General features: G+C 26.7%; 367 protein-coding genes, 17 tRNA genes, 6 rRNA genes, 1 other RNA gene and 1 riboswitch (2 of these 392 only partly in view). Of the genes, 167 read left to right on the top strand and 224 right to left on the bottom strand.

Annotated elements, in window-relative coordinates; translation table 4 throughout:
* Window positions 1–1,491, bottom strand: partial view of a phosphotransferase gene (locus MCRO_RS02495; protein WP_013054609.1) — the 5' portion only. The gene continues 144 nt to the left of window position 1, outside the view; only the first 1,491 of its 1,635 coding nucleotides appear in the window; the start codon lies at window positions 1,489–1,491; its stop codon lies beyond the left edge, outside the window.
* 78 nt (window positions 1,492–1,569) lie between these two features.
* Between MCRO_RS02495 and pfkA the strand changes: the two genes are divergently transcribed.
* The 4 genes from pfkA (at window position 1,570) to MCRO_RS02475 (ending at window position 5,351) form a co-directional block, all read left to right on the top strand.
* The gene (gene pfkA / locus MCRO_RS02490; RefSeq protein ID WP_013054412.1) at window positions 1,570–2,547 is read left to right on the top strand and encodes a 6-phosphofructokinase; all 978 of its coding nucleotides are present in this window, start codon (window positions 1,570–1,572) and stop codon (window positions 2,545–2,547) included.
* Window positions 2,548–2,738: 191 nt separating this feature from the next.
* Window positions 2,739–3,620, top strand: a complete 882-nt coding sequence (locus MCRO_RS02485; protein ID WP_013054141.1) for a hypothetical protein — start codon at window positions 2,739–2,741, stop codon at window positions 3,618–3,620.
* Window positions 3,611–4,945, top strand: coding sequence for an MAG4530 family protein (locus tag MCRO_RS02480; protein ID WP_013054220.1), 1,335 nt, complete (start codon window positions 3,611–3,613; stop codon window positions 4,943–4,945). The genes MCRO_RS02485 and MCRO_RS02480 overlap by 10 nt, the downstream gene beginning before the upstream one ends.
* The gene (locus MCRO_RS02475; protein WP_041594064.1) at window positions 4,935–5,351 is read left to right on the top strand and encodes a hypothetical protein; all 417 of its coding nucleotides are present in this window, start codon (window positions 4,935–4,937) and stop codon (window positions 5,349–5,351) included. The genes MCRO_RS02480 and MCRO_RS02475 overlap by 11 nt, the downstream gene beginning before the upstream one ends.
* A 399-nt stretch (window positions 5,352–5,750) precedes the next feature.
* On the opposite strand, the gene MCRO_RS02470 is transcribed toward MCRO_RS02475, so the two are convergent.
* The 4 genes from MCRO_RS02470 to MCRO_RS02455 all read right to left on the bottom strand — a co-directional run bounded on the left by MCRO_RS02470 (window position 5,751) and on the right by MCRO_RS02455 (window position 14,784).
* A complete protein-coding gene (locus MCRO_RS02470) occupies window positions 5,751–10,460 on the bottom strand; it encodes a hypothetical protein (protein WP_013054647.1) in 4,710 nt (1,569 codons plus the stop codon).
* Window positions 10,461–10,747: 287 nt separating this feature from the next.
* Entirely contained in the window at window positions 10,748–11,107 is a 360-nt protein-coding gene (locus tag MCRO_RS02465) for an ArsR/SmtB family transcription factor (RefSeq protein WP_013054661.1), read from the bottom strand.
* Window positions 11,094–14,426, bottom strand: coding sequence for a DEAD/DEAH box helicase (locus MCRO_RS02460; protein ID WP_013054524.1), 3,333 nt, complete (start codon window positions 14,424–14,426; stop codon window positions 11,094–11,096). The genes MCRO_RS02465 and MCRO_RS02460 overlap by 14 nt, the downstream gene beginning before the upstream one ends.
* Window position 14,427: 1 nt before the next feature.
* Window positions 14,428–14,784, bottom strand: a complete 357-nt coding sequence (locus tag MCRO_RS02455; RefSeq protein WP_013054608.1) for a PTS sugar transporter subunit IIB — start codon at window positions 14,782–14,784, stop codon at window positions 14,428–14,430.
* A 177-nt stretch (window positions 14,785–14,961) separates the two neighbouring features.
* On the opposite strand from MCRO_RS02455, the gene MCRO_RS02450 reads away from it, so the two are divergent.
* The 17 genes from MCRO_RS02450 (at window position 14,962) to MCRO_RS02365 (ending at window position 32,614) form a co-directional block, all read left to right on the top strand.
* The gene (locus MCRO_RS02450) at window positions 14,962–16,506 is read left to right on the top strand and encodes a hypothetical protein (RefSeq protein ID WP_013054352.1); all 1,545 of its coding nucleotides are present in this window, start codon (window positions 14,962–14,964) and stop codon (window positions 16,504–16,506) included.
* A gap of 290 nt (window positions 16,507–16,796) precedes the next feature.
* The gene (locus MCRO_RS02445; RefSeq protein ID WP_013054195.1) at window positions 16,797–17,555 is read left to right on the top strand and encodes a DNA-processing protein DprA; all 759 of its coding nucleotides are present in this window, start codon (window positions 16,797–16,799) and stop codon (window positions 17,553–17,555) included.
* Between the two features lie 17 nt (window positions 17,556–17,572).
* Window positions 17,573–18,091, top strand: a complete 519-nt coding sequence (locus tag MCRO_RS02440; RefSeq protein WP_041594062.1) for a hypothetical protein — start codon at window positions 17,573–17,575, stop codon at window positions 18,089–18,091.
* On the top strand, window positions 18,084–18,893 hold the full coding sequence (locus MCRO_RS02435) for a hypothetical protein (protein ID WP_013054692.1): 810 nt from the start codon (window positions 18,084–18,086) through the stop codon (window positions 18,891–18,893). The genes MCRO_RS02440 and MCRO_RS02435 overlap by 8 nt, the downstream gene beginning before the upstream one ends.
* On the top strand, window positions 18,886–19,335 hold the full coding sequence (locus MCRO_RS02430) for a single-stranded DNA-binding protein (RefSeq protein ID WP_013054363.1): 450 nt from the start codon (window positions 18,886–18,888) through the stop codon (window positions 19,333–19,335). The genes MCRO_RS02435 and MCRO_RS02430 overlap by 8 nt, the downstream gene beginning before the upstream one ends.
* Window positions 19,336–19,555: 220 nt before the next feature.
* Entirely contained in the window at window positions 19,556–19,846 is a 291-nt protein-coding gene (locus MCRO_RS04110; RefSeq protein WP_148207927.1) for a hypothetical protein, read from the top strand.
* 11 nt (window positions 19,847–19,857) lie between these two features.
* Window positions 19,858–20,298, top strand: coding sequence for a hypothetical protein (locus MCRO_RS02415; protein WP_013054450.1), 441 nt, complete (start codon window positions 19,858–19,860; stop codon window positions 20,296–20,298).
* The gene (locus MCRO_RS02410; protein WP_013054404.1) at window positions 20,276–20,764 is read left to right on the top strand and encodes a hypothetical protein; all 489 of its coding nucleotides are present in this window, start codon (window positions 20,276–20,278) and stop codon (window positions 20,762–20,764) included. Before MCRO_RS02415 ends, MCRO_RS02410 begins: the two co-directional genes overlap by 23 nt.
* 132 nt (window positions 20,765–20,896) lie before the next feature.
* On the top strand, window positions 20,897–21,139 hold the full coding sequence (locus MCRO_RS02405; protein ID WP_013054636.1) for a hypothetical protein: 243 nt from the start codon (window positions 20,897–20,899) through the stop codon (window positions 21,137–21,139).
* Window positions 21,133–21,495 (top strand): Mbov_0395 family pilin-like conjugal transfer protein, encoded by a 363-nt coding sequence (locus MCRO_RS02400; RefSeq protein WP_013054240.1) that lies wholly within the window; start codon window positions 21,133–21,135, stop codon window positions 21,493–21,495. The genes MCRO_RS02405 and MCRO_RS02400 overlap by 7 nt, the downstream gene beginning before the upstream one ends.
* A 1-nt stretch (window position 21,496) precedes the next feature.
* The gene (locus MCRO_RS02390) at window positions 21,497–22,936 is read left to right on the top strand and encodes an Mbov_0396 family ICE element transmembrane protein (protein ID WP_369126127.1); all 1,440 of its coding nucleotides are present in this window, start codon (window positions 21,497–21,499) and stop codon (window positions 22,934–22,936) included.
* Between the two features lie 18 nt (window positions 22,937–22,954).
* A complete protein-coding gene (locus MCRO_RS02385) occupies window positions 22,955–25,633 on the top strand; it encodes an Mbov_0397 family ICE element conjugal transfer ATPase (protein ID WP_013054525.1) in 2,679 nt (892 codons plus the stop codon).
* Window positions 25,626–25,904: a hypothetical protein gene (locus MCRO_RS02380; protein WP_013054564.1), complete on the top strand. Its 279-nt coding sequence runs from the start codon at window positions 25,626–25,628 to the stop codon at window positions 25,902–25,904. The genes MCRO_RS02385 and MCRO_RS02380 overlap by 8 nt, the downstream gene beginning before the upstream one ends.
* A complete protein-coding gene (locus MCRO_RS02375) occupies window positions 25,885–31,239 on the top strand; it encodes an Mbov_0399 family ICE element protein (protein WP_013054323.1) in 5,355 nt (1,784 codons plus the stop codon). The genes MCRO_RS02380 and MCRO_RS02375 overlap by 20 nt, the downstream gene beginning before the upstream one ends.
* 7 nt (window positions 31,240–31,246) lie before the next feature.
* Window positions 31,247–31,531, top strand: a complete 285-nt coding sequence (locus tag MCRO_RS02370) for a hypothetical protein (protein WP_013054416.1) — start codon at window positions 31,247–31,249, stop codon at window positions 31,529–31,531.
* 16 nt (window positions 31,532–31,547) lie between these two features.
* Window positions 31,548–31,724: a hypothetical protein gene (locus tag MCRO_RS04135; protein ID WP_158300404.1), complete on the top strand. Its 177-nt coding sequence runs from the start codon at window positions 31,548–31,550 to the stop codon at window positions 31,722–31,724.
* Entirely contained in the window at window positions 31,706–32,614 is a 909-nt protein-coding gene (locus MCRO_RS02365; RefSeq protein WP_041594058.1) for an MSC_0882 family membrane protein, read from the top strand. Before MCRO_RS04135 ends, MCRO_RS02365 begins: the two co-directional genes overlap by 19 nt.
* A 198-nt stretch (window positions 32,615–32,812) precedes the next feature.
* Here the strand turns inward: MCRO_RS02365 and MCRO_RS04105 are convergent, their stop codons facing one another.
* On the bottom strand, window positions 32,813–33,103 hold the full coding sequence (locus MCRO_RS04105; RefSeq protein WP_148207924.1) for a hypothetical protein: 291 nt from the start codon (window positions 33,101–33,103) through the stop codon (window positions 32,813–32,815).
* On the opposite strand from MCRO_RS04105, the gene MCRO_RS02360 reads away from it, so the two are divergent.
* The 3 genes from MCRO_RS02360 to MCRO_RS04295 all read left to right on the top strand — a co-directional run bounded on the left by MCRO_RS02360 (window position 33,087) and on the right by MCRO_RS04295 (window position 36,471).
* Window positions 33,087–34,466: a hypothetical protein gene (locus MCRO_RS02360; RefSeq protein WP_148207925.1), complete on the top strand. Its 1,380-nt coding sequence runs from the start codon at window positions 33,087–33,089 to the stop codon at window positions 34,464–34,466. The genes MCRO_RS04105 and MCRO_RS02360 overlap by 17 nt on opposite strands.
* A gap of 986 nt (window positions 34,467–35,452) precedes the next feature.
* Window positions 35,453–35,581 (top strand): hypothetical protein, encoded by a 129-nt coding sequence (locus tag MCRO_RS04300; RefSeq protein WP_274376985.1) that lies wholly within the window; start codon window positions 35,453–35,455, stop codon window positions 35,579–35,581.
* Window positions 35,563–36,471, top strand: coding sequence for an MSC_0882 family membrane protein (locus MCRO_RS04295; RefSeq protein ID WP_013054197.1), 909 nt, complete (start codon window positions 35,563–35,565; stop codon window positions 36,469–36,471). Before MCRO_RS04300 ends, MCRO_RS04295 begins: the two co-directional genes overlap by 19 nt.
* Before the next feature lie 198 nt (window positions 36,472–36,669).
* On the opposite strand, the gene MCRO_RS04290 is transcribed toward MCRO_RS04295, so the two are convergent.
* Window positions 36,670–36,960, bottom strand: coding sequence for a hypothetical protein (locus MCRO_RS04290; RefSeq protein ID WP_148207924.1), 291 nt, complete (start codon window positions 36,958–36,960; stop codon window positions 36,670–36,672).
* Here MCRO_RS04290 and MCRO_RS04285 point away from each other — a divergent pair.
* The 3 genes from MCRO_RS04285 to MCRO_RS02340 all read left to right on the top strand — a co-directional run bounded on the left by MCRO_RS04285 (window position 36,944) and on the right by MCRO_RS02340 (window position 41,183).
* The gene (locus tag MCRO_RS04285; RefSeq protein ID WP_148207923.1) at window positions 36,944–38,323 is read left to right on the top strand and encodes a hypothetical protein; all 1,380 of its coding nucleotides are present in this window, start codon (window positions 36,944–36,946) and stop codon (window positions 38,321–38,323) included. The two genes, MCRO_RS04290 and MCRO_RS04285, sit on opposite strands and share 17 nt — an antisense overlap.
* Before the next feature lie 145 nt (window positions 38,324–38,468).
* The gene (locus MCRO_RS04280) at window positions 38,469–39,734 is read left to right on the top strand and encodes an Mbov_0401 family ICE element transposase-like protein (protein ID WP_013054708.1); all 1,266 of its coding nucleotides are present in this window, start codon (window positions 38,469–38,471) and stop codon (window positions 39,732–39,734) included.
* Window positions 39,735–39,992: 258 nt separating this feature from the next.
* The gene (locus tag MCRO_RS02340) at window positions 39,993–41,183 is read left to right on the top strand and encodes a phosphoglycerate kinase (RefSeq protein ID WP_013054739.1); all 1,191 of its coding nucleotides are present in this window, start codon (window positions 39,993–39,995) and stop codon (window positions 41,181–41,183) included.
* 36 nt (window positions 41,184–41,219) lie between these two features.
* On the opposite strand, the gene MCRO_RS02335 is transcribed toward MCRO_RS02340, so the two are convergent.
* The 6 genes from MCRO_RS02335 to MCRO_RS02310 form a co-directional block, all read right to left on the bottom strand.
* The gene (locus MCRO_RS02335; protein WP_041594055.1) at window positions 41,220–42,362 is read right to left on the bottom strand and encodes an MAG0770 family lipoprotein; all 1,143 of its coding nucleotides are present in this window, start codon (window positions 42,360–42,362) and stop codon (window positions 41,220–41,222) included.
* Window positions 42,349–43,062, bottom strand: a complete 714-nt coding sequence (locus MCRO_RS02330; protein WP_013054301.1) for a pseudouridine synthase — start codon at window positions 43,060–43,062, stop codon at window positions 42,349–42,351. Before MCRO_RS02330 ends, MCRO_RS02335 begins: the two co-directional genes overlap by 14 nt.
* A 1-nt stretch (window position 43,063) precedes the next feature.
* Window positions 43,064–44,155 (bottom strand): nicotinate-nucleotide adenylyltransferase, encoded by a 1,092-nt coding sequence (locus tag MCRO_RS02325; RefSeq protein WP_013054411.1) that lies wholly within the window; start codon window positions 44,153–44,155, stop codon window positions 43,064–43,066.
* A 66-nt stretch (window positions 44,156–44,221) separates the two neighbouring features.
* On the bottom strand, window positions 44,222–45,472 hold the full coding sequence (locus MCRO_RS02320) for a Y-family DNA polymerase (protein WP_013054263.1): 1,251 nt from the start codon (window positions 45,470–45,472) through the stop codon (window positions 44,222–44,224).
* 37 nt (window positions 45,473–45,509) lie between these two features.
* Window positions 45,510–47,357 carry a type I DNA topoisomerase gene (gene topA, locus MCRO_RS02315; protein ID WP_013054252.1) on the bottom strand — a complete coding sequence of 616 codons (1,848 nt, stop codon included), beginning with the start codon at window positions 47,355–47,357 and terminating at the stop codon, window positions 45,510–45,512.
* 91 nt (window positions 47,358–47,448) lie between these two features.
* Complete coding sequence (locus tag MCRO_RS02310) at window positions 47,449–49,305, bottom strand: hypothetical protein (protein WP_013054459.1); 1,857 nt, start codon at window positions 49,303–49,305, stop codon at window positions 47,449–47,451.
* A 224-nt stretch (window positions 49,306–49,529) separates the two neighbouring features.
* On the opposite strand from MCRO_RS02310, the gene rpsF reads away from it, so the two are divergent.
* Genes rpsF through rpsR form a run of 3 tightly spaced genes read left to right on the top strand, consistent with a single transcriptional unit; the run spans window position 49,530 to window position 50,826 of the window.
* Window positions 49,530–50,042, top strand: a complete 513-nt coding sequence (rpsF, locus tag MCRO_RS04070) for a 30S ribosomal protein S6 (RefSeq protein WP_083757856.1) — start codon at window positions 49,530–49,532, stop codon at window positions 50,040–50,042.
* Between the two features lie 11 nt (window positions 50,043–50,053).
* Window positions 50,054–50,548 carry a single-stranded DNA-binding protein gene (locus tag MCRO_RS02300; RefSeq protein WP_013054686.1) on the top strand — a complete coding sequence of 165 codons (495 nt, stop codon included), beginning with the start codon at window positions 50,054–50,056 and terminating at the stop codon, window positions 50,546–50,548.
* A gap of 20 nt (window positions 50,549–50,568) precedes the next feature.
* Window positions 50,569–50,826 carry a 30S ribosomal protein S18 gene (gene rpsR, locus MCRO_RS02295; protein ID WP_013054748.1) on the top strand — a complete coding sequence of 86 codons (258 nt, stop codon included), beginning with the start codon at window positions 50,569–50,571 and terminating at the stop codon, window positions 50,824–50,826.
* A 101-nt stretch (window positions 50,827–50,927) separates the two neighbouring features.
* On the opposite strand, the gene MCRO_RS02290 is transcribed toward rpsR, so the two are convergent.
* Window positions 50,928–52,124, bottom strand: a complete 1,197-nt coding sequence (locus MCRO_RS02290; protein ID WP_013054206.1) for a hypothetical protein — start codon at window positions 52,122–52,124, stop codon at window positions 50,928–50,930.
* A 151-nt stretch (window positions 52,125–52,275) separates the two neighbouring features.
* Entirely contained in the window at window positions 52,276–53,469 is a 1,194-nt protein-coding gene (locus MCRO_RS02285; RefSeq protein WP_041594054.1) for a hypothetical protein, read from the bottom strand.
* 233 nt (window positions 53,470–53,702) lie between these two features.
* A riboswitch (FMN riboswitch) is annotated at window positions 53,703–53,819 on the top strand.
* 26 nt (window positions 53,820–53,845) lie between these two features.
* Here MCRO_RS02285 and MCRO_RS02280 point away from each other — a divergent pair.
* A complete protein-coding gene (locus MCRO_RS02280; RefSeq protein WP_013054532.1) occupies window positions 53,846–54,850 on the top strand; it encodes a nicotinate phosphoribosyltransferase in 1,005 nt (334 codons plus the stop codon).
* Window positions 54,851–55,277: 427 nt separating this feature from the next.
* Here the strand turns inward: MCRO_RS02280 and MCRO_RS02275 are convergent, their stop codons facing one another.
* The 7 genes from MCRO_RS02275 to MCRO_RS02245 form a co-directional block, all read right to left on the bottom strand.
* Window positions 55,278–55,736: a hypothetical protein gene (locus MCRO_RS02275; protein ID WP_041594053.1), complete on the bottom strand. Its 459-nt coding sequence runs from the start codon at window positions 55,734–55,736 to the stop codon at window positions 55,278–55,280.
* 348 nt (window positions 55,737–56,084) lie between these two features.
* The gene (locus tag MCRO_RS02270; protein WP_041594052.1) at window positions 56,085–58,046 is read right to left on the bottom strand and encodes a glycoside hydrolase family 2 protein; all 1,962 of its coding nucleotides are present in this window, start codon (window positions 58,044–58,046) and stop codon (window positions 56,085–56,087) included.
* 66 nt (window positions 58,047–58,112) lie between these two features.
* Complete coding sequence (locus MCRO_RS02265) at window positions 58,113–60,176, bottom strand: MnuA family membrane nuclease (RefSeq protein ID WP_013054664.1); 2,064 nt, start codon at window positions 60,174–60,176, stop codon at window positions 58,113–58,115.
* 70 nt (window positions 60,177–60,246) lie between these two features.
* Entirely contained in the window at window positions 60,247–61,479 is a 1,233-nt protein-coding gene (locus MCRO_RS02260) for a CNNM domain-containing protein (RefSeq protein ID WP_013054795.1), read from the bottom strand.
* Between the two features lie 118 nt (window positions 61,480–61,597).
* Window positions 61,598–62,986 (bottom strand): replicative DNA helicase, encoded by a 1,389-nt coding sequence (gene dnaB / locus MCRO_RS02255; protein WP_013054401.1) that lies wholly within the window; start codon window positions 62,984–62,986, stop codon window positions 61,598–61,600.
* Between the two features lie 20 nt (window positions 62,987–63,006).
* Window positions 63,007–63,465, bottom strand: a complete 459-nt coding sequence (gene rplI / locus MCRO_RS02250) for a 50S ribosomal protein L9 (RefSeq protein ID WP_013054132.1) — start codon at window positions 63,463–63,465, stop codon at window positions 63,007–63,009.
* A gap of 1 nt (window position 63,466) precedes the next feature.
* On the bottom strand, window positions 63,467–65,446 hold the full coding sequence (locus MCRO_RS02245; RefSeq protein ID WP_013054381.1) for a GGDEF domain-containing protein: 1,980 nt from the start codon (window positions 65,444–65,446) through the stop codon (window positions 63,467–63,469).
* A 218-nt stretch (window positions 65,447–65,664) separates the two neighbouring features.
* Between MCRO_RS02245 and dhaK the strand changes: the two genes are divergently transcribed.
* From dhaK to MCRO_RS02175, 14 genes are all read left to right on the top strand, one after another.
* Window positions 65,665–66,663 (top strand): dihydroxyacetone kinase subunit DhaK, encoded by a 999-nt coding sequence (gene dhaK / locus MCRO_RS02240; protein ID WP_013054724.1) that lies wholly within the window; start codon window positions 65,665–65,667, stop codon window positions 66,661–66,663.
* The gene (dhaL, locus tag MCRO_RS02235; protein ID WP_013054497.1) at window positions 66,664–67,263 is read left to right on the top strand and encodes a dihydroxyacetone kinase subunit DhaL; all 600 of its coding nucleotides are present in this window, start codon (window positions 66,664–66,666) and stop codon (window positions 67,261–67,263) included.
* Between the two features lies 1 nt (window position 67,264).
* Window positions 67,265–67,660, top strand: coding sequence for a dihydroxyacetone kinase phosphoryl donor subunit DhaM (dhaM, locus tag MCRO_RS02230; RefSeq protein ID WP_013054185.1), 396 nt, complete (start codon window positions 67,265–67,267; stop codon window positions 67,658–67,660).
* Window positions 67,661–67,781: 121 nt separating this feature from the next.
* A complete protein-coding gene (locus tag MCRO_RS02225) occupies window positions 67,782–68,465 on the top strand; it encodes a potassium channel family protein (RefSeq protein WP_013054243.1) in 684 nt (227 codons plus the stop codon).
* A 407-nt stretch (window positions 68,466–68,872) separates the two neighbouring features.
* Window positions 68,873–69,304, top strand: a complete 432-nt coding sequence (locus MCRO_RS02220; protein ID WP_013054716.1) for a division/cell wall cluster transcriptional repressor MraZ — start codon at window positions 68,873–68,875, stop codon at window positions 69,302–69,304.
* Window positions 69,304–70,206: a 16S rRNA (cytosine(1402)-N(4))-methyltransferase RsmH gene (gene rsmH / locus MCRO_RS02215; RefSeq protein ID WP_013054336.1), complete on the top strand. Its 903-nt coding sequence runs from the start codon at window positions 69,304–69,306 to the stop codon at window positions 70,204–70,206. The genes MCRO_RS02220 and rsmH overlap by 1 nt, the downstream gene beginning before the upstream one ends.
* A 17-nt stretch (window positions 70,207–70,223) precedes the next feature.
* A complete protein-coding gene (locus MCRO_RS02210) occupies window positions 70,224–71,408 on the top strand; it encodes an MAG3720 family protein (RefSeq protein WP_013054691.1) in 1,185 nt (394 codons plus the stop codon).
* Between the two features lie 14 nt (window positions 71,409–71,422).
* A complete protein-coding gene (gene ftsZ / locus MCRO_RS02205; protein WP_013054495.1) occupies window positions 71,423–72,676 on the top strand; it encodes a cell division protein FtsZ in 1,254 nt (417 codons plus the stop codon).
* A 116-nt stretch (window positions 72,677–72,792) separates the two neighbouring features.
* Window positions 72,793–73,479, top strand: coding sequence for a 16S rRNA (uracil(1498)-N(3))-methyltransferase (locus MCRO_RS02200; RefSeq protein WP_013054173.1), 687 nt, complete (start codon window positions 72,793–72,795; stop codon window positions 73,477–73,479).
* Window positions 73,480–73,581: 102 nt separating this feature from the next.
* Complete coding sequence (gene rplM / locus MCRO_RS02195; RefSeq protein ID WP_013054672.1) at window positions 73,582–74,016, top strand: 50S ribosomal protein L13; 435 nt, start codon at window positions 73,582–73,584, stop codon at window positions 74,014–74,016.
* Between the two features lie 2 nt (window positions 74,017–74,018).
* Window positions 74,019–74,429 (top strand): 30S ribosomal protein S9, encoded by a 411-nt coding sequence (gene rpsI, locus MCRO_RS02190; RefSeq protein ID WP_013054376.1) that lies wholly within the window; start codon window positions 74,019–74,021, stop codon window positions 74,427–74,429.
* Window positions 74,430–74,470: 41 nt separating this feature from the next.
* Window positions 74,471–74,547: transfer RNA gene (locus MCRO_RS02185), tRNA-Ile, on the top strand.
* Window positions 74,548–74,673: 126 nt separating this feature from the next.
* Window positions 74,674–75,126 (top strand): hypothetical protein, encoded by a 453-nt coding sequence (locus tag MCRO_RS02180; RefSeq protein ID WP_013054154.1) that lies wholly within the window; start codon window positions 74,674–74,676, stop codon window positions 75,124–75,126.
* Window positions 75,095–76,462 (top strand): MAG4530 family protein, encoded by a 1,368-nt coding sequence (locus MCRO_RS02175; protein ID WP_158300403.1) that lies wholly within the window; start codon window positions 75,095–75,097, stop codon window positions 76,460–76,462. Before MCRO_RS02180 ends, MCRO_RS02175 begins: the two co-directional genes overlap by 32 nt.
* A gap of 459 nt (window positions 76,463–76,921) precedes the next feature.
* Here the strand turns inward: MCRO_RS02175 and MCRO_RS02165 are convergent.
* The 9 genes from MCRO_RS02165 to MCRO_RS02125 form a co-directional block, all read right to left on the bottom strand.
* A tRNA-Lys gene (locus MCRO_RS02165) sits at window positions 76,922–76,997 on the bottom strand.
* A gap of 23 nt (window positions 76,998–77,020) precedes the next feature.
* Window positions 77,021–77,108, bottom strand: a tRNA-Leu gene (locus tag MCRO_RS02160).
* A gap of 106 nt (window positions 77,109–77,214) precedes the next feature.
* Window positions 77,215–77,868, bottom strand: coding sequence for a deoxynucleoside kinase (locus MCRO_RS02155; protein ID WP_041594050.1), 654 nt, complete (start codon window positions 77,866–77,868; stop codon window positions 77,215–77,217).
* Window positions 77,868–78,527, bottom strand: coding sequence for a deoxynucleoside kinase (locus tag MCRO_RS02150; protein ID WP_013054578.1), 660 nt, complete (start codon window positions 78,525–78,527; stop codon window positions 77,868–77,870). The genes MCRO_RS02155 and MCRO_RS02150 overlap by 1 nt, the downstream gene beginning before the upstream one ends.
* 169 nt (window positions 78,528–78,696) lie before the next feature.
* Window positions 78,697–79,659, bottom strand: coding sequence for an ABC transporter permease (locus tag MCRO_RS02145; RefSeq protein ID WP_013054153.1), 963 nt, complete (start codon window positions 79,657–79,659; stop codon window positions 78,697–78,699).
* A gap of 2 nt (window positions 79,660–79,661) precedes the next feature.
* Window positions 79,662–81,530: an ABC transporter permease gene (locus tag MCRO_RS02140; protein ID WP_041594049.1), complete on the bottom strand. Its 1,869-nt coding sequence runs from the start codon at window positions 81,528–81,530 to the stop codon at window positions 79,662–79,664.
* Complete coding sequence (locus MCRO_RS02135) at window positions 81,514–83,082, bottom strand: ABC transporter ATP-binding protein (RefSeq protein WP_013054283.1); 1,569 nt, start codon at window positions 83,080–83,082, stop codon at window positions 81,514–81,516. The genes MCRO_RS02140 and MCRO_RS02135 overlap by 17 nt, the downstream gene beginning before the upstream one ends.
* 76 nt (window positions 83,083–83,158) lie before the next feature.
* Window positions 83,159–84,466 carry a BMP family ABC transporter substrate-binding protein gene (locus tag MCRO_RS02130; protein ID WP_013054693.1) on the bottom strand — a complete coding sequence of 436 codons (1,308 nt, stop codon included), beginning with the start codon at window positions 84,464–84,466 and terminating at the stop codon, window positions 83,159–83,161.
* 160 nt (window positions 84,467–84,626) lie between these two features.
* Window positions 84,627–86,090 carry an MAG3090 family protein gene (locus MCRO_RS02125; RefSeq protein WP_013054742.1) on the bottom strand — a complete coding sequence of 488 codons (1,464 nt, stop codon included), beginning with the start codon at window positions 86,088–86,090 and terminating at the stop codon, window positions 84,627–84,629.
* 145 nt (window positions 86,091–86,235) lie between these two features.
* On the opposite strand from MCRO_RS02125, the gene MCRO_RS02120 reads away from it, so the two are divergent.
* Both MCRO_RS02120 and MCRO_RS02115 read left to right on the top strand, forming a co-directional pair.
* Window positions 86,236–86,592, top strand: a complete 357-nt coding sequence (locus tag MCRO_RS02120) for a hypothetical protein (RefSeq protein ID WP_013054484.1) — start codon at window positions 86,236–86,238, stop codon at window positions 86,590–86,592.
* Complete coding sequence (locus MCRO_RS02115) at window positions 86,570–87,841, top strand: hypothetical protein (RefSeq protein ID WP_041594048.1); 1,272 nt, start codon at window positions 86,570–86,572, stop codon at window positions 87,839–87,841. The genes MCRO_RS02120 and MCRO_RS02115 overlap by 23 nt, the downstream gene beginning before the upstream one ends.
* Before the next feature lie 422 nt (window positions 87,842–88,263).
* Here the strand turns inward: MCRO_RS02115 and lpdA are convergent, their stop codons facing one another.
* From lpdA to MCRO_RS02075, 8 genes are all read right to left on the bottom strand, one after another.
* The gene (gene lpdA / locus MCRO_RS02110; protein ID WP_013054306.1) at window positions 88,264–90,117 is read right to left on the bottom strand and encodes a dihydrolipoyl dehydrogenase; all 1,854 of its coding nucleotides are present in this window, start codon (window positions 90,115–90,117) and stop codon (window positions 88,264–88,266) included.
* Between the two features lies 1 nt (window position 90,118).
* On the bottom strand, window positions 90,119–91,051 hold the full coding sequence (locus MCRO_RS02105) for a 2-oxo acid dehydrogenase subunit E2 (protein WP_041594047.1): 933 nt from the start codon (window positions 91,049–91,051) through the stop codon (window positions 90,119–90,121).
* Window positions 91,052–91,065: 14 nt separating this feature from the next.
* The gene (locus MCRO_RS02100) at window positions 91,066–92,064 is read right to left on the bottom strand and encodes an alpha-ketoacid dehydrogenase subunit beta (RefSeq protein WP_013054125.1); all 999 of its coding nucleotides are present in this window, start codon (window positions 92,062–92,064) and stop codon (window positions 91,066–91,068) included.
* Window positions 92,064–93,185: a pyruvate dehydrogenase (acetyl-transferring) E1 component subunit alpha gene (gene pdhA, locus MCRO_RS02095; protein ID WP_337998348.1), complete on the bottom strand. Its 1,122-nt coding sequence runs from the start codon at window positions 93,183–93,185 to the stop codon at window positions 92,064–92,066. The genes MCRO_RS02100 and pdhA overlap by 1 nt, the downstream gene beginning before the upstream one ends.
* 163 nt (window positions 93,186–93,348) lie before the next feature.
* Window positions 93,349–95,076, bottom strand: a complete 1,728-nt coding sequence (locus MCRO_RS02090; protein ID WP_013054475.1) for a GIY-YIG nuclease family protein — start codon at window positions 95,074–95,076, stop codon at window positions 93,349–93,351.
* A gap of 21 nt (window positions 95,077–95,097) precedes the next feature.
* Window positions 95,098–97,017 (bottom strand): DUF262 domain-containing protein, encoded by a 1,920-nt coding sequence (locus tag MCRO_RS02085; RefSeq protein WP_013054542.1) that lies wholly within the window; start codon window positions 97,015–97,017, stop codon window positions 95,098–95,100.
* Window positions 97,018–97,037: 20 nt separating this feature from the next.
* Window positions 97,038–98,291 (bottom strand): hypothetical protein, encoded by a 1,254-nt coding sequence (locus MCRO_RS02080; RefSeq protein ID WP_013054630.1) that lies wholly within the window; start codon window positions 98,289–98,291, stop codon window positions 97,038–97,040.
* Between the two features lie 2 nt (window positions 98,292–98,293).
* Window positions 98,294–99,778, bottom strand: coding sequence for a DNA methyltransferase family protein (locus tag MCRO_RS02075; protein ID WP_013054732.1), 1,485 nt, complete (start codon window positions 99,776–99,778; stop codon window positions 98,294–98,296).
* A gap of 278 nt (window positions 99,779–100,056) precedes the next feature.
* Between MCRO_RS02075 and MCRO_RS02070 the strand changes: the two genes are divergently transcribed.
* From MCRO_RS02070 to secA, 18 genes are all read left to right on the top strand, one after another.
* Complete coding sequence (locus tag MCRO_RS02070) at window positions 100,057–100,542, top strand: hypothetical protein (RefSeq protein ID WP_013054737.1); 486 nt, start codon at window positions 100,057–100,059, stop codon at window positions 100,540–100,542.
* Between the two features lie 229 nt (window positions 100,543–100,771).
* Entirely contained in the window at window positions 100,772–102,667 is a 1,896-nt protein-coding gene (locus MCRO_RS02065) for an MIP family Ig-specific serine endopeptidase (RefSeq protein WP_013054226.1), read from the top strand.
* Window positions 102,668–102,717: 50 nt separating this feature from the next.
* Window positions 102,718–103,569, top strand: a complete 852-nt coding sequence (locus tag MCRO_RS02060) for a MurR/RpiR family transcriptional regulator (protein ID WP_013054328.1) — start codon at window positions 102,718–102,720, stop codon at window positions 103,567–103,569.
* Between the two features lie 283 nt (window positions 103,570–103,852).
* Window positions 103,853–104,308, top strand: a complete 456-nt coding sequence (locus MCRO_RS02055) for a hypothetical protein (RefSeq protein ID WP_013054556.1) — start codon at window positions 103,853–103,855, stop codon at window positions 104,306–104,308.
* Between the two features lie 14 nt (window positions 104,309–104,322).
* Window positions 104,323–105,156, top strand: coding sequence for a 5-dehydro-4-deoxy-D-glucuronate isomerase (gene kduI / locus MCRO_RS02050; RefSeq protein WP_013054251.1), 834 nt, complete (start codon window positions 104,323–104,325; stop codon window positions 105,154–105,156).
* Window positions 105,156–106,364, top strand: a complete 1,209-nt coding sequence (locus tag MCRO_RS02045) for a glycoside hydrolase family 88 protein (protein ID WP_013054680.1) — start codon at window positions 105,156–105,158, stop codon at window positions 106,362–106,364. The genes kduI and MCRO_RS02045 overlap by 1 nt, the downstream gene beginning before the upstream one ends.
* Before the next feature lie 7 nt (window positions 106,365–106,371).
* Complete coding sequence (locus MCRO_RS02040) at window positions 106,372–106,851, top strand: PTS sugar transporter subunit IIB (RefSeq protein ID WP_013054428.1); 480 nt, start codon at window positions 106,372–106,374, stop codon at window positions 106,849–106,851.
* A gap of 11 nt (window positions 106,852–106,862) precedes the next feature.
* Window positions 106,863–107,747, top strand: coding sequence for a PTS sugar transporter subunit IIC (locus MCRO_RS02035; protein WP_013054147.1), 885 nt, complete (start codon window positions 106,863–106,865; stop codon window positions 107,745–107,747).
* Window positions 107,734–108,615: a PTS system mannose/fructose/sorbose family transporter subunit IID gene (locus MCRO_RS02030; RefSeq protein ID WP_049757055.1), complete on the top strand. Its 882-nt coding sequence runs from the start codon at window positions 107,734–107,736 to the stop codon at window positions 108,613–108,615. The genes MCRO_RS02035 and MCRO_RS02030 overlap by 14 nt, the downstream gene beginning before the upstream one ends.
* A 1-nt stretch (window position 108,616) precedes the next feature.
* Window positions 108,617–109,024, top strand: coding sequence for a PTS sugar transporter subunit IIA (locus tag MCRO_RS02025; protein WP_013054304.1), 408 nt, complete (start codon window positions 108,617–108,619; stop codon window positions 109,022–109,024).
* Between the two features lie 9 nt (window positions 109,025–109,033).
* Entirely contained in the window at window positions 109,034–109,420 is a 387-nt protein-coding gene (locus MCRO_RS02020) for a preprotein translocase subunit YajC (protein ID WP_148207921.1), read from the top strand.
* The gene (kduD, locus tag MCRO_RS02015; protein ID WP_013054250.1) at window positions 109,420–110,187 is read left to right on the top strand and encodes a 2-dehydro-3-deoxy-D-gluconate 5-dehydrogenase KduD; all 768 of its coding nucleotides are present in this window, start codon (window positions 109,420–109,422) and stop codon (window positions 110,185–110,187) included. Before MCRO_RS02020 ends, kduD begins: the two co-directional genes overlap by 1 nt.
* Window positions 110,187–110,792 (top strand): bifunctional 4-hydroxy-2-oxoglutarate aldolase/2-dehydro-3-deoxy-phosphogluconate aldolase, encoded by a 606-nt coding sequence (locus tag MCRO_RS02010; RefSeq protein ID WP_013054633.1) that lies wholly within the window; start codon window positions 110,187–110,189, stop codon window positions 110,790–110,792. The genes kduD and MCRO_RS02010 overlap by 1 nt, the downstream gene beginning before the upstream one ends.
* A complete protein-coding gene (locus MCRO_RS02005; protein WP_013054128.1) occupies window positions 110,786–111,781 on the top strand; it encodes a PfkB family carbohydrate kinase in 996 nt (331 codons plus the stop codon). Before MCRO_RS02010 ends, MCRO_RS02005 begins: the two co-directional genes overlap by 7 nt.
* Window positions 111,782–111,784: 3 nt before the next feature.
* On the top strand, window positions 111,785–115,681 hold the full coding sequence (locus MCRO_RS02000; protein WP_013054614.1) for a polysaccharide lyase family 8 super-sandwich domain-containing protein: 3,897 nt from the start codon (window positions 111,785–111,787) through the stop codon (window positions 115,679–115,681).
* Entirely contained in the window at window positions 115,671–118,187 is a 2,517-nt protein-coding gene (locus tag MCRO_RS01995; protein ID WP_041594046.1) for a coiled-coil domain-containing protein, read from the top strand. Before MCRO_RS02000 ends, MCRO_RS01995 begins: the two co-directional genes overlap by 11 nt.
* Window positions 118,168–119,850 (top strand): DUF2264 domain-containing protein, encoded by a 1,683-nt coding sequence (locus tag MCRO_RS01990; protein ID WP_148207920.1) that lies wholly within the window; start codon window positions 118,168–118,170, stop codon window positions 119,848–119,850. The genes MCRO_RS01995 and MCRO_RS01990 overlap by 20 nt, the downstream gene beginning before the upstream one ends.
* Window positions 119,851–119,941: 91 nt before the next feature.
* Complete coding sequence (secA, locus tag MCRO_RS01985; protein WP_013054770.1) at window positions 119,942–122,521, top strand: preprotein translocase subunit SecA; 2,580 nt, start codon at window positions 119,942–119,944, stop codon at window positions 122,519–122,521.
* Window positions 122,522–122,587: 66 nt separating this feature from the next.
* On the opposite strand, the gene mgtE is transcribed toward secA, so the two are convergent.
* The 3 genes from mgtE to MCRO_RS01970 are packed head-to-tail and all read right to left on the bottom strand — an operon-like array spanning window position 122,588 to window position 124,927.
* Entirely contained in the window at window positions 122,588–124,051 is a 1,464-nt protein-coding gene (mgtE, locus tag MCRO_RS01980; protein ID WP_013054518.1) for a magnesium transporter, read from the bottom strand.
* A gap of 17 nt (window positions 124,052–124,068) precedes the next feature.
* Window positions 124,069–124,647, bottom strand: coding sequence for a diadenylate cyclase (locus MCRO_RS01975; protein ID WP_013054454.1), 579 nt, complete (start codon window positions 124,645–124,647; stop codon window positions 124,069–124,071).
* Window position 124,648: 1 nt separating this feature from the next.
* On the bottom strand, window positions 124,649–124,927 hold the full coding sequence (locus MCRO_RS01970) for a hypothetical protein (protein WP_013054703.1): 279 nt from the start codon (window positions 124,925–124,927) through the stop codon (window positions 124,649–124,651).
* Between the two features lie 158 nt (window positions 124,928–125,085).
* Between MCRO_RS01970 and trpS the strand changes: the two genes are divergently transcribed.
* The 3 genes from trpS to MCRO_RS01955 are packed head-to-tail and all read left to right on the top strand — an operon-like array spanning window position 125,086 to window position 128,283.
* Window positions 125,086–126,075 carry a tryptophan--tRNA ligase gene (trpS, locus tag MCRO_RS01965; protein ID WP_013054310.1) on the top strand — a complete coding sequence of 330 codons (990 nt, stop codon included), beginning with the start codon at window positions 125,086–125,088 and terminating at the stop codon, window positions 126,073–126,075.
* 9 nt (window positions 126,076–126,084) lie between these two features.
* Window positions 126,085–127,827 carry a threonine--tRNA ligase gene (thrS, locus tag MCRO_RS01960; protein ID WP_013054474.1) on the top strand — a complete coding sequence of 581 codons (1,743 nt, stop codon included), beginning with the start codon at window positions 126,085–126,087 and terminating at the stop codon, window positions 127,825–127,827.
* A 6-nt stretch (window positions 127,828–127,833) separates the two neighbouring features.
* Window positions 127,834–128,283, top strand: a complete 450-nt coding sequence (locus MCRO_RS01955) for an MAG3450 family membrane protein (protein WP_013054740.1) — start codon at window positions 127,834–127,836, stop codon at window positions 128,281–128,283.
* Window positions 128,284–128,305: 22 nt separating this feature from the next.
* Here MCRO_RS01955 and MCRO_RS01950 read toward each other — a convergent pair whose 3' ends face one another.
* From MCRO_RS01950 to plsY, 4 genes are all read right to left on the bottom strand, one after another.
* Window positions 128,306–130,123, bottom strand: coding sequence for an MIP family Ig-specific serine endopeptidase (locus MCRO_RS01950; RefSeq protein ID WP_041594045.1), 1,818 nt, complete (start codon window positions 130,121–130,123; stop codon window positions 128,306–128,308).
* A gap of 32 nt (window positions 130,124–130,155) precedes the next feature.
* The gene (gene aspS, locus MCRO_RS01945; protein ID WP_041594044.1) at window positions 130,156–131,850 is read right to left on the bottom strand and encodes an aspartate--tRNA ligase; all 1,695 of its coding nucleotides are present in this window, start codon (window positions 131,848–131,850) and stop codon (window positions 130,156–130,158) included.
* On the bottom strand, window positions 131,843–133,279 hold the full coding sequence (gene hisS, locus MCRO_RS01940) for a histidine--tRNA ligase (RefSeq protein ID WP_013054421.1): 1,437 nt from the start codon (window positions 133,277–133,279) through the stop codon (window positions 131,843–131,845). The genes aspS and hisS overlap by 8 nt, the downstream gene beginning before the upstream one ends.
* Before the next feature lie 86 nt (window positions 133,280–133,365).
* A complete protein-coding gene (plsY, locus tag MCRO_RS01935) occupies window positions 133,366–134,070 on the bottom strand; it encodes a glycerol-3-phosphate 1-O-acyltransferase PlsY (RefSeq protein ID WP_041594043.1) in 705 nt (234 codons plus the stop codon).
* Between the two features lie 107 nt (window positions 134,071–134,177).
* On the opposite strand from plsY, the gene mf1 reads away from it, so the two are divergent.
* The 15 genes from mf1 to atpC all read left to right on the top strand — a co-directional run bounded on the left by mf1 (window position 134,178) and on the right by atpC (window position 146,010).
* Window positions 134,178–134,939, top strand: coding sequence for a diacylglycerol cholinephosphotransferase Mf1 (gene mf1, locus MCRO_RS01930; protein WP_013054432.1), 762 nt, complete (start codon window positions 134,178–134,180; stop codon window positions 134,937–134,939).
* Window positions 134,927–135,730: a sugar phosphate nucleotidyltransferase gene (locus MCRO_RS04200; RefSeq protein ID WP_013054177.1), complete on the top strand. Its 804-nt coding sequence runs from the start codon at window positions 134,927–134,929 to the stop codon at window positions 135,728–135,730. The genes mf1 and MCRO_RS04200 overlap by 13 nt, the downstream gene beginning before the upstream one ends.
* 32 nt (window positions 135,731–135,762) lie before the next feature.
* Complete coding sequence (locus tag MCRO_RS04195) at window positions 135,763–136,767, top strand: pyridoxal-phosphate-dependent aminotransferase family protein (protein WP_013054305.1); 1,005 nt, start codon at window positions 135,763–135,765, stop codon at window positions 136,765–136,767.
* Window positions 136,767–137,093: a hypothetical protein gene (locus MCRO_RS01915; RefSeq protein ID WP_041594041.1), complete on the top strand. Its 327-nt coding sequence runs from the start codon at window positions 136,767–136,769 to the stop codon at window positions 137,091–137,093. Before MCRO_RS04195 ends, MCRO_RS01915 begins: the two co-directional genes overlap by 1 nt.
* Window positions 137,094–137,203: 110 nt before the next feature.
* Entirely contained in the window at window positions 137,204–138,553 is a 1,350-nt protein-coding gene (rmuC, locus tag MCRO_RS01910; protein ID WP_013054713.1) for a DNA recombination protein RmuC, read from the top strand.
* Between the two features lie 8 nt (window positions 138,554–138,561).
* On the top strand, window positions 138,562–139,020 hold the full coding sequence (locus tag MCRO_RS01905) for a NanQ anomerase/TabA/YiaL family protein (RefSeq protein ID WP_013054746.1): 459 nt from the start codon (window positions 138,562–138,564) through the stop codon (window positions 139,018–139,020).
* Window positions 139,021–139,113: 93 nt separating this feature from the next.
* Entirely contained in the window at window positions 139,114–139,554 is a 441-nt protein-coding gene (locus MCRO_RS01900; RefSeq protein WP_013054595.1) for a hypothetical protein, read from the top strand.
* Window positions 139,541–140,284, top strand: a complete 744-nt coding sequence (locus MCRO_RS01895; RefSeq protein WP_013054466.1) for a F0F1 ATP synthase subunit A — start codon at window positions 139,541–139,543, stop codon at window positions 140,282–140,284. Before MCRO_RS01900 ends, MCRO_RS01895 begins: the two co-directional genes overlap by 14 nt.
* Before the next feature lie 9 nt (window positions 140,285–140,293).
* Window positions 140,294–140,599, top strand: coding sequence for an ATP synthase F0 subunit C (atpE, locus tag MCRO_RS04255; protein ID WP_013054208.1), 306 nt, complete (start codon window positions 140,294–140,296; stop codon window positions 140,597–140,599).
* Window positions 140,600–140,630: 31 nt separating this feature from the next.
* Window positions 140,631–141,215 carry a F0F1 ATP synthase subunit B gene (gene atpF / locus MCRO_RS01885; RefSeq protein WP_013054261.1) on the top strand — a complete coding sequence of 195 codons (585 nt, stop codon included), beginning with the start codon at window positions 140,631–140,633 and terminating at the stop codon, window positions 141,213–141,215.
* Window positions 141,215–141,772 (top strand): ATP synthase F1 subunit delta, encoded by a 558-nt coding sequence (gene atpH, locus MCRO_RS01880; RefSeq protein WP_013054275.1) that lies wholly within the window; start codon window positions 141,215–141,217, stop codon window positions 141,770–141,772. Before atpF ends, atpH begins: the two co-directional genes overlap by 1 nt.
* Window positions 141,762–143,345 carry a F0F1 ATP synthase subunit alpha gene (gene atpA, locus MCRO_RS01875; RefSeq protein ID WP_013054178.1) on the top strand — a complete coding sequence of 528 codons (1,584 nt, stop codon included), beginning with the start codon at window positions 141,762–141,764 and terminating at the stop codon, window positions 143,343–143,345. Before atpH ends, atpA begins: the two co-directional genes overlap by 11 nt.
* Window positions 143,338–144,189 carry an ATP synthase F1 subunit gamma gene (gene atpG / locus MCRO_RS01870; RefSeq protein ID WP_013054443.1) on the top strand — a complete coding sequence of 284 codons (852 nt, stop codon included), beginning with the start codon at window positions 143,338–143,340 and terminating at the stop codon, window positions 144,187–144,189. The genes atpA and atpG overlap by 8 nt, the downstream gene beginning before the upstream one ends.
* An 8-nt stretch (window positions 144,190–144,197) precedes the next feature.
* On the top strand, window positions 144,198–145,598 hold the full coding sequence (gene atpD, locus MCRO_RS01865; protein WP_013054350.1) for a F0F1 ATP synthase subunit beta: 1,401 nt from the start codon (window positions 144,198–144,200) through the stop codon (window positions 145,596–145,598).
* Window positions 145,588–146,010, top strand: coding sequence for an ATP synthase F1 subunit epsilon (gene atpC, locus MCRO_RS01860; protein ID WP_013054210.1), 423 nt, complete (start codon window positions 145,588–145,590; stop codon window positions 146,008–146,010). The genes atpD and atpC overlap by 11 nt, the downstream gene beginning before the upstream one ends.
* Before the next feature lie 537 nt (window positions 146,011–146,547).
* Here the strand turns inward: atpC and MCRO_RS04275 are convergent.
* Together MCRO_RS04275 and MCRO_RS04270 are read right to left on the bottom strand one after the other, a co-directional pair.
* Complete coding sequence (locus MCRO_RS04275; protein WP_369126130.1) at window positions 146,548–146,706, bottom strand: DNA cytosine methyltransferase; 159 nt, start codon at window positions 146,704–146,706, stop codon at window positions 146,548–146,550.
* A gap of 22 nt (window positions 146,707–146,728) precedes the next feature.
* Window positions 146,729–146,926 (bottom strand): DNA cytosine methyltransferase, encoded by a 198-nt coding sequence (locus tag MCRO_RS04270; protein WP_369126129.1) that lies wholly within the window; start codon window positions 146,924–146,926, stop codon window positions 146,729–146,731.
* Between MCRO_RS04270 and MCRO_RS04225 the strand changes: the two genes are divergently transcribed.
* On the top strand, window positions 146,925–147,056 hold the full coding sequence (locus tag MCRO_RS04225) for a hypothetical protein (RefSeq protein WP_274376992.1): 132 nt from the start codon (window positions 146,925–146,927) through the stop codon (window positions 147,054–147,056). The genes MCRO_RS04270 and MCRO_RS04225 overlap by 2 nt on opposite strands.
* On the opposite strand, the gene MCRO_RS01850 is transcribed toward MCRO_RS04225, so the two are convergent.
* From MCRO_RS01850 to MCRO_RS01830, 6 genes are all read right to left on the bottom strand, one after another.
* On the bottom strand, window positions 147,037–147,480 hold the full coding sequence (locus MCRO_RS01850; protein ID WP_049757054.1) for an iron-sulfur cluster assembly scaffold protein: 444 nt from the start codon (window positions 147,478–147,480) through the stop codon (window positions 147,037–147,039). The genes MCRO_RS04225 and MCRO_RS01850 overlap by 20 nt on opposite strands.
* The gene (locus tag MCRO_RS04185) at window positions 147,470–148,138 is read right to left on the bottom strand and encodes an aminotransferase class V-fold PLP-dependent enzyme (protein ID WP_238523095.1); all 669 of its coding nucleotides are present in this window, start codon (window positions 148,136–148,138) and stop codon (window positions 147,470–147,472) included. The genes MCRO_RS01850 and MCRO_RS04185 overlap by 11 nt, the downstream gene beginning before the upstream one ends.
* Before the next feature lie 199 nt (window positions 148,139–148,337).
* Window positions 148,338–148,628 carry an aminotransferase class V-fold PLP-dependent enzyme gene (locus MCRO_RS04180; RefSeq protein WP_238523094.1) on the bottom strand — a complete coding sequence of 97 codons (291 nt, stop codon included), beginning with the start codon at window positions 148,626–148,628 and terminating at the stop codon, window positions 148,338–148,340.
* A gap of 7 nt (window positions 148,629–148,635) precedes the next feature.
* Window positions 148,636–149,064 (bottom strand): hypothetical protein, encoded by a 429-nt coding sequence (locus tag MCRO_RS01840; protein ID WP_013054792.1) that lies wholly within the window; start codon window positions 149,062–149,064, stop codon window positions 148,636–148,638.
* The gene (locus MCRO_RS01835) at window positions 149,051–149,503 is read right to left on the bottom strand and encodes a transcription antitermination protein NusB (RefSeq protein WP_013054333.1); all 453 of its coding nucleotides are present in this window, start codon (window positions 149,501–149,503) and stop codon (window positions 149,051–149,053) included. The genes MCRO_RS01840 and MCRO_RS01835 overlap by 14 nt, the downstream gene beginning before the upstream one ends.
* A 35-nt stretch (window positions 149,504–149,538) precedes the next feature.
* A complete protein-coding gene (locus MCRO_RS01830; RefSeq protein ID WP_013054574.1) occupies window positions 149,539–150,402 on the bottom strand; it encodes an ECF transporter S component in 864 nt (287 codons plus the stop codon).
* Between the two features lie 86 nt (window positions 150,403–150,488).
* Between MCRO_RS01830 and MCRO_RS01825 the strand changes: the two genes are divergently transcribed.
* Window positions 150,489–152,006: a phospho-sugar mutase gene (locus tag MCRO_RS01825; protein WP_013054730.1), complete on the top strand. Its 1,518-nt coding sequence runs from the start codon at window positions 150,489–150,491 to the stop codon at window positions 152,004–152,006.
* Here MCRO_RS01825 and MCRO_RS01820 read toward each other — a convergent pair.
* Window positions 151,996–152,451: a hypothetical protein gene (locus tag MCRO_RS01820; protein ID WP_041594038.1), complete on the bottom strand. Its 456-nt coding sequence runs from the start codon at window positions 152,449–152,451 to the stop codon at window positions 151,996–151,998. The genes MCRO_RS01825 and MCRO_RS01820 overlap by 11 nt on opposite strands.
* Window positions 152,452–152,615: 164 nt before the next feature.
* Here MCRO_RS01820 and efp point away from each other — a divergent pair, with 164 nt between their 5' ends.
* The 3 genes from efp (at window position 152,616) to MCRO_RS01805 (ending at window position 155,930) form a co-directional block, all read left to right on the top strand.
* Window positions 152,616–153,179: an elongation factor P gene (gene efp / locus MCRO_RS01815; protein ID WP_013054765.1), complete on the top strand. Its 564-nt coding sequence runs from the start codon at window positions 152,616–152,618 to the stop codon at window positions 153,177–153,179.
* Entirely contained in the window at window positions 153,179–153,481 is a 303-nt protein-coding gene (locus tag MCRO_RS01810) for an MMB_0454 family protein (RefSeq protein ID WP_013054265.1), read from the top strand. Before efp ends, MCRO_RS01810 begins: the two co-directional genes overlap by 1 nt.
* Before the next feature lie 112 nt (window positions 153,482–153,593).
* The gene (locus MCRO_RS01805) at window positions 153,594–155,930 is read left to right on the top strand and encodes a hypothetical protein (protein ID WP_013054205.1); all 2,337 of its coding nucleotides are present in this window, start codon (window positions 153,594–153,596) and stop codon (window positions 155,928–155,930) included.
* Between the two features lie 36 nt (window positions 155,931–155,966).
* Here MCRO_RS01805 and tsf read toward each other — a convergent pair whose 3' ends face one another.
* Entirely contained in the window at window positions 155,967–156,842 is an 876-nt protein-coding gene (gene tsf, locus MCRO_RS01800) for a translation elongation factor Ts (RefSeq protein WP_013054140.1), read from the bottom strand.
* A gap of 2 nt (window positions 156,843–156,844) precedes the next feature.
* Window positions 156,845–157,795, bottom strand: coding sequence for a 30S ribosomal protein S2 (gene rpsB / locus MCRO_RS01795; protein ID WP_013054335.1), 951 nt, complete (start codon window positions 157,793–157,795; stop codon window positions 156,845–156,847).
* Window positions 157,796–158,108: 313 nt separating this feature from the next.
* Here rpsB and MCRO_RS01790 point away from each other — a divergent pair, with 313 nt between their 5' ends.
* From MCRO_RS01790 to MCRO_RS01780, 3 genes are all read left to right on the top strand, one after another.
* On the top strand, window positions 158,109–159,722 hold the full coding sequence (locus tag MCRO_RS01790; protein ID WP_238523093.1) for a potassium transporter TrkG: 1,614 nt from the start codon (window positions 158,109–158,111) through the stop codon (window positions 159,720–159,722).
* 380 nt (window positions 159,723–160,102) lie between these two features.
* Window positions 160,103–165,481 (top strand): hypothetical protein, encoded by a 5,379-nt coding sequence (locus tag MCRO_RS01785; RefSeq protein ID WP_013054805.1) that lies wholly within the window; start codon window positions 160,103–160,105, stop codon window positions 165,479–165,481.
* A gap of 548 nt (window positions 165,482–166,029) precedes the next feature.
* On the top strand, window positions 166,030–175,464 hold the full coding sequence (locus MCRO_RS01780; RefSeq protein WP_041594037.1) for a hypothetical protein: 9,435 nt from the start codon (window positions 166,030–166,032) through the stop codon (window positions 175,462–175,464).
* Window positions 175,465–175,592: 128 nt separating this feature from the next.
* Here the strand turns inward: MCRO_RS01780 and MCRO_RS01775 are convergent, their stop codons facing one another.
* On the bottom strand, window positions 175,593–175,838 hold the full coding sequence (locus MCRO_RS01775; RefSeq protein ID WP_013054379.1) for a YneF family protein: 246 nt from the start codon (window positions 175,836–175,838) through the stop codon (window positions 175,593–175,595).
* Between the two features lie 57 nt (window positions 175,839–175,895).
* Window positions 175,896–176,981, bottom strand: coding sequence for a zinc-binding metallopeptidase family protein (locus MCRO_RS01770; protein WP_013054615.1), 1,086 nt, complete (start codon window positions 176,979–176,981; stop codon window positions 175,896–175,898).
* A 301-nt stretch (window positions 176,982–177,282) separates the two neighbouring features.
* Between MCRO_RS01770 and MCRO_RS01765 the strand changes: the two genes are divergently transcribed.
* Window positions 177,283–177,480: a hypothetical protein gene (locus tag MCRO_RS01765; protein ID WP_041594036.1), complete on the top strand. Its 198-nt coding sequence runs from the start codon at window positions 177,283–177,285 to the stop codon at window positions 177,478–177,480.
* A 215-nt stretch (window positions 177,481–177,695) separates the two neighbouring features.
* Here the strand turns inward: MCRO_RS01765 and MCRO_RS01760 are convergent, their stop codons facing one another.
* Genes MCRO_RS01760 through MCRO_RS01735 form a run of 6 tightly spaced genes read right to left on the bottom strand, consistent with a single transcriptional unit; the run spans window position 177,696 to window position 193,087 of the window.
* Window positions 177,696–179,021 carry an ABC transporter ATP-binding protein gene (locus MCRO_RS01760; RefSeq protein WP_013054203.1) on the bottom strand — a complete coding sequence of 442 codons (1,326 nt, stop codon included), beginning with the start codon at window positions 179,019–179,021 and terminating at the stop codon, window positions 177,696–177,698.
* The gene (locus MCRO_RS04310) at window positions 179,014–181,785 is read right to left on the bottom strand and encodes an ABC transporter ATP-binding protein (RefSeq protein WP_013054463.1); all 2,772 of its coding nucleotides are present in this window, start codon (window positions 181,783–181,785) and stop codon (window positions 179,014–179,016) included. The genes MCRO_RS01760 and MCRO_RS04310 overlap by 8 nt, the downstream gene beginning before the upstream one ends.
* 8 nt (window positions 181,786–181,793) lie before the next feature.
* Window positions 181,794–182,789 (bottom strand): ABC transporter permease, encoded by a 996-nt coding sequence (locus MCRO_RS01750; RefSeq protein WP_013054745.1) that lies wholly within the window; start codon window positions 182,787–182,789, stop codon window positions 181,794–181,796.
* An 11-nt stretch (window positions 182,790–182,800) separates the two neighbouring features.
* A complete protein-coding gene (locus MCRO_RS01745) occupies window positions 182,801–183,928 on the bottom strand; it encodes an ABC transporter permease (protein WP_013054654.1) in 1,128 nt (375 codons plus the stop codon).
* Between the two features lie 7 nt (window positions 183,929–183,935).
* Complete coding sequence (locus tag MCRO_RS01740; RefSeq protein WP_013054565.1) at window positions 183,936–186,788, bottom strand: ABC transporter substrate-binding protein; 2,853 nt, start codon at window positions 186,786–186,788, stop codon at window positions 183,936–183,938.
* Between the two features lie 11 nt (window positions 186,789–186,799).
* The gene (locus MCRO_RS01735) at window positions 186,800–193,087 is read right to left on the bottom strand and encodes a hypothetical protein (RefSeq protein ID WP_013054437.1); all 6,288 of its coding nucleotides are present in this window, start codon (window positions 193,085–193,087) and stop codon (window positions 186,800–186,802) included.
* Between the two features lie 55 nt (window positions 193,088–193,142).
* Between MCRO_RS01735 and MCRO_RS01730 the strand changes: the two genes are divergently transcribed.
* Window positions 193,143–193,385 carry a hypothetical protein gene (locus MCRO_RS01730; RefSeq protein WP_041594035.1) on the top strand — a complete coding sequence of 81 codons (243 nt, stop codon included), beginning with the start codon at window positions 193,143–193,145 and terminating at the stop codon, window positions 193,383–193,385.
* A gap of 363 nt (window positions 193,386–193,748) precedes the next feature.
* Here the strand turns inward: MCRO_RS01730 and MCRO_RS01725 are convergent, their stop codons facing one another.
* Window positions 193,749–195,323: a PDxFFG protein gene (locus MCRO_RS01725; RefSeq protein ID WP_041594034.1), complete on the bottom strand. Its 1,575-nt coding sequence runs from the start codon at window positions 195,321–195,323 to the stop codon at window positions 193,749–193,751.
* A 333-nt stretch (window positions 195,324–195,656) separates the two neighbouring features.
* Here MCRO_RS01725 and MCRO_RS01720 point away from each other — a divergent pair, with 333 nt between their 5' ends.
* Window positions 195,657–196,655 carry a PfkB family carbohydrate kinase gene (locus MCRO_RS01720; RefSeq protein ID WP_013054287.1) on the top strand — a complete coding sequence of 333 codons (999 nt, stop codon included), beginning with the start codon at window positions 195,657–195,659 and terminating at the stop codon, window positions 196,653–196,655.
* Between the two features lie 48 nt (window positions 196,656–196,703).
* Here the strand turns inward: MCRO_RS01720 and MCRO_RS01715 are convergent, their stop codons facing one another.
* The 12 genes from MCRO_RS01715 to MCRO_RS01660 form a co-directional block, all read right to left on the bottom strand.
* The gene (locus MCRO_RS01715; RefSeq protein ID WP_013054407.1) at window positions 196,704–197,870 is read right to left on the bottom strand and encodes a DNA cytosine methyltransferase; all 1,167 of its coding nucleotides are present in this window, start codon (window positions 197,868–197,870) and stop codon (window positions 196,704–196,706) included.
* Window positions 197,857–199,155: a hypothetical protein gene (locus MCRO_RS01710; RefSeq protein WP_013054292.1), complete on the bottom strand. Its 1,299-nt coding sequence runs from the start codon at window positions 199,153–199,155 to the stop codon at window positions 197,857–197,859. Before MCRO_RS01710 ends, MCRO_RS01715 begins: the two co-directional genes overlap by 14 nt.
* A gap of 67 nt (window positions 199,156–199,222) precedes the next feature.
* Window positions 199,223–199,306: transfer RNA gene (locus MCRO_RS01705), tRNA-Leu, on the bottom strand.
* A gap of 14 nt (window positions 199,307–199,320) precedes the next feature.
* Window positions 199,321–199,818, bottom strand: coding sequence for a dUTP diphosphatase (locus MCRO_RS01700; protein WP_013054577.1), 498 nt, complete (start codon window positions 199,816–199,818; stop codon window positions 199,321–199,323).
* Between the two features lie 98 nt (window positions 199,819–199,916).
* Entirely contained in the window at window positions 199,917–204,347 is a 4,431-nt protein-coding gene (locus tag MCRO_RS01695; RefSeq protein WP_041594033.1) for a DNA-directed RNA polymerase subunit beta', read from the bottom strand.
* Window positions 204,334–207,948 (bottom strand): DNA-directed RNA polymerase subunit beta, encoded by a 3,615-nt coding sequence (gene rpoB, locus MCRO_RS01690; RefSeq protein WP_013054569.1) that lies wholly within the window; start codon window positions 207,946–207,948, stop codon window positions 204,334–204,336. Before rpoB ends, MCRO_RS01695 begins: the two co-directional genes overlap by 14 nt.
* 325 nt (window positions 207,949–208,273) lie before the next feature.
* Entirely contained in the window at window positions 208,274–208,642 is a 369-nt protein-coding gene (gene rplL, locus MCRO_RS01685) for a 50S ribosomal protein L7/L12 (protein WP_013054657.1), read from the bottom strand.
* A 21-nt stretch (window positions 208,643–208,663) separates the two neighbouring features.
* On the bottom strand, window positions 208,664–209,161 hold the full coding sequence (gene rplJ, locus MCRO_RS01680) for a 50S ribosomal protein L10 (protein WP_041594032.1): 498 nt from the start codon (window positions 209,159–209,161) through the stop codon (window positions 208,664–208,666).
* Between the two features lie 144 nt (window positions 209,162–209,305).
* Window positions 209,306–210,673 carry a hypothetical protein gene (locus tag MCRO_RS01675; RefSeq protein ID WP_041594031.1) on the bottom strand — a complete coding sequence of 456 codons (1,368 nt, stop codon included), beginning with the start codon at window positions 210,671–210,673 and terminating at the stop codon, window positions 209,306–209,308.
* Window positions 210,621–211,559, bottom strand: a complete 939-nt coding sequence (holA, locus tag MCRO_RS01670; protein WP_013054786.1) for a DNA polymerase III subunit delta — start codon at window positions 211,557–211,559, stop codon at window positions 210,621–210,623. The genes MCRO_RS01675 and holA overlap by 53 nt, the downstream gene beginning before the upstream one ends.
* Window positions 211,560–211,562: 3 nt before the next feature.
* Window positions 211,563–212,945, bottom strand: coding sequence for an MAG0480 family ComEC-like protein (locus MCRO_RS01665; protein WP_013054712.1), 1,383 nt, complete (start codon window positions 212,943–212,945; stop codon window positions 211,563–211,565).
* Window positions 212,867–213,367, bottom strand: coding sequence for an MAG0490 family ComEA-like DNA-binding protein (locus MCRO_RS01660; RefSeq protein ID WP_049757053.1), 501 nt, complete (start codon window positions 213,365–213,367; stop codon window positions 212,867–212,869). The genes MCRO_RS01665 and MCRO_RS01660 overlap by 79 nt, the downstream gene beginning before the upstream one ends.
* Before the next feature lie 130 nt (window positions 213,368–213,497).
* Between MCRO_RS01660 and MCRO_RS01655 the strand changes: the two genes are divergently transcribed.
* The 5 genes from MCRO_RS01655 to MCRO_RS01630 all read left to right on the top strand — a co-directional run bounded on the left by MCRO_RS01655 (window position 213,498) and on the right by MCRO_RS01630 (window position 221,581).
* On the top strand, window positions 213,498–217,499 hold the full coding sequence (locus MCRO_RS01655; protein ID WP_013054277.1) for a transglutaminase domain-containing protein: 4,002 nt from the start codon (window positions 213,498–213,500) through the stop codon (window positions 217,497–217,499).
* A 287-nt stretch (window positions 217,500–217,786) separates the two neighbouring features.
* Window positions 217,787–219,049 carry a lipoprotein 17-related variable surface protein gene (locus MCRO_RS01650; protein WP_013054130.1) on the top strand — a complete coding sequence of 421 codons (1,263 nt, stop codon included), beginning with the start codon at window positions 217,787–217,789 and terminating at the stop codon, window positions 219,047–219,049.
* A gap of 107 nt (window positions 219,050–219,156) precedes the next feature.
* Window positions 219,157–219,600 carry a DNA (cytosine-5-)-methyltransferase N-terminal subunit gene (gene dcm_N / locus MCRO_RS01645; protein WP_041594030.1) on the top strand — a complete coding sequence of 148 codons (444 nt, stop codon included), beginning with the start codon at window positions 219,157–219,159 and terminating at the stop codon, window positions 219,598–219,600.
* Window positions 219,558–220,370 carry a DNA (cytosine-5-)-methyltransferase gene (dcm, locus tag MCRO_RS01635; protein ID WP_083757853.1) on the top strand — a complete coding sequence of 271 codons (813 nt, stop codon included), beginning with the start codon at window positions 219,558–219,560 and terminating at the stop codon, window positions 220,368–220,370. The genes dcm_N and dcm (MCRO_RS01635) overlap by 43 nt, the downstream gene beginning before the upstream one ends.
* Window positions 220,358–221,581: an MAG4270 family putative restriction endonuclease gene (locus MCRO_RS01630; RefSeq protein WP_013054643.1), complete on the top strand. Its 1,224-nt coding sequence runs from the start codon at window positions 220,358–220,360 to the stop codon at window positions 221,579–221,581. The genes dcm (MCRO_RS01635) and MCRO_RS01630 overlap by 13 nt, the downstream gene beginning before the upstream one ends.
* Before the next feature lie 20 nt (window positions 221,582–221,601).
* On the opposite strand, the gene MCRO_RS01625 is transcribed toward MCRO_RS01630, so the two are convergent.
* Window positions 221,602–223,791 carry a DUF262 domain-containing protein gene (locus MCRO_RS01625; protein ID WP_013054663.1) on the bottom strand — a complete coding sequence of 730 codons (2,190 nt, stop codon included), beginning with the start codon at window positions 223,789–223,791 and terminating at the stop codon, window positions 221,602–221,604.
* A gap of 309 nt (window positions 223,792–224,100) precedes the next feature.
* Between MCRO_RS01625 and rnpB the strand changes: the two genes are divergently transcribed.
* The 3 genes from rnpB (at window position 224,101) to pgsA (ending at window position 225,657) form a co-directional block, all read left to right on the top strand.
* Window positions 224,101–224,374, top strand: an RNA gene (rnpB, locus tag MCRO_RS04040) — RNase P RNA component class B.
* A 139-nt stretch (window positions 224,375–224,513) separates the two neighbouring features.
* Window positions 224,514–225,050 (top strand): MHJ_0274 family protein, encoded by a 537-nt coding sequence (locus tag MCRO_RS01620; RefSeq protein WP_013054611.1) that lies wholly within the window; start codon window positions 224,514–224,516, stop codon window positions 225,048–225,050.
* A complete protein-coding gene (gene pgsA, locus MCRO_RS01615) occupies window positions 225,010–225,657 on the top strand; it encodes a CDP-diacylglycerol--glycerol-3-phosphate 3-phosphatidyltransferase (protein WP_013054368.1) in 648 nt (215 codons plus the stop codon). Before MCRO_RS01620 ends, pgsA begins: the two co-directional genes overlap by 41 nt.
* A gap of 749 nt (window positions 225,658–226,406) precedes the next feature.
* Here pgsA and MCRO_RS01605 read toward each other — a convergent pair.
* On the bottom strand, window positions 226,407–226,679 hold the full coding sequence (locus MCRO_RS01605; RefSeq protein ID WP_041594027.1) for a hypothetical protein: 273 nt from the start codon (window positions 226,677–226,679) through the stop codon (window positions 226,407–226,409).
* Between the two features lie 55 nt (window positions 226,680–226,734).
* On the opposite strand from MCRO_RS01605, the gene MCRO_RS01600 reads away from it, so the two are divergent.
* From MCRO_RS01600 to dcm (MCRO_RS01540), 13 genes are all read left to right on the top strand, one after another.
* Window positions 226,735–226,825, top strand: a tRNA-Ser gene (locus MCRO_RS01600).
* Between the two features lies 1 nt (window position 226,826).
* Window positions 226,827–226,900 (top strand) — tRNA-Thr (locus MCRO_RS01595).
* 76 nt (window positions 226,901–226,976) lie between these two features.
* On the top strand, window positions 226,977–227,180 hold the full coding sequence (locus MCRO_RS04035; protein WP_148207918.1) for a hypothetical protein: 204 nt from the start codon (window positions 226,977–226,979) through the stop codon (window positions 227,178–227,180).
* 405 nt (window positions 227,181–227,585) lie between these two features.
* Window positions 227,586–227,777 (top strand): hypothetical protein, encoded by a 192-nt coding sequence (locus MCRO_RS01585; protein ID WP_041594025.1) that lies wholly within the window; start codon window positions 227,586–227,588, stop codon window positions 227,775–227,777.
* 507 nt (window positions 227,778–228,284) lie between these two features.
* Window positions 228,285–228,551: a hypothetical protein gene (locus tag MCRO_RS04130; RefSeq protein ID WP_041594024.1), complete on the top strand. Its 267-nt coding sequence runs from the start codon at window positions 228,285–228,287 to the stop codon at window positions 228,549–228,551.
* Window positions 228,494–229,483, top strand: a complete 990-nt coding sequence (locus MCRO_RS01575) for an Mbov_0401 family ICE element transposase-like protein (protein WP_013054549.1) — start codon at window positions 228,494–228,496, stop codon at window positions 229,481–229,483. Before MCRO_RS04130 ends, MCRO_RS01575 begins: the two co-directional genes overlap by 58 nt.
* A 180-nt stretch (window positions 229,484–229,663) precedes the next feature.
* Window positions 229,664–230,878: a replication-associated recombination protein A gene (locus tag MCRO_RS01570; RefSeq protein ID WP_013054582.1), complete on the top strand. Its 1,215-nt coding sequence runs from the start codon at window positions 229,664–229,666 to the stop codon at window positions 230,876–230,878.
* Between the two features lies 1 nt (window position 230,879).
* Window positions 230,880–231,830: a phenylalanine--tRNA ligase subunit alpha gene (gene pheS, locus MCRO_RS01565; RefSeq protein ID WP_193333239.1), complete on the top strand. Its 951-nt coding sequence runs from the start codon at window positions 230,880–230,882 to the stop codon at window positions 231,828–231,830.
* Window positions 231,820–232,482 (top strand): uracil-DNA glycosylase, encoded by a 663-nt coding sequence (locus MCRO_RS01560; protein ID WP_013054460.1) that lies wholly within the window; start codon window positions 231,820–231,822, stop codon window positions 232,480–232,482. The genes pheS and MCRO_RS01560 overlap by 11 nt, the downstream gene beginning before the upstream one ends.
* 1 nt (window position 232,483) lies before the next feature.
* Window positions 232,484–234,664 (top strand): phenylalanine--tRNA ligase subunit beta, encoded by a 2,181-nt coding sequence (locus MCRO_RS01555; RefSeq protein WP_013054594.1) that lies wholly within the window; start codon window positions 232,484–232,486, stop codon window positions 234,662–234,664.
* A gap of 22 nt (window positions 234,665–234,686) precedes the next feature.
* Window positions 234,687–235,955: a serine hydroxymethyltransferase gene (gene glyA, locus MCRO_RS01550; protein ID WP_013054504.1), complete on the top strand. Its 1,269-nt coding sequence runs from the start codon at window positions 234,687–234,689 to the stop codon at window positions 235,953–235,955.
* A 2-nt stretch (window positions 235,956–235,957) separates the two neighbouring features.
* A complete protein-coding gene (locus MCRO_RS01545) occupies window positions 235,958–237,472 on the top strand; it encodes a Sau3AI family type II restriction endonuclease (RefSeq protein WP_013054236.1) in 1,515 nt (504 codons plus the stop codon).
* 1 nt (window position 237,473) lies between these two features.
* Entirely contained in the window at window positions 237,474–238,721 is a 1,248-nt protein-coding gene (dcm, locus tag MCRO_RS01540; protein WP_013054149.1) for a DNA (cytosine-5-)-methyltransferase, read from the top strand.
* Window positions 238,722–238,767: 46 nt separating this feature from the next.
* Here dcm (MCRO_RS01540) and MCRO_RS01535 read toward each other — a convergent pair whose 3' ends face one another.
* The 5 genes from MCRO_RS01535 to gmk are packed head-to-tail and all read right to left on the bottom strand — an operon-like array spanning window position 238,768 to window position 242,597.
* A complete protein-coding gene (locus tag MCRO_RS01535; RefSeq protein WP_041594022.1) occupies window positions 238,768–239,421 on the bottom strand; it encodes a ribulose-phosphate 3-epimerase in 654 nt (217 codons plus the stop codon).
* A complete protein-coding gene (gene rsgA, locus MCRO_RS01530; RefSeq protein ID WP_013054417.1) occupies window positions 239,421–240,257 on the bottom strand; it encodes a ribosome small subunit-dependent GTPase A in 837 nt (278 codons plus the stop codon). The genes MCRO_RS01535 and rsgA overlap by 1 nt, the downstream gene beginning before the upstream one ends.
* 1 nt (window position 240,258) lies before the next feature.
* Entirely contained in the window at window positions 240,259–241,257 is a 999-nt protein-coding gene (locus MCRO_RS01525) for a serine/threonine-protein kinase (RefSeq protein ID WP_013054494.1), read from the bottom strand.
* Window positions 241,250–242,008 (bottom strand): PP2C family protein-serine/threonine phosphatase, encoded by a 759-nt coding sequence (locus tag MCRO_RS01520; protein ID WP_013054591.1) that lies wholly within the window; start codon window positions 242,006–242,008, stop codon window positions 241,250–241,252. Before MCRO_RS01520 ends, MCRO_RS01525 begins: the two co-directional genes overlap by 8 nt.
* A 1-nt stretch (window position 242,009) precedes the next feature.
* Entirely contained in the window at window positions 242,010–242,597 is a 588-nt protein-coding gene (gene gmk, locus MCRO_RS01515) for a guanylate kinase (RefSeq protein ID WP_013054536.1), read from the bottom strand.
* Window positions 242,598–242,758: 161 nt separating this feature from the next.
* Here gmk and MCRO_RS01510 point away from each other — a divergent pair, with 161 nt between their 5' ends.
* From MCRO_RS01510 to MCRO_RS01500, 3 genes are all read left to right on the top strand, one after another.
* Window positions 242,759–243,697: a potassium channel family protein gene (locus MCRO_RS01510; protein ID WP_013054607.1), complete on the top strand. Its 939-nt coding sequence runs from the start codon at window positions 242,759–242,761 to the stop codon at window positions 243,695–243,697.
* Window positions 243,698–243,775: 78 nt separating this feature from the next.
* Window positions 243,776–246,535 carry a cation-translocating P-type ATPase gene (locus MCRO_RS01505; RefSeq protein ID WP_013054282.1) on the top strand — a complete coding sequence of 920 codons (2,760 nt, stop codon included), beginning with the start codon at window positions 243,776–243,778 and terminating at the stop codon, window positions 246,533–246,535.
* A gap of 105 nt (window positions 246,536–246,640) precedes the next feature.
* Window positions 246,641–247,384: a nitroreductase family protein gene (locus tag MCRO_RS01500; protein WP_013054723.1), complete on the top strand. Its 744-nt coding sequence runs from the start codon at window positions 246,641–246,643 to the stop codon at window positions 247,382–247,384.
* An 83-nt stretch (window positions 247,385–247,467) separates the two neighbouring features.
* Here the strand turns inward: MCRO_RS01500 and MCRO_RS01495 are convergent.
* The 7 genes from MCRO_RS01495 to MCRO_RS01465 form a co-directional block, all read right to left on the bottom strand.
* A tRNA-Ser gene (locus MCRO_RS01495) sits at window positions 247,468–247,558 on the bottom strand.
* 154 nt (window positions 247,559–247,712) lie between these two features.
* A complete protein-coding gene (locus MCRO_RS01490; protein ID WP_013054433.1) occupies window positions 247,713–249,752 on the bottom strand; it encodes a hypothetical protein in 2,040 nt (679 codons plus the stop codon).
* A 446-nt stretch (window positions 249,753–250,198) separates the two neighbouring features.
* Window positions 250,199–251,257 (bottom strand): hypothetical protein, encoded by a 1,059-nt coding sequence (locus MCRO_RS01485; RefSeq protein WP_013054521.1) that lies wholly within the window; start codon window positions 251,255–251,257, stop codon window positions 250,199–250,201.
* 3 nt (window positions 251,258–251,260) lie between these two features.
* Window positions 251,261–253,648, bottom strand: coding sequence for a hypothetical protein (locus tag MCRO_RS01480; RefSeq protein ID WP_013054402.1), 2,388 nt, complete (start codon window positions 253,646–253,648; stop codon window positions 251,261–251,263).
* Complete coding sequence (locus MCRO_RS01475) at window positions 253,641–254,957, bottom strand: hypothetical protein (protein WP_148207917.1); 1,317 nt, start codon at window positions 254,955–254,957, stop codon at window positions 253,641–253,643. The genes MCRO_RS01480 and MCRO_RS01475 overlap by 8 nt, the downstream gene beginning before the upstream one ends.
* A gap of 379 nt (window positions 254,958–255,336) precedes the next feature.
* On the bottom strand, window positions 255,337–255,909 hold the full coding sequence (locus MCRO_RS04030) for an AAA family ATPase (RefSeq protein ID WP_439097660.1): 573 nt from the start codon (window positions 255,907–255,909) through the stop codon (window positions 255,337–255,339).
* Between the two features lie 631 nt (window positions 255,910–256,540).
* The gene (locus MCRO_RS01465; protein WP_013054656.1) at window positions 256,541–260,080 is read right to left on the bottom strand and encodes a hypothetical protein; all 3,540 of its coding nucleotides are present in this window, start codon (window positions 260,078–260,080) and stop codon (window positions 256,541–256,543) included.
* A gap of 669 nt (window positions 260,081–260,749) precedes the next feature.
* Between MCRO_RS01465 and MCRO_RS01460 the strand changes: the two genes are divergently transcribed.
* Window positions 260,750–260,834: transfer RNA gene (locus tag MCRO_RS01460), tRNA-Leu, on the top strand.
* A 33-nt stretch (window positions 260,835–260,867) separates the two neighbouring features.
* Here MCRO_RS01460 and MCRO_RS01455 read toward each other — a convergent pair.
* Genes MCRO_RS01455 through MCRO_RS01435 form a run of 5 tightly spaced genes read right to left on the bottom strand, consistent with a single transcriptional unit; the run spans window position 260,868 to window position 267,066 of the window.
* Window positions 260,868–263,114 carry an OppA family ABC transporter substrate-binding lipoprotein gene (locus tag MCRO_RS01455; RefSeq protein ID WP_013054773.1) on the bottom strand — a complete coding sequence of 749 codons (2,247 nt, stop codon included), beginning with the start codon at window positions 263,112–263,114 and terminating at the stop codon, window positions 260,868–260,870.
* Between the two features lie 9 nt (window positions 263,115–263,123).
* Entirely contained in the window at window positions 263,124–264,215 is a 1,092-nt protein-coding gene (locus MCRO_RS01450) for an ABC transporter permease subunit (protein ID WP_013054558.1), read from the bottom strand.
* Window positions 264,208–265,182: an ABC transporter permease subunit gene (locus tag MCRO_RS01445; protein WP_041594021.1), complete on the bottom strand. Its 975-nt coding sequence runs from the start codon at window positions 265,180–265,182 to the stop codon at window positions 264,208–264,210. The genes MCRO_RS01450 and MCRO_RS01445 overlap by 8 nt, the downstream gene beginning before the upstream one ends.
* A 47-nt stretch (window positions 265,183–265,229) precedes the next feature.
* Window positions 265,230–265,499, bottom strand: a complete 270-nt coding sequence (locus tag MCRO_RS01440) for an HPr family phosphocarrier protein (protein ID WP_013054290.1) — start codon at window positions 265,497–265,499, stop codon at window positions 265,230–265,232.
* 46 nt (window positions 265,500–265,545) lie between these two features.
* Window positions 265,546–267,066 (bottom strand): phospholipase D-like domain-containing protein, encoded by a 1,521-nt coding sequence (locus MCRO_RS01435; RefSeq protein ID WP_013054390.1) that lies wholly within the window; start codon window positions 267,064–267,066, stop codon window positions 265,546–265,548.
* Window positions 267,067–267,148: 82 nt separating this feature from the next.
* On the opposite strand from MCRO_RS01435, the gene MCRO_RS01430 reads away from it, so the two are divergent.
* From MCRO_RS01430 to MCRO_RS01415, 4 genes are all read left to right on the top strand, one after another.
* Window positions 267,149–268,012 (top strand): N-acetylmuramic acid 6-phosphate etherase, encoded by an 864-nt coding sequence (locus MCRO_RS01430; protein ID WP_013054414.1) that lies wholly within the window; start codon window positions 267,149–267,151, stop codon window positions 268,010–268,012.
* A gap of 4 nt (window positions 268,013–268,016) precedes the next feature.
* A complete protein-coding gene (gene nagA, locus MCRO_RS01425; RefSeq protein ID WP_013054620.1) occupies window positions 268,017–269,123 on the top strand; it encodes an N-acetylglucosamine-6-phosphate deacetylase in 1,107 nt (368 codons plus the stop codon).
* A gap of 2 nt (window positions 269,124–269,125) precedes the next feature.
* A complete protein-coding gene (gene nagB / locus MCRO_RS01420) occupies window positions 269,126–269,854 on the top strand; it encodes a glucosamine-6-phosphate deaminase (protein ID WP_013054689.1) in 729 nt (242 codons plus the stop codon).
* A 115-nt stretch (window positions 269,855–269,969) separates the two neighbouring features.
* A complete protein-coding gene (locus MCRO_RS01415) occupies window positions 269,970–270,941 on the top strand; it encodes a serine/threonine-protein kinase (protein ID WP_013054802.1) in 972 nt (323 codons plus the stop codon).
* A gap of 47 nt (window positions 270,942–270,988) precedes the next feature.
* On the opposite strand, the gene MCRO_RS01410 is transcribed toward MCRO_RS01415, so the two are convergent.
* The 5 genes from MCRO_RS01410 to MCRO_RS01390 form a co-directional block, all read right to left on the bottom strand.
* Complete coding sequence (locus MCRO_RS01410) at window positions 270,989–275,113, bottom strand: hypothetical protein (protein WP_013054181.1); 4,125 nt, start codon at window positions 275,111–275,113, stop codon at window positions 270,989–270,991.
* A gap of 262 nt (window positions 275,114–275,375) precedes the next feature.
* Entirely contained in the window at window positions 275,376–276,035 is a 660-nt protein-coding gene (locus MCRO_RS01405) for a hypothetical protein (RefSeq protein WP_013054256.1), read from the bottom strand.
* 773 nt (window positions 276,036–276,808) lie between these two features.
* Complete coding sequence (locus MCRO_RS01400; RefSeq protein WP_041594019.1) at window positions 276,809–280,513, bottom strand: hypothetical protein; 3,705 nt, start codon at window positions 280,511–280,513, stop codon at window positions 276,809–276,811.
* A gap of 219 nt (window positions 280,514–280,732) precedes the next feature.
* A complete protein-coding gene (locus MCRO_RS01395; RefSeq protein WP_013054349.1) occupies window positions 280,733–286,003 on the bottom strand; it encodes a rhoptry family protein in 5,271 nt (1,756 codons plus the stop codon).
* Between the two features lie 152 nt (window positions 286,004–286,155).
* The gene (locus MCRO_RS01390; protein WP_013054438.1) at window positions 286,156–296,424 is read right to left on the bottom strand and encodes an SGNH/GDSL hydrolase family protein; all 10,269 of its coding nucleotides are present in this window, start codon (window positions 296,422–296,424) and stop codon (window positions 286,156–286,158) included.
* Window positions 296,425–296,757: 333 nt separating this feature from the next.
* Here MCRO_RS01390 and MCRO_RS01385 point away from each other — a divergent pair, with 333 nt between their 5' ends.
* On the top strand, window positions 296,758–297,627 hold the full coding sequence (locus MCRO_RS01385; protein WP_013054179.1) for a MurR/RpiR family transcriptional regulator: 870 nt from the start codon (window positions 296,758–296,760) through the stop codon (window positions 297,625–297,627).
* A 30-nt stretch (window positions 297,628–297,657) separates the two neighbouring features.
* On the opposite strand, the gene MCRO_RS01380 is transcribed toward MCRO_RS01385, so the two are convergent.
* Genes MCRO_RS01380 through MCRO_RS01350 form a run of 7 tightly spaced genes read right to left on the bottom strand, consistent with a single transcriptional unit; the run spans window position 297,658 to window position 307,550 of the window.
* Entirely contained in the window at window positions 297,658–298,434 is a 777-nt protein-coding gene (locus MCRO_RS01380) for a Nif3-like dinuclear metal center hexameric protein (protein ID WP_013054271.1), read from the bottom strand.
* Complete coding sequence (locus MCRO_RS01375) at window positions 298,435–299,907, bottom strand: RNA polymerase sigma factor (RefSeq protein WP_013054143.1); 1,473 nt, start codon at window positions 299,905–299,907, stop codon at window positions 298,435–298,437.
* A gap of 14 nt (window positions 299,908–299,921) precedes the next feature.
* Window positions 299,922–301,904, bottom strand: coding sequence for a DNA primase (gene dnaG / locus MCRO_RS03980; protein ID WP_013054237.1), 1,983 nt, complete (start codon window positions 301,902–301,904; stop codon window positions 299,922–299,924).
* A 9-nt stretch (window positions 301,905–301,913) separates the two neighbouring features.
* A complete protein-coding gene (locus MCRO_RS01365) occupies window positions 301,914–303,320 on the bottom strand; it encodes a glycine--tRNA ligase (protein WP_013054718.1) in 1,407 nt (468 codons plus the stop codon).
* 53 nt (window positions 303,321–303,373) lie between these two features.
* Complete coding sequence (locus MCRO_RS01360) at window positions 303,374–305,173, bottom strand: ABC transporter ATP-binding protein (protein WP_013054799.1); 1,800 nt, start codon at window positions 305,171–305,173, stop codon at window positions 303,374–303,376.
* A complete protein-coding gene (locus MCRO_RS01355; protein ID WP_013054420.1) occupies window positions 305,163–306,941 on the bottom strand; it encodes an ABC transporter ATP-binding protein in 1,779 nt (592 codons plus the stop codon). Before MCRO_RS01355 ends, MCRO_RS01360 begins: the two co-directional genes overlap by 11 nt.
* 54 nt (window positions 306,942–306,995) lie before the next feature.
* Window positions 306,996–307,550, bottom strand: a complete 555-nt coding sequence (locus MCRO_RS01350) for an inorganic diphosphatase (RefSeq protein ID WP_013054625.1) — start codon at window positions 307,548–307,550, stop codon at window positions 306,996–306,998.
* A 97-nt stretch (window positions 307,551–307,647) separates the two neighbouring features.
* Here MCRO_RS01350 and MCRO_RS01345 point away from each other — a divergent pair, with 97 nt between their 5' ends.
* On the top strand, window positions 307,648–308,940 hold the full coding sequence (locus MCRO_RS01345; RefSeq protein ID WP_013054357.1) for a glucose-6-phosphate isomerase: 1,293 nt from the start codon (window positions 307,648–307,650) through the stop codon (window positions 308,938–308,940).
* A gap of 265 nt (window positions 308,941–309,205) precedes the next feature.
* Here the strand turns inward: MCRO_RS01345 and MCRO_RS04125 are convergent, their stop codons facing one another.
* A complete protein-coding gene (locus tag MCRO_RS04125) occupies window positions 309,206–309,343 on the bottom strand; it encodes a hypothetical protein (RefSeq protein WP_158300401.1) in 138 nt (45 codons plus the stop codon).
* Between the two features lie 57 nt (window positions 309,344–309,400).
* On the opposite strand from MCRO_RS04125, the gene MCRO_RS01335 reads away from it, so the two are divergent.
* A complete protein-coding gene (locus tag MCRO_RS01335; RefSeq protein ID WP_013054318.1) occupies window positions 309,401–311,110 on the top strand; it encodes a PTS transporter subunit EIIC in 1,710 nt (569 codons plus the stop codon).
* A 228-nt stretch (window positions 311,111–311,338) separates the two neighbouring features.
* Window positions 311,339–312,202 (top strand): MurR/RpiR family transcriptional regulator, encoded by an 864-nt coding sequence (locus MCRO_RS01330; RefSeq protein ID WP_013054362.1) that lies wholly within the window; start codon window positions 311,339–311,341, stop codon window positions 312,200–312,202.
* Between the two features lie 27 nt (window positions 312,203–312,229).
* Here the strand turns inward: MCRO_RS01330 and secDF are convergent, their stop codons facing one another.
* The 5 genes from secDF to MCRO_RS01305 form a co-directional block, all read right to left on the bottom strand.
* The gene (gene secDF, locus MCRO_RS01325; protein WP_013054520.1) at window positions 312,230–314,827 is read right to left on the bottom strand and encodes a protein translocase subunit SecDF; all 2,598 of its coding nucleotides are present in this window, start codon (window positions 314,825–314,827) and stop codon (window positions 312,230–312,232) included.
* A 51-nt stretch (window positions 314,828–314,878) separates the two neighbouring features.
* Window positions 314,879–315,823 (bottom strand): Holliday junction branch migration DNA helicase RuvB, encoded by a 945-nt coding sequence (gene ruvB, locus MCRO_RS01320; RefSeq protein ID WP_013054490.1) that lies wholly within the window; start codon window positions 315,821–315,823, stop codon window positions 314,879–314,881.
* Window positions 315,801–316,406, bottom strand: a complete 606-nt coding sequence (gene ruvA, locus MCRO_RS01315; RefSeq protein ID WP_013054222.1) for a Holliday junction branch migration protein RuvA — start codon at window positions 316,404–316,406, stop codon at window positions 315,801–315,803. The genes ruvB and ruvA overlap by 23 nt, the downstream gene beginning before the upstream one ends.
* Window positions 316,407–316,487: 81 nt before the next feature.
* Window positions 316,488–316,688: a 50S ribosomal protein L32 gene (gene rpmF / locus MCRO_RS01310; RefSeq protein WP_013054127.1), complete on the bottom strand. Its 201-nt coding sequence runs from the start codon at window positions 316,686–316,688 to the stop codon at window positions 316,488–316,490.
* 102 nt (window positions 316,689–316,790) lie between these two features.
* Window positions 316,791–317,792, bottom strand: coding sequence for a glycosyltransferase family 2 protein (locus tag MCRO_RS01305; protein ID WP_013054410.1), 1,002 nt, complete (start codon window positions 317,790–317,792; stop codon window positions 316,791–316,793).
* A 31-nt stretch (window positions 317,793–317,823) separates the two neighbouring features.
* Here MCRO_RS01305 and galE point away from each other — a divergent pair, with 31 nt between their 5' ends.
* The 4 genes from galE to MCRO_RS01285 all read left to right on the top strand — a co-directional run bounded on the left by galE (window position 317,824) and on the right by MCRO_RS01285 (window position 321,527).
* Window positions 317,824–318,789 (top strand): UDP-glucose 4-epimerase GalE, encoded by a 966-nt coding sequence (gene galE / locus MCRO_RS01300; protein ID WP_013054369.1) that lies wholly within the window; start codon window positions 317,824–317,826, stop codon window positions 318,787–318,789.
* A gap of 37 nt (window positions 318,790–318,826) precedes the next feature.
* A complete protein-coding gene (locus MCRO_RS01295) occupies window positions 318,827–319,747 on the top strand; it encodes a nucleotidyltransferase (RefSeq protein ID WP_013054523.1) in 921 nt (306 codons plus the stop codon).
* A 23-nt stretch (window positions 319,748–319,770) separates the two neighbouring features.
* Window positions 319,771–321,027: a YitT family protein gene (locus MCRO_RS01290; RefSeq protein ID WP_013054619.1), complete on the top strand. Its 1,257-nt coding sequence runs from the start codon at window positions 319,771–319,773 to the stop codon at window positions 321,025–321,027.
* A 290-nt stretch (window positions 321,028–321,317) separates the two neighbouring features.
* Window positions 321,318–321,527 carry a DUF2188 domain-containing protein gene (locus tag MCRO_RS01285; protein ID WP_013054697.1) on the top strand — a complete coding sequence of 70 codons (210 nt, stop codon included), beginning with the start codon at window positions 321,318–321,320 and terminating at the stop codon, window positions 321,525–321,527.
* Window positions 321,528–321,646: 119 nt separating this feature from the next.
* On the opposite strand, the gene MCRO_RS01280 is transcribed toward MCRO_RS01285, so the two are convergent.
* A complete protein-coding gene (locus MCRO_RS01280) occupies window positions 321,647–323,479 on the bottom strand; it encodes an ABC transporter ATP-binding protein (protein WP_013054759.1) in 1,833 nt (610 codons plus the stop codon).
* A gap of 1 nt (window position 323,480) precedes the next feature.
* The gene (locus MCRO_RS01275; protein ID WP_013054267.1) at window positions 323,481–325,283 is read right to left on the bottom strand and encodes an ABC transporter ATP-binding protein; all 1,803 of its coding nucleotides are present in this window, start codon (window positions 325,281–325,283) and stop codon (window positions 323,481–323,483) included.
* A gap of 298 nt (window positions 325,284–325,581) precedes the next feature.
* On the opposite strand from MCRO_RS01275, the gene MCRO_RS01270 reads away from it, so the two are divergent.
* From MCRO_RS01270 to rpsT, 6 genes are all read left to right on the top strand, one after another.
* A complete protein-coding gene (locus MCRO_RS01270) occupies window positions 325,582–326,958 on the top strand; it encodes an ABC transporter ATP-binding protein (RefSeq protein ID WP_013054683.1) in 1,377 nt (458 codons plus the stop codon).
* Window positions 326,942–327,784, top strand: a complete 843-nt coding sequence (locus MCRO_RS01265; protein WP_013054191.1) for an ABC transporter permease — start codon at window positions 326,942–326,944, stop codon at window positions 327,782–327,784. Before MCRO_RS01270 ends, MCRO_RS01265 begins: the two co-directional genes overlap by 17 nt.
* Window positions 327,777–328,661 (top strand): ABC transporter permease, encoded by an 885-nt coding sequence (locus tag MCRO_RS01260; RefSeq protein ID WP_013054462.1) that lies wholly within the window; start codon window positions 327,777–327,779, stop codon window positions 328,659–328,661. The genes MCRO_RS01265 and MCRO_RS01260 overlap by 8 nt, the downstream gene beginning before the upstream one ends.
* Window positions 328,654–330,531, top strand: coding sequence for a hypothetical protein (locus tag MCRO_RS01255; RefSeq protein ID WP_013054395.1), 1,878 nt, complete (start codon window positions 328,654–328,656; stop codon window positions 330,529–330,531). The genes MCRO_RS01260 and MCRO_RS01255 overlap by 8 nt, the downstream gene beginning before the upstream one ends.
* 11 nt (window positions 330,532–330,542) lie before the next feature.
* Window positions 330,543–332,267 (top strand): hypothetical protein, encoded by a 1,725-nt coding sequence (locus MCRO_RS01250; protein ID WP_041594017.1) that lies wholly within the window; start codon window positions 330,543–330,545, stop codon window positions 332,265–332,267.
* Between the two features lie 135 nt (window positions 332,268–332,402).
* Entirely contained in the window at window positions 332,403–332,663 is a 261-nt protein-coding gene (gene rpsT, locus MCRO_RS01245; protein WP_013054344.1) for a 30S ribosomal protein S20, read from the top strand.
* Between the two features lie 29 nt (window positions 332,664–332,692).
* Here the strand turns inward: rpsT and MCRO_RS01240 are convergent, their stop codons facing one another.
* The 12 genes from MCRO_RS01240 to MCRO_RS01185 all read right to left on the bottom strand — a co-directional run bounded on the left by MCRO_RS01240 (window position 332,693) and on the right by MCRO_RS01185 (window position 345,962).
* Window positions 332,693–334,438 carry a short coiled-coil protein gene (locus tag MCRO_RS01240; protein ID WP_013054629.1) on the bottom strand — a complete coding sequence of 582 codons (1,746 nt, stop codon included), beginning with the start codon at window positions 334,436–334,438 and terminating at the stop codon, window positions 332,693–332,695.
* An 18-nt stretch (window positions 334,439–334,456) separates the two neighbouring features.
* Complete coding sequence (locus tag MCRO_RS01235; protein ID WP_013054791.1) at window positions 334,457–336,724, bottom strand: UU173 family protein; 2,268 nt, start codon at window positions 336,722–336,724, stop codon at window positions 334,457–334,459.
* The gene (locus MCRO_RS01230) at window positions 336,711–337,541 is read right to left on the bottom strand and encodes an MAGa7180 family putative nuclease (RefSeq protein ID WP_013054674.1); all 831 of its coding nucleotides are present in this window, start codon (window positions 337,539–337,541) and stop codon (window positions 336,711–336,713) included. The genes MCRO_RS01235 and MCRO_RS01230 overlap by 14 nt, the downstream gene beginning before the upstream one ends.
* 117 nt (window positions 337,542–337,658) lie before the next feature.
* Window positions 337,659–339,242: a hypothetical protein gene (locus MCRO_RS01225; protein ID WP_013054242.1), complete on the bottom strand. Its 1,584-nt coding sequence runs from the start codon at window positions 339,240–339,242 to the stop codon at window positions 337,659–337,661.
* A 57-nt stretch (window positions 339,243–339,299) separates the two neighbouring features.
* Window positions 339,300–340,895, bottom strand: a complete 1,596-nt coding sequence (locus MCRO_RS01220; protein ID WP_013054165.1) for a hypothetical protein — start codon at window positions 340,893–340,895, stop codon at window positions 339,300–339,302.
* Window positions 340,896–340,936: 41 nt separating this feature from the next.
* Window positions 340,937–341,572 carry a hypothetical protein gene (locus MCRO_RS01215; protein ID WP_013054171.1) on the bottom strand — a complete coding sequence of 212 codons (636 nt, stop codon included), beginning with the start codon at window positions 341,570–341,572 and terminating at the stop codon, window positions 340,937–340,939.
* 104 nt (window positions 341,573–341,676) lie between these two features.
* Entirely contained in the window at window positions 341,677–342,339 is a 663-nt protein-coding gene (gene deoC, locus MCRO_RS01210; protein ID WP_013054244.1) for a deoxyribose-phosphate aldolase, read from the bottom strand.
* Between the two features lie 8 nt (window positions 342,340–342,347).
* Window positions 342,348–343,643 (bottom strand): pyrimidine-nucleoside phosphorylase, encoded by a 1,296-nt coding sequence (locus MCRO_RS01205; RefSeq protein ID WP_013054669.1) that lies wholly within the window; start codon window positions 343,641–343,643, stop codon window positions 342,348–342,350.
* 7 nt (window positions 343,644–343,650) lie between these two features.
* Window positions 343,651–344,355, bottom strand: coding sequence for a purine-nucleoside phosphorylase (gene deoD / locus MCRO_RS01200; protein ID WP_013054537.1), 705 nt, complete (start codon window positions 344,353–344,355; stop codon window positions 343,651–343,653).
* Window positions 344,356–344,491: 136 nt separating this feature from the next.
* A complete protein-coding gene (locus tag MCRO_RS01195; RefSeq protein WP_041594016.1) occupies window positions 344,492–345,154 on the bottom strand; it encodes a sugar phosphate isomerase family in 663 nt (220 codons plus the stop codon).
* A 101-nt stretch (window positions 345,155–345,255) separates the two neighbouring features.
* Entirely contained in the window at window positions 345,256–345,462 is a 207-nt protein-coding gene (locus tag MCRO_RS01190) for a hypothetical protein (protein WP_041594015.1), read from the bottom strand.
* Window positions 345,463–345,479: 17 nt separating this feature from the next.
* On the bottom strand, window positions 345,480–345,962 hold the full coding sequence (locus tag MCRO_RS01185) for a Sua5/YciO/YrdC/YwlC family protein (RefSeq protein ID WP_013054361.1): 483 nt from the start codon (window positions 345,960–345,962) through the stop codon (window positions 345,480–345,482).
* Between the two features lie 45 nt (window positions 345,963–346,007).
* Here MCRO_RS01185 and mutM point away from each other — a divergent pair, with 45 nt between their 5' ends.
* The 4 genes from mutM (at window position 346,008) to MCRO_RS01165 (ending at window position 348,152) form a co-directional block, all read left to right on the top strand.
* Window positions 346,008–346,832: a DNA-formamidopyrimidine glycosylase gene (gene mutM, locus MCRO_RS01180; RefSeq protein ID WP_013054276.1), complete on the top strand. Its 825-nt coding sequence runs from the start codon at window positions 346,008–346,010 to the stop codon at window positions 346,830–346,832.
* Between the two features lie 2 nt (window positions 346,833–346,834).
* Complete coding sequence (locus MCRO_RS01175) at window positions 346,835–347,356, top strand: cysteine hydrolase family protein (protein WP_041594014.1); 522 nt, start codon at window positions 346,835–346,837, stop codon at window positions 347,354–347,356.
* The gene (locus MCRO_RS01170; RefSeq protein WP_041594013.1) at window positions 347,356–347,673 is read left to right on the top strand and encodes a Smr/MutS family protein; all 318 of its coding nucleotides are present in this window, start codon (window positions 347,356–347,358) and stop codon (window positions 347,671–347,673) included. The genes MCRO_RS01175 and MCRO_RS01170 overlap by 1 nt, the downstream gene beginning before the upstream one ends.
* 80 nt (window positions 347,674–347,753) lie before the next feature.
* Window positions 347,754–348,152, top strand: a complete 399-nt coding sequence (locus tag MCRO_RS01165; protein WP_013054382.1) for a large conductance mechanosensitive channel protein MscL — start codon at window positions 347,754–347,756, stop codon at window positions 348,150–348,152.
* Window positions 348,153–348,557: 405 nt separating this feature from the next.
* Here MCRO_RS01165 and MCRO_RS01160 read toward each other — a convergent pair whose 3' ends face one another.
* Window positions 348,558–349,583, bottom strand: coding sequence for a DUF3137 domain-containing protein (locus MCRO_RS01160; protein WP_013054590.1), 1,026 nt, complete (start codon window positions 349,581–349,583; stop codon window positions 348,558–348,560).
* A 14-nt stretch (window positions 349,584–349,597) separates the two neighbouring features.
* The gene (locus MCRO_RS01155; protein ID WP_013054224.1) at window positions 349,598–350,242 is read right to left on the bottom strand and encodes a LemA family protein; all 645 of its coding nucleotides are present in this window, start codon (window positions 350,240–350,242) and stop codon (window positions 349,598–349,600) included.
* 155 nt (window positions 350,243–350,397) lie between these two features.
* Between MCRO_RS01155 and MCRO_RS01150 the strand changes: the two genes are divergently transcribed.
* Window positions 350,398–350,471, top strand: a tRNA-Gly gene (locus MCRO_RS01150).
* 102 nt (window positions 350,472–350,573) lie between these two features.
* On the opposite strand, the gene MCRO_RS01145 is transcribed toward MCRO_RS01150, so the two are convergent.
* Window positions 350,574–351,425: a PTS sugar transporter subunit IIAB gene (locus MCRO_RS01145; RefSeq protein ID WP_013054567.1), complete on the bottom strand. Its 852-nt coding sequence runs from the start codon at window positions 351,423–351,425 to the stop codon at window positions 350,574–350,576.
* Between the two features lie 156 nt (window positions 351,426–351,581).
* Between MCRO_RS01145 and asnS the strand changes: the two genes are divergently transcribed.
* The 7 genes from asnS (at window position 351,582) to MCRO_RS01110 (ending at window position 360,466) form a co-directional block, all read left to right on the top strand.
* Window positions 351,582–352,937 (top strand): asparagine--tRNA ligase, encoded by a 1,356-nt coding sequence (asnS, locus tag MCRO_RS01140; protein WP_013054727.1) that lies wholly within the window; start codon window positions 351,582–351,584, stop codon window positions 352,935–352,937.
* Between the two features lie 193 nt (window positions 352,938–353,130).
* Entirely contained in the window at window positions 353,131–354,150 is a 1,020-nt protein-coding gene (locus MCRO_RS01135; RefSeq protein ID WP_013054540.1) for a glycosyltransferase family A protein, read from the top strand.
* Window positions 354,151–354,810: an RDD family protein gene (locus tag MCRO_RS01130; protein ID WP_013054621.1), complete on the top strand. Its 660-nt coding sequence runs from the start codon at window positions 354,151–354,153 to the stop codon at window positions 354,808–354,810.
* A 2-nt stretch (window positions 354,811–354,812) separates the two neighbouring features.
* Window positions 354,813–356,987: an ATP-dependent helicase gene (locus MCRO_RS01125; RefSeq protein WP_013054309.1), complete on the top strand. Its 2,175-nt coding sequence runs from the start codon at window positions 354,813–354,815 to the stop codon at window positions 356,985–356,987.
* A complete protein-coding gene (locus MCRO_RS01120; protein WP_041594012.1) occupies window positions 356,987–358,591 on the top strand; it encodes an MHO_4530 family protein in 1,605 nt (534 codons plus the stop codon). Before MCRO_RS01125 ends, MCRO_RS01120 begins: the two co-directional genes overlap by 1 nt.
* A gap of 118 nt (window positions 358,592–358,709) precedes the next feature.
* Entirely contained in the window at window positions 358,710–359,552 is an 843-nt protein-coding gene (locus tag MCRO_RS01115; RefSeq protein WP_013054207.1) for a DegV family protein, read from the top strand.
* Between the two features lie 122 nt (window positions 359,553–359,674).
* Window positions 359,675–360,466, top strand: a complete 792-nt coding sequence (locus tag MCRO_RS01110; RefSeq protein ID WP_013054808.1) for a dimethylarginine dimethylaminohydrolase family protein — start codon at window positions 359,675–359,677, stop codon at window positions 360,464–360,466.
* A 45-nt stretch (window positions 360,467–360,511) separates the two neighbouring features.
* On the opposite strand, the gene lon is transcribed toward MCRO_RS01110, so the two are convergent.
* The 17 genes from lon to whiA form a co-directional block, all read right to left on the bottom strand.
* Window positions 360,512–363,133 (bottom strand): endopeptidase La, encoded by a 2,622-nt coding sequence (lon, locus tag MCRO_RS01105; protein WP_013054424.1) that lies wholly within the window; start codon window positions 363,131–363,133, stop codon window positions 360,512–360,514.
* Between the two features lie 85 nt (window positions 363,134–363,218).
* A complete protein-coding gene (locus tag MCRO_RS01100; protein WP_013054238.1) occupies window positions 363,219–365,558 on the bottom strand; it encodes a class I tRNA ligase family protein in 2,340 nt (779 codons plus the stop codon).
* Between the two features lie 7 nt (window positions 365,559–365,565).
* Window positions 365,566–366,351 (bottom strand): MPN527 family putative ECF transporter permease subunit, encoded by a 786-nt coding sequence (locus MCRO_RS01095; RefSeq protein ID WP_013054338.1) that lies wholly within the window; start codon window positions 366,349–366,351, stop codon window positions 365,566–365,568.
* Entirely contained in the window at window positions 366,352–366,978 is a 627-nt protein-coding gene (gene upp, locus MCRO_RS01090) for a uracil phosphoribosyltransferase (RefSeq protein ID WP_013054394.1), read from the bottom strand. It abuts the gene before it with no gap.
* 126 nt (window positions 366,979–367,104) lie between these two features.
* Window positions 367,105–368,061, bottom strand: a complete 957-nt coding sequence (locus MCRO_RS01085; protein ID WP_013054573.1) for an ABC transporter permease — start codon at window positions 368,059–368,061, stop codon at window positions 367,105–367,107.
* Window positions 368,061–368,999, bottom strand: a complete 939-nt coding sequence (locus MCRO_RS01080) for an ABC transporter ATP-binding protein (protein ID WP_013054499.1) — start codon at window positions 368,997–368,999, stop codon at window positions 368,061–368,063. The genes MCRO_RS01085 and MCRO_RS01080 overlap by 1 nt, the downstream gene beginning before the upstream one ends.
* On the bottom strand, window positions 368,980–369,525 hold the full coding sequence (gene hpt / locus MCRO_RS01075) for a hypoxanthine phosphoribosyltransferase (protein WP_013054726.1): 546 nt from the start codon (window positions 369,523–369,525) through the stop codon (window positions 368,980–368,982). Before hpt ends, MCRO_RS01080 begins: the two co-directional genes overlap by 20 nt.
* A gap of 17 nt (window positions 369,526–369,542) precedes the next feature.
* Window positions 369,543–370,025 carry a transcription elongation factor GreA gene (greA, locus tag MCRO_RS01070; protein ID WP_013054284.1) on the bottom strand — a complete coding sequence of 161 codons (483 nt, stop codon included), beginning with the start codon at window positions 370,023–370,025 and terminating at the stop codon, window positions 369,543–369,545.
* A gap of 131 nt (window positions 370,026–370,156) precedes the next feature.
* Window positions 370,157–370,810, bottom strand: coding sequence for a BC85_0335 family putative methyltransferase (locus MCRO_RS01065; RefSeq protein WP_013054229.1), 654 nt, complete (start codon window positions 370,808–370,810; stop codon window positions 370,157–370,159).
* Window positions 370,811–370,813: 3 nt separating this feature from the next.
* A complete protein-coding gene (ruvX, locus tag MCRO_RS01060) occupies window positions 370,814–371,233 on the bottom strand; it encodes a Holliday junction resolvase RuvX (RefSeq protein WP_013054471.1) in 420 nt (139 codons plus the stop codon).
* Window positions 371,226–373,856 (bottom strand): alanine--tRNA ligase, encoded by a 2,631-nt coding sequence (alaS, locus tag MCRO_RS01055; protein WP_013054442.1) that lies wholly within the window; start codon window positions 373,854–373,856, stop codon window positions 371,226–371,228. The genes ruvX and alaS overlap by 8 nt, the downstream gene beginning before the upstream one ends.
* Window positions 373,857–373,867: 11 nt before the next feature.
* Window positions 373,868–374,986: a tRNA 2-thiouridine(34) synthase MnmA gene (mnmA, locus tag MCRO_RS01050; RefSeq protein WP_013054196.1), complete on the bottom strand. Its 1,119-nt coding sequence runs from the start codon at window positions 374,984–374,986 to the stop codon at window positions 373,868–373,870.
* A gap of 70 nt (window positions 374,987–375,056) precedes the next feature.
* Window positions 375,057–375,410: a 50S ribosomal protein L20 gene (rplT, locus tag MCRO_RS01045; protein WP_013054690.1), complete on the bottom strand. Its 354-nt coding sequence runs from the start codon at window positions 375,408–375,410 to the stop codon at window positions 375,057–375,059.
* A 66-nt stretch (window positions 375,411–375,476) separates the two neighbouring features.
* Window positions 375,477–375,665, bottom strand: coding sequence for a 50S ribosomal protein L35 (gene rpmI, locus MCRO_RS01040; protein ID WP_013054780.1), 189 nt, complete (start codon window positions 375,663–375,665; stop codon window positions 375,477–375,479).
* A complete protein-coding gene (gene infC / locus MCRO_RS01035; RefSeq protein ID WP_013054563.1) occupies window positions 375,665–376,258 on the bottom strand; it encodes a translation initiation factor IF-3 in 594 nt (197 codons plus the stop codon). The genes rpmI and infC overlap by 1 nt, the downstream gene beginning before the upstream one ends.
* Window positions 376,259–376,588: 330 nt before the next feature.
* Window positions 376,589–376,927: a hypothetical protein gene (locus MCRO_RS01030; RefSeq protein WP_148207916.1), complete on the bottom strand. Its 339-nt coding sequence runs from the start codon at window positions 376,925–376,927 to the stop codon at window positions 376,589–376,591.
* A gap of 28 nt (window positions 376,928–376,955) precedes the next feature.
* Entirely contained in the window at window positions 376,956–377,804 is an 849-nt protein-coding gene (gene whiA / locus MCRO_RS01025; protein ID WP_013054419.1) for a DNA-binding protein WhiA, read from the bottom strand.
* A gap of 68 nt (window positions 377,805–377,872) precedes the next feature.
* Here whiA and MCRO_RS01020 point away from each other — a divergent pair, with 68 nt between their 5' ends.
* Complete coding sequence (locus MCRO_RS01020; RefSeq protein WP_041594010.1) at window positions 377,873–379,453, top strand: hypothetical protein; 1,581 nt, start codon at window positions 377,873–377,875, stop codon at window positions 379,451–379,453.
* Window positions 379,446–380,597: a tRNA uracil 4-sulfurtransferase ThiI gene (gene thiI / locus MCRO_RS01015; RefSeq protein WP_013054217.1), complete on the top strand. Its 1,152-nt coding sequence runs from the start codon at window positions 379,446–379,448 to the stop codon at window positions 380,595–380,597. Before MCRO_RS01020 ends, thiI begins: the two co-directional genes overlap by 8 nt.
* 23 nt (window positions 380,598–380,620) lie before the next feature.
* Here the strand turns inward: thiI and MCRO_RS01010 are convergent, their stop codons facing one another.
* The 6 genes from MCRO_RS01010 to MCRO_RS00985 form a co-directional block, all read right to left on the bottom strand.
* Complete coding sequence (locus MCRO_RS01010) at window positions 380,621–382,171, bottom strand: PTS sugar transporter subunit IIC (protein WP_013054684.1); 1,551 nt, start codon at window positions 382,169–382,171, stop codon at window positions 380,621–380,623.
* 160 nt (window positions 382,172–382,331) lie between these two features.
* A complete protein-coding gene (locus MCRO_RS01005) occupies window positions 382,332–382,607 on the bottom strand; it encodes a PTS sugar transporter subunit IIB (protein ID WP_013054807.1) in 276 nt (91 codons plus the stop codon).
* 1 nt (window position 382,608) lies between these two features.
* Window positions 382,609–383,058, bottom strand: coding sequence for a PTS sugar transporter subunit IIA (locus MCRO_RS01000; protein ID WP_013054517.1), 450 nt, complete (start codon window positions 383,056–383,058; stop codon window positions 382,609–382,611).
* Between the two features lie 8 nt (window positions 383,059–383,066).
* Complete coding sequence (locus MCRO_RS00995) at window positions 383,067–383,393, bottom strand: hypothetical protein (RefSeq protein WP_013054478.1); 327 nt, start codon at window positions 383,391–383,393, stop codon at window positions 383,067–383,069.
* Window positions 383,386–384,069: a hypothetical protein gene (locus tag MCRO_RS00990; protein ID WP_013054568.1), complete on the bottom strand. Its 684-nt coding sequence runs from the start codon at window positions 384,067–384,069 to the stop codon at window positions 383,386–383,388. Before MCRO_RS00990 ends, MCRO_RS00995 begins: the two co-directional genes overlap by 8 nt.
* The gene (locus tag MCRO_RS00985) at window positions 384,056–384,760 is read right to left on the bottom strand and encodes a hypothetical protein (RefSeq protein WP_041594009.1); all 705 of its coding nucleotides are present in this window, start codon (window positions 384,758–384,760) and stop codon (window positions 384,056–384,058) included. The genes MCRO_RS00990 and MCRO_RS00985 overlap by 14 nt, the downstream gene beginning before the upstream one ends.
* Before the next feature lie 114 nt (window positions 384,761–384,874).
* On the opposite strand from MCRO_RS00985, the gene MCRO_RS00980 reads away from it, so the two are divergent.
* From MCRO_RS00980 to ptsP, 6 genes are all read left to right on the top strand, one after another.
* Complete coding sequence (locus tag MCRO_RS00980; protein WP_013054182.1) at window positions 384,875–385,762, top strand: MurR/RpiR family transcriptional regulator; 888 nt, start codon at window positions 384,875–384,877, stop codon at window positions 385,760–385,762.
* 112 nt (window positions 385,763–385,874) lie between these two features.
* Window positions 385,875–385,981 (top strand): 5S ribosomal RNA (rrf, locus tag MCRO_RS00975).
* Window positions 385,982–386,048: 67 nt separating this feature from the next.
* A 5S ribosomal RNA gene (gene rrf / locus MCRO_RS00970) occupies window positions 386,049–386,155 on the top strand.
* 68 nt (window positions 386,156–386,223) lie between these two features.
* Window positions 386,224–386,985 (top strand): hypothetical protein, encoded by a 762-nt coding sequence (locus tag MCRO_RS00965; RefSeq protein ID WP_013054426.1) that lies wholly within the window; start codon window positions 386,224–386,226, stop codon window positions 386,983–386,985.
* Window positions 386,986–387,104: 119 nt separating this feature from the next.
* Window positions 387,105–387,923 carry a hypothetical protein gene (locus tag MCRO_RS00960; protein WP_013054334.1) on the top strand — a complete coding sequence of 273 codons (819 nt, stop codon included), beginning with the start codon at window positions 387,105–387,107 and terminating at the stop codon, window positions 387,921–387,923.
* 123 nt (window positions 387,924–388,046) lie between these two features.
* Window positions 388,047–389,750, top strand: coding sequence for a phosphoenolpyruvate--protein phosphotransferase (gene ptsP / locus MCRO_RS00955; RefSeq protein ID WP_013054635.1), 1,704 nt, complete (start codon window positions 388,047–388,049; stop codon window positions 389,748–389,750).
* A 43-nt stretch (window positions 389,751–389,793) separates the two neighbouring features.
* Here ptsP and MCRO_RS00950 read toward each other — a convergent pair whose 3' ends face one another.
* The 4 genes from MCRO_RS00950 to MCRO_RS04080 form a co-directional block, all read right to left on the bottom strand.
* On the bottom strand, window positions 389,794–390,813 hold the full coding sequence (locus tag MCRO_RS00950; protein ID WP_013054557.1) for a signal peptidase II: 1,020 nt from the start codon (window positions 390,811–390,813) through the stop codon (window positions 389,794–389,796).
* Window positions 390,803–393,469, bottom strand: coding sequence for an isoleucine--tRNA ligase (gene ileS / locus MCRO_RS00945; RefSeq protein ID WP_013054639.1), 2,667 nt, complete (start codon window positions 393,467–393,469; stop codon window positions 390,803–390,805). Before ileS ends, MCRO_RS00950 begins: the two co-directional genes overlap by 11 nt.
* Window positions 393,470–393,478: 9 nt before the next feature.
* Window positions 393,479–394,009: a hypothetical protein gene (locus MCRO_RS00940; RefSeq protein ID WP_013054711.1), complete on the bottom strand. Its 531-nt coding sequence runs from the start codon at window positions 394,007–394,009 to the stop codon at window positions 393,479–393,481.
* Between the two features lie 219 nt (window positions 394,010–394,228).
* A complete protein-coding gene (locus MCRO_RS04080; protein WP_148207915.1) occupies window positions 394,229–394,519 on the bottom strand; it encodes a hypothetical protein in 291 nt (96 codons plus the stop codon).
* Between MCRO_RS04080 and MCRO_RS00935 the strand changes: the two genes are divergently transcribed.
* Window positions 394,503–395,882, top strand: a complete 1,380-nt coding sequence (locus MCRO_RS00935; RefSeq protein ID WP_148207914.1) for a hypothetical protein — start codon at window positions 394,503–394,505, stop codon at window positions 395,880–395,882. The two genes, MCRO_RS04080 and MCRO_RS00935, sit on opposite strands and share 17 nt — an antisense overlap.
* Window positions 395,883–396,002: 120 nt before the next feature.
* Here the strand turns inward: MCRO_RS00935 and MCRO_RS00930 are convergent.
* The 20 genes from MCRO_RS00930 to recA form a co-directional block, all read right to left on the bottom strand.
* A tRNA-Phe gene (locus tag MCRO_RS00930) sits at window positions 396,003–396,078 on the bottom strand.
* A gap of 5 nt (window positions 396,079–396,083) precedes the next feature.
* Window positions 396,084–396,160: transfer RNA gene (locus MCRO_RS00925), tRNA-Asp, on the bottom strand.
* 3 nt (window positions 396,161–396,163) lie between these two features.
* A tRNA-Met gene (locus tag MCRO_RS00920) sits at window positions 396,164–396,239 on the bottom strand.
* A gap of 28 nt (window positions 396,240–396,267) precedes the next feature.
* Window positions 396,268–396,360: transfer RNA gene (locus MCRO_RS00915), tRNA-Ser, on the bottom strand.
* Window positions 396,361–396,436 (bottom strand) — tRNA-Ile (locus tag MCRO_RS00910).
* Between the two features lie 24 nt (window positions 396,437–396,460).
* Window positions 396,461–396,537: transfer RNA gene (locus MCRO_RS00905), tRNA-Met, on the bottom strand.
* Between the two features lie 4 nt (window positions 396,538–396,541).
* Window positions 396,542–396,618, bottom strand: a tRNA-Ala gene (locus MCRO_RS00900).
* A 3-nt stretch (window positions 396,619–396,621) separates the two neighbouring features.
* Window positions 396,622–396,698: transfer RNA gene (locus MCRO_RS00895), tRNA-Pro, on the bottom strand.
* A 576-nt stretch (window positions 396,699–397,274) separates the two neighbouring features.
* Window positions 397,275–398,171, bottom strand: coding sequence for an ROK family protein (locus tag MCRO_RS00890; protein ID WP_013054553.1), 897 nt, complete (start codon window positions 398,169–398,171; stop codon window positions 397,275–397,277).
* 18 nt (window positions 398,172–398,189) lie between these two features.
* Window positions 398,190–399,488, bottom strand: a complete 1,299-nt coding sequence (locus MCRO_RS00885; protein WP_013054796.1) for a sugar ABC transporter permease — start codon at window positions 399,486–399,488, stop codon at window positions 398,190–398,192.
* 11 nt (window positions 399,489–399,499) lie between these two features.
* Window positions 399,500–401,032, bottom strand: coding sequence for a sugar ABC transporter ATP-binding protein (locus MCRO_RS00880; protein WP_013054289.1), 1,533 nt, complete (start codon window positions 401,030–401,032; stop codon window positions 399,500–399,502).
* Window positions 401,033–401,091: 59 nt separating this feature from the next.
* On the bottom strand, window positions 401,092–402,288 hold the full coding sequence (locus MCRO_RS00875) for a substrate-binding domain-containing protein (RefSeq protein WP_013054148.1): 1,197 nt from the start codon (window positions 402,286–402,288) through the stop codon (window positions 401,092–401,094).
* Between the two features lie 296 nt (window positions 402,289–402,584).
* Window positions 402,585–404,000, bottom strand: a complete 1,416-nt coding sequence (locus MCRO_RS00870) for an APC family permease (RefSeq protein WP_013054423.1) — start codon at window positions 403,998–404,000, stop codon at window positions 402,585–402,587.
* Between the two features lie 164 nt (window positions 404,001–404,164).
* A 23S ribosomal RNA gene (locus tag MCRO_RS00865) occupies window positions 404,165–407,057 on the bottom strand.
* Between the two features lie 328 nt (window positions 407,058–407,385).
* A 16S ribosomal RNA gene (locus tag MCRO_RS00860) occupies window positions 407,386–408,889 on the bottom strand.
* Between the two features lie 205 nt (window positions 408,890–409,094).
* On the bottom strand, window positions 409,095–410,150 hold the full coding sequence (locus tag MCRO_RS00855) for a hypothetical protein (protein WP_041594007.1): 1,056 nt from the start codon (window positions 410,148–410,150) through the stop codon (window positions 409,095–409,097).
* A gap of 265 nt (window positions 410,151–410,415) precedes the next feature.
* Window positions 410,416–413,304 (bottom strand): 23S ribosomal RNA (locus MCRO_RS00850).
* Window positions 413,305–413,632: 328 nt separating this feature from the next.
* A 16S ribosomal RNA gene (locus MCRO_RS00845) occupies window positions 413,633–415,136 on the bottom strand.
* A 223-nt stretch (window positions 415,137–415,359) separates the two neighbouring features.
* Complete coding sequence (locus MCRO_RS00840) at window positions 415,360–416,178, bottom strand: TIGR00282 family metallophosphoesterase (protein WP_013054757.1); 819 nt, start codon at window positions 416,176–416,178, stop codon at window positions 415,360–415,362.
* 22 nt (window positions 416,179–416,200) lie between these two features.
* Window positions 416,201–417,184: a recombinase RecA gene (gene recA / locus MCRO_RS00835; protein ID WP_013054380.1), complete on the bottom strand. Its 984-nt coding sequence runs from the start codon at window positions 417,182–417,184 to the stop codon at window positions 416,201–416,203.
* 134 nt (window positions 417,185–417,318) lie between these two features.
* Here recA and MCRO_RS00830 point away from each other — a divergent pair, with 134 nt between their 5' ends.
* Window positions 417,319–417,951 carry a hypothetical protein gene (locus tag MCRO_RS00830; protein WP_041594006.1) on the top strand — a complete coding sequence of 211 codons (633 nt, stop codon included), beginning with the start codon at window positions 417,319–417,321 and terminating at the stop codon, window positions 417,949–417,951.
* 33 nt (window positions 417,952–417,984) lie between these two features.
* Here the strand turns inward: MCRO_RS00830 and rpsO are convergent, their stop codons facing one another.
* From rpsO to secG, 12 genes are all read right to left on the bottom strand, one after another.
* A complete protein-coding gene (gene rpsO / locus MCRO_RS00825; protein ID WP_013054804.1) occupies window positions 417,985–418,251 on the bottom strand; it encodes a 30S ribosomal protein S15 in 267 nt (88 codons plus the stop codon).
* 191 nt (window positions 418,252–418,442) lie between these two features.
* Window positions 418,443–420,020, bottom strand: a complete 1,578-nt coding sequence (locus tag MCRO_RS00820) for a hypothetical protein (RefSeq protein WP_013054552.1) — start codon at window positions 420,018–420,020, stop codon at window positions 418,443–418,445.
* A gap of 162 nt (window positions 420,021–420,182) precedes the next feature.
* Window positions 420,183–422,879, bottom strand: a complete 2,697-nt coding sequence (locus MCRO_RS00815; RefSeq protein WP_013054235.1) for a lipoprotein 17-related variable surface protein — start codon at window positions 422,877–422,879, stop codon at window positions 420,183–420,185.
* Window positions 422,880–422,967: 88 nt separating this feature from the next.
* Entirely contained in the window at window positions 422,968–423,828 is an 861-nt protein-coding gene (locus MCRO_RS00810; protein WP_013054789.1) for an FAD synthase, read from the bottom strand.
* Window positions 423,818–424,633: a YcsE-related riboflavin metabolism phosphatase gene (locus MCRO_RS00805; protein ID WP_013054389.1), complete on the bottom strand. Its 816-nt coding sequence runs from the start codon at window positions 424,631–424,633 to the stop codon at window positions 423,818–423,820. The genes MCRO_RS00810 and MCRO_RS00805 overlap by 11 nt, the downstream gene beginning before the upstream one ends.
* 2 nt (window positions 424,634–424,635) lie before the next feature.
* The gene (gene truB, locus MCRO_RS00800) at window positions 424,636–425,475 is read right to left on the bottom strand and encodes a tRNA pseudouridine(55) synthase TruB (RefSeq protein ID WP_013054142.1); all 840 of its coding nucleotides are present in this window, start codon (window positions 425,473–425,475) and stop codon (window positions 424,636–424,638) included.
* Between the two features lie 56 nt (window positions 425,476–425,531).
* The gene (gene msrB / locus MCRO_RS00795; protein WP_013054449.1) at window positions 425,532–425,963 is read right to left on the bottom strand and encodes a peptide-methionine (R)-S-oxide reductase MsrB; all 432 of its coding nucleotides are present in this window, start codon (window positions 425,961–425,963) and stop codon (window positions 425,532–425,534) included.
* A 65-nt stretch (window positions 425,964–426,028) separates the two neighbouring features.
* Window positions 426,029–426,313, bottom strand: coding sequence for a putative quinol monooxygenase (locus MCRO_RS00790; protein WP_013054386.1), 285 nt, complete (start codon window positions 426,311–426,313; stop codon window positions 426,029–426,031).
* A 92-nt stretch (window positions 426,314–426,405) separates the two neighbouring features.
* Window positions 426,406–427,947, bottom strand: a complete 1,542-nt coding sequence (gene metG / locus MCRO_RS00785; protein ID WP_041594005.1) for a methionine--tRNA ligase — start codon at window positions 427,945–427,947, stop codon at window positions 426,406–426,408.
* 1 nt (window position 427,948) lies between these two features.
* A complete protein-coding gene (locus tag MCRO_RS00780; RefSeq protein WP_013054164.1) occupies window positions 427,949–428,722 on the bottom strand; it encodes a tRNA1(Val) (adenine(37)-N6)-methyltransferase in 774 nt (257 codons plus the stop codon).
* A 1-nt stretch (window position 428,723) separates the two neighbouring features.
* Window positions 428,724–430,949, bottom strand: coding sequence for a ribonuclease R (gene rnr / locus MCRO_RS00775; protein ID WP_013054570.1), 2,226 nt, complete (start codon window positions 430,947–430,949; stop codon window positions 428,724–428,726).
* Between the two features lie 9 nt (window positions 430,950–430,958).
* A complete protein-coding gene (secG, locus tag MCRO_RS00770; RefSeq protein WP_013054679.1) occupies window positions 430,959–431,189 on the bottom strand; it encodes a preprotein translocase subunit SecG in 231 nt (76 codons plus the stop codon).
* Window positions 431,190–431,332: 143 nt separating this feature from the next.
* Here secG and MCRO_RS04120 point away from each other — a divergent pair, with 143 nt between their 5' ends.
* Entirely contained in the window at window positions 431,333–431,500 is a 168-nt protein-coding gene (locus tag MCRO_RS04120) for a hypothetical protein (RefSeq protein WP_013054576.1), read from the top strand.
* Window positions 431,501–432,172: 672 nt separating this feature from the next.
* On the top strand, window positions 432,173–434,224 hold the full coding sequence (locus MCRO_RS00765; RefSeq protein WP_013054561.1) for a bifunctional metallophosphatase/5'-nucleotidase: 2,052 nt from the start codon (window positions 432,173–432,175) through the stop codon (window positions 434,222–434,224).
* A 146-nt stretch (window positions 434,225–434,370) separates the two neighbouring features.
* Here the strand turns inward: MCRO_RS00765 and rplQ are convergent, their stop codons facing one another.
* Genes rplQ through secY form a run of 9 tightly spaced genes read right to left on the bottom strand, consistent with a single transcriptional unit; the run spans window position 434,371 to window position 439,632 of the window.
* Entirely contained in the window at window positions 434,371–434,733 is a 363-nt protein-coding gene (gene rplQ, locus MCRO_RS00760) for a 50S ribosomal protein L17 (RefSeq protein WP_013054257.1), read from the bottom strand.
* Between the two features lies 1 nt (window position 434,734).
* Entirely contained in the window at window positions 434,735–435,736 is a 1,002-nt protein-coding gene (locus MCRO_RS00755) for a DNA-directed RNA polymerase subunit alpha (RefSeq protein WP_013054345.1), read from the bottom strand.
* Between the two features lie 21 nt (window positions 435,737–435,757).
* Window positions 435,758–436,144 (bottom strand): 30S ribosomal protein S11, encoded by a 387-nt coding sequence (rpsK, locus tag MCRO_RS00750; RefSeq protein WP_013054214.1) that lies wholly within the window; start codon window positions 436,142–436,144, stop codon window positions 435,758–435,760.
* Between the two features lie 2 nt (window positions 436,145–436,146).
* Window positions 436,147–436,515 (bottom strand): 30S ribosomal protein S13, encoded by a 369-nt coding sequence (gene rpsM / locus MCRO_RS00745; RefSeq protein WP_013054806.1) that lies wholly within the window; start codon window positions 436,513–436,515, stop codon window positions 436,147–436,149.
* Window positions 436,516–436,523: 8 nt separating this feature from the next.
* Complete coding sequence (gene rpmJ / locus MCRO_RS00740; RefSeq protein ID WP_013054600.1) at window positions 436,524–436,637, bottom strand: 50S ribosomal protein L36; 114 nt, start codon at window positions 436,635–436,637, stop codon at window positions 436,524–436,526.
* A gap of 9 nt (window positions 436,638–436,646) precedes the next feature.
* On the bottom strand, window positions 436,647–436,841 hold the full coding sequence (gene infA, locus MCRO_RS00735) for a translation initiation factor IF-1 (RefSeq protein ID WP_439097658.1): 195 nt from the start codon (window positions 436,839–436,841) through the stop codon (window positions 436,647–436,649).
* Between the two features lie 21 nt (window positions 436,842–436,862).
* Window positions 436,863–437,612: a type I methionyl aminopeptidase gene (map, locus tag MCRO_RS00730; protein WP_013054763.1), complete on the bottom strand. Its 750-nt coding sequence runs from the start codon at window positions 437,610–437,612 to the stop codon at window positions 436,863–436,865.
* 53 nt (window positions 437,613–437,665) lie between these two features.
* Window positions 437,666–438,316 (bottom strand): adenylate kinase family protein, encoded by a 651-nt coding sequence (locus MCRO_RS00725; protein WP_013054706.1) that lies wholly within the window; start codon window positions 438,314–438,316, stop codon window positions 437,666–437,668.
* A complete protein-coding gene (gene secY, locus MCRO_RS00720; RefSeq protein WP_148207913.1) occupies window positions 438,310–439,632 on the bottom strand; it encodes a preprotein translocase subunit SecY in 1,323 nt (440 codons plus the stop codon). Before secY ends, MCRO_RS00725 begins: the two co-directional genes overlap by 7 nt.
* A 246-nt stretch (window positions 439,633–439,878) precedes the next feature.
* Between secY and MCRO_RS00715 the strand changes: the two genes are divergently transcribed.
* Window positions 439,879–441,210, top strand: a complete 1,332-nt coding sequence (locus MCRO_RS00715) for a hypothetical protein (protein WP_013054767.1) — start codon at window positions 439,879–439,881, stop codon at window positions 441,208–441,210.
* 473 nt (window positions 441,211–441,683) lie between these two features.
* Here the strand turns inward: MCRO_RS00715 and MCRO_RS03975 are convergent, their stop codons facing one another.
* The 22 genes from MCRO_RS03975 to rpsJ all read right to left on the bottom strand — a co-directional run bounded on the left by MCRO_RS03975 (window position 441,684) and on the right by rpsJ (window position 453,640).
* Window positions 441,684–442,004, bottom strand: coding sequence for a hypothetical protein (locus tag MCRO_RS03975; RefSeq protein WP_049757049.1), 321 nt, complete (start codon window positions 442,002–442,004; stop codon window positions 441,684–441,686).
* Window positions 442,005–442,115: 111 nt separating this feature from the next.
* Entirely contained in the window at window positions 442,116–443,543 is a 1,428-nt protein-coding gene (locus MCRO_RS04175; protein ID WP_238523092.1) for an Eco57I restriction-modification methylase domain-containing protein, read from the bottom strand.
* A 300-nt stretch (window positions 443,544–443,843) separates the two neighbouring features.
* Entirely contained in the window at window positions 443,844–444,284 is a 441-nt protein-coding gene (rplO, locus tag MCRO_RS00700; protein WP_013054370.1) for a 50S ribosomal protein L15, read from the bottom strand.
* 1 nt (window position 444,285) lies between these two features.
* On the bottom strand, window positions 444,286–445,050 hold the full coding sequence (rpsE, locus tag MCRO_RS04305; protein ID WP_013054439.1) for a 30S ribosomal protein S5: 765 nt from the start codon (window positions 445,048–445,050) through the stop codon (window positions 444,286–444,288).
* On the bottom strand, window positions 445,050–445,400 hold the full coding sequence (gene rplR, locus MCRO_RS00690) for a 50S ribosomal protein L18 (RefSeq protein WP_013054728.1): 351 nt from the start codon (window positions 445,398–445,400) through the stop codon (window positions 445,050–445,052). The genes rpsE and rplR overlap by 1 nt, the downstream gene beginning before the upstream one ends.
* 21 nt (window positions 445,401–445,421) lie before the next feature.
* Window positions 445,422–445,964: a 50S ribosomal protein L6 gene (gene rplF, locus MCRO_RS00685; RefSeq protein ID WP_013054155.1), complete on the bottom strand. Its 543-nt coding sequence runs from the start codon at window positions 445,962–445,964 to the stop codon at window positions 445,422–445,424.
* 8 nt (window positions 445,965–445,972) lie between these two features.
* Window positions 445,973–446,368: a 30S ribosomal protein S8 gene (gene rpsH / locus MCRO_RS00680; protein ID WP_013054498.1), complete on the bottom strand. Its 396-nt coding sequence runs from the start codon at window positions 446,366–446,368 to the stop codon at window positions 445,973–445,975.
* A 2-nt stretch (window positions 446,369–446,370) separates the two neighbouring features.
* Complete coding sequence (locus MCRO_RS00675; RefSeq protein WP_013054666.1) at window positions 446,371–446,556, bottom strand: type Z 30S ribosomal protein S14; 186 nt, start codon at window positions 446,554–446,556, stop codon at window positions 446,371–446,373.
* Complete coding sequence (gene rplE / locus MCRO_RS00670) at window positions 446,556–447,104, bottom strand: 50S ribosomal protein L5 (protein WP_013054319.1); 549 nt, start codon at window positions 447,102–447,104, stop codon at window positions 446,556–446,558. The genes MCRO_RS00675 and rplE overlap by 1 nt, the downstream gene beginning before the upstream one ends.
* A 1-nt stretch (window position 447,105) precedes the next feature.
* Window positions 447,106–447,435: a 50S ribosomal protein L24 gene (gene rplX, locus MCRO_RS00665; RefSeq protein ID WP_013054374.1), complete on the bottom strand. Its 330-nt coding sequence runs from the start codon at window positions 447,433–447,435 to the stop codon at window positions 447,106–447,108.
* Between the two features lie 18 nt (window positions 447,436–447,453).
* Window positions 447,454–447,819, bottom strand: coding sequence for a 50S ribosomal protein L14 (gene rplN, locus MCRO_RS00660; RefSeq protein ID WP_013054137.1), 366 nt, complete (start codon window positions 447,817–447,819; stop codon window positions 447,454–447,456).
* Window positions 447,819–448,088 (bottom strand): 30S ribosomal protein S17, encoded by a 270-nt coding sequence (rpsQ, locus tag MCRO_RS00655; RefSeq protein WP_013054755.1) that lies wholly within the window; start codon window positions 448,086–448,088, stop codon window positions 447,819–447,821. The genes rplN and rpsQ overlap by 1 nt, the downstream gene beginning before the upstream one ends.
* 2 nt (window positions 448,089–448,090) lie before the next feature.
* Window positions 448,091–448,282, bottom strand: a complete 192-nt coding sequence (gene rpmC, locus MCRO_RS00650) for a 50S ribosomal protein L29 (protein WP_013054714.1) — start codon at window positions 448,280–448,282, stop codon at window positions 448,091–448,093.
* Window positions 448,282–448,719, bottom strand: coding sequence for a 50S ribosomal protein L16 (gene rplP, locus MCRO_RS00645; RefSeq protein WP_013054481.1), 438 nt, complete (start codon window positions 448,717–448,719; stop codon window positions 448,282–448,284). Before rplP ends, rpmC begins: the two co-directional genes overlap by 1 nt.
* The gene (gene rpsC / locus MCRO_RS00640) at window positions 448,697–449,371 is read right to left on the bottom strand and encodes a 30S ribosomal protein S3 (protein ID WP_013054375.1); all 675 of its coding nucleotides are present in this window, start codon (window positions 449,369–449,371) and stop codon (window positions 448,697–448,699) included. Before rpsC ends, rplP begins: the two co-directional genes overlap by 23 nt.
* A complete protein-coding gene (gene rplV / locus MCRO_RS00635; protein ID WP_013054161.1) occupies window positions 449,371–449,730 on the bottom strand; it encodes a 50S ribosomal protein L22 in 360 nt (119 codons plus the stop codon). The genes rpsC and rplV overlap by 1 nt, the downstream gene beginning before the upstream one ends.
* The gene (gene rpsS, locus MCRO_RS00630; protein WP_005683287.1) at window positions 449,730–450,008 is read right to left on the bottom strand and encodes a 30S ribosomal protein S19; all 279 of its coding nucleotides are present in this window, start codon (window positions 450,006–450,008) and stop codon (window positions 449,730–449,732) included. Before rpsS ends, rplV begins: the two co-directional genes overlap by 1 nt.
* Window positions 450,008–450,853 (bottom strand): 50S ribosomal protein L2, encoded by an 846-nt coding sequence (gene rplB, locus MCRO_RS00625; RefSeq protein WP_013054461.1) that lies wholly within the window; start codon window positions 450,851–450,853, stop codon window positions 450,008–450,010. The genes rpsS and rplB overlap by 1 nt, the downstream gene beginning before the upstream one ends.
* A gap of 100 nt (window positions 450,854–450,953) precedes the next feature.
* Window positions 450,954–451,406: a 50S ribosomal protein L23 gene (gene rplW, locus MCRO_RS00620; RefSeq protein WP_013054192.1), complete on the bottom strand. Its 453-nt coding sequence runs from the start codon at window positions 451,404–451,406 to the stop codon at window positions 450,954–450,956.
* Window positions 451,406–452,488 carry a 50S ribosomal protein L4 gene (gene rplD, locus MCRO_RS00615; protein WP_013054593.1) on the bottom strand — a complete coding sequence of 361 codons (1,083 nt, stop codon included), beginning with the start codon at window positions 452,486–452,488 and terminating at the stop codon, window positions 451,406–451,408. Before rplD ends, rplW begins: the two co-directional genes overlap by 1 nt.
* A 2-nt stretch (window positions 452,489–452,490) precedes the next feature.
* Entirely contained in the window at window positions 452,491–453,300 is an 810-nt protein-coding gene (rplC, locus tag MCRO_RS00610) for a 50S ribosomal protein L3 (protein ID WP_013054662.1), read from the bottom strand.
* 28 nt (window positions 453,301–453,328) lie between these two features.
* The gene (gene rpsJ, locus MCRO_RS00605) at window positions 453,329–453,640 is read right to left on the bottom strand and encodes a 30S ribosomal protein S10 (RefSeq protein WP_013054810.1); all 312 of its coding nucleotides are present in this window, start codon (window positions 453,638–453,640) and stop codon (window positions 453,329–453,331) included.
* Between the two features lie 373 nt (window positions 453,641–454,013).
* Between rpsJ and MCRO_RS00600 the strand changes: the two genes are divergently transcribed.
* From MCRO_RS00600 to MCRO_RS00585, 4 genes are all read left to right on the top strand, one after another.
* Window positions 454,014–454,748, top strand: coding sequence for a glycerophosphodiester phosphodiesterase (locus MCRO_RS00600; RefSeq protein ID WP_013054278.1), 735 nt, complete (start codon window positions 454,014–454,016; stop codon window positions 454,746–454,748).
* Window positions 454,749–454,880: 132 nt separating this feature from the next.
* Window positions 454,881–456,353 carry a hypothetical protein gene (locus MCRO_RS00595; RefSeq protein ID WP_013054167.1) on the top strand — a complete coding sequence of 491 codons (1,473 nt, stop codon included), beginning with the start codon at window positions 454,881–454,883 and terminating at the stop codon, window positions 456,351–456,353.
* Complete coding sequence (locus MCRO_RS00590) at window positions 456,346–456,918, top strand: hypothetical protein (RefSeq protein WP_013054393.1); 573 nt, start codon at window positions 456,346–456,348, stop codon at window positions 456,916–456,918. The genes MCRO_RS00595 and MCRO_RS00590 overlap by 8 nt, the downstream gene beginning before the upstream one ends.
* On the top strand, window positions 456,908–457,402 hold the full coding sequence (locus tag MCRO_RS00585; RefSeq protein ID WP_013054508.1) for a hypothetical protein: 495 nt from the start codon (window positions 456,908–456,910) through the stop codon (window positions 457,400–457,402). Before MCRO_RS00590 ends, MCRO_RS00585 begins: the two co-directional genes overlap by 11 nt.
* A gap of 45 nt (window positions 457,403–457,447) precedes the next feature.
* On the opposite strand, the gene MCRO_RS00580 is transcribed toward MCRO_RS00585, so the two are convergent.
* Complete coding sequence (locus tag MCRO_RS00580) at window positions 457,448–458,791, bottom strand: HAD family acid phosphatase (RefSeq protein ID WP_013054581.1); 1,344 nt, start codon at window positions 458,789–458,791, stop codon at window positions 457,448–457,450.
* 119 nt (window positions 458,792–458,910) lie between these two features.
* On the bottom strand, window positions 458,911–459,348 hold the full coding sequence (locus MCRO_RS00575; RefSeq protein ID WP_013054809.1) for an RpiB/LacA/LacB family sugar-phosphate isomerase: 438 nt from the start codon (window positions 459,346–459,348) through the stop codon (window positions 458,911–458,913).
* Window positions 459,349–459,446: 98 nt separating this feature from the next.
* Here MCRO_RS00575 and MCRO_RS00570 point away from each other — a divergent pair, with 98 nt between their 5' ends.
* Window positions 459,447–461,373, top strand: partial view of an Mbov_0121 family peptidase domain-containing ABC transporter gene (locus tag MCRO_RS00570; protein WP_041594003.1) — the 5' portion only. The gene runs 89 nt beyond the window's last position; the window shows 1,927 of its 2,016 coding nt (coding positions 1–1,927); its start codon is at window positions 459,447–459,449; its stop codon lies off the right edge, out of view.

Below are 461,373 nucleotides of genomic sequence, written 5' to 3'. Positions count from 1 at the left end.
AATCATTAATTGAAAATACATCGATGTGAATTTTTTGTTTTTAGGTTCTAATGTTTTTGTTTTAACATAGTTGAATAAACTTGATAGAACCAAACAAGCCATATAACTTATATTTGTAAAAGTTTCCTTCATTTCATCAGTTAATTTTTTTATGGATGCTTGGTCATAACTATGATTTCTTAAACTACTTGCTATATTTGCATAATTGTATGAAATATCTCCAATGCTTGCATAAGTAAAATCAACAAATTTAACCTTTTTATTTTCTGTATAAATATGATTACCATATTTGATGTCATAATGAACTAAATGAGTTAAGTTTGTGTGCAATCTAACTTGATTTAAGATAAAGGCAATTAACCTTTTTTTTGGTTTATCTTTATAATAATTATTTATGTAGATAACAACTGGCAATTCGTCAAATTTAACTCCTTCAAGAGACTTAACTCTTATTTGGCTTAACTTTAAAACAGCATTTCATACCGGAGTTGTCATGTCAACATATCTACCAAATTGTTTCTTATAAATAAATTCGCTTATTTCATAGTTTTTATCTCTATAATAAATAATTGGCGTAAGGTTATAACTTTCTATTAAAGTTGTATCAAAAGTATATCTATCACTTTCTCTCAAGACTTTAAAAAGATATTGTCCAAGTTTATAAACTCTCTTATATTTACTTAATGAAGTTGTATTATATTCATTTAATTTGTCATAAACCTTTTTATATGCATCTTTATCAAAGATTTTTTTGAGATACTCAAAGTCCTTGAGTACTTCCATTTCAATACCGAATTCTTTTGATAGTTGTATGTTTGTGAGCTTCAAAAGATTTTTAAGTGAAATTATATCAAAAGCTCTATTTCCATATCTTACTCATTCATAGTCAATAAAGTGAATATTATTATTTTTATCAAGAATAATATTTTTAGCAGCAAGATCTCCATGAATAAGATTTAATTCATCATCTTTATATTTTTCAACAAGTTCTTTAAATTTAGGATCATCACTCCTGTAAGTAAATCAATCAAAATTATCAATATTTTCAAGTTTTTTAGAGTGAAATTCTTTAAGTTTCTTAATAACTTTTTCTTTTATTCAATCATTTTCTTGTTTTGAAAAATCAATTGTTTCAAGTGTGCTACCTTCTATAAATTTTTTAATATATACACCGTTTTTGTAGTATATAAGATCATAACTTTGTTTGTAAAAATTTCCTTCATTTTTATGGTTAACTAAGTAATCATCTTGAGCAGAACCGACAAAAGTTACATTATATTTTTCTTCATTTTCAAGTAACTTTTCAAGTTTAAATGATTTAAAAGGAACTCTAATAATTACTTTAGAATTTTGATATTTTGCTTTAAAAGAAATATTGTGATACCCGTACGATAAAAATTCAACATCTCAAATATTTTCTAATATATCTTTTGGGAATAAATGACTAAAATTTCAATAGTTTTCATTATCAATTTTATTATTTTTTATCATAATAAATATTTTATTGTATTTTTCATAAAAAAATATAAAATTAAATACAAATAATGCTTATATTAATTGGAGGTCAATATGAAAAAAATAGCGATTTTAACTTCAGGTGGAGATGCACCAGGAATGAACCCTGCTTTATGCGCAATTATTAGATGTGCAAAAAGTAATGGATTAACTCCTTATATTGTTTATGAAGGTTTTAAAGGGTTGTATGAGAATAATATTAAATTAACAGATGATCTAGATTTAGACCACGTTCAATCACAAGGTGGAACAGCTATCTATTCAGCTCGTTTTCCAGAATTTAAGAATGAAGAAGTAAGAAATGTAGCCATAGAAAATCTAATGAAAAAAGGTATTGATTCACTAATAGTAATTGGTGGAGATGGAAGTTATATGGGTGCTCAATTGTTGCATGAAAAAGGTTTCAAAACAATTGGAATTCCTGGAACAATTGATAACGATATAGCATCAAGTGATTATACTATAGGATATGATACAGCACTTAATACAATCGTTGATTCTATTGACAAAATTAGAGATACAGCAACTTCACATAAAAGAATTATGATTGTTGAAGTAATGGGGAATGAATGTGGTGATTTAGCTCTTTATAGTGGTCTAGCAACTGGTGCTGAAATTATAGCAACAAGTGACCATGTTATTTCAATTCCTGATATGGCAAATCTAGCTTATGAATTAACCTTACAAGAAAAAAGAAGAAGTGTTATTATCATTGTTTCAGAAAAGAGATATGACTTAAAATATCTTGAAAAAGCAATTGAAGAAAAAACAAAATGAACTACAAGAGCAACTTCTTTGGCCCATGTTCAAAGAGGTGGAAGACCAACTGCACAAGAAAGAATCCTTTCATCGTTATTTGGTATAAAAGCAGTTGAATTAATTCTTGAAGGTAAATCGGGTTTAGCTATAGGAGTAATTAATAATGATATTGTTGGGACACCAATACTTGAAGCGTTAAGCATGGTTAATAAAGCAAAAGAAAAAGCAAGAGTAAAACTTCAAAAATATAATAAATTAAATAAAATTTTATAATTTAAAACTAGGTTCAATTCCTGGTTTTTTATATTAATGATTAGTGGTTATTTCTATTAAGATTGTATGAAAGTTTTTGTAAGTATAAAATTCACTACTTATTTATATAATCAATTTATATTTTTATTTAATTTAATAATATAACTTAAATTTATATATACTTATTATAGTATTAATACTATAGGAGAATGATGATAAATAATCAAAACATAGTAAAAAATCAAGAAATTGATGAAAAAATAAATTTTGTTTTTAATTTTGAAAACAACGTTTTATATAAAAAATTATTGCAAAAAAATAATTTGGTTAAAGATGACTTTTTATTTATTAATAAATACAAAAAAAATCATAGTGATTTAGCTTCATATTTATTAATAAATAAAAAGTTAAACGAAGATATCAACCAGGTTTTAAAATGGATTGATGAAAAAATATTGAAAACAAAAACATTTAACACAAACGTTATTGAAAGCGAAATTAATAATCGACAAGTTATTCTTATGAGCAATAGTCAGCAAATGTCGCTTGGAGATTTTATTACTGATGATGAATGAAATGGTATGATAAAATCATATAATTGAAGAATACGAAACAATATATATTCATTTAAAGCTTGAAGATCAATATTTAAAGTTGCTTTTGATGAGGCTTTTCTAACGAGTGGTCAGTGATTGTCTGATGCTATGTCTGGCATTAATACAGGGAATGATTTTGTAGATCAATCAGCTACTATAATAGCTGGTGTTGGTGAGATAATTAAAGCAATAAATAATTATGGAAATAATACGGTATTAAAATTTGTTGACGGAGTTATAAATTCATTAGAAAATATTGGTAGTGCTTTTCATAAAGGTAAATATGATATTGATGTAATTGATAATATTGTAAAAAAGTCTTATGATAATATTTGTAATTTAGATTTTGGAATTAACATATGAACTAAATTTACAATTAAATGGGATGTTAGAAAATTTAGAAATTACATTACAGAGTTATATCTCAAAGCAACAAAATTAAAAATGGAATATGATAATAAAAATGATTGAGGAACTTTACCAAACATATGCTACTAAACAATAAAACAGAAAACAAATTTAAACAATTAAATAATATAAAGAGAAATAGAATACATTTTGAAGTAATTGTATCTTCATTATTTGTTGTATTTTTCATAATGCTTTGTGTTGCATTGATTATTTATTCATATAAAAACGAAGAGTCATATAGTAAAACTATCAAATTCATTTTAAATAGTTGTATTATTTTTTCCATTATAGTAATTCCATTAATTTGATTGATACTTATTAATATAACTATTCTAGGAGTTCAATATCAATATCAAAAAAATATTTTTAAAGGAATAAAGTGATTAAAATGTTATTACTTTATTAAGTTTCAATACTCAAACATAACCGATTTAAAAGTCAATAAAAATGTATTTAAAACTGACTTAGTTAAGTTTATTAAATTCATGAATTCAAATAATCTTGTTTTACAAGGTAGTTGTTCTATTGCGTATAAATATAAAGATTATTATAGAGAGTTTAATGATATTGATTTCTTAGGTAATTCTAATAAAAGGCTAGATACAGAAAAATTAAAATTTGAAAATTTTACCTTTGAAAGTAATAATTTAAATTTAGGAAAAGGCAAGTATACTAATCATCCAATTGAAGTGTTAAATGTTAAAACAATCACTAAAAAGTCATATTGTAATTATAATGATGTTAATATTCCTAATTACTATTGAATGTTGGCTATGAAGTATTCTCAATTCTTTAAAATTCTTCAGGTAAATAAAGACTTTAACAATGATTTAATCATTAAAAAAATGAATAATACATTGGCTGATATTGCGTTTCTTTTATCAAAAAAACGTGTATTTAGTTTCAAGAAATTTTATGAAAATTTTGAGTTATTAATCTTATCTAATTCATTCTTTGAAATGTTAATTAATCAAAGCAAATTATTCAATTTATATGATGAAGATACTATTTTAAAACTAAACAATTTTTTAAAAGATTATCAATGAAAACAAAAAAATATGCATGAAGTATTCTTGTGACTAGAATTAATAACTAAAAAGTTAACTTCATCACAAAAATTTTTACAATTTAATAAATCTATAAATAGAATATCGGGTTCGTGAGATAAAAGCGTCTTATCATTAGTTGACAAAAAAATTGTTTTAGATTACTCGGATATCAAAAATTTAAATGTAAAAATTAATTATGATAATTATTTTAATTATTATAAAAATGAATTAACAGAAATGAAAAAAAATAATTTATCAAATCTTTTTGTTCTATTTAAAATAGAAGCAAAAGAAAAAGAAGTTAAAGTTGATATTAGAAATATCATTATTCTACAAATCTTAAAGGAATCATATGAAGACTAAAAACAGTAAAAAAGATTTATGGCCTATAATGTTCAATGTAATTTCATCTTCTATATTTGTAATATTTTTCATTGTTAATTTAATATTGCAAAATCTAGTTGGTTCGATAATAGCAATCATAATTAGTGTAATAATGATTTATTTAGCGATAAATATTTATTGCTCACTAGATGGGAAATATAGATTATTCTGATATAAAATATTTTCATTAGTAAGTCTTATTGTATTTTCGATACTGTTAATTTCAGTTAGCTTAATTAATGTAATTTATTTTGTAATTTATGATAAAGAAATATTTAACTCTTATATTATAAATTCAATAATTTTATTTTTAAGCATAATTACCACATTGTCTGAATGATTAATATTAGTTAAATATTATAAAAATATCGATAAATTTAACTAATAAAAATATGATATATAAGAAATAATGAAAAAACTAAAAAGCCTTAAACAAAGGTAAAAAAAAGAAGTCAAAGTATTTCATTTGATGACAAAATTTTAAAAATCAAAATATAAAACCGGGATCTTTTCCTGGTTTTATATTATTGATCTTAATTGTCGTCTATAAAGTAAAAACTATCAAAAAGTTTGCTTTCAACATTACTAATTATTTTCTTAAATCCGTTTTTAATCTTCATTGAAATATTCCTTGTTGCATTAGTTAATTTGATTAATTAACACTTTTTTAGTCATTTTTTCTTCTTATATAATACTTATTTATATTGTATTACATTATTATTATAAGCATAAAAATTATAAAAAACAAAGTCGTTTACTTTGACTTTGTTTACATATTTTATAATTAATGTTTTGTTTTCTTTTTGATAATCATTAATATTAATGTGATTATAGCACCAATTGTACTTAACATCGAAAATGCAAGTAAAGCATTTTTAGGTGTACCAGCACCATCGTTAAGCATATTAGCAATTTTATCTAAAGAAGTTTTTTCATCAATATAAGATGAAGGTGTTAAGTCTCCCAATTTTCTTATTTGACTTTCTTTTTTGTTAATATGTTTAGTAAATTTTTGAAAAGCTTTTTTCTTATAATCATTCTCTTTCTTATCAGATTTTAGTTTTTCAATATCATCTAATAATTGATCTTTATATGTTAATAATAGTTTTGATAAATCTCTCAATTTTTTATCATAATCATTGTATTGAGAATTGTTTATTTTTTCGTGGTCATTTACTTGATTATTGATTTTATTTAATTGCATAATCATCTTTTCTATAGATGTTTTAGTAAATTTACTTTCATCTTGAGTTCTCATTGATGAAATTGTTTTAAGTAGAATATCTTTAAATCTTTTTAGCAAGTTTAAACTGTTATCAATTCTTTGTTTATATGTTTTGAATTCACTTCTTGTTAATTCATCTTTATTTTCAATATTTTCTGAAATTATCTTAACTTCATTCTTGAATGTTTGAAGTGAATCGTTTGTATAAAAATCTTTTTCATTTTCTACTAATAATGTTGTTTCATTAAAGTGTTTGATGATATTTTCCTTGTTTCTTATTAAAAGATTTTGAACACTTTTGTTAATATCCTTAATTGAATCGTCATAAGATTTTTTAGAAATGTGATCCTTAGATTTGATTATTTCATTGTAAGTGTTTAAGTATTTATTTAATTCATTAAATGATTCTTCTGAGAAAATATCATAATCACTTTCTAATGCTTTTTTAATTTCTAATAATAATTGTTCCTTAAAATTCATAAATAAATCATACAATTCATCAATTTTTAGTTTGTATTCATTAGTTTGTATTCTGTTAAATTTCTCTTCGTGGTTGATCTTTGGTTCTAGAACATTATAACCGGTCTTATATAAGTTTTTTATATTTGCATCTAATTTAGCTTCTTGTTTTTTAAATTCCTCATTTAATTTTTCAAGTTCTTGAACCAAAAAGTTTTTATTAGAGATTAATTTTTTGCTAATATTATTTATTTTTTCGAGAAGTGGTTGTTGTTTATCTTTTGTAAAGTAATATTTACCTTTTTTATTGATATCATCTTGCAATTTAATGAATTCGTTTTCTACGTTATTAAATGATTCTGATGTATAGTATTGCTCATCGAGAGTTATTTCATTTCTTTTTACATTTAGATTATCCAATAGTTCTTTTTGATTAAGTACTAATTTTTCTTTTAATAGACTAACTTCTGTTTTGATAGATTTTAATTTTTCAATATTGTTATTTTCATCAAGATTCAATTTGTTTTTAATAATAACTATTTTCTCATTGAATTCATTTGTACTAGAAACCGTATAAATATCTAAGTTAATACTATTAATATATAGTAATAAATCGTCTTTTGAATTGATTTTTCATTCTAATATTTTTAATAAATCTCTAATTTTGCTATCAAAATCTTGATATTCTTTACTACTAATTTTATCCATTGAGAAAACTTGTGTATTGATTTTCTCTAGTTCTATAATCATCTTGTCTATAGATTCTTTAGTATATTTACTTTCATCTTGAACTTTCATAGATTCTATTGTTTCTAGAAGAATATTTTTGTATTTTTTGAGTAGCTCTAATGATTTATCTATCTCATTTTTAAATGTTTTGTATTTAACTCTTGAAACTTCATCATTTTTATTGATATTGGTTGATATATTAGCGGTTTCTTTTATAAATAAACTCAACGATTCAGGTGTGTAATAATCTTTTTCGTTTTCAATGGTTGTATTTATCGATGTTAAATAATTATTGATAGCATCTTTATTTTTTATTAATGAATTTTTTACTTTTTCATTGATTTCAATAATATTTGTTTCACAAGTTTTCTTTGAAACAAAATCTAATACTGTGATTTTCGAGTTTAAACTTACAAGGTATTTATTTAAGTCATTAACCGATTCTTCTGTATAAATATCATAATTAGCATCCAAAGTAGTTTTAATTTGATTTAGTAATTTTGTTTTATAATCAATGAAATATTCATAAAGTTTATCAATTTCCTTTATGTATTCATCAAACTTAATGCTACCTATATTTGTCTCTTTATTTATATTGTTATCGATATAGTCATATTTAATCTTAAATGTTTCATTAATCGTACTATCTAATGTAGGTTTTAGTTTATTATATTCATTCAATAATTTCTTAAGTTCTTCTTTTAAAAACGCTTTATTATATATAAGTATTTTTTTAAGGTCACCAATTTTTATTAATCATGTTCTTTGAACATTCTTTGTATAAAAGGCATTTTCGTTTTCGTTTATTAAATCTTTAAGTTTGTCAGCTTCTAATCTTGCTAGGGTAATAGAATCGGGTCTAACATAATCTGAAGTATCATTTATGAATGTTTCAAATTTATTTAATTCATCAAGTAGTTCTTTTTTATTGTACACAAGTTCTTTTTCAAGTTCTTTAACTTCATTTTTGATTTCTGCTAACTTATCAGGAACTTTATTTTCTTCAAGTAAAAGTTTTTTTCTGATTTCTAATACTTTTGATACAAAAACATTTGTACTAAATTCTGTATATATATCGAGATTGATTAATTCTAGATATAACTCAACATCATTAGGTTCGGATGAGTTGGTTAATATTTTTTCTAAATTATTAACTTCAATTTCTAAATTATTATATTCTTGTCTTGTAATATTTTTAGGTATAAAAATTTTTCTAACAAGTACTTGTCTTGCTGTTTCAAATCTGTTTTGAACTATTTTTGAATAAGATTTAATTCTAGTGTATATTGCAAGAACTTTTTTGTTAAGGTATTCTATAATTCTATCTCTGTTACTTATTGTCTCACTTAAAAATTCCTTTATACTATTTTGAAAGGATTCAGGTCCAGGAATAGTTGTTGTATCGTATAGGTTGTTGTAATCTTTTACAAGTTTGTTAAACTTTTCTTCTTCTTCCTTTGAATAGTTATCAAAATTAATTGTTTTAATAAAGTTTTTTAGAAATGTCTGATTTTCAATTTCATTTTTTATGTTCTTTACTATTTGTTCTTTTAGATATCATACTTCATTTTGATAACTGTCCTCACCAATATCGTTAGTTTTTAATGATGATATTCTTTTATTTATAACGGATAAAAAATACTCTTTTGTAAATTCTCTAGTAACTCCACTTAAAAATGTTTTAGCGTTTTCTAAATCTAAAATTGCTTGATCTCTATAATAGATAAATAATTCTTCTATTTCTTTAATTATTTTTAAATCTTCAATATATGAATCTTCAAAATATTCATTTTCCTTTAGCGAATCAACTCTTGTTTTTAATTCGATTAACATTTTTTGTGCTTTTTGTGCTTTTTCTTTAACATAATGAGGATTTTTTTTCTCCTCATTATATTTAATTTTTCTAGTAATTTTTAATTTACATCCTTCAAGAAAATGTCTATTATTATTAATGGCTTGACGAATATTACTTCTAGCACTCAAATAAAGTCGTTTTGTAGGCATTTTTGCTGGATTGTTCTTTATATCGTTAATAGCTTCTAGAAACTTAGTTTGGCTTTCTGGAGTATATATTTTTAAGAAATCTTTAGACTCAACTTCTGCACATAGTTCTTGTATTAACTTTACTTTCCCTTTGAAAAACACATCATCTATTTTTTTATCATAAATATCAATCTTCTCTTTTGTAAACTGTTCTGATATTTCATTATTAAATTCGGCAAGTATTTTCTTAAGTTCCATATCAGTTCATAAGGTTAATTCAGTATTTTTATCAGGATAGTTATTATTGTTTTCTATTGCACTTTTAAATATTTCTGCCATCTTTTCCTTATAAGTATCAATATTTTCTTTTAAAGTTTCAATGGTTTTTACATATTCTTCATATAACAATTTTGTTATTAAGGGATTATAGTTAAATCTTTCAAATATTGTATCAACACTATTTTCGAAGCTTTTAACACTATTTTCTGATAAATGATTTTTTCCAACTAGAGAAGATTTAACATTGTTTCTATACTCTGTTAATTCAACAAGAAAGTTCTCTACATCGTTTTTTGCTTTGGTTATTAAGATCTGAGTTTTTGAATCTTCTGCCATATTATAAACGCCAGTGAACTTTTCCACACCTTCTTTTATTTTAGTTAATTCTTGTTTATAAAAAGTTATTTTAGAATCTATAGATTTTATTGCATAATCTTTTTCTGCACTTTCAATAAGATTTTTTATTTTTTCTAAAACAGTTGTCTTATAACGTATTTTTTCAAGATCCGACTTTAATTTGAGTAGTTTAGCATGTAATTCATCATATTTTTCTTTTGTTATTTCATTTTGCAATTCATTATATTCAATATTTTTTAATCTTATTTTATAATTTTTTGCTTCTTCGTAATCATATTCACTTAAATCTTCTTTGTATCATTTATCAATTATTTCAATAAGTTGTTCATTATAGGGTTTGTTTGTATTTCCAGATTCATTATTATTTTCTGCACTTATTGATACTGCACTAGCAGCCAAAACCGCACTTAATGATATTGTTTGTGTTATAAAAATTGTTTTAGTTTTTTTACTAATTTTCATTTTTCCTCGCTTTATCTATGTTTTGCTATATAAATATAACCAAAATATTAATTTTTAAGATATGCTAATTGTAAAAAACAATATTTTATATCTTTTTTTTCATTATTTGCTATGTTTTAAAAAATTTGTTATTAATTTTAATATAAAATTTCAAATTGGGCAAAATTTATTGGATAATTTTTGCTAAAAAGTTGTATTTTTTGATTATTATTTATAGTTTTAAACTTAGTTTTGTTTTTTAATAATTTTGTGTAAAAAAAAGTAGGTATAACCTACTTGAAATAATACTATTTTTCAACACAACAATCATGTACACAATGTTGATCTTCATTGTTTGTTATTGATGAACAAGAACAAGAAAAATCTTTATAGCAATGATCATGAGACATTAAATGTAAGTAATCATTAAATTGATTTTTAAATGTATTTGACATTTTATAAAATACATTTTGTGCTGTTTTTTTAGTTGTTACAACTTTGTTCTTTCTTAGATCCATAAAGTGTTTTGAAATATTTGCTTGTTTTTCATTAAATAATCTTACAAATTCATTTACATCACATTCATTTTTATCACATGAATACAAATGAATCATAATTTTTAACTTAACATCAGAAGAACAAAGTTTGAAAAAATTATTCAGTTTCATTTTGAATATCTCCTTCAAGAGCCTCTATAATATTGATTTCTTTAGTAAGTTCTTTTATGAATTGTTCCTTAGTTACTATTTGATTATTATTTATATCATCATCAAATTCTTCGTTAGCATCTTGATTTTCATCTTTGAGTTCTACTTCTTTAGTATGTTTATAATTTAAAAGATCTATTTTTTCATTTTCAATCATTTGATTGTATTGTTCTTTAAACATATCAATACTTTCTTGTGAGTAATGTTCATCTATTTTATTTTTATCTCTTAATCAATTAATACTATTAAGAATTATCATGTCGTATTTTTTTGATCTTAAGAAGTTTAATTTATCTTTTAAAATTACAAAAGCTTCATAGTCATTTTCATACTCAAATTCATCAAATATAAAACATTTATAAATTTTATCATCAATAAATGTTGCTATATCAATGTTCAATGTTCCTATGGTATAGTCTTTTATGTATTTTATAGAAGGATTTAATTTTATAATATTATCAAGATAATCAAGCAAATTTTGTTCAAGTTCTGAGTGATTTTTAATTATTTTTAATTCGTCTTCTTCATTATAATTAGCATTAACTACTGAAATAGTTTTTCTTTGGTTTTCATCCAGTTCAAGGAACTTTAATCATTCCTTAAAAATCTTTGTATCTTCACTATTTGTTAAATTACTTACATCCTCTGATTTAATTGTTTTAATAACTATCATCTTATCTTTTGCTCTTGAAATTGCAACGTTTAGTGCGTTCATTCCTCCAGAGCGACCTACATATGTAGAGTTGATTTTAGAGTTTTTATCATATGCAATTGTACAAATAACTAAATCAGCTTCATCTCCCTGAATATTTTCAATATTTCTTAGCATTAATCTTCTTTCGTTAATGGCAGCTTCTAACTTAGGATATGCTTCATAAATTAAATCCGTTAAATACTCACGTTGTTTTGCATTAAAGGCAAGTAAAATAATTTTTTTGTATTTATCAATATATCCATTACATAATTCAAGAGCTTTTTTAGCTTCTTTAATATTTTTATTATCCAATCATTCACCATCAACTTGTATCACTTCAATTGCACTGTCTTTTATAGCGGTTGCAATATCAATAACATCAAGGCTTGAATTATAAAAATATTTACTTGAAAAAGTCATTAATGATGCGTAATTTGATCTATAGTTTTTATCTAATAGTATATTATATACACCAAGAGACGTTGCATAATCGAGTAAAGATTCAACGTTTCCAAAAATAGAATCGTCTGTACTTCTTGTACCAAATCAATTTGAAGGTTTCATTTGTTTATCATCACCGGCAAGAATTTTTATGTTTGAAAGATATAAAATTGGAAGTCCTTTTTCAATAAATATTTGTGATGATTCATCCATTATTCCAAAATCAAATTCATTCTTATTTCATTTACTTAAATCGGTGTCTGGTGTTGCAATTATAATTGGGAACAGAACTTTAATCATATCTGCATATTCTTTAACGAATTTATAAGGTTCTAAATTTCCTATTCTTACTGATGAAGCAAATTCTCTATATCTTCTTGTCATTGCTTTATCAAAAACTTTTATCTTATTGATAATTCTTGATGCTGCTATATTTTTTATCATTTCTTCATTAGATATTGATGCTAAATCATAGTTAGGCATGAGATCAAATATTTTATTTAATCATTCAATATCATATGTATCTAAATTTCTAAAAGCACGAACTAATTCTGCAAGATTTGCTTTGAAATCATTTAAGTTTTTATTGATTTCTACACCTAGTAATTTAATTGATTTATAACGTTTTAGAAATGGAAGAGGAAATACTTTATTGATTTTAATGAGTACTTTATCCATTCTTTTTTCAATGTTTGTTTCTGGATAAATAATATTCTTTGGTAGAGATAAAATAAATTTAATTTGTTCATCTTCCAATTTATCAATGTTATTGTATAAGTAAAAATATGCTTGAATAATTTCATTTGCTTTTTCATTGTTTTGAATTTCAACAAGTGTATCAACTCATAATTTTTCCTTGTCTGTTATTATTTTTAAATAATCAATTTTTACTTCATTATCATAGTTTTCTAAAAAGTCTAAATACTGTTTAATTGGAGCAAAAAATGATCTTTTTTTCATGTCTTTTGATGTTAAAATAAATAGTCCAAAACAACTTAAAGATCCTAATCTATTTCTAATAACTTCTAAAGCAGCTTTTTTTTGTGATGCCACTATTGCACTTTTTCCATATACTAAAACATTTGTTAATATATTAACAATTGTTTGAGATTTTCCAGTTCCCGGCGGACCTCATATTATGGTATTTTGACATAATGATGATATTATTGCTTTATCTTGTGAGTAGTTGGTTGGAGTAATTTTAAATAGAGCTAAATCCTTACTAAAAATTGAATTTTTAACTTTATTTTTATATGTGTTTTTATTAAAATCTACGCTAATAATGTCATCGATTTCATCGTTATCAATTATTTCTTTCATTCTATTTCTGCTATATCCTCCGGCTGGTAAAAATGTTCCAAGAACAATTCCGGTATGAAATTGAAGAGATTGATTTAAAATGGTTTCATTAGTTTTTTTATCAAAAACACTACCAATATTGTTAAGAATTTCTGGATAATATGTATTCCATTCTACACTTAATTTTTTAACTAATTCATCTATGCTATAGTTTGATATATCAAAATCTATAGAAAAGTTAAAACCTTGATTATTTAAAATAAAAATTAATTTTTCATTTAGGTGAATCTCACCATTACTTATTAAATTAGGTATTCCGTTTCTAAATTTTATGAAAACTTCTTTAAAAAATAAAGGGGCATAAATTACCTTGTTATCATCCAAAACTAAGGATACATACATAAATGAAAGATGAAGTGGTCATATATTAATCTCATCGTTAATTTCATTTGCTTTGCTTAAAAGAAGTTTTCATTTAATAGTTGATTTTTGAAAACTTGCATTAATAGACTCTCTTATTTTAGTCTTTGTTTCTGCAAAATTATTATTAAGCATTCTAGCGTTATAATCACTTATAATATATTCATTTTCTTTCAATAAATTTTCTAATTCTTCTTTTGTTTCCGCCTTTTCTACAAGACCAACAAGTTTTAGTAAAGAAGTTTCAATTATAGGGATTTCAAAAACTTTGTTTTTGTAAATTGTTTCAAAATGTGTTGGATTAAATAACTTATAAACATCAAAAAAATGCCTATTATTTATTGTAGTAAAAATTGAAGGATCATTACTTGTAACCTCCAATAAATTATCTAAAATTGCTTTATATCTTTCATCTATTGTTTTCATTCTAACCTCTGATTTTTTTAAGTTCTTCTAGGATAGCGCTTGTGTATTCGCCAAAAATTAATGAAATAGTTTTTGATGAAATAAATAATCCACTAACACCTTTTAAATTTTTTAATTCTTCTTGTTTGATTTCATTAGGGTCCTTAATTCCGATAATTAATCTTGTTGAAGTTTTGCTTAAACCAGTAATATTTCCATTACCTACATACTCAATTATTTTGTTTGCATCACAAGGTATTTTATTTACTTGATAAATTGTATTTTTTGAATGTTTTTTATCTTTATTTCATTTAATTCATATTAAACCAAAGGTTGCAATAGTTAAAAAAGTCATTATTAATTTGTCTGATGTTTTCATAGTTTTATTATATACAACTTTTAAGTAATATATTAGTAAATTGAATAAAATCTATTTACTAAGTCAATTTAATTTCTAGAAAAATCATCTTTATTTTTATTATAGAAATTAAATAATTTACATTTTTTATAATATTTAATATTTAGATATTTATATTTAGAATATTTAATATTTAGAATGATTAAAACAAAATGTGTGATAGCAATTGGAAAACCAATTGTTTTTTTATTTGCTCTGAAAGGCAAGAAAATGACTAAAGCTAAACTACCATTGCATATTTATAAAATAATCGAAAATAGTGATTTAGATGAAAAGAAAAAAACCAAATTACTTGAATTTGGTGCACTTTTATATTGACTTGCTGAAAAAAATATAAACAATAAAGTTAAAGGAAAGCAAAAAGAAAAAAGATTATTAGTATCTAAATGTTCTATTTCTTCAAAGAAATTTAATAAATATAAAAGTTCTAAATTATCTTACTTAGATTTACTAGATTTTTTTATTGAAAGAAAATTAATTTTTAGAAGCAAACACTATATTTCAGAAGGTTTCTATGGAAGAATGGGAAGAACAAAGTATATTTACTTTACTCCTGACTGATATATAGATACTATTATGACCTTTAACCTTGATAAGAAACACAAAATTATTTCTACATCAAAGAAGAGAACTGTTTGTACACAAACAATTGGAACAATATCATATGATGAAAAGCTAATGCTTAAAACATTTAACAAAAAATTTGAGGGTATTAAGAACTTTAAAACATTTGAAGAATTAATAGATTTGGCTTATTCTGATTATAGAGTAATCAATAGAAGATTAGATAGTTGATTAATTAACCTAAGAAAGTTAGATCAAATTTCTGGTACCAATTCATTCAAATACCACACAATAGGAATTAAGAAAAGAAGATACTCATTATTTACATCAATGCCTAAATTAATGAGACAAACTGTATTGATAGACAACAAAATGGTTATTGAACTTGATTTAAAATCAAGCCAGGTAATCCTTTTTACTAATGCCTTTTTTAAAGAAAAAGGTGCTGATGAAGAATTTGCAAAGTTATTTAAAAATGAAGGTTTTTATGATAATTTATTAAATAAATTAATTAATAATCCGAATTTTAGACATAACTTTATGACCAAAAAACAACCTTGGTCTAGAAGCAAATTTAAAACACATTTTATAGCAAATATTTTATATCAACAAAACATTTCTGCTGTGCTTAAATTACCTATAATGCAGTACTTTAAGGAATATCACAAGGATTTCTATGACTTCATTATTAAATACAAAAGAAACCCAGATAAGAAGATGCAAAATAGTTTATTACAAGAAATAGAAGCTGATCACATTAATGATACAGCAACCCAATATAACTGCATAACAATATTTGACAGTGTAATGATACCATTTGATGAAAAACTAATATTAAATATAAAAGAATACTTTCAAACATCAATAACACCAAAGTTCCACCATGCAATTGCTAATTACTACAAGTTAGAAGCAAAGGGAATTTATAAGGAAGTGCCAACAGGCATACCTAAGCCTCTAGATGGTGATGAAAAAGATAGGTCCTTAATCAAGTCAAGTTTTGAGATATACCTTCAAAATGAAGCAAGAAAAAAAGGGATTAAACTTACAGGAAAATATTCACACCTTACTCCTGAACCAACACAATTTACAAATAGGAATGTTATTGAAAGAAAGTAATTATCAACTGGGCTAACAAGTAGCCTATATTTAATAACAACATTGATAAAGATATAAAAAATAGAAGAATGCTAACAAACCTTATGGAAACATATTATGGTGGTTTAGCACCTAAGATAGTGGTTAGGTGTGGTAAGGGATTTAAAAAAACATCTCATTCTCTTCTATAAAAAAACTTTCAATCACCCACTTTACTAATAGATATGACTTTGTTATAACTTAGCAATTCTCTAAATCTAACTTGATTGCTGCGCTGGAAGCGCAATAAAAACAACAAAAGGAGAAAAATAATGAATGATTATTTACTTTACTACTCATGATTAAATAACGGGGACAATTTCAAGGTATTTATGTCTATAAAAAATACCATTCCAATTGATAATGAAAAACTTAAAGAAATTAAGGAATACTTAAAACAAAAAGACATTAAATATATAACTTTTATTGATTCAGGCTATCCAGACAAGTTATTAATTTATAAATATCCACCATATGTATTATTTTACAAAGGTGATTATGAATTAATTAAAAAGAAAAATATTTACTGTTTGACAGGAGATCTTGTTAATAAAAAATCTTTAGCACATTTCATAATTAATAAGGATGTTGCTATTAAAAATATTCAATTAATTACAAATGGCTTCAAAGGTTTTGATGAAAGAATTGTTGATGAATATAAAAAATTTAATAAACCAATAATAAGAATTTTTGCAAATGGATTTTGTTGAAATGATGAATTAAACAAAAATAATGAAGTTGACAATGATTTATGGATATCACAATATCCACCACTTACAAAACCTAAAATAATAAGTTTTAAGGAAAGAAATTTACTATTAGCAGCATTAGCTAATGAACTTATAGTATTTTCATCTAAAAAAGAAAGCAAAATTTTTAACCTTGCTGGTTGTTTTATGAATATAGGAAAAGAAGTTGATTGTTTTCCTGGTATAGAAATTGATGATGGAAATAATATGCTTATTAAACAAGGAGCAAACTTGATAACTTCAATTAGTATGTTGAATCTTATTGATAACAAAACAAATTAAGAAAGAGAAAAATTTATATGCCCAAAAAAAATATTAAAGAATATGCAAAGTATTTTAAGGATATCGATACAAACAATAATATTAATCACATTGAATCAGTTGCATATTCATTAGAATATAACCCACATAGAATTATTAATAAATATCTTGAATATCTTGAGTTTTCACCAAATGAAATAAATGAATTAGCTGAAATACCTGGCTACCCAGAAAATTTAGAGATAAATAAAAAAATATGCTGATTAATTGATGACTATTTTGCTGAATTAGTAAGCAATGAAGTAGAACATTTAATTAATTATTTAACTATTACTGGTGAATTATATTACCAAAATTATAGAAATAACCATTTAAGAGATGAGCTTATTTTAGAGAAAATCTTTAAACTAAATAATCTTAAATTTACAGGTGAATATATTAATGATTATTATCCAAAAAATATATTCCCTGAACCAATAAAGATTCAAGCACAAGCTGAATTTAACATACTTAAAACAAAAATTAAAAAACTACAAAAGGAGACAAACAATGGATAACATTGAAAATATTTTAAGTGGTAGCAAGAGCAAAGATTTAATTGTTTTTGACCCTGAATTACCATCAAAACAAGCACAAAACATCCCAATTTATAAAATATTGAGATTAAACAACAAAAGTCTTTTGGCTATAAATAACATTATAGAAAAAGATATTACTAACGAAAATACTTATGGAGCACCAAAACAAGTTTCATGAATACCAAAAACATTAGAAAAAATAAATCAAACATTTACTCAAACAATAGTTATGAAACACAATGGACAAACAAGTGAACTTTTCCTTCAAAATTCAAGTGTTTTAGTAATAGGTGAAGAAAAAGGAACAACTTACTTTATACCTATTAAATTCTCACCAAGAGTTCCTAAAAACCCAGTTAAATCTAATCAAATATTTAATAGTAAAGCAAGGATTAGAAAACAACTTTATGTAAACTCTGTTTTCTCAATCTCAACAGAAGCGTTTAAGAGAATGGTTGACTTGCACCAAGATGAAAAAGAAGCAATTGCAGCTTCGCTAACCTTAGCAGATCAAATAAAGATATTAAAACAAATTTCTCAAACATTCAGTAAGAAAAAATTACCAATTTATATTAAATTTCTTATTATTTTCCCACCAAACAGAGATAACCCAAAATTAAAAGATATTGAATTTGAAAATTATTGAGCTACAAGAGAAAGAATAAAAATGGATTCTCATATTATAGAAAATTTAAGAACCAAAATTAGAAATGAATTACTTGATAGTTTCCCTTTAACAAATCAAATAGCAAAAAATGAGAAAGAAGGCAAAAATGATTAATAAATCAATCTTTTTAGGTATTTTACCAAAGAACATTAAATTAAAAATAGCAACTAATGGAGCTGACTATGTAAATTTTAATTTAGAAGTTATAACAAAAGGTTATAACAAAAACATTGTTGATTTTGTTCCTTGCATTGCTTGGGGACACTTAGCAAGAAACATTTCAGAAGCAAAACCGAGAAGTATTGTTGCAATTGAAGCAGCATTTACATCATATTTTAAGACTATAGAAAATAGTGATACAACAATTAAAAAATATGGCTTTATTGTGAAAGCATTTAATTGTTTAAGTCTTAAAGAAATTGATGAAACTTCAATTTTTGATAATGTAGAAGAATTTAATTTACCACCAGAATCCAATAATCAATTTATAGACTCAGCTCAAATGGACTGAGAACCACAAGAGCAAAGCAATATTACTAACAAACTACCAAAATAAGACAAATCAAATTAACAACCAAAATTATTTGAAACAGATAATTAAACAAACAAGAATAGTAAAGGAAGCAGATGGCTGCAAAAAACAAAAACATAATACCAATTTTATCTATTATAGAAATTCCTAAAGAATCAAATCTAATAGAAACCATAAATAAAAAAGCAAACTTACAACTTACTAATAAAGTAATTGTAATTCTAAACAAAAAAATGTTTGTTATTTGTTTAATGTTTGCAATGAAAAAGATGATTCAAAAGAGATTATTGAAATTGAAAGAGCCCTTTCAAGCCCTGATAATCCTAAGGAATTTGTTGATTTTAATTACATGATTAAAATAAATAGTGCTAAATTCTTTAATCACATAACGAATAATGGAGAACAAGAAATAAATTACTATGAAATTACTCCACATTCTGAATACCAAGTTCTTATGAAAGAAATTGAAGTATTAGAACCATGAAATAATAAACTACCAATATTGTTAAATATGATACCAAGACCAACAACTTAAAGGAGAATGAAATGACTAAAATAAAAAAACAAGATTTAATACAAGGAAATTTTGATTTATTATTCACTTGAGAATTCCCAAATCAAGATATTACACCTACAAAAATCAACAATAAAACATTATTAAAAAAGATAACAAATATACTTTTAGAAAACTATTTGAAAAAACAAAATGAAACTTTTAGGCCTATAAACAAGGTGAATAGTTTTAAAGCAAAAACAACTAAGTCCAAGTGATTGGAATATTGAATGATTGTAGAACCTGGCTATTTAATTATAGCTTCAAATTATTGAATTAATTCAGGCTTAAAATCTAACAAAGTATTGCGTTCATTGCAAAGTTCTAATTTATCTCTACAAATTCCTAAGCAAGGTATTAATGCAATATCTGTTGGAATTTGCAAACTTGATAAGATAAATCAAGTTGAAAATGAAATTAAGAATAACTTATAAACCAAAAAATAATTCATTAATAAAGCAATTAAAAAAAATAGTCAAATCAAATAAAATAAAGAATTTTCCATATGGTGAAATAATCAAAGTTAAACAAGAATTAATAGATAAAATTAATAAATCTGAATATAAACTAAAACTTGGAAATTTATTATTTGTCTTTCCAGCACCTGATAAGCATTTTTACTTATTACCAATTGATAAGAAACCACATTACAACAATAATAATCTATTGGAGTTTCAATATTATGACTTTATCAGATTAGCACCTGTTTATAGAAGTGTTTTTGTTATAAAGCAAGATGATTTTATTCCATATATTTCTCTTGAGAACTTTATGGAATTACCAAAATTGTTAGATGAATCTAAACAAAAAGTTTTATCTTCATTTGATGATTGCATAAACGCTAAAAACAAATATACATATACAACAACATATTATCTAGAAAAACAAATATTAAAATAATAAACAAGGTTTCAAAATCTTTTTAATCACTTAATGTCATATTAAGTAAAGGAATTAATATTTAAAAATTGTAAATATTAATGAAAATAAAATATAGATATATATCAAATAATTAAAACATAAAGGAGACAAATGTCTAAAAAAATAAAAAATACTTTAACTTATTTTGAAATCAAAAGATGACTTCAAAAACAAAATGATCTTGAGTTACTTAAGGCTTTAATTAGTTATGAATACGAAATTAACAACATTAAAGATTTAGATGATATAGCTGATTATGTAGTTAAATCTAAATTTGGATTACTACATTCTCACATTGAAAACTACATAAAATCAAATTACCCACAATATATGAAAGGAGATGCACAATGATAGAATTCGCAACAAAATTATTTGATGATTCAACAAAAGAGCTACCAAATACAAATATAATAACTGATATTCAAGGTCAATTGTATCCTATTTTATCATCGGTAATAACAGGATTTCTTTCACTTGTTTTATTACTTTTAATAGGTTTAGCTATTTGACACACTATCGGTTATGCAAGAACCAGTGATCACCAAGTAAGAGCAGAAAAGAAAACTCATCTTATAACAATAGGAATATTAATAGGAGTTAATGTTGCTTTAGTAGGTATTGGAATTGCTGTATCAGTTACATTAGCAAATAAAGCCACAGCATTAGTTAATAACTCACCAAAAGAACTGCTAAATTTAGTTAGATTATAATATGTTTAATTCCTTAATACACGGCATATTTAGTATGTTCTGGCATATATTTGCTAAATTACCTTTATTAATATTGCAATCAGTATTCAAATTATTTAATGTAATAGTAAAACAAATACCAACCCTTATACTTTTTGGTAAACCTGAGATTAATTCATTGCAGGATATGCTTGTACCACAGCCATATATAGCAATGGGAATATTAACAATTATATTATTTTTTATGTTCTTCTTTATATCACTCATTCAATTTACCAAGTCATCCACAGGTGAAAATAGAGCTGAATTTTTTAGTAAATTAAAAAAGAGTATCCCCGCAATAGCATTAATTTTTTTACTACCAGTAATCTTCTTTTTAGCAATATCATTACTTAATTTATTTGAAATACTCTTAAAAATGGTTCTTGGTGGAAAACTAAATGTAGCTGAAAGAATTTATAAATCACTTTGCCCTACTGAAACAATAAGAAAAGAATGAGATATTAATGCTTCAGGTTTTGATGTTTTAGATAAAAATGCTTATTCAAAATTGAATTGAGGTGAGGGACTTGTTGCATTTACATCAATATTCTTTGCAGTATTCTTTGTTCTATCTTTACTCTTTAAGCAAACTCTTACTGTTTTTATTAAATCATTTGAACAATACTTTTTATTTATTCTTGCTCCATTTGTATCAGCCACCATTTTATTAGACAACGGAAAAAAATTTTCTGAATGAAAACAATTGTTTTTAAGTAAAACTTTCGCTATTTATTCTATTGTTTTAGTTCAAAATGTTTTCATTTTGTTATTCATTCCACTTATAGATTATATGTCTCAAAATAATCCATTATCAGATAATTCTTCAATTAAATTTATAACTATTCTTGCTATTATAGCTGGTTCAACAGCAGCAGGATTTGCGTTGGAACAACTTATTTCAAAAATGATTGGAGAAGACATGAGTGTCAAAGGAATGGCTCCAGGACTTTCAAAAGCTGCAACATTTGCAACAGGAGCTGTTGCTGGTGCTTTAACATCTGGAGCTGGTTTAATTGCCTCAAAAGGAATAAAACCACTTGCAGGAAAAGCAGGTAGTTCAGTCATGTCTGGGTTAAGAAGTGCAAACACAGCACTTATAGCCAAAAGAACAGGAGCAAGTTTCAACCATGTTAAAACATTACAAAATCTAAAAAGAAGTGCAAAACTAGATGGAACCTGAAACAAAGATAGAAAGAAAACATACAATGAAATGACAAAATTATTAGGAAAAACAGATAATGATTCATTAAAGAATCAATCACAGTTGAGAAAAAATTGAATAAAACAAGGAGAAGCAAAACCTAAAACAGCAACTCAAAAAGAGAAAGAATTAATAAATAAAAATAAACAAAAGAAAGCAAAAGAAAAAGAAGATAAAACATTTAATGAAGCAATTAAAAAAATTTCAAAAATGAAATAGATATGTTAAGGAGAATAAATGCTACAACCAAAAAATTTAAAAAAACAAAAAACTACAATTTATAAAAACTTTAATTTATGAGATTTAGTTGTATTCCTAATGACTTTACTAATAAGTGCATTAATTGGTTTTACAATAATATCAAAAGATAATCAAAACTATACAACATATTCAACATTAATATTTATCTCAATTACAATTCTTTTCTTACCATTATTTATTAATGTTAAAAAGCATAGTGCAAGATTATGGCTGGTACTTGTTAGACTTATTAAATTCATATTATCAAACAATAAATATACAAGTTCATCAAAAGTAGCAAACACAAAATCACTCATTAGAATAAAAGAAATAAAAAATAATATTGTTTATTTATCATCATCACAGTTATACAAAGTATATAAATTTACAGGTTATGATGTGGTTAATAGACCCGAAAATGAAAAAGAAAATTTTATTAATCATTTTCTACAAATTCTAGACCAAACACCATTTTTTATTACATTCATTAAAAGAACAGAGCCAACTGACTATAATCATATATTAGAAGATATTTCAAAAAATATTAAGAAACCTGGAATGTCTAAAGATTATAAAGAATATCAATTTGCCTCTCAAAAAGACTTTACTGCTTTATCTGAAAAGGAATTTAGAGATTGCTATTATGTAATAATTTATGCAAGTTCAGTGCAACAATTAAATGATTATGAAGGTGAATTATTACATAACTTAAACAGTTTAAACCTTAACCCTTGTGAATTAAATTCATTAGAGTTATTATATTTTCACAAAACCATTTATAGTCCTTTTGATGCAGTACCAGATCAAAATAAATTTGAAAACAAAGATTTAATTAAAAATCCACATGAATATTTAGCGCCAAATAATCTCACAATTAATAACACACACATTAAATATAACAACCATTATTTTTCAATACAAACAATAGATGAATATGCTCTAGACATTCCTTATTATTGAATACAAGATTTATTTAATACAGAATCAACTGTTATATGAAATATTCATCAAATACCAAGTGAAAACTATGCAAAATTAATAGATAAGTCAGCTTTAAATGCTGAAACAAATATGGTTTTAGATAATAAGTCATCATACAGAACAAGAAAAGCACAATTAGAATTAGAAGCCATTGAAGAAACTTCAGATTTAACTCTTTCACAAGGTCAAAAATTGTTTAATACATCATTCTATTTTATTTCTTATGGTGCTACACCACAGAACTTAAAGGAAATGGAAAAACAAAACAAAAGAAACATTGCAACTCTAAAAAGTAATTTAAATCATTTGGTATTTAAGCAATTTGATGGACTTAATATGATTACTTTTACACCAAGTTTTCACTCAAAAAACCAAACTGAAATGGTATCAAGAAATCTAGCATATGGCTGACCTTTTATTAATGAAGAATACGATGACAAAAATAACTTTATATGAGCCATGAGAAATGCAAACCCTATACTCTTGAACATTTGAAAAAGAAATAATAACCACATAAATTCAAACTGTGTTTTCTTCGGACTTTCAGGTTCAGGTAAAACAACAGCAATGAAAAAATTGATGCTTAATTCCTACTATAATGATAAAGCTTCAATAATTGTTATCGATCCACAAAGAGAGTATGGAGATTTAACTGAACTCACCAATGCTTCTTGGATAGATTTAGGAACCGGTAAAACAGCACTTAATCCATTACAAATAAATATGGCTATAAGAGATGATAATACAAATGAAACTACATTAACAAATGAAGTTTTATTATCAAATCAGATAAACAAAATTATTGAATGATTTAAAATACTAAATCCAGAATTAAACCAAGACAGTCAATACTTAATAATAACTGCATTGAAAAGTCTGTATGGTTCTAAAAAATATAACTTTTATAATCTAAATAAGGATATATCAAAATTAGAAAATAATGAATACCCAAGAATAACAGAATTAATAGAAACCATTATAGACATGAAATTCAATAAATCTGAAGCTCCTATTTATGAACCGGAGAGAATAAGATTAAAGAACTATTTAACTGTAAATTTCTTAAATAATGGTATATATGCTAAAACATATAACAATTACACAAACATTGACCTTAATAAAGATTTTATTATTATAGATACAAAAGTATTAACTGATAATAAATCAACAACAGCACTTAACTTGGCTTTTTATCAATTACTAAACTATATCCAAACAAAGATAAATTACAACTTTTATACTTCTAAACTTAAAACAATGTTGATAGTTGATGAAGCACATTACTTTGTAGATAAGAATAATATGGCAACTTTGGACTTTCTATTCCAAACCACAAAAACTATTAGAAAATACAATGGTTCAATAACATTAACCACTCAAAATCCAGCTGACTTTGCATTAAGTCAAGACTTAATAAACAAAACAAATGCAATCCTTAAAAATATTCAATATAACTTCATCTTTAAACAAACCGGAGATGACATAAGGCATATTAATAGGCTTTATAATCCTTCAAATAAAGTTGAAGATGATAATGAATTTATAACTGCACCAGAACAAGAATATTTATTAAGAGCTCATAAAGGTCAATTACTTTTTTCATCTGCAACTGGTTATAAAATCAGATGTAAGATGAACTACAATGACTTTGAAAGAAAAATAATATTTAAAGATAAGGAGACATTAAATGACTAAAAAACAATTAACAAATAAAGAGATATCGAATGAATTTATAAAAATAAAAGAAGAACTAAATCCTCAATTAAAACAATTAAGTAAAACATTGAAAAAATTAGGATTTAAAGTAAACCAAATTTCTTATGCTTTATCAAATGTAGTTATTACTGATTCACTTGATGAAATGGTAATAGAAAGTATTAAGTTGATAATAATTAAATTTCAAGCTGAAATGAAAAGTGCTGGTGTAAAGGATAATAAGGAAATTAATGAAAAAGAAAATAATTAAACCAACCTTAGTTTTAACATCGGTTTCATTACCTTTATTAACCATTCCATTTGGAGTTTCATCATCATTGTCTAACAATGATTTTGAAGCCATTCCTTATCAATGAAGCCAAACAACAAGAAAAGATAAAGAACCTGGAACTTATACTCTTGAAGGTTCAATAGATGAAATGTTTTATAACACGGTATCTATTCCTATAACCCACTACAATTATCAAATTGATAAATCCTTCACAACCTGAAAAAAGACAAATCAATATTTATCATCTGATAAATACACTTATTTTACATATGAAAAAGACAACAGATCCTTATGATTTAAAATTAAATCATCTTCTGGTAATGTAATAGCTAATATACCAGTTTGTCCTGCATATACATTTGATGAATATAGAAATATGGATTCTGTTTTAGAGTATGTATACCACTTTGATTCAGACCCAAGAGATATGAAATTTCATTTTATAAACCAATACCAAATAAGTTCAAAACCATTGAGTGAAAGCTTTAGTTTAGGACAAGATTATTGACCATTAACTTTATATAGCGCTAACTTTCCTACAAATGCACCATTTATAGGTCCATATAAAAAAGTAATAAGTGCTAAATTGATACTATCCACTGACCCAGCGTGAGTCATAAGATGAAAAGACTCTACTTGAAAATCATCATCACCCAACAAATATGATTATTTAAATAAATATAAATGAACAATTGATTATGTTGAAGAAACAACCAAAACCATAACACCAAATAACTTTAACCATTGAAATACACATATAAATACTTGAAAAAAGAAAGCAGAATCAAAAAAACAAATATTTTATAACTGCTATGGTACAACTATCAACAGTTCATATTCTGATAAGACCACTAACAAAATGAAGTTAAATGACTACATAAAATCATTCAATAGTGATAATAATCCACTGAAATTTGATTATGAAACAGTAGATGAAAACACAATTAACATTTTGTTATATGACAAATCAACACCAAATGAAAAGCACATTTTTTTAAAAAACTTTAAAGTTATTTTTGATGACCCACAACCAAACAATAGAGATAAAGAATTATCTAATTTAATAAAAACTATTGAACTACCTAAAATTTTAAACTATAAATCAAACACAATTGATTTACCTACTGATGTTGGAGCATCAGATATTACAGATTCACCCACTGAATCACATAGCATATTAAATAATGATTTAGATACAATAATTAAGAATACATCAGATAGTTCTGAATATCTAAGTAAATTAAACAAACTTGCAGATGAAAAAAACAAATTATTAAGTAATCAGCAAATAATTAATTATTATCTCAGAAACTATTTGGAACAAAATATAACCAAAAACATAAATGAAAAAATTATTTCATTTAGAAATTATATGGTTGAAACAACAATTGGGTTTGAATATATGAAAAATGTTGAAACTAATTCCAAAATTAAAGTACAGCAATCCAAATCTCAAAATAATTCTAATATACCTAACCAGATTGACATTATTTTAGAATACTATGATGTTTATAGGAAACAAAAAACATCAAAAGTATTATTTTCAAATGTCAAAGTAAATTGAATACCAACTGAAAGATTTAAGAAAAGAAACTTAAAACAAATGTTGAAAACAACTGGTTCAAAGTATAAAAAGTGAAATAAGACAACCCAAGAATTTGAAGTTAAAGAAGATAATGGTGACCATATTGAAGAAAAACCAGATGAAGATACATATCAATTTTATTCACAAGTTAAAGTTAGCCTTATAGGAACTGATTTAGATAACATAAAGATTAAAATCAATGATAAGGAACATGATTTAATTAATCATCAATGAAATATTCCTCTTGAAGATTTTTCTTTCATAAAGAATGATGATGGTTCACTTGGTGATAATGTTTATAAAATAGAAGTAATTAGATATGAAAAAAATGGAATAAATGGTCTATTAACAGATAAAATAGAAAGTAAATATACAAGAAATATCATAATAAAAGATAGTTCATCAACATTACTAGATTTAAAATGATATGCTTGAGACCCGGAAAATAACATAGAACAAAAACTTCTAATTTCTCCTTTTTTAACAGATAAAGATAACAAACCTTTGAAAGATGAAGAAGGCAATGAAATAAAGAACCCAAAGTATAACCCTAACATAAACCCTACTACTGGAACCACAACAGAAATTGTTTGAGTTAATGCAACAAATGAATGAAGTGATTTACCAGGAACTATTTATAATTATTCAAACAAAAAGTCAAATCAACAACACAAAAAAATTGAAAGCACTTATTTTTTACAAGACCCCAAAATATTTAATGAAGATAAGAATAAACAAGTATTTGGTTTTCTTGCAGAAGCCATAGTTATACCTAAAGCCGTCTTGTTAACAATTCCAAATAATGACCATCTTGAATTAAAAAGATTTTACTGTTTAAGTAGTGAACCTGGTTGAACCAGAACTTTATACACTGGTGGTGGTAAATATTGGTTAAAACAAGAATTTGGTGCTGAAACAGGAGCCAATATTAGTTTAAACCCTAAAAATCCATCGTACTTTTCAACATCTGGTTTGTGATTATACTCATATAAGCTTCCTAATGATTTTTCAAATAAGTTCAAAATTATATTAATTGGTGATGATCTTAAACAAACTGATACTTTTACAACAAAGTTAAATGAAATGGCTAAAGATTACAACACTAATTATTGAAACAAATTTAAAGCTTTCAATGATTTACCTAATTCAAACAATAACAATGAATTTAATAAGTGAAAACTAAGTGAAGAATATAGATACAATACACACTTGTTAGCAACAAATAGAAAAGTTCAAATATATCCAAAGTTAGATACTCACCCTGATATAACAAACTTTTGGTTAAGCCCTCAAGGTAAAAACCTTTTGGAATATTTATATAAAGTTCATTCTTTTAGTCCTGAAAAATCTTATTCTTTAGAATATGATATATTAGTTAAATATTGAAAACTATATGTATCTGAAAATTCTTCTAATTCAAATATTACTACACCAATTGTAAGGGAAGAGAAACTGATTAGAATAGCATCAAGGTATAATAACTTTAAAGATTTTGAAAATCACTTAAAGGAGAACATTAATGATTATTACACTTCTTTACCTCAAATAGAACTTGAAACCAAGATAACTAAACACAATGAATTGCTTCTTAAGTCTCCTGATGACCAAGACTTATTATATGAACTTAAATTAATGAATGAAGATTTAAATAAGATATCAAATTATCATACAAAGGTTTTAGCAAACACAAACCTCGAAACAAGAAACAATAGTAAAACTATTGCTATAAAATTTGATTTTTTTCCAAGGATTGAAAGTATAGAAATTCCTGAAGCATTCCTTCACCAAACTGTTCTAGTAAAATTAAGTGATATAACAGATAATAAGCAACTTCTTTCAACAGATAAAATTATTATTGTTCCACCAACACAAGAAATAAATATAGAACTTAACAATAGAGCAAAATCAATGAATTATCAAAACTTCAAAAAAAACTATAAAAGACTTGTTAATGATATCTTGGCTAAACACAAGCCAATTATTAGAGAGCAAGAATTATTAAATATTTTAGAACTTGATACTAATAATCCTACATCAACAGGTTGAAATGCCTTACTTCAAATACTAGATGTATTTATTGCTCTACCAAATAAACTAGAAAAGTATAAACAAAATGATTTACTTAATAAAAGCCAAATTGCATTTATTTTAGATAGTTGAAATAAACTTAATATAAAATCTCCAAAAGTAAAAGAAGAATGAACCAAAATAACTGATACCAACAAACAACAAGAAATATTAAATAATGCTAAAGAAACATTAAGAGAGTTGATTAATAATTTGCCTAATGATAACCTTGAAACTATTATAGAATTTGATTCGAATATTAGTTCAAAACTAAATCCTAAAACAAAACTCATTGATTCAGGTCATATTGAAATCAAGTGAAAAGTTAATTCCTTAAAATCATCAATTTATGAACTAAAGAAAGATACTAACACTGATTTAAAACTAACATTTAGTGCCTTGGCTAAGGATATATTTTTCATCACTGATAGAAGAGAGATAAATTTACAAACATATAAAAGTGATGAATTAGAAATTCTTAATTTATTTAAAAATGAGCTTGCAAAGTTATTGGCATCAGATATATCAAATGATGAAATTAATATAACAATACCGAATGACGATTCAAGTGATTTAAAAGTGTTAACAGAGAAAGAGTTAAAAGAGGAACTTAAAAAACTAATATTAAGCCCTACATTTAACTATAAAACAGATACTCCACCAGAACCTTTAATTTTTAACATTAAACCAAAAGAACCTAATAAATACCAAGAAGTACAAAATCCTGAAATTAGAGTTCTAAATTTTGTAAAAAATAAAATTTTTGACTTGTCTAAAATAAAGAACTTTAATATTAAATTGAGTAAACCTAACTTAAAAGATGAAAATTTTAAGCATAAAATGGCTAAAGAATTAATAAATCTTGTAAATAATGAGATTGATAAATATAATATTGAACCTAAACTTATATACAATAAAAATTATTGAATAAGTCAGTTTGTTATTACAAAATCAAAAGAAGAAATTCTAAAAATATCATTAAATGAGATTGATAAATTGATAACGCTAGTATTACAAAATGTTAATCAGCCAATTAATGCAAAAATACTTCCAATTGAAAGTTGATTATCTAATTTTGCTTCATTTACCATTCAACTAAATATTTCAGAAGATGATAAAGATTATAATGACTTTGTTAACAAATTTTCTTTTGATTTAACAAATCTTAAGATAGATGACCTAATTCTTAATCATAAATATTTAAAAGATGAGCCAAAATATCAAAATAAATATTTTAGTGAATTAAATAATGAAATAATTGACTATATTAACACACAAATGAACCAATCTTTTTGAATTAATGGAATTGATTATCAAATAACATATTCAATAAGTGGCTCAAAATTTAAAGAATTAAAAAGAGTTTCACCTAACAATTGAACTGATAACAAAATTCTTTTATATAACCTCGTTAAGGAACCTAACAAAGATAATAAAGTAATCATTAGAATTGATGCTTTATCTAAAAAATTAATAAACTATAAAACTATTAATGTTTCAAATAACCCAGGTGGAATTACTCCAACAAAATTTAGTTTAATACAAAAACAACCATTACATCTTATTTGAATAGTTGCTTTATTTGTTTTTGTATTACCTGCAATAGTATTTGGAATTATTAAATATAAAAACACATACATTAAAGCCAAAAAACTTAAATAGGAGAAAAATGAAACAACCAAAACAGAACAAAAAAGAACTTTCACTAACTAAAATATATATCATCATATTCATAGCAATTTTTGTTATATCAATAATAGCATTGATAATTGATTCAATTTATAAAACAAATCTAACTAATCAAGATTTACCAATTACTAAACCTAACCTTATTCCTTATACCTTTGGAACCATAATATTTATTTGACTAATAGGATTACCTTTTGTTATTTGAAAACAAAACAAAACAAAAAAGCAAAACTCAAAAAACCAAGAACAAAAAGATATTTATTAATATATCTTATGTCTTAATGGTTTTAATTATTGCTGCAATAACTTTTGGTTTATCATATCTACTAATGACTAAATTAGGATACATAGGAGTGATTATTACATTAATATTTATTGTATCTCCACTATTAATTCTAGTTTTCTTAAAAGTAATAAATTTAATAGTTGACAATACAAAATGAGATTTACACCTTTAAATAATCCAGAACCAACACAAGTTATAACTAATGTAATTTCTTTAAAAAACCTTTCTAACAACAAAAAGGATTTTGACACAAATGAAGAAATTAACCCAAAGGTATATAGAATAATAAGGAAAGAGAGAAGGTTAAAAAAGATAAATTCAATCATTTGATTTACCTTTTTAGTTTTAATAGCGTTGGCTACAACAGCATTGCTTTTAACTCATTTAAACATAATTAATTCTGCTCAATTTGGCTTAACCACAATAGAAAAAGAAAAAATTAATTATATTGGATATTATATTTTATTTAGTATTTTAGCCATTACATCTATTTACTTCTCAATAAAAAATGCAATAGAATTTAACTCATGAAAAACGATTATAAAAAAGTTAAGAAATGCTTATTCAATAAATGATGCAACAGCAAACTTTAAGTTTTATGATATGTATAAAAAGTTAATTCTCAAAGGAATTAAAACAACTTGAATTTTTATTTTTATACTTACTTTTTATGGTTATTTTGCTCTGTTAATCTTTGCATTTAAATATGTAAAAGTTAATACAGAATCTGAATTAATAACTATCAAATTCAATATGGAACTACTACTTGAAAAAGCCTTTGGAGATATTAAAATATTTTCAATAATCAATGTAATTTCACTTCTTATCATTGCATTTTTATATGTAATTATCATCTTAATTGATAAAAAAAGAATTAATGATTTTCAATACTTTTTAGGAACTAAAACAATAGATATTGCAGAAGCAATAACAATACAAAAACAAAACTTAAATAAAGCATTTCTAAAAGCTTATTTAGTAAGTGTTGGTATCTTTATTGTTTTACCAATCTTCTTACTTCTATTATCAATTTATAGAAAACTTAAAAGAAGAAAAAAATAAATCATCATTTATTATAATCAACTGAAAGGATAAAAAATGAATTTAATAATTAACTTGAAAGGAATTCAATAATGATTACCTTCTTTTGTATTCTCTGAGTTCTTAGTTTTCTTTTGATAATGATTTTATTAATTATAAAACTATCATCACCAAAAGAATCAAAAACAAATAAATACTAAACTTAAATAGTATAATTATTTAACAATAATTAAAAGAAAGACAAAAAATGAAAATGAAAAAAATACTTATACCAACAACAATACTTGCACTAACCAGCCCTTTGGCTGTTAGTTCTTGTTTTTTATTCCCCAAACCAAGCCCAAACTTGCCTAAACCTCAAACTCCACCAAGCAATAACTCATCTATAACCACTACTCCTATATCAACAACACCTAATTCCAATTCTTCTGAATCTACAAAACCAAAAACAGAACCTATTGTTCCAGAAACACCAAAACAAAAAGCATCAAGAATGAAAAAAGAGTTCATAGCAGAACACACAACATCTAAAATGCCTTTTCCTGATATTTCAAAGAATCAAGGTACTGATGAATTATGAAAGTGAGTAAAATGACTGCCTGAGATATATATAAAGGAAAACAATTTAACCACTTGAACTGACCAACATAAAACTAACTTAAAAAATAAAATTACTGAAATAAAATATCAAATAGCACATGATAAAACTGCTTTTAAAGATTCAATTCCTTTGTTTCAATCCATTCATAGTGTAACTCCTTCGATGATTCTTGCTGAATCTTATATAGACCCAAACACAAAAAAAGAAGTCACTCCAACCAAAATAAATCCTAATCCTAGTGAAGTTTATTCGACCTTTAATGTTAAAACATTATATGGAAACTATCTTAATTATGTCATTGAAGATTTCTTAGTAAACTCTACTGAGAAAGGTGATAATAATCTTGATCCAACACACAATAATATAAATAGATATTTTATAACCATAAGACCAAAACTTCTTTTCCAAGATATTGCAACTGCTAAATATGAAAACTATGATGAGCAAATGGATTACACATTAGTTCTTGCACTTGCTGAAAAATACTCATTTGCATATTTGACTAATTACCATATCCAAATAATTTATTACTATCTAGAATATCTTGAATTCATATTATCAGTTGGAAACAACAAAGAAAAGACTTTAAAAGAACAATTTACAGAGTTTAAAGCAAAGAAAACACCAACAGATAAAAATGAATACATAAATCCATTTATAAATGATAACTATAAGATGTTTGAAAACCTTGGTTCATATCTTAATCCACTTTATCATGTCTCATCTGCACCAGACACAATATTTGTTAATTCAGATGATACTTCATCATTCCAACCTATGGACATGTATGAAGAGATAATAAGAATGTCTAACAACTTCCTTTCTCCACTTTATTCAAAATCACAAGAATTTAATGGGGCTACAAAGGCTGATTCATATAAAAATTTGCTAGAAGTAGAAGCTTCAACAAATCAACCAAGACGCAACATAATCAATCAATTTATGTCCTATCATAACCCATTCTTTCCTGGCTCAGGAAGTGAGATTTTATCAGAAAAACCAAATGCAAAAACCACATTCCCTAAAAAATATGATAAGAAATATTGAGATAAAGAGTATCCAAATAATCATATGAAACCTAATCCCTATTTTCAAGCTCCACACCTTACTAAAAATAATTTTGAGAGCATCTATGGCTATCCAATAGGTCAATCTTATGATGACAAATGAATAAATGATAAATTTAAGGCTTGAGTAGATAAAATGAAGAAAGAATTTAACTGGGAATTCAAGGCTGATAATAAAGACTTTGAAGCCTTTCCAGAGAGATAATTAAGACCTTAAAACAAAAACCATAATTTAACAATATTTTTAAATTATCACATTTAATATTTTAAATTATCATATTAATATAGAGCATATACTTTGTATATGTTTTATTTTTATATCTGTATTTTCGAAATAAAATAGATATATTAAAAATAAGGAGATATTTTAAATATGAATAAAGTTAATTTAACAGTATCAGGAGCACCGAATAAGAAAAGCAATAGTTTCTTACACTGAGAACAACATAAATTACCACTATAAAAAACTTATAAAAAACTCCTTAGTTCACTATATAGAACAAACAACAAATATTAATGAAAGTTCTTTTTTTCTAATCTACAAAAAAATATACCAACTATTTTTATATAAAAATAGAGTTTAACACCTACTAAAATTCTCATATTTAATCACTTCAATAAAAAAATATGTTATAATAAATAAGAGCATATAGATAACTTTAAAACCTTTTCTATTACACACTTAAATTTAATGGTTCCTCATATTCCTCATATCATATTTTCTTGTCATTGCATAATCTATCAAAAAACATTATCTCTATTTTGAACTTTAACCTCATTCTCAGTAGCTTTATATATAAATCTCTCATAAAAGTATTTTTTAAACTTAGACATTTTTTACCTCCAAATTTTTTTTATTTTAAAAAGTCAAATCCACATATTATGTGCTATATTATTAATGGTTTTTAGGGTGGATTTCTGCCCTCTTTAAAATTTGATTTATTTACAAGAAAAAAAACAAACACCTTATAATGTTTGTTTTTTTAATTCCTTTTAATTTCAAGGTTTCCACACCGGTAATTTAATGGCTCATTTATTTGACTAATAGGATTACCTTTTGTTATTTGAAAACAAAACAAAACAAAAAAGCAAAACTCAAAAAACCAAGAACAAAAAGATATTTATTAATATATCTTATGTCTTAATGGTTTTAATTATTGCTGCAATAACTTTTGGTTATCATATCTACTAATGACTAAATTAGGATACATAGGAGTGATTATTACATTAATATTTATTGTATCTCCACTATTAATTCTAGTTTTCTTAAAAGTAATAAATTTAATAGTTGACAATACAAAATGAGATTTACACCTTTAAATAATCCAGAACCAACACAAGTTATAACTAATGTAATTTCTTTAAAACACCTTTCTAACAACAAAAAGGATTTTGACACAAATGAAGAAATTAACCCAAAGGTATATAGAATAATAAGGAAAGAGAGAAGGTTAAAAAAGATAAATTCAATCACTTGATTTACCTTTTTAGTTTTAATATTATTGGCAACAACAACATTGATTTTAACACATTTGAACATAATTAATTTTGCTCAATTTGGCTTAACCACAATAGAAAAAGAAAAAATTAATTATATTGGATATTATATTTTATTTAGTATTTTATCCATTATATCTATTTACTTCTCAATAAAAAATGCAATAGAATTTAACTCATGAAAAACGATTATAAAAAAGTTAAGAAATGCTTATTCAATAAATGATGCAACAGCAAACTTTAAGTTTTATGATATGTATAAAAAGTTAATTCTCAAAGGAATTAAAACAACTTGAATTTTTATTTTTATACTTACTTTTTATGGTTATTTTGCTCTGTTAATCTTTGCATTTAAATATGTAAAAGTTAATACAGAATCTGAATTAATAACTATCAAATTCAATAAGGAACTACTACTTGAAAAAGCCTTTGGAGATATTAAAATATTTTCAATAATCAATGTAATTTCACTTCTTATCATTGCATTTTTATATGTAATTATCATCTTAATTGATAAAAAAAGAATTAATGATTTTCAATACTTTTTAGGAACTAAAACAATAGATATTGCAGAAGCAATAACAATACAAAAACAAAACTTAAATAAAGCATTTCTAAAAGCTTATTTAGTAAGTGTTGGTATCTTTATTGTTTTACCAATCTTCTTACTTCTATTATCAATTTATAGAAAACTTAAAAGAAGAAAAAAATAAATCATCATTTATTATAATCAACTGAAAGGATAAAAAATGAATTTAATAATTAACTTGAAAGGAATTCAATAATGATTACCTTCTTTTGTATTCTCTGAGTTCTTAGTTTTCTTTTGATAATGATTTTATTAATTATAAAACTATCATCACCAAAAGAATCAAAAACAAATAAATACTAAACTTAAATAGTATAATTATTTAACAATAATTAAAAGAAAGACAAAAAATGAAAATGAAAAAAATACTTATACCAACAACAATACTTGCACTAACCAGCCCTTTGGCTGTTAGTTCTTGTTTTTTATTCCCCAAACCAAGCCCAAACTTGCCTAAACCTCAAACTCCACCAAGCAATAACTCATCTATAACCACTACTCCTATATCAACAACACCTAATTCCAATTCTTCTGAATCTACAAAACCAAAAACAGAACCTATTGTTCCAGAAACACCAAAACAAAAAGCATCAAGAATGAAAAAAGAGTTCATAGCAGAACACACAACATCTAAAATGCCTTTTCCTGATATTTCAAAGAATCAAGGTACTGATGAATTATGAAAGTGAGTAAAATGACTGCCTGAGATATATAAAAAGGAAAACAATTTAACCACTTGAACTGACCAACATAAAACTAACTTAAAAAATAAAATTACTGAAATAAAATATCAAATAGCACATGATAAAACTGCTTTTAAAGATTCAATTCCTTTGTTTCAATCCATTCATAGTGTAACTCCTTCGATGATTCTTGCTGAATCTTATATAGACCCAAACACAAAAAAAGAAGTCACTCCAACCAAAATAAATCCTAATCCTAGTGAAGTTTATTCGACCTTTAATGTTAAAACATTATATGGAAACTATCTTAATTATGTCATTGAAGATTTCTTAGTAAACTCTACTGAGAAAGGTGATAATAATCTTGATCCAACACACAATAATATAAATAGATATTTTATAACCATAAGACCAAAACTTCTTTTCCAAGATATTGCAACTGCTAAATATGAAAACTATGATGAGCAAATGGATTACACATTAGTTCTTGCACTTGCTGAAAAATACTCATTTGCATATTTGACTAATTACCATATCCAAATAATTTATTACTATCTAGAATATCTTGAATTCATATTATCAGTTGGAAACAACAAAGAAAAGACTTTAAAAGAACAATTTACAGAGTTTAAAGCAAAGAAAACACCAACAGATAAAAATGAATACATAAATCCATTTATAAATGATAACTATAAGATGTTTGAAAACCTTGGTTCATATCTTAATCCACTTTATCATGTCTCATCTGCACCAGACACAATATTTGTTAATTCAGATGATACTTCATCATTCCAACCTATGGACATGTATGAAGAGATAATAAGAATGTCTAACAACTTCCTTTCTCCACTTTATTCAAAATCACAAGAATTTAATGGGGCTACAAAGGCCGATTCATATAAAAATTTGCTAGAAGTAGAAGCTTCAACAAATCAACCAAGACGCAACATAATCAATCAATTTATGTCCTATCATAACCCATTCTTTCCTGGCTCAGGAAGTGAGATTTTATCAAGAAACCAAGATATTAAAACCACATTCCCTAAAAAATATGATAAGAAGTATTGAGATAAAGAGTATCCAAATAATCATATGCAACCTAATCCCTATTTTCAAGCTCCACACCTTACTAAAAGTAATTTTGAGAGCATCTATGGCTATCCAATAGGTCAATCTTATGATGACAAATGAATAAATGATAAATTTAAGGCTTGAGTAGATAAAATGAAGAAAGAATTTAACTGGGAATTCAAGGCTGATAATAAAGACTTTGAAGCCTTTCCAGAGAGATAATTAAGACCTTAAAACAAAAACCATAATTTAACAATACTTTAAATTATCATATTAATATAGAGCATATACTTTGTATATGTTTTATTTTTATATCTGTATTTTCGAAATAAAATAGATATATTAAAAATAAGGAGATATTTTAAATATGAATAAAGTTAATTTAACAGTATCAGGAGCAACAAACAATGAATTAAATGCTTTAAAAGCTTATGAGACTTATATTAATGATTTAGTAAAAGAATATAGAGATAATGGTAGATATAAAGAGCCTTACAAGGTATATATTTCATACCAAAAAACAAAGAAGTTTTACACCGCTAGTGGAATAATTAATATTCTTGTTATTCAATATGAATACATTAATCCTAATACAAATAAGAAGGTTAGATTTGTTTATTATCCTAATGATGAGTATAGATATATGGCCAAATTTAAGTATTCAGCTCAAGTTATGCAAGATTCGATGATTGATTATATAGCTGGTACATTTAGAAAAAAGATTAATTATCCAAGTAATCAACTTGTTAAATATTGATTAAAAAGAGAGAATGCTTTAGAGCAACTTATAATTCAAAATGAAGAATTGTTAAATAAAACTAAGGAATTTATTAAATTGCTAAACAAAGATAAGATATCAACGCAAATGGACTCGGATGATACATATAACACATTTAGAGTAAAAGGAAAATTTGTTAAAAAAATGATTAGACTAAGAATAATAAGGATATTTGCTAATGATGACTATCTACTTAAAGGTAAAAAACAAAACCCTAAAAAACCTATTAGTATGGTGGCTATTTATGATATAAGAAACTTAGGAAAATCTGCTGATAATCACAAGGCAATCAAAGTAATAAATGAATTCAATTCTCAAACAGGATTAATTAATAATAAAATGGCTTATGTTTGTGATGGTGCAAGAGCTTTAAAATTAGAAGCAAGTATTCTAGGAATGGACTATCATCTTGATTTATTTCACTTAATACAAAACATAGATAAATACATTGGTTATAAAAAACACTCAAAAAACACTATAAAAAACTTATTTATTGATTATTTTAGTCCAACAAAAAAAGAAAGATGAATAGACCTACTTACAAAATCAATAAAAGAAAATGATTATGAACTATATAAAGAAACATTAGATGAATTGGAAGACTTAAGATTATCAGTTCAATCAAAATCTATCAAAAAAAATATTACTAGCTTATTAACATATCTCAAAAGCAAGAATAGTGGAATATGAGATAATCAAACAAGAAAAGCAATAGTTTCTTACACTGAAAACAACATAAATTACCACTATAAAAAACTTATAAAAAACTCTTTAGCTCACTATACAGAACAAACAACAAAAATGAAAGTTCTTTTTTCTAATCTACAAAAAAATATACCAACTATTTTTATATAAAATAGAGTTGAACACCTACTAAAATTCTCATATTTAATTGCTTCAATAAAAAATATGTTATAATAAAAAAAGAGTAAATAGATAATCTTAAAACCTTTTCTATTACACACTTAAATTTAATGGTTCCTAATTTTTTCTAAATGACTTTTTAAAATTCTTATAAAATAAGTACCATATTTTAAATTTTTTTATTGATTATAATTTACAAAAAATAATATAATTTAAACAATCATAATAATGTTGTTATAAAGGAGAAAAATGATGAAAAAGACTATTGATGACTTAAAGTTAGCAAATAAAAAAGTTTTATTAAGAGTTGACTTTAATGTACCTATTAAAGATGGTGTAATTACTTCTACAAAACGTATTACAGCAGCTCTTCCTACCATTCAAAAAGTTATTAAAGAAGGTGGAAAAGTAATTCTTATGTCTCACTTAGGAAGGGTTAAGACCGAAGAAGATTTAGCAAAAAGAGATTTATCTCCTGTTGCTATAGAATTAAAGAAACAATTAAATAAAGATGTTATTTTTGTTAATGCAACAAGAGGAAAAGAACTTGAAGCTGCCATAAACACTTTAAAACCGGGTGATGTTTTATTAATGCAAAATACAAGATATGAAGATCTAAATAACAAAGCAGAATCAAAAAATGACCTTGAATTAGGAAAATATTGAGCTTCATTAGGTGATGTATTTGTTAATGATGCATTTGGAACAGCGCATAGAGCTCATGCTTCAAACGTTGGAATTAGCAAGAACATTAAAGAATCTGCATTAGGTTACTTAATGGAAAAAGAAGTTTCAGCATTAGGTAAAGCAATTAATAAACCGGCTCATCCATATGTTGCAATCATTGGTGGAGCCAAAGTCTCAGATAAAATTCAAGTTCTAGAAAACTTGATTAAAATAGCTGATAAAATGATTATAGGTGGTGGAATGGCTTATACATTCCTTAAAGCTCAAGGTCATGAAATTGGAACAAGTTTGGTTGAAAATGAATTCATCGATCTTGCAAAAGAATTTTTAGCAAAACATGGAAAAAAAGTTATTTTACCAACAGATCATTTATGTTCGGTTGAATTTAAAGATGAAAAAGGAACTTTAGCAGGTCTTGAAATTCCTGCTGATAAAATGGGACTTGATATTGGACCTAAAACAATTGAAGCATTTAAAGAAGCTCTTAAAGGAGCAAAAACTGTTGTATGAAACGGACCAATGGGTGTTACAGAGTTTGAAAACTTCAAAAAAGGAACCCTTGAGGTTGCTAAAGCTATAGCATCACTTAAAGATGTTTATTCAGTAGTTGGTGGCGGAGACAGTGTTGCAGCTGTTGAAAACCTAAAAATGGCAGATAAATTTTCTCATGTATCAACAGGTGGTGGTGCAAGCTTGGAATTATTACAAGGTCTTGAATTGCCTGGTGTAGTTGCAATAGAGGACAAAAAGTAATGTAAGAAAATTGGAATTTAACAATTCCAATTTTTTCTATAATTTTTTTCCTATCTCATGTAATTCTACTAAAGAATGATTCATTTTTCCATATGGAGTTTGTAAAAAAGAATTGTCTTTTTTATCTATGAAATAACTTAAGAAAGTTTCTATAGGAAATTTTCCACTATTGTTTTTGGTAAGTTCATCTATATCGCTTTTAAGTTTTATATAAGCTTTATTAAGAGATTTGTAGTATTCAGAAATATTGTTATTTATGGTACTAAAGACAATATTTTTTTCTTTTATATATTCAATCATTTTTCCTAATTGATTTGTTGCATTAACTGAAAAAGTTTCTGAATAATTACTATCAAATGTATCACTTACTAAGATGTTAGCTCATTCACTAAGCACATTACCAAGTGCATGAGTATGTCAAAAGTTTGTAATTTTATCTTTGTTATCATCTGGATTTGAAACTAATACATTTATGTCATTATAGTTGATACTAAATTTTTTACTGTATCACATTTGGTTATAAATTTTAATATCTGAATTAGGACATGTTTCACATAGGTTTATAATTTGTTTTACTTTATTATCGATTGTTTGTTTAATTATGCTTCTAGCATCTTCATCAAAAATAATTGAACTTTGTAGATTTAATTCATCATTTAATATATTTCTATATTGATTCGAATTGTTATTTCAATCTCTACGTTTTTCATCTACAATTTTTATTAAATCGTTGTTAATTAATTCCATTTTTTTCATTCAAATATTAAGAGAAAGGTTTTCTTTTTTATTTAATTCATCTGCTGTATTTTCTTGAAAATTATTGAAAAAAAACTTTATAAATTCTTTTTGTTTAGAATCATTTACTGAAGCAAACTTTTCTTTAAGTTCTTTATAAAATACATCATATGCAAAAGAAACCAACTTTGCACTTTCGGAAATTTTTAAGTAAAAATCATCAATTGATTTTAATGTTCCTGATTCTTTATTATTGATGAACGAATCAAACGAATCAAATCCTTCTTTGTATTCAATGCTTATTTTTTTATGCACTTTTTGTAATTCATTGATTTTTTTGTTTTTTTCTTTATCAAAATCAGATCCACATGATGCACTGATTAAAGGTATTAATAATACAGAACTTAAGCAAGACCCTAAAAATATAATTTTATTCTTTTTCATTTTTCCTTACCTCTTTAACTAAATTGTGAAGAGATTTAATTTCTTTCATAGTTAAGGAGCGAAATTCACCAACAGGAATTTTTTCTACACCCAGTCCTGCAAATTCAACTCTTTTAAGGTTTATAACAAGTCTTCCCACTTTTGAAAAAAGTTCTTTAACATGATGATAAGTACCTTGATGTAATGAAACTAGATATGTTTTATTATCTAATTGTTCTACACTTTGAGATGAAAGTTTTCCATTAATAATTTGATCCTTGTTTAATTCATTTAAATCTTGTCTACTTAATGGCTCATCTAATCTTGCGCGATATTTTCTTAAAATTTTAAAACTTGGGTGAATTAATTTATTGCTTAATTCGCCATCATTTGTTAATAATAAAACACCTGTAGTATCATAATCAAGACGTCCTACCGGAAAAATTCTTACATCATTAGGCAATAAATCAATAACCTTTTTTCTATCAAAATTATCTTTGTTTGTACAAACGTATTTTGCTGGTTTATTTAAAATATAATATACTTTTTTTTCTTGTAATATTTCCTTACCATTAACTGTTATTTTATCATTAAATGAAGCTTTTTGACCGACCAAAGCTACCTTGTCATTTATTTTAACAAGACCTTTTTTAATTAATTCTTCCGAACTTCTTCTTGAAGCAATACCTGCTTGAGAGAGTAATTTTTGTATTCTTTCCATGTTATTTTTCTAAATTTAGCTTATATGTTTTTTCTTGAACATCACTAAATATTGTTCCTTTACTTTTTTCAAAATCATATGTTCTTTTTAGGACTAATTTAAAAGCTTCCTTATAATCACTTAATGCAATTTCTCTAAGTTTTTGAATCCCTTCAAATTTTCTTCCTTCGCAAATTTTATCAGCAATATACACGATTTTTTCTAATTCTGTAGCTACTTTTTGTTCGTAAATATTTGTTGTGGTATGATACCTTACCGATTTAATAATTTCTTGATTATTAATTTTATATATGTGTTCAAGTCATAAAGCACCACATAATTGATGATACTCATGTCTTCCATATTTGGCTGTATCATAGCCAAATCTAGTTAAAAAGTTTTTGTGTTCTTCATCGTCTCATTCCTTTGCTATATCATGAAATAATGCAGCATAATAACTAATTTTAGCATTTAATTTATTTCCTTTGGCAACCTCTGCTGCAAATGTGGCTGCTGCAAATGAATGTTTTGATCTTTTAGCACTTAACATGTTTGTTACAAGTTCCTGAGCATATAAAAAGTTTTTACCTATGTATTCAATCACTTTTTCATCACAAACATCCAAATAACCTTTTTTAAATTCTGTTGAAGAATAGTTAAAGAGTGGATTATTCAATAGGATACCATTATATCTTTTTAAATTTAATTTATTAATATTTTTACCACGTTTAAAAGCAGCAATTTTAGTTATTTTAGACAACTCATCAATATCTTTTCATTTGTTTAATTTTGGTAAATTGTCACTTCCTATAATTAAAAATAACTCATCATTTGGATACTTGTTTTTAAAATATTTTACAGTTTCTATTGTGTAACTCACACCTTGTCTTTTTAGTTCGAAATCGCTAATTTCACATTTTTCTGGTAATACCAATTTAATCATTTCTATTCTATGATTTTGATCAACTAAGTTTCTGTTTGTTTTAAATGGTGATTTAAAAGCTGGAATAAAAATTAACTTATCAAGTTCTAATTCATTAATACACCAATTTGCAATTTTTGTGTGTCCTTTATGAATAGGATCAAATGATCCCCCAAATATAGCTATCTTCATTTTATCCTTTCGTATATTACTTTATAATAATATAACATTCTTGATTAATAAACTTAATTAATTTTATTAAAATTTCTTAAAAACATTATCTTCATGTAAATATTTATTTTGACTATGTTTTTTGCTTTTGTCACTTTGAAATTCTTTTAATGTTAATAGTGTTTTATTACCTGTTTTAAAATTAACTTTATTAATTACTCTTTCAAGTTTAGATTTTGGTTGTTTCATATCAAAAAGATTATTCATTTTATTAAGTTCAAAAATATTGGCTAAACCACTCAATCTTATACCAATTCCTTTTATTTCTTCATCATTATAAAATTCAAACATTATAATGTTAGACCAGTAAAAAATATCATCATAACTATTTACAAAATTATCAATTTTTTTCTGCTTATTTGTTCATATTCCTTTATTGGTTCTTATTAAAACTGTAATTACATTACCAACTAAATTTCTATTTTGAGCACGTGTTGAAACTTTTCTAATTAATGATTTTAGAATAACTAAAATATCTTCTTTTTCATCTAGAGTAAAACTTTCAAAAGTAAGTGAGTTACCTATTGTTTTAACTTCATTTTTATTGGTATTAACAATATTGCTGCCTAATCCCCTTGCTTCAAGCACTATGTTTCTAGATATGACTCCAAGAGCATCATTTAATTCAAAAGAATTATGATCTTTTTTTGCTAAATCACCTATGGTATAGATACCAATGGATTTTAATTTAAGTGCGTTTGCTTTACCTATTCCATAAAATTTTTCTACATCTAGATGATAAAAATTTTTTTTAACATCACTTACAGTAGTTAATCCTACACCAAAAGGTTTGTTAATATTAGTAGTCATTTTTGCTAAAAATTTATTATATGAAATTCCTATTGTAAGTGGTATCTTAAAGTCTCTATTTATAACGTTTTGAATTTCATATGCAAGTGTTATTGCTTCTTGGTAATTTTTTACTAAATGACTAACATCAACAAAACACTCATCTATAGAAACTACTTCCATAACCTTTGAATAATTATTATAAATGTAGTCAAATATTGATGAAGATAAATAAGTATAAAGTTCAAAACGAGGCTCCACAACTTTTAGATTTGGAATCTTTTTTTTGATAGCTGAAATTTTATCGCCAGGTTTAAATTTTAAGTTCTTTAATTCATAACTTACCGATGTTGCAATTGCATTACTTGAATTTCTCCCAATAGCAACAGGTACGTTAATTAACTCTGGATTTAAAGTTCTTGCAGCACTTACGAAATAAGAATCGAAATCAATATGAAAAATTATTTTTTCTTCCTTTATATTATTCATGATAATATTTTATATTTTTTAAAAAAATATAAAAGGCTTATACAGCCTTTTTTCTAAAAAATCCTCTTGGTTTTTCAATACTTTTTGTATAAGTACAATTTGGATAATTTGCACACCCTGCGAATTTTTGACCTTTTCTATTTCTTTTTACAAGCAGATCAGCAGCATCCTCAGGACATTTTTCATCTAGAGAAATAGGAAGTAAAACAGTTCTTTCCATTGTGTTAATTGCTTCATTCATAGTTTCGTCAAATCTTTGTCAAAAATCTTGCATTACAGGTTCTTTTGACAATTTATTTTCAGCAATTAAATCTAATTGCTCTTCAACAAGAGCTGTATATGATTCGTTAATAATATTTGAGAATGAAAAAATTAATTTTTCTAAAACTGACTTTCCAAATTCAGTTGGTTTAAGTGCGCTTGCTTCATTAATTACATATTCCCGATCCTTTAAAATTTTAACTGTTGTGGCAAAAGTGGATGGTCTTCCAACTTTAATTTCATCAAGTGCTTCAATTAAAGAACCTTCTGTATATCTTGGTCTTGGTTTTGTTTGGTGATCACTAAATTTATATTCATTAACTTTAATTTTTTGGTTTATTTCATAATTAGGATCATTATTATCTTGATCATATTGACCTGTAATTACATAATATCCATCAAATTTAACGGTTGAAAAATTCATTTTAAAAGTATATTTATCAATTAATAAAGTATAACTTTTGTTAACTCTCAATGGACGAGTCATTATTGCTTGTAGTGTATTAATGTAAATTAGTTTATAAACATTATATTCGTAATCAGTCATTTCAGAATATTTAGCTTTTGCTATTTCTGGTGTTAAGTGTAAATCGGTAGGTCTTATTGCTTCATGGGCATCTTGATCTCCTGAAAATCCTTTTACATCACTAGCTATATATTCTTGACCTCATTTATCAAGAACATATTTTCTTGCGTTATCTATAAATGTTTGGCTTAGTCTTGTGCTATCGGTACGTGGATACGAAATTAATCCGCCATCTCCATAACCTTCATAAAGTTTTTGAGCAGCAGATTGAGTTATTGATGAATTGTATTGACTTCTTCTATAAAGTACAGCTTGTTTAAAAGGAGTAACAGATCCAACTCTTTTTTCTGATACATCAACACTTGAAACAGTTAATGTATTATTTTTTATATTTGTAAAAAATGTTTTATACCCATCAATTTGATTAGGAAAAATTCAATCTCTTTTATCTGAAGTATTTTCCATATTAATGTAATTTGCAATTAATTCTTGTCCTAAGTGAGCTTCTAATTTATAGTAGTCTTCTGGTATGAAAGCTTCAATTTCATTTTCGCGATCAATTACTAATTTTAAAGCTATTGATTGTACTCTTCCAGCACTGGGATTAGTAGGTGTATTAACTAATTTTTGTTTCATTAATTGACTTAATCTAAAACCTATTATTCTATCAAGCATTCTTCTTGCCTTTTGTGCATTAACTAAGTCTTCATCTAAGTTAGCGGGTTTTGAAATTGCTTGTAGTATAGCATCTTTGGTAATTTCATTATACTTAATTCTATTATATTTATCACTTATTTTTAGATATTGAACTAAGTGATCACCGATTGCTTCTCCTTCACGGTCGGGGTCAGTTGATATATAAACTCATTCAGCATTTTTTGCTAAATCTTTTAATTTTTTTATCAATTCTTTTTTTCCTGATTCAAGCGAATATAATGGTTCTCAATTTTCAAAATCAATACCTAATCCATAAGGACCAGATGTTTTCATTTTTGCAATGTGACCTACACTTGCTTCTACATCATAATCATTACCCAAATATTTTTTTATTGTTGCTACTTTGTTTGGGGATTCAACTATTACTAAAAATTTACTCATAATTTAAATTTATCACAATTTATTTTTTTATTAACAATTTATTTCAAATTACAAAAAAACAGAAAGTGATTACCATTTTCTGTTTATAAAATTATTTTAAAAAAGGATTAATTGTTTTTTCTTTTCCAAGATATTTTTCTATTATGTCATTAGCTGAAACAAACGAATCTAATGTTGGGAATAACTCTGCATCAATTAAATCTTTATATATTTTTTCCAGACTTTTTAAGTTGATTGATTTACCTACACTTGGTTTTACATAAGTTGTATCTCTTGTTATTGTGTGATAAGAAGAAGGGTATGGGAAGTTTGCAGGATTAATATATCTATTTGCTTGATTAAGCGAAATATTAAGTGATGACGATATTAAATGCATAACTGAACTTAATAACGATGTTGAAGGTTGTCCACCAATAAATGTTGTTTTTGGAATTGAATTAATATTTTTTTGATCTTCTTTATCAAATAAAAAAGCTTCCTTACCATTTTTTAATTGATGTATATCATAGGTGATTATGTTTTCTATGCTTGCGCTTGACTTAATAACAATTGGATGTGTTATATCTGGTGCAATTTCTTTGATGTAGTTTAACGATTCTTCACCATCTCTAAAATATGGATGTAATTTAAATAATCAGTTGTATTCACTTGGTGGAAATTTAACTTGGAAAGCCTTTATTAAATTTTGTAATTCATATTTTGCGTGAGGAAGATTGTTGAATCTAAATTCATTTCTTTTGTTGCTATCTTTCGAGATAAATAATGAAGACCCACTTCAAATTACATTTTTCTTTTTCTTATCATACATAGAAGCATTTGAAATTAATAAATCTGAAAAATCATTAATTTCAAAACCTATAATATTTTTCTCTGAATTAATAACTTTACCATTTAAGTTCATATCTTGGTCTAATGCAAAGAAATCAACAGGAGAATAATTCATAGTTATTTTGTTGTTTTCATTTTTACTTCCATTAGTTCAACTATACATTCTAATTTTAGAATCAAGTTTAAATTCTTCAAGTCACTTAGGAAGTTTTTTATCTTGTTTTGTTTCTTTTGCATAAGTAGAGTATCTCTTTTCAATATCTTTTTTCAGATCTTGAATTGGCACTATTGGACTAATTTGATTATTTAACTTATCAAAATATGAATTAAAGGTTCCCGAAACATCTTGTCATGTTAATGCATTTCCGTCCGTAATAAAAATAATTTTATTAGCATGCTTAGTTATAAAGTCTCATAATTTTGTATCATCTTTAGTTTCGAATCAACTCAATTCAGGAATATAAAAGTCAAATTTTTGATCATTATTTTTATCTAGTCATTTTTTTAAATATGTTTTTAATTCAACTAGCGAGTCAATTCCGTTTTCTTTGTTTGTTAAGAATCTTTCGTACGGAACATCTTTAGTAGGGTCGATTTGATTTAGATTATGATAAATTGCTAAATCTTTTTGTTTATCGTTTTTGTACTTATCTAATATGTCCTTAAAATTAAACTTTTGTTTTTCTGTTTTTTTACTATTGTATGTCATTTGATCAACTAATAATAAAATATCGTTGTTTTCAATATTTGCAAAACTTGTCCCGTTACTAATTTCTAAATCTCCAATCATTTGTAATAATAATGCAATGTAAGCTTGTGATGCATTTCTTGATATTAAAACGGTTGGAACTTCATTTGTTGCCGAATCAAAAAGGTCTTGATAGAAGGTATTGAAGTTATTGTTAATAATTTTATCAGTCTTAAAATAATTAAATTTATCTTTCATTTCACTTGGTAAGATTTTATTATTATCTTCTTCTGTAGATGTTCCATTGTCTTTGTTGTTTGTACTTTTATCTTTATCGTTAGTATTTTTAACACAAGAAATTAAGCAAAAAGTAGGCAAAGATACTGCACTTCAAACTTGCAAAAGTGTTATAAGTTTTTTATTTTTTTTCATTTTTCTCCATTGTTTTCATATTGATAATTATACTATTTTTAAGTATTTTTTTGTGAACACAACAACTAACCACATAATTATAAGGATTTAAACATAGTGGTTATATTTATACTTATCTAAAAATATTTAAAATAATATTTATACTTTAAAAATAAATATATATAATAGTCATTGAGTATTTATACTCCTTGGCTAGTAAGCCCATAAGTCCATAAGGAGGAACAATGGCAAAATATGAAATTGTCTTAATTCTTGATCCTAAAGCTGAAGCGAATACAGCTACTAAACTTCTTGATGAGGTTTTTGGTAAAGGTGTTAAGAAGACACAAAAATTAGAAAAAACAGAGTTAGCTTATGAAATTAATAAATCTAAGCATGCTCATTACTATTTAGCAGAAGTTGAAGCTAAACCAGAATTGATTGCTGAATTTTCAAGAAAAGCAAACATCTTAAAAACCGTTTGAAGAAATTTAGTAGTTAATTTAGATTCAGAAAAAGGTTTAAATATTTCTAAAAACAAGAAACAATTTGTTAAAAAACCTTTTGTAAAATCATTTAGAAAAGATGAACAATCAACACACAAAAGAGAATATACACCAAGAGCAAGGATTGCTGGCGATGAAAACTCAACAGCAGTTGATGGCGTTAAAACAAAAAGAGTTTACAAAAAAGAAACAGAAGTTCAAGGTGACAAACCTAAAGTTAGAAGAACAGTTAAAACTTCAGATAATAATTAAAAGAGGAATTTATGAATAAAGTATTATTAATTGGAAGAGTAGCTAGTGATATTAGATATAATATTACTTCAAGTAACATTCCATATTGTAGATTTACAATAGCAGTTTCCAGAAGACAATCACAACCTCAGGAACAAACAGATTTTATTCCATTAGTTGCATGAAGATCGTCAGCAGATTTTATAAATAGATACGCTAAAAAAGGTTCTTTAGTTTCAATTGAAGGAACATTTACATCAAGTTCTTATGAAGGAAGTGATGGAAAAATGATAAGAAATTATGAAGTTACTGTGGAAAATATTAATTTGTTAGAACCTAAATCAGTTATTGAAGCAAGAAATAACGGTTCAACACAATCTACAAATACAAATTATATTAATAATTCTTTTAATCAAAATAAAAATCCTAAACCACAATTTGTCAAAGACTATCCAACTTCAAAAAATGAAAGTGATGATAAAAATGATAATTGAGATATTGGATTTAATGATATTGACAATCTATAGTCATGAAAGGAAAATAAATTATGAAATTTATTAAAAAGAAGAAAAACTTCCAGTTCAAAAAAAGAGCATGTGAATTCTGCGAAAACCATGTACAATATATCGATTACAAAGATGTAGAAACTCTTAAAAAGTATATTAATGCTACAGGTCAAATTAAACCTAAGGCAAACTCAGGTGCTTGTGCTAAACATCAAAGAAAAATTGCTAGTGCAATTAAGAGAGCAAGATACATTGCTTTCTTACCATACACAGTATCTCGTGTTCGTTTATCTAAATAAATATAATTAATCGGGGCAACCTGATTTTTTTATTTACTATTAATAGATGGTTATTAAAAAATATCAGGACAACCTGACATTTTGTTTATTTTTAAGAACAATTATTTTTTAATCAAATCTAGTGTTGTTGCTAGTTTTTGCATTCCTGTAAATAATGCTTGAGCAGCATTGTTAACTTGCAACATTAACACATCAAATTTTGCTCTAAGTGCTTCCTTAATTGCTGTTTTTTCTTTTTCATCTGTAAATAAAGTATCTAGTTTAGTTTTGATTTGACTTTTAAAATCATCAACAAGAACTTTTTTTACTTCTTCTAATTTAACTTTGTATCCATTTGTCACATTTTTAAAATCAATTTCATTTAATTTTTTTGATACATTAGCAAATGCTTCAGTTTCAAAATATTTAACTAATTCTGCTGTTTGTTTATCTAAATCTTTAATATTCTTTGTTGTTTCATTTGTATTTAAAGTTTTAAAAACTGTTGTTGTAACTGGTTTTAAAAGTGTTCCTAAATCAGTGATTTTGTCGCCTAACATTGTAGATAATTCTTTTAATTTCTCTTCAGTGATTTTTGTTTTAAGTGCCGCAATACCATTATCATATTTTTCTGTATTAATGTAATCTGCTACTATTGATTTTGTAATTCCTACTACTCATTTTTCAACTGAATCAACTAGCAAGTTAAGTGCTGAACCGGTAACTCCTAATTCATCAACGCTAAGTTCGGGGAATGATTTTGATATTTCTTCTAGTGCTGATTTTTGATAATCAACAATAACTTTTTGAACTTCATTTAATCCATTTGCAAGGTTGGATTGTAATTCTTTTGTCTTAGTAAGTTTTGCATCATCGTTTTCTGCTTTTATAGCTTTAAAAAGATCTTTTGTATTTCTTTGAAAAGCTTCTATAAATATATTGTTATATTTAACTGTTGTTGATTCTTTTGTTTTAAATTTTGTAATGTTTAGTGTCTTTTGATCGCTTGTAAGTTTTTTGCCTTTTTCACTTAATGTGAATGTTACTTCAAATGACTTTGTTGCTTCGTTAATCTTACCWGTTTTTGAAGATATCTCAAATTTTTGAACGTCAAAACCTACAAAAGTAACTGCTTCAATAACAGCATCTTTAAGTAAAGTATTTTCAGAGTTTTCATATAATAAAGTAACTTTTGCCGCTTCAGCATTAAGTTGTTCTTTTGTTAATCCTTTTTCAGATTCATCAACACATGAAACTACAGTAGTTAGAGCTAGTGGTAAACTAATTGCACCAATTGTTAATAAAATTGTTTTTTTCATTTTTCTCCTAAGTATTGTTTAATTAGTATTCATATTATATATTTTATAATGAAATTTATTTAAAATATTTAGTAAATATTCATCACTTAATTGCAATTATTTTAGCAAAAAATGAAAATAAAAAAGAGCATTTTTGCTCTCTAAAATAATTTTATTTTAAGTTTGTTTGAATGTCTTCAGCCAATGTTCTTAATTGAGTAACAAAGGTATCTGCCATTGTTTTGAATTGTTTTTCAAGGAATGTATATTTACCTTCTAAAACTTTTTTAACTTTTGCATAGTCTTCATCATTGTTATTTAATAATGTTTTAAGTTTTGCAGCAGCTTCTGTTTTAAATGTAGTTTTTAATTCTGAAATTGTGGTTTCAAAAACTTTAACATATCCATCAGTTGATAATTTATCGAATTTAACTTCTTTCATTTTTATAACAAGATTTGTAAACGCCTCGTTCTTAAAGTATTCTGTTAATCCAGTTACAACTTTATCAATATCTTTGATGTCTTTTGTAGTTTCATCTGTTGTTAATACACCAAGAATTTCTCCACCTATTGTACCAACATTAGGAGCAACTTGGGTTAATGTACTAGTCATGTCAACTAAGTATTTTGTAATAACTTCAGTGGTTAGGTAGTTCTTTAATGTTTCTAATCCGTTTGTAACTTTTGTACCTGAATTGAATTTTGTTACAACATCTTTTATTGAATTTACTACTATTGAGTTTGTTGAGTTTAAAATTTCTTTATAACTAGCTGTTAAAGCCTTCATATTGTCTAATGATATTAAATCAAATTCTTTATTGATTTCATCAAGTTGTTTTTCAGCAGCGGCAACTAATTCCTTGTTTAATTTATCAATTGTAGCTTGCATTTTTGCTTGAGCATCTTTATCTGTCATTGTTTTTAAAGTATCAGCATATGAATCTGTTAATGATTTTTGTAATTCTACTTTTGCATCATTTAAAACGTCTTCTTTATTTTTAGTAGGAGTTACTGTTGCAATTTTAAACCCTGTAATTACTAATGTTTTTGGATCTGAAGCAACAGAACCATTAACTTCTTTAAGACTAAAAGAAACTTTTAATTCATTTTTTGTTGCGTCTTTAACGATAGCTGAACCTGTGATTGCATATAGTTTTGTATCAAAACCACTAAATGTTACTTTGTCCTTGGTTGCTTCACTTAATAAAGTTTTAGCTTTATCTGTATATTCAACTGTAACTATTTTAGCTATTTCGTTAAGTTCTTTTGTTGTTTTTGCTTTATTAGTATCGTTACATGAAACTATACTTAAAGCTGATACTAATGGAAGCATTGTTCCAAGAGTTATTAAACTTATTTTTTTCATTTTTCTCCTTAATTTAATGTTAATATTATATAAAAATCATAATTATTTTTACAAAAATATTCAAAGTTTTATAAATAACATCTTGACCAAAAAAATGATTTTTTTATATTTTTTTTAAATAATTTAGAATTTTTCACTATTGATAAATTTATTGATAGTAATTAATTATATTTTTTTAATATTAATATTTCACTAAATTAACTTATATATTATAATTACAAAGCAAACAATGTTTGTAGTTTTCTGACTTAGTGAAAGTCTAAACCGGAAGTTAAAGTCTTCGTACTTTTTTAAGCATGAATAGGTGAAATTCCTATACCGACAGTAAAGTCTGAATGAAGAAAATACAAGTCCCTGGAAAACTCATGGAGTTTTTATGAATAGAGAAAAATATATTGCTAGTTATTTCTTTAAAGCTAGCAAAATTTTAGAAGAAGAAAAAAAAGATAATATTATTACATTACAATTTTTTCAAAGAAAAGATAATGCAATTTTGGCTGGAATGAGCGAAGTTTTGGAATTACTTTCTCACGAAACGAATACAAGTAAATATACCATTAGATACTTACCGGATGGTACATTAATTAATAATTTAGAAATAGTTCTTGAACTTGAAGGTAAGTATCAAGATTTTGGAATTTGAGAAGGTGTTATTGATGGAATTTTATCTAGATCAACATCAATAGCATCAAATGCAAGAGATTGTGTTTTGGCTGCAAATAATAAACCAATTATTTTTATGGGTGATAGAGCTGATCATTATTTAAATCAAGAAGTTGATGGTAAAGCAGTAAAAATTGGTGGAATTAATTTAGTTTCAACTGAAGCGCAAAATATTGATAATAATGAAGTTACATTCGGTTCTGTTCCACATGTTTTAATTCAAGGTTTTGCTGGCGATATTGTTGCTGCGATGAAAGCGTACTATAAACATTTTCCAAATAACAAGTTAATAGCTTTAGTTGACTATACTAATGATGTTATAACAGAGTCACTTAGAGTATGAAAAGAATTAGGAAATCATGTTTGAGGAATTAGACTTGATACTTCAAAAAACATGGTTGATCATATGTTTGATAATGAACCTCAAAAACATTATGGTGTTAATCTTGAACAAGTTAAAAGATTAAGAAAAGAACTTGATAAAGCAGGAGCAAGAGATTATAAAATCGTTGTTTCAAGTGGATTTAATGCCGAAAAAATTAAAGAATTCGAAGCGAATAAATCCCCTGTTGATTATTACGGAGTTGGTCAAAGTATATTTAAATTAACTAATTCATTTAGTGCTGATGCAACATTATTGAACGGTAAAAAAGAAGCAAAAGAAGGAAGATTTTACAGAGAAAATAAAAACCTTATTTTGTATAAGAACAAAAAATAAATGCTGAAGCATTTATTTTTTAATCTAACTTATTTTATAGTTTCATAATGTTATAGGACGAGGGCTGTTATGATCTATGATATTACTTATACTTTTGTTTGATAGTGTAATTCAAAAGTTCATATATGAACTATTTATTTTTAATTTTGCTTTTTTATTAGCAGTTATTTCTATTTTTGTTAAATCATAAGTTGGACATGTGTAAAAATTATTGTTTTGCGAATTTTCTAAAAGAGGAAAGATTTCTAATGTATCATAACCATAGTACTTTAAGTAAATTTCAACTTCCTTACTAATGTGATTTTTAATACTTACTATAGTTTCGTTATTTTCTATTTTTACATCAAAAAAATCTCTTATTTGTTGTTGGTTTATATGATTTTTTGGATCTTTATATTTGTTTTGATGATGATTTTGTTTTACGTAATTAAATGAATAATACGTTGCTAAACCAAGACCAACTAATAATGTTATTATAACGGTGTTTCATTAACTTTGTAAGCGTATGCCACAATAGTTCTGGTGTGCCTTCTTTGTAATTTACACTTTTAATTCTCACATCAAGTATTGAATCAATTTTGTATTTAAATCCAAAATCATTATCTTGAAACTTTTGAAATAAAATGTTTCTAAAGATTTCTTCTGAAAATAATCCAGTTAAAATGAGTATATGGTTAAAACCCAATTGTTTTAATTCTTCTAATTTATTGTTATTTACATCCAAATTAAAAGTTTTATTATCTTTTGTATTAAATTTTATTATGTTTGCTCCATATTTGCTAGAAGTGTAATCATAAACTTTTTTGTTAAATTCAACTATTTCTCTATTTTTCTTGCTTGTTTCACTTAATTGTTTACTTGGTATATTATTAAAATCAATTTCCATCACTTTTATAAGTTCAATAAATTTTGCCTTATATTCAGCTTTGAGTGTTTCTAAATTATAATGTCCTATTTTAATTGCTGAAGCCTCCTTTAAAAAAATTCTCCTTTAAGTATTTTCTATTTAGTTTAACGACATACTCTTTATTGTTAATGGTGGAGTTAATTGTAAATGTTGTATCATTTGTAATTGTTTTTCTATCCTCATATACAATTTATTCTTTAATTTTCATAAAAACATAAAAAAGCGATAAAAATAGTTTTTTATTAATAATCTTAAAATTAGTTTTTTTAGTATTGGTGAACATTTTTTTAAAAAAATAAATGATGAGTACTCATCATTTATATATGTTTAATTATCGTTTAAGTAGTGATGTCTATTATCTTTAACAACTTCTATAGTTACTATATCCGACATGGATGAAGCATTAACCTCAATAAAGTGTCTTCCCAGTTCTAATTTTCCTGCATTAAATTCAAAAACTTTATTACCCTTTTTTGTTTCTATTAATTGCCCGTCTATAAATAAAGAAACTTCATCAAGATTTGAATAAATTTTAATGATCATATTTTCATGTTGCTCTCTTATTGCTCTACGTCTTGAAACTATATAAACAAATTTTCTAAATGATCAAAAAGCCTGGTATAAGTAATAAGTATCTTTTTTAATTCTTCTATCAAAAGTAATAATTCCTTTGTTGTCTGTTCCTGGTGTATTTCCTTCTTCTAAAACATCATTTCCAAAGTCAAACATGCTTCATAAAAATGTTGACATAACACCTTCATTTTGGCAAAAGTTTCTTAAAATATATTCATGGTATGAAGCTTGAAATTCTTCTGTATGGTCTCCAATTTTAGGATTTTTATTATGAAATCTAACGATTGAATTTGTTCCATATTTACCTATGGATATAGGCTTATTTGGATATTGTTTTTCTCATGAAATCAATCAATTTTTAAACTCATTTAAATCATCCTCTTTTGTTCCAAAATAAAGATTATACGCCACTAAATCAGTTATTGTATTTGTTTTTGAACTGATAGGTGTATCTCATTTTTGGGATAAAAATGTTAGTCTATTTTTATCTAAAATCTTAGCACGTGCATGTAGTTTTTCTAGTAATTCAATTGCATCTTTTTCGTTTTTTTCATCTAAGTTAATTCCATTTCCTAATCCCCAAAAAAGAATTGATGGATGGTTATAGTTTTGTAAAATCAATTCACTTAATTGTTGCATTAAGTTTTTTTGTGCTTTTTCGCTCATATTAAAAAACTTAATAAGAGGAATTTCGGCTCAGATTATAATTCCTTTTTCATCAGCATAATCATAAGTAAATTGTGGATGTTGGTAGTGTGCCAATCTTAATGAGTTTGCACCCATTTGGCAAATTAAATCTATATCTTCTTTTTGATCATCAACTGATATAGCGCTTCCCTTCGCTCATTTATCTTGATGTTTAGATACTCCTCTTAAATCATAGTGTCTATCATTTAATAAGAATTTATTTTTATTTTGTGCATTAAATGTTCTGAATCCAAAATTAACAGATACTTGGTCAATGATTAAGTTTTTAGATTCTATGCTAAAAATAGCTTTGTATAGATAAGGGTTTATTGTTCCTTCTCATAAAATAGGTTCTTTAATTATTAGTTCTAATTCTTCGTAATCATCTTGAATAATAGTAGAAGCATAAGCTATAACTTTATCGGTTTTTTTAGCGATTTCTACACTTAAATTTTTTCCAATCGAATCTTTAGTATAAACTTTAGCTTTAACTATTGCATACTCATCATAAAGTTCATAATCTACATAAACTCCTTTTGATCCATAGTGTTCTAAATCAATGTGGCTTTGACTAACTATTATTAAATTTACATCACGATATATTCCACCATATTGTGTGTAATCAGAATCGAGTGGGTATGTAAAATCATTTTCGCTATTATCGACTTCAACTACTAATTGATTACCAATTTTGTTAAGTTTAGAAGTGTCAACTTTAATTCTAAAAGTTGAATACCCTCCAGAGTGTTCTCCAATTAAGTTATTGTCTAAATATATTTTACAGTTTGAATTAACACCGTTAAATTCCAAATAAACATTTTCTTGACCATAGTGAAAAAAAGGAACTACCAAGTTTTTGAAGTAATAACATTTTCCTCTATAATAGTCGCTTCCTCCATCTGCTCCATCATATACATTTCACGTGTGAGGAAGATCAACAACATGCCATTCTTTAGGTGCGATTTTTGGAGCGCTTTTAGCTTTTTTGCTAAACATTCAATCTTTGTTTATATTAATTATTCTTCTCATTTTTCTCCTTGTTTTTTTACTTTATGATAAAAAATGACTATAGAATTAGTCATAATCTATATATTATTATTTTATAACAATTTTTGCAAAAACTGGTGCATGATCCGAAATAAAACGAATCTTTTTTATATCAGTATCATACTTAGTATCAATCATTTTAATAAATTCATTTTTATCAATTAAATTATTATTAAAGGCATTAATAATATCTATTTTAAAGTCAAGTGTTGCATTTTCTTTTTCGCTTATTATATCTACTCCAACAGCTTCCTTAAAAAGTATTTTGTCATATGGTTCACTATATCCTAAATCTCTTGATTTTAAACTTGTTGCATATTTTTGGTCGTTACTTTTTGAATCTCCATATAGAAGTTCGTAACCATTTTTTTCAGCACTTTTGAAGAGATCGTTATTACCATATTTTATATTTGTATCTCCTCCGAAAAGAATAGTCGAATCTCCATCAATTGAGTCAAAATATTTTAAGGCATCGTTTAAACGTATAGCTTCAAATGCTTCGAATTCACCTTGACTAGTCGCTAATGAATACGAAACGTTATCATATTCGAAACTTTTTCCAGAACTTTGTTCTACTCCAGATTTATAACCCGGACTATCGAAGTGTCCAAATACAAATGTAAATGATTTATTTAATCCAATTAAATTAAAGTTATGGGCATATAATGGTCTTTTATACATCAAAATATTTGAAGTTTTTATACCTTTAAATGAACCCGCATATGAATCTCCCATTTTGTTGTTGTTAAATGATTTAGGTTCAAAAATAGATGACTTGTAAACTATTGCAACTTGTTCTTTTGTATTGGTATTTGAATTTGATAAACTTGCTTGATCTATTGGTTGAAATACATAGTTTCACTTGCTTATTTTATCTTTATTATTTAAATAATCAATTATTAATTTTACCGAATCTGCTGCATCATAGTTAATTTCAGTTAATCCTATTAAATCAAAATTAGCATTTTTTATGATGTTGGCAAGTGCATAAACTTTTGGCGAATCTATATTTAAATTCTTGCTACCGAAATTTAAAACATTTCAATGACCAACTTTTAATTCCTTTTTTGAAGTTGTAGGATTAATAGGTATGATTGGTGGAGTAGTTGGATCAACAGTAAAAATTTTAAATCCTATGATCTCTTTTTTAATAATATTACTTGTTATTGAATCATTAGTTTTAAGCTTTAAAACATAGTCAAAAGTTATTTTACCTTCTTCATCGTTAGGTAAGAAATTAAGTGTTTCAATACTATATTTATTTTCATTGTAATTCGAATAAATAATATCTAAAGCACTTAATTCTGTTGGAAGTTTAGAACTATATTGACTTATTTCTAAATCCTTAATATGAAGATTTACTTTTAGAATTTCTTTATCAATAAGTTCTTTTTCATTAATTTTAGGATTAATGCCATTTGAAGAATTCTTTTTAAATGTGTCGATTTCTTCGTTTAGTATTTCACTTATAATTGTTTTATTTGATTTAAGAACTAAATGGTATGAAAATTTTAAAATTCCATTTTCGTCATCTTGAATAAAATTAGTTACTTTAAGTTCATATTTATCTTCTTGATAATTCGCAAATAATAAATCCTTTTGATTGACTTCACTAGGAAGTTTTGTTGGATATTGTTCATCACTAAGTTCTTTAATATTGATTGTAACTTTTTTAACTTCTAAATCACTTAAATCTTTTTCAATTTTAGTTTTTACTTCGCTTGTATCGAGTATTGTTTTTAAATCTAATGAATAACTAAAAATTTCTGATAATTCTCCAGTTATCGAGTCAGTAATTTGATATTTGATAATTAGTTTATCTTTTTCTACTTCAACAGTATTATAAATAATGTTATATTTAACATTGTCATTTCCTTCGATTATAAAAACATTGTTAAATTCATGCTTTTCAATAGATGATTTTTTAAGTTTTTTATTGCTTATAAATCTAAGTTTTTCAGAATATTTTTTAAATCGTTCACTTGCTGATTCTTTTTGTTCTTTTTTATCAAAAAGACATGAAAAAGTAATCAGTGGAAAAGTGGTAAGAGTTGCTACAGTAGCCACTTTTAAGGTATTTTTTATTAAGTTTCTTATATTCTTTTTATTCATATTGCTATTATACTAAAATCTTAAATTGATATCTTTATTATAAAAAAAATGGAAATTGACTTCCATATTTTTATAATAAAATTATTTCAACAACTTCATAATTATTCGTTTTGTTTGATGAAGAAATTATTTTAAATTGAACTATCTCATTGAATGTATATTTTGAATTTTTTCTTAGTTTTTGAACTTTAAGTTCCTTAGTTAATCACTCTCTTAATGTTAAATCAAGGTTATCATCAAGCATGTCGTTTGAGTTTATTTCAAGTTGTTTAAAAATATCTTTGACTAAAACAGTTGATTTTGCACGTGCTTTTTCGAGAGAAATTTCATAAATATCTTCATCAGTATCATACTCATCATATAGCTCTCCAACTAGTTCTTCGATGATATCCTCAATTGTAATTATTCCGATTATTTCACTTGAGTTATTGTTTTCGGTTACAAAAGCCATCTGAGCTCTTGATGTTCTTAATTTCTCTAATCCTATTGAAAGTAGAGAATTAGCTGATATTTGTGGTACTCTTTTTATGTACATTGCGATGTTTCCAGTTGATAAGTGAAAGATATCTTTAAGCATAATTATTCCAACTAAGTTTCCATCTTGCATTACTGGTATTCTTGAATAATTAGTTTCCTTAAACATTGCTAAAGCTTCTTTAATTGTTGCATTAAAATGGATACAATCAACATCCTTTAAACGAACATAGTGCTGAGAAATTTTTGATGAATCAAGGTCTAAAGCTTTTTGAGCTAAAATGCTTTCGTGTGCTTCTAAAACACCTTCACTTTTAGCCATTGATAACATTGTCTTAATTTCATTTTCTGAGTTTGTAACATAAACATTTTTGCTTAATTTGCTTAATGGATAGGTAAATAAGAAAAATATTCAATAAAGTGCTTCGATTAAGTAGCCAAATATTTTAAGGAATAAAACAGGTTTGTGTTTAGCAAATATTTTTGGCAAAATCTCACCAAAAATAACAATAATAGGTGTTACAACTATTGTCGAAATAATAGCCACCATACCACTGTTAGTTATTAATGTACTCAATAATAACGTAGTTAAAACACTGGCTAAAATATTTACAATATTATTGGCTATTAATATTGTACTTAATGTTTGATTATATTTTTTTATGTGTCTATCAATCATCTTGTGACCACGTTCTTTATGGTCTATCATTTGTTGAACTTTAGCTGGTGAAATTGATGTATAAGCAGTTTCACACCCGCTAAATATACTACTTAGTATAAATAAAATAAATAGTATTCCTAGAAGTAGAATTTTAACTCAGAGTTGCATATTTTCCTCCAAGTTTAATTATTTTTTTAGGTGCGAATAAATTTTTATTATTCAGCACCCTCGGTCAATAATCCATTTTCATATCTCCTTTTATTTTTTTAATTATATCAAATTTATATTATTCAGGTTCAAAAGGATCTTGCCTCTGAACGTTTATGAATTTTGATGTATTTAAGTTAATACCTAAATAAATTTTTCCAGTTGGACCATTTCTGTGTTTTGAAATAATTAATTCACAAATTTCGGTTTGATTTACAGTTGGATCATAACTTTCCTTATTCTTTTGTTTGTTGTAATAATCAGCTCTGTACAAAAACATAACCATATCGGCATCTTGTTCGATAGAACCACTTTCTCTTAAATCTGACATTATAGGTCTTTTATCTTCTCTAGTTTCGACACTTCTTGAAAGTTGAGAAAGTGCAATAACAGGAATATTCAATTCTCTTGCTAATTGTTTAAGACTTCTAGAAATTTTAGAGACTTCGTTTTGACGATTTTCACCTTTTGTATCAGGTGAAGTAATTAATTGTAAATAATCAACTACCAATAAATCAAGGTTAATTGTTTTACTTAATCTTTTAATTTTTCATATTATCTCATTAAGATGAGATGTTGTTGAATCATCAAGAAAAAGTTTTAAGTTTCCTATTTGTGTTTTAGTAATATCTAAATTTTGTCAATCTAGATCATTAAGCAAAGATGGTTTTTTAAGCTTTTCTCCAACTATTCCTGAAATTGACGAATAAATTCTTCCAATTAATTGAGTAGAAGCCATTTCCAAACTAACAAAAGCAACGTTTTTTGTAGTTGCAGCATTAGACGCGATGTTAAGAGCAAAAGCTGTTTTCCCCATAGCTGGTCTAGCTGCTAAAATGATTAGTTCACCGCCTTTAAAACCTTGAGTCATATTATCTAATTCGGTATACCCCGAAGCAATTCCATTAAGTTCACCATCAGTTAATTTAGAACGTTTGTAAAGGTCATCAAAATATTCATTTGAGACTGATTTTGAATCTTCATATTCTTTAATTGCGCGTTTATTGCTCACGCTTGATAAATCCATTTCAAGCTTTCTCATAGCATCATCTGGTTTTATATTCTTGTTTGAAACAATATAGTTATTGAAGTTATTTATTGAGCTTTCTATTTTTCTTAGTGTGCTTAATGATACAAGTTTTTCATAGTAACTAAAACGATTTTCAACAATTCCGGCATTTAAAACTAACTCACATAAAAATGAATATATCATATCACTTTTTATATAAAAAAACATTGTGTCATTTTCTTTTATACACCTAACAATTTCATCTGAATTTACAACTCCGTATGTAGGTTGAAGATTAAGGATAATTTTAAAAACTTCCTTGTTATAAGGATTAAAAAATTCTTCTTCTGTAATATATGTTAACATTTCAGGTTGAAATTCCGTGTTGCTTAAAATCATACCTAAAACCCTTTTTTCGGTTTCAAGACTTTGATGAATTGTCTCATAATTATTTTTCATTGTGGAAGTATTCATATGACCTATTTTACATATTTAAGAGTAATTTTTACAATAACTTTAGCTAAAATATCTTTGTAAAGTTTAACCGAAACTTCATGAGTTCCTTCGCTAACAAAGTGAATCTTTTCAAGTGAGTATTTATCTAACTTATATCCTAATTTAGATAAATCAGCTTCAATTACTTTTGTTGAAACTGAACCATGTACGTTTAAATTTTGATTAGCATCAATGTTAGCATCTAATGTATAATTTAAAGTTACTTTTTCAATTTCGTCTTTCAATTTAAGTGCTTTAGTTCTATTTTCATGTTCTTGTGCAGAAAGATCATCAAGTTTTTTTTCTAAGATTTTTACTGTATTTGCATTATAAGCTAGTGCAAAACCTTTTGGAATCATAAAGTTTTTTGCATACCCATCACTTACTTCGACGATAGTATTTGCTTTTCCTTCTTTACAATCTTTTAATAATATTATTTTCATTTTAACCTCTATTTCCAACAATTGCTTGTTTAATATTGTCTATAAAGACATCTAGTTTTTCATCGCTAACGGCTGCTGCAGTTCCGAAGTGTCCCCCACCTCCAACAGCTTCACAAATAATTTGCACGTTAGTATCAATACCTCTTGCACTTAATTTATAAGTGTTTGAGTTAGGAAGTTTTGCCACTACAAAACTTGCTTTTCTTCCACTTATATTTAATATTTCATTTGCAGCCATTGATATAACATCATTTTCTGCAACTTCATCTTTATAAGCCAAAAAGAAACCTTCTTTTACTTGACTTAAATTTTCAAGTAACGATTCTACTTTTGAATTTGTTTCAACATCATTTTTAAGCAATTCATTACTAATTGAACCTGAGGCTCCTTTTGATTGTAATCAACTTGCAGCCATAAAAGCTCTTGATGTTACTGATTTTGTAAATTGACTTGTATCTAAATAAATACCATTTAATAATAATTGCGCTGTTTTTTTATCAATTTCTCCATATTGTTCAATGAATGTAATAAGTTCTGTAACTATTTCACAAGCACTTGATGCATTTGGATCAATATATCTGTTTTCACGAGGACAATAATCAACATTACTTCCTACTCTATGGTGGTCAAATATAAAGATATTTTCACTTTTTGCATTAATAATAGCATCTTTATTATCGGTTCTTTTAACATCGGAGATATCTACAAAAACAACTACTGTTCTAGGTGTTGTTAATTTTGATATTTTATCTAGATCTATAAAAGGCAAATCAGTAATTTTTATATTTATAAGTGGATGAGACATAACTCTTTTAGAAGTAAGATCAAATGTCCTAATTCCTATATATGAGTTTTTACCAAATCTTTTAGCCAAATCATGTATTGCTCATGCAGCGCCAATTGCATCTAAATCAGCTGTAGAGTGTCCATAAACAATTACATTATCAATATCTTTGCTCTTAAATTTATCAACCAAATTATTACCAATAAGTTTAATTGTTGAACGATTATTGTCAGGCATTATTTGACTTGTTGAACCATAATAAATAGGATTTGTTGAATTTGAGAAAATTGCAACTTGGTCTCCACCCCTGTTTTGAGCTTGTAATAAAGCCTTTTTTGCTTGTTCAATCATTGTTTCTAATTTCGATCAACCAGTTGCAAATCCTATTGATAAGGTTACTTTATTTCCTAAACTTAGTGCAATTTCACTTTCAATATTTACTAGATCTCTAAATTCTCTTTCTTGCAAAATATCAATTGTTTTACGATTGGTAATGATAATTATTTTACCGTTTGTATATTGGCGATAAATCAAGTTGTTATCATCTTGTTTTATAACTTTTTCTATTGCATTAACAACCGATTTGTTAATGTTAAAAAGCTGTTCTTCAGATAACATTGATTGGTAGAGTTGAAAGTTATCAATTTCTAATTCTCCAATAACTATTTGTTGCTCTCTTGCTTCTTCTTTTACTAAAATTTCAACAGTAATATCTCTAATCGAAATTGTGTTTTTAATAGGCCAAATTTGCACTTCATAAAAACAGTTTTTATGTTTAATTTGAAATGATGTATTTCTATTGATATTACTTAAATTAGTTGAATAATCTCTAAAAAACTTGGCAATATTTCAACCTATACAATTATTATTAAACTTATCCTTAATAAATTGACTAGTTCAAATAATATTTTCATAATTATCATAAATAATAATACCGATGTTATTATTTGAAATAACAGCTTGTGAAAAACTATTGAAAGATTTCTTAACAAGTTCTTTTCTATTTATAAAGCCATTTAATATAATATAAAAAACATATAAAATAGCCGCACTTATTGTAAAAATAACTAGAGTTGCATATATTTTTCAATATAAATCATTGTGGTTATAGATAACCATTAAAATAAAGGAAACTAGTAATATTAATGTTAAAATTCCACATGAAATATATGTTATCAATTTTTGTTTTTTGTTCATTTAAGCCTCTTTATTTATTATTATATATTATTAAGTATTTTTTATATTTAATCACTTTAAAAAATAAATATATTTCATTTTATAGTTTTGCAGATTTGAAAATATTGATTAATTTTGTAATTTATAATGTTTCCATAATTTCCATTTAATAAAAAAATGTTAGGTGCTTTATTGAATAATAATTTATAATTTATTTATTAAAAACAATGGAGGAAATTATGAAAAAACTTATAAATAAAGTTGAAAATATTGTTGAAGAAATGTGTTTAGGAATTGCTGCTTCACATAGCGATTTAGTAAAAAAACACCCAACACATAATATCATTTTAAGAGCAAAAACAAATTCTAAAAAAGTTGCACTTATAAGTGGTGGAGGAAGTGGACATGAACCAGCACATGGTGGTTTTGTTGGAGAAGGTATGCTTGATGCAGCAGTAGCTGGAGAAATTTTTACAAGTCCAACACCTGATATGGTTTATGAAGCTATTAAAGCAATTTCATCGCAAAAAGGAACATTATTAGTTATTAAAAACTATACCGGTGATGTGTTAAATTTTGAAATGGCTAAAGATATGGCCGCAATGGATGATCTTGAAGTAGATTATGTTGTAGTTAATGATGACATAGCATTAGAAAATAGTGAATACACAATTGGTAAGAGAGGTATAGCAGGAACAATTTTTGTTCATAAAATTGCTGGAGCATTAGCCGAAACTGGTGCAAGTTTAGCAGAAGTTAAAAAAGTTGCTCAAAAAGTTATCGATAATTTAGCTAGTTATGGAATGTCGTTAGATGGCTGCACAATACCAGCTAATGGTAAAAAATCTTTTGAAATTGGACAAGGTGAAGTTGAAATAGGTCTTGGAATTCATGGAGAAAAAGGAACACACCGTGAAAGTTTAAAAACAGCAGACCAACACACTGAACAATTATTTAACTTTTTATTAAAACACCATAACCCTAAAAAAGGACAAAAAGTTGCACTTATGGTAAATGGTTTAGGAGCTACTCCATTGATGGAACAATATATAATTGCTAGAAAAGTTTCAGAACTTGCTAAAAAACACCAACTTGAAGTTGTGGACTTTCAAGTTGGAAACTTTATGACAAGTATAGATATGCCAGGATTTAGTTTAACAATGTTGTTATTAGATAAAGAAATGGAATCACTATTAAAAGCAAAAGCAAATACACCTGCTCTAAAGGTGGTTAAGTAAATGACTTTTGAGATATTAGTCAAAAAAATTAATGAAGTAATTGAGCAAAATAAAAATTATCTTTCTGATTTAGACAGTCAAATTGGTGATGGTGACCATGGAACAAATGTTTCAAGAGCACTTAATAAAGTTGTGGAAAATCTTGATAGTCTTGCATCACTTCCACTTGATGCAAAAATTGGTAAGTGTGCCATGCTCTTAATATCAAACGTAGGTGGAGCTTCAGGTCCTTTATTAGGTACGTGGTTAATGGCTTTTTCCAAAAAGATAAAAGATCAAACTTTTGAACTAAAAACATTTTTAGATGCTTTTAGTTTTGCTAATGAAAATTTAAAGGCTCGTGGAAAAACTGAATATCGCAATAAAACAATGTATGATATTTTATTTGCAGTAGAGCAAGCAACAAAAGATGTTAAGGATTTTAATGAATTTGTTAAAAAAGCATATCATGCTGCTAAAGATGAAAATGAATTTATTAAAAATATAGCAGCTAGAAGCGGGCGCGCTTCATATTTAGGTGAAAGAAGTATTGGTGTAAATGATCCTGGAGCTACAACAATATATTTAATCTTTGAATTATTAAACAAGGAAGTAAAATAACTTGGTAAATATTTTAATAATCTCTCATTCTCAAAATCTTGCAAAAGGTGTTTTTGAGTTGGCTTCTGAAATGAAAAGTTCTGATTTTAAATTTGAATATTTAGGTGGAACTAAGGAAGGGAAAATTGGAAGTGATGGCGATGTTGTATCTCAAAAAATACAATCATTAATTACTGATAATAATGAACTTTTAATCATTGCTGATTTAGGTAGTTCAATTATGAATAGCGAAATGGCAATAGATTTTGATTTGGATGATGAGCAAAAGAAAAGAGTTATTTTAGCTAAAACTCCATTTGTAGAGAGCGCTTTAATTTCTGTGGTGCAAGCAGGATTTGCTACAAGTGTCAAAGAACTTTATACTATGCTACTTAATGAATTTCCAGAAATTAAGTAATAATAAGAGCCATATATTTATTATGTGGCTTTTATTATAAAATAAGATTTGCAAAATTTTAAATTAATTACTAATTAAAAATGTTGTAAAATATATAAATAATTAATTTAAAGAAGGTGTTATGAATGTTAAACATAAAGATGATATTTGCGTTATAGGAACAGGAAGATTTGGGCAAGCAATAATTAGCCAATTATTAAAAATGGGTAAAAGTGTTTTTATAATTGATAAAGATGAAAAAAGTGCTCAAGTTTTTGCTGATGAAGTTCAAAGAATAGTGATAACTGATGCAGCAGATATGCGTGTGCTAAAATCACTTGAAATCGATCAATTTGAAACTGTTGTTGTCGCTGTAGCAGATAACATTGAAATAGTAGCTGCTTTACTTGAATTAAATATTAAAAATATTATAGCTCGTGCAACAAGCAAGAGACATGCTAGAGTTTTAAAACAAATAGGTGTTCATGTTATTATTAGACCAGAACAAGAAAGTGGAATAAGAACCGCTTTAATAGCAGCAAACGATAATTTTATAAAATACTCAAATAATCTTCAAGAACTTGATGGTGGTTTTGTGTTAGGAACTACTATTATTCAAAACAATAAAATAGTTGGGGTTCCTCTTAAAAATTTAGGATTTAATGACCGTGGAATAACAGTGGTTTTAATAAAAAGAGGGCCTACATCAATGAGAGCAACCGGAGATGTTGTGCTTCAATTAAACGATTTAGTAACATTGATTGGTGATGTTAGAGATGTAACTGCTGCACTAGGTTGATGTAATGAAAACAAAAATATGCAATAAACTGCATATTTTTTTATCTTTAAAAACCGATTTTTTTAAGCTTGTATTTTAGAAAAAGTATTGAAAATTAATATAAACACCTCTTATTTATTTGTATTATATTTTTTTAATAAATTAATAAAAATATCAATTAAACAATATTTAAGTAAAACAACTATTCATATGTGGAAATAATGAAAAATAGTGAAAATTTTCTAATTCTTAAAATGTTAATAACTTAAAAAAATAACAAAAAATGCATAATAATTCAATAATATCGCTAATATTATGCTTTTTTTGTTTGCTAAAAATGTTTAAAATGTTAAAAACATACACATTATTATTTTTTTTCAGGGATAATTTTTACCATTTTGGAATATAAAATATATTTTAATTGTAAAATTGTGGTGGATAGTGGAGGAAAGTGGATGTTCGGATTAGTTGAAAGAAAACTTGATGATAAAAAGAGAATTATCCTACCTAGTTCGTTAAGAGATGGGTTGGGGTCATGCTTTTATTTAACATTAGGCTTTGATGGCAATGCTGAATTAAGAAGCAAAGCTGAATTTGAAAAATATACAAGTTTTATTGAAAACCTAAATATGTTTGATAGAAACTCGAGAATTCTAAGAAGAGAAATCTTGGGTAAAGCTGTTGAAATAGTTTTAGATTCACAAGCTCGCTTTATAGTTCCTAAAAACATTCTAGATGCTTTATCTATCCAAAAAGAAGTAGTCTTTATACCAGTTGGTTCTTCTGTTGAATTATGGTCTAAGGAAAAATATGATGAATATAATTCGTCATATGGTGCAGATGAAATTGCAAACATTGCACAAAGTCTCTCGGGTGGGAATAAATAATGGATAAACTTCATTATTCAGTTCTACTTAATGAAACTATTGATAGTTTAAATATAAAACCAGATGGTATATATATTGATCTAACTTTAGGAATGGGAGGACATTCAACCAAAATACTTGAAAAATTAAAATCAGGTTTATTAATTGCTTTTGATAAGGATAAATATGCTCTGGAAATTAGCCAGAAACGTCTTAGTCAAATAAGTGATAAGTTCATACTAGTAAATAGTGATTATTCAAAATTAAAATCAGAACTTTTTAAACTTAATATTAATAAAGTAGATGGTATTATCGCAGATCTTGGAATTTCATCACCTCAAGTAGATGATGCAAACAGAGGATTTAGCTACAATAAAGATGCTAGATTAGATATGAGGATGGATACAAATCAAGAAATTGATGCTCATTATATAGTTAATAATTATTCATGTGAACAACTGGTTGATATTTTTCTAAAATATGCTGATGTAAAGCTTGCAAAGCAAGTTGCGAAAGTTATAGAAAAAAATCGACCTATAAATAACACACTTGAATTAGTAGAAATTATAAAAAGTGCATATCCAGCTGCAATATTACGCGCTAAGAATCCAGCAAAAGCTGTATTCCAAGCATTAAGAATCGAAGTTAATAACGAACTAGATTCCTTAAAAACAATGCTTGATGATGCAATTGAACTTTTAAAGGAAAATTCATCATTAAGTATTATCACTTTTCATTCGATTGAAGATAGGCTTGTTAAACATAAATTCACTGAATTATGTTCTTCAAAGATGCCTGCTAAAATGCCGATTAATGAAATTAAATACTTTAGCACAAAGCAAATAAAGCCAAGTGCAAAGGAATTACTTGAAAATAAACGTTCACGTAGTGCAAAACTAAGAATATTAACTAAATTAATTTAATAGAGAGGAGAATACTTATGAATAAATATTTTTTGAATTTTAGACTTTCAAAAGACTTTTTTAAATGAGTTTTAATAGAAGATAGAAATGACAATTACTACATTCTTAAGCAAAAAGAAGTATCTAATTTTTCAAATCTAGATGAAATTGAAAATGAATTATCTCAAGTTGAATTAATAGTTAAAAAGTATTCTCAAGAAAATCTATTAATAACAAACGTTGTTCTTGATGATGATCAAATTAATAATTTATCATTAAGAATTTTAAAAACAGAAGTCAAAGACATTAAAAATGTTATAGACACAAATACAAAAAATGAAATATTAGGAAATTTTAACAATTACCTTTTATATGATAAAAATGGTAATTTCAAAACTCAATACTATCGTTTTACAACAAATGATGGAATAATGAATAAAGAATATTTAGATTTTCCCGAAAATAAAGTTGCAAACACACTAAATGTTTCAGCTTCACTATTTCACACACCTAATAATGATGATTTAGAACTCATAAAAAAATTATTTTCTAACTACAATTTTGGAAATATTAACTATTTAGTTAAAACCATGGCCTTAGCTTCACATCTAAGAGTTAGTCCGGCTTATAACTTATTAGTTGATTTTAACGAAAATTATACAGCTCTTGCTTTAATAGTGAATGGAGTAACCATTAAATATAAACAAATTTCATTTGGTACAAATAATTTGCTTATGAAATTGTGTAACCAAACAAAATTAACACTTAATGGTACTCTTAATAGAATAAAAGCAATTTCAAAAAACTTAGACGTCTTTAAAAATATAGAAAGTGAAACACTTGATATATTTAAAAACGAACTTGATACTTTAAGTAATGTTTTTAAACATGAAATCAATAAATTTTTAAAAACAAACAATATTGTAAAAAATATCCAGTTAAATAATGTAGCTTTTAGTGGTGTTCTAGCACAATATTTAACTGAAAAAATTGAATTAGACAATATTGATCATCTTGAAAAGAAAGTTTTAGATGGACAAAAAAGTTTGATGTTATTTAAATGCAATGATAGTACTATTACAGGAGCTCTTAACATTTCAAATAATTATAGAAAAGAAAATAATAATCAAATTGATACACTAACAACTCATTTTTCATTACAACCTAAAAAAACAATGATGCAAAGAATTAAATATTTATTTACATTACAAAAAAACAATTAATATAAGGAGTAATTATGCAAAACTTAATTATAGAAACCATAAATCAACCTCATAAAGAAGAAGTTGAAATCAATGCAGCTCAAATAGTCTTAAAAGTTGTTGGAGTTGGTGGAGCAGGTAATAATGCTATTCAATTTATGAATAAAGACGCCTATCCAAACATTGATTTTATAGTTGCTAATACTGATGCACAAGCACTTGCTAATAATAATTGTCAGAAAAAAATATCTTTAGGTTCAAAAGAAAATAGAGGTTTAGGTGCTGGTAGTGTTCCTGAAGTAGGAAGAAAAAGAGCAATCGAAAGTGCTCGGGAAATAGAAGATCATTTAAAAGGTGCTGATATAGTTATTTTAACAGCTGGTTTTGGTGGTGGGACAGGTTCTGGTGCTACACCAGTTATAGCTCAAATCGCTAAAAACCTTGGTGCTTTAACAATTGCAGTTGTTACAACACCATCTGAATATGAAGGAAGAAAACGTAATAAAGTTGCTATAGCTGAATTAGAAGCACTTAAAAGTGCAGTTGATTCATATATAGTAGTTTCTAATGAAAAATTAGAAGAAATTTACGGAGACTTCCCAATTGAAGATGCTTATAAAGTTTCTAATCAAAATCTTAAAAACATTATTATTGCTATTCATGACATTATATATAGAACAGGTATTATAAATATCGATTATGCTGATGTTAGAAAAATACTTGACAATTCCGGTCTTACAGTTGTAGGGTTAGGAAGTGCTTCAGGTAAAGATAAAGCAATAAGAGCAGTTCAAAAAGCATTTGCAAATAATCTATACACTTATGATGTTAAAGGTGCTTCAAGATTTTTAGTTAATATTCAACATGACAAAAAAGTTACACGAAAAGACATCTCTTTAGCTATTAAAGAAGTTTATAAACATCTTGGAGTAGATGAAGATGATGATAATATTGAAATAATTTCAGGTCATGAATCATTACAAGAAATAGAAGATATTTTTAAAGTATCAATAGTAGCAAGTGGTATTAATACAGGACTTGATACAATTGCTTCAAAACCAGAAGCGATTGATAAAGTAAGTACGGATACAATTGAAACATTACAAGAAATTGAAAATTTTAACAACATTCAAGAAGAAAAAACTCGTCGTGATATTTATTCGCAACAAGCAACAACCTCAGAAATTAACAATTATGCTAAATTTACTGAAACTACTGAATACAATGAAAGTGAAAACAACAATATAAGTACTACTAAAAGAAATGCTATGTGATTTGAAACTGATTAACATTATCCAAGTCGATGTAAGAAGACTAATGTAAAGGTTACAATAACATAAAAATTATTTTATTAATATTTAAGTGGCTATTTAAATAGCTGCTTTTTTGTTGTAAAATATTAAGCATGAATAGATTTTTTTCCGATCACAAAGAAGGTGAATATTTACTTTTAGATATGAATGTACTTAAACATCTAAAAGTAATTCGCGCAAATAACAAAAATTTTGTAGTAGTTTTTAATGAAGAATTTTATGAATGTTGTCTTGAAAATGATAAGGCTAAAATTATTTCTAAAATAAATGAATACCACGAAATTGGTTATGAAGTTATATTAGCTGCTTCTATTATTAAAATAGACCGTTATGAATGACTACTTCAAAAAGCCATTGAATTAGGAGCTACTAGAATTGTTCCGATCATCAGTGAACATACTGATGGTTCACTATATAAAAATAATAAGTTTATTAATAAATATGAAAGATTTAATTCGATTATTAAATCAGCTAGTGAACAATCATTTAGAAATAAACTTATCAAGTTGGATAATCCTATGAGTTTTAATGAAGCCATTATTAAATATAGATATATTAATAATAAGATAATAGCACATGAAAAAATTGATTTAGAAAATAATGATTACAGAAATATTAATAGTGATGTAATTATTTTTGTTGGGCCAGAAGGTGGCTATAGTAAAAAAGAAATTGATTTATCTGTTAAAAATGATTACAAAGTAGTAAGTTTAGGAAGAAGAATTTTAAGAGCTGAAAGCGCAAGTATTTATTTGCTTAGTCAACTTATTGAAAAATAATTAAATTTCTTTTGAATTTTTATTTTAATGTTATAATAAATAAGCAATTTATAGTTATTATATATTGGACTAAAATTTTAAATTAACATTAAGGAGAATGCAATGAGACAAACAACAATGATTAACAATCAAACTGCAGATAAAAAATGATATGTTGTTGATGCAGAAGGTCAAGTTTTAGGACGTTTAGCTGCTTTTGTTGCAAACGTATTAAGAGGTAAGCATAAAACTACATTCACACCTAATACAGATATGGGTGATAATGTAATAGTTATTAATGCTGAAAAAATCGTTTTAACAGCAAATAAAGAAACAGATAAAGTTTATTACTCACACTCTGGATATCCAGGTGGACTTAAAAGCATAACAGCTGAAAAATTAAGAGAAAAAAAACCTACAGCACTAGTTCAAAAAGCAATTTTTGGAATGGTTCCACATACAAAATTAGGAGACAAACAACGTCGTAATTTATTTGTATATGTAGGTGGTGATCATAAGCATGAAGCACAAAAACCAGAAAGATTAGAGGTTAAATAGTTATGACAACAGCAACAAAGAAAACCGGTGTTGAATACCGTGGTTTAGGAAGAAGAAAATCTTCAGTAGCTAGAGTTATTTTAAGACCAGGTAAAGGTAAGTTTGTAATCAACAGTCGTGAAGCTAGAGAATACTTAACATCAGACATTTACTTAAAGGATGCTAATCAACCATTTACATTAACAGAAACAGTAAATCAATTTGATGTTTCTGTTAAAGTAGCTGGAGGTGGATTAAGTGGTCAAGCTGGAGCAATTAGATTAGGAATTGCTAGAGCTTTGATTGAAGCTAATGAAGAATATAGATTAAAATTAAAACCTCAAGGAATGTTAACAAGAGATGCTCGTGCTAAAGAACGTAAAAAACCAGGTTTAAAAGCTGCTCGTCGTGCAAGACAATTCTCAAAACGTTAATTTGTTTAATAATTCAATATCCAACAAAGGATATTTCTTATGCGAGCATAGCTCAGCTGGTTAGAGCACACGACTGATAATCGTGAGGTCGATGGTTCAAGTCCATTTGTTCGCACCATTTCAAGAAATTGATCGTTAAACTGCTTCATGCAGTTTTTTTATTATCCTTAAAAAAGGGTATAATTTTTTAGCAATTAATAAAATAAAATTTTAAAATTGCTAAAAAAATTAAAAAAGGATAAAAATGAATACAAATTACAATCAAAGTTCTGAACAAGAACTTGAGATTTTATCAAACTTTATTTTAAACGTTAAAAATAATAGTTACTATAAATTTATAATAAAAAAAGAAAATAAAACTAATGAGGAAATGAACTTTATAAATTTATATAATGATAATTATAAAAAATGACTTAGTCATTTTACAAAATTAGATGGAAATCTGATATCCGGTACGGAAATAGATGAAATATTAAATAAGAATATAGAAGTTTTTAAAAGCCTTAAGATAACAGATGAAGTTGTTAATGATGTGAATAATTTTCCATTTAAAATAAGAATTTTTACAAAACTAAAAATTGTGTTAAAGATTTCAAAATTTAGTAAAATTGTGGATAGTATTTATTATAAGGCATTAGACGATTTGATTAAGTGAAATAACTTAAATGATTGAGGTTGAGGTTCTGGTGGATATTAATAAAAAAATTAAACTTTGTGAAAAAATACACAACAAGAAAAAATGGTATATTCATATACTTTTAATATTTGATTTAATATATTTATCTATCTTTTCATATTTTATATATTTAATCATTCAAGAAAGAATAAATCCGGATATAAAAAAAGTTATTGAAGATTCAAAAGAGTTATTTCAAATAATTATTGGCTTAATTATTTTGTTTATACCTGCTGCATGGTTCTTTATGTATTATGTATTAACATTGTCTATATCAAACAATTATTGGTTTAATTTGTATAGATCTTTAAAAAAATTAAATTTATATTTCTTCTTTACTTTTAAATTTAATAATATTTCAAAAAAGATTTCAATTGATGAATTTAATAGCAATGAAGTAGGATTCTTCAAATTTATGTCTAATAATCAAAACAAATATGCATTGCAAGGAAGTGCTTCTATAAAATATAGATATAATGATTTTTATAGAGATGTAAATGATTTTGATTTTTTAGCAACAACTCAAAAACAAATAGACTTAAAAAATTTATCATATGAAAACTTAAATATTGAAAGCAATTATCTAAATTTAGGTAAAGGAAAATATTATAATAAAAGTGTTGAATTAATAAATGTAAAGATTATTCCACAAAAATCTATTTATCTTAAAGACGGTGTAATGATACCTAATTTATATTGAATGTTTGCTATGAAATACTCACAAATCTTCAAATTAATTCAATCATACAACATTAAAGATACCATTCCAAATTATGATAATAAATTAAATAATTCGCTTAAAGATCTTGCTTTTCTTTTAACGAAGAAAAATATCTTTAGTAAGAAAATGTTTTGTAAAGAATTAGAATTATTAATTACAACTAATTACTTTTTATCGCTTGTAATAAAAGAAAAAAAGGTAATAGATTTATCAGATGAAGATCAACAACAAAATCTAATTAATTTTATAAAAACATTTAATTTTAATGATTCGAATCTTATTGAGGTTAAATTGTGATTAAGTGAAATCAACAATATTATTTTTAATAATAAGAGATTAATGATTATAAGTAAATATATGAATTCTAATACTACAAATATGTCTAATTTACTAACGAGATTGGACAACGAGAAGATAATAACAAATGTAGACAATTATGAAAAAATAAAAGTTAAAATAAACACACAAAGATTTTTATCCAATTATCAAGAAATTGATTTTAATTATCACAAAGACAATTTATACAAGTTCTTAAGTTCTTTTGAACATCTAGATACAAAAAATAATGAATCTGAAATCGATATAAGATTAATATTAATTTATGATTTGATTAAGGAGTTAAATAAAAATGAATAAAATAACTAAAAATTTCTATATTGGTGCATTCATAGTATTTACTTTATTATCTATATCTTTATTTTTAAATATATTTCTACAATTATATATTCTCATTAGTTTTATAACTGCATTTACCTTAATAAGTATTTATATTTGGTTCAATTTGTATAATTACACATTTAGAAAATATCGAAATTTTTGACTTAATTGTTCAATACTATTAGTTTTGTTAATAATATTTACTTTAACAACAATATTTAGAATTATTTTTCCAAAAGCAGAGGTTACAAAGTACATATTTAATAATGTGAGATTAAACTGATTTATTTCTTATTTAGCTTTATTTCTACTTTCTTTAACACTTCCGGTTGCAACATATTACTTATATAAAGAACAAATAAAGTTTTTAAAACAAGACCATTAAATAATATAAAAATCACCATAAAAATGGTGATTTTTTACGTCAATTTCTTGAAATGGTACGCTCTAGAGGATTCGAACCTCTGACCCAATGGTTAAAAGCCATTTGCTCTACCTGCTGAGCTAAGAGCGCACTTGCTTCTTAATAAAAGAAGTTGGTGCCCAGAACTGGACTTGAACCAGCACGATCATAACAACCGAGGGATTTTAAGTCCCTTGCGTCTACCTATTCCGCCACCTGGGCAATTTAATTTGCTTGTTGCTTTTCTATTATACATTAAAAAAAAATATTTCAATAGAAAAAACATAATTATTTTTAACTTATTTATTTTAAAAAATACTTGTAATAATTACAAGTATTTATCTTTTATTTTTTCAATTTCATTTATTACTTTTTCAAGAACTTTTTCTTCATTATTTTCGTTGGCATCAATTATTACAAATGGTATTTTATACCTATTAGCAAGACTAATAAATTCATCTTTGTACATGCTTCATAATCTATAAAAGTAATCTAGATTCTCATCAAAATTATCAACTTCACTTGATCTGTTTCTTTTTATTATTCTTTGTTTAACAACTTCAAAATTAACGTCAAGGAATAAAGCGAAATCTGGATTTGTTTTTACATCTAGTATATGTTCAAACAAAGCTTCAAATGCCTCAAAATATTTGGCCGGTTTTTTTTCAAGAGTAATTTTTGCAAATATATAATGTTCTAGAGTAAAACGATCTAGGAACATAAATGCTTTTTTATTTTTAAATTTCTTGTTAAATAATTCTAAATGTTCATAGAAGTTTTGACTTAGAGCTTCTACAATGTATGATTGAAAACCAAGATCAATATTTGGTTTAAAGCCATAGCATCAATTTAAAAAGGTGTTAAATACAGGATCATCATTTTCAAATTCTTTAACCATTATAGAATTTGTGTAATGTTGTGATAATTTGTTAGTTATTGTGCTTTTTCCAGAGCCTATCATTCCACTGATTGATACAACCATTATTTGCTTCCTTTTTCTACAAATTTATCAATAACTTCTATCGCCTTTTTAAATACTTCTTGTTCATTTAAATCATCAGTATTAATGATTACGTAGTTAAGGTTATATTTTGCTGCTTGTTTGATAAATAAGTCCTTATACACACTATATAACTTATAGAAGTATTCATAGTTGGCTTCAAAGTTATTAACTTCAACACTTCTTCCGCGGCTAAATAATCTCTTCTTAAATGTTTCGAAAGTCATATCTAAGTATATTGCTAAATTAGGTGTTTCATCTTGTGTGATGAGTTTTGAAAATAAAGCATCGTAGCCGTCTAAATATTTTTTTCCCTTTGCTTCTAAATTAACATGAGCAAATATGTAATGTTCAATACTAAAACGATCTAAGAATATATGTTCATGTTTTCAATCCTTAGAATTTTTTTTGTAATCATTTAGTAATTCTGATAATTTAGTTGTATGATTTTCAACAACATATGATTGAAAACCGATAGTAAGATTAGGACGCTTTTCATAAAGTCATTTTAAGAAGGTGTTAAATACTTCATCGTCCTCTTCAAATTCTTTTAGCATAACTGACTTGGCATAATATTTATTAAGTTTTTTACTTAAAACACTTTTACCACTACTGATCATTCCACTTATTCCAATTAACATTTTTACCTCCATTTTTTTATTTGTAAAATTATATTAGCATAATAAAAAGGCTTATCTTTTAAAGACCAAAAAAATTTTAAAAAGTGGAAATTCCACATTTTATATTTATATAATTTTTTTATTTTTAATTAAAAAAACTTGGCTTGAAAGCCAAATTTTATAGTTATTATTATCTAACTGATTTATCGTAATTAATACCGGCTGCTTTTGGTGCTTTTGACTTACGGGACGTAAATGCTAACACTGTTAAAGTTATGACAAATGGAATTAGAGAGAATAATTTTTTGTATGGTGCAATAGGAATTAAAGCATCTCATTGTGCAGATTGTAATGATAATGTAAATCCGTAAATGAACGAGAATCCTAATGCAGCAAGTATAATATATAGACCACGTCATTGTCCCATAATAAGGATAGCTAGAGCCAAGAATCCCATTCCAAGAACGTTTCCTGAAAATGTTGATCCTAATTCTTGTGCCATAAATGCACCAGCCAATCCTGATAGGGCACCTGAAATACTTATACCTTGTCATTTATATCTATTAACATTAACTCCAGCAACATCAGCTGCTTGTGGGTTTTCACCAATAGCTTTTAATCTAAGTCCTCATCTTGTGTATTTTAGAGCAAGTATAGCAGCAATTGCAATAATAGGAACTAAGAATATTTTAAGTGATACTATACTTCAAAGATTAGTAACTCTATTTTGACTTAGAGCTAATTCATTTATTGCATAGTCAATTTTTTCTTGTGTCGAAACTATAAAAACCATTGTTAATGCCAATCCACCAGCAAGGGCGTTAATTGCAACTCCTGAAATGGTATGGTCTGATTTAAGTTTGATAGTAGCTAATCCATGTAGTCATGAAAACATCATACCGCCGACCATACTAAAAAAGAATAGTGGGATTTGGAATCATGCTGTGCTAAAGTTAGGGTTTGCATCAGTAATAGGTTTTAAAACTCATCTTGCTAGAACAGAATAAGTTAAAGCACCCATAATCATCATTCCATCGATTCCGATGTTAATGATACCAACTCTTTCGGAGAACAAACCACTTAGCCCACCAATTGCTAGAACACAAAAGTATAGAGACATAGCACTAATCAATAAAACGAAGAATGACTGCATTATTAATTACCTCCTATGTTAGTTTGTGTTGATTTTTTATTGTTTTGTTTTGCAATTAAAAGTTCTTGAGTTGCTTTTTTATTTTCTTCTTGTAAAGTTTTTTTGTAATTTGCTTTTAAATCTAAAATATTTTTATTTGCGATTTTTTCTTTTTCAATTATAAGAACTTTTAGCTCTGAAATTTCATGATTTAGTTTTTCAACTTCTAAATTATTAGATTCAATGTTTTTTGAATTTTTTGAATTAGTTACTTTTTTGACTTGATTGTCTTTTTCAAGTTTTTTTGCTTTCAAATCATTAACTTCATTCTTTGCGTTTTTGATGTTAACTTTAAGTTCATTTCTTAAATTGTTTAATCAAGTTAAAATATCTAATACTTCTTTATCGTAGGTATCTTTAGCAATTTTTAGATCAGCTAAATAAGTCATTTTAATCTCATCAGCTTTGTAGTAATTTAGTTCAATTAACTTGTTTTGAACATCTTTTTTGTTTGTTGAAATATCTGAAAAATATCTTAAAGAATCTTCATTAGTTTTAACATCTTTAATTGATAGGTTAAAACTTATTCCATTATTTAATTTTGTAAGTTTATTCTTTAATTCTTTTATTTGGCTTGCTTTTGCTTTTATTTCTAATTTAGCATTTGCTAAATCTTTTTTATAAAGTTTTTTACGTTTTGCTTTAAATGAATAGTAATGATATCTTCTTTCTCAGTATTTCTTGAGCATAAATAATTTAATGTATTTAATACTAAATTCAACTACTTTGAAATTAAAGAAGATATTGCTTAATGCAGCTAAATAAACGATTAAACCACTAATTACTTGTGTTGATTCATTTGTTATGCCAAGACCTTGCAAGTTAGCTGATTCCATTATCGAAAATAATATTGATGAAAATATTAATCCGATTGGTGAATTATAAGCTAGTAGAGAAATAGGAATAGTATTAAATCCCATAAGTAGTGGTTGCCCAATTATGTTATACTCTTGTTTAAATATAACATAGTAAATTACTCCTGCAAATCCTGCTAATGTTGATGATACACCCATTAGTGTGATTGTAAGAACTTTTTCATTACTTCCAGCATATTTACTTACATTTTTGTTAAGACCATTCATTTTAATTCTATACCCTATTGTTGTTTTACTTAAAACAAATCAAACAGTTACACATAATGCAAGAGCTATGACTAAGAATAATGGTCATATTCTGTCGTAGTTAAACATAGAATTAGCTATATCTTTTATTTCTATTCTAAAACTTCCTGTGTTATCTGGTTTCCCAAATCCAGCAGGTGAGTTAGTGAATAAGAAAGTTGCTATATATAATATAATTCAGTTCAATAGAATTGTTGAAACAACTTCATGAACATTTAAGAATGATTTTAATAATCCTACAAATGCTCCAAGCAAGAAACAAGTTACTAATGAAACTATTAATGCAAGCATAAATATTCAAAAATTTATCTCAATGCCATTACTTTGAAATGTGAGAATTATAACTAATGAAATTATTCCACCAGTCATCATTTGTCCAGGTATACCTATATTAAATAATCCGGCTTTAAATCCTATCGAGATTCCTAAAGTAGCAATTATAAAGATTACAAAGTTTATTGCAAATAAATCTCTAATGCTTTTAAAGTCTGCGAAAACTGATTTTGTAAGCATTGTAGAAAAAACAGTAAATGGATTTTGTTTTAAAAAGATAATGAAGATTGATGAGATAAGTAACCCAAAGAAGATAGCTCATAATGAGTTGTACATTCTTCTTCTTGCATATCCTTTTTCTTCACTCTTGTAGTTATGAACAGCTTTATTTAGAAAACCAGAAACTTTATCGTTAAATGTTTTAATTTGATCTTTCATGGTTTTCCTCCTTTTTAACATCGGCCATTCATAGACCTATTTGTTCTCTGGTAACATTTTCTTTGTTAGCCATACCTTGAATTTTTCCATTTGATATAACCATTATAGTATCTGCAAGTGAAAGAACTTCATCAAGTTCATATGAAATTAGTAAAATTGCTTTTCCTGCTTCTTTTTCTTTAATGATATCTCTATGGATTTGGTTAATGGCTCCAACATCAAGTCCTCTTGTAGGTTGAACAATTATTATGAGGTCGTGTGGTGTAAGCATTTCACGACCAACGATTGCTTTTTGTTGATTACCACCCGATAATGAACGAGCTTTCGATCTTCCTTCTCTAGCTCCTCTAACATCGAATTTTTCGATTATTTCTTGAGAAAATTCGTTTCTCTTACCTACTTTTATGTATGATAATTTATTAAAAAGTGGATCCGTCAATCTTCTTAATATTGCATTTTCGTTGATAGTATAATCTAAAACTAGTCCATATTTATGTCTATCACCTGGGATGTATGAAAGACCTAGTTTAGTTTTGTTTTGAACAGAGTAATTTGTAATATTAAGTTTTTCATAACTATCATTTTTATCATTTTTCTTATTGAAGTATATGTTTCCTTCATTTGGTTTGATTAATCCCGAGCAAAGATATTCGATAACTTCTTGACCGTTTCCTTCAACTCCAGCAACTGCTAGAATTTGACCTGATTTAACTTCAAATGATAAATTGCTTACACTTTTACCGTGTTTAGCACTTACATTTTCAAATTCTAAAATTGTTTGACCAAATTTCGCGTTTGAAGAATTTTTTGGTAAGTTAATTGTTTGACCAACCATAGCAGTGGCCAATTCTTGAATAGAAGCCTCTTTAACGTTGTAATTACCAATAACTTTTCCATGTCTAATTACTGTGGCTGTATCAGCTACTTCTTTTATTTCCTTTAATTTATGTGAAATAAACAGAATTGTTTTACCTGTTTCGGCAAATCTTTTAAATGTTTTTAAAAGACCTTGAATTTCTGCATCTGTTAACACAGCGGTTGGTTCATCAAAAACTAAGATATCACTATCTCTATAAAGCATTTTTAGAATTTCAACTTTTTGCTGGGTTGAAACTGTAGAATCACCTGTAACTTGATTTAAATCAAAGTTAAGGTCATATATTTCTTGAATTGCTTGAATTTTTTTCTTAGACAAAGCAAGATCCATTTTTCCTGCTTTGCTATATTCAGAACCTATAATTATGTTTTCTAAATTGGTATAAATATCAACAAGTTTAAAATGTTGGTGAACCATACCAATACCTAAACGATTTGCATCGTTAGGATTTTTAATGAATACGGATTCATCATTAATTTTGATGTATCCTTTTGTTGGCTCGTATAATCCGAACAAAATTGACATAAGAGTACTTTTTCCAGCTCCATTTTCACCTATGATAGCATGTATGGAACCTTTTTTTACCTTAAAACTTACGTCATCATTTGCTCTAATTCCGGGGAAATCTTTAGTTATATTTACGAACTCAACTGCATTTTCAATTTTTGTTAGCATTTCCCTCCATATAAAAGTAAATTATGTATTGAATACATAATTTACCATAATTTTTATATTAATAAATTATTATTAATTATTTTCCTTCGTTAGCATTTTGAGCTAATGTTTTTAGGTAGTTTAATAATGAAACACCTTTATCTTTAGCATTAACTGCTTCTAAGTATCTTTTATCATCTAGTGTTGTAGGAATATCTTTAATAGCTTTAAAGTTTGTTTCCGCTTCTTTTAATGCTGCTTCTGCTTTGACTTTATCTTCTCCAGCAACTTGTGTAGGAGCAAATCCAACTAGGTTGTTAGCATAATCTCCGTTAACTACAACGCTTTTTACACCAACTTCAAAACCTTTAATAATTTTGTATTTGTCTTTTCCTGCATATAGTTCTGAAGCTATATCATAGTTACCTTGTGCAATACGTTTTGTGATTGATGAGAAGAATTTTGTTTTGTGTGATTCATATGAAAGTGATTGATCGACGTCAACACCAATAACTAGTTTGTCGTTAAATTCTGCACCTTTCATTTTTTCAAGTAATTCACCTGTTGCAGGACCTGCTACTGGTAAAATAATTGATGCTTTACTTGTAATAGCCGCTGTTACAGATGCTGTCATTGCATCACCTGGAACAAATCCTGATGCTAAGTCAACTTTATCTTGAGTTAAAATAATTTTTGTTTTCTTATCTGTATGTGCTTTATTATAAGCTCTAATTCCTTCATAGAATCCTCTTATAAATCCTGTAACACCATCAAATAATCCACCACCGAATGCATAAACAGAACGTTTTTCTGCATCTTTAGCATCTGGATATTTTTTAGCAAGAAAGTCTGCTGCTGCATATCCTACTATGTATGCTGATTGTTCAACTTTAAAAGTTAATCCAATTCCATATCCTTCTGGTACGGCTGGAATATAATCTGTTCCAACAATAATAGATTTATTTTTAATCATATCTGCATTATATTTTTTATAGAAGTTTGAAATTGGGTCAGCATGTTTGAATCCGCTTAGTAATCAAACATTCATTTTGTTTGATAATGCATCGATATATTGAGCTTCGATTTTTGAATCATCACCTGGTATTAGGTGCATGAAATTCTTTAACATTCCATATTGATTTGCTGCTAATCATCCACCTTCATATGTTGATTGGTTGAATGATTTATCGTTAATACGTCCAGCATCGGTAATCATAATTACAGATTTTTTGTCAACGGCTTCAAGTTTTTCTCCACCTTCTAATTTAACATCACCAATTTTTGTTTCAAGTTTGTCAGGAGCTGTTTGCAATGTTTTATTTCCACATGAAATTGCGGTCATTGATGCTACTGTTAAAAGTGAAACTGATCCTAATGTTAATAATAATTTTTTATTTTTTATCATATTTTCCTCTGTATAAGTATTCTGTCATCTCTCTTATTCAAATGACATAATTATTATATTAAAAAAATATTTAAAAGTAAAATATATTTTCAAATCTTGTAATCAAGATAAAAGATTTAAAATAAATAAAAAACCGCTTAAAAACGGTTTTTATAGTTTGTTAAAACATTTGAATTGCGCCTGCTAATTCTAAGATTAAAATAATTAGAATGATTGTAAATAACGCTAACAATGATCAAAGTATAATGTATTGAACTGTATCTGGTTTTTTAGGTTTTTGTTCATTTGGATACATGTTATATCTATCAATAACTCTTGTGTGTTCTTGAGTATAAATAGCTGGTGTTGGTACCATTGTAGGTACTGGTTGTACCATTGGTGCAACAACAGGAGTATTTTGTACTGGTTCTGGTTTTTGATTAACAGCTAGTGTTGTAGTTGTTGTAGTTGTAGTTGTTTTTGTATTTCTTTGTTCATTTTGATTTTGCATAGTTTCTCCTACATTTTCAGCTTTTGGTTCTTTATTTGCTAATGTTGCATTAACTAATGCGTATTTTGGTGATTGTCCAATTTTATAAATTACTAATGGGTATTCATATTCGATTAGAGGTATAAATGCTACTTGTTTATCATCTAGTAAAACAAATGATGTAGCATGTGCAACTCTTTCTTCTTTTTCTGAAAATTCATCATCATAATAAATTGCATTATTCACTGAATCTTGCAATTCAGAATTTGGTGTTACTGAATTCGAGAAATTATTTGTTTGAATTTTAAAGTTTTCTAATAATGCTTTAATTTGAGTAATTTCTTTTTTAGATTTTACTGATTCTTGTAAAATTGTAAAGTAATTAAATACATTGTCAAAATTTTTCTTAATTAATAATGCATCACTTTTACAACATTGGTTACCAATTAAGTGTTGTGTAATGTATTCTAATTTTGAAATGTATAAATCAAGTGAAATAATTTGATTTTTAAGGTCTAATTCAGAAATATGTGTAAATACTGCTTCAAACTCTGTTGGAATAACTCTTGTTTTTTCTGCTTCTTCAAGTTCTTGAATTTGTTCTTCCAATTCTTTAATTTTTTCATYTGTTAAACTATCTTTGTTTTTAGCATTTCTTAATTCGATAATCAATAATTCAATATCTTCTTTTGCTTTATCAAGTTCAACTTCTTTTTTAGATTTTCTTTTAGGTCTTTCGTAGTCATCTTCAGCTGGAAAGTATTTAATCGTTTCTTCCATAAAGTATCTTTTGTAATCTTCTTCGATTTTAGCTACTCTATTTTTAGCTTTTGTTTCATCACGTAGTCAGTTTCTTGGATTAATGTGAAATTCTAAGCAAGTTTCAACATAACCAATAGAACCATCAAAGTTATCAACAATAACTTCATGTTCCATTCCAGCTGTTTCATCTTTTTCTGAAACTATTTGTCCACCTCAGATACCTTCTTCATTGTGGAATCAACATATACATTCTATTCCCTCGTGTAAATATCAATCCATTGCTTCTGCTCTGGTTTTGAATGCTGCTAAATTACCCTTTACTTTTGGGTGTTTTAGAAATCAAGGATATTTTTTATTCTTTTGAGGTGCATATGTACATTGTAATCTTTTCATATATTCTCCTTATATAATTTATTTGCTTATAGATTAATTATAAATTAATTAAAATATTTGAAGCATTTGAAAATGCCTGTGTTATAGGCGAATAAGGAAAACATATTAAATAATAAAATTTTATTAATTTATTTATAATTAAATTATGTCTTATAAAATTAATGATGTTGCCTTTGGAAACATAATAAATATAACTGAAAATTCTATAACTGTATTAACAAAAGATGGTTATAATTTTTTGATTTTAAAAAAAGATATAACTGACTGAAAAAATACAAAACTTAACTTTATGTTTAATATTAATGAAAAAATTAATTTTATAGTTCTTACTTGTGAATCTAAAAATAATTGTACAGGTTCATTTAAATTTAATCATCCACAATTTTCAAGAAGTCCGTTTGAGTATGGTTTAAATCCTACTAAAGGAAATTTTAAAAAGTTAAAAAATAGTGTTGATCAGTTAATTGGAGAGTACAAAAATGATAAAAACAAAATCAATTAATTTTACCCCACACCAATATGATAATACAAATATACAAGATGAATTAATCGATATTAATAAAAATCTACTAAGTAAAAATATAGTAGATTTTGAGAATTTGGAATTCAATGATATAGCTTTTAATTACTCAATTAGTGGGATAACTAAAATAATTAACATGTGTAAAAACTTACAAGATAATTGCGAAGATAGACTTGAAGAACTTTTTATTTTTGCTCCTTCATATCATATTAATAATATTTTATCTGCTTTAAATTTCTTATATGGAGAATCTTATCAATATAAGAAAAACTCAATAAAAATAACTTTCTTTGAACATTATGAATCTTCCGATTCGTTGCAACAAAAACTCAATTATCTTAATTCAAAAATAAAACGTAATTATGGAATTATTGTTTTAGGCGAACTTGATAAAAATAAATATTTTACAAGTTTTGTTAAAAAAGTTTTTGCTGATGTACAATCGAGTTTAGGCCCAAGATTCTTAAAAAATAATATTTTTATAATAGGGAAGTATCATACCGTTAATTTATTTAAAAATATTAAAATTAATCCTTACAACATTTTTGTAACACCTGATAATATTTCAGATAATAACGCTTTTTTTACTGAAAATACACTATTTCCACTAGCTTTAATTGGTGTTGATATCCTAAAATTAGTTAAAGGTTATAAAGAAACTTCACTTAATTCAACAAGTATTGACTTAGAAAATAATTTAGCTCTTAAATTGGCTTCAAATTTATTTCATGATTTATATAATTTTGGCTTAGATCGTACTCATTTAAATATTATAGGATCAGAATCTAAAAGACTAAAAAACATATTAGATATTCATTTATTCAACCAGAACATTTTCAATATTTCTCGAGATATTGTTTCGATAGGTTTCTATGGTAATGAAAATATTCATACACAAGGACAAATGCTAATAGATGGAAACAAAAATAAATCAATTATTTATTTTGTTGTAGACGGTGAAGATATTGACTATCAACCTTCTTCAGAAGTAGATGTAGTCGATGGTTTTTATAACCTTGAAATTAACTCCCTTAACAAATTAAAAAATGATTCTTATGTAGTTTTTAGAGATTATCTTTCATCATTTAGTGCTAATATTAAAATACTTGAAATTTCTTTATCTGACTATAGCGAAGAAACATTGGGAAATCTAATAGCTCTTATATATTATCTTAATATATATTATGCTTGTTTAGTTGGCGAAAACCCTTTTATCAATCATAAGTAAATTTAAAGTTCTTGTCACACATGAATTAATTTTAAAAAAGTTTCTTATACATTAAAAATACCTTCTGGTATTTTTTGTACAAAAAAATCATTATTAAATCAACTTCTACTGAGTTATGTATTTTTATTTTTTACTATATTTTCATTTAAGTTATATAAATTACTTTATATTTATCCTATTTAAAACAAAGAAAAAAGGAGCGTTGCTCCTTAATTCTGCGATTTATTTTTTACATTTTATAATAAAAAGAATTCCATAAGGACTTTTACATCTTTTTATACAGCTTACGCCGCATGTATATTTTAGCAAATTTTTTACTTTTTTACAAAAATTAATATCTTATTAGTAGAAAATTAAAAATATATAACTTAATGATTATTAATAAGTTATATATTCAATATATAAAGCATTTAATATGCTTATTATTTTCTTTTTTCAAGACTTAGTTTTAAGCTTGCACTTCTTGCAGCTTCTCAAATGATTTCATTGTATGTTGGATGTGGATGAATTGTGTGAGCTAGTTCATGAACTGTTACTTCTTGTTCCATAGCTAAAGCAATTTCAGCAATATAATCAGTTGCATTTGCACCAACTATACTTGCTCCTAATATTTCTCCGTATTCTTTGTCAACAACCAATTTAACAAATCCTTGTGTATGTGTTGTAGCAATAGCTTTTCCAAGGTAGTCAAATAAGTATTTAGAAGCAAAAACGTTTTTACCTTCTGCTTTAGCTTCAACTTCTGTTTTACCTATAAAAGCAATCTCAGGGTTTATGTAAATACATCCAGGAACACCTTTTGGATGATATGTTGATTTTTGAGTATCACCTAATATATCAAACACTGCTGCTAATGCATGAGCATATGCAACGTGAGCTAACATATTTTGTCCTGTAACATCTCCAATTGCATAAACACCTTTAACATTTGTTCTTTGGTGGTTATCTACAAGAACTTCTTGGTTTTTACCTAGTTTAATACCTACTTCAGATAATCCTTCTGAGACTGGTCCTCTTCCTGTTGCTGTTAAAATTAATTCTGGTTTAATTTTAACTTCTTTTCCGTCTAGAACATAGACTAATTCTTTTTTAGCATTTAATTGTTTTGTTTGAGCGTTAAAAATAATTTCAACTCCCATTTCTTTTAATGCTTTAGTTGCTTCTTTTGATACATCAACATCAGCCATTGGTAAAATTCTATCTGAATTTTGTAAGATTGTAACCTTTGTTCCACTTAGAGCAAAAATTTGAGCAAATTCAACACCGATAACTCCGCCACCGATAATAACTAATGATTTAGGTAATTTTGTTTTGTAATTAATAGCTTCTTTACTTGTTATTACATAGCCCGATTTGTAACCTTCATCAAAACCTTCAATCATATTTAATTTTTTAGCTCTTGATCCGGTTGCGATAATTAAGTTTTTGGCTCTATAAACTTGACCATCAACTTCAATTTCTCTTGCTCCAACGAATTTTGCTTCAGATTCTAAAATTTTACATTTTGATGAAGTCATTAACATTTTTACTGAACCAGCAACTTTGTTAACGACATCTTCTTTACGTTTGTGAATTGCTTTTCATGTTGCGGTTTGGTCAATTTTAATATCTTTAAGATTTGCAATTACACCATATTTATCTGCATGTGCTAATTCATGAATAGCTTCAGTAGATTTTAAAAGTGCTTTTGTTGGAATACATCCTATATTTAAACAAACTCCACCTCATGCTCATTTTTCTACAATTAGAGTTTTTAATCCACTTTTTCCAGCTTCTTCAGCGGCTAAATATCCACCAGGACCTGATCCTACTACAATAACATCAAATTCTTCTTTTATAGCTCCTGTATAGGCTTTTCCAGTTTCTCCTTGATATTCAGATTCTTTAACTTTTGTAGTAGTTGTTGATGTTGCCGGAGTTGCTTTATTGTTAAGTGATGAAAAATCAATTAAGTCATTGTTAACTTTCATTTCTCCTACAACGCTAGCTCCTTGTTCACTACTTGTTGCCTTAGAGGTTTCCGGTTCTGCTGGATGATCTTTTCCATCATCAATTACAAAAATTTCTTGTCCGACATGGATTGTATCACCTTGTTTCATTAAAATTGATTTAATTATTCCTGAAACAGGTGAAGGAATATCAGATGTAACTTTGTCAGTTTCAACTGAGAAAAGAGAGTCACCTTCATTTACTTTATCACCTTCTTTAAAAAATATTTCAGCAACTAGACCTTCATGCAGTCCTTCACCAATATCTGCAAATTTAAACTTATACATATTAATATACTCCTAATACTTCAGGTGTTTCAAGTAGTTCTTTTACTCTAGAAGCAAATCTTCCAACTTCTGCACCGTCTATTCATCTGTGGTCAGCTGCGACAGTTATATACATTACTTTTCCTGGCACAACTGCTCCATTTTCTACAATTGGTCTATCAATAATAGCACCAACTCCAGCAATAGCTAATTCTGGATAATTAATTACCGGTACTCCAAACAATGATCCAACTGAACCATAGTTAGTTACGGTAAATCCTGCACCCTTCATTTCATCGGGTTTGATTGTTCTTTTTCTAGCAGCACCTGCTAATCTAGATACTTCACTTGCAATTTCTAAAATGCTTAATGTTGCAGCATTTTTAATTACAGGAACCATTAATCCTGCTTCTGTATCAACAGCAACTCCAACATTGATTACACCAGGATAATCTAATGTGCTATTTGCTTCATTGTATTTTGCACTAAATTTAGGGAATTCTTTAAGTGCAATAGCGATTGCTTTTACTATATATGGTAAGAATGTTAACTTAACGTTTTCATTTTTTAGCACTATGTCTTTAATTGATGAACGTAGATTTCATAATCTAGTCATATTAATTTCATGAACCAAGTTTGTATAAGCTACATTACTTCATGAATTTGTCATTGCTTTAGCGATTGCTTTTCTGATAGGAGCAATTGGTTCGCTATGAGGTTCAGTTATAAAAACTGGTTTACTTGGAGCAACGGTTGGAGCTGATTTAGCAGCTTCAACATTAGCGCTTGCTTCAATTTTTTGATTTTGGACAGGAGTTGATGTTGGATTGTTTTTAAAATTTTGAACATCTTCTAATAAAATTCTTCCATCAATTCCGCTTCCTTTAACTTGTTCGATATCTACTCCTAATTTAGCAGCAAGAGCACGAGCAATTGGTGTACTTTTAATTTTCATCATATCTCCTTATATTAATATTTAAAAGCCATTAACTCATTTAATTTGTCAATTATTTTGTCGTCGTTAACCGATTGATAATGTTCACCTTTTGCAAGCGGAACTGTAATATCGTAACCAGTAACTCTCATCATTGGAGCTTTTAAATATTCAAAAGCTTTTTCATTAACACGAGCCATTATTTCAGCACTTACTGAATATGATTTAACTGCTTCATGAGCAATTAATAATCTTCCAGTTTTTTTAACTGATTCAATAATTGTGTTAGTATCAAGTGGCTTTAATGTTCTTAAATCTATCAATTCAATTGAAACATTGTTATTAGCTGCTCTAAGTTTTCTAATAGCACTTAATACTTCATGAACTTGAGCTCCATATGTAACTATTGTAACGTCACTTCCTTCAATTAAAACATTAGCTTTTCCAATTTCAACCGTATAGTGTCCAGCAGGAATTTCTTGTTTACCAGCACGATATATTTTCTTTGGTTCTAAGAAAATAACCGGATCAGGATCGGTAATAGCTGATAAGAATAGTCCTTTTGTGTCGTATGGGAAAGCAGGCATAACAACTTTAACACCTGGAACATGTGAATATATTGCTTCAAGTGCTTCTGAATGGTGTTCTAGTGCTCTTATTCCTCCACCCATAGGCATTCTTATAACCATTGGTGCAGTATATCTACCTCTTGAACGGTTTCTTATTCTTGCAGCTTGTGTAAATATTTGTTGCATAGCAGGATATGAAAATCCTTGGAACTGAATTTCACCAATAGGTCTTAACCCAGCAACAGCAGCTCCGAATGCAACACCGGCTATTGCAGCTTCTGAAATAGGTGTATCAAAAACTCTTGTTTTTCCATACTTAGCTTGTAGTCCTTCGGTGGCTCTAAAAACTCCTCCTTCAAACCCAGCATCTTCTCCAAAAAGAACAACTTTTTCGTCTTTTTCCATTGCAATATCAATAGCATTATTTAATGCTTGGATATTGTTTACTGTAATTTTATCTGACATTATTTTGCTCCTTCAATTTTGCTTCAAAATTTAATAGCTTCATTTTTTTGTTCCAATAATTCATCTGTTATTGTTTCGTATGTATAGTCAAATATATCGTTGATATTTGTTTTAATATCTTTCATACTTTCTTCATATGTAGTTTTAACTTTAGATAATGCATCTTCTCAAATTTGTTTTATTTTACTATCATCAAGTTCTTTTTGGCTTTTTAGATAGTTTTCTATACGGTGCATAGGTTCTCATTTTTCATTTTCTTTTTCATGTTCTTCAGTTCTGTAAATTCTTGGGTTATCTGAAGTAGTGTGAGGTCCTTGTCTTCAAGTTAAAAATTCAACTATAACTGGTTTAGATTCTTTTCTTGCATAATCAATTGCTTCTTTAATAACATCATAACTAGCAAGTAAATCATTTCCATCAACTAGAACACCGGCACATCCAAATGCATGTGCTTTTGCAGCTATAGTTGAAGAAATTGTTTCATAGTAGTTTGGTGTTGAAATAGCTCATTGGTTATTATTGACACAAAATACAGCGGGTCATTCATGCACGGTTGCAAAGTTAACCCCTTCTGCAAATTCTCCTTCAGTTGTTCCACCATTACCTATAAATGTAACTGATACACCACCTGTTTTTTGTTGTTTCATTGCATAAGCAACACCTGCATTATGTGAAATTTGAGATCCTATAACAATGTTAACTGGCATAACATTACTATCTTTAGGCATAATCGATCCTTTTTCATTACCGTTTCAATAAATCATTTGGTTAATGATTGGAACTCCTAAAACTAACATAGCTGCATTTGAACGAAAGGCTGGTAAAAATCAATCCTTTTTCTTATCCATTGCAAAAGCTGTTGCTACTTGTAATGCTTCTTCACCAATATTTGGAGCAAAGGTGAGCATTCTACCTTGTCTTTGTAATTGCAACATGTAAACATCTTGTTGTCTTGATAGAACCATTCATTTATAAGCTTCAATTAGTTGTTCGTTGCTTAATTGAGATTTGTATTTCTTATCAATTAAGTTTCCGTCAACATCTAAATGACGAATTATATCTTCTGGTTTATCCATAACGTTAATTTTTCCATTAACCATTACATATTTATATTTCATCATATCCCTTCTTTATTAAAATAATATTAATGTTTTTATTATATGTTTAATTATAAACTTTTAGTTATTTTAAAAAAGCAGCTTAAAATAAGTATGGAAGAGTTTCCATAAATAAGGTAAAAAATGTTATATATTTGGTTTTATATTGAAAAAAACATCAAAAACCTTATTTTTTAGCTTTTAATGTTTCCACAATTTTTTCAGCAACTTTTTCTGAAACAACTTTTTTTAATTCATTTAAAGAAGCATTACTTATTCCTGCATATGTTCCAAAATGTTCAAGTAATTTACTTTCTTGTTTGGACCCTATACCCTTAACCTTAGCTAATGAACCTTCAAGAGTGCTCGTAATTCTTTTATTTCTTAAATATTCTTTTGCAAATCTATCTACTTCTATTTGAATTGAAGCTAAAAAATTATAGAGATCTTGATCGATGATCTTGATTTGATTAAAATTAGCATCAAGAATGTGGTTTGTTTTATGTTTATCATCTTTAACAAGAGAAATTATATTAATTTTAATATCCAGTTCTTTAAGTGCTTTTTTTGCTTTTTTAAGTTGAGTTATTGCACCGTCTATAATTATTAAGTCATTGACATTATATTTATTATTTTTATAATATCTTAAAACATTATGATACATGTACTCATCATCGCTATTGTTAATGATGCTTTCATTATATTTACTATGATCAAACTTTCTATATAAAGATTTATTTTTAAGGCCATTACTATAAGCTATTGCTACTCCAAAAGTTGATTCATTATTTAGTGTTGAATTATCAAAAGCAATAATATTTTCAATTTCTTTAAGTTTTAATAGATTCTTAAGACTTTCAATTGCTTTTATATTTCTTTGTGTTATTCTTGATTTTTTTTGATTAACATATAATAAATTATTTTTGTGAGCCATATCAAGAATTGCTTTTTTTGCACCTATTTTAGGGTATGAAATATTTAGATATTCAAGGTTATTTTTTATAATTTCATGATGAGCATCATGTAAATAAATTTCATCTGGAACATTCTTTTTTTGATATATTCTTTCTAAAAATTCTAGTAGAGTATCTTCTTGATTGTTGTAGATTTTTATACTTCAAGAATCCTTATTTATAAGCACACCATATATGTAATATAAGGTGGTAATATGCATATAATTATTTTCAAAAATAATGTCAATTACATCAATGTTTTTTTGCTGATCTAGTTCTACTTGTTGACTCTCTTTAAGTAAAGTAAAAAACTTACTAAGTTCATAGTAATCTTTTGCTAATTCATAATTATATAGTTGTTCAGCTTCAAATCTTCTTTGGTCAATTTTTTGAATAATTTTTTTATCTTTAAACGATAAAATTTCAACTGCTTTATTGTATTTTTCTTTTCAAAAATACTCATCTTTTTTAACTATAGGCAAGCCATTTTCATATAATAACTCACTTTCTAAAAACTGAATAATTTGTTTAGCTCCAAATCCTTGTGGGAACGGACCAAAATACAATGTATTATTGTCATTATCCTTTAATATTCTTCTATCAAGTTTAATGATTAATTTGTTATTTAAACTTACTTTTATATAAGGATATCTTTTATCATCAAGTAATAAAATATTGAATTGTGGAGAGTATTTCTCAATCAATGATTTTTCTAGAATTAAAGCTTCTTTTTCACTTTTTGTTAAGTAGACATCAAAATCAATTATTTTATTTACTAAATCATTAGTTTTATATGAATTCAGTCTTCCTTCAAAATATTGAAGCATTCTGTTTTTGATGTTTTTAGCTTTACCTACATAAATTACATTATCATTAATATCTTTTCACAAATAAACACCAGGACTTAGTGGTAAGTTCTTAATTCTATTAATAATATCTAGATCATTATCCGAAAAATTCATGTTTAAATTTTATCAAAATATTTATTTTTTAGCTATTTCATCTATAGCTATTTCAATTAGTTTGATGTTGAAGTCTCTATTATTTTTTGAGTGTTCTCAAGTATTGTAATTACCTTTTTCAATAGTTCTTTTAGGTAAGTTCAATGCTTTAATATTTTCGTTTTTATAGTATTCTGAATTCTCAACTAATGATTGGATTAGATATTCGCTATACTCATTAAGAACGGTTCTACCTTGTGCATATAACTTTAATTTTTCAGACATTATTTTTTCACTTGCAGATCTATTTAGGGAAGAACTAAGTATACTTAAGTTTTCGAAACTAAATCTTTCAATATCAAAATCTTCATCTTTCAAAAACTTGTTTTTTTCATTTTTTCAATATTCTAATCTATTCTTGTCTCTAAATTCATTTACACTATACAAGTGTTCTATATCAAAACTATTAGATAATAAAATACTTGCAAGATATGAGCTTATATTGTTTTTGGGTTCAGCAATATAATTTAATATAGCTTCTTGAACTCCAAGAACAACTTTAATTTTTCTTGAGTTATCTTCTTTTGTTCCACCTTCAGTGCTAACATAATTTTTATCTTTATAGTTTAAGTTAAATATTTGCTCTATTTCTATATCATTTTTAATATCATCTATTGTTTTTTTGAATTGACCATTTTCATCTATTTCAATATATTCATCAAATCATTCTAAAATGTTTTTATTATCGTTTTTCATATAATTACGAAATTTAGTTAGATTTAATCTTGTACATATCTCATTTAATTTTTTAAGAGATATCTTATTATTATCTTCATAGAGATTGTATTTATCTTTATAGTTGTGTCTTGATAAAAAAATTTGTTGCATTATTTTAAGAATGTATGAATAATTTTCGTATTTGATTAAAACAGAAGATAAATGAATAGCTTCATTATAATTTGAAATACTTTGTACATTTGTAATATATTGATAAATAATTTCAAAATCATTTAGATAGTCATTAAATCTTTCTACGAATTCCTTAGCTTTTATTTGATCTTTGAATACCTCATTTTTGTAAAAAGACATTCATTTTCCAATACCGGCACTACTTAGGTAGTTTATGTTTTCGTCTTCTTTATAATATGTTCTTAAAAAAATATAAATTATATTATCAATACCTTTTTTATCATCTTTTTCATAATTTGATTTGTTGTAAAATTCAAAATCTTTAGAAATTCCGTTATTATCAGCTAATTCAGATATTTTTTTCTTTATTGAAAATATACTTTTTAAACTATTTGAAATTCTTAATGATTGAGATAATATAGAATAAAAAATTTCGCTTTGGCTCAATTGTATGGAAAGAGAATTAATATTTAAAAAATATTTTAATGATTCACCAATATTGTTATATTCTATGGATATAAATTTAATATTATCTAGAATATAATTATAAAGTCCATCAAATCACTCGACTTTTTTAGTTCCTATCATATTAATTTGTTTTTTAATTTTATCCCCTGTTATAGGAATGTTAACTTTATCTAATTGACTATTATATGAATTTGGCAAACCAAAAAAGTGTTTTAACTCCTCGGTTAAATAATGTTCCTCTTGGATTACAAATTTTCCACCTGGATTTATAAGTGTATCATTTTTATTTTTTGTTTCAAGAGAACATTTGGAATTAGCAAGAATTGTTAAAAATAGAATTAGACTTGTTAATCTTTGTTGTCCATCTATAACATCATATACCTCATCAGAACAAAATGCTAGTGTTCCTATAAAGTAATCTTTTGATGAATCATCTTTATATTGGGAGATAATATCATCAATAAATTTGTATAAATTTCTTCCTTCGTTTTTAGTTCCTCATACATAATCTCTCTGATAATATGGGATATTTATTACTTTATATTTCTCAAATATTTTTTTTAATTTTACGAACTCTTGCTTCATTATAATTCCTTTTTATTTTATTAGTATTGATATGTATATCTATCAATTAATTTTTGATAATAGTTTATTCTTCCACTTAAATATATATATGAAATATAAGCTGATGCTATAGTATAATATTTATCATTTTCATGTCAAATTCATTCATCTTCTTTTTTTACTTCAATAGTAGGAAGGAGAATTATTTCTCTGTCGAATTTGTTGTTAATTTTATAACCGTAACCAAACATATTACTTTTAATTGTAATTTTATTAGCAATTAATGAAAGAAATGAATATCCACTCAAATTATTATCAAGCAATTTTTTTAACTTATTATTTTTTGTTTCAAGAATTGCATTGTGCCCTCCGGTTATTACGAAAGGTTCTTTTTGGAAAAAAGTAAATCCTCATTGATCGTCAAAAGTTATTTTGTTAACTGATATTTTAGTTTTATCAACACATTTTTTTTCTATATAACCTATGCACCCACTTCCGTTTCTACTTGCACTAATTAATGAAATTGTATTTTCTGTTTTTTCATTAAATATTGATAAATCTTTTTGATTAGAACCCAGCGCTAATGCAGTTGATCTTTCAAACAAATCACCTAACTTGAAAGATTTTCAAGTTAGAGAATCGCGTTGTATTTTATACAACGCTTCATACTTCGCTCGCTCCGCTTCATACTTCGCTCGCTCCGCTTCATATGATTTTATAGTTTTTTGTTCTCTATATTCTTTCGCTTTATCCATTAAAGAATTTATATAATCAGTGGCTAGAGTATAATATTTATCATTTTCATGTCAAATTCATTCATCTTCTTTTTTTACTTCAATAGTAGGAAGGAGAATTATTTCTCTATTAAAAGATAATTTATCTATTTTATTTCCATATCCAAATAATTTTGATTTACTAAAAATAAGGTTAATAGTTTTTGCTAAATAATTACCTATATTTAGGTTACATTTCTTATTAAGAACTTCATTTTTTATAAATAAGTAATTTACATTGCCTATAATAAAATGTTTATAATTATGGTAATTAGCATTTCCAAATTGTGTTCCGTATGTTAATCCTTTTTCTATAATTTTCCCTTTTAAAATATCATCATCTTTCCTCATGAAAAAACCAATTCCATTATTGAATTTTGATTCAGTTATAATGGAAATATTGTATTCATCTGTGTATTCGTTTGATTTATCAAGATTCTTTTGAGCAATACTAGAATCTCTACCTACTTTATTATCAAACAAATCTCCCAATTTAAAACTTTTTCAAATAATTTCCTTCATAACTAGTCCTCGCTCAATATGTCAATTATGTATTTTTCAAAAGAACCATCTGTATCTTTAAAATTATTATTTACACTTTTAATTAAATCTTCTTTTTCAGATAGCATTTTTTTAATGGTTATATTTTCTCATGTTATGTCTGCTTCTTCTTTTTTAACGTCAACAAGTTTAGGATTAATTTTGGTTCCAAATTCCAAATCTTTATTAACTTCATAAAAATTATTTCATGTTCTAATGAAATTATTAGATTTACCACGGTTTCATTTACCACTTATTTTCATAAGTAATTCGTTCTTTTTATCTTTATAAATTCCGTTTTTATCTACTAATCCACTATCTTTTAAATATACAAAACCAGTATCTGTAAAATTATAGTACCTTATCACATCTTCATTTGAATGTGGTTTGTCTGCATTAAAAACAAATATTGATGCTGGTTGAGATTTTCCGCTATCAGTAAATAAATCTTCTTGCATTTTAATGACGGTTTCCAAAGTAGAAATGTTTAAAATTTTAGAAAAAACTTTTTTATTGTTTCCGAATTTTTGAGAAGGAATGATGACTACAATTTTATTACCAATAGAACCCCTTTTAGTTACAAGTTCTATATTTTTGTAAAGAATGTCTAATGGTTTATGCGTATCTTCATATGGAGGATTTAATATTGCTTTGTTTGGTTGAATTGTTATTTTTTCATTATTAATCTCAATTTTAAAAGTTGATTTTTGAAGTTTTAAAACATCTTGATTATAAATTAAATTATGATTTAATGATTTAAGTAAAAAATTGGCTAAACAAAGTGTAATCATTTTAGGATCACTATCATTTGCAATTATTGAATTATATAATCTTTCTTCATATGTTTTATACTCTCCATGACCGATCTTTTTGTTTTCAAAGTCCTTATTCATATTGCTTAACATTTTTGAGTATGATAAAAGAGAAAAGAGCCCAGTACCACTACAAAGATCGGCCACTATATCCTTTTTATAGTCAATTTCTGCTAAATCAACCATTAATTCAGCTGCAAATATTGGTGTAAGTACAATACCTTTATCTGTAGCTTCTGCCTTTTTATCAATTTCCATATATAATGTTTCTAAAAATAAGTCATCTGATTTTATTGAATAATACACATCACTAATAAAGTATTCGATAAATCTTTGTAATTTTTCTCTATCATTATTTAATCCTGTACTTACACCTCTAATTAAATTTAACGATGCTAAAACAGATTCCTTTGTTTCTTTTTCCAAACCTAAATTATTAATTTCATTTGAAGCTAAATCAACAAGTTGATCAATTGGTTTAGTTTTTTCATCTACGAAATTAATTAAACTTGTTAGTTTATTGAGATTTAAAAAATCTTTATTTCTTGTTAAACAAAATATCAAAGAAGCTATAAAAATAACTTTGCTATTTCTATTTATACTAGGGTCTAGTTCATAAATTCTTTGATTAACATTCTTTATGTCTTTTAGTTCCATTTTTCCTCTTTCATAAAAATATTTTTTGCATTTATAAATTTTACATTAATATTTAGTACAACTTACTACTTTTAATTTATATTATTAAATAATAAACAGAAACAATGTATCTTATTTTCTTTAAAAATTTAAAAAAATCTAAGCATTTGCTTAGACTGTTCGCTTTGATATAACTTTGATAACTATATCTCGACGTCGGCTTAAAAGATATTATATAGAGTTTTTTAAATAATGTTTTTTTTAATAATATAATTAGTAAATAACAAAAAGGAGAAAGTATGGACATAACTCTTAAAGCTTTTATTAAGAAAACTAATAATTTACAAGAAGAATTGGATGATTTAATAGTTCAAGAAAAAGAATTATTCTTTATAGAATATTTGGAAGGACAAAAAGTTCCTGCTAACAATTATTCTTTTGTTGAATATACTAAAAAAGTAAAGAAACTAATTAAAGTAATTCAAGATAATAAAAAAATTATTGCTGATTATAATGCTAAAACAATTACTAAATATAATAATTTAAACATTAATGAATGTCTTTTTTATCTTGCTCAATTAAATTCATATTTAAACGTTAGATTAAATGATATGAAAGTTTATAAACAAGAAAATAAAACATTTTTAGATGATGGTAATGTAAAAATTACAAAATATCTTTTTAATTCTGAAGAATTAAAAAAAGAAATTACTTCAACTAGAGAAGAAATCAATGCTATTCAAGAAGCAATTGATTATGCTAATTTAACCACAACAGTTAAATAGCAATTATTCCCTTTAAAAATAAAAACTATATTAACTTAGGTTATCGAGAAGTTAAAGTTTATGTATTATGAATTATGTTTTATTTGTTATTGAATGTTATGAAAATGGTAAAACACTAATTTTTAATAAAAAGATTACATATTAATCGTGGGTTCTGTGATATGTATATCAAGGTTTCGGCTTTGATATTTTTTTATTATTTTTTTAAAAAATAGTATATATTTAAAAAATGAAAAAAGCTAAATTACTAATTAAAATACTTTCAATAGGATCTTTATTAACTTCGGTTGGTGTTTTTACTGTATCATGCGATTCTAATTTAGATTTTGATGATACCTCAAAAATTAAACCTGAATCACCCAAAGAGCCTTCAAATCCTGTAGAACCTTCAAATCCTAAAGAGCCAGAAGTTCCTAAAATTCCTGATAAACCAACTCCACCTGTTAACCCCGAACAACCTAAACCAGATCAAAATGAAGAACCAAATAAACCGCCAGTGAATTCAAATAATGAATTACAACCAATAAAATTTAATCCTAATAATCCGAAAGAAAAAGATCAAATTAATTTTGATCCAATTACTGGATTTCCAATGCCAGGAGTAAGAAGCACACCAATGAACTTTTCTAATTTAAAGCCTGGATTTTATGACTTTTTTAAAGAAAATCAAACTATTTCAAAACCATCTCGCGATGAAATTTACAAAGAAATTTATGATAGAACTTTTGCTTTAAAAGTAATGACAAAAATAAAAAGGGATGATTCAGATGGAACAATTCTTTCAGATAAGGATACACCAGGAGTTCAAAGCCAATTTGTTCTAGCTAGAACAAGAGCAACTTCATGATTATTTGATTATGCTAAAAGTGATAAATCAAATAAATATTCATTATTTTTTGCTACAAATTTACATGTAGCAACCGATATAGCAAATTCATGAACAAATGAAAACAAGAATACTTCAGAACTATTTGATTATAGTGATCCTTCTTTAGGACAAGTAGAAGGAATATCATTAGGAAAAAGTACCAGTCCATATTTTAATAAAATTAATAATAAAACTTCATTTCCATCAAACAATGCAATGTTTTACACAAACTTAAAACATAATATAGAATCTAACCAAAACGTGTATGGAACAGTTCAAAAAGGAATCTCAAAACCAAAATTAATATTTACAGCTATTGATTTTATGGATGATAATGCAAGCAATCAGTTTTCTGAATTATTAAAAGAAAGATTAGATGGAATGATGAATTATGGTAACGAAACAATGGAGAAATTTTGAACTAGAGAATGACTTGCAAAAGGTAAAAAGCCAAGTTATTTTAAAGATATTGCAATATTTCAAGTTGATGTAAACTTAGATGAAGTTGATAGCGAATTCAAGGGATGAATTAATAACGCAGTTTCGGCTTTAGATAAAAGTATTTTAAGAACAAAAAACAAAATAATTCCTAACCATGATTCTGGTAATATTCCTTATGCTACCTATGATTTTAGTTCGCTACAAAAAGCTAGAGAATTTGAAGGAAAATTTAGAAACTATAAAAATTTTGAATATGCAAACACAAGAGTTGACAACGTATATATAGGTAGTTATCCAGATAAAGATAAGTTACAAAAATGAGCGATAAACAACCCAATTGAAAGAGATTCTTTTGATTATAAATCTCTTAACACTTATTCTGTTTCGACCGCAATGGAAATAGGGAACACATCAAGAGAATTCTTTTTTCATCGTTCAATGTTTGAATATGGATTAAGTTACAAAAACATCCATTGATCTTCAATGTTTAGTGGAGCTTCGGGATCAATAGCTTATAGTGATTATGGCTTGCCTATTGGAATATATACTGGAAGTACAAATAATCCTTCTTATTCAGATTTGAGTAGTAATGGAAATTTAGAGCCTTTTAGTCAAATAACAGATTATAAAATTGATATAAACAATGGAAAATCTGCAATTCTTTATGCATACAACCTTATCGACGGAAGTAATAAAGAAATGTATCCTCATCAAAAAACATCATATAGACAAAATTTAAATTACTTTTACAATTCCGGGATTGGTGAAGATAAAATTACGAAAACAGCTCTATTTCCAAATGGATTTAAACTTTAAAAAAACATTTTTACTTCAAATAATTATCTTAATTAATTTATAATTATTAAATGAATAATAAAAACAATATTTTTAATGATGAAAAATTTTTAAATATCATTAATACCGATGAGAATTTTGCCTATATGGTCAATTGAATTGAAAACAATTCATCGACGTTCTTAAAAAATAGTCAGGAAATGTTGTGCTCAGAAATGTTTGTTTCTCAAGCTTCTATTAGTAGATTTGTAAAAAAATGTGGTTTTAATACATTTAGAGAACTTCAAGTTTATGTTGCTAAAAGGTCTCAAGAGGTAATACCTAAAATTGATTTATCTCTAAAAGAAAGCAATACAATTGTTGATATTAAGGAAAACGTATTTCAACAATACTCAAATTTATCAAAAATCGTTTATAACTCTGTTGATGATTCTATTCTTGAAACACTTACAAATGACATCTTAAAATCAGACATAATTTTTATCATGGGGATAGGAACTAACGGAGAAATTGCAAGATATTACTCACGTCAATTTAGGAAATTTGGTATTAAGTCATATGATATAAGTTCAATTCATGATTTTATTGATGATGTAGAAGGTTTTTCTAATTCAAAAATACATGTAATTTTACTTTCTAAGTCCTTTAAAACTAAAGAATTAATTACAGCAGCTAATATAATGGAAAAGAAAAATATTGATTTTTCACTTATTACAACCAATGAAGATATTAATAATTTAAATTACAAAAACTTACTAACATATAAATATTTTGATAATAAATCATTTTCATTTGACATAGCAAACAAAATTGCTTTATATATGGTTCTTGATATTATTTTATTATATACAGCAACCAAGGTAGATCCAGAAATGACCACCTTTGAACATTCTAAAGAACTTCTTAAAAAATTCAGATTATAATTATTAATGAAAAATTTACCAAAATAATTGCCAATTAGATTAATTGGTAATTTTATTTAATTTTAAATTAACAATATTGTTTTATATTGTGTACAAAATATTAATAATTATTTTAACTTTAAACATATTATTGTTTGAATGAAATATTCTACAAGGTCATTTTTTCCATATTTTTTTCCATATTTTATTATTCATCAAGGCTCTTATTGATTATTTTATTCTAATAAAAAAGCAATCGGCATATATCTATAAAATAATAATATAAACAAAGAAGGAGGAAGCTTTGAAAGAGAAATTATATAAATATCTAAAAATGCTAATAGTTGCGCTTTTAGCAATGAACTTGATTGGATTATTTTTTGTTTATACAGGACAATTTGCTGAAAACAAAAAAATTTTAGACTTCTTGGTTTCTAGCTATGCTAAATCAAGAACTACATTATCTTGAATAGGATTAGTATTTTTGGTTGCTGGTTGAATTACGTGAGAATTTGCAATTTCTAAAAACGGAAACAAAATATTAGGAATAATATCAATAGCATTATTTGTTGTTCAGTTATGTTTAACCATCAATTTATTATCAATCATTTCTTTAACTTTATCATTTGCAGCTATGAGTTCAATTATAGTATTAATGTTATCAAGAAAAAACTCAAAAAAATTAGTTGATAATATCGCTGAAAACTCAAAAGACAATAAAGACAACAATGATAAATTAAAGAAATTACTTAAAAAATAGAAAGGAAATTTAACATGATTAAAACAAAATATTGTAGGTCGCAATCTGAAGTGTCGACAATGAATACAACAGAATTAAGAGAAAATTTCTTAGTTAGTGATTTATTTGTTGAAGGAAAACTTCACCTTGAATATTTACACTATGACAGAATTATAGTTGGTGGTGTGGTTCCAACCAAAGAAAAAATTGAACTTGATGTTTCTAAAGAAATTGGTTCAAACTACTTTTTAGAAAGAAGAGAAGTGGGTATTATAAATATAGGAGGAACTGGAAGCATCGAATACGACGGAGGAGTTGAAGAACTTTTAAATAAAGATGGTTTATATTTACCTGTCGGAAACAAAAAAATTGTTTTTAAAAGCAAAGATGGTAAAGTGCCTGCTAAATTCTATTTATTTTCAACACAAGGATTGGTTTCATATCCGGTTGTTAAAGTAAATATTTCAAAAGCACAAGCAATTAATTTAGGTGATATTTCACAATCTAATACAAGAACAATTTATCAATTTTTCCATCCAAATGTATGTAAAACAAATTCATTATTAATGGGTCTTACTATCTTACAACCTAATAATATGTGAAATACAATGCCATGTCATACACATGAAAGAAGAACTGAATGTTATCTATATTTAGATGTAAAAGATGAACACAGAGTTATTCACTTAATGGGAAAACCACAAGAAACAAAACACCTAATAGTAGCTAATGAAGACTTTGTAATTTCACCTGCTTGAAGCATTCACTCTGGAGTAGGAACAAGTAATTATTCATTTATTTGAGCTATGGGCGGAGAGAATTTAGACTATACAGATATGCAGGGTGTTGCAACAAAGGATCTTAAATAATGTTTAGAAATAATAATAAAACTATTATTGAAAAAGATTTGATCTTAAAGCAAAAAACATTAAGCAAAGATTTTCTTAAAAGCGCTATAGACAAAGCTATTAAGCAAATTGACTTAAACATTGAATACTTTGGAAGTGATTTATATCCAACACCTCAAACATTCAATAATATCTATACTAAAATGGATAATACAGAATGAACTAATGGATTTTGAAGTGGAATAATTTGACTTGCTTATGAATATACTAAAGATAAAAAATATTTAGAAATAGGTCAAAAACACGTAGATGATTATCTTCATAGAATAAAGAACAAAATTGAAGTTAATCATCACGACATGGGATTCCTATATTCACTTTCTTGTGTTGCTTCATATAAATTAACTAAGAATCCAAAAGCCAAAGAAGCTGCTCTATTGGCGGCTGATAACTTAGCAAGTAGATATAGCAAGCAAGGAAAATTCATTCAAGCTTGAGGTAATGTTTCAGGAAATGATAACTATAGATTAATTATTGATTGTCTATTAAATATTCCGTTACTATTTTGAGCTAGTGAAAATGGTGGTAAAAAAGAGTATAAAGAAATAGCAATTAATCACTTCAATACATCTTTAAGAACTGTTATAAGAGAAGACGGAACAACATTCCACACATTCTATTTTGATAAAGAAACAAGTAAACCTTTATATGGAAAAACAAGACAAGGATATACTGATGATTCATGTTGAGCAAGAGGTCAAGCATGAGGAATTTATGGAATTCCGCTAACCTTAAAATACATCTCTAATTTAAAATTGCTTGATAAAGATACATTAGAAATTTATAAAAAAGTTGTTAATCAATTCTTAAATAATCAAGGTAGTGATGATTTTATAGCTTATTGAGATTTAGATCTTAATGATGATAAAAATCATTCAAGAGATAGTTCAGCTAGTGCTATAGCAGCTTGCGGATTACTTGAAATGTATAAATTAAATTTACTCGATGAACCAACTAATTTAATTTATACAAAAGCAAGTAACAAAATTATTGAATCACTAATTAATAAGTATGCACTATTAGAAACTAAACCAGGTAGCCCACTATTGTTTCATGGTGTTTATTCTTGACATACTAACAAAGGTGTTGATCAAGGTAATATATGAGGTGATTATTTCTATCTTGAAGCTTTAATTAGACTATATCAAGATTTAGAAATATATTGATAGGAGAAAAATGGCAAAAATAATACATGCTAGAGTAGATGAAAGATTAATGCATGGTCAAGCATCAATCTGAATGCAAGTTAATGGTTGCAATTCAGTAATTGTAGCTAATGACGATGCAGCCAATAATCAAACTCAACAAGATTTAATGAGAGTTACTGTTCCGCAAGGAATAAGATGTAGCTTTTATTCAATTGATAAATTAATAGAAATATGACCTAAAGCAGCTGATTGACAACTATTTTATTTAGTTATTCAATCAATTGAAGATATTTATAAACTTTTTAAAGGAGGAATTCCTTTTGAAGAAATAAACATCGGTAATACACACACAAGAGATGATAGAGAAAGAATTACTCCTTCTATTAACTTAAGTAAAAAAGAAAAAGAACTAATCAAAGAAATGTATGAAGCTGGAATTAAATTCAATACTCAATCACTTCCAGGTGTTACAAAAGGATTAGTAGAAATAACTAAATTAATTAGTTAGGAAAGGAAAAAATGGAAATAACAAGTGCTCAAGCCTTATTTATCGGTTTATGAGCTGCAATTGCTGTTACAGGTACTTTACTTGGAAACTATACAGCAACACCTTTAGTTTATGCAACTGGTGTAGGGATTATTCTTGGTGATATACAAACCGGAATAATCGTTGGTGCAGCAGGTCAAACTGTATGACTTGGTTTTGGAGTTAGTCAAGGTGGAGTTAGACCTCCAGATCCTATTGCGCCCGGTATATTTGCTACTGTTATAGCAATTGCCTCTAGACAATCAAGTGGTGGTGTTGCATTAGCACCAATGACAATTACTGATGCAGGAGTATTTATAGGATATTCAGTTCCTATTGGAATAATGATGCAATTATTAATTACATTCTTATTCACATTAATGTCACCAATTTCACAATTAGCTAAAAAAGCAATTGAGAATGAAAAATATTGACTATTTAAACTATATTCAAATATGTCAATGATAGTTCTTGTATTATTTACTTTCGGATTTGGAATTGCAGTAGGATTTAGTGCAAATGGTCTATCAACATTAGCTAATGAAATTCCAGATTGATTAAGAATTGGATTTAGAGTAGCTGGTGGATTGTTACCTGCTCTTGGATTTGCTTTAATTCTTAAAGTAATGATTAAAAAAGAATACATTGGATTTGTATTTATTGGATATTTCTTAACTTTAGTATTTGAAATAATAGCAACAGTTACAAAGACAAGTTTCTCAGTTTTAGGTCTTGCAATAACTGCGTTTGGATTTGTAATGATAATTGTTTCGATTGCAAAACTAGCGGGATTTGATGAAAAACTAAAAACACCTATTATGCCTATAAACATGCAAAATAATCAAAATAACAATGGAGGTCAAGATGAAGGAATCTAATACAAGAACAGACTTTGTAGAAATTAATGCAAGTCAAAATCCGAATGAAAAACTTGGTAAATTATCAATCTTGATGTACATTTGAATAGCATTTAGATCATATCTATTACAAAGTGGATTTAACTATGCTAACTTTCAAGGTTTAGGATATGCAAATGCAATTTATCCAGGACTTAAAAAAATATATGGTAAAGGTGCCAAATTAAAAGAAGCTTTACTAAATAACATTGAGTTCTTTAACTCAAACCCTCAAACATTACCATTAATAACATCTGTGCATTTATCGCTTTTAGCAAATGGACAAAGTGTTAATGATGCTAGAACAATTAAAATGTCTCTAATGGGTCCTTTAGCCGGAATTGGAGATTCACTTTCTCAATTTGCAATCTTTCCGCTATTTTCTATAATAGCTGTCGGATTTGCGCAAACAGGATCAATGTTAGGTCCAATCATCTTCCTTTTTGGAATTAATGCAGTTCTTATCGCTATGAGAGTTTCATTAGGAATTTTAGGATATAAACTTGGTGAAAGAGCAATTGGAAAATTAGCAACATCAATGCAAACAATAATTAGAATAAGCTCAATGGTTGGAGTAACAATTATTTCTGCCTTAGCTATTAGATTAACAAAGGTTAATTTCTCACTTGAATTTGCTCAAAGAATCGATGCTGGTGCAGCAGGATTCCAAGTAAAAGCAATTTCAGTTCAACAAATTTTAAATAACATTATGCCTTTAATGGCTGCTGGAATATGAGTTATGTTTATTTACTTCATGGTAACAAAATACAAATGAAGTCCATATAAAGTAATTATAGTAACTATTTTAGTAGGTATTACTTGTGGTGTATTTGGAATACTAGGAGTCTAGAATGAAAGTAGATTTTATAATCGTAGGACACGCTAAATACCCAGAAGGAATTAAGAGTGTTTTAGAATTTGTTGTAGGTATTGAAGAAAATGTATATACCTATAACATAGATGAAAACAATGAAATAAATAGTTTAAAAACTAAATTAGAAACACACTTTAATAATGATAATGCAAAGGTAATAATTGCTGATATTCCTGGAGGCTCACCTCATCAAAAAGCAATGGAATTGGCAATGAATAATAAAAAACAACAAGTTATTGTTTTCGGTGGATTAAGCACTTCAGCAATTATAGATACTTCAATAAAAGCTCTTTTATTAAGTCCGTCAGATTTCGAAACTTTAAAAAATAATTGTAAAGCTAACTTTGATAATATAGCTAGTTTTACAACATACTACAGCAATTAGAAGGTAAATATGGTCGAAAAAGTCAATATGTTTTTTGAGGAAACTAATAAATATGCATACATACAAACACAACAAATTATTTTGTATGTATTTTGTGCATTAATTACACTATATATTTTCTTCATGATGATTATTATTCCAATCTTAAAAAAGAAAAAAGATGATAAAAATCTTAAAGAAAGAGTAAAACTATACCAAGAATTAAAACCTGGTCATGAAGTTTTAATGGCTAGTGGTGTTTTTGGTGAATTAATTGATAAACAAGGTGAAATTTATTTTGTTGAGATAGCACCAAATACAGTTATTAAAGTAAATAGAAATTATATTTTAGGCTTTTATGACCAAGAAATTGCTACAAAAATTGCTAATCAAAAAAATAAAAAGAAGGAGAAATAATGGAATTTAATTTAGATTTTTTCAGTGTAAAAAATAAAGTAATTATCATTACTGGTGCTAATTCAGGTTTAGGTTTAGCATATGCTAAAGCACTTGGAAAATGTGGTGCAAAAATTGTTGTTGCTCATTATGATGACAATACGAAAGAAATAGAAGAGTATAGTAAAGAAAATAAAATTGATTTATTGCTTGTTAAAGGAGATTTAACAAAGCAAAATGATCAAAATAATTTGATTGAAAAGACTTTAGAAAGATTCTCGAAAATTGATGTCTTAATCAATAATGCAGGAACAATTATTAGAGAACCACTTTTAGAATATAGTGAAAAATCTTGAAATAGAGTAATGGATATTAATATTAATTCAGTATGGTATTTATCACAAAAAGTTGCTAACATATTTAAAAAACAAGGATATGGAAAAATAGTTAATGTGGCTTCTATGTTAAGTTATCAAGGTGGTAAATTTGTACCTGCATATACAGCATCTAAACATGCTGTTGCAGGTCTTACAAAAGCGTTTGCTAATGAATTAGCTTCATTAAATATTCAAGTTAATGCAATTGCTCCAGGTTATATTGAAACCGCAAATACAGCGCCAATTAGAGAAGATAAAGTAAGAAATGCAGAAATTCTTTCAAGAATACCCGCAGGTCATTGAGGTAAAACGGATGAGTTAATGGGAACTATAGTTTTCCTATCTTCTCAAGCAAGCGATTATTTAAATGGTGCAATCATACCTGTTGACGGTGGATGATTGGCTAGATAATGATTGAATTATTAAAGAAACATAAATTAGTAGCAGTAATTAGAGAAAACACCTATGAACAAGCCAAATACAATATTCAATTATTGATTAATAGTGGTGTAAAAATCATAGAAATTACTCTAACAACACCTAAGGCTATTGAACTAATAAAAGAATTTAGTAATAATAAAAAGGATGTTATTATTGGAGCCGGAACAGTTTTGAATACTACACAAGCACAAGATTGTAAAAATAATGGAGCAAATTTTTTGGTAAGTCCTTATTTTTCTAACGAAATAAGTCAATATGCAACCAAAAATAAGATTTCATATTTACCTGGTGTTTTCACACCTACAGAAGCATACAATGCCTTCGAACTAGGGAATAAGGTTTTAAAGGTATTTCCTTCAGGGATACTTACAAGCAAATTTATTTCTGACTTAAAAAAACCATTTCCTCAAATAGAATTTATGCCTTCAGGTGGTGTTGATTTAACAAATATTGAACAATGATTTTTAAGTGGTTGTTTAGCTGTTAGTGTAGGTTCAAATTTACTTAATGGTAATAGTGAAGAAGAAAGGTTAGTTTCTATTAAAAAATATTTAGAAATTGTAAAGAAATGATAAAAAGAGTATTAACAATTGGTGAAACTCTCATTCGATTCAACATTGATAACTATGAGAATATTTTGAAAAATAATTCTAATTATTTTATAGGTGGTGATGCTTTAAATGTAGCTTCAATGTTGGGAATTAACAATAATGATGTTGAATATTTAACTTCATTAAATTCTCAAAGCATCTTTAACAAAAAGATAAAACTTCATATTAATTCAAATAATGTAAAAACAACGTTTTCAGAAGATTCTCTTGACAGAATTGGTTTATATTATTACACACCAAAATTAGAAAATATAAATGCTACAGTTGAATACGATCGTGCTAATTCAGGTTTTTCAAAAATGATTATTGATAATAAAACACAACAAAAAATAATTGAAAGTAATTTTGATTTAGTTCATAGTAGTGGTATTACTTTAGCGGTGAATAAAAATTTTTCTATCTCCTTGTTAAATATTTATGATTCTGTAATCAAAAACGATAAAGTAACATCATTTGACCTTAATTTTAGAAAGAAATTATGAAAAAGCTATTCTGAATTTAAAAAAGCTGTATCTCCAATATTGCATAGAACTTCAATAGTTTTTGGGTGATTAAATGAAACTGATTCATATAATAAAATTGAAAATTTATCACTAATAGATTTTGAAAATCTTACAAATTACACAAGAAATAATTTCAAAAATATAAAGATTATTGTTAGCCCGTTTAAATTTAATAAAGATAATAAAACTTATGTTAAAGGGTTTGGATTTAATGAGGGAAAATTTTTTGAAACAAAAGCAATTCAATATAACGACAAGTTTCCTGTTGGTTCAGGTGATGCATTTTGTGGAATGTTTTTAAATTCATTCCTAAATAATTTAACTTTTGAAGAATCATTAATTTATGCAACAAGTGCCTATGCTGAAAAAAATAAATATCAAACCGATAGTGCACCAATATTAATTAAAGATTTAAATATCGCAAATAAAACAAATGAAATAGAGAGGTAAAATATGAAAATTAGTAAAAAGTTATTGATCATAGGTTCGATGGGAATTTTACCAGTTAGCATAATGAGCACAATTTCTTGTGTAAATAATATAGCTGATTATAAATGAAAATCAACTGACCAATATGGAAAACCAGTACCTCTTTATGCAAAAGACTTACATAAATATTTAATATTTGAACCAATTTTAGAATCAATAAATTCAATTAGTGCAAGCACTGCGGTTAAGTTATTAAACAATGCTGATATTGATATGAAAATGAATGCTTTAAAATCATTTGCTAAACTGCAAAACGATTACCTTCCAACCGATTTTGAATATTCATTAGTTGCTAAAGAAGATCATAAGTCATCTAATTCAATTGTTGTTGAGATAAATGTTCGTGAAAAGAAAAACGGTTCTAAAGACACAATATTATTAAATCTAGATGGATTTAAAAATGAAACTCGTTTGGATTTAGAACAACAAAAAATAATCAATAATAATATTTTAGAAGTAAATGGATTAAAATATCTAATTGATGACATTGATTTATCTAAATTAAGTACTGTTGAACTTAAAAATAGAACTAATGCTTATAGTTGAAGTAAAAAAATGGTTGATAAGTATAAAACCAAAAAATTTAGTAAAAATCCTCTTGCTAATTTCTTTTATTCATCAACTTTTGATAATGGAATTAAAAAGGTAGAATTAACCAATAACATTGTGACTAAGTCGTTTATGACAATTGTTAATAATGATTCAAATGTTTTAGACAATATTACAAAAGCTGAAAATGTAGATAAAAAAGATATCGACAATATCATTAATTTTATAAAATCAGAAGATACAAAAATTAAATTAGAAAGCAATTACAAAGATACTGAAAAAGTTAATCAATCAATTCAAGATATTATTAAGAATATATATAACTCTCCTATTAAAAAAGATGCTAAAACAAGTTTTATAAAAACATTTTTAAATGTTGTTTTAATCAACCATTTTAAAGAATTAAGTGATTTTATAAATAAAAACTTAAATTCAAAAACACTTGATACAAAACTTTCTGAAATGCTAAAAGAAGTTAAAAAAGACCTTGAAACTTTAAGTTCAGCAAGTCAATTAAATAATCTTGAAAACTATAAAAAACTATTTGATAAAATACATCAGCTTTATAAGTTAAGTCTTGAAGCTACCAATAAAGAAAATGCTTTAAATATTCAAAATGCTGAGTTTAATGCTATAGAAGGAGCTAATGATCTTATCTATAAAAAAGAAACTCAAGTTGTTAAAAATTCTGAAACAGATGTTATTGTTGATCCTGGTTATTCAGACGCTCCAAAAGTAAGAACAGTTATACAAAAATTACTTTATATTTCACAAGCTTATTTAATAAATGAAAAAAATAATTCTCTTTATAAAAATGAAGAATTAAAAAATATAATTTCTGAAATCATGGATGATTTTGCAACCAAATACTTTTTTGCAGGTCAACAACAATTTGTAAATTGATGATTTTATGAAATTGGAATTCCAAGAGATTTAACAAAATTACTTGGAGTGTTAAATAAGGTATTCGAAAACGAATTTACATCAAGCGATGAAAAAGTAAAAAAAGGTATTGAAGAAAAATTCGAACATTGAAGTGCTGGTATAAATTACTTTTTACCTAATGCACGTTATGGTGGTGCTGCTAAAACAGCAATTATAAATTATGTTCCTGTAACTAAAAAAAGAGTTCAAACAGGAGCTAACGTAATTGATACTGCAAAACCTATTATCGCTACAGGAATATTAAATAAAAATGTATTTCAAATAGAAGATGCATTGATGGCAATGTACGATAATTTATTTAGAGAATTTGTCAAAAATAAAGATGGATTTTATAGAGACGGATCATTTATTCAACACGATAACTTACCTTATGCAGGTTCATATGGAGAAGTTTTATATACTGGAATAGCTGATATATTTAAATATTTCGAGAACTCAAAATTTGATTTATCAAAAGATAAGAGATTTGAAAGAATTTATAAATTTACTGAATTAGCTGTAATGCCTTACATGTTTAAAATGTCTATTTCAGACGGATTAAGTGGAAGATCAATAGTAAGACTAGGACATGGTGATAAACAAAAAGGTATGAATATTTTAGGTGCTTTAACAATAATAGCGAAGAATGCACCTGAATTATATAAAGCAAGATTAGTTAACTTTATAATTGATCAAGTTAGTTCATTTACTGAAACAGATTTAAAATCATTTGCTAAAACTTATAAAATAAGAGATTTATATTTAAACAATTTAATAGATTATTTAAAAATGAATAAACTTCCAGAATTGGCCAGAGACAAGGAAGATTGGGAATTTTATGAAAGTACATATTTTAATACTTTTAATGAACCAAGCACAATAACAAACTCCTTAAATAACAAGTCAAATACACCAGTTGGAATTGATTTAGCTGAATATAATAATGGACTTGTCTTTTCAAAAAATCAAGATAGATATGTTTGAAAAAATAAAGATTTTATGTTTAATATAAATTTACATGGTAGAACAGTAGGTTTCCCAGAAGCGACACTTGGAGAAAATCTCGAATCATATTATTATTCAGATGGAGCAACTTTATTGCATACATCAAAGAATAATAACCCTTATAAGAACGAGTATTGAACAGTTATTAATCCTGAATTAATTCCTGGAACATCATCACTACACACAAGTCAATTTAATAAAATTTATTCATATAATTTTCCAGACAACTTAGGACCCGATACAACAAAGTGAAATAATCCTGACTTAGAAAAGGCATATGATGATTTTATAAACGCACTTAGAGATAAACAAAAGAAAATTGAAGATAATTTATCACTTTCAACAAACAAATCATTTAATAATGGAATTATTTTTGATGGAACAGGTTTTGTAAAAGCCATGGTTCAAAATTGAAATGGTGGTTTAATTACAAGAAAAGCTTACTTTATGATCGACAACCAAATTATTACGGTTGGTAATGTATACTATGGAAACGAATCAGGAAAAATTGTAACAACAACTATTGAAAACAGATTACAAGAAAATGAAAAAAGCGCTAAATTTAGTGAAACAAACATCAATAAGAAAAAAACATTTTTATACAGCGATTCAGTTACTAATGAAAAAAATGCCTATGTTATTTTAGAAAATAACGCAACTCATAAATTAAATCATGAAAGCAAATATCCTATAATAGCTAATTTTAATAGAAATCTTACTAAAGAAAAAAATAAGATTTCTCGTTACTATAATACTTTAAGCTTTGATCATACCGATAATAATAAATTCTCTTATTCAACAATTCCTAATTATGATGAAGCTAATAATAAGGAATATAGTCAATTGTTATCTAACTTTAAAATTTTAGTTAACAATCATGATTATATAGTTGCTTCATACAAAAAAATTATAGATGGCAAAGAAGTAACAAATTACTACATAGCTTCATTTGTTGAAGAAAACTTGTCTAAGAAAAGAAAAGATCTTTATGGTAATTATGTTGGTGACGATGTTGAATATCAAGAAAAAGTTAAAAAAGGTTTATTTATTCCTGGTCTTGATACAACAATTTACTTATACGATCCAACCACATTAGTAATTCAAAAAAATGACTTTACTAAAAAGTGAAAAGTCATTACATCTTCTGATACAAACAAGAAAAATTATGAAATATATTTTGATAAGGACTTTATTAATTTAGAAAACAAAGAAATTACTAACAATAAAATCGATTATACAAATCAAACAAATACAGAAGTAAAGATGTTTAAGAAAAATAATTCTCAAACAGGTTTTGGAATATTTAACGGCTTTGCATTAAGTAATGATATTAAACATAATACATGATTCATAATTGAAGAAAAGAGTACAAATGAAAAATAAAAAACTTATCATATTAAGTTCGTTAACATTGTCAAGTATTTTACCAATAAGCCTTGTTTCTTGTGTAAATAATAGTAACAATAATAAACAAGGTGGTAATGAGTGAAGCATTCCCAGTGATAAACCAGGAACCGGTAATGAAGAAATTAAACCTGATGTTATTAAAACAAAAACAGTTAATGATTATTTTAAAAATGTCAAAGTTAAATCAGATAAATACAAAAGTGCACTTGAATGATTAAATGCTCTTAATAAAGAATTATCTAATGATCCTAAAGCAAAATTTACTTTCAATAGATTTAGTAAGGATGATGCTATCGATGCTAAAACTTATTTACAAAGTTCTTCAGTTAAAATGTCAAGCGTAATATCCAAAGATTTTATAAGTAATGATAATAAATATTTTTCTCAATCATTAGCATATAACATAATTGCTAAAATTGATGATAAAAATACAAATAAGCTTTTAATAACTATTGCTTTATATAATCCTTTAACTGACAATGATAAAGTAAGCGAACTAAACTTAGAACATGTTTTTGAATCGGTTTCTTTAGTTAAAAAAGCATATGAAGATTTAGTTCCTGTCACACAAGAAGTCAAAGTATATTTAGCTAATAATATTGCTTATAAAACAATCGAAAGTACAAAAGTTAAATATTCAGCCTTAGAAGCAAAAATAGCTGAAGCACAAGTTTTAATTGATAAAAAAAGTGAAGTAAAGACTGATGTTGAGGCTTCTAAGTTAGCACTAAAAGCAGCAAAAGATGAACTTAAAAATGTAATTGATAAATATCAAGAAACTAATAAATTTGCTCAATTAACTAATCTAGTTGCTTCAGTAAAAAGTCAATATGTTGAATACGAAAAAGATGCAACTATTCCAGAAGTTTCAGTTAAATTAACTACATTAAAAGCTAATGTTACGGAAGCGGATAATTTTATAAAAGCAAATGTTTTTGATCAAACAAAAAATAATGATTTAGTTAAAAAGCTTAACGATTCTAAAAAGGAATTAGACGACTTAATAGCAACATTAGAAACAAAATTAAATGAATTTGCCACAAACTTTTCAAGCAAAGTTGAAATTACATCAAATAATTTAAATTTACCTCCTTCAGGAGTTCCAGTATCTAGTTTTAAAGTTAAAGATGCAAATAATTTAGCCGGTTCAATATCTACATTTAAATTAAAAGTTAATAATGCTTATGGAAGAGTATTAATCTCTACCACAGTTAAATATGGAAAATTAACAAAAGAAATTGAAGAATTTATTTTCGATAAAAAATTCAAAACAAATGACTTTGTAAACAAATGATATGCTAAAAACATTTTTGGTGATTTAGATACAATTAAAAATACTAAATTCAATAATGCAACAAAAGAATTTAATGATATTAAATTACTATCTGAAAAGTTATTAGCATTGAAAAATGTTGTTAAAACAGATGATAATAAGATTGTACTTGAAGATAATGTCGCATTATTAATAGCTGCTCAATTGTGAAGTAAAGAAACAACAAAAACTGCTGATGAAATAATTGCAAAAACTAAAACAGAATTTATTGATATTAAAACCTCTAAACTTGATTTTATTCAAAATTCAAGCAGATGATATGACTTCAGAAAACTAATTAGAATGACTATTTATGCTAACAACAACACAACCGGAAAAACAGAAGTAGCCCTAGCTACTTTAAGAGATCAGAAATTCACCACTTTTGCTAACGATTGATTTAAAGACTTAATTGAAAAATATTTCAATAAAGATACGAAAGCAGATCCTGGTAAATGAGCATTATTTGAATATTATGCACCATATAAAGTGATGGAAATATTATATTTATTAGATGCACAACTAGATGAAACAACAAGAACAAAAGCAATAGAATCACTTAATCATTTTGCTTCTTCAATATCTAAATACGGACAAATGGAAGGTTCATTAAATACAACATTAAAAGGTAAATATATAGATAAAAATCTATATGCTCAAAATTCATTCATTGTAAGAAATTATGTAAATTTACTTAATCAAGATTTAGTAAAAGCTGAACAAGATTCGAAAGATTATGTAGATTGATTAAATAATTTAGATTATTCAAAAGAATTTAATTCTTCAAATAAATACTTACAAGGTGATTTAAATAAATTAAGATTATTCACTAACTTCTTTATTGAGTTATCTAAGAACGAAAATGGTTCAGATTTAGGAATCTATAACAAAGTTAAATTAGATAAATTCTATACATGAGCTACTGAGACATACATAAAAACAGATGTTACATTTGCTAAACTAAATGAAGCAAAAGGTGAAGAACTTATGAAAAATATAGGAATTATTTATAGAATATTAGCCATAAATCCTACATTATCATCAGGATTTGTTAACATTCTTAAAGAAGGTTTATTAAAAGGTAAAGCCGAAACTGATTTAACTAATCTTGAAAAAATTAACTGAGATTTCATAAAAAATGATTGAAAAAATGTATTCTTATCTAAATAAAGATAAATCAAAAGAAATCTTAACAGATAAAGTAAGTTTTTCTACATTACTAGAAAAACTTACTAAACCACTACTAAATCATTATTCAGAAGCCAATACTCAACTCAAATGAGGAAATAGAGAAGTTGTATATAATCAACATATAGTTGGTATCGAAGGATTTAGTAGAGTATTATGAGGATATTCATCATTGTTATCATGTAATGATGAATTTTCTAAATCTCAAACATCTCAAGAGTTTTTTAATCGAACGGTTGAAGGATTAAAAAATGCAACAAACTCATCAAACACAAAATATAATTGAGAAAAACCTGGTGATTTTAATCAAATATATGTTGAAATGGGAGCTATTTCATTGTTTCTGTTGTTTAATGTCGATAAAATTAAACAATGCTTTAATAAACAAGAATTAAATGACTTAATTGAATATTTATCTAATATTAATACCCATGATTTCAGTAAAAACAATTGACAATTTTTTAAAGTTTTAGTAAACATAGCAATTTATAAATTGAATAAACGAAAATACAATGAAAAATATTTATTTGAAGCACTTGAAAATATAGAAAAATGTTATATTGGTTCAGGTTGATATTATGATGGAAGACCAAATCAAAAAGATTATTATATAGGTTGAGGATATCATTATTATGGTTTAATTTTCAATTACTTCATGAAGAATGAATATCCCGAAATTGCAAGCAAATTCACCAAGAGAGCTATACTATTTTATGAAGATTATAAGTACTTTTTCGATATAAATGGTATGCAAATTCCTTTTGGAAGATCCTTAATTTACAGATTTGCTGCAAGTAGTTATTTTTCAGCGTTAGCACTAAACAAAATATATCCTAATGGTATTAATGAGTTAAAATGATTCATCACTAAGAACATAACATTTTTTACAGACAATAAAGAAAATTTTGATGATGAAAGTAAATTAAATCTTGGCTTTTGTTATGAAAATCATACATTTTTAGAAGAGTATAATTCTAATACAAGTCCTTATTGAGCACTGAAGACATTTATTATTTTGGCTCTTGATAAAAAAGACGAATTTTGAAAAGCTGAAATCAAAACTCCTGTATGAGAAAAACAAAGAAAAATTGATGCAATAAATTCTATTATTTATACAACTCCAGAACATCATAAAATACTATTTAATTCAGGTCAATATGCAAAGTTTAATCCTAAATTTAATCAAGAAAAATATACTAAAGAAACCTATACTACATTATTTGGTCCTTCTATAAGTAGTAATTATTTAGAAAATGATATGCAACTTTATCTATCAAAAGATGGATTAAATTGAGAAACTAAGAAAATGCCATTATACCAAAAAATAGAAGGCGATAAAGTAGTATCTATTTACAAATACGACTGTGCACAAGTAAAATGTGAAAAGTGATTTGATTTAGAAACCAATAAAATTAATATTGTTTATTCTATAACCGGAGAAGAAACTGAATGGTTTTACTCTTTTTCAGCAATACTGTTGCCTACATTTAAATTATTTTTAAATAATAAAGAATTAAAAGAAACAATATTTAATACTAAAAACACAAGTCTTACTAAAAAAGATTTAAGAATAATAAATGTAAAAAGTGATGAAAAACACAACAATAAAATATTAAAATTTGAATACCTTTTATCAAAAAACTAAGATACAAAATTAGAAAAAAGCAAAATACATCTAAGCAATTTGCTTTTTTTAATTACTTACTTATTATTAAAAATAATATAAAATATAAATCATGAATAAACTTAAGAAATTTTTTAATATAACATCAACGGAGATGAAAATAGCAAAAAAGGCTTTAAATAAAATTAATTCACTCGAAGAAAGAGTAGTTAATTTAAGCAATGAAGAATTAAAGTCAAAGACAGAATTATTTAAAACATTATTAAAACAAGGTTACAACTTGGACGATATTAGAAATGAAGCTTTTGCAGTTGCGAGGGAAGCTACAAAAAGAGTACTTAAAAAACGTCCTTTTGATGTGCAAATTTTAGGTGGACTTTTACTTGATATTGGTAGTGTCGCTGAAATGAAAACTGGGGAAGGTAAAACAATTACTTCTATAGCTCCAGTTTATCTAAATGCATTAACAGGAAAAAGTGTTATTGTTTCAACGGTTAATGAATACCTTTCAGAGCGTGATGCTATTGAGATGGGTGAAGTTTATAATTTCTTAGGTTTAACTGTTGGAATAAATAAAGCATCTCTTGATCCTTATGAAAAAAGAAAGGCTTATGCAGCTGATATTACTTATTCTGTTCACTCTGAAATGGGATTTGATTATCTTAGAGATAATATGGTAAGTAGTTTAGAAGAAAAAGTGCAACGTGGTCATTATTTTTGTTTAGTCGATGAAGTTGATTCAATTTTAATTGATGAAGCTAAAACACCTTTAATAATTTCTGGAGGTGACAAAGAGGATACACAAACTTATTTTGCAGCCGATCAATTTGTTAGATTATTAACTCCTAAGGATTATGTAATAGATGATGAATCAAAAGCTATTTCACTAACACACTCAGGAATTGAAAGAGCTAATAATTTTTATGGTATAAAAAGCCTTTATGACATGGAAAATAGTGAAATAGTTCATAGAATTTCGAATGCTCTTAGAGCGCATAAGGTTATGAAAAATAATGTCGAATATATAGTTAGAGATGGAAAAATAGAACTTGTTGATGCATTCACTGGTCGTATAATGGATGGCCGTAGTTATTCAGAAGGACTACAACAAGCATTGCAAGCCAAAGAAATGGTTGAAGTAGAACCCGAGACTAAAACGTTAGCCACCATTACTTATCAAAACTTTTTTAGAATGTTTACTAAATTGTGTGGAATGAGTGGAACAGCCAAAACTGAAGAGCAAGAGTTTATTGATATTTATAATATGAGAGTTAATGTTGTACCTACCAATTTACCAATAATAAGAATTGATGAACCTGATTCAATTTTTGCTAGTGCACAAGCTAAATGAAAAGCAGTTGTAATAAAAATTAAAGAATTATATTCAACAAGGCAACCAATTTTAGTTGGGACGGCTCAAATTGAAGATAGTGAAATTTTACATGAATTACTAACAGCTGAAAATATTCCTCATCAAGTCTTGAATGCAAAACAAAATGCAGCAGAAGCCGAGATAATATCACGTGCTGGTGAAGCGGGTACAATTACTATCGCTACAAATATGGCTGGTAGAGGAACAGATATTAAATTAACTGCCGAAAGTGTGCAGTTAGGCGGATTATATGTTTTAGGAACTGATAAAGCTGAAGCAAGAAGAATTGATAACCAACTAAAAGGACGTAGTGGTCGTCAAGGTGATGTTGGAACATCTAAGTTTTATATTTCACTTGATGATACATTAATGCAAAGATTTTCAAATCAAGAAAGTTTTAAAGCTGCTTATGCATCTGAAGGAGACAAAGAAATAACTAATAAAAATCTTCGTTTCGCTTTTAATCATGCGCAAAAGAAGATTGAAGGATTTAACTACGATTCACGTAAAAACGTTCTTAATTATGATGATGTCATTAGGCAACAACGTGATTTGATTTACTCGCAAAGAGATTTAATTCTTGCAACCGATAACATTTCATTTATTATAAAAAGAATGATTTCATCAACTGCTAAATCAATAATAAAGAGTGAAAATTATAGATTCAAGAACGGTTCATTTGATTTTGAATCATTAATCAAATTCTTGAATAATCATGTCTTAAGCGTTATTAAAATTCAATTTTCAGAAAATGAATTAAAGAGCATGCATGAAAATGAATTAAGTGATTATATTGAAGAAAAGTTTTTAAAAACATTTGATGAATGGATGAAAAATGTTATTGAAAACTATGATGAATATATGCTTGAAGGTGAACTAAGAACAACAATTTTAAAGATTTTAGATGTTAAATGACAAAATCACATTGATTCAATGGATAAATTAAGATCTAATATAAATTTAGTTCAATATGCACAAAAAAATCCATTTCAAGTTTATACCGATGAAGGAACTAAAAAGTTTGAAAATATGATTGAAGATATAGCGTTTGATGTAATGATTGCTATCTTTAGAAACCCTATTGGTCGTAAAGCAATTATTTCAAAAGAAATAAGAGCCGATCATGTTTTCCAAGAAATAATGAGTACAATAACATATAACTATAATTTAACTCAAGAAGAAAATGAAATCAATATTTTAAATATGTATTGATCTGTTAAAAATAGAATTGAAGAACTTAAAAATATGGATACAACACAACAACAAAGTGATTCGCAACTAAAAGATGAAGTTGTTGATAATCAAAGTTCTGAAAAATAATAATAATTGAATTTAACTATGAAAAAGTGGAATACAAAAAAACTGGACTAGACCAGTTTTTATTTTTTATAATCACCCAGCGACAAAAACAAGGTAAAAAGTAAGAATTGTAATTCCAAAAAAGATTAAAGTAGAAATAGCATCTGATAACGTAGCCAATATAGGTGCAGACATAACTGCTGGATCTTTTTTGAATTTAATAGCTACAATAGGTATTATTGTACCAAGAATTTTAGCAAATATTATAACTAATAATAAAGCAAATGAACTAGCAAAAATAATGAAAATTGTTGGTAAATAAGTATTTTTGCTTAATAATTCACCAGTTATTGAAAAGTAAATAGAAAGCCTTAATATATTGATAGCAAAAAGAATCAAGCCAATAGTCAAACCTACTAAAATTTCTTTGCTTAAAACCTTTTTTAAGTCACGGTTTTGAATCTCTCCAAGCGCTTCAGCTCTGGTTATAGTAGTTGAAGATTGTGATCCTGCATTTCCTGCGGTACCACTTATAACTGGTATAAGTGAAACTATAATGGCTGTTGATAAACTAGCTCCAAGTCCATTGATAAAGTTCTCACTAATAACAGTAAATTTTTGAATAATAAATTGACTTAATGTTGCTGATATCATAAGAACAATTAACCAAATAACCCTTGAACGAACTAATTGTTTAATTGTTGTTTTTATATATGATTCTTCAGCAATATCTGGGTTAATCCCAGCCATTTTATACATATCTTCAGTGGCTATATCCTGAATAACATCAATAATATTATCAGAGGTTATCATACCTAAAATTCTATCCTCGCTGTTAACAACAGGAAGTGATGAACGATCATGATCAGAGAAAATTTGCGCAGCTTTTTCTATATCGTCATGAATACTAACTTTAGCTACAGGACTATATATATCTTCAAGGAGCATTGATTCGTCAGCGAAAACAATTTCTTCTAAAGTAGCTGAACCAAGTAAAACTCCGGTTTCATCAGTTACATAAAAACTATGTGATAGTTCAGCATTGTTTTTATAGTCATTTCTAATTTTTTTAAGCGCATTTCTGCAAGTTAAATTATTTTTAAGTGTTGAAATATCTACAGCCATTATGCTTCCAACAGTGTCTTCTTCATAAGAAAGAAGTGAGTTAACTAAATTTCTTTTATCAATTGGTGTTAAATTCAAAATTTTCTTTTGAAGATTAACTGGTAAATCTTCAAGAACATCAGCCAGTTCATCTGATTGAAGGTCTTGAAGATTTTTCATGCCTCAGTCCTCTGTAAAAAGATGAACTAATTTAGTTCTTTTTTCTTCATCAAAGAAGCTAAAAAGTTCGGCTGCATCTTTTGTTTTTAAAACTCTAAAGAAAAATAATTGTTCTTCCATAGAAACATTTTCGAGTGCTTCGGCTATATCTACTAATGTATATTTATCTAGCAAATCTCTAACATCATTAACAGAACGATTGGAGATTATAGTTTTTAGTTCATCGAGAATAATTTCTTCGATTAAAATTTCATCTTTTTCTTCCATATTCTCTCCATTCAATTTTATTCTTGTAAGTTCTTAATTAATTCTTCTTGGAATTCTTCTAATCTAACATCATATATATTTCCGCTTTTAGATATTCTAACTACTCCAGTTTCTTCAGAAACAACAATAGTTACGGCGTCACATATTTCACTAATTCCAAGCGCTGCTCTATGTCTTGAACCATAGTGATTATCCATACTTTTTTTAGTAATTTTGTAAAAAGTAGATGCATAATAAATCTTGTTATCTCTTATAACGACTGCTCCATCATGCAGTGGACTTTCCTTATTGAAAATCGATATAAGTATACTTGATGATATGTTTGCATTTAATATAACTCCATCGGTTCTTAAATTATCAATGTTATCTGTATTTTCTATAGTTATTAAAGCACCTATTTTATTTTTAGATAAGTAACCGACAGCTTCCCTTAATTGGTTAATCAATCTAATTTGACTGCTTTTACCTAGTTTGTTATATTTTGTTGATCTTATTTTTGAAATAAAAATATTTTTAAAATATGGTAATAATAAGATGATTAAAATTAATGTTGCAACCGATAAAATACAAATTATTAATATTAAATCTATTTTCATGTTATACCCCCGGTTTGAATACATAAGCTAAAGTTAAGATAGTTGCAATGATAAGAATTGTTAAAATGATGTACATAATTTTTAAAACAATATCTTTTTTTGTAAGTTTAACAGTATTAATATTCAAAAGTTTTTGTTCACCTTTTTTATTATATTTTATTAAACTTGGATCGATTTTATGGTCATATAAACCGCTTAAACATTTATCGTGAAGGACTTTAAGTTCTTCTCTTCTTTCAATAATTAATTTATTATCTTTTATTTGATTTTCATTATTCATCAGAACTCCTTATTTACTTATTTAATATATTTAATTATAAATTAATATAATAATAATCTTGTTTTATTTTTATATAATTTTTAATGAGTAATATAATTATTAATACTATTTTATAACTTTATAATATAATTAAAAGAATATATAAACAAGAGGGAAAAATGAAAAAAAGATGCATCAGTGGTATTAAACCAACAGGACAATTAACATTAGGAAATTATATTGGAGCAATTAGAAATTTTATTAAACTTCAAGATGAATATGATACATACTACTTTGTAGCTGATTTACATGCTTTAACTATGGGAGATAATAATCCAACTGAACTAATTGAGCATAAAAAAAATATTGTTGCTTTATATTTAGCATGTGGTTTAGATCCGCAAAAAAGCACAATATTTTATCAATCACAAGTGACTGAACACGCTATGATACAATGGCTTTTAACTTGTGAAACAACTCTTGGCGAACTAAATAGAATGACGCAATTTAAAGATAAAAGTCAAAAAGTTTCACGCCAATCAAACGGTACTGATAAAATACCTACAGGATTGTTAATATATCCTACTTTAATGGCTGGAGATATATTATTATATAATGCAAATTTAGTTCCGGTAGGTGAAGATCAAACACAACATATTGAGCTTACAAGAAACATAGCACTTAGAATGAATAATAAATATAAAACTAATTTTGTTATTCCTGAAGGGTTTACTCCAAAAGTTGGAGCAAGAATAAAATCACTTTCTGATCCTAGTCAAAAAATGTCTAAATCAGAAACATCTAAATCAACAATTTATCTTTTAGATGATCCTGATTTAGCTTACAAAAAAATTATTAAAGCTGTAACTGATAGCGATAACAAAGTTTTTATTTCTGATGATAAACCTGGTGTGTTGAATTTACTAAATATTTATGCTTCTCTTAAAGATATTAGCCTAGAACAAGCTCAAGAACACTTTAAAGATTCTGATTACAAAGAGTTTAAAACTCAAGTAGCACAAAGTGTAAAAGATCTTTTAATCAATATACAAGAAAAATATAAATATTTCATTGATAAGGTTGAACAAATAACAGCTGAAGGTGCAGCAAAAGCTAAGACAATAGCTTCACCAATATTAAATGACTTTATGAAAAAAGTAGGATTATAAGGAGACGAAATGAAAGCAGATTTAAAACTAAATCATACTACATCACATTTACTAGGTGCTGCAGTTGAAAAATTATATCCAAATGTTAAACTTGGATTTGGTCCAGCTATTGATGAAGGATTTTACTATGATTTTGAATTCACTGAAGCACTTAGTGATACAGAATTATCTAAAATTGAAAAACAAATGAAAAAGTTTGCTTCAAGAAATTTGGTAATGAAAAAAGTCGATAAAAGTCATTATGATTTCAAAAATAAACCATACAAAAAAGAATTGTATGATGAGCTTATTAAAGCTAAAAAAGATGTCACTTTTTATGCCTTAGTCGATCCTTTGAACAATGAAGAAATTTTTGTTGATTTATGTGCCGGTAACCATATTGAAGACACTAAAAAAATAAAAAACTTTAAATTATTAAATTTATCAGGTGCATACTGAAGAGGTAATTCAGATAATATTCAATTAACTAGAATTTATGGTACTTCATGATATTCAAAGGAAGAGTTAGACCAATATTTAGCGATATTAGAAGATAGAAAAGAAAGAGATCATAGAAAAATCGGTAAAGAAATGAAATTATTTACTTTTAGTAAATTAGCTGGTCAAGGTTTCCCAATATGACTTGAAGACGGAATGGCAATTCATAATGAAGTTAAAAAATTGATTTTAAAAATGGATAGAAAATATGGATTTAGAGAAGTTTTAACACCTCACTTTGGAGAAGAAACTCTTTATAAAATTTCTGGACACCTAGCTCACTATAAAGATGATATGTTTAAACCGCTTGAAGTAGAAGGTGAAAAATTATATCCAAGACCAATGACTTGTCCTCATCACATTATTTGTTATAAAACAGAAAAAAGATCATATAGAGATTTACCAATAAGATACTCTGAACAATCTCAATTATACAGATATGAAAAATCAGGTGCACTTACTGGTCTTGAACGTGTAAGAGGTATGTTATTAACTGAAGGTCACATATTTTTAAGACCCGATCAAATTGAAAACGAGTTTAAAACAATGTATTCTTTAATAAAAGAAACTCTTGATTTGCTAAAAATAAAAATAAATTACATTTCATTAAGTCTAAGAGATAAAAATGACAAAGAAAAGTATTTTGATGACGATAAAATGTGAAATAACTCCGAAGAGCAATTAAGAAAGGTTCTTAATGATTTAAATGTTCAATATGAAGAAAAAGTGGGAGAAGCAGCATTTTATGGTCCGAAAATTGACATACAAATTTTTACATCATTAGGACATGAAATAACGATTTCAACCTTACAACTTGACTTTTTACTTCCAACAAGATTTGAAATGAAATACACTGATAAAGATGGAAATGAAAAAACACCTGTGCTTTTACACCGTGGATTAATTGGAACATATGAAAGATTTGTAGCAACTTTACTTGAACAAACTAAAGGAGTTCTACCTTTTTGACTAGCTCCAAAACAAGTAACTATTATTCCTGTTCATGAGATCAATAACTTAACATATTCTAAAGAAATTTATAATACTTTATTTGATCACGATTTCCGTGTTAGCCTTGATGATAGGGAAGAAAGACTTTCAAAGAAGATGAGAGAAGCTCAAATATCAAAATCTAAATATCAATTAATTTTAGGTGATGAAGAACAAAATAATAAAACAATATCATACAGAAAATATGGTGAAAACTCTACTACAACTACCACAATTGATGAATTTATAAAAATGATAAATGAAGATAGAATGAATTATAGATAGGAACAAATGAATAAAGAACAAACTGATCAAGCCCTTAGAAAAGCAAGAAATATTCAACAAAGAAAAAAATACTATGCAATCTTATTTTTTGTATTATTTATATTCTTTCCAGCAATAGTTTTTTGAGTTTTGGGTACAACAGATGCTAGCATGAAAAAAATCCCTTTTTGAGGAATTTCAATAGCAATGCCTTCATGAATAGTTGCTTTAGGTATTTTATGGTTTTTGTTATATAAATTAGATTTAGTAGATGCAAGATCACTTGCGTTTACAATTCCAGTTGGTATAGCTTTTGCAGGAATAATTTGGAGTTATCCACTTCCATTATGAGCAAGAGGCGTAATAGCACTTTCATGTGTTTTAAGTACAATTCTCTTCTTATTCTTATCAACTCGTTTAGAGGAAAGAACCTTTCAAAAGAATTTTGATTCAATTAAACCAGGAAGAGTTAGATAAAAAAATCGCTGTAGCGATTTTTTTAATACTCTTTGTCGAATATTGCTGTATTTTTTGATTCATTGTTATTTTCAAAACCATTAGGATAAAGAAATCTTAAGTTCTCTCTATAAGAAGTTTTTTGGTAAGGATACAATCTTTTATCGCTTCCGTCTATTAAGTTATAAGCATGGAAGTAAGCTTTATCAATACCGTAAATAGGAATATCAAAGTTTTGTACAAGTGGAGTAAATACACCGTTTTTGCTTGTTTCATTGGTTTCAACATTTGGAACACCACTATATATCCCAATTGGTAATCCATACTCATTTGTTACCATAGACCCAGAAGCTCCGTAATATAATGATGAAAAACTAATGTTTGTTCTGTATCCGTAATGATCTGCATATAATTTACCTCAAAAATCAGGTTTAAAGTTTATGTTAGTTCCTGTGAATCCATTTATAAAACTTCTTGAGTTTATACTTCATTTATTAATTTCTTTTTCATCGTATCTTTGACTATTATTGTTTCATACAAAATGTTGGTTGTAATTATCTTTTGGATAACCTGCTATATAACCAAAGTTTGCCGAATGATCTGCTTTATCATAATTTTTAAATATACTTGGAACTCTTCTTGAGTCAGAATAAAACATACTTGCATAATCATAAGACACATATGGTATATTGCCTTGATCGTGATTAGGTATAATGTTTGCTTTTGCATAAGATTTAATAGTATCAAAAGTGGAAATTGCATTATTTATTCAATTACTAAACTCTTTATTTGATGATGTATCTTTATCAAGATCTACATCAATTTCAAATACCATAAAATCTTGATAATATGAAGCATTATTGGCTCTATTTCTTACTTTATTTTTAATTTCTTCATCACTATGTTTATAATTCTTCGCTTTTTCAACTAAAACATTTTTATATTGTTTTTCATCATTATCATTCATAAAACCAGCTGCTACAAAAACTACTTTTGGAGAGTTTAATAATGAGGGGTTATATGTTGAATTGTTGTTTGCACCATTATAATTGGTATAAAATTTTGCAGAACCTGAGAAATTATTAAAACTAGCCATATTATCTTGTTTTGAAAAGTTATTATTATTTAGTGATGATCTACCTATATTTATTCCAATTGTTGATGCTTTTTCACCTTTATTCGATAATAATTCATCTGCATAATCAAATAATTCAGTTTTATTGTTAGATAATGAATTTTTTATAGCTGAACCAACATGAAAATTGGTTGCAATAAATAATTTGTATTTACTTGTTGAATTTTTATATTTATAATAATCAAACAATCAACCTGTACCTTCATTTAATCCATTAACTAAACTTAATTCATTTTTATTTCCAGTTTCATCAATATCATTTGTTATAAAAGAAATAGCGAAAGTTCTATTATATATTTCATTATATAAGGTTTTATTTTCTTTTTTTCCAGTTTCAATAACAGGTCTTTTTTCTTTAAAGTAGTTTGTTGACAAATCAGGAAAAACTAGTTCTCCTTTTTCATTAAAATGCGGTTGGGTTGAGCCTGATGTTGGATATTTTTGAAGTAAGGGACCATAAGTTAAATCATTATTAACAGTTGGTGTATTAGGTTTATCCGGTTCCACCGGGATTACTGGTGGTTTTGGTTGTTCCGGAACTACAGGGGGTTTAGGAACGTTGGGAACCACTGGTTTTGTAGGTGTCTCAGGATTAAGTGGTGGTTCTTGCTTATTTTTATTAACACCATCCGAATTAAAATCAAGTTTATTGTCACATGAAATAACCGTGATTAATGGAGTTGCAGCACTTAATAACCATAATGTTTTAAATATTTTCTTTTTCATTTTACCTCCATATTTCAATATATAATTTTTATTTATTTTTTAATTTGCACAAATATTTCATCAAGTTGTGCTTGGTCAATATTATTAGGTGCAGAAGTCATAACATCCTGTCCTTTAGAGTTTTTAGGAAAGGCTATAACATCTCTTATAGTACTTTGATTCGATAAAATCATAATTAATCTATCCATACCAAGTCCTATACCACAATGTGGTGGAACTCCATATTTAAAAGCTTCTAAAAATCAACCAAACTTATCTTTTTGTTGTTGTTCATTTAGACCAATCATATCGAACATTTTTTGTTGAACTTTAGGATCATATATTCTAGCTGAACCAGAACCCAATTCAAATCCATTTAGAACTAAATCATAACTTTTAGCTCTTATATCTTCCATTTTCATTTTATCAATTTTTTCTAAATCATTATCAAATTGAGTAAATGGGTGGTGAGCAGCTTGTCATCTATTATTTTCCGAATCAAACTCAAACATAGGTCAATCAGTAATTCAAGAGAAATTATATTCATCTTTAGCTCATTTGTATTTGGCATTTAATTCAACACGCAATGCACCTAAGGCTTGTGATGCATTTTCATAAGAATCAGCAACGATAAAAATGGTTCCATTCTTAACTTTATATTGATTTATTAGTTTCAATGATTCTTCTTCAACTTTTGAAGCAAAGTTAGAATGAAGAATTTTTCCTTCACTAACAGTCATATAAAATAAAATTTTTGCTTTATTTTTTTCTACAATTTCAGCAAGAACTTTATGATCTTTTTTATCAATTATTTCATCAATAATCAACATTCTTTTACTTTGAGCATTTTTAATAACATCAAAGTTTGTTGTAATGCAAAAATCATTAATATCTTTTATTTTGAATTCGTATCTTAAGTCAGGTTTATCAGTTCCATAATCTCTTAAACAATCAAAAAATTTCAATCTTTGGAATGGTGTTTTGATTTTAATGCCAATTTTTGACATGAAATATTTGAATAATCCTTCAATGTATTCTTGAAATACCTCAACACTTTTAAAACTAACTTCTATATCTAATTGAGTAAATTCAAGTTGTCTGTCTTTTCTTGAATCTTCGTCTCTAAAACATCTAGCAAATTGGTAATATTTTTCAAACCCAGAAATCATAAGTAATTGTTTAAATAATTGTGGTGATTGTGGAAGTGCAAAAAAGTTTCCTTTATTTCTTGTTGGAACAAGAAAATCACGAGCTCCTTCTGGAGTACCTTTAGCTAAAATAGGAGTTTCAACTTCTAAAAAATCATGGTCTTGCATATATTCTCTAATGGCATAAAAAACTTTATTTTTTAGAGCCAAATTGTTATACATACTTGGTCTTCTTAAATCTAAATAACGGTATTGAAGTCTGTTTTCCTCTTTAACTTCTAAATCATCTCTTATTGAAAAAGGTAATTCATTAGCAAGTGATAAAATGTTATATTTTTCCACTACCACCTCGATTTGACCTGTCGGTATTTTGGTGTTTTCATCTTTTCTCTTGACAACTTTTCCAAATATTTCAAGGACACTCTCTTTACTGAATGAAATAGGTTGATTAAAAACTAACTGAGTAATTCCATATCTGTCTCTTAAATCTACAAAGTTTAATTCCCCAAATTTTCTTTTATTAGCAACAAATCCGTAAAGAGTGACTTGTTTTCCTTCGTCTTTAATTGATAATTGATTATTATTAATTATCTTATTCATTTTGCTCTTCCTCTTCTTCGTAAAATTCTTCATATTCATCATTATATTGAGTATTATTTACCAAGCCAATAAACATGTCATAATACATTGATCTTTGTTTTTCTTCTGATACAGATTTTTCTTCATGATCCATCATCGATTGTAATATTGTAGAAGGTAAATCTTCATAAATGTACTCATGAGAAGATTCTGTTTTCTTTCCTATTGACGTTATCATTTTAAACTCATTTTCATCAGAGTCTAGTTCTGAAATTGTGAATCTAGCTTCACTTTTTTGTGCTTTTTCATATATTTTTTTAGGGTTAACAGGTTCATGTTCAAAAATTACCGGTAAACCTAATGATGCAAATAAAGAATAAATAGCATATAAATCAGTTCTTCTTTCTGGATCTTCTGAAGGTATAAAGTATATGTCGTAAATTTTTTTGAAGCCTAATTCTTCAAGCATTTCATATTCATGACTTCCAGGTTTAATGTTTTGAAAATCTCTTTGTTTGATAGGTAAAATACGATCAATTCCAAGACCGAATCCAACACTACTGGTGTCATCACCACCAAAAAGCTTAATTAAATTCGAATATCTACCTCCACCAATTAATGTTGATTGAGAACCAACTTCAGGGTCGGTTGATACAAATTCAAATACTATTTCGTCATAGTAATCTAAACCTCTAACAAGTTTGTTATTCAATTGAAACGAGATATTAAAATCACTGAGTAAATTTGATAATTGTAAAAAATATTTTTTAGATTCATCACTTAAATATGATGATATTTTTGGAGCTTTTTTCATAAAAGGTTTTACAGAATCTACTTTATCATCTAAAATTCTTAGAACATTACCTTCTAATCTTTTTTGTCCTATTTCACTTAACTCATTTTTAAATGGAATTAAATATTTTCTTAAAGCGTTCTCATATTTACTTCTTGATTCATTGTCGCCAATTGAATTAATAACAAGTTTAAATTTTAAATTTAATGATGATAAATAATCAACAGCTAATTTAATAACTTCTAAATCCTTCAATGGATTTTTTGGACCTACAAATTCAACTCCAGCTTGATAAAATTGTCTAAATCTTCCTTTTTGTGGTTGTTCATATCTAAACATTGGTCCAACATAAGAGAATTTTTGATTTTTTAATGCATATCATTTATTTTCGATATAAGCTCTTATAAATGAAGCTGTTCCTTCGGGTCTAAGTACTAAATCTCTATCACCTTTATCTTTAAATTCGTACATTTCTTTGTTTACAATGTCGCTTGATTCAGCACTTCTTTTAAATATATCTGAGTGTTCCAAAATTGGCGTTTCAATCATTTGATAATCATATCTTGAAACCAACAAGCTAAATCTGTCAATTAAATAATGTTTAATTTTAAATGTTTCTTGATTATAATCTATTGTTCCTTTTACTTTACTATACATATTTCCTCCATATTTTAAATATTCTTAATTATATATATTTTTAAAAATTTAAAATTAGATTAAATAAAAAAGTGGCCAGCACTTTCTTATAAAACATTATTTTTTACAACTTCTTTGTTTTTACCAGTTTTACGTTCATTACCATTTATTAAATTGTTAATATTTGATCTATGAGCAAAAATTAATAAGCATGCACAAATTACATAAATTATCCCAGGGTAGTATCAACCAACATAGTTTAAATTGTTAAAACCAAGTAGACCAGTTATCATTCAAGGAATAAAAGCAAACCCTATCATAATAACACTTGTAAGCATTGATCCTAGTGAAACATATCTTGTTAGAAAAATTGTTCCAAAAAAGAAAACAGCAGCAATTGGTAAAAATAATGGATTAAGTGCAATTAGAACTCCTAGTGAACAGGCAGCGCCTTTTCCACCTTTAAATTTAAAGAAAATAGGATAAATATGACCTATCACAACCCCTAATCCTGCAACTGTTGGAATTGTTCCATATTCCATTGCTAAAATAGGTTGATAATAGTTAAATAGAGTAACACAACCGATGCAAACATAAGTTTTAATAATATCTAGAATAAGTACTATAAAAGCAAATTTTTTACCAAAAGTTCTTAACGAATTTGTTGCACCAGCATTACCAGAATGATAGTTTCGTACGTCTCTTCTTTTCTTTCATCTACTTAAAATTATTGAAGTATTTAAACTTCCAATTAAATATGAAATTAATAAAATTAGCAAGTTTACTAATATAATAAAAAATGTTTCTTTCATAAAAACAATTATAAACAAGTTTAAACAAATAAATGTAATATTATTAATAAATAAGTTTGAAAAAAACACATCTTAATAGTATAATTTTTAATAAATGGTGGTAATTTATGGATGTTAAAACAAAGAATAAACAAAAAGAACTACTTAAGATATTTGATGAATTTTTATTAATTTGCAATAAAAACAACTTATTTTATTCATTAGCTTATGGCACTTTATTGGGCGCTTATAGAAAAGAAAAAATGATTGAATGAGATGAAGATATGGATTTATTAATTGATGAAAAAACATATGATTTCTTAAAGATTAATCATCCAGACAATATCATTTACAAACCCGAAGAAAATAATCCTTATCCTATACCTAAATTCGTAATAAAAAAAGATGAATTTAATATAGATGCTGCTTCTATAGATTTATTTGTAATTACCAAATCAACTATGAAACAATTAAATAAGTATTGTAATTCACCATTTATAAAGATAAGAGCATTTAAAGCATCGATGAATAGAAACGTTTTTTTTAAATACAAAAAATTAAGTAAGGTTTTATCATTTTTATGTAATTTATTTTTCTTTTGATCTAAAAAATTAACTACTGATGAAGCAATAAAATATCTGAATAGAACCAAGCAAGAAAAAGATACATATTTTATTACTTGCTGACCTAAAAATTCATATAAAAAACAAAACATTTTGCATAATGAAAAAATTAATGAACTAAAAGTTATTACTTTTGAAAATAGAAGTGTAAAATGTATTGGTAATGTTGAAGAACTTTTAGAACAATGATATGGAAAGGATTTTAGAGTTGAAAAAAAAGACAATAAAACTAAATTTTATGGGTATTATGAATTATGGAAAAAATAAATAATAAAATAAATAATGCAATAATTTTTGCCGCAGGTAAAGGAACAAGAATGTCTCCTTTAACTCAATATATTCCAAAACCTTTAATTAAGGTTAGAGGTATTCCACTTATAGAAAGAAATATTGAATATTTAAAAATGTTAGGTATAAATAATATTTCAATTGTTGTGGGATATTTAGGTGATCAATTTAAATATCTACAAGAAAAATACGGCGTTAAATTAATAGAAAATCCAGATTATGAAACAAGCAATAATATATCAAGTTTATATTATTCTCATAATCTTTTTAATAATACTTTATATATAGAAGGTGATTTATTTATCGATGATATCAATGTTTTTAAAAATGCGGTTTCATTGATTAAAGAAAATTATAATTCAATAGCTTTTTCACAAAAAAATAAACAACATAACTCAGAATGAGGTTTTGTAAATGACTTACTTGGAAATGTAATTAAACATAAATTATATAAAGATTCATATAACAAAAATATTTGAAGTGGTTTTTTATTTTTAAATGAAGATATTTGCAAAGAAATAAATGAAAAAATTGGTGAATATTATCAAAATGAAAAAAATAAGCAAAATTATTTTGAAACATTTTTATGAACTTTAAAGTCGAAAATGAAACATATTTCACTAGGTGTTAATGTAATTAATGAACTTGATAGTTTCAATGACTTATTAAAAATTGATGAAACTTATAGCATCAATTTAATACCACCTTATTTACTCCTGGTCCGGTTAATAACTATAAAGAAATTAGCGACATTTTATCTCAAACAGTAATTCATCACCGTTCAGAGTTATTCACTTATTATATGTCTGAAACAGTGGAAATGTTAAAAGATTTATTTCAAACAAAAACTGCTTTACCAATGATAATGACTTGTTCAGCTACTGGTTTACTAGAGGCGACAATAGTTAATTTATTAGAAAAAAACGACAAAGTTTTAAGTATTGTTAATGGAGACTTTAGTAATCGTTTTAAAATAATGGCTCAACAAATGGGCTGCAATGTTGATACATTAGAATATCAAGATGGAACTACATTTAATATAAGAGATGTTAATAAGGCTCTTAAAAACAATGAATATAAGGCTTTAATTGTAACTTGACATGAAACAAGCACAGGTGTTTTAAATGATATTCATGCTCTATCAAAATCACTAAAGAAATTTGCGCCTAACACACTATTTATAGTCGATAGTGTAAGTGCTATTATTAATCATGACTTAAATTTCGATAAAAACAACATTGATATAGCTTTTGCTACATCAGGTAAGGGTTTTTCGGTTATGCCTGGTTTAAGTGTACTTTGTGCTTCTCATAGAGCAATTGAAGAATCAAAGAGAAATAAGAATTATAAATTCTACTTTGATTTTTCAAAATATGAATCTTATTATAATGATTTTAAATCAACACCATTTACACCAGCTTCAAGTATTTTAATGGCTATGCATGCAAGCTTGGTTATAATGAAAAATGAAACAATAGAAGAAATCAGAAGAAAAAAAGAAGTAATATATAACTATCTTGACAAAGAGTTTTCAAAAATGGGATTCGAAAATAAAATTGAATATCAAAATAGAACATTAGGATTACTTGTTGTAGATGCTCCAGAAGGGATTGAAACCATCAAGTTGAGAAATACTTTAGACTATAAACACAACATTTATATGGAACTAGGTAGATTATCAAAAAGAAACAGCCAACTTAGAATTGGTATATCTAACACAATTACATTAGATGATGCTAAAAATTTAGTAATGGAAACAAAAAATTATTTAAATGAACTTAAGAAGAATAAAAAGAAAGAGGAATAATGGAGAAATCAGTTGACTTGGAAAAAGTTAGATTATTAGCAGAACAAATTATTGAATTAAAAAAAGAAGTAGCGATATTAAATAAAGATTTAAAAAATGAATTTGACGGAGTAGATGTTGAAGTTGATGAAATACTAAGCAATGGTTCAAGACTAACATATAAAATATCTAAACCAAAAGCTAAATTTGACTATATTTCATATGCCGCTTTCTTGTTTCAAGCACTTAAAAAAGGTGAAAAATACAGCGAACAAGAATTAGATGAAATTCTTGAACAATTCAGGGTTGAAAAAAAAGAAAAATGAACATTAAAAATAACTAAATAATCATCAAGAAAGAACTAAGTATCTTTACAAAAGTGCTAATTAGTTCTTTTTTAGTTTAATTTCAATAAAAGAATAATTAAAATATAATTATAATTATACAAGGAGAAAAAATGAGTACAAATGCAACATTAATAATATCAATAGTTTTATCATTTATTTCATTGATTATCGTTATCACCGCCTCAATTTTAGGCGTCATTTTGATTAAAAAAATGAAAAATAATCAACCTAAAGAAATGTCTCTTGTAGAAAATAAAACAGAAGATTTTCTAAGAGATCAAAACGCTTATTTAAAAGCAAATATTGAAAGTATCAAAGAGATTGGAAAAAATAGTAAAGAATGAAATGAGCATATTTCAAATGAATTAAAAATTAAACTTTCTGAATTGAATGATGCAAAAGAAAAGATTCAAAAAGATTCGAACCTTTGAAGGGATGAAGAAGTAAAAAGAAGTGATGCTAATGTACAAAAAATCAATAGCAGTCTTGAACTTGGTTTTGAAAAAATAATTAAACCAAAACTTGAAAATGAATTTGGAAATCTAGAAAAAAATGTAAGTAACTTACAAGAAAAAATTCATGACTTACAGAAGCTTTCAAGTAATATCGAGGAACTTAAATCAATATTTAACAAAAGTTTTAAAAGTCTAGGAACTGTTGGTGAAATTGCTCTTGAAAAGATACTTAGTGACTCTTTTATTGAAGGACAAGGATTTTACCGACAATATGATATGGGAGATAGAAAAATAGTTGACTTTGCTATAACAATAGGACAAGAAGAAGGAAACAATAATACATTACTTCCAATTGATTCTAAATTCCCATTAGAAGCCTTTAAAGATTATTTAGATATAAAATCAAATCCAAATTCAACACAATCGGAAATAACTAATGCTGAAAAGTATTTTGCAGATAACATTAAAAATAAAGCTAAAGATGTAGCCTCAAAATATATTATTCAAAACAAAACAACTGATGTAGCTCTTATTTTTATCCCTTCTGAGGCAATTTTTACAGAAATTATTTCACTTAAAGGCGGAACATTAACCGAGGAAATAAGAAAGAATTACAAAATCGAATTCATTTCTCCATCTATAACAAATTATATTGTTTCAATGATATCGACATGACATAATCGCTTTAAAGATTCGATGTATGCAAAAGAATTTGTTGATTTAATAGATCAGTTTGAAAAAAAATATTTATCAAGAGAAAAGAAAATTGAATCAATTGCCAAAAGAGCTATTTCGCTCAATAATGAATTAACGGATTTATTAAAATCTGATCAAAAACTTTTCTTGAATTTACACAAATTCAAAAACAGTAAAAAAAGAATGTGAACTTCGTTTGAAAAAGATGAATCACTTTTGCAAGCAAGAATTGAAAATTCCAAGATTCTTGATGATATTTACGATGAAATAGATGAAGCTGAATTATTAGAGAATAATTCACTAGAATAGAGGAAAATATGATTTATGATAAATTAAGCAATATCCATAAATACTATGGAATTAATAAAAATCTAGATAGAGCAATAGATTGATTAAAAAATAATAACTACTTAAAAGTAGATTTAGGAATCACAAAAATTGATGATGATATTTTTTTTAAAAGAATTAAATGTGAAACATTAAACGATGATAATTTACTTAGCGAGTTTCACTATCAATATGCAGATATTCATTTATATGCAGGATTTCAAGATGATATTTCTTATGTTGCAAATCCAGAATTAAAGTCAAGCAACATAGTTCAAGAATATAATAAAAAAGACGATATTGTATTTTATAAAAATCCAGCAAAAGAAGGAAGAGCGCCAATAAAAGAAAACACTTTTGCTTTATTTATGCCTTTCGAAGCGCATGCTCCAAGACGAAATAAAAAAGAAAATGAAATTGAAAAAATCATCATGAAAATAAGATGATAATATTTTCATCAATAACAAAAAAAATATTTAAAACTTTTTCAACCATTTTTTTAAAAAGTTTTAAAATAACAATAGCACAAAACCAGGAGCAAAATGAAACAAGGAAAATTTAATAAAATTTTTTATATAGTTTTTTTTGGAAATTTCTCAATAGTAAATTTAATATTAATTAGTTTATGAAGTATAAATTATGCTTTATTTTTAGGATTTACTGTTGGAGCCTTAAGTTCATATTTGCTTTATGAAGTAAATACTTTATGTATTTATCTCATCTATAAAGGTAAAAAAAGTGCTATATTCTTAGGAATGACTAAATTCATTATCAATATGTCTTTAGTAGCAGTAATATTAATTATTTCATTATTAATTAATAAGTCATATATAACTATAAACAAGTTAAATAAGTATCCAATTGATGCACCAATTAATATATTTGCATATATTTTTGGTATCACTTTAATACCTATTTCATTGCTATTTAGTAATAGCATTTATAATTATAAAAAAAAGAGAGGTAAAGATGGATATTATTAAAGATAATTTATTTGATTCTTGAAACCAACCTCAACTTTTTTCTTTATTTATTACTGCAATTATAATAATGATAATTTCATTAATAGTCTTCTTTAAAGTGAGAAAAGCAAAACCAGAAGAAGCTCCAAGCGGTCTTTTGTTAATTACAGAGGCTTATGTAGGTGTTGTAGAAAATTCGTTCAATACATCAACTAATGGAAAGATTTCTAAAGCAAGATATTACATTTTTACTCTTGCTACATTTTTATTGGTAGGGAACTTAGTTAGTATATTTGGACTTGAACCAATAACTACTTCATATTCTGTTCCGTTTGTATTAGCGCTTGCTTCATGATTAGGAATTTATGTCGTAGGGTTTGCCTATCAAAAATGGAGATTCTTCAAAAAATATATAAATATTATTGAAGTTGTTGGTCAATTTGCACCACTTATCTCATTAGGCTTTCGTATTTATGGAAACATAATTGGTGGAGGAACAATTGTATTTATGATATACCTTGTTTGTGGTATGTTATGAAGATTAATCCCAGGGTTAGAAAATCATGAATGATATTTCTTTGCTCCAATAATTACCCCATTTTTCCATATATATTTTGATTTACTAGGAGCATTTATACAAGCATATGTCTTTTCTCTATTAACAACAATATATTGAGTTAATGAATCTGAAGTAGAAATTAAAGAAAAGAAAAAAGTTAAAACCATTAAGGTTAAACAAGAAATTTATTAAGGAGAAAATATGTTAGATAAAATCACAACATTATTAGAAAACACAACACCAGTAGCTGCAGAAGCACAAAAAGCTGCAGATAAAGGTCTAGGATTTGGACTTGTAGGAATTGGAATCGGTTTAGCCATGGTTGGTGTTTTAGGAACAGGAGTTGGACAAGGATTTGCTGCTGGAAAAGCTGCAGAAGCAGTCGGAAGAAATCCAGAAGCCGAATCTAAAATTCGTTCAATGATGATTATTGGTATGGCTATATCAGAATCGTCAGCTATTTATGCATTAGTTATATCAATTCTTTTATTATTCGTTTATAAGTAATTATTTTTAGTTAAATTATGGAAATTAAATAATGAATATTATTGAAAAAATAACAAATATTAATTTTGCAAAAATAGATGCACCTACATCAATAAGTGAATCAATAAGTGAAAGATTTTTAAAAATCTTTCCTAATGTTCCTATGATGATTGCAACAATTATTTCATTTATTTTGTGTTTTTTATTCTTGACTTACTTTTTATATAAACCAGTTAAGAAAGCAATGATGAAAAGACACGAATTTATTCAAAAGAACATAGATGATTCGATTGAATCAAAAATTGAAGCAGCAAAATTGGTTGAAACAGCAAACGAAAAACTAAAAGAAGCACACAAACAATCAGACATTGTAATTAATCAGGCGAAAACAAGAGCAGAAAAAGTAATACTTTCATATACAACAAAAGCTAAAAGTGATGCAAAACACTTACTTGAAGAAGCACATTTAGATATAGAAAGTCAACAAATAGAATTTGAAAGAGAATCTAAAAAACGTATAGCAGAAGCTGCTGTAGATTTATCAAAAAAAATTCTAAAAAAAGAAATTTCAAAATCTACACAAAAAGAAATAATAGATGACTTTCTAAAATCAAAGCTTGTTAAAGAGGAAAATTAATGTATGTAAAAGCTAATCCTGTAGGGTATGCAATTGCGTTCTATGACCTAATTAAAGAAGTCGGTGATTTTAAACCGATTCATACACAAGTTAATAAATTAAAGGATGTTCTGGTTGAAAATAATGATTTAGTAGCTTTTCTAAATACTAAATCTATCCCAATTAAAAAGAAGTTTGAAATTATTGATGAAATTTTTGATGACTTAGATCGTAGACTAATTAATTTAGTTAAAGTTGTTACAGAAAGAAATAATGCTTTATTGCTTAAGCATATTTTAATTCATTACCTTAGATTATCTAATAATGAACTAAATATTAAATTTGCAAGAATAGTAACCGCTGAAAAATTACAAAAAACAGAATTACAAAAAATCAAGAAAAAGTTGGAAACTTTATACAAAGAAAAATTTGAACTTAAAAACGAAGTTGATGAAGACTTAATAAGCGGTTATCAAATTCATTTAGGTTCAGAAATCATTGAAAGAAACATTAACAATGATTTAGAAAAAATAAAACATGAAATTATAAAGGAAAGAGAGGGAATAAATGCCAAGTAGATTACAAGATATTTCAGCAATCATTAGAGATAAAATAAAAAACTTTGATAGCAAAATCGACTATGCAGAAATTGGAAGAGTTATTTCTATTGGAGATGGTATTGCATTAGTAAATGGTTTAGAAAATGTAATGAACTCTGAAATAGTTATATTTAATGATTCAACATATGGATTAGCATTAAACCTCGAAGAAGAAGTTGTAGGAGTAACTATTTTTGGTGATATCACTTCAATTTCTGAAGGTGATATTGTTAAAAGAACTGGAAAAGTTATTAGTGTAGCTGTTGGTGATAAATTGCTCGGAAGAGTAATTGATTCACTAGGGAATCCAATTGATGGAAAAGGTCCTATTAAAAGCAATAAAACAAGAGAAATTTTTAGAGTAGCAAGTGGTGTTATGTCTAGAAAAGAAGTTAATCAACCACTTGAAACTGGTATTATAGCTATAGATTCAATGATACCAATTGGAAAAGGACAACGTGAGTTAATAATTGGAGATAGACAAACTGGAAAAACAGCTATTGCTATTGATACAATAATTAATCAAAAAGACAAGAATGTTAACTGTGTTTATGTAGCTATCGGACAAAAAAATTCAACAGTTGCACAAATAGTTAAAAAACTTGCAGATACTGGCGCTTTAGAATATACAACAATAGTTGTTTCGGGTGCTAGTGAATTAGCTCCTCAACAATATATTGCCCCTTATACAGGAGTTACAATTGCTGAAGAATGAATGGAAAAAGGAAAAGATGTTTTAATAGTTTATGATGATCTATCAAAACATGCTATTGCATATAGAACATTATCGTTATTACTAAGAAGACCACCAGGCAGAGAAGCTTATCCTGGAGATGTTTTCTACTTACACTCACAACTTTTAGAAAGAGCAGCAAGAGTTACACAAGAAAATGGTGGTGGTTCAATTACTGCTTTACCTATCATCGAAACTCAACAAGGAGACATATCAGCCTATATTCCAACAAATGTTATTTCTATAACTGATGGTCAAATATTCACAAAAGAAAACCTATTTAATTCAGGACAAAGACCTGCAGTTGATGTTGGTTTTAGTGTTAGCCGGGTAGGTAGTGCAGCACAAATCAAAGCCATGAAAAAAGTAGTAGGTTCTTTAAAACTAGAATTGGCTCAATATAATGAAATGTCAGCTTTTGCTCAATTCGGTTCAGATCTTGACGAATCAACAAAGACAATATTAAATCACGGTGGAAAAGTTTATGAACTTCTAAAACAAGAACAATATCAACCTATTTCACAAATTGCCCAATCAATAATTCTTTTAGGAGTTAAAGAAAGAATCATTAATCCACTTCCAAAAGAATACATTAAAAACTATAGAGATGCAGTTTTAAAATATATTGAAGTTGGTGGAGATGGAAACCAATTAGCCTTAGACATAGCCACATCAGGAGAAATTAGTGTGGAAAATTATGCTAATATTGAAAAAGCTTTAGTAAAAATTGTTAATTCAATAGTTGCATCAATTCCTAATTATAATGTTGAATCAAACACACCAATGCCTGCAAAATATAAAGAGATAAATAATGGCTAGTTTAACAGCTTTAAAAAGCAGAATTAATGTAATTCAAAACACTAAAAAGATTACTCACGCAATGGAGTTAGTAGCTTCATCAAAATTAAGAAAAGCAAGAGAAAACTTTCAAAGTATTCAAAGTTATCAAAATAATCTTGAAACCATTTTTAATGAGTTACTTATGCATATTACTCCAGAAGAATATTATTCTGTTTTTCCAAAAACTAAAGGTATTGATTCAAAGTTATATATCTTAATAACATCTGATTTAGGACTTTGTGGTTCTTATAATTCTAATTTAGTTAACATGTTAAAAAACAAATTAACTGATAATGACAAAATTATTATTATCGGTTCAAAAGGATATGCAGCATTAGCTCATGGAGAACATAAAGATAAAATAATTACTGTTTATAATGACTATGGTGATACTGTTTCATATACTCTTGGAAGTGAGATAAGTAGAATTGCAGAAGATTTATATTACCACAAAAAAATTAGTCAAGTTAATATAATATATACAAAATTTATAAGTAATGTTGTTCAAGAACCAGTTGATTTAAGAATTTTTCCTTTCGAAATTGAAAGTAAAAATTACATTAATGTTTCACCAATAGAATTCGAACCAAACATTCATACTATTCTAAAAAACTCTGTTCCGCTATATATGGCAAGTATGATATATTGTTTAGGAACATCTTCAAAAATATCAGAAATGGCTTCAAGAAGAACGGCCATGGAAAATGCTACTGATAATGCACAAGAATTAACTCATGAGTTAAATCTTGAATATAATAGAAAAAGACAAAGTCTAATCACACAAGAAATTAATGAAATTGTTTCTGGTGCTGATGCTACATAGGAGGAAATATGACAAAAAATAAAGGTAATATTATACAAATATTAGGACCTGTTGTAGATATAAGATTTGCAAATGGTAAACTTCCAAAGTTATTAAACGCTCTTACCATTGAACATGATAACAAAATTTTTACTCTTGAAGTAGCGCAACACATTGGAGATGATACCGTAAGAAGTATTTCAATGGTATCAACGAATGGTCTTTCACGTGGTTTAGAAGTAATAGATACAGGTGCTCCTATTTCTGTTCCGGTTGGAAATGAAGTATTAGGCAGAATGTTTGACGTGTTAGGAAATCCAATTGATTTACTACCTAGTCAAAAATGAAATAAACTTAACCCTATTCATGCACTTCCACCAACATATGAAGAACAAAAATCAACAAGTGAAATTTTAGAAACAGGAATAAAAGTTATTGACTTATTAATTCCTTATTCTAAGGGTGGAAAGATTGGGCTTTTTGGTGGTGCTGGAGTTGGTAAAACAGTTCTTGTTCAAGAATTAATAAACAATATAGCAACCGAACACAATGGTCTTTCTGTTTTTGCTGGAGTTGGTGAAAGAACTAGAGAAGGGAATGATCTATACCATGAAATGAAAGCTGCTGGTGTTTTAGATAAAACAGCATTAGTTTTCGGACAAATGAATGAACCTCCCGGTGCTCGTATGAGAGTAGCACTAACAGGATTAACAATGGCTGAATATTTTAGAGACGAACAAAACCAAGATGTTTTATTATTCATTGATAACATTTTTAGATTTACTCAAGCTGGTTCAGAAGTTTCTGCTTTACTAGGTCGTATGCCTTCAGCAGTTGGTTACCAACCAACATTAGCTACTGAAATGGGTCAATTGCAAGAACGTATTACGTCAACAAGAAGGGGTTCAATAACCTCGGTTCAAGCCGTTTATGTGCCCGCTGACGATTTAACTGACCCAGCTCCTGCTACAACATTTACACACCTTGACGCTAAAACTGTTCTAGATAGAAACATTGCTGCATTAGGTATATATCCGGCCATCGATCCACTTACATCAAGTTCAAGATTGCTAGATCCCTTAGTTGTTGGTAATGAACATTATAATGTTGCCCAAGGTGTTTTAAATATCTTGCAAAGATTTAAAGAATTGCAAGATATTATTGCGATTTTAGGAATGGGTGAATTATCTGAAGAAGATAAAAAAATAGTTGCTAGAGCAAGAAGAATAAGAAACTTTTTATCTCAACCTTTTCATGTCGCAGAAAAATTCTCTGGAATTCAGGGTTCATATGTAAGATTAAGTGATACCATAAGAAGTTTTAAGGCAATTTTAGATGGTGATTTTGATGATTTACCAGAAGATTTTTTCAGATATGCCGGAAGTATTGATGATGTAATCCTTAGAGCAAAGAAGGATAATGGCAAATAATAAAACACACTTGACAATTACAACACCAACAAAGGTTTTTTATGAAGGAATGGTTAATATTGTTACATTAAAAACACCTAATGGTTATATAGGATTACAAGCAAATAAATCTCCCTTCTTTTCTAATATAGAAATAGGAAACTTATATATTAATTCGGAAAAAGATAAAGATTTTCAACGTTGTGCAATTGGTGGTGGATTGGTTTATGCTGATTCTCAACGTGTAAATATTATTACCGATGATATAGTTTATTTCAAAGATATTGATTTATCAAGAGCTAACAGAGATAAAGAGTGAGCACTTGAACAAATGCAAATTCACCAAAATTCAAACTCTAAATTTAGTCTTGAAATTAAATTGAAAAAAGCTCTTTCAAAAATCGAAGCATATAATGAAATAAACAAGAAATAAAAAGCAATTAACTTAAAAGTTAAATGCTTTTTTTAATTACTTAAGACTTTTATATATTGAGTTAATGAGTTTATCTTCATTATATTCATTCATAAAGTTCTGTGCGAATTCTTTAACTGTTTTACTGTTTAATAGGATATTTGAAATTATAATTTTTTGATCATACTCCATCCCTATGCCAAGTTTTAAATTGGTATGGCAAACAGGTCATAATTTAACTAAATTATTTTCATGATCCAACGCTATGTTATTACCTAATGAAATATTATGATGAATCTCAAAATATGGTTTGTTAGTTTTTTATGAATAAAAGTTCTATTATTTAATTCATATTTTCCTTTACAACCCATACACTCATCAAGTGTAAATAGTCTAACTAATTCTACAATGTATTTATTTCTATTAATATTCCAGTAGGAGAAGCTATTCCGTTTAATAATTCTTTTTCTGATGGTATTTATTGTTCCGAAATACAATTTCTTACCAAAAATCTTGGTGCTAAAATAATTTAATCTCGTAATAAATGAATTTTTTTCTTTATTTTATAGAACTCCAAAAATCCTTACCATTTAATATTCCATAACTTATGTTATATCCATGGTGTTCCATTCTTTCTATAATTTCATTTAGAAAATAACCATTACAAGTATTTAGTAAATTTTTAACATTTTCTATAATAAAAATTTCTGGTTTTAATATTTTACTATATCAATATATTCTAAAAATAAAAAATTCCCAAGATCATTAAGACCAAGTTTTTTTCTTTTAAACTAAAACCTTGACATGGCAGACCGCCTATAATCATGTTAACACCAAGATTTTTTGATTGATTAATTATCAATTGTTTTATATCACTATTAGTGATATCATCCGTCAAAGTCTTTGAATTTGGAAAATTTTTAGTAAATGTTTCTATGGCGTTACCATCAAAATCAACAGCTAAAACTGTTTTAAATTACTTATTCTTTTCTAATTCATATGAAAAACAACCAGCACCACTAAATAAATCTAATATCTTGAATTTCATTATTTGTTTACTAACTTAAACTCTTTTTTTATACTTTCACATATAAATTTAGCACAAGATAAGCGATTAAGGTGGATTTTAACATTATAAAAACATCATAATTCATTTAGTTTTTCTATTAGAAGATCATCAAAATTATTAGGATTATCCAAAAATAAATAATATAACTCAATATATTTGTAAATTTCTTCACTTGATTTACCTATTATATTTTTTAAAAATATTTCACTTGAAGCTTTAAAAATAGCACATCCTTTAGCTTCATAAATAACTTGGTTAAGTTTGTTTTGGTTTCAAAATAAACTTATTTTTAATGTATCAGCACACGAAGAACTATAATAAGTTCGTTCCTTATGTTCTAAATGAGAAAAATCACAACTAAATTGAGAATTCAAGTAGTTATTCATTATTATTTCTCTAGCTTTATTTTGATTAAAATTCAAGAAAATCACCTCCATTTTTTAATTCATTAACCAACTTATCTATATCATCATAATTATTATAAATTGCTAATGAGATTCTTAAATAAGAATTATCACTTTTTATATTTCTTAAATATGGAGCACAAAAAATTCCGGCAATAGTATAAATATTTTTATCCCCCAAATAAGTAGCGACATCTTGAGCATTAACATTCTTAACATTTATTAATGCAATTTTATCTCCTGGTTTACTATAAAGATCTATATTATCAAGTTTAGATAATTCATTATGTAAATAAATACTTAAATCATCAAGAATTGCATTAGTTCTTTTGTAACCTATTGAATCGAAGAAATTCAATGATTCATTAAACATATAAATACCAGCCAAATCTGGTGTTCCAGGTTCAAAAATAGTTATAGTATCTTTTAGTGTTCATGAGTTATCTTTATTAATATTTGCTACTGAACCGCCTCCAAATTTACTTGGACTGACCTTTCTTAGTAATTCACTTTTTATCCCTAAAACACCTAAACCAGTAGGACCATAAAATTTATTTGCAGAAAAAGCGATAACATCACAAGAATTAAAACTCACTTTTTCATGAGCTATTGCTTGTGCAGCATCATTTATTAAAATCGAATTGTATTTTTTAGCCTTTTTATAAATCTTTTCCAAATCAATATTCTCATTAAAAATTATTTGTTTCTTGTGATAGAGAAATTACTTTTACATTTTCATCAATATCATTCATAATATCTTCAGAAACTTTTATTGAAGCGCCCAACCGATTTTAGCCCATTTCTATTCAAAGGAAGCATGTTTGATGAATGGTTATATGCACTCAAAAAGAATAACATCACCTTTTTTAAGTAATCTAGAAATCATGATAGCAAATATTATTAATTGATTCCGTTGTTCCGCTGGTAAAAATTATGTTTTCTTCTGCATCATCGAGTAGCTTAGCAATCTTTTTACGGGTATCAGAAATAGTCTTAGTTATGATATTTCCTAGTGGTGTATCGGCTGTTCTTGTACTTACGGAAATATGATTATAGAAATAATTTAAAGCATTAATTGCACTTGTTGGTTTTAAAACAAGTGCTGCATTATCAAAATAAGTTATTTCTTTTAAAATTGGAAATTGACTTCTTATTTCTTTATTCATAATTCTCCTATTTAATAATTTCTAAAAAATCCATCAGAAAGTTGTTATATCTATGTTTTAATTCCAACTTCTGAAGTTCATCAATAAAGCTATTATAATAGTCTCTCTTTAAACTATTAATTTCATCCTTATTTGCTGATGTATATGGATTTTCAGTAAATAATTTATGTGATTTTTTTGTTAGAAACTCGAACTTTAAAATCTCATAAGAATAATAATAAAAAAAGTTTTTGAAAAGTGGTTTATTATTTATTACAAATTTAGATTCAATTAGTTCATAATAAGAATCAACTGTTCTTTTTGCTAAATTAGATTTTTTTAATAAAAATAATTCATGTAGTTCAATACTACATGTATTTGTTTTTTTAAAGTAAACAAGAGCAAAATTTAGAGCATCTTCCAATGCTTCAATTTTTGTTCTCTTAATTAGAGCCATCTTTTTCGTCCTTTAGTTGATTCGATTCCAAAGCAACAATTGCCTTGTATACATTTTGTAAAATAGCATTAACAAATTTATAATACTTATCATCATCTGGAGTCATACAAAAATAGTCTTTAGTTATTTCAACGGCTTCATTTATCACTATCCTTGGTGGGATTGTAAATAACTCAGCTGAAGCATTTATTAAAATCGCTTTGATAAGCGGTGGAATTCTTAATCAAGCTCAATTTTGATTTAAGAATTTAGCGATTATACTTTTTAAAAAGTCATAGTTGTTATCTATTTTTTCTATAAATTTAACTTGTTCATTTGATAAGAAACTAAACTCTTGAAATGCAATGGCTGCATCTATTTTCTCATTAAAAAGTTCAAATCTATATAAAACTTGAATTACTTCTTCTCTATTTTGTCTTCGTGATTTTTTTACTTCCATAATAACTCCAATACTAAAATATTATAAACTATTTATTAATATTGGTATAATAAAGGTTCTACTAAATATCTGTTTCTTAAATACTCAAATGGTTGTATCAACATTATTAATAATGAAGTATATATTGGAATCGTTATTAAAGATTTAAGAATGTTATTAGCCATTCAAAAATAATAGAAATCCCCATAAGTTCTTAATGCGTATCCCGGCTTTGAATTATTGACGTAATTTAAATAGTTTATATATGCAATAGGATGTCAAATTCATCTGAATATAACAATGACTAAAACAACTATAGCAAAGGCGCTTATGTACAAAATAATACGTTTATTTCTTGTTTTAAAATATATTATCCAAAACACACTTAATAGAATAATTAATCCGAAAAATAGTATGGATAAACCTATAACAATTCCGCTTGAAAGTTTGTTGATTCCAAATGTTCTTGAAATTGTAAATAAACCATCTTCTTTCAATCCTTTTGATTGTAATATTATTACTAATAACGACATAAAAAAGGCTAATAAAACTATAACATTTGGTGCAATATATGAGAATCATTTAACATTTCTTACTAAATAAAAGTACATAGATGAAGCTAAAGATATCATTGGCGGTATTATAGAAAACTCTCACATTCAATAGCCTATTGATCCGGAAATCATTAACGTTAAAGTGTCTGCAATAAATGCTAAAACAGCACCTTTAAATCAACCTAAAAAGAATCCGAATAATATAAAAAATAAATATTTAAAATTTAGGTTTAATAATCTAAAAGCTGTATATTTTGTAAATACAGAAAGAATTAGAATCATAGCGATAAAAAATCCTGATACTGCAATTTCCATAGTCGTTAATTTAAATGTGTTTTTGATTTTTGAATTAATTTGTTCTTTCATTTTACCTGCCTTATAATAATAGTTATTATAATTGAAAAACTTTTTTAATCTTTACAATACAAAAATTATTTTAATATAATACTTTTATGAAAAACTATGAAAAACTTGACTTTGGAACCGCTGGTATTCGTGGAATACTCGGTCCAAATGAAAATCAACTAAATGAAAATTATATATATCAAATAGCAAATGGGGTTGCCAAATATTTAAAACAAAATAAATGCTTAAATCAGAGTGTTGTTATAGGTAGAGATAATAGAAGAAAATCAAAAGATTTCGCTCTTCTTTTTGCTCACATTATTTCATCATATGGAATAAAAGTTTATTATAGCCAAGAAATAACTCCTACTCCTTTTTTAAGTTATTTAATATTGAAACTAAAAGTTGGAATTGGGATTAATATTACAGCTAGTCATAATCCTGCTCAATATAATGGTGTAAAACTTTATAACAAAAATGCTAATCAAATGCTTCCTGACGAAATAAAAGAACTAAAGGCATTTTTTGAACCTTATAAAAATATTTTAAATACATTAGATACCTACAATGATATTTCAAATATTGAATATGTAGAACCAAAGTTAAAAAGTGAATATATTCAAAAAGTAATAAAAGTTGGAGGTGGTTTTAACCAAGGTAATTTAAGAATAGCTTATTCTCCTCAACATGGGACCGGTGCATATTACGCAACCAGAATATTAGATGCTCTAGTTGATATTAAAAATACTTATTTTGCTACAAAACAAATGATTGAAGATCCAAATTTTACTTATTCAGAAAATCCTAATCCCGAATCACTAAGTGCCTATACCGAATTAATTAATGTTGCAAGAAATAACAATGACATTGATTTATTAATAACAACCGACCCCGATTCAGACAGAGTTGGTGCAATGATTAAACATAATGATGAATATGTTTTACTTGATGGAAATCAAACGGCAACAATAATACTTGATTATTTAATTAATTTTAATAAAGGTAATCTTGAAGACACTTACATGGTCTATTCATATGTATCAAGCAATTTACCAGCAATTATAGCAAAGAAAAATAATGTTAAAGTTTTTGAAGTTCCAACAGGATTTAAATGAATAGGTGATTTAATTAATAAGAATCAAAATTTAAGACATTTATTTTCTTTTGAAGAAAGTTATGGTTCGTTAATAGATGAAGAACTCGCAAGAGATAAAGATGCTTTGCAATCATTAGTAATAATTATTAAAATAGCACAATACTATAAAAATAAAGGTATGACATTGATAGATGCATTAAATAGTATTTATAGAAAATATTCATTTGTAAAATCAAAAACAATATCACATGAAATGAGTGATATGTCTATGATCAAGAATTTTAGAGAAAAATTCAATTCTCTATCATTTCCAAACAGTACATATCAAAAGATTGATTATTTAAATGATAATAATCCTACTGATATGATTAAGTATAAATTTGATGATAACTCTTGAATTTCATACCGCCCTTCAGGAACTGAGCCAAAAATTAAATTTTATATCTTCGCACTGGACAAAGATGAAGCCACAGCTCAAAATAAATTAGAAAATTACCAAAAAATTATTGAAGTTCTAATTAAACACTAGAACATGAAGCATCAGAACCTGATGCTTTTTTAATTAAATTTATTAAACGAGGTAGTTTTTTGTTTTCTTTATTTAATGATTCAATTAACTTTTTAAGAATGCTAATTTCACAAGTTTGTTCTAATGAAAAACATATTATTTCATTGTATTCATCTCTTTCAAGATTAGTTACTAAATTCTCTGTCTTTATTCTATACAAGCTAGCTATATCTATAAATTCATTCAATAACCCGCTTTTATCAAAAAGTCTATCTAATTTTAAATAATCTTCAGCAATTTCTTCTTTAGATTTAACATCCAAAAAGAAAAAGTATTCATCATCTTCTCCTACTATGATGATTTTTTTGTTAAGTTGTGTTTTCTTTGTGTTATTTATTTTTTCTACGAATTGTTCTTTCAATTGTAGGATTCCTAGTCTAGGAATTAAATTAATTTGTGTTTTCATATCCTAATTGTATGATTTTTTATAGGGTGAATTTTCCCTTTTTTTTCCTTTTTTTAAGTTTTTAAAAAAATATTTTGTTCACCGTATATATACATTTAAAATTTTGCAATAATAAATACATATTAATATATAATAAACATATTATTTAATAATAGGAGAAAAACATGATTAATGTTAATGAATTTAAACCAGGAATTACCTACCAAGACGGTAACGATATTTACATTGTTTTAGAAGCACAACACTCAAAACAAGGTAGAGGACAAGCTAATGTAAAAGCTAAAGTTAAGAATCTAAGAACAGGTTCTACAACCATAAAATCTTATACAGGTGGTGACAAAGTTAAACCTGCTCACATAGATAAAAGAAGAATGAATTATTTGTATAATGATGGTGAAAATATTGTTCTTATGGATAATGAAACATATGAACAAGTTGAAATACCAGTTAAAAACGTTGAATGAGAATTAAACTTTTTAAAGGAAGGTCTTGAAGTTCAAATAAGAAAATATCAAGAAGAAGTATTAGACGTTGAATTATCACCAAATGTTGAATTGTTGGTAGAAAGTGCTCCAGATGCAGTTAAAGGAAACACAACAACAAATCCACAAAAGAAAGTAATTTTAGAAACAGGATTCGAAATCGAAACTCCAATGTTCATTAAAGAAGGTGAATATGTTATAGTTTCTACCGAAACAGGAAAATATCAAGGTAAAGGTTCAAAATAATGAACATAATAAAATCATCATATAGTTTGAATCAAAGCTATATAGTACATGAAAGTGCTTTTCTTGATGTTATACCAAAAGTTATTAATGAAATAAAATATGTAAAATTAGCCAACGATCCCAGAATAAGCTTTGATGAAAAAAATGAAAACTTAGAAATATTTCTAGATCTTAAATTCAAGAGAAATAAAGATCTAGACAAACTAATTAAAACAGTTATTGAAAAAATGGAACAAGAAACAGTTAATTTAATAGATTTTAAACCAAAGAATATCCAAATCAAATTTAATGGATATTACTAATTATTTAACAAGCTAATTAATGGGCTTGTTTTTTTGTATTAACTTTACAAATGCTATTTTTTTACTTTTTTTGTCAAAATCATTATTTCTTTAAATAACAGCATGGAGGTATATGAATAGAAAAAAGAAGATATTAATACTTGGTGCTTGTACAATAGGTATGGCTGCTACCGCTTGTATAGTAGCAACAAGTATAATAGTCACTAAAAAGGACAAAAAGTCTATAGACAAGTCAAATAAGGAAGCAACTCTTAATAAAAGTACAAAAAGTAGAGTTATAAATCATGCAGCAATTGAAGAAACTAAACCTTTAGTAAAGGAAGTGTCTAAAAATAAAGATGGAACAGTAGATCTTGATACTAATATTAAAATTGATAAAAAAGTAACATTATTAAAAAATTTTTCTAAACAACTTGAAAAATCTTTTAATAACTCAAGAGAGTTAATAATAGAAAACAATAATATTAGTAAAACAGATGTAAGAGAAGTTAATAAAATTAATGATAATATTAAGGCAATAGATCTAAAGCGAATAGAATTAAATAAAAATAATAAAACCATTAAAGAATTTAATATAGAGTTTGTAAATAATTTGATTTTATTAAAGCAAGAAAACGTTCTAATGGCCAATTTGATATTTGAAACTAATAAAGAAAAAGGTAATGAAAAAGAGGAAAAATATAAAAAGTTAATCGATGTCTTTTCAGGAAGAATAAAAGAGAAGAATAAAAAATTATCTGAATTATTAACCAAGTTAGAAACAATAAAAAAAGATAAGGAAACATCTAAAATAATAATTGAATATTGAGTAAAATCTATAAATAAATTAATTCAAAATAATAATGATATTAATGAGTTGAACAATCAATTTAACAATTTTGTTCAAACAAGAGTTATAGATGAACATATGGATTTAATAAATAATTTTATTAATTCAAATAATGAATTACTAAGTATCTCATTAACCGAAACAAAATATTTGTTTCATAAATTATTAGAAGAAGAAACTCAATTAAAGAAGAAAAAAGAATTACTATCATTTCAAAAAGATAGTATAAACATCCAAAAGAGTTTAAATGATTATCAAAATTATCATTTATACAATGAATTAGAAAACTTAAATAAAATTAATTTATTAATCAATAAGGAATTTGACTCTGAAGAGAGTGCAAAGTTTTTCGAAATTAAATTCTTAGAATTTTATAAGAAACAGTTGATAGTTAAAACAATGTTAATTAACAAAAAAGCAACATATTCAAAACATCTCACCGTTATAAAAAATGAAGATGAAATTATTATTAATGAAAAAATTAATAGCTTATTAAAATATATTGAAGACAACAATGGTAAAATCGAAAAAGATCGTTTAAAAATTGAAGAATTTCTAATTAAATCCGAAGAAAAATATAGTGATATATTAATTTATCTTAATACTAAAATGGTAAGGGTTAGTGATAAATCTCTTTATATAAATGAATTGCATGAACAAATTAATGTAATTGAAAACAATTCATTAAACATTATGTTTAATTTTAATAGTAAAAGTAATGAAAAAGTAGATAAATTGGTAAGCATTAATAACCTAAAAAAGGAAGCGTTATTACTTCAAAGCGATATAGAAAGTCAAGATGCAACAATTAAAGGAATGTATGTATCAATGGATTTTGAAGATAGGCCAGGACTTCAAGACCTTATAGATAGAATGGTTGAAGATCTTAAAGAAGACATCAAATTACTTGATGTAAAAAATAAAAACATTCAAGCTGCTGAACAAGGTTTAAGTGCCTATATATTAGTTGATAAAGATTTTCAAAATAAAATTGATGAAAATGATAAGCAAAGCGCAGAATTAAAATCAAAATATTTTGCTTATATGGATATTATGGAATATAACAACTTGTTCCTAAATCAATTGACAAATATTGAGATTAAAATAAGCGATAAAATGCTTGAAGATTTTAATCAAGAAACATTACAAGATATTTCTATTTATAAAGAACAAATAGAAAACGAACTAAAAATTATTTTTAGAAAAGAATTAGCAAATACAAATGGAAGTACATTGGAAGATTTTCTAAATTATAAGAAAAGGTTAGATGAGAAAATTTATAAATATAGAAGTGATTATGAAAAATTGGAAAATGAAAAAAGAAAAATAAATGAATTTAATAGAGATAAAAATCTTTTATATGATGATTTAATCAATCAGATTCAAGAATTGAATAAAATTATTAGCAAACAAAAGAACATGATTAAAACATTTAAAGAAAAATTAGAAGAAAAAGTCAATTTTATCTTAAATGAGAAAGACAAGAACATAGTACCGTCTGATTCATATGGAATTAATTTAAGAAATTTTGATAATTCTAAATTTTCAAGAGAAACAAAAGAACAAGTAAAAGAAATAATGGAATTATTCAATACAATTTTTAAAAATTTTGAATTTTAAAAATCAAGCTCATTAAATGGGCTTGATTTTTAATTATTATTTATTTACAAAAGACATAACTTCTTCAGCAAAGTTTGATTGAACTTTTTCAATACCTTCACCAACTTCAAATCTTTTTGCTTCAATTAAAGTAGATTTATGATCTTCTAAGTATTTTCCAACTGATTTTGAATCTTCAATAATGAACGATTGATCAAGTAAAACAATTTCTGATAATTGTTTTGCATATCATCCATCAACTATTAATTTTTGAATCTTTTCAGGTTTTTTATCAAAATCTTTAGGAGTTTCAAAAGCTTCTTTAATATGTTTTACTCTTTCGGCACTCATATCTTTTTCAAAAATAAATTCAGGATTCATTGCAGCTAAGTGCATTGCTACATTTCTAGCAATTTCTTCACTAGTACCTTTAATTCTTACGATTGCAGCAATTAAACCATTTGCATGAACATAGTTTCCTAAAACTTCATCTTTTCCTGCATGCACTTCGAAGAAACGACGGAATGAAACTTTTTCACCAATTGTTGATGTTGCAGCTACGCAAGCTTCTTCTATTGTTTGACCAGAAGCCAATTTAACCTTTAAAGCATCATCATTTGATTTAGGGTTTGCTTTTAAAATCGCAGCAGCAATTTCATTAAGTAATTTAACAAATTTTTCGTTTTTAGCAACAAAATCTGTTTCTGAGTTTAATTCTACTAATACTGACGATTTACCATTTGAAGCAATTGTTACCAATCCTTCAGCAGCAATTCTATCTGCTTTTTTAGCAGCTTTAGAAATACCATTTTCTCTTAACCATTCTTCAGCAGCAGCCAGGTCTCAGTTTGTACTATCTAGAGCTTTTCTACAATCCATCATTCCGGCGTTAGTTTTTTCTCTTAATTTCTTAAGGGTTTCCATATTAACCATAATTAATTCTCCTTAACTTCAGTAGGTTTTTTGAATTCTCTTTTTTCAAAACCTTCTCTATTTGAATCTTTTGAAAAGTTTTTGTTGAATGGTCTTCTACCATTAGGAAATACTCTTTTCGGTTTAGCATTTACTGGGGGTTGATATTCAGGTAAAACTATTAATTCATCTGGTTGATAAGCAAATAATTCTTTCCCACCTCTAGCTTTAACAATAGCATCAGCTAAAATTGTAATAATTAATGAAATTGATTTTGATGAATCATCATTTGCAGGAATTCCAAAATCTACTGAATCTGGGTTAGCATTTGAATCGAGGATACCGATAACTTTAATTCCTTTTTTTCTTGCTTCTTTAACGGCAATTTCATCTTCGTTCGGATCGGCAACAATCATAACTTGTGGAATATGTTTCATGTTTCTTATTCCTTCTAAGTTTTTATGTAATTTATCTAATTCTTTTTGGAAGATTATTGCTTCTTTTTTAGTATATCCTTTAAATCCACTTGCTGCTTTAGCTTCTAAAATTTCCATAGCTTTAACACGAGACATAATTGTTTGATTATTTGTAAGTGTTCCACCTAATCATCTTTCTGTTACATAGAATGATTGAGTTCTTTCTGCTGCTTCTTTGATAGCTGCATGTGCTTGTTTTTTTGTGCCTACAAAAATAAAACTAGCTTTTTTAGCTGCAAATTTATTAATTAATGAATATGCAAATTCTAAGTATTTTTGTGTTTTTGATATATCAATGATATGTGCACCACGGTTTGTTTTACCTGGTACAATGTATTCCTTCATTTTAGGGTTTCATTGATGAACTTTGTGACCAAAGTATGCTCCTGCTTCTAAAAGTTTATCCTTAGAAACAATAGGATTTTTAGCATCTCTAGCTACAACTTCTTTAGCAACAGTTTCTTTTTTAACTGTTTCTTTTTGTGTGTTTTCTGACATTTTTTTCCTTTAGTTTGTTAGTTTAATATTTATTTCCAACACCTAGCACCTCTTCTCAAAGCACACCCAAGTGAATCCATAAATATATTTGATTGAATTTTAAATTCTTTTTAATTTTAGCATATTTTAAATATTTAATGTTTCTTTTTTAAATATTTTATTACTATGTTTTTTACTATTTTTTGTTAAAATAAATTTATATTTACACACCAAATTCTATGTAAATTAGAATTTATTAAGTTTATAATTGATAAGTTAGGAAAAAATGAAGAGAAAATTAAGAGATTCTTTTATTTATAAAATATATTATAAAATGAAAAATTGAAGACAAAATGTATCAAAGATAAAATACATTTTATTAATTTATTTTATTGTAGTGATAATTTCATCATTATTTTTATGAAGTCCATGAACTCAAAATACAACTTTTGAGATGAATGGATCGATCGAAAAGATAGATAGAATCTCATATATAGGAGCTTTATTTACAACTTCGTCTGCATTTAGCGACACAGGATTAGTGGTTGTTGACACTTTTAAACATTGAAACATGTTTGGCCAAGCTATAATAGCAATACTTATTTTGCTTGGCGGTATAGGTATATTTACAATAAAAATATTCATTATAAATTGGATACTTAGAAAGAAAAGTATTTCGTTAAGTGAGATTAATTTAGTTAATACTGAGCGTGGTGGAATAAAAATAAATGAAACTGCAAAATTAGTAATAACATCAGTTAAATTTTTATTGTTTTGCATCTTGCTTTTTGGACTATTATTGTCTTTTTATTTCTACTATGTTCCTCCACAAACAACAGAAGGGATCAAAGAATACATTAATAACAATTACATCTCTCCTTATAATAATTGATCTTTGTCGTTTAGATATGGTTTTTTTCATGTAATATCTGCAATAAATAATGCAGGTTTCGATATTATAGGTGGTAATTCATTGATGCCTTATTACTTAAATTATGGTATTCAAATAATTTTTATATTACTATTAGTCATTGGTGGTTTAGGATTCCCAACACTATATGATATAAGTAATTTTATTATTCATAAAATAACGAGAAAAAAGACAAAATATCATTTTTCTTTATTTACAAAAATGTCTTTAATTTGTTATATTGGAGTATTAATTTTTATCTTTCTATTTAGTTTCATTTTTGAAATAACTTCAACTAATCAAGAATCTTTTTGAAATCTTGTTTATATTCCCAAAGATGATAGATTACTAAATACATTTGACCTAAATAATCCTGTTTTAAAACCTTATGTTGATTTAGGTCAAATGTATGGTTCTACCGGTTCTAAATTATTTGCTTTATTATTCTCGAGTTTTTCAACTAGATCAGCTGGCTTTACAACAATAGATATGTGAAATTTAAGCCCAGGAACAATTGCTACTTTTACAATGGCTATGTTTATTGGTGCTGCCCCATCATCAACTGGTGGAGGAATTAGAACAACTACATTTGCTATTATAATAATGAGTTTGGTTAATAGAATGCTAGGTAGAAAAGAAGTTGTTGCTTTTAAAAGAACAATTAATAAAAATACTGTTAAAATGGCTTTTCAAGTCACATTAATATCAATATCACTCCTCATGATAATAAGTCTAATAAGCGTTTCATCATTTGATATTCACGGCGGATCAATCAACTCTTATTATTCAGTAGATAAATATATTGGTATGAGAAACTACGGAATTGAGCACATTATGTTCGAAGTATCAAGTGCCTTTGGAACCACTGGTTTATCAACTGGATTAACTAAAGAATTGAATACTGCAAGTATAATTGTTATCTTACTTTTAATGTTTATCGGACAATTTGGCGTATCTTCAACTCTACTTGTTTGAGGCAGAAAAAAGAATTACTTTAATAGATATAGTTATATAGAAGATGACTTAGTTATAGGATAAAAAAATAAAATTACTATCTTTAAAAGATAGTGATTTTTTCTTAATACTTATATTATTCTTGAAAAAAGCTTTTAAAAATACTCATTTTAATCATTTTCATTTTCACTAAAAAACTCACCATTTTGAAAATAAAAATGATTTTAAGGCTCATTCATCTACAAAAAAACCACTTTTAAGCAAAAATGATGAAAAATACACGCTTTTAAACTTTTTAAATTTGAAAAAATAAAAAAAGTTATCTATAAAAAACAAAAAAGGTTTTTTAATGTTATTTTATCTACAAAAAAACCACTTTTAAGCAAAAAAGTAAATAATTCATTATTTATTTTCATATACAAAAAATTATATAATAAAAAAACATACAAAAAAGGGGTATATAAATGAAAAGAATTAATAAAAAAGGAAGTATTTTGCTTGCTTCAAGCACAATAGCTATTACTTCCATTTTAAGTGGACTATCAGTAAGTTACACAACAAACACGGCAACAGAGCGCCAAAGTGTAAACCTTGCACTAGCTAGAAACGGAACGAGAGCAACTATTTCCGGTTTTAGTAACAGGGGTGGATCGAATCCGGAAAAAGCAATTGATGGAGTATCTTTTAACAATGATTATAGATGAATATCGAGCGATATGAACAGAAATATAGTAGGTGGAGCCAATTATAAATTTGAATTACATTTTAACAATGACTATGACGTTAGAGCGCTTGATTTAGTATTTTCATCTAATCACATTCTTAATATGGATATTCAACTTTATAATTCAAGCGGATCTATCATTAAGGAAGTTAAATCACTTCATACTAGACAAGGGAACGGAGATTATGGACTTATAAATTATCAATTTCCCGAAACGATAAAAAACGTTAGAAAAGTTTCTTTGATTTTTAATAAATGAAACCATATAACAGGATATTTTAATTATTTATCTATATATGAGTTAAGAGTTTTTGGTTCAACAATAAATGCAGAATATTATGATGAAGTGAATCAACTAACTAAGGATTTAGAATATTATACAAAAGAAACGTATGATTCTACATTACAAGAAATAAACAATAAAAAGAATGAAATACAAGGTTGAATAAATAGTAATACTAATATCGAACAAGAAGCAGATAAAAACGGAATTAAGACCACAGAACAATTAGGTGATTATAATAGAGTTATGAATGATATAAAAAATATTAAGGATAAACTTATATCAAACAAGGTAGTAGTTTTAAATTATTTATTGTCAAAACAAAATCTAAATTCTAATGATATTCATCCTTCATCATTGAGTGAATACAAAACAAAACTTGGTGAATTAATGAATGAAGTAAATGTAAAAGGTAATATTAAAAGATCAGAAGTTAAAGATTATCAAAATAAAGCCGATTTATTGAATTCTCAATTAAAAAATTGAAAAGAGTATTTAAACGAAGAAATTTCAAGAATTAAAATTGAATTTCCTGAATTATATACTGCAAATTCTAAAACTAAATATAATGAAGAGTATTCAAAATTAAAAAGTGATGTTAATGCACAATTTCCAGATACATTAAAAGGTTCAGAAGCTAAGGCTATGTATGAACACTTTAAAGCCGAGATCATAAGAATAAAAACAACAATTTTAAAGACAAATAGAGAACAATTAATAAGTGAAATAGACATTTTATTACGTGAAAATTTTGATTTATTCATACCTTTTGGTGCTAATAATTATAAAAAAGATTTGAACGATTTAAAAACAAAAATCACACAAAGTCAATATGTTGATATAAGTCAATATGATGAATATAAGGAACAAATTTCTTTAAGTAAATCAAATAATTTAATTACTTATAAAAAGTGATTAAAAGAACAAATAGATACAAAATTGAGTGAAAATTTAGATGAATTCACTGTTGAATCGACTAACGAATATACAATAAAAATAAATGCTATAAAATCTAAAATCATTTCTTATGTCGATGATCAATTCAATAAACAGGTTTCAGATAATTTTATAAAAGAACTTGGAGAAGCTGTTAAATTACAAAAATCTAATAAAATTCAAATTTTGGCTAATGTTGCTTCATTTGATGTATTAGGAAAAGATCCAAAATATACAATCGATTCAAAAGCTAAGTATAAAGTCGAATTGGATAAAATCATTAAATCAATAAATGAAACCGAAAAAATTTCTAAAATAAGTTTTATAGAATATACAAATAAACTTAACAATTTAAAATCACTTTTAGTAACTAATCAATCTCAATACAAATCTATAATTTCATTAAATGATTTTCAAATTTATACTGAAGATGGTGAAATTTCATATAAATTAGAATTAAATACTTTAAACAATAAGTATGATAAAGAAGCGTTAACTGCTAATGAGTTTGAAACAGCTAAATCAGAATACAACATAATTTTCGCTAAACTAGAAAAAACATTAATTAGAAACGTTCTTAAAGAACAACTGAAATCAAAGAAAATAACTGATTACAATAAATATGAAAAAGAGTCTGCGCAATCATATGAAAATAAATACAATGAATTAGAAAACAATTTAAATAATAGTGCAAACCAATTTAATAGAACCAATTTTGATACTGAAAAATCTAAAATAACTAATTTAGCATCACCTAAAACAAATAATGAATTTTTAATTGAAAAAGTAAATGCTTATAGAACTGAACTAACAAAATTAGGAACAGAAGTTTCTACAAAAGAAAAGGCTAAAATAGAATCTTTATTAACCAATAAAGAGACTTTAGGAAATGACAAAACAAAACAAGTAACACAATCCGAACTAGAAACACATTTATTAGAATTATCAAAAGTTTTTGGTAACATACAAAACTTTAAAGAAGATGCTATTACATTATTAACAGAAAAAATAGCAGAAGAAAAAATAAACCGTGTAGAAAGTGATGTTGTTAAATTTAAAACTGAATTAGAGAGTCTAAAAACAGGTATAACATCAAAAGATACATACTCAAAAATAGAATTCGAAGATTTAAAAGTAAAAATCAAAAATAAAGAAGATTCAATTTTAACTTATCAAGCAAAAATACAAGATGAAATTAAACTTGCACTTAAAGCCGATTATTCAGAACTTACAATTGAAGCAAAAAATAAATTATTAAAAGAAATAACCGATTTAGAAACTTCAATTAAAACTAAAAATGAAATCGATTATAAAAAACCTGAATATGCAAAAGATAAAGAAACATTAACTCAATTATTAAATAAGGTGGAAACAAATAAAAAAGTAATAGATGACTTATTTTTAAGTGAAATAAACGATCCAAAACTAACTGAGTATACAAGTGAATCAGTTAGTTCTTACAAAGCAACAATTAACTCAATTAAAAATGAATATAGTTCAATTAAGCCAATTACAGTTGCACATGTATTAGAAATTAAAAATAAAATAAATGGTGCAAAAAAGAATCTTGAATTATACAAAACAAGTCTGTTAAAGAAGGTGAGAGAAGAACAAAACTCTAATAAAGATTATTATGCTGATGAAAGTGTAAAATCCGTATTTGCTGAACTTGAGAAAATTTACAAGAAAGTTAATGAAACAACTACACCTTATCTTGTAACAAACTTCAATGATGATATTGCAAAAATTGCAGAAGAAGTAGCGAAACTAAAAACAAATAAATCAAAACTTATAACAAATGCAACAGAAATAAAAGATAAAGTAAATGCTTTTATCACAGAAAATTCATTAGCTCAATTCAATCCTAAAATTCAAGAATTAATAAATGAAATTAACGGTTTGGATGAAAAAACAATAAATTTATCAAAATATAATGAATATATGGCTAAACTAAACGAAGTTAAGAAACTACTTGAAACATATCAAGAATCATTAACTAAAAAAATTGATCTTCTAAAAAAAGTTGATGCAGCTACAAATAACCCTGCTTCTTCAACTGAATATGTTGCAGAATTAGATAAATTAAGAGCTTTAATATTAGCTGATGATAAAATAGATAAGTCTAAGAACGATCAATATGAGAAACAAATTACAGATGCTAACAAATTACTTAAAACAAATGTTCAAATGTTAAAAGAATTAATTAATCAAAAACAAAAAGCAGATTATCCTACAAAAAGTTCAGAGGCGGTTGATAACTTTAAGAAGTACTTGGAAGAATTAGACAAAACTTTAGATAAAAATACAACATTATCAAACGATAGATACAATGAATTGTTAGCAGAGATTTCAGACAAAGAAAGCAAGATTAAATCCAACAAGGAAGCATTGAGTGAATTAAGTGCAATGCTAGATGGAATTAATCATGATATCTATACAAGCGATAGTGTATCAGTCTTTAACACAGGAGTTGTAAGTTTTAAAAATGAAATTAGTACTTTAGAAGATGCTACAAACGAACAATTCAATGCTCTTAAATCTAAATTCGATAAATTAATGGCTGTTTTAGTAACGAACAAAACTGATTTATTGAATAAAGTTCAAGCACAAAAAATGAACAACGGTAAAGAGCAAGAATATACAACCGCTTCAATTTCACAATTCTATAGAAAAGTTGAGGAACTAGAAAAAGAAATTAATAACAATAAGGAAGAAGTATTCAAACAAACTGAATTAAGTACATGAAATGACAAAATTAACAAGTTAAAAGAGAGTTTAATCACTAATAATGCTGACCTTACAAGACTTCTAAAAGAAGAAAAAGAAAAATTTGAAACTAACAAATCTAAATACTCAAAAGAAATACAAGATGCATATAGTAAAGAAGCAAATAGAATTGAATCAGAAATTACCAAAAACCCTGTAATCAAGTGAGATATGCATAAAACAATAGCGGATGACATTATTAATCTTGATGGTATACTATCAAATAATAAAGATGCTTTACTGGCTGAAATAGATAAAATCCTTAATGATAATTATGACTTATACACCGCTTCTTCAACAGAACAGTTGCTGAAAGATATAGCTGCATATAAAGAAAAAGTTCAAAAAATGACATCTATTGCTAAGGTTAAATTTGATGAATTTGTTAGTTCAGCAAAATCGGCAAAAGAAAGTGTTTTAATGCCAAACAAAACAGAATTATTAAATAAATACAATGAATTTAATAATACTATCAAAGAAGAATTTTATACAAGACCTTCTGTAATCAAATTTGATCAAATGCTTAAAGCTATTAAGCCTGAAATTGATAATAAAAATCCAGGATTTACAAAAGCCGAATACGAAGAAATGATCAAAAAAATGAATGGTGCTGTTGCAATTCTTGAAACAAACAAAGATTGATTAAACAAATATATTGAAGCAGAAACTAATAAGAAATTTGATGAATACACCAACGAATCGGTTAATACCTATAAAGAAAATTTAAAATCATTATTAACAGATATCAATAAAAATGAAAACGTTGATAAAACACAAGCTTCAAACTACTCTGATGAAATAACCAAAGCAAACCATCTACTAAGAACATTTAAAGAAGGATTGTTAAGCAAAATAAATCAAATTGATAATCAACATCAAAGTAAAGATTACAATAAAAGAGCCTATACAAGATTCAAAAGAGAACTTGACAAAAAACGTGATGAAATTAATAAATCAACCTCATATACTTCACCAGAATATGATTCAGAATTATTGAAATTCAAAAAAATAGAAGACTTATTAAAAAATAAATGAACACCAAAAGATATTCTTGTATGAACAGGTGCTTTTGCTAGCGGAATTGGAGCTATAGTAGTTTTACTATTATTAATAGCCAAAAAAAGAAAAAGCTAATGTTTAATTATTAAATAAAAAAATAACATACAACAAAAAAATCCTTAGATCAATCTAGGGATTTTTTAAACATCTAATTATCTAAAAAACTTTGAAAGAAGATAAAGTTAATGAAAATTTGAAGATATGCACCAATAATCTTTCATTATATCGCTACTTAACTTTGTTTTACCTTTAATAAAATAGTTAAGTTCTAGTTATAAGCAATCTCCTAAATCACCTATTTTTAGGATTATATTAAACACTATAAGCATATGATAAAAATTCAAGCGAATTTAAAATAAACTATAAAGAGCAACTTAGTTAAAAATGGAATTTTTTGTTAATACTATGTATTAATAATGAAAAAAAAGATGAAAAAATGTGATTTTAACATTTTACTTTTCAAAACAAAAAATCTTCTTTATAAAAAAACAATAAAAATAAATTTAAACCTAATTTATCTATTAAAAAAGCATTTTTAAGTAAAAATGTAAAAAATCTATTATTTATTTTCATATATATAAAAATATATAATTATTAAATATATAAAAATTGAGGTATATAAAATGAAAAAAATTAATAAAAAATCAGTTATTTTGCTAACTGCTAGTACAGCAAGTATAACTGCTGTTGCAAGTACACTTTCTGTAGCTTACACTGAAGATACAACAACAGAACATAAAAACATAAACCTTGCTTTAGCATCAAAAGGAACTACTGCAAGTATTTATGGTTTTACAAGCGAATCAGATAAAACACCAGAAAAAGCAATAGATGGTGTTTCATTTAATATGTTTTCAAGATGAGCATCAACCCATATAGATAATTCATTCGGGGGAGATAATTATAGATTTGAATTAAAATTTAAGGAAGATGTTGATGTCAGAGGTTTAGATTTAGTATTTGAGTATAATCACATTCTCAATATGGATGTAAGATTGTATGATTCAAGTGAAAAACTTATAAAAGATGCTAAGTCTTTAAAATCTGGTTACGGATCTGGTAATTATGGTCTTATTAACTATCAGTTTAATGAAACAGCTAAAAATGTTAGAAGAATTTCTTTTGTTTTTAATCAATGAAGTAAACCTACATGAACTTATAACAATGTGTCAATTGTTGAAATAAGAGTTTTTGGTTCAACAACAAACTCAGAATATTATGACGCAGCTAATCAATTGATTAAAGATTCTGATTTCTATACAAAACAATCTTATGATAAAACAACACAAGAAATAAATAACAAAAAACAACAAATTCAAGGATGAATTGACAGCAATATCAATATCGTTGAAACAACTGACAAAAATGGAATTAAGGTTTCAGAGCAACTAAGTGTTTACAAACAAGTAATGAATGATATTAAAAAAATAAAAGATAAACTTGTGACAAATAAATCGGTTGTACTAAAAGATTTACAAACAAGACTTACTGCAAGTTTTGATAATTTTCACCCTTCATCACTAGATGAATATAAAACTAAAATTAATGAATTAATTCAAGAAGTAACAGGTAAAGAAAATGTTACAAGAATAGAAGTAACTCAATATGAAACAAAAGCAAATTCATTGAATGCTTTACTCAAAACTTGAAAACAATATCTAAAACAAGAAATAGCTTTAATTTATGTAAAAAATCCTGAATTTTATACTCAAGATTCTAAAAATGCACACCAAGCTGCATTAACAAAATTAGAAAATGATGTTAACACACAATTTTCTGACTCATTACAAGGTGCACAAGCAAAAGCTAAATATGAAAGTTATAGGGTTGAAATCAATAGAATTAAAACTGATATTTTAGTATCAAATAAGAATAAATTATTAGATGATATCGACACTATGCTAGGTGATGCTCATGCTTTATATTTACCTGAAGGTGTAGAAAAATTTAAAACCGAATTAAGAACTTTGAAAACAATGATACAAAATGGTGGAGAAGTAGAAACTAGCAAATACGAAAATTACATCAATCAAATCAACTCAAGTAAATCAAGCAATTTAATTACATATAAAAAATCATTTGAAAATCAAATAACAGCTAAGGAAAAAGAAAATTTAGATGAATTTACTGTTGAATCAACTACTGCATATAAAAACGAATTTAACAACATCAAAACAAAAGGTAGTTCGACTGCAGATGATAAATTCAATAAAATAATTTATGATGAACTTTCAACCAAATTGAATGAAGCACTTAAATTAAGAAAAACTAATATGGAGCAAATTCTTGCCGAAGCTGAAACAGCCAAATTATTAGGACAAGATCAAAAATACACAACAGAATCAAAAGCTAAATATAAAGCCGAATTAGATAAAATAGTTGAATCAATTAAGAAAAATGAAAAAATATTTAAACCTAGTTTTACCACATATTCAAACCAAATTAAAGCACTAGAAGCACAACTGGTAACTAATTGATCAGAATACAAGAAACTAATTACAACTATAGACTTCAATAACTATACAGTAGATGGTGAAAACGTATATAAAGCTGCTCTAATTGAATTGGATAAAAAATATGATAAACAAAATCTAACTTCTGAACAACTTGCTGCTGCTAAATTAGAACTAAATAAAATATTAGATGACCTTGAAAAAACATCAATTAGAAACATCCTTAAAGAAGAACTCAACAAGAAAAAGATTGATAACTATGATATATACGAAAAAACATCAGCACAAGATCACAAAAATAAATTCAATCAGCTAGAAACCGACATTAATGATCCTACAAAACAATTTAATATATCTAATCTTGATACAGAAAAAGCTAAAATTAATGTCTTAGTAACACCGAAAACAAATAATCAAGCTCTACTTGAAAAAGTAAAATCTTATAATGTTCAACTAACTGCTTTAGGTGATAAAGTATCAGCAAAACAAAAAGCAAAAATTGAAGCTTTATTAACCGAAAAAGAAAATAAGGCAAATAATAATAGCATATCAATAACACAGACTGAATTAGAAACTGACTTATCACAATTGGCAAGTGCTTTTGGCAATGCACAAAACTATTTAGAAGACGCTATTGCTCTATTAGAACAAAAAATAGCTGATGCTAAATTAAACTATGTAGAAGCAGATGTAACAAAATTTAGAAACGAATTAGAAACCTTAAAAAATGAAATTACCACAAAATCAACATACTCAAAAATAGAATTTGATGCTTTACAAACTATAATCAAAAGCAAAGAAGACTTATTATTAACATACAAGGCACAACTTATTAAAGAAATAATCGCTGCTAAATCAAAAGATTTTGATAAATATACACAAGATAGTGAAACAAAATATGTAAACAAACTTGAAGAACTAAAGAACGCTATTGATTCAGGTTCTGAATTACTTAAATCTGATTATCAAACAAAAAGCGCTGAAATTGCTGCTACAAATTCATTGTTAGAAAGTAATAAAGATTCACTTGATAAAAAACTTAATGAAGTATTAACAAATACTTTTGAAGAATATGATGCAGCCAGTGTTGCTACTACAAAACAAAAAATCGAAGAAATAAAAACACAAGTTTCACTTTTAAATGATTTAACTGACGTTCAATATGCAACACATATAGAGCAAATTGAAAACGCTAAGAAATCATTAATTACAAATAGGGATAAATTGATATCAAATATTGATGCCAAGAAAAATTTATCTGAAAAATATAAATATGAAGCATCAAGCATCGCTGCTTTTGAAGAATATTTAAACAATTTAAAGAATGAAATAACTCTTAAAAATGCAACGGAAATTAATCAAGCAAAAAGAAATGAATATGATCAAAAAATTAACAATGCAACTTCAAAACTTAAAACATATCAATCAATTTTAATTGAAAAATTAACTGAATTTGAAGGTAAGAATTTCCCTTATCATATGAATGATTCGGTTGCTGATTTCAAATCAAAAATAACACAATTGAAATCACAAATTCAATCAAATAATGATATTAATGTTGATCAATATAATTCATACAAAACTCAATATGAAACACTTGAAAAAGCAATAATTTCTAGACAAAAATCTTTACAGGACAAGTTAGCATCAGCTCTTGAGTTAGTCGATAAAGATACCTATACTACAGATTCATATGGAACATATACAACAAAGTTGAATGGTACAGATATAAAGGGTAAAATTGATGAAACCATAAACATTGATGAAGCAAAATATAATGATTTAATATCAAAAATTAATGATACTAAAAGTGTTTTATTGAGAAATAAAATGGATATTATTGCAAAAATCAACGAAGCAATTAATAATCCTGATTTAAATTATACAGAAGCTTCTAAAATTGAACTTAACAAACAATTAAATGAATACAAATCATCAATAGAATCACAAAACGAAGACAAGATAACTACAACAATTCATGCTGCTGCTCTTGCTAAAATTGCAGAATTACAAACAAAAGTTTTAGTATCAAATAAATCAATCCTTGATAAGAAAATAACTGAACTTTTAGCTTTAAACGAACAAGAATATAAAGAAGCGGAATTCAATGATTTCAAAACTAAAGTTGAAGCGATTAAAGCATCAAATGCTACAAAAACTAATTTTACAAAAGCTGAATTAGATGCTTTATTAAATCAATTAGAATCATTAAAATCAATTGTTGATGAACACACTTGTATAAAAGAATTAAAAACAAAAATAACAACTGTTAAAAGTGAAAATAAAGATCAATACACAGCAGAAACAACAAACACAATTGATAATAACTTGATAGATTTAGAAAATGTTATTAATTCAAAAAGTACAATAACAAGAATTGAATTATCAAGTGAAAAAGCTAAGATAGAAACTTGAAAATCTAAACTTGAAACTAATAAAAAGATGCTTAACGATTTGTATGAAGCAAACAAATTATCATTAAATAGCGGAGGTTTTTCTCCAGCACAAATTACTGAAGCTAAAACTGCGCTTGAAACTATTAAATCTGAAATGGATCCCAAAGAAACGATTGGAAAAAATGAAGCAACAAATTATGTTTTTAGATTAAATGCTGCATTGCCTACAAAAGCAAACTACATTAATGAAGCAAAAGAAATTATTAATAAAACATTAGACTCTGATATTTATACATTGGAATCATTTACAATTTATGATAATGCTCATAAAGCAGCTTTTGATAAGTACTTATTAACACCCGCTCCTGTGGTAGACTTAGCTGAATTTAATCAAATTAAAACACTCAAAGAATCATTAAAATCTCATTTAATTACCAACAAAAAATACATAAATGATAAAATAAGTGTTTTAAAAAATGAAAACTTAGACTCTTTTACACTTGAATCTACTAACAAATATATTGAGGAATTAAATAAAGAATCACAAAATTTAATTGATAAAGAAACAATAAAAAGGGCTCAAGCAACAACCATTATAAATAAATTAGAAAACTATAAAACTTCTAGAAAAACAAATCTTTCTGAGCTTGATGAGCATTTAACAATGGCATTAACAAAAGCTACTGATATTTATACATTAGAAAGCACATTGACATATAAAAACAAAATTGCTGAATTAAGAGCTCAATACCATACCGGTAAAGCATTGATAACTAAAGATGAATTGCTAGCACAAATTATAGAAATTGATAAAGCCATCGAATTATTAGAAACATATAATAAAGCATTGAAATTAGCTATAGCAAATAAAATTAAAGACTTAAAAACAGCTGATTACTATACTATTACTACATGAAATCAATATCAAACAATATTGAATGAACAAGTAGCATTAGCAACTGGAACAACGGCTATCAAAAAAAATGAGTATGATACATCATTAACTAAATTGGAACAAGAAATTTCTAAACTCGAAACAAAACAACAAGCACTTATAAAATATATTCAAAGTGAAATCAATTCAGTTAATACACTAGAATATCACAATGGACAAATCAAAATCGTTGTAGGTGCTAAATTACAGGCACTTCTTGCTCAAGTTCAAGGGGAATCTGAAATAGATGGACAAAAAGATGAAGATTATAGAAATAAGGTGGATGAAGAGAAAAAACTCCTTAAATCTAATAAAGATTTACTTTTATTAAAAATTACTGAAGTAACTACAAAAGATTTTACTAAATACACAGATTTATCGGAAAATGGATATAAATCAGCTGTAGAAGCATTTAAAAATACAATTACATCAGATAACGAAATAAATGATCCAAAATACGAAATATATCTTAACACACTAAATGGACTTGAAAAAAACCTCAAAACATGAAAAGAGGACTTGCTTAACCATATAGATACGGTTGAAAAAGTAAAAACCTTTGATGGATACCCAACATCAACAACTCAAAGATGAAATGATTTTGTTAATGCTAAAAAAGCTGAAGTAGAGACTTTACCTTCACTTGACAAAGAAACTTATGAAAGAATAAAACAAGAGTTTACAAATCTTGAGGCAGAACTAAAAACTCAAAAAACAAATAAAACTTTATATGATGAAGCACTAAATAATGCTAAAAAATTAAAAACTGATATATATACAACAGAATCGATTTCTTTATATAATGCTCAAATAGCAACAATCGAAAACGAATATAAAGATAAAACTACTTTTAGTGATGGTGAATTAATAGAAGCACAAGAAAAATTAAATAAAGCTAAAGAAAAATTTGTAACATGTAAGAGTGTTTTACTTCAAAAACTTCAAGAAGCTAAAATTATTGAAAATATATATACAACTGAATCATGAGAAGAATACCAAGCTAAAATTACAACGCATGAAGCTTTCTTAAATGATCCAGCAAATCTAGAAACAACTTTAATCAATACTAAACAAACAGAAAACTTAAAAGCTATTGATGACCTTAAAAACAGACTTGTTAAAAACCAACAAAAATTACTTGAATTACACGCTTCTACAATGAGCGATTCAACAACTAATGTTGCAAACTATTCACCTATTGAATTAGCTGAATTTAATACTACTATGGCTACAATTAAATCAGAAATAGACGCTAAACCTAATGCAACAAGTGCAGATTATAAAGCAATAGCTGATAAAATAAGTGCTGCACATGCTAAATTATCTAACTTTGAAAAAGATACATTAAAATATCTAGAAGATGTTAAAGCAGCTAATAAAGATAATGATAAATTCACAAGCGAATCAAGAGATAAACTCATAACTGAACTAGATAGAATTAATAGAGCAATCGAAAATGAACTTAAACCACTTTCAAAAGCTAAATATGAAGAGTTTAAACAAAAAATTGACCAAGCAATATTATCTGACTTGCAAACTCATAAATCAAAAATTCAACAAGAGATACAACTTGCACTTAATGCAGATTATTCATCACTTACAAACCAAGCTAAAGATAAATTATTAGCTGATATTAATGCTTTAAAAACAGAAATTGAACCTAAAAAAGAAGATGACTACAAATTAACTCAATATACAACCGATAAAGAAACATTAAATAAATTATTAAGTAATGTTGAAACAAATAAAAAAGTTATAGATGCCTTATTTACTGATGCACTTGATGATTCGAAATTAACGAGTTATACAACTACATCAGTTGAAAAATATAAAGAAGCAGTTAATTCAATAAGAAATGAATATACTTCAATTGATCCTATTACAGGAGCTCATGTATTAGAAATTAAAGAAAAAATACAAAGTGCACATGACAAACTTAAACTATACAAAACAGCTCTACTTGAAAAAGTAAGAGAAGCTAAAAATGCAGGTAAAGATTACCATACAATCGATAGTGTAAAAGAAGTAAATGCTAAACTAGATGAAATTTATAAGAAAGTAGACAAAACAACTTCACCTTATCTTTTAGCAGATTACAATGAAGACATATCTAAAATAAATCAAGAAGTGGCTAAACTAAAAACAAATAAAGATAAATTACTATCAAAAGCAGATGAAGTAAAAGCAAAGGTAAATAAATTTATCACTGAAAACTCAATAACTAAATTCAACCCTAAACTTGAAGAATTAGTAAATGAAATAAAAGGACTAGAAGTAACATCAGTTGATTCACCTAAATATGATGATTATGTAGCTAAATTAAACGAAGTTGAAAAATTACTTGAAACATATCAAAAATCATTAATAAATAAAATCGAACTTCTTAAAAAAGTTGATGCAGCATCAAGTAATCCAGCATCTACAACTGCTTATCTAAAAGAACTTGAAAGATTAAAGACAGCAATATTAGCAGATGATGAAATCGATAAACCTAAGAATGATGATTATGAAAAACAAATTGATGACTCTAATAAGTTGCTAAAAACAAATCTACAAATGTTAAAAGAATTTATTGAGCAAAAACAAAAAACTGATTATCCTACAAAAAGCCCTGAAGCTGTTGCTGACTTTAAAAAATACTTGGATGATTTAGATAAAAGTTTTGATAACAATACTTCATTACCATTAGATAGATATACAAGTCTAGTAGCACAAATTACAGACAAAGAAAATAACATTAAATCTAACAAAGATGTATTAAACGAGTTAAAAACCTTGCTTGATGGAATTAATCTTGATATCCACACAAGTGCAAGTGTAACCCAATTTAACACCGGTCTTGCCGCTCTCAAAACAAAAATCGATGCACTAGGTGATGTTACAAACGAACAATTTAACGTTATAAAAGCTGAATCAGATAAATTAATAGCTGAATTAGTAACCAACAAAACTGATTTATTAACTAAAGTAAAAGCTGAAAAGTTAAATAGTGATAAAGAGCAAGAATATACCGTTGATTCAGTTGCTCAATTCTATAAAAAAGTTGCAGAACTAGAAGATCAAATAAATACATCTGATAAAGAAATATTTAAACAAGCAAAATTACCTGAATGAAACGATAAAATTAACAAGTTAAAAGATAATTTAATCACTAATAAAACAAACCTTACTAATTTACTAAAAGATGCAAGAGCTAAATTTGAAGTTAATAAATCTCAATATACACAAGATATACAAGATGCATTTAATAAAGAAGCAAATAGAATTAGCAATGAAATTACTGATAACCCTGTAATCAAGTGAGATAAGCATAATAAATTAGCTGATGATATAATTAATTTAGATGGTATATTATCAAACAATAAAGATGCTTTACTTGCAGAAATTGATAAAGTTCTTAATGATAATTATGATTTATATACAACTCCTTCAACACAAAAATTCTTAAAAGATATAGTTGCATATAAAGAAAGAATTCAAAAAACATCATCAGTTGCTAAAGCTAAACTTGATGAATTTAAAAATACAGCTAAGATAGTAAAAGAAAAAATTCTAATTCCTAATAAAGAAGAATTATTAAATACATACAACAAACTAAACACGAGCATTAAAGAAGAATTTTACACAAGACCTTCTGTTATTAAGTTTGATGAAATATTTAAAACTATTAAATCTGAAATTGATAATAAAACTCCTGGATTCACAAAAGCTGAATATGCTGAAATGAACAAAAAAATGAATGATGCCGTTTCAACTCTTGAAACAAATAAGGATTGATTAAATAGATACATTAAAGCAGAAACTGAAAAGAATTTTGATGAATATACAATTAGTTCAGTAGAAGAATTCAAGGAAAATCTTGAAGTACTATTAAGTGATATTAATAGACACAAACAAATTGATAAAGCTCAAGCTTCAAACTTCAGTGATGAAATAGCAAAAATAAACTTACTATTAAGAACCTTTAAAGAAGGATTACTAAGTAAATTAAATCAAATTGAAGATGAACACAAAAGTCAAGATTACAGTAAAAAAGCTTATGCAAGATTCAAAAAAGAACTTGATAAAAAACGTGAACAAATTCAAAAATCAACATCATATAATTCACCAGAATATAATTCTGAATTACTTGAATTCCAAAAAATCGAAGACTTATTAAAAACCAATTGAACAACAAAAGACATTATTTTATGAACATGTACTTTTGCAAGTGGTATAGGAGCTATAATAGTACTACTATTATTAATAGGTAAAAAAAGAAAAAATCAAGCTTAATACAAAAGCAAAATATAAACTTTAAAAAAATCTCTAGACTAATCTAGGGATTTTTTTAAAGTTTGATTATCTAAAAATTAAATATAAAACAACATAATAAAATGCACCAAAAAATGATGCAACTAATATTATTGTTTGTCTTTTGCATTTTGCATTGAACGCATAATTTGCTTTATTTGTGTTTCAGAAGCTTTACGTCCCATTTGATTAAACATAACTCTAATCATTTTTTCAGTAATGGGTGGATTTTCTTTAATTTGTTTTTCAAACAATCTTTTTACTATAAAAAATGTAATAAAACCAACTAAAATAGCAACACCAATAATTGTTCCTATAATTGTTCCAGCAAATGCTCCAGTACTCATTTCTACCATAAGACCTCCTTACATAAATAATTTATATTTTAACATAAAAAACAATGTTTTTATATACTACTTATATTTAATATTTTCATACTCAGTTGGATTTAGTGATTGAACTATTTTTATAATCAAATCGCCTGTAGCCATCAAATCACTAATAGCACAAACTCCAATTGGTGAATGCAAGTAACGTTGTGGAAGCGATAAAGTAATAACAGCTGCTCCACCCTGTGCAAATTGCAATTCATGTGCATCAGTTCCACCACCCATAGCTACAAATTTATAAGCTTTAATTTTGTTTTTGTTAGCAACTTCATAAATGTACTCAACTCATTTTGGATCCATTAATGTACCGCCATCTTTTACTCTTAAGGCTGCTCCACCAAATAATTTAGTAGTTCCTGAAATAGTATTTATAGTATCATGAGATGACGTTGTATCAAGAGCAATGGCTAAATCAGGATTAATAAGTGAGACAGAACTTTTTGCACCTCTACACCCTACTTCTTCTTGCACTGTTCCAACTAAATATAAATCCACATCAAGTTCAATATCTTTTAGTTTATTAGCAACATAATCTAAAACAGTAACTCCTGCTCTATTATCCATCGCTTTTCCGCCAACTAAATCATCATTATTAAATAATATAGTTTCACCTGACATATAAACTCTATCACCTACTTCAACACCTAGTTCAACAGCTTCTTTATCTGAAATAAAGCCAAAATCGGCATACAATTGATCATTAGTTGTAGCTTTAGAAACATCTTCTGATTTCATAATATGAATTGATGTATGACCAAAAACTCCCAAGAAACTTTTATTAGTTCTATTTGTTACTAACTTAGCCTTAGTTCCAATAGCAACAGTTGCCCAAATTCCACCAACAGGACTTAATAATAATTGCCCATTAGATTCAATTCTTCTTACTAAGTAACCTACTTCATCCATATGTGCAGCAACCATTAATTTAGGAGCGTTTTTATTTTTTGATGGTTTATGTATTATAAGGGAACCTAACCCATCTCTTGAATATTTAAAATTTTCGCTTAAAGTATTTTCTTTTAATTGTTTAGCAACAGGTTCTTCATAACGACTCATCGCTTCAATTTCCAAGTATTGAATTAATCTTTCTTTAAATTGTTTTTTATTCATTTTTACCTCATTAATTATTACAATTATAATTTAATAATCAAATATTAATCAATGATTTAAATTATTTTGCTTATCTATATAAATTAAATAATTTACTATTAAACTTTTAAATATTAATATCAATAAAAATAAACTAAAAAACGCTAAATTTTTAGTTAAAATTTATAAAAAGTTTATTTATTTTGAAAAAAACACAAATAAATAAACTTTTTATTTTTACATAATAAAAAAAATGAATAAATTTGTAACAATTTTAAAAAAAGTTTTAAAATAATTTTAATTATTAAAATAAGGAGAAAAAATGGCTGGATGTAAAAAATCATGCAACAGTAGTAAAGAACAAGAAGTAAAAGTAAGCACATGTAATAGAGCTGCTTCTACTTGCGAAACAAAAGCATGTTGCAAAGAAAAAAGCGCTTGCGAAACAAAAGCATGTTGCAAAGAAAAAAGCGATTGTTCTAAAGACTCTTGTTCAAAGAGTTCATGCGGAACAAAATAGTGAAAATATATTAAAAAATGCTCATTCATTTAGAATAAGCATTTTTTATAGTATTTTATTGGATTAATAATTGAAATTCTTTGAAAATAACTAAAGTTTTTATTATTAATTTAAAAACAAGTTAGTTAAAACTAATTAGTTTTTAAATTACGTATTTACCTATAGGCAAGAGAAATAATAAAAATCGGAGATGTTGTTGTAATCTCCAATTTTTATTATCTTATTCTTTCAATAAGTTTAAATGATTCAAGTTCTTCATCAGAAGCAAGGACAAAATGATCTTTATTTATTTTTTGTCATTTTGGTTGTTTTGTTTCATCATAATCATGAATAGCAGGATTATATTGATAACCTAGTAAAGAACCTTTTTTAGATTCGATAGAAGGAACCGCATCTAAAAGAGACTTAGTGTAAGGATGAAGAGCATTTTTAACTATCTCTTGACTAGTTCCAACTTCAAGTAAAGTTCCTTTGTTAATAACAGCAATTCTATCTGAAATGTATTCAACCATTCTTAAATCATGAGCAATAAAAAGAATAGTTAAATGGAATTTTTCTTTTAGTTCTTTAAAGATATTAATAACTTGAGCCTGAATAGAAACGTCAAGAGCTGAAATAGGTTCATCCGCTATTAAAAGTTTTGGTTTAAGAATTATTGAACGACAAATTCCTAAACGTTGTTGTTGACCGCCAGAAAACTCTAATGGAAATCTTCCCAGAACAGTTTCATCAAGCCCGACTTGTTTTAGCATGTTAATAATTAACATTTTTTTACAATCTTTATATGAAGCATTTTTTACAACAAGTTTTTCTTCTTTTGCACTTGTTATATACTTCATAACATTTTCATATAAGTCTCTATTTGCAACATAACGTTTTGAAATTTTATCAAATAAGTCTTCAAAAACTATTTTGAAAGATTCTTCAATACCTTTTTCAACTTCTCTATAAATAGAAAGTAAATCATCATAGATTGGTCTTTCTGGTTCAAGTTTTAATACTTGATTGTATACATTACTCAAAACCTGTTGATCAAAGTTTATATGGAATAAATAATCAGCATTTTTTGAATTTAATAAACCTTCTGAAACAACTCATTCAACATTTTTGTAGGGATTAAGTGAGTTTGTTGGATCTTGAAAAATCATTTGAACATTATTGATCATAAAACTAATCATGTTTTTATATTTTTTAGTTGTTTTAAGACCTTTTGAAATGTTTTTCGGAATAACTGTGTCTTTGATTTTTATGTATCCAAAACTATGTGGTGTAAGACCTATAATTGCTCTTCCAGTAGTAGATTTACCCGAACCACTTTCACCAACAAGTCCAAGCACTTCACCTTCATAGATGTTAAGATTCAAATCCTTGATAGCAGCAAATGCTTTAACACCTGCTCCATAATTTATATCTAAATGTCTTAATGAAACTAATGTTTTTTTATTAGGATAAGCATTTAACATTTGTTCAGTTCCTGGCAAAATTAATCTACAAACTTTTTTACCTAAAGGCATTTTTTCACAATAATATTTTTTATCCATGAATTACTCCTTTAGACTTTTTATTTTTCTTATTTAAATTCTTTTTATCCTTTGAATAAGTTGAATTGGTAGAAACTTCTTTGATAAGTTCTATTTGCTTTTCAATATTATCTTCTGGTTTGATTTTATCCTTAATTACTTCTTCATTTGTGTTATAAACTTTAAAATCATCTTCATTATCCTTAGAGTTTTCGATGCTTAACGGTTCATATTCAGCTTTTAACTCAATGACAATCTCGTTATGTTCTTTTGCTAATGCTTTATAGTGTTCATACTCATTTCTAGTAACTAAAATATTTTTACCATATAATTTATGCAAATAAGCATTATATTTTTCTCATAATGTTTTAATAATATGAGGCGGTTGATAAGTTGGAGCTAATTCATCAAGTAGTGCACTTTTAACAAAATGTGTTGAACTAATTTGATAGTAATCAGGTTGCACTTCAAAATCTCTAGCTAGTGCATAATCATTTCTAACTGCAAAAGCATCACCTACAATATTATTAAGGTTAGATGGAACTGCTCCTCTTATTACTTGAAGTCTACTATTTTTATTAAAATCAGGCATCGAAACAATTAAACCTCATGTATAAGGATGTTGAGGATTCATTAAAATTTCTTCCTTTGTACCGCTTTCAACTATTTGACCAGCATACATTATGTTGATATAATCAGCAATAGAAGCAACAACTCCTAAGTCATGAGTTATAAAAATGGTTGCAATTTTAAATTCAGCTTGTAATTCTCTAATAATATCAAGAACTAAAGCTTGAACTGTTGGGTCAAGCGCTGTTGTAGGTTCATCCATAATTAATAATTTTGGTTTAAGCGAAATTATGGCTGCAAGGGCAATTCTTTGTATCATTCCACCACTAAGTTCATGTGGATAGAGTTTCATAACTTTTTCGGGATTACCGATTTTAGTCATTTGTAAGTATTTTATAGCTTCTAATCTTGCTGCTTTTCTGCCTTTAACAATTTTATTAATTAACATTCCTTCAATAATTTGCTCTCCAACTTTCATGGTTGGGTCAAGTATTGACATAGGGTTTTGGAATACGGCTGAAACTATTCTACCTCTTAATTTTGATCTTTCTCATTGTTTGAGACTGAAGTTTTGAACTTCTAGACCATAAAGTTTTACACTACCACTTTCAATTATGGCATTCGAACCAGTAAGTCCATACAATAGTGAAGTAATAACTGATTTACCAGAACCACTTTCACCAATAACAGCATGGATACATCCTTCATACACTTTGAAGGAAGGACCTCTAAGAACTAAATTCTTTTCAGCTGGGTTTGCTGGGTTTGCAAAAGTTAAATAAATATCTTTAATTTCAGCAACAACTTTTCTATTTTTTGCAAAAACATATTCAACAGGAGCATTTTCTACGTAGTAATCAAAATCAAAGTTTTCAGTAGCATTTTTATTGATTCCTATTAATCTTGTAAATTTCTTTCCAAGTTTATAAATGCCTTTAAAGAAAGCCAGAATACCATCTCCAAATGATGTTAAAAAACCTGTTTTTTTAATACCTCTCATTACCATTAAGTCCTTTGGCTCAGGTCTATGAAGGTATTTTATTGGTTTAGGAAATAGTCGTTCAAACCCTGATTCTTCAACAGAAACTTCAATAATTTCTTCAGCGAAACCTAATTCATTTTCAGAAAGTTTTTTCTTAAAATCAATCTCAGTTTTAATTTGGTCTTCTTTTAATTCTAATTCAACATTATTGATAATATCGGTAATAGTTGTAATAGTTTTTGTTGTTTTAATGGTTTCAGTAATTGTTGTAATAATTTTAGGATCTGGGTCTTTAATATACTCATTATGAATATCTTTAGATTTCAAACCATGAGTTTCTATAATTTGTTCTTCAACAATTTCTTTAGGAGTTTCAGTAAAGACATATTCTGGTTTATCAATTGTAGGTTTAACTCTTATAACCGAAAAATCTATTGGTAAAGGGCTTGATGTAAAATAAGCTCTTGGGTTAGGTAATTTTTCTCTTGTTATTTCTTTTGGTTCTTGAATAATTTGTTCAGGTTGGTTAATTATTGGTTTTTCCTCAACAAATTCGAAATTTGGGACATATCTTTTTTCAGAAAAATCTATTGGTAAGGGGCTTGATGTAAAATAAGCTCTTGGGTTAGGTAATTTTTCTCTAGTTAGTTCTTCATTTAATTGTTCAACAATTGGAAGTGGACTATCAGTAAAATATGCTTGAGGATCTTTCAAAATTGTTGTAACAACTTTTTTTCTTTTTGGTGTTTCAGAAATTGCTTTTAAAGTTCTAGGTTTTCTAGGTTTAATCTCTTTAGGAGTTGTTGTTTTAGTTGTTCTAGGTTTTCTAGGTTTAACTTCTTTAGGAGTTGTTGTTCTAGTTGTTCTAGGTTTTCTAGGCGTGCTAGAAGTTTTAGTTGTTCTAGGTTTTCTAGCTGGTTTGACTGGTTTATAATCTTTTTCTTGATCAAATTCCTTACGAGCAAGTCTATTAACTTGTGCACGTGGGGCACTTTCAATATAAGGTGAATCGTTTCTATCAAATCTATTTGAAACTTGGTTTTTATTTCTAGCTTCATTAGTTAATTTAGATAGATTTCTTTTATCTCTTTTACTTTGTACTACATTTCTTGGATTAGTTCTTATGCTCATTAAATTTAGTTTTTCATCATTAACAAGAGTCGGTTTTTTAGCTCTTGTTGTTGTTCTTTTTGCCTGTGGCGTAGCTGTATTAGTTGATTTTACTCTTGGCATATTTTATCCTATCTTTGTCTCAATAAACTATCTTGAATAGCTGATGACATAAGTTGAATTGATGTAGTTACAATTATTAATAAGAACGAAGGTATCAACACATAACGTGGAAATGTAGTAAATATTTTTGAACCATCAGTAATTAAGTTACCAAGGGTAGGTGTATTTGGAATTGATAATCCAATAAAAGCAAGTGAAGTTTCTGAAAGAATAACACCAGGAATATGGAAAACAATTTCCGTTACAAGAAGTGGAATAACAACTGGTAAGTAGTTTAATAGAACTTTGTATGTTGGAGTTCCTAAAATTTTAGAAGCAGCAACTCATTCATAGTTTTTTGCCCTAAGAACTTGTGAACGCATTTGGTTTGCTATACCTGTTCAACTGGTAAAAGTTAAAGCAAATACAATAACTCAAAATGTGGGATTAAGAACAATAGTAATTACTATAAGAACAATAATTGAAGGAACGTTTGAAATTACTTTAATAATGAAGGTCATTACTTTATCGAATTTTGGGAAGTGCCCCATCATAATACCTACAATAAGTCCAATTGTAACTTGAATTAAAGTAGCTACTACCGCTAAAGTAATTGAATATCTTAATCCATGTCATAACCTCGATCACAAGTCTCTTCCTAATTGATCAGTTCCAAATATATGACTATCAGTAAAGAATGTTTTGTAAGGATTTTGAGGGTCAAGTGAATAAGGATCTTTTGTGAAAAATGGAATTATAAATGCACATAAAAGAAGTGTGAATAAAGCCACAAATCCAAAAATTCCTCCTTTATTTCGACTGTATCTATAGAAAAATTCTTTTCATGGTTTCTGATGATCTTTCATATATGAAGTTTCACGGAATTCTAGAATGTTACCGATTATTTCTCATTTTTTATAATTAAGTGGTTGAATAAATTTATTAGGAGCTAGGTCGTAATCAAAATTATTGTTTTTAGATTCTTGACGATCTTTTTTGTTTTTAGCATAATCTTTAAATGACATAATGCTCCTTTCTATTTTCTTCTTACACGAGGATCAATTACCTCGTAAAGAATATCTCTTAATGTATATGATAATATGGTTATTAATGAGAATAATGTAACCATAAATAGTATTATGTTGTAATCTTTTGAAGTTATCGCTTGAAGCAATAATCCTCCAGATCCAGTAATAAAGAATATTTGTTCAACAAACATTGAACCTATAAAACTTCCAAATATAACGACAGGGAAGAATGTAGCAATTGGAAATAGTGAAGGTTTAAGAGCATGTTTTCAAACAAATCTTCTTTTAGTCATACCTTTTAGATAACAGAATTTAGCATGTTGAGAATTTAATTCTCTATTTAATTCTGTTCTAATATATTTAATATAAACAATTATTGAACCTAAACTTAAGGCTAACCCAGGAAGAATGTAAGTTAATAAGTTACTATCTTCGAAAATGTATGGTAAACCTACTTCTCTACCTATCAATAAGAGTAATAAGGCAAAAACTAATGATGGAATCGATGATAACATTGAAACGAAAACCGTTGCAATGTGATCTGGTAATTTATCTGGATTACTTCCTACATAAACTCCTAATGGAATACCTATTCCTAAAGTAAGGACTACCGAAAAAATTCCAACATAGAAACTTTTTAAGAATCTTACTCATATAAAGTCGTTTATTTTATAACCAGGAAATACTGAAAGTGAAATTCCAAAATCTCCATGGAATATGTTTCTTAAATAAACTCCATACCTTTGGATTAATGGTAAGTCAAGCCCGTATTTCGCTTCTATTGCTGCTTTTTGAGCATCATCAAGACCAGCACTAATTGCTGTTGAACCAGGGACTGAATTGATCAAGAAGAATGTAACTGTTATAACTATTCATGCTACAACAAGAAACTCGAGGATCATTCTTAATCCACCAAAAAATCCTTTTGCGAAAGTTGATTGACTATTAACAATAGGTGCATATCATTTTCTTTTAGTTTTGATTCTGTTGTTAAAATCAACATATCTTGGATTTTGTTTTGCTTTGTCAATGTTAAAAGTATTTTTATCATTTTTATCAATAGAATTTACATAGAAGAAACGTTGAGAAGCGTTTTTGTCAGTGCTAAATTCTGAATTTAAATTTTCTTTTTGCATGTTTCTCCTAAAATTCTATTTTTTGCGGCAAGTTTTTAAGTGGTGGTTTATTAACATCATATGCGTATTGTAATGAATATGAATATAATGATGAAACACCACCAACTCTAGATATTTCTCAATAAGTATCTACTTCCATAAGCGGAATAACAGGAGCACCATCTCTTACTATTTTTTCAAAAGCTGATATGATAGCCACTATTCCTTTTTCGGTAAATTCTTGCTCTTTTTCTTTATCAGTAAATTGTGCAGAGAAGAATGATGAATATCTTTCTGTATATTCATTTAAGCTTTCATTTTCTTTTTGGAATGAAAGTTCAACAATTTTATCTCAGATATTTTTTTCAATTCTTAATCTAGTTCTTGTTTCTTCTTCAAGTGCTTTATTAGTTGATTTTATTTTGTCTTTATCAATTTCAATTCCTAAAGCACTAAAGTATTTTTTATATGTTCATGAACCAGCTGGATTATTTCTGAAACCTGTATTTTTTTGTTGCTCAGAATTAATTTCATCTGGTTTTAAGAAGACTCTAACATATGAATATGTATCTGTTCCATAGGTATCGAAGTTTTTGTAAATGATATCAAATTGACCTTTTGTTCTTGCATCTTCATAAACGTTTTCAGGTAAACCTTTAATTTCAATATCAATGAATCCATTAAAGGCTTTATTAAGCGCATCCTTTAATCCTATTCCAGCATTTTGTTGCTCATCTGTTGAATTATGAATAAATTTAAGGGTGATTTTTTTAAGATTTGGATTTGCATTTTTGAATAATGTTAGGTATTTTTTAGCAATATCCAAATTATAAGTTAAATCTGTTCTATCAACGTGTTCAAATTTATAGTTTTTTGATAAGTGGTCAATATGCGAATAGTTCTGGATTGGAATTGCATGATTAGCATCTACTTTTGTAAGCATATTATCATGGTCAAAACCTAACTCTACAGGGTCTCCAAAACTAGAAGATCCTTGTCCAAACGCCGTTCATGTATTAACAGGATAAGAAGTATTTCAACCTACAATTTTTAATAAGTCATTCCTATTGAGCGCATAATAAATTGCGTTTCTTAAGTCATTGTTATTTAAATAACTTTTTGAATTTGTTTGATTATCAAGATTAAATGCAAATGCTATTGTTCCAAACCCAGATGACTTGTTCATATTTTTACGGTAGTTTAAATTTGCTCAATATGATAATTGTTGAATTGCAGGAATTTTTGTAGCCGCTATATAACCATCATCATACATAGCAGAGTTGATGTTTTGATCTTGACTAAAGAAAATTCTTATTTTGTTTGATATTGTTCTATCTGATGAATAATATCTAAAATCTTTCTTAAGTGTTATGTATCCCTGAGGTCCTAAAACTAATTGATCAATTGTGAATGGCCCATTAGTTAAAAAACTTTTAGAATCAAGTCCAAAATTGTTAATTCCACCAATTGATTCAATAAATTTTCTGTTAACTGGTATTATAGTTTCAAGTAAATCTTTATAAGCATTATTTAGTGAAGTTGGCTCATAAGAATCATATTCAACTCTAATTCCAAATTCACTTCTAGCAAAAACTATTCTTTGTGCATAAGATTTATCATCAAAATCTTTTGCTATTAAATGTGGGTTGAACTCTGCTTTATTTAGTAGAGATAAACGCATATTTTTATCTAATGCCATATATTGAGGATCATTCTTACGATTGTTAAATTCTTGATCTAATCTTATTTTTAATTCTCTTGATTGACTTAAAAGTTCTTCAATTTTTCAGACTTGTTTTGGATCAGTGTATGTGAATTTTCTAATTTTTTTAGCAATTCTTTTTGGAATATTTCTCAATTCTTCAGCGGAGTGAAGTGCTAAATCATATTCAGGATTAGGCAACATTATTTCAGTTACTTCATCGTTAAAATTAAAGTCTGGTGAGAATGGAATTGAACTTAAAATTTCTTTATTCGAGTAATTATAATAAAGTCTTCCTGAATAAATTCCAAACTCTAAAGCAGCTTGTCTAATTGCATCAACTTCTTTTTCATCTCCTTGACTTTGGCTTTTTCAAAGTGAACTAAATTGACCTTTCTTTAAGTCTTCAGGAGTTGGTTCAACTACTTCATATTCCATTATTCCTTTTCCGTTATCAACTAGATTAGGATAAGCAAAAGGATTTTGATATGCTTTTTTAAATTTTTTAATGTAGTTTTGTTGTGCTTCAATCATTTTAGATACAGCTTTTATCTTCTTTTGAAGTAAATTAGTTTGATGTTGTGAACCAGTGTTAAAGTCTATCATATAGTGTAATGCGTCAATATAGTCATCACCTATTACATCATCTCCGTTAGATCATTTACTTAGTCCATCATTAAGTGCTATTGACATTGAAAGGATTTTATTTCCTTTTGTATTAATAGCGGCTACTTGTTGAACTTTTGTTCTATCTACTGTTATTGAACCGGTAGTTGAACCAAATTGATCAAGCGGATAAAATCTTCCTGTAGATTCAGTTAGTTGATTTGGATGATTTAGAATAAATTGATCAATTGTTGAACTATCTTCATCACCGCCATAAATTCCCATTTGAATTTCTGGTAATCTATAAATTGATTTAAGTGCTTCATTTGGTCCATTTTTTAAAGGAGCTTCTACTAATGAAGGTAATATTTTAGCTACTGATTGATACTTAATATAGTTTAATGAGTTAAGTGGAGCAGTTGCAAGTCCAAAATCATATTCATCTCCTACAAAAGAAGAGTTACGTGATTGATATGTATTTGTGGTTTCGTTTTTACAAGATGTAATTAAAACCACAGGAGCAGCTATAGCAGAAACTGCTAATAGTGGCAATATTAATTTTGATTTTTTCATAATTCTCCTTTCTAATAAATGTTGAATTGATCTTGAACTTTCAAGATAATTTTTCCATTTTCACTTCTAACTGAAGTAGGTGCTTGAGAAAATGTTTTTCCATTTTCAGATACTGATTCAGTTTTTCCTAAATATATTTCTGCACCAAAAGTTCCACTTTTATCTTTTGCAAAATACATTTCGTATTCATTACCTGGCAACATAATTGCATTTGCATATTTTGATAAAATAGCATAATCAGATGCATATGAAATAAATCCAACCCCTTTTGTTTCATTACCTTTCGAATCGTGTCAAGTGTATTTTTCATCTTTAAGATAATGTCTAACACCTTTTTCTTTCTTAGATTTTATTTCATTATCTAGTTTTTGTTCTAAGTAGTAAAACATATTGTTTGAATTGTTTTTATTGATTGGAATAGTAACTATTTTTCCTGTTTTTGTATTTTTGAATGCTAAGTAGTTAGCTTTTGTTGCTTGGTGTGAAGGGATATATCCGTAAAATGCAACAGCATCTTTATCTTTGTCTCTTCAAATTCCACTCAGTGATCTTAAACCAACTCCTTGAGATTGAATGTAGTATTGTCAATAAGCTGTTGGACGAGTTTTTACGACATTTCCTTCTAAATCTTTTATTCTAATTGAAGGATCAACAACCGGTTTACCATATTCATCATATAAGGTAAAGTCTAAAATTTCACGGTATCATCTATCTTTAAATCATCCGTTGTTTATAGTTTGGAATTTACCAAAATATGAATTATTAAATGTTTGTGTGTCAGTAAAATCATCTTCATGGCTTAGTGGAGTATTAATAAACCTTGTTCCTAGATTTCTTGAAATATTTCTTTTTTCATTATTAAGTGAAATTGTATATAGATTTATTGCACCTTTTAACGATGAGAAAGGTTCTTTATTGTCATTAAATTTAATAACAAGATCTTTTCATTTTTTAGTGCTTTCTGCATCAACAACATATTCAAGACCAGTTGTGGCTTCATTAATATTTGATAAATATGAAGGCATGTTTCCGAATTCACTATTTGATGGGCTATATGTTATTTGTAAGTTATCACGGTTAATAACTTCAGCGAAATTATATGTATAGTCAGTGAAAAATTCATTGAATTTTCTTTCATTTTTACCATCGAAATATGATAATGCATCACTTGAAGGAACAGCTTTTTTAAATACCCCATTAACAAATGTTGTTATTAATGGAAGCAAACTTGATTTTCCATTTAATAATGCTGCAATCATTTGATCGGTTTGAACAGTAATTGCTTGATTAAATACTAAGTAGTCAAATATTGTTAAGTTTCCGCTTAAAACATTATTTTCTGAAGCGTATTTTTTGGTTGCTTCAATTAAGTTTGAAACACCAACTTCATGTTTAATTTTATTAGGATTAAATATAGTGAAGTTATGTGTTTTAAATTTTCCATACCCTAGATCTTTGTCAAATATTCATGCAAGATTTTCATTAACTTCTATTTCATTTAGTCTAAATGATTTGGTAAATAAGTTTAGTTTAGAATTTGAAAATCTAGTCATTAATTCATTAGCAAAATCTTGCATATTATCAGCTTTGATTAAATTATTTATTTCTTCTTTTCTCTTGTCTGTTAGTGCATTAGGTTTATGCATTGCTTGTTTTAAATTTCTAATAAATCTATTTAAATTAAATTTGCTTTGTACATAGTCTAAATTTCAGTTAACTTTCTTATTATCCTTATCTATAGTTACTTTAGATAAATCCAAACTTACAAAATCATATCATTTGTGAATATCTTTAAAGATGATATCTGAACCATATAATTTTTCAGCATCTTTATAATAGAAACTATCGAATAAACTTTTATCAACATCATTTGATAATAGAGTGCTATTAAGTTTTATGTGATTTGCTGAAGCATAATCCATTAAGACTTCACCGGAATCATTGTTATTTCCAACCGCTTTACCTTCAGCATTATTTATTAATCAAAGTGATTTGTTAATGTCATTCCCAACAAATTTACTTGCGAACTTATGAAGAGAAGATATTGATTTTCTTATTCCAAGTTCGTCTAAATATTTAGATAAATCCTCTTCTAACAAATTGCTTTCATAAGCTTCATTTAAATTAATGTTTGGTAAATATCTTGTTTTTTCATCAATTCATGTTTCAATTCCTGAAGCAGTAGCAAATCTTAGCCCATTATTTCCACCAAGGAAAGTGGTGATATAAAGTGCTGTTCCTAAACTTGAAAAACTTAAACGTTTTTTAAGAAATTCAATTGTGCTAGGTGATACATTAGCAAAGAAATTATCGTGGTTAATTCTTGATCTTAAGTCGGGTCCCACTGGTAGTCCGTTAACATAATATTGTAGTGGATTTTTTTGATATTCTGGAGTGCTTGAACCATTAGCAAAACTTCTACCACCGACATATTCTTTATATCAACGTTTAGCTGATTTATATTCATCTGGATTTACTTGCAGTTCAGTGTAAATTTCTGGATAGTCAATATTAAGTGAAGAATCAAGTGATAAGTTAGTAGCACTATTGTCTCAACCATTAACTGTAAATTTCTTAACAACAAGTGATTTAATATTTTCAACAACTTCATCTAAACGTGCTTTTATATATTCAGCTGATTTAGGTCCGTATCCTTCTTTTTCAAGCTCTTTGCTAAATAAGTTTACATTTAATGGAGCACTTATAATAGGTGTGCCATCTTCATTGTATACATGCACTTTTTTAATAATAAGCACCTTATCATTTCTTGAATCTTTATATTCATAATCTGCTATAACAGGTAAAATTTCACCATTAACAGTATCGAATTTTATAGGATTTCCCATACCGTCTTTTAAGACACCTTCAAGCATCGATAATGAACCGGGTAGGAATTTATATTTGTTTTCAGTTTTGTCGAAAATTAAGTATTTGGCTATACCTTCAACTGTTGGATTAAGTGTTCCCGAGTATGTATCCATAGCATTAGGAAGTCATAAGTCGAAAATTGAAATTTTATCCTTATTTTTCCCTTTTAGATTCAATTCTTTTTTACGTTCTTCAAGAGCTTTTTTCATACCTTCAAAATCTTGAATAAATCTTCTTGCAGAATTCTTAATCGCATTATCAATAGAAGGATCTGAAAGTTTCGCACCTCAAATATCTTCTTCTTTTTCTTCAACATATTCAATTGTTTCTTTACCATCTTTAACAACCACTTTAGGGAACATGAATACTGGATATTCACCATCCTCTTTAAGTACAAATTTACCATTTAAATAAGTTCTTGTATTTAATTTTAAGTGAGTTCTGGCATCCAAATAAAGTGATAAGGCTTCTCTATTGTAGTAATTTGAAATTCCAGGAGTAGCTCCAGGTGTTAGAGCAGAAACAAAAATTGATTTATTTCCTTCTGCTTTATCACCTAAGTTTTTTGCTCCATTAAGCGTCATGTGGTGTCCATATTCATGTGCTGCAACAAATTTAAGAAAGTCGATTGAAATACCTTTAAAATTAGGATCGGTTGCTTTTAAGACAGCTCATAAACCAATTCTATGGTCTTTACTAAATCCTAAATGTTTTCCTTTTTTAATTTCATATTTGAATAATCCAGTTTCAGGATCAACAGTCTTATCTAAATATTCTCCTTCAAGTCATTGAGCTGATTGAGGAACCTTAGTTAATAAATCATCAATAAGATTTTGATATCCATCAGTATAAATTGAATAACCTTTTAATGTTTTACCACTAATTGGATCAACTATATCACCTTCTTCTCTTATCATTCTAGGATTTAAAACTTTTTTATATCCTACAACATTTAAGAAGTTATCAATATTTGCAATAACTTCTGCATTTGCATCTGCTTTAACATTGAATTTCATAAATATATCATTGAATTTTTGACTATAGTATTTTACTCTTTGATGTCCCGAAGCTAATTCTCTTAATGTAATAACTAATTTATTTCCAACTTTATCGATATTATCAATATTTACAGAATGAATTAGTTTTTCAATTTCTTCTTCTGTAGTGTTAGCATTAATAATTTTTTCTTTTAATAATAACTCACGCATTTGAATCTTTGTTTTAGCAACAATTAAATCACTATTTTTATTTAATTCAACACCAAGTTCTTTAGAATCTTTTATTATGTTTTCTTTAACATTTCTTAAGATTTGGGTTTTAGCGACTTGATATCTTAGTTCAATTGCTTTGTTTAAAGCAACTATTCTTGCATCATTTAAATTATTTTCTAGCGCAACACTAGATTTTAATAAATTAACATATGTTCCATATCTAGATAAATAATCTTCAAGGTCAGAAAGTTTATCTTTAAAGTTTTCACGCGATTCTTCTACAACTTCATCACTTAGTCTTCTAGATTCTTTATCATCATCGTTTAATGAATCTAGAAAATCATTCACTTCTTGTTCAAGTTCTTCAGTTTTAGTTGTTAACTCTTCAACTTTTGTTTGTAAAGGGGCTATTTGATCTTCAAGTTTTTTAATTTCTTGGTCTAATTTAGCTTTTTTGGCATCGTAATCAGGATCGGCAGGATCTAAATCGCTTATTTCTTGTTCAAGAGCATCCTTTTTAGTAACCAATGGTTTTATTTCAATTGCATTTATATATTCACCGGCTAATTTCAATGGTTCAATTAATAATTCAGCATAAAACTTTTCTTCATTTATAAGTTTTTTAACATTCGAATCATTTCTTATGCTTCTAAAGTATTGTAATGTTGCCGCATTTAATCCGGGAATTGATTCTTCAAATTTATCTTTTAGTGAAGCTTTTTCAGCAGCACTAATTAATTGAGAATTTATTGTATTCGGTAGTAATTCAGCCTTTGAAAGATTGAATAAACTTACATCTAATGATGAAATCATTTCATCTATTTTTTTATCAAGTTTTTCTTCATTTTCAATACCACTGAAACTTAATTTTGTAAACTTTTGAGTTAGCAAGTTTAATTCATCACTTAAGGCTTTTCTTTCTGCGTTAGCTTTTTTAAAGTTTTCTTTAACAATTTCAGCTTTAGCTTTTACAGAATCTTTAACTTTATTCATTTCTTTAATAGCATTATTTGCTTTTTGAATATAAGCTATATCAATATTCTTGATAAAGTATTCTAAGTTATCTTTATATAGTTTTAAATATTTGGTTTTTATATCACTAGTATCTGGTAATTTTTCAAGTTGTAAAATTGCATCATTGTATTCAATAATTTTAGCTTTATTAACTATGATATCTTCTTGAAGATTTTTATATTCTTCAGATTTTTCATTATATTGAGTAACTAAAGTATCCAATTCTTCAAGAGAAGTTGTAAACCCTGATGAAGCTTCTTTTTCTTCTAGTGCCTTAATCAATTTCTTTATTTTTCCATTTTTATCATTTAATGAGTATTTAACTTCATCGACTTCTTTTATGTTTTTGTTTTCTGATAATATTTGAGAATTTCTAGCAAGCATTTGATTAATTAACTCAACCAACGGACCTTTTCCTTTTGAAAGGTTTTTATCGCCTAACGAAGCTGTATTGTAGAGTATTTCGTTACTTAATTTTGAAAATTCATTATATAATTTTTCAATATCTGCTTCTTGTTTAGTTATTTCTTCTTTTACGGCTGCGTCTTCTAATTTATCTTCATTTTCAATTTGATAATTGATCAATTTTTGCTTTGCTTCCGCTCATTTTAATCTTGTGTTTTCATCGGTATTAATATTAGTTTGTAATGTTGGTAAATGATCAATAAAAGTTTTTAAATATTTATTGTAAAGTTCAACCATTTTCGAATCTTGAGGATTTATCATATCAATAATATATTGCAATTTAAATTGAATAAATTTTGATTGATATTCACTAGTTCTTTTTTCTTTACTATATGCTAAAAAGTTTGTTTTTTGCTTCGAATATTTTTGAGCAAGTGAAATTAAGGTATCAATATTTTTATTGAAATCTCCTACTTGCTTTCATTCACCAAAATAAACATATCCAGCATCATTTTTTCTTGCTTCTCACTTTGTTCTGGCATCATCAACTTGTTTTTTAAGCGAATCTCTTCTTTTAACAAGTAGATCATTTGCCGAAGCATTTGGATCGTTAGCAAAAATTGTTTCAATTGTTGTTAATGCTTTAATTCATTTTTCAGCTTCATCCATTTCTGCCTTGTGAGCAGTTAAAAAAGTTTGAGCAGCAGAATAAAATGGTATTCATTTTTCCTTAATTTTATTAAAGTATGAAGTTAAATTATCAAAATTACTTTCAACAAATTTTTCAAAATCTTTATCCATATATAATGGTGATTTATTTGTTTTTGAACCAGCTAGAATAAAGTTGCTTATATAGTTGATTCCTTCTACAACTTCAGGTCTTCCTGAAGCTTCAGAGATAGTGTGGAATGAGTTTTTAAATAATTCAAAAATTAAATTTTGGGTTGTTTTAATTTCTTCGACAACATTATTTTTTTCTTCAACAGTTTCTCTTCAATTATTAAATTCTTTAAGAAGTTTTGAATATTCGTTTTTAACAAGTGCATTAGGATTTTTCTTGTTAAATTCATCAGCTAATGAACTAAAGTGACTTGAGTAAGCAAAAAATGTTTTTTCAGATTCATCAAGTCTTTTGTTTTTAGATAAGAAACCTTGAATGTTATAGAAATCTCTTCAATTTGAAAATGATTCTTGTGCTAAATTCTTAAGGATATTATTTGTAATAATTTGATTTGGTAAATAAGCTAAGTCATTATTAAAAATTATTAAATCATCAAGTAAAATATCATCATCTTTTAAAGGTGAAGGAAGATTTAAATCTTTGAATACATTAAAGAAAACTCCTTGAATATCTCTTGCTGCAATATAACGTTTATTAAATATGTTTTTGAACTCATTAGGTGTTGTTAGTTTAGTTGTATCTAAAAGATTATCAAAAGTTACTTGATAAGTTTCAAGAGTGTTATTTAAAGTTTAATTGATTTTTTATAATCATTAATTTTTTAGTTAGTGATTCTTTGTTTTTATTTAAAAATTTTTCTTCATCAATTAGATCTGCTTTTAATGCAGTTATTTCTTCATTTACTTTTGCTATTTTAGCTGCATTTTCAGTAGCATTTTTATTAAGTTCAACTAACTCAGCTTCTTTTTGAGCAATACTTGCATTTATTTCTTTAACTGTTTTTTGATAATCTGGTTCAAGGTCAGTAAAGTCCTCTTGAAAATTATTTAATTGTTGTGTTAAATCTTTAGATACAGTTCTTAATCTTGTAATTTCTTTATGAAGCATTTCTTTTGTATATTCACCTGCTTCAAATAGGTTATGTGAATTTTCTAATTGTGAAAAGAAACCTTTTCTAAATTCGAATTCAATTTCGTCAAATGAACGATAAAGATTAAAGTTAGTTCCATCTGAAAATGTTATGTTTAAATAATTATCAAGAACACTACTCTCATTTCCTGCTACTCTTCCTAAATTAGCAAAAGAAATGGTTTTTTGTTCAAGTGTTGCTCCACTTAATTTTTTGATTAAGTCATATTGATCATTTGCTGCAAATTGTTTTAAATTTAATTCAAGATTCTTTTTGGCTTCAGCTTCATCCTTACCATTAATAAGCAATACATAACCATTCACTTGATCTAATCTATTTTTTTCATAATCATGAATAGCATCATCCTTAACTTTACTGAATCAATTAGGTACTTTTGCTACTCAAACTTTTTGATTAGATAAACTTCTAATGTCAACAATATTTCTAAAACCATACAATTTTTGATCTTGTGCATTTGAATTAGCAAAAATGTTATAGTTAGATACATTTTCTAAAAATTRATTTACTTCATCACTACTTAACAATTTTTTATTAAGTTTATACATTAAGGAATCTCTTTGGTTTCCACGACCACCTATTTCGCTATATGCAGCCAATGTTCCAAAGAACGCATCAGGGAAAAACTTAATAGTCATGTACTCTTTGTTATTATCTGAGTGAGAACCTAATGTAATATTATTACCATGCAACTCAACACCTTTTACAATCGTAAATTCTTTTAACGTTATTATTTCTGGACCCCATGAAACATTATTCATAAATCAGTTAGTAAATTCTCAAAAGGCTTTAGCTGGAACAGCTTCAAGATATTCATTAAAGAAATCAAAAGAACCATAACGAATGTTAAGGATTGGATACTGCTTGTTATTTTTATAAAATTTATCTAAGTATTCTTCACTTGATAAAGTAAAAATTTCACCTTTATTGTTATGATATTCAACTAAGTCACTTTGAACATTTCATTTTGCAATAACTGTACTTTTATCACCCGCTACAAATTGAAGCTTAGCCTCTTTATTAGTTCTTACAAATTCATTTTTTAAATAAAATGGATCTGTTGGATTATTTTTACCAAGCTTATCACTTGATGTTTTAGAATACGCAAAAATAGAACCAAGAGTTGCCGCTGTTGCTACTGCAATAAATCCAAAAGATAGGACATATTTATGTCAAACTTTTGTCTTTAAATTTAATTTTCTTTTCATAATTTACCTTCTTTTTTGAATATGTTTATTTTTTAAATTAGTTTTTTGCAAAATATCTAATAGTTTGAAAATTATATAAATACAAAACTTATTAAAAAATTAAACTATTATTATTTTATCATAAAAAAATGAATTATTTTGCTAAATCTAATTTAATTATTTGGCTTTATAATTAGTATAAATTTAAAAATACTATATTTTTACATTATAAAAATAAGTTTTTAAAAATTGCAAAAAAAACTCCTAATAATAAGGTTTCATCTTTTCAATGATATAATTAAAATATCTAAATATATATGATAGATTTTTATTTTTTTTAAAAGAAAGGGCATAATGGATAAAAAAGTTTTAACCATAGGGGAAACTCTAATTAGGTTAAATGTTGATGGATATTATTCAGGTGTAAATACTCTCAGATATTTCATTGGTGGTGACGCATTAAATGTTGCTTCACTTTTGGGTTATAACGGAAATGATGTTTCGTATTTAACATTTTTAGACAAAAACCATGTGTTTTACAAGAGAATATTAGAGCACTTTAATATGCACAACATTAATACAAGTTACGTGTTCGAAGGTGAAGGAAGACTAGGTACTTATTACTATATTGGTAAAACAACAACCAAGTCTCAAAGAGTTGATTATGATAGAACATTCAGTTCATTTAGTCAGTCAAAATTAAGTATGCAATTAATCTACGGGATAGTTAAGGATAAGTTTTCATGAATTCACATGAGCGCTACAACTCTATCTTTAAACAAGAAGATGTGAAAGCACTTACATGAGTTATATAGAGATGCAAGCAATAAGAAAATTATGACAAGCTTGGACTTAACTTATGAGCCAGAGGCATGAGCAAGTTATGGGCTTTACTTAGAGGCTGTTGAACCCATGTTAGAAAACACAAGATTTTTAATTGGTTGATTTGATAAAGATGAAATGAAGGAAGTAAAACCTTCATTTACTCTTGATGATTATAAGAAAAAGATGAATGTGTTTTTGGCAAAATATTTAAATGTCAAAATTATCGTAACTCCCTTGAAAATAGTCAATAAAGGAAAAACATACCTTAAAACTTATTACTATACAAATAACTGTTTTTACGAAACAGAAGCAGTTGAATTTAAAGAAGCTTTTGCCAACGGATCTATTGATGCTTTTATAGCTTTTCTAATTCACAGACAACTTAAAGACAAAAATCTTAAAACGGCTGTTGAATATGCAACAAAAGCATACATTTTGAACAATTGATATCATGGAGATAGTCCTGAAATTACAGAAGAAGAACTGGAAGATTTTAACATAAAAATATTACCTAATGAAGATCAATAAAAAACATATTTGCCTATGTACAAGGTAAATATGTTTTTTTATTAAACATTATTTCGAATTAATTAAGAGTTCAAAAACGTGTTTAACAATATCAACATTAACACTATTTCCAAGTTGTTTATATGAAATTTTATCATTGCCACTAAATTTATAATCAGGAATAAAAGATTGTAATTTCGAACATTCTTCAACCGTTAATCTTCTTTTATATTTTCCTATTATTGGTATTTGAACCATAGCCACAAGCGCAGGAAAAACATCTGTTTTTTTAACTCTTATTCCTGATGGTCTAAATTGGATAATACCTTCTCATATGGATTTTATACTATCTCCAGCTTGTCATTCAAATTTTTTATATGTTGGTATCAAATCTTTTAAAAAAGAATTTTCTTTTTTTCATTTATCTATAAATTTTTTATTTTCTTTATAGAGCAATTTGTTTTTCAAAATTATTGAAAGTTTTCATTTAGGAACATCATCACTAAAACTATCTTCATTCAAATAATCAAACCATATTGGAAAACCCAATATTTTTTTATTAATGCCTATATAAAATTTGTTTCATGTCTCTAATAATTTATCTTCAGCTTTAGATATATAATACTTATCTTCTACTTTATTTTTATCAATAATATCATAAATTGAATTATCATTTTTTTTGCTATATGTTGAATTATTTATTATTAAATCTTTATCTATATTATCAAGATCATATTTTCCTATAATAAAAACTCTTTCTCTCAGTTGGGGAATTTTTAAATTATGCGGACTTAATAATAATGGTTTAGAAGTTGTTCTATATCCTAATTTATTTAAATTATTATGAATTACATTTCATGTATTACCATTATCATGACTTACTAAATTTCTTACATTTTCAAGTATTATATATTTGGTTTTATGGAATTCTAAAATTCTTTGAATTTCAAAGAAAAGAGTTCCTCTTGTATCCAATAATCCTTTTTGTTTACCAGCTTTTGAAAAGGCTTGACATGGAAAACCAGCACAAAGTAAATCATGTTTAGGGATTTCGTTAACATTAACTTTTGTTATGTCGAAATCTGATGAAATATTAAAATTATTAAAATAAGTATTTATACAATATTTATCAATTTCTGATGAAAAAACGCATTCACCACCAAAATAAGACATTGCTTGATGAAATCCACCAATCCCACTAAAAAGGTCAATAAATTTAAAATTATTTATTTTCATTATTCTCCTCTTTATATAAATATCTATATATTACAAAATTTTCAATGTTCTTTTTTGAAATCATAATTTTTGGTTTTCTTAATGCTCCTGATTGTTGCTTACCTTGCTTAAATTCTTCTACTATACTTTTGAAATTAACTTTATTTAATTCTAAAATAAACATTTCTTTATATAAGACACTTTTCTTCATTCTATCTTTATAACTTAATTTTTCATCGGTTTTTACGTTCTCATTAGAATTATCACAATCATATTCGATATTATTTTTTTCTAGATTTTGATTTACTTTTTTACTAATCCAATATTTAACTACATTATAAGGATTAGGATGTTCATAATCCATTATAGTTTCATTTAAAAAAACAATATATCATATTTTATCATATTCATTAATGCAATTTACGACAGTATCAAAATCATTACCAATAATCTTTGTAGTTTTAAATGAACTAGATTTTAAATCGCCATAAAATTTTTCTTTTACAAAAAATAAATCAAAATTGTAATTAAATTTAAAATCCTTATCATTTATTTCATTTCTGCCTATATATTTTATTTCCGATTGCATAGATGAATCTATTATTTTTTTATCAAATGAATACTCTAAAAATCAACCAGGTCATTCTGCTTGGTGCATTCCACTAAAATTATTGCTTTGCATAATTTTATAACATTCAACTCCGTTAATTCATTTTCCATTAATAAACTCTTTATTAAAATCTTCAAAAAAATCGAAATAAGGTATTTTATAGTTATTGTTATCATTAAAATAATTCTGTAAGAAACATTGATCTATAACAGTTATTACATTATTATTTTTATCTCTTTTTCTAAATATATTATGCAATCTAGATTGAAAAATATCATTAATATATATGTGAGCTGATGAGTTATTTAAAACTCTTTTTAGATAAGATTCTTTTGTAAAATCGCAAAATGTAAATCATCCATCGTAATGATATACACCTACAAATCTAATATCATAAGCCAAGCTATATTTGTCATAATAATCCTTATAATATGAAGGAATTTGCATTCTTTTCTTAAATAATGGATGCTGTCCATTTCCACCAAGATATGTAATAGTTTTGAATAAAATTAAAATTTTTTTACCATTTTTATTTGTATATAAAATGTTTTTTCTATTATCAAGCTTTATTATTTCGATATTTTTCTCACCTAACAATTTTATAAAAATATCGAAATAATCGATTTTAGTTAAGACTTGATCAAAATCACTTACTAATTCATTTTTGCAATTCAATTGCTCACTTTTTAAATTCATTTAATTATTATATAATAAAATTATTCTTTTAAAAATGATAAAAAAAATACCTGTTTAAGGTACTATTTGGTGCCCAAGACAGGACTTGAACCTGCACGGATTTCTCCAGTGGATTTTGAGTCCACAGCGTCTACCATTCCACCACTTGGGCGAGACAAAGAACTATTAATAATTATTTGTAATTCTTTGATAATTAGTTAGGTTCTTTTTATTATATCACAACTCTATTTCTTCTTCAGTAAATTTACATAATTTAGCCATTCCTAAACAAAGTGAGAAAATATTGTAAATTGTTTGCTTGTTAATGTTTTTCATAGCTTCAGTTATAGAAACAAAACATTGAGTTAATTGAACATTGAAATCTTGTGAAATGATTTGAGGTTCAACTATTCTTTCTACATTATAATCATTTGCAAATGAACCAATAAAGTGAAGCACATCAGCAAATTCTTCAAGTGCGTTATCTCTTGAAATATTTTTATTTTTCTTTCAATATTTAAATGATTGAATTTCATTTGCAAATTCACTACATTCAATCATTAGCGCAAGCATTTTTTGTCTTTCATGGTTGGTGCTTTCTAGATTTGGATTAAGTTCTTTAATTTTACTAGCAAGAGCTTGGTCAAGTTTTTTTTGTTTAATTAAAATATTTGTAAAATTCATGTTTTTATTATATCACTTTACTTTTTTTGAGTTTATATAAATAATTAAAATAAAAAATAACAGGATAATAAACCTGTTATTTAAATTTAATGATTGTATTATTCAAAGTCATCAAAGAAATCATCATTAGTTGAAGCTGTATATTCTTCAATATCATCAAATGAAATTTCATTAATTTCATCATTATCAAAAAGGTTGCTTTCTTCAAGTAATTCATCAAAATCAATTTTTTCAATTTCATCTTCTTCCGGTGCTAAAGAAGGATCATATTTATTTGTGAAATAAGATTTCGGATCTCTTATATCATATTTACCTTTTAATTCATAACTTGTGTTTGTTCCTGCTGGAATTTTATGTCCTAAAATAATGTTTTCTTTTAATCCTTCAAGTAAATCTACACGCATTGAAACGGATGAATTAACTAATATTTTAGCAGTTTCTTGGTATGAAGCAGCTGCAAGGAATGAATCGGAAAGCAATGGTGTTTGTTTTGCTCCACGGATTTTTACTTCTCCAAATGCCGGTTTTTTACCTTGTGAGATTAATTTTCCATTTTCTCTTTGATATACAAATGTATCTACTAATGATCCAGTAAAGAAGTGACTATCTCCTGGGTCAATAATCATAATTTTAGAAAGCATTTGTCTAATAATAATTTCAATATATTTATCTGAAATTGTTATACCTTGAAGACGATAAAGTCTTTGAACTTCTTTTAATAAATAGTTTTGAACAGCACGTGTATCAGCTACTTCAAGAAGATTGGTTAAAACGATAGGACCTTCAACAAGTTTTTGACCAACATAAACTTTTTGTCCTACTTCAACTCTTAATTTTTGTGATAATTTTGAAGCAAATGTTTCGGTAACTAATTCTTTATTTTCATTTAATCTTTCTATGAAAATTAGTCTTGTATCACTATCTTTATCATTTTTATCTTTAGCTATTTTAATATCTTTAACAATTCCGTTGTATTTAGAAATAACCGCTGGTTTACCTCAAGGCGCATCATAAGCATCGATTAATTCAATTAAACGACCAAATCCACCTGTAATATCTTCAACTCCAGCAACCCCTCCGGTATGGAATGTACGCATGGTAAGTTGTGTTCCTGGTTCACCAATACTTTGAGCGGCAACAACTCCAACAGCTTCTCCAATATTTACAATTCTATTTGTTGCTAAATCTTTACCATAACATTTTTTACATACTCCATTACGTGTATGACATGACAATACTGAACGAATTTCGATTTCTTTAATTCCTAATTTATCAACTATTTTAGTTGCTAAATCAGGAGTAATTAATTCGTTTGTACTTACTATTAATTTATCATTATGATAAATATTTTTGTTTAAGAATCTTCCTTCAATACGTTCTTTTAAAGATTCGATAACTGTATCAGTTTTTGTATCTTTAATATCTTTAACTTTGAAACCAAAGTCACTTCCACAATCTTCTTCACGAACAACTATTCCTTGAGCGACATCAACCAAACGACGGGTTAAGTATCCTGATTTAGCAGTGTTAAGTGCTGTATCAGTAAGTCCTTTTCTGGCCCCGTGAGTAGATGAATAGAATTCATAAGCTGTTAGTCCATCAAGGAATGAAGATTTAACCGGAATTTCAACTGTACTACGAACAACTCTATCATTAGCAGCATCAGCTTTAAGAACTTTTGTATTGTTATTCATCAATCCACGCATACCAGCTAACTGAACAAAGTTAGATGAGTTACCACGAGCTCCTGATGTAAACATCATAAATAGTGGGTTAGTTATGTCTGATTTAGTAACTTCCTTAAGTTCTTTTTCAATGTCTTCTTTAATTTCTGATCATTTTTGAATTGTTAGAGTATATCTTTCATCATCAGTCAAGTAACCTTCTTTAAAGAACTTTTTAAGTGTGTCTGTATATTTTTCACCTTCTGCTATTTTCTTTTTGGTTGTTTTAACAACTGTAATATCTGACATAGAAATTGTTGTTCCCGATAATGTTGAGAACTTGAATCCTAAGTTCTTAATTTTATCTAAAACACTTGCAACAATGTTTGTGTAATCAAATCAAACTCTTTCTAAAAGTTTTGTATAGTCATAAATATCTCATTCTTTTAGCGTTGAACTTTTATGTTTTAAAAAGTTTTCATAATTAATTTTTTCATGATGTTCTCTAATTAAATTATTTAATGAATTAGCATGAATTGTATCAATTGCATCACCTTTATAATCTTTTAATTTAGCGCATAACATGAATAAATCTGTAGTTGTTGATAAATCACAATTTAATTTATCAACTATTTCAGCAACATCTTCCATTGTAACAACAGCAACATATTTTTCATATACTTTTCTTACAACTTTAGCAATATCTTTTTTACTTAATGGATTATTAATTGGTAAGTTTTTAATGAAGTTTTTAAAATCGGTTCCATATCCAAAAACATATTCTTTAAGTGCATTTGTAGAAGTATGAATAGCTTCGCTTTCTGAAACTTTAATTTCCCCATTTGCCTTGGTTGTAGTCTTAACAGTAATTCTCTTACCAAAAATAAATTCAAAATCACTTGGAAAAACATTATTTAAAATAAACTTTCCTACTGTTGAAACAATGTATTTAGCTTCTTTATCTTTCTGAATTGTTTTCTTATTCAATGAAGCAATTGGTAAAACTACTCTAGCATGTAAATCAACAAATTGATTTTCATATGCAGTTAATAAATCATCAAAGCTAGAATAGTAATTACCTTCACCCTTAGCGCCAGATTTTTCCATTGTTAGATAGTATAATCCAAGAATCATATCTTGAGATGGGTTAATAATAGGCTCTCCATCTTTTGGACCAAGAATATTTTTTGAAGCTAACATTAATTCTTTAGCTTCTCTAACAGCTTGGTCAGAAATAGGAACGTGAACAGCCATTTGGTCCCCATCAAAATCGGCATTAAATGCCGTAGTTACTAATGGGTGTAATTTAATTGCTTTACCTCTAATTAAAACGGGTTCAAAAGCTTGAATTGATAAACGGTGAAGTGTAGGTGCACGGTTTAAAAGAACAGGTCTACCTTCAATAGCTTTTTCGACATATGGTCAAATCATTGGATCTAGTGATTCAACTTTTTTCTTTGCAGCTTTAATTGAATTTATTTGTTCATCATTATTAATTATTTCTTTAACTATTCATGGTTCAAATAATTTAGCAGCCATATCACGTGGTATTCCTACTTGGTGCATTTTTAGACTTGGTCCAACAACAATAACACTACGTCCTGAGTAATCAACACGTTTTCCTAATAAGTTTTGACGGAAACGTCCTTTTTTACCAGTAAGTGCATCAGAAATAGATTTAAGTGGACGAGAATCTTTAGATACAACTGGGCTAGGTTTTTTTCTAGCATTATCTATTAAAGCATCAACAGCTTCTTGAATCATACGATATTCATTTTGTTTAATAAGCATAGGAGCATCTGATTCATTTCATTTTGCTAAACGATTGTTTCTTATAATGATACGACGATACAGTTCATTAATATCAGAAGTTGAATGTCTTCCACCATCAAGTTGAACTAATGGACGTAAATCAGCCGGAATAATAGGAAGATCATAAATCAACATGCTTGTTGGTTTTTGACCTGATTTAATAAATGAGTTTATAACTGTTAAACGTTTATATAATTTGGCTCTATCTTGAACTTTAGCCCCGGTTAAAGTAATTGCTGAATTATTAATTGCATCAATTTCTTTTTGAACTGATTCAGCTTCTTTTTCAAGATCAATGTTTTTTAATAAATATTCAATTGCCTGAGAACCTGTTCCAATTTTTGCATCTGAATATTCATGAATTATTTCATTACATTCATAAAAGTCAATACCAAAATCTTTCCCTAATTTTGATGAAGCATAAGTTCTCAATTCATCAAGAGAGGTTTTAATATCATCATATTCTTCAGTTGAAGGTTCATATAAACTTAACATTTCAACAAATGCTCTTTCATAAACTGTTGCAGCATCATTAATGTCAATAATTTCATTTTTGTTTAATGACTTTAAATTTCCACTGTCAAGCACAATGTGTGATTTATAGTAGATTAGTTTTTCTAAATCTGCCTTTGTTACAGATTGATTTGAACTAGCAACTTTTAAACCAAGTAATTTTGAAATGATTGAGTGATCGATTTTAAAGAATCAAAAGTGAACAACAGGGTTTTGTAAATGAATATGACCCATTCTACTTCTTCTTGTAATTTTTGGTAAAATTTTTGGTTTGTATTTTTCACAAGCCGTTGTTTTTGAACACACTGAATTTTCATCACTTCTTTTGTACTTTGTATTACAAATAGGACATTTATAATCGGTTGTTGGACCAAAAATTAATTCATCAAATAACCCATCTCTTTCTGGCTTATAAGATTTATAGTTAATGGTTTCAGGTTTAGTAACTTCACCATTCGATCATGATAAAACATCTTCATTTGTAGCAAGTGAAAGGATTATCTTATCAATATGTGTTTTTTCTAAATTAGTATTCTTCATTAACTACTCCTTCACTTTCTCAGTGTTGAACTATATCAGTATCATCACCATCTTCAAGAATTTCAGCTTCTTTTGTTTCAAGCTTAATTCCTAAACCTCTTAATTCATAACTTAAAACGTTAAATGATTCAGGAATTCCAGGTTTAGGTAATTCCTTACCTGTTGCTAATGATGCATATAATATGTTACGACCTTGAATATCATCTGATTTGTATGTCAAGATTTCTTGTAACACATTTGTTGCTCCATAAGATTCAATAGCTCACGTTTCCATTTCTCCGAATCTTTGTCCCCCATTTTGAGATTTTCCTCCTAATGGTTGTTGTGTGATAAGCGAATATGGGCCAACACTACGTGCATGCATTTTGTCATCAACCATATGGCTAAGTTTTAGCATATACATAACTCCAACTGAAACTGGTTTATCTAATTTTTTACCTGTAATAGGATCGATTAAATAAGCTTTACCGCTTTTATCAAGTCCCGCTTCTTCAAGAACATCTTCTATATCACTTTTCTTAACTCCATCAAAAGATGGTGTAACAAATTTTGTGTTTAATTTTCTTGCAGCCATTCCTAAGTGAAGTTCTAAAACTTGACCTATATTCATACGAGAAGGAACCCCTTGAGGATTAAGCATAATATCAACCGGTGTTCCGTCTTCAAGATATGGCATGTCTTCTTCAGGTAAAACAACAGATATAACCCCTTTGTTTCCATGACGACCAGCCATTTTATCACCAACTTTAATTTTACGTTTTTGGGCAATAGAAACTTTAACTATTTTATCAATTCCGTCTTCGAGGATGTCTCCTGTTTCTCTTGATAAAACTTCAATTCCTATAACTGTTCCATTGTGACCATTTTTAACTCTTAAAGAAGTATCTTTGTCGTTTAGAGGTCTTTGTTGTAAAATTGCCATTAAAAGTTTTTCTTCCTGTGAAGGGTTTTCTTCACCTTTTGGCGAAACTCTTCCAACCAAAACATCTCCGGCAATAACTTCGCTACCAACTCTTACAATTCCATACTCATCTAAGTTTCTTGTTGAGAATTTTGATGTATTTGGAATGTCAGCAGTTAGTTTATCATCACCAGCTTTACTCGATCTAAATAAAACCGTTTGTTCTTCGATATGTATTGATGTATATACATCATCTTTAACAAGACGCTCATTAAGAATAACGGCATCTTCATAGTTATATCCATTATATGTAGTAAAAGCAACTAAAACGTTTTTACCAAGTGCTAATTCACCATCTTTAAACGATGAACCATCAACCAATAAATCACCTTTTTTAACTTCATCACCAACTTTAACAATTGATTTTTGACAAATTACTGTTCCTTGGTTACTACGTTCAAAGTTTTTTAAATAATATTTATCTTGAGTTCCTTTATCATGTGTTTTAACATAGATTTTAAAAGAATCAACATAACTAACAACTCCATCGTTTTTTGCTCGGAAGTTATAAGCAGAATATAGAGCTATGTCTTTTTCGATACCAGTTGCGACTAATGGAGCTTCAGCTTCGATAAGCGGAACTGATTGACGTTGCATGTTAGCACCCATAAGTGCACGGTTAGCATCATCGTTTTCAAGAAAAGGAATAGCTGCTGCAGCAACAGAAACCATTTGTTTTGATGAGACTTCGATAAAATCTATTTCACTTGGTTTACCAATAATATAATTGTAATCTTTTCTTATTGTTAAAGTTTTTTCAATTATTTTGTTTGTATCATCAACCCTTACTGAAGATTGAGCAAAAGCTAATCCTGTTTCTTCAGATGCGGTTAGGTATCTTAAATCTTCATAATCAATTACACCATTATTAACTTTAAAATAAGGAGTTTGTAAGAACCCGTGTTCATTAACTTTTGCATAAGTAGCATAGTTAAGAATAAGCCCGATGTTAGGTCCTTCAGGAGTTTCAATTGGACAAATTCTTCCATAGTGAGTTGAATGAACATCCCGAACTTCAAATTGAGCAGTATCTCTGTTAAGACCTCCTGGCCCTAGCGAAGTAACACGTCTTTTATTAGAAACTTCTGCAAGTGGGTTAATTTGATCCATAAATTGTGAAAGTTTTGAAGAGTTAAAGAAAGTTTTCATTTGATTAGTTAATAATTTATTGTTAGTAACATTTTTTGAAGTAACTTTTTCTGTTTCTTTAGCTCCCATTCTTTCTCTGGTTGTTTTTTCCAATTTTGCTAATGCAACATTAAGTTGGTTTTGCAATAATTCACCAACAGAAACAATACGTTTATTAACCATTGAATCAGGATCATCATCTTGACCTACACCATCAATTAAGTTAAAATAGTAACCAACAACAGCAACAATATCAGAAATTAAAAGGTGTTGTTCGACAGATTTGGGGTCATTACCAATAACGATAACAGGTTTTTTATCAGCATCTTCCATTCATTTACGATTTGGATAAACTTTTACAATTGCAATTTTGCATCTCTTTGCTAATGCTTTATTTTGATCAACAAGTTTGTAATAAACATTTTCACCTCTTAAAGTGTCAATATAAACAGTAGCAACTTCACCTTCGTCAAATGATTTTTGAATATCAAGTGCTAGTTTATAATCAATAAATGTCCCATTATGGAAAACAACTTCATTGTTTTTATTTTTTATATCTTCAGCTAAATATGTATTTGTAATTCTATCAACTAATGAAAGTTTATTATTTAACATATAACGACCTGTTATTGACAAGTTATATCTTTTTTTATCAAATAAAATACTTGGTAAAAGAGTTTTTTTGGCTTCATCAGAAATACGATCACCTTTTCTAAGTCATCTAAACAATTCTTCTTGACATAAATCAGTTATTTCCGCATCACTTAGATTCTCTTGATTTACAAATTTATCTTTTGTAATAGTTTCTTCAAGTTCTTTACTATTACCAAAATATTTGTACATCATTTTTGTATTCAAACCTAACGCACCTAAAAACGTTGCTAAATTAACATTTTTATTTTTGTCGATTTTTATTTTTACAACATCAATATTTGAAGTTGTAATTTTATGTGAAATTTCAAGTCATGAACCTATTCTTGGTAAAACTTCAACCTTGTTAAACAAGTCATCAGATTGTTTATTTCTAACTCCACGACCAAAATAAGCACCAGGTGATCTAATCAACTGACTTACTATAACTTTTTCCGAACCATTGATAATGAAACTTCCACCACTAGTGATCATTGGAATTTCTCCTAAGAGAACTTCATCTCTTTTGATTTCTCCTGTTTCAGTGATTTCTCTTTGTAGTTCAGCATAGATTCTTGCACTAAAGTTCATTCCTTTAGCTTTACACTTTCTAATTTCTTCACCTTCTGATGGTCCTTTTTTGTAAGGGTATTCAATTCTTAAAGATTTTTTGATGTAATCTAACTTAACTTGTTTGTTAGACGCTTCAATTGGATAGTGTTCCATTAAAGCTTCTTCAATACCTTCTTTTAAGAATTTATCAAAACTTTCTTTGTTGGTTGCTAGAATATCAAAAACTGGAAGTGAATACTTAGTTACTGAGTAATCACGTCTTGATGTTTTAGGACCAAATTTACTAATTCTGTAATTTAATTCTGCCATATAACTCCTTAAAATATAAAAATAACACACCACATTAAATGCAGGCATTAATTAAGCATTAATATATTACTAAAATATTTTATTTTTAATAGCATATTTTTAATGTTTTTTGTAGAAAAAAATAATTTTTTTTTAGTTTATGAAAAAATAAATAAACATCAATATAAAAAAATATTGCACTATATTATAGGTAAATAAATCTTTTAACAAATGTTAAATATTTTTGTTAAAATTTTTGTTAATACATCTTTTTTGTTTTTTTTAAAAAAATAAAAAAATAAAATTAAAAAAAGAGGTTTTTTTTACCTCTTTTTTATATCAATTATTAGTCGATTGAAACTTCAGCACCAGCTTCTACTAATTGAGCTTTAATAGCTTCAGCTTCTTCTGGTTTAATGTTTTCTTTAATAACAGCAGGAACACCATCAACGATTTTTTTAGCGTCCATCAATCCAATTCCAAGTAAGTCTTTAACAACTTTAATAACCGCAACTTTGTTAGTAGCTGTTTTTAATGTAACTTTAACTTCTGTTTTAGCTGCCGGTTCATCTCCTGAAGGAGCTGCTGCAACAGCCATAGCTGCTGTAGGGTCGATTCCGAACTCTTCCTTCATTGCATCAACAAGTTCCATAACTTCTTTAATTGACATTTCTTTTAATGATGATATAAAAGTTTCTTTTGTAAGTTTTGCCATAATAATTTTCCTTTCGATATTTTATTCAGTTTTTCCTTCACTAACTAATTTAAGTGAAAGAGATAATTTTTGTAGTGGAGACATAAGTGAACGTCCAAGTATTGCAAGTGCTTCTTCATAAGTTGGTAAAGAAGCAACAGTTGCAACGCCTTTAGCATCAATAACTTTGCCTTCATAGGTTCCGGCTTTAACAACCATAATCTTTGTTTCTTTTGCAAATTTAACTAATAATTTTGCAGCAGACATATCATCTCCATTTGAGAATGCAAAGATGTTTGGTCCAATTAAATGTTCTGATAAATCTTCAAATCCATTTTGAGAAGCCGCTAATTTAAATAAACGGTTTTTATAAACTTTAATTTCAACATTTAATTTTTTAGCTTCTCTTCTAAGTTGTAATAAATTAGCAACTGTTAAACCACGGTATTCAGCAAAGGCAATAGCATGTGATGAACTAATTTTTTCTTTAATTTCATTAACTACTTGTCTTTTAGCAATTTTTAAGTTTGATTCTGACATCAAGCCCCCCTTTCATATTTATATTATTTGCAACACATAAGTCATATATAAGTTAATACACTCGGTAACATATTTAAGCTAAGCAGTTACTGTCTTGATGTATTGCTTTGCTATTATATAATATTAAAAATAAAAATAAAATATTTATTGAATTTTTTTAACAATGAATTGATAAGAATTTATTTGGTCGTTTATAATTTGAAAATTCGACTTAATTACTTGGTTTATATTGAATTTAAAATCATAAACATTGTTTGATAAATTAAAAATTATTTCATAAATTTCATTGTCAACTTTTATTACAAATTTATATAAGTTGCTTTTAGTAAAAACTGGTGTATTACTTACAACAATACTGTCAACTATTTTGAATTTTAATTCAAGAACAATTTGCTCAATATCCTTAATAATTTTTACTATTTCTTCCTCAATCGGAAGATTTAGTTGTTCTATTTTAATTTTGGTGCCAAAAATTCTAAATAATTTTTCTTGTTGCTCTCTATTTAGTTGATTACTAAAAATAGGTCATGTAAAAGCAAGTGAATAATTCAGTATTGAATTTAGAAGCAAATATGAAGAATATACATTAGTAAAATTAAAAGACGATTCTTTAATTTCATCAAAAAACAAATTATTAATATTATTGTTTAACATACTTTGATATCCAAGATTCTTCAAGTAATTTAATTTAGAAATTACATTTTTGTTTTTTAATGATTTAAAATTAAAGTCATCCACTCAAAAATACTTAAATATTCCTGACTGCTTACATATTTTGAAAATTCTTGTGTTATGTTTCAATGAAAGATTTAGGCCAAGATTTAAATCAAGACTTTTAATTTCATTCAAATAGTAATCAACTTCTTTTAAATTAGTAATAATATCAATTGGTTTTTTTGCATTAATAAAAGGAATTAAATTCTTAAAAACAAGTCCATCAGCTCTTAACATGTTTGTATAAAAATCAGCAATTTTTTTAACATTTTCTTTAAAAATATTTTGTCCATCTTTAGAATCGTTGATTGTGATATTTTTTGTTTTTAAAAATTTTGATAAATCAAGAATATCATCGCTAATTGATGAAAAAGTATAATCATAGTCTTCATGACTTCTATCTTGGTATTGATTTATAATTTTTACATATGAAAGCATGTTTGATAAATCTATTTCATGAAATATTTTGATTCCTTTTTCTTTTAGGGATTTTGTTAATTTTCTAATAGAAAGTAAAATTTTGTTTTTCGTTTGAAAAATTTTATCTTGGATAGCTATTGAAAAATTTAAACATTCAAAAAGATTAGGAAAAATGAAAATTGTTTTTGATTTTGTGAACATTTCAACATTTCTCAAAATAGAATCAAAATAAGATTCGATAATATTAATATCTTCCGAGTTTAAAACTTGACTATTAATAAATACTGTTGATGTTCTAATTTGATGTTGATTATAATTATTTTTTTTAAACTTGCTTAGCAAATTCATTGAATAAAAAAATTTCGAATGCAATTTCATCGTTTACTCCTGTTCTTTTTATATCTAAATCAATTTGACTAAGTTTATATATTATTTCCATAATACTCTTTTGTCCAAATTGATTAATTAATTCTTCTGCTTTTTTGAATCTAAATTGGTGAATATTTAATGCATCAATTATTTCATTTGTTGGTATTTGGCTTTTTTTAAAATTTATAACTTTATTAGCAAGTATAAACAAATTGGCAACTTGTCCAATTAATGAAAGTGTTGTATCACCAGCTGTCTTTCTTTCTATGTATTTCTTATAAATAAATGCAAAGTTTTTCGTGGGTATAGAATTAAGGAAAGAGAATTGATCATCTAATCCGTAATCACCTACACTACAATCAATTATGTCTTTTGTTATATTCAAATTTTCAGATAATAATTTTTTCAATTCCGAAACAACAAGTTCTAAATTATTTGGTAATTTTTGCGATAAATATAGTGCATCAAATATTGTTATTGTTCCATTATTATCATTTACAATTTGTTTAATAACTTTAGGATAATCGCTAGATTTTATTGCCTTAGCTTCCTTATGAATTGAGGTTGTAACAACATAATCACTAAATGAATTTTTAGTTATTTTTTCCTTTGAATAAGTAAAAATATACTCATTGTAATTGTCACTTCCTAACAATGTAACAAATGATTTTTCTTCCTTAGAAAAATCTGTTTCTTTTTTTGAGAATAAATAAAATTCTGGAAAAATAAATAGTCTTTTTTCTTGTAATAAGGAAATTGAAGACATATTTTCAACAATATTTTTAATATCACAAGGTTCTTCAAACTTTAAAATATTAAATTGTGAAAAATTGGCCTTGTAACGCTGAATTTCTGAATTTACAAAATATTGTTCTGTTCCACTAATAAAAATCATAATTTAATTATAAAGCCTTTTAATTTCTTTTTTGAATTTTATTTTACTAAAAGTTAAAAAATAAACCATGAAAATTTCATTAAAAATAACAATGGAAATAAGTTTATAAGATATCCTGAAAGATAAAATTATTTGATAACTTATATAACTTAAAAATTCTAATAATACGTCTAAAATTTTATAAATTATTGATAAATATGATTTAAAAAACCAAAGAAAAATAGAGTTAATTATTAAAAATTGACTTAGTGGAATTAATATTAAGCAATTTAAAAATGCTATCAAGTTAAAAGAGTCATTAAATGCTAATCCTAATTGAAAAGAAACTAAATAGATAAGAAAATTAAGTAATATATATCAAAAACATTTATTGATTTTATTAAATCTTTTTACCTTTAATTCATTAACCAAAACAATAAAAAAAGTTATGACATATGTATATCAAAATCCCTTTGAATTTAGTAAAAAAGGATTAAATATTAATGCAATTGTCCCAATAAAAAATGGAATAATTAATTTAAATTTTTGCTTAAAAAATTTTGAAGTAATATAGCTGAAAATTATCGAAAAAAATGCCCTGTTGCTTGATACGTTTTTATTAACTAATAAATAATAGATAAATATTAAAAATATACAAAGCAATTCATTGAATTTAATTTTTAGTTTTAGTGTTATATAACTTAAAAATTTATAAATTAGTGAAAAGTGAAATCCGCTAATAACAATAATATGTAAAATTCCTAAGTTCTTAGTTTGATTATAAACTTCCTGCGAAATATCATTACTGTAACCAAGACTAAGTAGCATAAAATACTTTTGAAAATAAATTGAACTATTAGATGAATATTCATAAAGTGATTTGTATAAAGTTCAGGAATTTGATACTAGATCAATTTTACTATATTCAATTACGCCACTAATCCTTTTTGAAAGTAAATAATAGTTTTTAATTTGTCATGAAGATCTAAAAGATTTTGCTTTTATTTGTAAAAAATCACCTACATTATATGAATTATCAGAGTCATAAAAGATATATTTATAGTATTTATTTTTCACAACATATTGAATTGTATCTTTATAAACAACTTTATAAATACCATCATTGAACAATAAATTAGAATTAAAATATTTTATAATAAAATACATTGCTAATATTATTGCAAAAGCAGATAAATCTAGCAATATGAACCTTACCTTTATTAAGGAAAATATAAAAAATAATAAAAAGAATAATAATGAAATAATGTCGAATTCAAAAAATATAATCTTTAAAATAAGTGTAACTTTAACAAATAAAAGTATAAAAACTAATCTAAGATCAAAAAAGTTTTTAATTTTTCTATAGTTTTTGGTCCAATTCCATTTATATCATTCAAATCTTGTCATGTTATATTCCTTATTGTTGTTTTGTTTTTAAAGTTAACTATTAAAGAAGCATATTTATAAGAAATGCCACGTATAACCAAATCATTTATTTCATGAATATTGTTCCATTTAATAAGCGAGTTATTGAACGGGACAAAAATTTCACTATTTACCGGTGCTAAATTCGACAACTCAAAACTATCGATATTAGCTTCAGGTAATAATCCTTGTATAAAAAACAACTCCCTATAAGTTAGTTGCATTGAACTTATATGTTTATCATTATTTTTAAAAGCGCCTTTTGTGATGTAAATATAAGTATTATTTGATTCTATTTTTTTAGATTCTTTGATGATTTTATAATCGAAAAAAACAATATAAAAAATTGAACATGTAGATGCTAAAAAAATAAAAATAAATATTATTCTGATAAACTTTTTCACAATTACTTATTAATAAATGTTTGAATTTTTAACAAAAAAGAACAAAAATAGGAAAAATAATTATTATTTCCTATGTCTTAAAAATCCTTTTGTATGATTACAATTTTATATATAATAAAAAAAGGTAATAATGAAAAATAAATTAATATTAATAACAGCAAATTTAATTTTATCATCAAGTATTGTTTTGTCAACTTCATGCAAAAACAATCAAGGATTTGATGAAAAAGATAATCAAAAAAACATTTTAGAAAAACAATTAGAACTAGTAAAAGTAGATATAAAAAACAAGAAAAATATCGATATCGATCATATTAAAACTTCTCAAATTTCTTTTAGTGATTTTGCAAATTTTAATGTAGTTATTAATAATTTAACCGTTATAAATAGCGATAATTTAGAAGTTATATTCCACTTAGAAGATGGAAAGAATTCAAGTAAAATAAGAAGAATAATAATTGCTGGTTTCTTGCAAAAAACAAACGAAAAGAATGAAATAATAAATTTAAATGAGATAATTAAATCAATTAAAGTTGATGTGCTAAATAAGAACAAAAACGTCAATAATGTGCACGAAAATGATTTGATTTTTAGTAATTTACAAGGTCTAAAAGCTAATGTAAAATTTCTTAATGTTATTGATAAAAATACATTAAGAGTTACATTTAATATTAGCGATTCACAAGGTAATAATTCAACTGATAGGGACGTTTTTATTACTGGGTTTTCAACGGAAGATATAAATAAAGAAATAATCAAAAAGCTCAATGAGCAAGTTGAATTAGTAAATTTAGATGTAAAAAATAAAAACCAATTAGCTAAAGATGTTACAAAAGATGAAATAAATTTTATAAATAATTTTGAATATGAAACTAATATAAAATATTTAAATGTTATTAATCATGATTCTATTGAAGTAATTATATTTTTAAGTGATGGAAAAAATAATTTTTCTGTTGATAAAACTATTATAATAAGTGGATTTTTAAAAGATGAAACTAATGATGAATTGGTTGATAAATTAAATAGACAACTTAATAATATAACTATTGATGTATTAAATAAAAACAGATTAGCATCAAGTGTTTTAGACTCTGAAGTTATTTTTAATAATGTTAATATTTTTAAACACTTTATTAAGGAAATAAAGGAAATTGATTTTGATAAACTAGAGGTTACTTTTTACCTTAAAGATTCAAAAAATAATAAGTCAAATGAAAGAAAAATAATTATTTCAGGTTTTCTAAATAAAAATACATTATTGCAAAATTTAAACAGACAAATTGATTTAGTAAATGTTTTGATTTCAGATAAAAACAAACTCGCTAATAAGGTTTTAAATGATGATATAACATTTGATAATACTAATCAATATCTTGTTGAAATTATTTCATTATTAATGATTGAAAAAAAATCATTAAATATTAAATTTAAATTAAAAGATATAAATGGTTTAAGCTCTAAAGAAAGAACTGTAAAAATTGATGGATTTAAATTTGAAAACACCCCTGGTGTCAATGATGTTTATGATGGGTCATTAATTAATGCAATAATACCAGAAGCAATACAACCTATAGCAACCTTTTATTTAAACCATGCTAAAAAACATAATTCAAACATTTCTAGTAATATAACTAATTTGATAAATGAATCAATATCTAAAAATGCTTGATTACTTGATCAAGATTTAAATAATATATCAAGCGTTATAATTAATAACCAAAATTTAGCATTAAGTTCAAATAGAAAAGATGTTATGAAATTAGCTGGTTGATTAATGTTAGATTGATATATGTCAGGAAAAGATTTAGAAATATTAGATCTAGAATGATTAAAACTAACACGCAAAGAGGGATTCCAAATTATAAGATTTTTAAGAAATCAAATGGCTTCATTTATTCCAAGTATTCACGAATATGCTCACATGGGATTTGTATACGTAGATGGAACTAGTGATAGAGATACCGAACATGGGGCCCAATATAATTTTGCAAATGGAATTGAAGGTAAAAATCAAACATATGATAAAAATCCTGATTTAGAAAATAAACTTATTAAACATTTTAAGAACGGAACAAATACAGTTAATGGTGATGTCTCAAGTGGTAAACTTTATAGATATTTAGATTACTACAATAATTTTTCGAATAAATTTTCTTATGGAATGGATAATCAAGAATTAGCAAAAGCATATATGGTAGGTATGTATGTTACTGATAATTTTTGATACCAAGCCAATGCAACTAATAAAAGTCCATTTCAAGCTTTTATCGATAGAGAAGCAATTTGTGATTTATATGCTAAATCAAGTCAAATATTTTTTGAATCAATTAACATGGACGTAAAATTAATGACTGGTTATAAAGGTAAATCAGATGGTAGTGGTTTTGGTCATGCTTGAAATTATGTAAAAATAAATAACAAATGGTTTGGTTTTGATTCAACTATGGCCGATGCTGGATATACTTATAATTCAGATGGAGCTCATCATTATAGTTTAGATACAAACGATATATTTTTCAACAGTTCAAAACAATCACAAGATGGAGCACTTAAAAAATCAGGTGATGTATATCATGAATTAAGAACTTTAACAGGTGCTTATGAAAATGGAAATAAAGAAGATTATGTTAAATTAAGTGATGATATGCCTTCATATAAAGGCCAAACATTGCTTGAAGGAGCTACATATAGTGATAGTAATGGAAATATAAAATTAGGTGCCGATAAATACATACCATTTAAATACTATAATGGAAGATATTATTACATTAGGTGAAGTAGTGATTCACTACCGAATGATGTTAATAAAGTTGAGTTATGAAGTGCATCATCAATTAATAATGACGATAAAAAACAAGAATATGTTTTCGATAATTATCTTTATTATCCTGGAGGAATACAAAAAAATCTTAATACATTTTTATGAGAATTATATGGTTCAAAGTTAGTATTATCCTATACCACAGGTGATAATGACAGAAATCTTTTTGTTAGAAATAATAACAAATCATATTTAGCAATTTATGATTTGGAAGCTACAACTAACAAATTAATTTGATCTGTAACAGTAGATGGTTTAGTAAGGGCATCGAAAATTTTATCAAGTCCTATTGATGACAGTATTTACTACGGATACAATATATTCAATGGGCCTTACGATCAAATACCTCATGCAATTGGTAAGTTGGAAAGACCTATTTACAACAGCATAAAGTTAGATAAAAATATAATGACTAAGGCCGATTTAAAAGAGAAAAATCATGAAAAAATAGATAAAACTTTATTGAGTTTATTAATATCGAAAGCTAGCACAATATTGGGGATGAATCCAGTTGGAAATCAACCGAATATGATAATCAAACAAGAATACTATAAAAAACTAGCACTAAGTATTGACGTTGCAAAAATGGCATTAAAATCAACTTCTTCAACAGAAGTCGATTACAAATACGTTTATGATCTAATAAAATATGACTTGCAAGAATTCATTAATAATATTAACGTAGATAATTTTGATGTAATGCCAAGTTATGATTTTAGGGTAGAAGGTAATCTATCAAGCAAAAAACTTGAATTAGTTATAAATGAAGCGCAAATTAACACAGCTGAGGCTATGTTTTATTGATATAAAGATGATAATTTAATAGCTATTACAAGTTCATCATTATTAAAAGTTGATAATGATAATGCAAGTAAATATAAAGTAGTTATTGTATATGAAAATATTGGTATGTTAAAAACTGATGCAGATTTGAATAAATATACTTATACATCAAGAGTTATCGATTTAGCTAATAAGACTACATGAACAACCACCGGTACTAGACCCGAGCCAGTTTCTAAAAAAAGATATAATAGTGTTTTGAGATTCAATTCAAACCTTAAATATGATTCAGATACCAAAAAAATGAGTATTAATATAAGTTCATTAACTAACGAATTTCCATATATTAACATATATAAAGATGGTGTATTATTAAATAAAATAAATACAAGAACTTTAAATGTAAATATCCTTCAAAACTATAACTTTTCTTTTGATGCGACTGATAAAGGTAAATATCAAATTGTTATGTTCTTACCAATAGTAGGTAGAGAACAAATAACATCAAATGAATTACAAATTTAAAAATTAAAATGATATATTTATAAATAAAACAAGTTGTTTTTTGTTAATAACCGATACTTATGAAAATTACTAAAAAAATGATTTATTATTTTCAAAATACAAAAAATTTTATAGTAAATGTTTTAAGTGAAAGTAAAATAATATAAAAAACACTATTTTTATGAAATTTAAATTAAAATAATAACTTTTACCTAATTGAATTAAATTTTCTATTTACGATTAGACACTATCTTTATATTTTTGTACTTATATAATATAGTGGATTATAAAAATCAAACGAGGTAAAAATGAAAAAAATGAATATTAAACTACTTCTTACATTAGGAAGTTCTTTAACAATTATCCCTGTTGCTTTATCAGCATCATGTGATAAAAAAACTGCTCAAGAATTAGCAGATGAACAATTATCAAAAGTTAAGGTTTCTATAGCTGATGCAGATAAAAAATTAGAAGCTGCAAAAATAACTAAAGAAAAAATTAAAATTGAAGGACAAGGTGATTATACACCCGTTGTTACTGTAACTGCAATTACAGAAAATGCTCCTAAAACCACTGACTCGGTAAAGGTTACAATTAAACTAACTAAAAAAGTTGATGGTAAAGATGTTACAAGTAAAGCTAAAGATTTTACAATAGAAGGATTTGTTAAACCAACTAAACCAGTTACTCCTCCTTCAACAACAAAAACATTAAAAGAATTATTAGATGAACAAGTAGCTAAGGTTACAATTGTAGTTAAAGATGAAGCGAAAAATAAAATTGCTACAGAAATTAAGGAAGCTGATTTAACAATTGCTGAATTTGGAACATACACACACAAAGTTACATTAACAACATCAGAAGGAAAAACTGCTGATAAATTAAAACTTACAGCTAAAGTTGTTCTTGAAGGTAAAGAAAAAGAAAAAACAATTACAAGTGTTGAAAGAACAATTGAATTAGGTGAATTTAATAAAGAAGCACCAGTTACTCCTCCTGCAACAACAAAAACATTAAAAGAATTATTAGATGAACAAGTAGCTAAGGTTACAATTGTAGTTAAAGATGAAGCAAAAAATAAAATTGCTACAGAAATTAAGGAAGCTGATTTAACAATTGCTGAATTTGGAACATACACACACAAAGTTACATTAACAACATCAGAAGGAAAAACTGCTGATAAATTAAAACTTACAGCTAAAGTTGTTCTTGAAGGTAAAGAAAAAGAAAAAACAATTACAAGTGTTGAAAGAACAATTGAATTAGGTGAATTTAATAAAGAAGCACCTAAAACATTAAAACAATTGTTAGATGAACAAATTAAATTGGTTACTGTAGTTGTTAAAGAAGAAAGTAAAACTAAAAAAGCCAGCGAAATTGCTGAGGCAGATTTAACTGTTGATAAATTAGGTGGATACAAAGCAACATACAAATTTGTAGTTACCGATAAAACAGGTGATACTACTAAAGCACTTGTTAAAGTTGAAATTACACTTTCAAAAGAAGAAAATGGTAAAACTATAAACAGTGAAATGAAATCATTTGAATTAGGTGAATTTGCAAAAGCTTAATTAACAATAAATTTTAAACTAGGGTGAAACCTAGTTTTTCTTATATTAAAGATAAGTCTTTAAAACGTTAATATAACTAATTTTAATTATCCGTTATAATAAAAATTATGAAAAAAATAAACATTTTTGAGACCTTTGCAGGTATAGGTTCACAATATGCTGCACTGAAAAACATTTCTAAAGAAATGAATATAGAAATTAATTCGTTGGGTGCATGTGAGTTCTATATAGATGCTATCATTTCTTATATGATAATTCACTATGGTACATTAAAACCCGAATTGAAAATATCAAAAGACAAGATGGCAGAACTATTATCAAATTACTCATTTAGCTCAGATAGTAAAAATATTGTTAGTCAAAACTATTTTTACAAGATGAAAGAAGAAAAGTTAAGTATTATCTTTCCATATTTATACAGCTTTGTTAATAATGAATATTTTAAATTAAGATATAAAGTAGAGAGAGAGAGAGAGAGAGAGAGAGAGAGAGAGAGAGTCACACTGATATTACTAAACTCTACAACCTTCCAAAAAATATTGACATCCTAACTTACTCATTTCCTTGCCAAGACTTAAGCCAACAAGGAAAACAAAAAGGACTTGCACAGAACACAAGAAGTGGACTTCTTTATCAAATAGAAAGAATTTTAGAAGCAAACAAAAATAATTTACCTAAGGTACTTGTTTTAGAAAATGTTAAAGCATTAACAACATCAAAATTCATTAATAGTTTTGAAGATTGAATCAAAACACTTGAAACATTTGGTTATAAAACAAAATGAAGTGTAATGAATTCAAAAGATTATAATTCAGCACAAAACCGTGAACGTGTTTTTGCTGTGTCTTTTTTAGGTGAAAATAATTTTGAATTTCCGAAGATAAATTCAAAACCAAAAACAATTAAAGAGGTGATAAAACAATCAATAAATGATAATAATGTTGATCTTAGTCATATGTTAAACAAATATAAAACAAGTTCCTTTACTAAATCAAACAACAATATTATCAAAAGTAAATTATTGGATTATACAAGTTTTAATTCTGAAGCATACATATATGATCTTGATGGTCTTGGGCCTACTTTAACCGCTACTGGAGCAAACAGTAGAATTAAAATATATGACAAGAAAAGTCAAAAATTATTTAGTATGAACTCACTAGACACATACTTATATATGGGATTTAAATTAGAAGATGCTTTAAAAGTAAAAGAAACTAATTTAATTAGTGATACAAAAATGATCTTTACATGTGGTAATTCAATTCATGTAAATGTACTTGAAGAACTATTCAAGGAGATTATAAAATGTATGAAGTAGAATTATGAAACATTAATAATTATTCTTACATTACTCTTGATTTCAAAACTAAAAACTTCGATAATCCAGGTTCGAGAACAAAATGTAATGGAATAATAAAATTGTGTATTGAAAAATCGGGCAGAATTTTAGATTATATAATTGAATTTAAAACAATTTCAATTGACATAATGACTACACAAAGTTGATTTGAAAATAAGTGTAATAATTTTAGGTTAAGATCGGATATGTTTAAATATATTTTCGATGAAAATATTGAGCAAATTCCTCGTCCAAACATTAACAAGAATAAAATTATTACCCTAAATGATAGGCAAATAAATTCGTTGAACAATTGGTTTTATAATAATTATTTTGGAACATTAAAAAATATAATTTCTCTTTTAAAAGGAAATAATGCAGGAGGAAGTTTTTCTAAACCACAAAATAGTGAAATCAAAATAACTTCAGAATTAAGTCGTAAGGATAATGCGGTTATGTTTATTGATATTTTAAAGTATAAATCAAATACAAATAATGAAATCAGTCTCAAAAAAAGAATAGATTCATTTTTAGATTATCAATTTATAAGAAATTCAAATCTAACGCAATTTTATGAAAATATTAATCATAGGGTTTTTAAGGAACTTTACAAATTACTCCATGAAACAGGGTTAAACAAAATTCAACGTTACAATAATTGTATTAAAGAGATTCAGTTAATTATCAATAATGTAGATCAAAAAATTAAGCAAGGCTTAAAAGAAATAGAAAAATCAAGATCAGCAAGATTATCAAGATCAAACCTTGTTTTTAATGCTACAAACAATTTTGAAAATGCACATATTTATAACGTAAAAGATATAAAAGAAGACTATAAAACTGAAAGTTGGAAATTGTTAGAAGGTAAAAAGAATAATGAAATTAGTTCATTTATCAATAAAATTATTGATAAAAAATTTCTTGATAAATTTATAAATTATACTTGTGACATAGAAAACTTATTAGACCTTTCAAGTAATGTACATTTACTTTTTGATAAGAATTATTTTACTTATGATTTAGAAGGTAATTTAATAAAAATCAAAAATTTTAATGAACTTAAAGCTAATCAGATTAACGAGTTAAGTGAATATAAAAAAATACCAAAAGAGTGTTTAACTAAAAAAAGGAAAGAATATTTAAAAAATAGAAATCAAAGAATATTCAAAAATCAAAGACCGGCACATTAATTTATTGGTCTTTGATTTTATTATTTTTTATAATATAATCACCATTCCAGAAATGAGTAATAACTTCTTCTATGAAGTTCGTTAGAAACATAGTATTTTTCTGAACCAATAATTATAGGATCTTTATAATATCTTTTATTCCCTTTTGAATCAAAAGTATTTTCATATTTACTCGTTAAAAAAGCTCTATCAATTTTAAACTTCGTTTTACAATAATTAATATTTTGTAAATTTTCTATTTCTTCTTGATCAACTAAACCCGATTCAAGAAGGCTTCAAATTTGATTTCTTACAAATTGTCCTATTTTAACAAATTCTTGTTTTTTTCCTTCATCCTTGCAAGATGCGTCATGATTAAAATTGTTATTAAGGTCATTTATTTCATCTTCAGAATATTCAAGACTTATTAAGAATTTCTTTTTCATGTTTTGATATCTATGGTCTAAATATTCGTTATATTTTTCAACCAATTCCGAAGATGAAGTTATATTGTTTAATCAATTGAATTCATCCCTAGTAGTGAATGTATATCTTTTTTCTATTTCATCAAGTTTATATTTAAAGTCTTTGTTTGTATTATAAAATTCATAAATCGTATTATCTTTTTTCATGATATTCAAATCACTTGGTAAATATGCAAAATTTGATAAGCAACTTATTGCTAAATCATTTGTCTTAAATTTTTGACTTAATTCACGAAGTTTATTTTTAGGAATCAAGTGTTCGACATGAAAAAGTTTAGATAGTTGGTCTTCAGCACTAAAATATTTCATATAAATAGTGTTTAAAATTATTAAATCTTTATTTGTTGGATTCGGAATTTTAATGTAACCCTTTTTTTCTCTTGTTTTGTTATAATAACTATCAAATTCACTTGAAAAAGAATTGATGGTGATTTTTTCTAAATATCTATTAGATTTATTAAAAGTATAAATTGTTTTATCAGGACCGGTCGATCATTTAGAACTTATTATGTCAAAAACATAATATTTTCACAATGTCTCATCAAGAATTTTCTTTTTAGTATTTCAATCGATTACTTGTTCTAGAGTTTCTGAATCATATTTACATCTAAACACAAACGAAATAAACGAAATGATCTGATTTGTACCGTGAAGATTCTTAAATGTTTGCTCATTATTTGATTTAAATCTAATAATTTTTGCTAAATTATTTTCTACAAAATCAATGCAGGAAATTAATTTTTCTTGTAATTCACTTATTCTATTTTTAAATTTAAGAATTACATTAAAAATTGTTGATATTTTTTTGGATGAATCATAAAAACATGAATTTAATAATTGAAAAGCTAATGGAATTGACTTTTCAGCATCTCTAGTAAAAAGAATATTATATTTATCAGATAAGAACATTGATAAGCCGAAAACATAATCGAATGAAGTAATTAGTTTTTTAGTTCTTATCATTTCTCTATCGTATCCATCAACAATATAATCTTTACTTTCTTGATAAGAGTCATATTTTTTTAATACTTTTTCGATTATTTCATTATTTTCTACAACAATTTTTTCTCTTGGTCAAGTTGCAGCATAAATTTCGAATTCTTCTAATTTAACACCTTCTGAATTTATCCTATTAAATACTTCAGGCAAAGAATTAAAATCACCATCATAAATAATAACCGGAATTAATTTATCTTCTAATCTTTCAACAAGTAATTTGTAAGAATTTAAAAATGGAGTATAAACTTTTTTGAATTCATACTCATTTACATTGCTTGTAATCAAATCTTTTGAAAGAGATCTGATTACATCAGCACTTTCAAAATCATTAAAACTATTATAACTTCATATTATTTTTTCTATTTCATTAGTTATTTTTGTAATTTTTTCGTAATCTTTTTCATTATTAATATCCACATTAAAAAAATTAAATAAATTCGTTTTTTCTTCTTGACCAGTAAAATCAAATGAAAAATACTTGTTTGGTTGTTTAATAAAATTTCTAATTGCTGTACTTCTTTGTAATCCATCAATAAGCATAAATCTATTATCATTTTCTCTATAAAGCAATAATGAACCAACAGGATAATCATTAACAATTGAATCTATAAACGAGATTTCATCTTGTTTTTTTCATTTGAAACCTCTTTGAAACATAGGAATTGTCAATTGACTACATTTTTTTGAGTTGCTTGTAAGTGCTTTATAAATATTATTTAAACTTCATTCTTTAACTTCTATAGCCATAATTTAAATTAATATGGTAAACCATATATGCCTTTCAATTTTACAATTATTAATATTGTCTTTATTAGTATTATCGCATAATTAAAATAGATGTTTATAAAAACATTTATTTTCAAAATTATATTTTTTACATTTTTTTAAAACAAGAAAATATAAAAATTCTATTGTTTGTAAAACGACAGCACAACATTAATAGTCTATTAATAGGATATATATGTCTATTATATATTTTGAGCAATAATAATTGGTACAAAAAATGTAGTTTGTAAATAGATTTTTATTTCTATTAAAAAGTGGTAATATCTATAGTGCATTGGTTAACAGCTATTAAAAATAGAGGAAAGTCCGCTCTAGCATTACCTGAGATGGTAATAGTGTTCATGTCAAATCAAATAAATTTGAGCTTAGACGACTAGTGCCACAGAGACGAGAATAGTGAAACGCGGTAAACTCCATGAGCTAGAAACCCAAATATTGGTAGGGGAATTGAAGAGAGCTAAATGAAGTTATCTTTGAAATCGAAAGATTAGATAAATTGTTAACACATCTTATTTATAGGATGAACAGAAAGCGGCTTATAGATGCAACAGGTAGTAATACCTGTTTTTATTCTTAAAAATAATGTTTTAAATTGATAAAAAAATAATGATTTTATTTTTAAATAATTAGACAAATCATTTTATGGTTTATAATTAAATAATATATAGAAAGAGGTAAATAATATGTCCGGGCAAACGACTTGAATAATTTTAGGAGTTTTAGTAACTGCGTTAGTGATTTTTTTCATTTATGCAGCCGTAAAAGACTCAATAAGCAAGAAAAAAATTAATAAAAGCAAGAGAATTTTTATAGAAGAAGCTAAAGAATTTCACAAGAAAACGACCTTAATTGTTAATGAAATAATAAAATGCAATGATAAATACTTAGCTGAATTTACAGTAAGTGTTGGTGAATATAAAATGGGTGAGCTATGTCAAACTACTAAAGAAATATTCGAACAAACTAGACTAAGTGATCCTTTTATAAAATTCTTTAAAAAGAATCCTGATTATTCAGACTTCGTAAAAAATTATGTTAATTTAGAACTTTCAAATAGTAATTTATGAATAAAACGAACTACAAAATCATATAGATATTTTATTGATCTACTAAGTCAAATGGGTGATATAAATTCAGATCATAAATATGATGCCGATCTTCAAGAAATAAGGAATTATTATGAAAACAAACTTTTGAAAAAATCTGAACCTACCGAATAAGTTAACTTTATTAAGATTGCTTTTAGCAATCCCTTTTATTATATTATGCTCAATATCAACTATTTTATGGTTCTATAGATATTCTTCGTATAATGCATATGAACTAGGAGTTAGAATCACAACTTCTGTTGCTATTCTTATTTTTATTGTTGCGATGATAACCGATTATTTTGATGGTAAAATAGCAAGAAAAGAAAATATCGTTACTTCTTTTGGTAAATTATGAGACCCAATTGCAGATAAAATAATGACTACAACAGCCCTTATTTTCTTAGCCGTTTGACAAATGGTTCCGGTCTGATTAATTTTGCTTTTCATACTTAGAGATTTAATTGTTGATGGATGCAGATCACTATTAAACAAACATGATGTTGAAATAGCAGCTAATTTTTATGGAAAAGTAAAAACAATGCTTTTATCAATAGGAATAGTTATAACAATGATTGTTTTTGTTGCTTATTCACCTTCTTTTTACATATTTGGTGGAGAAGGATATTGATTCTCATATGTTATTAATCTTCCTATAATTGTTGCTGCTGTATTTAACGTATTAGCCGCTATACCATACATAAAAAACGCCTTATATTTATTAAAAATAAATGATTAATCATAATTTAGAAAAGTGATTTGATAACTCTGTATTTATAAGTGAATTTTTTGGTGTTTTCATTCTTATAATTGGTGGGCTAACTTCTACCAAAATAGCTATAGGAAAGTGAAAAAAGTTTCCTTTTTCATATGCTTTTATATATACTTTTTTTACCTTTTTGTCTTTTATTTGCGCTTGGTTAATTCTCTTTACCTTTAATAATTTTAATGGAGATTATGCTCCTATTATTAACCCAATAAATTTGATAATTAACTATACAATGAATATAATAAAATTTAATAATTGAACTGTATTTAAAAGTCTGTTGTATATACTTTCATCTCAAATATTAGGGTTTGTATTTGCTACATATACGTTCTACTTTGTAATGAAAATAACAAAGATGAACAACATTGAAAAAATAAATCCAATCAGACAAATTAATAAAAAACAACTATGGTGTTTCTTATTAATTAATACGTTTTTTATTATTTCAATAGTACTAATTCAATGCATTTTGGTATGACAATTCCATTTAATGCACTCAATCATAATTTCTCTATTAATAACATCTTCTACATTAATTCACTTAATGTTAGCATATAAAAATGATATTTTTAGTACAAATATTTATATGTGTAGCGCAACTTATTTTTACTCACTACTTAATAAAACAATTAAAAAAAGAAATATACTAAAATATTTAACTTTAGTATTAAGTCATTTAATTACTTGTATAGTATTTGCAATTACAATAGGATTTTTACTTAGTTTGATTTAGGATAAATGACAAAACGATAGAATAAAACACCTAGTATAAGGATAATAATTATCAATATACCTACAGAAGCTAAAATTATTGATGATTTTTTAACATGATGTTTATGTAGAGAAGTGTTGTTAAAATTATTATCTTTAACAATTTTGTTAACCATTTTTTTCTTTGTATCAAAGTCAAGATCAGCGATTAATTCAATATTAGTAGTTTTAGAATGTTTTTTTATTTTAGATCTATTTAAATCTTTATTGTTTTGTTCCATAAAAATATTTTAACAAACTATATTAAAAAAATATTATTTATTTATAATAATTAATGGTCAATTACCCAAGTGGCTGAAGGGACCGCTCTCGAAAAGCGGCAGAGGATGAAAGTCCTGCAAGAGTTCAAATCTCTTATTGACCGCCACGCCATTTTAGCTTAGTGGTAAAGCACTTGACTCGTAATCAAGAAACACAAGTTCGATTCTTGTAAGTGGCACCATATAAAATTCCGAAATGGAATTTTTTTATTGCCTTTATATACTTTTAAAACAAATAAAATAATTAAAATAAAATGTGTGATAGCAATTGGAAAACCAATTGTTTTTTTATTTGCTCTGAAAGGCAAGAAAATGACTAAAGCTAAACTACCATTGCATATTTATAAAATAATCGAAAATAGTGATTTAGATGAAAAGAAAAAAACCAAACTACTTGAATTTGGTGCACTTTTATATTGACTTGCTGAAAAAAATATTAACAATAAAGTTAAAGGGAAGTAAAAAGAAAAAAGTTTATTAGTATCTAAATATTCTATTTCTTCAAAGAAATTTAATAAATATAAAAGTTCTAGATTATCTTACTTAGATTTACTAGATTTTTTTATTGAAAGAAAATTAATTTTTAGAAGCAAACATAAACCTTGAAACAAGAAACAATAGTTAAACCATTGCTATAAAATTTGATTTCATTCCAAGAGTTGAAAGCATAGAAATTCCTAAAGCATTCCTTCATCAAACTGTTCTAGTAAAATTAAGTGATATAACAGATAATAAACAATTTCTTTCAACAGATAAAATTATTATTGTTCCACCAACACAAGAAATAAATATAGAACTTAATAATAGAGCAAAATCAATGAATTATCGAAACTTCAAAAAAATTATAAAAGACTTGTTAATGATATTTTGGCAAAACACAAGCCAATTATTAGAGAGCAAGAATTATTAAATATTTTAGAACTTGATACTAATAATCCTACATCAACAGGTTGAAATGCCTTACATCAAATAGTAGATGTATTTATTGCTATACCAAATAAGCTAGAAAAGTATAAACAAAATGACTTACTTAATAATAGCCAAATTGCTTTATTTTAGATAGTTGAAATAAACTTAATATAAAATCTCCAAAAGTAAAAGAAGAATGAACCAAAATATCAAAACAAATATTTTAGTGAATTAAACAATGAAATAATTGACTATATTAACACACAAATGAACCAGTCTTTTTAATTAATGGAATTGATTATCAAATAACATATTCAATAAGTGGCTCAAAATTTAAAGAATTAAAAATAATTTCACCTAACAATTGAACTGATAACAAAATTCTTTTATATAACCTTGTTAAGGAACCTAACAAAGATAATAAAGTAATCATTAGAATTGATGCTTTATCTAAAAAATTAATAAACTATAAAACTATTAATGTTTCAAATAATCCGGGTGGAATTACTCCAACAAAATTTAGTTTAATACAAAAACAACCATTACATCTTATTTGAATAGTTGCTTTATTTGTTTTTGTATTACCTGCAATAGTATTTGGAATTATTAAATATAAAAACACATACATTAAAGCCAAAAAACTTAAATAGGAGAAAAATGAAACAACAAAAACAAAGAAAAAAAGAACTTTCACTAACTAAAATATATATCATCATATTCATAGCAATTTTTGTTATATCAATAATAGCGTTGATAATTGATTCAATTTATAAAGCAAATCTAACTAATCAAGATTTACCAATTACTAAATCTAACCTTATTCCTTATACCTTTGGAACCATAATATTTATTTGACTAATAGATATATGGCCAAATTTAAGTATTCAGCTCAAGTTATGCAAGATTCGATGATTGATTATATAGCTGGTACATTTAGAAAAAAGATTAATTATCCAAGCAATCAACTTGTTAAATATTGATTAAAAAGAGAGAATGCTTTAGAGCAACTTATAATTCAAAATGAAGAATTGTTAAATAAAACTAAGGAATTTATTAAATTGCTAAACAAAGATAAGATATCAACGCAAATGGACTCGGATGATACATATAACACATTTAGAGTAAAAGGAAAATTTGTTAAAAAAATGATTAGACTAAGAATAATAAGGATATTTGCTAATGATGACTATCCACTTAAAGGTAAAAAACAAAACCCTAAAAAACCTATTAGTATGGTGGCTATTTATGATATAAGAAACTTAGGAAAATCTGCTGATAATCACAAGGCAATCAAAGTAATAAACGAATTCAATTCTCAAACAGGATTAATTAATAATAAAATGGCTTATGTTTGTGATGGTGCAAGAGCTTTAAAATTAGAAGCAAGTATTCTAGGAATGGACTATCATCTTGATTTATTTCACTTAATACAAAACATAGATAAATACATTGGTTATAAAAAACACTCAAAAAACACTATAAAAAACTTATTTATTGATTATTTTAGTCCAACAAAAAAAGAAAGATGAATAGACCTACTTACAAAATCAATAAAAGAAAATGATTATGAACTATATAAAGAAATATTAGATGAATTGGAAGACTTAAGATTATCAGTTCAATCAAAATCTATCAAAAAAAATATTACTAGCTTATTAACATATCTCAAAAGCAAGAATAGTGGAATATGAGATAATCAAACAAGAAAAGCAATAGTTTCTTACACTGAAAACAACATAAATTACCACTATAAAAAACTTATAAAAAACTCTTTAGCTCACTATACAGAACAAACAACAAAAATGAAAGTTCTTTTTTCTAATCTACAAAAAAATATACCAACTATTTTTATATAAAATAGAGTTGAATACCTACTAAAATTCTCATATTTAATCACTTTAATAAAAAATATGTTATAATAAAAAAAGAGTAAATAGATAAACTTAAAAACCTTTTCTATTACACATTTAAATTTAATGGTTCCTAATTTTTCGCTTAATAATCAAAAATTAATAAGTTATAATTAAAATTATATTATGAAAAATTTAGCTAATGAATTAAGACCAAAAATTCTTGACGATATTATTGGTCAAAGTCATATTCTTGACTTACTAAAAAAAATTGTATTAAACAAAGTTAAAACTAGCTTTATTTTTTTTGGTGAAAGTGGGACCGGTAAAACTTCTTGCTCTTTTGCATTAGCAAATGAAATGAAATTAAAATATGATTATTTTAATGCTTCAATCGATAGTAAATCAGACCTTGTAAAAAAACTTGAAAATAATGAAATTATCATAATTGATGAAATTCACAGATTAAACAAAGATAAGCAAGATATTTTACTTTCATTTCTTGAATTTGACAAAATAATTGTTTATGCTACAACTACTGAAAATCCTTATTTTCGAGTTAATCCTGCTCTTAGAAGTAGAATGCAAATACTATCTTTTGAAAAGCTTAAAGAACATGATTTATTTAGTGGATTATCTAAAATAAAGAATAAATATTTTAATTCATTAAATTTAGATGACGAAATAATATTAGAATTAGTAAGATACAGCGCAGGAGATTTTAGAGCATGTATTAATAATCTTCAAATGCTTGGAATTTTATACTCAAATAATGAAAAAATACATAAAGATGATCTTAAAAAAGTCATTCCTAATATAAATTTTTATAGTGATAGAGATTCATCAGCACATTATAACAATTTATCTGCTTTTCACAAATCTCTAAGAGGAAGTGATGTAAATGCAGCTCTTTATTATGGCTTTGTTATAGTTAAAAGTGGCGATTATCAAGGGTTAATCAGAAGGTTAAATTGTGTAGTTTATGAAGATATTGGCTTAGCTAACCCAAATATAATTTTAAGAATGGAAGCTGCGTTTAATACTATTGAACGTCTAGGATTCCCAGAAGCTGATTTAGCAGTTGCATTTGCAATAATTGATGTAGCACTAAGTCCAAAAAGCAACAGTATTTATAAAGCAATGAGTGCAGTTAAAAGCGATATAGAATCAGGAAAAATTTATGAAGTTCCAGATCACTTAAAAGATGCTCATTATAAATCATCGGTAAAATTAGGATACGGTCTAACTTATAAATATCCACATGATTACTACAATAATTGAATAAAACAAGATTACTTACCTAAAGAATTAAAGGATATAATTTATTATAATCCTGGTAAAAATATAAATGAAATAAAATATAATGATTACTGAAATGAAATTAAAAAAGGGGAGAAATAGTATGATTAATTTTAAAAAAATTAAAAACTTAGAAGAATTAAAGATTGCTAAAAATCAGGTCTATGCTAAGGATGAAGAACTAATTAACTTAAAATCACAACTTAAAATTGCTAAGTCAGAAGAAAAAAAAGAAATAGGGCTTAAAATTAAAAAGATGCTCGATTTTTATGAAACAGAATTTAAAAAAGTTGAAGAAAAAATTGAAGCAGAAGAAATTAATAACAAAATAAAAAGTCAATATGTTGATGTATCGAAACCGAATTCCAAACCTGGTTCGTTGCACCCCATTACTCTTGTTGAAAACAGACTAAGAGATTGATTTTTAAATAATGGATATTACGAACAAGAAGTAGGAGAAATAGTTAGCGACTTATATAACTTTGAACGTTTAAACATTCCTCAAGATCACCCAGCAAGAGCTATGCACGATTCTCTCTACTTAAATGCAACAACTTTATTAAGAACACATAATACAGGAGCAAGTGCACACGAACTCGAAAAAAACTGTAATAAAGCTTTTTCTACATTTACAATCGGAAAAGTATATAGGAATGATGAAGATGATGCTACTCACTCTCATCAATTTAAACAACTTGATTTTGTTAGTGTCGGTAAAGTATCATTCCCAAATTTGATTTGAACTCTTAAATCAATGCTTAGTTATGTTTTTGAAACAGAACTTGAAATTAGACTAAGACCATCATATTTCCCTTTTACTGAACCGAGTGTTGAAGTTGATATGTTTTATAAAAACAGATGAATTGAAATTCTTGGTGCTGGTATGTTACATCCAAATGTATTAGAACTTGCTGGATATACCAACAGTATGAATGGCTTAGCTGCAGGAGTTGGAATCGAAAGAATTACAATGATAAAATATGGAATTGAAGACATAAGAGATCTTTATAAAAATGACTTAAGAATATTGGAACAATTTAATCATGAAATATAGTTGATTGGACATTTTACAAAACGAGGGTAAAAAACAATATTTCCAAAATATACTTTCTAAATTAGAAAAATTCGAAAAGGAAGGCTATAAAATTTTTCCTGAAAGCCAAAATATGTTTAGAGCTTTTGATTTCTTTCAAGTCAATGAAACAAAAGTTGTAATTCTAGGTCAAGATCCTTATCCTACTTTAGGAGTAGCAGATGGTTTAGCATTTAGCACAAAATCAGATAAAACTCCAAGTAGTTTAAAAAATATTTTTAAAGAATTAAAAAAAGATTACCAAGGTATTATAATTAAATCAAACGATCTTAGTAATTGGGCTAAGCAAGGAGTTTTACTTCTTAATACAATACTTACAGTTAATGAATCACAACCTAATTCTCATGCTGATATTGGTTGAGAAAAATTTAATAAAGTAATATTGGAAGAAGTTATAAAAAATAACGAAAATGTTGTTTTTGGACTTCTTGGAAACTCATCAAAAAAGATTATTGATAAGTTAGATATTAAACCAAAAAATGTTGTATTTTTATCTCACCCAAGTCCTTTAGGCTATCATAAAAGCTTTAAAGATGGAGAGTTTTTCAAAAAGATTAATAATTTACTAGAAAAGACAAATCAAGAAAAAATTGATTGGTCAATAAAGGAGTAAAATGATATTCTCACTAAAAAAATTAAATACTTATTTGCCTGGAATAAAGCTAAATAAGGACGTTGAGCAAGTTATAAATAAACTTGGTTTCGAAGTTGAAAGCATTAAAAAATTTAGCACAATTGAAGGTGTTGTTTTTGGTCTAATTAAGGAACTTTATAAAAATCCAAATTCTGATTTATTAACTGTTGCCACCGTTGAAACTAAACACGGAAATTTAACAATTCAAACAACAGATAATGTTCTAAAAGTAGATGATTTAGTTGTTTGCTTTATTGAAGGTTCTAAAATGGGTGACATTGTTTTCAAAACCAAAAACTTAAAAAATATTCCTTCACAAGGTATGTTTGCTTCATATGAAGAGTTAGGTTTTGATGGTAAATTATTCGGTGATTTAGGCGAACACATTTTAAGACTAGATAAGAATTTTGCCTCAATTAACGATGATCCTATGCAAGTATTGCAACTAGATGACTATATTCTTGATGTTTCTACAACAGCCAATAGAAATGATGCTAATTCATATTATGTAATGGCAAAAGAATTGGCAGCATACTATGAAACTGAATTTGTTTTTAATGAAAAAAATCACAAAGGTAGTCTATTTTCAGATATCGCAATAGATAGAGGAATGAGTAATGAAATTACAATGTTTCAAGCCTATTGTGATAAAGAATTTGACTTAAATATATTTGATAAAATGCTTTTAGCAAAACATAATATCGACACTTCATTAGGTTGAGCTGTTAATCTTACAAACCTAGTTCTTATAATAACAGGTGCTCCTTGTCATGTATATGATAAAAATAAAATTGGGCTAAAAATAACTTCAGAGCTTTATAGTGGAAAATTAAAATTATTAGGAAACAAAGATGTTGATGTTGAAAACGTACTTATTATTAGGGATGAAAATAAACCTATTTCAGTAGCATCAGTTATGGGTCTTGAAACCACTAAAGTTGATGAAAAGACAAAAGAATTTATTTTCGAAATAGGTGTTTTTGATCCGACTTTAATAAGACACTCAGTAAAACAAATTAAATTACTTAGTAATTCTGCTAATCAAGCAAGTAGAACAATTACAAATGAAATTTTAGAATTAGGAATTTTATTTTTAAGAAAATACTTAAACGATAATAAAATTTCAATTTCAAATTTACTTGGAATTCCTAAAATAGGCCCTAAAAAAATGATTAAATTTGATAAAGAAAAATTATCAGTTTATTCTGATCAAAATACCTCATCATTAAAAAAATTCATACCAGCAATTGAAAAATTAAAGAAGCTTGGTTTTAGTTTTGATTTAGAAGTAAATGAAGTTTATGTGCCGATTTATAGATACGATATAAATTACTTTGAAGACATTATAGAAGAGATATTCAGATTTTACTCATATGATAATTTTGAACCAGTACAGCTCTCAAACACAAGTTTTAAAATACATAAAAGATCTACAATTAAACATGAATTGCAAGCAAATGGTTATAATGAGATATTAACATATTCGCTTTTATCAAAACAAAAAAATTTCTTAAATGTGTTTGATTTTCAAGAAGAATTAGCACTTGAAACATTTGTTTCAAAAGAAAGAGAAGTAATCAGAAACTCAATTATACCTTCTATGCTTGAAGCGGTTGAATACAATCAAAAAAGAAAAATCAATAAAATTAACTTTTTTGAAGTAGGAATGATAAACAATAATATAAGTGTAGTTGGATTAGCAAGTACAACCAAAAGTTTTGAAGAAATAAAAGAAGATATTATAAAACTATATAGAGATAATAAATTAGTTTTCGAAAAATTAGATAATAACGAAAAAATACATCCTAATGTTTCAGCAAAAATATACCAAAATAACTTGCTCATAGGTTGAATAGGAAAAGTTAATCCTAAATACGATTTAACAAATGCTTATGTTGCTGAAGTGCTAGTTCCTCAATTTAATAGTAATAAAAAATACAAAATCATAGACAATGAACCATTAAAATCTATAGATTTAACATTTGGACTTAAACATGGTGAATCTATAAAATCATATGTCAAAGACATTAATAATAACTTTAATGTCTATGATATCGAATTGAAAGACACATTCGAAAAAAACAACTTAATTAATACCACTTTAAGAATAACTTCAGATTCAAAAACAATAGAATTGATTAACAAAAAATACAATAAATAATAATGATAGGAAGGAAATAAACATGTACAAAAATATAGAACTTAATGATAAAGAAGTGCAAAATGCAATTAATGCTGAATTGAAGAGGCAAGAAGAACATATAGAACTAATAGCTTCTGAAAACTACACATCTGAGGATGTTCTTAAAGCTCAAGGTAGTGTTTTAACTAATAAATATGGTGAAGGATATCCAAATAAAAGATATTATGGTTCCTGTGAAAATGTTGATGTTGTTGAAACACTAGCTATAGAAAGATTAAAGAAAATCTTTGGAGTTGAATATGCAAATGTTCAACCATATTCTGGATCAGTAGCAAATGCTGCTGCAATAGCATCGGTTGCACCACACGGCGGAAAAATCATGGGTCTTTCTTTAAATAGTGGAGGTCACTTAACACATGGTTATAAAATTAGTTTTAGTGGAATTTTCTATAATTCAGTTTCATATGAAGTTGATAAAAATGGTTATTTAGATTATGATGATATTGAAAGAATTGCTATGAAAGAAAAGCCTGATTTGATAATTTGTGGTTATTCTGCATATCCTAGAATTATCGATTTTAAAAGATTTAGAGAAATAGCTGATAAGTGTGGTGCAAAACTTATGGCTGATATTGCACATATAGCAGGACTTATAGCCGCAAACGTTCATCCTAGTCCAGTTAATTATGCTCACATTATCACTTCTACAACTCATAAAACATTAAGAGGTGCAAGAGGTGGAATCATCATGACAAACGATCCTGAAATAGCTAAGAAAGTAGATAGATGGGTTTTTCCAGGTTACCAAGGCGGACCACTATTTCATGCAATTGCTGGTAAAGCTATTTGTTTCTATGAAGCATTAACATCTATGTTTCAAAAATATGGAGCTAACATTGTTAGAAATGCTAAGATTTTTTCAGAATCATTTATTAATCTTGGGGCAACATTAGTTTCGGGCGGAACCGATAATCATTTATTTATGATAGATGTTAAAACAAGTTATGGAATTACAGGGAAAGATGCTGAAAAAATTCTTGAGCAATTTAATATCACAACAAATAAAAATACTATTCCAAATGATACATTAAGTCCTACTTTAGGTAGTGGCTTAAGATTAGGAACAGCCGCAATGACTTCAAGAGATTTTACAAAATGAGAAGAGTTAGCACAGATAATGCATACAATACTAAGAAATCACGACATGTTAAAAACTAGTAGTCCTGAAGCCAAAACTCTTAAAGATAGTCTAAAGAAAAAAGTTAATGAATTTACTAACTCCTTCCCAATTAAGAAAAGTTATTTATAAAAATGAAGGATTTAACTAAATATAGCAATAAACTACCTTACGATGAAACAAACATAAAAGACATATATAATTACTCTCAAAAGTTATTAGGAAAAACTTTTCTTGATGTTTTATCACTAAATTATGAAAATGAAGATTTAGAAGACATAAATGATTATTACAATAATCCTAGTAATAAAGGTTCATTAGGTAATTTGTTAGAAGAATACTTTTTTTATTATAAACCAAATAATAGTGAATTACCAGATTTTCAAAAAGCAGAACTAGAATTAAAAACCACTCCTTATGAAATTAATAAAAATAAATTTATAGCAGGAGAAAGACTAGTTATTTCTATGATACCAAACACTAATCCTATTGAAAAAGAATTTAAAAATTCTCATTTAGAAAAGAAGTTGAAGAATGTTTTAATGATATGATATCTTAGAAATAGAAATAAAAAGAGAATTGAATATAGTATAGATTATATTTATCTTTATCAATTGTATAGTAAATTATTATCTAAAGATTTAACAATAATTTTAGATGACTATAATATTATTGTTAATAAAATTACTTCAGGAAATGCTCATAATTTATCAGAAAGTGACACTAAATATCTTGGTGCATGCACAAAAGGATCTAGTGCATCACAAATATTAAAACCACAATATTACAATAATAAAGTTTTAGCAAAAAGAAGAGCTTTTTCTTTAAAACAATCATATATGACCTATATATTAAATAATTACATTATGAATAACGATAAGGAAAAATTTGATTCAATTTTTAAAGATGAAGAAATAATTGATGGCAATTTTGAAAGTAAAATATTAGATAAATTAAATTTTTTTATAGGTAAAACAGAAGCTGAATTGTATCATGCTTTTGATTTAAATAAAATCATAAAAAGTAAAAATATAAATAGAATTTTAGTAAATAAAATTTTAGGTGTAAATTCAGATAAGTCTGAAGAATTTCAAAAAGCTAATATTGATATTAAAACAATAAGAGTAAGAAAAAATGGAACACCTAATGAGAGTGTGTCTTTTCCTAAAATTGTAATAAAAGATTTTGTTAATAAAATTTTTGAAAACTCAAATGAATATAATTATTTTGAAAAAACTAGGTTCTTATTTGTAGTTTTCAAAGAGAATGAAGAAGGTAATTATAAATTAGCTGGTTCAAAATTTTGAAATATGCCAATTAATGAACTTGAAACTATTGGAAAAAAAGAGTGAGAATTAAATAAGAAAAAATTCTTAAAAGGTGTAAATTTCAAAATAGAATATAACAACTTAGGAAAATTAATTGTAAAAAATGACTTACCTAAAAAATCAGAAACAAAAATTTTCCATCTAAGACCACATTCATTAAAAAGTTCTTATATCATTAATGGTATAAAATATGGTGAAGGTTCAAAAACAGATATGGATGAATTAATAAATGGCGATAAAATGACAAATCAATGTTTTTGATTAAATAGTGAATATATTAAAAAAATAGTCGAAGACATAATCAAAAAGGAGAAATGCTAATATGAAATTATCAGTAGTTGAATTATTTGCAGGTGTAGGTGGTTTTAGAGTTGGGCTTAATCATATAAATTCTTTTGATGAAAATGGAAGAGCAATTGAAAATAATAACTGAAATTTTGTCTGAGCAAATCAATATGAACCTTCATCTAACAAGCAACATGCTTTTGAATGTTATATAACAAGATTTGGTGACAAGAATCATTCAAATGATGACATATCAAAAGTAGATAAAAAAGTAATTCCTGATCATAATTTATTGGTAGGTGGTTTTCCTTGTCAAGATTATTCAGTTGCTAGATCTCTTTCAAATAACAAAGGCATAGAAGGCAAAAAAGGTGTTTTATTTTGAGAAATAAGTGATATTTTAGAAACAAAAAAAACACCGTTTGTTTTATTAGAAAATGTTGACAGGTTACTTAAATCTCCATCAAGCAATCGTGGTAGAGATTTTGCAATTATGTTAAAAACTCTAAATGATTTAGGATATGATGCACAATGAAGAGTCTTAAATGCTGGTGATTATTCTATGCCTCAAAAAAGGAAAAGAGTATTTATTTTTGCTTATAGAAAAGATTTAAAATGATCAAAGTCAATAAAGTGTAATAATCTTAATTTAAATGAATTAAATATTTTTAATAAAGTATTTCCAATAGAAACAATAACAGAACTTAAACATATAGATTTAAATAAATATGAGGACGTTTTAGATATATCTCTAAACTACAAAAGTGGTTCATTCCATGAATGTGGAATTATGATCGATAATAATATTTATCACTCTAAAATAAAACCTATAAATGAAGTAAAACATACATTAAGTTCAATATTAGAAAAAGCATCATCTTTTAATGACCATTATGATAATTTAATAATCAATGAGCAAAATCTTGAAAAATGAAAATTTCTAAAAGGTTCTAAAAAAATTAATAGAACTTCAAAAGAAGGTCATAATTATATATATAGTGAAGGTGCAATGTCTTTTCCTGATAATCTCGATGAACCAGCAAGAACAATGCTAACAAGTGAAGGTTCAATCAATAGAACATCACATATAATATTTGATAAAAAAATAAATAATTATAGAATTCTAACACCATTAGAATGCGAATTAATTCAAATGTTTCCTGCAAATTGAACCAATACTATGCCTGATAAAAAAAGATATTTTATGATGGGGAATGCTTTAGTTACGGGTGTAATTTCTAGAATGGAGCCTTTACTAAAAGAAATAATTAAAAATGAAGACTAAAATTACAAAAGCACCTTGTTCATAGGTGCTTTTGTTAATTTAAAACTTATTTAGGTAATAAAGTTTTTATTCTTTCAGGTGTGGGTTCAACCACTAAATATGTTCCAGCAACAAGAGCGTCAGCTCCATTTTTGAAGCATAACTTTGATGTATCTTGATTGATTCCGCCATCAACTTGGATTAAATAATTATATGATTTACTAATTCTAGTTTCATATAAAAACTTGATTTTATCTAAAGCACTTGGAATGAATGATTGCCCACCCTTTCCTGGCTCAACGCTCATTACGAGAACAAGTGAAATATAAGGAAGAAAGTCAACTATTTCTTCGACCTTTGTATTAGGTTTAATTGCTAAACCGATTTTATAGTCATCATAGTTTTGAATTAATCAATCATAAAAATCTTCCTTATCATCAAATGCTTCTCAGTGAAACGTAATAACATCAACTATATCTTTTAAATCATTAATATAATCAAGCGGATTAACAACCATTAGGTGGGCATCTTTAAAGTGTTTAAGACCGTTTTTTGATATATTAGCAATTTCACTTATTTGTATGGCTTTGTTAGGAACGAATTTTTCATCCATAACATCATAATGTATTCATTTTATTCCCGCTTTTATTAAAGTGTTAGCCATATCTAAACGTTTTGATTCTTCAACATTAAGCAGTGAAGGTGTAATATTTTTTTCCATTATCAATTCTCCTTTTTAGTTTCTTTAGAAAGTTTTAGATAGTTTTCATATCTTTCGTTTGGTCAGAAATCAGAACCAACTTGACTTTTTATATAACAATCATTAACTATTTCATTTAAATGCAAACACGACCTATATTTACATTTAGAAAAATTATTATATAAAAATGAATAACTTTGTGCTAATTGTAAATTATTAATATCAAGTTCCAGACTTCCAAAACCTGGTGTGTCAATTAATTCACCACCATTAAATTTAATAATTTGAATTAACCTTGTAGTATGTTTTCCTCTGCCTAGTGCTTTAGAAATGTTTTGTACTTTAAAGTCATTATCACTCAAATTATTAATTGTAGAAGTTTTACCAACTCCACTTTGACCTAAGAAAACACTTACTTTATTCTTAAATATTCCCTTTAATTTCTTTACTTGTTTAGGATTATTATTATTTACTAAATAAACTTCATAACCCATTTTTGAATAATAATCAAATCATTTTGTTTCGCCTAAATCACTCTTAGTAAAAAATAAAATTGGCTTGATTCTTTTATATTCAATGACTGCTAAATATTTATCAAGCAAATAATTTTGAAATGTTGGTTCAAATAATGAAATCACTACAATTACTTGGTCAATATTGGCAACCTTAGGACGAATAAAAAAGTTTTTTCTTTCTTTAATCGATGTTAAAACATCTTGATTAAATTCAACTATATCACCAACAAGTGGGGTAATATTTTGGAATCTCAGGATTCCTAAAGCAGGTATTTTATAATCATTTTGTCCATCATTTACATGATATATTCCTGCATTTATTGAGTAAATTTTTCCTAACATATTATCTTACCAATATAAAGATTATTGCTATTGAAACAATAAGTAATATAAGAAAAACTACTAATGCTATTATTATAAATCACTTCGAATTAAAAATATCACTTGACTTTACTTTAGGTTTAATAGTTCTTAGAGAAAGTGGATCTTCAATTCCTCTTTCTACTCTAAAGCAAGTATCTAAATCATGTCTAAATTCTCACATATCTTTATGTCTTTTATTTGGATCTTTTGCAGTTGCTTTAATAATTATATTTTCTAAACTTTGAGGAACTTCTATAAGTTCTTTAATTCTAGGCATTTCTGCATTACGATGCATTATAACTGTTTGAGCGGCTGTTTGTCCAGAATAAGGGTATTTTCCGGTTAGCATTTCAAAAAGCATTATACCCAAGGCATATACGTCAATTGACTTAGTAATATTATTCTTATTTTCTATGGTTTCAGGCGCATTATAATAAGCACTACAAATAACATTATTTGTTTTTGTATATCTTTGTGATTCTTCATCAAGAGATATACCTAAATCAATTATTTTTACATTTTGTGTATTGGAAATTATGATATTTTCCGATTTTATATCCCTATGAATTATTCCGCAATTATGTAATTCACCAAGACCGGCTGCAATTTGCTTGGCATAAGTAACTGCAACTCTAGAGTTTAATCTACCGTTTTCTTTAATTACTTCTTTAAGTGTTTTACCCTCTATATATTCCATAACAAAATAGTGCTCGTTTGGTCCTTCAATACTTTCGTCATAAATATAAGGAATATTTTTTGATTTTATTTTTTTCAGTAATCTTAACTCACTTTTAAAACGAGCCAAGTTATTCATGTTAGTATCATTATGTCTATATTTTAAAGCATAGCGTTCTTTTTTGCCGTCAAGAGTTTCGACCAAATAAACCGAACCCATTCCACCAGTACCAATAGATTTTATTATTTTATACTTTTTATAAACGTTTGATCAAGAAGGTGGAAAGGCATGCATATTATTCATTTTCTTCTCCGATCAAATCAATTAATATTATCGACATATTGTCATTTGAATTGTTTAATTCAGCCATTTCTAAAATACTAAGCATTTTTTGCTCATTATTTTTTTTAGTATTAGACATTGCAACCTGTAATTCATCATCAGGCACAAAACCATGAATTCCGTCACTAGTTAAAAACAAGTGCGAAATTTTTTTATAACTTTCAGGAGTTATTTCAAACATTTCAATAGTTGTTTTTTTAGTTGGTCCAATAGAACTGGTCAAAGCTTGAGAATGTGGAGCACGATGAGCAAATGTTTTGTTAAGACCTTCATTAACAAGTTGATTATATCAATTGTGGTCAACAGTAAGTTGAATGATTTCTTTTTTCTTTGTAAAAGCATATGTTCTTGAATCACCAATATTAAAAATTATGATATTTTTTTCTTCAGGAAAAATTAAAACAGCAGTTAAAGTTGTTCCCATATCTGTTTTTGTAAAATCTTGTTCAGAATGTAGTCTCATTTGTTTTTTAATTTTTTCAGTTGTTTCAAAAAATCAATTCTTAGCATTTTTACTATCTAATTGATAGTTGTTATTGAACTCTATACCGAAACTATTAACTGTTGTTGATGAAGCAATTGAACCACCAAAATGACCACCCATTCCATCACATAAAATTGCAAAATGAACACCATTTTTTGAAAATGAACCAACTCTATCCTGATTTTCTTCTCTATAATTTCCTTTATTTGATTGTTGTAGTATTTGCATTTTAATTAATTTCCTTTAAAATAATGTTTTTAATTTCATCAGCTGCTCTTTCTGGAATATCATTAACAACTCTATATTTAAAAAATGATGATTCATTAATTTCTTCTTCAGCTTTTGCTAATCTTGAACGAATTGTTTCATCATTTTCAGAACCACGTTTAATTATTCGCTCTTTTAAGTCATTAATTGATGGTGGTAAAACAAAAATACTAATAATGTTATATTCATTTTCTTTTTTAGAAAGTTGTTCAATTACTTGACTTGCCCCACGTGTTTCAATTTCAAGAATAGGCACTTTTCCTTTTTGATTTATTTTATTTAATTCAGATCAAAGAGTTCCATAATAATTTCCAAAATGATATGAAAATTCTAGGAACTCACGTGATTTAATCATTTGTTGTACAATTGACTTATCCATAAAATAGTAGTGAATGGAATTTATCTCTCCTGCACGAGGTTTCCTAGTCGTAACTGAGCAAGACATAGATAAATTAAGCTCTTCAAAATCAAAAAGCAATCTTTCAATTGTACCCTTTCCAACTCCACTTGGACCACTAAGAATAATTACATTATTTTTTTTGTTTTTCATATTATTACATTATATATTTTTTTAAATATTTTAAAGATAATACTAAAAAATTAATACATTTTTAGTAATACAAATTACTTAAGTATTGTTCTTTATTATTCAAGTGAATAAAATCAAATAAAAAAAACACATTTTTTTAATTGATTTGTTAAAATTATTCCATGCAAAAACAAAAACATTCTTTACTTTTACAATCATTAAATACAATTGTAACAAGTGACTCGGTTTTACCTGATGAAACCGAAAAAAATAAGAAATTAATAACTCTTTTAAGATTAATTTATCTCTTGACTATAGCCTTTTTAGTAATTTTTAGTTTTTTCGCATTCGCTATAAAAACTAAAGAATTACAACCTATAAAAATTATAATAGGGATTGTGACATTCTTTGTTTTTTTAACCGATTATATATTACATTGAATAACATATCCGGTTAGATCAAAAAGGAAAAACAATTGAATAGATTTATTAGTTTTCCCACTTAGTGGAGTAGGTATTATATTATTACTTTCAACTTTATCTTCATTATATGTTATTAAATATTTGGGTGCTCCAAATTCAAAATTCTTTGATTACTTTGAATCAATTACTCTTGTTAGATTACTTAGATTAGTACTTTTATTAAAAATATTTACACCGTTTAAAATTTTTGTAAACGTATTTAAAGAACAAAAAGTTGTACTTATAAATACGTTCGCTTTTATATTTATTTTGATAGTTGCATTTGCTTTAATAATTTGAAATAACGAAGTAGATTGATTAGAAACTCAAATTCAAAACAAATTAAAAGAAGGAAATGTAACTGAAGGTGCTGTACCAGATTCATTATACAAAGAAGAATATGATAAAATATATGCTGAATTATCAGGTGGTGTAGTTACTAATTTTTGAGATGCTTTATATTATTCAACAGTAACTTTAACAACAATAGGATATGGTGATTTTGCACCACATGCAGGAAATTCAAAATTGATTGTTGTGATTATTTCTCTTTTAGGTATTGCAATTTTTGCAATACCAAGTGGTGTTGTAGCCGGAGCTGTTCTTACCCAAATTCAAGAAATCGATAAAAAAAATAAAAAAGAAAAGGAGATGGAATAGCTCCTTTTTTAATTAAATTTAAATTAATTTTTAATATAATTAATTAGAATTTTTAGATTTAAAAATAGATAGGATGTGATGAAAAAAAATAATATAGTAAATAATACTCCATCATATAATTCTGATTTGTTTAACACAAATAAAAAAACAGGATTATATGATGATGAAGTAAATAAAAGGTTGGAAAAATATGGAAAAAACGTATTACACAGTTCTAAAAAAATTAATCCTTTTGTATCATTTATAAAACAATTTAAGGATTTTATGATTATCTTGCTATTAATAGCAGCAGTGTTTAGTGTTTCGGTTGCTATTTATGAATTAGTAAGACACGGAGTAGAAGGTAGACTTAACGATACAGTTATAAGTTTTGTTGAACCAGGAATAATTCTATTGGTTGTTATATTAAATAGTATACTTGGTGCTTATCAAGAAATAAAAAGTGACCAGGCAGTAAAAGCATTAGAAAAAATTAATGAAACAAATGCCAAAGTTTTAAGAAATGGTAGAATGATTTTAATACCTTCCAGTATGTTGGTGCCAGGTGATATTTTAGTAATAGAGGCTGGAGATACAATAAGTGCAGATGCGCAACTAATTGAATCATATAACTTAATGGTTGTTGAATCTTCATTGACCGGTGAATCACTATCAACTGAAAAAGATTGAGCTTTTAAGGAGAAAGAAAATTGTGCATTAGGGGATAGAAAATCAAGTATTTTTTCAGGTACATACGTGACAAATGGTCGTGGGGTAGCAATAGTTAAGGCGACGGGATCGTTTACTGAAATAGGTAAAATAAACAAACTTATTAAAGAACAAAATGTATTGCTTTCACCACTACAAATAAAACTTAATAAATTAGGTAAAATTTTTAGTATTGCAGGGATTGCATTATTGATTTTTGCAGCCATAGCACAAATACTTTTGGATAATTTAATTAGTGGAAGTTGAACCAATATAAATGTTTATACAAATTCATTAATAACCTCAATTTCACTTGCAGTTGCTGCAATTCCAGAAGGATTAATTACTTTTACAAGCGTCCTTTTAGCAATTGGTGTAACCAATATGACAAAGCAAAATGCAATCATTAAATCATTATCGAGTGTTGAAACTATTGGTTCAACTTCGATAATATGTTCTGATAAAACCGGAACGTTAACTGAAAACAAGATGGTTGTTGTTGATATGATGAATGAGAATGAAATTCATAGCAAAAACAATGATATTAATGAATTTAAATTCTTAATTTCACAATCAATTTTATGTACTGATGCAAGTATTCATTTAAATCAAAATGATGAGTTTGAAGAGGTTGGAGATCCTACTGAAACCGGTTTATTAAGACAAGGGTATAAAGTAAATCTTATAAAAGAAGATTTATTAAAAACACATATTAAAATAGATTCTCTACCATTTGATTCCGATAGGAAAATGATGTCGGTTTTAATAAATCACAATGAAGATATTTACATGATAACAAAAGGAGCACCCGACGTTATCCTTAGCAAAGTAAAAAATAAAACTAAATTAATTCATGAAATGAATGAATTGTGATCTAATCAATCTTATAGAGTATTAGCTTTTGCAATAAAGAAATTTAGCAAATCAAAGAAATCTTTAAGTTTTGCTGATGAAAATGAGCTTGAATTTATAGGATTAATTGCGATGATTGATCCACCAAGAGCAAATGTTAAAAGTAGTATTGAGGAAGCACAAAAAGCTGGTATTAAAACAGTAATGATAACTGGTGATCACTTAACTACAGCTGTAGCTATAGCTAAAAGTTTAGGGATTTACAAGGATGGTGATTTAGCTCTTACAGGTTCTGAACTAGCACAATTAAACCAAAAGGAACTAGAAGAAAAAGTAAAATCAATAAGTGTCTATGCACGTGTAAATCCCGAAGATAAATTACGAATAGTAAAAGCTTGACAATATCATGATCAAGTTGTTGCTATGACTGGAGATGGTGTAAACGACGCTCCCGCACTTAAAGCAAGTAATGTTGGTTGTGCCATGGGAATTACAGGAACTGATGTTTCAAAACAAGCTGCGGATGTAATACTAACGGATGACAATTTTAATACAATAGTAAAAGCTATAAAAGGTGGAAGACAAACATACGATAAAATAAAAACAGTTGTTTTGAATTTATTAGTTTCATCACTTACAGAAATATTCGTAATGTTAATAGGATTATTTGCATTCAGATTTATTTTCTTTAACACAATTGGAGCAAGTACAGAATTTTGAGTCTTATCCGCTTCACAACTATTATGAATTAATTTATTAACTCATGGACTTCCGGCAATTGCATTAGGTATGGTCGATTCCGGAAAAGATGTAATGAATCGCTTACCTTATAATAAAAATGAAAATATTTTTGCACAAGGCATGGGTATAAATTTATTAATTCAATCAATCATTCTTTCGTTATTATCACTCGGTTCTTACCTTGTAGTTGGATTAATAGCAAAACAAAATGGAATAATCGGTTTAGAATTTGTTAAATTAACTTCAACAGCATGTTTTATTACCATGGGGATCGCAGCTTCATTAAACTCATTAAACTTAATGAGTGATAAAAGTATTCTTACGTCAAGCGTTAGAAAATATAAATTAGTTTATTTAGCTTCATTATTTTCATTTGTATGCGTAATAATAGCCGCTTTTGTACCGGGAATTAGAAATGTGTTTAAAATGTTAGATATATCTACATTTTCAGGAAATTACACAATATATTATTGACTTATTCCTTTAGGATTAGGATTTGGTCTAATTTTATGAAACGAAATCTCAAAATTATTTAAAAAAAATGCAAAATATAGTTAGGCATGCCTAACTTTTTTTGTGGAAATTCCACAAATTAATTAAAAGTAAGAAAAAATCACTTGCTAAAAATCAAGTGATAAAATTAAAATAAAAAAAGGAGAAAATATGAAAAATCAAATTGTTGAATTACTAAAAAAACGTTCTTCAGTAAGAGAAATGATTCACACACAACTAAGCAAAGATGAAATTAATTTATTGGTCGAAGGAATTAATTCATCTGCTACATCAATGTCGAGAGTTTCTGCAAGTGCTATTATAATTACAGATCAAAAAGTTAAAGAAGAAATAAAAACTCTTTGTGGGGCAAAAGCACAAGAACACCTAAGTACATCAGCTGCTATTATTGTTTTCATGGTCGATCAATCACGTGCTAAATATGCGGCAAATAAAAAGAATATAACAATTGATACTAAAAATCTAGATAATTTTTTACAAGCATTCGGAGATGCATATATTATGGCAACGAATGCATCCATTACAGCTAACTCATTAGGCTATGGTACAGTTTATTTAGGAAGCTTGAGATTTTTTGATATACCAGGATATTTACAAAAAAAATATAACTTAAGTAAGGATATTTTACCAGTTTTAGGTCTTGCTATTGGAAAGGCTAAAAATGATAAAAAATACCACCCTTATCATATTAATAAAACTTTTGTTGATGAGTATAATCAAAATAAAGTTTTTGAAGAATTAGAACAATTCAATAATGATGAAGTTAAGTTTTTAGGAGAACAATATAAACATTTTGCATATATGGATAATGTACCAAAAACATATCAAAATGATTTTACAGAAGCTTATAAAAAATACTTACCAGAAATTTTAGATGTTAATAAGATAAAGTAAAAACACTTATAGAATATAAGTAATAAAATAGATATTTACTTATCTATTTTTTATATTATTTTCAAAAAAAGAAATAAAAAAAATGGCGGAACAGAAAGGATTTGAACCTTCGCGGGAGTTGCCTCCCCTACAGTCTTAGCAGGACCGCCTCTTCAGCCTCTTGAGTACTGTTCCAAAGTATTACTATTATATAATAAACTTTGTATTTCAAGACATAAAAAATTATATTTTCTATTTCACTCTATTTTAGAAGTTTTAAATTATAGATACTATAAATAATTTAAAAAATTCTTGTTGCTATAACAAGAATTTTATATAGTTAAATTTATTAGTTATTTGGTGTATAGTACTTTTTCTTACAATACTTAACTAGGTCATCAAAACTAATAAATGTTTGCTCATCAAATTCATAGAAGTTCGTTTTAGAATCTAATATTTTTCTTTTTTCAACATTTAGAAAATTCTTGCCGTTCATTAATGTGTTAAATGCATCGTCATATGTAAGAAAATAGTAAACCTTATATTGGTCATCCCTAGATGTATAAAACTTTATTAACTCAGTTGAAGATAAATCTGAAAAGTTAATATTTTTTAAAAAAGTTACCTTAGAAACATTCTTGTGTTGTACATCAAAAGAACTTAGAAATATATCTATTAATAAGTTAATTGCATTGTCATCCGTATTAAATAGTAAACTGTAATTAGATGAAGCATCTATTTGTCTTATATTTGTATCAATTGAAATAAATCTATTTTTTTCGGGATTATAGTTCGATACAATATTTTTTTTAAGTTCTTCAAAAGATATATATAACTCATCTAGTGAAATATTTTTGTTATTCTCTTGATCGACCGGTTTTTTATTAATTAACTCTGGAACTTGAACTATGAAAGTTGGTTTAAATTTTAAATCTTTAAAAGAATTGGCTAATTTATCAAAGAAATCTTCATCATCTACATTAACTAACTCACGTACATCATTTAAGAAGATATATTCTGCCATACGGTATCTATTCAAATATTTTAAAACATCTAAATAATCCATTTTATTAATGTCTTTGGTTATAATTTCACTTTCCGAAGAAAAAGTAATTGCTTTTTCCACAGCTGATGTGTTAGATAAACTATATACAATAGTAAAGTCTTCAAAAAATTCCTTAAGAACTTCTGGGTTTGAAGTTAAATAGTTTTTAAAATCAATAGTCAGTATTGATTCATCAAACTTAGAATATTTTTTACCATTAAACAAATAGTAACTATTAGATATTCCTGGCGAAATTTCAACCGGTTTCAAAATTTTAGCATCTTTAACGGTTTTAATTTCATTATTTACAAAACCTCAAAATTTAGTTTCTGAAAGACCACCGTCTCAAACATACACCTCATTTGCTCCGGTATCACTAAAAATATAGTCTGTTTGATATTTTGTTCCAATAAACTGCGATGTAATATCAAATATCATGTTTAAACCGAATGCAAACATCATTGTATAAGGCGTTTGTGGTGCAAATGATAAAATTCCATTAAAAACTGTTTTTAGTACATTAAGTGAATTTTTACCTTGATTATAAACATCGTTATATAACTCGAACAACGAAGTATAAATTGAAACAGTAAAATCAATAGAATTAGCAATTGTTGCAAATTTTCTATTCATGATTTCTATTTTTTGATACTTGTCGATTTGTTGAGAAATATCTAATTTGTTGGTTGCTAAGCTTACAAAGTATTCTTCATTAGTTAAATTTTTCTTAATATAGGCTTGATTTTCTTCTTTAGTATAAAACTCTATAAGTCTATCTATTTTTGTTGTTGTAGGTATTTTAGCAGACTCTAATTCTTTTTTTGTTTGCTCACTAATATTATTTGATTTTATCATTCTTTCAAATGCAAGATTATAAAGATTAATATTATTCGTTTTTGCTAAAGAAGTAGCAGTACCACCAATCTTTTTTAAGATTCTCAAGTTTTCTACTGTGTATTTCGATAAATTTGTATTAAATTCTTTGATTGTTTGAATAAGATTATGTTGATGAGCATTTAAATAATTCGAATCACTTGAATGATTAAATTTAAAAATAATTTCAGAATTAGAATTAGTGGTAGTAAGTGACTCTATTTTTTTAGAATTAAGTGAATATTTATCATATAGACTATTATAATTTTTTTTATCATCTTTATCATAAAGCATTTCTTTATTGTAGTCAATAATTCCATTTGAAATAATCGAATTGTTTTGTGCATGTGTAATTACAGACATTGCATTTACTAAAGTATTGCTATTTGCAAATGTGTCAACAAGCGAATCGAAGTTAATGTTATTTGGAATATTAAATGAATCGAGTCCAAGGATTTTGAATAGGTTCATTTTTTCACCTTTTTCATCAATATAAAACTCATCAGTAATGCAATCTCTAAGATTATTATCGATTAATTTAAATAATTTGTTGTAGAAAACTTTAAAAGATAATACGGTTTTTGAGTCAGCTCCATATTCTGCTAAATTCGTAGAAATTGAAAGATAAGTTGAAAATATTTGATTAAATATCGTTCCTCTTTTTCCTTCAATATTTATATTTACTATTTCTTGAACTTTATCCCATAGTGTTGAATTGTTTTGTTTGTTAATAATAATATTTTCCAGATTTTTTTTGAGGATCTCAGTTTCATTTGAAAGCGAAAAAATTTTAAATATTGATTCGCTTTTTAAGTCATTTTTATCATATTTTTTTACAAGTTCTGGGTCTTTGTTATTTGCTTTTTCATAATCAAATATATTGACTGAATAAATTAAATTAGATATAAATTTATTTACTATATTTCTTTTTGTAGAAATATTTTTTGAACTAAATTAGTATTTTTATTTGATTTAGATCAATTTTTGGGGTCAGAAATACTAAAAACTTGATTACTTGATGTTTCAAGTTGATACTTTCCAAACAAAGAATAAGGTTCATTTTTATCTGTATCAACAACTATTGTTTTTTTGTTATTATTAGAATCAATTTTTAATGTTAAAAGTTTAAATAAATCAGAATTTTTTAACTCATTTTCATTAAATAATTCATTTAAATTTATAACTTTTGACTTATTCTTTGAACAGATGTATAATGAAGATTCATTTTTTAAAACTTCTTTAACAGATTTTAATTCAGGTTTAGAAAGTTCGAAATATTCCTTATTTGCTTTGGGATCAAAAACTTTTACACTTGGTGTTAAATCCAATATATAATCACTTGGAAGTTTATATATATTGGTAAATTCCTCAATTTTAAAATATTTTTTTACATACTCTTTTTTTTGATCTTTATTCATTTTTTTAGAATTCATTTCAATAGCAAAATCATTTTTTATATATTTTTTTAAATCTTCTTCGAATTCAAAAGTTTTGTCTGCAAATTTATAAATTTTGTTTATATTAAAATAGGACATTTTTGCATCTTTTTTATTTTTATATGCAACATTGTTTTTACCTCTAAAAACAGGTATATCATAATCAAAATTTATCGATTCATTAATTATATCGTCGGTAACAATATTATTATTCTTATGTATTTTATCAATTATTTCTTCTTTATTTTTGAAACTAAAAATTTCCTCTCCTATAGAAGAACTTATATATTTTTTTAAAGAATTCATATTACTAAAATATTTTTTTTCTTTATCTATATAATAAATTTCTTGAAAGTCATCCTTTAATTCAGGTTTAACATTTTCGTTCAAAAAATCTATTAATTCTTTTTCACCTTTTAGTACATTTCCATTTATTGAATACTTATTATTATCAATCTTTTGCTTTTCATTAACGCACGATGCCAAAAACAATGGAGCAGCAATTGTTACTAAAGATGCTATACTTAATATTTTTTTCATTTCTTACCTCTTTATTTTATATTTAATCTTCATATTCTGATCAATATACCTATTAATATATTTGTTTATATTTTCTAAATCGTCGAAATATATTTTATTACCATTAATATTTAACATATAAACATTAAAAATATTTAAGTTAAACATCTTTTTATTGTTATTTGCATCTAATTCAACATATATTTTTTCCATTGAGCGATTTAGTAACTTATCTAAAATTATTCTGTTATTTAATACAAGGATTACTTCATCATTAAATTCTAGAAATTTCGTTGGTAATTTTAATCCGTTTGCTTCAAGCGAACTTTCTAATCCCGAAACAAAATAAAATATTTTAGGCTTATGATTGAGTGTTTTTAAATAGTCGTTCTCTGAAATTATTTTTTTTGAAACTGTTTCATCATTATAATTTTTAAAAAATCTAAAATCTAGTAAATTATTTGTTCTTTTTATATTAGTTAATGACGTTCTTAGTTCAAGTTTCGTATTATTTAAAACTATATATAACTTAGGATCATTATTTATAAATATTTCATTTTCATTATTTTTTATGGAATTAAATATCTTGTTAATTTTTGAATTTACATATATAGAATATTGTTTTATATATTCATTATCATTGCTGATGATATCAATTTTATTATTATTTTTTTCATTATTAGTTAAAAAATTGCTCATTCTCATAAAAGTTTTATTAGTATTGATAATGAAGTCTTCTTCATCGAATCCAAATAAATGATTTTCGGCTAAATGTTTATTAAATATTAAATTTACTATTTCATCACCAGATCTATATGCAATAATTTCGTTATCAAATTTGTATACAAATCCTTTAGCATCAAAATTCAAACTATTTATTCCTGTTTCAAAAAAATTATTTATTTGTTTTTCTATTTCTAAATCATTTAACTTTTTTTCGATTTTAAAATTTGATTTTTCAGAGATGAAGTATTCACTTGTAAACTTATTATTTTTATTATCAATGATATTATTTATTAATGATTTATTATTTATTTTTGAAACTAATTCATTAAAGATGATATTTACATGTTTTTTTTCTCTTCTAATCAATCTATCAAAAATATATTCAAATCTTTCTCTTAATTTATCAATATCTAATTCTACCTTAATTCTTATACCAAAATTCTTGTTTCCTCTGTATTCATTAAAAATAGTTGCAGGATAAGCCCAAGTAAGACTTGATTTTTGATGATAAGTTTTTTGTTTAAAATGTGTTTTTATTTCAAGTTTATTTTGGTTCAAAAAGTTTTTATTCTCTTGTAAAGAAGCAAAATATTGACCATATCAATAATAACCATCTACCAAATCATAAAAACCATCATGAGAAAAAGTATCAGTGACTTTATTTAATGATTTTATTTTTTGTTTTTTTTCTAATGGTTCTATCTCACCTACAATTGTATTATTGAGATCATTAAGTGAATAATAATTATAAAGTCTTGTTACTAATTTTTTATATATTAAAATAAAATTACCATAATCATCCCTATCTTCAAAAGCATCAGTAAGGTAATCACCTAATAATCATTTATCATTTACATCAAAATATGCAAAGTCTTTATCAAATGAATAGTTATTGCTATTAAAATCAGAAATTTCATTTTTTGCATCATCCATAAATAAAGAAACCTTGAAATACTTTAAACTATTATTATTTTCCATTAAAATATTTTTTAGATTTACTTTTAATTCATTTTTTAGATTATTTAAAATTTCACTTTCTTTATTTGGGTCTACTGTAATATATTTATCATCATTTTTAAAAATTACTTTTTTCTTTTTTATGTTATTTGCATTATCAGAATATACAACACGATTAATAAAGTTATTGACATCTTCCTTAATAAATGGATTGTAAAAATTATTGTCAAAATTAATGTATGCATTTTTAAACAATAATTTTTTATCATACTTTTTCATCGATTCTATTGCTGCATCTTTTTCGCGATATTTATTGCCTAAATTATCCTCATATCTTTTAACTATTGCATATTCTGGGATATATGAAAGAGCTGCCATTTGTGGAGAATGAACATATCCTGAATTTATTTCTTTGTATGCAGGATGAAGTTTTTTGTTTTCCAAAGTTGTTGCACAATCGTTATCTATTTGTAGCTCATTGTATTCGTTTTTATACTTTTTCTCTCCTATAATAGGGACATTTTGAACAATATTATTTTTCATAAAATATTTTAGAATATCTTTTCTTGAATCAAAAACTTTTTCATCATTATTAACATTAATTATAAATCGCTGATCATAAATCTCTTTTTTGTTAATATCAATACCGGAAAACGAAACTAAAAGCATTATTATTGTTAATAAAAATGTACTGATAATTTTAAAAAAAATATTTGTTTTTTTAAACATAAAAAACTCCTTTTTTAACTATTTTTATAACTGTTATAATTCGCAACAGAAATCCTATGAAAAACAATGAAACATAAGTAATTATCGAATAATGATAAGTAATTTTATATTCAATATCAATCGTTTTATTGTAATATTTACTCATTGATTCATTAGGCGATAATTTTATATTTTTCACATTCGAATCAAATGAATAAATAACATCTAGTAAATCGTTGATGTTGGAATATTTATTACCCTTAGATTCTATAAACTTTATTCAATCATTTTGTTCTTTAATATGTTCGAACTCTTCATTAAACTTTTCTTTATCTATTAGATCATAATTTTCATTTTTATTTAACACATATATTTCATCATTAGAAAACTTTATTAATTGACTTGATATAAAATTCAAATCTTCTTTATTAATAGGCTTATTTTTTGAAAAAAATGTATTTAATGGAATAATATTTTTAATATTAAAGTTATCAGATAAAAAATTATAAACAAATATATTATTTGAATTTTTAGTTAAAATACTTCATAAATTAGACTCAGTAAAAGATAAACTTTTTTCTAATTTTTCGATAATTAATTGATTATTTTTAGCTATAAAATTTCAATCACGCAAAATATATTGTAATTCTGTTGATGATAAAATATTATTTAGGATTTGTTTTGATCCTTCTGTCAGTTCATTAATTTCAGCAGATTTATTACTAAAGAATTTTTTAATATTTAATATATCGATATCTAAAATATCTAATTTTTCAAGATGTTTTTTTATTATATTTACTAACTCATCATTGTTTTTTAAAAAAATAGGTTCATCAGATAATCTGTATATAAAATAATCAGAATCTTCCTTTAATTTAAAATAATTACTTTTTTCTTCGAGTATTAATGATGAATAATTATAATTATCTAGTTTAAGAACATCACTTGTATTATAAATTGATTTGTTTATTAAAATTGATGGAATTTTATAAATATTATTAATCAAATCAAAATCTATATTTAATGCACTTAATTCTTTATAATCATTATTACTAGGTATAATTAACCGATTAAATCCAGTATTGCTTTTATCCTTTTCATATATTTTTATTTTTTTATCATTGTTAACAGAAAAATTATGATTAAGAGATATATTGATAGATTTATTTATTATAGGAGTTAATAATATAAATATTGATAAAAAACCAATAAGAACAGACTTTAATACATTTTTCTTAATTATTATGTTAATTGTAGAATACAAAATTGTTATAAATATGCAAACTATAATATTAATTAAATATTTTATTAAAGGGAATAAATATGCCACTCAATAGTTATAATAAAGAGAAATTGTTAATATATAATCTAATGGAATAAGTAAAAAATTAAATAAAAAAATTAAAATAAATGTATGTAGTATTTTTGATTTATAAACTTTTTTTTGATTAAAAAAGTGTGAATTTATTATCTGATCATATTGGTTACTTTTTGTAAGTATAAACATGTTAATGAATAAAATTGTTATAAATAAAATACAAATTGTAAAATTTGCAAAATATAGAATTCAATTAAACAAGTTTATATTATTATTAATCGTTAATAAAATAATTGAACAAAGATACAATATTACAAAAAATGAAACAAAAATTAGTAAGTACTTATTTAATAGATTATACCTTCAATGTCTTTTTAAAAGTTGTTTCATTTTATGATTCTTCCTTAAATTTTCGACCATAAATGGAATTAACTTTTTCAAGAAGCGTGTTGCGTTTACTAATAAAATCATTAAAAACAATTTTTTTATCTTTTATTATGAAAGCATAATCAATTATATTTTCTATACTTTCAATAATATGAGTAGCGATAATTATTGTTGTTCCATTTTTTTTAAAATAAATAAGTTTTTCATATATAAATTTTCTAGAAAAAATATCTAAATTAGAATCTGGTTCATCCAGAATCAAAAGTTCAGGTTGTGATATTTCGGCTAAAAGAATAATTAATTTTTTCTTTTCACCACTTGAAAGTTTATTTGGGTTTTTGGTTAGCACTTTATCTAATTTGTATTCAATAAAAAGATCTTTAATTTTTTCTTTTGAACAAAATTTACCAGTTATTAAAAATGTATATTCATAAATAAAATTTAAACAATTTAAGTGATAAGGGAAGTTTAAATCTGTACTAAAATAAAGAATTTTTTTATTATCTAATTTTGAATTTTTAATATTCTCGTTTTTGTAAAAAATATTACCATCATATGAAAAATCGTTATTGCTTATATCCTTAATAAAGTGCTCTTACCTGAACCGTTTTTCTGCAATTATTGCATGGATTTGATTGGTAAAAAAAACCATATTAATGGAGTCAAGAATCAAAATGTTTTGTAGACTTTATTTAAAGATTCAACAACTAAAAATTTCATCGTTCTTTTTCACTATAATATTATACAAAAAATAATATATAAAATATTTATTATTTTTATATAAATAACTATTATTTTGAATAAACAGTAAAAAATATCTATTATTTTTCAAATTACATATACTTTTAGTATGATATATAATAAATTGTATTTTAATCAAAAAAGTAATGTCAAAAGTGTTATATATCACATTCTATGCATTTTTTAAGCTACAAATATTTACAGTGTTTTTGAATTAGTTCTTTTTCTTTAAAGATTAAAAGGTAATATCATATGCTCTTCATTATTATTAATTAATACTGTGTAGTAATTTTATATATTAGTTATAAGAAGATAAATAAGTAAAAATAAAAAATATGCATCATTATGAAGTGGAAAAAACAAAATCTAATATTATAAAACTATGTGAATTGAATAAATCTTAATAATATATTTCATATTTCATCACCTATAATTTAATCAATCAAAGATTTTTATATAAAGCGTTACTAGTTATTGGGTGTATAGTACTTTTTCTTACAATACTTAACTAGATCATCAAAACTAATAAATGTTTGCTCATCAAATTCATAGAAGTTCGTTTTAGAATCTACTATTTTTCTTTTTTCAACATTTAGAAAATTCTTGCCGTTCATTAATGTGTTAAATGCATCGTCATATGTAAGAAAGTATTTTTTTAGTAAATCATCTGAATAAATTCAATATAAATAAATTTCTTCAGATGATGACAAGTCAGAATATTTATTGTTTTTTAAAAAAATAATTTTTTCAACTCTTTTATGATCAACATGAAACGAACTAAAAAAAGTTTGTTTTAAAATTTCTATAGCTTCTTGATCTGAGTTAATAAGTAATTCGAAATTTGATATATTTGATGCAACAATATTTCTATCTATAGAAATATACTTATCTCTATTTGGATTGAAGTTAGAAACGATATTTTTCTTAATTTCATCAAACGTTGAGTATATTTCATCCATAGATAGAATTTTATCATCTTTTTGATCGATAGGTTTTTTGTTAAACAGTTCAGGAATTTGTACTATAAAAGTAGGGTTAAATTTTGAATTACCAAACGCATTTGCTAACTTTTCAAAATATTTTTCATCACTTACATTACTATAAATTGGAACGTCATTAACTATGTAGTAATTTTTTATAAGATATGGTTCTAGATATTTTAAAATATCTGAGTATGTCATTTTATCTATATTATCAGATATCAAAGTATAGTGAGAGTTTTCGATATCACTTTGTAAATCATTAGAATTCACAAGACTGTAAACTAATAAGGAGTCATCAAAAAGAATTTTTGCTGTCTCAGGATATGATGTAATATATTTTAAAAAATCATGATAAAGCTTTTTATTAGATGTATCTGAATATTTTTTACCATTAAACAAATAGTAACTATTAGATATTCCTGGCGAAATTTCAACCGGTTTCAAAATTTTAGCATCTTTAACGGTTTTAATTTCATTATTTACAAAACCTCAAAATTTAGTTTCTGAAAGACCACCGTCTCAAACATACACCTCATTTGCTCCGGTATCACTAAAAATATAGTCTGTTTGATATTTTGTTCCAATAAACTGCGATGTAATATCAAATATCATGTTTAAACCGAATGCAAACATCATTGTATAAGGCGTTTGTGGTGCAAATGATAAAATTCCATTAAAAACTGTTTTTAGTACATTAAGTGAATTTTTACCTTGATTATAAACATCGTTATATAACTCGAACAACGAAGTATAAATTGAAACAGTAAAATCAATAGAATTAGCAATTGTTGCAAATTTTCTATTCATGATTTCTATTTTTTGATACTTGTCGATTTGTTGAGAAATATCTAATTTGTTGGTTGCTAAGCTTACAAAGTATTCTTCATTAGTTAAATTTTTCTTAATATAGGCTTGATTTTCTTCTTTAGTATAAAACTCTATAAGTCTATCTATTTTTGTTGTTGTAGGTATTTTAGCAGACTCTAATTCTTTTTTTGTTTGCTCACTAATATTATTTGATTTTATCATTCTTTCAAATGCAAGATTATAAAGATTAATATTATTCGTTTTTGCTAAAGAAGTAGCAGTACCACCAATCTTTTTTAAGATTCTCAAGTTTTCTACTGTGTATTTTGATAAATTTGTATTAAATTCTTTGATTGTTTGAATAAGATTATGTTGATGAGCATTTAAATAATTCGAATCACTTGAATGATTAAATTTAAAAATAATTTCAGAATTCGAATTAGTGGTAGTAAGTGACTCTATTTTTTTAGAATTAAGTGAATATTTATCATATAGACTATTATAATTTTTTTTATCATCTTTATCATAAAGCATTTCTTTATTGTAGTCAATAATTCCATTTGAAATAATCGAATTGTTTTGTGCATGTGTAATTACAGACATTGCATTTACTAAAGTATTGCTATTTGCAAATGTGTCAACAAGCGAATCAAAGTTAATGTTATTTGGAATATTAAATGAATCGAGTCCAAGGATTTTGAATAGGTTCATTTTTTCACCTTTTTCATCAATATAAAACTCATCAGTAATGCAATCTCTAAGATTATTATCGATTAATTTAAATAATTTGTTGTAGAAAACTTTAAAAGATAATACGGTTTTAATATCCACTTCTTGCTCACCCAAATTAGTGACAATCGAAAGATAAGAAGAAAATATTTGATTTAAAATATTCCCTCTTTTACCATTTATATTTATCTTAACAATCTCTTGAACTTTATCCCACAATGTTAAATTATCTTGTTTGTTAACAATAATATTTTTCAAGTTTTTTTTGAGATTCTCGGTTTCTTTTGAAAGTGAAAAAATTTTAAATATTGATTCACTTTTTAAGTCATTTTTATCATATTTTTTTACAAGTTCTGGGTCTTTGTTATTTGCTTTTTCATAATCAAATATATTGACTGAATAAATTAAATTAGATATAAATTTATTTACTATATTTCTTTTTGTAGAAATATTTTTTTGAACTAAATTAGTATTTTTATTTGATTTAGTTCAATTTTTAGGATCAGAAATACTAAAAACTTGATTACTTGATGTTTCTAAATGATATCTACCAAATAATGAATATGGCTCATTTTTATCAGTATCTACCGTTATCGTTTTCCTATTTTGATTTGATTTAATATTCAAAGTTAATAATTTAAACAACTTTGAGTTAACAAACTCTGATTCGTTTACATGATCAAGAAGATTAATTATTTTATTATTATTTTTTGATAATATGTATGGAATTGATTCGTTTTTTAAAATTTCTTTAATTGATTTTAACTCGGCTTCTGAAATCTCTGAATGCTCTTGGTTTGTTGTAGAATCAACAACCTTTATGCTTGGAGTCAAGTCTAAAATATATCTAGAAGGCAATTTGTATACACTTGTATATTTTTTTGCTTTAAAATACTTTTTAATAAATTCATTTTTTTGTACATCTGATAAGTTTTTTGTGTTCATTTCAATGGCAAAATCATTTTTTATATATTTTATTAAATCTTCTTCAAATTCAAAAGTTTTGTCTGCAAATTTATAAACTTTATTAATGTTAAAATATGACATTTTTGCATCATACATATTTGTATAAGCAACATTATTTTTACCTCTAAAAACAGATACATTGGAACCAAAATTTATTGATTCATTAATTATTTCATCAGTTATAAGATTATTATTTTTATGAATTTTATCGAGTACTTTTTGCTTGTTGTTAAAGTTAAAACTTTCTTCACCAATATAAGAACTTATATATTTTTTTAAAGAATTCATATTACTAAAATATTTTTTTTCTTTATCTATATAATAAATTTCTTGAAATTCATCCTTTAATTCAGGTTTAACATTTTCATTCAAAAAATCTATTAATTCTTTTTCACCTTTTAGTACATTTCCATTTATTGAATACTTATTATTATCAACATTTTTCTTTTCATTAACACATGACGTCAAAAAGAAAGGAGTAGCAATCATTACTAAAGATGCTATGCTTAATATTTTTTTCATTTTTTACCTCTTTATTTTGTATTTAATATTCATACTTAGATCAATGTAACATTAATATTTTTATTATCATTTTTAAAAATAACTTTTAAAATCATCAGAACATATTTTGAATTCGATAAATAGATTGTAAAAAATGCTATCATTTGAAAAATCAGTATTTCTTAAAACTGCCAATAACACACTCCTAATTAATCGTCTTTTGTATTTTTTTAACTTTTATTACTGAAAACCATGATCTTAAAATTAAGAAATGAATCTTTTTTATTAGTTTTTAAAAGTATTCAATAAATAAAAGTTTATTATTTTTTGACTATAATATTATATAAAAATTAATGCTTGTTGACTTTATTATTTTCATAAAATAAAATATTATTTTGAATTATTAAATATAAAATATCCATTATTTTTATACTTATAGATTTTACAATTTATATGTTTTTATTAATCAACAACAAACGCTTTTTAAATAATTTAAAAATAACAATTATTACCAACAAACTAATGAATTAACTTTGTTTTTATCATAATAATTGTTATTTATTTAATCATTTATACTATATATAGTCAATATCCTATTCTAATAAAGTTAAAATTGAAGTTATAACAAGAATGCATTAGATAAAATAAAAATTTTATTTTTTTGCAAAATATTGTAAAATAGTAAAAGTTGCCCGAGTGGTGGAAATGGCAGACACGCTAGACTAAGGATCTAGTGAAGCAATTCATGCAGGTTCAAGTCCTGTCTCGGGCACCAGATTACTTAGCAAAGCTAAGTTTTTTTATTTTTTTAATAAATTTTAATATCCTGAAACCTATTGAAACCTAAATCGTTAAGTGGTTTTTCAAGTTTATTATTAACAATAACTTTTTTAAAAGAAGATGATGTATTAATAACGTTTAACGAAATAGGACTTGTGCTTATCAACGATAATTCATTAATAAATTCAACTTGCTCAAAATTCGTTAGTGTTTTGAAAAACGTTTTTAATGATGATATTAATTCACGTTTATTCTTTTCGTTATTTGCAACTTTTTGATATGTTAGATTTGACCTATCTAAAAAATATTCTTTAAATTTTTTGTATTGTTCTAAAGAAAATAAATTAAAGTTAAATAATGAATTACATAATAATTCATTATTACAAATTAATTCTAGGTAAGAATCTATTGAGTTACTAATATATGAATAATTTACTTTAGATACTAATGAATTATTAAATTTAATATAACTATCATCAGCCAATTTAAATGTAACTATTAATTTTTTATTAATCGTTTTGAAAAGATTATTTAAGCTTTTAGTTGCTAAATTATTAAAGTCGTTACTTTGACTAAATAAAGGTATCGTTAATTCTATTCTTTGATCTTGAGCAAGATTATAATGTATGTAAAAATCTTCAATTAGTAAATCTAATTGTTTTTTTATTATTAGAAAATTAGGTGATTTAATTTTCTCAATGTTGTTGATTAGAGACTCTAAAGAATTAATGTTTTTTTCAAAATCAAAATCAGTTGTAATTATTTTTTCTGAACTATTATATAAAAATTGTGTATCTTTATTCACTCAAATATGAGCATCATTAGCACTTTTATATGAAGAATATTCATTATCTTTTCCATTCATTATTAATGTTGGTAAAGCTATATTATTTCAATAATTTTTATGGTTAATTATATTTAAAATACCGGAATAATTTATCAGTCCTTTTAAGTAATTTCTAAATAAAAATGAGAATTTATTATTAGTAAAATTAGAGATATCATAGTTATTACTTAAGTCTTTTAAAGCTGTATCATAGATTAATAAGGAAGCTGCATTATTGAAATCATATTTTTTACTTTTGTCAAAATGTAGATTATATTGAGAATTAATATTACTAGTTAACGATGAATTATTTAATTGTAATGTAAGTCCATAAGCATCTGGAAAATTATTAATTTCCTTTTGTTGAAGTGAGTTAAAAATATCATAATCAACTTCGCTTAAAAGATTTTGTCTAAATGATTTAAATGCTTGTAGCCTGTATGTTTCATTATCAATTGAAATACTATTAAAGTTTAAAATTATTTTACTTAAATTATTGTTTGATTCTGCAAAGGATTTATTAGGACTATTAAAATTCTTAATAAAAATTTGCTTATTTAATTCGTTTTTATTAAGAATATAATCACTTATTCACAATGCTTCTTTTAAGGTTGGTGAATATGAATCAAACGTTGAATTTGTTTCACTAATTTTTAATGTTGAAATAGGATTAAACATTAAATTTTTAATTAGTTGTTCTGAAATAAAGAAGTCTAATAAATTTTTATTATTGTTCATTATTAATGAATTATTTTGATCTGATAAATCTACCCCATATGAATTCTTAATTTTTTTTCAACTTTCACTATTTTTTTGTTGATTTATACCTACTAAAAAATCTTTTGCTAGTAATTTATATGAAGTTAAATTACCATTTGAATCACTGTAAAAAATACTATCTTTTAAATTAAATTTAACCCTTTTCGATCTTTTAATATTATTTAAAAACATTCTATGATTAATAGATTGAGTCGATAAACTTTCAACAGTTATTATGGGAGTTGAATAATTAATTCCTATATCTGGCTTAGTGAGACTAAGGTTATAATCATCACTGTTATAAATTTGTTTTTTTTCTTCAAGTTTGTTTGTTTTTATATTAATTTCATCTCAAAAAACTTCTATATCTTTTAGTAAGTTAAGCCTTAATATTTTTTTTGTAGGAACAGAAATTGAACTATTTACATAGTCATAAATAACTTTATCCTTGTATTCATAACTTAAAAGTGGTGCAAAAACTAAATTTTCAGTGTCATTTTCAATAATTTTGTTTTCACTAAAAGCGTAATTATTGCTTTTTAAAGTATTCGGATAATTAAAACTTTTTATATATTGATCTATTTTTCTTGTTTTACCAGGATTCGAGCATGAAACAAAAAACATGCTTGATGAAGCACAAGCAATAGTTGAAGTTAATAAAAAATTTCTTAAAACTTGTTTTTTGTTCATGTTGCCTTTCTAATTTTTAGGATTAAGAGATAAATAAATGTTTATACCAAGTAACTTTAAAAGAATTATATAAAGAGCAGTAATTATTATAACCATTAAACTGAATGAGTAGTTTTTAAAGTTATCAATTACTTGTTTAAAAACATTACCGATGTTTAAATATAGATTTATATCTTTTGCATTAAAGAAACTTAATGAAGCCAAGATTAATAATGTAATTGAAACATTCTCACTAAAAAGTGAAATTTGCTTGAATAAAACTTCCTTTCAAATAAGAATAATTACAATTCTAAAATAGTTTGCACCAATTGCTTTACTTGCTAAAACATATTCTTGATTTTTTATTGTTTGAGTGTACGAATATGAACTAAAGAAGAATTGTGGTATACCTATAAAACCTAAAATTAACAATGCTTTTAAATGATTATAACCTATAGAATTAAATAATAATAAAGCAATAATGATATAAGGAACTGTGCTAATAGAACTAATAATATAATATGGAATTTTTAGAGATTTATTGGCTGAATATCCAATCAAAACTCCTAAAAAACTACCTAATGCTAATTGTATTAAAACAGCGCTTAATGTAATAAGAACACTTATGGCAAACGAGTGTATAAAAAAACTATAATTGTCTATACCTAAACTGTTTGTTCCAAGAATAGAATTTATATTTAATTCAACTCCAGTTGCTAGGTAATTAGCATATTTAATCAAATCATAAGAATTATAAGTAATAGTAACAAAACTAGTGTGTTTTACATCACTTAATAATTTAAAATCAGTATTTGATTCTATATCTTTAATTGTTTGATATAGTTGATCATTCTCTAGAGTCAAAGTAACATTTGGTGAATGTTTTGGGGGCAAATTATAAATTAATGATGAATTTATAATACTATTTGAAGGTGAATAAGGATAGAATATTAAACTAAATATTATTAAAAGCATAATTAAAATAGTTAAGCTTACAAGAACATAATTTGTTTTTTTATTAAAAAATCTATTAAAGGTTTGGATTAATTGGCTTTTTGGATTAATATTTACTCATGTCTGAATTGATTTGTTTTTTGCAAAAGAAAGTTTATTTTTATTCATAAATTCCTTTCTTTTTAAATAGTTTGTTCATCTTAATTTTTTTAGTAAATCAATGGTTTTTATTTTTACTTATAATACTTGCGGCAAGGAGTATTTGGAAAAACTCAACAAGAAGTTGCATCGTAAAAATGATTAATGCATTTATTAAAATTAAAAATAAAATTATGTTGATTTCACCTTTTGAAAAAATAACGTTTAAGATAATACTTTGTCCCGGAATTTGAAAAATTCTTTCGATTATTAAAGAAAATGTAATAAGCGATGTAAAAATAGGGACAACAAATGAAATAAGTTTGGTTCAAGAATTTCTAAAAATACCTTTTCAAAAAATTCCTCACTTACTCATACCACAAGCTTTCATGTAAAGAATAAAATCTGTTTTTAATATTTCTGTAATAGTTGAAAGAGTTAGACTTGAAAAGGTAGAAATACTGCCTAATAAAAGAAGTAAAATAGGAACAATAAGAGAGTAAAGAGAATCTTTAAAATTTAAAATATCATTATCAATAAAAACCGTAGGAATGTTATAGAACTCAGCTACGTTAATAAATATGGGAGCAAGAATAAATAGTGGTATAGCAGCAAAAGAAAAAGTAAGAGAATTAAAAAATAAAATGGTTGATGAATTGCTCTTATAAGAAAGTAATGAGCCCAATGAATATCCGATAAATATGCCCAATAAAAATGTTGTTGTAACAATTAGAATACTTCACTTAAAATATTGAAAAAATAGAGATGGTATATTTGTAAAAGATAAGGAAATAGTAGGATCAAAAATAGAACCAAAGTTAAATCTAAATAAATTTGAAAAGTAAATTAAATAAGATAACAAGATTGAATTACTTGAATTATTGTATGGTGATTTAACAATAAAGATAGTTATTAAGAAATAACTAATTGATAATAAAATTAAAATGCTTATTAGCATCAAGAAAAATTTCTTAAGTAATATTTTTATAATTGTCATTGGCTCTTTTCTACAATAAAAGCCGAGAATGTACCCGGCTTTATTTTTTATGATTCAATTAAATTGTTTGTGATTAACGCATCTTTAATTGCTTTAATTGCTACTTCTTCATCTTCACCAGATACTTTGATTGTAATTTCTGTTCCATGTTTAACACCTAAAGCCATGATGTTCATAATAGATTTTAAATTACCTTCTTTACCTGCACTAGCAACTCTTGAATCACTTTTAAATTTTCCGGCTGTACCTACGATTATTGATGCTGGACGTGCATGAAGTCCTGCTGGGTCAATGATTGTACATGTAAATTCTTTCATTTCATCTCCTAAATATATTTAAAAATAAGTTTTTCTAATTATACCATTATATTAGTGGTTTAATCAACTTGTAAAATATTTTTTTAATCTTGCTATATTTTATTTTTGAATACTTACTATTCTGAAATAATTCACTTCGATATTTATATTCGTCAAATATTTTATTTAGTTTAACAACCGAATTCCCAGAAACAATATCCATTGTTTCATATTGAGCAAACATTGATCTGCTATCAAAATTATTTGTACCCATTCAAGCAATGTTATCATCAATAATTCCAAATTTAGAATGTAAAAAATGGTCTTTATAAAAATAAATTTTTGCACCTAAATCACTCAAATCTTTTAGTGTTCTTATTCCAACAGCATGGACAAGTTTTTTGTCAGGTAAGTCTGGAAAATATATTTCAACTTCGATTCCACACTTAATTGCTATAAAAAGTTGTTTTCAAAGTGATTCTGTTACAGAAAAATATGGTGTTGATATTTTTATAGATTTTTTAGCTTCTGAAAATAGTTTAATTCAATAATTTTCAGCCCTTGAATAATTAAGTACTGGACTGTCAAAAACCAAAAATGCATCATCTGTTTTATGAACATTTTTAGCTAAAATGCTATTTATATCATGATCTATATCGATTTTTTCTTTTTTAAAAACATCTCATAAAAAAGCAAAGTGAATAATATATTGGATGACATACGTCCCCTCAATAGTGTAATTTAAATCAATTCAATGTCCATATTTGGCTGAAAACGAGGCATATTCATCACTTATATTATTACCACCACTAAAAACTTTTGTATTATCTATAACAATAAACTTTTGGTGATTTCTATAAAAACTTGCAGAATGAATAAATGGATAATAAATTTTTCCAATGTATTTTATAGATACATTGGGATATGAAAGAAGTTTTTTAAGAGCTCTTTTTGACATAAAAGTAACACCAAACGAATCAATTAATCAATTAATTTTAACACCGTCAGCCGCCTTTTGTTCTAAAAGACTAATGAATTCATCACAAGTTTCAGATGGCTTAATAATATAAGTCACTAAGTTGATTGATTTTTCAGCATTTTTTATTTCTTTAAAAATTTCTTTATAAAAATAATAACCTTCACTAAATATTTCAAATTTAGCAGGCATATTAATTGTTTCACTAATGCTTTGTATTTTATTTAATTTAGAATTTTGATTAAAGTATGAATTGTCAAAATTTTCTTGTAAAATATTTGAATAATTATATTCTTGTGAAACCATTAAGCTACTTTCTCGCTTATTTTTATATCTTAATCCAAATGTAAAAAATAAAACATTCCCAATGAACGGAAGAAGAATAGTAATTAATAATCAACTCAATCTTGACGAGTGTTGTCTTTGTTGTTTAAAAATAATACTACCTGTGATAACATTAAATAGAAAATATACAATTATTGCTAAAAATAAATAATACGAGCTTACAATAAAAATAAGTAAAAAAGTTCCTGTTATATATAACAAAACTATAAATAATTCTAATATTCAAATAATTCAAACTTTTCAGTAATTAAGTGCATGCTTGTTCATAGTTATGATTATATATTTTTTTACAAATGAATATTAAATTCACCAAAAATAAATAAAATTAGAAAATAATAATGGGAGAATTATGAAAAAAATTGACGAATTAGAAATTGAAGAACTAGTAGAAACATTCAATAATAGTACATATGATGTTATAAAAGCACTTGAAGTTTCTAAAAAACAGCAAAAAGCTATAATTGAGCAAGCAATAAAAAGCATTAGCCAAGGTGGTTCAGTATATTATATAGGTGCTGGAACAAGTGGAAGGATAGGATTACTTGATGCCTTAGACATAGCAACAACTTTCGGTGAATCAAATTGATTTAAATATCAAATTAGTGGCGGAGATAAATCTGTATTAACAAATAATGAAGAAACCGAAGATGATACTTCACTAGCTATTAAAGAGCTTGAAAAACTAAATTTAATGCCAAATGATTTTATTATAGGAATGAGTGCTAGTGGAACTACAAAATATGTTTATGAAGCAATTTTATTTGCTAAAGATAAAGGGTGCAAAACTGCTTTAATTTGCAGTATATGTAATTCAAATATTTCAAAAATTGTAGACTTTGAACTCGCACTAAAAACAGGAACTGAATTAATTGAAGGATCGTCAAGACTAAAAGCAGCAACCGCATTAAAAATAGCACTAAATAATATTTCAACAATTAGTGCTATTAAGTTAGGGAAGGTTTATAATGGACTTATGGTTGGTTTAAAACCTAATAATATTAAAACATATACTAGATGTCTTAATATGATTTCGACCATTGCAAATTGTGATATTGATGAAGCAGAAAAATTTTTTAAAGCATCAGAGGAAAATGTATCTCTTGCTATAATTATGAAAGTAAAAAACGTTTCATTAGATATGGCTAAAAAGTTATTTGTTACTTCAAATAGTCAACAAGGATCATACGGAAATTTAAGAAAGATAATAGGTTAGTAATATGGAAACATTAATTGAAAATGTTAAAATTATAAATCATGATAAAATCATAAAAAATGCTGATGTAGTAATTGAAAATAATATAATAAAGCAAGTAATAAAAAAAGATGGTGAAGGTAGAAGAATATTGGTTCCAGGTTTTATTGACACACACATTCATGGATTTGGTGGAGATGATGTAATGGATGGTTCTGAAGCTGTTGAAAGAATTTCAAAAAAACTAGCAAGCTTCGGAATAACATCTTTTATGCCTACGGCCATGACCGCTGATTGACAAGTGTTTCTAAAATCACTAAATAACATTTCAAAAGCAAAAAACTTGGTATGCAAAAATATCGGGATACATATTGAAGGTCCATATATTGGACCAGAAAAAAAAGGAGCCCACAAACTCGAATGATTGAGAACTGCTACATTGGATGATATAAAAAGTATTATGGAAAGCTCAAATTATACATTACGAAAAATTTCTTTTGATCCAACACGTTTGAACAATGATATAGTAAAATATCTAGTGTCTAATAGAATAATTCCTTCTATTGGTCATTCAGCAGCAGATTATGCTACAAGTATAGCCGCTTATGCAGCGGGTGCTTCATGTACATGTCATATGTGAAATGCAATGAGTGGAGTTGATTCACGTAATCCAGGAATGCTACAAGCAGCACTAAGTGTTAAAAAGCCATATGTTGAATTAATTGTTGATTTTATGCACGTCTCAAAAGAATCGGTTGAGTTTTCAATTAAAAATCGCGGAGCAAATAAAATTATTTGTGTTTCAGACGCAATTAGACCAGCTCATGGTCAAGACGGTAAAAGTATTTCAGGTGGAATTCCTGTCAATAAAAAAGGCTTATTAATAACCTTAGATGGAACAAACACTATTGCCGGAAGCGGAATTTGTTTATATGATGCTTTCAAAAATTTAGCTTCTCTAAATGTTCCACTAAGCAAAATTGTTAAGATGACTTCATATAATGCAGCAAAAAATTGTAATCTTAAAAATACTGCTCAAATCAAGAAAAATTACATTGCAGATTTAGTTATAATGGATAACGAACTAAACATATTAGATGTTTATGTTGAAGGAAGAAGAATAGAAAGGTAATCATGTCAATATTTTATACAAAAAACCATGAAGAAATGTCAAGAACAGCAGCAGATATAATTGCTAAGGAAATTAAGAAAAATCCAAATATTAAAATTTGTTTCGCTACCGGTTCAACACCAATTGATACATATAAGTTCTTAATAGATAAATGTAAATCAAAAGAAATTTCATTTAAAGGAGTAACTAGTTTTAACCTAGATGAATATGTTAATTTAGATCCTAAAAATCATTGTTCATATCACTATTTTATGGATGAAAATCTATTTAATCACATCGATATAGATAGAGCAAATATTAATTTTCCAAACGGAATTGGAAACATCGAAAAGAATGCACAAGAATATGAAAAGACAATTGCTCAAAAAGGAGGAATTGACTTAATGATTCTAGGAATTGGAACTAATGCTCATATCGCTTTTAATGAACCAGGATCTTTAAAAGAAGGAAGAACAAGAGAAGTTAAATTAACAAAAAGTACAATTAATTCAAATGAACAATACTTTGATAATCCTAATGATATTCCTAAAACGGCTATTTCAATGGGAATTGGGACAATTCTTGAAGCTAAGAAAATAATTCTTTTAGCAAGTGGACTTAATAAAGCAAGAGCTATTTATGATAGTATAGATGGTGATATGACCGAACAAGTACCAGCAAGTTTTCTTAGAACACATCAAAACGTTACTTTCATTATTGATGAAGAAGCGGCTAATTTATTAAAAAGATAATTTAAAAATTAAGTAATAATTTAGCGTTTAATCATAACTTAAAACACTTAGGTGTTTTTATTTTTTAATTTTAATTTATGTAAAATTATATTACTATGCTGTGAAAGGAAAAAAAATGAATGATTACAAACATTTCCCTCCTAGTTGATCAAATGTTTATAAAGATTACAAGGTTTTAAAAGTATTAGGCATAGGCGGAATGGCTATAGTTTACTTGGTTGAAACCTTAGATAAAAATAAATATCATTTTGCTCTTAAGTATCGTAAGCAGGACAATAACAATGATAATCTTTTAAGATTTAGAAATGAATTATTTTTACACAAGAAAATTAATTCAAAAAATTTTCCATACATAGTTGATGAATACATTAACGCATTTAATGAGCAATATTTTGTTATGGAATATATCGAAGGAAAAACTCTAAAAGAAATAATTAAGGAAAATCGTTTTATAGAGACAAGAATAGCGATTATGTATGCACGCCAAATTGCAAATGGTATTTCAAAAATTCATAACCTAGGAATAATTCATCGTGATATAAAATCTGAAAATATAATGATTACAAATGATCAAAAAATAAAAATAATTGACTTAGGTATTTCTTTTGACACTTCAAAAAGTGTTAATAATGTTCCAAACAGCGTTTGTACTTCTTACTATAATGCACCAGAAACAATAGAAAATAGCAATAACATTTCAAATGCTGTTGATATTTATTCATTAGGCATTTTAATTTATGAAATGTTAACAGGTAAGTATCCGTTTAAAGGCAGTACTCCAATCGAAACTATATTAATGCACAAGCGATATAGAATGCCTAGTTTAAGAAATATAAAAGGTGTAAGCGAAACGCTTGAAATGATAATTAATAAAGCTACAGCCAAAAATCCAAATGATAGATATTGCTGCATATTTGACTTTAATAAAGATTTAGAAACATATTTAAAGATTGAATACTTATCTAAAAATCTTCCTTCTCAAAGGAAGTCAAAAAACAGTAAAATCATGTTATATTTTTTATGATACTCTATTTCAATCATGTTTCTTATTATTGTTGTAATTTTACTTTCTATGATTAATAAATAATATTAACAAAAAATCCTCCTTGATACCAAGAAGGATTTTAATAGTAATTATTTCTTGTGACGCTTAGGTTTGTTTGAATTAGGTTTTATATTAGTATTATGTGTTTCTAATGGTTCAAGTTGTACATTAGTGTAATTGTTTAGTTCTGGTTCTGGTAAAGCTTCTAAGTAATTTGGATAAGTTTCGTTGGGTAGTTGGTTGCTCAGGTCTAAATTCAATGATGCATCTTGATTATTGGGATATATAACATTTTTTCTTTTCTTTATTGATTTTTTAATAAAGAAAACTAATACTCCTATTCCAGCTGTTGTTGCAATAAGTAAAATCCATACAAGATATTCCATAAAGCTCATTTTATTGTTGACATAATAATTATTTAATAAGTTTGATGTTGAACTAAGTTTTTCTTTATATGAATTGTAATCATTTTTGTTTATAATGATTTTGTTATTGACTTCATGTTTTAATTTTTCAAAGTATTTATCGTATTTTTTGCATGCAGAACTTCTATATTTGCCTTTATTAGAAGAATACTCTTTTTGATTATTTATCAATTCTTTTTCAAGAACCTCTTTATATGTGATTAATAATTTACTTAGTCCATTTAATTCATTAGACAACCTTAGATAATTAATTTGGTCTAACGATGTAAAGAATGAATACTCATCATTTTTCTTTTTTAGTTCAGTATTAAATTTTTCTCATGATTCGCTAGTATAATCATCTTTAGAAAGATCCATTTGTTTTTCTAATTGAAGAGCATAATCATCAATATTTTTAATAAGCATTTTTTCAATAGAATTTTCTAACTCATTTTTCATTGATGTATAAACATCTAGATTAACTAACGAATTTGGATTATTAAGAATTTCAAGTTGAGTATCAATTGCTTTATGATATTGACTTTCTGATTGCGGAGTATATTCAAGGAAGTTTTTATTTTTATTTAGATTCTCAATTTTCATTAATAAATCGGTTTTTAATGTTTTCAATGATGAAATTTCTAAAATGTCTATCTCCTCAATAATTTTGTTGTGTTCAATAAATGAAATTTTATCTTTATTTTGGATAAAAGTTTTTTTTAACTTAATTTTATCTTTAAATAAAGATACACTTGAACCAAGATATATTTGATAGTCTTTTTCATTAAGATAAAAATCTATTTTACTTAATAAGGAATTTTTTAAATCACATACTAAGCTTACTAAGATATTTAAATTATCATCATATATCTTTGCTTGTTTAATAGATATTTGTAATTGATCTTCCACTTCTTTTTTAAGTGCTTTTACATCCGTTAAAAACTTTTTGTATTTTTCAGGCAATATAGAAACTTGAAATTCCTCAACATTATTTGTTGCTATAGCAATTTGTTTAATAAGTCATTCCTTGTTAGATTGAAGAGATGTTGAGAGATTATCAATATATTCTTTGTACTTATTATATTGTCCCCGATCAAAATTAATTGGTGAATTATTTATTGATGATAATTGAACATCAAGATTTTGAAGATACTGAGCTTTAGACTGTTCTGTGAAGTAAATTAATTGACCATCGTTCTTTCTAGTGTTGATATATATTTTCAAACCAATTTTAAGATCTTGAAGATTATCCATTAAATCATGAATTTTTATTTTAAGTTCATTATATTTTATAAATTCAATATTTTCAATTGAATTATATTCGATCTTTAATTCATTTATATAGTTTATTAATTTGTTATATGAATCATCTCAGTAGTTATTTTTATCTAAACGTTCAACTTTTTCTATTTCTTTGTTTAATAATGTTTTATATGAAACTAAAAGTTCTTTACTTTTAGATAAATTATTTTTATATGTTAGATATTTAGTTAAATCTATTGATGAGTCAAAAGCAATTAAATTCTTTTGATTTTTAAAATCATTAGAAAAGAGATTAAACGAATCTTCAGAATAGTATTTTTTTTCTATTGCTTCAAGTTCTAATACATCAATTAAAAGAAACTCTTTATAAGTTTTTAATAATTCTTTAGCATTATTAATTAAAGTATCATATTCATTAAACTTAATTAAATCTATCTCTGCTTCATTATTAATATTTGTCAATAACGAGTCTAGTTTTTTAAGATATTCTTCTTGTGAAAAATCCGGATATAAACTAATATCAGCCTTTTTCTTATTATCTATCAAAATTAATAATTGTTTTTTATATTCAACAAGTAGTTTTTCATATTTTGCTATTTGAATTTCTATTGCTGATAATTGATCTGTTGTAATATTTGTAGAACCTATTAATGAAATTTTTAGTTCTTTAATTTTGACTAAATAATTATCATAAGAATTTGGAGTATATTTTGTCGATTGAATAGAAAGTTTTTGTTCAATTATTTCATCTAGCTTAGATTTATTTGATACCAAAGAATTTAAAGCAGTCGTTATTTGTGTTTTATATTGTTCAAACAATTCATCTGAAACAACAAAAGAATCAGGATTAATTTGATTTTTTATATTTGTTATTAACTCTCTAAAATCAACTCATGATTGAATGGTGTAATATTTGCTTTTTAAACTTCATTCAGAAATTAATTGATAAATTTTTTCCTTATTGCTTAATATTAAATCATCAAATTCTTTTATTTGAGTTTTGTATTTTTTACATAAGTCATGATTAATTTTAAGATTATGTTTTAATATATCTTCATTTATCTTATCTAATTTAACAATGAATGAATTAATTCTATCTGGTGAAACATTAGCATAAACCTTGTCTTTTGTATTTTTTATCAAGTTAATTAAATAATCATGATTAGTAACTGTTAATATTTTTTGTTTTCATTCATTTATTTTAGTTTCATAATCGGCATAGTCTGAATTTCTAAATGTGTCAGTAGTTTTAGTCTCTACAATATATTGATAATTGTTAAGTTCGTTTAAAACAGTAGTTTTTGTTTCTAAAACCGTATATTCTAATAATTCAGGTGATTCTTTAAATATTTTAATATTTGCTAATATTTTATCTTTATAAAAAACAAGATTATTTAAAACCCAAGTATCTATTAGTTCTTTTCTTTCGTTATATGTGTTTTTATCACAAGAAGCTGATGAATTATTAACATTATATATAGCATTAATCTCGCTTAAATTTTGATTGTAATTATCGGGATGTACACCTTTTTCTTCAAGATTAAAATTTATTAAATCAATAACACCTAGTAAAGTGTTTTTATCATAGGCTTTTATGTAATTAGACATAAGTATTTTATAACTATGTTTTTCCAATTCTTGTGTAGTTTGTAATATTTCAGCAGTTAATGTTATCGTATCTGTTTTAGAAGGTTTCACAAGAGATGTATATTTATCTTTTAAACCTTTAATAACAACTTGAAATTGATCAAAAGAAGTTTCATCAAAATATATCTTTTGGTATGGGAATACATCTAAAAAAATATTTTCAATTGTTTTTTTGTAAGTCTCTAGTTTATTTTTGACTGCATGTATTTGATTGTTTAAAACATTATATTCATACACATAAATTAAATCTGTTTTATTTATTTTATTCAATAAATCAACTATATCCCTGTTGAAATCATTAACAGAAGTACTAGTATAAAATGTATCATCTATTTTATTTATTTCATCGATATAATTTAGTAAAGTTTGCTTGTATGTTTTGTTACTTAACAATAAATTTGTTTTAAAATCATTAATCTCACTTTCATAAGTTTTTAAGGCAGCATTAGCAATAAAACGTTGATTATTTATTTTTTGTTTTTTATCATTAGTAAAAGCATCTCATTGCTCTTTAACTGTAGAGAAATATTTTAGAAAATCGAGATCTCAATTAAATGAATTTTTTAATAGATAGTCCTTATTCCAAATTAGACCACCTTCAATTCTTTGATATATTGTTGTATAATGGCTAGAAAGATCTTCTGTGAAAGTTTCATCATCAAATGAAGATACTTCCTCATATAAAGCTGTATATTTTCAATAATATTCTTTATATGATTTTATATAATAATACCCTTTCTTTCCTGTAACATTTCTGTGTTTTGTATCAAGGTATTGAATAAAATCTCTTTTTATAAATGGGTCTTTTATTGTACCTGAAGTTGCTACAGTAATAGAAGAAGCTAAAAATATAGAAGAACATAACAAAGTCAAAAATTTTCTATTAATTTTTTTAGTCATAATTATCCTTTCACTATAATTATATTATTTTGTAATATTTATTTCAATTTACGAGATATTCAACCAATTATTTAAAAAAACAAATTTATTAATTATTTCTCAATAATTTTCACTTTTAAGAAAATATTAATAAAAATTAAATTAATTTAAAATATTAATTTTCAATAAATTTATATTTTGCTTTTAATAAATGCTTGATAAATATAAATTGTCTCAATATACAAAAACCCTCAAAAGAGGGTTTTCTTATTTTAGAATTTATTTATTTTTTAAAGTTTGTTTCATCAAAAGTTTGGGTGTTATTTGGTTGTTGTGGTTGAGCATAACCTGGTTGTCCTTGTGGGTAGCCTTGTGGTTGAGGATTATTTACTCCAGGAAGTGCATTCATTTGTGTAAAGTTTTGTGGTTGAACAGGTACTGATTGAGTGTTTCCTATTAATCCAGCATTTGAACTGTTATTTGGTCCATATCAATCATTTGATAATGTTTGATTTTGATCATTTAGCATCTTTGCTTTTTGTTTTGCTTTTACTTTTTTAAGTGTTCTTAGAGTTAGTAAGTATGCTAAGAAACCAGTCGCACCTAAAGTACCAATAAATAATATTCAAATAAAGTATTCAATAAATGTCATTTTGCTGTTTGCATAATAGTTTGTTAATAGATTTGTTGTTTTTCCTAATTCATCTTGATAGTTGTGATATACATCTCTATTAATATTAGGCTGTTCTTTAACATTATTTTCAAGTTTTACAAAATATTTATTATATTTCTTGAATGCTGATGATCTATATTTAGTTTTTTTAGCACTATATTCTTTAATATTTTTACTTAGTTCCTTAATCAATAAGTCTTTATAAGCAACCAAAACACTTTCAATTGTTTTTAATTCATTTGTCTTTTGAACATAAGTTGCTTGGTCCATTGTTGAAAGGAAGGTAGCTTCTTCAACTTTTTTAAGGATTTCCTTATCGAATTTTTCTCAAGATTCTTCGGTGAAGTTATCGGCTGAATATTCTTTTAGATTTTTTAATTTATTGTTATATTCATCAATATTCTTTTTAAGAAGAGGCTCTATTACTTTTGTAAATTCATCCTTTATTGATGTTTCAGTAAATATATTTACAATTGAAGAAGGATTATTTAATATAGCCAGTTTTTCATCAACAGCTTTTTGGTAAAGTTGCTCTGAAATAGGTGTATATTCAGAGAAGTTTTTAGCTTTAATTAAATCATTAATATACTCAAGAAGTACAGACCTGATAGTAATGAGTACATTTTTTTCAAGCGTTGCTAATTCATTAACTTCTTTTTCAAATTCTTCAAAAGTAATTTTTTCTTTTGCTTTGATAAATTCAATTGTTTGATTTATTTTAGATTTATATATATTTCAACTTTCATTTGTATAAATTTGTTTATTATTTTCTTTTGTAAGTATTTTTAATAAATCTTCCTTTAAATTATAGATTAAATCAACTTCTTTATCAATTTTTTCCTTATAACTTAATAATCCTGACTCATCAATTTTATCTCCTACTGAAATTAAATCATTTTCTATTTGTTTTATATTTTTTATAAAGTTATTATATTTAGCAGGAAGTATCGATTTACTTTTTTCTTTTGCAGTTGCAAGAACATCGTTAATATATTTAACAAGAATAGATTTATTAGATTCAAGATTATCTAAAAATATTCTATTTATTTTTTAACATATATATCATATTCTGTTTTATCTATTTTAAGTGAAGGTAATTCTAATCTTAATAATTCGTTATCAAGCATTTTTATATATTTATCTTTAGAAGTTTTACTATAATAAACTAATACAGCATCAACTTTTTTATCATTAATATATTTAACAAGACCTAATTTAAATGTTTGAAGATTGTTTATCAAATTATCAATTTCATCTTTGACTCTATTGAATTCTTCAAGATTAATATTTTCAACACTTTTATATACTTGTCTTTTATCCTTTAAATAATCAGTAAGAGTTTTAAACGAACTTGCTACATAATTATCAGGATTTGTAGATTCTGCTTTTTCAATTTCTTTAATTAATAATGACTTATAGGAAACAAGTAGTAGTTTTGCAGCATTTAAATTTGTTGAATATGTAATATATTCATCCTCACCAATATTGGTAATGATAGTAATTAGGTTTTTTTGAGTTTTTATTTCATTGCTAAAAGCAGAATATGATTTATCTTCGTAATAAGTATCGCTTATTTGTTCGAGCAATTCAAGTTCATTCAATAATCTATCTCTATATGAACGTAATAAATTGTCAAGTTCATCTATCTTTTTTTTGTAATCATTATATTTTGTCAAATTAATTGATTTTTCAGTGTTTATTTGGTCAAATAGTTTAGTGACTTCTCTATTATATTCATTTTGAGAGGGAATAGGGAAAACTGTAATCTTCTTTATTTTCTTATCATTAATCAATAAAATTAATTGATCTTTATAACCGATAAGTTTTTTTTCTAAGTTTTTAATTTGATCATTAAATGATTTATATTGAGTATTTGATATGTTAGGTGAACCTACAACAGCAAGTTTTAACTCTTTAATTTTTTGAATAAATACAGCATGTGAATTTGGTATATAAGATGTTGAAGGAATAATCAACTTAGAATCAATTAAATCTAATAGATTATCTTTATTTTTTACCAATGATATAGCAGCATTTGTAATTCTAGATTTATATAAATCTAATTCATCTTCTGAAATTGTTTGGTTTGAATTTGTTTCATTTTCTATCACTGCTAATGTTGTATTAAAATCTAACCATGTTTCAATAGTATAAAATTGTTCATTAACTTTTCATTCATCAAGTAATTTTGTTAAAATTTCTTTATTTGATAATAAAGTTGAAAGAACTAAATCTATTTCATTTTTTATTTCTTGTGTTTTCGTATCGGTAATTTTATCACTATTAACCTTAGTGGTTTTAATTTCATTGATTTTTGTTTTTAGAGTATTTACCAAATCTTGGTTTTTTCCTACAAATTGATTTTCCTCTATTTTTTTAATAATGTCTAATAGATATTGCTGATTTGTTTTGTTAGATAACCTATTTTTTCAATCATTACTTTTGACAATAAATTCATCATAATTTGCTTTTTTAATTGTTTTGAAATCAGTAATATCTTTTGAATTAAATTCATCACTTATTTCATTTAAAAGTTTTATTCTTTCCTCGAAGTACATGAATTCAAATAAAGGTGATTTTTTAATATCTTCTATATTAGATATTATTTGATCTTTATATATTTTTACATTATCTTTAATTCATGAATCAACAATTATTTTCTTTTCTAAATAAAATGCTTCATCAATCACATCTAATGTATCTAACTTACTTTTAATTATTTGAATTTCATTCTTTTTAGAATTATATAATTCAGAATTAATTCCGCTATCTTCAGGATTAGAACCAAGTATATTAATAATTCCCACAGGTTTTTTTGTATCATAAGCAAACATTAATTTATCAAGCATTTTTTTATAACTATTTTCTAATAAATTATTTTTACCTGTTTCTATTTGATTTTTCACATTTTGATAATTTTCTTTTGTAGGTAAATCAATAGCATCATATTGGCTTTTAATATCGTTTAACAACTTTTCAAACAAAGCCACTACTTCTTTGTCATAATAATTCTTAATAATAGAATCTGGTCAAATAGTAAGGTTAGTTATATCAACTTTATATGATATTAGTAAATTAGTAGCATTTTTAATTTGATCGTTAAAACTATTGAATTGAGTGTCAGGTTCAATAATAGAAATTTTATTAATTTCTGTAAGGATAGTTTCCAATTTTGCTAAATAATCTTCAACAGATTTTTTGGTGTGTTTTTCATCGGTTATTTTCTTTTTTTCCTCAATTAAAGCAATTAAAATATCCTTATTTGATTTGTTTTGTTTTTTAAGTTTAATTAAATAATCGTTAGCTTCAGTAATTAACTCTGAATGTTGATTTCTTGACATTGATAACATAGTGTTTACTCTAGAACTAAGATTATTAACATAAGTGTTTCATTCTTCTTTTACAGAGTTAGGAAAAGAATTCAAATCATTCTTTTTAGATTCAAAAATAGGTAATTGATTTTTGATAAAATCATTCTTATTAGATACTAATTCTTTTATGTAATTTTCAAAAACTATTATTTTTTCATTCTTTATCGTTTCATTAAAATTTTCATTATTAATATTATTAATTTCGGTTGTAAGATTTGTTTTTTTACTTATAAAGGTATCATAAGAAGTTTTTGTATAATCATTTTCATTATCAATTCTATGATTATTTAAATAGTTTAGTAATTCATCTTTAATATAAACAAGAATGTTAGATAACTCAGATTTTATATGGTTTTGCTCATTTACCAATTCATTTGGTTCTCAACTAAAGTAATTTTTAAACGTGTAAGCCGCTCTTTGTTTTTGGAAAGATATATCACTAAAACTAAAATCATTTAAAAAATTATTAATTTTAACCATTTCTGAATTTTTTAAAAATTCTATTTTTTTTCTATAATCAATAAGCGACTGTTTTGTGTAAAAAGTATCAGCTTTTTTAGACAATTCATCTAATAAGTCTATATTTTTCATTTGACAATTATCATTATATGTACCAATATGTTGAAGATACACTGAATTAGATAAGGGTTGAAGACGTGATGATCAATTAGGAATATTTACTTCATTGAATATGATTTCTATTTTTTTTACATTTTTAATTTTTGTTGGATAAAAATGATTTATATATGCAGGATTTCCAATAAACTTACCAGCATATGAAAAATAATTTTGATAATTAGATTCTTTTTTAGAAGCTAGATACTTACCATAAGGTAAAATAAGTTTTAAGAAACCAGTTCCAGGGTTTGAAAAATCTTTTGAAGACAAATCATTTACTTCGTCAAGCAAATTATTAGAATTATCATATAACCTTATCTTTAATTTTCTAACTGAATTTGTTGATAAAATCATAGAAAAAAATCTGATGTCAACCGGTTCATCATATGTGTGGGACAAACAATACTTATCATTTTTTAAATAATCAGTATTATCAAATCTGAAAAAGGCTTTATTAACTTCATCTAATGATCGTCAGACATCACGTGGAAAAAAAATATCATTAGTTATCTTAAGTTTAGAAAAATCCGGTGTTGGGTCATTGTTTAGATGATAAGAATACCTTTTAATTTTAAGAGTATTGTTCTTATTGATAAATTTCATATGGTTCATTGAATTTATTAAATAAGTGTATTTTATATTGTTTTCATTCTTTTCATATTCATATGTTACAGAAGGAACTATAGCCAATGTGGCCATAGATAAGGTTGCCAGTGCTCCTCCTGCAAATATTTTAGATTTAATTATTTTTTTATTCATAATTTCCTTTCAAAAAAATTATATTTAACTTTAAATATCAAGATGAAAAAGTCATTTAAGCAATAAAATTATTAAAATTTGTTTTAAAATTAACATAAATTATTAATTTTTCATAAAATTAATCTAATTTAATGAAAATAATCAAATTATTAAGTTTCATTTTTCATCTTTTTTAAAGTTTGTTTGTTGTTAAATATTTATTTTATGTTCTTTTTTGGTTTATCATTTATCTTTGGTTTTGAATAGTAAACTCTTAAATATGAAGATTAATAAGATTAAAAACATAAACAATCCCATACTTCCACCAACAACAAGAGCTCACATTGCAAATTCATGCGATGTAAGATTCTTATTGAAATAGTAGTTATTTAAGTAAGACTTGATAGTTTTTATTCGATCATTGTATTGGTAATAATCATTTTTTAGGACATTATTATTGTTTGAAACCTTTGATTTTAAATCATTAATATTTTTATCGAATTTTTCGTAAGCTTTATTTTTATATTTGGTTCTATCATTTGCAACCTCGAATATTAACGTTTCAATATCGGTCAATGTTTTTTTCTTATATGATATTAAAAGATCGTTTATGTTGTTTATTTGTTCAATATAAGACCTATGTTTATTGTGTGTAATTTTTGAATCGGCATTTATCAAGTCTGAAATAGTATTAATTTTTAAAATGAATTCACTATATGACTCTGGGGAATATTGATTCAAATCAATATCTTTTGCTTTATCTATTGTTTGGTTTAAGTCATCTTTATTGCTGTAAAGTTCTTTTATGAGTTGGTCAAGTTTGACACTTTCATTTTTATAAGTTGAATCAATAATTATTAATGCTTCTTTTTCATAGTCTTTTAGAAGAGTATTAATTTTATTTACTAAGGTATCTATTGATTTTTGACTATAAAGTTGTAAATCAATATCTCAAAGAGGTTTTATTTCAAAATCAGCAATATCATTGAGTAACTTATTTTTTATTAGAGAAACTTTATTAATAAGTAAACTTTTATAGGTAATAAGTTTTTTTAATGATTTTTTGATGTTTTTATCTAATTCGATATAATCATCAATTTCTATTACTGATCTAGTTATAATATTGTCTTTAATATCATTTAAATCTTTATTTACTATTGATACACTACCTGGCGTAGCATAGTTATAATCATTTGATAGATTTGTATTTAAATCTTTTAGCAATTGCTCCTTAAAATTGAATAGCAAGGCACTTGCTTTATCAATTTGTTCTTTAAAATTAATAGCTATGCTTGTATATAATATTTTTTCATCATATAAAACGACTTTTGATTTAATTTCTTTAATAGCGGAACTAAATTTTTCTACACTTTCAGGCTTATATAGATTTTTTCCTTTGTCGATGAATTCATCAAGTTTCTTGATTATTTCAAGTAATTCGAATTTATTTGTTACTAACTTATTTTTAAATAGAAGTAATTTGTTTTTAAATTCTTCATAATTCGTTAAAGATACTTCATAATCTTCTTTTGAAATAAGAGCATTTATTTTAGATACTTCTTCAAGCAATTCTTTGCTTGATTCGATTGTATAATTATTTTTGTTTGGATCAAGACTATATAGATTTAAGTCTTTGATTAGTAATGATTTATATGAAATAAGTTTTGAATAAACATTTTCGTTTAATTCTTCTTTAATAACCTTAAATTCATTTGTTGTTATATCAGTTTTACTATTGTATTTAGCTTGAAGATTTCTAAGAGCAATAAGATATGCGTTAAATGATGTAGGAACATATAGTCTAGAACTTATTGAAAGTGCCTCATTAATTAATTTATCATAACTTGCTTTATTTGTAACAAGCAATTCAGGAATCTTTGAAATCTCAACTACTTTTTGATCATACAATGTTTTTTTTATGAAACCAACTTTTATTTCAGTTCTTAGTTTCTTTATTTCTTCAACAAATTTGTTAACAGAATCAATATCATAAATTAAACCATTAATATGAGATACATTAGTTAGTTTTTCATCTAAAAGATTATTATAAGTTTTAAGAGAATGTTTTTTTGCACTAATATTTTCTTTATACTTGTTATATTTTTCTTCATTAATTAACGTTTCTTTTTTTGGTGTTATTTCATCACTAAGAATCCTTAGTTCAAGTCTATATGTAGTTATTGAATCAATTGGATAAAATTCTTCATCAATAAGGTTTTCTTTTTGAATATGAGATAAAATATCTTGTTTGTATGATACCAAAATTTTCTTTAGATCATTTAACTCAGAAACCTTTTGGTTGTATTGACTAACAAAAAAGATATCCGGAGTATAATTAATGTTGAATAAAGAAGTTAAGTCTTCTAAACTACTTATGTATTCTGCAAGAGGTTGTGGTAAATAGATATCTCTATTTTTATCAACATGATTTTTATCAGAATACATTTTATCCTTTATATCTTGGTGAAATGTCTTAAGAGTTGATTTTGAAGTTATTATTGTTCTTTTATATTCATCTGCTGTTGTTCTAAGGACAAAAGGAGATATATTAACCTTTCTTTTTGTATCATCAAGAAGATTTACAAATATATCATATTCAGGATTTAAATAAATGGGTTGAATATTTTTATGTAAATTAATATATTCAAGTAAATCATTAACATTCGAGACCATTTTTCCTTTGTATAATGAAATTCTAGAAATATAATTATTTTTAACTGATGTATTAATATCTTTAATTAATTCTCTCTTAATGTTATTAAGGTTAGCTTTTAACTTTTCTTCGCTTTCTAATGTATATTTTTCATAATTAGCTAAAATATCGCTATTAATTAATTCGATTAAATAATTTTTATTTGTAATAAGTTTTTCTTTTTGTTCATTAATATTAAATTTCTTAAGTTCTTTTTCAACCCTTAAAATCTTAGGTGTTGATAATAAGTTCGCTTTAAGATTATTTAAATATTCTTTAAACAATTCAACTTTTTCACTTAGATATATATCATAGTTTTTATCAAGTAATTCAGTAATATAATCATTTAATCATTTAAAGTTAGTAATAATTTCACTTTTACTATTGTTAATCTCATTACATTTATTATCTCTTGTCAATTTATTGATGTTAGCAGGTAGGGCTTCTTTAAAATTAGTTAATCAACTTAAAAAATTTTGAGAACTTTCTTCTTCATATTCTAAATATGATTCATTCTGTATTTGCTCAATGTAATTATTTAATCATGTTTTATTGGTTTCTAGTTTAGTTTTATTAGTTTCTAAATCTTGGTTCTTAGAAACTTTTTGAGCAGTTGTTCAATCTGTTTGATTAAGAATGTTGTTTTTTAAAGTTTCTAAATATTTTTTATATATTCCAACTGTTTTTTCATGATAGAACGAATAATCAAGATTGAATTCAGTTTCTATTGTTTCAAGCAATCATTTTTTATTTGTGAATTGACTGATAATATTATTTCAGTTAGATAAATCATTTGATACAAATGAATTATATTCATTTGCTTTTATTAGATTTTCATCCTTTAAAATTAAGCTATTTTTAAACTCATTGATTGTTGATTCAAGTTCTAATCTCTTAGATTCAAGCATATAATCTTTATATTTTTCTTCATTAACAAGGGTTTCTATACTTTTTAACATTTCATTTTTATTTGTAATTAAATTATTGTTTTTTCATTCGGATATATAGTTAATATATTCTTCTGTTCTTTGCCTTGTTATATTTGCTTGATTATCAAGAAATGAAGAATAAGCAATAAAACTTGCTTTACCACTATTAAACTTTTGAATAAAATAATGTGAATTAACAATGTCAAAATTAATAACCTTTTCTCGTTCTTCTTTACAAAATGTAAAATTACTAATTAAACTTTCCTTAATTCATGCAATTTCATTTAGTTTAACTTCTTTTTGCAGGGTGTTATATATGTGTTCAACACTAAATGAATTTGCAATTTGATTTAATTCTAAGACTTTTTGATCAAAAGATTCCTTGGTATAAAAATTTTCATCAGTTTTAATCTTATTAATTTCATCAATTACTATTTGATCTAATTTGTATGAATCGAATTTTAGTGCAAGTTCATTTTTAAAATCATCATTAAACTTTGCCAAACTAAATTCTATTTTTTGTTGTTCGTTAAAGTTATTTATTTCATTTGTTTTATCATCTAGATAACTGATAAATTCAGTTTTTTTGTCATCATCCAATTTTAAAGCATGATTTGTTTTATAATTTTGAATTAAAGCTAATCCATCCATAAAATATGATTGATAGTTTGCTAAATAAGTATCTATTTTAGCATTTGTATTATCATAATAAGTGCCTATTATTTGGCTATCATTTTTTGAATTTATTTCAATTTTTAGATTGCTAATAAATTGTTCAATAGATGCTTTATATAAGGAAGATACATTATTTAAAGGGTTGTTTATTTTATCTTCTAGTTCTTTAACTTTTATTAACAACAGTTCTTTATAAGTTTTAAACATATCCTTAAATTTTTGAGTGTTTCTTAGTTCATTAACAGCAAGATTCAATTCGTTAGCATCAACTCCATAAATTAGTGATTTTTTGTCATCAATTGCATGTTGATATTTTTCGAGAGAAAGATTAATATATGGATCAGTTATCGAAGAAATAAGAGTTGTTACTTGATTTTTAATTCATGGAGGATAAATCCGATTTGATAAATAAGAAGATAAATTATTTAACAATTTTTGACTTTCAATTATCATTAGCTTAGCAAAAGAATAATCGGAAATATATGCTTTATTTATCATAAGAGTAAGTTGTTCGAAATTTTTATTTGAACTAATATCTAAAGCAATTTTTATTGTTTTAAGTTTATTATAATTATTAGTAATATTTTTATTATTAAAAATTATCTTATATTTATTACTTTCTTCACTACTTTCAATAATTTTATAATTAGCACGTGGGATTTCTCATGAAATTCCAGTATCATTTGTCAATTCAATCTTTGTTACAAAATCACTAATTAATATTGGGGTTGAAGTATTTGATTTATCATAAATATAAAAATCAAATTCTAAAGCTTCTAATGTGAATGTTGATGAATCAAGAGATCTATAAACAAAATCAAATCATTTTACCTTTTTATTTTTATCACAGTTAACTTCAAATGAGTTCAATTCATTAATTGATAAATTTTGTGTTTTTTCGCCATTTGGTACTGAACTATCAAAACAAGAAACAAAATTTTTGAATTGGTTTGAAGTATCAGAATGGGGGTAATTAACTTTTTTTGTTTTAAAAATTAAAGGAGTATTTATGTAATTTACATTAGCATCAAATTGTGAGCTGGTTGTTATCAAATTTTTAATAAGATATCTTTGTTGATATGGATACTCTGATAACTCTGTGATGTGCGTTTTATAACGAGCTTCTTCATGCACAGAAACTGATGTAGCAAATACAAACGCACTAGATAATAAAAATGTAGAACTTGCTAAAAGCATTCCTTTTTTTAATTTCATAATTCATCCTTTCAATACAATTTTAAAATCCCTTATTTTTGGTTATTTATTTAATTTTTAATAATTATATTATTTTTAAACATAAATTTTCATTTAAATAGCAAAAACAATGAAAAATAAAAAAAGAAGGTTTCCCCTCTTTCTTATTATTTTTATTTTGAACCTAAGTATCCTTTTTTAAGCGATTCATAAAGAACTTGTTCCTTAGTTTTTGATCTATCATGTCTATCTGTTGTATTGGTTTTTCAATAATAAACATATGCTAATACTTGATTATTATCATAGTTGCTATTTGAAGTTCAGTTACTTCTGTTACCAACTATAAATTCTGTGTTATATTTACTGTATTTAACTCCAACTTTCAATAAATCTGAACTAGATTGAGATGATAATGATGAACTATGTTTAGCATACATTTCTGTATATGCATCATACATAGAGTTATTTATTATTCCCTCAACTGATAAATCAGTAGCATTTCAGAATAGCGTTCCGCTAACTTGTTCTTTAAGAGCTCAAAGCATCATAGTTGACAGTCTATACATTGCTTTGTATGACTTGTATTCTTTATAATAATTATTGGTATTTTTAAGGTAAGAAGTATTATTGTCTTTTGCTATTTCAGTAAATAAATCATCATAAAATGGTCTTCAAAAGTTTTTCATAAAACTTCTTGTATCAGAAACAACATTGAAGATATTAACATCAAATTTAAATCCTGGCCCTGAAGCATTTGTTTTAGGTTTTAATATGTCGTCTATCATGCCATACACACCTGTTTTTTTGTCATAATCAGATGTTTCAAATAATAAGTTAACAAAGTCGATATAATCATCTTTTCCAAGACCTTCAATTAAGGTATTGATCATGTCTTTCTTTTGTAAAATATTATATAGCGATATTTGACCTGTGTTATTTTTGATAATGCTAAATATTCCATCACTGATAGCAGACATTAACTTCGTAGTTGCATCCTCTTTTGTTGCATTTTTAAAGTCGATTGCTTTTATATTTTCATATATTTTATCAATAACATTATCAAATTCTGGTCTTGTAGCTAAGGATTTAAATAATTTAGTAATCACTCTTTGTAATAATTCTTTATTACTTGATTGAACATTAAATCCACTTGATTTTAAAATACTATAGAAAATTTCCGCAAACCCCTGTGCAACAGTACCATTTGTATCAGAAAGAGATTCGTTTAGGAATGCTTTTAATTGTGATTTTACATTAGCTGATTTTTCACTATTTAAGAAAACATTAATAGCTTCTGGTCAAGTATTTAAATCATAATACTTTTGATTGTTTCCAATAAATTCTTCAATAAAACTTCTAATTAATTCTTTAAAGTGTTTTGATTTCAAGATGAATACAAGCATGCTGTCTATCTTAGTTGAATCTAATTCTTCTTTAAATGCAAATAGAGAAGTAAAGCCTAATTCATAAACAGTTTTCTTTAATTTATCATCATTTGCTACAAGTGTATCCATCACTTTTAATAGGAATTTTTCAATAATAGTTTTATTATTAGCAACCAATGGTTCTTTTAATAATTTAGCAACGAATTTGTAATTTTGAACTTCTATTGATTTAATTAAAATGCTTTGGAATTTTGAAACTAATGTTGTTAGATTTGGTTCTGTTTTAATTGTTGAAACAAGGCTATTTATCATTGTATCAACAACACCTAAATTTAACAATAGTTGCCCTAATCCATCAGAAATTTTTTCGGTAAATGTTTTAACATCTGCATCGTTTTCATCCATACCAGCAAACTTAATAAATTTCAATAAAGCATTCTTAACAAGTGTTTTTGTTTCTGGTTCGTTAAGAACACTTGTAACAATAGAATTTAAATTAGTGATTAATTTTTTGGTTTTATCTTCTGGTGTTATTATGACTTTAATAACATCTAAAAGTGTTTTTGCACTAGCGATTTTATCTGGTTCGTTTACTAAATAATCAATTGCATCATTAACGATTTCAATTAATTTTTCATTCTTGAATATTTTATCTAATAATGATTTTGTTTGTGTTTCATCAACATAATCATTGAGTAATTTTTTGCTATCTTGAGGAATAGATGAATATACTAAATTCGATAATTTACTATCTACATTAAGATGTGCAAAAACATTTTTAATTAATATTTTTAAATCTTCTTTATTGGTTACACTTAACAATTGCGATTTTGATAATTCTTTAAATATTTCAAGGATTTTTGTTTCTCAATTTGTACTTAAATCTTGTGATAATAAATTAAATGTTTCAGAAGCAATAATTTTAAAATCAATTTTTGTTAAATTTTTCTTTGCTTCTTTTGCTAAAGAATCAATTAAATGAGTAGATATATTTAACTTAGAATTAATAATATTTGAAGATTGCAATATTGCACTTATAAGGTCGTTTGGTTTAGTAAGTCCATTTAATAATCAATTATTTTCAAATGTTTTTAACTCTTCAGTGATTATCTTTGCAAATAACATTCTTGATTTTTCATCACTCATTAAATCATTAAATAATGGTGCTACTAATGTTTTAATGTTATTAATAAATGAATCATTTGATAATATTTTTACAAGAACTTGATTAAAATCAACGGCTGATTTATATTCTTCCTTATTATCTATTAATGTATCTATAAATGCTGATGCTATTTTATTGTAATTTTCTGACTTAGCTAAAGCAGCTAAAAGTGATTTAATTTCATCAATTGAAATAGCATATTTTGCAGGTAATATTTTTGAAATTAATCCTGTTGATAAATCATCTGCAATTTTGGTATCTTTAAGAATTTCAATTGCTAAACCTTTTAATAGTAATTTAAGGTCTTCTTTATTTGAATCAATTGTTTTAATACTTAAAACTTTTTTAAATGTTTCTAATGGTACTTTTGTAAATTTATCTTTAAGAATTTGATCAATTCCAACAAATAAATCCATTAATTTATTAGCAGTTGTAGTATTTGCAGCCATTTTGTCAATAATAGGTGCTAATATATCATTATCTCTAAGAAATGTTGCAATATCGCTTGCTAACGATGTAATAAGACCATCTAAATTAGTAAATTTAATATTTAAATTGTATTTAGTAATTAAACTATTTATAATTTTACTTAATGATTTATGTAATTCAGTTGAAGCTAATAATTCTTCAACTAATTTAATTGCATTAATTTTGTTTGAAACAAATATATTTCCTGATTTAACTATGGATAAGATTATTTGGTAAGTATCTTTGGTGTCTAACTTTGCTACTCATTCTTGATTATTTAATAAATTAGTAATAGTAGGTTCTAGCATTGCTTCGATATTTTTGTTTTTTAGAACAACATCAATTAAAGCCGGTAAATCTTCAACATTAACATATTTAAATAATATTGAATTAGGATCAAGTTTTTTGATTTCATTTTCTAATATCTTAGATAAAGAACCATCGCTTGACATTTTTTTATAAACGCTAGTAACAATTGTAGTCAAACCAGTTTTGTGTTCTTGTGTATTGAGTAACTCTAATGCTTTTTTAACTATAGCACCTAAATTATTAGTAATTTTGGTATTAAATAGTTCATTTAATTTTGGTCCTATTTTTGCAATTTCATCAACTAATTTTGTACCTGTGCTTAATTTTGATAAATCATCAAAAATTAAATCAATTGAAGAATCTATTATATCTAGAGAATTTATGAATGATTCTGCATTATCAATAATGGTATCAACAACTTTTATAACATTTGTATCAGTTACAACAACTCCATAAGTTGTTAGTGTTTTATTTAAAACATTTTTTAGAGACTTTTTAATTTCAGTGCTTGTTAATAAATCTTTTACAAGACCTTTTAATTCAGTTTTGAAAGAAATTGGATCAATATGTTTAATTAATCTCTTAATTAAATCATTAATATCTGTTGCTGAAGATAAATCCGCATGATGTGTTGAAATTAAATCAGTTAATTTACTAATCAGAGCCTTGAAATGAGTATTATTTGCAATTGTTTTAAGAACTAAAACAATATCTTCTTTACTTGCAAATTTGTTTAATGATGTTTTTTGCGCATCTGATAAACCATCATAAATTTTTGTTAAGAATTCATCATTTTTACCAATTGCTTCAATAGCATTATTAATAACGGTTTTTATTTCATTTCCATTTTTTGAAATTAAATCAGACTTAAGAATATCTTTTACAAATTCAAATATCTTTGTTTCTTTGTCTGATCCACTAAATTTAGCAGTTATTTTTTCGCCGACTTTAGAAATGATTGTTGGAATAGATAAGGTGAATCCGCTTTTTGCTACACTTTCAATTAATCCTGAACTAAGTACTTCAATTAAATCTAAATGCTTATCTAGAATATCAACTATTGATAAAAGATTAGTTGCAAAATCTTGTTTATTAGTAATGCCTTTAAAAATTAGTTCAAGCTCTTTAGTTTCTAAAAATTTAACTATTATTCCTGAAGCACCCGATTTAAAATCAGTATCTTTTAATAAACTTGTTACCAACGACTTTATAGAAGGTTGGACCTTGTTTACAAATGTAACTTCTTTAAACATTAATTGAATTAAACGTTCATATGAGTTTCCATTAGCATATTTAGAATTTCAATTTGTTGCTAATTCTTCAACTACATGTTCAATTAATGATTTTGTATTTTCATTAGTTATTACTTTTTTAACTAAGGTTTTTAATTGCTCTTTACTTAATCCAATTGTTGTAGTTGTAGGTAATAAACTATCTAGATTTTTATCAAGTTCATTTGTTTTAAATCATTCAAATAATTTATTAACAAACGTTTTAACTTCAACTTTATTTTCTTGAAGAATTGATAAATTCATTAATTCTTTAAAGAATTTATAATCTTTAAAATCGACTACTTTGCTTAATTCATTAACAAAATTAGAACCTAGTTGGTCAAGTGATGTTATAGTTTTTAACGACTCTGTAAGGGCAATAAATAAACTATCAAAAAGATTAACTTTATTAATATATGAATTAATTGATTCAAATATTTTATTAGTTAATTTTTCACTTAATTTAGTATCAGTTGATTGCAATATTTTTTGATCAACTAAAATTTTATTTACTGTTTTATTAACTGTTTTTGGAAATAGATTCGGTTGTAAAACAACATTTATAATTTCTCTTAAATTCTCTTTATTTGAAGAGAAATCAATTGATTTAAGAATATCTAAAATAAATTCATTCGTATTTGAATAAGTCTTTGTAGTTAAGTCTGTTTTATCTATAAAACTATTAATTGCACTTTTGGCAAAAGCCCTGAATTTTTCATTCTTTAGTAAGTTAGTTAATAATATTGATACTTCTGAAACTTCAAGATATTCAGCACTTTTTCCTTTTACTATAGCTGTTGATATAGAATTGGTTAGATCACTTAATTTATTATAAGTTGCTAAATAATCAAGAGTAGATCCCAAAATTTCTTTTATAGAATCTTTGTTTTGAGAAACAATTTCATTCTTTAATATAGTTTGAATAAACTTAATAGGATCTTTGTTTATTTCGTCCGTTACCACTTTAATTAATACACTTGGCAATGTTTTAAGTGTTTCTAAGGCATTGGTTGAAGTTGATGTTGATACTTTACTTAATTCAGTAATTAAAGTATCAATTGATTGATCATAAATATTAAGTGACTTAAGTAAATCTATTATTTTAGTTGATATACTTTTTGTTAATTTTTGTGAGTTTTGATTTGAGATATTTAATTTTTCTTTTAATAAATTATCTAAAACTTTTTTAACAATTCCTTGAATGGTTGTGTTAGAACCAAGTGTATTTAATATTGATTTTATTTTATCTTTATTTGCAGTAAAGTCAATTTTCTTAAACAAATAATTTAATAAAGAATCATATGTTTTTATTGCTTCTAACGATTCAGTATCTTTAGAAATACTATCTAATGTACTTGTAATAATTACTTTTAAATCTTCATTACTTAAAATGACTTTTATTAAGCCTGATAACTCTTCATCACTTGCATATTTGTTAATTTCCACTTTTGTTGTTGCTGGAATAATGGATAAGACTTTTGATGAAAATGTGCTATCTGTATTAAGTTTGTTAATTACATTTTTAATTAGTGTAGACAGTAATTGTGGATTAGTTTTAATAGTGTTTGATCTTAATATCGATGTAATAAAAGGAACAGTTATATTTTCCTTATTTAACACTCCCACAAGTGAATTAGTAAATATTGAACTCAGTGTTTGTTTAGTAAAATCAATTATTTTTAGTGTATCAAAAATACTATCTACATATGTTGTATGTAAGTTTGTTTTTTTAATAGAAGTAATGATATCTTCCACTAATGAAGAAGGCATAGTAGAACCAACAAATAATCATTGAAGTTCATTTTTAGACACATGATCGAATGATTTTTGAACTAGTGTTTTTATTGAATTCTTGTCAATAATTTGTTCAATTAAATGCTTAGAAAGTTCTTTAAATTTTGTATTTAAATCATCATTTCTAAATATAGATTGTAAGAATAAATTATCATTTTCTTTACCTTTAAAATTAGCTATATTTTTAAAGAAAGTATCAATTAATGCATCTAATTTAGTTTTAAATTCAGGTGAAACAAGTAATGCTTTAATATCATTTTTAAGATTTGTTGTATCTGTAATTCCATACTTACTTAACAACTTATTTAGATCAATAAATCCAATTATTTTTTCAACATTTTTATCTACCAAAATTCCTGTAATAACTTTATTAATTACTGATTTTAATGCACTTTCATTGGTCGAATCTAAATTATTAACTAATGAATTTAGAATCGAAACTAAACTTAATTGAACTTTGGGTAATAGTAACTCTTGAAGTTTTGAACTAAATTCATTACTATTATTTGCTTGCAAAATACTTTGAACAATTGATAAATAAATAGAGTCATATTGATTATTTTTCTTTAATCCATTAACTAATGAAATCAAAATTTTGTTGGTTAGTTCATTTGTTAATTCTGCATTTAGATCAATGTCAAATGACTTTAATGTATTCTTAATCACTTTTGTAATTGTTTTATTTAAATTATTTGGAATCTTATCTAAGGTAAATTTAACAATATTTTCTAAGTTAGAATTTATTTTATTCTTAAATTCATTTGATTTAAAAATGTGATTAATTAAATCATTTGTTGACTTAAATGTTGATACTCAATTTTGATCCAAAATCAACAAATCAATTGTTTCATTAACTATTTTTGTAAAATCTTCCTTAGCAAATAGTTCGCTTAATAATACGTTTATTTCAGAAGGATCGACTCATTTTAATGTGCTTTCAGCAGTTAAAATGGTTTCAAAATTAATGCTTGTTTTTGCTATGTTATATACAACTTTTAAAAGGTTTGCAAAACCTTGTTTTTTATTTTTAAAAGTTGAATAATCAAGTACTTTTTTAACAAAAGCAATTGGATCTGGATTAACTTTTTTATCAATAATTTGAACTAATTGACCAGGAAAGTCTTTAAGTCCTTGAGCTATATCTGTTGATTTTTGAATTTCTTTTAGTTTGTTAAAAGCAAAATCTACGACGTCTTTATTAATTTCAAAATATACAAATAATTGATCAATATTGTTTGTTAAATCATCCATAAAATCAATGTTTGCTTGATTGTTAGTATCAAAACCATTTTTAGCTAAGTAATCAAGAAGGATGTTTTTAAAAACAATTTTAATGTCTGGATTTTTAATGAGTTTAGAAATTAAAGAAGTAGTAGATGTATGTAATTTATCTAAATCTAATTTATTAAATGCAATTTTAAGTATGTCTTTGAATGATTTAATATCTTTAAATTCAGAAATACTTTCAATTCCTTTATTAATTATTTCATCAACAATAGTATTAAAATCAGTATCTACTAAAAGTAAGTTGAGTACTCTAGCAAATCTTTCTTCACCACCAAATAAATTTATAAGTTGTTGATTATCTTTGAGAGACTTAACTATAAGTTTTTCTATGTTATTTTCTTTTTTAAGATAAGTTATAAAGTTTTTAATAATTATTTTTAAATCATCTTTATTTTCTTGGACTAACTTAGAATTTGATATTGCTTTTATTAAATTTACAATATTATCTTCAAGGTTAGAATCTCATTTTTGAGTATATGAAGCAAGAATAGGTTTAAAAATATTTCATTTTTTAGTATCAAGACCGTATTCGGTAATATTTGAAATTAAGCTTGATACAAATTGTGAACTTATTTGAATATTTTTATCAATATCTAAATATAAATCAAATGAATTATTGAGTAATTTATCAAGATCCTTAATACCTTCAAATATTCATTTATATTGATCTTTAGAAAGGAAATTTTTAATTATTGGTAAAACAAAATTTTTAGTTTCAGGATTAGTGATGATTGACTTAATAAACTTGTCTATAGCCATATTTGATTTAGGATTTTCAAAAATTAAAGTAATTATTTGATCTAAATTTGTTGCATTAGCAAAATTAATACGTTCATTAATAAGAGCCTCAAATACGCTGTTTATTAAATCAAATAAGTTGGTTTTTGGTAATATTTTTATAAAACTTGATTTAATTGAAGATTCATCAATACTCAAACTAGGAATATTTTCTAATATTAATTTAGGCGTATTTTCAAGTAATAAATTGTATATTTTATCACCAGCAGGACCTGCTAAAAGCATATTAATTGTCTTGATAAAATCTTGCCCATAATTATTTATAAAATTAGAATTTAGGAAGGTCTTAAGTAATTTAAAAAGTGATTCTTTACCTACTAATGCATTCATGAATGAAGCAGAAATATCTTTACCAGTTATTTCGTATTTAGGATTTTTAGAGAATTTTTCTTCAAGATCGTTTTGAACTTTTTGAAGAACTGTATCAAGATATTCACTTCCTAAAAATCAATCTATAAAATCATTTAGAGGTTTTTTATTGTCTTTGTATAAGAAATTTTTAAGAACTTGGTTTGGATCTAAATCTAAATAAATTTTACTTTCAAATCCAAATTCAAGAAAATTATCAACCATTCCACGATAAGTAGTGGCAAGGTGTGCTATTCTCTTTCCATAATTACTTGTTGATCTAATCGATTTAACTAGTGATTCTGCATAGCTTTCATGTTTAATATAAGCTTGTGAACTTGAACCAAAAACTTTATTGATTGTATTTTTATAGTCTGCTACTTCTATTTGATATTGCGCATTTAATGCATCAGTTTTAATAAAATCGAAATCGAAATCATAATTGCCAAGTGCTTTAAAATCTTTAATATCAAGATACTTGTTTGTAATCTTAAGATAAACATCAAGAGCCATTTTTTTGTATCCGTTTGTATTTGGATGGATATCAAAGAATACAGAAGCTAGTTCATTTTTATTTTCATCTCAAAATTTAGAATTATAAGCTTGAATAAAATTTGTATTTGTTCTATGAGCAACTATTTTTATTGTGTTGTTTATTTGACCTAAAATAAATTCACTGAGAGAAAAATTCAATTGCTTGCTAAGTGATTTAGTTGATGAATCAATTAAATTTTTTAGTTTTAAGAACGGAAGAGGATATGAAACAAAATTAATGTTTGCATTTGGTGCTAGTTGTTTAATTTGAAGTGAAAAATCAATCATTCTAGACGACATAACTTTTATAGTATCGTCTAAAATATCTTTTGCTTTAGTTATAATAGGACCTAGAGCAAAATCTTTTGATTGCATATCAATCAATTCATTAAAAATATTGTTTTTTCTTAAACTAGCAATAAACTCATGAATAAAATCATTACCACCAAGACTAATGGTGATTAAGTTTGAATTTTTTACATTTTCTTTTATTTCTTTTGCTTTATTTAAATAATCATTGCCAAAAACACTAACTAAATAGTCATGACTAATTGTTTTTCTATCAGTACTTTGAAAATCTAAAAGTGTTATTCAATCAATTAAAGTAGCTCCACTAACTGCATAATTATTAAATTGTCCAACTCTATTATCTTGATCTAAAGCTCTAGCTAGAAAAGCGGGAAAGGAAAGACCACTTATTTTGCCATCACTTGATTTATGTCCTGGATAGTCAGCATCTAAAGAACCATCAAAACCAGCGCTTATCGAATCACCAAGTGCAACATAATTAATTTTTTGATTTGCTCTAATTAAATTTGTTGAAGTATTTCTAAAATCAGGAATAGTTTTAACTTCACTAAGTCCTGGCACTTCTGAATTGTTAACTTTTGAATAATCTATTTTCGATGTGTTAGATTCTGGTAACACAAGGCTTCCAAAATCTTTTTTGTTTTTATCATCTGTATCAACTTTGGGATCGTCTCCTTTAATTGCTTTTGAATTACCGCATGAAGCTACAAAAATTGCAGATGAGGTTAGAGTCCCTAACAATAAAAGTGATAAAGCTAGATTTTTTCTTTTCATAATAACTATCCTATCCTATAAAGTAAACATATTAATATAAATGTTTAAAATATATGAGTTTGTATTTATATGTATATAATAGCAAAAATAACTAATTTATTACTAATTTAGTATTTACATATAAAAAAGAAAAAAATGATAATTTAATATAAAAATACGTATTATTTACTATTTTTTAAATTAAATAAATTTTCTAAAAATCGCTATAAAATGAAAATATACCTTTTCATATTATTATTTTCTCATATTTACCAAAAAAATGAATAAATGCATTAATTTATCGATTTTAATGATTTTTATTTATAAAATCATTTAAAACTTATAATTTTATCTATGATGAATTATGATTACAAACTTAAAACAAAAGAAATCCCACTAACTCAGGGAGAAAAACAATTGATAAAATATTTTGATGAATATAAGGGTGATACATTTACAGATACAATAGTTGAGTTGGCAAAAAATGCCGATGTTTCAACTTCTACTATTTCTAGATTTGTTAAAAAAATATCATTTGATACATATAAAGATTTTTCAAAATACTTTAACGGAAGAATGAAAGAATTTAAAATTTCGAAGCAGAATGAACATTTAAGTCTAACCGATCAAACCGGTAAAATACTAGACAATTACACACAAAAATTAAACGATTCAATAAATAGTGATAATTTGGATAAAGTTACTGAAATAGCAAAATTAATCCTAAATTCAAATAGAATAATCCTTTTTGGAAGCGGATCAAAAAGTTCGGTGGCTACTGGTATGTCTGCAGAATTATCAAATGTTGGATTAACAGTTAACTTAGTTACAAATTTTAATAACCTTTTATCAATAGTAGCAAATGCAAAGTCAGGGGATGTTGTTATTGTTTATACTAATAAATCTAATTCACTTGAATTTAAATTTATTAGCGATTTTGCCAAAAACAAAGATATTAAAGTTATTATTGTTACAAGTGCTCCAGCTGAACAATTTAAGAAAATAGCTGATATTGTATTATCATATGGTTCAGTTTATTTCTTTAATAAATTTGTTACAGCTAGACATGATATTTTTGCTGATGTATTTACAAATATGATACTTATGGAAATTTTAAATTTATCTTCTTTATGTTCAATCAATTACAGAAGAGCACAAAGTGCTAGACAAAAATGAAAGGTTTATCAAAAAACAAAAAAGAGAACTGAAATCGAAGTTAACTAAAAAAATTGAAGCAATGATAAGCTTCAATTTTTATATATTTTTGTATGGTGTTTTGTGTTTTACAATAATTAAATTTTCTAGATTAAATTTACTTTTCAATTGTTGAAATATATCATAACAAAATACTTCTTCATCAAGGTGAGGAATATCTAGAATAGGTGCTTTTATTTGATCGTATACTATCCAATCACTTCATTTAATATCAGATGTAATTATTAATTCATATCCTTTTTTAGAAAATAAATTAACCTCAGAAATATAACCTGCACCAGATAAAATAGCTATCTTACTAATTTTCGTATCAAGTTGTGCCGTAGGAATATTAGTTCGAAATGCTTCCAAATTTAATTTATCTTTTATTAAATTTATCATATTATTTACTGATGTGTTATATTTAATTTTACAATCATAGCCATTCTCTTGAAAAACTACATAGTTTTGTAAATTTAGTTGTTTTGCAATTTGAAATGATGTACCTTCAAGTGCATAATCATAATTGGTATGAAATGCAATTACACTAATTTTATAATGCTTTAATTTGTTAAATATATCACGTTTATAAGGTGCTTTTAAATCCTCATCATCTCAAGTTTTTTCAAACTTAAAAGGGTGGTGAGTAATAATTAAATTGCAATTATTCTTAATAGCTTCTTCTAAAACTTTTTGGGTTAAATCAATAGCTAAAATTACACCAGTAAGTTTTTTAGACTGGTTAAATTTGACACTAAACCCGCTTGGATCTCATGGTTCTTTTGTGCTTAATGGATATTTAGAAAATAGAAAATCAACAACAGTTTTTATAGTCATTTAATTCTTAATAAAATCTCTTAAATGTCTTCCGTTTTTAGAAGAATTTTTTAGTTTTCTTAAGATTTTATTTTCTATTTGTCTAACTCTTTCTTTGGAAACTCCACCACGTTCTTTAGCTAATTCATCAAGTGAATGAACACGATATTTGTTACCTTCACTATCTACTCCAACTCCAAAACGTTTGCAAATTAATTCTCTTTCATCTCTTTCTAATGACTTATTAATTAATTCCAAAAGCAATTCACTAAGTTGTTCTTGCGATGCAAAATCAACAGGGGTCATAACACTGTCATCTTTAACAAAATCACTAAATGATGAATCATTTTCTTTACCAATTTGTTTATCTAATGAAATAGGATCAATGTTAATTTTTCTAATGTATCTAACTTTTTCCTCTGTATATTCATTACCAAATCGATTTGCAATTTGAGCATCAGTTGGTTCGTGTCCTAATTCTTGTTGTAATTCTCTTTCGATTTTCGTAATTTTATTTATTGTTTCTACCATGTGAACTGGAACTCTAATTGTTCTTGCTTGATCAGCAACGGCTCTTGTAATTGCTTGTCTTATTCATCATGTTGCATATGTTGAAAATTTAAAACCTTTTTCAACATTATATTTTTGCACAGCTTTTAAAATACCAGCATTTCCTTCTGAAATTAAATCAATAAAAGTAAGACCTCTATTTTTGTATTTTTTAGCATTATTTATAACCAAACGAAGGTTTCTCATAATAAGCTTATCTCTAGCTCTTTTACCTCTGAAACCACCTTTTTCCATTAATTTTGCTAATCTTCTTTCTTCGTCCGGTTTTAATAGTTCTCCATATTTACCAATTCATCTCATGTACCATTTTACAATATCATTAGTTTCAGTAAGTTTATTTGTTAAACTTTTTCCCGAAGCAATTTGAGTATCCTCAAGTAATACTTCTTCATCAGCAAATCTTTGTAAGTCAAGCGAATGAAGATCTAAATCATCAATTTCATCAAGTTGATATTCTTCATCATCTGCAGCCGCTTCATCAGTATCATCTTCTTTTTCATCCGATTCCTCAGATTCTAGTTTTAAATTATCAGGATTCATTAACTCTTCAACATCGAAATCTTCCATTTCGCCATCAATTAGATCTAAATCATCTTCATCATCGAAAAGGTCATCTTCTAAGTTAGTTGGTGCATCTAAATCTTCATCATCAAGATTTATGTTTTTAATTTTTTTCTTAATTGAATCTGGAATATCATCAAAGTCATCGTTTGTAACTTTATCTTCATCACCAGCATCAACTTCATCTTTTATTATTTTTTTTGAAATTAACTCTTCAAGAAGTTCATCAGCATCATCTTCGTCAACAAAAACATTAATCGAATCTAGAAAGGCAAAAACTTCCTCTTGATTAAGCGATTTCTTTTTGTTGTCTTTCATGAATTTTTTAATTAATGATAATATAGGTGTTGTATTGTTATTCATTTATCTTCTCCGAATTATTTTTTCTGGTTTTGTACCAATGTTGCCTTAAGTAGGTTTTTTTGAATTATTGGTTCATCTTCATTTTTTTCAAGTTGCTCCTTTAAAGCAAATTGGTTATACATTTTTTCAACTTTTGAAAGTTTAGATCTTAAATCTTTCTCTAATTCACTAGAAAAATCTTTTTTGTTTTTTACTTTATTATCACCTTCTGAATCTTGTGAGCCTTTAACAATATTTTCAATAGCATCGATGTCTATTGATATAGTTGTGATATTATCATAAGCTCTTTTTTCTTGAATATAATCTGATTCATTAAAATTATAATTATCAATTATAGCACTATTTTTGCAATCTGTATCAAAATCATCAACTGTATATTCAACACTCAAAGATCTTAAAAAAATGATTTTAAGTTTATTAATTAATTTTTGTTTAATTTCTTCATTATCAACTAACTCATAAATGCTCTTTATTTTCTGAATAAAAGCAAATTGATATTTATTTTTTAAGTCAAGTCCAAGAGGTTTTATTGAGTTATTAAAATAGATCGAAACTAGTTTAGGATTTTCGAGAAGAAACTTAACAATAATATTCATTGGATGTACATTATAAATCACATTTTTATTTTTATATTGTTTAGTTGAATTATATTGATTTGAACCTAAAAATATTTCACTGGTTTTTACATCATCAATGTATGAATTTATCTTGTTATCGAAGTTATTATGAACTTCATTGTTATGGTTTATTGAGTTTATATCAAAGCCAAGAGATTTGTTTATTTTGTTTGCAAAAAATCCTCTTAAATCATTGTCAAGTAAAAAGTAATAATTTGCAAATTCTGTGCAAAATGATTTTGCTTTTTGACTTGTTATTTCTTTATCGAGTCCATATGATTTTATTAATAAATCATAAATAAAATCTATCCCACTAGTCAAGTTATTTAAAGTATCCGTTAATGTTTTAGAGCCATAAAAATTTAGAATTTCATCTGGATCTTTTTTGTGATTATTAATAACAACTTTTACATTTATATTTTCCTTAATCAACATAAGTATAGTGCTTTTAGTAGCATTTAATCCAGCTGAATCATTATCAAGAAATAATATAACTTCATTATTTTTCAATAGATGTAAATGATGTTTACTTAAAGCTACACCCATAAGAGAAACTACATTTTTTACATCACATTTATATAAAGCAATTGTATCCATGAAACCTTCTGTTATTATAATTTGTTTTTTTAGGTTAATAGATTCTTTCGCATTAAAATAGTTATATAAAATAGAATTTTTTTTAAAAACATTTGTCTCAGGAGAATTAATGTATTTTGGTTTATCATCACCTATGCTTCTACCTGAAAAACCAATTACATCGCCTTGCTCATTACTAATAGCAAAAGTTATTCTTTTTCTTAAAATTTCATTGTTTTCATTATTAATTATCCCTGCTTTTTTAAGCTCAAATTCATTAAAAGCAAACTCTTTAATAAGTGTGTGTTTGATTCCGTTGTAAGGTGCAAAACCAATATTAAAAACATCTAAAATATTGGTTGTTAACCCACGTTTATCAAGATATTTTTTTACTTCATCATCATTAAAAATATTATTTTTATAAGTTAAGTTAGCCGCTTTTAAAGTGTCAATAATTAAAGTTTGTGTTTGGTTATAAATTGGTTTGTTTGATACTTTTAGAATATTCGAAAAATCATAATCATAATTAATTAATTTTGCCAAATATTCAATAGCTTCAATATACTTAAAATTCTTGAACTTCATCAAAAAAGCAATAGCATTACCACCAACATTACAACTAAAGCACTTAAATATTTGTTTTTCACTTGAAACGTTCATACTTGGAGTGTTATCAGAATGAAACGGGCAAAGACCGACAAAGTCCTTACCTTTCTTAGTTAAAGTCAAAAAGTTGCCTATAACAGCAACTATATCTGAACTATGTAAAATGTCATCTATTACTTCTTGAGGTATATTATTCATTCTTTTCCTTTATAAATAATTTTTTATATCATCAATTTTAATTCTTGTTTGATTCATTGTATCTCTTTCCCTAATAGTAACACTATCATCTTCAAGAGAGTCATAGTCAATTGTTATACAGTAAAAAGTTCCGATTGCATCTTGTCTTCTATATCTTTTACCAATTGAACCGGTTTCATCATATGTTGCTTGAACACTGTTTTCTATCAATTTATCAAAAATTTCTTTTGCTTTGTCTCCTAGTTTTTTAACAAGCGGTAGAATAGCAACTTTATAAGGACTTAGTTTTTTATTCAATCTTAAAACAATTCTAGTATCACCATCTTCAAGTTTTTCTTCTTCGTATGCTGCACATAAAATCGCAAGCATTAATCGATCTAAACCAACACTTGGTTCAATAATGAATGGGATAATTTTTTTATTTGTTTCGGGATCCAAATATTCAAGCGATTCATTTGTTGCACTCATATGAGCTTTGAGATCAAAATCAGTTCTGTTCGCAATACCTAATAACTCTCCTCAGCCAAAAGGGAATTCAAATTCTATATCAGTAGTTCCTGCTGAGTAATGAGAAAGTTCTTCTTTGTCATGCACTCTTTTTCTAATTAGTTTTGGAGATACTCCTAAATTAATAACAAAATCATAACATTTTTGAATATAGTATTCATATGTATTGCTTGCTAATTCAGGATAACAAAATACTTCAAGTTCCATTTGTTCAAATTCTCTTGTTCTAAAAATAAAGTTTCCTGGTGTAACTTCATTTCTAAAACTTTTACCTATTTGCCCTATTCCAAGCGGAAGTTTTGATCTTGTTGTTCTTAATACATTTTTAAAATTAATGAAAATACCTTGTGCAGTTTCTGGTCTTAAATAAACTTTAGACTTACTATCTTCGGTTACTCCTTGTTTGGTTTCGAACATTAAATTAAATTTTTTAATTTCTCCTCATGTTGCTTTTGACCCTTCATATTCCTTCATATGTTCATTTAAAAAAATTTGCATTTCTTCAAAAGTCATTTTTTCAGGAATAATATCAGGATTTATTTCTTGGATTAATTTATCAGCTCTATAACGCTTTTGGTTAATTTTGTTTTCGATTAATGGGTCAGAAAAATTTGAAACGTGTCCAGATGTAACTCAAACGTTTGGATTCATCAAAATTTTAGAATCTATTAAATGATTATTCGCTTCTTTTCAAATAAAATTTTGCTTTCAGCTATAAGCAATATTATCTTTCAATAATGAACCAAGTGGTCCATAATCTCATGTATTAGATAATCCACCATAAATTTCACTTCCTTGAAAAACAAATCCTGATGACTTTAAATGATTTACAATTTCAATCATGTTATTTTTTTTCATATTGTTATCTTTGCTATTTAAAACTATTTCTTGATTATTTTTTTTAGACATTTTATACCTCTATATTTTTATATTTTATATTATTAATTAATATTAGTAATATTTTATTTGTTTTCAAAACCAGTTTTATACAAATTGGCATATTGTCCATTATGCAGGATTAATTTGTCATGATTCCCTTGTTCAATTATTTGTCCTTTATCAATTACTATAATGTTATCAGCTTCTTTAATTGTGCTTAGTCTATGAGCAATAATCAACATTGTTCTATTCTTCATCATTTCTCTTAATGCCTTTTGAATTTGAAGTTCAGTTATTGTATCGATGTTTGAAGTAGCTTCATCTAAAATTATTATTGGTTTGTTTGCAATAAAAGCTCTAGCAATTGCTAAAAGTTGTCTTTGACCTTCTGAAAGAGATGAACCATTATGTTTAATGACCGTGTCATAACCCTTTTCAAGACTCATGATAAATTCATGTAAAGAACAAGCTTTGGTTGCTTCATAAATCACATCATCACTTACATTTTCGTTTGCACATTTAAGATTGTTTTTTATAGTATCTTCAAAAATGAAAGTATCTTGCATGATAATTCCTATGTGATTTCTTCAACTTGTTTGGCTTGTAGTTTTTATTGATTGATTATCAATTAAAACATCTCCTGATGTTGGTAAATAAAATTTTGAAAGAATTTTTGAAAGTGTTGTTTTACCGCAACCTGTTGCACCGACAAGTGCAGTGGTACTTGAAGGTTTAATATTAAAATTAATATTTTTAAGAACTTCAACATCTGGTTTTGACGGATAAGAAAAAGTAAGATTTTTAAATTCTATGTTACCGTTTGTGTAATTTAAATTTGCTAAATTATCAGGTTCTTTTTCGATTTCCGTGTTAGTAACATCCTTTATTCGTTGCCAACTACCCATACCTCTATACAAGACATTTGCTACGTCTATAAAACCTTGGAATCTTTCGGATGCACCTTGTACATAGAGAGATAAGGCAGCAATTGTTCCAAATGAAAAAGGTGCTATTCCATATGAAGGAATATTATTGAAGAAGAACACAAGAGATAAAATCATTACTAATAATGTATTAACATGTTTAAGTGCATTAAATAAAGTTCAACCACTAAATCAATACTTACTTGATGTTCATTCATTAGGAATAAGCGCTGAATTATATTTTTCAAACTTGTCTTTAACTTGTTTTGATTGTTGATGTAAATTCACTAAAGGTAATGCTTCAAGAATCTCTTCAAGATACCCGTTAAAATCACCAAGAGCTTTTTGTTGCTCTTTATAATAGTAAGATGATTTTCTCATTAAAAATAAACTTAAAAATGATGAAGTTGGCAAGGTTATGGTAACAATTAAAGCTAATATCGGAGCATATAAATACATCATTGTAAAGGCTATAAAGAAACCAAAAATAAATGATAATAATGTTGTAATTATCGAATTTATAGCATCGGTTAAATTAAGTGTATCATTAGTAATAGCAGACATTAGATCACCAGTTTTCTTTGTTTCAAAATAATAGATTGGCATATCTTGTATTATCTTGTAGATATCTTCTCTTAATCTAGTTGCTATTGTTACATAAATTCTATTTGAAATTAAGTTTAATAATATTCTAAAAAGAGTAGTCAATATATATGAACTTGCTAAAAAAGTTACAAACATAATATACATTCGGTAATCAAATGTATCGGCATTAAATTTTTCTTTTGTAAAAAATTTGTCAAATATAAATCCTATTAACCATGAAGATAAAAATAGAAACACTGTTAACAAAAGCGAGGAAATTAAGGCAAAAAGATATATTCTTTTTTTAATTTTTGCAAAAATTAAAATCTCTCTGATAAGTTTTATAATTCCGCCTGAATTTTTCTTATTCTTCATTTACAACCTCCCTTTGCGATTCATAAATATCTTGATAATATTTATTATTAGCAAGTAAATTTTTATGTGTATCAAAACCGACAATTTTACCTTTATCAAGAACTATAATTTTGTTTGCATCTTTTATCGATGAAATTCTTTGAGTAATTATTAAAAGTGTAGTGTCTTTTAGTTGATCCTTAATATTTTTTCTTACTTTTGAATCGGTGATATTATCAAGAGCACTAGTTGCATCATCAAGAATTAAAATCTTTGGTTTTTTAATAATAGATTGAGCTATTGCTATTCTTTGTTTTTGGCCACCGCTTAAATTGTTTCCTTTTTGTCCAATAATGTAATCATATTTATTGTCATATTCATTAACGAAATCAGCACATGATAAATTAACTGCTTTTTCAATTTCTGAATTATGAATTTCAGGGTTAGAAAAAGCCAAATTGCTTTTTAAACTTCCACTAAGCAAGGTTGGTTTTTGGTAAACCTTTGAAACGGTAGAATAAAAATTGTTCGAATCAATTAAATTTATGTCTTTATTATCAATTAGAATTTGACCCGATTTAGCAAGACATTCTCGAGTAATTAAGTGCGAAATTGTACTTTTCCCTGAACCTGTTTTTCCTATTATTCCATATGTTGAACCACTCGGAATTATAAAATTCATTTTGTTGATAAATGGTTCCTTTTCATCTTTATAATCAAAGCAAACATCTCTGAATTCTATTGATCCAGTTTCAACTTTTATGTCATTTTTTACAAAAGGAATTGTACTTTTATAGTTGATTAAATCATTAAATCTTGTTGCAGCAGCTTTTGCTCTAAAGATCCCGTTTATGTTGAATGATGTTTCAAAAACACCAGAAGCAATAAATCCCATATAGCTAGTAAACTGGAATAAAATACTTATTTGGTATGATACTTGATTAGGGCTAAATTGTTTAATGATAAAAGCCATAATTATAAAAAGAACAATTGAGCCAACACTAACCATAAGATCAATTATTGGTCAACTAACACTTGATAAAACACCAACTTTATTACTTAATGCTCTAAATTCATTATTTCTTTTTATATAATTATTTAATTGTCTATTTTCAAGGTTATATGACTTAATTAGAGAAATACCGTTTATATCTTGTTTGCTTAATTCATTAAGCTCATCGGTTTTCCAATTTTCCTTACGGTATAACGGAAAAAGTTTTTTTATAGCAAAAATAGAACCAGTTATTATAAGTGGGATCATGATTAAAATACTAATAGAGAGTGTAAGGCTGTAGTATAAAGAAAAAACTAATCCTCAAACTATATAAAATGGACTTCTTCAAATAACTCTTATAAATATGAAAATACCATCTCTTAACTTTGAAATATCATTACTAAAACGAGTAATAATTGTAGCATAAGAAATTTTATCTAAGTCAGATTTAGACAAAGTTAGAAGATGACTAAATAAAATTTTTCTATAAAAATATGCCGCATTAATACAAATATATGATGATATTTTAATTGCTATATAAAGTGTTGAAACAAATAAAAAGACAAATAAAGTTGTTAATATTGAAAGTGTAATAATGGGATCTAAATCACCGAAATAAATTTCTATTCCTAAAATATTTGGAGCCTTAACTTCATTATTGGCAACCATTTCGATAAATTGTCTTAGTAGGGTGGGAATTATCATTAAAAAAACTGGTTGAAGCAAAGAGAAAAAAATACATAGTAAAATGTATGGATATAGCCATTTAGGTAATTTAAACAACAATTTTAACATCGTTTCCTTTCTAAAATAAAAGACACATTATCATAAACATGTCTTTAGTAATATTTAATTTGTATATTTATTAGGATGTTCTTTTTTCATTTTAGCTATAAATTCTTTTTTAGGCATTGAACCATATTTATTCATTAATTCAATACACTCATCAAGTTCATTTAAAGCTCACTTAACATCTTCAAAACCATCTACACTTGTAATACCAGGACGTTTTCAGTTTTTGTATGTGCTAAAGAAGGTTTTAATTTGATCAAGAAATGGACGTGGTAAATCAGCTAATTTTTCGATCTTATCTAGTCTATAATCATCTGCGTGAACTGCTATTAATTTGGTATCAGTTTCACCATCATCAATCATTTTCATTGCTCCTATAATTTTTGCATTTAGCATTGAACCTGGAAGGAATTTTTCTTGTGAATATATAAGCACATCTAATTCGTCTCCATCCCAGTCAAGTGCATTAGGAATAAAACCATAATTGCAAGGATATAAAAAATCTTCTCTTAATATTCTATCAACAACAAGTTGATTAGTTTTTCTGTCGTATTCATACTTAATACGTGAATCTTTTGGAATTTCAACCTTAATTTCTATAATATTTTTCATACATTAATATTAGCACATTTTTAAATTCTTATTCATTAATATTTAACAAAGAAAAAAAATTTGTTTTATAATATAAAAAGCGATTTGAGAGGAAGAAATGAAGAATTTAAAATTAAATACAAATCACGTTTTGTTTAATACAAAAGAATTATTAACATTACAAGATAAAGTTACTAAAATTCACAATGATTTAGTTAAAAAAAATGTAGCTGAAAGAGATTGATTAGGTTGATTTGATCTACCTTATAATTACAATAATGAAGAGCTACAAGAAATGAAAAAAACAGCTCAAGAATGAGCTGACAATAACGTTGAAGTTGTTGTTGTTATTGGAATAGGTGGATCATATTTAGGAGCAAAAACTGGTTATGATTTTATATATGGTCAATACCCCACAAAAAGACCTTTAATGGAATTAGTTTTCGCTGGAAATGATGTATCAGCTGAAACATTAATAGCTAAATTAAATTATGTTTCAAATAGAAAGTTTGCAATTAATGTTATTTCTAAATCAGGAACAACTTTAGAACCATCAATAGCTTTTAGAGAATTTAGAAAATTACTTGAAAGCAAAATAGGACAAGATGCAAGTAAATATATAGTCGCAACCACCGATGCTAAAAAAGGTGTCTTATTTGATTTAGCAACTAAAAAAGGATATAAAAAATTTGTAGTACCTGATGATATCGGTGGACGTTTCAGCGTTCTAACAAGTGTTGGATTATTCCCGTTTTATTGTGCAGGGATAGATAGTCAAAAAGTTTTAGAAGGCGCAAAAATTGTTTGCAATGAATTAACAAGTGATAAAATCACTGAAAACCCAGCTTATGAATATGCAACAACAAGATATTTATTACATACTAAATTTAATTACTCAGTGGAAATGATGGTGGCTTACGAACCTAAGTTGCAATACTTTTGTGAATGATGAAAACAACTTTTTGCTGAAAGTGAAGGAAAAAACGGAAAAGGAATTTGACCAGCAAGTGGAATATTTTCAACCGATCTACACTCACTTGGTCAAATGATTCAAGAAGGTAGCAAAATCTTATTTGAAACAATATTAACTCTTCAAAATCCAATCAAAAACTTAACTTTTAGATCTGATGAATTAGATTTAGATAAATTAGGATATTTAGATAACAATAATTTACACAATGTAAATAACGTAGCTTTTGAAGCAACACTTAAAGCACATACAATCGAAGGAAAGGTTCCAAATATTCTTTTACAAATTAGACAATTTGATGAAGAAACTTTAGGATCATTATTTATGTTCTTTGAAAGAGCACTTGCTATGTCTGCTTACTTACTTGGAGTTAATCCATTTAATCAACCTGGTGTTGAAGTATATAAGAAAAATATGTTTTCAATGTTAGGAAAAAAATAATTAAGCCAAATGTGGCTTTTTTTATTCATGAATTAAAAATAAGAAAATATGCAAAAAAATTCCACATTTTTATTAAAAATCTTTAACTTTTATGTGTTTGTGAATTTAATATTCAAAGTATATACAAGTTATAAAAAATAGTTAATAATAATGTTAGGGTCTGAAAAAGCCCTTACTATATAAAGAAATTTTGAAATATTTCAAGAAAGGAAATGATGGATAAAATTGTTACAATGTGATCAAAGATGCCGACCGGTAAAAAGATTTATTCAATTTTATGAATTCTATTTGCTGTAATGTTAATAACAACAGTATTAGTAGTTTCGTTTAAAACACAAATTGGTAATTCCAACGCCGTTGCAGCAGTAGCTTTGATCTTCGTTTTAATTATGATGGCAGCCATCTTTACAACCGTGTTTGTTAATTCTCGGTTAAAAAAAGAAAAGAAGGGTGGTAAATAATGAATACAGCTACAACACAAACAAGTTCATTTAATCACTACTTCAGAAAAGCAATGGAAAAACTAGGTAGAGTTGGAAAAGCATTAATGTTCCCAATTGCTGTTCTTCCTATTGCAGCTATCTTACTAAGAATAGAGGCTGATATTCCTAATGATACAGCTTTCTCAGCAGCAATTGGATTTATGATCGTAAATGCTGGTGGAATAGTGTTTGATAACTTACCTATCCTATTTGCTATTGGATTAGCATTTGGATTTACAAAAGATTCTCGTGGTGAAGCAGCATTTGCTGGTTTCATTGCAATGGTTCTTCTAACTGCTCTTCTTTCAAATAAAGGATTACCTCACTTAATTTACAAAAACCTAGATTTAGGTGCAAAAGAAGCAGACGGTAAAAACGCAGAAGGAATAATGCAATATACTTATGGATTTAAAGCATTATTCGGTTCAAAATATAATGCTGTTATGGCATCTAACGTTCTTAACGGTATTGTTGTTGGTTCACTTACAGCATTCATATACAACAGAATCCACTCTGTTGATATGCCAAAATTACTAGCTTTCTTCGCTGGAAGAAGATTAGTACCTGCTTATACAATATTAGCAGTTATGATTTTTGGGGTTTTATGAGCAATCGTATTCCCATGAATCGCTTACTTAATTTACTTAATATCAGATGCTCTATATAAAGGAGCAAGCTCAGGATTTGTTGCTAGAGCTGGAATTATGGGAGCATATGGATTTATTAACCGTTTATTAATTCCATTTGGATTACACCACATTCCTAATAACTTATTCTGATTCCAATTAGGAGAATTCCCAACAGGAAAATTTGATGACAAAGGTGTTGCACTTTTAGCTCATGGGGATATCTTTGTGTTCTTAAATGGGGTTGCTAAAAATAACCCAGGTGGAATTTTCCAAGCAGGATTCTTCCCAACAATGATGTTTGGATTACCTGCAATGGTTGGAGCATTCTACTTAACAGCGCAAGGTAAAGAACAAAAAACAAGAGTATTAGCAATGTATGGTTCAGCAGCTCTTGTATCATTCCTATCAGGAATTACAGAACCTATTGAATTTGCATTTATGTTTGTTAGTCCATTACTATACTTCATACATGCATTATTAACAGGAATATTTGCATTTATTACTGGATTATTCGGTATTCAAATCGGATTTGGATTCTCAGCTGGATTTATGGACTATGTATTAAGCTTCCCTAAATCACAAGCTATTATTAGAGAATCAGATGTATTTATTAATTCTCCATTAAGAGCAGTGTTTGCAAACCCATTATGAATTCTTCCTATTGGTGCAGTTTGTGCAGGGGTATACTTCACAATAACATTCTTCATGATTAAAGGATTAAACTTAAACACACCAGGACGTGGAACAAACTTAATTGAATTAGCGGAAGATAATGCTGATGATGTTCAATTAAGTTCAAATTCAAATATGTCAACTAAAGCAAAATTAATAGTTTTAGGATATGGTGGTTGAGAAAACATTGAAGAATTTGCTAACTGTTCAACAAGATTAAGATACATTGTTAAAGATGGATCAAAAGTTAATGAAGCTTTACTTAAAAAAGCTGGAGCAATGGGAGTAGTTAGATTGAGTGATAAATCAATTCAAACAATAGTAGGGGTTGAAGCAGAAACAATCAATGGCGAAATCGTTGATAATAAAGGAACTGAATTAAAATAATTTTGTTCGCTTCAAAATATCGGGCAACCGATATTTTTTGATTCTTTAACAATAAAATTAAATTATTTTTCAAAACAATCTACAAATTACTATTTACAAACAATACTATAAGAAAGCATAATAAGAAAATAATAATTTTTTTTAAAAAATGAAAACTTACATAGTAAAATATGTCTAAATTTCTTTTGAATATTTAACTATTGACTTAAAAATTATTATAATTTGTTTATGGAAAAGAAAAATGAAAAAATATTTGGTTCGTCATATAGCGAACATTTAAATAACAACGATTCAAATTCATATATTATGGATTGAATAGAAGATAATCCTGAACTGTTGCTTAAAAATACAACCAAGGAATTGGCTACTTTAATGTTTGTTTCACAACCAACATTAATAAGATTTGCTCAAAAAATAGGGTTTTTATCTTTTAGAGAATTGCAAATATATGTAGCTAAGAGAATAACAGAGATAAACAATTTACCTACTAAAATAAAGGTAGGTCCAGAATTAAGTCTTAATGAAATAGTTCATAATGTAAATACATATTATGAATACTCAATTAAGAAAACAATGGAAGCTTATGGTAAAAATTATAGTGATATAACTGAATATGCTAAGGATTTATTAACTTGTGAAAGACATATCATTTTTGGTATTGGTAACTCAGGGATGGTTGCCGAATACTACGCACAAAACTTGAATAAAATAGGAATTTTTAGTATGGCGATAAACTCGATTCATGACTTTCTAGGATTTAATTTTTTATTAGATAGAAAACTTCATGTAACACTAATTTCAAAGACGTTTGATACAGTAGAAATTTTGAAAGTTAGAGATATATTAGAACGTCATAATATATGTTATACAATTTGAACAAAGAATTCAAAACTCGAGCATAAGAAAGCAAAACATATATTATTATATGATTCACTCAATCAAGAAAATAGAGTGAGTGCAATGGGTTCGAAAATATCATCGTTCTTTTTAGCAGACGTTGTCTTCTTGTATTTAGTTCTAAAAGTTGATCCTGATTTAGAGAACTTCTACGAGATTAATAATGAAATAAAAAGATGAAATCAAAACAAATAAAAAACGAGAAATTAACCTCGTTTTTTTCTATGGTTGGAAATCGTTAACTCCAACAAATGTTTGCTCTGTAGGTTTAGCAACTTCTCAGAATTTATTTTCAGATCTTCTTTTAATACCTTTTTGTCTAATGTTTTCAAGAAATACTCAAATTCTTGTACAAATGAATATTGATGAATAAACCCCTATTGCCATACCAAATAACATAACAATATTAAATGAAAAGTCTGTTGCATTTCCAAATGCTAATAGAATGATTAAAGCCGTCATTGTTGTAGCTGTTGTATAGAAACTTCTTTTAATTGTTTCGCTAATTGCAGTGTTAGCAATTTTCTTAATTGTAGCTTTTTCAAGAACTTTTCTGTGATAATTATTGATAATTATTTCTCTTATTCTATCAAATGTAACTATAGTATCATTAATTGAGAATCCAACTATCGATAGAATAGCCGCTATCATAATTGATGATAATTGTAATCTAGCTAAAATTATAAAAGCCACAACAACTAACAAGTCATGTAATAATCCAATAATTGCAGATATTGAGAATGTTCATCTCATTCTTACTAACGTATAAAGTACAATACCAACAAAGGCAATTGAAATGGCTAATAATGAATTTAACAACAATCTTTTTGCTTCTGTTGTTGATACAACATAATTAGTAATAGTGATGTTATTAAAGTTTTCATTAAGACCTTTTTTAATTGATAAGATGCTATCCGATAAATCTTGTGTTGATTTAATAATCAATGCTCAATTATCATGATCATTATCAACTCTTTGAAGTGAAATAATACTATCAACATCTTCTATTTTTCATGCGGCTGCATTTTGGATAATATAGTTTTTAATACTTTCTGCATCACTATGACTTAGAGAAACAAATTTTTCTTTGTCTCCAGCAATTGTAATATTTAATCCGCCTTTAAAATCTATGTTTCTTACTATTCCATCTCATATATTACTTTTACTTAACCCTATTGAAACAAATACAATAATTGAAGCAATAATAATTATCAACGAAACTAAAGCAAACCATTTAGCTTGTTTAACATAATCGAATCTTACATAAAGCTTATTAGAATTATCTTTTGCTATAAGTTTTTTATGAACTCCTAGGAGTCATAATTTTTTATCAAATCACCCTGTATTCACCAATAAAGATGATGTAAATCTCGTAAAAATTAACATAACAATAAGTGTAAATATTATTGAGAGAATAAGTGAAATACTAAATCCTCTTACATCCTTTGTTCCGAAATAGAACAATGTAAATGCAACAATTAATGTTGTTATATTAGCATCTATAATTGTAGAAAAAGACAATGAATTAGAATTCTTAAAGGACTTCTTAAGAGAGGAGCCGCTATAAAGATCTTTTTTAAGTCGTTCAAAGGTTATAATGTTTGCATCAACAGAAATACCGATACCAATTATTAATGCAGCAATTGTAGCAGGTGAATATTCACCTCTTAAAACTGTAAACATTAATAAAGTTAAGAATATATATAATGCAATTGATATAGTACTTAATGCACCTAATAATCCATAGTTCACAATCATAAATATCGATATCAAACTAAACACTATAAGTCCAGCTAGCATTGCAGATTTAAATGCAGATGTGTTTAAAGCTGAATCAACATAAACACTTGATAAAATATCTAAATCATATTTGCTAGTTCCATAATTAATATCATTAGCTAGTTCCTTAGCTTCTGTTTGTGTAAAGTTACCACTAACAATAACGGATTTAGTATTTAATGGTTGTGAAACAGCCGCTTCACTTATTAAATAGTCCTTCGCTCTGAATTCAGCTTCTTTAAGAACATTTCTAATTCTTTTTTTATTATTAGGATTTTCTTTTGTAGGATCAGGAACTTCTTGAACAGCCATATTATTAACATGAACAAAATTATATAAATTATGCCCACTAGCATCTCATTCAGTTGGAAATTTTGTTTTAGCTAATGTTAATAATTCTTCAATATTAATTCACATCAAAATAACATTTTGACCAGGATGTTTTTCTGAAATAAACTTTGTTGCTTTTGTTCATTCAGCTATAGCATCATTATCCTTTAAATCAATACTTACCGAATCTTTACCTTGGTGATCAATCATGTATTTAGCACCATTATCTGCAAAAGGTGGAATCCATTCTTTAGCATTTCCACTGTCTAATGAACCATGTGGATTAAACTCTCCATTTTTAAATAAAGGATTTATATTTAAATCAGTCATTGTTAAAATAGGTTTATCCGCTACTTTCGATTCAAATTCTCTTCTTTGCAAATCATTTAAACTACCACTTTTTGTTATTCTAATTTTTCCATCACCCTCACTTGAAACAGTAGTACCTGTTAAACCAGTTCCACCTGTAAGTCTTTCAAATAATGATTCTGAAACCTTGTTAGTTAAAGTTTTATCAGCATTTTGATTATCTTTTTTTACTTGAACCAGAACTTCAATTCCACCACCATATTCAATTGAACGGTTTGGATTTTTTGCAACATAGAATACACTACCAAAAACAATTGCAAAAACCGAAGAGATTAATGTAATTGATAAAATTACAATTCTCTTTCAGTTTTTTCATGTAAAAAAATCTCTAATGCGTTTCATAATTTATATATTATCATATTTTAAATATTTTAATAATAATTAATATTTGAATTAGATATTTTTTAAGGTATAAGAAATTCCTTCGTTTGTTATTTGCCTACCGCGTGATGATTTCTTTATTAACCCATAATATAGTAATATTGGTTCAACTTCATTTAGTAAGTTATCTTTTTCCAAATTTAATAAACCGCACATTGTATCTAATGAAGCTCATTTTTCATCAAATGAGTTCCTTAATAAATCTAAATACTCAATATGATCCTTAGTTAATCCGAATTCATATAATTCTAAATTATCAAAAGTTTTTTCGATAATTTTAAAATCTATTAATTCCTTGTTGTTGGCTATCTTAAAGTCATTCACTCTTCTAAGTAAATTATTAGCAATTCTAGGTGTCTGCCTTGAATAAGAACAAATTAGATTAGCTTCAGATTCGCCAATTTCAATTTTTAAAGCTTTTGCTGAATTTTTTAAAATTCTTACCAATTCAATAAGTTCATAATTATTTAATTTTGCAATAAAACCAAATCTATCTTTTAGTGGTTGACTTATTAAATTTAACTTTGTAGTAGCAGCTATTAAAGTAAAAGGTTTAATTTTCATTCTAATAGTCTTTGCATTTTCCTCTGTGCCTATCAAAATATCAAAAACAAAGTCTTCCATTGCATTATAAAGCAATTCTTCAATAACTTTATTTAGTCCATGAACTTCATCTATAAATAGAATATCACCATGATTTATTGTTGAAAGAATACTAACTAAATCAGATTTCTTATCGATGTTTGAAGCTTGTACATAATGAATTATTGCATTTTGTTCGTTTGCAATTATAGTTGCAAGCGAAGTTTTTCCAGTACCTGGTGGGCCATAAAACAAAATGTGATCTAAAACTCTTTTTTGAGTATTTGCACTAATTATCATTGCCTTTAATGTTTCTTTTATTTTGTTTTGCCCAATAAACTCCTTGAAATTACTAGGTCGTAGGTCTGTTTTCATGATATTTATTTGCAATTAATTTAATACTTTGTTCTACCATGTCTTCTAATTGTTCTGAAATTTTAATTTTTGAAAGAGCATAAGAAATTTGCTTTTCTTTAAATCCAAGCATTTTGAGCGATTCTGAAACATCAGATAATGCATTAATGTTTTTCGCTGTTTCATTGCTATTAGAAACATTCCTTATTTTCTTTCATTTATCTTGTAAACTTAAAATAATATTTCTAGCATTTTTTTCATTAACAAAATTTAATTTGCTCAAGGTTTCATAATTTGCACTAGCAACTAAATCAGCAACTGTTTCTCAACCGTTGTCCAATATATTCATTGCTATTTTAGCTCCAATACCATTTACATTAATAAGATCTAAAAATAATATTCTTTCCATATAATCCTTAAATCCATATATTGAAAATGTTTTAGCAAATTCATTATAAATATAAGCTAAGTGCATTTTTAATTTAGTATTTAATTCAAATCGATCAGCACAAGCTACTTGTATCATGTAGCCTGTGCCATAACTTTCTAATATTAAGTTTTTATTTTTTTTATAAACTATTTCTCCAAATTTATATATTGTCATTTTTCCTCCATTGCTTCTTTATTATCAAAATTATGAAAGTGAACAAAAAAAGGAAAAAAAATATCCAACCCGGATATTTTATTATTTAGCTTTGTCGTTAATTGATTTAAATCCTTCAACTTTTTTACCTTTGTAAAATCCACAAAATCTACATGTTACATGTTGTTCGATTAATTGTGTACAGTTTGCACAAGCAACTAAGTTAGGTGTTGCTAAAGCGTGGTGACTTCTTCTTTTGTGTTTACGTTGTTTCGAAGTTTTACGTTTTGGAACTATAGCCATTCTTCCTCCTTGATGTATTATTTATAAAAACGATATAAATATTATAACTTTAATTTGATAAAAACAAAGAACTTTTTTAACAAAAAAAATCATACAATATCTTTAGATATTACTTTTTCATTTCTTGAATAAATGTCAAACAAATAAAAGTTGAATGTTATAAATGTATCTAATTTTAATTTTTCTCTTTCCATGGATAATTTTAATCTCATCTAAATATTTATTATTTATAAATTCTGAAAAAGCTTTTTTGTCTGAAGTATTTCTTAATGAGAAGTACCAAGATGCTATAATGTGCAAATGTTGCATAAAAAGACTTTGAAATACTTTTTCTTGAAGTTTCATTGAAATATTGTTTTTTTCAAAATCTTGTTTCAAAACATTTAAGTTGATTTTATAAGCATCAGCAATTTGATAAAGTTTATTTGAAAAAGAATTATCAAATTTAGAAATTCTACTCAAAACACGGTTATAAATGATTGTGTTTTTTTCTGTAGATTTAAAGTTTTTACAATTTGAGAAAATATGTCCCATTGTTGCCATGTCTTCATAATTTCTACATAAAAACTGAATATTATTTTCCTTTAAAAAATTTAATCTATAAAAATTTGCTCAAGCATAGATTGTATTTTTTGAATAATATTTAAGTGCATTTTTTTGTTTAAGATGTGATTTTACAAAATTCAATACAAAAAAAGGTTTTTTTAAAAATGATAATTTATATAGAAAATTAGTAGCCATTATATCAGTATTGGGATCAAGTTTTTTCACACATTTTTCAATAGATTTTTTACTGACAAATCTATCGTCATCATCAATAAAAAATACAAATTCTCCTCTTGCTGCATTTAGTAAATTATTTCTAGATTGCCCTAGCCCACAGTTAGATACGGGTTTAATAATTGTAATTCTTTCATCTTTGTTAGCTAAATTTTTTAATAACTCATAAGTGTTATCTGTCGAGCAATCATCATGAATAATGTACTCGATATTCTTATATGATTGTTCTAAATTTTTTACTATCGTTTGTTCAAAAAATGTTGCAGAATTATAGACGGGAATTAATATTGAAACAAGTGGATTATATTTACTTTTATTTTTCATTCTAATATTATATAATAAAACCGAGGTAATAATGAAAATATTAGTTTGTGGTGGAGCCGGATATATTGGAAGTCATACGGTTTGAGCTCTATATGAAAAAGGCTACGAAATAGTAGTTTTTGATAATTTAAGTACAGGGAACAAGGAGTCAATTCCGTCAAAAATAGAGTTAGTTATTGGTGATATTACTAATAAAAATGATCTTGATAATTTATTTAAAAAACATAAATTTGATTGCATAATGGATTTTGCAGCAAAAATTGTAGTCCCCGAAAGTGTGTCTAAGCCGCTTGAATATTTTTACAATAATACAGAGGGTGTTAGATTATTAATAGAACAAATGAAATTGCATAAAATTAAGAATTTTGTTTTTTCATCAACTGCTGCTGTATATGGAAAAATAGATGGTGGGATTTGCAATGAAGATACAATTTTAAAACCTATAAATCCATATGGTGAGTCTAAATTATCAGCCGAAAAAATTATTCAATGGTGTTCTCATTCATATGATTTCAACTATGCAATTTTAAGGTATTTTAATGTTGCAGGTGCAGATCAAAAACTTAGAACGGGACTTAAAGGAAATAAACTTACTCATATAATTCCTATTATGACTAATTCAATGCTTTCACAAGAAATGTTTAACATTTTTGGTAATGACTACAACACTCCTGATGGAACTTGCATTAGAGATTATGTTCACGTAAGTGACGTTGCTGAGGCACATGTTTTAGCATTAGAATACTTATCGAAGCAAAATAAATCTCTTATTGTTAATTTAGGATCTAATTCAGGTTTTAGTGTTAAGGAAGTAATTGATGAAGGATTAAAATTTAAGAACTTTAACTTTAAATATTCACCAAGAAGAGATGGCGATCCAGATATGTTAATTGCTTCTAATTCTAAAATCAAATCATTACTTAAATGAAGTCCTAAAAAAACTTTAAAAGAAATGATAGAAACAGATTTTATTTTTAGAGAAAAAAATTATAAATAAATGCAACTAATGCATTTTTTTATATACTTATATTTATATGACAAACAAGAGGCCGAAAGTAGGAATAATAGCTGAATACAATCCATTTCACAATGGACATCTTTTTCAATTAAATTGAATTAAAGAACGTTTTAATAATCCTTATATCATTGTTGCTATGAGTTATAAATACAGCCAAAGAGGTGAAAGATGTATTTACTCATGATCACAAAGAAAAAAAGTTGCTAAGAAATTTGGAGTTAATAAATTCATAAAATTAGGGGTCAATATTTCAGCACAAGCAGCTCACATTTTCGCTAGAGAATCAATCTTAAAATTAAATAAAGAAAAGATAGATTATTTAGTTTTCGGTTCCGAAACTAATGATATAAATTTGTTCAAAAATATTGCAATTACACTAAAAGAAAAAGAAAGTGAATATAATAACCTTATTAAAAAATATTTAAAAGTTGGCGGCAATAGTTTTCCAAGATCTACTAACCTAGCACTACAAGAATTAACTAATTCAAACATTAGTATGCCTAATGATATCTTAGGAATAGAGTATGTTAAAACCATAGTAAATAACAACTTGAATATTGAACCAATTTGTATAAAAAGAACAATTGATTTTCATAGTCAAGATTTAGAAAATAATTTTGCATCAGCCACAAAATTAAGAGAAATGATAAAAAATAATATTGATGTATCAAACTATACACCAGTTGATTATGGAAAATATAAAAAACAAAAAGATATTAGATGCTACTATAAAAAATTTCAAAAAATTATAAGAAATACAAGCCCTGAAAAATTAAGAAAATACAAAATGATCTCAGAAGGAATTGAAAATCTATTTAAAAAAAACATAGAAGAAAAAACATATGATATTTTTGTTGAAAAATGTACATCTAAAAGATATACATCAAGTCGAATTAAAAGAACAATACTTTTTGTATTATTGAAACACAAGAAATAATTTTCATTATATAATTATTAAATATGAATAAAAATTTAGAAAATAACACAGAAAAAAATAATGAAATTTTTGAAGAAAAAAACGAACAAAATAACATAAAGCCATCACTTACAAATGACTTAAAAATTGCTTCAAGAAACAAATATATTAGAACAAAAGTTAATGCTAATATGTTGTATTTTTCACACCTTTATGGAAGTAAAAATAACTTTATCAAACAACTTTTACTAGTGAGTTTATTAGCGGTTTTATTTACTGTCCCAGCTGTTTTTTTATTACAAAATAGTGGATTGTACGACATAGGAATCGGTGCATTTGGACAAGCATTTGGAAGATTAAGTCGTTACTTAATTATAAAGGGTGGCGGTAGTCAAGAACTTGCATATTCTGTTTATAACTCATTCTTTTGAGTTTCATACTTTGTTTTGAATGTTCCTTTGATTTGGTTAGCATACAAACACCTTTCAAAAAGATTTGCTATTCTTTCTGCAATCTTTATTATTGAACAATCAATTGTTGGAGTTTTAATGGGATTTATTCCAAATATTGAACGCGTATCATTTTTTACTGATCTAGCTAAGGATTCGCCTGCGGTTTTTGAAAAATTCGGGATTAGTTCAGTAATGTGAAATTACCCTGATGACGCTTCAAAACATTTATCAGTATTTCTTTACGGAATATCTTGGGGATTAGTAAATGCTTCAATTACATCATTGTTATTAATTTTGGAAGCAAGCACTGGCGGATGAGATATTTTAGGTTCGTACGAGGCAAAAAGGACAAGAAAAGATTTGGGTAAAATATTTTTTATTCTTAACTTTGGTAGTTTAATATTTGCAAATTTTGTTGGTACTTACATCCCGTCATCATTAGCACTTCAACAAAGTTCATTCTTAGAATTACAAAATAAGGCTTGAAATGTTGACTTACTATTTAATCCTAATTTCTTATCCGGAATTGTAATGATTATGTTATATACATTTGTACTTAACTTAATATTTCCTAAATATACAATGGTGCAAGTTCAAATATTTACTTCAGATGCTGAAACTTTGTTATCAAATATTAGTGAAAAAACCTTTGGTAAGTATTCATTTAGTATTGTTAAAGTAATAGGAAGTTATTCGAAACAAGAACAAAAAATGCTTATAACAAATTGCATGTATTTAGATGCAGCAGATTTACACTCAGTTGTAAGAAGTTTTGATAAAAATTCATTCTTTAGTGTAATAGATATTAAAAAGGCTGATGGAAATATTTATATTAAAGATGATGTTTAATAAAAATAGCAAATTTTGGGTTGCTATTTTTTGTTGAGTTATTTTATTTTTGAATCATTAACTAAAATCTAGTGTTTCGTTTTCAAAATCAAATCATTGTTATGTAAAACCAAAGATTAAATTTGTTTGAAAATAAGTAGATTTAGTTATTTGTCAATATTTTTGATCATAATTTAAATAAAAAAAACAAAAATAAATTATAAAAATATTAGGTTTGTTAAAAAAACAATGAAAAACTATGTTTTTAATTGTATTATTATATAATAATATTAATAATAATAGGAGGAATAATGGCTGAAGTTAAAACAGTGTGACATATTACATGTATAGATGGTGAATGAAGAGTTGTAAGAGGTGGAAATGTAAAGGCAACAAAAACCTTTAAAACAAAAGCGGAAGCAACTGAATATGCAAAAAGCGTTGCTAAAAATAACAATGGTAGTATTCTTATTCACAACATGGATGGTAAAATCAGCAAAGGTCACAATTACAAAAAATAATTGTAAATTTAATCAATAATAAAAACCGGTAATTGGTTTTTTTATTTTTTTAAGTTTCTTAAATTAAAAAAACACTCTGCAAATAATTTAAATAAAAACAGAAGCTTGAATTTCTGTTTTTATTTAAATTGTGAATTATATAAATTAGAATAGAACCCGTCAAGTTGAATTAAGTTTTTATGTGTTCCTATTTCAATTATTTCTCCATTGTTAACTACAATAATTAAATCAGCTGTTTTAATCGTGCTTAGTCTATGAGCTATAACAAATGATGTTTTAGATTCCATAATTTTTAATAAACTCGCTTGTATAATTTCTTCAGTACTAGAATCAATATTTGATGTAGCTTCATCTAGTATCAAAATGCTTTTATTTGCTAAAACAGCCCGTGCTATAGCTATTAATTGTCTTTGGCCTTGTGATAAATTTTGACCATTGTTTTCGATTTGTGTTTGAAAACCGTTTGGAAGAGTTTTTATAAAATGAATAGCATTTGATAAATTAGCAGCTCTTTCAACATCTTCTTTTGTTGCATTTTTATCGCCTAATTTAATATTGTTTTCAATAGTATCATTAAACATAAATGTATCTTGGAGCACAACAGACATATGTTCTCTAAGATTATTTGTTTTAATATTTCTTAATTCATAGCCATCTATTTTTATGCTACCTGAATTATAATCGTAGAATTTACCCAACAAGTTAATTATTGTTGTTTTTCCAGCTCCTGTTGGCCCTACTATTGCAACGGTTTGTCCCGGTTTAGCAACAAATGATGCATTGTATAATTGATATTTTTTACTATTTATATCGTATTTAAAACTAACATTTTTAAATTCTATTAATCCGTCTATTTTATCAATTGTGATGTCTTCAACATGTGGTTTTTTAGTATCTAAATTAAGTATTTTAAAAACCCTACTTGAAGAAGCTAGTCCCATTTGAAATGAAAAATTAATGTTTAATAAGTTTTGAAATGGACCCATGAAGTTTCAATTTAATGAAATAAAAGTAACTATTAATCCAGATGTTGCAGTTCCGTCAGGATTAGTTCCTAAACCACCTATCCCGCCAACAGGTATTTTGTAAATATAGAATGAAACAGCCAAAACAGCAACACATAAGTTAGCAATCCCCGAAGTAATTCCAAATCAAGGCTCAGAACTTCTTGCTATTGCATCAGCTTTAAAAGAAGTAAGTTTTATTCCTCTAGTTATTTTTTTAAACTCATTAAAAATATTATCTTGTTGATCAAAAGCATTCATAACTTTTGTATTTGCAAGATTTTCCTCTACAAAAGCATTTAAATCACCAAATAAATTTTGTACCTTAACAAAATAAGGTTGTGCTTTTTTTATAACAATAAGTGAAATAAAGAATAGGAATAAAGCAAGAGGGACAACAATTAAAGTGATAAATGAAGCAACAAACATCATTGCAATTATAGAAAGTAGAACATTAAATATACTTGAGAAAAATTGGTTTATTGTGTTATACATTGTGTTTGAAACATTATTAATATCATTAATTAATGTAGAAATTAAGTTACCTGCTTTTTGTTTATCATAGTATGAAATAGGCATTTTAATCAATTTATGCATTGCTTCTTTTCTCATTCTTGATGAAGTTTGATAAGAAACTTTTATATACATATAAGCATCAAAGTATCTAAAAAATCCATAAGCTATAAACACCAATCCCAATATAACAAGTCATATGGAAAAGCTTTTAACATTAAAATCGCTTTTTGAACTGCTTGCAATATAATTAGCAAAATATTGTTGAAATATATAACCAATTAAAAAGCTTCCAATTACATAAAAAATAGAATGACAAAACGAAAAGAAAATACCAAGATAGAGTTTTTTACTATCATGTTTTAAATAGGAGATTATGTTTTTAAAAGTTTCCTTTGAAGAAAAACCTAAATCGTGTTTCTTTTTTTTATTCATCTTATTCCTCTAGTTTTTGTAATTGGTTTAAATAAACCTTATTATATCAGTCATTATTTTCTATTAATTCTGAGTGCTTACCTTTTCCAATAATTTTTGATTCATCTAAAACTAATATTAAATCAGCATGTTTTATTGAATTTATTTTTTGACTTATTATCACTGTGGTACAGTCATATTCGTCTTTTATACCTTTTAGCAACTTGTTGGTAGTAATGTTATCAAGTGCCGAAGTTGAATCGTCTAAAATTAATAATTTCGGAGTTCTTAGTAGAGTTCTTGCAATGCTTAATCTTTGCTTTTGACCACCACTCAAGTTTTTTCCTCTTTGCTCAACTGGGTGTTCTAATCTATCTTCAAAAGTTTGTATAAAATCGATCGCACACGAAACTCTCATTGCTTTATTAATTTCATCAATAGAAGCATCAGATTTAGCAAACATTAAATTAGATCTTATAGTTCCTGAATAGAGCATTGCTTCTTGATAAACAATTCCTACATTCTCATGAAGAGATTTTGAATTTATTTTATTTACTTCTTTATTGTCAATGCGAATAGATCCGTTTTTATACTCAAAATTATTAACTAACAAGTTTGCAATTGTGCTTTTTCCTGAACCTGTTGGTCCTATTATTCCAAGTGTTTGACCAGGTAATAATTTAAAGTTTATATCACTCAATGCCTTTTCTTTTGATGTATCAAAATATTTAAAATTAAGATCTTTAAATTCTATTGAATATCCTTTTTTATTATCCTTGTCAAGATATTCTCCATCTTCAACAAATAGATTTGTAAATTTAAAATCTAAGACTTGATTTATTCTTCCACAACTAACTTTAGCTCTATAAAAAACAATTAAATATTGTGATAATAAAACTATTCCAAACGAAATCAAAAACATATATTCAATAAAAATATTGATTGTTGCTAAATAATTATAATCATCAAATCCATTTCAAATTTTGATACCAGCAAGTGCATAAATTAATACCAAAACAACATTTATCAACGCAAAGAAAAAGGGATGTCCAATTGCAAAGATGTTATTAGATTTAACTTGTAGTTTAAGTCATTTGTCATTTGTACTTGTGAATTTTTTTTCTTGCATATCTTTAAGGTTATAAATCTTTATCAACCTTGCAGCAAGAATATTTTCATCTACTTCTTTTGTTATTTCATCAAGAACAACTTGATTTTTTTTCATTAATGGAGCAGCTTTAATCATAATAAAAGCAATTAAACCAATCAAAATAGGAACAATTACAAGAATTGAAACCGATAAAGTCATATCTGTTAATAAAGCAAAAACGGTTCCACCAATAATTAACAATGGAGCTCTAACCAATGTACTAGTTGAACTTATTAAGAAGTCTCAATATTGAGCTACATCATTTGAAACTCTTGTAATTAAACTTTCTTGAGAGATTGAAGCAATATCTTTTAAGCTAAATTTTTGCATTTTCTTATAAAGTTTATCTCTTAGGAAATTTGTAGTTTCATTTCCAGCTCATGTTGTAATTATAATAGAAGCTAAGGAAGTTATAAATGAAATAATAACTGTAGATAAAGTTAAAATAATTAAGGCTTTAATTGTTTGATCATATTGACCCCTAAAAATGATGAATTTTTGAAAAAGTACAATATCTGCACTTTTGCTATTTGAACCTTGTGCAATCAACTTAATAAACTGAGACATAAACATTGGTACAAGCAAACTTGTAACAACATTTATCAAAAGTAAGAAAACACCTATAAAAAAATATAATTTAACTTTTCCAGGTACAATTTTAAAAATTTTTAACATAGCTTTCCTCCTTCAATTAATAAAATATTTTATATGATAACATATAGAAAATAATATGTATATATTTTATAAAATATTTATGTAAAAAAAATCTTTTTGTATAATTAAAATTATGAAAAAACAGTTAAAAAATGAGCATCAAATAAAAGCTAAATTTACTTTAATTAAATTCTGTGATTTAGAGTATCCTTCACTGGACTTTCTTGTGGAGGAATTTTCACTTAACTTGTTTAATACCGTCTCCCTGTAGTATTAGTTTTTAATAACTATTTAAAAAATAATATGAAAGGAATAATAAATGGCAATTAAAAATAAAAAAACTAGCGACATAATTCAATTAGCTAGTGTCGTTAAAGAATTCTCTGGAAAGAAAGTTCTTGATAATGTTGATTTAACAATAAAAAAAGGTGAATTTGTTACCTTGCTTGGGCCTTCTGGTTCAGGTAAAACAACAATTTTAAGACTAATTGGTGGTTTTGAATGAGCTACACGTGGTGAAATAAAATTCAATGGTGTAGATATCAAAGACTTACCTGCACACAAACGTAATCTTTCAACAATTTTTCAAGATTATGCACTTTTCCCACATCTTAATGTTGAAGGTAATATAAAATTTGGACTTAAACTTAGAAAAGTACCAAAAGAAAATATTAACGATAAGCACATTAAACTTCTTGATCAAAAAATAATTCAATGAGAAACTAAGGCTAAAGAAAATATGAAAAAGTTAGATAAAATTCAACAACAATATGAAATCGAACTTAAAAATCTTAAACCAAAAACATATCAATTCAAAAGACGTCAAAATTGACTTGATGATTCTGATTTTAAGTACTCATATTGAGAAAGTTACACAGACCAAAAAAAATTAGCATTTGAAAATAAGTTCTTTAAAAGAAGAATGACAAAAAATGAAATGCAAAGTAAAATCAATGAAATTATTGAACTTGTTGGTTTAAAAGGAAATGAAACAAGAAATATTAACCAATTAAGTGGTGGTATGAAGCAACGTGTTGCTTTAGCAAGAAGTTTAGTTATTCAACCAGAAATTTTATTACTTGATGAACCGCTTAGTGCACTTGATGCAAAAATAAGACAAAAGATGCAAGTTTTATTAAGATCAGTTCAACAACAATTAGGGCTTACCTTTGTATTTGTAACACATGATCAAGATGAAGCACTTGAATTATCAGATCGTATTGCAGTTATGAGAGATGGAAAAATCGAACAATATGATACACCTAAAAATATATATGACTACCCAGTCAACATCTGAGTAGCATCATTTATTGGAGATTCAAATATTTTCAAAGCAAAATTTATAGGTAATAATCGTGTTAAGTTGTTAAATCAAGAATTTAAAACTGTTCATGATGAAGATGAATTCGCACCTGGAACAGAAGTCGATGCTCTTGTAAGACCTGAAGACATTGACATAACAAATCAAACTACTAAAACAAAAGGTAAAATCAAGGGAGTGATAAAAGAAATTTCTTATAAAGGTAGCTATTATTACTTAAAAGTAAATATAGATGATGACAATGATATATATGTTGAAACAGCTAAAAAATTTGACTTAAATGAAAAAGTTTATTTAAGTTGAACAATTGATTCAATTCATTTGATGAACAAAGATGTAAAGTGAGATTATTCTTCTAATGTATTCAAAAATTAAAGAAAAAGTACTTAACAATAAAAGATTAATGTTATTAATACCTTATTTTGTTGTTGCTTTATTATTAATTCTTTTACCAATAATTCTTATTATTATAAATGCTTTTAGTCCACAAAAAAGTGAACAAGGTTATTCAGATAATTGAGAGTTATTAAAAGCATTAAGCACCTGAAATATTATTTCAAGAAGCTTAAGAGTAGGAATTATTTCTGCTATATTGTGCTTGGTTTTAGGATTCCCATATGCTTACTTTGTTTCATCATCAAAATCTAAAATATTCCAAATTTATGCTATGTCTTTAATGCTTAGTCCAATGGCTATTTTCACAATAGCTAGAGTTTATTCTTTAAGAACGTTGTTTGTAAATATCTTTGACGATAACGCTCTTAATAAAGAATGATTTTTAATAGTTGGTCTAACTTATTTAAACCTTCCACTTATGATTATGCCGCTTTATACAGTACTTAAAGACATGCCAGGTAACATTATAGAAGCTAGCCATGATTTAGGAAATGGAAGTGCAAAAACTATGGTAAAAGTTATTATACCTTATGCTCTTAAAGCTATCTTAAGTGGTTTTGGAATGATATTTTTAAGTAGTGCTACAACATTTATTATTAGTGCAAAACTCCTTCCTGACGGTAGCCAAAACCAAATGATTGGAGATATCATAACAAAAACTATTAACCCTGGAAACAAATATGATTTAAGTAAAGGTAGTTCACTTGTAATTGTTGTATCAGCCTTATTCATAGGTATATATAGTTTAATATTGCTTCTTCCAAAATTGTTCTTCAAATTTAAGAAAGGAGCTAATTATGAATAAATTTAAAGAATTTTTTAAACGTTCGTACGTTTATATTCTACTTAGCCTTTTTTATATACCACTTGTTGTAGGAGCAGTTTTTTCATTTAATTCTAATCCTAATAAAGGTGGATTTCTAACTACATGAAATAAATTTTCTTTAAAACAATGACAAACGCTTTTTGCTCAGGGAAGAGATATAGCTCTTATAAATTCAATTATAATTGCTGTTGTGGTTTCGTTGTTAGTTATTACACTTTCACTTATTACTGTATTTGCTCTATATAGACAAAAAAACAAAATGATTAGAGGTACGGTAACAAGTACTGCAAATATACCTTTAATTAATCCCGACAATATTACAGCCATTGGTTTAGTTTTGGTTTTTGCACTATTTTTTGGAGTGATTGCGTCAGACAGTGAAGGACTATGAAGAGCAATAATCGGTCATACAATTATGGCTTTACCATATGGAATATCTCTAATGTATCCTCGTAGCGAAAAATTTAATCTAAATCTTTATGAAGCAAGTCAAGATCTTGGCTATTCAAAAATAAAATCATGATTTAAAACTTATTTTATTTATATGATGCCTTCAATTATAATGGTTGCTTTAGTATCATCATTCTTAAGTTTTGATGACTTTATTATTACAAGAACAGTTTCTAATACATCAACATTGGGACTTAAATTATATGAAGGTGCTTTTGAACCATGAGCTTTAGTAATAGGTGCAATACTACTTACTTTTACCATTTTAGGTAATATTGTTTATGTGGCTTTTAAAGCTAAAACAACAAAAAAACTATACAAAAATAAGAAGAAACTTAATTCAAATTACAACACAAATAATTTACAAGATACAAATTTAACTGAAATAATTGATAAAAATGATTAAAATAAAATCTAAAATATTAAAGTTTCTTTTTCCTTTTGTTTTTATCACCTCGCTTGTTACTATATTAGTTACAACAGCAACTTTTAAAAGTAAGAACAATTTTAAACCGGCTTTTTATAACTATAAATCATATATGTCTAAAGATAATGTTAATGAATTGTCTAAAACTTTTGAATATAAACAATTTTCTGAAATAAACGAATTCACAACAGCTCTTGTAAACCATAGAGCAGTAGCTGGAATAGGAAGTGAATTCCAAGCAGTTCAATTGATAAAAAAAGATGAATTGCACAAAATAAATTACTCAAAGCTTCTTAATATTCCTGATTTAAAAGAGGAAGATTATGAGCGCGCTCTTAAAACGATTATAAGACCAGAAATATGAAATCACATAAATAGTTATGACGAATATTTAACAACTGATTTTTTCGGTAAACCATTCCAAGAAAAAAAACATTTATGACAGTATTTTATGCCTTACTATTCTCAAGATGTTTTAATTGCCTATAATATTTTAAAAAATAAACCAGATTCATTAAATGAAGAAAATCAAGAAATTGACTTTTCTAAAGAACAAATTAATGGTTCATCTCCATATTCAATGATTAATATAATGAAGAAATTATCATTAGAAAAGTACAACAATTGAATAATTACTGATGCTATGAGAGATAACATGATGTTTGGGTCTGGATATGAATTAAATCTCGATGACTTAAGTAGAAGTGATAAAGAATTTACTGGAAAGGTAAATTCTAGCACATACAAAAAACTTATTGATAACTACATAGACTTAATAAAAGATGGAACAGGATTTGATATTCGAAATACCAAACAAATCAACTTTAAAGGTGATGGTTTAGAATTACTAAATGAATTAATTAATCCAGAAACGAAAACAAATGTTTCTATAATGTACAATGGCGATGCTATTGATGCTTATTATTCATCAGATAATTTTTCAAGTGTTGAAGACGGAAGTGCTATAAGAGCAGTAAGACCTTTGAAAAATATTTTACTTGTTGATGGTGTTGTTTTTTCAAAGTATAACTCACAAGAAAGTATTGATAAATACGCTGAAACTTTATCAAAAAGTATTTACAAAAATGTGTCACTACCATATGTTTATAAAACTAATAATAACTTAAACACAAAAGAAGCTATTCAGAAAGCGCTAGATAAATATTATATAGACTTTAAAATTAATGAATTAAATGATTTATTTTTAGATAATAATATTTCTAAATTTTCTCTTGAAAGTATTACAATATTTTTAAATGAAATATTGGATGTAATAAGTAAAAAGAGAGATTTGAATGACAAGCAAATAAATCAGGATGCCGATTTAATTAAAGAATTTATATTGAATGAATTAAATAAAAACAAAGATCTTAATTACAAAATAATTAATAATATTGCTAATGAAATAGAAAATAATTTTACCAATTTATCTATATTACAAGCACTTATGGTTATTTATTTAAAAAATGAATTGCAAGAAAATAAAGAGTTATTAAAGTCAAACAAAGACGAAATAATTGAAACTATTGCTCAAAATATCACAAACGATTTAGCTTGAAGCAAAATGCCTAATTATGAAAGTGATCAAAAAGAGTGAAAGAAGAATTTATGACAAAAAGAATATTTGACAATTAATAATTTTGACTTTATTAACTACGTTCCTACTCTATCAGTTGATTATAATTTCATAGCAAGAAATTACTTCTATAACGGTGATGGTTCAGTTGATGAAATAGCTCTTAATATGTATAAAATTGACGACAAAACAGAACATAAAGGATTGAAACCTGTGAGCGATAATTTATTTAGCAACATGAGTTTTTATTACTATGAAAAAACTAGATCATAAATAAGGAAATAATGGAAAAAGGCCATCGATTTAAATTTAAAATAAACTCAAAAATACTTGCTTTTATTTCTAGTATAGTATTACTTTTTGCCCTTTTATTTGGAGCATTAGGTTACAAAATTGCTAATAGTTATAAGCCAAGTTTTTACAATTATAAGTCTTACATGTCTAGAGAAAACATAAAAAAACTTTCTAAGGATTTTGACTATAAACAATTTTCAGAAATTAACGAATTCACTCAAGCTGTTGTTAACAATAGAACAGTAGCAGGAATAGGAAGTGATTTTCAAGCAGTAACTTTAATAAGAAAAAAGATTTTAAAACCTATAAATTTCGAAAAGTTCTTAAATCTAGGTTTTAAAGTAAGAGATGATAATCATCTAGAAGAAATTCTTAAAAAAACTTATACTCCTATTATATGAAAACACTTAACAAGTTATGATGAATTTTTAAGAACTGATATAGAAGGTCATGAACTTAATGCTCATTTGTGAAAGTATTTTGTTCCTTACTATACTCAAGATGCAGTTATGGCTTATAATTCTTCTAAAACTGAAAATAAGGATTTTGTACTTACGAATGAATTATTAGAAAATAATCTTAAAACAATTAACCCAAATTATAAAATTGAAGATAAGTTTTCAATGTTTAATTTATTTAATACTTTAAAAAAGAATAATTTTAACCACTTTTATATGACTGATGCATTAAGAGATAACATGTTATACGGTTCAGCTTACGAGTTGACAATTAATAATAGCAAAAGAACAGATGCAGAATTTAGTGGATTAGTAACAAATTTAACATATCAAAGATTAATAAAAAACTTCGGTGATTTAATTCATGATAGTACCGGTTATGATATTAAGAGCAATGGAAACATTACTTTTAAGGGAGATGGACAAGAATTGTTAAATTCCATTCTTGATCCTAATAAAGAAAACGCTCAAGCAGCTATTATGTATAATGGTGATGCATTGGATGGACATTATTCAGAAGATAATTATGCTAATGTTAAACAAGGAACTCTAAAAGTGGTTAAGCCTTCAAAAAATATTTTACTAGTCGACGGATTCGTTATAGTTAATAATATTTCACAAGGTGTAGAAGATCAAGTTTATAAAACATTAAACTCAGGTGTTTATAAAAATAGTGGATACTTAGCCAAACTATCAAATGAACATCCGGAATGAAATACTGAAAAATTATTATATGAATCGCAATTCAATATTTATAAGGATTTTACGAAAAATGAATTTAAAAAACTTAATGTTAAAAAGAGCGAAGATTGATACAACCAACTTTTTAATTTAATTAAAAAATATTATAAAGTTGGTAGCAAATCGAAATGAATTGATAAGTTTAAATTAGAAAATGAAGATTACTTTAAAGAATTGGTAAAAGTACTCAAAATAAGCGATGAAGAAACTTTAATAAAATTATCATATATTAACATTTCATCAAATGCAAATGATTTATTTGATAAATATTCAAACTTAGAAAACTTTGATTTAATTAACTACACAGCAACAAATTATCTCGATTATGAACTACTCAAAAACAACTATTTCATAGATGAAGAAGGAAATTTTGACGATGTAGCATTCGCTATTTATGAAATTGATATCGAAAAGGATAAACTTCATAAAAACTTTCAACATGAAGGTATTAAACCAGTTGATGATGAACTCCTTTCACTAATAAATAATTACTACTATAGACAAACAAAAAATTAAGAATTAAAGTTCTTAGTTTTTTATATAAATTTTGTGTTTTAAGTTAAAAAATATTATTAAAATAATATAACTAATATGCTATAATAGTAAAGATTTTTCAATAACGAAAGTTATTAACAGAAAAAGGGGGTAGATATGGCAAATATTAAATCTAAGATAAGAAGTATTGCTAAAATGGAAGAAGCTAGAGTTAGAAATAACGCTATTAAATCTCAAGTTAAAAAAGCAATTAGAAAAGCTAGAGAAGCTGTCTTAGCTAAAGATGAAAAAGCAATGGAATTTGTAGCAAATGCAAGTTCTAAAATTGCTTGAGCTGTTCAAAAAGGTGTTTTTCACCCAAATAAAGGTGCTAGAAAACAATCACGTTTAGACACTTTTGTTAACAAGAACAAATAGCAAAAAATAAAGTTGCCAAGCAACTTTTTTTATTTTTTGAAGAGGTTTTTATTTTCTGTATTAAATACTTTCTTATTTAACAAGATAACTATAATTATTAAAACGAGTAAGAAAGTAACTAACGAAGAAACAGAAATGATTAAATCTTTTAATGAAATGGTTTTGTTAAAATATTGTCAAAAGTTATAACCTATTGTTGCTGTTTTAGCAATAGATAAAAGTGTTGCAAAAACATTTAAAATTAACGCACTTTTCTTTGAAGATCTTGCAGATTGTATTTGTACTAAATGTTCAATATATTGTTGAGAGCCCTTACTTAATTCCTCTAATTTTTTATGTTCAAATTTTTCTGAAATTAAATCAGCTAAATATTGAACTACTGAGTATCTAAAAACATTTGATTGATATAAAAGAGTTTTTCCAAATTCTTTATTCATTTTTTCAATGGCTATCAATTTGTTTTTTTTCTTTGAGTTTATCATTCCTTCATGTATAAGTAAAATCGTATTTAATAATGAAGCTTCCTTAAACATCAATTGTTCAAGAATAAATAAAGTATAATTTTCCGTATCAATATTAGCAAGAAAATCAATTTCAGAGAAATAATCAAAACACAAAATAAATGATCTTCTTGATATGTAAGCTTCATAAAAATCATACTGTGCAATATTTTCTGTAAGATTTTGTTTAATCATCGGACTAAGAATATTGTATGAACCGACATCACTTTCTGCATTTTCAGCCGCTAAAAGATTTTTAACTATCTTTTCATCAGGTTTTTTTCCAAAACACAATAAGCTTTTTGCAGGACCTAAAAATTTTATTTTATAATTCTTTTCAAAATAAAAATCTGAAGTGAATATATTAACACCATGCTTTATATAAAACATGCCAGAACTAAATTGATGTAATATTCTTGAAATATCTGCATCATTATTTTTCAATATTAAGAATATAGAGCCTAGTTTTGTCGATTCACTAAATGATATAACAACATTTAATGGGATAGTTTGTATGATATTTTCTTGTACTTCATTAGTTACAGTTAAAATACCATTTTTTGTATTTTCTCTAATTGGTGGATAATCATTAGTAAACACCATTAAATCAACTGAATCTAAAATTATTCTTTCAATTTTTTCACTATATTTAGCATCACATTCATATTTTGATTTATAGTCTAAATCATCAATTAGTGTTTTTATTATCATTTCATCTTGCTTATATTTTCTATTAGGAAATTCAATGTTATAACCAATAAATCTAAACGGTATAAGAAAATAACTATCATTAACCAATTTTCTTTGTTCTTTTACTTTTATGTTTATTAATTCTAACAAGTTTTTATTTGTCTCACTTTTAATAAAGTTTTTTGATTTGTAAAAATTAATTTCTTCATCAAAATCTGATTGAACACGGAATGATTTAATTCCTTGACCACAAAAGGTATTATATAATTTTGAAAACATTAAATCAGCAAGACCACCGTTTCTAAATTCCTCCAATAAAAATGTATTTGTAATTAATATTGATTTAGATTTTAGATAATCAACAATATTTTTTTCTAATTTTTCTATTTCTTTAAAATCATACCTATCGTTTATAAAAATAAAACTTGTAAAACCAATTATCTTTTTTTTATCAAAAAGTAATAAAAAACTAATTTTTCTATTGTTAACATCATCGCTTGTTAATTTTAATTGTTTATTTAATTTCAAAACATCATGTATAAAATCATCATTTTCTAGTTCATTTGAAAATATCAATTTAAGCATATTTACCTCTTTATTTAATTATTGAATTATTAGTTTATTTTGCTCGTTTAATGCATACTCAAGATTTTCATCAAGTAATTGATATTCATATTTATCAACATCAAATCCTGTGCTTCTAAAAAGAAACATAATAAACTCGTAAACCATTATCATGGCTTTAACGTCGTTTTCGCAATATTTTTTTAAGTTTACACATGTATCATTTCAAACGTTATCACCAGTTATTCCTGCATATCTAGCTATAGCTTCAGCCATTGCTGTCGAACCATTTTTAACAACCAATTCGCTATATGGAGTTATCTTTGTTTTAAGATCTAAATTTTGTTTAGTAATGAGTTTTTCTATTTTTTTAATACTATATTTATATTTTAATTCCTTTAAAAAAATCAATTGAAGTTTAATTAAATTAAAAGAATCTTTTTCCGTTCCTTTATCAATGATTTTATCATTATCAAAATCAAAAAAGTGAGCAACTGAATAAGAGGAATCTGTTCCTGGGATTTTTGTTGAAATTTGAAAACATTGGGCTAAATCAATAGTGTTATTATTAATTCACATTACAATGTTTTCAAATTTTTCTATTCCACCTATTGAATTTATATATTCTTTAAGTTCAATAGTTTCACTATTATTGAAATCTGAAAAATAGTTTTGCTTAATCAATTTAAGCATTTCTTCGTTTCTAGTATTTTCATATGACTTGTTAAAAACAACATAATTTGTTGCTTTTTCAGAATAAATGGAAATCAATACCTTAGCAAGATTAACTAACTTTAATTCTTTGAGTGGGTCAACAACCGTATTTATTATATTGGTAGTTCTTCCGTTAATTGTTTCTATTATTGAAACTTGATTAATTAATTGCTTATGTCCTCCTAAATTATCAATTAGAGGAATTGGAGATGAAAAACCTTCATAGTCATATCAAATAGTTCTTGCGTTTTTAACATGAATCTTTTTGATAATATTTAGAGCATGAAAATTAATTCAATTTTTTTGTTTATTAAAAAGTGAATTGCATTCCAAGACATATTCGTTGTTTGAAGAATAATTTCCGTTTATAAAATGATATGATTTTGCTAGTTTATCTTTTAGACCTTGACGATATAAATTAGTACTATAATCACCATATATATTTCCATAATATAGTGTAAACAAATGTTTTTTGATTTTTGATTCAAGATTATTGTCCGAGGTACAAAACGAGAATGAAGAACCAATTGTTTGATTTGTATAATCATTTGAAAGTTCTTTTTCACGTAAATAATCTTTTATTTTCAAAGCTGTATTTTTTTCAAATGAGTCAATATAAAAATCTATTGTTTGCTCAATTACATTTTTATAATTAGGCATGTTTATAACATTAATCATACTTTCAATTTTTTCTTCACTAAAAAGTGTTTTTGATCACATTAAATTAAATCCTAATTGATTGTCAGCTTTTTTTGTTGTTGGACCAAATGATTTATGAAAGGTAGAGTTTTTACAAAAAGTTAAGAAGGTTGCCGGTTGATTTGTGTATTCATCTTTTCATAAAACATCACCAGAATTAAATAAAGCATCAACAAATTTATTATCTGAAACCTTTTTACTTTGAACCGTTCTACATGAATAAGTTTCAATAAAATCAACTTTTCCTTTTTTAATGATTGAATTAGGATAAGGATTTTGAAGAACCAACGAAATGTTGTCAACTGGTATATTTAAATCTCTAAGTAAATCAAAGTAGAATTTTGCTTTGAACGCAGTTTCCATTTTAGAGGTTGATGAAAAAGAAAGCATAATAATTTTTTTATTTATTTTGTCATATAAAGGAAATGATGCATTAGCTAAAACTTCATTATTTTTAATATTAAAGGTTTTAGAAAAAACTGGATTAACAATAAGATCAACATCTTTAGATTTATAAAATTCAAGGGTTTGATTGCTTCTACCTTCAGTATTTTGTTTCAATGAAACATACTTGACTTTTTTATGGTCAATATTATTTTTATTTTGATAGTATTTAATAAATTGATCAACATATTCATCAAATAATTTGTTTTGAATTTCAATTGAATCATTATTTAGTTCAGAACCATCTTCTAGAAATTCTAAATCTCAAAATGAGTTTTGTTCATCTTCGTCATCATCATCTAATTCAACAGGTTCATAATCTGGATATAATGATTTAATTAATGAATTAAAGTTATCATCTAAGTTATTGAATCAAACAAGATATGGAACTTTTCAAAAACTTCTTAAATAAGAAGATTGGTTAAATTTTATAATCTTAGGCTTGTGCATCTTGATCTGCCTTACCTTGTACTTTTCATTTATTCAATAAGTCTTCTCATTCTTTTTCGTTACTACATTTTAAATATTCAACTAAGTCAGCATCTGTACTCAAATTATATTTAGGAGAAATGCCACTTTTAGTATACTTAATATATCATGCTTTTATCTTATCTATATCATCTTGTACTTCGCTGGGATTAACACTAAAATTATAGTTTTTTAATTTTCGATCATTGATTGGATAGTTTTCTGGATGTTCGTAATCACCACTTTCTTCAGATAAGAAAGTTACAATTATTGAATATTTATCAGCTCCCATTAAATAAGCATATAGTTGTGCTTGTTTTCTGTATGCAACAGGGACTTCTTTTTCTCATGAATCAATTTTTGAATCACCTGCAGTTTTAATTTCTAAAATTGTATTAGTTGAAGGTATGAATCCATCTGGAACTCCACCTAAAATATCATCCTTATTTTTAAAGTAATCATATTCATAATCAGCTGCTACATAGTTCTTTATGTCTAATTTTGGGAACATATTTCTTAATGCATTAAATACAATTGGTTCAATTAATGATCCGGCTCTTACATACTTTTGTTGTAACACTGGAAGTTTAATTTTTGATATATGACAAAAAGCATTAAACTGCGATTTAAATTTATCGGTTTCAAGTACATCAGGAATAGAACTTCCTCCTAATTTTTTAAATGATTTTCATTTGTCTTTTGTTTGTAATTCTTTGTGAAAATCTTCATTTAAAATTACAACTTGATTTTTTTCATCTACAACATAATGCTTGTTGTTGTAATATTTTCTTTTAGCCATTTTTCTCCTTTAATATATTATTAAATCATATATTAAAAATGTGTTAATTTGTTCTTTTTTTGTACTTTATGAATGTGAAAAAAAGCAATCCACACATTAATGGATTACTTTTAATCATTATTTTTTAACTATAAAATCAAATGAGATTTCTTTGCTTGCTTCTGTTTTTCCGGTAGCTTTAATTGTGAATTTAATAGTTACTCTTGATTTTGCTTCTTTACCTTCTTCAACTGGTAAATCTTCAGTTGTTACTTTTATTTCACCATTTAATTCATAACCAGTAGGTACAGTTGTTTCAAAATCTTCTTTTGTTAGTTCTGTAGATTTTTTATCTTTTGAAGCTTCTTTGATCTTTGCAGTTACTTGTGATGAATAATAATCTAATTTTTGTTTATCTGTAAAGTCAGCGTTAAGAATTATTTCTTGTTTATACATTTCTGAAAGTGTAGCAGGATTTTTTGTAATATCTTTTAACTTGAAGTAAAGTATTAACTTTTTATTAGCAGGATCTAATTCTATTAATACACCTTTCGCCTCTTCGGTTGCACCTTCTTGTTTATATCCAGCAACAATATTAACAGATTTAACTGATTCATCTGTTATAGTTTTATCTACAACAAATAGATTTCCTGTTGAATCTTTGGCTAAATATAGATTTGGTTTAGAAAAATCAATTACATCAAATTTAATAAGTGATTTGTTTGTTGTTCCTTCTTTATATGACATGAAGTTACGAGGAGTACATGCTTCAATTAATTTATCCAATGAAAAGCCTTCGTTTAAAGCAAACAATTTGTTTTCTTTAGCTAATTTTGTAACATCAGCATTAAAATCTTTTATTTGTTCTTTGTTGAATACAAACTCAAAAGTTTTAGATTTAACCCCTTGATTTTCTCCAAGCAATATTGTTACATTAACTTTTTCAGTTTTAGCTGTGAATGCTGGATCCGCAATAAGTTGAAGAGTTAAATTAAATTTGTGTCCACCTGTTTCTGTAACTACAAAATCTTCAATAGTTACATCCTTAGATAATTTGTCTTTTGAAGTTTGAACTAATTCTACTTTTACAAGTTTAAGTTGTTCTTCAACACTTAAAGCAGGTTTTTCTTGCTTAAGTGAGAATTTTTGTGTGAACATACCTGAGAATTTATCTTTATTTTTTGTATCTTTTAATTCAAAAAATATTGTTAGTTCTTCATTTTTTTCATCCAGATTAATGTATGCACCAAAAGCATGCACTCTACCATTATTTTCATATGGTGTAACAATGTCAAAATCAGCTACAGAAGTTTTTTTGATTGTTTCGTTCATATCTAGAATTACACCAGTTGCACTTCTATACATATGGATTAAATCATCTGTCGAAGCTTCTGGTTTTTGTTTAGCAACATAAACCATTTCAACTTCTGTTTCTCCAACCTTATTTTTTACAATATTTTTAGTTGTTCAAATTTTTTTAATATTTTCTACGGTTTGACCTTTTGCTAGATTAAATAATTTATTTTCTTTTGCTAATGCAACTACTTGGTTATAAACCTTATTTTCATTTGTATCTGTTCCAGTTCCGGGATTAGTTCCTGGTTCAGGTTTCGGTTTATTTGGTTCCTTCTTAGGATCGCAAGATGCAGAAATAGCAATAGGTGCTAGCGCAAGTGCTACACTTAAAAATCCTACTAGTTTTAGTTTATTTATTTTTTTCATATGTACCTCAATTTTTTTATATATTTATTATATTAAAATCAATGATATTTTTCAAAATTACTTTTGGAATGTAAAAGTATGTTCAACAACTCTACTTTTTATATTTTTAGTTTTATCAACAAGTTGTACTTTAATAGTTATAGTATTGTTTTCTTTGATAAATTCTATATTTTTATCTTGAGTACCTTTGAAATTAACATAGAAATCTTCTTTAGTTAAAGTGTCAAATGATCTATCTTTAGATTCTTTAAAAATTTCGACAGTACTTTGTTCAGCAACTAAGTCTATTTTATTTTGATCAGAAAAATTATTATTTGTGAAAACAAATTCCAACTCTTTTGAAACAGTTTTGTTTTCTAAATTATTTAATTTATAAATAAGATGAATCAATTTTTGATGAGCATCTATTGAAACATAAACACCTCTTTTATTATCTGTTGAATTTTTTCTAGGAAAAGGTACTGTTGTTTCAAAAGTACTTAATTGACTTCTTAAAATGTTATCTTTGAATTTAAAAAGTTTTTCATGAGTTCCTATTGTATATAATCCCGGTTCATCATTTTTATTTTTAGGGTCAGATAGTTCAAGAAATAAATATTTTTTTTCCGAATTTGTATTTGGTTGTGTTTGTAAGTTATCTTTCTTAAAATTATTAACAAGTTTTTCGATGCTAAAATTTTTGTCAAATTCAAATAAACCATTTCTATTATCAGAGTTATTTAGAGCTGTATCATAATATGATGTTATAACTTGTTTTTTAATATTGATTTCAATTTTTCTTGATTTACTAATTGCTTCATTTTCTTTATATAAAACAGTATTTATAATTACCTTATCATCACCTTCAGTAGTGTATTCATATTTAAAATTGTTTTTTGTTTTTACATCAGTTGGTAAATTAAAATCGAAACTGTTATCATCAATATCATATATAGTTTTATTTGAAAACTCACTCTTAATTTTAACATCTATTTTTTCTAATTGTTGATTGATTAATTTTGTTTTTTCGAAACTAAACTCTTGTTTGTAAATAGTTGGATCAATTTTATTTGTTTTAATATTTTTTAACTTAAAAAATAAAGTATTTTTAGCATTATTTATATCTAAATCCATGATTAAAGAGTTTTTTGGAGCATTACCTTTTAGCGTTTGAGTTGGATGAGCCATTATTAATTCAAAATCATTTAAATCACTTTTTTTAATACTTTCATTTAATTCAAAAATTTTACCAACAACACTGTGCTCAAAGCTAATTTGATTATTAGCTTCTTTAAAATTTACTACAAATAAATTATTATCACTTGAATTAACGATTAAAGAATCGGTTGCATCTTTAGTTAGTGTAAATAACGAATACTCATTAATATCTTTATTAATTTTAAACAAATTATTTGTTAAACTTAATTTTTTAACATTATCAAAAACAGAAGATTCAACTTTTGTATTATTGTTGTCTTTGTTAGTATCTTCGGTTTTTGAAGTTGTTGATGTACCGTTATCATTTTTAGTATCTTCGGTTTTTGAAGAAGTTGAAGTGTTGTTGTTTTGATTATTCGATTGTGTTGTTTTACATGATGAAGCTATTAAAATAGGAGAAAATCCTAGTAAAAATGAGCTTATAATTAAATTTATTTTTTTGTATTTTGATTTCATATTTTCCTTAAATAAAAAGCTATAAAAGCTTTTGTAATATATTATTTTAAGTAATTACTAATTACTGTTTTTGCCATTATTGAAACATTATCAAATTTCGGTACACCATCTTGATTTATTAGGACATCTTGTGGGATGATATAGTCAAAAGCAATGTTGACTAATTTATCAAATCCTATTTCTGTATTATTATCATCAATTCCTGGAACAAATTTTTGTGCGTCAAGATATTTTTCAATTCTAATAGCCGTTAGACTTAACTTGTTTTTCCTTAAGTCAAAAGAATTTTTAAAATTGTTAAAATTAGCTTTAAAGTATTCTAATTCATTTGGTAGTCTCATATCATCGATTATAAAAAGAGAATTTTTATTTTCAGTAGCCGCCTTTTGAGCTATAGTTGTAATTTTTTTAAATATTCTTTCGCTTCAAATGTCGATATTGATGCTTCTACCAACATCACCAAGTGCTATTCATAAAGGTCTGACTACTTCCTTATTTTTACCATCTCAAGAGATCTCATCGATTACCGGTTGCATAATTTCTTTAATATCGCCTGCAAAAGAGAATACGTGAATTTCTTGGTAATCTTTTTTGGATTGCTTAATTATTTCTTCACTCAATAATCCTTTTCCACATCTTCTTTTACCATTAATTAAAATAATGTTGTGTTTATTCATTTATATATACCTCTTTTCATTTATTAACAAGTTAATATATTATGCACTAAATATATACTTTTTGATTAAAAAGTTAAATAAAAAAACGCAAAAGCGTTTAAATATTAGTAGCCACCTTTAGATTCTTTTCCTTCAATTATAGCGATTGAACGACTTGTTCCAAAGCGAGTAGCTCCAGCATTATACATAGCAACTAAGTCATCTTTATTTGAAATTCCACCTGCTGCTTTAATTAATAATTTATCACCACATACAGATTTCATTAATTTAATATCATCTAATGTTGCTCCTCTGTATGAGAATCCAGTTGATGTTTTAATGAATTCAGCTCCTGATTTCATAACAATTTCAGTAGCACGTTTAATTTCATCCGCAGTTAATAAAGCTGTTTCAATGATAACTTTTAAAATATGTTTCCCACAAGCTGCTTTAACAGTTTTAATGTCATTTAAAACATATTCATCATCACCTTGTTTAAAACGACCGATGTTGATAACCATATCAATTTCATCAGCTCCATGGTCAATAGCTAATTTAGCTTCACCAGCTTTTGCTTGACTAATCATTGCTCCTAATGGAAAACCAATTACTGAAGTAATTTCAACATCACTACCAGCAAGTTTTTCTTTACAATATTTTACTCATGATGAATTAACACAAATAGTTTTAAATTTGTATTCTTTCGCTTCATTAATTAATTTATCAATATCTTTAACTGTTCCTTCAGGTTTTAAAAATGTGTGGTCAATTAATTTATTATAATTCATGATACTCCTTATTTTAATCTATCTAAGATTATTTTATTTTCTACTTGTTTTGATACTATTCTATATCCATTTGTTAATTCAGAAACCAATTCAGGATTAATCTTCTTAGATGAATATAAGGTAAACAGAGTATCACCTTTTTTAACTTCTTCATTTGTTTTTTTGTTGATTGTAATTCCTGCTTCAAAGTCAATATCTTCTTCTTTTGTAGCTCTACCAGCCCCTAGTTTCATAGCGACTATACCAAAAGTTAATGAATCAAAAATTTCCATGAATCCATCTTTATTTGATTTAACTTCAAGTTTATTTTTAGGGCTTCAAAAATTCTTATCATAAAGAGCTTTTGAATCTCCTCCTTGAAGTTCAACAAATTCATTAAATTTTTCAAGAGCCTTACCATTTGCTATAACTTCTTTAATCATAGCTAGTGCTTCGGAATTATTTTTAGCAATCTTAGCTTGTTGCAAAATTGTTTCACACGAACTAAAAACTAGTTCATTAAAATCAGCTGGACCTTGACCTTTTAAAGTGGCAATAGCTTCTAGAACTTCGTTCTTGTTTCCAATTTCTCTACCTATCGGTCTATTCATATTGGTAATTTCAGCTCTTACATCAACTTTTAGTTCTTTTCCAATATTTATCATTGTTTGAGCTAGTTTTTTAGCGCTTTCAAAATCTTTCATAAAAGCACCATTACCACATTTAACGTCCAATAATATAGCATCAGAACCTGTTGCTAATTTTTTAGACATTATTGATGAGGCTATAAGAGGAATTGATTCAACAGTACTTGTAACATCTCTAAGTGCATATAATTTTTTATCAGCTGGAACAAGTGAACTTGATTGTCCAATTACAGCAATTTTATGTTGGCTAACTTGTTTGATAAAATTAGCTTCACTCATTTCAACATTAAATCCCGGTATTGATTCAAGTTTATCAATAGTTCCTCCTGTATGTCCAAGTCCACGACCAGACATTTTTGCAACAGGAGCTCCACAAGCGGCAGCTATAGGTGCAACTGCAAGAGTTGTTTTATCACCTACTCCACCCGTTGAGTGTTTGTCAACTTTAATTCCTGGAATTTTTGATAAATCCATAACTTCACCAGAATGCATCATTGTTTTTGTAAATGTTGCAATTTCTTTTGAAGTCATTCCATTAAACATTACAGCCATTAGAAATGCAGAAATTTGATAATCTGGTGTATCACCCTTTACATAAGATGATATTAAGAATGAAATTTCTTCTTCAGTTAATTCTTTTGCAAGTCTTTTCTTTTCAATTAAATCTACTACACGCATGATTTCCTTATTTAACTAATCCTAAGGCTACTTCCATCATTTTTGTGAAAGCTGTTTGTCTTGATTCAGCACTGGTTTCTTCTTGAGTTATAAGGTTATCACTTATAGTTAATAAACAAGCTGCATTTTTACCTAATTTTTCTGCATTTGTAAATAATGCATAAGATTCCATTTCAACACATAAAGCATCTGTTGTTTGGATTCTTTGTTCTAGAGGTACTGATGAATAGAAAACATCTGATGAGTGAATTCTTCCTTCATGTAGTTTAACCCCTAGTTTATTAGCTATATCTCTAATATCATTATTTGTTTTTTTAGAAGGTTTAGCTATTTTTGAATCATCTTCTAAAACTAATTCTCTAAATGAAGAACTATCTGCTATTGATTCGGTTGCTAAAACAACTTCATATAAACCAAGATCTTTTTTATATGAACCAGCTGAACCTATTCTTACAATAGTATCAACATCATAAAATTTAAATAATTCAAATGAATAAATTCCTATTGAAGGACAACCCATTCCGCTCCCTGCTATTGTTACTTCTTTACCTTTATATTTACCGGTAAACATTAACATGTTTCTTACGCCATTTACTTGTTTAAATCCTTCATCTAAATATGTTTCAGCAATAAATTTTGCTCTTAGTGGATCACCTGGCATAATAACTATTTTTGCTATTTCATCTTTTTTAGCATTAATGTGTGGTGTCATAAATCTCCTTTTTTTGTTTAATACAAATTTGGTTAAATATTATTTAATAAATAACATTGTAATTTTACCATTTTATTCAATTTATAAAAAATATAAAATATGCAACCTTATACGTTGCATGTTAATAAATGCTTAATTAATCATTTGAAATATAGAAAACAGTTGTGTCATCATGATAATTAAAATAACTAATTACATTATCAAGATGTCTATTGGGATTGTTAATTCTATTGATAACTTCATGATTTGTACCAGTATAAATAATCATAATTTTTTTAATTTCTAGTATCGATGTTAAGCCAAGTGTTAAAATTTTTTGACCATTATCTAATTTAATTATGTCCATTCTTTTACTTGGGTTTAAATCGTTTTTCAAATATGCAAGTTGACCTTTCTCATCCATCATGCAAACCAACAAATCAAGACCCTTTCTAGATGAAATTTGCCTATCAAAAAGAAGTGAGTTATCGATTAAATTACCTTTTGTAGAAGGATAAAATACATCATTTTGACTTGAATTAATATGATCAAAAAAATTAGTTTTAAGATAAGTGTAGAACAAAGGAATTTTATACTGGTCATTAATAACTTCGCTTGAAATGAATCATTTTATACCAGGAAATAGATAATTATTTTTCGATCAATATTTTTGAATTATGTTTAGAAAAGGCAACAAGTTTTTTTGTGGAGTTATACAAAAATTGTAACTGCTTTTATTCATTGCAATTTTTGTAATATCACCTACAAGTTTTTTAACTAAGTCTGATGAATTAGAGAACTTAACCAATTTAACTTTCATACATACATATTTTTTCACTTTTTACCACTTTTACAAAAAAAGAGTTGATTTTGAAATAAAAAAACATAAAATGTGGAAAAGTTCCACATTTTATGAATGAATTAAATTACTTTGTGCTTTCGATTCTTATATTTAATCATAAAGACCGTAAAAACGATTGTTGCAATAACTATAATAGCTATTAAGGATATAATGATGATTAAATCATAGTTAACCAAACTTTCATTAATATTTGTTGTTTTTGCCACTAGTACGCTTTGCATACAGGCAGGGCAAGAACACGGTCCCAAATTTACATGTTCAATCATTTTACCTCCTAGATATTTTAATTATAAGTCTTTTTTTGTTCTTTTCTAATAATTCATTTTTTAGTATCAAAATTATAAATATTACTTGGTTGATTACTTAATTTACCAAAAAAATAAAATTTGCTTACTTCTTTAAAAGTTTTTTTAGCCCCTTTTAAAGTTAAAGGACTTTGACCAGAAATATTTGCACTAGTTAGGTACATAGGCCCATGTTTAATTAAAAATTTTTGCATTTTTTTTGACTTAGGGATTCTAAATCCTTGACCATTAATTATTATACTTGTTGAGCCGGGTCAATATTTCGAAGCAAACGCCTCTGCTTCTTTATTTCATTCTTTAAATTTTCTAATTTGACTCAAACTACCTGCAACTATCATTATTTTTTTGTCAAACGGTCTTTTTTTAAGGAAATAAATAGTCTCCAATGTTTCACTATTTATAGGACCACCTATACCCGATACAGTATCAGTTGTACATACAAAAATATTTTTGAAAATCATATGTATATTTTACAATAAATCAACATATTTATTTATAATATTTGTATGCCTGAATATCCAGAAGTAACAGTAGTGACAAATGCATTAAATGAAATTGTTAAGTTTAAAAAAATCAAGGAAGTAATTGTAAATTTAGACAAGATTATTAAAAATGTTGATGTCGAAAAATTTAAAAATACTTTAAAAGATAAAGTTATTTTTTCTATTGAAAATATTGGTAAATATATTGTAATAAAATTTGAAAGTGATTGAAGCATAATAGCTCACATGAGAATGGAAGGTAAGTTTTTTTATGAAACAAATAATTTTTTAAGAAATAAAAAACATGACCTAATTATTTTTGTTTTTGATGATGGAAATAAATTAATTTACAATGATACAAGGCGCTTTGGAACCATGGATTTACATTATGGTGATGTCAATAATTTTCCAAAGATTTCTAAGTTAGGAAATTTACCAAATCAACTTGATGCAAGTAAAATAATGGATAAATGTAAAAGAAAAACCACAGCGATTAAAACAACATTATTAGATCAGGAACTAGTCCTTGGGATAGGAAATATTTATGCTGACGAAATTCTTTATGCATCCAAAATCAACCCCCTTACAAAAGCTAAGGATATAAGTCTGAACCAATGAAAAACAATATTAAATTTTGGTCATACAATAATGACAAGAAGTATAGAATTAGGAGGTTCAACAGTTAATTCTTATTCTTCAATAAATAACAAAGAAGGTTCTTATCAAAACGAATTAAAAGTTTATGGAAAATATAAGGAATTTTGTACCACATGCAAAAGTCAATTCGAAAAAATAAAGGTAAATGGAAGAGGAACAACCTACTGTCCAAAATGCCAAAAAACGAGGTAATTATGAAAGATATATTAATAGTTATAGATATGCTTAATGGTTTTGCTAAAGAAGGTTCTTTGTTTTCGAATAATATTAAAAAAATTATTCCAAACATCGAAAAAGTTTTACAAGTATATAATGATAATCTTTTTATTTGTGATTCACATTTAGAAAGCGATATAGAAATGAAATGCTATCCATTACATTGTTTAAAAGGTAGTGATGAATCTGAAATAGTTTCAGAACTTAAACCATATGTAAAAAACATTCAATTAAAAAATTCTACAAATGGTTTTCACTTATTTGATAAAAGTATTATTCATAAATTTGATAGATTTATTTTAGCTGGATGTTGCACTGATATTTGTGTTTTACAATTCGGAATTTCTCTTAAAACATATTTAAATGAAATGAATATCAATAAGGATGTAGTTGTTCTAAAAGATTGTGTTGCAACCTTTGATTTAGAAGGACATAATTCAAATGAATTTAATGAATTTGCTTTAAAATTAATGAATAACTCGGGTATAATAATCAAATAATGAAAAGAACTGTTGATCTACATGGATTATATACTCAAGAAGCTTCAATTCTCATAATCCAAAATTTAAACGATTTAATAAACTATCAACTTGATGTTGTAACTTTTATAACCGGTAAAGGAACAGGTGCCCTAAAAAGTGAAATAGAACATATTCTATCTTCTTATGATGTTGAATGAAATTTAACAAATGCTGATGGAGCGTATGTCGTAAAAAGAAATTCGAGTATTGATATTTATGAAGACGATGATGAAATCGCTATGCAAAGTGAAATAGATGATCTATTTAAAAATGAAATGTTAGGAAATAAGTTTTAACTTATTTCCTTTTTATACTATGGCATAGTTAAATAAGTTTTTTATTATGCAATTTAAAAAATATATATATAATATTAACCATGATAAGAAAATCTTTTAAACAAGCAAAAGAAACCCTTAAAAAAGGTAATATCTTTATGCTTGCTGTTGCATTCATTTTAGGAGTTGTTTTCAACGCTGTTGTTTCATCACTTGCAAACGACGTTATAATGAGTGCAATAGCATCAAAACTAAACTTCGCTGATTTAGCGCAAATGAAATACAATGGTATTTTATATGGAAAATTTTTAGCAACACTTATTAATTTCATAGTAGTTTCTCTATTTTTATTCTTAATGTTATCTTTTTATTTCTTGATAGTTAACTTTAAAAATAGAAAAAAAGTTGAACCAGTTAAAGAAGCACCTAAGCCTACAACTGAAGAATTAATTTTGGAAGAACTAAGAAAATTAAACGAAAAATTAAACGCTAAAAAGTAAATAAAAAGCTCTTGGAGGAGCTTTTCTTTTTATTTATCAGAAGATAGATAAAGATAAAATATGGTGAATAGTAAACCTTGTAAAATCGTATAAGTATCTTCTATAATATCTTTATAAATATGATCAATTTTTTTCAAGATCATTAGATTTTTTAAAATCAATGTATATTAATGAGACTTTTGTTTCACTGGATATAAAACTGAGATTAATTTAGTATTTCCAAATGATGCTTTTTTGATTTTGTTAGTTTAATAACTTCATTGTGTATTAAGCCATAATTTTGACTATCATATTTTCAATGTTGAATATTTCTTTGTGGTAATGGCTTAAAACACCTTATTCAAAAATTATATAAACATATATTTGTAATTAAAAAATAAAAACTCTGATATAGAGTTTTATTTTTTAATTACGGTCATCAGACAAATAAGGAGGAATAATAGCATATGATAAGGCTAAATAGAATGAATAAACATCCTTAATAATATCTTTATATATTGAATTTATTATTTTTTCTGCTGAAAAACTAAAAGGGAAATTTATAACCATAAATCCTTCTGAACTATCTCCTGCTAAAACTATATAGTTCCCAATTAAAAACATACTTGTTTTAGAAAATAGCATTCCTTCTTGTTTTTTTCTTGTTTCCATAATTAACTCTTGAGTTAATGGAGTAAAGATTGTTCTAATTCCTATTTGATCGTTTGATTGTAAATTTGCTTTAGAATTGAACTCTTGATTTTCTAATTTTACCTTTTCAAAACCAATTGATATTGTATTGTTAAACAATGCAAATGGAACAAGTTTTTTAACTTCATCTTTTATATTGATAAAAACATATGACCTTCAACGGTTGTAAGTAGTTTTATTGTTCTTGTATTCAACCACTCATTGATAATTTATATTATAAAAATCAGATGAGTATTTATCGAATAATTTGAAGTTAAATTGATTTATTAACGTTTTTGTTGCATAATTAGGTATGTCTTTTGAAACGAAATTTTGAGTTCTCAAAAGACTAGCATTGTCTATGTCGCCTAATCCATCAAAACTCATTTGCGACGTTGCTTTAAAAGCTGTTTGATAAAAGTTTATTTTACTTAATTCTTTTGATAATTCTTTTTTTGTTCTCTTTTTGAAAAATTCACTAACACTTATTAATATTAAACAAGGTATGATGCACAGTATCAAGGCTATTGATAGATAAATTATATTAAAATCAGTTAAATACACTACTAGTAGAGGGACAAAAAATGCTAAAAATCCAAATAGAATTCCAAAAATGAAAATGATTTTCATATTTTTCATTTGAGTTTTTTTCGGTTCGTAAACCTTGTTTACTGCATCAGCTAATGAATCATAACATTTTTCTTTTACTTGTGTTTCGAACTCTTCAAAACTAACAACTTCTTTTACTCTTGCTATTGCCATGTTAAATTGTTAAATTAAAATTTAACATCTTTTCTTTCTAACTCGCTTGCTATAAATAATGGAGCAGTTGTTAAATGCATTGAATCGGCAACTATGCTTGAAGGTCAAACTGTAATTGCAGAGTTAAATTCATTTACATAACCATTATATAAACGTCTAGCAGCAGCGATTTCTCTTTCAATGTATATTGATTCTTCCATTGAATTTTTAAATAAATCATTTGCTTTTAGTTCTGGATAATTTTCGCTAACAGCAATTAATCTTCCTAAAACACTTGTGTTTAAGGCTTGTAGTTCATTTCTAACTTCCGGAGATTCATCAATTCTGGCTGCTATTGAACGCATTTTTGTTACATCTTCAAGTACATCTTTTTCATGTTTGATGTATGCTTTTACTTGATCAAATAATTTTGTTAAAGTAGCTGATCTATTGGTCAATTGAACGTCAATAGTTCCTGCCGCTAAGTTAATTTGATTTTGTAATCTTCTTAGTCTTTGAAATATTCCAATGTGGATAAAAATAGGTATGATAAATATAAATGATATATATCAAATTATTTTAGAACCTGTTGCACTTTTAGCTTGAATTGGTGTATTATCTGCATTAGGGTTAAACCCTTCTGGATTTGATTTTTTTGAGTTATCGTATAAGTTTCCCATAACTTCCTTTCATAATTTTACTACTTAATTATATAGTAATATGCTATACGTATAGTTATTTAGAATATTAAAGAAAATTTCTTGTTAAATAATGATAAAAAAATCAGAAAAAATGCTTTGTTTATTTATTTTTATGTTATAATAATTTAGCAATTGCGGGTGTAGTTTAATGGCAGAACTTCAGCCTTCCAAGCTGACTATGAGGGTTCGATTCCCTTCACCCGCTCCATTTCAAGAAATTGACCAAAACAACTTTAAAGTTGTTTTTTATTTAGTTTTTTGCAAATTTTTAAATAACAAAAAAGAGCATGAACTCTTTTTTTAAATTTTATTATTTCGAAATTAAAAATGTTTGATCATCTTTTTGTTTTATGTTTTGAAGTTTTGAATCTGGTGTTATTACAACAATAACATTTGGATTTAAACCTTCTGATATTATTTTTTTAACATCAACCGAAACTAATTTATCACCTTTTTTAACATTGTCGTTTAGTTTAACATATGATGTAAAACCTAAACCACCTAATTTAACAGTATCGATACCAATGTGAATTAATAATTCTAATCCACTTTCACATTGAATCCCATATGCATGTTTCGAAGGGAACACAACAGCAAGTTTTCCTGAAACTGGTGAAACAATTTCAGCAACTGATTGATCACTAATATTAATTACAAATCCATCTCCAAGCATTTTTTCAGAAAAGACACCATCTTGTAACGTTGCCAATCCTTCTATTTTACCTTTTGTAGGAACAACAAGTTCTACACTTTCTTCAACTTTTTTTTCAGTTTTAGAAACTGTTGCTTGTTCGCATTGAACAACTTGTGCAGGTGCTAGATTACCTTTAGTAACCTTAACATTTTTAGCTTCCTCTTCTTTCAACGAAGAAGCAGCGCATCTAATATCTAAATTAATTTGTTCAGAAATTTCTCCGAATTTAACTTCAACATATTTTAATCCAAGAATCAGAACTTCACTTGCTCCCAATTCTTTTAATTTGTTTGCATTAACTAATGACGAATCTTTAACATCGTATCTTAGTCTAATGGCTCCATTATTGAAGCCGGTAATATTATTTATTCCACCCAAAGCTTCTACAATGTCTCTTGTTTCTTGTTTAATCACAATAGAACATGTCTCAGTTTTTTGTTTGTTGAATAATTTACTAAAAAATCCCATATTTACTCCTATTTATTAAATTATATTTTAAATATTTTTAATCCTTAAAATCATGAAATATTATATGCTAATAATTCCATATTTATAATGATTTTTTTAAGTCAAAAAGATTTTTGAGAATGTGCTAAAATAATATGAAATAATCAAGGAGAGAAAATGCATACAATTAAACTAATTTTACTAAGACCTAATTACTATAACAATTGAGAAGATTTTACTATAAAAGCATGAGTTGATTCAAACAGAGGAAATAATAAATTAAGATTTATTAACATCAATGATGGAAGTACAGTAAAAAACTTACAAGTTGTTTTAAAGGGCAAGGAATTTGATTTTAATTTACTTGATCAAATCAAAAACGGAGCTGCCATTAAAGTTATCGGAACTTTAAAAGCAACTCCTGATGCACCTCAACCTATTGAATTGGTTGCTACAAGTATTGAACTTTTAAGCAACACCGAAAACGATTACCCTATTCAAAATCAAGAAATAAACATTGAAACATTAAGAGAAATTCCTCATGTTAGACATAGAACAAAAACTTTGAGGTCAGCAATGTTAATAAGATCGACATTAGCGCAAGAAATTCACAAATACTTTATGGCAAATGATTTTTACTTAATGTCGAGTCCTATTATAACATCAAACGATGGTGAAGGAGCTGGTGAAGCTTTTAATGTTAGCGATAATTCTCCTGAGCCTTTTTTCGGACAAAATAAGAAAGCAACATTAGGAGTTACAGGACAATTACATGCTGAAAGTTATGCAATTGGATTTAAAAAAGTATATACATTTGCACCGACATTTAGGGCAGAACACTCAAACACTAAAAAACACGCTGCTGAATTTTGAATGGTTGAACCAGAAGTAGCATTTTACGAATTAAATGATGTAGTTAAATTAGCAGACCACATGCTAAAGACAGTAATTAAAGCAACTCTTGCAAAATGTAAATTTGAGTTCGATTACCTAGAAGATCATATCGATAAAAATCTAAGAAACAGACTTGCTTTATTTACTGGGTCAAAATTAAATGTGATAGATTACGCTGATGCTATTAAAGAATTAGCAAAAGTTAAATCTCGTTTTGAAAATCAAGATATTAAATTTGGTCTTGATTTAGCAACTGAACACGAAAGATATTTAGCTGAAGAATTATTTAATGGTCCAGTAGCGGTTATTAATTTTCCTAAATCATTTAAAGCTTTTTATATGCATCAAAATGAAGACGGGAAAACAGTTGCAGCTTTTGACTTATTAGTCCCTGGCATAGGAGAATTAATAGGTGGTAGCCAACGTGAAGTTAGATATGATAAACTTCTAGAAAGAATAAAAGAAATCGGCATTGACCAAGAAGAAATTCAATGATATTTAGACCTTAGAAAATTCGGTGATTCAGGAAGTAGTGGATTTGGTCTAGGTTTTGAAAGATTAGTAATGTATATTACTGGTTTAGATAACATTAGAGATGTAATACCTTACCCAAGAACAACAGGAAATATAAGAATGTAAAAGCCTTACCCATAGGCTTTTTTGTTTTTTTAAGAATAAAAAAACGCTAATAAAACAAGTTTGTAAATATAAAAAATAATTTGATTTTAAAGACAAAACTCTTAAATCAATATGAAATTAAAATAACATCTTTTGATATTGAAAATAAAATATGTTAAATATGCTAAAATATTTAAGTATAAATAGGAGAAAAATGAAGTTAAGTATTATATCAACATTAAATAGGGAAATAAGAGATTTTAAGACTTTTTTAAGGGATTTATCTGAACAGGAAAATCAAGATTTTGAGGTTATTATTGCACTAAACAAATCAGCAAAAAGTAAAGAAATTTTAAAAATTATTGATTCGTATTATGATCAATTCGGAGCAAGATTGAAGTTCTTTTTTAATTCAAAAAGACAAAGTAATCAATATAATTATTCATCAGCTTTCAGTATGGTGAAAGGCGAATATGTTTATATAACAAGTTCTGATACAACATTAAAAAAACATTATACAGATAAGATTATTAACATGATTTCAAAATTCCCAACTAGCGAAATTATAGAATTCAGACCAAGATTAATTGGTTCTATCAGATGAAAACCAGCTGCAAGAATTCAAACTGATAAAGTTCTTGATTTACAAGAAGAAAAATCACCATTAGCATATTGCTTCCCATTTATTTTCAACAAAATTTATAAAACTTCTCTTATTAAAAAATTTATTAAATTCAAACCTTCTTTTTCTAACGATTCAAAAATTTCGCTTGAATTATCATATTCTTTAATGCTTGAGGCAAAAACATATACATATATACACGAAAGAATTCAAAGAGAATATTTTGATATTGAAACTTGAATAAATCCACAAAATTTTATAGTTGCATTAAAAACTCTTGAAAATACTTGCTTAGCTAGCAAGAGAAAAATCATGCATGAATTCAATTATTTCAAAATATATACTTTGCAAGTTTTATTAGCAGGTCTATTAACAAGTACTAAATTTTTTAGTTTAAATACTTTACTAAACAGAAAAGAAGTTTCAGAAAAAAGAAACCATAGATTAGTTGAGCAACTAGATGAATATTTAGATAAACTATGATTAACTGATGAATTCAAAACATTTAGAGATACTAATTTGTATATGTTAAAAGTTTTACCTGAAGTTGAATACATGCGTAGAAAATTACCAAGTAATAAGTGATATAAAATTTTGGGAAATTTAGAATAAATGTTGCGTTATAAAAATTCAAGTTTTTGATACAGATTACTTGCAAACATGATTGATTTTATAATAGTTATATCTTTAATCATTATGTTTTATGTTTTTACTTTATATAAAAAAGATTTTAATCAAGTGGCTTTTATTGCTTTTTGTATTCTTTCATCTTTTCTTTTAATGACATATTATGTAGTAATGCCAATTTTGATGTTTTCGTCAACAATAGGTCAGCACATTTGTAAAATCAAAATGATAACAAATGAAAAAGACGAAATGTTAAACAGAGACATATTAAAAAGAAATATATTTGGAGCATTTTATTGAACATTAATTTTAATAATCATGGGATCTTATTTTAGTGCTCATCCACTAAAAGAGATTATTAAACAAGCTGAAAAAGACAGAAAGTGAATTGATAATTTAATGATTGCATTGGTTTCGACATTATCTGCTAACTGATTTACTATAAATTTTGCTAATTATCTTTTTATTTTATTTAGCAAAAAGAGACTAGCTTTGTTAGATAGATTCTCAAACTCAAGAGTCGTTTACAAAAAACAAATTTATATTGAAGAAATTAAAAATTTTATTTTAGTACCAAGTAAAGTACAAAAAAGAAATATTGTATTTATAAAATCGAATAATAATGAAAGTGAAAATAAAGGATAATTATGATAAGAAATAGGATTAATTTAATTAAAGATTTAAATACTCAACAAGCAGAAGCCGTTAAGTATTTTGACACTCATCTAAGAATTATTGCTGGTGCTGGTGCTGGAAAAACAAAGGTTTTAACAAGAAAAATTGCATATTTAATTAATGAAATGGGAGTTTTACCAAGACAAATTTTAGCTGTTACATTTACGAACAAAGCATGTAAAGAAATGTATCAAAGAGTTGCACAATATTGTTCTACATCAATTCACCAAATAAATATTTTTACATTTCATGCTTTTTGTGGCCACATCTTGAGAAGAGAAGCAGCACTTCTAGGATACAAAAATGACTTTCAAATAATAGATGAAGCAGACAAGACAATGATACTTAAAAATATCTATAAAGATTTGGACATTTCATCTCATGAAATTTCTTTTTCATCTATGATACAGCAAATTTCATGAGCTAAGAACGCACATATGAGTGTTGATGATTTAGCAAAACACATTAATGAATCAGTAAACGATATTGTTCCAAAAGTTTATAATTTGTATACAGAATTTTTAATTAAAAAAGGGTGTTTAGACTTTGATGATTTGATTTTAAAAGTGGAATATTTATTTGATAAAAATCCTGATATAGCTGAAAAATGAAGTAAATATTTTTCACATATTCTTGTCGATGAATTTCAAGATACATCAACTTCTCAGTATAGAATAATTCAAAAGGTTTGCAATCCAAACACACACTTAACAATAGTTGGAGATCCTGACCAAACAATATATAACTGGCGTGGAGCAAATGTAAATTTAATTCTTGATTTTGATAAAGACTACCCAGATGCTAAAACAATAGTTCTAAATAAAAACTACCGTTCTACAAAATTAATTTTAAGAGCTGCTAATAAACTTATAAGAAATAATAACAATAGATTTAGCAAAGATCTTGATACTGATAATCCAAACGGAAAAGATATTGAATTTTTCCATGCTTTTAATATGGAAGCAGAAGCTAGATGAGTAGTTCAAAAAATAAATGAATTAAGAAAGCAAAAAATTCAATTAAAAAATATTGCCATCCTTTATAGATCTAACTTTTACTCAAGAGCTTTTGAAGAAGAACTTATTAACGAAAATATCTCACACAAAATTTTTAATGGTGTTAAATTTTTCCAAAGATCAGAAATTAAAGATGCTTTAGCTTTTTTAAGAGTTATATATGATGGTTCAGACATCGCCCTTGAAAGAATTATTAATGTTCCGAAAAGAGGAATTGGTGATGTAACACTTGCTAAACTTAAAAAATATGCAGAAGATCATAATTTAACTCTACATGATTATTTAATGAAATTTTATAAATCATTACCATTAAGTCCAAAACTTATTAAAGAACAAATTTTTCCATTTTTATCAATTATTGTTAAATATAGAAGTGCTTTAAACAATAATAGTATTTCGATAGTATTAAGTAAAATGCTAGAAGAAATTGGATTTTATAAGGAAATTAAACAAGACCAAAATATAAGCGGATCAGCAATTGATAACGTTAAAGAATTGATAAGGTCAATTGAAAACTGAGAAAGCAAAAATAAAGATAAAACAATAAAAGAATATTTAGAATTGGTTTCATTATTAAGTGCTTCAGATGAATTTGATTCAGATCCTAACTATATTTCATTAATGACTGTCCACTCTGCAAAAGGATTAGAATTTGATAATGTCTTTGTTGTTGGTCTAACTGAAGAAATTTTTCCAAGTAGAAAAGCTCTTGTTTTAAATAACTTGACAAATCCTAGTGATGGATTAGAAGAAGAAAGAAGATTAGCTTATGTTGCTATTACAAGAGCTAAAGATAGATTATTTATCTCTGATTCGCGCGGTTTATTATTTGAAACAAATAAAGAAAAAGAACCTTCAAGGTTCATTGAGGAAATGGGTGTTAATCTTGAAGATTATATTATCGAACGTAATTTCACAAAAGAAATCGATCTTTCAAACGAGTTTGAAAACGAAACTCACTCATCGGACAAAATAATTGTAGGTGATATCGTTTCACACACTATGTTTGGTGAAGGTGTTGTACTTGATGTAAGTGGTGCTGAAATAACAGTTGAGTTTATTAAAAATACAAATGCAAAGGTACGCACTCTTAGAAAGCATCATCCATCATTAAGGGTTATTTCTAAATAATGAACTATACATTTTGATTAGCTATAATAGCTGGAATTATAATAATAATTTCAGGAACATTAGCTTTGTTAATAATTAATTTAATAAACTCTAGAGCATACAATGGCACAATCCATTTTATTATTGATCCACAAGAAAAAAGGGTTTTAAGAAACTCGCCTAAAACTAAATATTTATCAGTTTCTTTAGATTGTAAAAGATCAAAATTTAACTATCTAAAATATATATCACTAGAAGATTTTTATGATTTTTTTGAAAAAAATACTGTTGATAAAATTAAAGATGTTATTGAAGGAAATTATAAATTTAAAACTGAAGTAGATTTACATATTAATCCTAAAATAACTAAAAAATACACTGTATTTGAGAAGATTATTAATTTCTTTTGGTTTAGTGATACACGCAAATATATTTCAACAAATCACATGCATATTAATCCACAAGATGATGGTAGATTTTATTGTAATATTGATTGAGATTTTAAGAAAACTAAAAAATATAAAGTAACAAAAATTAATACAAGCAAAGGTATCAAAAAAATGACCAGGGGACCTTATCTGGTTGTAAGTGGTCTATTAAAACCTTTTTTTATAATAAATAATGTTAATGATTATCTAATTAAAAACTTGCTAAATAAACTTAATTTACCTTCAAGAGATATTCACTACTATATTGAAAGAGGTGTTATATTCTTTATATATAAAAAACCAAGTGACAAGAAAATTAAAAAAATGCTTTTAATAATTAATGAGTTAAATAAAAATATTGAATTTGATTCGTTAGTAAATGGGATCGCTTTAACTGAAGTTAAACAAATTTTCGATAAAAAAGAACTTGATGAACATGTAAATAAATTCTCATTCCAACTATATAACATTAAAGTAGATTCACTAAATTCAAAGTTTTATTACTACGGAATTTATAATAAAGAACTTGATTTAGATTACTCAAATTTTATGATTTTATATCATAGTTTCAAGAAAAATAATGAAGCTAAAAAATATGAAGTTATAAAAAGTTACATTAAGAATTATAGCTCAGGAAACTCAACGAATATGAAAGTTATGAGAGTTAAGGTTCTTAGTGAAAATGGCGAAAATTGAGATTTCTTTTACAAAATTCCATACATTAATTATAAATATGAAAATGATTGAAATAACTATATCATAGATAAATATGGAAATGATGAAAATATAATAATCCCAATTTCACAAGAAGGTTTTTTAAATTATGTTGAAAATAAGAATAGAAAAAAGACCCCTATTTTTATGATTTATTCGTTTAATGATGATTTCTATTTTGATCAATTAAAACAAAAAATAGCAGAATTGAAAAAGAAGAAAATTCCAACAGCTTTATATATCAAAAACATCAACAAGCCTTTGATCAATTTAATCAATATTGCTCAAATTAGAGTTTTAGTAATGTCCAAACAAATAACAGATAAAATTAATAATGTTTCTGTTTTTTATGATTGCATGAATATACTTCATATTTCTAATTCAAACTCTTCGTTTCTAGTTTATGAGTTAAAAAATTTAAATATTGATCCTCATATAGTAAAAAAAGCGGGAATTGCAGCATATTTTGAACCTATGACTTAAAATTTCTAAAAAACAAGCTATTTAAATATAATAGACTTGTTTTTTGTTTCCATTTTCACTAAAACTATATATTTAGGATTTTTACTAAAATAAAAAAACTATTTGATAAAATAAAACTATGAAAAAATTAGGAATAATAATAGATTCTTTCTCTGGAATCACCAAACAAAAAGCAGATGAATTAAATTACGGTTATCTTGCTTTACAAATTGAATTAGACGGGAAAATTTTTGAGGATGGGCATCAGCCATTTGAAGAAGTGCTTGATACTTTAGGCAAATCTAAAAAATTTATGACTTCATTACCTATTTACAAAAAAATAGAAAATACAATTAGTGACTTTAGTAAAAATTATGATGAAGTAATTTATATAAGTATTTCAAGTGCTTTATCATCAACATCAGTGCAAGCAGAAGCAATTTCTAAAAACTTTAATAACGTTCACGTTATCGACAATAAATTTTCAGGAGATCAAATTACTGATGTAGCAAGCTATGTTGTTAAACTTTTTAACGAAACTCAAGATATAAATCAAGTTATAGAGACTGTAAAAAATATTTCATCAAAATCACAAACTTACATTGTTCCAAAAAATCTTGATTACATCATCAAGGGTGGAAGATTAACTGGTGCTAAAAAGTTTATTATGACTAGAATTCCTATGATACCGATCCTTAAATTTGATGGGCATGTTTCTGTTTCAGGACTTAAAAGAAGTACTAAAACCGCAATAGCAAAAGTTTTTGAAAAACTTATTAAATTTGCCGGGGGTCTAAATGAAATTAAAAACTATTCATTAAGACTAATATGCGGAAATGATAACGATATATATCAAGAGGTAATGGATTATACAACATCTGAAAATATTGTTTTGGATAGCATCCAAGTAACTCCAAGTGCTGTTGCTGTTCATTGTGGACCACAAGCTATTTCACTAAGTATAATGCCTAAACTAAAATAATAAATTATAAAAAACTTAACTTTCGTTAAGTTTTTTATTTTATTTTGAAAAACACTTGTGTTGTGGTTTTGTTTTATTGTAAGTTATATAATTATTATGGAAAAAATCCAGAAAGAGGAAATATGAAAAAACCAATATACAAACAATTCATTTTTAAAAAACCAAGCAGATCTTTGATTGATGGAATAACAATGAATCCTCAATATGGAAAGCCCGTTTATGAAACCGCTGTTCAACAGCATGGGGAATATGTAAAAGCAATTCAAAACTTAGGAATTAAAACACATGTTTTAGAACCAAACGAACAATATCCAGATTCGTGTTTTGTAGAAGATCCTGCAGTTATTGTTTCAAAAAAATTAGCAATACTAACAAACCCTGGAACATCATCAAGAAATGGTGAAGTATTCCAAATATATGAAGCTTTAAGAGAACATTTTAAACCAAGCCAAATTAAAACAATTACATTTCCAGGAACTATGGATGGTGGAGATGTAATGGAAGTTGGAGATACATTTTACATAGGTGTAAGTGCAAGAACAAATAAAGAAGGAATTAAGCAATTTGCTTCATATGTTAAAGCGGAAGGTAAAAAAGTTGTTTCCGTACCTTTACATGAATATCTACACTTAAAAACTGGTGTAAACTATATAGAAAATAACAACTTACTTATTACCGGTGAGTTTGTAGGAAATCCAATTTTCGATAAATTTAATCAAATAGTAGTTTCTAAAGAAGAAGAATATGGTGCTAATTGTGTTTATGTAAATGGCTACCTAATTATGCCTAAGGGATATCCTGAAGTTCAAAATAAACTAGAAAAACTTAAAGGATATAAAGGTTTAATAATTTTAGACACATCAGAATTTAAAAAAATTGATGGTGGGTTAACCTGTTTATCACTTCGTTTTTAATATAAAAAAAACAGAAAATCTTTATGATTTCTGTTTTTTTTATACTTAGTAGAATACACTAAGTTTTTTATTATTTGACTTGTCTATAGTTATTTCTGGTTTTTTTCCATTAAAAATTACATCATAAATTTCAGAATATTTCTTAACTGGGATATAAATTAATAAATCCTTAATTTCATCTGGAATATCCTTCAAGTTTTTAATGTTGTTGTATGGAATAAATACATGTGTCAAACCTTTTTGAGTAGCTGCAAAAGATTTTTCTTTTAAACCACCTATTTCAAGAACTTTTCCTCTAAGAGTAATTTCCCCAGTCATACCATAAATATTTTTAACAGTCTTTCCAGATAGCGCGGAAATAATTGCAGTTGTAAAAGTAACTCCAGCACTTGGTCCATCTTTTGGAATTGCTCCTTCAGGGACGTGAATATGAATTGTATTCCCTTCAAAATCAAAGTCATTAATTCCAAATTTTGAAGCATTAGCTCTTACATATGTAAGTGCAATTTGTGCTGATTCTTGCATAACATCTTTTAATTGACCAGTTAATTTTATTTCACCTTTACCAGGGTATGCAGTAACTTCTATTTGCAAAGTAGATCCACCAGCTATAGAATAAGCCAATCCAGTTACAGTTCCTTTTACTTCTTCAACTTCGCGCTCTTCTTCCTTAAATTTAACTATACCAATTAAATCTATAAGCATTTCTTTTTTAATTTCAAATTTTTTGAGTTTTGGATCATCAATTACTTTAACAACTATTTTTCTTGCTATTTTGTCTAATAAACGTTTAAGTCCACGAACTCCAGCTTCAAGTGTATAATGTTTAATAATGTATTTAAGAGTATCGTCATCAATTTTGAATAATTCAGGAGTTAGTGATGTTTGCTCTAAAACTTTATTAATTAAATGTTGTTTAGCAATCTTAATTTTTTCGGTTATTGTATATGGACTGAGTTCTATGATTTCAACTCTATCTAATAACGGAGCAGGAATTCCATCATGTTCATTTGCTGTTGCAATAAACATAACTTTTGATAAGTCATATTCATGTTCTAAATAATGATCTTGGAATTTTGAATTTTGTTCTGGATCAAGAACTTCAAGCATTGCTGAAGCAGGATCGCCTTTTGTATCTGAAGCCATTTTATCAATTTCATCAAGTAAAATTAGAGGGTTTGAAACTTCACATTTTAAAAATGATTTAACAATTTTACCAGGCATCGCTCCAACATATGTTCTTCTGTGCCCTCTTATTTCACTTTCGTCATGAACTCCACCTAGAGAAATTTTAACAAAGCTTTTTTGTAAAGCTTCAGCAATTGCTTTTGATAATGATGTTTTACCAGTTCCTGGTGGACCAACCAAAGCTAATATAGGAACATTATTATAAGTGTTGTCCCCATCTTTAACTTTTATTTGCTTAAATAATTCTAAATCGATTTCGTGTTCAGAATCGAGTGGGATTAAGTTTTTTGAATTATTGTTGTGCTTTCTGTTGTTTAAAATAACGGCTAAATGTTCAATAATTCTTTCTTTTACCTCATCAAGACCATAGTGGTGTTTATCCAAAACTTCCCTTGCTTTTTTAATATCTAAATAATTAATCTCTGTTTTTCTTCAAGGTAATTTTTTTAAGGTTTCAATATATGTTCTCGTAATGTTTGCATCTGGAGATGAAGCCATCATTTGAGAATATCTTTCGTTTTCATCTTTAATAATTTTTTGAACGCTTTCGGGATATATTTTTGCTGTTTTTTTGTTTTTTATTAACTTTTTGTATTCATCTTCTTCAGATTCGGTTGAATCCATTGTTTCTAATTGTGATTTAATTGCTTTTATTTTTTCACGCAACATAAATTCTTTTTGTTGTTGAAGCATACTATCTTCCATGTTTGATTGAATTTCAGTCTCTACTTCTATAACTTTTGAAGCGTATCTAGCAATGTTGGTTGCATAAGTAAATTGGTCTTTAGGATCCTGCAATATTAAATATTCGTTTAAGTCTCAAAACCCATCTATTTTTTTTGTATAACTTAGAATTGTATTAAGAAAAATTTCAGGATAATCTTCAATTCTAAACCCTGGTTCCTTATCAAATTTTTGAGCATTTAATATATCAACCATTTTATATTGTTTTCCATTCTCTGGATTAATTTTAAGAATAGATTCTTTCATATCCTCAAGAGCTTTATAACTTTGTTTAAGCATAGTTAAAAAAGAAGTTACATTTTCTCCCATTTCAAAAGGATCACTAATGTCTGAACTCTTATTAGATTTCGATATCTTTTCACACACCATATTTTTTATATAAAATTCAGGATTTTTCAAGAATGTTTTAGCATCTGCTTCACTTAAATCACTTTCCTTAAATGAATATGGAGTATGTAATAAATTAAGAACTTCAATACCTTTATATGTAATAAAAAGCTTTTTATTTTTTCTAAATAATTTTAGTGGTTTAACATATAAACCATACCCATTAAGTGAAGCGTTTTTACCTGGTTTTGAAGCATCGGTATAAGCAATTACGATTCTATCAAATGTTAAGCTTTCAACACTAGAAAGAAATTCATCATGTTGATGACCTTCTTCAATTTCAGCAGTATAAACCACATTTGGTAGTGATATATGTTCTAATTTAGTTATTATAAATGGTAATAGCATTGTTCTCCTTCTATGTTTTACATTTAATTTATATTTTATCAAAAAAAGTGCTTATTTATTGAAAAGCACTAAATAAGTACAAACCCTATTTTTTTCCACTTATAACAAAGTTTATGAGTTTGTTTGGTATAAATATTTCCTTAGTAATTTCACTTTCGCTAACTCAACGAGGAATGATCATTTTTTTAGCTTCAGCTAGTATTTGTTCTTTTTTTAATTGTTTAGAAACGACTAATTCACACCTTACTTTACCATTGATTGTAACGGCATAAGAAACATCATCTGTTTCTAATGCTTTATTGTCAATGGTAAAATCAGTTAAGTTTTTTAAATCAAAAAATTTCTTAGATAATTCTCAAGATAAATGAGGCATAAATGGTTCTAATATGTTTAAAGTAACATAGAAATATTCACTAATTAATTTTTCATTTTCCACTTGATCATAGGCATTTAATGTTTCCATACATCATGAAATAATGGTATTAAAAGCATATTCATTTCTTCTGTCTTCAAAAATTTCAAGAGATTTTTTTAGACCTAAATATAATTTTCTTCTTGCTTCTTTTTCTGTTGAGTTTAATTGATTAATATCAAAATTTTTGAAGTTATTTTTGATATTGAATTTTTCTGATAAGGTAATAATTCTTCTAAGAAATTTATGACATCCTAGTATTCCCGAATCTATTCACTCAAGTTCTTTTAAAGGTGGAGCTGCAAATAAAATGAACAATCTTGTAACGTCTGCACCATATTCTTTTATCATATCACTCGGAACGACAACATTACCTTTTGACTTAGACATTTTTGACCCATCTTTAAGAACCATTCCTTGTGTTAAAAGGTTGTTAAAAGGTTCTCTATATGGTATTAATTTAAGGTCATTAAATACTTTTGCAAAGAATCTGGCATACAACAAATGTAAAATCGCATGTTCAATACCACCTATATATTCATCAACACTATTTCAATATTTTACATTGTCTGTAATCAATATATTGTCATCTCTTTTTTCTTTAGGAGTTGTATATCTCATAAAATATCAACTTGATTCAAAGAATGTATCTAGTGTATCTGTTTCTCTTGAAGCATTTTTCTTACAATTAGGACATTTAACTTCTAATCATTTTTTATTTGTTTCCAAAGGATTTCCTGAGCCATTAAAAATTACATCTCTAGGTAGTTTTACAGGAAGTTTTTCACTAGGGACTGGTATTGTTCCACATCTTTCACATTTTATTAGTGGAATTGGATTTCCTCAATATCTTTGTCTAGAAATTCCTCAATCTCTAAGGTTATACTTAATCTCTTTTTTATATGAACTTAAATCATAAGTTTTGTTTTGAATTTCTTTTGTTATTTTAAGATTATAAAATTCAATAAACTCCAAATCTCTTTTTTTCAATATACTTCCGATGATAGCTTCATTTTCTAAATCTAACGAGGCAAAATCAATTATATAAATTGGTAATTTTTGGTTATTAAGTGGATTAATGGCAAAAGCTTTAGTATCTACATAAAGTTTTTTATTAAATACTTTTGAAGTAATGTTTATTTTAATTTGTTCAATAATTTCTTGTTCTTTTGAATTTAAGTAACCTTCTTCTATCATTTCTTTTACATATTGTGAATTTGCATTTAGTCCTATGAATGAGGCATTTTGAAAATGTTCAAGGTTTTCTTCGAATACATTTATAACATTGTTTTTTATTTTTAAATCGCTTCTGAAAGAAATGTTAATACCTTCTTTTTTACCAATTCAATTTCTTTGCATTGTTATAACTTGATCGGGTCAGTGACCTTCTAGAAGTTCTAAATCATTTAGAAGCTCTTCGGCATAATCAGTGATTTTTAAATAGTATTGCTCCATTTGTTTTTTTACTACTTTTGTATCACATCTTCAACACAAATCATTAACAACTTGTTCATTTGCTAAAACAGTCTTATCAACTTCACAGTAATTTAATTCAGTCTTTTTACGGTAAACTAAACCTTTTTTTCACAATTCAATGAAGATAAATTGTTCTCATTTTGAATAGTCTTCATCTGCAGTAATACATTCCTCATTTCACGCAAAAGAAATACCGAGTTTTTTAATTTCCTTATTCATTTTTTCAATGTTTTTATAAGTTCAATCTTTAGGGTGAATGCCATTTTTAATAGCTGCATTTTCCGCAGGTAATCCAAATGCATCTCAACCAAATGGATGAAGCACATTGAAGCCTTTTCTACGATAAAAACGTGCTATTGCATCACCAATAGTATAGTTTCTAACATGACCCATATGAACATTTCCACTCGGATAAGGGAACATACTTAAAATGTATTTTTTAGGTAGCGAAAAATCTTTTTTTGGTTCAAAATATTGAGTATCATCTCAATATTCTTGTCAGTATTTTTCAATTTTTGAGTTATTATTTTTAGACATTTTTCTCCTAATATATGTTTTGGTTAGATCTTTTATATTTGCTAAAAATCTTGGTTTTATAATCTGTAAAAAGTATTATTGAAATAATAATTGAATTTATTGTTAGGTTTAATAAATTAAATGGTATGAAAAGTGCATATGATCCCAATGTATAGTTACTTATGTAAAAGAAGAATATTTTTAATTTAGGATCATAAACTTTAATAAGTGATAAGTAACTGGGGCTTTCAAGTGCAACAGGAATATAACCTAATTTATTAAGTATTCAAAAATAAATAGGGTTGAAAATAAAGGTAGATAGAGTTGTTATTATAAGTGAGGTTATGAAAATAGATATAAGTAAAACAATTGATAATCTTAAATAAAATTGTTTTTTACTGAGATGCAGAGTTTTTGATTCTTGATCATTTATTAATTCGTTATTAACTTGGTTCTTTATAAACTGTTTTTTAAACAAACTATAAAAAGTAAAAAAACAAATTATATAAATGACGTGATTAGTTAAAAGAATAAAATGACCAAGTCATTTATCAGGTGTAACAGCCGAGACTGATGCACTCATTAGTGGACCAAGAATAAAACGTAATAGTAATACACAAATTCCGTATCAACGACCAACAAATGCAAAAGTTGCGAATACAAAAATTAAGGATAAGTCAAATTTTAGAAAGGTTCCAAAAAACGACATAAATGTACCTAAGTAATTAAATAAGAGTGTAAGTCCTAATAAAAACCCGGTTAATGTAATTTTAATAGTTATATTTTCAGCTGACTTGTTAAATTTTAAACCCATTTATTTGGTACCGAAAATTCTATCTCCAGCATCACCTAATCCTGGTGTAATATATCCTATTTCATTGAGTTTGTCATCTAGAGCTGCTAAAAATATATTAAAGTTGTTTCCGAATTCATTTAATACATTTTTAACTCCTTCTGGAGCACCTACAAGGCATACAAGTGAAATATCATTAAATCCATCTTTTCTAAGTGTTTTAATAGCATCAATTGATGAACCACCAGTTGCAAGCATAGGATCAACAACTATAATGTGACTATCCTTGCTTACTAGTGGCATTTTATAAAAGTATTCATGTGGTTCAAGAGTTTCTTCATCTCTATATAGTCCAATGTGTCCTACTCTTGCTTGTGGAACTAATTCTAAAAGACCCTCTACCATTCCAAGACCAGCTCTTAAAATTGGTACAATTACAATTTCTTTATTGAAGGTATGACCTTTAAATTCAACATCAAGTGGAGTTGTAACTTTCATAGGCTTAGTTTTATACTCTCTTAAAATTTCATAAGCCATTAATGAAGCTATTTCATTAAGGTTTCTTCTAAACTTTGAGTGATCAGTATTTTTATCACGCATTACTGTAAGTTTAATATCAATAAGCGGATGATTAATAATTTTTAGCATTTTATCTCCTTTTTTAATATTTATTTTACTATATAAAGATTTAAATTGTGATAAAACACAATTTTTCTTTATTTATAAATCTCTTGGTAAAAATAATTAAAAAATGCAAAAATATTGCATTTAATATTATTTTCTTCTTTGAAGATTTAACTTAATAGCAGCACTTAAAGTAGCAAAGATTATGCCGAATGAAACTATGTAAGTTAAACTGTAATATCATTCAACTCTTTTTGTGAATAAAATAGCTTTAAGATCTATAAACTCTTCAAATCATTGTGGTATTTTAGACATAATATCATTTGAGTAGAATTCTTTAAGTAGAACTGGATAAACTTCATTTCTGAATATTGCATTCATTTGAGTAGCCGGAATTAAAGAAACAATTGCTTGTAGTCATTTTGGAAATTGATTAATTGGGAAGTATGCACCAACAAAAACACCAATAAATGTTCCCAGAATTGAAGCTAGAGCATTATAAACACCATTATTTTTAACAAAACTGAAGATAAAAACAAATATTACAGAATGAACAGCACAGTTAATAATTGTTAAAAAGAATATTTTTAGATATGCTATAAACAATTCTTTAAACAGTAGTCCTCTAACCAAAACATAGAAAACTATCGTTAACATAACCAATCAACTCAATAAAACATTAACAATAATATTGAAAAATATATAACTAAATTTTACAAGGGATGATTTAACAGGCGAAATAAAGAAGTCGTTTAATAAATCATTTTGACGGTCTGAAACCATGACCGATGATAAACTAACAGCATTTGAAACAGCAGTTACACTAAGTAATCCCATTAGTAAAAATGAAATTGTAAATGTATGAACTTGTTTTCATTCAAGTTTTTTAAATAAAGTAGGAATTTGAGAAAGATTTGAGAAAGATGTTTCAAAATTATTTTCAGTAATTTTTCCTAAAAATAAACCAAAGAAAATTAAGAAAATAAATGGAGTTAAAATTGTGAAGAAAAGTTTTTTAGTATCTTTAAAAAAGTTTTTAAAATTTCTTTTTGTTAGATAATAAAGTGTACCTTTTAAACTATATATTCGTTTTACATTTACTTTCATTATAAGTCGCTCGCTTTCTTTCCTGTTGCATTCATAAATACATCATCCATTGTTCCCTTTAGAACTTCGTATTCTTTAATAATGTCATCATGTTTAACTAGAAACTTGTGTAACGGTTCGATGCTTTTAAAGATAGCAATATACTTGTCAACATTTACTTTATATTCAATATTTTCTTTTTCAAAAAGTTTTTCTAATTTTTCATTTTTTCCTTGTGTATAGACTATTAAGGAAGCACGAGCATACTTAACCTTTAACTCTGATGGAGTACCTTCAGAAACTATTTTACCCTCATCAATAATAACTACATAATCAGAATTATTTGCTTCTTCCATGTAGTGAGTTGTAAGAAATACTGTTAAATGTTTTTCTCTAATTGTTTGTTCAATAACATCTCAAACAAGTTTCCTACTCACTGGATCCAATCCAGTTGTAGGCTCATCGAGAAATAAAATTTTAGGAGTATGAATTAATGAACGAGCAATATTTACTCTTCTTTGTTGTCCACCACTTAATTTTCCGTATGGTCTTTTAAGTAGTTTTTCAAGTTGAAAATCAGCAACTATTTTATTAAAAGCTTTTTTTAAATCATCTTTTTTAAGGTGATATAAACTTGCTCTAATCATTAAATTATCAGCTACACTTAAAAGAGGATCCATAACGGGATATTGAAATAAAATTCCTATTTTTTGTTTAATCGCTTCTGTATCTTTTCCTACTTTTAAACCATCAATATCTATTTCTCCAGAATCTTTTTTAAGTAGTCCGGCAATAATGTTAACAAGTGTACTTTTACCAGCGCCGTTTAAACCAAGAAAAGAAAATAATTGACCTTCTTTAAGGTTTATACTCAAATCTTTAAGAACGTGATTCTTTCCAAAACTTTTGTTTACATTTTTAACTGAAACAATAAAGTTATTATTTAATGTATTGTTCATCAAAAACTCCTACATAAGGTAAATTTCTCATTTTTTCTTTATAGTCAAGACCAAATCCAACCAAAAATTCATTAGGTGCAATGATAGCGCTATAGTCAGCATGAAGATCAACTTTTCTGTTCATCGGTTTATCTAAAAGTGTGATAATTCTGAATGACTTAGGTTTTTTGGCAGTTAATAATTCTTTAATTTTACTCAAAGTGATTCCGCTATCAATAATATCTTCAACAATTAAAACATCCTTACCTTCTATATCATTTGCTAAGTCCATAATAATTTTAACACTTCCAGTTGATGAATGACCACCAGCATAACTACTTGCAGTTAAAAAATCAATCGAGTGATCAACTTTAACATCTTTAATCAATTGGGCTAGAAAAGGAATGCTCCCCTTTAGTAAAGCAACAATAATTAATTCCTCTGAATTTTTATATGTTTCATTAACTCATTCAGCAGCTAGTTTTATTTTTTCTTCTAGAAATTCACGTGTGTAAAGAATTCTTTTAACTCTATAATCTTTTGTCATATTAACTCCCTAAAAAATTACTTGGTAACTATTTCTAAAATATCAATCATGTATTTTGAAGGAGCGTCAACTTCGATTTTTTCGCCTTTTTCGCGATCTAACATCGCTACTGCAAGTGGGCTTTCGTTTGAAATTTTATTTTCAAATGGATTAGCATCATGGGAACCCATAATTGTTACAATGTGTTGTTGTTTATCAAGGTGTGAAAAATAAGTTACAGTTGAACCAATTCCAATCTTTCCATCTTTTGAAGTTTCAATAATAACTGCTTTATCAAGAATTGATTCAAGTTCTGTTATTCTACCTTCAATAACTCCTTGTTTATCTCTTGCAGCATCATATTCGGCATTTTCTGAAAGGTCACCTTGTGCTCTAGCGTCTTTTAAGGCAGCTTGAATCGCTGGACGTTCAACATTAACTAAATGATCATATTCTTTTTTATATTTTTCTAATGTTTCCTTTGCTAAAAATATTTTTTCTTGTGCATTTTGGTTTGACATATATCTCCTTTATTTATTTTTATATATTATAAGATATTTTAAATAATATGTTTGTGAATAGATGAAAAAGTGGGTTATTATTTAAAATTGATTTTTTAAAAAATAAAATGTTGGTTTAAACCAACACGTTATTATTTTACAATGTAAAGAAATTTTGATTTGACAAATGAAACTTCATGCTTTATATTATTATTTTCAAGGTGTTTAATAATAGTCATTAAGTCGATTTTTGATTGATTTTTTTGGTCTATTATTAACATTCCTTTTTCCTTAATTTTTATAAAATAAGTATCGAAAATTTCTTTATTAGATAAATCTTTTGACTTTATAATAGCCAAATCTAGTTCTTCATTATTATATTGTTTTGGAGTGAAATTAATGTGTGTTGGAAATTTTTCAAATGCATTATTTCAAGAAACAATATCAAAGTTATTTACATCGAAAAAACATGAGATTTTACATTTTTCTTGAATAGCAGCAAGAACAAAATTATCATTATAATAATCAACCAATACATCCTTATAATTATTTTTATAAATTGTATTAATAAATGATTCGATATCGTAATCTTGCGTTTTTGATTTATAAAAATCTTTTAAAACAAAGGGTAATGTTTCGGCATCTTCTCTTACATTATCAAGATCTTTTATCATACTTTGATAGTCCTTTTTAAGTTCTTTTTTCCTTAATCTTGCAATAGCAATTCTTAATCCTATAACCGAAACTACTGCTATAACAACTACAATTACAACTGAAATTGTTAAGCCTAATCTTATACCAGACATTAATTACCTCCTATAGTAATTTAAGTAATCTTCCAAAATTAATTGAGCGGCCAATTTGTCTTTAAAATTTTTTCTTTTTTGTCTTGTTAATCCTAAGGCTATTAGAATTTTTTCTGCATTTTTTGTACTATATTGTTCGTCTACATAAATTATAGGAATGTCAATAAATTTGCTAAGAAGATCTTTAAAATTTTCTACTCTATAAGTGCTATCACTTTTAGAGCCATCATTTTTTTTAGGATATCCAAGAATAATTCCATCAATTTTGTATTCTTTCATATATCTTAAAACTTCATTTTTTACAGCTTCATAGTCATCTTCAAAAAATCTAAAATTATCAAGACCAATTGCAATTACTTCTAGTTCATCACTTATAGCAAAACCACAAGTTCTGCTACCTAAATCTAAAGCGAGCTTACGCATTTAAAAGTTCCTTAATGTAACTTAATAATTCTTCACTTGATGTGCTTTGACATTTCCCCATTGAGAAAATTTCATTACCTCCACCTTTACCGTTAAAGTGTTTAAAAATGCTTTGAAGTAATAAATTAGAATTGATTTTTTTAGAAGCGATAGCAATAGTAAAATCATTATTATTTTTTGAAAACACTATGTTAATTGTTTCAGGATTCTTTTCTCTTAGTGTTAGTGAAATTTGTTTAATATTTGCTATGTTATCAGATTCAACAAAGGCAAAACTTGCATTCTTAGAATTTTCATATTTAACTGTTTCATAGTCAAAATCATCAATTTTATGCATTTGTTTAGAGGTTTCTTTTAATTTATTTTTAATTTCTTCATTATATGAAATTAAGTTATCTAAATAAACATTTAAATTTTTCGATTCAACATTTTTAGCCTTGAAGTTATTATCTAATTTAACTAATTTTTCAACATTATTATTAAGTTCATTCTTTACTTTTTTAATCTCGTTCGTTAAATAATCATTAACTAATTTATTTGAAGTTAGAGCTTTAATTCTGAATATTCCAGCTGCTTTTTTGCTGAATTCAACAATTTTAAAACTTTCTAATTTTGCTGTATTTGAAATGTGTGTTCCACCACATAAATCAGCTGTAATATTATCAAATTTAACAATTCTAACGTTGTTTTTATCCATATATTCGCCTTCTTCAAGGGTTAAAATTGCATTCATTTCTTTAGCTTTTTCTATGCTCATTTGAAGATAATTTCTTGTGGCGTCTTCCTTTATATATTGATTAACAAGATTTTCAATTTCTTTAATTTTTTCATCACTTGGCTTATTATCCGCTGGTAAGTCAAAAGTTAATCTTTCTTCGTTATTATCACTTCCTAATTGTTGGATGTGATTACCCAAAACATTTCTTAAAGCACAATATAGTAAATGTGTGCCCGAGTGATTTCTTTCAAGCCCAAGTCTAATTGTTTCATCTACAAAACATTCTACCGGGTCATTTTTATTAATCTTGCCTTTTATTACATGAATGTGGTTTCCGTGTTTATCTTTGAAAACATCAATAATTTCTATTTTGTTTTTATTTTGTAGGATATAACCTTTATCATGTCTTTGACCACCAGATGTTGCATAAAAAGGAGTTTTATCCAATACTAAAAAAGCAGTATCATTAGATTCTTTTATTTCTTTATTACTATTAAATAATTTTAAAATTTTGCTTGTTGTTTTAGTATCTGTATAACCAACGAAAATATCTATTTTTGATTTGAGTAGCGTTAATGAATTTATAACTTTATCCATACCTGCAGTTTTCTTTGTTTTTGATGCTTCTGCATGTTCTTGCTTTGCTTTTTCAAATTCATTCATATCAATATTAACTTTTTGGTCAGCTAAAATTTCCATAGTTAATTCAATTGGAAAACCATATGTTTCAAAAAGTTTAAATGCAGTTTTACCAGAAAAAATACTTGAACCTTTTGAGATGTTTTTTTCAAGAAGTATTTTTCCTTTTTCAATTGTTTTAGCAAACAGCTGTTCTTCTGCTTTTATAGCCTTTTCCACTTTTACAACATCATACTCAAATGGTAGAGATTGTTTAACAACTTTTACCAACTTGTACAAGAAAATTGAATCAGTGACCTTTAATTTCATAGATTTATAAACGCATCTTCTTATTAAACGTCTTATTATGTATCCACGGCCAATATTTGAAATTTTTGCACCATCTGCAATTGCATTAGAAACAGTTCTTATGTGATCAGCTATTATTTGGAAACATGAATTTATTTCAACTTGATCTTTATTTTTTACAAAATAGTTATTTATATCATATCTATATGATGTGTATTTTTCAATTTCATGAATAATAGGTAAGAATAAATCAGTATCAAAATTAGTAGGAGCATCTTGCATAACTGAAACTATTCTTTCTAGACCTGCACCCGTATCTATATTCTTTTGTTTTAGTTCGGTATAATTTCCTTCACCATCTGAATTGTATGTCGAAAAAACAATATTCCATATTTCAACATATCTGTCGTTTTCAATATCATTTTTAAGAAGTTCAATTCCTCTTGAATCATATTTTTGACCACGGTCATAAAATATTTCCGTGTTTGGTCCACAAGGCCCTGAACCAACCTCTCAAAAGTTAGTGTCTCTTGTACCCGGTATCATATGTTCAGGATCGAAACCACAATTTATTCATAATTGCTTAGTTTCTAAATCTTCATGAAAGTATGTAAAATATAGTCTATTTTTATCTAGTTTAAGAATAGTTAATAAATATTCAGCAGCAAATTCAATAGCTTCTTTTTTAAAGTAATCCCCAATAGAAAAGTTTCCTAACATTTCAAAAAGTGTGTGGTGTCTTGCTGTGATACCAACATTTTCAATATCATTTGTTCTAATTGCTTTTTGAGAATTGGTCAATCTTTTTGAAGGTGGTATTTTCTTGCCAGAAAAGTAGTCTTTAAGCGTTGCAACTCCCGAATTTATTCATAGCAACGAATTATCATTAACTGGTACCAAACTTTTTGTAGGTACAATTAAGTGATTTTTTTTCTCAAAGAAATTTAATCAATCTTGTCTAATTTTTTTTGAATCCATAATAACCTCTGTTATAAATAAGTAAGTTTTTTACCATCTAAAAAAACTTCTTCTATTACTGCACCGCCCAAGCATTTTTCGCCATCATATAAAACTACTTGCTGTCCTGGTGTGACTGCTTGTGATTTTTCAGGATAATAAATTTTAATAAAATTATTATCTAGAATCTCTATATTTGCTTTAATATCTTTTTGTCTATATCTGAATTTAACAGTTATGTTATCATTGTTAAACTCTTTGTGATTTAACGTTAAATTTGATGCAATTAATTCATTTGAATCTAAATACTCTGGATGACTTGCTGGAGCAACATATAAAATATTTTCTTTAACGTTATGACCACACACATAATATGGTTCAACAAAACCGCCTAAATTCAAACCTTTTCTTTGTCCAATTGTGTAATAGAAACAACCAACATGCTTAGCAACTTTTTTGTTTGTTGTAATATCAACTATGTCGCCTTCTTGGGCTGGAATATAGTTTTGAAGAAAACTAGTAAAATTACGTTCACCAATAAAACAAATTCCTGTTGAATCTTTTTTATTAGCAGTTGATAAATTAAGATCAGCTGCTAATTTTCTGATTTGACTTTTCTGAAGATCGTAAAGAGGCATAATAACTTTTTTAAGTTGTTCTTCCGTAACTTGAGCTAGAAAATAAGTTTGATCTTTATTTTCATCTTTGGCTCGATATAATTTTCCATTTTCTACTTTAGCATAGTGTCCCATGGCAATATAATCAGCACCCAATTTATCAAAAGCATAATTTGCAAAGTAATTGAATTTAATATATTTGTTACATAATATGTCAGGGTTAGGAGTTCTTCCTTTTTTATATTCTTCAATAAAATTATTAAAAACATTAGTTCAATATTCCTTTACAAAATCAACTCTATGTAAAGGAATATTAAGTTTTTGTGCAACGCTTAAAGCATCTTGATAATCTTGTTCCTGTGGACAAATATCTTGATTTATTTTTTCGTTTCCTAAAATATCATTATTTAAAATACTATCTCAGTTTCTCATAAAAAGACCGATAACTTCATAACCTTGCTCTTTTAATAGATATGCTGCAACAGAGCTATCAACTCCACCTGACATACCTATTACTACTTTCTTTTTAGTCATTTAACCTCCCTTCAATTTTAAAAAAACGTCTTCAAAATAATAGATTAACTACCATTCAAAGACGTTTATCTTATTTAGCATCACGTGCTAATTCAATTAATGTTGCAAATGTTTTTGGTTCATTAATTGCTAATTCAGAAAGCATTTTTCTGTTAATTAAAATGTTTGCTCTCTTTAATCCATTAATAAATCTTGAATAAGACATATCATGTGCTCTTGTAGCTGCATTAATACGTGCTATTCATAATTTTCTAAAGTTTCTCTTAACTTGTTTACGATCTCTAAATGCATATGTTCATGATTTAACAACCGCTTGTTTAGCAACTTTATATCCTACTGATTTGTGTCCAAAATAACCTTTAGCAAGCTTTAATCATTTTTTACGTCTTGCTCTTGTAACTGTTCCGCCTTTTACTCTAGCCATATTTAATTTTTCCTTTCAATATTAATAATTAATAATTTTGTGTTTCAAAATAAATAAGTAAGCAAATTAGAACAATGCTTTAAATCTTTTAATATCACTTTTTGACATTTGAACAGATTTTCTTGATTGGCGTTTTTGTTTAGTAGTTTTATTTTGTGCTAAGTGAGAACGAAATGCTTGTTCTCTCATAACTTTACCAGTACCGGTGATTTTAATACGTTTTTTCAACGCACTTTTGGTTTTCATCTTTGGCATTATTCTCCTTTGTTAGATTCCTCTTGATTTTCATCAATTTCATCTTTAAGTTCTTTGTTGTATTTTTGAATTTTATTTTTGTTTGGTTGGAGATTCATGTCGAGGAAACGTTCGTTAACTAATTTAGCTTCTTTGGTAATTTCAGCTATATCTTCAAGAGTTGCAAAAAACTTATTTAAAGTAGCAATACCTAAATCTTGTCTTCCAATTTCTCTTCCTCTTAATTTGAGTGAAACTTTGATACGATCACCTTTTAGCAGAAATTCTCTAGCTTTTCTACTTTTTGTCATCAAATCATTCTCACCAATCATAGGAGTAAGTCTAACTTCTCTGTTTTGGATAACAACTTGTTTTTCTTTAACTTCTTTTTGTTTCTTTTTACGGTCATATTTAAATTTACCGTAGTCCAAGATTCTAGCGATTGGTTTAGGTTCAACTTGTATTAAAACTAAATCCATTTTTAAACTTTTTGCTATATCAATGGCATCATTGGTGTATTTAACTCCAATTTTTTCGCCATCCGCTCCAATTAAAAATACTTGTTTAAATGGTATTGCATTGTTAACATAGTGCTCAGCACTTGGTTTCTTCATTTTTGGTTGAATAATAACTCCTTAAAAATTTTTAAAAAGTGGTTTCCCACTTCTTCTCTTAAAAAGTACCAGTAAATTAAAAAAATATTGATACATTTTAATTGTAGCTAAACCCAAGACTATGGTCATCAGGTGAGAAGTGAATCTACTTTTCTGCAATTAAATATCTATTGCTTATTTATTTTATCATAAAAGAAAAAAATGAGCAATGTTTTTTACAATATTTTAGATACATAAATTAATAAAAAATAGATCATAAATTATGATAAATTTACATAACTTTATTAGTCAATTAAATTTTAAAAATCCCGGATGGGATTTTAAGTTTATTTAGAATCGTTCCTTACCATAGATAATAATTATTGAGTTTACTATGCACATCGGAAGCAATATTGCTCCAACAATTAACAAAATAGTAAATTTTTGTGTTGCTTTGTCACTCTTAAATGTGAATATAAAGAGAATGTTAATTGCCAAGTATAAAAGATAAACAATAAAAGCTCCGGCTGATATACCAAAACCAGCACCTTTAAACATTGGATAACCAATACACAACATTACTAGATATAATAGCAATAATAAGCTTAATGTTAAAAGTATAAAAGATATAAGTATCTTATTTTTATAAACGGTTCTTAAATTCATTCTGCCTTTCAGGATATAAATCATTTTTTAATTTTGCTAATTAATTATACAACTATACACCATACATTTTAGCAATAGTATTTAATTTTATTAATCAATGATTAAGGCCACTTTTAGTCATGTTTATTTTATACCTTTCATATAGCATGTCACTTAATTCATTTAGTGTGCTATATGAGTTATCAAGTTTTAATTTAAAAAAAAGTAATTGTTCTTCTGTAAAATATTTTTCAAGATTGTTTTCAAAAATAAAGTTAATGTTTTTCGAATGTTTTATATTGCTTTTTGCAACTCTTGTCATGTTCGAAATATCAATATTTTGAACTCTGTTTATAGAATTTTCAATATCTCTAGATATCTTTATATCTTGAAGTTCAAAGTATGCATTTTTTGCTTCAATAGCACCTAGAAAATCACAAATTAAGTCAAGTTTTTTTATATAAGCGAACCACTTTTCTTTTCTGTTGAAAATTGAAAAATTAAAATCATATTTATTTAAAACGGAAACTAGAAAGTCAATGTTTTCCTTTAAACGACTCGAAAATTCTAAATGATATGATGTAGTAGTTTTTGTTGAAATGTTTCCGCTACCACAAAAAACTCCTGCAAAAAATGAACCATGATATTCGGTTATATTATTTAAATTAATATCGACTTTATCAACATAAATATGAGTTTTAATATTTTTTTTAATTGTAAAAGGAACTCTAATATCAGTTAAAAATTGAACAACCTTATTAAAGATTTCATTACTTTTTAACACTAATACATAGTTATTTTCGTTTCAAATTCCATTAGAAAAAATGAGCCCTTTAATAAAAGCTTTTTTGTGTTTCAAACTTGTTATGTTATTAATAACTTCAATTTTTATTTGATGAGCAAATGATTCTGAATTTAGCATTTTAATCCTTAACTTATAAATCTTACATAATAATTTTATTTTACTATTAAATAAATTATAATAACATTATGCAGAATTTCGTTACATACCTATTAATTTTTTTTCTAGTTTTATTGTCTATACTTCTTGTTTTTTTCATAATCTTTTTTATAAGAAAATTAATTATAAAAAATTTTAATGAAAGATTAAAACAAGAAAGAAAAGTTATTAATCTAAAAACTCAATCATGTTTTAACATAAACACTAGATTTGAAAATCTCAGCAAACAACAAATTGGGTATAAAGATATTTATAGAAATGTTAATATTGCATACAATGAAGTTAATAAAATTTTATATAAAATTACCGAGGATTTAGATTTTTATAAAACTAATTCTAAAAAAAAGTTTAATTGAAAGTTTGTTAAAAGTTATAAAAACTCAATTTCATCATTTAAAATGGCCTATGAAAGAATCGATACATTCATGAAGTTATCAGAAAAACTTAATGAAAAATGAAATCTTGTTGATGATTCTTGATCAATAATTTTAGAAAGTATTATTCAAATAAATAATTATTTAACAAGTCATGAAAAATTATTGAAAAACACTGGTCCAGAATTTTATAAAAAAATAGGAAATATATCTAAAAAGTTAACTGAAGTAAATAGCAGAAAAACTCAAACATCTTTTGAAATTATAGATGGTCAAATTAATTCTATAAAAGAAGAGTTATTACAAGTTATTGAATTTATAGATAGTTTAATGAGTTTTGAATGAATTTTATATGATCATCTTACAAAGTTAATTGAAAACTTAAGAGGTGATGAAGTTTATCAAGAGTTAAAAAACTTGTTAATTAACTTACAGACAAACATTGCAACTTATGAATACAGTAACTTTACTTCAAAAATATTATTTATTTATAGATATATTTATGATTACCATAACAACAATATAAATTCATCCAAGCTTAATGAACTATTAATTAAAAATAAGGAAATTTTTGAAAAACTTTATAATCAAATTTCTGGTTATGAAGAAACAATTAATCAAAATAAAAAAATTGCTAATTCAATAAATATTAATGAGTATATTGAAAGTTACAAAAAAATTGAAACAAAAATAAAGACATATCAAGATTTAGAAATTTTCTTGATTAAATCATTTGATATTTATAACTGAGTTATTGGGTTACCGTTAAAAAAATCAAATGAAAAAGAGTGTGATGAAGATATAAGTAAAAAATCTGAATATTTAAAAAATTTATTCTTTGAAATAAGTGCTTCTTCACTTATTCCAAATGATGATAAAAGCGAATTATTGAAAAATGAAGTACACGATTCTTTTGTAACGTATAACAAGCTTTTAAAAACTTATTTAAATGATAAAAAACATGAAAATTGACTGCTCCTTAATAAATCAACAAAGGAATTGCAAGATGGAATGAAAGAATTAATTCATATCATTTCAGATAATACAGCTTATAAAGAAATGTATGATTTTCTGGCAGAAAAAATTGCTAATTCAAACAAAAAAAAGAAGAATGAAAGCGAACAAGAGCGTGCTCAATTATTATATGAGTGCAATCTTTTACAAGATCTAAATGATTATAAAAGTGCTTATCACAAGTTAAGTACCTTTATAAAAAATAAAGGAAATAATGTTTAATAAAATTTTAATAAGATATGGAGAATTAGTTCTCAAAAAGAAAAACAGAAAGATATTTATAAATCACTTAGTAAATAACATTTTGCACATAGTTGGTACAAAACCTGAAGTTGAATATGATAGAATGTATTTACCTTATTCACAGCATAATATGGAAAAATTAAATTATGTTTTTGGTATTTCTTCATTCTCACCTGTCATAGTGGTTTCAAATAGCTTAGACGATTATAAAAGTAATGTTTTAAAACTCATTGAACCAAGTAGTAAAACATTCAAAATTCAAGCAAGAAGGAATAATAAAAGTTTTGAATTCACCTCAAATGAACTTAATAATTTACTTGGTGGACATATCCTAAAAAATAGTCAATTAAAAGTAGATGTACACAATCCCGATCAAACATTCTATGTTGAAGTAAGAAGTAAAGACACATATATATTTGCTAATTATTTTAAAGGTTTAGGTGGTCTTCCTGTTGGAAGTAGTGGCAAAATATTGCACTTAATGAGTGGTGGAATTGATAGCCCTGTTGCTGCATTTTTATTAATGAAAAGAGGTCTAAAAGTTGATTTTCTTTCTTTTATTACACCACCACAAACTGATGAAAAAACAGTTGATAAAATTACTAGATTGGCATCTACGGTTAATCAGTATCAAATAACCTCAAACCTTAATTTTGCTAACTATTCAAAATTAATGAATTATCTTTCTTTAACATCAAATCAGTCATTTAAAATAACTTTAATGAGAAGAAGTTTTTATAGAATTGCAAAAGAATTTGCTCTAAAACACGATTATATAGCTTTATCAAATGGTGACAATTTAGGTCAAGTCGCTTCTCAAACGCTTGAATCTATGACTACAATCGGAGATGCAATAAACATGCAAATTTTAAGACCTTTGTTAACATATGATAAAGATGAAACTATTCAAATAGCCAAAAAAATTAAAACATATGATATTTCAATAGAAAAAGCAAATGAAACTTGTGAATTGTTTGCTCCAAAAGAACCTGTTACAAAACCAAGTCAGTTAAGTGTACTAAAATTAGAAAACGAATTAGATATGCTTGAAAAATTAGAAAATGAACTTCTCGAAGACTTGATTGAAACAGTTAAATTAACAATAAAAAATAAGAGTGAATAATCACCCTTATTTTTTATTTTAAATTATGCTTGTTGAGTAACTTTATCTTCTTCTTTAACTTCTTTATTGATTTCTGGCTTGTTTTTCTTAATAAATTTATAAACAATTCCATCAATAATAAGTCCAATGTAAAGAGCAACACAAACTGCAAATCCTACATACTTGTTAATCAATCCAAATAAACCTGGTAAAGCACCAATAATATAATCGGTATCTCCTCAATTAAGTGAATTAATTGTTGAAGTTATAGATGGGTCTGTTGCTATAACTAATGTGCTAAGAGTTTCACTTGAAACTGGAACTCATTTTCCTCAAATAAAGATAGCAGGAACAAGTGTAATAATGATACCATGAACAAAAGGACCTACAATTGCTCCAACTATTCCACCTTTAACATTTCCAAACACTCCTGAAGTAGCACCTAAAAAGAAGTGAGGAATAAGTCCTGGTAATATAATAACACTTAATAAACCACCATAATTTAATCCTATTGTAATAGCCATTCCAATAATTCCGGCTACGAAACTTGAAATAAATCCAATAAGCACTGCATTAGGTGCATATGGGAATACAACCGGACAATCAACCGCTGCTTTTGAGTCTTTAATTAACTTATCTGATATTCCCTTAAATGTAGGTATTAATTCACCTATAAATAATCTAACACCAGAAAGCATTATTTCAACTCCTGCTGTAAAAACAAATGCTTGAACAAGCATAGTTACTATCCAGTTTCTTTGACTTAATACACTAATAGCACTAGCTTGATTAACTGCATCAAATTTGCCTAGTTCATATAAAATTCCACCAGGTAAAAATGCAAATATGTAAAATACAAGAACAGTTATAGAAAGAGAAACAAGTGTGTTTCTAAAGAAGTAAAGCCCTTTAGGAAACTTAATAGCTTCTGTTGAAATTACTTTACCTTTCATTAATTTTCCGATACCTTCACCAATGTATCCACTGATTGCATATCCAAATCCACCTGTATGTCCAAGTCCTATTTCATTAGAACCGACAATCATGTTCATATGTCTTTGTTGAACTGCAGGTGAAATAACCATATAAGATCCAAGTAATGTTGCTCCACCAATTAGCATTATTGCAAAGTCTCCAGCATTATCAGGATTAAATCCTAATGTAATAAACACTGTTGCAATCATAAGTGATGCATAAAACAATACGTGTCCTGATAAATATACATATTTAAATCTCGAAACAAATGCAAGAACAAGATTTAATAGCATACCTAGAACCATAATTAATGAACCAAGTGTTGCTATAGCTGATATCTTAGTTAAAGCACCAGCAAAAGCATCATTATTTGGTATAACCCCACTTAGGTTATAGGTAGCTTGAAATACTGGTTGGAAAGCTGAAAGTGATCCAACTAGAACACCAGCTCCTCCACCTAAAATCAAGAACCCAATAATTACTTTGAACATAGAAATTATAACTTGGGAACCTTTTTTACGTAAAATTAAGGCTCCTATCAAAGTAAAAATACCAACTAAGAATGCAGGAATAGCAACAAAGTCTTTAAAGAAACCTAGGGTTCAATTTAAAAATTCCATTTTTCCTCCATAACAGTTATTTATTAATAGTTTTATATAAAGAAATTTTAAAATTAAATTAATAAATAACCTATATTAATAGGTTTGTATAACTTAATAAGTAGCTTTCACCATTCAATTAATCCAAACCAAAAATTAATTATCCTATTAAGTTTTAAAATTATTTTATTTTAAGAACTGCTTTAAGTTTTTCTTCTAATTCTTTTTTTGAAAGAATATTTAATAACACTATTTTTCTTTCTTCTGGAAATTCAATGGTAGGCGCTACATCAACTCCAACCACTACGTAATCAACTCCATTAGCATTAAAATTAGATATATTTGTATGTTCTACTTCATCATACTCTACACCTAAACTATCTAGCACCATTTTAACGTTCATTTCAACCAATAAGGATGAACCTAGACCTGAACCACATACTGTTTTAATTACCATTTTATTCTCCTTTATATTTATTTAGCAATATTTTAAATTCATTCAAATTCTTAACATTTAAAGCTTCTTTTTTAAAATCTTCATTCATGAAGTAATGAGAGAATTCTTGAAGAATTCCTAAATGTGAATTTGAATCTGTTGCTGCAAGTGTAACAAGAATTTTTGCTTGTTTTTCTTCTTGATTGTTAAAGACAATATTTTCATCAAGAATTATTGTACTTGTTCCATTTTTCAGAATATAGTTTCCTGGTGCCGCATGTATCAATGCAATACCCTTTTCTAGCACATAATATGCACCAAATTTTTCTGTTGAATCAAGAATTGCTTTTTCTAATTCCATTGTAGCATAGCCATTTTGTGCTAAAATTTCAACACCACGATTAACAGCTTTTTTTCAATCTTTGATGGTTGTATTATACTCCATCATCTCTTCTTTAAATAACTTTGACATCTAACTCCTTATATAATATTATGTTTCGAGAATGCTAATAATAGAAATGTTAAACCTACAACAAACAACATAATTATAAATACTATAAATATTATTCAACCTGCTTTAGTTGATGTTGAAGTTTTGAAATTTTTTGGCTTTGGAAGACCATTAATTATTCAAAATTTGTTTGGGTTTTTTGAATTATTTATTGCTTCATCTTGTTGATTGTTCAATTCACTAATAAGCTCTTCATCACTCATTTTTTCAACAATCTCTTGTTCTAAATTATAAACACTAATTAGTAAATTAATGTGTCGTTTTCTTGATTTATCATCAAGTTGCTGATTAGTCATTTTTACCTCACTTATTAAACGCTTTTACAAATTCTACAAAGAATTTTAAGCCCGATTCTAAATACCTATCTAAAGAATAAAACTTATAATTTTTGAGTAATCCAACTGCTTCATAAAAATCTTTTTCATCTAGTTTATACTTCAATAACTCAAAGGTAGAATCTATTGAATAACGATTTATTTTTTGCTCTAAAATTATGATTGTTAAATTAAAAATTAATGAAACAACAAACATTATTAATGCTATAAATCATAAGTTAAAAGGAAGCATTCAAAGAATATTCATATATGTAATTATGTTCAAATAAGAAACAATAATAACTAAATAATTATTTAACTTTTTTGTTTTAGTATATAAAAAAGTTAAAAATGTAAGATGAACAAACGAATATATTGAATAAGAACTAGATAATTTATCATCAACATTTAAACGGTTTTTTATTTTATCAACATCTAAGACATAAAAATTTGACTTAAATTTATATTGTGCCTTTATATTAGACTTTTCCAAAATGGATTTCGAAAAGTGAATTGAATTTTCATTCATTTTTAATTTTTTTGAGAATTTTGAAACATAAATAACTTTTATTAAATACGTATATAAAATACTAGATAAAACTATTAAAAACATTCCAGCTAATCCATAAAAATTGAATTCTATTTTAAATAGTTCCATTATCACTCCGACTTGGATTTAAATTTCAAGAAATTAATTTTTGTTTAATTTTTATAAAATCATAATCTGAAATTTCTTTTATATTTTCTTTTTTAAAATCGTTAATAAGATCTTGCTGTGTTGTAACTAAATAGTCTAAAAACGATTTGTGTTCATTCAGTTCATTTTTAAGAAATAGAACTTTTTTTACTTCAAACTTAGCATCTATTTCTTTTTCTAAAAATTTTAAGATCTCTTTAAATCAATAATTTTCAAAGTTATTAATTTTTTTAATTTTGTTCTTTCTTTTCAAGTAAGTTTCACTGTTTTGAATTATTATTTCATCGCTACCTTTATTTATAACTAAATCACTAACTAAAAATAATTTGTTTTGATACCTAATTAACGCAGGTATTAATGAAATATTGTTTTTTGAATATTTATTTTTAAATGGAATGTTTATGAGTAAATCAATTTTTTCACTTTTTGATAAATCACTCATAAAGTCAATGAATTCTTTTGAAATTGATCCTGCATGCTCCTTATTATTGGTGTTTTTATGTATTTTTGAATGAAATAGCCTTCATAAAATCACACAAAATAAAACCAAAATCAATATTGACCCCATAACTCAAAGACCTATATTGATTGCACTTGGTTTTGTAAAAGAAAATTTATATGTTTGACTTTCTGAATATAAATAACTTGACATAATCTCTTTCATATACTTTATATAAATATTCTATATAAATTTATAACAATGTTTCAAACTTTCAAAAAATTGAAAATAAACTTCAAAAAAAATTATGAGTAATATAATTTAAATATGAACAAAAAAAGAGATAAAAAAACGCTAAACAAAATATCAAGCGAAACTTTAATAAAACCTATATTTAATGAAATGCCTAATATGACTTTTTCAAGTCAGTTAATATTAAAATATATTAATTCATATCCTTATGAAACTTACAACCAGTCACAACGAGAATTAGCAAAAAACTCATTTACATCAGAGGCAAGTGTTAATAGATTTATTAAACAATATGGTTTTTCACATTATAGAGATTTTAGTGCTTATATAAATGTGGTTCTTTCTAATGTTAATAAAAATTATTTGACAAAAAATGAAAATATTGGAAATGACTTTGAAGATTTTAAGGGCATAATTTCTTCACATCGTTTCGTTTTAGATTCATTGGCTAATTTAAATACTATTAAATCAATAAAACAAGCTGCTAATTTAATACATAAATCAAGAAATGTATATCTAATTGGTGTAGGTTCTTCACAAAAAATTATTTCAGAGTTTTACTCAAACCTTCTTAAAATAGGTTTAACAGCAATTATGGGTGATGATTTTCATATAATTATACCTGCGTTAGCTAACGTCAAGGAAAATGATGTTCTTGTAGTTGTTTCAAATAAGTTGATGAATATAGAAATTTGATTTGCATTAAGAATAGCAAAAGCTAAAAAAGCAAAAATTATTGTTATAACATCAAACGCCTTTAGCAAAATAGATGATCTTATAGATATAAAAATTCAATATCAAAAAATACATGATGAGGCTAAGGTTGTTCCAGTTTCATCAAAACTTGCACAGTTAGTTATTGTAGATTTACTATTTGAATCTCTTATAAAACTTGATAATTCTTACAAAGAAAATCTAATGAATACCAAAATTGTTTTAGACAAATGATTAAAAAAAGAGTAAGTGAAATTTGCATTTTTACTTATATAACTAATATTAAGTGCATTTAGTAAAAAAAATATCCCAAAAAAATAATAAAAAAGTTTTGCTATTATTTTTTTTACTATATAATATTCATAGTGGTTATAGCAAAGGGGATCCACCTGAATCCATTCCGAACTCAGTAGTTAAGCCCTTTAGTGTCGACGATAGCGGAAACGTGAAAATAGAGAGCTGCTATTTTTTTTATTCTTTTTTTGAAAAAATTATTAAAAATGTTTGGAAAGTATTTTTTTTACTATATAATACTCTTAGTGGTTATAGCAAAGGGGATCCACCTGAATCCATTCCGAACTCAGTAGTTAAGCCCTTTAGTGTCGACGATAGCGGAAACGTGAAAATAGAGAGCTGCTATTTTTTTTATTCTTTTTTTTAAAACAATATAAAATAATACTATATAAAAATTAAAAAATAAGGAGACTTTAATGTATCAAACAAATGAAGCAAAATACTTGAGATTAAAAAAAATATTTCTAAGTGATAAAACAAAAATTTTTATGGACTTTGTAATATTAATATTTACAACCGTATCTTTTTGCTTGATGCTAGCTTTTCTAGATATTTCCTATAGAAAGTCATCAGACTTTAATAGCGAATCGTTGGCTCTAGCACTAAATATAAATAGCAGAATTGTAGCAATTCTTATTGCGCTTACAATTTCAATTATCCCAACTGGTTTAATATTACTATTAGCTCTTCTATATGCCTTGATTAAAAAAAGCAAAAAAATGTTTTTAAAACACATTTCGCTTTTAGGTTATATAGTTTTAATAGAACACTTAATTGTACTAATACTATTCTTTATAAACTTCGGAACTTCACAAAAACTTAATCCTAATTCAAAATTAATTTCTAAAGTTCTTTTTGTAGCTCTTTCAAGCACAAGTATATTCTTCTCTTTAATATATACTGGATATATATCAATTATGATTCACTTTATTAGAAATAGCAAGAGAAGATTATCGGATACAGCAAATAAAATGGATTCGACTCTCGAAATAAATTACATCGGTGATGAAGAGCTTGAAAATATGACAGTTGAAGAAATTAAAGAATTAATCAAAAACTCAAACAATAAAATTAAGAAGATAAACATTAGTTTAAACAACATTGAAAATGAGCTTAATAAATTCAATAATGTACTAGATAAAAAAACAAATAAGAATAATTCGATAAATAATGGCTAAGGCCATTTTTTAATAAATTTTAAATTAACTGAAAAAGAAAGATATTATTTATATTTTTTTTCATTATATATTCTAATATATAATTATTAAAGGTTGGGTTTAAATAAAGGAGAAAATATATGAATCACAAAAAAATTAAAGATTATCATAAATTGAAGAAAAAACAAAGTAAATATGGAAGAAAAAGAGAATGGATGGCTTGTTTATTGTTCATTGTTGCCTCGATAACAATAAGTTTCATGATGTATTTTTATTTTAAAACTACCAAAAATTTTAAATCTTTTAGTATGGAAAGTTTGGGATTATTTCTAAAAATTCATTCAAAATTTGTTGTATTTATGGTTGCTTTTTCAATAACTATTTTGCCTTCAATATTAATAATAGTTTTATGAATTTTGCAATGATTATATTACAAGAAAAAATATAATCTATTTGGTTTAGTCGGTTTTGCTTTTATTTTTGCATTTGTTTTTTATCTTTATATATGTCTTATATTTTTACTTGATTTATTAATAAATAATAAAACAATTAGTTTTCTTAATAATGTGAATACGCATGGAATGATAGCCGCAGAATACATTGTTTTAATTTCAGCGGTTGTACTAGCAATATTCGAAAGAAAATCAGGAAATACAATCAAATCACAAGTTGACAAAGAAATAGATAAAGAACTTAAAATAGGCGAACAGGAAATTAAAGACCAGGAAACCATTTTTAAAAGTTTGGATGAAAAGAAAACATACATTGAAAATAGAATCAATACTTTGAGAATTAATATAGAAAAAAATAAGTCAGAAATAGAAATTTTTAAACAAGAGATTAATCAGTTAAGTGCTGAATTAGAAGATCTTAATGAACAACACAAAACAACTGAAACAATATTAAAAATTAAAAAAATTGAATACAATGAAACAATAGATGAAATCAATAAAAAATAAACGCTTAAAAAAGCGTTTTTTTTGTGTGTAAATGATTACACAATAAAAAAATTGCTAAATGCTATGAATAATAAAATCTATAATAAATCTATAAAATAGTTATATTTAATATAGGAGGAATAAATGAAGATAAAAGGAATAGGAGCTTCAAGAGGAATAGCAATAGCTAAAATTTTTAAGGTTGAAGAACTCCCTGTTGATATTGAAAAAAACGCAAAAAATAAAGATGAAGAACTTAAAAAATATGCTCATGCAATTGATGTGGTTAAATCTAAATTAGAAAAAACCAAGTTATTAGCAAGTGACGCTGAGCATGCAGCCATTTTTGAAGCTCACATAAATTTTGTAACAGACCCTTATGCAATTGATAGTGTTAATAATTTAATAAATCAAGATGGATTTAGTGCTGAATATTCAGTAAATAAATTTTATGAAGAATTTGCAAATATGTTTGCTAATATGGATGATGAGTATATGAGAGAAAGAGCAGCTGATGTTAAAGATGTTGCAAAAAAACTTTTATATGTACTTAATGATATAGAAGAAGTTGATTTAAGTGCAATCAATCAAGAAGTTGTTATTGTCGCTCAGGATTTATCACCTTCTCAAACAGTTCAACTTAATAAAAAATTTGTAAAAGGATTTGTAACAAATATTGGTGGTCCAACTTCTCACACAGCAATTATGGCTCGTAGTTTAAATATACCAAGTGTAGTCGGAACAAATAATGCACTTGAATTATGTAAAAATGGACAAACTATTGCTTTAAATGGAAATAATGGGGAAGTAATTATTGAACCAACAAAAGAAGAATTGGAAAAATATAATAAATTGCTTAAAGAATATATAGAATATACTTCAAAATTAGTATTATTAAAAGGTAAGCCTTCAATAACAAAAGATAAACATCATGTTGAATTAGCTGCCAACATAGGAACACCAAAGGATATTGAAAGTGTTTTATTTAATGATGCTGAAGCAATTGGACTATTTAGATCGGAATTTTTATACATGGATAATGATCATTGACCAACCGAAGAAGAACAATTTAATTCATATAAAAAAGTTGTTGAGGCAATGAACGGTAAAAGAGTTGTTATTAGAACACTAGATATTGGTGGGGATAAAACATTAAAATACTTTAAGTTTCCAGAAGAAATGAATCCATTTTTAGGATATAGAGCAATAAGATTTTGCTTAAAAAATATTGATATTTTTAAAACTCAATTGCGCGCATTAATTAGAGCAAGTAAGTATGGAAAGGTAGCAATTATGTTTCCTATGATTACTAATGTTAAAGAGTTTTTAGAGGCAAAAGCTGTTTATGATCAATGTTATGATGAACTTAAAAAAGAAAAAATAGAAATTGCTGATAAAAAAGATATTGAGGTTGGGTTAATGATGGAAACTCCTGCTGCCGCTGTTTTATCAGATAAATTCTGTAAATATGCAGACTTTGTTTCAATAGGAACAAATGATTTAATTCAATATTCAATGGCTGCTGATAGAATGAGTGAAAACATTTCTTATCTTTATCAGCCGCTAAATCCTTCAATTTTAAAACTAGTAAAAATGGTTATTGACGGAGCACACAAACATAACAAATGAGCAGGTATGTGTGGAGAAATGGCAGGAGATAAAAGAGCACTTCCTCTTTTACTAGGTTTAGGTCTTGATGAATTCTCTATGTCTGCTGGTAATATTCTTGCAAGTAGAGATTTGGTTAATAAACTTTCTAAAAAGGAAATGGAAAGTTTAGCAAACAAAGCATTGGAACTCGACACCGAAGAAGAAGTTATTGAACTTCTAAATAAGAGTTTAAAATAAAAATCAAAAAAATCAAAGCATTTAAAACTTTGATTTTTTAATATTATTCTTTTTTGGTTTTTGCCTTTGACACAGGCTTTTTAGTTGTTGGTTTACTTGTTTTAGAATCCGTTGAAACAACTATCGATTTTTTTGATCTTGAAGATTTTTTAATAGGTGCTTTTTCTTTTTTAACAATCGATTCATCACTAACTATTGTAGTTTCTATTTCTATTGAATTAGTTTCATTTTGGATTTGAATATTTACTAATTCATCCAGTATTTGATCTTCATTATTTGTTTTAGAAATGCAATCTAATTCTTCAGGTTTTGCGTGATCAGTGTTTTGAACAACTTGTTCTTCTTGTAAAGGCGATATTTCATCTTGAATAATTTTATCCTTTTCAATTCTTGCTTTTTTCTTCTCAGCAATTGAAGTTTCGATAACATCTCAAATTATAGAAATTATAGATAAAATAGCTCCAACCATTACACAAGTATCTGCAAAGTTAAATGTACCAATACTTTTATTAAGTCATTTTTCTAATCAAGGTCAATAGAATAAATCTTTTACATAACCTCTAAACATAAAGCGATCAAGCATGTTTCCAAAATCACCAGCTAAAACTATCGCTAAAGCAACAATAAGTATTTTTCTTTTAGTGAATAATGGTACTGTGATACCGATTATTAAGATTAACATGCTAATGAATTGAATAACAGATATATTTACACCACTTGGTAAAAAAGTTACCCCACGGTGTCATATAAACCTAGTACCCATAAAAGCGTTTCCACCTCATTTTTGTGGATCATTTGGATAAATTGATTGAGGACTTATTCAAGTTGTTTCATATCTATTTCCAATCGAATCTGGAGATTGAATTAATTCATTTCCATATTTATCAAACTCAAATTTAAATACATCACCATGTTTAAAAATAAAGGTTTTTGTTAATTGATCAATAAGAATTAAAGCAATCATAATCGTTATAAATATTATGTAATTAATAATTATTTTCTTCTTATTTTGTATCACGTGTTTTTTTAATTTTAAACTATATTCTAAAATTTTATTTTTCATTCATTACATCCTTAATAATTTCAAAACAATCTATACACAAGTCATTTTTGATATCAGATTTCTCAAAATGGTTTCAACATCTTTGACATTTTTCTCCATCAAAGTATTCTATTCTCTCGTTATCATTATATGATATTTTTCCAACCATTAACAATTGTTTTAAATCAAGTTTTTCAATATGACTAGATGGTTTTTTTATCATTACAAATGCTTCGTTAGATCTTTTGATAAGACCATTTTTAATAGCATTTTCAATTAAAATATTTACTCTGTCTCTTAATTCAAAAAACTCTGCAAATTCATCAAGAACTTTATTATTAACACTTAATTTAGAAAAATCATAATTCTCAAGCATAAATGATTCAACTTTGTTTTCTTTATTGAAAAAACTATAAGTTTCTTCAATGGTTGTCGGTAAAATAGGGCCAAGTGCAAAAATTAAAAATTCTGTAATTTCATAAAAGTTTGCAAGTGTTTGCATTCTTCTGTCTGAATCGTATTTGTCAACATAAAGAATATCTTTTGTAACACTTAAATAAAAACTTGATAAATTAACTATGTAATTATTTAGTATTTTAATTACATTGATAAATTTATATTCATCATATGCATTCAAAATTTGAACTTTTAAATTGTTTAATTCTTCTTTTATAAATGAATGAATACCATCTCTTTTTTGATTTTTGTTATATTTATAACCTTCTAAATTACCAAGTAGGAATCTCAAAGTATTTCTTATTTTTCTATATATTTCACCATTTTGATCAAGAATAGATTCAGAAATATTAACGTCATTTGAATACTCACTATTAGCTGCTCATAACCTTAAAATATCTGCACCATTCTTCTTTACTACATCAAGTGGTGATATGATATTTCCCTTTGACTTAGACATTTTTTCACCCTTACCATCTAAGACAAAACCATGGCTGATTAATGTTTTATATGGTGATTTCCCAGAGTATGCTACAGAATTAATTATTGAAGAGTTAAATCATCCTCTATATTGATCAATTCCTTCAAGATAAACATCATAAGGCTGTTTTACGCCTTCTATATCAACAGCTATGCTTGTTGAACCTGAGTCAAACCAAACATCCATAATATCCATTTCTCTTGTGAAGTTTTTATTTCTAAATTTTTCAGGTAATAACTCATCCGTTTCTTTTTCTCATCAAATATCACAGCCATATAATTCAACTAGATTGATTACATAATCAAAGATTTCTTCTTCAATAATAGGCTTTTTGGATTCATCATAGAAAATAATAATCGGAACACCTCAAGTTCTTTGTCTAGAAATGGTTCAATCATTTCGATTTTGAATCATTTGCATCATTCTTTTTTTAGCTCACAATGGATATGTTTCAATTTTTTCAAGTTCACTTAAAATCTTGTCCTTTATTTTATCAATAGAAACAAATCATTGTGGTGTACCTCTAAACATTATTGGTTTATGAGTTCTTCAATCATGAGGGTATGAGTGTTTAATTTTATCTTCCTTAATCAATGAACTTTCGTTAATTAAGTCCTCAATAATAATTTTATTTGCTTTTTCATAGTAAAGCTTATCATACTTACATTCATAATCAATATGACCATTATCTGATATATGCATAATCATTTCAAGATTATTTTTCTTACCTATTAAAAAGTCATCTTCACCAAACAATGGAGCTATATGAACGATACCAGTTCCACTTTCTAGAGTAACATGATGACCAAAAACAACTGGAGCTTCATGTTTTAAAATAGGAGTTAAATAAGTTGATCCAACCAATTCTTTCGAATGATACGAACCGATGATTTTGTAATTTTCTCACCCCATTTGACTAATGAATTTTTCTACTAAATCGGTAGCAACAAAGTATTTTTTGTTGTTATATTCAATTTTAGAATAATAAAACTCTGAACCTAATGCAGCACCTGCATTAGCAATTAATGTCCAAGGAGTTGTTGTTCAAATTACAATATAATCACCTTTTGAAATTGTTTTAGTTGCTGCTTTTTTAATTTCGAAAGCAACAAAAATAGAAGGAGAAATAACATCTTGATATTCAACTTCTGCTTCTGCTAATGCAGATTGTGAAGAAGGTGATCAATAAACGGGTTTGAGCCCTTTAAATACCAAACCATCTAAAACCATTTTCTTAAATAGTTTTAATTGTTTTGCTTCAAACGACTTATTCATAGTAATATAAATATCTTCAAAGTTACTTAACATTTGTAGTGTTTTGAATTGTTTTCTTTGATTATCAATTTGTTTAAAAGCATATTTAGCTGCTTTTTTCCTTAAAATTAGTGGAGTTAATTCATCTTTATTCAGTTTTGCTTCTTCCAACATTTTATGTTCAATTGGAAGACCATGAGTATCTCAACCTGGTACATATGGGCTATAAAAACCTCTAAGAGATTTATAACGAACTATAATATCTTTAAGAATTTTATTTAAGGCGTGACCCACATGAAGGTCTCCATTTGCATATGGAGGACCATCATGTAATATAAATGATTGATTATTTCTATTTTTATCAAGTACTTTTTTATAAATCAAATTATCTTCTCACTGTTTTCTGAAAAGAGGTTCCTTTTGAGTTAAATTTGCCCGCATATCAAATTTTGTATTTGGCATATTAAGTGTTTTTTTGTAATCCATTTTTTCTCCTTAACTATTATAAGTCATACATATTTCACATGAATCCTGAGAACCATCTGAATTTGGTACTCAGTGATTATGATTGCTTGGTGTTGATTTAAATCCATCCATTGTAATAGTGTAGTTTCTAATGTATGTTGGTTTACCGTTTTCTTTAAAATCATCAATATAAATATTGATTAAAATATCAGCCTTCGATGTTCCTAAAAGATGATTTACCTTTTCAATTTCATAACTGAAAACTTTACCTTTAAAATTTACTTTATTCGGTGCCACAAAAGCACCTAAACATCATAAAGTATCGGCTCTAAAATTACTTTGAATCGACTCAATATTTTCAAAACACTTTTCTTTTTTATGCTTTGAAAAATCAATTGTAGGGATTTTTTTTGATGATTCTTGTAAGATAAATTCATCAGTTAATAATTTATTAACTTTGTATAACTTTGCTCTTTCATTATTGCAGGAAACCATAATTAAAGGCAAACTAACTAAAGGCAAAAGACCTATAATTAATTTTGCTTTTTTTCTAATTTTCATATAGCCTCCACATTATTAATAAATTATATTATAGTATTAAATTATGTTAATAAATAAAAGGAAAAAATAAAGATACTCATACTTATATATAAGCTCTCATATATTTTTAAAGTCAAAAACGATTTAAGCATATAATAAAAATTGCTCTAAGGTTTAAAATAGCAATTTTATTTATAACATCATCTAAATAATGAGAACAGAAACAAATAGTATAATTATTTAAAAATAATTAAAAGAAAGACAAAAAATGAAAATGAAAAAAATACTTATACCTACAACAATACTTGCACTAACCAGCCCTTTGGCTGTTAGTTCTTGTTTTTTATTCCCCAAACCAAGCCCAAACTTGCCTAAACCTCAAACTCCACCAAGCAATAACTCATCTATAACCACTACTCCTATATCAACAACACCTAATTCCAATTCATCTGATACAACAAAACCAAAAACAGAACCTTTTGTTCCAGAAACACCAAAACAAAAAGCATCAAGAATGAAAAAAGAGTTCATAGCAGAACACACAACATCTAAAATGCCTTTTCCTGATATTTCAAAGAATCAAGGTACTGATGAATTATGAAAGTGAGTAAAATGACTGCCTGAGATATATAAAAAGGAAAACAATTTAACCACTTGAACTGACCAACATAAAACTAACTTAAAAAATAAAATTACTGAAATAAAATATCAAATAGCACATGATAAAACTGCTTTTAAAGATTCAATTCCTTTGTTTCAATCCATTCATAGTGTAACTCCTTCGATGATTCTTGCTGAATCTTATATAGACCCAAATACAAAAAAAGAAGTCACTCCAACCAAAATAAATCCTAATCCTAGTGAAGTTTATTCGACCTTTAATGTTAAAACATTATATGGAAACTATCTTAATTATGTCATTGAAGATTTCTTAGTAAACTCTACTGAGAAAGGTGATAATAATCTTGATCCAACACACAATAATATAAATAGATATTTTATAACCATAAGACCAAAACTTCTTTTCCAAGATATTGCAACTGCTAAATATGAAAACTATGATGAGCAAATGGATTACACATTAGTTCTTGCACTTGCTGAAAAATACTCATTTGCATATTTGACTAATTACCATATCCAAATAATTTATTACTATCTAGAATATCTTGAATTCATATTATCAGTTGGAAACAATAAAGAAAAGACTTTAAAAGAACAATTTACAGAGTTTAAAGCAAAGAAAACACCAACAGATAAAAATGAATACATAAATCCATTTATAAATGATAACTTTAAGATGTTTGAAAACCTTGGTTCATATCTTAACCCACTTTATCATGTCTCATCTGCACCAGACACAATATTTGTTAATTCAGATGATACTTCATCATTCCAACCTATGGACATGTATGAAGAGATAATAAGAATGTCTAACAACTTCCTTTCTCCACTTTATTCAAAATCACAAGAATTTAATGGGGCTACAAAGGCTTTATCATATAAAAATATGCTTGAATCAAAAGCTGCTAAAAATCAACCAAACGACAACATAATCACTGAATTTATGTCTTATCATAACCCATTCTTTCCTGGCTCAGGAAGTGAGATTTTATCAAGAAACCAAGATATTAAAACCACATTCCCTAAAAAATATGATAAGAAGTATTGAGATAAAGAGTATCCAAATAATCATATGCAACCTAATCCCTATTTTCAAGCTCCACACCTTACTAAAAGTAATTTTGAGAGCATCTATGGCTATCCAATAGGTCAATCTTATGATGACAAATGAATAAATGATAAATTTAAGGCTTGAGTAGATAAAATGAAGAAAGAATTTAACTGGGAATTCAAGGCTGATAACAAAGACTTTGAAGCCTTTCCAGAGAGATAATAATATTTAGATTATCACATTCTTATAGAACATATACTTATGTATATGTTTTTTATCAAAAGATAATTAAAAAAACTTATTTATTCTGAGTTCCTAAGAAATCACAATAAATAAGTTTTTTGGTGGCCTCGGCAGGAATCGAACCAGCGACACACAGAGCTTCAATCTGTTGCTCTACCAACTGAGCTACAAGGCCAATAATGGCGGTCCAGACGGGGATCGAACCCGCGTTCTCCTCCGTGACAGGGAGGCGTATTAAACCACTTTACCACTGAACCATTTGGTTGCGGAGGCAGGACTTGAACCTACGACCTTCGGGTTATGAGCCCGACGAGCTGCCGACTGCTCCACTCCGCTATATAAAAAGCGTCAAATTTTTGACAACTGGCGGGTGATGAGGGATTCGAACCCCCGCGGGACTTGCATCCCCTGCTAGTTTTCAAGACTAGTCCCTTCAGCCAGACTTGGGTAATCACCCTGGTGGACCTAACAGGATTCGAACCTGTAGCCAACCGGTTATGAGCCGGTTGCTCTAACCGTTGAGCTATAGGTCCAAATCAATCAGTTAGTTTTCCGTATGGTAGCACCGAAGAGAGTCGAACTCTTGACCTTCCGGGTATGAACCGGATGCTCTAACCAGCTGAGCTACAGTGCCATAATGGTGGAGAGAATGGGATTCGAACCCACCGCCTCCTGCGTGCAAGGCAGGCGCTCTAGCCAAATGAGCTATCCCCCCACATGGTGAAGAAGACAGGATTCGAACCTGCGACCACTTGGTCCCAAACCAAGTGCTCTACCAAGCTGAGCTACTTCTCCTAATTGTGTTGCTTTGATGCTTTACTATTATATTATAAAAAAAATAATATCAAAATATTTTTATTAAGTTTTATTTTTTTAATTAAATAAAGCTTTTATATTATAATACAAAAAAAATAAATATTAAATATATCTATAAATTATAAAAAAAATTATCATCAAATATAGATTGCGTCAAAAATAAACATAATGTAGAAACTTATTTTATAAAAAATGTAATTATCATACAAAGAAATTAATAAATAATTTTTGACTTTTTATTTTTCTCAGAAAATTCATATAACTTTTCAAAACTTGTTAATATTAAATTAAAAAATATTAAATACATTAAGAAGAAATAACTTTATTTTGAGAACGATTAATAAATCAATTAAAATTATTCCACGGTAATTTGAAAACACTTAAATATTGTTAAATCTATAAATTTCAAAGTAAATATTCGTTGTTCAATTCTTTTTTTATAATATAAGTGCAAAATAAAAATATTAATTTTAATATAGTATTTTTAATTTAATCATTTATAGCTTTGAATAATTAAATTAAAAAACTCCGAATGAATCAGAGTTTTTAATTTAATTATTTTTGGATTAAGTGATATAAACCGTATAAGGCACTGTCATCTCCATTTTTATCATAATAGAAATTTACACCATTTAAATGAATTGGATCAGACATTATTTTTGCTTTTTCAACTGCTTGATCAATAAATCATTTGTTATTTAATGCAACACTCCCACCTATAAAGTAATTATGTGGGGCTAACATACCTGCATTAATAGCTATCATTCTTGCAAGTGTATCAACGGCTGTGTTCAACAATTCGATTGCATCTTTATTGCCAGATTTTGCTAATTCAAATACTTCTTGGGTTGAATTAGCAATTTTTAATGCTTTAGCTTTTACTTCTAAACCTTTTCCTGAGCAATGAAGTTCAAGAGCATAATTGTTTCTCATATGATGTGTAAGTTCAAATGATTTTGAGCAAACAGGTATTTGTGCAACCTCTTGAGCTAAGTAATTTTTTCCATGATAAATAGAATCATTAATTATTAATCCACTACCAAAGCCAGTACTTATTGTATAAAATTGACTAACTTTATTTTTGTCAATTTTATACTCACGGTGATTTGATAAAGCCATTGCATTAGCGTCATTTTCAAAAATTATTGTTTTCAATTTCGAATTTTTTAGTAAGTAACTTTTCATATCAAAATTTAATCATGAACCTCTTAAATTTGGAGGGTTTATAATTAAACCTTTTTCATAATCACTTGGTCCAGGAATACAAAGAGCAAGATGTTCTATATTATATTTATTAACTAATTCAAGTATTCAGTTACATGTTAAGTGCGAATCATCAAAACTTGACGAAGTTTTTTCTTTTAGTTTAATTTTTCCGTTTTGATCAAATAGAGCAAAACGGGTGTTTGTGCCACCTATATCGACAGCGGCAATTTTATTATTGTTTATCATATTTTAATCTTACTATATTTAACTAATTTTTCTATGTGAGAAGACATCATAACCAACAGCAGCTATTAGAATTAAACCTTTAGCAATTTCTTGCGAATACACAGGAACCGCTTTAATTTGCATACCTTGATTAATAACTTGAAGTATAAACGAACCGATTACTGTTCCTGTAATTGAACCGATTCCACCTCAAACACTTGCTCCACCAACAAATACAGATGAAATAGCAAATAATTCAAATCCTACACCAGCTGTTGCTGTCGCACTATTCGATATGGCTGTAAATACTATGCTTGCTAGTCCTATCATGGCACCCATTATTGAAAAAGTGATAAAATTTGTTTTTCTCGGATCCATTCCCGATAGTTGAGCAGCCTTTCTATTTCCACCAATAGCATAAACACTTCTACCATATGTAGTGAATTTGCTAACAAATACAAATAATAAAACTGCAATGATTATGTATAGAATGAAATATTGTAAACCAAGTGAACTTAATGCTATATATATGGCCAATCCTGTACCGAACGCAAAGTATAAAACTGTTTTTATTAAAAATGTTACTCAGTTTTCAACATGAAGTTTCATTTTGGTTTTTCTAAAGTATGAAAACACTCTAAGTGCTACTAAGGAAATTGTGAAAACCATTATTACTAAAAAGGCAACTAAGAAAAATCTGTTTGCAATTCTAATATCAGGGATAGAACCGATTACACCTTGTACAAAAGTAGAATCAAATCCTTCTTTTGGAAATAATGGCGCTCCATTTGTTATAGCTATTCTCGCACCATTAAAAGCAAGCATCGAACCTAATGTGATTATAAATGCAGGTATTCTTAAGAAACCTATTAAGATTCCATGAGTCATTCCTAACAATAAACCTGCTAGCATTGTTAAAAAGATTGTTAATAAAATACTTTGACCGGTGCTATTATAAATAATAACAGCAACGAATCCCATGAACCCCATAACATTACCTACTGATAAATCTATATTACCAGAAATAATAACAAGAGTCATAGGAAGAGCTAATAAAAGAATATATGAATTATTCTTGATAAGTAAAACAATTTGATCTGGTTGCAATAGATTACCACTACTGAAAATAGTGAATATAATAAATATTAAAATCAAAATGTAGTACATTGAAAATTTTTGAAGATGTTTTACTGATGCTGCAAAATATTTATTTTGCATAGGTATTGCAAACATTTTCTTTAGTAAATCATTCATTGGTTTGAATGCTTTACTAATAATGTTAGCTGTATTATCAACACCTTCACGGATTTTATCCATTATGTTTTGTTTATTTTCCATTTTTCTCCTTCCTATAATAAACCAATTTGCATAATCTTTTCTTGAGTAGCATCTTTGGTTAAAATTTCACCTTTTATTTTACCTTGAGCCATAACAAATATTCTGTCTGTTATACCTAACAATTCCTCAAGTTCAGATGAAATAACTATTATTGATTTTCCATTATTGGCTAATTCAATAAGCAATTGGTAAATTTCTAATTTAGAACCAACATCAATTCCTTTTGTTGGTTCATCAATAATAAGAATATCAAAATCAGTTGATAAAGCTTTTGCAACAACAACTTTTTGTTGGTTTCCTCCAGAAAGAGATTCTACTTCATTATTGATATTTTTTGTTTTAACACCCATTTGTTGTGAGTAATTTATAGAATCTTTTTCTTCTTTATTGATGTTATAAACTCCCAATTTAGAGTAAATATGTTCTGATGCAGATGTAATGTTAGACTTAATCGAAAACATTTGAATAAGTCCTATATTCTTTCTGTCTTCACTTGCATACATAATACCTTTTCGAATTGCTTCTCTTGGATTTTTAAACCTTACTTCTTTACCTCTTAATAATATTGTTCCTGATTCAATTTTGTTGTAATATTTTCCAAATATTGAAAGCATTAATTCAGTTCTTCCTGAACCAACAAGTCCTGATATTCCAAGAATTTCTCCTTGTCTCAAGTTAAAAGAAGCATCTTTTACAGTGTAATAATTACTTACCAATGGGTTAAGAACACTTACATTTTTTACTTCAAAAATTACATCGCCAATCGGTTTGTTAGGATTTTTTGGTGGAAATTTAGCTTCTAGAGTTCTACCGACTATGTCCTTGATTAATTCTTGTTCATTAATTGGTCTAATTGTTTTGTCGTAAGCTGAAATAAATTTTCCATCTCTAATTACTACTACATCATCAGCAACATATGAAACTTCATTTAGTTTATGAGAAACAAAAACTGATGTTACACCTTTTTCATCACGAAGTTTTTTCATGATGTCAAGAAGTTTGAAACTATCATCATCATTTAATGATGAAGTAGGTTCATCAAAAAATATTAATTTTGATTGTTTAGATAGGGCTTTAGCTATTTCAATTAATTGTTGTTGAGCAACAGAAAGTGTACCAGCAATAGTGTCTGACTTAATATTTAGTCCAACCATTTTTAGGTATTTTTCACATTCTTCATACATCTTTGTTCATTGAATTACTCCGAATTTCTTCATGTAATTATTTAAATACATGTTTTCACAAACTGTAAGATGTGGGGAGATAGCTAATTCTTGGTGAATTATTGAAATACCTTTTGAAACAGATTCATTGATGCTTGCAAAACGTGCTTCTTGACCTTCAAAGAATAATGTTCCCTCATATTTTCCATAAGGAATAACTCCGGAAAATACCTTAAGAAGCGTGCTTTTACCAGCACCGTTTTCCCCAACCAAACTTAGAATTCTACCTCTTTTTACATTAAATGTTACATCACTTAACGCTTTGGTTGCACCATATGTTTTTGAAATGTTTTTTAGTTCTAAAATAAATTCTTCTTTCATGCAACTCCTTTCATTCATTAAAAAAGGCCTTAAATTGATAAGACCCTTTTTAAGGTTAATTATTTTCCTTCGAATTCTGCAATGTTTGTTTTTGTAACAACTGTAGGCACTAAAATAATTGTGTTAATTTTATGTGTATCAGTTGATTTGTATTGTTCACTATCTAATGTAACAATTCCTTTTAGTTCAGCTGGCAATAATTCTTTTACAATAGCAAAAATTTCAGCTGGTGATTTAGTTTTATTTGCGTCATCCATAATTGTTTTAAGGATTGCAACAGCAACTTTAGCTAAACTTGAATCTGGTTTATAAATTGTCATTAATTGTTCACCTGATTTAATGTTTTTAATAGCATCTGCATTAAAGTCTTGTCCAGTAATAGAAACTTTTTTAACATCAATTTGAGCACCTTTTAATGATGCAATAGCTGCATTAGCCATTCCGTCATTAGGTGAAATAACTCCAACTAATTTATCTTTGTTAGCAAAAGATGTTAAGAATGCAGACATAGATGCTTGAGCTTTTGAATAATCTCAGTTATCAACAGCAGCTGTTTCAAAACTTTCTTTTTCTGCTCTGGCATATTTTAAGTTTTTATCAACAGCCATTACAGCATCAACAACTTTTTTAGCTCCTTTATAGAACAAAGGTGCATTGTTGTCAGTTGGTGATCCAGCCAATGAATAAACAAATGATTCAGCGGCTAAATTGTGAGCTTTTGCATATTCAACTGCTTCTTTTTCTGTAGCGAATGGTTTTGCTATTTGTCCATATATAGAACTTAATAAGTATAGTCCTTGTAATTCTCCAACTTTTGAGTTATCAAATGTTGTATATCAATTGTATTTATCTGTACCTTTAATTAAACGGTCATAAGCAACAACTTTAACTCCTTTTGTTGCTGCACCATTAACTGAACCGGCTACAGCACTTCCATCGACTGCTCCAATGATAAGACCTTTTGTTCCACCTGCAACAGCTGCATCTATAAATGCATTTTGTGCTGGTTGATCTTTAACTATTGAAGAAACAGCTCCAACTTTGTGTGTATCAAATGCAGCCAATAATTCTTTTTGTGCTTTAAGCCATCTAGGATTATCTGGATCAGAAATTGCGATTCTTGGTGATTCTGCAGTAACTGGTGTTGTAGTTTGTGTATCTTTATTAGTTTTATTTTCACAAGAAATAGCAGCAACACTTAATGCAGCTAATGCTGTCATTGCCCCTAATCCTATTAGTAATTTTTTTGTTTTCATAAATCTCCTTAATTTACATAATAATTATATTTTTTTAAAATACAAATGAAAACATATGGAAAAATATGAAAACATCTAATGAATTTTTTTTACAAATTAAAAAGTTTAAAAAACAATATTTTTTTAATGAAAATACTATTTTTTAAACTTTTGTGATCTTGCTTGATAGGTCAAAAGAAATGTTCAAGCATTTTTTTATTTATTTTTAAATAATAATGATAATAATAAGGAATTTTTAATAAATTTTTGTATATAAAATGAATTTTAATTTCATAATATTTTTTTATATTAAAACTTTAATCAGTTTCATTATTTATATTTTTTTGTTTAGAATTTTTAAGTTCTTTTTTATCTTTATAAATAGTGTACAAGTATCATCATATGTATCCTATGATATTTATCAATAAATACGAAACAACAATTATTGTATTTTTTACTTGTCATGTTTCAGGAGATTTAAGAGGGAAAATGTTATATATTATAGGAAAGATATAACTTATCAAACATATTACTATAATAATTAGTCCAATTACATATAAAATGAATTCTCATAAGTCAATTTTTATTTCTTTTTTACGGTGCAACAATAGAGCAATTATTATTGTGAAAAAATATTGTATCAAAAAGAATATTGCAACAGCATCAAGTAATGTGTCAAATATATTTTGAACGTTACTGTTTGAAGAAAGCAGTTTTGGTAAAAGTCCTATTGCAAACATCGTAATAAGATTCAATAATCCAAAGAGTAAAATAGCATTTCTATATTCACCATGTTTATTCTTTTTTGAATATATAGCAGGTACAAATCCATCAAGTGAAAGCGCAACAAAAGATCTTGACAATCCAAAGATAAAGGATGATGTTGCACTTAATCTATTAAAGAACATACCAATCCCAAAAAGAATTAATCCAGTTAATCCAAGCGATGATTTATAAAGGCCAATAAATGTTGTTGTTCCAAGTGTTTTAGGTTGAAAAATAAAAAGTATATATACAATAAAGTAAAATATTAAAATTAAACCAAAAATAAATAACAACGTTTTTCTGAAGTTTTTAACCTCGGTGTCTTTAGAGATGCTTGCAACTGTTTCTATTCCACCAAAAGCAATTATGAATGATATAATACTTGCGAATAAAACGGATGGTTTAGCAATTGTATCTTTTGAACCTAAATCAGGATTAATTGTTGCTTGATTAATTCCAATAAAGATATTTATTACAAGAAGTAGGATAGCACCAAATATAACTAAATATTTCAAAATCGATGAAACAAATATAACAAATTTACTTGTTTTTAGTCCGAATGTAGTTACTGTGACTATAAGTGAAAATATAAATAAGGAAACTAAAATATAATAAATTTCATGACTCGAATTAGAATCGAATTCCTTCATAATAGTTGCGAAAAATAATGGACTTGTTGAACTTATTAATAAACCTTGTATAAATTGATTTCAACCTATAAAAAATTGAAACGGCTTATTAAAAACCTCTTTAGAATAGGCATAAGATCCACCTACAGTTTCAGGATATTTATGGGCTAGTTTAGAAAACGAAAGAGCTACAGTAAGTGCTATAAATGAAGCAATAATGAAAATTAAAATACCTCATCCTTTATTTTGGACAAGTGATGTCATGGTAGCAATAAATCCAAATCCAACAACAAAGTTAAACCCGAAAAATACTAATTGTTTATTATTCAATTTATTCATGTTTTTAATTATATTCTAAAAATAAAAAAAATATAGCATTTATCTTATTCGACTTGTACATAGCAAAAAAAGATAAAAAAATGTCCATTTTGGACTTTGTTCTCTCAAAACTGAATGTAAAGATGCTTAATCATAATTCATTAAAATGTCTTAATTGACATCTTACTTTTAAACCTTTCAATTTATTAGTAATGGTCAGCTGAATGTATTGCTACACGTACACTTCCATCCTATCAACCTCGTCGTCTACAAGGAATTTCAAGGGAATACTTATCTCTGAGGAGGCTTCCCACTTAGATGCTTTCAGCGGTTATCCTTTCCATACTTGGCTACCCAGCTATGCTTCTGGCGAAACAACTGGAACACCAGCGGTATGTCCACTCCGGTCCTCTCGTACTAAGAGCAGCTCTCATCAATATTCCAACGCCCACATCAGATAGGGACCGAACTGTCTCACGACGTTCTGAACCCAGCTCGCGTACCGCTTTAATTGGCGAACAGCCAAACCCTTGGAACCTACTCCAGCTCCAGGATGCGATGAGCCGACATCGAGGTGCCAAACCTTGCCGTCGATGTGATCTCTTGGGCAAGATAAGCCTGTTATCCCCAGGGTAACTTTTATCCGTTGAGCGACTGCCGTTCCATGACGTACAGCCGGATCACTAAGTCCTGCTTTCGCATCTGCTCGACTTGTTGGTCTCGCAGTTAAGCACACTTCTACCTTTGCGCTCTACATACGGTTTCTGACCGTATTGAGTGTACCTTTGAACGCCTCCGTTACCTTTTAGGAGGCGACCGCCCCAGTCAAACTACCCACCACGCACTGTCCCCCCACCCGATAAGGGCGGCAGGTTAGAAACTCAACATACCAAGGGTGGTATTTCAAGGACGACTCCACTAAGGCTAGCGCCTTAGCTTCAAAGTCTCCCACCTATCCTACACATGTTAGGCCAAGTTCCAATACGAAGTTATAGTAAAGCTCCATGGGGTCTTTTCGTCTTGATGCGGGTACCCAGCGTTTTCACTGGGACCATAATTTCACCGAGTCCAATGTTGAGACAGTTGAGAGATCATTGCGCCTTTCGTGCAGGTCAGTATTTAGCCGACAAGGAATTTCGCTACCTTAGGACCGTTATAGTTACGGCCGCCGTTCACCCGGGCTTCATTTCAACGCTTCGCTTAAAGCTAACGCATCCACTTAACCTTCGGGCACTGGGCAGGCTTCACCCCCTATACTTCACCTTGCGGTTTAGCAGAGAGCTGTGTTTTTGATAAACAGTTGCCCCTCATAATTTACTGTGGCCCATTTTCATGGGCGCCCCTTCTCGCGAACTTACGGGGTCATTTTGCAGAGTTCCTTAACATTGGTTTTCTCGCTCGCCTTAGAATACTCATCTTGGGAACGTGTGTCCGTTCTCGGTACAGGTGCCTAATATTTAAACGTTTAGAAGCTTTTCTAGGAAGTGTGGAATCATGAAATTCGCTACTTGTTGCCTTTCACTATGCATCACAACTCCCGGTTATAGAGTGCGCATTTTACTACACTCACCAGTTATTGCTTACCCCCAAATCCATTAATGGGTATCACTATCCTTCTCCGTCACTCCATCACTAATATTAGACAGTACAGGAATATTAACCTGTTGTCCATCGGATACGCTTTTCAGCCTCTCCTTAGGTCCTGACTAACCCTGGGTGGACGAACCTTCCCCAGGAAACCTTTCCCAATAGGCGTCGAAGATTCTCACTTCGAATCGTTACTCATACCGGCATTCTCACTTCTTATCGCTCCACATGTCCTTACGGTCATGCTTCTCCGCTGATAAGAACGCTCCTCTAACGTACTTTCGTACCCGTGGCTTCGGTATCGTGTTTTAGTCCCGTTACATTATTGGCGCAAGATCTCTTGACTAGTGAGCTATTACGCACTCTTTAAAAGATGGCTGCTTCTAAGCCAACTTCCTAGTTGTTTATGAAATCTCACAACCTTTCTCACTTAACACGATTTTGGGACCTTAGCCGACGATCTGGGTTGTTGCCCTCGCGAGCCGGGACGTTAGCACCCCGGTTCCGACTGCATGATGATACGTAATGGTATTCGGAGTTTGATTATAGTCAGTACCGCTAGGCGCGGCCATTCCACATTCAGTGCTCTACCACCAAAACTTAACATCACACGCTAGCCCTAAAGCTATTTCGAGGAGAAACAGCTATCTCCAAGTTCGATTGGAATTTCTCCCATATTCACAAGTCATCCGGGCACTTTTCAGCGTACTACGGTTCGGCCCTCCGCTTAGGTTTAACTAAGTTTCAGCGTGCTCATGAATAGATCACCTGGTTTCGGTTCTATGTCAACATACTAAACGCCCTATTAAGACTCGATTTCTCTGCGGCTCCGCTTTTATCCACTTAACCTCGCATGTTAACATAACTCGCCGGTCCATACTGCAAGATGTACGCCATCACCCATTAACGGGCTCTGACTAATTGTAAGTAAGTGGTTTCAGAATCTATTTCACTCCCCTCCCGGGGTTCTTTTCACCTTTCCCTCACGGTACTAGTTCACTATCGGTGTCTGGTTAGTATTTAGCCTTGCCGGATGGTCCCGGCAGATTCAGACAGGGTTTCACGTGCCCCGCCCTACTCAGGATACAGTCAAAAGTCTTTACCATTTCGCATACGGGGGTATCACCCTCTATGCCGAAGCTTCCCAGCTTCTTCTGCTATGATAAAGTTTTGTAACTTTATGTAGACTGTCCTACAACCCCAACATGTGTTGGTTTGGGCTCTTCCATGTTCGCTCGCCGCTACTAATGGAATCATTATTTATTTTCTCTTCCTGTTGCTACTAAGATGTTTCAGTTCACAACGTATCTCGTCTATGCAACTATTTTATTCATTGCAAAGCAATTAGACATTACTCTAATTAGGTTTCCCCATTCGGAAATCCCCGTTTCGAAGCGTATATCCAGCTCCACGAGGCTTATCGCAGGTAATCACGTCCTTCTTCGACTTCCAGACCCAAGGCATCCACCACAAACTCTTACTTATTTAAAAGTACAACTTTCAAAATATTTATTGTTATGTATTTTCCTATTGTTGATGTATTTTAAGACATTTCAATGAATTATTACTTGATGTAATAAATTTCTCGATGATCAAAACAAATTGACAAAATTGTTTTTGTTAATTTTATTTATTGATGTCGTTGTTCATATCAATATTCTTTACTATTCAGTTTTCAAAGAACAAATGAGAGAGTTCTCTCAAAACTAGATATACCTAATGGACTAAAATCATTAGAACATGACGCCTTGTTTATTTATTATATTAATTAGTCTTTATTGTAAGTGTTGTGACATTTTGTAACAACTGTACTCCGTAGAAAGGAGGTAATCCATCCCCACGTTCTCGTAGGGATACCTTGTTACGACTTCACCCCAGTCACCAGTCCTGCCTTAGGCAGTTGTCTCCGTAGTTGACAAAACCGACTTCGGGCATTACCAGCTCCCATGGTGTGACGGGCGGTGTGTACAAGACCCGAGAACGTATTCACCGTAGCGTAGCTGATCTACGATTACTAGCGATTCCGACTTCATGGAGTCGAGTTGCAGACTCCAATCCGAACTGAGAGAAGTTTTATGAGATTTGCTTAACGTCGCCGTATTGCGTCTCTTTGTACTTCCCATTGTAGCACGTGTGTTGCCCCTCTCGTAAGAGGCATGATGATTTGACGTCATCCCCACCTTCCTCCCGATTACTCGGGCAGTCTCCCTAGAATATTTAACTAAGGATAAGGGTTGCGCTCGTTGCAGGACTTAACCAAACATCTCACGACACGAGCTGACGACAACCATGCACCATCTGTCTTTCCGTTAACCTCCACTATATCTCTATAGCTTTGCGGAAGATGTCAAGAGAGGGTAAGGTTCTTCGCGTATCTTCAAATTAAACCACATGCTCCACCGCTTGTGCGGGTCCCCGTCAATTCCTTTAAGTTTCACTCTTGCGAGCATACTACTCAGGCGGATGATTTAATGCGTTAGCTGCGCCGATGGTTCCCATCAGCTAATCATCATCGTTTACGGCGTGGACTACCAGGGTATCTAATCCTGTTTGCTCCCCACGCTTTCGTCTCTCAGTGTCAGTATATGCCCAGTAAGCTGCCTTCGCCAATTGATGTTCTTCCTTATATCTACGCATTTCACCGCTTCACAAGGAATTCCGCTTACCTCTACATAACTCTAGCTTGCCAGTATCCAACGCAATTTGGAGTTGAGCTCCAAGTTTTAACGTCAGACTTAACAAACAACCTACAGACGCTTTACGCCCAATAATTCCGGATAACGCTTGCAACCTATGTATTACCGCGGCTGCTGGCACATAGTTAGCCGTTGCTTTCTGATAAGGTACCGTCAAGGTAATGCCATTTCCTGCACTACTTTTTCTTCCCTTATAACAGCAGTTTACAACCCGAAGGCCGTCTTCCTGCACGCTGTGTCGCTCCATCAGACTTTCGTCCATTGTGGAAAATTCCCTACTGCTGCCTCCCGTAGGAGTCTGGGCCGTATCTCAGTCCCAGTGTGGCGGATCAGTCTCTCAACCCCGCTAAACATCATCGTCTTGGTGAGCCATTACCCCACCAACAAACTAATGTTACGCACCCCGATCTCTTAGTGGAGCAAACGCTCCTTTTATATTAGTTTCATGTGAAACTAATAAGTATCCGGCATTAGCGATCATTTCTAATCGTTATTCCAATCTAAGAGGCACGTTAGGCACGTGTTACTCACCCATTCGCCGCTAAGCCCCGAAAGGCTCCGCTCGACATGCATGTATTAGGCACACAGCCAGCGTTCATCCTGAGCCAGGATCAAACTCTCGAAAAAATTGACTGTCATGTTATATTGTATATATCTAGTTTTCAAAGAACTCATGCTTCCTTTTGAAAAGGCTTGCTTAACAATTATATGCTAAAAAAAAATAATCCAAACTTTTTTTTCATTTTTTTTCAAATAAAATTTCTAATAAAAAAACTCTCTAAAAAAGCATTATATAAAAAGTTTTACATTTGATTTTTCATAAATAAAAGGACTATTCTGATTGTTCATTAGAATAAAAGAAATAAAGTTTATGAATCATAAAAAACATTTTAGCTATTTTGTAATTACTTAAATGCTTAAATTCAAAAGTAAATGAGTAAATAAAGTTTGATTTTAAAAATTTTACAAACTCTTGGTCATTAAATTCGTCAAAATAATAAAAGTATAAAGATGATAATAATCAATATAGTGTATTTTCGTGTTTTATTCCTTTTGCAATTTTTGAATAAAGTATTTTTGCTTCTTCACGAGTGATCTTATAATAATTACTAATTCATTCAGATATTGCATATGGGCTAGGAATATAAACCTTTCTATTTATATTCCTTTGTGTATAAAAATAATCTTCAATATAATTTCACAAGTGTTTGTCATCAATTTTAAAGTATTCATTTAAATAGAAATTTTCTATCAATTCTAATAAAGCTGGAATTACCAAAAATAAATTTCTTATTTCAGTAGATTGCGAAAATTCTTCTTTTTTAAAAAAATGGGTTACTGTATCTTTATATAAATAATTTTCTTTTATTGCAAAATCACCTACTAATTGAAAAAAACCATAAGGTATATCTATTGCTTTCAAAAAATTATTTTTACGTTCACATAAATATTCTTGTTCATTAATTAGCAAACCTTTATTACTATAAGTTTTTGAATTCATTAAAACCATTACACAATTTTCAAACGTTACTTTAGGTTTGTATTTAAGTGACTTAATAATTCTTTTGACACAAGCGTTTAAAAATTTAAAATGTGTAACCTTCAAAATTCTATTGGTGATGTGACAAAAACCGCGTGATAAGTTATTTGTATTAATGCATTTATCAATAACAATTTCCTTTTTAGATTCATTAAATTTATGAGGTCATTTTTCTAATTTGTTAATTATTATGAGTTTTAGTTGTTCTTCAAGTAGGTCACTATCAAGTGATTTTGTAGCATATGTTGCTATTTTTTTGATTTCTCTTAGTTCATTGGGGCTAAATGTTACCTTTTCAAAAGAACAAAAATCTGAATTAAGACCGAAATTGTCAAATATTTTTTCCATAATAATAAAATTATATATAAAAATTAGCAAAAATGCTTTTTAGGGCTTGAAAAATGTATTTATTACCAATAATTTCTTATTTCAATTTGTAAAAATTATTATGTTCAAAATAAAATGTTAATGCAAAAAAATATAGCATTTATCTTATTCGACTTATACATAGTAAAAAAAGATAAAAAAAATGTCCATTTTGGACTTTGTTCTCTCAAAACTGAATGTAAAGATGCTTAATCATAATTCATTAAAATGTCTTAATTGACATCTTACTTTTAAACCTTTCAATTTATTAGTAATGGTCAGCTGAATGTATTGCTACACGTACACTTCCATCCTATCAACCTCGTCGTCTACAAGAATTTCAAGGGAATACTTATCTCTGAGAGCTTCCCACTTAGATGCTTTCAGCGGTTATCCTTTCCATACTTGGCTACCCAGCTATGCTTCTGGCGAAACAACTGGAACACCAGCGGTATGTCCACTCCGGTCCTCTCGTACTAAGAGCAGCTCTCATCAATATTCCAACGCCACATCAGATAGGGACCGAACTGTCTCACGACGTTCTGAACCCAGCTCGCGTACCGCTTTAATTGGCGAACAGCCAAACCCTTGGAACCTACTCCAGCTCCAGGATGCGATGAGCCGACATCGAGGTGCCAAACCTTGCCGTCGATGTGATCTCTTGGGCAAGATAAGCCTGTTATCCCCAGGGTAACTTTTATCCGTTGAGCGACTGCCGTTCCATGACGTACAGCCGGATCACTAAGTCCTGCTTTCGCATCTGCTCGACTTGTTGGTCTCGCAGTTAAGCACACTTCTACCTTTGCGCTCTACATACGGTTTCTGACCGTATTGAGTGTACCTTTGAACGCCTCCGTTACCTTTTAGGAGGCGACCGCCCCAGTCAAACTACCCACCACGCACTGTCCCCCCACCCGATAAGGGCGGCAGGTTAGAAACTCAACATACCAAGGGTGGTATTTCAAGGACGACTCCACTAAGGCTAGCGCCTTAGTTTCAAAGTCTCCCACCTATCCTACACATGTTAGGCCAAGTTCCAATACGAAGTTATAGTAAAGCTCCATGGGGTCTTTTCGTCTTGATGCGGGTACCCAGCGTTTTCACTGGGACCATAATTTCACCGAGTCCAATGTTGAGACAGTTGAGAGATCATTGCGCCTTTCGTGCAGGTCAGTATTTAGCCGACAAGGAATTTCGCTACCTTAGGACCGTTATAGTTACGGCCGCCGTTCACCCGGGCTTCATTTCAACGCTTCGCTTAAAGCTAACGCATCCACTTAACCTTCGGGCACTGGGCAGGCTTCACCCCCTATACTTCACCTTGCGGTTTAGCAGAGAGCTGTGTTTTTGATAAACAGTTGCCCCTCATAATTTACTGTGGCCCATTTTCATGGGCGCCCCTTCTCGCGAACTTACGGGGTCATTTTGCAGAGTTCCTTAACATTGGTTTTCTCGCTCGCCTTAGAATACTCATCTTGGGAACGTGTGTCCGTTCTCGGTACAGGTGCCTAATATTTAAACGTTTAGAAGCTTTTCTAGGAAGTGTGGAATCATGAAATTCGCTACTTGTTGCCTTTCACTATGCATCACAACTCCCGGTTATAGAGTGCGCATTTTACTACACTCACCAGTTATTGCTTACCCCCAAATCCATTAATGGGTATCACTATCCTTCTCCGTCACTCCATCACTAATATTAGACAGTACAGGAATATTAACCTGTTGTCCATCGGATACGCTTTTCAGCCTCTCCTTAGGTCCTGACTAACCCTGGGTGGACGAACCTTCCCCAGGAAACCTTTCCCAATAGGCGTCGAAGATTCTCACTTCGAATCGTTACTCATACCGGCATTCTCACTTCTTATCGCTCCACATGTCCTTACGGTCATGCTTCTCCGCTGATAAGAACGCTCCTCTAACGTACTTTCGTACCCGTGGCTTCGGTATCGTGTTTTAGTCCCGTTACATTATTGGCGCAAGATCTCTTGACTAGTGAGCTATTACGCACTCTTTAAAAGATGGCTGCTTCTAAGCCAACTTCCTAGTTGTTTATGAAATCTCACAACCTTTCTCACTTAACACGATTTTGGGACCTTAGCCGACGATCTGGGTTGTTGCCCTCGCGAGCCGGGACGTTAGCACCCCGGTTCCGACTGCATGATGATACGTAATGGTATTCGGAGTTTGATTATAGTCAGTACCGCTAGGCGCGGCCATTCCACATTCAGTGCTCTACCACCAAAACTTAACATCACACGCTAGCCCTAAAGCTATTTCGAGGAGAAACAGCTATCTCCAAGTTCGATTGGAATTTCTCCCCTATTCACAAGTCATCCGGGCACTTTTCAGCGTACTACGGTTCGGCCCTCCGCTTAGGTTTAACTAAGTTTCAGCCTGCTCATGAATAGATCACCTGGTTTCGGTTCTATGTCAACATACTAAACGCCCTATTAAGACTCGATTTCTCTGCGGCTCCGCTTTTATCCACTTAACCTCGCATGTTAACATAACTCGCCGGTCCATACTGCAAGATGTACGCCATCACCCATTAACGGGCTCTGACTAATTGTAAGTAAGTGGTTTCAGAATCTATTTCACTCCCCTCCCGGGGTTCTTTTCACCTTTCCCTCACGGTACTAGTTCACTATCGGTGTCTGGTTAGTATTTAGCCTTGCCGGATGGTCCCGGCAGATTCAGACAGGGTTTCACGTGCCCCGCCCTACTCAGGATACAGTCAAAAGTCTTTACCATTTCGCATACGGGGGTATCACCCTCTATGCCGAAGCTTCCCAGCTTCTTCTGCTATGATAAAGTTTTGTAACTTTATGTAGACTGTCCTACAACCCCAACATGTGTTGGTTTGGGCTCTTCCACGTTCGCTCGCCGCTACTAATGGAATCATTATTTATTTTCTCTTCCTGTTGCTACTAAGATGTTTCAGTTCACAACGTATCTCGTCTATGCAACTATTTTATTCATTGCAAAGCAATTAGACATTACTCTAATTAGGTTTCCCCATTCGGAAATCCCCGTTTCGAAGCGTATATCCAGCTCCACGAGGCTTATCGCAGGTAATCACGTCCTTCTTCGACTTCCAGACCCAAGGCATCCACCACAAACTCTTACTTATTTAAAAGTACAACTTTCAAAATATTTATTGTTATGTATTTTCCTATTGTTGATGTATTTTAAGACATTTCAATGAATTATTACTTGATGTAATAAATTTCTCGATGATCAAAACAAATTGACAAAATTGTTTTTGTTAATTTTATTTATTGATGTCGTTGTTCATATCAATATTCTTTACTATTCAGTTTTCAAAGAACAAATGAGAGAGTTCTCTCAAAACTAGATATACCTAATGGACTAAAATCATTAGAACATGACGCCTTGTTTATTTATTATATTAATTAGTCTTTATTGTAAGTGTTGTGACATTTTGTAACAACTGTACTCCGTAGAAAGGAGGTAATCCATCCCCACGTTCTCGTAGGGATACCTTGTTACGACTTCACCCCAGTCACCAGTCCTGCCTTAGGCAGTTGTCTCCGTAGTTGACAAAACCGACTTCGGGCATTACCAGCTCCCATGGTGTGACGGGCGGTGTGTACAAGACCCGAGAACGTATTCACCGTAGCGTAGCTGATCTACGATTACTAGCGATTCCGACTTCATGGAGTCGAGTTGCAGACTCCAATCCGAACTGAGAGAAGTTTTATGAGATTTGCTTAACGTCGCCGTATTGCGTCTCTTTGTACTTCCCATTGTAGCACGTGTGTTGCCCCTCTCGTAAGAGGCATGATGATTTGACGTCATCCCCACCTTCCTCCCGATTACTCGGGCAGTCTCCCTAGAATATTTAACTAAGGATAAGGGTTGCGCTCGTTGCAGGACTTAACCAAACATCTCACGACACGAGCTGACGACAACCATGCACCATCTGTCTTTCCGTTAACCTCCACTATATCTCTATAGCTTTGCGGAAGATGTCAAGAGAGGGTAAGGTTCTTCGCGTATCTTCAAATTAAACCACATGCTCCACCGCTTGTGCGGGTCCCCGTCAATTCCTTTAAGTTTCACTCTTGCGAGCATACTACTCAGGCGGATGATTTAATGCGTTAGCTGCGCCGATGGTTCCCATCAGCTAATCATCATCGTTTACGGCGTGGACTACCAGGGTATCTAATCCTGTTTGCTCCCCACGCTTTCGTCTCTCAGTGTCAGTATATGCCCAGTAAGCTGCCTTCGCCAATTGATGTTCTTCCTTATATCTACGCATTTCACCGCTTCACAAGGAATTCCGCTTACCTCTACATAACTCTAGCTTGCCAGTATCCAACGCAATTTGGAGTTGAGCTCCAAGTTTTAACGTCAGACTTAACAAACAACCTACAGACGCTTTACGCCCAATAATTCCGGATAACGCTTGCAACCTATGTATTACCGCGGCTGCTGGCACATAGTTAGCCGTTGCTTTCTGATAAGGTACCGTCAAGGTAATGCCATTTCCTGCACTACTTTTTCTTCCCTTATAACAGCAGTTTACAACCCGAAGGCCGTCTTCCTGCACGCTGTGTCGCTCCATCAGACTTTCGTCCATTGTGGAAAATTCCCTACTGCTGCCTCCCGTAGGAGTCTGGGCCGTATCTCAGTCCCAGTGTGGCGGATCAGTCTCTCAACCCCGCTAAACATCATCGTCTTGGTGAGCCATTACCCCACCAACAAACTAATGTTACGCACCCCGATCTCTTAGTGGAGCAAACGCTCCTTTTATATTAGTTTCATGTGAAACTAATAAGTATCCGGCATTAGCGATCATTTCTAATCGTTATTCCAATCTAAGAGGCACGTTAGGCACGTGTTACTCACCCATTCGCCGCTAAGCCCCGAAAGGCTCCGCTCGACATGCATGTATTAGGCACACAGCCAGCGTTCATCCTGAGCCAGGATCAAACTCTCGAAAAAATTGACTGTCATGTTATATTGTATATATCTAGTTTTCAAAGAACTCATGCTTGCTAATTTAAAGCTTGCTTAACTATTATAAGATAAAAAAAATATTTCCAAACAAAATAATTAAAATATTTTTATAGGTATTTAATTTAGTAATTAATATTTATAAATGTATATACGCGCGCGTATATTAATATTAATTGCTATAAAAATAATGGTTTGCCACGGCACACCATTATTTTAATTTAGGTCCTATATTTATAGGAGTAATTTTATTAAGCTTTTTATTTATATTAAGCTGCATTAACACACCATTAAATTGTGGTTCATTATTTCCTGCTTTATATCTAACTTTAGATCCGTATCTCATTTTTTCATAAACTTCTTGGAAGTTTGCTCCAATTGCACAATTGGATGGACCACTCATTCCGGCATCTGTTATAAATGCTGTTCCATTAGGTAGTATACGGGCATCATTAGTTTGAACATGCGTGTGCGTACCACATATACCATCTATTTTTCCATCCAAATATAAGGCAAGAACATTCTTTTCTGAAGTAGTTTCTGCATGGAAGTCAATGAAATGGAAATCACTTTTTCGACCGTTCTCAATAATATCATCTATATAGTCAAAAAAGTTATTTGCATACTCTTCTTCTCATGGAGGAAGAAGATGATTAAAGGTTATTCCCATTAATGAAGTAACTCTAATTGTTACATCATTAGGAAGGGTAAAGATGTTTGAACCTTTACCGGGATATGACTCTTCTATATTCAGAGGTCTAATAATATCTTCGTTATTAATTATTTTCAAAATGTCTGGTTTTGATCATACATGATTTCCAAGAGTAAAAGCATTGACACCAGCAGCTTTTAATCTCAAATAATCAGCTTCTATAAAACCTTTTCTATCTGAAACATTTTCACTTTGAGCAACTACAAAATCAATTTTTCATTTTTTAATTAAGCCCGGAAGCATATCTTCTATTATTTTAATTCCCAGTTCGCCAAATACATCGCCAAGAAATAATAAGTTTATTCCCTTTTTATTCATGTGTTAATTATAATATATAAGACTAAATTAAGTTAAGTTTTTTCATTAAATCATTTTTAAGATCTATATTGTCTTCAATGTATGCTTCAAGTGATTTTTCACCTTGCGCAACATTTTTATCGTCAATACTATATCAAGAGCCTTTTTTAGATATTAAATTTGCTTCAATTGCTAAATCTATTAATTCTTTTGTAGCATTAATTCCTCGTGAAAATATTATTTCACTTGTTGCACTTTTATAAGGTGCAGCAAGTTTGTTTTTTACCACTTTGAATTTAATTTCATTTCCAACAATGTCTTTAGAATCACTTATATTTGCCCCTTTTCTAACTTCAACACGAATTGAAGCATAGAATTTAAGGGCTCTACCACCTGAAGTAGTTTCTGGATTACCAAAAATAACACCTACTTTTTCTCTGATTTGGTTAACAAAAATAACTGTTGTTTTGTTTTTATTTAATGTTCCAGCTATTTTTCTTAGTGCTTTAGACATTAACCTTGCTTGTGTTCCGATTTGTTGGTCTTTCATTTCACCTTGAAGTTCCGCTTCCGGAACTAGAGCAGCCACCGAATCAACAACTATTAAATCAATATTTCCTGATCTAGCTAATAAATCAACTATTTCTAAAGCTTGTTCACCCGAATCCGGTTGAGATAAAATAAGTTCATCAACCTTAACACCTATATTAGATGCATAATTAGGATCTATTGAATGTTCAGCATCTATAAAAGCTGCAAGTCCGCCTTTTTTTTGAATTTCAGCAATAGCATGTAAACAAACCGTTGTTTTACCTGAACTTTCAGGCCCATAAATTTCAATAATCCTTCCTTTAGGAAATCCACCAACTCCTAAAATCTTATTGAGTGAATGAGAACCACTTGAAAAGGTATCAATAGTTACATCGGTTACACTACCTAATAGCATGATAGATTCTTTACCAAATTTTTTACCAATAGCATTTAAAGCTTCTTTGATAATTATGTTTTTTTCTTCTTCTTTAATCATCTTTCCTCCATGATGCTATTAATAAAAAAAATAATACGAACAAAAAAAGAACAAAAAAGATTTTTTTCCATGTTTGTTATTTTGTTTATTAATTAAATTATATTAATTAAAAGAAAAATATATAATTGAAAAATATGAAAAAGATTAATAAATTTAAACTTTGTTTTTTAATCTCCTTATTTTGTTTGGGAATAGGGATTACTTTTCTTCTACTTGGTTGAGTTTCTAAATATTTTTCTTTTTTTGGTTGATTAATACATGACTTTTCAGCACTTTTTTTATTTTATTCATCTATTAATATTTTATATATTCAAACATTTGAAAAATATAAAGATGACAATAATAAGCTCTATTCATTGTTTTTGTTTAATCCTGTTATAAAGTGATTTGTTAAAGATTATAAACCTGTAAGATTCATGGTTTATAAAATAGCATCGGGAACTAAGCCCCCCAAGAACCTAATAAATATTCTTAAATTAACAATGATAATAGCTTTTTTAAGCATAAATATTTTTGTAAATAGTATTGCTGGAATATTTTATGGTATCTCAATTAATTTCACACTAAATTTTTCTAAGGCAATTATGGTAATGCTATCTTTTGGATTGTGTGCTTTTATTATGGCTATTATTACATTAGTTTCAATTATTATTTATATTAGAATATTTAATAAACTTATTCTTTCAAGAAATGATGTTACATATCTTGGAGACATTTTAGAAAAAGCACTGATAAACAAATTTTTATCATACGAAAACAGAAAATAAAAATAAGCAGCCTTCGTTAAGTTGCTTATTTTTTTATTTACGAATTCCAAGGTCTTCTAAACATTTATTATATAAATCAAAATTTGATTTCTTTAAGTGTTGTAATAAAACTTTACGTTTTGAAATTTTAGCCATAAATCCACGACGTGAGTGATTGTCTTTTGGATTGTTTAAAAAGTGAGGTTTTAAATCTTCGATTTCTTCAGTTAAAATTGCTATTTGAACAAATGTTGCACCTGTATCCTTAGGGTTAGCACCATACTTTTTAACAAGTTCAGCTTTTCTTTCTTTTGTAACCATAATTGTCTCCTTTAATTATGTTCTAACCAAGCATATATTTAATATATAAACCTAGTACAGAATTTTTCAGTTAATAAATAACGAAATTATTATAGCAATAAAATTTTAAAAATGCTCAATTATTTTCTAATTTTTAACACCTTTACAAAGAATGATTAATCAAAATTGATTGCTTGTATTTTATATTAACTTTATAATCTAAATCCTTTTATTACAAATGTATTAATTTTACTTATATACATTTGATCACTTTTTAGATTTAAGTGATATTTTATACTTATAGTTCCAGTTTTATCTTCCGCTTTAATTTCATTAATTTTAAAATCATATTTAGTTAAATCAACTACCGATAAAACTGGTTTAATTTTATTTACATCAATCGTACTTGCTAAAACAGTTAAATATTTAGACTTATCTAACTCATCTATAGTGAAATCAGTAATTTTATCCACTTCTAAATCCAATGATTTTTTAATAGAAATATCAAACTTTTTAAACGCTGTGATTATCTTTGTTTTTTCAACACTTTCTAAACTACCTATCGACTCTTTTAAAGTATAAACAACTGTTATTTTTCCTTCAGTTGGTTTAATTTCAATACTTTTAATTTTACTTATATAAATAGTATCATTATATCCAGTTATTTTTATATCCTTGTCTTTGACTTCTGTTAAAAATGATTTTGGATAGTTTTCTTCAAGTATGTCTTTTACAGTAATCTTCGTTGATTCAGCTGCTTCATTAATTAATTCTTGAAGTGATTTATCAGTTTGTTTGAATCCGATTATTTCATAGACTTTTTTGTCACTAACTATAGAGTGATCATAACTTAATTCTAATCAATATTTTATTGATACCTTACCTGTTTTATTATCGAATTTAAATTCATCTCGATGTATTGTATATCTTGATGAATATTCACTTATTACTAAGTCAAATTCAGGAATTTCACTAGCATAATATTTTGAATAGTTTTCAGCTTCAATATTATTAATATTAACTTTTACTTTTAATACTTCTTCATCAATTAATTCTTTAGTTGTCTTTGTATTTTTTTCAAATCCTGATAAAACAAATGATGCTATTTTACTAACTTTAGCACTATCTTCTTTATTTGAAATGTTATACTCAATAGTTAATGTTCCTTGAAGTCTATCAGGTGTTAACTTAATTACATTTGCTTCATATTTAGTTTCATCATAATCACTAAATAAAATACTTGTTTCATCAAACTCATCAGGAACGTGTTCACCATAGGTATCTTTGTCGACCGAATCTAAAGAAACTTTAACTTTTACAAGTTCTTTATCCTCATTGCTAATGGTACTGATTTTTTCAAGTTTGAAGCCACTTAGTTCTTTAGTTATTGATTTACTAATAATTTTACTTTTTTCATCTTTAGTGTTTAATGAATATGTAATAGTAATTTTACCTTCTAATTTTAAAGTAGTAAATTTTTGTATAACAAAACCATATTTAGCTTTATCGTAGCCATTTATGTTAGTGATCGATTCTGTTATTTCATCAGCAAATTTTGTATTATATTTTTGCACTTCTAGCCCATCAATTGTTATATTTGTTTTATCTATTTCTTCATCAATTAATTCTTTAGCTGTTTTTTCTTTATCTTTAGGAACAGTGGGCATATCTAGTGAAGAATCAGGTTTATGTTCTTTCTTATTATCACAAGATGTTGATATGACTAATGGTATAAAAGATATAACCCCATTCAATATTAAGAACGTTTTTAACTTGTTTATTTTTTTCATTTTAACCCCTATTTATAAAATATTATATAGAAATGAAATGCTGTTTTTTCCTTTTTTAGTAAACTTGAAGTTTTTTTAAAATTTAAGTTTTATAAGTTGCTTAATACTAGTTTTTAAAAAAATTAACCAAGCACAAGCCTGGTTAATTTTAGAAAAATGATGTTATTTCTTAAATCCTTCCATTACAACGGTAACTAATTTAGTTACGGTAGTGTCTTTTTTAGATTTTAATGTGTATGTGAATGTAAGTTTTCCTTCTGCATCGTTTGTATTTGTAATAGTTACTTCTGTTTTGTCAAAGTTTGTTGGATCATAATCATTAATAGATATTCTTCCTTTATCTGCTGTTGAAGCTTTAATATCTTCTTTTTTACCAACATAACTATATTTTATAAGTTTAAGTTGTAATTCTAATAATTCCATTTCTGTAAGTACTTTAAAGCCTGTAATTTCAAAACCAAATTTTTTAGCACTTATTGTAACTGGTGTTGCTTTTGTTTGTAGATAATAATCAAAAGTTACTTTACTTGTTCTATTATCAGTCTTAAAGTTTTCAACCTTAACTTCATATCTTTCAGTATTAAATCCTGTAAATTCAAGTTGATCTTCTTTAATTTCACTTGCTTGTTTATTTTTATATTCAGTTGTAGGTATACCTTTAATAGCCACTTTTACTTTTGCAAGTTCTTCGTCAATTAATTCTTTTTGTGTTTTTTTCTTGAAATTATCTAGAACCATAGTATTTGTTTTACTTATTATAGTTAATCCATTAAGAAATTTTAAGTGGAATTTAACAGTTAATTTTCCGGCTTCATCATCAGCATTAACTTCATCAACAATTGCATAGTAGAGATTTTGGTTAATTACACCTGTATTTGGCTTAACTTTGTCTTTGGTTATAGAACTAGCTAAGTGTTTAGGATAATTTGCTTTTTCAATTCCTGATATTTCAATAATTTTTATTTTGTCTATTTCTTTATCTATTTCTTCTTGAATATTAACTCTTTTAAATGTGGTTATTTCTTTTGTTATTTCTTCACTTTCAAGCGGAGTTGCTGAAGGTACTAATAAACTCAATTTAAATTTAACTGTTAATTTTCCTAATTCTACATCTCTTTTAAAATGAGTGATGGTTCCATAATATTTAGTTGAATTAATATTAATAACACTTACATCATAATTATTTAAATCAATAAGCGAGATGTTTGGATAATCTGCTTCTTCATATGTTTTAATTTTTAATGTTGCTTTTTTAGCCTCTTCATCAATTAATTCTTTAGCTGTTTTTGTAGATGTTTTTAACCCATTAATCTCGATTGTTCTTTCTCTACTCATAATTTTATTGTCATATTTACTTGTTAATTTAACATTGAAAGTAATTTTACCTATTTTATTATCAGCACTAAAAGTTGTAATTTCAGCATCAAAACGCTCTGACAAGTAATTTATTAATTGAATTTGTAGTTTATCTATATCTTCTGGAAGAGTATCTTTGTAATCTTTTTCTTCAACTCCATTAATAATAAATTTTAGTTTCATCACTTCTTCATCAGCTATTTGTTTTTCGGTTTTGGTATTTTTTTGAAAACCATTTACAAGAATGGTTCTTAATTTACTTACTTTTGTTGTGTCAGCTTGATTTGTAATTTTAACAGTTACACTTAAAGTTCCTTCAAACCTATCCGAAGTAATTTTTTCAACACTTGCTAAATATTTAGATTTATCATATCCATTAAGTTCAACGGATGAATCAAATTCAAATTCATCTGGTACATGTTTAGGATAATCAACAACGTTAATACCCAAAATTGAAACTGTTATTTTTTCAACTTCAGTATCTTCTGCGCTTTTAACAATGGTTGTATCAATTTTAAACTTAGTTAAGACAACGTTTTTTGTCAAACTTAAAACTGTTGGTTTAGCAGTTAACTTAAGTTGATATGTAAAATTAATTGTTCCTAATGAATCATCTGTTACAAAATTAACCACTATAACTTCATACTTAGTCTTTTCATAACCATCGAACAATAACATTGCTTTTGTAATTTCGCTTGCTTTTTTAGTTGGGTATGCACTTTCTTCTAACTTATCAATTGAATATGTAACTTTTGCAAATTCATCATTAATTAAATCTTCTTCGGTTATAATCTTGAAATTTTTAAATTCATGAGTCATTTGCTTACTTACTATTTTGTTGTCTTTTGTAAGTTTTAATGTATATTTAACTGTTATTTTACCTTCATCTTTTGAAGTTTTAAATTCTTCAATTGTTGATGTATATTTAGCTGTATCATAGCCATTTAATACAATATCGGTTTTATTAATTTCATCAGCAAATTTTGTATTGTATTTAGATTCTTCTAAGCCTTTAATAGAAAGTTTTACCTTTAATACTTCTTCATCAATTAATTCTTTATCAGTTTTTACAACCGGGGTGGTTGCTGCAACTTTAAAGTTTTTAAATTCATGAGTCATTTGCTTACTTACTATTTTGTTGTCTTTTGTAAGTTTTAATGTATATTTAACTGTTATTTTACCTTCATCTTTTGAAGTTTTAAATTCTTCAATTGTTGATGTATATTTAGCTGTATCATAGCCATTTAATACAATATCGGTTTTATTAATTTCATCAGCAAATTTGGTATTGTATTTAGTTTCTTCTAAGCCTTTAATAGAAAGTTTTACCTTTAATACTTCTTCATCAATTAATTCTTTATCAGTTTTTTCTTTACCTGGGGTGGGAGGAGTAACTGGTTTTTTATCATCAATTTTTTTACATGAAGTAGACATAGCAATAGGTGCAAAAGAAATTGCAATTGCTAATACTCCAAACATTTTTAATTTATTAATTTTTTTCATTTTTACCTCTTTGTTTTCATAATAATTATATTAAAATTGAAAAAAAATATCGTTTATATTTTGTATGTAAAAATTAAAATGATGCCTATTATTTAGCATCATTTATAAAAAATGTTTTAGCAATAATCAAATCATTTTCTAAAATTAAATCATTGTCTTTTTTAACAATTATTCTAATTAATTTTTTTAGAGAAACTTCAATTTCAATAGGTTCAATATTCGTATATTTAAAATCTATAAATTCTAGTTTATAAACTTTTTCTAATGAAACATGTAAAATACCAAAATAAGAAAAATTATTAAAATCTACTCTAACTGCATATATTCCGCTATGAAGTTTTTTTATGTTTTGACATATTTCTAGTTCTAAATTATGTTTAAGATTTGTGTTAATAGAATAGTCAAAAAGTAAATAACTATTTAATATTGCTATATCACCAAATTCAATGTGATCTTTTAGTTTAGAAGTTGATAATTTCGAATTATTAATCTTAAAAACAGGAATTGAAATTGATTTATAATTGTTATTAAAAGTGTTGATCAAATCTACCGTTGACAAAGCATTATGACCGAATTTAAAATCTTCACCAGCTATAAAAATACTTTTTTGACCTTGTGCAATTTTTTCAATAAATTCCTGTGCACTAAATTGTTTAACTTTAGTAAAATCAAGCGCTATCCCAGCATCAAATCCTATTTGTGAAATTTGGTTTAATCGTGTTTTTTGATCACTGAAAAACTCATTGTTAAATTTAGCCATATTAGAATCGTTGTTAAAAAAAACAATAACCTTATTATGGTTTGGATAATTATTGAAGGTATGTTTAAATAATTCATAATGACCTAAGTGAAGCGATTCAAAAGAACCAAGAACAAAAACTGTATTTACCTTGTTTATATACGAATCTAAATCATAAACTAAAAAATCATTGTCATTTTTAAATAACATTTAATTCCTTTAATTTATGGTAAGCACCATCAAAATCACAATCTATTGCAACATCTTTTGCAACACTTTTTAATTTTCATCCTGCCTTTTCCATAGCAACACCATAATAAGCATCTCTTAACATTTCATAATCATTTGAACTGTCTCCAAAAGCTATTAAATTGTTTTGAGACATTCCTAACATCTTAGTTAAAATTTCTAAAGTATGACTTTTTGTTACACCAGTTTTTCCAATAAATAAACCGTGAGATCACACAGAATTTACTTCAAGATCATATTTTTTAGAAACAATATAATTCATTAAATCTTTTGTTAATTCTTTAGACTCTTCAGTTGCTACACAAGCAATATGGAGATGTTTGTTACCAATTTTGGAAAAATCCAGATCATAATAATTATGTGCATTCGGTCTTATAAATCATGTCTCAAGGCTTAGGTTTTTATCTTTAAAAACCTTGTCTTGGTCGACTATACTGAAGCCACCTAATCTATTTTGAAACTTATAATAAACATCTTGGATTTCATTCTTATTAAGAGACACTTCATATATATATTTTTTATTTTTTACATCATATATAAAAGCACCGTTTCCACCTATAAAATAGTCGACACCTTCAAGTTGTTCAAGAAAATCTCCAATGGTTGCAAACTCTCTTGCTGTTGCTAAAACACTTATAACATTATTTTTAGCAAGTTCCTTAAACATATGTCTTGTCGTTTTAGAAAAAACTCTATTACCATATGGTAAAATGGTTCCATCAATATCAAATGCAGCAATTTTTATTCTCTTTTTTAAATTTCTCATTTTTAAATCCTTTCAGGGAATATTTTTTTAACTTTCAAAATTCCTTTTTCTATTTGTGCTATTCCGCTTGTTTTGTTTTCATTATTAATTAATAAAATGGTTTCATTATCAAAGCCTTTTACTTCAAAACCGGCACCATTAACCAATAACCTTCTTTGAGATTCGCTATATTTCAATTTATTTAGATTAATGATCAAATCAGTTTCTACAGAACAATAATCTTTACTGTTCAGCATTGAAATATCTAAATTTCCAATTCCTATTCTATCTAAATCCGTCATTATTGCATAAGCTTTTGTAGAAATACCTAAATCATGAATCAATGATCTTATGTATGTTCCTTCACTTACATCAAACTCAATTCCAAATGTTTGTTTTTCATAATCAAAGTATTTTATTTTATAATTATAAACATCTACTTTTTGTTCTTTTAAATCTATTTTTTCTTGGTTCTTTCTAGCTAATTCATATGCCCTAACACCATTAATTTTTTTGGCTGAATAAGCAGGAGGCATTTGAATTTTTAATTTTGCGAGTTTGGATAACTCATATTTAAAAACTTGTTCAGAAACCATAATATTTGATTCTTTAGTTATCGTTCCTTCAATATCATAAGTATCAGTAGAAATTCCAAATTTACCTTGCACATAGTACTTTTTGTTTTTAAATGTAATATATTGTAATAGTTTTGTATCTTCATTTGTGGCTACCAAGAGCAAACCTGTAGCTAACGGATCAAGCGTTCCACTGTGACCCATTTTTTTTATTTTAATTAATCTTGAAAAATCATCTATTGCTTTTCTTGAACTAATTCCCTTTTTCTTATTTAATAAATAAAACATGATTTGCTCCTTAAATATTCTTATATTTTACTAAATTAAATCAATAAGAAAAAAACTTATTTTTTAAATAAGTTTTTATATTTTTTGTAACCTTCTTCTTCCATTTTATCAAATGGTATAAATTTTAATGAGGCTGAATTAATACAATATCTTAGCCCACCCTTGTCTTTTGGACCATCTGTAAAAACATGCCCTAAATGGCTATCTGCATTTTTCGATCTAACCTCAACTCTGTTTAGACCGTGGCTATAATCACTTACTTCTTTTAAACTATCAACCGGTTTAGAAAATGCTGGTCATCCACATCCTGAATTATATTTATCAACAGACGAAAATAATACACTTCCATCAACTATATCTACATATATACCTTTTTCAAAATGTTCATCATATTTGTTATCAAACGGTTTTTCAGTACCGTTTTCTTGTGTAACTCTATATTGTAATGGAGTTAAAATTGTTTTTAATTCTTCTTTTGTTTTTTTCATTTTTTCCCCTTTCAAAGAATAAAAAAACGCTTTAATCAAATTGATTAATTAAGCGTTTATTATTACTATTTTATTGTGTCGAAAGCATATAATTCAGTTGTTTTATAAGCCATTTTTTCTAATGTACTTAATTCTTTTTTTACTTCTTCTTTTTTGTTAAAAGCTTTGTAATCTTTTTCTGAACTTCATCTTTCAACTAGCACAACTTCTGATTCGCTATTTAATCCATATTCAAATGATAAGTTTTGTGTTTCTAATCTTGTTTTCTTTACAAAAATGTAAAGGTAGTCGACAAAGCCCTTCATTTTTTCTGGATTTAATTCAAATTTAATTGCTCTTGAAAATATCATCCTATGCCTCCTTTTATACCTTTGTATTTGCGCCTATATAATATTACCAAATAAAAAATTATTTTTATTGCTAATACTATATTTGTTTTTGTCTATTTTATTCTTTCAAATAACATAAATTTTGGTGCTGAAATTACACCATCAAATTTATTAAAATTTTCTATTTTATCAAATGATAAATTAATATTTAATGCCTTTGATACATCTAAAATTTTTTGAGGCATTACTATGCTTAAATATGAACTAACAGCATATATTCCATTAAGTAATCTTGATAAAACTAATTCAAGTTCTTCTTTATTTTCCGTTAACTTTCAAGGTGTTGTTTCATCAATGTATTTATTTAAATTTGATGACAAATTAATTGCTATTTTTAGACCTTCACTTAGTTCATAATTATCCATTTTATTTATAAATTCTTCTTTAGAATTTATAATTTCTTGTTCAATATTTTTGTGAATAGTTTTAATTGATTTATGAAAATTTATACCATTTGAAAATGAATTTGAAATCATTTTCAATGTTCTTGAAACTAAATTTCCATAGTTATTTATTAGTTCAGAATTTATTATATTTTCAAAATTTTCAATATCAAAAACTCCATCATCACCAATATTAATTTTAGAAACAAAAAAATATTTAATCATTTCTGGGTGATATTTTTTAAGTAAATCATAAGGATCTATAACATTATTTTTAGATTTTGACATCTTTCCAGTTGGAGTAATGATTCAACCATGACTAATAAGTTTAGTGGGTTGTTTAATATTAAGTGCTTTAAGGAAAATAGGTCAATATATAAAGTGAAATCTTGCAATTTCTTTACCTAATAAATGAACAATTTCATCTCCATTTTGTCAATATTTAACAAAATCTGTTGACGATTCTTTAATATCAAATCCTAATGCACTTATATAATTACATAATGCATCAAGTCAAACATAAATTGTATGTTTATCATCATTTAGAGTTTTAATCCCCCATTCAACATTAGTTCTTGTAACCGATAAATCTTCAAGACCTTTTAGTAAAAAATTATTCATTATTTCATTAACCGTTTTTTGAGGATTTAGTCAAGTTGGATTATTTTTTATTTGCTCAATTAATCATTCGCTAAATTTTGACATCTTAAAAAAGTAACTTTCTTCTTTTACTAATTCAAGTTTATGATTACTTGTTGGATGAAAATAATTTCCAGATTCGTCGCATATAGCTTGTGATTTTGTTAAAAATTCTTCATCAGAAATCGAGTATAAACCTTCGTAATTCCCTTTATAAATGATTCCTTCATTTAAAAAGAAATCAAAAATTTCTTGAATAGTTTTTACATGATTTTTATTCGTAGTTCTGCTAAAAAAATCATAATCAATTCCAAAGTCTGTTCACATTTTTTTATATGTTTCTACAAGTTCGTCAACATATTTTTGTGGTTTAACATTGGCTTCATTAGCTTTAAGGAAAATCTTTTGACCGTGTTCATCGCTACCTGTTAAAAACTTCACATCATAACCATTTAATTTTTTGTAATTGGCTATAGATCAGGCTAATGTGGTGGTGTACAAATGACCAATATGTAAATTTCCAGATGCGTAATATATTGGAGTTGTTATATAAAAAGTTTTCTTTTTGTTCATATTAATCCTCAACCTTCAGTGGTTTATATAATATTTTTATTTCAGGCAAATAGTCATGATTTAACTTATCATTTGCATCATGTAAATATAAATTTGGTAGAAAATGTGTTCCCCATCCAGCACGATATCGAGACTCGATAAGCATGAATTTAGGTTTATCATTAACTCTTGGAATTATAAGTTGGATTCTCTTCGGTTCAAATTTATATTTACGCATCAATTCAAAACAATCAACCATTCTCTCAACAGGAAGAACTAAGGTTAAATAACCTTTTTGTTCAATAATTTTTGAGCAACCTTCTATTAGTTGTTCTAAATTCATATGAATTTCATGGGTTGCAATTAACTTTTCTTGTGAAATGTTTTTTTTAATTTTGGTTTTATCAAACGGATAAAAAGGTGGATTACAAACTATACTTTGATATTTCTTTTTGTTCTCTTTAACATGATTTTTTCAAAAATCAATAAAGTTGATTATTGAAACATTTATTTGTTCGTGCATATTATTATGCTCTATATTAAGCTTAGCCAATTCACCAGCCTTTTTTTGAATTTCAACTGCTTCAATTTTTAAGTTCTTATTTCTTGACGCAATAAATATTGAAAGTGCTCCATTATTAGTACCAATTTCTAACATATTTTTTATACTTTTATTAAGAAAAACAAAGTTCCCTAAAAGTATTGTGTCAACCGAATAATTAAACATTGTTTTATCTTGAAAAACATATAAATCACTGTCAAAACCCAAAGAATTTTTAACTAATTTTTCAGTCATTTTAATTCTTTCTGAAGTGTTTATCTTCAACTGCTCTTCTATTGATTTTTTGATTCAAGAAATCTTGATAAAACTTTTGAGGAACACAATCTACTTTACCATCTACAAGATCTACAGCAGCAACAACAACATCAATATATGATCCTATTGTGTAAGTATCATTTTTTCCTTTTAGTTGCGTCATAGTATCATTAGGCTCAAGTGTATCATCTTGAAGAACACTTTTATGAACAAGTGCATTTGTTTTATTTTCAAATTCAACAAAGAAACCAAACTTAACAACACTAACAATTTGACCTTTTAAAACAGTTCCAATTTTATTTTTATAATATTCAGAAAAAAGTAAATCATTAACTTTTCTTTCTATTTCTACCGCTCCTTGTTCACTAGCTGAATTAGCCTTAGAAACCGAAAAGACTAGATTAGTTAATTCTTCTTTTTTTGATATATCTTTATTAAGAACAAGTTCTCTTAAAATTCTATGAATTACTAAATCAGGATATCTTCTAATAGGGCTTGTAAAATGACAATAACATTGAGAAGCTAAACCAAAGTGTCCTAAATTGTCTCCTGAATAAACAGCTTTTTGCATAGTTCTTAAAAATAGCATTTTTATAAATTCATCATTTCTTTGTTCTTTAATTTTTTCTATTATACCCGAATAAATTAAAGGAGTTATTTGACCTATTGGAAGAACTACCTTTACTCCTAATGTACTAAGTACATTTCTAAAAGATAACAATCTTTCTTCATCTGGTTTTTCATGAACTCTATACATCGCAGGAAAATGATGCCCACTTAAATACTTTGCAACTTCTTCATTTGCTCTAACCATAAAATCTTCAATTAATTCTTCAGAAAAACCTCTTGGATAAAATGTTATATCTTTAACCGACCCGTCTTCATTGAATAAAATTTTTGGTTCTTGTATTTCAAAATCAATATACCCTTCATTTACTTTAAATTTATGAAGAATTAAACTAAGTTCTTTTGCTTCATTTAGCATTTTCGATAAATTATCTACACCAAATTCTTTTGAATTGAGATTTGGATTAGAACTAAATCATTCATTTTTTATAACTTGTGTGTCGTAAAAGTCATTAACCTGCTTATATGTAAGTCTATATTTACTATCGATAATTCCTTGTTTTATTACAGTTTTAACAGTTTTACCTGAGTTATCTATTTCCATTATGCAACTAAGTACAAATCTTTTTTCATTAGGGTTTAATGAACATATTCCATTTGACAAAGCTTCAGGTAGCATTGGAATTACTTTATCAGCAAGATAAATACTTGTTCCTCTTTTAAGTGCTTCTTCATTAATTTTTGAACCTTCTCTTACATAGTATGAAACATCAGCAATATGAACAGAAAGTAAATAATTGCCGTTATCTAACTTAACTACATTTATAGCATCGTCAAAGTCTTTTGTATCATCACCGTCTATTGTAACAATTAAGTCATTGGTAAAATCTTCTCGATTTTCCTTGTTTTCATTATCAATATTTTGCGGGATTAAAGAAACTTCACTTTCGAGAGAATCAGGAAATATTTTAGGAACATTAACTCCTTCAAGATAAGCTTTTATGAATAATTTTGTATCTGCATCATTTGTTATTACTTTTTCAATAGAAACAAGTATGAAACTTTTTGTAATTTCTTCTATTTTAACGGTTACTAAATCATTTAAATTAGCTTGTTGTTTCATTCCTACAATTTTGTATTTATTAAATTTAAATTTTTTATCAATCGGTTCAAAATCAACATAAATACCTTTTTGTTTTACAAATCCTATCAATTGATTTGTCATTCTTTGTTTAATTTTTGAAACTACTCCAAAAAGTCTTTGTTCTTTATTTCTTGTGATATCTTCGAAAATTTTAACAACTACTAAATCATTGTGTATAGCTCCATTGAAATTATTTTTTATTATAAAAACCGAATTTTTTGTATTTAATTCTTCATTAATGTTGTAGTCAACAAAAGCAAATTTTCCATTGTTTGATATTGAAATATTACCTTCAATTTCTTCCTTAAAAACAGGAGCAAAATATTCATCTTTTTCATTCTTAAAAATTAAAAAGTTTTGTTGGCATTCCTGCAACACTTTTGTCAACTCCTTATTCTTGTTTGGCTTTATATTTAAACCTTTTGCAATACTTAAAAATGACCTAACTTCATTAGATGATTGTAAATATTTTAATAATTCTTCTTTAATATTCATTGTTTGTTGTTAAATAAATATTCTTAAAACAAGGGCAGCTATTAAAAGAACTAAGCCTAAACTAAACATTGTATATTTAAGAATTTTTTTAACTCCCCTTTCTTTAGAAGTTTTAAATAAATCAAGATCACCCGATCCAACAAGCGCTCCTGAAAATCCATTTGAATCTGGAGACATAATAAAAGAAACGATAATTATAATTACCGATACCATTAACATTGCTATAACTAGTGCTAACATATTACTCCAATAACTTTTGTAATTATACTTTATTGTTAATATTTGTATAATGTTTTCTTTAAAAAAGATTACAAATTTATACTTAATTAAAATTAAAGCAATTAGATTATTTTTTATGTTACATAAAATAATAAAAGGGGTGAATGTTTAAATTAATAAACATACTAAACAAAGGCTTGAATGCTTTGAGCATAGTAAATTCTACAAATGCAAATATTTTTGATGATGATAAAAAAATAGAAAAACCATTAAACAAAAATAACTCATACATATTAGATTATGATTTTGAGCAAGAAAAAATCATATTTTAAAATTAAATCAACTTAAAAATTCAAAAAAGAAAAATAATAGTCTCTATTTTGCACTAGTATTTGACTATGAAAATTTATCATTGAATAATCAAAAATATGAAACTAAATATTTTTCAAAATTTATGGTGAATTAAAAAATAAATTATAAAAATAACACACTTCATTAGTGGTGGATTCGTATATTAAACATAATTAAAACTTATAGCATTGTCATCATGCTACAAGAAAATTGTTTAAGCATGAAAATGAACTTATTTCATAAATTATATTTATGTATTTAAGTCATTATTTCAACAAAATAAATTGCCCCTTATTTTCTTAATTACCTTTGTGGTAGGCTAATAAATATAGTCAATCATTGTTAATTTTGATACTGTTTAACAATTCAATTTATTACCGAACAAATTATTTTTAAAAAAACATTGACTATTATCAAAATTGTGGTATTATATCATTAATGCATTCGATTGAATGGTTATTACTCTCTGCGAGTAATTGCTCTTGGAACATATCGTTCACCTTCATATCAATAATATAAAATTATTTTTGTGGAAATATTTTAAAGCACATTGTGCTTTTTTTTCTTCAATTAAAGTTTATTAGGATACGTCTTGAAAAAGTTTGTATAATTATTAAGAATTATTTAATTAATTCTATATTTAGGAGAAAAAAATGAAAATTAAAAAACTTATGCTTGTAGGAGCTATAGCTCCTCTTGTTATATTACCAGCTACAATTAGTGCAGCTTGTGATGATAAAAATAAACCAGTTAAACCTGTAACTCCTTCTACAAATGAAATGACAGCAGAAGAAAAGAAAGCCTTAGATGCTGCAAGAGTTGAATTTAAAGATGCTATGGGAAATTACAATGCTCAATTATTAACGTTTTCTAAAGAATTAGCTGCTAAGAAAAAAGCTATTGATAAAGAAAAAGATAAAACAAAAAAAGAAGCACTCCAAAAAGAAAGAAAACAATTTGTTGCTGAAAAGTCAAAAATTGTCGCACCTTTAAGAGAAGAAATTAATAAAGCTTTAGTTAAGGTAAATAAACTAGAAGCTAAAAGCGATACACAAACAATTAAAATTTTTAACACAAATGATGAACACGGTCGTTTAGTATTCGATGATGGAAAATATAATAACTTTTCTGGTATGGATACATTAGCAAAATTCATGCAAAATGTAGAACACAGTTTACTTCTTTCGGCAGGTGATTTAATTCAAGGACTTCCAATGAACGATTCAGACAAAGGAGTAACAATTAGTCTTGTTGCTAAAGAAATGAATTATGACGCTATTGCCATTGGTAACCACGAATTCGATTTTGGGCTTGAACATATGATAAATATTGATAAACAAACAAAAGACAAGATGCCTTTCTTATCAGCTAACGTTGTTTATAAAGACACAATGCCAGAAGGAGTTAAAGGTACAAGACCTTTTACACCATATAAAGTTGTTACATTAGCAAACGGATTTAAAGTTGCTTTAATCGGTATAACAACACCTGATACAACAATTACATCTCACCCAAGAAATTCTAAGGACGTAATTTTTAAAGATCCAGTTACAGCTGCAAAAGAAATTGTTACAGAAATTGAAAATAAAGAAAAAATTAATTTCATTATTGCTTTAACGCACCTTGGAGTAGGAAGAAATCAAGTTGAATGAGATTCAAGATACTTTGCAGATAACGCAACAGGAGTTGATTTAACAATCGATGGACACTCGCACACAAAAGTTGATTTAGAAAAAAATAAAGAATCATGATTAACACAAACTGAATGTTATACAAAATATCTAAGTGAAATAGACTTATTAGTTGATAAAAAAACAGGAAAAATAGTTGAAAATCTTGGTCAAGTACAAAGAGATATTAACGAAGTTGAAATCGCTTCACATGGAAAAGAAAACAAAAAAGTTGATGAACTAATCGCTGCTTTAACTAAAAAATTTGGTGAAGTTAATAATGTTTTAGCATTCAAAAACACAGTTCACTTTAAACATATTGAAAATATAAAAGTAGATGGTATAGAGTTCTGAAGAGGAAGAGTTGAACAAACAAACTTAGGAGTTTTAGCAGCAAATGCTATTGCTGATGAATTAGCTAAGGCTAAAAAAGATACAAAGGATTTTGATAAATACTATTCAGAAGATAAAATGATTGGATTAATGAATGGTGGAGGACTTCGTGCTGATTTACCAGTAGGTGATGTAAAAAGAGGTGATGTTCTTGGAGTATTGCCATTTGGAAACCGTATTGCAGCAGTAAGAGTAGATGGTCAAACATTAATCGATGCTATTAAACATGGTGCTTCAAAGGTTAAATCTGGTGCATATCCACAATTTTCACAAAACGTTTCATTTACAATTAAGAAAACAGAAACCATCAAAGATGGTAAAAAAGTTTACACATACGAAGCTGATGAATCCACAATTAAAATACATGATAAAGAAATAAATAAAACAGAAACATATACAATTGTTACAAATGACTTTATTTTAGCTGGTGGAGACGGATATAAAATGTTAAACTTCATGGAAAATAAGAAAGCAACAACTGATTATGAAGGTGGTGATTTACTTGAAGTTATGATTAATCATTTCAAGTATTCAACCGATTCAACAAACTTTGCTGAAGGTAAAACAAACACACCATTTGCACATGAATTAAGTTACTATAACAAACCAGAGATCTTAACAAAAATTAAAATTGAAGGATAATTAAACTTAATTAAAATGCAGTCGATTAATGACTGCATTTTTATCTTTTGTTTAACAATTAAAATTTACATATAATATTGTGTGATTAATGAATTGGTAAAAAAAGAAATTAAAAAAACAAACGATGAGTTTGTTTTTAATCATTATTATACAAGTTCAATAATAGCCATTCTTGTGTTGTCTCCAACTCTTGTAGGCAATTTAATTATTCTTGTGTATCCACCATTTCTTTCTTTATACTTTGGTGCAATTGTATTAAATAAATGTGTTAAAACTTTTGTTCCATCTTTAAGTACTAAAGGACGTAAAAATCCTGCTACTATACGACGGTTTGCTAAAGTAGGGTTCTTTGCTTTTTGAATCATTCTTTCAGCATGTCTTCTTACTTCTTTTGCTTTTGTTAAAGTTGTTGTAATTCTTCCGTTAGCATATAATTCACTAACTAAAGAACGCATTACACCTTGTCTTCACTTTGTGTCACGTGAATAAATTTGTGTAGGATTCGCCATATTATTCATCTCCTTTTCTTAATTCAAAACCGTGTTCTTTAATTTTGGTAATAATTTCATCAAGTGATTTCTTACCTAAATTCTTGGTTTGTTCTAATTCATCATAAGTCATTTTTGCAACTTCGCTTGCTTTAGTTTTTCCAATTCTTCTTAAAGCATTTAGAGAACGAACTGAAAGTCCTAGTTGATTAATATCAATGTCTTGTTCTTGAACATCTAAAACTTTATCTTCAGATGTTTCAAAAATACTATCTTTTATTTCGTCAACATTTCCAATTACTTTAAAGTGTGAAATTAAAATTTCTGCTGCTTGTTTAATAGCATCCTTAGGTTTAACTGTTCCATCAGTAATAACATTGAATTCTAATTTTTCTTCAATTTTAACACTAGATGAGTTTAATTCAGAAACTACATAGTTAACTTTTTCAACTGGTGAAAAGTTTGAATCAACAGCAATGAATTTCCCTTTTTTAATTTTTGTCTCTAATTGTGTTTCTAACTTGCTTACTAAAGCTTTGTTTTCTTCACTTGAAACAAATCCTCTTCCTGGACGTAGATATAATTCTAATCTTAACGAGTTTTCTAAAGCAACGTCGGCAATATGAATATTATGATCGATAACTTCAACGTTTAGGTTATCTACTACTTCTAAGTATCTAGAGTTTATTTCTCCAATTTGATCAGCCTTAAGTTCTACCTTTATTATTTCGTCATCTTTTACTAATTCAGGATCGTAACTAAAACGAACTTTTCTTAAATTCATTATAAGGCTTGGTACATCTTCTATAACCCCAGTAATTCCTTGAAATTCATGAGTTACACCTTCTATTCTTACACAGAAAGGAGCTAGAGAGGTGATGTTTGATAACAACACTCTTCTTAGCGCTACACCAAGTGTTGTTGCAAATCCTCTCTCTAATGGTTGTAAGTTAAATGTTCCTTCAAAATCACTAGTTGTTGAAGATGGTACTTCTAAATAGTCTAATTTTTGAAATTTTTCCATTTTTACCTGCTTTCGTTTTTATTATCTTTTTGTTTCACGTTTAAGAATACGTTTTGGAGGACGTGTTCCGTTATGTGGAACTGGTGTAACATCTTTAATTTCTGAAACAGTAATACCTGAAACTTCAATTTGTTTTCTTGCTGCATCTTTACCTGCACCAAGACCTTTAAGTTCTACTTTAACACTTCTAATACCATGTTCTTTAGCAGCTTCTGCTGCTGCAGCTGCTGCTAAACCTGCTGCATAAGGTGTTTTCTTCTTTGTACCTTTGTAACCGATTGCACCAGCTGAAGATCAAGAAATAACATTTCCAGCTTCATCAGCAAAAGTAACAATAGTGTTTTGGTTTGTTGAATGTATATGTGCAACACCATTAGTAATGTTCTTTTTCTTTGTTTTACGAGCCATGATTATTTACCTTTCTTTCCAGCAACTGTTTTTCTAGGTCCTTTACGTGTACGAGCATTCTTTTGAGTAACTTGCCCACGTACTGGTAATCCTTTACGGTGTCTAATACCACGGTAACATTTAATTTCCATTAAACGTTTAATGTTTAAGTTTACTTCTCTACGTAGATCACCTTCTGTTGTGAATTTTTTCGCTACTTCACGAATTCTTGATAATTCTTCTTCGCTTAATGATTTAACACGAGAATCTTCATTTATTTTAGCTTCTGCACAAATTTGCTTTGCTAATGATGGACCAATACCATAAATGTATGTTAATGAAATAACAACACGTTTATCGTTTGGAATTTCGACGTTTAAAATTCTAGCCATTTATTCTCCTATCCTTGTCTTTGTTTGTGTTTTGGTAATATACAAATTACACGAATAACACCTTTACGTTTAATAATTTTGCAATCTTTGCACATTTTTTTTACACTTGCTCTAACTTTCATAATTTCTCCTTATTTATGTCTGTAAGTAACTCTTCCTTGTGTTAAGTCGTAAGGACTTATTTCCACCTCTACAGAGTCACCAGGCAAAATACGAATGTGATTTACCCGCATTTTTCCTGATATATGAGCTTTTATAACTAAACCGTTTTCAAGTTCCACTTCATACAAATCTGATGAAAAGGCTTGCTTAACTACGGCATTCATTTTTATAGCATCTTTTGCCAATTAGATTCCTTTCGTAAGAACAATACCCTTACCATCCTTGATTAGGACAGTATGTTCATAATGAGCAGTGTTAGTATTATCAGTTGAAACTACTGTTCATTTATCACTCAAGGTTTTTACTGTTTTTGATTTTGTAATCATTGGTTCAATACAGATAACCATCCCGTCTCTTAGAAGGGGTCCAATTCCTGGTTTCTTAGAAAAATTAGGAACATTTGGATCCTCATGAACTGATTTACCTATACCATGACCACAATAACCATGTGGTGTATATAAATTGTTCTTTTTTATATATTGACCAATTGCAAAAGAGATATCTCCAACTCTTGCATTTGGCTTGATAGCAGCTAATCCAACTTCAAAAGCTTTTTTAGCTACATCGATTAATCTTTGGTCTTCTAGATTTATTTTTCCAACACCTTTGGTAAAGGCGCTGTCACTGTTATAACCCTGTCAATTACATCCTAAATCTACTTTTACTAGATCACCTTCTTTAACTATGTAATCTGACGGTATGCCATGTATCAATTGTTCATTAACGGATATACAAGCCGTTGCTGGAAAACCATACAACCCTAAGAAGGCGGGTTTGGCATTCCTTTTTTTAATTTCTTCAAAAGCCAATTGATCTATTTCTTTTAAAGAAACTCCTGGTCTTATAAAGTCTCAAAGCACTTGCTTGACTTCTGCCAAGATTGAACAAGATTTGGTTATTTTTTCTATTTCGTCTTTAGTTTTTACTAACTCCACAATAACCTCCTTGTTTACAATTAAATTAATTTATATATTTTACAATAAAATATTTATTTTTGAAGTAAATCCAAAATATCTTGAGCTATAACTTCTGGAGCTCTTAAACTATCTACTTCTACCATTCTTTTAGTTTTAGCATAGTAATCTAATAAAGGTTTAGTTTGATTAACATAAGTTATCAAACGAACTTTAATGGCTTCAGGTGCATCATCTTTTCTAATTGAAAGTGGAATTAAACATTTTTCACATAAATCACCTTGCTTTGAAGGTCTATATGGAATGTGATAAGTTGAATTACATTTTGAACAAAAACGTCTTCCTGTTAATCTTTCAATAATTATATCTTCATTTGCAACTAATTGAACAACCTTGAATTTTACTTCTTTAATTTTATCCAAGAATCTTGCTTGTTCTAATGTTCTTGGATAACCATCTAAAATCATAAATTTATTTTTTTTATGTAATTCTAGAACTTTATTTTTTACTATTTCATTTGTGATTTCATCAGTTACATATGAACCCGATTCAACAAGTTCTTTAATTTTTAATCCTAACGGAGTTTGTTTTGCAATTTCTTCACGGAATATATTTCCTGTAGAAATGTGAACTAAATCAGTGGTTTTTGATAAAACTTCTGCTACTGTTCCTTTACCAGCTCCTGGTGGGCCCATAAAGATAATATTTTCTCTTACTTTTATCATAACAATCCGTCTCCTTTTTTGTTGCTTGAATTTGATTCAAAACTTTTCTTTGTTACTCTTTTTGCTTTAGCCAACTTTGTTGATTTACGTCTTGCTGAAACTTGGCTAAATGTTTCAAGTGCAACACTAACAAGAATTACCATTCCCGTACCACCAAATGCAATTTGCGGGGCAAGTATTCCTGTTATTATTTGAATGAATTGCATTGAAACCAAAATAACTAAATAGAAACCTGAAAATAAACTTAATCTAAAAACTACACCAATCAAATAATCTTGTGTCTCTTCACCAGGTCTTAATCCAGGAACAAATGTAGATGATTTAGCAAAATCCTCAGCTATTTTATCAACTCTTGATTGTTGTAATCCCATAAGCAATGAAAATACAAAAGTTATTAATATTAAAAGTGATAAACCAAGTGGTTGAGTAAATTGTAAGTTATGATTTATTCAAAATTTTGCTGGGCTGTTACCTGGAAAGACATTGGCTATCATAGTTGGAAATGATAGAACCATCATCGCAAAAATAATTGGCATAATTCCACCTGGGTTAAGTTTGATTGGAAGTTTCCCCATTTCTTTAATGTTTCTCGATCTTCCAGCTCCAGTTTGTTGAATTGGAATATGACGCTCTGCATTATAGACAATTGTGATAATCATTAGCACTACAAGATAAATTAAAATATAAGTTGAGAAATTGATAATACCAACAAATGTTCCTTCACTTTTTAAATCTCCGACAAGAATTTTATATGCCGAACTAAATTGTGAAGGAAGTCTCATAGCGATACCACAAAAAATTATCAAACTTGTTCCATTACCAATTCCTTTATTTGTAACTTGTTCACTAATGAACAACACAAATAATGAAGCAGCAACCAAAATCAAAGGTAAAATAAAATATGAAATTAAATCTTGAGACATTCCAAAAGCAGGAACTATTGAAATAAACGCACTTCTTGCACCGCCTGCTGAAAGTGACTTAGTTAGAAATAGAGCTTGAGGATATGATATAACAAGAGTAATGACTCTGGTTATTACATTAATTTTTCTTCTTCCTTGTGGTCCGGATTGAGATAACTTATAGACCGGAGGGAATAATTTTGATTGTAAAATCATCATTACAAGAGATGCATTAATAAATGGTGATATTCCTAGTGCAAAAATTGAAAATTGATTTAATCCTCCACCACCTACTAAGTTAAGAGTATTAAGAAATGAGTCATCATTAATTGAACGGCCTGCATTTATCTTTACAAAAGGAGATGTGATTGTGGTTCCGATTACATAGATACTGATTAAAAGTAGTGTATACATTATTTTTTTAGTTACATCTTTAGTAGACCAAAAATTAACTCAAGCTGCCCTAAGTTTATAAAATAATTTTGTAATACCCAATTTTTTTATTCTTCGAAAAAACAAAATACTCCTTTAAATACTTTTGCAATTATACATTATTCTCATTGGTTTTATTTCCTTATTTTTTCCTTTTTATTTTAAATGTTGTAATTAGTTTTGAACTGGTAAAAAAGTTTTTCCTATAATAAGTGATATAATTTTTTTATGAAAAAAATAACAAAAAAAATATTGTTAACTAGTTCAATATCAGCAATTTCATTGATTTCAATTATTACTGTAGGAACAAGTTATAAAAATGAAAAAAATGATATTGTTGATAAAGTACAATACATGAAAAATATCAATACTTCAAACCATAAGATATACTTAACATGAGATTCGTTTGATGAATTGATAATAAAAAGACAATTAAGACCTGCTTTTCAAGAAAAAATAAGACCAAGAATACGCGAAATTCTAACCGATGAAGTTTTGGGTGTTTTATATAACTTTGAATTTGCCATACAAGGTTGAATGTCATTTGACAATACTTATGAAGGATCGGTTATGGCTCATTTATCATCAACATATAGAGATAATTATTATAATAGTGGTAATTATAAAGTTCGATTAGAACCTGAATTTGATGAAAATTTAAAATTTACAGGATTTAAAGACGTAAGAAGCATATCAAAGAAACTAAATAATCAAGTAAGGCCAAATGGTCATACCTATATAGTTTATTTTAATGATGGTAGAGATGAATGAATTTCATTTGATAATAAACATCATTTACTTGAGTTGTATATCAACCATCAAAATAATACAATTAATGAATATGCAGAAAAGTTAGTAGATTATTTAGTTGAAAAAATGAGAGATTATGTAGAAAATAGACTTACTAAAATTGGCAAGGAAAACCTCCGTTTTTTAGACTCAGATTTTTATCAAATTCATAATTTTGAAATATATACTAATGAAAGCATTGAAATTTTTAATAAAAATGTAAATATTTTGAAAAATCAATTAAATAATGGAGAGAGAAAAGCTTTTAATATTTCAAACTTTATTAAAGAAGAACTTTCAAAAATGGAAACCAATAAAAATTTTATTATCAAAAAAATAGAAGAACAAATAAACGAAGTTTCTAATGATCAAGCAAGAAAAGATTGATTAACAGGAATTTGTAATCAAACAAAAGAAATGCAAGATTTTGATAATAAATACAAAGAATATATGATTGGTTTTATAACACCTAATAAAAGTGTTGCTACAACCGAAACTAAGCCAGTTCAACCTACTTATGTTCAAACTTCTGATGAACAACCTAAACTTAGTGTGTGAAGATTAATTGTATTTTTAGCCGGAATTGCAACGGGAATTGGTTTGGTAATTTTCTTTATTGTTTTCTTAATTAAAAGAAACAAAAAGAAGAAACTTAATGCTCATCAAAAAGTTGAACAATCACCTAGTGAAAATAAAGAATTAGCTCCTGATGAGCAATTAGAAAAAAATGAGGAACCAAATAAACAAAACGAAAAAAACAATAGTAATTAATTTATAATCATTTAATTTTATACACAAATATTTAACGTTAAAAAAACATGAATGTTTTTTTTAACCGGTTAACATAACAATGTTGCTTGTTGTTATATGTAAACGAGAATAGTGTTTAGTTTTAAAATGATCATTAAAATCATTTCTAATTAATTTAGAAATTTTTTTAGTTTATTAAATTTATATCATCAAGTAAATTAAAGTTCTTTACTAAATAGATTTTATAGTGTGATATATTTTCATGATAAAATCTTCAAAATCATTATAAATTGTTTGATCTGAGAAAGTTATCTTTTTATCACTATACTTAACTATAAAATCATTGTTTTTAAAATGGTTTATATATTCCTTTTTAGTTTTTGTATTAATTAAATTATAGTCACCTATATTCAAAAGAGAAAAAAGAGTTTTATTAGGTGTGTGAAAATATGAATTAGTATTATCGTTACTTAAAACAATGTACTTTTTAATATTTACTCATTTATTTTTTCTCAGGATCTTATATTTCCAAATTTATCAAAATATGGAATTAATTCAGGTAAAATAAAAATTTGAAAATAGGGTATATTATTAGATCTTAGATTTGCTGTTTCACCTAACATATTCTCAAAATAGTTGTTAGAGTTTTGTTTATAATTAGACATCACAAACTTTACTCCTATTCCTGCTATGACCGAATCATTTTTAGATATTGTTATATCTACTGTTTTGTCAATATATCTTCCAGGAATTTTTATTTCTTTACCGTTTCCATAACCTAAACTATGAACATCATAATCATTACCTAAAAGCATTTTGATTTCTTTTGCAACAAAACTATGTATGGGTTAAGTTTTGCATTACTTCTCTCACCGTTTTCGATATATTCTTTAAAGCTTTTTTTGATGTTATTTAAAAATTCCATACTATACTCCTAACTTATAGACTAAATATTTTTTAAGATCACTTGACGAAAAAGTATAATATCCATTAGCTTTATATTTAGAAATTAAAGAAATATACTCTATAAATTCATCGCTAATTAAAATTTGTTTAATTTTATCCAAATCAAAATTTCCAATAATGTATAATCCACTATAAACACCTTCACCAGATTTTAATAATTCAATTTTTAAATTCTCTTTTGTTTTTATTAAATTATTTATTGATATTTTTTCCTTTCAAAAATCATTAATTGCTTGACTTCTTCCAAAGGCATATCATTTGTTTTGTCCTTTATCAAAACTTCTATTTAATAATCTATCCTTATTAATTGTCAAATAATCTTGAAGTTCTTTTTCTAAACATTCAAATGTTATTAAAGCACCTTCTTTGTTGTATGGAAAAATTATTTTTTTTCATTTTTTTCTAGATGATTTTAAAACATTAAAAATGTGTTTACTCTTGAATTCGAAGTGATCTTTTATAAAAATATCATCGCATAATGTGGCGAAACCGTTCTTTACGTTTATATTATTTTGCTTAATGTTACAATTTATTATTTTTTTGAAAATTACTAATTTTTCCTTCTTTTGAAAATAAAAAGAATTGTTAATGAAAAAATCATTATATTCTAATTTATCAATGAAATCATATTGTTGATTATGATCATTGTATGAAAAATAGTTAATATTTTCATCGGTATTGTTTTTATCGAGTTTTAAAATTGTTGTATATGTAGAAACACTTTCGAAAACTTGATAGTGTTTATAATCAATTACGCTTTTTAACAATTTTTTTTGAATAATAAATTTTCTGAATTCTAAACCAGCAAAACTATTAAAGATACTTGAAGGAGTTATATAGCAAAGAACTCCTTTTTCATTTAACATATTCAATCCAATTTCATAGAAAAGTATAAACAAGTCAGTCATGCCTTTTTTTGTAAAACGTTTGTTTTTTATTTTAGAAAATCGATCATCAAAATTATGAACCCTTACATAAGGAGGATTGCCTAAAACAAAATCCATTTTACCTGTATATATATTTGTATCAAGAGTATCAGCAACAATAATATCTCAATTAACATTGTCGATGTTGTATTCCTTGATAATTAAATTCAAATTATTTATACATTTTTTGCATTCTTCCAAATCTATTTCTATACCATGTATAAAATGCTCTAGTTGATTTTTTAATTTAATTAAATCGTTATCTATTTTAAAAAATTCTTTTATATAAGTTTTAACAATTTCTTCTAAAAACCTACCATCTCCGCAAGAATTATCTATAACATGTTTTTTAAGTATGTTTTCTCCAAAATACCCGCTTTCATTGAGAATTTTTTTACAATATTGGTTGGTGTATAAACAACACCATTCTTTTTTATATTTGTCATCGATTTCCTTTAACACCAAATTAATTCTTATACCATTTTAAAACATATAAGAATACAATGTATTCATATTGATCATTTACTTATTTTACTATTAAAATCATCATTATCAACTTTATAAGAATTATTTTTTTAATCTCTTGTTCATTCCTCAAATAGAGTCCTAACTTTCTACTAAATAATCAGACATGGTCATTTCATCACAATTATTTTTTGGCATGTAATTTTTAAAATAATAAATTACATAAATTGCTATGGCATAGTAATATTCGGAAATTAAAAAAGCAAGTTAAACTTGCTTTTATGATTTTGAATTTGATTATAAGAATTCTACTGTTCCACCAAGTTTTTCGACAGCATCAATTGCTGTTTCTGAAGCTTTGTGAACTTTAACGTTTAGTTTTTTGGTTAATTTACCGTTAGCTAATAATTTAACAGGTAAGCTACGTTTAATTATTCCTTTGGCAAATAATGTTTCAATATTTACTTCTTCTTTTGCAGTAAAGAATGTTTCTAGTTGTGATAAATTGATAACTTGATATTCAACATGGTTTACATTTGTAAATCCACGTTTTCCAATACGACGGAATCATGGTGTTTGACCACCTTCGAATCCTAGTCTGTGACCACTACGTTTGTTTTGTCCAGATTGACCTTTTCCAGCTTGTTTTCCTTTACCCGCAGCATGTCCACGACCAACACGGTGTTTGTCAGGTCTTGAACCTGCTGTAGATTTTAAATTGTGTAATGTAATAGCCATATTATAATAATTCCTTTACATCTTTATCTCTAATAAAAGCTATTTGTTCTGGTGTTCTTAAATTTTTAAGAGCTTCTACTGTAGCTTTAACTGTATTTGATTTTGAACGTGATCCGTATGTTTTAGTAACTATGTCTGTGTATCCTGCTAATTCAACAACAGCTCTAACAGTTCCTGATGCTATAAGTCCTTTTCCTTTTGGAGCTGGTTTAAGCATAACTTTTGAAGCTAAGAATTTAGCTTGAATTTCATGAGGAACTGTTCCGTTAATAACTGAAACATTGATTAGATTGTTTTGAGCATCTTTGATCGCTTTTTTAATTGCATCAGGTACTTCATTTGCTTTACCATGCCCATAACCTACACGACCTTTTTTGTTTCCTACAACAACGAAAGCTGAAAAACTGAATCTTCTTCCACCTTTAACAACTTTTGTAACACGAGCAATATCAACTACTTTTTCACTGAAATCTGGGAAAGCATCTTCTTTTACACGGTTATTTGGTCTTGAACCATCTCTTCTTTGACGTGGTGCTCTATTCTCTTTGTTATCTTTGTTTTGGTCTTGACCTCTACCTTCTTTTTTATCAAAAACTTTTCTTGGAGCTCTAAGTTCTTTTGTTCCTTCTGTTTTAGGAGCAGCAGGTTTAAAAGCTGATGCAGGTTTAGTTGCACTCGCTGGTTTTGTTCCTACTGGTTTTGAACTTGTTGATTTAACAACAGGTTTATCCACTGAAGGTTTAACTTCTTTTTTAGTATTTTCCATTAGAATTTAACTCCTTTTTCTCTAACTGCATCTGCAAATGCTTTAACACGACCATGGAATAAGTAACCACCACGGTCAAAAACAACTTCTTTAATTTTTAATTTATTAATAGCATCACCCATTAATAAACCAAGTTCTTTAGCAGCTGCAATATTTCCACTATATTTTTTATCTTTTAGTGTTGATACAGATGCTAAAGTAACTCCTTTAGTATCATCTATTAATTGTGCATAAAAGTTTTGGTGTGATTTAAATACGTTAAGACGAGGAACTGTTGATGTTCCTGAGATATAGTGACGTAAACGATTGTGTTTAAGTACTCTAGCTTCATTTCTTGATAATTTTGCCATAATTTCTCTTTTCTACAACTTCTATTTAGAAGCTGTTTTTCCTTCTTTACGTCTAATTTTTTCACCTTTATATGCAATACCTTTTCCAGAATATGGATTAGGTGTTCTAATTGCTCTAACGATAGCTGCAAATTGACCAACACTTTGTTTGTCAATTCCACTGATCAATACGTCAGTAGCTTTAGGAACTTCTACTTTTACATCACTAGGAATATTAACTGATACTGTGTGTGAATATCCAGCAGCAACTTCAAGAACATTTCCTTTAAGTGTTGCTTTATATCCAACTCCTTTAATTTCAAGGTCTTTTTTGAAACCTTTCGAAACTCCAACTAACATATTAGAGATATGTGAGTTTGTTGTTCCATGTAGTTGTTTTGTGTGTTTTTCTTCGTTTGCACGAACTGTTGTAACGTGATTATTTTCTACATTGATTGTTATAAGTGGACTGAAAACTCTTTGCAATGTTCCTAATTTACCTGAAACGGTAACGTTATTAGAAGCATCTACTGTAAATGTAACTCCAGCTGGAATTGTTAAAACTCTATTACCAACACGAGACATACAGCTACCTATCAAATGTAAGCGATAACTTCACCACCTACATTTTCCTTTCTTGCTTGTTTTTCAGTCATAACACCTTTAGATGTTGAAATAATTACAGTACCATATCCCGATAGAACTTTTGGAAGTTCTTCGGCTTTAACATAAACTTTAAGTCCTGGTTTTGAAACACGTTTAATTCCGATTATTGCTGCTTGAGCACCTTTGTATTTAAGTGTAACAACGATGTTTTTAGTTGCTAATTCACCTTCAACTTGGTAAGAAGTAATGTATCCTTCTTGTTTAATAATGTCTAAAATTTTTGCTTTTTTATTTGAGTATGGAATCGAAACAGTTTTATGTTTTCTTTGGTTTGCGTTCTTAATACGAACGATCATATCTGAAATAGGATCTGTTATAAACATAATTATCAACTCGCTTTCTTCATACCTGGAATCTTACCTTCATGAGCAAGATTTCTAAAGCAGATACGACATATTTTATATTTTCTTAAAACAGCATGTGGACGTCCACATAATTCACAACGTGTATAAGCACGAGAAGAGAATTTAGCAGGACGTTTTGCTTTAACTATAAGCGATTTTCTAGCCATTATTTATCTCCTTTTTTCTCGAATGGTACACCAAGTAATTCAAGTAAACTTTTAGCTTCTTGATCACTTTTTGCATTAGTTACTACTAATACGTCTAAACCTTTTATACGACGAATTTTGTCAAATTCAATTTCTGGGAATATGATTTCTTCTTTAATTCCGAGAGCAAAGTTTCCTCTACCATCGAATGCTTTTGGATTTGCACCACGGAAATCACGGATACGTGGCATTGCAACATTGATTAATTTTTCTAAGAAATCTCACATTCTTTCTCTACGGAGTGTAACTTTTCCACCCATAGGCATTCCTTCACGAAGTTTTCATGAAGCGTTAGATTTTTTAGCTACTGTTTGATATGGTTTTTGTGATGAAATTAATGTTAATTCATTAATAACTTCCTCGATTGCTTTTGAGTTTGAAACTTCTTTACCTGCTGTCATATTTATAACGATTTTTTCTATTCTTGGAACAGCCATTATTGATGAGTAATTGTATTTTTTAATTAAAGCAGGAACTGCTTTTTCTAAGTAAACTTTCTTTAAAGACATATTATATTTCCTTCTTAGTTTTTTTAGCTACTCTTACTTTTTTACCATCTTTAATTTTGAATCCAATTTTTGAATATTGAGCAGGTGAATTCTTAGCAGGTTTTTTTACTAAGAATGCCACGTTTGATACATGAATAGCAGCTTCTTTTGAAGATATTGATCCTTCTGTGTTTTGTTGTGTTGGCTTGTTGTGTTTTGTTACCATGTTAATATCTTTAATAATAACTGTTTGGTCTTTATGATTAACTGATTGTATTGTCCCGTTTTTACCTTTGCTTCTTCCAGCAATTACATAAACTTGATCATTTTTCTTGAATTTAATTTTGTTCATATTTAATAATCTCCTTTACTATAAAACTTCTGGTGCAAGTGAAACGATTTTTGGGAATCTTTCACGGATTTCACGAGCTACTGGACCGAATACACGTGTTCCACGTGGAGTCAAGTCTTCTTTAAGTAATACAACTGCGTTATCATCAAAACGAATGTATGATCCGTTTTCTCTTGATATACCATAACGACTTCTAACAATAACAGCCTTAACAATTTGACCAGCTTTAACACCACCATTAGGAATAGCTTTTTTTACTGAACAAATAATTATGTCACCAATATTAGCAACTTTTTTCTTACTTCCACCTAATATACGAATAACACCAATTTCTTTAGCACCTGAGTTATCAGCTACGTTAGCTCTTGATAATTCTATAAGCATTATTTAGCTCCTTCAATAGCTGATTGTTTAATTGATACTAATCTAAAATGTTTAGTTTTTGATAATGGACGAGTCTCCATTATTAAAACTATATCATCTAATTTAGCTTCTTGGTTTTCGTCATGTACAGCAAAACGTTTAGTTGATTTAAAACGTTTAGCATATAATGGGTGTTTTTTGTAAGTGTCAACTGCAACAATAATTGTTTTTGGTGTCTTGTGAGCAGAAACAACTGTTCCAGTTAAGGTTTTTCTTGAATTTCTTTCCATAATTAGTTAGCCCCTTTTTCGTTTAAAGCTGTAAGGATTTTTGCAATATCTTTTCTTATTTCGTTAATTTTGTGTGTTTGGTCAAGTGAACCTGTAGCGTTTTTGAATCTTAAAGTTCAAAGTTCAGCTTTTAGATCAACTACTAATGTTTGTAATTCTTCAACGCTTTTTGCTTTAATATCTTTATATAACATTATTTAGCTCCTTCTAATTCTTGTGTTGCTTCTTTTTGAACAATCTTTCATTTAACAGGTAATTTGTGTCCACCAAGACGTAATGCATCTCTTGCAATATCTTCTTTAACACCGCTTACTTCAAACATCATTGTATTAACTTTAACTGCTGTATATCATTTTTCAGGCGATCCTTTTCCAGATCCCATACGAACCCCAATAGGTTTCGAAGTTTTTGAGAAGTGTGGGAAGATACGAATAATAACTTGTCCTTCACGTCCCATTCTTCTTGTAATAGCAATACGAGCACTTTCGATTTGTCTTGCTGTAACTCATGAACTTGTTACAGCTTGTAAACCAAATTCTCCAAATGAAACTTTGTTTCCTTTGTGTGCAACACGTTTATCGTGTTTCACTAAAAATGGTTTACGGTATTTAGTTCTTTTTGGTTGAAGCATGTTTATCATCTCCTTCCAATATTTCACCTAGTGAAACTCAAACTTTAACTCCAATAGCTCCATATGTTGTACGAGCTGTTGCAGTAGCATAATCAACGTTTTGTCTTAGTGTATGAAGTTTCATTTCTCCTTCTGAATATCCTTCAGAACGAGCCATGTCAACTCCATTAAGACGACCGCTAACACTAGTTTTAATTCCTTTAGCTCTAGCACGCATAGCATTTCTAATTGCCATTTTTTGAGCTGTTCTAAAGCTTTCACGGTTTTCTAATTTAATAGCGATCATTTCTGCAAGTAATCTTGCATTTAAATCAGGGTTTTTTAATTCAACAACTTTGATGTTGATTTTAATGTGTTTATTTTTTATGAATTTTGTTAATTTAGTTGTTAGTTCAACGATGTTTTTACCTTCTTGACCTAAAACAACTGCTGGTTTTGCACTATGTAATGTTACAGTAGTGTGGTTATCTTGTGTTCTTTTAATCTCCACTTTACCTAATTGGTATTGACGTACATATTTATCAAAGAATTTATAGATTTTTGCATCTTCAACTAATTGATTACCGAATTGTGCTTTATCAGCAAATCAGGTAGTGTTGTGTGCTTTAGTAACTCCGAAACGGAATCCATTTGGATTAACTTTTTGTCCCATTAGTTCTTTTCCTCCAATGTTATTGATAAGTGTGATGTACGTTTGAAGATTGAATAAGCTCTTCCTTGGCTTCTTGGTTGAAATCTTTTAAGTGTTGGTCCTTCATTAACCAATACTTCTTTAACAAATAATTTTGATGCGTCCATTCCATGGTTGTTTGTTGCATTAGCGATTGCTGAGTTTAATAATTTAACAAATAATGGAGCTGCTTTTTTAGATGTATTGTGTAATATACCTAAAGCCACTCTAATATCTTTACCTCTAAATAGATCAGCTACTAATCTTGCTTTACGTGCAGATACGTGTTGTAATTTAACTAAAGCGTAAGCTTGTTGTTTTTTAACTTCTGTATTAGCCATTATTTCTTCTTACCTTTATCTGAACCATGTCCTGTAAATGTTCTAGTAGGTGAGAATTCTCCCAATTTGTGTCCTACCATATCATCAGTTACATATACTTCGATAAATTGTTTACCATTGTGAACAGAGAATGTTAATCCTACAAAACTTGGAAAGATTGTTGAACGTCTTGATCAAGTTTTGATAGGTTTTTTAGGTGCTTTACCTTCAACGATAGCATCTACTTTTTTAAGTAAATGATCGTCTGCAAATGGACCTTTTTTAAGACTACGTGCCATTATTTAGCATCCTTTCTTCTTCTAATAATTAATTTGTTTGAAGATTTCTTAGTTTTTCTTGTTTTAACTCCAAGAGCTTTTTTACCTCAAGGTGTAAGAGGGGCTTTACGACCAATTGGTTGTTTACCTTCTCCTCCTCCATGTGGGTGATCTACAGGGTTCATAACCGATCCTCTAACTGTAGGTCTAACTCCAAGATGTCTGCTTCTTCCAGCTTTTCCTAAATTAACTAATAAGTGTTCTTCGTTCCCTACAACACCTATTGTTGCACGACAACGAGCTAGGATACGTCTTGTTTCACCTGATTTAAGTCTTAAAACAACGTATTTCCCGTCATCATCTTTACCAAGAATTTGAGCTGATGTTCCAGCACTACGTGCTATAACACCACCACCACCTGGTTGCATTTCTATATTGTGAACATATGTACCTTCAGGTATTAATGATAAAGGTAAAGCATTACCTACAATAATATCTGCTTGATCTCCTGAATATACAACTTGTCCTACTTTAATTCCTTTCGGAGCTAAAATGTATTTTTTCTCTCCATCTGCATATGCTAATAAACAAATGTTTGCTGATCTGTTTGGATCATATTCAATTGTTTTAACTACAGCTGGAATATTATCTTTGTTACGTTTGAAGTCGATAAGTCTATAGAATCTCTTAACTCTTCCTCCATGATGTCTTACAGTAATTTTTCCTGTATTATTACGACCTGCATTATTCTTTAATATAACCATTAAAGATTTTTCAGGTGCATGACCACTAAGGTTTTCTTTGTAATTAAGAGAAGACATATTACGACGACCATTTGTAGTTGGCTTATAATGTTTAATTGCCATTGTGTCTTACTCCTTGCTTAAAAATAGTTGCGGATCTTTCTTTTAAGCTTAAATTTTCCGCGTTTTGTAACAAACTTATATAAGTTTATTTATGAGTGGATTATTCTCCACCAAGTTTTCTTGTTGTAGTTTTCTTTGAAGCAACACTCGAAACTGCCTTAGAAGCTTTTTCGTTCTTGTGTGCAAGTTTTGCTGCTGCTCTTTTTTCTACATCACTTACTTCTTTAGCAGCTTTTTTATCTGCTTTTACTTCAGTGGTTTTTGTTGCATCATCTTGTGGGAAGATGTTAATTGTGTTACCTTCTGCTAAAGTAATAATAGCTTTTTTATAACGATTTACAAAACCGTGGTAACGTCCTACATTCTTAGGTTTTTTATCTATCTTAATTGTATTAACCTTCACAACCTTTACTTTGAAAATTACTTCAACTGCATTAGCAATTTGGAATTTGTTTGCATCATAAGCTACTGCAAATGAATAAACTCCTTTTTCCATTTGTGCATAAGTCTTTTCGGTTAAAATAGGTTTTTTAATGATATCTGTAAATTGCATTATTTAATTTTCCCTTCTAACACTTTAAGACTGTTTTTTGAAATAACCATAACATCAGCTGCAATTAATAATTCAACGCTTAATGAATGTGGTTTTACAGTGACAACATTTGATAAGTTGGCTGCTGATTTAAATAAAGTTTCATCTTCAGTTACTATTAAGATATGTCTTACATCATTGATCTTTAATGTAGTTAATTTCTTAACAAGTTCTTTTGTTGAAATTTTGTTTAATTTTAAATCATCAATTGCAACTGCCTTATCATTAGCTAATAATGTAAGAGCTGAAACAAAAGCTGCATATCTTACTTTCTTATTAACTTTTAATGAGTAGTTCTTTTCTGATTGAGGACCAAATGCTCTACCTCCACCAACAAATACTGGTGTTCTAAGAGAACCTGTTCTTGCTCTACCTGTTCCTTTTTGTCTTCAAGGTTTTTTACCTGTACCACTTACTTGAGCACGGTTTTTAACTTGGTGTGTTCCTTGTCTTCTTGAAGCACGGTCAGATAGAATTGTGTCGAATATTGCTTGTTCATAAATTTTTTCACTAGCAAATAATTCGCTTGGAAGTTTAGCATCAAATTTTACTAAGTTCTTTGTTGATGTTTCAACAGTAACTTTTGTATCTTCTTTTGCTACGGCTTTTTTAGGAGCTGTTTCTTTTTTAACAACTTCTTTTTTTGGTGTTGTTTCTTTAACTACAACTTTTTTAGGAGCTACTTCTTTAGCTACAACTTCTTTTTTAGGTGCTTTTGTTGTTGTCTTTACAACGATTTTTTCACCATCTTCACCATGAATTGTCTTTGTTAAAGTTGTTGTAACAGTTTTAGTAATTTCAATTGTTTGTGTTTGTTCAATATCAGGTGTAACTTTTTTTGTTGTTTTTTTAACAACTTTAGGTTCTTTAACTTTAGTTGTTTCTAAAATAACTTTTTTATCTTTAGCTGATGCAGCTTTGATTGTTGCTTTTTCTTTTGCAGGGGCTGCTTTAAGAGGAGCCTTTTCTTTTGCAGGAGCTGCTTTTAAAGTAGTAGTTTTAGCTGGAGCTTTTTTAGTTGTTGGTTTTAATTGATCTGCCATGACTATTTGTCTCCTTCTTTACTTTCTTTTTCTTTAGCTTCTGCTGCTTCTACTAATGGTAATAAATCTCTTGATGTCATACCTGCAACAACTTCAACTTGTAATTTCTTAGCTTTTTCAACTAATTCATTCATTAAAATTACTTCATTTATATCAACAAGGTTAATTGGATTATGATTTGCTAATCCCTTAACTCCTTGTCTAACCATTACAAATGATTTTTTAGGTCCTGGAATTGAACCTTTGATTAGTAATAAATTATTTACTAAATCAACTTTTACAACTTCTAGGTTTTGAACTGTTGTTCTTTCATTTCCTAATTGTCCAGGCATTGTCATACCTTTAACAACTTTGTTTCCAGCAATATCTCCAAGAGAACCTGTTTGTCTAACTGGTTGTGATCCTCCACCACCACCGTGAGACTTAGGTCCAATGTGTTGATTGTGTCTTTTAATTGTTCCAGCAAATCCTTTTCCTTTAGATGTTCCTGTAACATCAACAAGTTCACCAGCTTTAAATACATTTGCTTGTAATACTTGTCCAAGTTCATAACCAGACATGTCACGAACTTCTTTTACGTAGCGCTTAGGTGTTGTTTTAGCTTTTGCAAAGTGACCAGTTTCTGGTTTATTACTACGACTTGCTTTTTTATCAAAAACCGCAAGTTGAATAGCTGTATAACCGTTTTTTTCTTGGCTTAGTACTTTTGTAACAACATTTGGTTGAACTTCAATAACTGTAACAGCAACTCTTTGTCCTGTTTCAGTATAAACTTGAGTCATCCCAACTTTACGTCCTAAGATTCCTTTCATATTTTCTCCTTATGTTTAAATAAATAAACTATTTTGTTTTAACTGTAACTTGAATCGCTACACCAGCGGGTAGTTCAAGTCTTTTGATTTTATCAGTAGTTGCATCATTAACTTTTGTTACTACAATAAGTCTTTGGTGAGTTCTACTTTCAAATTGTTCACGACTTGGTTTGTTAACGTGAACTGATCTTAAAATGGTAATTTCTTCTCGTTTTGTAGGAAGAGGAATTGGTCCACTAACTTCAGATCCAGCTGTTTTGGCTGCATTAAAGATTTTTCTTGCTGCTTCATCAACTAAAGCATGGTCGAAACCTTTAACTTTGATATTTAATCTACTCATGTTGTCTCCTTTGTTCATTACGAACTCAGCTCACCATAAAAACCTTATACGTCCTCAACAACTTATTTTGGCGTATCAGCAACCTTATGGATCAATGCTGTAGTTGCTTTTATATTATAGAGATAAAAAAAATAAACAAAAGCAAAAAAATGAAAAAGTTTTGTATTATATTTTTCTAACAACTCTTTTTGCTGTATCATATTGTTTTTTTATGTATTTTTTATCTAAAAAATGCATTTAAAATTAATAGAAAAACTAATTAATTTAGTGCTTAATATCATAATATTATTTGTAATATTTAAATGTTTTATTAATATAAAACAAGCAAAAAAAATATTTTTTGTAGTTTTAAAATGTATATAATTATGACCTTATGAAAAATAAAGTTTATAAATTAGCTCATAGAGGATATAGTGATATATATCCCGAAAATACAAAACTTGCATTTGATAAAGCAGTAGAATATGGATTTGATGGTGTTGAGTTGGATCTGCATTTAACTAAGGATAAAAAAGTTGTTATTATTCATGATTTTAATACAAAAAGAGTTGCTGGTGTTGATAAAATTATTGAGCAAAGTAACTTAAATGAATTGAAAACTCTTAATTATGCAGACAATTTAAAATTTTTAGGCACATTAGAAACCATACTAACTCTTGACGAGTTTCTAGAACTATATAAAGACAAAATGGAACTAATTAATTTAGAAATAAAAACCGAAAACAACAATTATCAAGGTATAGAAGAAATAATTTATAAAACATTAATTAGACATAAAGTTAATTTAAATAAAATTCTTTTAAGTTCATTTAATTTAAATACTTTGCATAACTTTTATAAACTAAATCATGATTTAGAATTAGGTTTTCTCATCGATAAAAAGAAGACACTAATTGATATTGACAAAGATCATTTAAAAATAATTAAGTATCTTAATGTATCGTTGAGTTCATATAAAATTAACAAAAAATTCTATGATTCTTTTGCCAAATATTATGTTTTTTGAACTGTAAAATCTAAAAAGAGTTTTAACAAATATTTAAAAGATATTAACACTTATTGTGTTATTTCAAACAAATGTTTTTGAGATAAAAAATACAAAAAATAAAACAAGTTGATCTTGTTTTTTGTTATGTTTGAGAAATTTTTCCACATTTTTTACATAAAATATCTCTATTATAAGTAGATATTATTCTTTTATATAAATTTAATTATAATCAAAATGGAAGGTGGTATGGCGATGATAGATAAACCATATATTGAAACAGTTTTTAATATAACTACAAACGACAATAAAAATAACATTAATGAGATGATATTGAAGGTTGATGTTGAATGTTTAAAAGAAAAATTTTTACTAACTGTGCCTGCTGATAAAAAAGGAAGTTATAATTCAAAAACTTTTGTACCTAGATATACAGCAAGCTATATAGATAGGGTTAAGGGAACAAAGGTAGATTTAGGGGATATGCCTAGTTTTGAACTTTCTAAATTAAATGAAAAATTCATACATATTTTTGGTTGGACAAAATGAATCAAAGATAATAATTATTATTGAGTAAATCCAATAAATATTGAGGATAAGAATTTGCCAAATCATCAAAAAACATTGTTTGGTAAAATTATTGAAAATTCTGTAATTACAAAAAATATGAAATTTAAAACAATAAGAACTAATGATGGATTTTGTTATAACGCATATTGTAATGATAAACATGAACCATTTTTTGATTTATACGTATCTCACAAAGTAAAAACAACAGCAAGTGCGCCGCTTTATTCTGGTGATGATAGTGCTTTTTATTATTATTACAATGATAAGTTTTTTGATGATAAAACATCAAAAAACGAACCATTTAATTTTGATTCAATGATATTATTAAACGGAATTAGAATAAAACCATATTTTTTAATTGATAATACTGATGATTATGAATTAAATATAGAATATAAAAATATTTTTATTGATGGAAGAAAAGTTGAAGGTGATTTTTCTAAAAATATAAAAAAAGGTAATAAAAAAACAATTTTAAAAAGAATTCAAAACATTTTAGTGGGTGATGAAGTGTCAGAAGATTCAAAAAGCAACATAGAAAAAGCGGGTGGATTGGTAATTAATGGAGTGGTAAAGGTGGTACCATATTTGAAACCAGTTATGGATTCATTTAGTAATTTGTGGTTTACAGTATTTTCAAAAGTAGATTATATAAATGAATCTAATGTTGAAAAAAGAATAATGAATAATACATTAGAAATAATGTTTGATAAAAAATTTTATCTAGATGATCCTAGTAATTTTTATTTAAGCATTAATGATATAGAACTTAAAATTAAAAGTTTTAATGAACTATCACCAACTAAAATAATTTCTCTTTCAAGATTAGATGTAGAATTAATTTTAGATCACGAAGAAACCGATAGAGATTATTCATATGAACATTATAAGAAAAAAGATATTCAAATGTTTTCAGTAAAGACAAAAGATATTAACAATAAAAAAGTTGGTTTAATTTATAATACGATGACTGGCGAAGAGTTACCAATTGATTTATTAATAACAAAATCATGACAATATACAAAATATTGAAAAATAGATTTAAATTACTTTACAAGTTTAAGAAATGTTTTAGAAAACAATTGATATAAATATGATGAAAATACAAAAAACAATATTATTAAAGAACTTAATAAAGATTGGTTGAAAAATGCATAAAAAAGTTTTGATTTCTCTTTACATTTCACCTATAATAATTGCACCAATAATAGGTTTAAGTGTTGCATTAACAACACCAATTAAAAAATATACTTATAACCATCCAAGCAACAATAATAATCAAAATATAAAAGACTATGAATTTTTATATTCTCTTTTGAATCAAGAAGTAAAAAACGGTGTTATTAAAGTTAAAAAAGTTGGTGATATGTTTTTTGGTTTTGAAACCAAAAAAGAATTGCTTAACACACTTAAGAATGCTGGTTTCAATGAACTTGTATTTATCCAAGATATTGTTTTTAATAATGAACTAAGTAATAAATATATATTAAATAGAGTTGAAGATTTAGAATATCCTATACAAAGAATAGATTTGGATTCTCTTTTGACAAACGATGATTTTAAACTTAAATTGAACAATAATTTTTTTATACCAAACTCTAAAATGAAGTTCAAATTAAAAATTTTTATCATTAGAAAAGGTAGCAAAATTATAAATTATTATGGCGACGATAAAAATGAATATGGTTCCGCAATGCTAAGGGTTGGAAGTTATGAAGAATAAAAAAATAATTAAAATCTTAGCGAAGATTTTTGCAACTATATCTTTATCATTGAGTCTAGGTAGCTTATTTTACTTTGTTCCTATTCACATTAGAACAATACAACAAAATAATTATTTTAATGAAGTAAATTACTCAAATGACAACATCAAAAAAGAGTTTAATATTGTAAAAAATGGTGATAAAATATCAATAAAAATTAATAAAAATGCCGATAAAAAGATTGTTGATTATTTAAAATATTATGGTTTAAATAATATTGAACTTGTTCCTTTTTATTATGATGATAGCAACAAAAAAGTATTTTTAACTCCAACAAAAATTATTCAAATTGATTTAAACAATTTGAATAAGGAAATCGAGTTAAATATAAATAAAGAATTTAAATATTACAAAATCAGCTTAAATACAAAAGGTGTTATATATCCAAAGAAAATAGACGAATATAAATGATATGTTTTATATCAAGATGATAAACAATTATAAAAAAATAGAACAAGTTCAACTTGTTCTATTTTAATTATTAAATTATTATAGATCTTTTGGGTCTTTAATAATTTCTTTAATTGCTTTTCATAATTCAAGGTATGTGTTTTTATATCCATATGGATCTAATCATCCACCGTATTCACTGTTTCCTGTGATTAGTTGGTATGATTGTTTTCATTCTAGATCACTTCATTTTTTAGTTTCGGCATCATATTTTCTACCTTTTGATCCCTCTGGATTTAAGAATAGATCTTTCATTGCAGCGTCTTTTGATTCATAAAGTGCTACACGATCATCGTTCGATTGTTTCTTTGAAGCTTCATCAAAGAAGTCGTTGAAGTTGTCTCCAATTTTCATAGCAACACGGAATTTAACCTTATCAGCTCCTGTTGTTCCTAAGTCTCAACCTTCTGTGTTTTCACTTGTAGCATTCATTCTTTGGTTTTTGAATACTAATTTACCAATGTTGTAAGCCATATCAGATGATGGTCATCCTATTCATGGCATTTTTCTAAATTCTTTACCAAATTTTAAATCATTTGTTAATGCTGAAATTTCTTCTTTTGTAACTTTAGCGGCTTGTTCTGGAGTCATTTTTGATCATTCTTCAATTTTCTTTTCTTTTTCAGGGTCGGCAGCTTTATAAGGTACAGATCCTCTCATTCAGAATTGTCAATCTTGAACATATTCTTTTTTAACACCGGCTTTAATTAAGTTTTCTTTAACGGCTTTTCTAACTGTTTCTGGTTGATTCATATCAGAGTTATACATTACAACTCCACCTTTATCAAAAACATGGTTAATAAATGCAATAGCACCTGGAGTTGCTTTTCTTACACCTTTAAGGTCATAGTTTTCTTTATCGGCTGGTTTATATCCACCAACAGTCATGGCTCTTGATTCTGTAAAGTCATTACTTAAAACCGTTTCATCAATATCCATATATACAACAGGGATGAATTTATCAGTATCAGGATTTTTAACTAAACCAGTTGTTTTTTCAACTTTACCTAAATCTCATTTACTTGTAGCATCCTTAATTAAATTATCAAATTTAATTTTTGCTAGTGCATAATCTTGTTCTCTACCAATTCTTGATTCAGCTGATTTAATGTACCAAACTATTGAACCAATTTGTGCAGCATCTTTATTTAGTGTGTTAATCAAGTTTGCTGCTTCATCTTGAGTTAAAATTCCTTTAACATCAAGGGCGTGAATTAATTTATTTTTATCTTCATTGGTTAATTTTTTAACCATTTCAATTACTTCTGCTGGAGTAGCATCTTTTTTATCTGTTCCGTTATTACATGACACAGCAACTACTGAAAGTGCACTAACAGCAGGTATCATAGCTCCTAATAGAAATAATTTTTTATTTAATTTCATATTTTCCTCACTTGTATGTAAAAAACATACTTTAATATTATAATCCATATAAAAAAAATAAAACATTTTAGCTGTTTTATTCATAAATACAAGATGGCATTCAAAAATGATGCACTTTATTATTGATCTAATTCATCAATTCTTGTTTGGTGTCTTCCACCTTCATATTTTGTATTAATGTAATCATCAATCATTTCAAAAGCTTTTTCTTTTTCAATTTGTCTTCCACCAAAACAAAGAACATTTGCATCATTATGTAATTTTGCTAAATGAGCATCTTCCACACTTGCAACTCTTGCAGCTCTTATGTGTTTGTGTCTATTTAAAGCATAAGAAATTCCTAAACCTGTTCCACAAACAGCTACACCAAAATCAACATCATTATCCACTACATAGTCAGCTAATTTGTTTCCTTGCGAAGCATAAGAAATAGAAACTTTATCTGTATCAGGACCTAAGTCAACAGTTTCATAACCTTTCTTAGCTAAATAATTTTTAATATTTTCTTTTAATTCAAAACCAGCATGATCGCTAGCTAAAGCAATTTTCTTTTTCATTTATAACTCCTTAATGTTTATATATTTTACAATATTATATAAGATAAAAATTATTTTCCTTTTTTAGTTCTTTTGAATATATATGTTAATAAGATGTCATGAAACAGTTCGATTCTAAAGATTGCTCATTATATGTCATAAAATATTTTTATGATAAATTTTATGATTCAAATTTACCCATTTCAAAACTAAAGGCAAATAGTACTTATAGCAGCGAAGGAATCAAACTTAACAGCGTTAAAGAATTGTGTAGTGATTTTGGATTATTTTTAAGCACTTATAAATGTGATTTTAATGAACTAACAACCATTGATAAAAGTGAATATCCAATTGCTATTTTAGTTAATAATAATGGTTTTAGCCATTTAATTATTCTAATAAAAAAAGTCTTTAATTTATACTATATTTATGATCCTATAAATGGATATAAATGACTTAACCATAGTGATTTAAGTAATATTTATGGTGGTTTGATAATAGAAATTAAAAGAAACTATAATTACAAAAAAGAGATTGTTAAAAATCAATATAACATACATTTTAATCTTTATTTTTTCTTGATTTGCTTCATTGGATTATTAGCAAAAATTACATCACCATTAATATCAAAAATTTTTATGACTAATTTATATTTTTCCTATGCTATTAATCCACTATTAATTACGTTAATTTTATTTGCTTGATTTACTATTATTACTCAGATTTTTTATTCCATTTCATACAAGTTAATTAATAAAAGAATACTAAAAACTGTAGAAAAAAAACAAGCTGAGTTGCTTGAAAATATTCAAAAAAATAAGTACAAAACAATATATAAATACAATGATAGCGAAATACTTTTGAGGTTTGAAACACTTAAGCCTATTGAAGAATTTAAAGTAAGTTTTTTAAGCAATATCATTATTGATCTGGTTTCAATTTTAGTGTCGGTATATTATTTATATCAATCTAATAATTATGTTCTTATTTCAATAATGTCATATGGATTCATATCCGTTTTATCATCAACATATATAAGTTTAAATATAAGAAAATGAAGTAATTCACTAAAAGAGTTATATTCATTAAACATGATTGGTTTACTGGATTTTTTTAATTTAAACAGGACTATTAATTCTAAGAATACAAATTATTTGTTACTTAATAAAAATAAAAAAATTCTTAGTCAATACAATCTTATATCAAGTAACTTAAGTCATAAACTAAATTTTTGAAATTCTTTTCATGGATTTTTTCATACACTTTTTCCATTTGTTATTTATACAATAGCTATAATTTTATATTGAAACAAGTCAATCCCAATATACCAATTTATATTTTATTTGAGTGGAATTTCACTTATTACTGACCCTTTAAAATCGGTGAATGATAAGATAAATATATGAAATCAAAACAAGCAAAATTTAGAGATTTTAAATACCTTTAATTTCAAAATTTCTAATGAAAAAACATCATTAAATATTGATAAACAAGATCCTATTTCTATTGAAATTAATAACCTAAAATTAAATTGAAAAGATAAAAAAACACTTGATATAAAAAATTTAATTATTGATAAAAACACTCATATTATTGGAAGCAACGGTTCTGGAAAATCAAGCTTAGCAAAAATATTGGTAGGTGTTTATGACTTTTATGAAGGCCTGGTAAATATAGTCATTAAAAATAAAAAATATGATCTTAATTATTATGAAAGTCACATTTTCATAATAAATCCTGACCAATATTTTCCAAATATTTCTATTGAAGAATTTCTTACAGAATCTAGTCCAAATAAAAAGGCATACAAAGATTTAATTTTCAAAAAGTATGATCTCGATCTACTTTTAAACGAAGCTAATATTAAAGTAAATTCTAATTTAATAAATAATGCTAGTAACCTATCTACTGGTCAAAAAAGAATAATTTTATTTTTAAAAGCAATGATTGAAGAACCAAAAATAATTATTCTTGACGAAGCTTTTGAAAACATTAATTTCAATATTTCTAAATTTATGAAAGAATGTCTGAGTGATCATTTAAGCG

The organism is Mycoplasma crocodyli MP145 (assembly GCF_000025845.1).
In the GTDB taxonomy this organism is placed as follows: domain Bacteria; phylum Bacillota_I; class Bacilli_A; order Mycoplasmatales; family Metamycoplasmataceae; genus Mycoplasmopsis; species Mycoplasmopsis crocodyli.
The sequence above is the reverse complement of the archived record's forward strand: the minus strand, read 5'-3'. Positions and strand labels throughout refer to the sequence as shown.